At 63.8% G+C, this 442,581-nt stretch carries 454 protein-coding genes, 1 tRNA gene, 13 pseudogenes and 1 riboswitch (2 of these 469 cut by a window edge); of the genes and pseudogenes, 220 read left to right on the plus strand and 248 right to left on the minus strand.

The genetic code is table 11. From position 1 onward, the window contains the following. On the plus strand, positions 1–699 hold the 3' portion of the coding sequence (locus tag EJ078_RS02485; RefSeq protein WP_127403282.1) for an FAD-dependent monooxygenase. 531 nt of this gene lie to the left of the window's left edge; 699 of the gene's 1,230 nt are visible here — the last part of the coding sequence; its start codon lies off the left edge, out of view; the stop codon is at positions 697–699. A gap of 148 nt (positions 700–847) precedes the next feature. Here EJ078_RS02485 and EJ078_RS02490 read toward each other — a convergent pair whose 3' ends face one another. The 5 genes from EJ078_RS02490 to EJ078_RS02510 all read right to left on the minus strand — a co-directional run bounded on the left by EJ078_RS02490 (position 848) and on the right by EJ078_RS02510 (position 5,414). Continuing rightward, positions 848–1,651, minus strand: a complete 804-nt coding sequence (locus tag EJ078_RS02490; RefSeq protein ID WP_066997155.1) for an amino acid ABC transporter ATP-binding protein — start codon at positions 1,649–1,651, stop codon at positions 848–850. Between the two features lie 15 nt (positions 1,652–1,666). Further along, on the minus strand, positions 1,667–2,824 hold the full coding sequence (locus tag EJ078_RS02495) for an amino acid ABC transporter permease (RefSeq protein ID WP_066997152.1): 1,158 nt from the start codon (positions 2,822–2,824) through the stop codon (positions 1,667–1,669). A gap of 4 nt (positions 2,825–2,828) precedes the next feature. Next, positions 2,829–4,016, minus strand: a complete 1,188-nt coding sequence (locus EJ078_RS02500; protein WP_127241988.1) for an amino acid ABC transporter permease — start codon at positions 4,014–4,016, stop codon at positions 2,829–2,831. Positions 4,017–4,078: 62 nt separating this feature from the next. After that, positions 4,079–5,107, minus strand: coding sequence for an amino acid ABC transporter substrate-binding protein (locus EJ078_RS02505; RefSeq protein ID WP_066997146.1), 1,029 nt, complete (start codon positions 5,105–5,107; stop codon positions 4,079–4,081). Between the two features lie 169 nt (positions 5,108–5,276). Beyond that, positions 5,277–5,414 carry a hypothetical protein gene (locus tag EJ078_RS02510; RefSeq protein WP_164757251.1) on the minus strand — a complete coding sequence of 46 codons (138 nt, stop codon included), beginning with the start codon at positions 5,412–5,414 and terminating at the stop codon, positions 5,277–5,279. 293 nt (positions 5,415–5,707) lie between these two features. Between EJ078_RS02510 and EJ078_RS02515 the strand changes: the two genes are divergently transcribed. The 5 genes from EJ078_RS02515 (at position 5,708) to EJ078_RS02535 (ending at position 10,051) form a co-directional block, all read left to right on the plus strand. Continuing rightward, positions 5,708–6,877 (plus strand): cystathionine beta-lyase, encoded by a 1,170-nt coding sequence (locus EJ078_RS02515; RefSeq protein ID WP_127216114.1) that lies wholly within the window; start codon positions 5,708–5,710, stop codon positions 6,875–6,877. Positions 6,878–7,113: 236 nt separating this feature from the next. Further along, on the plus strand, positions 7,114–8,199 hold the full coding sequence (locus EJ078_RS02520) for an HPP family protein (RefSeq protein WP_208721064.1): 1,086 nt from the start codon (positions 7,114–7,116) through the stop codon (positions 8,197–8,199). Positions 8,200–8,293: 94 nt separating this feature from the next. Continuing rightward, positions 8,294–8,989 carry an RNA polymerase sigma factor gene (locus EJ078_RS02525; RefSeq protein WP_095824661.1) on the plus strand — a complete coding sequence of 232 codons (696 nt, stop codon included), beginning with the start codon at positions 8,294–8,296 and terminating at the stop codon, positions 8,987–8,989. A gap of 226 nt (positions 8,990–9,215) precedes the next feature. Then, positions 9,216–9,740 carry a DUF4142 domain-containing protein gene (locus EJ078_RS02530; RefSeq protein ID WP_066997196.1) on the plus strand — a complete coding sequence of 175 codons (525 nt, stop codon included), beginning with the start codon at positions 9,216–9,218 and terminating at the stop codon, positions 9,738–9,740. Further along, complete coding sequence (locus EJ078_RS02535) at positions 9,737–10,051, plus strand: cupredoxin family copper-binding protein (RefSeq protein WP_127216116.1); 315 nt, start codon at positions 9,737–9,739, stop codon at positions 10,049–10,051. Before EJ078_RS02530 ends, EJ078_RS02535 begins: the two co-directional genes overlap by 4 nt. Here the strand turns inward: EJ078_RS02535 and EJ078_RS02540 are convergent. After that, complete coding sequence (locus EJ078_RS02540; protein ID WP_127216117.1) at positions 10,048–10,905, minus strand: crotonase/enoyl-CoA hydratase family protein; 858 nt, start codon at positions 10,903–10,905, stop codon at positions 10,048–10,050. The genes EJ078_RS02535 and EJ078_RS02540 overlap by 4 nt on opposite strands. Before the next feature lie 140 nt (positions 10,906–11,045). Here EJ078_RS02540 and EJ078_RS02545 point away from each other — a divergent pair, with 140 nt between their 5' ends. After that, entirely contained in the window at positions 11,046–11,627 is a 582-nt protein-coding gene (locus EJ078_RS02545; RefSeq protein WP_127216118.1) for a TetR/AcrR family transcriptional regulator, read from the plus strand. Positions 11,628–11,679: 52 nt separating this feature from the next. Here EJ078_RS02545 and EJ078_RS02550 read toward each other — a convergent pair whose 3' ends face one another. From EJ078_RS02550 to EJ078_RS02560, 3 genes are all read right to left on the minus strand, one after another. Continuing rightward, positions 11,680–12,573 (minus strand): LysR family transcriptional regulator, encoded by an 894-nt coding sequence (locus tag EJ078_RS02550; RefSeq protein ID WP_245459071.1) that lies wholly within the window; start codon positions 12,571–12,573, stop codon positions 11,680–11,682. Positions 12,574–12,672: 99 nt separating this feature from the next. After that, the gene (locus EJ078_RS02555; RefSeq protein WP_127214692.1) at positions 12,673–13,791 is read right to left on the minus strand and encodes a branched-chain amino acid ABC transporter substrate-binding protein; all 1,119 of its coding nucleotides are present in this window, start codon (positions 13,789–13,791) and stop codon (positions 12,673–12,675) included. An 83-nt stretch (positions 13,792–13,874) separates the two neighbouring features. Then, positions 13,875–15,197: an aminotransferase class I/II-fold pyridoxal phosphate-dependent enzyme gene (locus EJ078_RS02560; protein WP_127214690.1), complete on the minus strand. Its 1,323-nt coding sequence runs from the start codon at positions 15,195–15,197 to the stop codon at positions 13,875–13,877. A gap of 224 nt (positions 15,198–15,421) precedes the next feature. On the opposite strand from EJ078_RS02560, the gene EJ078_RS02565 reads away from it, so the two are divergent. The 4 genes from EJ078_RS02565 (at position 15,422) to EJ078_RS02580 (ending at position 19,332) form a co-directional block, all read left to right on the plus strand. Then, a complete protein-coding gene (locus EJ078_RS02565) occupies positions 15,422–16,282 on the plus strand; it encodes a xanthine dehydrogenase family protein subunit M (RefSeq protein WP_067324793.1) in 861 nt (286 codons plus the stop codon). Continuing rightward, complete coding sequence (locus EJ078_RS02570; RefSeq protein ID WP_066997187.1) at positions 16,282–16,758, plus strand: (2Fe-2S)-binding protein; 477 nt, start codon at positions 16,282–16,284, stop codon at positions 16,756–16,758. Before EJ078_RS02565 ends, EJ078_RS02570 begins: the two co-directional genes overlap by 1 nt. Before the next feature lies 1 nt (position 16,759). Beyond that, on the plus strand, positions 16,760–19,024 hold the full coding sequence (locus tag EJ078_RS02575) for a xanthine dehydrogenase family protein molybdopterin-binding subunit (protein WP_127214688.1): 2,265 nt from the start codon (positions 16,760–16,762) through the stop codon (positions 19,022–19,024). Between the two features lie 62 nt (positions 19,025–19,086). Continuing rightward, complete coding sequence (locus EJ078_RS02580; RefSeq protein WP_066997117.1) at positions 19,087–19,332, plus strand: MoaD/ThiS family protein; 246 nt, start codon at positions 19,087–19,089, stop codon at positions 19,330–19,332. 40 nt (positions 19,333–19,372) lie between these two features. On the opposite strand, the gene EJ078_RS02585 is transcribed toward EJ078_RS02580, so the two are convergent. Further along, positions 19,373–19,876, minus strand: coding sequence for a group 1 truncated hemoglobin (locus EJ078_RS02585; RefSeq protein ID WP_245459074.1), 504 nt, complete (start codon positions 19,874–19,876; stop codon positions 19,373–19,375). Positions 19,877–20,192: 316 nt separating this feature from the next. On the opposite strand from EJ078_RS02585, the gene EJ078_RS02590 reads away from it, so the two are divergent. Continuing rightward, a complete protein-coding gene (locus EJ078_RS02590; protein WP_164750394.1) occupies positions 20,193–21,662 on the plus strand; it encodes an HWE histidine kinase domain-containing protein in 1,470 nt (489 codons plus the stop codon). A gap of 533 nt (positions 21,663–22,195) precedes the next feature. Here the strand turns inward: EJ078_RS02590 and EJ078_RS02595 are convergent. From EJ078_RS02595 to EJ078_RS02605, 3 genes are all read right to left on the minus strand, one after another. After that, positions 22,196–23,242: a HoxN/HupN/NixA family nickel/cobalt transporter gene (locus EJ078_RS02595; protein WP_245459077.1), complete on the minus strand. Its 1,047-nt coding sequence runs from the start codon at positions 23,240–23,242 to the stop codon at positions 22,196–22,198. Positions 23,243–23,352: 110 nt separating this feature from the next. Further along, positions 23,353–23,544, minus strand: a riboswitch (cobalamin riboswitch). 80 nt (positions 23,545–23,624) lie between these two features. Beyond that, positions 23,625–24,032 (minus strand): DOPA 4,5-dioxygenase family protein, encoded by a 408-nt coding sequence (locus EJ078_RS02600; protein WP_127214680.1) that lies wholly within the window; start codon positions 24,030–24,032, stop codon positions 23,625–23,627. A gap of 244 nt (positions 24,033–24,276) precedes the next feature. After that, on the minus strand, positions 24,277–25,002 hold the full coding sequence (locus EJ078_RS02605; RefSeq protein WP_127214678.1) for a hypothetical protein: 726 nt from the start codon (positions 25,000–25,002) through the stop codon (positions 24,277–24,279). Between the two features lie 530 nt (positions 25,003–25,532). On the opposite strand from EJ078_RS02605, the gene EJ078_RS02610 reads away from it, so the two are divergent. Continuing rightward, complete coding sequence (locus tag EJ078_RS02610; protein WP_156752689.1) at positions 25,533–25,676, plus strand: hypothetical protein; 144 nt, start codon at positions 25,533–25,535, stop codon at positions 25,674–25,676. Positions 25,677–25,706: 30 nt separating this feature from the next. Here EJ078_RS02610 and EJ078_RS02615 read toward each other — a convergent pair whose 3' ends face one another. From EJ078_RS02615 to EJ078_RS02625, 3 genes are all read right to left on the minus strand, one after another. Further along, complete coding sequence (locus EJ078_RS02615; RefSeq protein ID WP_245459080.1) at positions 25,707–26,462, minus strand: nucleoside hydrolase; 756 nt, start codon at positions 26,460–26,462, stop codon at positions 25,707–25,709. Positions 26,463–26,812: 350 nt separating this feature from the next. Next, complete coding sequence (locus tag EJ078_RS02620) at positions 26,813–28,927, minus strand: ABC transporter ATP-binding protein/permease (RefSeq protein ID WP_127214676.1); 2,115 nt, start codon at positions 28,925–28,927, stop codon at positions 26,813–26,815. An 82-nt stretch (positions 28,928–29,009) separates the two neighbouring features. After that, positions 29,010–29,609: a LysE family transporter gene (locus EJ078_RS02625; RefSeq protein ID WP_189407202.1), complete on the minus strand. Its 600-nt coding sequence runs from the start codon at positions 29,607–29,609 to the stop codon at positions 29,010–29,012. A 503-nt stretch (positions 29,610–30,112) separates the two neighbouring features. Between EJ078_RS02625 and cyoA the strand changes: the two genes are divergently transcribed. The 4 genes from cyoA to cyoD are packed head-to-tail and all read left to right on the plus strand — an operon-like array spanning position 30,113 to position 34,201. Further along, a complete protein-coding gene (gene cyoA, locus EJ078_RS02630; RefSeq protein WP_082953921.1) occupies positions 30,113–31,072 on the plus strand; it encodes a ubiquinol oxidase subunit II in 960 nt (319 codons plus the stop codon). A 2-nt stretch (positions 31,073–31,074) separates the two neighbouring features. After that, positions 31,075–33,078: a cytochrome o ubiquinol oxidase subunit I gene (cyoB, locus tag EJ078_RS02635; protein WP_164750393.1), complete on the plus strand. Its 2,004-nt coding sequence runs from the start codon at positions 31,075–31,077 to the stop codon at positions 33,076–33,078. Continuing rightward, on the plus strand, positions 33,075–33,794 hold the full coding sequence (locus EJ078_RS02640) for a cytochrome (ubi)quinol oxidase subunit III (protein WP_127214672.1): 720 nt from the start codon (positions 33,075–33,077) through the stop codon (positions 33,792–33,794). The genes cyoB and EJ078_RS02640 overlap by 4 nt, the downstream gene beginning before the upstream one ends. Then, the gene (cyoD, locus tag EJ078_RS02645; RefSeq protein WP_066997081.1) at positions 33,791–34,201 is read left to right on the plus strand and encodes a cytochrome o ubiquinol oxidase subunit IV; all 411 of its coding nucleotides are present in this window, start codon (positions 33,791–33,793) and stop codon (positions 34,199–34,201) included. Before EJ078_RS02640 ends, cyoD begins: the two co-directional genes overlap by 4 nt. Positions 34,202–34,335: 134 nt before the next feature. Here cyoD and EJ078_RS02650 read toward each other — a convergent pair whose 3' ends face one another. After that, positions 34,336–35,493 (minus strand): sulfite oxidase, encoded by a 1,158-nt coding sequence (locus EJ078_RS02650; protein WP_127403277.1) that lies wholly within the window; start codon positions 35,491–35,493, stop codon positions 34,336–34,338. 485 nt (positions 35,494–35,978) lie between these two features. Between EJ078_RS02650 and EJ078_RS02655 the strand changes: the two genes are divergently transcribed. Further along, entirely contained in the window at positions 35,979–37,037 is a 1,059-nt protein-coding gene (locus EJ078_RS02655; protein WP_127214668.1) for an aminopeptidase, read from the plus strand. Positions 37,038–37,213: 176 nt separating this feature from the next. Here EJ078_RS02655 and EJ078_RS02660 read toward each other — a convergent pair whose 3' ends face one another. Together EJ078_RS02660 and EJ078_RS02665 are read right to left on the minus strand one after the other, a co-directional pair. After that, positions 37,214–37,444: a hypothetical protein gene (locus EJ078_RS02660; protein WP_067325155.1), complete on the minus strand. Its 231-nt coding sequence runs from the start codon at positions 37,442–37,444 to the stop codon at positions 37,214–37,216. 186 nt (positions 37,445–37,630) lie between these two features. Next, complete coding sequence (locus tag EJ078_RS02665; protein WP_127214667.1) at positions 37,631–38,857, minus strand: anion transporter; 1,227 nt, start codon at positions 38,855–38,857, stop codon at positions 37,631–37,633. A gap of 599 nt (positions 38,858–39,456) precedes the next feature. Here EJ078_RS02665 and EJ078_RS02670 point away from each other — a divergent pair. The 3 genes from EJ078_RS02670 (at position 39,457) to EJ078_RS02680 (ending at position 41,400) form a co-directional block, all read left to right on the plus strand. Next, positions 39,457–39,747 carry a hypothetical protein gene (locus EJ078_RS02670; RefSeq protein ID WP_067325244.1) on the plus strand — a complete coding sequence of 97 codons (291 nt, stop codon included), beginning with the start codon at positions 39,457–39,459 and terminating at the stop codon, positions 39,745–39,747. 92 nt (positions 39,748–39,839) lie between these two features. After that, the gene (locus tag EJ078_RS02675) at positions 39,840–40,292 is read left to right on the plus strand and encodes a GFA family protein (RefSeq protein WP_067325159.1); all 453 of its coding nucleotides are present in this window, start codon (positions 39,840–39,842) and stop codon (positions 40,290–40,292) included. Between the two features lie 562 nt (positions 40,293–40,854). Next, positions 40,855–41,400 carry a hypothetical protein gene (locus EJ078_RS02680; RefSeq protein WP_095824462.1) on the plus strand — a complete coding sequence of 182 codons (546 nt, stop codon included), beginning with the start codon at positions 40,855–40,857 and terminating at the stop codon, positions 41,398–41,400. A 35-nt stretch (positions 41,401–41,435) separates the two neighbouring features. Here the strand turns inward: EJ078_RS02680 and EJ078_RS02685 are convergent, their stop codons facing one another. Next, positions 41,436–41,705 (minus strand): hypothetical protein, encoded by a 270-nt coding sequence (locus tag EJ078_RS02685; protein WP_127246804.1) that lies wholly within the window; start codon positions 41,703–41,705, stop codon positions 41,436–41,438. A 61-nt stretch (positions 41,706–41,766) separates the two neighbouring features. Between EJ078_RS02685 and EJ078_RS02690 the strand changes: the two genes are divergently transcribed. After that, positions 41,767–42,063, plus strand: coding sequence for a hypothetical protein (locus tag EJ078_RS02690; protein ID WP_127215688.1), 297 nt, complete (start codon positions 41,767–41,769; stop codon positions 42,061–42,063). 123 nt (positions 42,064–42,186) lie between these two features. Here EJ078_RS02690 and msrA read toward each other — a convergent pair whose 3' ends face one another. The 5 genes from msrA to EJ078_RS02715 all read right to left on the minus strand — a co-directional run bounded on the left by msrA (position 42,187) and on the right by EJ078_RS02715 (position 45,429). Then, positions 42,187–42,705 carry a peptide-methionine (S)-S-oxide reductase MsrA gene (msrA, locus tag EJ078_RS02695; protein WP_067325167.1) on the minus strand — a complete coding sequence of 173 codons (519 nt, stop codon included), beginning with the start codon at positions 42,703–42,705 and terminating at the stop codon, positions 42,187–42,189. Between the two features lie 226 nt (positions 42,706–42,931). Continuing rightward, positions 42,932–43,183: a hypothetical protein gene (locus EJ078_RS02700; protein ID WP_066997050.1), complete on the minus strand. Its 252-nt coding sequence runs from the start codon at positions 43,181–43,183 to the stop codon at positions 42,932–42,934. 790 nt (positions 43,184–43,973) lie between these two features. After that, on the minus strand, positions 43,974–44,576 hold the full coding sequence (locus EJ078_RS02705) for a terminase family protein (RefSeq protein ID WP_245433326.1): 603 nt from the start codon (positions 44,574–44,576) through the stop codon (positions 43,974–43,976). A gap of 81 nt (positions 44,577–44,657) precedes the next feature. Further along, the gene (locus tag EJ078_RS02710; protein WP_127215687.1) at positions 44,658–45,050 is read right to left on the minus strand and encodes a hypothetical protein; all 393 of its coding nucleotides are present in this window, start codon (positions 45,048–45,050) and stop codon (positions 44,658–44,660) included. Beyond that, the gene (locus tag EJ078_RS02715) at positions 45,043–45,429 is read right to left on the minus strand and encodes a hypothetical protein (RefSeq protein WP_127215686.1); all 387 of its coding nucleotides are present in this window, start codon (positions 45,427–45,429) and stop codon (positions 45,043–45,045) included. The genes EJ078_RS02710 and EJ078_RS02715 overlap by 8 nt, the downstream gene beginning before the upstream one ends. Before the next feature lie 474 nt (positions 45,430–45,903). Here EJ078_RS02715 and EJ078_RS02720 point away from each other — a divergent pair, with 474 nt between their 5' ends. The 4 genes from EJ078_RS02720 to EJ078_RS02735 all read left to right on the plus strand — a co-directional run bounded on the left by EJ078_RS02720 (position 45,904) and on the right by EJ078_RS02735 (position 47,724). Beyond that, positions 45,904–46,224 carry a hypothetical protein gene (locus tag EJ078_RS02720; protein ID WP_066999384.1) on the plus strand — a complete coding sequence of 107 codons (321 nt, stop codon included), beginning with the start codon at positions 45,904–45,906 and terminating at the stop codon, positions 46,222–46,224. 139 nt (positions 46,225–46,363) lie between these two features. Beyond that, positions 46,364–46,909, plus strand: a complete 546-nt coding sequence (locus tag EJ078_RS02725; protein ID WP_067325184.1) for a hypothetical protein — start codon at positions 46,364–46,366, stop codon at positions 46,907–46,909. Between the two features lie 176 nt (positions 46,910–47,085). Then, positions 47,086–47,355, plus strand: coding sequence for a hypothetical protein (locus EJ078_RS02730; RefSeq protein WP_095778279.1), 270 nt, complete (start codon positions 47,086–47,088; stop codon positions 47,353–47,355). Positions 47,356–47,418: 63 nt separating this feature from the next. Beyond that, positions 47,419–47,724, plus strand: a complete 306-nt coding sequence (locus EJ078_RS02735) for a hypothetical protein (protein ID WP_066999393.1) — start codon at positions 47,419–47,421, stop codon at positions 47,722–47,724. A 12-nt stretch (positions 47,725–47,736) separates the two neighbouring features. On the opposite strand, the gene EJ078_RS02740 is transcribed toward EJ078_RS02735, so the two are convergent. After that, positions 47,737–48,156: a DoxX family protein gene (locus EJ078_RS02740; protein ID WP_067325191.1), complete on the minus strand. Its 420-nt coding sequence runs from the start codon at positions 48,154–48,156 to the stop codon at positions 47,737–47,739. A 268-nt stretch (positions 48,157–48,424) separates the two neighbouring features. Beyond that, entirely contained in the window at positions 48,425–49,180 is a 756-nt protein-coding gene (locus EJ078_RS02745; protein WP_067325194.1) for a tryptophan 2,3-dioxygenase family protein, read from the minus strand. A 141-nt stretch (positions 49,181–49,321) separates the two neighbouring features. Between EJ078_RS02745 and EJ078_RS02750 the strand changes: the two genes are divergently transcribed. Continuing rightward, a complete protein-coding gene (locus EJ078_RS02750) occupies positions 49,322–49,792 on the plus strand; it encodes an Lrp/AsnC family transcriptional regulator (RefSeq protein ID WP_095824496.1) in 471 nt (156 codons plus the stop codon). Positions 49,793–50,111: 319 nt separating this feature from the next. After that, on the plus strand, positions 50,112–50,465 hold the full coding sequence (locus tag EJ078_RS02760) for a BrnA antitoxin family protein (RefSeq protein ID WP_245457070.1): 354 nt from the start codon (positions 50,112–50,114) through the stop codon (positions 50,463–50,465). A 363-nt stretch (positions 50,466–50,828) separates the two neighbouring features. On the opposite strand, the gene EJ078_RS02765 is transcribed toward EJ078_RS02760, so the two are convergent. The 3 genes from EJ078_RS02765 to EJ078_RS02775 form a co-directional block, all read right to left on the minus strand. Continuing rightward, on the minus strand, positions 50,829–51,188 hold the full coding sequence (locus EJ078_RS02765; protein WP_066999436.1) for an SPW repeat protein: 360 nt from the start codon (positions 51,186–51,188) through the stop codon (positions 50,829–50,831). Positions 51,189–51,399: 211 nt separating this feature from the next. Then, positions 51,400–52,458, minus strand: coding sequence for a PAS domain S-box protein (locus EJ078_RS02770; RefSeq protein WP_067325207.1), 1,059 nt, complete (start codon positions 52,456–52,458; stop codon positions 51,400–51,402). A 48-nt stretch (positions 52,459–52,506) separates the two neighbouring features. Next, a complete protein-coding gene (locus EJ078_RS02775) occupies positions 52,507–52,734 on the minus strand; it encodes a hypothetical protein (RefSeq protein ID WP_208721066.1) in 228 nt (75 codons plus the stop codon). Between the two features lie 128 nt (positions 52,735–52,862). Here EJ078_RS02775 and EJ078_RS02780 point away from each other — a divergent pair, with 128 nt between their 5' ends. Beyond that, a complete protein-coding gene (locus EJ078_RS02780; RefSeq protein ID WP_127215684.1) occupies positions 52,863–53,342 on the plus strand; it encodes a hypothetical protein in 480 nt (159 codons plus the stop codon). Positions 53,343–53,352: 10 nt separating this feature from the next. On the opposite strand, the gene EJ078_RS02785 is transcribed toward EJ078_RS02780, so the two are convergent. After that, entirely contained in the window at positions 53,353–53,763 is a 411-nt protein-coding gene (locus EJ078_RS02785) for an HD domain-containing protein (RefSeq protein ID WP_067325217.1), read from the minus strand. A gap of 218 nt (positions 53,764–53,981) precedes the next feature. Here EJ078_RS02785 and EJ078_RS02790 point away from each other — a divergent pair, with 218 nt between their 5' ends. The 4 genes from EJ078_RS02790 (at position 53,982) to EJ078_RS02805 (ending at position 55,883) form a co-directional block, all read left to right on the plus strand. Continuing rightward, entirely contained in the window at positions 53,982–54,185 is a 204-nt protein-coding gene (locus tag EJ078_RS02790) for a CsbD family protein (RefSeq protein ID WP_066999415.1), read from the plus strand. A gap of 125 nt (positions 54,186–54,310) precedes the next feature. Beyond that, entirely contained in the window at positions 54,311–54,496 is a 186-nt protein-coding gene (locus EJ078_RS02795) for a hypothetical protein (protein ID WP_066999417.1), read from the plus strand. A 546-nt stretch (positions 54,497–55,042) separates the two neighbouring features. Further along, a complete protein-coding gene (locus EJ078_RS02800) occupies positions 55,043–55,222 on the plus strand; it encodes a hypothetical protein (RefSeq protein WP_082953924.1) in 180 nt (59 codons plus the stop codon). A gap of 316 nt (positions 55,223–55,538) precedes the next feature. Then, positions 55,539–55,883 carry a hypothetical protein gene (locus EJ078_RS02805; protein WP_127404342.1) on the plus strand — a complete coding sequence of 115 codons (345 nt, stop codon included), beginning with the start codon at positions 55,539–55,541 and terminating at the stop codon, positions 55,881–55,883. Here the strand turns inward: EJ078_RS02805 and EJ078_RS02810 are convergent. The 3 genes from EJ078_RS02810 to EJ078_RS02820 all read right to left on the minus strand — a co-directional run bounded on the left by EJ078_RS02810 (position 55,836) and on the right by EJ078_RS02820 (position 58,658). Beyond that, a complete protein-coding gene (locus tag EJ078_RS02810; protein WP_127215681.1) occupies positions 55,836–56,837 on the minus strand; it encodes a YihY/virulence factor BrkB family protein in 1,002 nt (333 codons plus the stop codon). The genes EJ078_RS02805 and EJ078_RS02810 overlap by 48 nt on opposite strands. Before the next feature lie 32 nt (positions 56,838–56,869). Continuing rightward, a complete protein-coding gene (locus EJ078_RS02815; protein ID WP_127847230.1) occupies positions 56,870–57,970 on the minus strand; it encodes a flavodoxin family protein in 1,101 nt (366 codons plus the stop codon). A 343-nt stretch (positions 57,971–58,313) separates the two neighbouring features. Next, positions 58,314–58,658, minus strand: coding sequence for a hypothetical protein (locus EJ078_RS02820; protein WP_245456956.1), 345 nt, complete (start codon positions 58,656–58,658; stop codon positions 58,314–58,316). 471 nt (positions 58,659–59,129) lie between these two features. Here EJ078_RS02820 and EJ078_RS02825 point away from each other — a divergent pair, with 471 nt between their 5' ends. Next, positions 59,130–59,321, plus strand: a complete 192-nt coding sequence (locus tag EJ078_RS02825) for a hypothetical protein (protein WP_127214955.1) — start codon at positions 59,130–59,132, stop codon at positions 59,319–59,321. A 6-nt stretch (positions 59,322–59,327) separates the two neighbouring features. Next, on the plus strand, positions 59,328–59,630 hold the full coding sequence (locus EJ078_RS02830; protein WP_095829520.1) for a DUF982 domain-containing protein: 303 nt from the start codon (positions 59,328–59,330) through the stop codon (positions 59,628–59,630). A 7-nt stretch (positions 59,631–59,637) separates the two neighbouring features. Here the strand turns inward: EJ078_RS02830 and EJ078_RS02835 are convergent, their stop codons facing one another. Further along, positions 59,638–60,357: a Crp/Fnr family transcriptional regulator gene (locus EJ078_RS02835; protein WP_066998395.1), complete on the minus strand. Its 720-nt coding sequence runs from the start codon at positions 60,355–60,357 to the stop codon at positions 59,638–59,640. Between the two features lie 174 nt (positions 60,358–60,531). On the opposite strand from EJ078_RS02835, the gene EJ078_RS02840 reads away from it, so the two are divergent. Together EJ078_RS02840 and EJ078_RS02845 are read left to right on the plus strand one after the other, a co-directional pair. After that, on the plus strand, positions 60,532–60,765 hold the full coding sequence (locus tag EJ078_RS02840) for a hypothetical protein (RefSeq protein ID WP_127214956.1): 234 nt from the start codon (positions 60,532–60,534) through the stop codon (positions 60,763–60,765). Between the two features lie 81 nt (positions 60,766–60,846). After that, positions 60,847–61,758: an alpha/beta hydrolase gene (locus tag EJ078_RS02845; protein WP_127214957.1), complete on the plus strand. Its 912-nt coding sequence runs from the start codon at positions 60,847–60,849 to the stop codon at positions 61,756–61,758. Here the strand turns inward: EJ078_RS02845 and EJ078_RS02850 are convergent. Then, the gene (locus tag EJ078_RS02850) at positions 61,746–61,979 is read right to left on the minus strand and encodes a hypothetical protein (RefSeq protein WP_067322613.1); all 234 of its coding nucleotides are present in this window, start codon (positions 61,977–61,979) and stop codon (positions 61,746–61,748) included. The two genes, EJ078_RS02845 and EJ078_RS02850, sit on opposite strands and share 13 nt — an antisense overlap. Positions 61,980–62,506: 527 nt before the next feature. Here EJ078_RS02850 and EJ078_RS02855 point away from each other — a divergent pair. From EJ078_RS02855 to EJ078_RS02875, 5 genes and pseudogenes are all read left to right on the plus strand, one after another. Then, positions 62,507–62,602, plus strand: a pseudogene (locus EJ078_RS02855) (KGG domain-containing protein); the annotation flags it as partial. A 142-nt stretch (positions 62,603–62,744) separates the two neighbouring features. Further along, positions 62,745–63,242: a hypothetical protein gene (locus EJ078_RS02860; RefSeq protein ID WP_067322606.1), complete on the plus strand. Its 498-nt coding sequence runs from the start codon at positions 62,745–62,747 to the stop codon at positions 63,240–63,242. Between the two features lie 108 nt (positions 63,243–63,350). After that, positions 63,351–63,563, plus strand: coding sequence for a hypothetical protein (locus tag EJ078_RS02865; protein ID WP_066998409.1), 213 nt, complete (start codon positions 63,351–63,353; stop codon positions 63,561–63,563). 25 nt (positions 63,564–63,588) lie between these two features. Beyond that, complete coding sequence (locus EJ078_RS02870) at positions 63,589–63,789, plus strand: hypothetical protein (RefSeq protein ID WP_067322603.1); 201 nt, start codon at positions 63,589–63,591, stop codon at positions 63,787–63,789. Positions 63,790–63,822: 33 nt separating this feature from the next. Continuing rightward, a complete protein-coding gene (locus EJ078_RS02875; RefSeq protein ID WP_127214958.1) occupies positions 63,823–64,143 on the plus strand; it encodes a plasmid stabilization protein in 321 nt (106 codons plus the stop codon). 183 nt (positions 64,144–64,326) lie between these two features. On the opposite strand, the gene EJ078_RS02880 is transcribed toward EJ078_RS02875, so the two are convergent. Next, on the minus strand, positions 64,327–64,785 hold the full coding sequence (locus EJ078_RS02880; RefSeq protein WP_095778267.1) for an Lrp/AsnC family transcriptional regulator: 459 nt from the start codon (positions 64,783–64,785) through the stop codon (positions 64,327–64,329). A 170-nt stretch (positions 64,786–64,955) separates the two neighbouring features. Between EJ078_RS02880 and EJ078_RS02885 the strand changes: the two genes are divergently transcribed. Next, entirely contained in the window at positions 64,956–65,696 is a 741-nt protein-coding gene (locus EJ078_RS02885) for an AzlC family ABC transporter permease (protein WP_127214959.1), read from the plus strand. Continuing rightward, complete coding sequence (locus tag EJ078_RS02890) at positions 65,693–65,983, plus strand: AzlD family protein (RefSeq protein ID WP_127404322.1); 291 nt, start codon at positions 65,693–65,695, stop codon at positions 65,981–65,983. Before EJ078_RS02885 ends, EJ078_RS02890 begins: the two co-directional genes overlap by 4 nt. A gap of 288 nt (positions 65,984–66,271) precedes the next feature. On the opposite strand, the gene EJ078_RS02895 is transcribed toward EJ078_RS02890, so the two are convergent. The 5 genes and pseudogenes from EJ078_RS02895 to EJ078_RS02915 all read right to left on the minus strand — a co-directional run bounded on the left by EJ078_RS02895 (position 66,272) and on the right by EJ078_RS02915 (position 73,802). After that, positions 66,272–68,374 carry an EAL domain-containing protein gene (locus EJ078_RS02895; RefSeq protein WP_127847231.1) on the minus strand — a complete coding sequence of 701 codons (2,103 nt, stop codon included), beginning with the start codon at positions 68,372–68,374 and terminating at the stop codon, positions 66,272–66,274. A gap of 342 nt (positions 68,375–68,716) precedes the next feature. Further along, the gene (locus tag EJ078_RS02900; protein WP_127214962.1) at positions 68,717–69,874 is read right to left on the minus strand and encodes a M20 aminoacylase family protein; all 1,158 of its coding nucleotides are present in this window, start codon (positions 69,872–69,874) and stop codon (positions 68,717–68,719) included. Positions 69,875–69,970: 96 nt separating this feature from the next. Then, complete coding sequence (locus tag EJ078_RS02905; protein WP_127214963.1) at positions 69,971–71,167, minus strand: diaminopropionate ammonia-lyase; 1,197 nt, start codon at positions 71,165–71,167, stop codon at positions 69,971–69,973. A gap of 202 nt (positions 71,168–71,369) precedes the next feature. Further along, positions 71,370–72,603, minus strand: a pseudogene (locus tag EJ078_RS02910) (Zn-dependent hydrolase). Beyond that, a complete protein-coding gene (locus EJ078_RS02915) occupies positions 72,600–73,802 on the minus strand; it encodes a diaminopropionate ammonia-lyase (protein ID WP_127214964.1) in 1,203 nt (400 codons plus the stop codon). The pseudogene EJ078_RS02910 and the gene EJ078_RS02915 overlap by 4 nt, the downstream one beginning before the upstream one ends. Before the next feature lie 106 nt (positions 73,803–73,908). Here EJ078_RS02915 and EJ078_RS02920 point away from each other — a divergent pair, with 106 nt between their 5' ends. From EJ078_RS02920 to EJ078_RS02930, 3 genes are all read left to right on the plus strand, one after another. Next, complete coding sequence (locus tag EJ078_RS02920; protein WP_127214965.1) at positions 73,909–74,397, plus strand: Lrp/AsnC family transcriptional regulator; 489 nt, start codon at positions 73,909–73,911, stop codon at positions 74,395–74,397. Positions 74,398–74,488: 91 nt separating this feature from the next. Next, a complete protein-coding gene (locus EJ078_RS02925; RefSeq protein WP_127214966.1) occupies positions 74,489–74,770 on the plus strand; it encodes a type II toxin-antitoxin system RelE/ParE family toxin in 282 nt (93 codons plus the stop codon). A gap of 37 nt (positions 74,771–74,807) precedes the next feature. Further along, complete coding sequence (locus EJ078_RS02930) at positions 74,808–75,107, plus strand: HigA family addiction module antitoxin (protein ID WP_067322571.1); 300 nt, start codon at positions 74,808–74,810, stop codon at positions 75,105–75,107. Here the strand turns inward: EJ078_RS02930 and EJ078_RS02935 are convergent. Genes EJ078_RS02935 through EJ078_RS02955 form a run of 5 tightly spaced genes read right to left on the minus strand, consistent with a single transcriptional unit; the run spans position 75,104 to position 79,680 of the window. Continuing rightward, complete coding sequence (locus EJ078_RS02935; protein ID WP_067322567.1) at positions 75,104–76,081, minus strand: branched-chain amino acid ABC transporter permease; 978 nt, start codon at positions 76,079–76,081, stop codon at positions 75,104–75,106. The two genes, EJ078_RS02930 and EJ078_RS02935, sit on opposite strands and share 4 nt — an antisense overlap. A 1-nt stretch (position 76,082) precedes the next feature. Next, a complete protein-coding gene (locus EJ078_RS02940; protein WP_066998448.1) occupies positions 76,083–76,970 on the minus strand; it encodes a branched-chain amino acid ABC transporter permease in 888 nt (295 codons plus the stop codon). 7 nt (positions 76,971–76,977) lie between these two features. Beyond that, positions 76,978–77,682 (minus strand): ABC transporter ATP-binding protein, encoded by a 705-nt coding sequence (locus EJ078_RS02945; protein WP_066998451.1) that lies wholly within the window; start codon positions 77,680–77,682, stop codon positions 76,978–76,980. Continuing rightward, on the minus strand, positions 77,675–78,475 hold the full coding sequence (locus EJ078_RS02950) for an ABC transporter ATP-binding protein (protein WP_245456958.1): 801 nt from the start codon (positions 78,473–78,475) through the stop codon (positions 77,675–77,677). Before EJ078_RS02950 ends, EJ078_RS02945 begins: the two co-directional genes overlap by 8 nt. Then, positions 78,472–79,680: an ABC transporter substrate-binding protein gene (locus tag EJ078_RS02955; protein ID WP_127403787.1), complete on the minus strand. Its 1,209-nt coding sequence runs from the start codon at positions 79,678–79,680 to the stop codon at positions 78,472–78,474. The genes EJ078_RS02950 and EJ078_RS02955 overlap by 4 nt, the downstream gene beginning before the upstream one ends. Before the next feature lie 553 nt (positions 79,681–80,233). Between EJ078_RS02955 and EJ078_RS02960 the strand changes: the two genes are divergently transcribed. After that, positions 80,234–80,554, plus strand: a complete 321-nt coding sequence (locus EJ078_RS02960) for a hypothetical protein (RefSeq protein WP_095778258.1) — start codon at positions 80,234–80,236, stop codon at positions 80,552–80,554. A gap of 172 nt (positions 80,555–80,726) precedes the next feature. On the opposite strand, the gene EJ078_RS02965 is transcribed toward EJ078_RS02960, so the two are convergent. After that, positions 80,727–81,323 (minus strand): YdeI/OmpD-associated family protein, encoded by a 597-nt coding sequence (locus tag EJ078_RS02965; protein ID WP_127214968.1) that lies wholly within the window; start codon positions 81,321–81,323, stop codon positions 80,727–80,729. Between the two features lie 291 nt (positions 81,324–81,614). Between EJ078_RS02965 and EJ078_RS02970 the strand changes: the two genes are divergently transcribed. Beyond that, positions 81,615–82,343 (plus strand): SDR family oxidoreductase, encoded by a 729-nt coding sequence (locus EJ078_RS02970; protein ID WP_127403788.1) that lies wholly within the window; start codon positions 81,615–81,617, stop codon positions 82,341–82,343. Here EJ078_RS02970 and EJ078_RS02975 read toward each other — a convergent pair. Continuing rightward, on the minus strand, positions 82,294–83,235 hold the full coding sequence (locus EJ078_RS02975; RefSeq protein WP_127403789.1) for a LysR family transcriptional regulator: 942 nt from the start codon (positions 83,233–83,235) through the stop codon (positions 82,294–82,296). The genes EJ078_RS02970 and EJ078_RS02975 overlap by 50 nt on opposite strands. A gap of 1 nt (position 83,236) precedes the next feature. Continuing rightward, positions 83,237–84,139 (minus strand): S1C family serine protease, encoded by a 903-nt coding sequence (locus tag EJ078_RS02980; protein ID WP_127216446.1) that lies wholly within the window; start codon positions 84,137–84,139, stop codon positions 83,237–83,239. Positions 84,140–84,350: 211 nt separating this feature from the next. On the opposite strand from EJ078_RS02980, the gene yghU reads away from it, so the two are divergent. Next, positions 84,351–85,220: a glutathione-dependent disulfide-bond oxidoreductase gene (gene yghU, locus EJ078_RS02985; RefSeq protein ID WP_095801381.1), complete on the plus strand. Its 870-nt coding sequence runs from the start codon at positions 84,351–84,353 to the stop codon at positions 85,218–85,220. 178 nt (positions 85,221–85,398) lie between these two features. Here the strand turns inward: yghU and EJ078_RS02990 are convergent, their stop codons facing one another. Then, entirely contained in the window at positions 85,399–85,944 is a 546-nt protein-coding gene (locus tag EJ078_RS02990; RefSeq protein ID WP_208721067.1) for a YbhB/YbcL family Raf kinase inhibitor-like protein, read from the minus strand. A 355-nt stretch (positions 85,945–86,299) separates the two neighbouring features. On the opposite strand from EJ078_RS02990, the gene EJ078_RS02995 reads away from it, so the two are divergent. Continuing rightward, on the plus strand, positions 86,300–86,653 hold the full coding sequence (locus EJ078_RS02995; protein WP_127216444.1) for a hypothetical protein: 354 nt from the start codon (positions 86,300–86,302) through the stop codon (positions 86,651–86,653). A 241-nt stretch (positions 86,654–86,894) separates the two neighbouring features. Here the strand turns inward: EJ078_RS02995 and EJ078_RS03000 are convergent, their stop codons facing one another. Continuing rightward, positions 86,895–88,061, minus strand: a complete 1,167-nt coding sequence (locus EJ078_RS03000) for a PLP-dependent aminotransferase family protein (protein WP_208721607.1) — start codon at positions 88,059–88,061, stop codon at positions 86,895–86,897. Between the two features lie 402 nt (positions 88,062–88,463). On the opposite strand from EJ078_RS03000, the gene EJ078_RS03005 reads away from it, so the two are divergent. Next, positions 88,464–88,778, plus strand: a complete 315-nt coding sequence (locus EJ078_RS03005; RefSeq protein WP_067322535.1) for a GYD domain-containing protein — start codon at positions 88,464–88,466, stop codon at positions 88,776–88,778. Positions 88,779–88,906: 128 nt separating this feature from the next. Here the strand turns inward: EJ078_RS03005 and EJ078_RS03010 are convergent, their stop codons facing one another. The 7 genes from EJ078_RS03010 to EJ078_RS03040 form a co-directional block, all read right to left on the minus strand. After that, positions 88,907–89,062 (minus strand): DUF1127 domain-containing protein, encoded by a 156-nt coding sequence (locus tag EJ078_RS03010; protein WP_082953795.1) that lies wholly within the window; start codon positions 89,060–89,062, stop codon positions 88,907–88,909. Between the two features lie 397 nt (positions 89,063–89,459). After that, the gene (locus EJ078_RS03015) at positions 89,460–90,707 is read right to left on the minus strand and encodes an amidohydrolase family protein (protein WP_127216441.1); all 1,248 of its coding nucleotides are present in this window, start codon (positions 90,705–90,707) and stop codon (positions 89,460–89,462) included. A 357-nt stretch (positions 90,708–91,064) separates the two neighbouring features. Beyond that, the gene (locus tag EJ078_RS03020; RefSeq protein WP_127216440.1) at positions 91,065–91,520 is read right to left on the minus strand and encodes a GFA family protein; all 456 of its coding nucleotides are present in this window, start codon (positions 91,518–91,520) and stop codon (positions 91,065–91,067) included. Positions 91,521–91,605: 85 nt separating this feature from the next. Further along, positions 91,606–92,157, minus strand: coding sequence for an isochorismatase family protein (locus EJ078_RS03025; RefSeq protein ID WP_208721068.1), 552 nt, complete (start codon positions 92,155–92,157; stop codon positions 91,606–91,608). A gap of 90 nt (positions 92,158–92,247) precedes the next feature. Further along, entirely contained in the window at positions 92,248–94,260 is a 2,013-nt protein-coding gene (locus EJ078_RS03030) for an amidase (protein WP_127403792.1), read from the minus strand. Between the two features lie 247 nt (positions 94,261–94,507). Next, positions 94,508–95,308, minus strand: a complete 801-nt coding sequence (locus EJ078_RS03035; RefSeq protein WP_245307468.1) for a hypothetical protein — start codon at positions 95,306–95,308, stop codon at positions 94,508–94,510. Next, positions 95,226–96,821: a WD40 repeat domain-containing protein gene (locus EJ078_RS03040; protein WP_245459084.1), complete on the minus strand. Its 1,596-nt coding sequence runs from the start codon at positions 96,819–96,821 to the stop codon at positions 95,226–95,228. The genes EJ078_RS03035 and EJ078_RS03040 overlap by 83 nt, the downstream gene beginning before the upstream one ends. Before the next feature lie 555 nt (positions 96,822–97,376). On the opposite strand from EJ078_RS03040, the gene EJ078_RS03045 reads away from it, so the two are divergent. Both EJ078_RS03045 and EJ078_RS03050 read left to right on the plus strand, forming a co-directional pair. Further along, positions 97,377–97,484 (plus strand): putative RiPP precursor, encoded by a 108-nt coding sequence (locus EJ078_RS03045; protein ID WP_127214356.1) that lies wholly within the window; start codon positions 97,377–97,379, stop codon positions 97,482–97,484. A gap of 76 nt (positions 97,485–97,560) precedes the next feature. Next, positions 97,561–97,650: a lasso RiPP family leader peptide-containing protein gene (locus EJ078_RS03050; RefSeq protein ID WP_164746769.1), complete on the plus strand. Its 90-nt coding sequence runs from the start codon at positions 97,561–97,563 to the stop codon at positions 97,648–97,650. 157 nt (positions 97,651–97,807) lie between these two features. Here the strand turns inward: EJ078_RS03050 and EJ078_RS03055 are convergent, their stop codons facing one another. The 7 genes from EJ078_RS03055 to EJ078_RS03085 all read right to left on the minus strand — a co-directional run bounded on the left by EJ078_RS03055 (position 97,808) and on the right by EJ078_RS03085 (position 106,228). Next, positions 97,808–98,998, minus strand: a complete 1,191-nt coding sequence (locus EJ078_RS03055) for a hypothetical protein (protein WP_127214352.1) — start codon at positions 98,996–98,998, stop codon at positions 97,808–97,810. A gap of 162 nt (positions 98,999–99,160) precedes the next feature. Next, positions 99,161–99,937, minus strand: a complete 777-nt coding sequence (xth, locus tag EJ078_RS03060) for an exodeoxyribonuclease III (RefSeq protein ID WP_127214362.1) — start codon at positions 99,935–99,937, stop codon at positions 99,161–99,163. Positions 99,938–100,106: 169 nt separating this feature from the next. Next, positions 100,107–100,757: an alpha/beta family hydrolase gene (locus tag EJ078_RS03065; protein WP_127214350.1), complete on the minus strand. Its 651-nt coding sequence runs from the start codon at positions 100,755–100,757 to the stop codon at positions 100,107–100,109. A 192-nt stretch (positions 100,758–100,949) separates the two neighbouring features. Beyond that, on the minus strand, positions 100,950–102,062 hold the full coding sequence (locus tag EJ078_RS03070) for a tetratricopeptide repeat protein (RefSeq protein WP_127214346.1): 1,113 nt from the start codon (positions 102,060–102,062) through the stop codon (positions 100,950–100,952). A gap of 11 nt (positions 102,063–102,073) precedes the next feature. Then, on the minus strand, positions 102,074–102,985 hold the full coding sequence (locus EJ078_RS03075; protein WP_067322505.1) for a Ku protein: 912 nt from the start codon (positions 102,983–102,985) through the stop codon (positions 102,074–102,076). A gap of 292 nt (positions 102,986–103,277) precedes the next feature. After that, a complete protein-coding gene (gene ligD, locus EJ078_RS03080; RefSeq protein ID WP_208721069.1) occupies positions 103,278–105,764 on the minus strand; it encodes a DNA ligase D in 2,487 nt (828 codons plus the stop codon). Between the two features lie 239 nt (positions 105,765–106,003). After that, positions 106,004–106,228 carry a hypothetical protein gene (locus EJ078_RS03085; RefSeq protein ID WP_067322499.1) on the minus strand — a complete coding sequence of 75 codons (225 nt, stop codon included), beginning with the start codon at positions 106,226–106,228 and terminating at the stop codon, positions 106,004–106,006. A 326-nt stretch (positions 106,229–106,554) separates the two neighbouring features. Between EJ078_RS03085 and EJ078_RS03090 the strand changes: the two genes are divergently transcribed. Both EJ078_RS03090 and EJ078_RS03095 read left to right on the plus strand, forming a co-directional pair. Next, the gene (locus EJ078_RS03090; protein ID WP_127214342.1) at positions 106,555–107,052 is read left to right on the plus strand and encodes an N-acetyltransferase; all 498 of its coding nucleotides are present in this window, start codon (positions 106,555–106,557) and stop codon (positions 107,050–107,052) included. 71 nt (positions 107,053–107,123) lie between these two features. Further along, entirely contained in the window at positions 107,124–108,131 is a 1,008-nt protein-coding gene (locus EJ078_RS03095) for an aldo/keto reductase (RefSeq protein WP_067322493.1), read from the plus strand. Positions 108,132–108,179: 48 nt separating this feature from the next. Here the strand turns inward: EJ078_RS03095 and EJ078_RS03100 are convergent, their stop codons facing one another. After that, complete coding sequence (locus EJ078_RS03100) at positions 108,180–108,407, minus strand: hypothetical protein (RefSeq protein ID WP_127403710.1); 228 nt, start codon at positions 108,405–108,407, stop codon at positions 108,180–108,182. A 218-nt stretch (positions 108,408–108,625) separates the two neighbouring features. Here EJ078_RS03100 and EJ078_RS03105 point away from each other — a divergent pair, with 218 nt between their 5' ends. After that, positions 108,626–109,582: an arginine deiminase family protein gene (locus EJ078_RS03105; RefSeq protein ID WP_127214340.1), complete on the plus strand. Its 957-nt coding sequence runs from the start codon at positions 108,626–108,628 to the stop codon at positions 109,580–109,582. 131 nt (positions 109,583–109,713) lie between these two features. Here the strand turns inward: EJ078_RS03105 and EJ078_RS03110 are convergent, their stop codons facing one another. The 5 genes from EJ078_RS03110 to EJ078_RS03130 form a co-directional block, all read right to left on the minus strand. Further along, positions 109,714–111,270 carry a phenylacetate--CoA ligase family protein gene (locus EJ078_RS03110; protein ID WP_127214338.1) on the minus strand — a complete coding sequence of 519 codons (1,557 nt, stop codon included), beginning with the start codon at positions 111,268–111,270 and terminating at the stop codon, positions 109,714–109,716. Beyond that, the gene (locus tag EJ078_RS03115) at positions 111,261–112,304 is read right to left on the minus strand and encodes a hypothetical protein (RefSeq protein ID WP_127214336.1); all 1,044 of its coding nucleotides are present in this window, start codon (positions 112,302–112,304) and stop codon (positions 111,261–111,263) included. Before EJ078_RS03115 ends, EJ078_RS03110 begins: the two co-directional genes overlap by 10 nt. Positions 112,305–112,447: 143 nt before the next feature. Then, on the minus strand, positions 112,448–113,077 hold the full coding sequence (locus tag EJ078_RS03120; RefSeq protein WP_127214334.1) for a glutathione S-transferase family protein: 630 nt from the start codon (positions 113,075–113,077) through the stop codon (positions 112,448–112,450). A gap of 243 nt (positions 113,078–113,320) precedes the next feature. Next, positions 113,321–114,415, minus strand: a complete 1,095-nt coding sequence (locus EJ078_RS03125) for an NAD(P)/FAD-dependent oxidoreductase (RefSeq protein ID WP_127214332.1) — start codon at positions 114,413–114,415, stop codon at positions 113,321–113,323. A gap of 283 nt (positions 114,416–114,698) precedes the next feature. Further along, positions 114,699–114,932 carry a hypothetical protein gene (locus tag EJ078_RS03130; RefSeq protein WP_067001193.1) on the minus strand — a complete coding sequence of 78 codons (234 nt, stop codon included), beginning with the start codon at positions 114,930–114,932 and terminating at the stop codon, positions 114,699–114,701. A gap of 164 nt (positions 114,933–115,096) precedes the next feature. Here EJ078_RS03130 and EJ078_RS03135 point away from each other — a divergent pair, with 164 nt between their 5' ends. From EJ078_RS03135 to EJ078_RS03155, 5 genes are all read left to right on the plus strand, one after another. Further along, the gene (locus tag EJ078_RS03135) at positions 115,097–115,696 is read left to right on the plus strand and encodes a DUF922 domain-containing protein (RefSeq protein ID WP_127214330.1); all 600 of its coding nucleotides are present in this window, start codon (positions 115,097–115,099) and stop codon (positions 115,694–115,696) included. A gap of 468 nt (positions 115,697–116,164) precedes the next feature. After that, positions 116,165–117,244 (plus strand): sn-glycerol-3-phosphate ABC transporter ATP-binding protein UgpC, encoded by a 1,080-nt coding sequence (ugpC, locus tag EJ078_RS03140; protein ID WP_067001190.1) that lies wholly within the window; start codon positions 116,165–116,167, stop codon positions 117,242–117,244. 36 nt (positions 117,245–117,280) lie between these two features. Continuing rightward, on the plus strand, positions 117,281–118,606 hold the full coding sequence (locus EJ078_RS03145; RefSeq protein WP_127214326.1) for an ABC transporter substrate-binding protein: 1,326 nt from the start codon (positions 117,281–117,283) through the stop codon (positions 118,604–118,606). Between the two features lie 107 nt (positions 118,607–118,713). Continuing rightward, positions 118,714–119,652 carry a sugar ABC transporter permease gene (locus EJ078_RS03150; protein WP_095801403.1) on the plus strand — a complete coding sequence of 313 codons (939 nt, stop codon included), beginning with the start codon at positions 118,714–118,716 and terminating at the stop codon, positions 119,650–119,652. 1 nt (position 119,653) lies between these two features. Continuing rightward, positions 119,654–120,547, plus strand: coding sequence for a carbohydrate ABC transporter permease (locus EJ078_RS03155; RefSeq protein ID WP_067001185.1), 894 nt, complete (start codon positions 119,654–119,656; stop codon positions 120,545–120,547). A gap of 47 nt (positions 120,548–120,594) precedes the next feature. On the opposite strand, the gene EJ078_RS30635 is transcribed toward EJ078_RS03155, so the two are convergent. Both EJ078_RS30635 and EJ078_RS03160 read right to left on the minus strand, forming a co-directional pair. Continuing rightward, entirely contained in the window at positions 120,595–120,720 is a 126-nt protein-coding gene (locus EJ078_RS30635) for a hypothetical protein (RefSeq protein WP_259979814.1), read from the minus strand. A 154-nt stretch (positions 120,721–120,874) separates the two neighbouring features. Continuing rightward, positions 120,875–121,294: a VOC family protein gene (locus EJ078_RS03160; protein ID WP_127214324.1), complete on the minus strand. Its 420-nt coding sequence runs from the start codon at positions 121,292–121,294 to the stop codon at positions 120,875–120,877. Between the two features lie 327 nt (positions 121,295–121,621). On the opposite strand from EJ078_RS03160, the gene EJ078_RS03165 reads away from it, so the two are divergent. Together EJ078_RS03165 and EJ078_RS03170 are read left to right on the plus strand one after the other, a co-directional pair. Further along, positions 121,622–122,833: an MFS transporter gene (locus EJ078_RS03165; protein WP_095824540.1), complete on the plus strand. Its 1,212-nt coding sequence runs from the start codon at positions 121,622–121,624 to the stop codon at positions 122,831–122,833. Between the two features lie 276 nt (positions 122,834–123,109). Next, positions 123,110–123,745, plus strand: coding sequence for an ankyrin repeat domain-containing protein (locus tag EJ078_RS03170; RefSeq protein ID WP_127214322.1), 636 nt, complete (start codon positions 123,110–123,112; stop codon positions 123,743–123,745). A gap of 43 nt (positions 123,746–123,788) precedes the next feature. Here the strand turns inward: EJ078_RS03170 and EJ078_RS30790 are convergent, their stop codons facing one another. Continuing rightward, positions 123,789–124,394 carry a universal stress protein gene (locus EJ078_RS30790; RefSeq protein WP_348627286.1) on the minus strand — a complete coding sequence of 202 codons (606 nt, stop codon included), beginning with the start codon at positions 124,392–124,394 and terminating at the stop codon, positions 123,789–123,791. Beyond that, entirely contained in the window at positions 124,364–126,097 is a 1,734-nt protein-coding gene (locus tag EJ078_RS03175; protein ID WP_348627287.1) for a cation:proton antiporter, read from the minus strand. Before EJ078_RS03175 ends, EJ078_RS30790 begins: the two co-directional genes overlap by 31 nt. A gap of 391 nt (positions 126,098–126,488) precedes the next feature. Between EJ078_RS03175 and EJ078_RS03180 the strand changes: the two genes are divergently transcribed. Next, positions 126,489–126,677 (plus strand): hypothetical protein, encoded by a 189-nt coding sequence (locus EJ078_RS03180; protein ID WP_067322650.1) that lies wholly within the window; start codon positions 126,489–126,491, stop codon positions 126,675–126,677. A gap of 33 nt (positions 126,678–126,710) precedes the next feature. Here the strand turns inward: EJ078_RS03180 and EJ078_RS03185 are convergent, their stop codons facing one another. Further along, a complete protein-coding gene (locus EJ078_RS03185) occupies positions 126,711–127,604 on the minus strand; it encodes a LysR substrate-binding domain-containing protein (RefSeq protein ID WP_164757427.1) in 894 nt (297 codons plus the stop codon). A gap of 109 nt (positions 127,605–127,713) precedes the next feature. On the opposite strand from EJ078_RS03185, the gene EJ078_RS03190 reads away from it, so the two are divergent. The 4 genes from EJ078_RS03190 to EJ078_RS03205 all read left to right on the plus strand — a co-directional run bounded on the left by EJ078_RS03190 (position 127,714) and on the right by EJ078_RS03205 (position 131,661). Beyond that, positions 127,714–129,237, plus strand: coding sequence for a sulfatase-like hydrolase/transferase (locus tag EJ078_RS03190; protein WP_208721070.1), 1,524 nt, complete (start codon positions 127,714–127,716; stop codon positions 129,235–129,237). 17 nt (positions 129,238–129,254) lie between these two features. After that, positions 129,255–130,481: an ABC transporter substrate-binding protein gene (locus tag EJ078_RS03195; protein WP_208721071.1), complete on the plus strand. Its 1,227-nt coding sequence runs from the start codon at positions 129,255–129,257 to the stop codon at positions 130,479–130,481. Between the two features lie 11 nt (positions 130,482–130,492). Next, positions 130,493–130,819: a hypothetical protein gene (locus EJ078_RS03200; protein ID WP_208721072.1), complete on the plus strand. Its 327-nt coding sequence runs from the start codon at positions 130,493–130,495 to the stop codon at positions 130,817–130,819. Between the two features lie 110 nt (positions 130,820–130,929). Next, complete coding sequence (locus tag EJ078_RS03205) at positions 130,930–131,661, plus strand: DUF2270 domain-containing protein (protein ID WP_082980653.1); 732 nt, start codon at positions 130,930–130,932, stop codon at positions 131,659–131,661. 51 nt (positions 131,662–131,712) lie between these two features. On the opposite strand, the gene EJ078_RS03210 is transcribed toward EJ078_RS03205, so the two are convergent. The 3 genes from EJ078_RS03210 to EJ078_RS03220 form a co-directional block, all read right to left on the minus strand. After that, on the minus strand, positions 131,713–133,092 hold the full coding sequence (locus EJ078_RS03210; protein ID WP_127403446.1) for an amidase: 1,380 nt from the start codon (positions 133,090–133,092) through the stop codon (positions 131,713–131,715). Between the two features lie 118 nt (positions 133,093–133,210). Continuing rightward, complete coding sequence (locus tag EJ078_RS03215) at positions 133,211–133,813, minus strand: sulfotransferase family protein (protein WP_095801413.1); 603 nt, start codon at positions 133,811–133,813, stop codon at positions 133,211–133,213. Between the two features lie 47 nt (positions 133,814–133,860). Beyond that, positions 133,861–134,757, minus strand: a complete 897-nt coding sequence (locus EJ078_RS03220) for a VOC family protein (RefSeq protein WP_208721073.1) — start codon at positions 134,755–134,757, stop codon at positions 133,861–133,863. A gap of 130 nt (positions 134,758–134,887) precedes the next feature. Here EJ078_RS03220 and EJ078_RS03225 point away from each other — a divergent pair, with 130 nt between their 5' ends. Further along, entirely contained in the window at positions 134,888–135,187 is a 300-nt protein-coding gene (locus EJ078_RS03225; RefSeq protein WP_095783445.1) for a hypothetical protein, read from the plus strand. A 189-nt stretch (positions 135,188–135,376) separates the two neighbouring features. Here the strand turns inward: EJ078_RS03225 and EJ078_RS03230 are convergent, their stop codons facing one another. The 6 genes and pseudogenes from EJ078_RS03230 to EJ078_RS03255 all read right to left on the minus strand — a co-directional run bounded on the left by EJ078_RS03230 (position 135,377) and on the right by EJ078_RS03255 (position 140,322). Then, positions 135,377–135,691: a MocE family 2Fe-2S type ferredoxin gene (locus tag EJ078_RS03230; RefSeq protein ID WP_127403447.1), complete on the minus strand. Its 315-nt coding sequence runs from the start codon at positions 135,689–135,691 to the stop codon at positions 135,377–135,379. Positions 135,692–135,775: 84 nt separating this feature from the next. After that, positions 135,776–136,737 (minus strand): annotated as a pseudogene (locus tag EJ078_RS03235) (substrate-binding domain-containing protein). Positions 136,738–136,851: 114 nt separating this feature from the next. Then, complete coding sequence (locus EJ078_RS03240) at positions 136,852–137,859, minus strand: sterol desaturase family protein (RefSeq protein WP_127216506.1); 1,008 nt, start codon at positions 137,857–137,859, stop codon at positions 136,852–136,854. Positions 137,860–137,867: 8 nt separating this feature from the next. Next, positions 137,868–138,659, minus strand: a complete 792-nt coding sequence (locus tag EJ078_RS03245) for a 3-methyl-2-oxobutanoate hydroxymethyltransferase (protein WP_127216505.1) — start codon at positions 138,657–138,659, stop codon at positions 137,868–137,870. 279 nt (positions 138,660–138,938) lie between these two features. Next, positions 138,939–139,943, minus strand: coding sequence for a LacI family DNA-binding transcriptional regulator (locus EJ078_RS03250; RefSeq protein WP_208721609.1), 1,005 nt, complete (start codon positions 139,941–139,943; stop codon positions 138,939–138,941). A gap of 73 nt (positions 139,944–140,016) precedes the next feature. Beyond that, positions 140,017–140,322, minus strand: a complete 306-nt coding sequence (locus EJ078_RS03255; RefSeq protein ID WP_127216503.1) for a hypothetical protein — start codon at positions 140,320–140,322, stop codon at positions 140,017–140,019. Between the two features lie 171 nt (positions 140,323–140,493). Between EJ078_RS03255 and EJ078_RS03260 the strand changes: the two genes are divergently transcribed. Beyond that, positions 140,494–142,497 (plus strand): alpha/beta fold hydrolase, encoded by a 2,004-nt coding sequence (locus tag EJ078_RS03260; RefSeq protein ID WP_245459087.1) that lies wholly within the window; start codon positions 140,494–140,496, stop codon positions 142,495–142,497. 85 nt (positions 142,498–142,582) lie between these two features. Here EJ078_RS03260 and EJ078_RS03265 read toward each other — a convergent pair. The 3 genes and pseudogenes from EJ078_RS03265 to ampC form a co-directional block, all read right to left on the minus strand. Then, positions 142,583–143,412, minus strand: a pseudogene (locus tag EJ078_RS03265) (aldo/keto reductase). A 39-nt stretch (positions 143,413–143,451) separates the two neighbouring features. After that, entirely contained in the window at positions 143,452–144,003 is a 552-nt protein-coding gene (locus EJ078_RS03270) for a serine hydrolase (RefSeq protein ID WP_127215971.1), read from the minus strand. Between the two features lie 95 nt (positions 144,004–144,098). Next, positions 144,099–145,259, minus strand: coding sequence for a class C beta-lactamase (ampC, locus tag EJ078_RS03275; RefSeq protein ID WP_127403449.1), 1,161 nt, complete (start codon positions 145,257–145,259; stop codon positions 144,099–144,101). 102 nt (positions 145,260–145,361) lie between these two features. On the opposite strand from ampC, the gene EJ078_RS03280 reads away from it, so the two are divergent. Next, the gene (locus EJ078_RS03280; protein ID WP_127403450.1) at positions 145,362–146,255 is read left to right on the plus strand and encodes a LysR family transcriptional regulator; all 894 of its coding nucleotides are present in this window, start codon (positions 145,362–145,364) and stop codon (positions 146,253–146,255) included. Between the two features lie 7 nt (positions 146,256–146,262). Here EJ078_RS03280 and EJ078_RS03285 read toward each other — a convergent pair whose 3' ends face one another. Then, entirely contained in the window at positions 146,263–146,889 is a 627-nt protein-coding gene (locus tag EJ078_RS03285) for a TetR/AcrR family transcriptional regulator (protein WP_127215973.1), read from the minus strand. Positions 146,890–147,348: 459 nt separating this feature from the next. On the opposite strand from EJ078_RS03285, the gene EJ078_RS03290 reads away from it, so the two are divergent. Genes EJ078_RS03290 through EJ078_RS03300 form a run of 3 tightly spaced genes read left to right on the plus strand, consistent with a single transcriptional unit; the run spans position 147,349 to position 151,081 of the window. Continuing rightward, positions 147,349–147,816, plus strand: coding sequence for a (2Fe-2S)-binding protein (locus tag EJ078_RS03290; protein ID WP_245322377.1), 468 nt, complete (start codon positions 147,349–147,351; stop codon positions 147,814–147,816). After that, positions 147,813–148,796, plus strand: coding sequence for a xanthine dehydrogenase family protein subunit M (locus tag EJ078_RS03295; RefSeq protein WP_127215969.1), 984 nt, complete (start codon positions 147,813–147,815; stop codon positions 148,794–148,796). Before EJ078_RS03290 ends, EJ078_RS03295 begins: the two co-directional genes overlap by 4 nt. Continuing rightward, positions 148,793–151,081: a xanthine dehydrogenase family protein molybdopterin-binding subunit gene (locus tag EJ078_RS03300; protein ID WP_127215968.1), complete on the plus strand. Its 2,289-nt coding sequence runs from the start codon at positions 148,793–148,795 to the stop codon at positions 151,079–151,081. The genes EJ078_RS03295 and EJ078_RS03300 overlap by 4 nt, the downstream gene beginning before the upstream one ends. A gap of 169 nt (positions 151,082–151,250) precedes the next feature. Here the strand turns inward: EJ078_RS03300 and EJ078_RS03305 are convergent, their stop codons facing one another. Beyond that, the gene (locus tag EJ078_RS03305; protein WP_127215967.1) at positions 151,251–152,015 is read right to left on the minus strand and encodes a slipin family protein; all 765 of its coding nucleotides are present in this window, start codon (positions 152,013–152,015) and stop codon (positions 151,251–151,253) included. Next, on the minus strand, positions 152,012–153,394 hold the full coding sequence (locus tag EJ078_RS03310) for a nodulation protein NfeD (protein ID WP_127215966.1): 1,383 nt from the start codon (positions 153,392–153,394) through the stop codon (positions 152,012–152,014). The genes EJ078_RS03305 and EJ078_RS03310 overlap by 4 nt, the downstream gene beginning before the upstream one ends. A 192-nt stretch (positions 153,395–153,586) precedes the next feature. On the opposite strand from EJ078_RS03310, the gene EJ078_RS03315 reads away from it, so the two are divergent. The 5 genes from EJ078_RS03315 to EJ078_RS03335 all read left to right on the plus strand — a co-directional run bounded on the left by EJ078_RS03315 (position 153,587) and on the right by EJ078_RS03335 (position 157,841). Beyond that, a complete protein-coding gene (locus EJ078_RS03315; protein WP_164746786.1) occupies positions 153,587–153,823 on the plus strand; it encodes a DUF1127 domain-containing protein in 237 nt (78 codons plus the stop codon). A 261-nt stretch (positions 153,824–154,084) separates the two neighbouring features. Continuing rightward, positions 154,085–154,663: an OsmC family protein gene (locus tag EJ078_RS03320; RefSeq protein ID WP_095783432.1), complete on the plus strand. Its 579-nt coding sequence runs from the start codon at positions 154,085–154,087 to the stop codon at positions 154,661–154,663. A gap of 167 nt (positions 154,664–154,830) precedes the next feature. Beyond that, positions 154,831–156,057, plus strand: a complete 1,227-nt coding sequence (locus tag EJ078_RS03325) for an NAD(P)/FAD-dependent oxidoreductase (protein ID WP_095801427.1) — start codon at positions 154,831–154,833, stop codon at positions 156,055–156,057. Positions 156,058–156,081: 24 nt separating this feature from the next. Then, complete coding sequence (locus tag EJ078_RS03330) at positions 156,082–157,389, plus strand: NAD(P)/FAD-dependent oxidoreductase (RefSeq protein WP_127217269.1); 1,308 nt, start codon at positions 156,082–156,084, stop codon at positions 157,387–157,389. Then, the gene (locus tag EJ078_RS03335) at positions 157,389–157,841 is read left to right on the plus strand and encodes a MaoC family dehydratase (protein WP_208721074.1); all 453 of its coding nucleotides are present in this window, start codon (positions 157,389–157,391) and stop codon (positions 157,839–157,841) included. The genes EJ078_RS03330 and EJ078_RS03335 overlap by 1 nt, the downstream gene beginning before the upstream one ends. 53 nt (positions 157,842–157,894) lie before the next feature. Here the strand turns inward: EJ078_RS03335 and EJ078_RS03340 are convergent, their stop codons facing one another. Both EJ078_RS03340 and EJ078_RS03345 read right to left on the minus strand, forming a co-directional pair. Then, positions 157,895–158,206 (minus strand): hypothetical protein, encoded by a 312-nt coding sequence (locus EJ078_RS03340; protein WP_127217271.1) that lies wholly within the window; start codon positions 158,204–158,206, stop codon positions 157,895–157,897. A 103-nt stretch (positions 158,207–158,309) separates the two neighbouring features. Further along, a complete protein-coding gene (locus tag EJ078_RS03345) occupies positions 158,310–158,501 on the minus strand; it encodes a hypothetical protein (RefSeq protein WP_127217272.1) in 192 nt (63 codons plus the stop codon). A 294-nt stretch (positions 158,502–158,795) separates the two neighbouring features. On the opposite strand from EJ078_RS03345, the gene EJ078_RS03350 reads away from it, so the two are divergent. After that, the gene (locus EJ078_RS03350) at positions 158,796–159,197 is read left to right on the plus strand and encodes a low affinity iron permease family protein (RefSeq protein WP_095801430.1); all 402 of its coding nucleotides are present in this window, start codon (positions 158,796–158,798) and stop codon (positions 159,195–159,197) included. A gap of 95 nt (positions 159,198–159,292) precedes the next feature. Here EJ078_RS03350 and EJ078_RS30085 read toward each other — a convergent pair whose 3' ends face one another. Both EJ078_RS30085 and EJ078_RS03360 read right to left on the minus strand, forming a co-directional pair. Further along, positions 159,293–160,870 (minus strand): alpha/beta hydrolase, encoded by a 1,578-nt coding sequence (locus EJ078_RS30085; protein WP_245459090.1) that lies wholly within the window; start codon positions 160,868–160,870, stop codon positions 159,293–159,295. Between the two features lie 310 nt (positions 160,871–161,180). Beyond that, positions 161,181–162,614: an MFS transporter gene (locus tag EJ078_RS03360; RefSeq protein WP_245459093.1), complete on the minus strand. Its 1,434-nt coding sequence runs from the start codon at positions 162,612–162,614 to the stop codon at positions 161,181–161,183. 134 nt (positions 162,615–162,748) lie between these two features. On the opposite strand from EJ078_RS03360, the gene EJ078_RS03365 reads away from it, so the two are divergent. Then, on the plus strand, positions 162,749–163,642 hold the full coding sequence (locus tag EJ078_RS03365; protein ID WP_095801432.1) for a LysR family transcriptional regulator: 894 nt from the start codon (positions 162,749–162,751) through the stop codon (positions 163,640–163,642). Between the two features lie 817 nt (positions 163,643–164,459). Here EJ078_RS03365 and EJ078_RS03370 read toward each other — a convergent pair. The 6 genes from EJ078_RS03370 to EJ078_RS03395 form a co-directional block, all read right to left on the minus strand. Further along, positions 164,460–164,597 (minus strand): hypothetical protein, encoded by a 138-nt coding sequence (locus EJ078_RS03370; RefSeq protein WP_156751039.1) that lies wholly within the window; start codon positions 164,595–164,597, stop codon positions 164,460–164,462. Between the two features lie 308 nt (positions 164,598–164,905). Next, positions 164,906–164,998 (minus strand): hypothetical protein, encoded by a 93-nt coding sequence (locus tag EJ078_RS03375; RefSeq protein WP_082953785.1) that lies wholly within the window; start codon positions 164,996–164,998, stop codon positions 164,906–164,908. 102 nt (positions 164,999–165,100) lie between these two features. Then, positions 165,101–165,193 (minus strand): hypothetical protein, encoded by a 93-nt coding sequence (locus EJ078_RS03380; RefSeq protein WP_082953784.1) that lies wholly within the window; start codon positions 165,191–165,193, stop codon positions 165,101–165,103. A 156-nt stretch (positions 165,194–165,349) separates the two neighbouring features. Then, the gene (locus EJ078_RS03385) at positions 165,350–166,282 is read right to left on the minus strand and encodes a hypothetical protein (RefSeq protein ID WP_095801433.1); all 933 of its coding nucleotides are present in this window, start codon (positions 166,280–166,282) and stop codon (positions 165,350–165,352) included. Positions 166,283–166,682: 400 nt separating this feature from the next. Continuing rightward, a complete protein-coding gene (locus EJ078_RS03390) occupies positions 166,683–168,758 on the minus strand; it encodes an AI-2E family transporter (RefSeq protein WP_095824563.1) in 2,076 nt (691 codons plus the stop codon). Between the two features lie 178 nt (positions 168,759–168,936). After that, on the minus strand, positions 168,937–169,479 hold the full coding sequence (locus EJ078_RS03395; protein WP_066999535.1) for a hypothetical protein: 543 nt from the start codon (positions 169,477–169,479) through the stop codon (positions 168,937–168,939). 361 nt (positions 169,480–169,840) lie between these two features. On the opposite strand from EJ078_RS03395, the gene EJ078_RS03400 reads away from it, so the two are divergent. Then, positions 169,841–171,853, plus strand: coding sequence for an acyltransferase family protein (locus EJ078_RS03400; RefSeq protein ID WP_245459095.1), 2,013 nt, complete (start codon positions 169,841–169,843; stop codon positions 171,851–171,853). Positions 171,854–172,109: 256 nt separating this feature from the next. Here EJ078_RS03400 and EJ078_RS03405 read toward each other — a convergent pair whose 3' ends face one another. Then, on the minus strand, positions 172,110–172,463 hold the full coding sequence (locus EJ078_RS03405; protein WP_127217550.1) for a cupin domain-containing protein: 354 nt from the start codon (positions 172,461–172,463) through the stop codon (positions 172,110–172,112). A 286-nt stretch (positions 172,464–172,749) separates the two neighbouring features. Here EJ078_RS03405 and EJ078_RS03410 point away from each other — a divergent pair, with 286 nt between their 5' ends. Both EJ078_RS03410 and EJ078_RS03415 read left to right on the plus strand, forming a co-directional pair. Next, a complete protein-coding gene (locus tag EJ078_RS03410; RefSeq protein ID WP_127847238.1) occupies positions 172,750–173,067 on the plus strand; it encodes a hypothetical protein in 318 nt (105 codons plus the stop codon). Between the two features lie 85 nt (positions 173,068–173,152). Further along, positions 173,153–174,421, plus strand: a complete 1,269-nt coding sequence (locus EJ078_RS03415) for a DUF763 domain-containing protein (RefSeq protein WP_127847239.1) — start codon at positions 173,153–173,155, stop codon at positions 174,419–174,421. 884 nt (positions 174,422–175,305) lie between these two features. On the opposite strand, the gene EJ078_RS03420 is transcribed toward EJ078_RS03415, so the two are convergent. From EJ078_RS03420 to EJ078_RS30090, 6 genes are all read right to left on the minus strand, one after another. Continuing rightward, on the minus strand, positions 175,306–175,905 hold the full coding sequence (locus tag EJ078_RS03420; protein WP_095824565.1) for a DUF6456 domain-containing protein: 600 nt from the start codon (positions 175,903–175,905) through the stop codon (positions 175,306–175,308). A 277-nt stretch (positions 175,906–176,182) separates the two neighbouring features. Next, positions 176,183–176,524, minus strand: a complete 342-nt coding sequence (locus tag EJ078_RS03425) for a hypothetical protein (protein ID WP_127326152.1) — start codon at positions 176,522–176,524, stop codon at positions 176,183–176,185. Then, a complete protein-coding gene (locus EJ078_RS03430; RefSeq protein ID WP_127217538.1) occupies positions 176,445–177,152 on the minus strand; it encodes a hypothetical protein in 708 nt (235 codons plus the stop codon). The genes EJ078_RS03425 and EJ078_RS03430 overlap by 80 nt, the downstream gene beginning before the upstream one ends. Positions 177,153–177,420: 268 nt before the next feature. Further along, a complete protein-coding gene (locus EJ078_RS03435) occupies positions 177,421–178,218 on the minus strand; it encodes a GcrA cell cycle regulator (RefSeq protein ID WP_127246736.1) in 798 nt (265 codons plus the stop codon). Between the two features lie 102 nt (positions 178,219–178,320). Next, on the minus strand, positions 178,321–178,632 hold the full coding sequence (locus EJ078_RS03440) for a hypothetical protein (protein ID WP_127216645.1): 312 nt from the start codon (positions 178,630–178,632) through the stop codon (positions 178,321–178,323). Next, positions 178,629–178,769, minus strand: coding sequence for a hypothetical protein (locus tag EJ078_RS30090; RefSeq protein WP_245459097.1), 141 nt, complete (start codon positions 178,767–178,769; stop codon positions 178,629–178,631). The genes EJ078_RS03440 and EJ078_RS30090 overlap by 4 nt, the downstream gene beginning before the upstream one ends. Before the next feature lie 260 nt (positions 178,770–179,029). Here EJ078_RS30090 and EJ078_RS03450 point away from each other — a divergent pair, with 260 nt between their 5' ends. Then, positions 179,030–179,662: an XRE family transcriptional regulator gene (locus EJ078_RS03450; RefSeq protein WP_067321658.1), complete on the plus strand. Its 633-nt coding sequence runs from the start codon at positions 179,030–179,032 to the stop codon at positions 179,660–179,662. 199 nt (positions 179,663–179,861) lie between these two features. Next, positions 179,862–183,764 carry a tetratricopeptide repeat protein gene (locus EJ078_RS03455; protein ID WP_208721075.1) on the plus strand — a complete coding sequence of 1,301 codons (3,903 nt, stop codon included), beginning with the start codon at positions 179,862–179,864 and terminating at the stop codon, positions 183,762–183,764. An 87-nt stretch (positions 183,765–183,851) separates the two neighbouring features. Here EJ078_RS03455 and EJ078_RS03460 read toward each other — a convergent pair whose 3' ends face one another. Then, positions 183,852–184,097, minus strand: a complete 246-nt coding sequence (locus tag EJ078_RS03460) for a hypothetical protein (protein WP_127216647.1) — start codon at positions 184,095–184,097, stop codon at positions 183,852–183,854. Between the two features lie 124 nt (positions 184,098–184,221). Beyond that, positions 184,222–184,587: a hypothetical protein gene (locus tag EJ078_RS03465; protein ID WP_208721076.1), complete on the minus strand. Its 366-nt coding sequence runs from the start codon at positions 184,585–184,587 to the stop codon at positions 184,222–184,224. A 234-nt stretch (positions 184,588–184,821) separates the two neighbouring features. Here EJ078_RS03465 and EJ078_RS03470 point away from each other — a divergent pair, with 234 nt between their 5' ends. The 3 genes from EJ078_RS03470 (at position 184,822) to EJ078_RS03480 (ending at position 186,798) form a co-directional block, all read left to right on the plus strand. After that, the gene (locus EJ078_RS03470; protein ID WP_127216648.1) at positions 184,822–185,910 is read left to right on the plus strand and encodes a GSU2403 family nucleotidyltransferase fold protein; all 1,089 of its coding nucleotides are present in this window, start codon (positions 184,822–184,824) and stop codon (positions 185,908–185,910) included. A gap of 83 nt (positions 185,911–185,993) precedes the next feature. Then, on the plus strand, positions 185,994–186,341 hold the full coding sequence (locus EJ078_RS03475; RefSeq protein WP_127215790.1) for a hypothetical protein: 348 nt from the start codon (positions 185,994–185,996) through the stop codon (positions 186,339–186,341). Positions 186,342–186,585: 244 nt separating this feature from the next. Further along, positions 186,586–186,798 (plus strand): hypothetical protein, encoded by a 213-nt coding sequence (locus EJ078_RS03480; protein ID WP_067001092.1) that lies wholly within the window; start codon positions 186,586–186,588, stop codon positions 186,796–186,798. A gap of 93 nt (positions 186,799–186,891) precedes the next feature. On the opposite strand, the gene EJ078_RS03485 is transcribed toward EJ078_RS03480, so the two are convergent. The 3 genes from EJ078_RS03485 to EJ078_RS03495 all read right to left on the minus strand — a co-directional run bounded on the left by EJ078_RS03485 (position 186,892) and on the right by EJ078_RS03495 (position 187,835). Next, positions 186,892–187,143, minus strand: a complete 252-nt coding sequence (locus EJ078_RS03485) for a DUF2934 domain-containing protein (RefSeq protein WP_208721077.1) — start codon at positions 187,141–187,143, stop codon at positions 186,892–186,894. A 108-nt stretch (positions 187,144–187,251) separates the two neighbouring features. Continuing rightward, positions 187,252–187,461, minus strand: a complete 210-nt coding sequence (locus tag EJ078_RS03490) for a hypothetical protein (RefSeq protein WP_067001047.1) — start codon at positions 187,459–187,461, stop codon at positions 187,252–187,254. Between the two features lie 74 nt (positions 187,462–187,535). Beyond that, positions 187,536–187,835: a DUF1236 domain-containing protein gene (locus EJ078_RS03495; RefSeq protein ID WP_067001089.1), complete on the minus strand. Its 300-nt coding sequence runs from the start codon at positions 187,833–187,835 to the stop codon at positions 187,536–187,538. A 203-nt stretch (positions 187,836–188,038) separates the two neighbouring features. Here EJ078_RS03495 and EJ078_RS03500 point away from each other — a divergent pair, with 203 nt between their 5' ends. Continuing rightward, on the plus strand, positions 188,039–188,392 hold the full coding sequence (locus EJ078_RS03500) for a DUF982 domain-containing protein (protein ID WP_245457077.1): 354 nt from the start codon (positions 188,039–188,041) through the stop codon (positions 188,390–188,392). A 133-nt stretch (positions 188,393–188,525) separates the two neighbouring features. On the opposite strand, the gene EJ078_RS03505 is transcribed toward EJ078_RS03500, so the two are convergent. Beyond that, the gene (locus EJ078_RS03505) at positions 188,526–188,744 is read right to left on the minus strand and encodes a hypothetical protein (protein WP_127215792.1); all 219 of its coding nucleotides are present in this window, start codon (positions 188,742–188,744) and stop codon (positions 188,526–188,528) included. A 260-nt stretch (positions 188,745–189,004) separates the two neighbouring features. Continuing rightward, positions 189,005–189,307 carry a DUF1236 domain-containing protein gene (locus tag EJ078_RS03510; RefSeq protein WP_067001081.1) on the minus strand — a complete coding sequence of 101 codons (303 nt, stop codon included), beginning with the start codon at positions 189,305–189,307 and terminating at the stop codon, positions 189,005–189,007. Between the two features lie 221 nt (positions 189,308–189,528). Here EJ078_RS03510 and EJ078_RS03515 point away from each other — a divergent pair, with 221 nt between their 5' ends. From EJ078_RS03515 to EJ078_RS03525, 3 genes are all read left to right on the plus strand, one after another. After that, on the plus strand, positions 189,529–190,380 hold the full coding sequence (locus tag EJ078_RS03515) for a DUF1236 domain-containing protein (protein WP_127215793.1): 852 nt from the start codon (positions 189,529–189,531) through the stop codon (positions 190,378–190,380). A 315-nt stretch (positions 190,381–190,695) separates the two neighbouring features. After that, positions 190,696–190,929: a polymerase gene (locus EJ078_RS03520; RefSeq protein WP_095824575.1), complete on the plus strand. Its 234-nt coding sequence runs from the start codon at positions 190,696–190,698 to the stop codon at positions 190,927–190,929. Between the two features lie 414 nt (positions 190,930–191,343). Then, complete coding sequence (locus EJ078_RS03525) at positions 191,344–191,691, plus strand: hypothetical protein (RefSeq protein WP_245299725.1); 348 nt, start codon at positions 191,344–191,346, stop codon at positions 191,689–191,691. Between the two features lie 296 nt (positions 191,692–191,987). Here the strand turns inward: EJ078_RS03525 and EJ078_RS03530 are convergent, their stop codons facing one another. The 5 genes from EJ078_RS03530 to EJ078_RS03550 all read right to left on the minus strand — a co-directional run bounded on the left by EJ078_RS03530 (position 191,988) and on the right by EJ078_RS03550 (position 196,620). After that, positions 191,988–192,395: a hypothetical protein gene (locus tag EJ078_RS03530; protein ID WP_095824576.1), complete on the minus strand. Its 408-nt coding sequence runs from the start codon at positions 192,393–192,395 to the stop codon at positions 191,988–191,990. Positions 192,396–193,152: 757 nt separating this feature from the next. Beyond that, complete coding sequence (locus tag EJ078_RS03535) at positions 193,153–194,133, minus strand: hypothetical protein (protein WP_164750491.1); 981 nt, start codon at positions 194,131–194,133, stop codon at positions 193,153–193,155. Positions 194,134–194,521: 388 nt separating this feature from the next. Beyond that, positions 194,522–194,932 carry a TadE/TadG family type IV pilus assembly protein gene (locus tag EJ078_RS03540; protein ID WP_067321690.1) on the minus strand — a complete coding sequence of 137 codons (411 nt, stop codon included), beginning with the start codon at positions 194,930–194,932 and terminating at the stop codon, positions 194,522–194,524. Further along, on the minus strand, positions 194,922–195,362 hold the full coding sequence (locus EJ078_RS03545; RefSeq protein WP_067321694.1) for a TadE/TadG family type IV pilus assembly protein: 441 nt from the start codon (positions 195,360–195,362) through the stop codon (positions 194,922–194,924). The genes EJ078_RS03540 and EJ078_RS03545 overlap by 11 nt, the downstream gene beginning before the upstream one ends. Before the next feature lie 4 nt (positions 195,363–195,366). Continuing rightward, positions 195,367–196,620: a pilus assembly protein TadG-related protein gene (locus tag EJ078_RS03550; protein WP_067321698.1), complete on the minus strand. Its 1,254-nt coding sequence runs from the start codon at positions 196,618–196,620 to the stop codon at positions 195,367–195,369. Between the two features lie 280 nt (positions 196,621–196,900). Between EJ078_RS03550 and EJ078_RS03555 the strand changes: the two genes are divergently transcribed. Next, positions 196,901–198,118, plus strand: a complete 1,218-nt coding sequence (locus EJ078_RS03555) for a TadE/TadG family type IV pilus assembly protein (protein WP_095801447.1) — start codon at positions 196,901–196,903, stop codon at positions 198,116–198,118. Positions 198,119–198,141: 23 nt separating this feature from the next. On the opposite strand, the gene EJ078_RS03560 is transcribed toward EJ078_RS03555, so the two are convergent. Further along, positions 198,142–198,378 carry a hypothetical protein gene (locus EJ078_RS03560; RefSeq protein ID WP_127215795.1) on the minus strand — a complete coding sequence of 79 codons (237 nt, stop codon included), beginning with the start codon at positions 198,376–198,378 and terminating at the stop codon, positions 198,142–198,144. A 483-nt stretch (positions 198,379–198,861) separates the two neighbouring features. Here EJ078_RS03560 and EJ078_RS03565 point away from each other — a divergent pair, with 483 nt between their 5' ends. After that, positions 198,862–199,140 (plus strand): hypothetical protein, encoded by a 279-nt coding sequence (locus EJ078_RS03565; RefSeq protein WP_127215796.1) that lies wholly within the window; start codon positions 198,862–198,864, stop codon positions 199,138–199,140. A 127-nt stretch (positions 199,141–199,267) separates the two neighbouring features. Here the strand turns inward: EJ078_RS03565 and EJ078_RS03570 are convergent, their stop codons facing one another. Next, positions 199,268–199,504, minus strand: coding sequence for a hypothetical protein (locus EJ078_RS03570; RefSeq protein ID WP_127215797.1), 237 nt, complete (start codon positions 199,502–199,504; stop codon positions 199,268–199,270). 379 nt (positions 199,505–199,883) lie between these two features. Here EJ078_RS03570 and EJ078_RS03575 point away from each other — a divergent pair, with 379 nt between their 5' ends. Both EJ078_RS03575 and dinB read left to right on the plus strand, forming a co-directional pair. After that, positions 199,884–200,264: a cupin domain-containing protein gene (locus EJ078_RS03575; RefSeq protein WP_067001020.1), complete on the plus strand. Its 381-nt coding sequence runs from the start codon at positions 199,884–199,886 to the stop codon at positions 200,262–200,264. Positions 200,265–200,662: 398 nt separating this feature from the next. Next, positions 200,663–201,925: a DNA polymerase IV gene (gene dinB, locus EJ078_RS03580; RefSeq protein ID WP_127403184.1), complete on the plus strand. Its 1,263-nt coding sequence runs from the start codon at positions 200,663–200,665 to the stop codon at positions 201,923–201,925. 235 nt (positions 201,926–202,160) lie between these two features. Here dinB and EJ078_RS03585 read toward each other — a convergent pair whose 3' ends face one another. The 7 genes from EJ078_RS03585 to EJ078_RS03615 all read right to left on the minus strand — a co-directional run bounded on the left by EJ078_RS03585 (position 202,161) and on the right by EJ078_RS03615 (position 208,608). Then, positions 202,161–203,045 (minus strand): aldose 1-epimerase, encoded by an 885-nt coding sequence (locus tag EJ078_RS03585; RefSeq protein WP_245457121.1) that lies wholly within the window; start codon positions 203,043–203,045, stop codon positions 202,161–202,163. Then, the gene (locus tag EJ078_RS03590) at positions 203,032–203,787 is read right to left on the minus strand and encodes an SDR family oxidoreductase (RefSeq protein WP_127216352.1); all 756 of its coding nucleotides are present in this window, start codon (positions 203,785–203,787) and stop codon (positions 203,032–203,034) included. Before EJ078_RS03590 ends, EJ078_RS03585 begins: the two co-directional genes overlap by 14 nt. Before the next feature lie 11 nt (positions 203,788–203,798). Then, a complete protein-coding gene (locus tag EJ078_RS03595; protein ID WP_127216353.1) occupies positions 203,799–204,530 on the minus strand; it encodes an ATP-binding cassette domain-containing protein in 732 nt (243 codons plus the stop codon). Between the two features lie 3 nt (positions 204,531–204,533). Further along, positions 204,534–205,511, minus strand: coding sequence for an ABC transporter permease (locus EJ078_RS03600; RefSeq protein ID WP_066993166.1), 978 nt, complete (start codon positions 205,509–205,511; stop codon positions 204,534–204,536). Between the two features lie 158 nt (positions 205,512–205,669). Then, positions 205,670–206,647, minus strand: coding sequence for a sugar ABC transporter substrate-binding protein (locus EJ078_RS03605; protein WP_127216354.1), 978 nt, complete (start codon positions 206,645–206,647; stop codon positions 205,670–205,672). Positions 206,648–206,686: 39 nt separating this feature from the next. Next, entirely contained in the window at positions 206,687–207,889 is a 1,203-nt protein-coding gene (locus tag EJ078_RS03610) for a mandelate racemase/muconate lactonizing enzyme family protein (RefSeq protein WP_127216355.1), read from the minus strand. Beyond that, positions 207,889–208,608 carry a FadR/GntR family transcriptional regulator gene (locus tag EJ078_RS03615; RefSeq protein WP_127216356.1) on the minus strand — a complete coding sequence of 240 codons (720 nt, stop codon included), beginning with the start codon at positions 208,606–208,608 and terminating at the stop codon, positions 207,889–207,891. The genes EJ078_RS03610 and EJ078_RS03615 overlap by 1 nt, the downstream gene beginning before the upstream one ends. Before the next feature lie 105 nt (positions 208,609–208,713). Between EJ078_RS03615 and EJ078_RS03620 the strand changes: the two genes are divergently transcribed. From EJ078_RS03620 to EJ078_RS03655, 8 genes and pseudogenes are all read left to right on the plus strand, one after another. After that, the gene (locus tag EJ078_RS03620) at positions 208,714–209,613 is read left to right on the plus strand and encodes an SMP-30/gluconolactonase/LRE family protein (RefSeq protein WP_127216357.1); all 900 of its coding nucleotides are present in this window, start codon (positions 208,714–208,716) and stop codon (positions 209,611–209,613) included. 113 nt (positions 209,614–209,726) lie between these two features. Further along, positions 209,727–210,170 carry an SRPBCC family protein gene (locus tag EJ078_RS03625; RefSeq protein ID WP_067321724.1) on the plus strand — a complete coding sequence of 148 codons (444 nt, stop codon included), beginning with the start codon at positions 209,727–209,729 and terminating at the stop codon, positions 210,168–210,170. A 168-nt stretch (positions 210,171–210,338) separates the two neighbouring features. Continuing rightward, positions 210,339–211,574: a patatin-like phospholipase family protein gene (locus EJ078_RS03630; protein WP_208721078.1), complete on the plus strand. Its 1,236-nt coding sequence runs from the start codon at positions 210,339–210,341 to the stop codon at positions 211,572–211,574. A gap of 121 nt (positions 211,575–211,695) precedes the next feature. Further along, positions 211,696–212,399 (plus strand): annotated as a pseudogene (locus tag EJ078_RS03635) (SDR family oxidoreductase). A gap of 107 nt (positions 212,400–212,506) precedes the next feature. Further along, entirely contained in the window at positions 212,507–213,298 is a 792-nt protein-coding gene (locus EJ078_RS03640; protein ID WP_095824586.1) for a pyrroline-5-carboxylate reductase dimerization domain-containing protein, read from the plus strand. A 355-nt stretch (positions 213,299–213,653) separates the two neighbouring features. Continuing rightward, positions 213,654–215,156 (plus strand): family 16 glycosylhydrolase, encoded by a 1,503-nt coding sequence (locus EJ078_RS03645; protein ID WP_095824587.1) that lies wholly within the window; start codon positions 213,654–213,656, stop codon positions 215,154–215,156. A 51-nt stretch (positions 215,157–215,207) separates the two neighbouring features. Continuing rightward, the gene (locus EJ078_RS03650; RefSeq protein ID WP_127403186.1) at positions 215,208–216,965 is read left to right on the plus strand and encodes a type I secretion system permease/ATPase; all 1,758 of its coding nucleotides are present in this window, start codon (positions 215,208–215,210) and stop codon (positions 216,963–216,965) included. Between the two features lie 3 nt (positions 216,966–216,968). Further along, positions 216,969–218,288: an HlyD family type I secretion periplasmic adaptor subunit gene (locus EJ078_RS03655; RefSeq protein ID WP_127216956.1), complete on the plus strand. Its 1,320-nt coding sequence runs from the start codon at positions 216,969–216,971 to the stop codon at positions 218,286–218,288. Between the two features lie 45 nt (positions 218,289–218,333). On the opposite strand, the pseudogene EJ078_RS03660 reads toward EJ078_RS03655, so the two are convergent. Together EJ078_RS03660 and EJ078_RS03665 are read right to left on the minus strand one after the other, a co-directional pair. Beyond that, positions 218,334–218,863, minus strand: a pseudogene (locus EJ078_RS03660) (dihydrofolate reductase family protein). A 95-nt stretch (positions 218,864–218,958) separates the two neighbouring features. Beyond that, entirely contained in the window at positions 218,959–219,849 is an 891-nt protein-coding gene (locus tag EJ078_RS03665) for a LysR family transcriptional regulator (RefSeq protein WP_095801457.1), read from the minus strand. A gap of 212 nt (positions 219,850–220,061) precedes the next feature. Between EJ078_RS03665 and EJ078_RS03670 the strand changes: the two genes are divergently transcribed. The 7 genes from EJ078_RS03670 (at position 220,062) to EJ078_RS03700 (ending at position 226,689) form a co-directional block, all read left to right on the plus strand. Continuing rightward, a complete protein-coding gene (locus EJ078_RS03670; RefSeq protein ID WP_127216958.1) occupies positions 220,062–220,997 on the plus strand; it encodes a DMT family transporter in 936 nt (311 codons plus the stop codon). A 30-nt stretch (positions 220,998–221,027) separates the two neighbouring features. Continuing rightward, entirely contained in the window at positions 221,028–221,750 is a 723-nt protein-coding gene (locus tag EJ078_RS03675) for a haloacid dehalogenase type II (RefSeq protein WP_127216959.1), read from the plus strand. Positions 221,751–221,964: 214 nt separating this feature from the next. Beyond that, a complete protein-coding gene (locus EJ078_RS03680; RefSeq protein ID WP_066993122.1) occupies positions 221,965–222,396 on the plus strand; it encodes a hypothetical protein in 432 nt (143 codons plus the stop codon). A gap of 266 nt (positions 222,397–222,662) precedes the next feature. Next, complete coding sequence (locus tag EJ078_RS03685) at positions 222,663–223,541, plus strand: ABC transporter permease (RefSeq protein WP_082953754.1); 879 nt, start codon at positions 222,663–222,665, stop codon at positions 223,539–223,541. Between the two features lie 13 nt (positions 223,542–223,554). Continuing rightward, complete coding sequence (locus EJ078_RS03690) at positions 223,555–224,397, plus strand: ABC transporter permease (RefSeq protein ID WP_082953755.1); 843 nt, start codon at positions 223,555–223,557, stop codon at positions 224,395–224,397. After that, positions 224,394–225,536, plus strand: coding sequence for an extracellular solute-binding protein (locus EJ078_RS03695; protein ID WP_066993114.1), 1,143 nt, complete (start codon positions 224,394–224,396; stop codon positions 225,534–225,536). Before EJ078_RS03690 ends, EJ078_RS03695 begins: the two co-directional genes overlap by 4 nt. Beyond that, positions 225,529–226,689 carry an ABC transporter ATP-binding protein gene (locus EJ078_RS03700; RefSeq protein ID WP_127216560.1) on the plus strand — a complete coding sequence of 387 codons (1,161 nt, stop codon included), beginning with the start codon at positions 225,529–225,531 and terminating at the stop codon, positions 226,687–226,689. Before EJ078_RS03695 ends, EJ078_RS03700 begins: the two co-directional genes overlap by 8 nt. A gap of 36 nt (positions 226,690–226,725) precedes the next feature. Here the strand turns inward: EJ078_RS03700 and EJ078_RS03705 are convergent, their stop codons facing one another. Further along, positions 226,726–227,706 carry a GlxA family transcriptional regulator gene (locus EJ078_RS03705; RefSeq protein WP_066993111.1) on the minus strand — a complete coding sequence of 327 codons (981 nt, stop codon included), beginning with the start codon at positions 227,704–227,706 and terminating at the stop codon, positions 226,726–226,728. A gap of 199 nt (positions 227,707–227,905) precedes the next feature. On the opposite strand from EJ078_RS03705, the gene EJ078_RS03710 reads away from it, so the two are divergent. The 9 genes from EJ078_RS03710 to EJ078_RS03750 all read left to right on the plus strand — a co-directional run bounded on the left by EJ078_RS03710 (position 227,906) and on the right by EJ078_RS03750 (position 237,519). Next, entirely contained in the window at positions 227,906–228,592 is a 687-nt protein-coding gene (locus EJ078_RS03710; protein WP_127403187.1) for a GntR family transcriptional regulator, read from the plus strand. Between the two features lie 341 nt (positions 228,593–228,933). After that, positions 228,934–229,854 carry a dihydrodipicolinate synthase family protein gene (locus EJ078_RS03715; protein ID WP_095801463.1) on the plus strand — a complete coding sequence of 307 codons (921 nt, stop codon included), beginning with the start codon at positions 228,934–228,936 and terminating at the stop codon, positions 229,852–229,854. Then, a complete protein-coding gene (locus EJ078_RS03720) occupies positions 229,839–231,356 on the plus strand; it encodes an aldehyde dehydrogenase (RefSeq protein WP_127216558.1) in 1,518 nt (505 codons plus the stop codon). Before EJ078_RS03715 ends, EJ078_RS03720 begins: the two co-directional genes overlap by 16 nt. After that, positions 231,353–232,684, plus strand: a complete 1,332-nt coding sequence (locus tag EJ078_RS03725) for an FAD-binding oxidoreductase (protein WP_127403188.1) — start codon at positions 231,353–231,355, stop codon at positions 232,682–232,684. Before EJ078_RS03720 ends, EJ078_RS03725 begins: the two co-directional genes overlap by 4 nt. 83 nt (positions 232,685–232,767) lie before the next feature. Next, on the plus strand, positions 232,768–233,619 hold the full coding sequence (locus EJ078_RS03730; RefSeq protein ID WP_127217286.1) for a glycine betaine ABC transporter substrate-binding protein: 852 nt from the start codon (positions 232,768–232,770) through the stop codon (positions 233,617–233,619). 77 nt (positions 233,620–233,696) lie between these two features. Further along, positions 233,697–234,788: a glycine betaine/L-proline ABC transporter ATP-binding protein gene (locus EJ078_RS03735; protein WP_127217285.1), complete on the plus strand. Its 1,092-nt coding sequence runs from the start codon at positions 233,697–233,699 to the stop codon at positions 234,786–234,788. Positions 234,789–234,803: 15 nt separating this feature from the next. After that, a complete protein-coding gene (locus EJ078_RS03740) occupies positions 234,804–235,652 on the plus strand; it encodes an ABC transporter permease subunit (protein ID WP_127240199.1) in 849 nt (282 codons plus the stop codon). After that, complete coding sequence (locus EJ078_RS03745; protein ID WP_067321777.1) at positions 235,649–236,509, plus strand: ABC transporter permease subunit; 861 nt, start codon at positions 235,649–235,651, stop codon at positions 236,507–236,509. The genes EJ078_RS03740 and EJ078_RS03745 overlap by 4 nt, the downstream gene beginning before the upstream one ends. Before the next feature lie 11 nt (positions 236,510–236,520). Continuing rightward, the gene (locus tag EJ078_RS03750; protein WP_095801468.1) at positions 236,521–237,519 is read left to right on the plus strand and encodes a 4-hydroxyproline epimerase; all 999 of its coding nucleotides are present in this window, start codon (positions 236,521–236,523) and stop codon (positions 237,517–237,519) included. 360 nt (positions 237,520–237,879) lie between these two features. Here the strand turns inward: EJ078_RS03750 and EJ078_RS03755 are convergent, their stop codons facing one another. From EJ078_RS03755 to EJ078_RS03775, 5 genes are all read right to left on the minus strand, one after another. After that, a complete protein-coding gene (locus tag EJ078_RS03755; protein ID WP_127217116.1) occupies positions 237,880–238,833 on the minus strand; it encodes an EamA family transporter in 954 nt (317 codons plus the stop codon). Positions 238,834–238,970: 137 nt separating this feature from the next. Then, positions 238,971–239,540, minus strand: coding sequence for an EF-hand domain-containing protein (locus EJ078_RS03760; RefSeq protein WP_245457248.1), 570 nt, complete (start codon positions 239,538–239,540; stop codon positions 238,971–238,973). 135 nt (positions 239,541–239,675) lie between these two features. Then, positions 239,676–240,827 (minus strand): FAD-binding oxidoreductase, encoded by a 1,152-nt coding sequence (locus EJ078_RS03765; RefSeq protein WP_127403189.1) that lies wholly within the window; start codon positions 240,825–240,827, stop codon positions 239,676–239,678. Between the two features lie 24 nt (positions 240,828–240,851). Next, positions 240,852–242,171 (minus strand): aspartate aminotransferase family protein, encoded by a 1,320-nt coding sequence (locus EJ078_RS03770; RefSeq protein ID WP_127403190.1) that lies wholly within the window; start codon positions 242,169–242,171, stop codon positions 240,852–240,854. Between the two features lie 88 nt (positions 242,172–242,259). Beyond that, complete coding sequence (locus tag EJ078_RS03775) at positions 242,260–243,750, minus strand: winged helix-turn-helix domain-containing protein (protein ID WP_164750424.1); 1,491 nt, start codon at positions 243,748–243,750, stop codon at positions 242,260–242,262. 175 nt (positions 243,751–243,925) lie between these two features. Between EJ078_RS03775 and EJ078_RS03780 the strand changes: the two genes are divergently transcribed. Next, a complete protein-coding gene (locus EJ078_RS03780; protein WP_127215219.1) occupies positions 243,926–244,642 on the plus strand; it encodes a class I SAM-dependent methyltransferase in 717 nt (238 codons plus the stop codon). Positions 244,643–244,819: 177 nt separating this feature from the next. Here EJ078_RS03780 and EJ078_RS03785 read toward each other — a convergent pair whose 3' ends face one another. After that, positions 244,820–245,725 (minus strand): alpha/beta hydrolase, encoded by a 906-nt coding sequence (locus EJ078_RS03785; protein ID WP_127403191.1) that lies wholly within the window; start codon positions 245,723–245,725, stop codon positions 244,820–244,822. A 194-nt stretch (positions 245,726–245,919) separates the two neighbouring features. Between EJ078_RS03785 and EJ078_RS03790 the strand changes: the two genes are divergently transcribed. The 4 genes from EJ078_RS03790 (at position 245,920) to EJ078_RS03805 (ending at position 248,497) form a co-directional block, all read left to right on the plus strand. After that, positions 245,920–247,068 carry an amidohydrolase gene (locus EJ078_RS03790; RefSeq protein WP_127215221.1) on the plus strand — a complete coding sequence of 383 codons (1,149 nt, stop codon included), beginning with the start codon at positions 245,920–245,922 and terminating at the stop codon, positions 247,066–247,068. A gap of 191 nt (positions 247,069–247,259) precedes the next feature. Beyond that, positions 247,260–247,622 carry a VanZ family protein gene (locus EJ078_RS03795; protein ID WP_067321824.1) on the plus strand — a complete coding sequence of 121 codons (363 nt, stop codon included), beginning with the start codon at positions 247,260–247,262 and terminating at the stop codon, positions 247,620–247,622. Further along, positions 247,573–247,938 (plus strand): hypothetical protein, encoded by a 366-nt coding sequence (locus tag EJ078_RS03800; protein ID WP_127215222.1) that lies wholly within the window; start codon positions 247,573–247,575, stop codon positions 247,936–247,938. The genes EJ078_RS03795 and EJ078_RS03800 overlap by 50 nt, the downstream gene beginning before the upstream one ends. Beyond that, the gene (locus EJ078_RS03805; RefSeq protein ID WP_127215223.1) at positions 247,928–248,497 is read left to right on the plus strand and encodes a DNA-3-methyladenine glycosylase; all 570 of its coding nucleotides are present in this window, start codon (positions 247,928–247,930) and stop codon (positions 248,495–248,497) included. Before EJ078_RS03800 ends, EJ078_RS03805 begins: the two co-directional genes overlap by 11 nt. Positions 248,498–248,515: 18 nt before the next feature. Here the strand turns inward: EJ078_RS03805 and EJ078_RS03810 are convergent, their stop codons facing one another. Beyond that, positions 248,516–248,806: a DUF982 domain-containing protein gene (locus EJ078_RS03810; protein WP_067321830.1), complete on the minus strand. Its 291-nt coding sequence runs from the start codon at positions 248,804–248,806 to the stop codon at positions 248,516–248,518. 149 nt (positions 248,807–248,955) lie between these two features. On the opposite strand from EJ078_RS03810, the gene EJ078_RS03815 reads away from it, so the two are divergent. After that, positions 248,956–249,315, plus strand: coding sequence for a hypothetical protein (locus tag EJ078_RS03815; RefSeq protein ID WP_095824602.1), 360 nt, complete (start codon positions 248,956–248,958; stop codon positions 249,313–249,315). Between the two features lie 92 nt (positions 249,316–249,407). On the opposite strand, the gene EJ078_RS03820 is transcribed toward EJ078_RS03815, so the two are convergent. After that, the gene (locus EJ078_RS03820; RefSeq protein WP_095824681.1) at positions 249,408–250,010 is read right to left on the minus strand and encodes a cupin; all 603 of its coding nucleotides are present in this window, start codon (positions 250,008–250,010) and stop codon (positions 249,408–249,410) included. Between the two features lie 219 nt (positions 250,011–250,229). Here EJ078_RS03820 and EJ078_RS03825 point away from each other — a divergent pair, with 219 nt between their 5' ends. Beyond that, on the plus strand, positions 250,230–250,754 hold the full coding sequence (locus EJ078_RS03825; RefSeq protein WP_127403193.1) for a hypothetical protein: 525 nt from the start codon (positions 250,230–250,232) through the stop codon (positions 250,752–250,754). Between the two features lie 61 nt (positions 250,755–250,815). Here the strand turns inward: EJ078_RS03825 and EJ078_RS30095 are convergent, their stop codons facing one another. Both EJ078_RS30095 and EJ078_RS30100 read right to left on the minus strand, forming a co-directional pair. Then, positions 250,816–251,421, minus strand: coding sequence for an MFS transporter (locus EJ078_RS30095; protein ID WP_245459100.1), 606 nt, complete (start codon positions 251,419–251,421; stop codon positions 250,816–250,818). Positions 251,422–251,515: 94 nt separating this feature from the next. Beyond that, a pseudogene (locus EJ078_RS30100) lies at positions 251,516–251,674 on the minus strand (arabinose transporter); the annotation flags it as partial. 132 nt (positions 251,675–251,806) lie between these two features. Here EJ078_RS30100 and EJ078_RS30105 point away from each other — a divergent pair. Beyond that, on the plus strand, positions 251,807–252,025 hold the full coding sequence (locus EJ078_RS30105) for a hypothetical protein (protein WP_245457008.1): 219 nt from the start codon (positions 251,807–251,809) through the stop codon (positions 252,023–252,025). On the opposite strand, the gene EJ078_RS03835 is transcribed toward EJ078_RS30105, so the two are convergent. From EJ078_RS03835 to EJ078_RS03850, 4 genes are read right to left on the minus strand one after another with little or no spacing between them, the layout of a single operon-like run. Beyond that, positions 252,022–253,038 carry a zinc-dependent alcohol dehydrogenase family protein gene (locus EJ078_RS03835; protein ID WP_208721080.1) on the minus strand — a complete coding sequence of 339 codons (1,017 nt, stop codon included), beginning with the start codon at positions 253,036–253,038 and terminating at the stop codon, positions 252,022–252,024. The genes EJ078_RS30105 and EJ078_RS03835 overlap by 4 nt on opposite strands. Positions 253,039–253,066: 28 nt before the next feature. Further along, positions 253,067–253,462: a cupin domain-containing protein gene (locus tag EJ078_RS03840; RefSeq protein ID WP_127215226.1), complete on the minus strand. Its 396-nt coding sequence runs from the start codon at positions 253,460–253,462 to the stop codon at positions 253,067–253,069. Positions 253,463–253,481: 19 nt separating this feature from the next. Further along, a complete protein-coding gene (locus EJ078_RS03845) occupies positions 253,482–253,952 on the minus strand; it encodes a cyclophilin-like fold protein (protein WP_127215227.1) in 471 nt (156 codons plus the stop codon). After that, complete coding sequence (locus tag EJ078_RS03850; RefSeq protein WP_127215228.1) at positions 253,949–255,139, minus strand: MFS transporter; 1,191 nt, start codon at positions 255,137–255,139, stop codon at positions 253,949–253,951. The genes EJ078_RS03845 and EJ078_RS03850 overlap by 4 nt, the downstream gene beginning before the upstream one ends. 148 nt (positions 255,140–255,287) lie before the next feature. Here EJ078_RS03850 and EJ078_RS03855 point away from each other — a divergent pair, with 148 nt between their 5' ends. From EJ078_RS03855 to EJ078_RS03870, 4 genes are all read left to right on the plus strand, one after another. After that, complete coding sequence (locus tag EJ078_RS03855; RefSeq protein ID WP_127215229.1) at positions 255,288–256,181, plus strand: LysR family transcriptional regulator; 894 nt, start codon at positions 255,288–255,290, stop codon at positions 256,179–256,181. Between the two features lie 148 nt (positions 256,182–256,329). Further along, positions 256,330–257,157, plus strand: a complete 828-nt coding sequence (locus EJ078_RS03860; protein ID WP_245457011.1) for a transporter substrate-binding domain-containing protein — start codon at positions 256,330–256,332, stop codon at positions 257,155–257,157. Positions 257,158–257,206: 49 nt separating this feature from the next. Further along, positions 257,207–258,487, plus strand: a complete 1,281-nt coding sequence (locus tag EJ078_RS03865) for an FAD-binding oxidoreductase (RefSeq protein WP_127215230.1) — start codon at positions 257,207–257,209, stop codon at positions 258,485–258,487. Positions 258,488–258,505: 18 nt separating this feature from the next. Next, complete coding sequence (locus EJ078_RS03870) at positions 258,506–259,477, plus strand: amino acid ABC transporter permease (RefSeq protein WP_095801486.1); 972 nt, start codon at positions 258,506–258,508, stop codon at positions 259,475–259,477. Positions 259,478–259,480: 3 nt separating this feature from the next. On the opposite strand, the gene EJ078_RS03875 is transcribed toward EJ078_RS03870, so the two are convergent. Then, complete coding sequence (locus EJ078_RS03875) at positions 259,481–260,296, minus strand: PfkB family carbohydrate kinase (RefSeq protein ID WP_127215231.1); 816 nt, start codon at positions 260,294–260,296, stop codon at positions 259,481–259,483. A 45-nt stretch (positions 260,297–260,341) separates the two neighbouring features. Continuing rightward, complete coding sequence (locus EJ078_RS03880; protein WP_127215232.1) at positions 260,342–261,355, minus strand: SIS domain-containing protein; 1,014 nt, start codon at positions 261,353–261,355, stop codon at positions 260,342–260,344. A 187-nt stretch (positions 261,356–261,542) separates the two neighbouring features. On the opposite strand from EJ078_RS03880, the gene EJ078_RS03885 reads away from it, so the two are divergent. The 4 genes from EJ078_RS03885 to EJ078_RS03900 all read left to right on the plus strand — a co-directional run bounded on the left by EJ078_RS03885 (position 261,543) and on the right by EJ078_RS03900 (position 265,425). Continuing rightward, positions 261,543–262,274 carry a GntR family transcriptional regulator gene (locus EJ078_RS03885; RefSeq protein WP_067322033.1) on the plus strand — a complete coding sequence of 244 codons (732 nt, stop codon included), beginning with the start codon at positions 261,543–261,545 and terminating at the stop codon, positions 262,272–262,274. Positions 262,275–262,638: 364 nt separating this feature from the next. After that, positions 262,639–263,217, plus strand: coding sequence for a TetR/AcrR family transcriptional regulator (locus EJ078_RS03890; RefSeq protein ID WP_127216761.1), 579 nt, complete (start codon positions 262,639–262,641; stop codon positions 263,215–263,217). 39 nt (positions 263,218–263,256) lie between these two features. Then, a complete protein-coding gene (gene fabF, locus EJ078_RS03895) occupies positions 263,257–264,555 on the plus strand; it encodes a beta-ketoacyl-ACP synthase II (protein WP_127403267.1) in 1,299 nt (432 codons plus the stop codon). Between the two features lie 54 nt (positions 264,556–264,609). Beyond that, positions 264,610–265,425, plus strand: a complete 816-nt coding sequence (locus EJ078_RS03900) for an oxidoreductase (RefSeq protein WP_127216762.1) — start codon at positions 264,610–264,612, stop codon at positions 265,423–265,425. A gap of 71 nt (positions 265,426–265,496) precedes the next feature. Here EJ078_RS03900 and EJ078_RS03905 read toward each other — a convergent pair whose 3' ends face one another. Next, positions 265,497–267,446: a GGDEF domain-containing phosphodiesterase gene (locus tag EJ078_RS03905; protein ID WP_245457179.1), complete on the minus strand. Its 1,950-nt coding sequence runs from the start codon at positions 267,444–267,446 to the stop codon at positions 265,497–265,499. Positions 267,447–267,921: 475 nt separating this feature from the next. On the opposite strand from EJ078_RS03905, the gene EJ078_RS03910 reads away from it, so the two are divergent. Together EJ078_RS03910 and EJ078_RS03915 are read left to right on the plus strand one after the other, a co-directional pair. Then, positions 267,922–269,457 carry an FAD-dependent oxidoreductase gene (locus EJ078_RS03910; RefSeq protein WP_127403266.1) on the plus strand — a complete coding sequence of 512 codons (1,536 nt, stop codon included), beginning with the start codon at positions 267,922–267,924 and terminating at the stop codon, positions 269,455–269,457. A 268-nt stretch (positions 269,458–269,725) separates the two neighbouring features. Beyond that, positions 269,726–269,911: a hypothetical protein gene (locus EJ078_RS03915; RefSeq protein ID WP_066992988.1), complete on the plus strand. Its 186-nt coding sequence runs from the start codon at positions 269,726–269,728 to the stop codon at positions 269,909–269,911. Between the two features lie 54 nt (positions 269,912–269,965). On the opposite strand, the gene EJ078_RS03920 is transcribed toward EJ078_RS03915, so the two are convergent. Then, entirely contained in the window at positions 269,966–270,298 is a 333-nt protein-coding gene (locus EJ078_RS03920) for a hypothetical protein (protein ID WP_127215351.1), read from the minus strand. Between the two features lie 326 nt (positions 270,299–270,624). Here EJ078_RS03920 and EJ078_RS03925 point away from each other — a divergent pair, with 326 nt between their 5' ends. From EJ078_RS03925 to EJ078_RS03940, 4 genes are all read left to right on the plus strand, one after another. Then, a complete protein-coding gene (locus tag EJ078_RS03925; protein WP_067321889.1) occupies positions 270,625–270,855 on the plus strand; it encodes a hypothetical protein in 231 nt (76 codons plus the stop codon). A gap of 362 nt (positions 270,856–271,217) precedes the next feature. Beyond that, positions 271,218–271,523, plus strand: a complete 306-nt coding sequence (locus EJ078_RS03930) for a hypothetical protein (protein WP_066992982.1) — start codon at positions 271,218–271,220, stop codon at positions 271,521–271,523. 342 nt (positions 271,524–271,865) lie between these two features. Beyond that, on the plus strand, positions 271,866–272,165 hold the full coding sequence (locus EJ078_RS03935; RefSeq protein ID WP_067321894.1) for a DUF982 domain-containing protein: 300 nt from the start codon (positions 271,866–271,868) through the stop codon (positions 272,163–272,165). Positions 272,166–272,187: 22 nt separating this feature from the next. Then, positions 272,188–272,475 (plus strand): DUF982 domain-containing protein, encoded by a 288-nt coding sequence (locus tag EJ078_RS03940; protein WP_067321896.1) that lies wholly within the window; start codon positions 272,188–272,190, stop codon positions 272,473–272,475. A gap of 51 nt (positions 272,476–272,526) precedes the next feature. On the opposite strand, the gene EJ078_RS03945 is transcribed toward EJ078_RS03940, so the two are convergent. After that, positions 272,527–273,036, minus strand: coding sequence for a DUF892 family protein (locus EJ078_RS03945; RefSeq protein ID WP_095801496.1), 510 nt, complete (start codon positions 273,034–273,036; stop codon positions 272,527–272,529). A gap of 212 nt (positions 273,037–273,248) precedes the next feature. Between EJ078_RS03945 and EJ078_RS03950 the strand changes: the two genes are divergently transcribed. Next, the gene (locus EJ078_RS03950) at positions 273,249–273,437 is read left to right on the plus strand and encodes a DUF3606 domain-containing protein (protein WP_127215350.1); all 189 of its coding nucleotides are present in this window, start codon (positions 273,249–273,251) and stop codon (positions 273,435–273,437) included. A 44-nt stretch (positions 273,438–273,481) separates the two neighbouring features. Further along, positions 273,482–273,604 (plus strand): hypothetical protein, encoded by a 123-nt coding sequence (locus EJ078_RS30640; RefSeq protein WP_259979811.1) that lies wholly within the window; start codon positions 273,482–273,484, stop codon positions 273,602–273,604. Positions 273,605–273,892: 288 nt separating this feature from the next. On the opposite strand, the gene ligD (EJ078_RS03955) is transcribed toward EJ078_RS30640, so the two are convergent. After that, a complete protein-coding gene (ligD, locus tag EJ078_RS03955) occupies positions 273,893–275,662 on the minus strand; it encodes a DNA ligase D (RefSeq protein WP_127215349.1) in 1,770 nt (589 codons plus the stop codon). 239 nt (positions 275,663–275,901) lie between these two features. On the opposite strand from ligD (EJ078_RS03955), the gene EJ078_RS03960 reads away from it, so the two are divergent. Next, positions 275,902–276,120, plus strand: coding sequence for a hypothetical protein (locus tag EJ078_RS03960; RefSeq protein WP_095824617.1), 219 nt, complete (start codon positions 275,902–275,904; stop codon positions 276,118–276,120). Between the two features lie 247 nt (positions 276,121–276,367). Here EJ078_RS03960 and EJ078_RS03965 read toward each other — a convergent pair whose 3' ends face one another. Together EJ078_RS03965 and EJ078_RS03970 are read right to left on the minus strand one after the other, a co-directional pair. After that, complete coding sequence (locus EJ078_RS03965; protein ID WP_095824618.1) at positions 276,368–276,625, minus strand: helix-turn-helix domain-containing protein; 258 nt, start codon at positions 276,623–276,625, stop codon at positions 276,368–276,370. A gap of 189 nt (positions 276,626–276,814) precedes the next feature. Continuing rightward, positions 276,815–277,009, minus strand: a complete 195-nt coding sequence (locus EJ078_RS03970; protein WP_066992956.1) for a DUF3606 domain-containing protein — start codon at positions 277,007–277,009, stop codon at positions 276,815–276,817. A 385-nt stretch (positions 277,010–277,394) separates the two neighbouring features. On the opposite strand from EJ078_RS03970, the gene EJ078_RS03975 reads away from it, so the two are divergent. The 6 genes from EJ078_RS03975 (at position 277,395) to EJ078_RS04000 (ending at position 284,001) form a co-directional block, all read left to right on the plus strand. After that, a complete protein-coding gene (locus EJ078_RS03975) occupies positions 277,395–278,297 on the plus strand; it encodes a L,D-transpeptidase (RefSeq protein WP_348627288.1) in 903 nt (300 codons plus the stop codon). Positions 278,298–278,472: 175 nt separating this feature from the next. After that, positions 278,473–280,911 (plus strand): FAD-dependent oxidoreductase, encoded by a 2,439-nt coding sequence (locus tag EJ078_RS03980; RefSeq protein WP_127215348.1) that lies wholly within the window; start codon positions 278,473–278,475, stop codon positions 280,909–280,911. After that, complete coding sequence (locus EJ078_RS03985; RefSeq protein ID WP_127403264.1) at positions 280,911–282,020, plus strand: mandelate racemase/muconate lactonizing enzyme family protein; 1,110 nt, start codon at positions 280,911–280,913, stop codon at positions 282,018–282,020. The genes EJ078_RS03980 and EJ078_RS03985 overlap by 1 nt, the downstream gene beginning before the upstream one ends. 101 nt (positions 282,021–282,121) lie before the next feature. Beyond that, positions 282,122–282,445, plus strand: a complete 324-nt coding sequence (locus EJ078_RS03990; protein ID WP_067321922.1) for a DUF2934 domain-containing protein — start codon at positions 282,122–282,124, stop codon at positions 282,443–282,445. Between the two features lie 99 nt (positions 282,446–282,544). Next, positions 282,545–282,829: a photosystem reaction center subunit H gene (locus EJ078_RS03995; RefSeq protein WP_095778953.1), complete on the plus strand. Its 285-nt coding sequence runs from the start codon at positions 282,545–282,547 to the stop codon at positions 282,827–282,829. 293 nt (positions 282,830–283,122) lie between these two features. Then, a complete protein-coding gene (locus tag EJ078_RS04000) occupies positions 283,123–284,001 on the plus strand; it encodes an arginase family protein (RefSeq protein WP_127215345.1) in 879 nt (292 codons plus the stop codon). A gap of 20 nt (positions 284,002–284,021) precedes the next feature. Here EJ078_RS04000 and EJ078_RS04005 read toward each other — a convergent pair whose 3' ends face one another. Together EJ078_RS04005 and EJ078_RS04010 are read right to left on the minus strand one after the other, a co-directional pair. After that, a complete protein-coding gene (locus tag EJ078_RS04005) occupies positions 284,022–284,294 on the minus strand; it encodes a PilZ domain-containing protein (protein WP_095783349.1) in 273 nt (90 codons plus the stop codon). Positions 284,295–284,459: 165 nt separating this feature from the next. Beyond that, the gene (locus EJ078_RS04010) at positions 284,460–284,609 is read right to left on the minus strand and encodes a hypothetical protein (protein ID WP_095778956.1); all 150 of its coding nucleotides are present in this window, start codon (positions 284,607–284,609) and stop codon (positions 284,460–284,462) included. Positions 284,610–284,813: 204 nt separating this feature from the next. Between EJ078_RS04010 and EJ078_RS04015 the strand changes: the two genes are divergently transcribed. Beyond that, positions 284,814–284,996: a hypothetical protein gene (locus tag EJ078_RS04015; protein ID WP_066992937.1), complete on the plus strand. Its 183-nt coding sequence runs from the start codon at positions 284,814–284,816 to the stop codon at positions 284,994–284,996. 178 nt (positions 284,997–285,174) lie between these two features. Here the strand turns inward: EJ078_RS04015 and arsC are convergent, their stop codons facing one another. Genes arsC through EJ078_RS04030 form a run of 3 tightly spaced genes read right to left on the minus strand, consistent with a single transcriptional unit; the run spans position 285,175 to position 286,627 of the window. Continuing rightward, positions 285,175–285,585: an arsenate reductase (glutaredoxin) gene (gene arsC, locus EJ078_RS04020; RefSeq protein ID WP_067321933.1), complete on the minus strand. Its 411-nt coding sequence runs from the start codon at positions 285,583–285,585 to the stop codon at positions 285,175–285,177. Next, entirely contained in the window at positions 285,582–286,280 is a 699-nt protein-coding gene (locus EJ078_RS04025) for an MIP/aquaporin family protein (protein ID WP_095824623.1), read from the minus strand. Before EJ078_RS04025 ends, arsC begins: the two co-directional genes overlap by 4 nt. After that, on the minus strand, positions 286,277–286,627 hold the full coding sequence (locus EJ078_RS04030) for a metalloregulator ArsR/SmtB family transcription factor (RefSeq protein ID WP_067321941.1): 351 nt from the start codon (positions 286,625–286,627) through the stop codon (positions 286,277–286,279). The genes EJ078_RS04025 and EJ078_RS04030 overlap by 4 nt, the downstream gene beginning before the upstream one ends. Here EJ078_RS04030 and EJ078_RS04035 point away from each other — a divergent pair. After that, the gene (locus tag EJ078_RS04035; RefSeq protein ID WP_164750443.1) at positions 286,613–286,807 is read left to right on the plus strand and encodes a hypothetical protein; all 195 of its coding nucleotides are present in this window, start codon (positions 286,613–286,615) and stop codon (positions 286,805–286,807) included. The genes EJ078_RS04030 and EJ078_RS04035 overlap by 15 nt on opposite strands. Before the next feature lie 493 nt (positions 286,808–287,300). Next, positions 287,301–287,459, plus strand: a complete 159-nt coding sequence (locus EJ078_RS04040; RefSeq protein WP_164748230.1) for a hypothetical protein — start codon at positions 287,301–287,303, stop codon at positions 287,457–287,459. Between the two features lie 15 nt (positions 287,460–287,474). On the opposite strand, the gene EJ078_RS04045 is transcribed toward EJ078_RS04040, so the two are convergent. Beyond that, on the minus strand, positions 287,475–287,648 hold the full coding sequence (locus tag EJ078_RS04045; RefSeq protein WP_164757249.1) for a hypothetical protein: 174 nt from the start codon (positions 287,646–287,648) through the stop codon (positions 287,475–287,477). 566 nt (positions 287,649–288,214) lie between these two features. On the opposite strand from EJ078_RS04045, the pseudogene EJ078_RS04050 reads away from it, so the two are divergent. The 3 genes and pseudogenes from EJ078_RS04050 (at position 288,215) to EJ078_RS04060 (ending at position 290,788) form a co-directional block, all read left to right on the plus strand. After that, positions 288,215–289,614: pseudogene (locus EJ078_RS04050) on the plus strand (sensor histidine kinase). Then, positions 289,611–290,255, plus strand: a complete 645-nt coding sequence (locus tag EJ078_RS04055; RefSeq protein WP_066992920.1) for a response regulator transcription factor — start codon at positions 289,611–289,613, stop codon at positions 290,253–290,255. The pseudogene EJ078_RS04050 and the gene EJ078_RS04055 overlap by 4 nt, the downstream one beginning before the upstream one ends. 245 nt (positions 290,256–290,500) lie before the next feature. Next, positions 290,501–290,788, plus strand: coding sequence for a hypothetical protein (locus tag EJ078_RS04060; protein ID WP_208721081.1), 288 nt, complete (start codon positions 290,501–290,503; stop codon positions 290,786–290,788). A gap of 717 nt (positions 290,789–291,505) precedes the next feature. On the opposite strand, the gene EJ078_RS04065 is transcribed toward EJ078_RS04060, so the two are convergent. Then, the gene (locus EJ078_RS04065; RefSeq protein WP_067321952.1) at positions 291,506–292,012 is read right to left on the minus strand and encodes a hypothetical protein; all 507 of its coding nucleotides are present in this window, start codon (positions 292,010–292,012) and stop codon (positions 291,506–291,508) included. Between the two features lie 311 nt (positions 292,013–292,323). Beyond that, the gene (locus tag EJ078_RS04070) at positions 292,324–293,211 is read right to left on the minus strand and encodes a DMT family transporter (protein ID WP_127216810.1); all 888 of its coding nucleotides are present in this window, start codon (positions 293,209–293,211) and stop codon (positions 292,324–292,326) included. 582 nt (positions 293,212–293,793) lie between these two features. Between EJ078_RS04070 and EJ078_RS04075 the strand changes: the two genes are divergently transcribed. The 4 genes from EJ078_RS04075 (at position 293,794) to EJ078_RS04090 (ending at position 298,964) form a co-directional block, all read left to right on the plus strand. Then, positions 293,794–294,945 (plus strand): acyltransferase, encoded by a 1,152-nt coding sequence (locus EJ078_RS04075; protein WP_127216811.1) that lies wholly within the window; start codon positions 293,794–293,796, stop codon positions 294,943–294,945. Beyond that, positions 294,942–296,057: a glycosyltransferase family 2 protein gene (locus EJ078_RS04080; RefSeq protein WP_245459101.1), complete on the plus strand. Its 1,116-nt coding sequence runs from the start codon at positions 294,942–294,944 to the stop codon at positions 296,055–296,057. Before EJ078_RS04075 ends, EJ078_RS04080 begins: the two co-directional genes overlap by 4 nt. A gap of 112 nt (positions 296,058–296,169) precedes the next feature. Further along, positions 296,170–297,195, plus strand: a complete 1,026-nt coding sequence (locus EJ078_RS04085; RefSeq protein WP_127403263.1) for a glycosyltransferase — start codon at positions 296,170–296,172, stop codon at positions 297,193–297,195. Continuing rightward, complete coding sequence (locus EJ078_RS04090; RefSeq protein ID WP_245457256.1) at positions 297,192–298,964, plus strand: ABC transporter ATP-binding protein; 1,773 nt, start codon at positions 297,192–297,194, stop codon at positions 298,962–298,964. The genes EJ078_RS04085 and EJ078_RS04090 overlap by 4 nt, the downstream gene beginning before the upstream one ends. A 221-nt stretch (positions 298,965–299,185) precedes the next feature. On the opposite strand, the gene minE is transcribed toward EJ078_RS04090, so the two are convergent. From minE to minC, 3 genes are all read right to left on the minus strand, one after another. Then, on the minus strand, positions 299,186–299,458 hold the full coding sequence (gene minE, locus EJ078_RS04095; protein ID WP_042638296.1) for a cell division topological specificity factor MinE: 273 nt from the start codon (positions 299,456–299,458) through the stop codon (positions 299,186–299,188). Continuing rightward, the gene (gene minD / locus EJ078_RS04100) at positions 299,455–300,270 is read right to left on the minus strand and encodes a septum site-determining protein MinD (RefSeq protein WP_067321964.1); all 816 of its coding nucleotides are present in this window, start codon (positions 300,268–300,270) and stop codon (positions 299,455–299,457) included. The genes minE and minD overlap by 4 nt, the downstream gene beginning before the upstream one ends. Before the next feature lie 108 nt (positions 300,271–300,378). After that, positions 300,379–301,242 (minus strand): septum site-determining protein MinC, encoded by an 864-nt coding sequence (minC, locus tag EJ078_RS04105; protein ID WP_066992899.1) that lies wholly within the window; start codon positions 301,240–301,242, stop codon positions 300,379–300,381. A 553-nt stretch (positions 301,243–301,795) separates the two neighbouring features. Here minC and EJ078_RS04110 point away from each other — a divergent pair. Continuing rightward, positions 301,796–302,005, plus strand: coding sequence for a cold-shock protein (locus EJ078_RS04110; RefSeq protein WP_066992896.1), 210 nt, complete (start codon positions 301,796–301,798; stop codon positions 302,003–302,005). Between the two features lie 219 nt (positions 302,006–302,224). After that, positions 302,225–302,413 (plus strand): hypothetical protein, encoded by a 189-nt coding sequence (locus EJ078_RS04115; RefSeq protein WP_066992893.1) that lies wholly within the window; start codon positions 302,225–302,227, stop codon positions 302,411–302,413. 93 nt (positions 302,414–302,506) lie between these two features. Here the strand turns inward: EJ078_RS04115 and EJ078_RS04120 are convergent, their stop codons facing one another. From EJ078_RS04120 to EJ078_RS04135, 4 genes are all read right to left on the minus strand, one after another. After that, positions 302,507–304,027 carry an FAD-dependent oxidoreductase gene (locus EJ078_RS04120; RefSeq protein ID WP_127217276.1) on the minus strand — a complete coding sequence of 507 codons (1,521 nt, stop codon included), beginning with the start codon at positions 304,025–304,027 and terminating at the stop codon, positions 302,507–302,509. A gap of 90 nt (positions 304,028–304,117) precedes the next feature. Then, positions 304,118–304,990 (minus strand): ferritin-like domain-containing protein, encoded by an 873-nt coding sequence (locus tag EJ078_RS04125; RefSeq protein ID WP_208721082.1) that lies wholly within the window; start codon positions 304,988–304,990, stop codon positions 304,118–304,120. A gap of 305 nt (positions 304,991–305,295) precedes the next feature. Beyond that, on the minus strand, positions 305,296–305,721 hold the full coding sequence (locus EJ078_RS04130; RefSeq protein WP_127403262.1) for a globin family protein: 426 nt from the start codon (positions 305,719–305,721) through the stop codon (positions 305,296–305,298). An 83-nt stretch (positions 305,722–305,804) separates the two neighbouring features. After that, complete coding sequence (locus EJ078_RS04135; protein ID WP_164750671.1) at positions 305,805–306,413, minus strand: TetR/AcrR family transcriptional regulator; 609 nt, start codon at positions 306,411–306,413, stop codon at positions 305,805–305,807. Positions 306,414–306,620: 207 nt separating this feature from the next. Between EJ078_RS04135 and EJ078_RS04140 the strand changes: the two genes are divergently transcribed. Further along, the gene (locus EJ078_RS04140; RefSeq protein WP_164750672.1) at positions 306,621–307,745 is read left to right on the plus strand and encodes an alpha-hydroxy acid oxidase; all 1,125 of its coding nucleotides are present in this window, start codon (positions 306,621–306,623) and stop codon (positions 307,743–307,745) included. A 151-nt stretch (positions 307,746–307,896) separates the two neighbouring features. Here the strand turns inward: EJ078_RS04140 and EJ078_RS04145 are convergent, their stop codons facing one another. Next, complete coding sequence (locus tag EJ078_RS04145) at positions 307,897–308,733, minus strand: BA14K family protein (protein WP_127217060.1); 837 nt, start codon at positions 308,731–308,733, stop codon at positions 307,897–307,899. 78 nt (positions 308,734–308,811) lie between these two features. Then, a complete protein-coding gene (locus EJ078_RS04150) occupies positions 308,812–309,918 on the minus strand; it encodes a KamA family radical SAM protein (RefSeq protein ID WP_127217061.1) in 1,107 nt (368 codons plus the stop codon). Positions 309,919–310,101: 183 nt separating this feature from the next. Here EJ078_RS04150 and EJ078_RS04155 point away from each other — a divergent pair, with 183 nt between their 5' ends. Next, complete coding sequence (locus tag EJ078_RS04155) at positions 310,102–311,037, plus strand: hypothetical protein (RefSeq protein ID WP_127403260.1); 936 nt, start codon at positions 310,102–310,104, stop codon at positions 311,035–311,037. 66 nt (positions 311,038–311,103) lie between these two features. Here EJ078_RS04155 and EJ078_RS04160 read toward each other — a convergent pair whose 3' ends face one another. Next, the gene (locus EJ078_RS04160) at positions 311,104–312,660 is read right to left on the minus strand and encodes a serine hydrolase (RefSeq protein ID WP_127217395.1); all 1,557 of its coding nucleotides are present in this window, start codon (positions 312,658–312,660) and stop codon (positions 311,104–311,106) included. Positions 312,661–313,224: 564 nt separating this feature from the next. On the opposite strand from EJ078_RS04160, the gene EJ078_RS04165 reads away from it, so the two are divergent. Beyond that, positions 313,225–314,118, plus strand: a complete 894-nt coding sequence (locus tag EJ078_RS04165; protein WP_127403259.1) for a hypothetical protein — start codon at positions 313,225–313,227, stop codon at positions 314,116–314,118. Positions 314,119–314,159: 41 nt separating this feature from the next. Here the strand turns inward: EJ078_RS04165 and EJ078_RS04170 are convergent, their stop codons facing one another. The 3 genes from EJ078_RS04170 to EJ078_RS04180 all read right to left on the minus strand — a co-directional run bounded on the left by EJ078_RS04170 (position 314,160) and on the right by EJ078_RS04180 (position 317,039). Further along, the gene (locus EJ078_RS04170) at positions 314,160–315,587 is read right to left on the minus strand and encodes a hypothetical protein (RefSeq protein ID WP_127216122.1); all 1,428 of its coding nucleotides are present in this window, start codon (positions 315,585–315,587) and stop codon (positions 314,160–314,162) included. A 376-nt stretch (positions 315,588–315,963) separates the two neighbouring features. Further along, on the minus strand, positions 315,964–316,473 hold the full coding sequence (locus EJ078_RS04175) for an Hsp20/alpha crystallin family protein (RefSeq protein WP_127216128.1): 510 nt from the start codon (positions 316,471–316,473) through the stop codon (positions 315,964–315,966). An 89-nt stretch (positions 316,474–316,562) separates the two neighbouring features. Further along, positions 316,563–317,039, minus strand: coding sequence for an Hsp20 family protein (locus EJ078_RS04180; RefSeq protein ID WP_127216123.1), 477 nt, complete (start codon positions 317,037–317,039; stop codon positions 316,563–316,565). 347 nt (positions 317,040–317,386) lie between these two features. On the opposite strand from EJ078_RS04180, the gene groES reads away from it, so the two are divergent. From groES to htpG, 3 genes are all read left to right on the plus strand, one after another. Beyond that, on the plus strand, positions 317,387–317,701 hold the full coding sequence (gene groES, locus EJ078_RS04185; protein WP_066992870.1) for a co-chaperone GroES: 315 nt from the start codon (positions 317,387–317,389) through the stop codon (positions 317,699–317,701). 52 nt (positions 317,702–317,753) lie between these two features. Next, on the plus strand, positions 317,754–319,382 hold the full coding sequence (gene groL, locus EJ078_RS04190; RefSeq protein ID WP_127216124.1) for a chaperonin GroEL: 1,629 nt from the start codon (positions 317,754–317,756) through the stop codon (positions 319,380–319,382). 272 nt (positions 319,383–319,654) lie between these two features. After that, entirely contained in the window at positions 319,655–321,547 is a 1,893-nt protein-coding gene (htpG, locus tag EJ078_RS04195; protein WP_127216125.1) for a molecular chaperone HtpG, read from the plus strand. Positions 321,548–321,706: 159 nt separating this feature from the next. Here htpG and EJ078_RS04200 read toward each other — a convergent pair whose 3' ends face one another. Then, complete coding sequence (locus EJ078_RS04200) at positions 321,707–323,329, minus strand: ABC-F family ATP-binding cassette domain-containing protein (protein ID WP_095824639.1); 1,623 nt, start codon at positions 323,327–323,329, stop codon at positions 321,707–321,709. Positions 323,330–323,545: 216 nt separating this feature from the next. Between EJ078_RS04200 and EJ078_RS04205 the strand changes: the two genes are divergently transcribed. Next, a complete protein-coding gene (locus EJ078_RS04205) occupies positions 323,546–323,872 on the plus strand; it encodes a GYD domain-containing protein (protein WP_164750533.1) in 327 nt (108 codons plus the stop codon). Between the two features lie 28 nt (positions 323,873–323,900). Here the strand turns inward: EJ078_RS04205 and EJ078_RS04210 are convergent, their stop codons facing one another. The 4 genes from EJ078_RS04210 to EJ078_RS04225 all read right to left on the minus strand — a co-directional run bounded on the left by EJ078_RS04210 (position 323,901) and on the right by EJ078_RS04225 (position 327,197). Further along, entirely contained in the window at positions 323,901–324,644 is a 744-nt protein-coding gene (locus tag EJ078_RS04210) for a 2OG-Fe(II) oxygenase (RefSeq protein WP_127216126.1), read from the minus strand. 79 nt (positions 324,645–324,723) lie between these two features. Further along, on the minus strand, positions 324,724–326,154 hold the full coding sequence (locus EJ078_RS04215; RefSeq protein WP_128294488.1) for a patatin-like phospholipase family protein: 1,431 nt from the start codon (positions 326,152–326,154) through the stop codon (positions 324,724–324,726). Positions 326,155–326,240: 86 nt separating this feature from the next. Then, complete coding sequence (locus EJ078_RS04220; RefSeq protein WP_127215421.1) at positions 326,241–326,768, minus strand: hypothetical protein; 528 nt, start codon at positions 326,766–326,768, stop codon at positions 326,241–326,243. A 6-nt stretch (positions 326,769–326,774) separates the two neighbouring features. Beyond that, on the minus strand, positions 326,775–327,197 hold the full coding sequence (locus EJ078_RS04225) for an OsmC family protein (RefSeq protein ID WP_127215420.1): 423 nt from the start codon (positions 327,195–327,197) through the stop codon (positions 326,775–326,777). 207 nt (positions 327,198–327,404) lie between these two features. Here EJ078_RS04225 and EJ078_RS04230 point away from each other — a divergent pair, with 207 nt between their 5' ends. Together EJ078_RS04230 and EJ078_RS04235 are read left to right on the plus strand one after the other, a co-directional pair. After that, a complete protein-coding gene (locus tag EJ078_RS04230) occupies positions 327,405–328,649 on the plus strand; it encodes a cytochrome-c peroxidase (RefSeq protein ID WP_127215419.1) in 1,245 nt (414 codons plus the stop codon). Between the two features lie 175 nt (positions 328,650–328,824). Beyond that, a complete protein-coding gene (locus EJ078_RS04235; RefSeq protein WP_164750452.1) occupies positions 328,825–328,977 on the plus strand; it encodes a hypothetical protein in 153 nt (50 codons plus the stop codon). 88 nt (positions 328,978–329,065) lie between these two features. Here the strand turns inward: EJ078_RS04235 and EJ078_RS04240 are convergent, their stop codons facing one another. Continuing rightward, positions 329,066–329,653, minus strand: a complete 588-nt coding sequence (locus EJ078_RS04240) for a dihydrofolate reductase family protein (RefSeq protein ID WP_127215418.1) — start codon at positions 329,651–329,653, stop codon at positions 329,066–329,068. Between the two features lie 105 nt (positions 329,654–329,758). Here EJ078_RS04240 and EJ078_RS04245 point away from each other — a divergent pair, with 105 nt between their 5' ends. Together EJ078_RS04245 and EJ078_RS04250 are read left to right on the plus strand one after the other, a co-directional pair. Continuing rightward, a complete protein-coding gene (locus EJ078_RS04245) occupies positions 329,759–330,175 on the plus strand; it encodes a helix-turn-helix domain-containing protein (protein WP_067325410.1) in 417 nt (138 codons plus the stop codon). Positions 330,176–330,311: 136 nt separating this feature from the next. Continuing rightward, complete coding sequence (locus EJ078_RS04250; RefSeq protein ID WP_127215417.1) at positions 330,312–331,034, plus strand: 3-keto-5-aminohexanoate cleavage protein; 723 nt, start codon at positions 330,312–330,314, stop codon at positions 331,032–331,034. A gap of 40 nt (positions 331,035–331,074) precedes the next feature. Here EJ078_RS04250 and EJ078_RS04255 read toward each other — a convergent pair whose 3' ends face one another. From EJ078_RS04255 to EJ078_RS04270, 4 genes are all read right to left on the minus strand, one after another. After that, a complete protein-coding gene (locus EJ078_RS04255; protein WP_095801529.1) occupies positions 331,075–331,476 on the minus strand; it encodes a GFA family protein in 402 nt (133 codons plus the stop codon). A gap of 78 nt (positions 331,477–331,554) precedes the next feature. Continuing rightward, positions 331,555–332,547 (minus strand): adenosine deaminase, encoded by a 993-nt coding sequence (add, locus tag EJ078_RS04260; protein WP_067325419.1) that lies wholly within the window; start codon positions 332,545–332,547, stop codon positions 331,555–331,557. A gap of 137 nt (positions 332,548–332,684) precedes the next feature. Further along, complete coding sequence (locus tag EJ078_RS04265; protein WP_067325422.1) at positions 332,685–333,743, minus strand: Gfo/Idh/MocA family oxidoreductase; 1,059 nt, start codon at positions 333,741–333,743, stop codon at positions 332,685–332,687. 89 nt (positions 333,744–333,832) lie between these two features. Then, positions 333,833–334,618: a ThuA domain-containing protein gene (locus EJ078_RS04270; RefSeq protein ID WP_067325446.1), complete on the minus strand. Its 786-nt coding sequence runs from the start codon at positions 334,616–334,618 to the stop codon at positions 333,833–333,835. 217 nt (positions 334,619–334,835) lie between these two features. On the opposite strand from EJ078_RS04270, the gene EJ078_RS04275 reads away from it, so the two are divergent. Next, the gene (locus EJ078_RS04275) at positions 334,836–335,591 is read left to right on the plus strand and encodes a DUF4239 domain-containing protein (RefSeq protein ID WP_127215416.1); all 756 of its coding nucleotides are present in this window, start codon (positions 334,836–334,838) and stop codon (positions 335,589–335,591) included. 3 nt (positions 335,592–335,594) lie between these two features. Here EJ078_RS04275 and EJ078_RS04280 read toward each other — a convergent pair whose 3' ends face one another. From EJ078_RS04280 to EJ078_RS04295, 4 genes are all read right to left on the minus strand, one after another. Next, positions 335,595–336,836 carry a glycosyltransferase gene (locus EJ078_RS04280; protein WP_127215415.1) on the minus strand — a complete coding sequence of 414 codons (1,242 nt, stop codon included), beginning with the start codon at positions 336,834–336,836 and terminating at the stop codon, positions 335,595–335,597. A gap of 292 nt (positions 336,837–337,128) precedes the next feature. Continuing rightward, positions 337,129–338,715, minus strand: coding sequence for a tlde1 domain-containing protein (locus EJ078_RS04285; RefSeq protein WP_245457051.1), 1,587 nt, complete (start codon positions 338,713–338,715; stop codon positions 337,129–337,131). A gap of 507 nt (positions 338,716–339,222) precedes the next feature. After that, positions 339,223–339,471, minus strand: coding sequence for a hypothetical protein (locus EJ078_RS04290; protein WP_179293627.1), 249 nt, complete (start codon positions 339,469–339,471; stop codon positions 339,223–339,225). Positions 339,472–339,762: 291 nt separating this feature from the next. After that, positions 339,763–340,242, minus strand: coding sequence for a DUF2231 domain-containing protein (locus tag EJ078_RS04295; protein WP_164747617.1), 480 nt, complete (start codon positions 340,240–340,242; stop codon positions 339,763–339,765). 235 nt (positions 340,243–340,477) lie between these two features. Here EJ078_RS04295 and EJ078_RS30110 point away from each other — a divergent pair. Continuing rightward, positions 340,478–340,631: pseudogene (locus EJ078_RS30110) on the plus strand (SAM-dependent methyltransferase); the annotation flags it as partial. Between the two features lie 29 nt (positions 340,632–340,660). Here the strand turns inward: EJ078_RS30110 and EJ078_RS04300 are convergent. The 4 genes from EJ078_RS04300 to EJ078_RS04315 form a co-directional block, all read right to left on the minus strand. Then, the gene (locus tag EJ078_RS04300) at positions 340,661–341,914 is read right to left on the minus strand and encodes an NAD(P)/FAD-dependent oxidoreductase (protein ID WP_127847249.1); all 1,254 of its coding nucleotides are present in this window, start codon (positions 341,912–341,914) and stop codon (positions 340,661–340,663) included. Beyond that, positions 341,911–342,645, minus strand: coding sequence for a methyltransferase domain-containing protein (locus EJ078_RS04305; protein ID WP_127215412.1), 735 nt, complete (start codon positions 342,643–342,645; stop codon positions 341,911–341,913). The genes EJ078_RS04300 and EJ078_RS04305 overlap by 4 nt, the downstream gene beginning before the upstream one ends. After that, positions 342,642–343,709, minus strand: a complete 1,068-nt coding sequence (locus tag EJ078_RS04310) for a type III polyketide synthase (RefSeq protein WP_127215411.1) — start codon at positions 343,707–343,709, stop codon at positions 342,642–342,644. The genes EJ078_RS04305 and EJ078_RS04310 overlap by 4 nt, the downstream gene beginning before the upstream one ends. Positions 343,710–343,947: 238 nt before the next feature. Continuing rightward, positions 343,948–344,106 carry a hypothetical protein gene (locus tag EJ078_RS04315; protein ID WP_164748208.1) on the minus strand — a complete coding sequence of 53 codons (159 nt, stop codon included), beginning with the start codon at positions 344,104–344,106 and terminating at the stop codon, positions 343,948–343,950. A 230-nt stretch (positions 344,107–344,336) separates the two neighbouring features. On the opposite strand from EJ078_RS04315, the gene EJ078_RS04320 reads away from it, so the two are divergent. The 4 genes from EJ078_RS04320 (at position 344,337) to EJ078_RS04335 (ending at position 346,379) form a co-directional block, all read left to right on the plus strand. Then, on the plus strand, positions 344,337–344,483 hold the full coding sequence (locus EJ078_RS04320) for a hypothetical protein (protein ID WP_082954140.1): 147 nt from the start codon (positions 344,337–344,339) through the stop codon (positions 344,481–344,483). Positions 344,484–345,064: 581 nt separating this feature from the next. Continuing rightward, positions 345,065–345,283 carry a hypothetical protein gene (locus EJ078_RS04325; protein ID WP_066999287.1) on the plus strand — a complete coding sequence of 73 codons (219 nt, stop codon included), beginning with the start codon at positions 345,065–345,067 and terminating at the stop codon, positions 345,281–345,283. 105 nt (positions 345,284–345,388) lie between these two features. Beyond that, positions 345,389–346,093: an SOS response-associated peptidase gene (locus EJ078_RS04330; RefSeq protein ID WP_127215611.1), complete on the plus strand. Its 705-nt coding sequence runs from the start codon at positions 345,389–345,391 to the stop codon at positions 346,091–346,093. Positions 346,094–346,133: 40 nt separating this feature from the next. Then, positions 346,134–346,379, plus strand: a complete 246-nt coding sequence (locus EJ078_RS04335; RefSeq protein WP_127215612.1) for a hypothetical protein — start codon at positions 346,134–346,136, stop codon at positions 346,377–346,379. A gap of 106 nt (positions 346,380–346,485) precedes the next feature. Here EJ078_RS04335 and EJ078_RS04340 read toward each other — a convergent pair whose 3' ends face one another. The 3 genes from EJ078_RS04340 to EJ078_RS04350 form a co-directional block, all read right to left on the minus strand. After that, a complete protein-coding gene (locus EJ078_RS04340) occupies positions 346,486–346,854 on the minus strand; it encodes a class I SAM-dependent methyltransferase (protein WP_206517813.1) in 369 nt (122 codons plus the stop codon). A 123-nt stretch (positions 346,855–346,977) separates the two neighbouring features. Further along, positions 346,978–347,238 carry a hypothetical protein gene (locus EJ078_RS04345; protein ID WP_127215613.1) on the minus strand — a complete coding sequence of 87 codons (261 nt, stop codon included), beginning with the start codon at positions 347,236–347,238 and terminating at the stop codon, positions 346,978–346,980. Between the two features lie 3 nt (positions 347,239–347,241). Next, the gene (locus tag EJ078_RS04350) at positions 347,242–347,502 is read right to left on the minus strand and encodes a hypothetical protein (RefSeq protein ID WP_127215614.1); all 261 of its coding nucleotides are present in this window, start codon (positions 347,500–347,502) and stop codon (positions 347,242–347,244) included. Between the two features lie 137 nt (positions 347,503–347,639). Here EJ078_RS04350 and EJ078_RS04355 point away from each other — a divergent pair, with 137 nt between their 5' ends. After that, positions 347,640–347,840, plus strand: a complete 201-nt coding sequence (locus tag EJ078_RS04355) for a hypothetical protein (protein WP_127215615.1) — start codon at positions 347,640–347,642, stop codon at positions 347,838–347,840. A 14-nt stretch (positions 347,841–347,854) separates the two neighbouring features. Here the strand turns inward: EJ078_RS04355 and EJ078_RS04360 are convergent, their stop codons facing one another. Beyond that, positions 347,855–349,294 (minus strand): FAD-binding oxidoreductase, encoded by a 1,440-nt coding sequence (locus EJ078_RS04360; RefSeq protein ID WP_127215616.1) that lies wholly within the window; start codon positions 349,292–349,294, stop codon positions 347,855–347,857. A 222-nt stretch (positions 349,295–349,516) separates the two neighbouring features. Here EJ078_RS04360 and EJ078_RS04365 point away from each other — a divergent pair, with 222 nt between their 5' ends. After that, positions 349,517–349,846 carry a hypothetical protein gene (locus EJ078_RS04365; RefSeq protein ID WP_127215617.1) on the plus strand — a complete coding sequence of 110 codons (330 nt, stop codon included), beginning with the start codon at positions 349,517–349,519 and terminating at the stop codon, positions 349,844–349,846. A 114-nt stretch (positions 349,847–349,960) separates the two neighbouring features. Here the strand turns inward: EJ078_RS04365 and EJ078_RS04370 are convergent, their stop codons facing one another. Beyond that, positions 349,961–350,893 (minus strand): dimethylarginine dimethylaminohydrolase family protein, encoded by a 933-nt coding sequence (locus tag EJ078_RS04370; protein WP_067330684.1) that lies wholly within the window; start codon positions 350,891–350,893, stop codon positions 349,961–349,963. Between the two features lie 31 nt (positions 350,894–350,924). Next, positions 350,925–352,511 (minus strand): amidohydrolase, encoded by a 1,587-nt coding sequence (locus EJ078_RS04375; protein WP_208721083.1) that lies wholly within the window; start codon positions 352,509–352,511, stop codon positions 350,925–350,927. Between the two features lie 82 nt (positions 352,512–352,593). Between EJ078_RS04375 and EJ078_RS04380 the strand changes: the two genes are divergently transcribed. From EJ078_RS04380 to EJ078_RS04400, 5 genes are all read left to right on the plus strand, one after another. Beyond that, complete coding sequence (locus tag EJ078_RS04380; RefSeq protein ID WP_066999260.1) at positions 352,594–353,490, plus strand: LysR substrate-binding domain-containing protein; 897 nt, start codon at positions 352,594–352,596, stop codon at positions 353,488–353,490. 390 nt (positions 353,491–353,880) lie between these two features. Then, complete coding sequence (locus EJ078_RS04385; RefSeq protein ID WP_095801538.1) at positions 353,881–354,975, plus strand: ABC transporter ATP-binding protein; 1,095 nt, start codon at positions 353,881–353,883, stop codon at positions 354,973–354,975. A gap of 68 nt (positions 354,976–355,043) precedes the next feature. Next, entirely contained in the window at positions 355,044–356,156 is a 1,113-nt protein-coding gene (locus tag EJ078_RS04390) for an ABC transporter substrate-binding protein (protein WP_095779108.1), read from the plus strand. A gap of 23 nt (positions 356,157–356,179) precedes the next feature. Beyond that, positions 356,180–357,013, plus strand: a complete 834-nt coding sequence (locus EJ078_RS04395; RefSeq protein ID WP_127215619.1) for an ABC transporter permease — start codon at positions 356,180–356,182, stop codon at positions 357,011–357,013. A 4-nt stretch (positions 357,014–357,017) separates the two neighbouring features. Then, entirely contained in the window at positions 357,018–357,824 is an 807-nt protein-coding gene (locus EJ078_RS04400) for an ABC transporter permease (RefSeq protein ID WP_066999249.1), read from the plus strand. 249 nt (positions 357,825–358,073) lie between these two features. On the opposite strand, the gene EJ078_RS04405 is transcribed toward EJ078_RS04400, so the two are convergent. Continuing rightward, entirely contained in the window at positions 358,074–358,349 is a 276-nt protein-coding gene (locus EJ078_RS04405; protein ID WP_127215620.1) for a hypothetical protein, read from the minus strand. Next, positions 358,346–358,705 (minus strand): metalloregulator ArsR/SmtB family transcription factor, encoded by a 360-nt coding sequence (locus tag EJ078_RS04410; RefSeq protein ID WP_066999308.1) that lies wholly within the window; start codon positions 358,703–358,705, stop codon positions 358,346–358,348. Before EJ078_RS04410 ends, EJ078_RS04405 begins: the two co-directional genes overlap by 4 nt. Before the next feature lie 423 nt (positions 358,706–359,128). Between EJ078_RS04410 and EJ078_RS04415 the strand changes: the two genes are divergently transcribed. The 3 genes from EJ078_RS04415 to EJ078_RS04425 all read left to right on the plus strand — a co-directional run bounded on the left by EJ078_RS04415 (position 359,129) and on the right by EJ078_RS04425 (position 360,370). Further along, positions 359,129–359,347, plus strand: a complete 219-nt coding sequence (locus EJ078_RS04415; RefSeq protein ID WP_245299680.1) for a hypothetical protein — start codon at positions 359,129–359,131, stop codon at positions 359,345–359,347. A gap of 115 nt (positions 359,348–359,462) precedes the next feature. Further along, entirely contained in the window at positions 359,463–359,708 is a 246-nt protein-coding gene (locus EJ078_RS04420; protein WP_067330667.1) for a DUF982 domain-containing protein, read from the plus strand. Positions 359,709–360,067: 359 nt separating this feature from the next. Continuing rightward, the gene (locus EJ078_RS04425) at positions 360,068–360,370 is read left to right on the plus strand and encodes a DUF982 domain-containing protein (RefSeq protein ID WP_067330665.1); all 303 of its coding nucleotides are present in this window, start codon (positions 360,068–360,070) and stop codon (positions 360,368–360,370) included. Positions 360,371–360,759: 389 nt separating this feature from the next. Here EJ078_RS04425 and EJ078_RS04430 read toward each other — a convergent pair whose 3' ends face one another. Beyond that, positions 360,760–361,722, minus strand: a complete 963-nt coding sequence (locus tag EJ078_RS04430) for a glycosyltransferase (protein WP_127403578.1) — start codon at positions 361,720–361,722, stop codon at positions 360,760–360,762. Positions 361,723–361,815: 93 nt separating this feature from the next. Further along, the gene (locus EJ078_RS30795; RefSeq protein WP_306462598.1) at positions 361,816–362,397 is read right to left on the minus strand and encodes a CatB-related O-acetyltransferase; all 582 of its coding nucleotides are present in this window, start codon (positions 362,395–362,397) and stop codon (positions 361,816–361,818) included. Positions 362,398–362,630: 233 nt separating this feature from the next. On the opposite strand from EJ078_RS30795, the gene EJ078_RS04440 reads away from it, so the two are divergent. Next, positions 362,631–363,416, plus strand: coding sequence for a hypothetical protein (locus EJ078_RS04440; RefSeq protein ID WP_067330655.1), 786 nt, complete (start codon positions 362,631–362,633; stop codon positions 363,414–363,416). Positions 363,417–363,559: 143 nt separating this feature from the next. On the opposite strand, the gene EJ078_RS04445 is transcribed toward EJ078_RS04440, so the two are convergent. After that, positions 363,560–363,636 (minus strand) — tRNA-Arg (locus tag EJ078_RS04445). A 117-nt stretch (positions 363,637–363,753) separates the two neighbouring features. Next, on the minus strand, positions 363,754–364,059 hold the full coding sequence (locus EJ078_RS04450; RefSeq protein ID WP_066999298.1) for an ETC complex I subunit: 306 nt from the start codon (positions 364,057–364,059) through the stop codon (positions 363,754–363,756). Between the two features lie 291 nt (positions 364,060–364,350). On the opposite strand from EJ078_RS04450, the gene EJ078_RS04455 reads away from it, so the two are divergent. The 3 genes from EJ078_RS04455 to EJ078_RS04465 all read left to right on the plus strand — a co-directional run bounded on the left by EJ078_RS04455 (position 364,351) and on the right by EJ078_RS04465 (position 368,461). Further along, entirely contained in the window at positions 364,351–365,322 is a 972-nt protein-coding gene (locus EJ078_RS04455) for an NAD(P)H-dependent oxidoreductase (RefSeq protein ID WP_127215450.1), read from the plus strand. Positions 365,323–365,453: 131 nt separating this feature from the next. Next, positions 365,454–366,623, plus strand: coding sequence for an NAD(P)/FAD-dependent oxidoreductase (locus EJ078_RS04460; protein WP_127403583.1), 1,170 nt, complete (start codon positions 365,454–365,456; stop codon positions 366,621–366,623). A gap of 335 nt (positions 366,624–366,958) precedes the next feature. Further along, entirely contained in the window at positions 366,959–368,461 is a 1,503-nt protein-coding gene (locus EJ078_RS04465) for a PAS domain S-box protein (protein WP_164750456.1), read from the plus strand. 68 nt (positions 368,462–368,529) lie between these two features. On the opposite strand, the gene EJ078_RS04470 is transcribed toward EJ078_RS04465, so the two are convergent. After that, positions 368,530–368,958, minus strand: coding sequence for a hypothetical protein (locus EJ078_RS04470; RefSeq protein WP_127215448.1), 429 nt, complete (start codon positions 368,956–368,958; stop codon positions 368,530–368,532). 439 nt (positions 368,959–369,397) lie between these two features. On the opposite strand from EJ078_RS04470, the gene EJ078_RS04475 reads away from it, so the two are divergent. Continuing rightward, positions 369,398–369,718 (plus strand): hypothetical protein, encoded by a 321-nt coding sequence (locus EJ078_RS04475; RefSeq protein WP_127403580.1) that lies wholly within the window; start codon positions 369,398–369,400, stop codon positions 369,716–369,718. A gap of 42 nt (positions 369,719–369,760) precedes the next feature. On the opposite strand, the gene EJ078_RS04480 is transcribed toward EJ078_RS04475, so the two are convergent. From EJ078_RS04480 to EJ078_RS04500, 5 genes are all read right to left on the minus strand, one after another. Then, positions 369,761–371,488: an SEL1-like repeat protein gene (locus tag EJ078_RS04480; protein ID WP_127403581.1), complete on the minus strand. Its 1,728-nt coding sequence runs from the start codon at positions 371,486–371,488 to the stop codon at positions 369,761–369,763. A 43-nt stretch (positions 371,489–371,531) separates the two neighbouring features. After that, on the minus strand, positions 371,532–372,938 hold the full coding sequence (locus EJ078_RS04485; protein ID WP_127403582.1) for an HlyD family type I secretion periplasmic adaptor subunit: 1,407 nt from the start codon (positions 372,936–372,938) through the stop codon (positions 371,532–371,534). An 80-nt stretch (positions 372,939–373,018) separates the two neighbouring features. Then, on the minus strand, positions 373,019–375,325 hold the full coding sequence (locus EJ078_RS04490) for a peptidase domain-containing ABC transporter (protein ID WP_245459102.1): 2,307 nt from the start codon (positions 375,323–375,325) through the stop codon (positions 373,019–373,021). 238 nt (positions 375,326–375,563) lie between these two features. Further along, a complete protein-coding gene (locus EJ078_RS04495) occupies positions 375,564–380,837 on the minus strand; it encodes a DUF4347 domain-containing protein (RefSeq protein ID WP_208721084.1) in 5,274 nt (1,757 codons plus the stop codon). Positions 380,838–380,929: 92 nt separating this feature from the next. Further along, the gene (locus EJ078_RS04500; protein WP_127239614.1) at positions 380,930–381,247 is read right to left on the minus strand and encodes a hypothetical protein; all 318 of its coding nucleotides are present in this window, start codon (positions 381,245–381,247) and stop codon (positions 380,930–380,932) included. A gap of 1,058 nt (positions 381,248–382,305) precedes the next feature. Here EJ078_RS04500 and EJ078_RS30120 point away from each other — a divergent pair. The 3 genes from EJ078_RS30120 (at position 382,306) to EJ078_RS04510 (ending at position 387,266) form a co-directional block, all read left to right on the plus strand. After that, positions 382,306–383,832 carry a tetratricopeptide repeat protein gene (locus EJ078_RS30120; protein ID WP_245459104.1) on the plus strand — a complete coding sequence of 509 codons (1,527 nt, stop codon included), beginning with the start codon at positions 382,306–382,308 and terminating at the stop codon, positions 383,830–383,832. Positions 383,833–384,845: 1,013 nt separating this feature from the next. Continuing rightward, positions 384,846–386,072: a glycosyltransferase gene (locus EJ078_RS30125; RefSeq protein ID WP_245459228.1), complete on the plus strand. Its 1,227-nt coding sequence runs from the start codon at positions 384,846–384,848 to the stop codon at positions 386,070–386,072. Positions 386,073–386,162: 90 nt separating this feature from the next. Next, entirely contained in the window at positions 386,163–387,266 is a 1,104-nt protein-coding gene (locus EJ078_RS04510; protein ID WP_067330623.1) for a glycosyltransferase, read from the plus strand. A gap of 59 nt (positions 387,267–387,325) precedes the next feature. Here EJ078_RS04510 and EJ078_RS04515 read toward each other — a convergent pair whose 3' ends face one another. After that, positions 387,326–388,054: a glycosyltransferase family 25 protein gene (locus EJ078_RS04515; RefSeq protein ID WP_127213917.1), complete on the minus strand. Its 729-nt coding sequence runs from the start codon at positions 388,052–388,054 to the stop codon at positions 387,326–387,328. A 243-nt stretch (positions 388,055–388,297) separates the two neighbouring features. Between EJ078_RS04515 and EJ078_RS04520 the strand changes: the two genes are divergently transcribed. From EJ078_RS04520 to EJ078_RS04535, 3 genes and pseudogenes are all read left to right on the plus strand, one after another. Next, positions 388,298–389,158 carry a hypothetical protein gene (locus EJ078_RS04520; protein WP_127213916.1) on the plus strand — a complete coding sequence of 287 codons (861 nt, stop codon included), beginning with the start codon at positions 388,298–388,300 and terminating at the stop codon, positions 389,156–389,158. An 878-nt stretch (positions 389,159–390,036) separates the two neighbouring features. Continuing rightward, positions 390,037–390,294, plus strand: a pseudogene (locus tag EJ078_RS04530) (transketolase C-terminal domain-containing protein); the annotation flags it as partial. 24 nt (positions 390,295–390,318) lie between these two features. Then, positions 390,319–390,519: pseudogene (locus EJ078_RS04535) on the plus strand (dehydrogenase); the annotation flags it as partial. Between the two features lie 134 nt (positions 390,520–390,653). Here EJ078_RS04535 and EJ078_RS04540 read toward each other — a convergent pair. Then, positions 390,654–391,412 (minus strand): annotated as a pseudogene (locus tag EJ078_RS04540) (lyase family protein); the annotation flags it as partial. A 36-nt stretch (positions 391,413–391,448) separates the two neighbouring features. On the opposite strand from EJ078_RS04540, the gene EJ078_RS04545 reads away from it, so the two are divergent. The 3 genes from EJ078_RS04545 (at position 391,449) to EJ078_RS04555 (ending at position 393,784) form a co-directional block, all read left to right on the plus strand. Continuing rightward, on the plus strand, positions 391,449–391,829 hold the full coding sequence (locus EJ078_RS04545; protein ID WP_196815424.1) for a transposase: 381 nt from the start codon (positions 391,449–391,451) through the stop codon (positions 391,827–391,829). Beyond that, positions 391,826–392,182 carry an IS66 family insertion sequence element accessory protein TnpB gene (gene tnpB / locus EJ078_RS04550; RefSeq protein WP_024505580.1) on the plus strand — a complete coding sequence of 119 codons (357 nt, stop codon included), beginning with the start codon at positions 391,826–391,828 and terminating at the stop codon, positions 392,180–392,182. The genes EJ078_RS04545 and tnpB overlap by 4 nt, the downstream gene beginning before the upstream one ends. Positions 392,183–392,251: 69 nt before the next feature. Beyond that, positions 392,252–393,784 carry an IS66 family transposase gene (locus EJ078_RS04555; protein WP_024505579.1) on the plus strand — a complete coding sequence of 511 codons (1,533 nt, stop codon included), beginning with the start codon at positions 392,252–392,254 and terminating at the stop codon, positions 393,782–393,784. Positions 393,785–393,796: 12 nt separating this feature from the next. Here the strand turns inward: EJ078_RS04555 and EJ078_RS04560 are convergent. From EJ078_RS04560 to EJ078_RS04595, 8 genes and pseudogenes are all read right to left on the minus strand, one after another. Further along, a pseudogene (locus EJ078_RS04560) lies at positions 393,797–394,564 on the minus strand (lyase family protein); the annotation flags it as partial. A gap of 84 nt (positions 394,565–394,648) precedes the next feature. Further along, positions 394,649–396,145, minus strand: coding sequence for a GMC family oxidoreductase (locus EJ078_RS04565; RefSeq protein ID WP_208721086.1), 1,497 nt, complete (start codon positions 396,143–396,145; stop codon positions 394,649–394,651). Between the two features lie 9 nt (positions 396,146–396,154). Further along, on the minus strand, positions 396,155–397,255 hold the full coding sequence (gene ugpC, locus EJ078_RS04570; protein WP_127213913.1) for a sn-glycerol-3-phosphate ABC transporter ATP-binding protein UgpC: 1,101 nt from the start codon (positions 397,253–397,255) through the stop codon (positions 396,155–396,157). A 4-nt stretch (positions 397,256–397,259) separates the two neighbouring features. After that, positions 397,260–398,138, minus strand: a complete 879-nt coding sequence (locus EJ078_RS04575; RefSeq protein ID WP_067330598.1) for a carbohydrate ABC transporter permease — start codon at positions 398,136–398,138, stop codon at positions 397,260–397,262. After that, positions 398,128–399,012: a sugar ABC transporter permease gene (locus EJ078_RS04580; protein WP_127213912.1), complete on the minus strand. Its 885-nt coding sequence runs from the start codon at positions 399,010–399,012 to the stop codon at positions 398,128–398,130. The genes EJ078_RS04575 and EJ078_RS04580 overlap by 11 nt, the downstream gene beginning before the upstream one ends. A gap of 87 nt (positions 399,013–399,099) precedes the next feature. Further along, positions 399,100–400,098 carry an ABC transporter substrate-binding protein gene (locus EJ078_RS04585; protein ID WP_245459107.1) on the minus strand — a complete coding sequence of 333 codons (999 nt, stop codon included), beginning with the start codon at positions 400,096–400,098 and terminating at the stop codon, positions 399,100–399,102. A 332-nt stretch (positions 400,099–400,430) separates the two neighbouring features. Then, positions 400,431–401,741 (minus strand): histidinol dehydrogenase, encoded by a 1,311-nt coding sequence (gene hisD / locus EJ078_RS04590; RefSeq protein ID WP_127213928.1) that lies wholly within the window; start codon positions 401,739–401,741, stop codon positions 400,431–400,433. Positions 401,742–401,842: 101 nt separating this feature from the next. After that, a complete protein-coding gene (locus tag EJ078_RS04595) occupies positions 401,843–403,645 on the minus strand; it encodes a thiamine pyrophosphate-binding protein (RefSeq protein ID WP_095832826.1) in 1,803 nt (600 codons plus the stop codon). A gap of 486 nt (positions 403,646–404,131) precedes the next feature. Here EJ078_RS04595 and EJ078_RS04600 point away from each other — a divergent pair, with 486 nt between their 5' ends. Beyond that, complete coding sequence (locus EJ078_RS04600; RefSeq protein ID WP_127213910.1) at positions 404,132–405,016, plus strand: sugar phosphate isomerase/epimerase family protein; 885 nt, start codon at positions 404,132–404,134, stop codon at positions 405,014–405,016. Positions 405,017–405,080: 64 nt separating this feature from the next. Here EJ078_RS04600 and EJ078_RS04605 read toward each other — a convergent pair whose 3' ends face one another. Next, positions 405,081–405,617, minus strand: a complete 537-nt coding sequence (locus EJ078_RS04605) for a DeoR/GlpR family DNA-binding transcription regulator (RefSeq protein ID WP_164750356.1) — start codon at positions 405,615–405,617, stop codon at positions 405,081–405,083. Positions 405,618–406,432: 815 nt separating this feature from the next. Between EJ078_RS04605 and EJ078_RS04610 the strand changes: the two genes are divergently transcribed. After that, positions 406,433–407,566 carry a Gfo/Idh/MocA family oxidoreductase gene (locus tag EJ078_RS04610; protein ID WP_245456858.1) on the plus strand — a complete coding sequence of 378 codons (1,134 nt, stop codon included), beginning with the start codon at positions 406,433–406,435 and terminating at the stop codon, positions 407,564–407,566. A gap of 27 nt (positions 407,567–407,593) precedes the next feature. Next, the gene (gene hisN / locus EJ078_RS04615; RefSeq protein WP_127213907.1) at positions 407,594–408,385 is read left to right on the plus strand and encodes a histidinol-phosphatase; all 792 of its coding nucleotides are present in this window, start codon (positions 407,594–407,596) and stop codon (positions 408,383–408,385) included. A gap of 99 nt (positions 408,386–408,484) precedes the next feature. Here hisN and EJ078_RS04620 read toward each other — a convergent pair whose 3' ends face one another. Continuing rightward, the gene (locus EJ078_RS04620) at positions 408,485–409,306 is read right to left on the minus strand and encodes a helix-turn-helix transcriptional regulator (RefSeq protein WP_067330581.1); all 822 of its coding nucleotides are present in this window, start codon (positions 409,304–409,306) and stop codon (positions 408,485–408,487) included. Between the two features lie 131 nt (positions 409,307–409,437). Between EJ078_RS04620 and EJ078_RS04625 the strand changes: the two genes are divergently transcribed. After that, positions 409,438–410,493, plus strand: a complete 1,056-nt coding sequence (locus EJ078_RS04625) for a Gfo/Idh/MocA family oxidoreductase (protein ID WP_127213906.1) — start codon at positions 409,438–409,440, stop codon at positions 410,491–410,493. A 31-nt stretch (positions 410,494–410,524) separates the two neighbouring features. Here the strand turns inward: EJ078_RS04625 and EJ078_RS04630 are convergent, their stop codons facing one another. The 9 genes from EJ078_RS04630 to EJ078_RS04665 all read right to left on the minus strand — a co-directional run bounded on the left by EJ078_RS04630 (position 410,525) and on the right by EJ078_RS04665 (position 419,424). Then, positions 410,525–411,340 (minus strand): IclR family transcriptional regulator, encoded by an 816-nt coding sequence (locus EJ078_RS04630; RefSeq protein ID WP_245459109.1) that lies wholly within the window; start codon positions 411,338–411,340, stop codon positions 410,525–410,527. A 59-nt stretch (positions 411,341–411,399) separates the two neighbouring features. Beyond that, positions 411,400–412,974 carry an ABC transporter ATP-binding protein gene (locus tag EJ078_RS04635; protein WP_245459110.1) on the minus strand — a complete coding sequence of 525 codons (1,575 nt, stop codon included), beginning with the start codon at positions 412,972–412,974 and terminating at the stop codon, positions 411,400–411,402. A gap of 1 nt (position 412,975) precedes the next feature. Further along, positions 412,976–413,806: an ABC transporter permease gene (locus tag EJ078_RS04640; RefSeq protein ID WP_095826388.1), complete on the minus strand. Its 831-nt coding sequence runs from the start codon at positions 413,804–413,806 to the stop codon at positions 412,976–412,978. A 17-nt stretch (positions 413,807–413,823) separates the two neighbouring features. Further along, the gene (locus EJ078_RS04645; protein ID WP_245459111.1) at positions 413,824–414,780 is read right to left on the minus strand and encodes an ABC transporter permease; all 957 of its coding nucleotides are present in this window, start codon (positions 414,778–414,780) and stop codon (positions 413,824–413,826) included. A 72-nt stretch (positions 414,781–414,852) separates the two neighbouring features. Continuing rightward, positions 414,853–416,433 (minus strand): ABC transporter substrate-binding protein, encoded by a 1,581-nt coding sequence (locus EJ078_RS04650; protein ID WP_208721087.1) that lies wholly within the window; start codon positions 416,431–416,433, stop codon positions 414,853–414,855. Between the two features lie 81 nt (positions 416,434–416,514). Next, on the minus strand, positions 416,515–416,913 hold the full coding sequence (locus tag EJ078_RS30645; RefSeq protein WP_281060660.1) for a dihydrodipicolinate synthase family protein: 399 nt from the start codon (positions 416,911–416,913) through the stop codon (positions 416,515–416,517). Between the two features lie 23 nt (positions 416,914–416,936). After that, positions 416,937–417,392, minus strand: coding sequence for a dihydrodipicolinate synthase family protein (locus EJ078_RS30650; RefSeq protein WP_281060661.1), 456 nt, complete (start codon positions 417,390–417,392; stop codon positions 416,937–416,939). Positions 417,393–417,997: 605 nt separating this feature from the next. Continuing rightward, positions 417,998–418,588, minus strand: coding sequence for a DUF1349 domain-containing protein (locus EJ078_RS04660; RefSeq protein ID WP_245456848.1), 591 nt, complete (start codon positions 418,586–418,588; stop codon positions 417,998–418,000). Between the two features lie 128 nt (positions 418,589–418,716). Next, positions 418,717–419,424: a hypothetical protein gene (locus tag EJ078_RS04665; RefSeq protein WP_245456847.1), complete on the minus strand. Its 708-nt coding sequence runs from the start codon at positions 419,422–419,424 to the stop codon at positions 418,717–418,719. A gap of 462 nt (positions 419,425–419,886) precedes the next feature. Here EJ078_RS04665 and EJ078_RS04670 point away from each other — a divergent pair, with 462 nt between their 5' ends. From EJ078_RS04670 to EJ078_RS04680, 3 genes are all read left to right on the plus strand, one after another. Then, a complete protein-coding gene (locus EJ078_RS04670; RefSeq protein ID WP_067330764.1) occupies positions 419,887–421,482 on the plus strand; it encodes a GMC family oxidoreductase N-terminal domain-containing protein in 1,596 nt (531 codons plus the stop codon). Between the two features lie 135 nt (positions 421,483–421,617). Next, positions 421,618–422,793 (plus strand): MFS transporter, encoded by a 1,176-nt coding sequence (locus EJ078_RS04675; protein WP_164750355.1) that lies wholly within the window; start codon positions 421,618–421,620, stop codon positions 422,791–422,793. 424 nt (positions 422,794–423,217) lie between these two features. After that, positions 423,218–423,520: a hypothetical protein gene (locus EJ078_RS04680; RefSeq protein WP_067330561.1), complete on the plus strand. Its 303-nt coding sequence runs from the start codon at positions 423,218–423,220 to the stop codon at positions 423,518–423,520. A gap of 242 nt (positions 423,521–423,762) precedes the next feature. Here the strand turns inward: EJ078_RS04680 and EJ078_RS04685 are convergent, their stop codons facing one another. Continuing rightward, complete coding sequence (locus tag EJ078_RS04685) at positions 423,763–424,620, minus strand: universal stress protein (protein WP_208721088.1); 858 nt, start codon at positions 424,618–424,620, stop codon at positions 423,763–423,765. Between the two features lie 439 nt (positions 424,621–425,059). On the opposite strand from EJ078_RS04685, the gene rnk reads away from it, so the two are divergent. After that, positions 425,060–425,524 carry a nucleoside diphosphate kinase regulator gene (rnk, locus tag EJ078_RS04690; protein ID WP_067330551.1) on the plus strand — a complete coding sequence of 155 codons (465 nt, stop codon included), beginning with the start codon at positions 425,060–425,062 and terminating at the stop codon, positions 425,522–425,524. A 453-nt stretch (positions 425,525–425,977) separates the two neighbouring features. Beyond that, on the plus strand, positions 425,978–426,250 hold the full coding sequence (locus EJ078_RS04695) for a hypothetical protein (RefSeq protein ID WP_127213902.1): 273 nt from the start codon (positions 425,978–425,980) through the stop codon (positions 426,248–426,250). Between the two features lie 8 nt (positions 426,251–426,258). Here EJ078_RS04695 and EJ078_RS04700 read toward each other — a convergent pair whose 3' ends face one another. Continuing rightward, on the minus strand, positions 426,259–426,804 hold the full coding sequence (locus tag EJ078_RS04700) for a DUF488 domain-containing protein (RefSeq protein ID WP_127213923.1): 546 nt from the start codon (positions 426,802–426,804) through the stop codon (positions 426,259–426,261). A 601-nt stretch (positions 426,805–427,405) separates the two neighbouring features. Here EJ078_RS04700 and ctaD point away from each other — a divergent pair. Together ctaD and EJ078_RS04710 are read left to right on the plus strand one after the other, a co-directional pair. Beyond that, the gene (gene ctaD, locus EJ078_RS04705; RefSeq protein WP_127213901.1) at positions 427,406–429,001 is read left to right on the plus strand and encodes a cytochrome c oxidase subunit I; all 1,596 of its coding nucleotides are present in this window, start codon (positions 427,406–427,408) and stop codon (positions 428,999–429,001) included. A gap of 35 nt (positions 429,002–429,036) precedes the next feature. Beyond that, positions 429,037–429,666 (plus strand): Tim44/TimA family putative adaptor protein, encoded by a 630-nt coding sequence (locus EJ078_RS04710; RefSeq protein ID WP_164750354.1) that lies wholly within the window; start codon positions 429,037–429,039, stop codon positions 429,664–429,666. A gap of 121 nt (positions 429,667–429,787) precedes the next feature. Here EJ078_RS04710 and EJ078_RS04715 read toward each other — a convergent pair whose 3' ends face one another. The 9 genes from EJ078_RS04715 to EJ078_RS04755 all read right to left on the minus strand — a co-directional run bounded on the left by EJ078_RS04715 (position 429,788) and on the right by EJ078_RS04755 (position 437,513). Next, a complete protein-coding gene (locus EJ078_RS04715; protein ID WP_127847257.1) occupies positions 429,788–430,609 on the minus strand; it encodes a universal stress protein in 822 nt (273 codons plus the stop codon). A gap of 156 nt (positions 430,610–430,765) precedes the next feature. Further along, positions 430,766–431,056, minus strand: coding sequence for a hypothetical protein (locus EJ078_RS04720; protein ID WP_127216072.1), 291 nt, complete (start codon positions 431,054–431,056; stop codon positions 430,766–430,768). Positions 431,057–431,137: 81 nt separating this feature from the next. Beyond that, the gene (locus tag EJ078_RS04725; protein ID WP_127403177.1) at positions 431,138–432,667 is read right to left on the minus strand and encodes an FAD-dependent oxidoreductase; all 1,530 of its coding nucleotides are present in this window, start codon (positions 432,665–432,667) and stop codon (positions 431,138–431,140) included. A 370-nt stretch (positions 432,668–433,037) separates the two neighbouring features. After that, positions 433,038–433,694, minus strand: a complete 657-nt coding sequence (fsa, locus tag EJ078_RS04730) for a fructose-6-phosphate aldolase (protein WP_127216074.1) — start codon at positions 433,692–433,694, stop codon at positions 433,038–433,040. A gap of 125 nt (positions 433,695–433,819) precedes the next feature. Then, positions 433,820–434,191, minus strand: coding sequence for a DUF488 domain-containing protein (locus EJ078_RS04735; protein WP_095800014.1), 372 nt, complete (start codon positions 434,189–434,191; stop codon positions 433,820–433,822). Then, on the minus strand, positions 434,142–434,396 hold the full coding sequence (locus EJ078_RS04740) for a hypothetical protein (protein WP_127241940.1): 255 nt from the start codon (positions 434,394–434,396) through the stop codon (positions 434,142–434,144). The genes EJ078_RS04735 and EJ078_RS04740 overlap by 50 nt, the downstream gene beginning before the upstream one ends. Positions 434,397–434,434: 38 nt before the next feature. After that, on the minus strand, positions 434,435–434,842 hold the full coding sequence (locus tag EJ078_RS04745) for a cytochrome c family protein (protein ID WP_127216075.1): 408 nt from the start codon (positions 434,840–434,842) through the stop codon (positions 434,435–434,437). A gap of 118 nt (positions 434,843–434,960) precedes the next feature. Next, complete coding sequence (locus EJ078_RS04750) at positions 434,961–436,727, minus strand: GMC family oxidoreductase (RefSeq protein WP_127216076.1); 1,767 nt, start codon at positions 436,725–436,727, stop codon at positions 434,961–434,963. Positions 436,728–436,754: 27 nt separating this feature from the next. Beyond that, the gene (locus EJ078_RS04755) at positions 436,755–437,513 is read right to left on the minus strand and encodes a gluconate 2-dehydrogenase subunit 3 family protein (RefSeq protein WP_127216077.1); all 759 of its coding nucleotides are present in this window, start codon (positions 437,511–437,513) and stop codon (positions 436,755–436,757) included. 189 nt (positions 437,514–437,702) lie between these two features. Here EJ078_RS04755 and EJ078_RS04760 point away from each other — a divergent pair, with 189 nt between their 5' ends. After that, the gene (locus EJ078_RS04760; RefSeq protein WP_208721089.1) at positions 437,703–438,554 is read left to right on the plus strand and encodes a LysR family transcriptional regulator; all 852 of its coding nucleotides are present in this window, start codon (positions 437,703–437,705) and stop codon (positions 438,552–438,554) included. On the opposite strand, the gene EJ078_RS04765 is transcribed toward EJ078_RS04760, so the two are convergent. The 3 genes from EJ078_RS04765 to EJ078_RS04775 all read right to left on the minus strand — a co-directional run bounded on the left by EJ078_RS04765 (position 438,544) and on the right by EJ078_RS04775 (position 440,426). Continuing rightward, complete coding sequence (locus EJ078_RS04765; protein ID WP_127216079.1) at positions 438,544–439,395, minus strand: ATP-binding protein; 852 nt, start codon at positions 439,393–439,395, stop codon at positions 438,544–438,546. The genes EJ078_RS04760 and EJ078_RS04765 overlap by 11 nt on opposite strands. 72 nt (positions 439,396–439,467) lie before the next feature. Then, positions 439,468–439,971, minus strand: a complete 504-nt coding sequence (locus tag EJ078_RS04770; protein ID WP_245457100.1) for a plastocyanin/azurin family copper-binding protein — start codon at positions 439,969–439,971, stop codon at positions 439,468–439,470. Between the two features lie 41 nt (positions 439,972–440,012). Then, on the minus strand, positions 440,013–440,426 hold the full coding sequence (locus EJ078_RS04775) for a DUF5602 domain-containing protein (RefSeq protein WP_127216081.1): 414 nt from the start codon (positions 440,424–440,426) through the stop codon (positions 440,013–440,015). 431 nt (positions 440,427–440,857) lie between these two features. On the opposite strand from EJ078_RS04775, the gene EJ078_RS04780 reads away from it, so the two are divergent. Further along, on the plus strand, positions 440,858–441,502 hold the full coding sequence (locus tag EJ078_RS04780; protein WP_127216082.1) for a PTS sugar transporter subunit IIA: 645 nt from the start codon (positions 440,858–440,860) through the stop codon (positions 441,500–441,502). Here EJ078_RS04780 and EJ078_RS04785 read toward each other — a convergent pair. Then, positions 441,459–441,929: an Lrp/AsnC family transcriptional regulator gene (locus EJ078_RS04785; protein WP_127216083.1), complete on the minus strand. Its 471-nt coding sequence runs from the start codon at positions 441,927–441,929 to the stop codon at positions 441,459–441,461. The two genes, EJ078_RS04780 and EJ078_RS04785, sit on opposite strands and share 44 nt — an antisense overlap. Positions 441,930–442,155: 226 nt before the next feature. Here EJ078_RS04785 and EJ078_RS04790 point away from each other — a divergent pair, with 226 nt between their 5' ends. Next, positions 442,156–442,581, plus strand: partial view of a homoserine dehydrogenase gene (locus tag EJ078_RS04790; protein WP_127403176.1) — the 5' end (the start) only. The gene runs 636 nt beyond the window's last position; 426 of the gene's 1,062 nt are visible here — the first part of the coding sequence; its start codon is at positions 442,156–442,158; its stop codon lies beyond the right edge, outside the window.

Consider the following 442,581-nt stretch of genomic DNA (forward strand, 5'->3'; position numbering starts at 1 on the left):
GCGGGTCGAGAGCCGGCCTTCGGGAAGAACCGCTTCTCGGGCGAGCTGGCCTGGCGCGCAACGGTTGCAGCGACAAGCGCCGCCGGCCAGGCTTTTGCAGCAATCGCCGCCGGCGACTGCATCACCGCCTTCCTCCATCCCGGCTTCCATATGGTCGCGTATCCGGTGAGCAAGGGCAGCGCCTTCAACCTGGCCGCCTTCACCAAGGGCGAGCGCATCGCCGAAGGCTGGTCCGGCCATGCGGACCCCGCCATCCTCGCCAGCGCCATGCGCGGTACGTCGCCGGCGCTGGCAAGGCTTGCCGGGCTTGCCGGGCCATGGACGGCGTTTCCGATCCACACCGTCGAGCAACGTCGCTGGACGATGCCGCAGGGCGTAGCCCTGATCGGAGACGCGGCGCACGCCATGACCCCGTTCGCGGCGCAGGGCGCGGCGATGGCGATCGAGGATGCCGCGATGCTCGCCGATCTGGTCGCCGAATTCGACGGCGATCCGCGGCAGAGCCTCACCACATGGGAAAATCTCAGGCGGCCGCGCATCGAGAAGGTGCTCAGACGCGGCGCACTCAACCGCATGGCCTGGCACGCATGGGGCCCGGTTGCGATCGCGCGCAACCTGGTGCTGGCGACGCGCCCGGCGGAGAAGCTCGCGGGAGATTTGGACTGGCTCTATGGCTGGGAGGAGCGGAACAGGCGGTGAGGCGTTCGCTGCAGCGGTGTCCTGCACGACCGCCAATGCTACCGCGCCTCGACAACTATGGAAGGCGAGACCGGCAGCGCGCTTCACCAACCGGTCGCTCAAAAGCCCGGCCGTTGGCGGCCGGGCTTCTCGAATTGGCGTCAGAAGCTCAGTGCAGGATCTGCGACAGGAACAGTTTCGTGCGCTCATGGCGCGGATTATCGAAGAACTCGGCCGGCGTGTTCTGCTCGACGATCTGGCCCTGATCCATGAAGATCACCCGGTTGGCGACCTTGCGGGCAAAGCCCATCTCGTGGGTGACGCACAGCATGGTCATGCCTTCTTCGGCAAGGCCAACCATCGTCTCCAGCACTTCCTTGATCATTTCCGGGTCGAGCGCCGAGGTCGGCTCGTCGAAAAGCATGATGCGCGGGTTCATGCAGAGCGAGCGGGCGATCGCCACGCGCTGCTGCTGGCCGCCGGAGAGCTGTCCAGGATATTTGTTGGCCTGCTCCGGGATCTTGACGCGCTTCAGGAAATGCATGGCGATTTCCTCGGCCTGCTTCTTTGGCGTCTTGCGCACCCAGATTGGCGCCAGCGTGCAGTTCTCCAGGATTGTCAGATGCGGGAACAGGTTGAAGTGCTGGAACACCATGCCGACCTCGCGGCGCACCTCGTCGATCTTCTTCAGATCGTTGGTGAGTTCCTTGCCGTCGACGATGATCTTGCCCTTCTGGTGCTCTTCCAAGCGGTTGATGCAGCGGATCATGGTCGACTTGCCGGAGCCGGACGGACCGCAGATGACGATGCGCTCGCCGCGCATCACCTTGAGGTTGATGTCCTTCAGCACATGGAACTCGCCATACCATTTGTGCATGCCGACGATGTCGATGGCGACATCTGTCGTCGAGATGTGCATCTTCTTGGCATCGACCTTGAGGTCTTCCGCGCTGACGGCGTTTTCGGTGGCCATGGCCAATTCCCCTTTTTATCGTTTGTAGCCGGTGTCCAGCCGGCGCTCGGTATACATTGAATAGCGCGACATGCCGAAGCAGAACAGCCAGAACACGAAGGCGGCGAAGATCAAGCCGGACTTCGGGGTCTGCGGCGTCGCCCAGTTGGGATCGGAGAAATTCTGCTTCACCACGCCGAGCAGGTCGAACATCGAGATGATGAGCACCAGGCTGGTGTCCTTGAACATGCCGATGAAGGTATTGACGATGCCGGGAATGACCAGCTTCAGCGCCTGCGGCAGCACGATCAAGCCCATCTTCTGCCAATAGCCGAGGCCGAGCGAATCGGCGCCCTCATATTGGCCCTTCGGGATCGCCTGGAGGCCGCCGCGCACCACTTCCGCCATATAGGCGGCGGCAAACAGCGACACGCCGATCAGCGCCCTGAGGTACTTGTCGAAGGTAACGCCCTCGGGAAGGAAAAGCGGCAGCATGACGCTGGCGAAGAACAGCACGGTGATCAGCGGAATGCCGCGCACCGTCTCGATGAAGACGACGCAAAGCCATTTGACGATCGGCATCTGGGAGCGACGGCCGAGCGCCAGAGCGATGCCCAGGGGCAGCGACACGGCCATACCAACGAAGGAGAGACTGAGCGTCACCAGCAGCCCACCCCAGCGCGAGGTCTCGACATGCGGCAGGCCGAACACGCCGCCGACCAAAAGGAAGTGGGCGACGACCGGCAGCACGAGGAAGAGCAGGATGGCGTTCAGCCCCTTGCGCGGCACGCGCGGGATCAGCATAGGCACCAGCAACACCACGAACAGGATGGCGACCAGGATAGGCCGCCAGCGTTCCTCGATGTGATAGGTGCCGAACATGAACTGGCCGAACTTGGCGTTGACGAAAGCCCAGCAGGCGCCGGTCCAGCCGTCGGGCTGGATGCCGCCTTGCGAGACGGTGGCGCAGACCGTGCGGTCCGGCCCGGTCCACACTGCGTTTATGAAGGCCCAGTTGATGACCTGCGGCAGGATCCAGGCGACTATGGCGATGCCGAGGATGGTCAGGATAGTGTCGCCAACCGAGGCGGTCAGGTTCTTGCGCACCCAGGCATAGGCGCCGCGCTCGCCAGGAGGCGCCGGCTGCGCCAGCGTCATCTCGGTGCGCACCCAGGACATGTCGTGTTCCTGCATGGCTCTACCTCTCCACCAGCGCCATTCTGGCGTTCACCACGTTCATCACCGCAGAGGTGACGAGGCTCAGCACCAGATAAGCGATCATCATGAGGAACACGCCCTCGACCGCCTGGCCGGTCTGGTTGAGCACCGTGCCGGCGGTGGCCGTCAGATCGGGGTAGCCGATGGCGATCGCCAGCGAAGAGTTCTTGGTGAGGTTCAGATACTGGCTGGTAAGCGGCGGGATGACGATGCGCATCGCCTGCGGGATCACCACCAGGCGCAGGATCGGCCCGGAACGCAGGCCGAGTGCAGCCGCCGCTTCGCTCTGGCCTTTGCTGACGCCCTTGATGCCGGCGCGCACGATCTCGGCGATGAAGGCGGCCGTGTAGAAGGAAAGCGCCAGCAGGAGCGACAGGAACTCAGGCTTGATCTGAAATCCGCCCGTCAAATTGAAGGTCGACTGCTTCGGGAAGTCGAAGGTAAGCGGCATGCCGGCGAGCAGGAAGGCGAGCACAGGCAGTCCGACGATCAGGCCGACCGAGGTCCAGAACACCGGGAATTGCTGGCCGGTGGCCATCTGCCGCTGGCGCGCCCGGTGCGCGACAAACCATGCCATGGCCAGCGCTACGACAAATGCAACCAGGATCAGCCAGGAGCCGTCGCCCCAGATGCCGCGCGGAAAATAGAAGCCGCGCTGGTTGAGGAAGGAGCCGAACGGCAGGTGATAGCTCTCGCGCGGCGGCGGCAGCACCGCGAGCACGCCCGAATACCAGAAGAAGATGACCAGCAGCGGCGGGATATTGCGGAAGATCTCGACATAGACCGTGCAGATCTTACGGATCAGCCAATTTTGCGATAGCCGGCCGATGCCAATGATGAAGCCGACTATGGTGGCCAGGACAATGCCGGCGGCGGCAACGATGATTGTGTTGAGCAGGCCGACGATGAGCGCACGGCCATAGGTTGCGTCCGACGTATAGGCAATCGGCGTGTCGGAGATATCGAAACCGGCCCTGTTCCTGAGGAACTGGAAGCCTGAGGCGATGTGAAGGCGCTGGAGGTTCTCGATGACGTTGTTGACGATCCACCAGATCGAGACGAACAGAAGAATTACGACCAGCGTCTGAAAGAACAGGGCGCGTATTTTCGGGTCATTGATGAAGGAGCCGCGACCCGGCTCCTGCCGAAGGATTTCCTGCGAAGCCATAGACGATCCCCTGAAAAGAGAAACCGGGAGGCAGACGACCTGCCTCCCGGATCACATTTCAATCAGCGAACCGGCGGACCATATTGCAGGCCGCCCTTCGTCCACAGAGCGTTGATGCCGCGCGCGATCTTGAGCGGGCTGCCCGAGCCGACATTGCGCTCGAACATTTCGCCGTAGTTGCCGACCGCCTTGATGATGTTGACAACCCAGTCGTTGGAGAGGCCGAGATCGGCGCCGTACTTGCCATCGGGCTCAGTGCCAAGGAGGCGCTGGATGTTCGGATCGGTCGACGACTTCATCTCCTCGACATTGGCCTGCGTGATGCCGGCTTCCTCGGCATTGAGCAGCGCAAAATACGTCCACCGCGCGATATGGGCCCATTGATCGTCGCCCTGGCGCACGGCCGGACCGAGCGGTTCCTTGGAGATGATCTCGGGCAGCACGACGTGGTCGGCGGGCGAGGAGAGCGTCAGGCGGATGCCGTAAAGGCCGGACTGGTCGGTGGTGTAGGCGTCGCAGCGGCCGGAATCATAGGCGGCGTTGACCTCTTCCAGCTTCTCGAACACGACGGGGTTGTACTCCATCTTGTTCTTCTTGAAGTAGTCGGCGAGGTTGAGCTCCGTGGTGGTGCCGCTCTGCACGCAGACCGCGGCGCCCGAAAGCTGCAGCGCGGAGTTCACACCCGGCAGCTTCTTGGCGTTGATCATGAAGCCCTGGCCGTCATAATAGGTGACGCCGACAAAATCGAGGCCGAGCGCGCTGTCGCGGTTGCTCGTCCAGGTGGTGTTGCGCGAGAGGATATCGATCTCGCCCGACTGCAGGGCGGTGAAACGCTCCTTGGCGCTGAGCGGCGTGAACTTGACCTTGGAGCCGTCACCGAAGACGGCGGCCGCGACGGCGCGGCAGAAATCCGCATCGATGCCCTTCCAGTCGCCCTTGTCGTCCGGCGCCGAGAAGCCGGCGAGGCCGGTCGAGACGCCGCACTGGATGAAGCCCTTCTGCTTGACGGTGTCGAGCGTGCCGGCCGAAGCGGCGGACGCCATGAGCCCGAGCGCGGCGGCGCCAAGCATGCCCAATGCAATGTGTTTCATGACCCACAGACCCTTTTCTGTTACAGGCGCCCCTAATTGCAGGCGACGCTTGATCTTTTTTCGTTTGTGAATGCAGCTCCCACTTGGGCCCGCTCCCGGACCCGCATCGTTTCGCCGATGCACTGCCTCCCATTCACGAAACGCATCGAAGGCGATTATTCCTGTGAGGTCAAGGGAAATGACCGAATTGCGACACGTTTGAAAACCGATTGCCGCAAATCACCGAATTGCAGCCAAAAGCGCCCGCAAATTGGCCAAGAGCTGCAGCCGGGACCGGCAAGTCCGGCGCCATCGAAATTTTGGCCATTACCTGAACTCCCGCCTCTTACTACTTGTTGGCGGCAATGGAAGGACTGGCGTGATTCGTAGCGAAGAAAGGCGCGCCAGGCTGCCTCCGGCGCATCGTCGCCGGAAGCCTGCAAAGAGCACGAAAGATGAGCCGGCGACCTCTCATTTGGCCCAGCCAAACACCATCGCTTGGCGGGTTCGCAGCGGTTGCGCGACCAGTTCCATCGCTCTATGGCTGAGCCCCTGACACACTGCGACGAGCGACGAACTATGGGCGACGAGCGACGAACTATGGGCAACGAGCGACGAACTATGGCGACAGACGGCAGCAACATCGGCATCAACACGCGGCTTGCCCATTCCGGCAATAACCCGCGCGACTATTTCGGCTTCGTCAATCCGCCGGTCGTGCATGCCTCGACGGTGCTTTACCCCGACGCCGCCTCGATGGCCTCGCGCAGCCAGAAATACACCTACGGGACGCGCGGCACGCCGACGATGGATGCGCTCACGCTCGCCGTCGATGCGCTGGAAGGGTCGGCCGGCACGATCGCCGTGCCGTCGGGACTGGCTGCGGTGACGATTCCCCTGCTCACCTTCGTCTCGGCCGGCGATCATGTTTTGATCGTCGATTCGGTCTATCACCCGACGCGGAATTTCGCCGATACGATGCTGAAGCGGCTCGGCATCGAAGTCGAATATTACGATCCGCGCATCGGCGCCGGAATTGCATCGCTGATCAAGCCCAACACCAAGGTGGTGTTCACCGAGTCGCCGGGATCGAATACCTATGAGGTGCAGGACATTCCGGCGATCGCCAAGGCGGCGCATGCGGCAAACGCCATCGTCATGATGGACAACACCTGGGCGACGCCGCTCTACTTCAAGCCGCTCGACCACGGCGTCGACATCTCGATCCATGCGGCAACCAAATACCCAGCCGGCCATTCGGACGTCCTGCTCGGCCTGGTCTCGGCCAATGAGGCTTGCTGGAACCAGCTCTATGACGGGTTCTGCACGCTGGGCTGCTGTTCGGGCCCGGACGACATCTACCAGACGCTGCGCGGCCTGCGCACCATGGGGGTGAGGCTGGAGCAGCACCAGAAGAGCGCGCTCGAAATCGCGCGCTGGCTGGAGGAGCAGCCGGGCGTGGCGCAGGTGCTGCATCCGGCGCTGCCGAGCCATCCCGACCATGCGCTCTGGAAGCGCGATTTCTGCGGCTCGAGCGGCGTCTTTTCGATCGTTCTCAATGGCGGCGGACAGAAGACGCAGCACGCCTTCCTCGACGCGCTGACCATCTTCGGCCTCGGCTACTCCTGGGGCGGCTATGAGAGCCTTGCGGTGCCGGTTTTCCTCGGCGACCGCACCATCGCCAAGGGCTCCTATGCCGGGCCGCTGATCCGCCTGCAGATCGGGCTGGAAGACGTCGAGGACCTCAAGGCCGACATCCAGCGCGGCCTCGCCGCCGCGGCCGAGGCCTGAGCGACGGTGCTAAATGTTGTTGCCAAACTGAATCCGCGGACGGCCGTAAAGCCTTGGCGCGATTGAGAAAGCCGAGGCCGCTGGCGGCATCTCGCAGGCGATCCGCGCTGCAATAATATTCTCTCCAGTCGCGAATATACGGATTGGTTTGGCTTCCAAATCCGTGGCTTCGGCGGCATTTCGGGCAGCGCAAATTCCACCATTCGACAGTTCAAGCCATTCGACCTGGGGCTGCCATGGCGTTCCGCCTCTTCGTTCCGATCCTTGCCGGCGCGACGCTGCGCGAGCGGCTGCTTGCCTGCATCGGCGCGACCATCGGCATCGCGCTGACCGGCGTGATCAGCGGGCTCGCCATGGGCAACGGACAGCATGTGGCGATGCTGGTGGCGCCGATGGGCGCGTCCGCCGTGCTGCTCTTTGCCGTTCCGTCGAGCCCGTTGGCGCAGCCCTGGTCGATCATCGGCGGCAACACGATCTCCGCGCTGGTCGGCGTGACGGTGGCGCATTTCGTGCACAACCCGGTGATCGCCTCCGGGCTGGCGGTGGCGCTGGCGATCGCAGCCATGTCTTTCACGCGCTCGCTGCATCCGCCGGGCGGTGCGGCAGCCCTCACCGGCGTGCTTGGCGGGCCGGCCGTGATCAGCGCCGGCTTCCTGTTTACCTTCGTGCCGGTAGCGCTGAACTCGATCATATTGGTGACGCTCGGTTTCCTGTTCCACAAGCTGTCGCGGCGCAACTATCCGCATGTGCCTCAGCCTGCCGCCAACAGCCACGGCACAGCCGACCGGCCGCCGGCGGAGCGCGTCGGCTTCAGGCCCGAGGATGTCGATGCCGCCCTGGCGGCACTCGACGAGACCTTCGACATCGACCGTGACGACATCGAAAGGCTGCTGCGCCAGGTCGAGCTGCAGGCGATGGTGCGCGCGCATCGGACGCTGCTCTGCCGGGACATCATGTCCCGCGACGTGATCTCGATGTCGGAGAACGCCACCGCCGACGAGGCGCGCAAGCAGCTTCTCGACCACAATATCCGCACCCTGCCGGTGGTCGACGCCGAGGCGAGGCTGGTCGGCGCCGTCGGCCTGCGCGAACTGACGCAAGCGACCGACACCGTGAAGGGCGTGATGTCGAAGGCCGGCACGGCCTCGCCCGAGACGCCGGCTATGAGCCTGCTGCCGTCGACGATCACCACCGCATGGCTGCGCCCGTCGGTCAGCAGCGCCGGACGGGATATTCTCGGACTCATCACCCAGACCGATCTGCTTGCCGCCGCCGCCCGCGCGCAGGCTGCAGACAGGCCGCCGCTGAAAGCTGTAGCATAGCGCGCGACTGGATCGGGAAAATCCGGGAACCTTTTGCCGGCAGGCGCGTCCAATTGCCCGGATGCAACGCCTGTTGGGAGATCGGGGCGCGATGATGAAGTCAGCAAGTCAGGCCGCCGCGGTTTCGGCGGCGGAGGCCGGCGAGATGGCGTTGGTGCACCGGGCCCTGGCACGGGACCCGGGCGCCTTTCGCTTGATCATCAAGACGCACAACCAGCGGCTCTACCGCATCGCGCGCGGCGTGGTACGCAACGACGCCGAGGCCGAGGACATCGTGCAGGAAGCCTATATGCGCGCCTTCGCCAGCCTCGACAGCTTCCGCGGCGATGCCTCGCTCTCGACCTGGCTGTCGCGCATCGTCATCAACGAGGCGCTCGGCCGGCTGCGCAAGAGAAAACGCATCGTGGCAATGCCTGAAAACCCTGACGCGCAGATCATCCGGTTTCCGTTGAATTCAAATGACCTGAACCCTGGCGACGATCCGGAGCGGACAATGGCGCAGCGGCAGATCCTCGGGCTTGTCGAGCGGGCGACCGACAGCCTTCCCGATGTCTATCGCACGGTCTTCGTCGCCCGCGTCATCGAGGGATTGAGCATCGAGGAAACCGCCGACCTGCTCGGCATCAGGCCGGAAACGGTGAAGACAAGGCTGCACCGGGCGCGTGCCTTGGTGCGCAAGGCGCTGGACGACGAGATCGGCCCGGTGCTGCTCGACGCTTTTCCTTTCGCCGGCCGGCGCTGCGAACGGCTCACGCAGGCGGTGATGAAGAGGCTGGGGTTCGAGGCCTGAGGCGCGTTCAGATTTTGCGAAGCCCGCGTTGAGGATAGGCATCGCCGCCATCGCCTCGTCATCCTGGGCGTAGCAGGAGCAAAGCGACGCGCGCAGACCCTAAGATGACGAAGTGATGAGTATGTGTCCCGCGACTTTTCCCGGGAACGTTTCGCCCTCTCCCGCATCCAATGGCCGTCAACTGAGAATGAAGCCCGGTGCCTCTGTGCCGGGCGAAGGAGATGCCATGTTTATCCGACCGACCGCAGCCCTCGCAGCCTTCCTCCTCGTCAGCGCAGCGCCGCTGGCTGGAGCCGCCGAGAAGCCGACCGACCCGCAGATCGCCCATATCGCCTATACAGCCGGCGTGCTCGACATCGAGGCGGCGAAGCTGGCGATCCAGAAGTCGAAAACCAAGGAGGTCGTCGACTTTGCCAAGGATATGGAGCGCGACCACGAGGCGGTGAACAAGCAGGCTCTCGACCTGGTGAAGAAGCTGAAGGTGAAGCCGGAAGACAATGCCACCAGCCAGGCGCTGACCAAGGCGGCGAAGGAAGAGCGCGCCAAGCTGGCGAAGCTCGAGGGCACTGCCTTCGACAAGGCCTATATCGAGAACGAGGTCGCGTATCACAAGCAGGTCAACGGCGCGCTCGAAACCCTGCTCATTCCTTCGGCCAGCAATGCCGAGTTGAAGAGCCTGCTCGAGACGGGGCTGAAAATCTTCCAGGGACATGAGCAGCATGCCGAGCATGTCGCCGGCACGTTGAAATGAGGGCGGGCGCGTTATCGCTGCTCGGCTCGCTGACGCTGGCGCTTGTCGCGCCGCCGGCGCTCGCCGCCACCATCGAGGTGACCATCGACAGGCTGGTCTACTCGCCGGCGAGCGTCGAGGCCAAGGTCGGCGACACGATCGAGTGGGTGAACAAGGACGTCATCGCCCACACCGCGACATTGAAGGGCGGCTGGGAGGTGATGATCCCGCCGAAATCGAAAGGCAGGATCACGCTCAAGCAAGCGGGAGCGGTCGACTATTTCTGCCGCTTCCATCCCAACATGAAGGGGCACCTCAACGTGGCGCCCTAGTCCGCCGCGGGATCGCGCCGAAGCGAGGCGCGCCGTGCCTCGCTGAGCCGGGTGACGTGCGTCCATGAGCCGTCATAGATGGGCTGGCGCCGCTCGATCCAGGCGCTGAGCCCTTCGCCGAGGTCGGCGGTCGGGGCCATGCGGGCGAACTGCTCGGCCTCGACCAGCAGGCCCTCGGCGATGCTAAGGCTGATGCCGCGCGCCACCGCGGTGAGAATGCCAGCCACCGCCGCCTGCGAATGGCGGATGATGCGGTTCGCAAGATCGAGCGCGGCCGGCATCAGCTCCTCATGCGGCACGACTTTGTTGACCAGCCCGAGTTCCAGCGCCCGCGCGGGCGAGAAAGGCTCGCCGGTAAGCAGCAGTTCGAGCGCGCGTTTGCGCCCGGCAAGCCTCGGCAGGCGCTGCGTGCCGCCGAAGGTCGGCGGCATGGCGAGTTTTATTTCCGGCTTGGCGAACAGGGCGCGGTCGCTGGCGACCGCCAGCGGCACCGCCTCGGTGATCTCGCAGCCACCGCCGAAGGCAAGGCCGTTGACGGCGGCGATGACCGGCTTGCGGAACGCTTCCAGCCGCGCCGTCAGCCGCTGGCCGCGCATGACGAAATCGCGCAGCGCGACATCCGTGCCTTCGGCCACACTCAACGCGAATTCGTGGATGTCGCCGCCGGCCGAGAAGGCGCGCTCCCCTGCCCCGGTGAGGATCACGGCACGCACGGCATCGTCGGTCTCTATCCTGTCGAGGATCGCCAGCAGGCGGTCGATAAGGCCGTAATTTAGGGCATTGAGCTTTTCGGGGCGATTGAGCGTCAGCACCGCGACGCGGTCGCGGATGTCGCAAAGCACGGGCTCGGTCATAGTGTTCTCCTTAGCCGTTCGTTTTCTCCGCAATTCCGAACGGAAACCGCTGCGCAGTTTCCTGGAATTGCTCTGTGGAACGGCTGCAAGGGATCAGCTTCCGGCTTGTTTGTATATTCACTAGTCGGTATACTTGACGGATGACCGAGAAGCCCAATCCAACCAGGAAACGCCTCGTCGACGCGGCTGCAAAACTCTTCTATGCCGAAGGCATCGGCCGGGTCAGCGTTGATGCCGTGGCGGAAAAGGCGGGGCTGACCAAGCGCACGCTCTACTACCACTTCAAGAGCAAGGACGAGCTGATCACGGCCTATCTCGACAGCCGCGACCAGCCGAACCTCAAGCAGATGGCCGGCTGGTTCGAGGCGGCGCAAGGCGGCGCGGACAAGAAGGTCGTGGCGATCTTCACCCATCTGGCGCGCGTGGCGCGGCACGTCAAATGGAAGGGCTGCGGCTTCCTGCGCACGGCCGCCGAACTCGCCGCGATGCCCGGCCATCCGGCGGTGAAGGCGGGCTCGCGCCATAAGAGCAATTTCGAGAAATGGCTGGCGGGCGAGCTTTCTAGCCATGGCGTGCGCGAGCCGAAGATGCTGGCGCGCGAGATCGTGCTTCTGATGGACGGCGCCTTTTCCAGCATGCTGATCCATCACAATCCCGACTACATCACCGCCGCCGGCCACGCCGCCGCGACGCTGGTGCGGGCGCGGATGGCAGCGGCGTAGACCTCGCCCGGCGTCCTGACCCCGTGGACCGCGACGGGCGAGTCCGGCGGCCTCAGCCGCGCGCTGCCCCCTCCTCTGCCAGCAGCCAGTCGATCATGGCGGCGGCGGGCGCGGGCGGACGGTCGGGCGCCAAGATCGAGAGAGCGCGGCCGGTCGGCACGCGCAACTCGGGAAACGGCGCCACCAGCGAGCCGGCGGCGAGAGCGCGCGACACGAGCGCCTCATGCCCCATCAAAACGCCGGCGCCGTCGACGGCGGCCTGCACAGCCATGCTGTAGAGCGAGAATTCGGAGCCCGTCTCGATCGAAGGGCCTTTCACGCCGGCGACTTCGAACCAAAGGCTCCAATCCTCCGTCCAGGTGGTGTCCCAGAGCAGGAGCTGCGAGGAAAGTTCGGCCGGCGTCTTCAATTGCCTGGCCAGCGCCGGCGCGCAGACAGGAAAGATGACGTCGTCGCAGAGCTTGAAGGATCGGCCGGCGCCCGACCTGGTGAGGAAAATAGCGAGGTCGAAAGGCTCGCGCCGGAAGTCCGGCGGCTCTTCCAGCGCATGGATGGAGGGGCGCAGCGCCGGATGCGCCGCGCGCAAGGCCGGCAGCCGCGGCGCCAGCCAGAGCTGCGCGATCGAAGGCAATGCCGCGACGCTGACCTGCGGCCGGGGCGCCGAGATGCGCAATTCCTGCACGGCGAGCCCCAGGGCGTCGAAGGCGGTGGAAAACGAGGGCAGCGCCGAACGCCCAGCATCGGTGAGGTGCAGTCCTTGCGCGTGACGCACGAATAGCGGAGAGCCTAGCCAAGCCTCCAGCGCCTTCACCTGATGCGAGACGGCGGCGGGGGTCACGCCGAGTTCGTCCGCCGCCTTGGCAAAGCTTTCATGGCGTGCCGCCGCCTCGAAGGCCCTGAGGGCGTTGAGCGGCGGCATGCGCGGTCGCGGCGGATTGACGGCCATCTGCAGCTTTCCCAATGCCGCGCCGCCTGCCATGACGGCGCGGCAATGCTTCGAGCGAAAGAACGGCGACCGCCTGCGCTCGCCTCCAGGACCTCAAGTCTATTTGAGGGCCACCGGAACGAGCTTGCCGTCGACCTTCCGCCACTCAAATACGACGAAGCCCGGCTGCTTGATATCCCCTTTGTCGTCATAGGAGATGGTGCCAAGCACGGTCGGGATGGGCGCTCCCGAATGGAGATAGTCGGACGCCGCCTTCGGGTCGTCGACCTTGGCCTTGGCGATCGCCTCGGCGAGGATCTGGGTGGCGGCATAGGCATAGAGCGTGACGGCTTCAGTGGGCACGTTCTTCGCCTTCAGGTCGGCGACCGCGTCTTTGGCTTCGGGAAAGCTCGCCGGATCGGGGAAGGACGTCATCAGCGTGCCGGCCGCGCCATCGCCGCCGATGGCGCCGAACTCGCTGTTGGATATGCCGTCGCCGCCCATCAGGACCGTCTTGACGCCCTGGTCGTGCATCTGGCGCACGATGAGGCCGGCCTCTGTGTGCTGGCCGCCATAATAGACAAGGTCGGCGCCCGACTCCTTGATCTTGGCGACAAGCGCGCTGTAGTCCTTCTCGCCCGGGTTGATCTCCTCGCGCAGCACCTCCTTGCCGCCGCCGGAATTGTAGGCCTTGGCCATCTCGTCGGCGAGGCCCTTGCCGGCCGTTGACTTGTCGTCGACGATCGCGACCTTCTTGCCGGCAAAACGCTCGAGCACGAATTTCGCGGCGATGATGCCCTGCTGGTCGTCGCGGCCGCAGGCCCGGAACGCGTCCCATAGGCCTCGCTCAGTCACCATCGGGTTGGTGGCCGTGGGCGTGACGAAGAGCACGCCGTTTTCTGCATAAATCTCCGAGGCCGGAATGGTGACACCGGAATTGTAGTGGCCGACGACATAGTGCACGCCGTCGGCGACGAACTTGTTGGCGACCGACACGCCCTGCTTGGGGTCGGAGACATCGTCGCCAACCGAGACGCTGAGCTTTTGACCGAGCACGCCGCCATTGGCGTTTATGCGCTGGATCGCCGTCTCGACGCCGACGCGGTACTGCTCGCCATAGGCGGCGTTCGGCCCCGACATCGGGCCGGCGACGCCCAGCACGATATCCGCCCTGGCGACGCCGGCGGCGGCGGCCATCAGGGCAGCAGTCATCAATCGCAGAATCATGCGCATGGTCATTCCCCTTTGTTGAAGAAGGCGGGCTTCTCGCCCGCGGCCCTTGCTTTTGACGAAGCGGGCTCCCTGCCCGCGGGTTCAGGCGCTCAGCTGACGAAATGCAGCTTCGTGAACCGGCGCCGGAATGCACTCACATCCGCCGCGACATCCTCCACGGCATCGTTGCCACGCAGTCCCCTGGCGATGAGGGCGGCAAGCTCGGGCATGTCCTTCTCCGTCATGCCCCAGCGCACGATCTCGGGCGTGCCGAAGCGCAGGCCGTTCATGTCGCCATCGACCGCCGTGACCGGCAGGCCGATGCCGCAGGTGAGGATGTTTGCACGCCTCAGCCGCTTCGCCGCCGCCTGGCCGCCGCCGAACTCCGCCGCTTCGATGGCGAACTGGTGCGAGGCGGTGTGCCCCTTGGCGGTCGAGAACACCGGCAGGCCGCGCTCAGCCAGCGCGCTTGCCAGCGCCTTGGCGGTGCCGGCCATGGCGGCGGCATAGGCCCGGCCATGCGCCTTCCAGTCGAGCATGGTGATGGCCAGGGCGGCGGCCTTGGCGGCATCGAAATTGGCGGTCATGCCGGGAAAGGCGATGCGGTCGAGCTTTTCGGCGATCTCGGCGTCGTTGGTGACGATCAGGCCCGAAGGCGGGCCGCCGAGGCTCTTATAGGTGCTCATCGTCATCAGATGGGCGCCCTCCTCCAGCGGCTGCTGCCAGGCCTGTCCGGCGATCATGCCGCAGAGATGCGCGGCATCGAACAGCACCAGCGCACCGACCTCGTCGGCGATCGCCCTGATTTCCTGGATGGGATGCGGCAGCAGATTGAGGCTGCTGCCGATGGTGATCATCTTCGGCCTGATCTTAAGGGCAAGCGCGCGCAGCCTCTCGATATCGACCGTGTAGCCGCCGGCATCGACGGGCGCGGCATGAATCTCCAGCCCGTACAGGCCGGCGCAGCCCGCCATATGGTGCGTGACATGGCCGCCGATGGCCGGCGGCGGCGCGATGATGGCGTCACCCGGCCGCGCCGCGACCATGAAAGCATAGAGGTTGGCGATGGCGCCGGAAGGGACGCGGATTTCGGCGTATTTCGCGCCGAAGACTTGCGCCGCCAGCTCGGCGGCGATGACCTCGATGCGTTCGACGCCCTCCAGCCCCATCTCGTATTTGTCGCCAGGATAGCCGAGCGACGGACGCGAGCCGAGCCGGGCGGCAAGCGCGGCCTCCGCCTTCGGGTTCATCACATTGGTCGCCGGATTGAGGTTGATGCAGTCGGCCTCGTGGATTCGCCGGTTGAGCGCGATGCCGCCCTCTATCGCGGCGAGCACGGCGTCGTTCCCCTGCCCGCTTGTGGCCGTCGCCAGCGCCTGGATAAAATCCTCGCAGTGCGTGGGAACCCAGGGCCTGCGGGCAAGAGCGGTCATCGAAGCCTCCCTGTTGCCGGATGCGATGTCCGGCTCGTCAGGGCATGGTGGAGGCTTGGCCGGCCGAGCGCAAACGAGTAGTTCTAGCGGCTAGGCTTACAAAATTTAGGGGTAGGAATTAGGGCAATGCGCCTGACTTAGGTGGTGCAATGCAGGAAGCGGATGGTCATTATAAGGAGAGTCTTTATAACGGTCGATCTGATCATGACCACCAAGGGGAGACGATGCGCTACATACGTCCGCAATCAATAGAAGAGGCCGCCGGCCTGTTGGCCAGCGCGGCCGGCCCGGCCGCGATCCTTGCCGGAGGCAGCGACCTTCTGGTGAGGATGAAGGGCGGCTTCATCGAGCCCGAGCTGATCGTCGACATCAAGGCGATCGCGGGCCTTAGCGAAATCAAGGAAACGGCAGAAGGCTTCAGCATCGGCGCCGCGGTGCCCTGCGCGGTGCTCGGCGAGAACGCGGCGCTGAAGAAGGCCTGGCCGGGCGTCGTCGAGGCGGCCAAGCTGATCGGCTCGAAGCAGGTGCAGGGACGCTGCACAATCGTCGGCAATCTCTGCAACGCCTCGCCCGCCGCCGACAGCGTGCCGGCGTTGGTGGCTGCCGGCGCCGAGGCCGTGGTTGCCGGGCCGAACGGCAGGCGCACGATCCCCGTGGAAGCCGTGCCGACCGGACCGGGCCGTACCTCGCTGGCCAAGGGCGAGATCATCGAGGCGATCCTGCTCGACAAGCGCGCGCCAAATGCGGGCGACGCCTATCAGCGCTTCATTCCGCGCACCGAGATGGACATCGCCGTGGTCAGCGCCGGCGTGAACCTGACGCTCGGCGAGGCGGGCGCGATCAAGTCGGCCCGCGTGGCGCTGGGCGCCGCGGCGCCCACGGTGCTGCTGGTCGAGGAGGCGGCCGAGGTGCTCGTCGGCTCGAAGCTGGATGAGGCGACGCTGGAGCGGCTCGCCAAGATCTGCGCGGGCGCCTGCCGACCGATCGACGACAAGCGCGGCACCATCGAATTCAGACGGAAAGTTGCGGGTGTGCTGGCGAAGCGTGTCGCCACCACCGCCTATGAGCGTGCAGGAGGCAAATGATGGCCGGTGTAGCGGTTTCAACGACAATCAACGGCGACCACGTCGAATATCTTTGCCAGCCGGACGAGACGCTGCTCGACGTGCTGCGCGACCGGCTGGGACTGACCGGCGCCAAGGAAGGCTGCGGGACCGGCGACTGCGGCGCCTGCAGCGTCATCGTCGACAACCGGCTGGTGTGCTCCTGCCTGGTGCTCGGCGCCGAGGCCGAAGGCCGCCAGATCGAGACCATCGAAGGCATGGCGCATGGCGACCAGCTGCATCCGCTGCAGCAGAAATTCCTCGAGCACGCCGCCTTGCAATGCGGCATCTGCACGCCAGGTTTTTTGATTGCGGCGAAGGATCTGCTCGAGAAGAACCCCTCCCCGACCGAGGAGGAAATCCGCTTCGGGCTCGCCGGCAATCTCTGCCGCTGCACCGGCTATGACAAGATCGTGCGCGCCGTCCAGGACGCGGCAAACGTGATGAAGGGAGCCTGAGATGAATTTCGATCCGCGCTACTCGGGACGCAGCTTCTCATCTGTCGGCACGCGCCCCCTCCGCCCCGACGGCGTCGACAAGGTGACGGGACGCGCCCGCTACGGCGCCGACTTCAACATGGCCGGGCAGCTGGTCGGCCGTGTGCTTCGCAGCCCGCACGCCCACGCGATCATCAAGAAGATCGACACCTCGAAAGCCGAAAAGCTCGCCGGCGTGAAGGCGGTGATCACGGCGAAAGACCTGCCGGACCTGACCGATGGCGATGCCGGCATGTTCGACACCCTCGACAATTGCATGGCGCGCAAGAAGGCGCTCTATGACGGCCATGCCGTGGCCGCGGTGGCGGCGATCGATGCCCGCACCGCCAGGCAGGCGCTGAAGCTGATCGAGGTCGACTATGAGGTGCTGCCGCATGTGACCGACGTCGACGAGGCGATGCAGCACCACGCCCCGCTCATCAACGATGCCATCTTCACCGAAGGGCTGGAGGAAAAGCCGGTCAAGCCGTCCAACGTCTCCAAGCGCACGCAATACGGCCATGGCGACGTCCACCAGGGTTTTGCCCAGGCCGATTTCGTCGTCGAGCGCTCCTTCAAGACCGAGCAGACGCATCAGGGCTATATCGAGCCGCATGCCTGCGTGGCGAGCGTCAATCCCGACGGCACGGCCGATCTCTGGGTCTGCACGCAAGGCCATTTCGTCTATCGCCAGCATTGCGCCCAGCTGCTCGGCCTCGAAGTCTCGAAGCTGCGCGTCACCTCTTCCGAGATCGGCGGCGGCTTCGGCGGCAAGACCCATGTCTGGGCCGAGCCGGTGGCGCTGGCCCTGTCGCGCAAGGCCGGCCGCCCGGTGAAGCTGGTGATGACCCGCGACGAAGTGTTCCGCGCCTCGGGGCCAACCAGCGCCACCTCGATCGACGTCAAGATCGGCGCGAAGAAGGACGGCACCATCACCGCCGCCGAAGCGACGCTGCGCTACACCTGCGGCCCCTATGCCGGCATGTGGGCGGAGATCGGGGCCATGACGGCATTCGCCTGCTACAAGCTGGAGAACGTCAAGACCGTCGGCTACGAGGTGCTGGTCAACCGGCCCAAGACCGCGGCCTATCGCGCGCCTTCGGCGCCGATGGCGGCGTTCGCGGTGGAAAGCGCTGTCGACGAGCTCGCCAAGAAGATCGGTATCGACCCAGTCGAGTTCCGCATCAAGAATGCGGCGCAGGAAGGCACCCGCGCCTCCTACGGCCCGGTCTACGGCCCGATCGGCATCGGACCGACGCTCGAGGCGGTCAAGGAGCACCCGCATATGCGCGCGCCGCTGGCTCAGAACCAGGGCCGCGGCATGGCCTGCGGCTTCTGGTTCAACTTCGGCGGCCAGACCTGCACCGACTTGAACATCGGCATGGACGGCACGGTGTCGCTCGCCGTCGGCACGGTCGACGTCGGCGGTTCGCGCGCGTCGCTGTCGCTGGTGGCGGCGGAAGAGCTCGGCATCGACTACAGCCAGGTGAAGGCGATCGTCGCCGACACTTCCAGCCTCGGTTACAACGACATGACCGACGGCAGCCGCGGCACCTTCTCCTCCTCGATGGCGACCATCTCGGCCGCCCGCAACGCCATCAAGGTGCTGCGCGAGCGCGCCGCGCAGATGTGGGACATCTCGGTCGACGACGTTGCCTGGGAAAAAGGCCACGCGGTCGCCAAGGGCGAGAAGCACGGCAATCTCGGCAAGCTGTCGCTGAAGGAGATCGCCGCACAGTCCGGCAAGACCGGCGGGCCGATCGCCGGCCATAGCGAGCTCGTCGCCGACGGCGCCGGCGTCTCCTTCGCCACCCATATCTGCGACGTCGAGGTCGATCCCGAGACCGGCTCGACCAGGGTGATCCGCTACACGGTGGTGCAGGATGCCGGCAAGGCCGTGCACCCGACCTATGTCGAGGGCCAGTACCAGGGCGGTGCCGCGCAAGGCATCGGCTGGGCGCTCAACGAGGAGTATATCTACGGCAAGGACGGGCGGCTGCAGAACCCAGGCTTCCTCGACTACCGCATCCCGGTCTGCTCCGACCTGCCGATGATCGACACGCAGATCCTGGAAATCCCCAACCCCAACCACCCCTACGGGGTGCGCGGCGTCGGCGAGACCTCGATCGTGCCGCCGCTGGCGGCGATCGCCAACGCGGTGTCGAACGCGGTGGGCGTGCGCATGAGCCACATCCCGATGTCGCCGCCGCGGATTCTTGCAGCGCTCGAGGCCGAACGGGAAGGCTAGCATGCTGAAAAGCGCGAAGCGGTTTTCAGCTCACGTCACGGTCCAATGAGGATCAGGCGATAATGGTCCAAGTCACGCTCTGGGGCTCGCTCAGCGCCGCCGCCGGAGGCAAGGACAAGCTCGACATCGAGGCCAAGGACATCAGGGAGCTGTTCCGCAAGCTTGCGGAACAGCATCCCGCGTTCGAACCCCTGCTCGATCGCGGCATCGCGGTCGCGATCGACGGGACGATCTATCGCGACACGTGGTCGAAGGAACTGCCGCCGGGGGCGGAGATTTTCCTGCTGCCGCGGCTGGCGGGTGGATAGGCGGAGCGGCGGACCGCCTTCGCCGGATTCGCGCTGAGCCTCACCCCTTTTTGACAGAGCCGGCAGTGACCTCATCCTTGTGCGCGGCAAAGGCTTCCAGGACCTCGGTCTTTTCGGCTTTCGGAACCTTGAAGCGGTCGAGCGTCCGCCCGAGTTCCGCTGCGACCTCGTCGAACTCGGCGGGAGAAATCTTCAGGTCCTTGTGGGCCTCCTCGAGGCCGAGCGGCGTCGCGCCCGGCTCGGTGGCCACGAACTTGAAGGGGCCGCCGGAAACATCGCACACCCACAGCGTACGCATGAACTTGAGGCCCGGCAGCCGTTCGAGGTTCTTGGTGTGCCATTTGCGCAGTTGCGGGTTCTTGGACTTCTTGCCGACGATGGGGTTTTTCACGACGGCGTCGCTGAAGTGATCGACCACGGCTGCGATGGCGAACACGCCTCCCAACCGATCGTATAGACTCTTGTCCGGCGCGGTCTGCTTGGTCTGCGCCAGCGCATCGCCGGCGGGCAATATGGCGGTCGACATGGCCGCCGCCGCCAGCACGGCGACGACGCTTCGTCTCGAAAGAGAGGTCGAAACAGCCGTTTTCATCTCTGGTACCTCCGTTGGGCCAGAGCCGGCCGCTCTGGCGGCTTCAATGCGTGATTGCGGGACATATGCACTTTGCCTCAAACGGCATCGTATGAGGAACTAACGAAACTGCGCCCGAAATATTCCTCCGGCGGACCGGCAGCCTGGGGTCTATTCACGATGGCTAAAATTTTGCGTGACGGAGACGGATACATAAACGGCGTCGCGCGTTAATGCGCCTATGGCTGACGGGCTCTTCCGTGAATCGTGGCCTCGCGGAAACGGCGAGATGGCGCGATTCATTCGCGAATATCCCTGGTCGGAAAGCCCGCTCGGGCCGATCGAGACATGGACGCTCAGCCTGAGGACGACGGTCGACCTGATGCTCGCCGCCGAAGCCCAGATCGTGCTTTTCTGCGGGCCGGAGTTTGTCGCGCTCTACAATGACGCCTACGCGCCGACCATTGGCGACAAGCATCCGCGCGCGCTCGGCCGTCCCGCCGAGGAAAACTGGTCCGAGCTCTGGACCGACCTCGAGCCGCTGCTGCGCGGAGTTCTCGAAACCGGCGAAACCTTCTCGGCCAGGGACCGGCCTTTCTACATCGAACGATCCGGCCTGGTCGGCGAGACGGTCTATTTCGACATCTCCTATTCCGCAGTGCGGGCGCAGGACGGCACGGTCGAAGCCGTGCTCTGCATCGTTTCGGAGACCACGGCCCGGGTGCTGGCGGCAGCAAAGGTGCGCGAAAGCGAGCAGCGGTTTCGCGCGCTGGTCAATGCCAGCTCCGACGTGGTTTACCGGATGAGCCCGGACTGGCAGGAAATGCATGAGCTGGACGGCCGCGGCTTCCTGTCGAGCGCCCAGGGGCCGGCGATCCGCTGGCGCGACGAATACCTGTTCCCGGAAGACCAGGCGAGCATCCAGGCGGCGATCGAGCGCGCCATCATGGAGCGCGGCGTGTTCGAGCTCGAGCACAGGGTGCGGCGCGCCGACGGGTCCGCCGGCTGGACCACCTCACGGGCAATCCCGATCGTCGATGACACTGGCAGCATCCTGGAATGGTTCGGCATGGCGGCCGACATCACCGAAAAACGGGCGAGCGAACAGCAGATCCAGCTTCTGATGCGCGAGGTGAACCACCGCGTCAAAAACCAGTACGCCGTGATCCTTTCCATGATCCGCGAGACGAGCAAGCGCGCGACCGACCCGCGCGCGTTCGAACACCAGATCCGCGAACGCATCATGGCGCTGTCGCGCTCGCACGACCTTTTGGTGCTGAACGACTGGCGCGGCGCAGGCATGGCCGACCTTGTGCGGGAACATCTGCGGCCGTTCGGACACGAAGAGCGAATCTCGCCTTGCGGGCCGGACGTGACGTTGCGGCTGAACGCGGTGCAGAACATCGGCATGGCGCTGCATGAGCTGGGCACCAACGCGACGAAATACGGCGCCCTGGCCGGCGACGCCGGAACCGTGCGAATGGACTGGCGGGTAGCCCCGGCCCCCGAAGGCAGCGATTTCGAGCTGGTCTGGGAGGAACATTTTTCCGAACCTGCCGCGGCCGCCGATGCCGAGCCGCACAAAGGCTTCGGCAGCGTCGTTCTCCAGCGCGTCGTCCCCACCAGCCTCTCCGGCAGCGCCTCCATGGAACGGCTGCCCGGCCTCGTTCGCTGGACGCTCTCGGCGCCGCTCGCCAACGTGGTCGTCGCCGGCGGGGCGGAGCTCGACCCCGATGAGCAGATCGCCGGGCTGACGTGAGGCCGGTTGCATCCTGGGAGACCGAACAGGGCGGCTCGCCGCCACGTCGGAAGCTCGCTGGCGCCGCCGAGCCCTCGCCGTAGCGCCGTACGCCGAATGGCTTGCGCTGCTCCCATTTTTGCTTTCCCCTTCCCCGCTTTTTTAGAACAGAAAAGCGCCAGCTTTTCTGTTCTGGACTCTGGATATTTGGACTGGATACTGGCTTATGGATTATGGGACTTATCCCAGGCCTTAACCCCTGGCTTATCCAAGCGCAGAATTCCGTCACACTTCCAAAGGCTTGGGCTACGGGTCCTCAGCATGCCTTTGAAGCGCGTGCGCACGGGCCGGCTATCTCCTGTTGCTGTCTGGCCAACAGTGAACAAAATAGGAACAAAAATGTCAAGGCGAGCACCGCTGACGGGGCGGCGATCGACCTTTGCCGTCATCGGCTTCCCGATGCCGAGGCATTCAAGGAGGCAGGCTGGCAGCCCGCCGGCGTCTGATGGCAGAGAGATGCGGCTGGTCTGCTGCAGCCAGCCGCAGCCGGCGGTTTATGAATTCTTTGCTGCGGATGCGCTCTCCACATCATCCAGCCCCTTGGCCTTGTAGACGAGGTAGGAGATCGCCCAGGCGGCGATGAAGATGCCGATAATGGCGAAGCCCAGATTGTTGAAATTGTCGTTGAGCGTGCCGACGCCGTTCCAGAAGCCGCCCGACAGACCGAGCTTGTCACCGATCAGGCCGAGCGCCTCGATGCCGCCGATCAGTACTGCGACAAGGACCGACACCAGGGTGATCGTCATGTTGTAGTACAGTTTGCGGATCGGCTTGACGAAGGCCCACTCATAGGCGCCGAGCATCATCACACCATCGGTCGTGTCGACCAGTGACATACCGGCCGCGAAAAGCACCGGGAAGACCAGAATGGCTTCGAACGGCACGCCCTTGGCCGCTTGTGCCGCGGACACGCCGAACATGGCGACTTCGGTCGCGGTGTCGAAGCCAAGGCCGAAGAGGAAACCAAGTGGGAACATGTGCCAGCTCTGCGACACCAGCCGGAACATCGGGCGGAAGACGCGGGCCAGGAAGCCGCGATTGTTGAGCAGCAGGTCCAGGTCCTCCTCGACAAACGCCTCACCGGCCCGCACCCGCCGATAGCTTCTGTAGATCGAGAACAAGATGACGATGTTCATCGCCGCGATGGCGAGCAGGAAGAGTGCGGAAACGCCGGTACTGATCGTGCCGCCAATCTCCTGAAAGCTCTGGAAGCGGCCGAGCAGGGACGTTGCCGCCGCGATAGCCGCAGCGACGATGACGACGATCGTCGAATGGCCGAGTGCGAAAAAGAAGCCGACGGAGACCGGCCGTTTGCCGTTCTGCATCAGCTTGCGCGTGACATTGTCGATGGCCGCTATGTGGTCGGCATCGACGGCATGGCGCAAGCCGAGGCCATAAATGACGAGAGCGACGCCAAGCAATGTCGGCTTGTCGTGGAAGGCGACGAAAGCCCACAGCCACGCCCCGACGTTGAGAATGGCGAGCGCCCCGTAGATTGTAATCAGCCTGGCCTTCAGGTCCGGCGCGGTTTTGTTCAGCATTTTCGATAGTTGGGTCAGCATGGTTCTGCCTTTGACGTTGCCTGTCATCGCAGGGAACTCGCCCCGCCCTCCGGCCAGGCGCGCACACCGGATCACCCCGTCCGATGTTCTGCTTTGACGTCCATGATGGCAGGTCTCCTGGCTCGCGGATTCCCGCCGCTTTCGCCTTCCCGGCCCATGCAGCCAGTGGCATCGTGAAACCGGCATGCCGCTTACAGTTGCGGGGGCAGCCACGGCTTTGGATTTCTCCGCACCGCGTTCCCTTTTGATCCCCGAAGGGAACCATCAGCGCGAATTCGCCACACCGCGATTGGTCAGTCAATCGACAACTCCGCCGGCCAGCCGCCTCTCACGCCATCGTGACGAGATCGCCGCGCCCCCCTCACACCCCCAGCGTCGGCTCGGTATTCACCTCCAGCGCCTCTTCCGCCTCGTCCTCTTCGCCAAGCACGTCGCCCTTCACCGGCAGCGCCTGGCCGATCCAAATCGGGTCGATAAGGTGGTCGCGCTTGGGGTTGGTGGTGTTGGGATGGATGAGGATGCTCAGGCCGCCATGGTTCAGCATCAGCCAGGGAACCAGCGTGGCAAAGATCTCGGTGGCGAAGGAGACCTGGTACATGGCTTGCTGGTGCGGGCCGACCGGCTCGTCGCGCCAATTGCCCAGGCGCACGCGGAAACGCTCTGCGATGCGATCGCGAAGCCATTCGGCGTGCTGCCGCTCGGCCTCCCCGCCGTAGTAGATATGGGCGTGATAGCTCGCGATCTCGGCGATCGGCCTGACTTCGTTCATCGCGATGCTCCCCTTCGATGATTTTTTTGCGCCCGGCGGAACTCTAGCCGAAGCGCGGGCGCCTTGTCTGCAGCCGGCCGAGGTCCGCGCCTACGGTCGGCAGGGTTATCGGATATGGCGCTCCCCCGCTCCGTCTCGGCTGCGCCGAGCCACCTCTCCCGTCCACCTTGTGGGGGCGAGGAATTGCCAAACCGCCGAGGTTGCAACCGGCAGGAAGGATGGCAACGGCCGTTCTGCCTTTGCCCTAAATCACCGCGGTGACCGCGCCCTTCGCATTTAGGCGACAGCCGACTTTCGCCTGCCTCACTTCGATGCCGCCTCGCCCGTCATAGTCTATGCGCACCTCGATCGGCGCGTTGAGCCCGCTTCGGCGTTGACGCAAGGGGCCGGCGCTGACCGTGTAAACACGCACGGCGCCGAGGGGCTTGGCGGCCGCCGCGATCGCGGCGCGACAGGCGCGCACTACGGCGGCCGGCGTGCCGGGTATCGCCTTCGGAGGTGACAGCGGCGCGATGCGATAGCCTTTGGTGACCCGCCGGAGGTCGCCGCCGGCGGATCTGGAGGGCCTCAGCACTGGAGGCAGCACAATGGTCTGCGTCGCGCTTTTGGCCAAAGCAGGGGCTGTCGGCACCGCGGCCGGGTTCTGCGCAGAGGCAGCCGATCCGCTGACGGCGGAAGGATCGTCGCCCGCGGCGGCGCCGCCCACGCTTGTCGACACGCCTGTGCTGGTGCTGCCCAGATTGCCGCCGGCATTGACGCCGAGCGATCCGCCGCCGGTCGATGCGCCGACGTTTGCGCCGCCGACACCGTCGGCACTGGCGCCCACGCCCGCCGACACGCCTTGCGAACCGGCGCCCAATCCGGCGCCCACGCCGATGCCGCCGACCTTGCCGCCCACGCCGACGTCAAGCGCCGAGGCATACCCGATCGGGATGGCGATCGCCAGCGCGGCTGCTAGGTATTTTTTCATGGCCAGACCTTTGTTCCAAGGCCAACCTTGTGTGGCTCCTCATCGAGCGTCCGCTCGACAGCGGTCTGCGAAGCCTTCGTCGCGCGAACGCGTGCCGAGCGATGGCGACTTCTCGCCTTGCCAGGCATCGGCCTCGGCGGTGACCGGCGCGGCTGGAGGCCGCTCGAAAGACGAATGATAGAAAAGCGGTCTCGGCAACGCCAAGCACTGAAAAAGGCTTAGGACCTCTCCTTTCAACTTAGCTGTCGACAGCAGGGCAAGTTTGAGCTCGCCTACGCGCTGCTAACGGGTAACTTTCAAATTAGTTTCAACTAAAATGCAACAGAACAAGGACACCACCGTGCCAGCGCCGGTTGCTGATGCCGACGCCGGGCTCTCGTCGAAATGGCCGTCTCGCCTTCGCCGGGCCAATTCTCCCCCACTTCCTGGCGTGCGCGGGCCTGGAGGCTTGAGAGTCGCCCAGGGCGGCAAGGCGCCCGCGCTACCGGCTCGAAGCCGCAACGCTCGTCGCGCTGGCCGACAAGGACGCGGTGCTGGTCGGCCAGGCCGACCTGTTGCGATCGATGGTCGAGGGTGCGGCCGGCGATGCGATCCTGGCCAACAAGCGCGAGATCGAGACCGGCATCGCCGCCATCAGCGCCACATTGCGCGACAGGCAATCGTTCCTGCTGTGAGGGCCGGCTAGGCCTTGCCCCTGGAGCGCCTCACGCCTTTTGACTGGTGAGGCGCTCGAGCGCATCGACGATCAGGTCGCAGAATTTCGCATGGTCGAGCTTCATCGCCACGGTATGGCGGAAATCGACCTGCTCGCTCGCCGTGCCGCCGAAATGGCGCATGCCGCCCAGCTTCTCGAAATTGCAGACCGTCATGCCCTTGGTCCACCGTCCGGCAAGCTCGACGCGGATATCGGCCTTCTCGGTGGTGAAGACGCCTGCATCGATCATCGCCGCCACGCAGCAGGCGTCATGGACGGCGGGATAGGCTATCTGCAGCAGGCCGCCATGCGTGGTCGCAATGAACTCCCAGATATCGAGAATGAATTTGGCGATCGGGCCGCCGACAGCGCGCACCCTGTCCTGCAGGTCGGGGGTGGCCAAGGCCTGGTGCGTGAGGTCGAGCCCCACCATGGTGACGTCCCAAGCGGCGCGGAACACCACGTCTGCGGCCTCCGGGTCGGCATAGACGTTGAACTCGGCCGCGGGCGTGATGTTGCCGCGCGTGAAACTTCCGCCCATCGCGACGACCCGCTTCACCCGCTCGACGATGCGCGGCTCCTTGCGCACGGCTAGAGCGATGTTGGTGTAGGGCCCGACCGGCACCAGCGTGACGGTTTTCGGCTCATGCGCCATGACCGTCTCGATGATGAAGTCGACGGCATGGCGCTTGTCGAGCTCGAACGAGGCGGGCGGCAGCTCCGGGCCATCGAGCCCGGTCTCGCCGTGGATCTCGACGGCCAGCACCTGGTCGATGATCAGCGGGCCGGGACTTCGCCACCGGCACCTTTATGCCGTAGGCCGTGCATACGGAGAGCGCATTGCGCGTGGTGTTCTCGACATTGTGGTTGCCCGAAACCGTGGTGATGCCGAGAAGGTCGATGTTCGGGTTGCCGGCCGCAAGCAGGATGGCGATGGCATCGTCGTGCCCCGGATCGCAGTCGAGGATGATCTTTTCCATGGGGGTCGCCTCTCCCTGGCCTGCGGCGATTACAGACCGGGGCCTCTGGTGACGTCAAGGTTGCCATCCGGCCGAAGCGCGACCCCTGCGGTCCGATCACCATCTCGGACGTTCTTGCCTGCCCTTGATGCCGCCCTCAGCGCGCCGGCCCTCCTCTCGCCCCGCTCCCCCACAGCGCCCGCGCGAACACGTTGCGCTTGCCCCTGCGCGGCGCCAGCTCCACATCGCTGACCAGCTTCGCGCCGCCTTCGCGCCGCTCCAGCGTGATCTTGCGGCTGTGGAAAGCTTCCAGCTCGGCGCGGTGGGCGACGCTGATGACGGTGACCTTCGGCAATGCCTGGATCACCGTCTGCATCATCTTGTCCTGGCTCTTCTCGTCCAGCGCCGAGGTCGCCTCGTCCAGCACGACGATGTCTGGCTCGTGCAGCAGCAGGCGCGCGAAGGCGAGGCGCTGCTTTTCGCCGCCGGAGAGCGTCTGGTCCCACGGCGCCTCTTCCTCGATCCTGTCCCGCAGGTAGCCGAGGCCGACCTTGTCGAGGGCGGCGTCGATCTCGTCCACCGTCCAGTTGTCGGCGGCGGCCGGATAGGCGACCGCGCGCCGCAGCGTGCCGGTCGGGATGTAGGGGCGTTGCGGCAACATGAACAGCCGCTTGCCGGCATGGAAATTGACGCTGCCGCCGCCCCAGGGCCACAGGCCCGCGACGGCCCGCACCAGCGTCGACTTGCCGGTGCCGGATTCGCCCGCGACCAGCACCCGCTCGCCCGGGTTGATCTCGACCTTCGTCTCCTTGACCACGCCGGTGCCGTCGTTGAGGGTGACGGAGAGATCGTCCAGGCTGAGCATGGCGCCGTTTTGCGTCTCGCCGCGCCGGATGCGCCCAAAGGACTCGCTCTCTTCGGCGCGCTCCAGCCCGTCGAGCGACATCATCAGCGAAGCGACGCGGCGCGCCGAGGCGTTCCAATCGGCCAGGCGCGGATAATTGTCGACCAGCCAGCCGAACGCGCCTTGCACGATGGCAAAGGCGGAGGCCGCCTGCATGACCTGGCCGAGCGACATCGAGCCTTCGAGGAATTTCGGCGCGCAGAGCAGCACCGGCACCACCGGCGCGAACAGCATCGACCCTTGCGAGACAATCGCGGTGCGCATGTGCTGTCCGGTCAGCAGCGCCCATTGCCTCAGCACATGGCCGAAATTCCTGTCGATGCCGCTGCGCTCCTCCGCCTCGCCGCCGAGCAGCGCGATGCTTTCGCCGTTTTCGCGGACGCGCGTCAGCGTATAGCGGAATTCGGCTTCCGCCTGGTTCTTCCGCTCCGAAAGCTGCACGAAATGGCGGCCGATGACCACCATCGAGGTCGAGGTGATGGCGGCATAGATGACCGCGGTGACGACGAGGAAGCCGGGGATGGTGATGCTCTCGCGGCCGAGCGGTAAGGTGAGCGCGCCGCCGATGGTCCACAGCACGACGATAAAGGTCGAGGCCGCCAGAAAGGCGTTGAGGACGCCGGAGATGAAATCGACGGGGGACTCGGTGGCGATGCGCAGATCTTCGGTGAGACGGGCTTCGGGGTTCGAGTGGTCGCCGGCGACGAGGTTCAGCTGATAGTAGCGGCCGCTGGCCAGCCAGCGCGCGATGACAGATGTGGTGAGCCAGGAGCGCCAGCGGCGCTGGATCGTCATACGCAGGTAGACCTGAACGACGACGAGGCTGGCGCTTCCGGCAACCAGCGGCACGAAGACGGCGCTCAGCATATAGACGGTGTGGACATTGCGCTGCTCGATGGCGTCGAAGAAGGCGCGGTTCCAGACATTGATGCCATACTGGAAGCCGACATTGACGCAGATCAGCACCAACAGCCCAATCGTAAACGGCCATGCGAGCTTGTCGCCATTCCGGCCCCAATAGCCGCGCCCGCTGATCCAGAACCGCCTAAACAGGTACTTCCTGCGCGCCTGCTCGGCCTCCTCGGGCGTCAGCTTCGGACCGGGCTCGACGGATTCCGGCGGCGGCGGCGCCGGTTCGCCGACGGCCTCCGGCGTGGCTTCGGCCGGCTCCTCGTGCTCGGGCGATTGCTTCGGTTGCGACTTCTCTTCGCGGGGTCTTTCCGGGTGCAAGCTTTCCGGCGGCGACTTTTCCGGCCGCGTCTTGCCCGGGGGTGCCTTCGCTGCGCCCGTCTTTGCGGGGCGCGACTTCCCGGCACCGCGCGGCTGGGCGCCGTCGGCCGATCTTGGCTTGAGCTTTGCTTCAGACATCAGCCGACAACGGCTCAAAAATCAGAAGGTTTCACGATCTCGGCGAGAGATGTTGCCTGCCCGCTCGGGCCTCGACCTCACCTCACCCGGCAAAACCCCGCCGCGCGGCGGCCATGCCTTCCCACATCAGCTTGATCCCGAGCGCGCCGACCACGGCGCCGGCGGCGCGGTCGATCCAGTGCTTGGTGCCGAGATAGGCCGCGCGCGGCCGGCTGGAGGAAAAGGCGAAGGCGACGACCGCGTACCAGACGAATTCGTTGAGGAAGAGCAGCGGCGGCAGGACCAAGAGCATCCAGAGCGGCGGCGAGGCCGGCAGCATGGCCGCGAACATCGAGGCGTAGAAGATCGCCGTCTTCGGATTGGCGAGCTGGACCAGAAGCGCGCGACGCAGCGCCCGCCAGAACGAGCCGGCGCGCGCCGAGGCATCGTTCGCGATCTCGATCGGCTGATTGGCGCCGCGCCAGATCTTGATGCCGATCCACAACAGATAGGCGCCGCCGGCAATGCGCAGGAAAATGTCCAGCCAAGCGATCTGGACGAGCAGCGCGGTCAGGCCCGCGACCGCGATGATGGCGAAGATGAAGCCGCCGATGCCCATGCCGATCGCCGCCGCCAGGCCATCCGTACGCTCGCCGGCCACCGCGATGCGCGAGACGACGACGAAGCTCGGCCCCGGGCTCATCGCCCCCAGCAGGAAAACGCCAAGGATGGAAAGGATGGTTGCAATCTCGGACAAGGCTTCCTCCGCAGGTCGGCTGCAATTCCCTGCGCAGTACAATGCACGCGCCGCACGCCTTGTCACCATCCTGGCGGGCGATCGGCGAGCGCGAGCATGCCGAGACGGCGTCTGGTCAGGCTGGAGCCGCGCCCTATGTCTTCCGCGGCCCGTCCAGCCATCGGGCAAAACACCGCCTTTGCGGAACAGGCGGCAACTGCTTGGGTTGGCAGCCGTGTTCAGCAGTCGTACGGTATATGGCGGAAGTGCCTCTGCACACGGGGAGACTTCAGATGAAAGCTGCCGCAGAACGCGACCCTCGCAGGCGCGAGCTTTTGAAGGATCACGGCCCAGCCGGACTGGCCGCGAAGTCTGTTTCCGGCCGTGCCGCGGCCCAGCGGCGCCGACGACGCGCCGCCCACAGTCAAGACGTCCCGCCGATCCGTTCGCGCCAAGCATGATCCGTTCCAGTGCTTTCCTTCCCTAGACCGAGGCGAGGCCGCTCGCCGCTCTGGATAGGCCTGATCGCAACGCTCTCCGGCTGCGCGGGCGGGGTGCTCGACCCGCAGGGCCCGATCGGCGCGGGCAACCGCACGATCCTGCTCAACTCGCTGGCGGTCATGCTGGTCATCGTCATTCCGACGCTGGTGGCGCTGCTTTTGTTTGCCTGGATGTTCCGCGCCTCCAACCGCAACGCGCGCTACGAGCCGGAATTCACCTATTCGGGCCGCATCGAGCTGATCGTCTGGTCGATCCCGACGCTCACCATCCTCTTCCTCGGCGGGCTGATCTATTACGGATCCTACCATCTCGACCCGCGCCGGCCGATCGCCTCCAGCCAGCCGCCGCTCGACATCCAGGTGGTGGCGCTCGACTGGAAATGGCTGTTCCTCTACCCCGACCAGGGCGTCGGAACGGTCAACCAGCTGGTCATCCCGGCCGGCGTTCCCGTTCGTTTCAAGCTGACCTCGGCCAGCGTGATGAACACCTTCTTTGTGCCGCAGCTCGGCAGCATGATCTATGTCATGAACGGCATGCAGACCGAGCTCAACCTGCAGGCCGACCGCGAGGGCGACTATCTCGGCCTGTCGGCGCATTTCAGCGGCGATGGCTTCTCCGACATGAATTTCCGCGTGCGCGCGGTCCCGCCCGACGAGTTTGCGCGCTGGGCCTCTTCGCTGCATGGCGCCGGCGGCGTGCTCAACGCCCGCGCCTATGGCGAGCTTGCCAGGCAGAGCATCAACGTGCCGCCGGCCTCGTTCGGCGTCGTGCAGGACGGCCTGTTCGACGCGATCGTGCGCCAGACGCTGCCGCCCGGTCCGGGTCCCGCCGAAACCGCCGCCGGCGAACCGCAGGTAAGCCCCAAGGCACAGCCCAAGGCCGGGACGCCGGCGCCTGCCCAACAGCCGCAGCCGAAAGCGGGAGGATGACGATGCTCGGCAAGCTCGACTGGTCTGCCATTCCCCTCGATGAGCCCATCCCGCTGGGCGCCGCGCTCGTCGTCTTCCTGGCGGCCGCCGCGGTGCTGATCTGGGTCACGGTGAAAGGATACTGGCCCTATCTCTGGGACGAATGGATAACTTCGGTCGACCACAAGCGCATCGGCGTCATGTATATCGTCCTGGCGGCGCTGATGCTGCTGCGCGGCTTCGTCGATGCGGTGATGATGCGCACGCAGCAGGTGCTCGCCATCCACGGGCCAGGCTACCTGCCGCCCGAGCATTACGACCAGGTCTTTTCGGCCCACGGCACGATCATGATCTTCTTCGCCGCGATGCCCTTCGTCATCGGGCTGATGAACTTCGTCGTGCCGCTGCAGCTCGGCATCCGCGACGTCGCCTTTCCGACGCTGAATTCGGTGAGTTTCTGGCTGACGGCGACCGGCGCGCTCCTGGTCAACATCTCGCTCGTCGTCGGCGAGTTCGCCCGCACCGGCTGGCTGCCCTATGCGCCGCTGTCGGAGACGACCTACTCGCCGGGCGTCGGCGTCGACTATTATCTCTGGTCGATCCAGATCTCCGGCGTCGGCACGCTGCTCACCGGCGTCAACCTGGCGACCACCATTCTCAAGATGCGCGCGCCGGGCATGGGCTATCTGCGCATGCCGATGTTCTGCTGGACATCGCTCGCCTCCAACCTGCTGATCGTCGCGGCCTTCCCGATCCTCACCGCCACGCTCGCCATGCTGACGCTCGACCGCTACCTCGGCTTCCATTTCTTCACCAACGAAGCCGGCGGCAACCAGATGATGTTCATGAACCTGATCTGGGCGTGGGGCCATCCGGAGGTCTACATCCTGGTGCTGCCCGCCTTCGGCATCTATTCCGAGATCTTCTCGACCTTCTCATCGAAGCCGCTTTTCGGCTACCGGTCGATGGTCGCGGCGACGCTGTTCATCTGCATCGTCTCCTTCATGGTCTGGCTGCACCACTTCTTCACCATGGGCGCCGGGGCCGACGTCAATGCCGCCTTCGGCATAGCCACCTCGGTCATCGCCGTCGGCACCGGGGTCAAGATCTACAACTGGCTCTTCACCATGTATGGCGGGCGCGTGCGCTTCGACACGCCGATGCTGTGGGCGCTGGGCTTCGTCACCACCTTCATCATCGGCGGCATGACCGGCGTGCTGCTCGCCGTTCCGCCGGCCGACTTCATGCTGCACAATTCGCTCTTCCTGGTGGCGCATTTCCACAATGTGATCATCTCTGGCGTGCTGTTCGCCGCCTTCGCCGGCTTCACCTACTGGTTCCCGAAAGCCTTCGGCTTCCGGCTGCATGAGGGCTGGGGCAAGGCCGCGTTCTGGTTCACCCTTGCCGGCTACGTGCTGGTCTTCGTGCCGCTCTATATCGTCGGCCTGCTCGGCATGACCCGCCGTCTCCAGCATATCGACATGGACCTGTGGACGCCGTGGCTGGTCGTGGCGGCCTTCGGCATAGCGGTGATGATCGTCGGCGCCGCCTGCCAGGTCGCGCAGCTCGTCGTCTCGATCAGGCATCGCGACGAATTGCGCGACGAAACGGGCGACCCTTGGGACGGCCGCTCGCTGGAATGGTCGACATCCTCCCCGCCGCCCTTCTTCAACTACGCGCGGCTGCCGCATGTCGAGAACGAGGAACCCTACTGGACCATCAAGCAGCGGGCGATGGAGGAGCAAAGGCCCGGCGAGGACGAAAGCTATGAGCCGATCGAAATGCCGCGCAACAGCCCGACCGGCTTCGTCACCGCCTTCTTCAGCACGCTGATCGGCTTCGCCCTGATCTGGCACATCTGGTGGCTGGCGATCGTAGGCTTCATCGGCGCCTATATCACTTTCGTCGTCTTCGCCTGGCGAGAGCACGGCGACTACGAAGTCTCCGCGGAGGAAGTCGAGCGCATAGACCGCGACGGCAGGGCCGCACAGCTTGCCTGGCTGCGCAGACGGGAGCGCGTGGCATGAGCGACATCACGGCCGGCAGCGCGGCGCGCGATCCCTACCGGGTTGGACGGTCCGGCGGGCATGGCCATGGGGGACACGGTCATGGGGGTCACGGCCATGCGGGACACGGCCATGGCCTGCTCTCGGCGACCGGCCACGGCCAGGGCGGCCCGGCCTCGAAGTTCGTCACCGTGGCCTACGGCTTCTGGATCTTCCTCCTGTCCGACATCATCATGTTCTCGGCTTTCTTCGCGGCTTATGCGGTCCTGTCGACGGCGACCGCCGGCGGGCCATCCGGTAAGGAGCTGTTCGAGCTGCCGCGCGTTGCGGCGCAAACGGGGCTGCTGCTCACATCGAGCTTCACCGGCGGGCTGGCGACGCTCGCGACGCATCGCCGGTCGATGGCCGCCACGCAGTTCTGGCTTCTGGTCACCGGCCTGCTCGGTGCCGCCTTCCTGTTCCTCGAGGTGCAGGAATTCGCGGTGATGGCGAGCGAGCAGGCAGGCCCTTCGCGCAGCGCCTTCCTGTCAGCCTTCTTCGCCCTTGTCGGCTGCCACGGTACCCATGTCGGGCTCGGCCTGCTCTGGCTCGGGACCATGATGGCGCAGCTCTGGGTGAAGGGCTTCCGGCCGGAAATACTGCGCCGGCTCCACTGCTTCGGCCTGTTCTGGCACGCGCTCGACATTATCTGGGTCGCCATCTTCACCCTGGTCTATCTCTTGGGAGCGTCGCCATGAGCGACATCGACAGCCGGACCGACGAGGAACTCGACCGCCGCGATTCGGCGCCGGGCGAGGAGCGCATCACCGAGCACGAGTTGGCGGGAGGGCTGTCGGGCTACCTGCTCGGCTTCGGCCTCGCGATCCTGCTGACCATCGCCTCTTTCCTCGCCGCGCAGACCGGCTTGATCTACCAGCCGGCGGTGATCTCGGCCCTGGTGGTGCTGGCGATCGCGCAGATGGGCGTGCATCTGGTCTTCTTCCTGCACCTGACCACCGGGCCCGACAACACCAACAACGTGCTCGCGCTCGCCTTCGGCGTGCTGATCGTCGCGCTGGTCGTGATCGGCTCGGTCTGGATCATGGCCCATCTCAACCTGAACATGCCTCCGATGAGCGCCCATCAGGCCAGGATGATGCCATAAGGCGGCTCAACCCGCCGGCAGAGGCGTTCTCCCGCGTGGGTCGCCACCGTCACAGCCGGCCCGATCGACGTCATGACCCCATGCCAAAAGCATGGGGTCACATCGATGTGAGAGGTTTGATAGGCTTCCGCCGATCAGTGAATGGCGATGCGTCGCGTCACCTGACCGTTGCTTTCCCAGTAAGTGTGCTTCTTGGCGATGACGGGATCGTCCATTGCGGGTTGGACCTGCCCTCCGGTACTAACGGCGCGCGAGGTGACTGTGTGCTCCCCGGCGGAGGGCTTGGGCCAGTCGACGGACCATATCTTCCAAGCGAAGTCCGCCTTTTCGGTTTCATCGATGGTCGCCGGCATCCATGGGCCGTCATCGATCTTCACATCGACCCGCTCGATCGGCGCTCCCCAGGCCGCCCCGACGATCCGGTAATCATTGCCGATATGAGTGACCCGGGCCGGCGCAGACTTCAGGCGCGCCCTCCCGACAGAGGTTTCCATCCATACCGTCTCTCCGTTGTGCTCCTCCTCGCGCAGCGTGACATAATCGCGTCCCATGAACTGGTTCACGAAGCGTTGGTCCCTCACTTCGATACGCTTGAGCCATTTCACGTTCGCGATCCCGTACCAGCCCGGCGCAATCAGCCGCAGCGGGAACCCGTTATCGGCAGGCAAGGCAGTGCCGTTCATCTCGTAGCAGAGGATGTTTTTGGGGTCCAAGGCGTCGGCGAGCGACATGCTGCGCGCAAAGTTCTGCGTGAACTTGACGTCGTCGGCTCGCTTGATTTCACCTTTATCGGTGCCCCAGAAGACAACCTCGATGCCACTGTCGAGGACGCCGACCTCCATAAGGATCGGGGCGAGCGGCGTGCCCGCCCAGCGAGCATTGCCAATCCCGCCATTGAAGAACGGGAGGCCAGTATTGCCCGAACATTCGACCGTGAACGTGACTTCCTGGCGCGTTCGAGCCTTGATGTCGGCGAGCGTCAGGGCAGTCGGCTTTTTGACGGACCCGCCAATTTCGAGCTTCCACGTGCTTTCGTCGATGACCGGCCGGTCGAAATGCGCGATTGAGAAGAACTTGTCGTTGGGCGTCACCCAGGAATCGAGATCCTCCCACACCAACTGATTTTTGATGACTTGCGGAACCGGATTCGGCGGCAGCTGATCGAGCCACTTGATGACTTCCTCGCCGGCCCGGGTTGGAAAAGCATAGGCAATCCGCGATTGAAAGGACGCCAGCGCCACGAGGGTTGCCCCTCCTCGAACCATGAATTCACGTCTGGGAAGGTAATGCATGATCACTTCTCCTCCAGTGAAAAGCTCAGTTCTCCTTCAGTGAGTAAATGCGAATAGCGACCGCGATCGCGCAAAGCAGAAGCCGGACGCTGCGGGCAATGATGAGAGCGCGTGGAACACCCCCCGAGTTGGAAGTGCGCCCTAGTTGAAGCGACGTCTCCCGCTTTCAATGCGCCGGCGTGTCAGGTCCGAGCCGGCGGTCTTCAACTATACGCCCTATCTGTCGTCGTGGCGAGGCCAAGGGCTGGCATCTTCGCATCAGGACTCGATACCTGCATCGTGCTCCAAGCTTGAATGCCGCCGACGATTGATGCGTTGCATCTCGTGAGCGGCATGGACCTGGTCAGCACCGATGTCAGACTTTGGCAGGATCGGCAACCGTGACGTCCCACCAGGTCTTGACGAAGATCTGCGGGCCTGTTTGAGACTCGGGGTCAAATGGGGACACTTGCTTCACGGGGAGATGAACAGGCGGTGGGCAGGCTGTGAGGCGCGTTTTTCGATTGCTTGCCGCGGCGATCCTGGCGGCCGGCGTGGCCGGGTGCACCAGCATTTCCTACTACGCGCAGTCGCTGGAGGGCCATGTTGAGATCATGGCGGCGCGCAAGAATGTCGGCAAGCTGATCCGCGACCCCGCAACGCCGGAGGCATTGCGCGTCAAGCTGACGTCGGCGAGCGCCATACGCCGCTTTGCCACGGATGAACTGGCGCTGCCCGAAAACAGCAGCTACCGCAGCTATGTCGACATCGGCCGGGACGCTGTGACCTTGGCGGTTTTTGCCGCGCCGCAATTCTCGCTCACGCCCGTAACATGGTGCTTTCCGGTCTTCGGCTGCGTTCCGTACCGGGGTTACTTTTCCCGGAAATCGGCGGCAGAGAGCGCTGCCGAAATGCAGCGGCAGGGGCTGGACGTCTACGTCTCGGGCGTCACCGCATATTCCACGCTCGGATGGTTCAGCGATCCGCTGCTCAGCACCATGCTGCGCCAGGACGACACCTATCTCGCAAGCCTGATCTTCCATGAGCTGGCGCATCAGAAAATCTATGTGAACGGCGACTCCGCGTTCAACGAGGCTTTCGCGGTCTCGGTCGAAACCACCGGCGTCAGGAAATGGCTCCGCGCCACCGGCAATCGCGCGGGATTGCGCCGCTACGAAGCCAATCGCAAGCGCAGCGCCGATTTTCTCGGACTGATAGCGAAAACCCGGGACGAGTTGCGCCAAGTCTATGGAAGTCCGCGTGGCCCACAGCAGATGGCTGCCGCCAAAGCAGCCACGATCGACAGGCTGCGGATGCGCTACCGGCGCATGCGCGATACGCGCTGGGCCGGATACCGGGGCTATGACGCCTGGTTCGATAGCCCGATCAACAACGCAAAGCTCGCCGCGACTGCCGTCTATGGCGAACAGGTTCCGGCGTTTCTTCGCCTGTTCGACTTGTGCTCCGGCGACTATCCAAGGTTCTACGCCGCCGTTCGAAGGATCGGGAATTTGCCCGGACCTTCGCGCGCCCAGACGCTGAAGACCGTGGCGGCGTGCGATTGACCTGAACAGGCAAGGGTCGGCCGCGTACCCGACATGAGCGAAGCCAACTCGGCAGCCAATCACATCGGGCGCGCCATATGCGATTGCCCTTAGGCAGCCGCGCGGTGCCGCGACGCCCCAAAAAGGCCTCTTGCGGAGCCTCGTCGCAACAGCGGCGCCCGGTCGGCGCACGGCCCCTAGCTCGAAAACGTCACGGTCACGCCGCGCTGGCGGAAATAGGCCTGCATCAGCTTGCGGCCCGCGCGGTTGTTGTGCGCCAGCTTGGCCGGCTCGAACACCGCCTGTTTCAGCCCTTCCCGCGCCATCGCCGCCTTGAGCGTCGCGATATGCGCATCGATGTCGGCGTTGTCCGCGCGGATCGAGGCATAGATGCTTTCGGTCGCTTCGGCCACGGTCGGTTCGCTCACTTTATGTCGTCCTTCGGTTGGTTGCGCGGCGGCTTAACCGGGCCTGAAAACAAAAACAAGGCTCCATGGGGCGCCTTTACGTTGGGTGCGATCGCGTCGGCGTAGGCGATTAAGCCGGAAAAACATTGTCGCACTCACAGCAGAACCTTGCCCTATTCTCCCCGCCAGCTGCTTGGCGTCCAACGGCTACGAAGTGAGCGCCAGCCACGCCGTGCCGAAGACCAGCGTCAACAGCGTCAGCGGCAAACCGACCTTGAAGAAAGCTGCGAAAGACAGCTCCTTGCCCGCCGCTCTTGCCTGCTCAGCCACGATGAGGTTGGCGACCGAGCCGAGCAGCGTGAAATTGCCGGCGAGCGTCGAGCTCATCGCCACGACCAGCCACGCGCGGTGGGGGTTTTCGAGGCCCGGGATGAACGGCCTCAACGCCAGCACCGCCGGCACATTGCTCATGACGTTGGAAAGGACCGCGGTGAAGCCGGAGAGCCGCCAAACATCGTCGAGACCCATATTCTTCGCCGCGGCGATCATGTCGGGGGTGAGCAGCGTGCGCTCCGCGCCCGCCACGACCAGGAACAGTCCGGCGAACATGAAGAGCAGCGGGCCGTCGATCTCGCGGTAGATGCGGTGCGGCTTGATCGCGCGGGTGACGAGCAGGAAAGCGCCGGCAATGAGCGCCGCCTTGGCGACGGGCACGCCAGCGAAGAAGGCGAACGCCAGCACCACGCAGACGATCGTCGCCTTCAGCACCTGTCCCGGCAGCATGCGGCCGCGATAGACCTCGGGGCTGAGCTCGGCGGGGCGAGAGAATTCGCCGCGGTAGACGATGCGGACAATGACGATGACGGCGACAAGGCCGAACAGCGCCACCGGCGCGAGCGCCGCCGTGAAGGCCGGATAAGAAATGCCCGAAAGCGCGCCGATGACCATGTTCTGCGGGTTGCCGGTGATGGTGGCGACGCTGCCGCAGTTGGAGGCCGTGCAGGTGGCGATCAGGTAGGGAACCGGGTTGCGCCGGATGACGCGGGTGACGTGGACGACGATCGGCGCCATCACCAGGCAGATCGCGTCATTGACCAGAAAGGCCGAAAGCACTCCGGTCAGAAGCGTCACCATGACGAGCAGCATGAAGGGCGCGTGCGCATGCTCAATAGCGAAGCCGCCGAGCGCCCGGAACGCGCCCGACACTTTCAGATGCGCGACCACGATCATCATGCCGAGCAAAAGCGTGATCGTGTCGAAATTGATGGCGCGGTAGGCATCCTCCATGCCGATCGCGCCGATCGCGATCATGGCGGCGCCACCGAGCAGCGCGATGCCGGCGCGATCCAGCCTGAAGCCCGGAATACGGCCGACGGCAACGCCGGCATAAGTGGCTACCAGGATGAAAAGCGCTCCCGCACCGGTCCATGTCATTGCAGGAAATCCCGTTGCCTGCCCGCGCCCGACGGAATCTGCTCGGGCGCCCTTTGCCGGACGAGCTTTAGCAACGGCAGCGCAAAGGGAAAGGGTCGAGGGATGAAACTTTCGTCATCCGCCCGGGGCTTTTATATCTCGGATGGCTAATGTAATGTCTTGAGAAAAACAGGACCGACAATCCAGTCGTTGGGGACTAAATGGATGAACGCGGTCGTTGAAGCGGAGCATCGCGTCTCGCCAAACGAGAATCTGATGCCCTCGGCGGAATGCCGGCGCTGCCATGGCGCCAGGAAAATTTTCATTTGCGACCGCTGGGTCGCCTCCAACGGCCATTGCTGCCCGGAAGGAACGCACCGGCTGAGCTGTCCGGGACACAGTGTGATCTGCCTGGAATGCGGCGGATCGGGAGGCCAGAATGCCTGACCGGGTTCTTACCGACGTCGCGCTGACGGTCGCTTCGTCGTCCGTCCGACCGCGACAAGGCCGGTTGCGCAGACATCCTCATCGGCGTCGTTTTGCTGTTCAAAAGCCTTGCGGTGTTCCGGCGGCGAGCCATATTCGTACCGCAAAAGCGATCACTGAAAGCTGGCGCCTCCATGAAAAACCTGACGACCGCCCTTGTAGCCGGCACGATATTATGGACTGCGGGCGCCGCCGATGCGCGGCCCGACACACGCGCCATGACTTGTGGCGAGACGCAGGCGCTGATCCAGCGCCGGCATGCCGCGGTGCTGACCACCGGGCCCAACACTTATGATCGTTTCGTGCGCCAATTCGGCAATGAGTGCGACTGGCCGGAAGTCCCGATGTCGGTCGCGGTTCCGACCCGTGACGGTCCATGCCGCGTCTACCGCTGCGAGGAACCGGTCTTCGACTTTCCCGGTTGAGCGACGTTCCGACCGCGCTGTGGAACAGTTGAGGCAGCATGCGAATTGTACCGGATGGTGACACCAATGTCCCGGCTGCAGGAGGAACGGCCATGTTCGACGATGTCATGCGTAGCGGCAGCTGCCTGTGCGGCGGTGTCCAGTTCCGGGTGACCGGCGAGCCGCTGAGGGTGGGACTTTGCCATTGCAAGGACTGCCGCAAGACCAGCGGATCGGCGTATCAGGCCTTTGCCATATGGCCGCGCCAGGCATTCGAAAGCGCGGGTATCACCAGCACTTATGGCGGGCGAAGCTTCTGTCCAACCTGCGGCAGCCGCTTGCCGTCGGTTCGCGAGGACGAGGCCGAGGTGATGATCGGCAGCCTGGATGTCGTACCGACCGAAGGGCTTGAGCCCAGCTACGAATTGTGGATCGGTCGGCGCGAGCAGTGGTTGCATCCTCTGCCCGAGGCGAGCCAATTCGAGCATGACAGGACCGTCGCTGAGTCGGCGGCCGATGATGCCGAGCCGGAGACCGTGCGCGAGCCGTATCGCAAATCAGCCTAAATGCTGAATGGCAGTAAGGCTTAAGTCGCAGAGCAAGGACGCATCGGTCCAGCGAGCCGGCGCCTATGCCCGTAAACGACCGGACGCTGACCGCGAGGGCCTTGTCTTCTTCTGGAAGTCGGGCATTTTCAACCAACGGTCGGTTTGCCGGCGCGGCAGCGGCCGCTAGCATCCCCGGCGCGGCGAAAACCTTTTGGAGGCCGCTTCGGCCGGCGCGGCTCAGGCAACACCAGCATTGCCGCGCCGGCCTTACAAGATGGACAGTATGTCCAGCCCAGGCGTTACGTCCGGGCGAATACAACTTTTGATGCTGTTTAAGTTCGAAAGCTTCCTTCTCGCGTGAAGCACCGGCTTCATTTGCGACACGGAAATGAAAATTGTTTCGGCCAGAGAAAATTTTTCACGAAACGTATTTCCTGGATGATGCCAACTATGCGGCGTAGCTATGCAAGCAAGCGGCAGGCCCAATCATTTTCCTGCCTTGTACAAAAACTCACCTTTGTTTCTTTTTGATTTTAAGACATAGTACTGGCGAATCCTGAAACCGAACGGGGCGGTTTTCATGACACTGGCGCCTCAACGCAGCCGCAACCTGCATATGCGGTATCCACCGATCGACGGGTTTTGGACCTGGGACATCAAGCGCGACCGCATCTATGGGGACGCGAATCTGTCCGCTTATTTCGACCTGACGCTCGAGGAGTTCTCGCACGGCGCGCCGCTGGAGCGGTGCATGCAAAGCATAGAGCGGGACGATCGGCCGCGGGTTCGGCTGGCGATCCGCAAGGCGATCGAGCGCAGGTCAGGTTTCCGCGAGGTCTACAAGGTCCGCTCGGAAAAGATGGGGCTGCGCAAAATCCTTGCCGTCGGCCAGTGCTATGTCGATGACATGGGCGAGGCAGCGCTCTATCCCGGCTGGTTCATCGACCTGACGCAGGATGCCGCGGGTGAGGATCACTCGCTGCGCGAAATCCACGACCATGTCGAGCAGGCCAGGGAAATCGCGCAGTCGATCGAGGACGACATGCTTTCCTACCTGCTGGACAACATCGAGGAAGAGATCCTGCAAAGACTTGGCGAGAGATCGAGGAGGCGCAAATCGTCCTGAGGCGATCTTTGTCGGTTTCTCGGCCGGGTTCCGGGCTAGCTTCTGGGCGGAAGCCTGCCGCGCCTGCCGATCTCGGCCGTCACCATGCGCGCGAAATGCGAGTGGGGCGAGCGGCGCTCGATAAGCTTGGCTCGCTCGAGGGCAGCGTCGCCGTAGAATTCGATCAGCACGTTGGCGGCCTTGGCGGCATCGGCCTGCAGCCTGCCGAGATCGGCCTGTCCGCTCCCGCGCGCGGGCTCGCTCCTGGCAATCACGTCAAGCATGGCTTGCAGCTTGTCGGGAGTGCTGCCCTCGTCTTCATGCATATTCGCCATCCGATTGGGGGCGTAAAATATCGACATTTTCGCGCGATGTGCAACAGCTTCATTGATCGAGCGCAGGTGCAACCGGGCGCAGCCTGGCCGCGAGCGAGCCGACAACATTCGTACAAGTATAGTCAGCCAAACTTCCACGCAGACATTGGGGGCACCGATGGACCAGCCGAGCAAAATGGAAAACCTGCAGTTTGCGCAGGGGATCTTGCGCGAGCTTCGCCAGAAGGCTGAGGCCGACGGCGAAAAGCTTCTGACCTATCTCATCGACATGGCTTACCTTGAAGCCAGCGACCGCATCCGAGCCCATTGGATCGGCCATGAAAACGAGAACCGCCGGGCCAAGGGCTAAGGCCACTGTTCCAGCCGGAGCATGCCGGCGAGGTGCGGGCTTGCGCCCGAAACGCAAGAAAGCCCGCCATGCCTTTCGGCACGGCGGGCGGGATCCTGAATGAAGGGCTGCGCAGCCCTATTTTTATGATGCGGCGGCCTTTTCGCGGACGGGAAGCTTCCAGCCCGGCCGGACGAAATGGCAGGTGTAGCCGTTGGGATAGCGCTCCAGATAATCCTGATGTTCGGGTTCGGCCTGCCAGAAGGCACCGGCCGGAGCGAGCTCGGTGACGACCTTGCCCGGCCAGAGACCCGAGGCGTCGACATCGGCGATGGTGTCTTCGGCCACCCGCTTCTGCTCGTCGCTGGTATAGAAGATCGCCGAGCGGTAGCTCATGCCGACATCGTTGCCCTGACGGTTCCGGGTCGTCGGATCGTGGATCTGGAAGAAGAACTCGAGCAGCGTGCGGAAACTGGTCTTGGTCGGATCGAAGACGATCTCGATCGCCTCGGCATGGGTGCCGTGATTGCGGTAGGTTGCGTTCGGCACGTCGCCGCCGCTGTAGCCGACACGGGTGGAGATCACGCCGGGCAAGCGGCGGATCAGATCCTGCATGCCCCAGAAGCAGCCGCCGGCAAGGACCGCGCGTTCGGAAGAAGCCATGTCAAACCTCCTTGGATTTCTCCATAAGTGGGGATTGTGGCCCGCTTCTTCCAGCGGCTCAAGCGCCTGGAAAAGGGCGCCTGGAAAAGGGCGCCTGAAAAAGGCGACGGGAAAGGCGCCTGGAAAAGGGCGACTGGCAGGGAAACTAACCGAACCACGGTGCCTCAGTCTGCGCCGATTGCTCGCCGGTCGGGCAAACCGGCGAGCCTCGGGCTGAGCGCCAGCTTCACTTGGGCCCTTTATCGCCCCTGCCGTTGTCGCCTCCGCCATTGTTGCCCCGGCCGGGATTCCCCCGGTCATGGCCATGGCTTTCACCACCGAGGCAATTGGCGTCGCCGACCCCGCAGCAGCGGCCGGCCCACAGCTTGTTGGTCGGCGTGTTGTCGCATTCGTAGATCTGCTGGCCGGCCATCGCGGATCCACCCAGGGTGGATACGGCCAGGGCGGCAAGAAGTGCATTGCGAAGGATTGCAGGCATCGAAAATCTCCATGGATACACGGGTGTTCATTTGCACCGATGCGTCGCATGGCGACGCGAATTGGTTCATCGCGATTGGCAGAATTCTTGCCGGCCGGTGTCGCCAATGCTCGGGACTGATCGGCACGGCTCCCATTCCGCGCCGCTCATTCTTCTGGTGCGGGCCTGAAGCGCCGCACCAGCACCTCGAACACGATGTCCGAAAGGCGGCGATGATTTCCGCGCGCTGCTCGGGCGAATAGTGCCCGGCATCTTCGATGGTCATGAAGGTCACGTGTCGGGACATATTAGTCTCGTCGTAACTATCTGCCCCAACCAACTATTGTCGTTGATAATACTGTTCATCAATGCGAAGTTCCTGATGAAACGGGGGAGATACATGATCCGCATTGCAATCGTCGTGGCCATTGCCGCGAGCGCCTCAGCCTGCCAGTCGAACGTGCCCTATGACACGAGCAAGCAGACCTGCGGGATGCACGAGTTCAGGGGGTTCCAACGCAAAGTTTGTATCCCGGACACACCGAACAAAGTATGCAATGTCTGGTACAATCCAATTACTCGTGACGAAAGGATATGGTGCCAACCGCTAACCCGGAAAGCGACCGACCCTAAGGCTCGCGCCAGGCAGCTTGCGGGCAGCAAATATCCCTGATCAGATTTCATCCGTATTTTTTGGCTCCAATTCCTCGCCCCACGAACGTGGGGGAGGTGGCGCGGCGGAAGCTGCGACGGAGCGGGGGCAGCGCCGGCTGTCGATGCAAGAGCGGAAAGCTACTGTAAGCTTGTCGCCCTACGAAGACCCCCTCTCCGGCCGCTTCGCGGCCACCCCGCCTTGCGGGGGCGAGGAACCCAAGCCCTGAACCGCCTCCGCCGACAAAAACCGCAGCACCACATCCGACATCCCGAGCAGCGGTGTGAAAGTCACGATGGTTATCCCGCCCGTCGCATTGGTGCGGGTCAGACCCTCGGAATAAATGTCCAGCGGCGGCTCCTCGTCGAACCAGACACCGTGCAGCGTCTCGCCCTGCCATTTCTCGCGGCCTTTTTCGTAGGACTTGAAGGAGAGCACGCTTTCGCCCGCCTGCACATCACCGCCACCGCCCCAGCGCACGACGACGCTGTCCAGCGCTCCAGGGGCGCCGCGGCCCATCGTCGTTTCGGCAATGGCGTCGGCCGGGATCATGCCGGTGCCCCATTCCGCCTGTCGCTGCGGCGGGCCGACCAGCACACGCTGCGGATTGTCGCGCGTGCCCTCGCCGGTGACGCCGGCGGCCCAGAGCCGGACGGGCGTGTCGAACACCTTGCCCCTCCACCAGTCCGGATAGCGGCCGGTGAGGTGCATGGCCCATTCGGCGCCCCCTGCCCTGGTCTTGCCGAGCTGGTTACCGGCCATGAACAGGCGCTCGCGGTTTTTTGCCCTCCCCCCGCGTGGAACTCGGACTGCCTTTCGTATGGCCTGTAGGCAGCAAGAAGGTTACGTTGACGGCGTCGGTCCATCTCCTCGAGCAGCGCCAGATAGGTCGCTATCATCGAGGAACGGCCGCAGCCTCGCTTCGAGGCAGCGGATGCGGCTGCGGATCTCCTCATCGCTCAACTGGCCCAGACTGTTTTGGTTCGCATCGAGACCCTGCGAGAACTCTTTGGGCAGCATCGTCAGTACGACCTTCAGATACTGGTCGGGCTTTTCCGCCCTGACCGCGGCGATGACGCCGGCGCCATGGGCGCGGAAATCAGCGCGCAGCGCCGCGGCGAAATCGTCGCCCAGCGTCTTTTTCGAGCGCCTGGCTATCGGCGCGGCGGCCGGCTCAGCCTTCGCTCCAGCGGTTCGGGCGCCGGCGCGCCGCGCCTTGCCTGCGCAGTCAGCCATTGACGGCTGCATCGGCTGCCGGCGTTCCGGCGGAACGAACCGCACGCCACTTGGCGGGCTTGCGCGCCGGCTTCTTGCGCGGCTTGGCGCGGGCGGCCTTCGGCGCGGAGGGCTGATCGACCTGTCCGGAAAACGGCTCCGTTCGTTTCAGCTTCGCCGCGGCGGCTCTCATGGCCGACGGATCGAGACCCTGGCGCGGAAAGCCGAAGCCGGCGATCGCGTCGACCGGACCGCCGCGCACCATGCCGATGCGCACACCCGGCGCGACTGCCTCGACGCGGCTTGTGCGGGGCGGCTCGCCGAACGATGCGAACTCGCCGATGGCGCTGACGATTTCGGCGCTGTCGTCGCCGGTGATGATGGTGGCATAGCGTGGCATGCAGAGCTTCCGCAGATTGGATTCAACTAAAAAGGTCGAGTTCCCGCCCCGCCTGTCCTGCCGGACATCTCGCCCGCAAGGGGGACCATCGATCCCCTTCTTGCGGGGGATATGGCTGGCACGCCACAGGAGGATGCTGTCCCGTCGCCTCGCCAACTGGCGAAGCCCCCAAGGTGAGGAGCCACAAAAAAACCCGCCGGCTGGCGGGTCGTTGGCGCAAATCAGCACCATGGATAAAATCATAGCAGAGCTGCCCTCACCTGACAAATGCTCTTAGGTAAATTTTCCTAGCTGCTTGTCTGCAGCCTTGCCGGGAAGCGACTTTCGCTCGCGCACCGATAAATTGTGGCCCAGGTCTGAAAGTTCCAGAAATTTTTTCTCGGAACCACCTCCGGGCCGAGGGGTTCCACCCCTTAGTCGCGACGCGACAGACTCCCGAAAAGAGAAACGATCTCGCACAAGAAGGAGAAGATCATGCTCATCAAGATTCTTGCGGCATCGGCTCTGACCATCGGTCTGGCTACGGCTGCGATGGCTCAGAATGCAACGGGCGGTACCGCCGACACGGCGGGCAGCGGCCAGAGCATCACGGTGGACCCCACCACGCCTGCCAATCCGCCGCCTGATCAGATGGCGCCCGATACAGGCACGACAGGCAGCATCACCACGGACGGCATGAATTCGAACGCCGATCGGAATTGCCCCGCGACGCCGCAGGGCGCCCAGCCGGATGCAACTCACACGTCGCCTGGCACGGCATCGCCGTCGGTCAACGATAATCATTGCGGCAAGTAGTAACGAGACGCGGCAGTTTCGTCGCGCGAGGGCCGTGGAGTTGCGCTCCACGGCCCTTTGCTTGGAAGGGAACCATGGCGGACGTGAGCCGTTGCAAGGTCGGGCGTGAGCCGTTGCAGAGTTCAGCAAGGAGAGACCCATGGCAGACGATGAAACCAACCAGGGTAAGGACACGAACGCAGCAGCCGCGCGCAACGGCAGCTCGACGTCCCAGGGCGGCGGCACAGAGCGAAGCAATCCGAGCCGCAGCAGCGCTGCCCGCAGCGGCAGCGCTTCGCGCACCAGCGCCAGATCTTCAGCCGCTTCGGAAGCGGCGATGAGGAAGCAGATCGCCGAATTGAAGCGCGAGGTGAGCCGGCTCAACCGCGCGCTTGCCGATCAGGCCGAGGAAGCCGCCAGTGCGACGCAAGGGTGGTACCAGAGCGCGGCCGACCGGGCCTCCGGCCTCTACAGCGGCGCGGCCGACCGAGCTTCTGAATTCTACGGCGGCGCGAGCGATCGCGCCTCACGCGCGGCAAGGCAGTTGCGAAGCCAGGCCCAGAGCGTTTCCGAAACCGTGCAGCAGAATCCCGGCACCGTTTCCACCGCCATGGTTCTTGGCGGCCTGGTCGGCTTGCTGATCGGCATGGCGATGGCGCGCAACTCGGACACAGACCACGACTGGGCCCGCCCCTGGACCCGATAGAGCAATCGCGCCCCACGGCCGCCGCAGCGCAGGCCGCTGAAGGAGGCCGGGCCCAGAGCCCGGCCTTTCCATAGCGGCGGGTTGGTGTGCCCGGTTGTCGTTGGTGTGCCCGGTTGGGCTGGTCATTAGCCGGACCTTATGGAATCATTCCCTAAGGGGAATCGCGGAGAGCGGGCATGGACAAATCCGCCATGGCATCGGTCTTTCGGATGCGGCATGCGCCAGCAGGTATTTCAGGCGTTCGCAGTCTTGGCCGAGGCCAGGCGGATCCGGTCTTCCATTCGCGCCCGCTTGGCGAAGCCATCCGCTTCATCGCCGAGGCAGACGGCCAATATGATCTGAGCGCCGTGGCCATCTCCTATGGAGATCGCTCGACGCCGCCGCTGGGCGCCCGCGAGATCAAGCAGCTCTGGGCCGAATACGGCGTGCGCCTGATGGAGGCCTAAGGCGGTCCCGGATCGGAAACGCCGCTCATGCGTTTTCAAGCGAGGTCAATGGGAGGAAGCGCCATGAACGTCGCCAATCTGCAACTCGAGGGCCTGCTGATGGCCGTCGCGGCAATCAACCATACTCTGGTGCGCAAGGGGGTGCTGACGGTCGAGGAGATCGACATCGCGCTGCGCAAGGCCGAGGCCGTCGAGACAGGCGAGGACCGGTCCGAGGCGATTTCGGCGTCGAACCGCGATGCGATCAACTTCCCGATCCGCCTGCTCGAGCTCGCCAACCAATGCCAGCCGGAAGCGGACATGCCTTCCTTCTCCAAGCTGGCGCGCATGGTCGGGCAGATGAAGGAACCCTATAACGATCAGATGTGAAGTGGCGGCGCCTCACGCCCGGCCCGGCCAACCCTGTCGGACGGCGAGCAACTTGCCCGGCCCATGCACGGCGGCGAAGAAAAGGCCGGCGAGGAAAGTGAAATGATCGACGAAGAAGCCGAACTCGGCCTGGTTGCCGGTCCAGTGCGACGGGCCGTGGAATGAAAAGCCGAGGAAGATCACATAAACTGCCGCGACCAGCGCCGCCGGCGTGAAGAAGGCGCCGGTGAGGAAGGCGATCACCAAAAGCACCTCCAGGATCGCCGCGCACCAGGCGAGAAACAGCGGGAACGGAAACCCGGCGGCGGCGATGTAGCCAGCGGTGGCGCCCATATCCATGAACTTGAAGGTCACGGCCATCGCGAAGACGGCGGCGAAGATCAGGCGAGCGATGAGAATGGCGGCGGTCTGCCAGGCCGATTGCGTTTCCACGTTGTCCCTCCGGTTCGAAGCTGTTGATGCCCCAAGGACGGAGGAAGGGCAATGATTCCGACAGGGGGCTGGAATTTTTGCTTCACTTGTTTCCTCACCCCCACTGCAGGCCGAGGAGAGTCGCCGCGCAGCAGCCGGTGAGGCGCCGGCGACGCCGGGACGAACCGCCAGACGGCGAGCCCACAGCCAAGCTCGGCGCTCAACGAGGGCGCTCTCCCTCGCGGCTACGCCGCGCCACCTCTCCCCTGTTCGCGCGGGGCGAGAAAGCTCAGCCCGCCTTCGCGTGCGGCGGGTGGCTGATCGAGTCGCGCACGGTGCCGTAGGCCGCACCCCAGCGGTCGGTCATGTCGCAGCGTATGTCCCAGAGCTCGGGGAAGAAGCGGTGGCGGGCGCCGCCTTCCAGGATCTCCACCGGGCGACCCTTCAGCGACTTGGCGCCAAGACCGATCGAGCGGTGGATGAGATAGAGGTGGTTGGCGCGGAATTTCTGGAACAGCTCGTCGAACTCGATCAACGCCTCGGCCACGACATAAGCATCGCCATGGTCGTAGTGAGCGTCGTAGACGTCCTCGACGGAAAGCCCGCGGCCGTCGAGATAGGAATGCTTGAAGGCTCGCCAGAGGTCCGGCGGCAGGCGCAGGATAAGCTTGAAGCCTGGCGATTCCTGGCCGCTGCCATTACCGAGCTCGAGGCGGATCTGCTGGTACTCCTTGGGCGACATCGTCTCCAGCAGATCGAGCTGCGCCGTCATCATGCGCACCAGCCGGTGCACGCGGCCCATCAGCGTGATGATGCGGTGCGTGTCTTGCCTCTCCAGATAGTCGAGCACGTCGACCAGCGTGTAGGCGATGAGCTTCATCCACAATTCCTCGACCTGGTGCACGATCTGGAACTGCAGCTCGTCGGCATTGACCATTTGCGAGAGCGGCTTCTGGCAGGCGAGCAGCTGGTCGCATTTGAGATAGACGCCGTAGTCGCGCATTTCGGGCGCCTCGATGCGGGCGTGATAGTCCGACTTGTCCATGGCTCATCCTCCTCGCGCGGGCATGTTCGGCAAGCAGCCAAGGATAGCGCTTCCGGCTTGAACATTGTTCCTTTCTGTTATCCAAATAGCGGAAATTGGAGTACGATTAGCGCCCATTGTCGCGACATCGGAGAACGGACTATGCTTGATGCCCTTGACCGCAAGATAGTGTCAGCACTCGAGCGCGACGCGCGCATCTCCTTCGGCGAGTTGGCCGAAGAGGTGGGACTGAGCAAGACGCCGTGCTGGAAACGGGTGAAGGCGCTCGAGAATCAGGGCATCATCCGCAGCTATTCCACCCGCATCGATCCGGCCGCGATCGGCTTCGACATCGAGGCCTTCATCCAGGTGTCGATCGACTTCGAGGTGTCGGACGCCTTCGAGGCGGCGGTGAGGAAGCACCCGCTGATCCGCCGTTGCTATGCCACGACCGGCGAGGCCGACTATCTGTTGCAGATCGTCACCGTGGACATGCGGGCGCTGGACAGGATGCTGCGCGAGGAGCTCAGCCGGCTGCCCGGCGTGCGCCGCACCGTCACCTCGATGGCGATGCGCGAGATCAAGGGCGACATCTCGTTCGCCGATGCAGCGGCGCATGCGCTAAGGGAATGATTACAAGAATATTTGCAATCAAAGGTAATTTCGGTATATACCTTAATTGTCGAGACGGGCGGGGGCGATGCGTTTCGAATGGGATGCCGCAAAGGCTAAGATCAATAAGGCCAAGCACGGCATCGATTTCGAGCTCGCTCCGGAATTCGATTCGCCAACGCGGTCGTCGCCATCGACGACAGCACGGACTATGGCGAGGAACGCCTGGTCGCCACCGGGATCATCGGCCTGTCAGTCTGTGTGATGGTCTATGTCGAGCGCGGCGAAACGATCCGGGTGATTTCGCTGCGACGGGCCACGAAGAAGGAGATCGAGAGTTATGTCGAAAACCTCTAGTCGTTCCCGCTCCGCGCCCGTGCACCGGGAAGCAATCCCGCCGAGGCGCACCCGCGAGGAAGCCCTCGGCATCGCCCGGGCCGCGCTTTCGCGCATGTCCGAACAGGAAGATGCGGCGATCAGGGCGGCGGCGTTGGCCGATCCGGATGCGCAGCCTGCGGAAACATTGCCGCGCCGCAAGCCGGGCCGCCCGCGCGCCGAAGTCAAGAAAGTGGCCGTTTCGCTGAAGCTCGACCCCGATGTGGTCAGCGCTTACCGCGCCCAAGGTCCCGGCTGGCAGACGCGGATGAACGACGATCTGCGCAAGGCCGCGAAACTAAAGCGCCAGGCTCGCTAGACTGCCCTGGCAGGTTGGCGGTGCTCAGGTCAGCCTGAAGCAGGCCGGCCGGCTCGGGCTGCCGCAGCGGCTTTTCCTTCTCGGCGTCGGCCTTGCGCTTCGGGCACGCCTCGAACTCGTGATCGCGGCCGCCGCAATAGGAGCAGCATTTGGCAGGCTGATCGGGATGGAGCATCGGTGCCATTCCCAAGAATGCACGAAAAGGTTTCCGGTTGCAGCAATTGCGTGAGGTCGCAACCGTTGCTCAGCCCCGTGCCCCGATTGGTCATGCAGTTCCGGTCGGAAAACCGGCTGCACGCTTTTCCTGGAATTGTCTTTTCAAAGGAGCTCGCCGCTTGCGCGGCGGGCTCCCTTAATCACCGCTCACGCATGCGCGTGGGGATGACGGACGTCCCAGACGGCCCAGGCAGATGCCGCGACCACGAGCACGCCAAGGATGACGTGCGTGAGCATCACGTTCCTGTCCGCCGCGAAGCCCAGCAGCCAGGGCGACACGATCAGCCAGAGCCCGAGCACGAGATTTACCCATTCCTCCCATTCGGCGAACACCGAAAGCGTCGCGAGCGCCAGCGCACCGAGCAGGACGCCAACAATCCAGGCGTTCCACGCGGGCATCATTGCCGCGGTGAATCCGATGACCCAGGGTGAGATGAACAGGCAGATCGCGAGGACCAGGATAACCCAGTCCTTGCTCTTCCTTTCTTCCATCAGTTTGCTTGCCATGACAACCTCCATCGATGAAGCCAGACCAAAGCAACTGCAATCGCGTGCAATGCGCACGCTATGTTACATGATGTAATACATTTTTACGGAGCGACAAGGGAACCTTCCGCGGCAGCCGTATTGCGCGCCGTGGCGGCCCGCACAAGCTCCCGCTGGATCGGGCCGGGCCGTCCCTTTTACGGGAAAGCCCTTCGAGGTGGGGAACGGACTGTCATCCGTAGAAGTCGCTTCCGCTCTCGGCGCCGAGCTGCGGCATGACAATGGCCTCTAGCGGTGCCGTCAGCGACCATTTCAACGCACCGGACGAGCGCTCGAGACTGGAGGAGCCGCTAAGGGATTGCGGCGCCACCCGCTGCAGCACCACGGTGCCAAAACCCTTGCGCGCCGTCTCGTCCGGCTCGCCATTGGCATGGCCATTCGACCTCTCCTGCCAGACAAGGTGAAAGTGGCGCTGCGCCTTCGGGCCGGTCTCGACCGTCCAGGTGATCTCGACATGCCCGCCCTCGCCTGCCAACGCGCCATATTTCGACGAGTTGGTGCCAAGCTCGTGGAAGGCCATGCCGAGATTCTGCACGGCATTCGACTGCAGCGTCAAAAGCGGGCCGGAAAGCGAGATCCGCTCCTCATGACCAAACGGTTTCAGATGTTCCTGGATCAGGTCGAAGAGACTGGCGCCTGCCCATTCCGAGGTGACCAGCAGATCGTGCGAGCGTGACAGCGCCATGATCCGGGCCCGGATCATCTCCTCGAACTCGCTGGGGCTGGCAGAACGCTTGTTGGTTTCCCTGACCATCGACAGGATCACCGCGAACTGGTTCTTCACACGGTGGTTGACCTCGCGCATCAGGAGCCGGATGCGGCGCTCATTTTCCCTGGCGGCGGTGATGTCGCGCGCGATCGTGGAGGCGCCGACGATCTCGCCCGCAAGGCTCCTGATCGGCGACACCGTTACCGAAACGGCAACGAGCGAGCCGTCCTTGCGCTTTCGCATCGTGTCGAGATTTGCCACGCCCTCGCCCCGGCGGATGCGGCTGATAATGTCGGTCTCCTCGTCGTGCATATGCTCCGGGATAAGGAGCAGCATCGATTGGCCGATGGCTTCCTCCGCGCTGTAGCCGAACATGCGTTCTGCCGCGCGGTTCCAGTCGGTGATGGTGCTGTTCAGATCCTTGCCGATGATGGCATCGAAGGAAGAATCGACAATGGCGGCCAGACGCGCATTGGCGCTGGCATCTTCAAATTCCCTGCCCCCGGATGTCACCATGGGCATTAGTTAGCGCGGCCGAATCTCATAGCAAGCGGCTAAGCCTTGGAGGGGTCAGGATTTTCGCCATTCCCCTTTGCTGGAGAGCACGCCGAAATCCTGCGACTTCATGCCGGTCTCGGCTGTCAGGAAACCTTCGGATGCGAGCCCCCTTCGCAGAAGCTCGCGCACGGCGGCCGAGCGGCTCGGCATGCGTTTCTCGAAGCGCCAGTTCTCGACTGCCGCCAGTTCCTCTTCCGTCAACATGATCTGCAGCCTTTGCGGCCGCTCCAATTCAACCACCCTAGCCTCCCGCAGGTCATGACACGAATGAGTATGACACTCACTGCCAGTAAAAGTAGGATTCGGCTCAAAAGACGTCAAGGTCATGCGAGACAACAAAGGCGGGGGACGCTGGCGGTGCTAACGATATGGCTACACCGCATTTGCCGTTCTATGCTAACTTATTGATTTTTTTACAGCTTTTCCATTTTTTAGTTGCCAACCGAGCGAGGTCGGCGCATTATCGCCGGCAGAGGGATGAACCGCCGCGAAAGGAGGTTTTTCCGATGTTACGAGGATTTTCCGACCGGTTGCGCAACGACGCTCACCACAAGGTCCAGCGGGCTTTGCGGCAAAACGGCATCGTCAACATCATCCAATTGTCGGAAGAAATCAGGCTGATGAATCTCGGCGAGAACATTGCCCGCGAGGATATCGAGACTCTGGTGATGCAGGTGGCTCAGCTCTATGGCGGGGCCATCGAATTCGACGAAGAGGCGCTGACGGCGCTCGACCTGCCCGACGCCTGCCCGGCTGACAGCCGCAACGACCTGGAAAAGGCGTTGCGAGAACGCTCGCTCCTTTCACCCGAGTCGGCGGATCTGCTGCAGGTGAGCGACAAGGGCTAGAGCAATCCAGTCACTCGCTGGTCAACTCGTCGAGCAGGCGCAGTCCGTTCTCGTACTTCTCGGGGTCGATGCCCGCCTGGTGCGCCTGCCAGAGATTGTCCTTGAGGTCCGCCTGCTTGACAGGCAGCGCAAGCTCGTTGGACGCCGCACGGCAGACAAAGTCGTGCTCGCTTTCGTCCATTCTTTTCGTCAGCGCGTCGACGGCGGCGACGACCGGAAAGCCGAAGCCCTCGGCCTCGAGCCGATCGAGCGTCCACCCCTCGCCTTTCTCGACCACGTCGTGCAGGTAGGCGACGGTTTTCTCGTCAAGCGTTTCGACCGCATCGGCGACGCGTCTCAGATGTTCGATAAAGGGACGGCCGGTCTTGTCTTTCTGGCCGCGATGGGCCTCTTCGGCGATCTTCGCTGCCTGGTAAAGCATGATCTCCTCGATCTATTGGAAGCCCGCCCCAACGGGACAACGAGACGGGCAGGATTGGGTCCCGACCGGTCCGCCGGCACGCCTTGCAGGGGACGGCGCGCCATACTGCGGCAGAACATGAGCAGCGTTCAAATGTTCCCTCGTGTCCGGCCGAAAAACAGGAACCCGCGGCCCGCGCAGTCGTTAGCATTTACGCAAACACAAAGGAGGTCTGCACCATGGATTGGAACCGCGTCGAAGGTAACTGGAAGCAGGTCAAGGGCAAGGTGAAGGAACAGTGGGGCAAGCTCACCGATGACGACCTCGACCGCATCGCCGGCAACCGCGAGCAGCTCGAAGGCAAGATCCAAGAGCGCTACGGCATCGAGAAGGATCGCATCCGCCGCGACATCGACGACTGGGCGAGTCGCCAGGGCTGGTAAGATCCGCCGCCGGATAAAATGAGCCCGCAGCCCCGATCGGGGCTGCGGCGTCGAAAGCCAGAATTTTGATTTCAGAACAGGGACGTTATATTAGTTGACTAAGCGATTCGTGGCACGGTGAACCGATGGCCAAGAAGAAATCGAGACCGGCCTTGTCCGTTATCGCCGCAGCCTCGCGATCGGAGGCTTCCGAAGCGATTTATTTTGCCCGCAAATGCGGCCTTACCCCCGATGAAGCCCTGCGGATAATGCGCGAGGCGCTCGTGACCGTGGGGCCTAAGCCTGCCGGCGCCGGAAAGCGGAAGCGCTAGGCGCATCGCCTCGGGCGATCGGATACCATCTTTCTCGAACCCGCAGCGGACTTCGGCCAGAATCGCACAGTGCTGTGCTCGGCGGCAAAGCCCGGGGTCCAAACCGCTCCGTCCGTGACGCGAGAAAGTTCCGCTTGATGGCAGGGTGACACAACAAGTGACCCCGCCGCCAGCGCTTATCCGCAACTCCCAAACCCAGGCCAGCGTTTGTAAGCGCCGACCACGCTTTCACTTTCACCTGTCAACGGGAGGGAGAGCAATGGTTTTTTCTGGGTTTCCTCGACCCCGAGGATTTGGTCATCCTCGCAGCCGCTCTCGACATTTCGCATACCGTCGGACAGTGAGGAGCGGCTTCATGCGGCAAGGCACGCGCTGATTTTGTTTGAGAACGGCTGCCGCGATCCGGTCGAATTGAGTGAAAAGCTCAAGGCCAAACGCAAGTAGCGCAAGCCGGCGCGAACTTTAGGTTCGCCAGCGGCCTGCCTCTTGCCGCCAAAATGAAACATACGGCCACCTCGAAAGTTCTTGTCTGAGAGGAGGCGCGCCATGGTTGGAAATGATGGAAAGCAGGTGCAGCAAACGGAGGCCGATGTCCAAATGCTCGCCCACCGGTTGGCAAAGGACGCGGACATTTCGGAAAACGATGCCCGCGAGTTGATCAAGCTAATCGGAACCGACTGGCCTTCGCTGCTGCGCGAAGCCCGGTTCCTCAAAAGCCGACACTGATGCTGCCTGCCGGCCAGGCGTCCCGCGATTCTTTGCGAGCTGCTTCAGCGCTTTGAGAAAAATCGGAGCCGCCAGATCGCATTTGTATTTGGACGGTCCATTGGTCTGGATGACGATCTCAGCCTGCCTCAGGGTCAGGCCGTGCTTTTGGGCGAATTCGAGCGGTTGATAGGCCTGCTCCCAACCTGGCCCTGTCTTTGGCATCGTGACGACTTCCTCCCGCGATTGATACGTGAGGCAACGCATTCGGCTGGACAAGGTTTCAACGGCTCGCACACAGCGGCGAAACCGCTGCCAAGCGCCTGGCACTGGGTGCATGGAACTTCGGTTGCCGCTGATTGTTGCACCTGAAAGGCGGGCCGGGATGACCATATCGTCGCTGCATCTGCTCAAGGGCATAGGCTATTCGATCTCAACGGTAAGCGTGATGCTGCTGGCGATCGTCAGTTGGGAGCACGTTTCGCAAAATCCGTTGCTGATTGCCTGCCTGCTTGGCGGCGCCGCCACTTCGATCATCGGGATGTTCTGCCGCTGGCTTTCCTACGAAGTCGAAAAGCGTCAGCAGGAGCGACAGGTAGAGAACGGCCGACCCTCGAACCGGCGGCCAGCATCCTCACCCCTGCCGCCAGCGCCGGAACTCCGAGATCAGCACCGTGATTAGGCTGCTGAGGACGATCCATCTGACGACCTCGCCGTCCGGCACGCCCGGTTGCGGTGACCTGCCTGACCTTGCCGTTTCGTCGCTGGCCGCCACCACCGGCGCGAGATCCTGCCGGCTGCCGCTCCGCACCGAATAGGCGCGGGTGATCTCGGCACCGAAGAGGAAAATCTGTGCCGAGTAGTAAACCCAGACCAGCACGACCATCAGCGCGCCGGCAGCGCCATACGAAGTGCCGATGGCGCTGGTGCCGATGTACCAGCCGATCAGCGACTTGCCGATGGTGAAGAGCAGCGCGGTGACGATGGAACCGACGCCGACGTCGCGCCATTTGAGCCTGCGGTCCGGCAGGACCTTGTAGATCGCCGCGAAGAGCAGTGCGATCAGCACGAAGGAGACGATCGTGTTGATCGCGCTCACGATCAGCTCGCCGAACGGCAGGTGCTGGTTGATGACCTCGCTCAGCGCCGAGATCGCCGTGCTTGCGGCGAGCGACACCAGAAGCATGAAGCCAAGAGCTGCCACCAGACCGAGGCTTGCCGCCCTCGCCCGCACCAGGCGCGAAAGCGAAACGCCGCTGGGCTTGACCTTCCATATCTCGTTCAACGACTGCTGCATCTCTCCGAAGACGCCGGAGGCGGTGACAAGCAGCGTGATCAGCCCGATGAGGGTGGCCAGCGTGCTGGACCCGCGATGCGCGGCGGTCTCGATCACCGCCGTGAGCAGTTCGGCGCTCTGCGAGCCCATCACCCCCGCGAACTCAGCCGAAAGCGCGAGCTGCGCGGCGTCGTTGCCGATGACGATGCCCGCGATCGCTACCACGATCAGAAGGATCGGCGCCAGCGAGGTCGTGGCGTAGAAGGCTATCGCCGCGCCATGGCTCAGCGCATTGTCGTTGACATAGCCGGTGATGCTCTCTTTCAGCACAACCCAGGCTTCCTGGAACCAGCGCTGCATCTTCCTTCCCGTCGGCTGTTTCTCCTCGGCGGCTATTTGGGGCGCGGATCCTCGAGCCCGGCTCCGATGGTCTGGAACGAACCCGCGCGACGCTTCTCGACGGCTTCGGCGAGCGCCAGCGCGGCATTGCGGACTTCCGTCTGCACGGCATGGTCGGCGTCGAGCTCGTCATGGCTCGTCGCATAGGGCTTCCAGTAGCCAATGTAGCGGTCGAGCTCGGCAGCCTCGCCCACCGGATCGAGCTTCATCGAGCGCAGCCAGTCGGCGAGGCTGTGACGCACCCTTCCGGCACCTTCGGTGTCGCCATGCACGATGACGGAGAACAGCCGGCCGGCGAGATGGCGCGGATAGTCCCAGCCGGCAAGCTCGACCTTCTTGGCAAGCGCGGCATCCTTGCCCTGCGTCAGCGAAGGATCGGGATTGCCGCCGTCGGCGCAGACAAGCCGGTCCATCATCAGCTTTACCGGCGAGGAGGAATGATACCAGTTGACCGGCGTGACGATCATGACGCCATGCGCCTCGACCCAGAGCGGGTAGATGTCGTTCATCCAGTCATTGACCTGCCCGAGCGAATGATTGGGGTAGCAGGAGCATGGCCAGTGGCAGAGCGCAGCCGCGGTCGAGAAGCACGCCTTGCAGGGAAAGATCCGGCGGCCGTATTCGGAGGCGAGCCGCGCGAGGTCGAGAACCTCGATCGCGAAGCCCGGACTTGCTGCAATGGCGCTGCGCGCCAACTCGACAAGGCGGAAGGTCTTCGACATTTCGCCCGGGCAGGTGTGCTCGCTGCGCGAGGAGCCGTTTATGAGCAGGATGCGGGACGGCGCGGTCTTGTCCTCGTAGCGGCGCTGTGCCGCTTCGACCGCTTCGTGCGCGGCGAACCAGTCGACGGAGAGATCATAGTCCGGATCGTGGAAGCCCTGTCCCGCCTTTCTGGTGATCGGTGCCTTGCGTTCTTCGCTGTAGGCCTGCCAGGCGATCTCGGCCAGCCTGCCAATGGCATCCGCCTCCGACTGAAAGGCCGGATCGTAGAATTGTCTCAGATAGCGTGCCTTGAATTCGCTTTCGCCGAGACGCGGGCTCGGCATGCCTTTGCGCGGCTCAGGGCTCTTGCTGAAATCTGTGCTGTTTGCCATGCGCCCACGCCCGAGTTGGGCGGGCCGGGTGGGACAAGAGCTTGTCTGCCTTTTCGTTGGCCAGGGTGTGAAGCCGGAGAAACCAAACCCTGTTCTCTTTACCACCAGGTCCGGCTGACGCGGCCCGCTGAGGACAATTCGGCGCGGGCCCGATGGTTCCGTGCTTCGGAGCCGAGAAGATAAGGCACCGAGGCAGGCCGTGCCGGGCCCGCCGCCGGCAAAAAACCGCCCCGGATGGGAGAACCGGGGCGGCAATTGTGGGAAGCAGTTCGGGTATCCGGGAACTGCACAGTCAGTAACTCGCCCGTGCGGGAAAAGTTTCCCGCCAGACCGATCATGCGTTCTACTTCGACGGCTGCGGCGGGACCTCGCCCGGCTTGATCACCGGCATCTGGCTGGTGTCGGCCGGCGGAGCGGTAGCGTTCTTGTCGCCCGTGGGCGGAGGCTTCAGCACACCGTCGCAAGGCGCCAGGCTGGCGGTCAGGTTGTTGGACTGATCATTGGCCTGCGCTTTCGGGGCCTGCGCTTTCGGCTGCTCGCCGGTCTGATTAGGGGTCGCGCGGGCGTCCGGTTTGACCTGGCAATCCTCGATCTGCGGATTCTCCAGCTGGGTCTGGGCCGCGGCAGTCGTTCCCGACATTTGGCCCGACATCATGACAATGGCGAAGCCAAGAAGTGCTTTCTTCATTGGATCCTCCTTATGGATTCGGCAACCGCCGACGATCGGGGAGAGCCGTTCGCCTTCGCAGGCCGACGTCGACTCTGGCCCCGCTCGCCGTGTTCGCCACCGGGTGGCGGTGGGGCACCGGGGCATTCGTCATCCTCTTCTCGAGACAACGCTATCGGAGAGACAACGCATGCCGGCCGAAAAGGTTGGCTTTCGGTAGAGGCTGCGGTCTCGGCAGGGCGTGGCGCACGTACATCAAAGTTAAATGCGCGAATGCTGCCGGAGTGCTAGTCGCTCGCAGCTTGGGGGGACTCTACGAGGAGAGTCCCATGGAAATTCGAGATCTGATCGGCACACTGTCCAGGTCATTTCTGCGCCAGGGTGCCCGGCGTCCGTGGCCGATCCAGTCTTTGCGCGCCGACGTGCCGCTCAGGCCGCGTCCGCGCCCGCCGTGCCGCCCGCAGCCGCCCAGCCGGCCGGCGAGCAATTAGCTTGCCGCTTATTCAGCGCCTGCCCGTGCAACCGGTCGGCGGCATCCTCGTTATGACGATCCAAAAACATGTGGTGGCAACGATGAGACCCGTTCGGACCAACAATCATCTTTTCATTCTGGCGGCAGCCGCGGTGACCGCGGCGTCCTTCGCCGGCCTCGCCTGGCGGGCGCAACAGTGGCTTGGATGGTGACCGGGGATGAGTAGATTCCTGCCGCTCACCATCCGCTTCGTCACTGGCGGCTCAATGGTGGTTTCGTCGATCGCCGACGCAAGGAAGGCGTTGGACGGAGCCTGGAAGAACAAGGAAGCGCCCGACTATTTGGCGGCGGCGCGGCTGGTGGACGACGCCATGGCAGGCATCTGCCGTCCGGCGGTCGCCTTCGACGCTTTCAAGCAGGCCGCCGCCCGGCAGGGCCTGCTGAGGACGGCCGACCCGAGCGCGGCACTCTCGATGCTCGACGCGCTGTGGTCTGGCGACGACCAAGGGCCGCCGCGCTGACGCGTCCTCACCTTGGCTCGTTCCTCATGCTGAGATAGGTCGGGTCGAATTCCGCAATGGCGACCAGACGGTTCCAGTCGAGGATGTCGATCAGGTGGTTGGTCCAGTTGATGACGTTCATGCGGCGCAACGTGCCGATGACCCGATTCATATGGACGACGGACAGACCGAGCACATCGGCGAGTTCGGCCTGCGAAAGCGGCAGATTGAAGCTCATGACCCGCGTCTTCTTCACGGCCTGCAGCCTGACGAAGAGTTCGCATATCAGATGCGCCAGATGCGCGGTCTTGGAGCGGCGTCCCATGGCCACGATCCATTCCCGGTGGATGGCGCCGTCCACCAGCGTGTCCAACCAGAGCAGCCTCGTCAAATGCGGGGCCTTTTCGGTGATTTCCCGCAACTTGCTGTGCTCCGCCGCAATTATATGGCAGGGCGACAGCGCGACGATGCCATGGTCCATGGTCTTCAGGAGAAAAGCGTGCAGATCGACGAAATCGCCGGCAACATGGAGCGCAGTGAACTGCCGGCCGCCGTCCTCCAGCACCTTGTAGCGCGCGGCAATCCCGTCGACGATGAGGGTGCTGAAAGTCGGCCTTGATCCTTCGGCGACGAGATCCTCGCCAGCGACGAAATACTTCTCCACCGATGTGGCGCTGGCCAGCAACGCCTTCTCGCTTTCGGAGAGAGCATCGTGCTGACCCAGGTTCAGATAAAGGGGTTCCAGCATGCGCGGCCGCCCGTTGTGATTTTGCAAGGGCCTAACGTTGTAGAGCCGGGCCGGGTTGCAGCGGACCACCACACCGCCGGCCGCCGGCAAAGCAGTCCCCGGCCAAGACGGTCCTTTGGAACCATGATCGCGCGCAGGGATTGAACGTCCAGGTTGCGGCGGATGCTTTCGCGGATGGAACGCTTCTACTTCGATTTGTACAACACCGTGCACACGCAAATGGACAGCGAGGGGCAGCTCTTCTCCTCACCAGAAAACGCGCGAAAGGAGGCGCTCAGGATCTTGCAGGATGTCGCGCGCGACGAGATGCCGAACAGTGATAACCTCAAGATCACCATCAAAATGCGCACCGACAAGAGAGGCCAGATATTCGAGGCGTCCCTTACAGTCAAATCCGCCTGGAACTGACCACGGAAGGCGCCAGCCGAGAGAAGCCGCGGCCCGAGCAACCATCCCGCCCGCGGCCGTTCCGCCTGTGGAGTACAAAGCATGTTCGGCGGTTTCGAAAGCGCGGAAGTCGATACGGGCGCGGCACGGACATTCATCCGGACTGCCGGCAGCGGCCCGGCGCTGCTCCTGCTGCACGGCTTCCCCGAAACGCATCTGATGTGGCGCGACGTGGCGCCGAAGCTGATCGACCGCTTTAGCGTCGTCTGCGCCGACTTGCGCGGCTACGGCAAAAGCTCCTGTCCGCCATCCGATCCGGATCATGCGCCCTACGCCAAGCGCGCCATGGCTGCCGACCTCGCGGCGCTGATGACGAAGCTCGGCTTTGCCCGCTTCATGGTTGCCGGCCACGATCGCGGTGGGCGCGTTGCGTATCGCCTGGCGCTGGACCACCCGGACCGCATCGAGAAGCTTGCCGTGCTCGACATCGTACCCACCGCCGATGTCTGGGACAGGGCCGACGCCCGGCTGGCGCTGGGCTATTGGCCCTGGTCGCTCTTGGCGCAAGCCGAGCCGCTGCCGGAGACGATCATGACGGCGGCCGCGGATGCGATCGTCGACAACGCGCTGGCTGGCTGGGGTTCCTCGCCTGCCGCCTTTCCCGCCGAGGTCCGGCAGGCTTATGCCGAGGCCTTGCGCGATCCAGCCCACGCGCACGCCATCTGCGAGGAATACCGTGCGGCAGCGACGCTCGACCGTGAGCACGACCAGGCGGACCGCAAAGCCGGCCGGCGCATCGGCTGCCCGATGCTTGCGCTATGGAGCGGACATGGCGCGCTCGCCGAATGGTACGCGCGAGAGGGCGGTCCGCTGGCACTGTGGCGGGAGTGGGCCGACGACGTCAGCGGCGGGGTCAGCGGTGGGACGATGCCCGGCGGGCATTTCTTTCCCGAAGAAGCCCCGGCCGAGACAGCCGCAAGGCTCGGCGAGTTTTTTGCCGGCTACAGGCCGTAGGCCAGGGTGAGGTAGATCGCCGGCGCAACGATCAGGCAAAGCGCCATCACAATCACCACGGCATTGCCAAGGCGCTCGGCGCGCCGGGCGATGTCGGTGACATCGTCGTCGTCGTTGAGGAATTGGAGAATCGAGGTGTCGGCGAGGACGGAGAGGCGATTGTCGTTCGCGGGCAGGCTTTCGGGCTCTCGCAGATTGGGCTTGGCAGAAATAAAGGTCAAAACGTCGTCTCGCTTTCGAAGCCGGCCGCGCGACTTCTGGTTCCGATGATTGTGGATGCTATTGGATGCCCGCCATTTGCGCGGAAACGGCGGGCACCCAAAACGGCGCCGACGAAGGGGACTTCATCGACGACCGCCCACCAACTCGAAGCCTCCGCTTTGGTTGCCGTCAAGGGCCCAATGCGCGAGCCGCTCCGACTTCAGTCGTAGGAAAGAGACCGACCGTGGCCCCGGGCCCTGGCGCCCGCGCGGACCGGCGACGCACGACAAGGCTGTCGCGGCATGGTCGGGCTAAAAGGGATTCACGAAATATTTCGTGGGGGAACATCGATCGCGGGCAGCGGTTCTCATTGCTCAAGGCGGTCGAACCTCCTTGAATCAAACCCCGAAGACCAATCCCCAACAACGGAGCTGCAGATATGCCTAATCAAGGCGGAACTCACCAACAGCACGTCAGAGCAGGCCAGCAGAGCCAAAAGAACCGCGACGATCAGCGCCGCGGCCAGCAGCAGGCCGAGGACCGCAACATGCGTCAGCAGGATTCAGGTCAGCACCGGGGCGGCAGCGGCAACTTCGCCGAAGACCGCGAACGTGCATCCGAAGCCGGCCGCAAGGGCGGCCAGCGCTGAGCTTTAAGCAGGCGTCCCGCGATCCCTTCGCGGGACGCCGCCCAGAACATCCAATTTGGAACTTCTTCCCCTCCCCTTGGTTCCTCCGAAACCCCGGCGGCTCGGCCGTCGGCAGGACGTTTGAACGGAGGCAACAATGTCCGTGCGCACACTTCACCCCGAACGTGTCGATGAGACACGTATGCAGGCCTATTCGACCTTCGCTCCGCTGCTCATCACCGCCCTGAGCCAGAAGCTGGCGCGCTGCCAAGGCAAGAGCGAGATGGACAAGGTCGAGGCGTCCCTCATCCGCGTCATCGAAGAAGCGGACGTCGTCACGGGAGACGTCGAGGCAATGAAGGAGTTCGCGATCGAACTCGTCGTGTCCACGATGCGCAATGTGCGCGAGCATCCCGACGCCAAACAGGATGTGGAACAGATCGACGGCCGCCGCACGCAAGGACGCTCGGAGAACCCGGACACGCTGGAAGAACAATTGCAGTCCGGTCTCGAAGACAGTTTCCCGGCGAGTGATCCGCCCGCGGTCGTCTCCACCGCCATCAGCGGTGGCGCGAAGGACATCGTCGGCACCGACGAAGTGCTGCGCCGCAAGAAGGAAGCTGCCGAGCGCGGGCACGAAAACGAGAAGGCGTAGCCCCAGCCCCGCAGCCGCCCGTTTCAGGCGCCCTGCCTCATCGCGGTCGCCAGCTCGGCGAAGGAACCAGTCCTTTCGCCAAGGGTTGGTTATCGGAAGGAGAAAACGATGGATAAAAGCAAACTTCCACATCGCCCGGGCGCTGGCCGAACGGCACAAGACGCAAGGCTGCCGACCAAGGGCGGCGACGATCCGGACGTGCGGTTCCTGGCCGAGAACACCGACCTTTCACCGAAGCAGGCGCGCGAGCTGATCCGCGAGCACGGGCATGACCGCGACAAGCTGCTTGAAATCGCACGAACCATGAAGGCCGAGGGCTGACCGGCTCTCTGAAAGCGAGGCAACGATGAGCAACTCACCCCGTACGGGACGTCCAGGCACATCCGATCAATGGCCACGTTGGGAAGGTCCGAAAGCCAATCGGCCGAGAGGTTATCTGCCAGCCAAGGACGATCCCGACAAGGATCGCGACGCGGCCGGCGAGAACAACCAGGACCCCGAGCGGTCCGATCTCGGCGACGCGGTCAAAACGAAGAAGGAGCCGTAGGGCGGCTCCTCTCAGCCCAACAGGAGAAGAAAAATGCCACGCGGAGACAAATCGAAATACACCGACAAGCAGGAGCGCAAGGCCGACCATATCGCCGAGGGCTACGAAAAGCGCGGCGTCTCCGAGAAGGAAGCCGAGCGCCGGGCCTGGGCGACCGTCAACAAGGACGATGGCGGCGGCAAGAAGGCGGGCGGCTCGGGCCGCGGCAAGCACACCGGCCATCCGGCGGCGCACAAGGGCGGCAAGGCCGGCGGCCAAGCATCAAGCTCGCGCTCGGCGGCCGAGCGTTCTGCTTCCGCCAAGAAGGCGGCGGCGACGCGCAAACGCAACGCGGAGCACCACGCGCATCATTAGGCGGGAGCTAGGCGGGGGTTCGCCTTCTCCCTTGCCGGAGACCGGCGGACAGGCGCGCCGCGCCGAGACGATGAGGACGAAACGAGGCGCTGGGAAAGTGGCGCCTCATTGCCGCGCGGCGGTCCTTCCAGCAGCATCCGGACGCTTCGCGGCCACCTTCTCCCTCAACGGAAAAGGGAAGATCTAAAGCGGCATCTCCGAAGTCTGCTTGACCGTCTGGCTGGGCACGTCGGTCTTGACGTTCTGCACCCCCTTGATGCGACTTAAGTGCTCCGACTGGAAGCGGCGATAGTCCTCGATGCCCGCCGCCACAACCCGCACCATAGCGTCGCAATCGCCCAGCATCAGATAGCATTCCAGCACCTCGGGCAGCTTGGCCACCTCCCTGGCGAAATGCTCGATCGTGTCCTCGTCCTGCTGCTTCAGCCAGATGCGAGTGAAGAAGGTATGACCGCGACCGATCTTGGCCGGGTTGAGCACCGCGACATAGCGGTCGATGACGCCAGCCTCCTCCAGCAATTTTACGCGCCTCAGACAGGGTGACGGCGACAGGCCGACCTCTCTCGCAAGATCGTTGTTGGCCATGCGCCCGTCGCGCTGCAGGGCGCGCAGGATCCGCTTGTCGATCTCATCCAGCTTCATGGCGTCTGATTCCAATATTGGCTTAATTCTCGCTATCCAATGCCAAACCTTGGCAGAAACGGCGCATCTTCGCAACCCGATTGCGGAGCATTTCGGCTATGGTGGCCAGCGATAACCGACCATCGAGCAACCGGAGAAGGCCGCCCCGCAAGGCTGGCCGAAGAAGAGCCATGAGCGTTTCCGAGATAACCCTGGGCCACCCTCCCGCCGAAGCACGCGGCGCCGAATTCCGGCGGGGCGCCGCCGCCTCGACGCCGGTGCTGCTTGGCATTGTCCCCTACGCACTCGTGCTGGGCGCGCAGGCGGCGCAGAAGGGCTTGAGCATCGTCGAGGTGCCGTTGATGACGGGCCTCAACTTCGCCGGCGGCTCCGAATTTGCCGCCATCCAGCTCTGGACCTCGCCGCCGCATGTGCTGTTGATCGCCGCCATCACATTGCTCGTCAACAGCCGGCATTTCCTGATGGGCGCGGCACTTGCGCCGTTCCTGCGCCACCTGCCCAAACGCAAGGCGCTGCCCGCGCTGTTCTTGATGTGCGACGAGAGCTTTGCGCTCGGGCTCGACGACGCGAAGCGCCGCGCGGCCAGCGGACTGCGGCCAGCCTTCAGCCTCGCCTACTATGCGGGAACTGCCCTTCCCTTCTATCTTGCCTGGGTGATTTTCACGACCTGCGGAGCGGCGCTCGGGCCGGTGCTTGGCAACGTCGAGCGCTACGGCTTCGCCATGGCCTTCCCGGCAGTGTTCCTGGTGCTGCTGCGCGGCATGTGGAAGGGTTTTGCCGCGGCGCGCCCCTGGCTTGTCAGCCTAGTGGTGGCGGCGGCAACTTATCTGGTCGTTCCGGGCGCCTGGTACGTGGCGACAGGCGCGCTGTCCGGGTTGGTGTCCGCCTGGCTTCTGGCAGGTGAGAAATGATCGAGCCCTGGACCGTTCTCGCCATCCTTGCCATGGCCGGCGTCACCTATTTGACGCGGATCGGCGGCTATGTCGTGCTCAGGAACCGCACGCTCAGCCCACGCGCCACCGCCGTGATGGAAGCCGCGCCCGGCTGCGTGCTGATCTCGGTGATCGCGCCCGACTTCGTGCCGAAGAATCCGGCCGATCTGGCGGCGCTCGTCATCACATTGCTCGCGGCGACAAGACTGTCGATGCTGCCGACGGTGGTCATCGGCGTGGCTTCGGCCGGGGTATTGCGGTGGTGATGGGGTAAACGCCGGCGGCCCCCCTCTGCCATGCCGGGGCATCTCCCCCAAGGAGGAGATTGGCTCTCCATCGCATCAACTGCCGTAGACCCCAATTTCGCCAGACGCGATCGAAGCGGTTTCGTTGATCCAGCCCAGATGCTTTTCCAGCGCCGGTCCAGCGGGTCGGGGTCCTGCGGGTCGATGATCGCGGGACCATTGTATCGGGCGAAAATGCCGAGCTGATCCAGGCCGAGCTGCTGTTCGATCTCGGCAATCGCGGAGGGTGCTCGCAATTTTAGCCGTGGCTTAATTTGCGACACCCACCCGGGCTTGTGGCTTCTCAGCCGCGGCCCGCGCCACGATCGCCTCCAGCGGCTCTGGCCGGTGCAGGAAATAGCCTTGGCCATAGCCGACGCCCATGCCGACGAGGATCTCCAGCGCGCTTTTCCCCTCGACCTTCTCGGCCACGACGGCGCAGCCCATCGAGCGGGCGATGCCGGCGATTGCCGAGACGATCTCGCGGTCGAAGCGGCTGTCGGCGATGTGCTGGACGAAGGAGCCGTCAATCTTGATCGCATCGATAGGAAAGCGCCGCAGATATTCGAACGAGCTCATGCCGGCGCCGAAATCGTCGAGGCTGACACGGCAATGGCGCAGCCTTGCCCGGCGCACGAATTCCTCCGCTGCGTCGAAATTGGTGACAGCCGCGGTCTCGGTGATCTCGAAGCCGATTGCAGACGGCGGCGCGCCGTTCTCGGCGATCGCCGCGTCGACGAAATCCCAAAGCTGCGGATCGGAGAGCGTCTGCGCCGACAGGTTGAAGCCGAGCGAGACGGCGCCGGAGAGCATCGCCCTGCCATGGCGCGACAGCGCCGTGCGGATGATCCAGCGGTCGAGCCGGGCGGCAAGCCCGAAGCGTTCGGCCACCGGCATGAACTCGCCCGGCAAGATCAGCTTGCCGTTGCGCGCCTCGAGCCGCGCCAGCACCTCGACATGGCGGCTGTCTTGCCAGGGCCTGCCGAGGCGATGGATCTCCTGGCCGAACAGCTTCAACCGGCTGTCCTCCATGGCATCGACCAGATCGGCGGCAAGCCGCGCGGCGTTGAGGCCGCCGGCTCCGGAAGCTGTTTCGGCCGAGAACACGGCGAAGCGGTCGCGCCCGCCGGCTTTGGCGGCGTAGCAGGCATCGTCGGCGCAGGCGAGCGCATCGGTTACCGTCGTTCGGGGATCGCGCACGAAGGCGATGCCGATGCTGGCGGCCAGCCTGCGGGACGACACGGCGGAGCCGAGATCGGCGTCGCGCACCGCGGCGAGCACGGCACGCGCCAGCCGCTCGGCGCAAGCGTCGCTGCAGTTCGGAACCAGCAGCGCGAATTCGTCGCCGCCGAGGCGCGCGGCGTGCGCCGAAGGCGGCAGGCTGGCGCGGATGCCGCCGGCGACGCTCTTCAGCGCGATATCGCCCGCGGCATGGCCGGCATAGTCGTTCAGCGCCTTGAAGTAGTCGAGGTCGACATAAAAGACGGCAAGCGGCAGCCGGTCCGCCGCGCCGATGTTTTCGGCGAGCAGCCGGTCGAAGGCCGAGCGGTTCCACAGCCCGGTCAGCGCATCGTGATGGGCGGCGTAAGCGAGCTCCTCGGCGCGCTTCGTCTCGTCGGTGATGTCGCGTACCGTGCCGAGGATCTGGCCGGCCGAGCCGGCGCCGGCGATCAAACGCACCAGCGACTCGACATGGCGGACCGAGCCGTCGCGCCGGACGATACGGTATTGCGTGGCGGTCACGCTTTTCGAGCCTGGCGGCGGCAGATGCGCGCGCTCGGTGGCCTCCTTGTCGTCCGGGTGGAGATAGGTGTGCCAGAGATCGGCCGTCACCTCGTCGGTATCGCTGACCAGGCCGAAGATCTCCCTGGTGCGCGGGTCCCAATAGCTCTTGTTGGTGCCGATATCGTAGTGCCAGATGCCGGTGCCGCTGGCGGCGAGCGCGAGCCGCAAGCGGACATTGACCTGCTCAAGCGCGGCCTCGGCCTCCTTCTGCCTGGTGATATCGGTCTGCACGCCCATCAGGCGCAGCGGCTTGCCCTCGGCATCGCGCTCGACGATGCCGCCGCGGTCAAGCACCCAGACCCAGCGGCCGTCCTTGTGCTTCAGCCGTAGTTCCGTCTCGATCGACTCGGTGTCACCAGCGATATGGCGGTCGCCGCTCGCCAGTGCTCGCTCGCAGTCGTCGGGATGAGTGAGCTTCAGCCACAGATCGGAGGTATCGAGCTCGCCCTCGGCATAACCCAGCATCTTCCACCAGGTCGGCGAATAGTAGCAATCGCCCGTCGCGAGATTCCAGTCCCATAGGCCGAGCTGGGCGCGATCGAGCGCCAGCGCCCAGAATTCGCCGTTGCGTTTGGTGTCGTCCGCCATGCCCTCGTTCTTGCCGTCCCCGTTCGGGCATAGTGCATGAAAGCTGACAAAAAAGGGTTACTGGGGTGAAGCTGCCAATCTCCCCGCATTTTGGAGGAAAGGTCCGGCAGAACAGAGGGGCGCGAAGGATCGCGGCCCATCTGCTTCGTCATCCGAGGGCGAAGCAAGGAGCGAAGCGACGCGCGCAGACCCTGGGATTCATGCCGTTACGCTAAAGCGTTGCAACAGCTACAGTATTCTGCGCTGCCGAACTCTACGCCAAAGGTCATCGAATGGATCCTCGGGTCAAGCTCGAGGATGACGAAGCAGAAGCTCCGCCGCTTTCGCCAATCGCAGACGCCCTTACCCCGCCGCCAGCCTTCGCCGCACCACCGCCGCGTGGAAACGCGCGCCATGCAGCAGGCCTTCATCGTTGAAATCGTAGGCCGGGTTGTGCAGCGGGGCGGAATTGCCGTTGCCGAGGAAGACGAAACAGCCGGGCACTTCGGTGAGGAAGCGGGCGAAATCCTCCGAGGCGGTCATCGGCTCGGCGGCGATGCCGACGGCATCGCCGGCCAGCACCGTTCGGGCCGCAGCAAGCGCCTCATTCACCAGCGCCGCGTCGTTGATCAAGGGCACGAACTCGCGCGTGTAAGTGACCTCAGCCGCTACGTTATAGGCCTGCGCCGTGCCTTCGGCGATGAGGCCCATCTCCTTCTCGATCGCCGCGCTCACCTCGGGCCGGAAACTGCGACAGTCGCCAAGGATGCGGGCGAGGCCGGGCAGCGCGTTGCGGGTGCCGTCGGTGATGAGCTCGGTGACCGAGACGACGCCGATATCGACGGGGCTCAGGCGCCGCGAGACGATGGTCTGCAGGTTGACGACCAGCGCGCAGGCGGCAATCAGCGTCTCGCGAGCGTCGTGCGGCCTGGCGGCGTGGCCGCCCAAGCCTTTCAGCACGATCTCGAAATTGTCCTCGGCCGACATGATCGGACCGCTCCGGGTTTCGAAGTGGCCGATGGGCAAGCCCGGCATATTGTGCAGCCCGAAGATTTCCTCGAAGGGAAAGCGTTCGATGAGCCCGTCTTCGATCATCGCAAGCGCGCCTCTGCCCCACTCCTCGGCCGGCTGGAAGATGAACCGCACCGTGCCGTCGAAGCCCCCTTCTTCCGCCAGCAGCTTCGCCGCGCCGAGCAGCATGGCGGTGTGGCCGTCATGGCCGCAGGCATGCATGGTGCCGGGCGTCTGCGAGGTCCAGGCTCGCGTCCCTTGCTCGGCGATGCGCAGCGCATCCATGTCGGCGCGCAGCGCAATCGCGCGATTGCCGCTGCCCCTGGCCAGCGTGCCGACAACGCCCGTGCCGCCGATGCCTTCCGCGACTTCGAGCCCGAAGGCGCGAAGCTTCTCCGCCACGAAGGCGGCGGTGCGCTTTTCCTCGAAGCCGAATTCCGGGTGGGCGTGGAGGTCGCGCCGCCAGGCCGTCATCGCGCGATGCAGCTGCTGCTGGTCGAGGTCAGCCATCTTCTCTTTCCCCAGCGCTCGTTCCAGGCGAGTCTTCCCGACGCTGCGCTTCGTTTCCATCGATTCCGGAGGGAAGCCCGCTTTCCTGAAAATCCTTCAGGCGATCTGCAGCTCCAGCTCCCGCGGCACCGCCCCGACCAGCTCGGTGTAACGGCCGGCGTCGGTCGCGCCTTCCGAATTGATGACGAGGACACGCGACGTAGCATCGAGCCCGAGAGCCGCGCGCATGCCCTTGTCTCCGGCTGCGCGGATCAGCCCGGCAAGCCCCGCGCCGCCGCTCTCGCCGGAAACGATGGCCGGATCGTTGCCCAAGGGCCGGGCCAGCCGGTTCATCACCGCGACCGCGTCGTCTTCGTCGACGGTCATGAAGGCGTCGCCGACGCGGGCCAGCACCCGCCAGGCGATCAGGGACGGCTCGGCGCATTCCAGCATCGCCATCACCGTCGACCGCTGAGGAGCGATCGTTACGGGACGGCCGGCCTCCACCGAGGCGTAGACGCAAGCCGAGCGCCTCGGCTCGACCACCACGGCCTTCGGCCGCCCCTCGCCGAGCAGAATTGCCATATAGCCCGCAAGCGCCGCCGCAAAACCGCCGACGCCGGCCTGCAGGAAGACGTGCGTGGGCGGTTCGGCCATGTGCCGCAGCGCCTCGCGCACGATCACCGTGTAGCCCTGCATGACAAGCCCCGGAATGCGCTCGTAGCCACGCCAGGAGGTGTTGGAGACGATCTTCCAGCCGCGCTCGGCGCCGACCCGGGCGACTTCGCGGACCGCCTGATCATAACCGCCCTCGACCTGCACGATCTCGGCGCCGAAGCGGGCGATGGCCGCCACGCGCTCGGCGCTGACGCCGGCATGGACGTAGATGACCGAACGCGCGCCAACGAGGCCCGCCCCCTGCGCGACCGATCGGCCGTGGTTGCCATCGGTGGCGCAGCAGAAGGTCATCTGGGCGGCGATAGCGCGCAGCTTCGGATCGTTGATTTCGCAGATATCGACTTCGCGACCGAAGCGCTTGCCGGCCTCTTCCAGCACCAGCCGCATGACGGCATAGGCGCCGCCCAGCGCCTTGAAGCTGCCAAGGCCAAGACGCTGGCCCTCGTCCTTGACATGCAGTGCTGCGATGCCGAGGCCATTGGCCAGCGCCGGCAACGCATAGAGAGGCGTTTCGGCATGGTCGTCGCGAGCCCTCAGATAATGCTCGGCCCGGTCGGCGCCCGCCAGGCCGAGGGACTCAGCGTCGGCCGGCACCAGCGGCTGGTTGTGTTCGGGGCGCTGGTTGATGAGCAGCATGCTATTCTTTCTTCGATACACTGAACTTTTTTGACGCGCGCGAGAATCGCGCTCCCTAATCTGGCTAGTGATTGAAGTTTGTTTCGATCAGATGTCGCCGGATTCCCGCCTTGGTGGCACGCAACGTTTCGAGATGACTATTTTTGGTGGTGTTTCGCCTTGGCGGCATCTGCCGTCGACAACATACCGTTTGGTTCCGCGATCAGTCGGCTGCCAGCCGGGCGGCGACGTCAAGCAGGACATTGGCGCCCGCAACCAGTTCGTCGGCGGCGGTGAACTCGTCCGGGCTGTGGCTGATGCCGCCCCGGCTCGGCACGAAGATCATCGCGGACGGCGCAATGCGGGCAATCATCTGCGCGTCGTGCCCCGCGCCCGACGTCATGCGCCGGCACGAAAGGCCGGCGGCTCTGGCACCATCCTCGATCAGCGAGACGATGCCGGCATCGAACGTCACCGGCTCGAAGCGCGCCAGGCTTTCGGCATGGATGGTGACGCCGGCGCTTGCGGCAAGGTCGTCGAGGAAGGCGGCGAGCGCCGCTTCGGCTTCGCGAAGATGCATTTCGTTCGGATCGCGAAGGTCGATGGTGAAGATCGCCCGCGACGGGATGACGTTGATCGCGTTTGGCTCGAAAGCAATGGTGCCAACGGTGGCGACCGTGGGCGTCGGCGACGCTGGCTCGGTCAGCGAGGAAGCTGATCACCCGCGCGGCGGCGACGCCGGCATCCTGGCGCATCGACATCGGCGTGGTGCCGGCATGGTTGGCCACGCCGTCGATGGTTATGCGCTGCCAGGAAATGCCCTGCAGGTTCTCGACCGCGCCGATGGCGATGCCCTCGCGCTCCAGCACCGGCCCCTGTTCGACATGCAGCTCGACATAGACATGCGGCTTGAGGAAGCCGGGCTGATGTCGGCCGGCATAACCGATGCGCTCCAACTCCTTACCCAGCACCGAGCCGTCGGTGCCGATCGAGGCCAGCGCCTCTTCGATGTCCCGGCCGCCGGCAAAGACCAGCGAGCCCATCATATCAGGCGAATAGCGCACGCCCTCCTCATTGGTGAAGGCGGCGACAACAAGCGGGCGCGCCGGCGCAAATCCTGCCTCCTTCAGGGTCTCGATTGCTTCGAGGCCGGCAAGCACGCCGTAGCAGCCGTCATAGATGCCGGCGTCGATCACCGTGTCGATGTGCGAGCCGAGCATCACCGCTTCCTGGCCTGCCTCGGCGTCGCCCTGCCAGATGCCGAAGATGTTGCCCATGCGATCGATGGCGACGTCGAGCCCTGCCTCTTCCAGCCAACCGACAAGGCGGTCGCGGCCAAGCTTGTCCATGTCGGAGGCGGCGACGCGGACGAGCCGGCCCTGCGTATCGCGACCGAGGCTGCCGAGCTCCTCGATACGGCCAAGCAGACGGTCGGCATTGATCGTCAGATTGCTCATGCCGGCTGCCTCGCCAGCGCAACCTCGTCAGGCGCCATCCCGACCAGCTCGGCATAGCGGCCGGGGTCGGTCGCGCCTTCGGAGTTGATGATGAGCACGCGCGACTGGGCATCGAGGCCGAGAGCCCCGCGCATCTTCTTGTCGCCGGCGGCGCGGATCAGCCCGGCGAGCCCCGCCCCGCCGCTCTCGCCGGAAACGATCGCCGGATCAGTGCCTGAAGGCCGCGCCAGGCGGTTCATCACCGAAACCGCGTCGTCCTCGTCCACGGTCATGAAAGCATCGCCGAGCCGCGACAGGACGCGCCAGGCGACCAATGACGGCTCGTAACATTCGAGCATCGCCATCACCGTGGGCTTGCTGTGCGCAATCGCGACTGGACGCCCCGCCTTCGCGGTGGCGTAGACGCACGCCGCCCGCGCGGGCTCGACCACGATTGCCGCAGGGCGATCCTCGCCAAGCACGATGGCGAAATGGCCGGCCACCGCCGCCGCAAGGCCGCCGACGCCGGCCTGCAGGAAGACGTGGGTGGGCGGCTGCGGCAAGCGCCTCAGCGTTTCGCGCACGATAACGGTGTAGCCCTGCATCACCAGCCCCGGGATGCGCTCATAGCCCGGCCAGGATGTGTCGGAGACGACGGTCCAGCCGCGCTCGGCGGCGACACGGGCGGCTTCCCTGACCGACTGGTCGTAATCGCCGGCGATGCGCACGATCTCGGCGCCGAAGCGGGCAATCGCCGCGACGCGTTCGTTGCTGACGCCCGAATGGACGAAGATGACGGAGCGCGCACCGACCAGGCCGGCGCCTTGCGCTACCGAGCGTCCATGATTGCCGTCGGTCGCGCAGGCGAAGGTCATGCCCGAGGCAATCGCCTTCACGTCGGGCCCATGCAGTTCGGCGACATCGATGGCGCGGCCGAGCCGTTTCCCAGCCTCTTCCAGCACCAGTCGGATGACGGCGTAGGCGCCGCCCAGCGCCTTGAAGCTGCCGAGGCCGAGGCGCTTGCCCTCATCCTTGACATACAGCGAGCTGACGCCGAGTTCGCCGGCCAGCGCCGGCAAGGCATACAGCGGCGTCTCGGCATGGTTGTCGCGTGCGGCCAGGAAGCGCTCGGCGTCGGCGGCTCCGGCGAGCCCAAGCGTCGCGGCGTCTTGTTCGGTCAGCGGCTGGCGATGGCTCGGGTGGTGGTTGAGCAGGAACATGGATCGGCTTTCTCTGTCTTGTTGGCTGAAATTTATTGCAAGTCCAGTGAGAAAGGCGCTCTGTTTCGGCACCTGAAATGCAAGTTTGTTTCGTTCAGATGCTGTCATGTCCATTTTGCCCGACCTCGACGCCTTCGACCGCGCCATCCTCGCCATCCTGCAGAAGGACAACAGCACGCCCCAGCGCATTATCGGCGAGACGGTGAACCTCTCGGCGCCGGCCGTGCAGCGGCGCATCAAGCGCATGAAGGAAATGGGCGTCATCCGCGCCAATGTCGCGCTGGTCGATCCGGCCAAGGTCGGCCATCCGATCACCGTCTTCGTCGAGGTCGAGGTGGAGAGCGAGCGGGCCGAGCTGATCGACGCCGCCAAGCGTGGCTTCGCCGCGGTGCCGGAAGTGCAGCAATGCTATTACGTGACCGGCGAGGCCGACTTCATCCTGGTCGTCACCGTGGCGACAATGGCCGACTACGAGGCGCTGACCCGGCGATTGTTTTTTGAGAACAACAACGTCAGGCGGTTTCGCACGTTCGTTGCGATGGATCGGGTAAAGGTCGGGCTGGAGGTGCCGGTGGGCGCACCTCACTCAACATGATCCCTCGGGGCATTTCGTATCGCGGCATGATACTCTGCGCTTGATCTCGGAGACGTATCATGCAAAGATACGTTACGAGGGGCAGTGGTGGATGATACGTTCGTTCAGAGACAAGACCACTGAAGCGATTTCGACAGGCAAGGCTCCGAAAGGATTTCCGGCAGATCTCATTCGTGTCGCTCAGCGGAAACTGTTCATGCTGGACAACGCAGCCGAACTGGCCGACCTCAAAGTCCCACCGGGAAATCGGCTTGAAGCGCTGAAGGGCGATCCCGACGGTCAGTACTCAATCCGTATCAACGACCAATTTCGTGTTTGCTTTCGGTGGACCGATGGAGGAGCGGACAATGTGGAGATCACCGACTACCATTAGCTAAACCAACCAGCTCTGTCCGACAGGAGCGGAACCAATGATCAACCTCGATAAGCCTATTCATCCCGGCGAGATATTGCGGGCCGAGTTCCTTGAGCCACTCGACCTGAAGCCCTACACCCTGGCGAAAAAGCTTCACGTCCCACGTACCCGCATCGAGCGCCTCGCCAACGAGACCACGCCCGTTACGCCGGACACCGCTCTGCGTCTCGCCAAATTCTTTGGCACCACGCCACAGTTCTGGATGAACATGCAAGCCAGTTACGACCTGGCCGTGGAGGGCGCGTCGCTGCAGGAAGAGCTCAAGGAAATTAAACGGTTCGAGGCGGCTGCTTAAGAGCTCTTGCCGCCCTCCCTCCCCAGCAACCGCGCATAGATCTCCCCAACGATCCCGCGCCGGAAGATCAGCACGCAGACCATGAAGATCACGCCGGTCGCTATCGTCACCGGGAAGCCGGAGGTGGCAAGGGTGTTCTCGAGGCCGACGACGAGGCCGGCGCCGACCACCGGGCCGACCATGGTGCCGATGCCGCCAAGAAGCGTCATCAGGATGACCTCGCCCGACATCTGCCAGGTGACGTCGGTGAGGGTCGCGAACTGGAAGACGATCGCCTTCACCGCGCCGGCGAGGCCGGCAAGGGCCGCCGACATGACGAAGGCGGCGAGCTTGTAGCGGCCGACGGAATAGCCGAGCGAAATGGCACGGTTCTCGTTCTCGCGGATCGAGCGCAGGATCATGCCGAAGGGCGAGTTGACGATGCGCCAGATGGCGAAGAGGCCGATCAGGAAGATGGCGAGCACGAAGAAATACATGTTCATCGGCACGTTGAGGTCGAGCATGCCGAAGAGATGGCCCCGCGGCACGCCCTGGATGCCGTCCTCGCCTTCGGTGAAGGGCGCCTGCACGCAGAAGAAATAGAACATCTGCGCCATCGCCAGCGTGATCATGGCGAAATAGATGCCTTGCCGGCGGATGGCGAGGAAGCCGACGACGAGGCCCATGCCTGCCGCGCCCGCAGCGCCGAGCAGGATGCCGGCCTCGGGCGGCCAGCCCCAGGCTTTCACGGCATAGGCGCAGAAATAGGCGGCGCCGCCAAAGAAGGCGGCGTGGCCGAAGGAAAGCAGCCCGGTGTAGCCGAGGAGCAGGTTGAAGGCGCAGGCGAACAGCGCGAAGCACAGCATCTTCATGACGAAGATCGGGTAGATGACGAACGGGGCGGCGACGAGCGCCATGATCCCCAGCGCCACAAGCGCCCGTTCCAGCCGGACGGAGGCAGCGGCGCGCTCTGCGTGAAGGGTCGCCTCGCTCATCTTACGCGTCCCTTCCGAACAGGCCCGCGGGGCGGAGCAAAAGCACGATTGCCATGATGACGAAGACCACCAGGTTCGAGGCCTCCGGATAGAAAACTTTGGTCAGGCCCTCGGCGAGGCCGAGCATGTAGCCGGTGACGATGGCGCCGAGGATCGAGCCCATGCCGCCGACCACGACGACGGCGAAGACGACGATGATGAGGTCCGATCCCATCAGCGGGCTGACCTGGTAGACGGGCGCCGCAAGAATGCCGGCCAGCCCGGCAAGTGCTGCGCCCAGCCCATAAGTGAGCGTCAGCAGCAGCGGCACGTTGACGCCGAAAGCCTGCACCAGCTCGGGATTCTCCGTGGCGGCGCGCAAATAGGAGCCGAGCCTGGTCTTTTCGATCAGCAGCCAGGTGCCGATGCAGACGATGAGCGAGGCCACCACCACCCAGCCGCGGTAATTGGGCAGGAACATGAAGCCGAGATTGGTGCCTCCGGCAAGCAGGGTCGGCACCGCGTAAGGATTGCCGGAGACGCCATAATAGAAGCGGAACACGCCTTCGATGACCAGCGCAAGGCCGAAGGTGAAAAGCAGGCCATAAAGCGGGTCGAGCCGGTAGAGCCGCGACAGTGCTACGCGCTCCACCACGATGCCGAACAGGCCGACGGCCAAAGGCACGATGATCAGCGCCGGCCAGTAGCCGATGCCGAGATGGACGAGCAGCAGATAGCCGATGAAGGCGCCGAACATATAGAGCGCGCCATGGGCGAAATTGATGATGCGCAAGAGCCCGAAGATGACGGCCAGCCCGAGGCTGAGCATGGCGTAAAAAGAGCCGTTGATCAGGCCGACAAGCAGTTGGCCGAGCAAGGCTTGGATGGGGATACCGAAGATCATGGTCATTTGGCCATCATACCCCCAGCACCTCGTGCAGTTTGTCGGTGTGCGCGGAAAGCTGGCCGACCGGGAAACCTTCCACCACCTTGCCGTGATCCATCAGGTAGAAGCGATCGGCGATGCGGGCGGCGAAGCGGAAATTCTGCTCGACCAAAAGGATGGTCATGCCACGCTTCTTCAGCGTCGCCAACAATTCGCCGATGCGCTGGACGATGACCGGCGCAAGGCCTTCGGTCGGCTCGTCGAGCAAAAGCATTTCGACGCCGGTCCTCAGGATGCGGGCGATCGCCAGCATCTGCTGCTCGCCGCCGGAAAGCTTCGTGCCCTGGCTGTTGCGACGTTCCTTGAGGTTGGGGAAGAGGTCGAAGATCTCCTCCACGCTCATGCCGCCCTTGGCCACCACCGGCGGCAGGATCAGATTTTCGTCGACGGTGAGCGTGGCGAAGATGCCGCGCTCCTCCGGCACGAAGCCGATGCCCTGATGGGCGACGCGGTGCAACGGCAGGCGGATCAGGTCCTTGCCATTGAAAGTGACGGAGCCTGTCCGCTTGCGGATCAGGCCCATGATGGCGCGCAGCGTCGTCGTCTTGCCGACGCCGTTGCGGCCAAGCAGCGTAACCGTCTCGCCGCGCAGGACTTCGAGGTTGACGCCGTGCAGCGCATGGCCCTCGCCGTACCAGGCATGAAGGTCGCGCACGGCAAGCAGTGGCTCACTCATGCTCGGTCCCCATATAGGCGACGCGCACGCGCTCGTCCTGGCTCACAGTCGCGTAGTCGCCGGCGGCAAGCACCTGGCCGCGCTGCATGACGGTGATCCAGTCGCAGAGATCGGCAACGACGGTGAGGTTGTGCTCGACCATCAGCACGGCGCGGTCTTTCGCCAGCGAGCGGATGATGCCTGAGATCGTGCCGACATCCTCATGCCCCATGCCGGCCATCGGCTCGTCGAGCAGCAGAACTTTTGGATCGAGCGCCAGCGTGGTGGCGATTTCCAGCACACGCTTCCTGCCATAGGAGAGATCGCCCGCCAGCCGATGCGCGGCGTCGTCGAGCCCGACTATGGCTAGCAGCTGGCGCGCCCGGGGCGTCAGCTGGTCCAGCGCCGAGACCGGGCGCCAGAACTGATAGCCCAGCCCGCCCGGACGCTGCAGCGCGACGCGCACATTGTCGAGCACGCTGAGATGCGGAAAGATCGCCGATATCTGGAAGGAGCGTACAAGGCCCATGCGCGCCACCTTGGCCGGCGGCGTGCGGGTGATGTCGGTGCCGAGCAGCTGGATGGTGCCGCTGGTCGGCTGCAGGAATTTGGTCAACAGGTTGAAGATGGTGGTCTTGCCGGCGCCGTTCGGGCCGATCAAGGCATGGATCCTGCCGTGGTGGACGTCGAGGTCGACATCCTTCACGGCGACGAATCCGGCGAAGTCGCGCCGCAGGCCGCGGGCGGAAAGCACCACCCGCGGCGTCTGGTCGATGCCGTCCCGGCGGACGGCGGTGGCGGTGTCGAGCGTCACTTGCTGACGAGCGGGCAGCCGCTGTCCTCGGCTTTCATGAAGGCCTTGTCGCCGGGAATGGTCGCCAGGTAGGTGTAGTAGTCCCAGTCCTTCTTGCTCTCCTCCGGCTTCTTGACCTGGTAGAGATACATGTCGTGCACCATCGAGCCGTCGGCCTGCACCTTGCCGTTCACCGTGAACACGTCGTTGACCGGCATCTCATGCAATTGCTTGGCCACCGCTTCAGTCTCGTCGGTGCCGGCCTTGTCGATGGCCTTCAGATACTGCGTCACCGCCGAATAGGTGCCGGCCTGGACCATGTTTGGCATGCGGTTGGTGCGCTTGAAGAAGCGTTGCGCGAAATCGCGGCTCACATCGTCGCGGTCCCAGTAATAGCCTTCCGTCAGCACAACGCCCTGCGCCGCCTGCAGGCCAAGGCCATGCACCTCGGCCAGCGTGAAGAGCAGCGCCGCCAACCGCTGGCCGCCGGCGACGATGCCGAACTCGGCCGCCTGCTTGATCGAGTTCGAGGTGTCGAGGCCGGCATTGGCTAGGCCGATGATCTTGGCGCCGGAGGACTGCGCCTGCAGCAGGAAGGAGGAATAGTCGGTGGAGCCAAGCGGATAGCGCACCTCGCCCAGCACCTTGCCGCCACTGGATTCCACGAGCTTGGCGGTCTGGTCCTTCAGCGAATAGCCGAATGCATAGTCGACGGTGATGAAATACCAGCTGTCGCCGCCCTGCTGCACCAGTGCGCCGCCGGTGCCGACCGCTTGGGAGTGGGTGTCGTAGGCCCAGTGGAAACCATAGGGCGAGCACTGCTTGCCGGTGAGGTCGGTGGAGGCGGCGCCGGTGACGATGTCGATCTTCTTCTTTTCCTTGGAAAGCCCCTGGACGGCGAGCGCGACGGAAGACGTGGTGAGCTCCATGATCGCGTCGACCTGCTCGGTGTCGTACCACTGGCGCGCGATGTTGGAGGCGATGTCCGGCTTGTTCTGGTGGTCGGCGCTGACGATCTCGATTGGCGCGCCCTGCACCTTGCCGCCGAAATCCTCGACCGCCATCTTGGCGGCCTCTACCGACCATTTGCCGCCGAAATCGGCATAGACGCCGGACTGGTCGTTCAAGATGCCGATCTTGACCTTGCCGTCCGAGATTTCGCCAGCCGCCGCCGGCATTGCGGATACCGCAATGAGCGCGGCGGAGACGAGATAGGATGCTTTCACTGGTAGTTCCTCCCTTGTGGTCAACCACGGGAAACGCGGCGGACCTCGCAATGGTTCAACAGTTCCGTCGGATTGTGGATTGAGGCCTCGATCCCGCCTGCCACTCCTATTCTTGCGGGCCTGCTCGTTTGCGGCTGGGCCGCCGCGCGCCTTGGGTGCACGGGCGCGAGCCTAGCATCACATTTCGCTGGCCGGGAATGCTATTTTCGTAGCATGCGGATGGGTTGGGGGCAGCATGGTGTCCCTTCACCAGGGCAGCCGCTTGCCATCGCTAAAAAGCCGCCGGTCGGACCGTCGGGCAAGGTTGCGGCGCAGACGATGCCGGCCGCGCCTTGCGCGACGGGGCGGCCGCCGGCACCGCCCATGTCGCGACCCAGCCGGGGCAGGTCGAATTGACCAGCAAGCGCCCCCTCCCCGCCAGACACAATCCGGAAACAAGATTCAACAGCCCGGAAAAACTCGCGAAAAGACCGGCTGTCATAAGCGGCACCGGAGCAGCCGAACTACGGCCAGCGACAACCTGATATCGATCTTCGAAAAGGAATGCCGACTTATGAAAAAGACCCTTCTCTCCGTTCTCGGCCTGGCGGTCGCGCTTGCTTTCGCGGTGCCGGCGCTCGGCACTACCGAAGCCAACGCTGCCGCGACCACGACGGCTGCGACCACGACGACCACCGCGGCTCCGGCTGCGGCCACCGAGACGGCCAAGCCGGACGCCAACGGCCCGCACAAGAAGCATGTCAAGCATCATCGCCGTCACGCCCGCAAGCATCACGTGAAGAAGCACTCGAAGCATCACGCCAAGAAGCATCATGTGAAGCACCACACCAAGAAGCGTACCCACAAGAAGCACGGCAAGAAGCTCGCCGCATAAGGCGCGTCGCCGGCTTTTGGCTTTTCAGCAATTGGCCAAAGACTTCATGACCGGATGATCCCGGACCGCTTCAACAGGGTTCGGGATCATCGCTTCCCGGAAACGCCGTCCCTCAAAGGCGGCGTTTTTGCTTACCGGGTCGCTGGCGCGGTCGTCCGGTCCGGATCGTGCCCTACTTCTTCTGCGGATAGATCGTCTCGCCGCGCTTCAGCATTTCGACGAACGTCTCGATCTTCTTCTTGCGCCCCGCCTCGGTCTTCATGTTGTGGACGCGGAAGGCGAGCGCGAAACGGTTCTGCGCCGAAAGCTTTGCCAGCATCGCTTTGGCCTTCGGTTCGGCATCGATCGCGGCCTGCAGGTCGGGCGGAATTGTCATCTCTTTCGAGCCGCCATAGGCGCGGTCCCAGCGGCCATCGGCTTTGGCCGCCTCGACTTCGCGCAGGCCATGCTCCGTCATGCGGCCCTCTTCGATCAAGCGCGCGACGTTGTCGACGTTGATCCTGCTCCAGATGCTCTTCCTGCCGCGCGGCGTGTAGCGCTGCAGAAAGCTCTTCTCGTCGAGCGACTTGCGCACCGCATCGATCCAGCCGAAGCAGAGCACGACGTCGATCGCTTCCTTCGGCGTGATCGAAGGAAGGCCAGAGCCAACCTTGTGGATCTTGACCCAGACCTCGCTTTCGCCGGCGTGGTTTTGCCTGAGCCAGGCGTAGAAGGTTTCAGCGTCCGAGAACTCGTGGACCTTGCTCGGGTCGACCTTGATGGGGGCCATCGGTGTTCCTTCTTTTGCGTGAGCCGAGGCTCCGATCTTCCCCTTTGTTGGGAGACGGCCGGCAGGCCAGAGGGCGCGCTGTCGCGCCAATCCTGTCGAGTCGTCGTCGCCGCTTTGGCTTATAGTCGTGGGGAGTTTAAGGCCGCGTTCCTTCGCGCGCCGTCTGCCCTGCTGGCTGAATTATCAGAGCCGCGCCAGCCAACCATCGGACTCTCCGATAACACTATCAGTTTCTTCCGTTTCCCCTGCGGGTGCCGGCCTGCCACATCACCGTCCATGCAAAGGAAAGGCATGGACATGGACGAGACAAAAATCCTGATCGTCGGCGGCGGTTCGGGCATGGGGCTGGCGCTTGCCAGGCGCTGCCTCGACGAAGGCGCCGGCGTCATCATCGCCGGGCGTAATGCAGCGAGGCTGAACGCCGCGCGCGATGAGCTCGATCGCCCGGCCGCGCTGGCAACGGCGATGGCAGACATCAGCCGCGAGGCCGAGGTCGCGGCGCTGTTCGCGCGCATCGGCCGGCTCGAGCATATCGTCAGCACGGCGGCCGATATCGAAGGCGCCTACCGGCTTTTGCCCGAGATCGAGCTTTCGGCGGCGCAAAAGGTTGTCGACAGCAAGTTCTACGGGCCGCTGCTGTTGGCCAAGCATGGCGCGCCGAAACTTTCGGCCAATGGTTCGCTCACCTTCGTCTCCGGCATTGCCGCCTACCGCCCGGCCGCGCGCGGCTCGGTGGTCGCGGCCGTCAACGCCGGGCTCGAAGGGCTGGTGCGGGCCTTGGCGATCGAGCTGGCGCCGATCCGAGTCAATGCCGTCTCGCCCGGCTGGGTCGACACGCCGATCTGGCAATTCGTTGCCGGCGATGCGAAGGACGAGACGCTTGCCGCGATGGCGAAGCGCCTGCCGGCGGGACGGGTCGGACGGCCGGAAGACATTGCGGACGCGATCCGCTTCCTGATGGGCAACGGCTTTACGACGGGAACGACGCTGCATGTCGAGGGCGGGCAGCGGCTGGTCTGACGAGCGCGAAGTTTTCGCCCATCGCCGCGAGCAAGAGCTTCAGCGCCGGCGGCTGGACGCGCCGGCGCCGCCAGATCATGACCAGCTCCGCCGAGCGGATCGGGCCCGGCCATGCGATCTCGGCCACCTCGCCGCGATCGAGCGCCGCGGCGACCGCCAGCCGCGGCACAAGGCCGAAGCCGGCGCCGGCCGCCACCAGGCCGGCGATGGCGTCAATGCTGCCAGCCTCGGCCGCGAGCTTCGGTCCGCCGAGGCCCGCCTCGGTGAAGGTCGTGTCGACCATGACGCGGTAGACGCATGCGGTTTCGGTGGCGACGAAACGCTTTTCGGCAAGCTCCCCCAGATCGACATCCGCCCGGTTCTCGCCCGGCGGCGCGATCAGCACCAGCGGCTCGGCCGCGACGGGGCGCCTGGCGAAGCGCTCGTCGGGCTCGCTGGCGCCCGGTCTGTCGAAGCAGAAGGCGACGTCGATCCCACCCTCTCCCAGCCTGCGGCGCAACTCGCCGCTGCCTGCGATTTTCAGCCTGATGTCGATGTCGGGATGAACGGCCTGGAAACCGGCGAGCCAGCCGGGAAGTTTTGCCGAAGCGATCGTCTCGAGCGCGCCGAGCGTGAGGCTGCCGGCCGTCTCGGCCTTGGTGGCATCGATGGCGGCCCGGGCGTCGTCGGCGAGCGCCAGCAATTCCTCGGCGTAAGGTTGCAGCGCCTCGCCGGCCGGCGTCAGGTCCAGCCCTTGCCGCGACCGTATGAACAGCGTCGCGCCCAGCTCGGCCTCGAGCGCCTGGATCTGGTCGCTGACGCTCGACTGTGCGAGATTGAGCTCGCCCGCCGCGCGCGTGACCTTGCGTGTGCGCGCGACCGCGAGAAAGGTCTTCAGCAGCCTTGGATGCACGTTACTGCAGCTGCGGCTTCTTGAGGAAGGAGTTGCGGTCGGCCGATTTTACGCGAAGCCAGGTCTCACGGCCGTCGCGCACGACGCGCAACGGAATTTCCGCGCCGGCCGGGTTCTGCCAGAGTTTTCGATAGAAGTCGGCGAGACCGTCAACCTCGCCGTCGCGCACGTCGGAGATGATGTCGCCTTGGCGAAGGCCAGCCTTTGCCGCGGGACCACCTTCGGCGACGCTCATCACCACCACCATGCCGTTCGACTCCGCCGAGAAGGCGCCGAGCCACGGGCGCGGCGGCTTGCCGACCTGGCCGCGCTTGACCAGATCGTCGAGGATCGGCGTCAGAAGGTCGATCGGCACGATCATGTTGACGTCGGCGACCTCGCCGGCGCGGCTCATCTGCAGGCGCAGCGAGCCGACGCCGAGCAGCTTGCTGTCACGGTCGAACAGCGCAGCACCACCCCACGAGGGATGCGCCGGCGCGGTGAAGATCGCCTCGTCGATGAGATATTCCCAATAGCCGGCGAATTCCTGCTTGGTGACGATGTGGGCGTCGACCTGCTGGCCGATGCCGTCGGCAAGCGTCACGGCGTCGCCGATATTGGCCTTCCTGGGGTTGCCGAACTTGACCGCCGGCAGCCCGAGCGGCGCCAGCGCCTGCACCAGGCCGAAGCCGGTCTCCTGGTCATAGGCCAGCGCATGCGCCGCAACCACGCGGCCGTCCTGGTCGGTCAGCCAGACCTCCTCGGCCTCGGTGATGAGATAGCCGATAGTGAGAACCAGCCCGTTGTCGCGGATCACCACGCCGCTGCCCTCGCGGCGCGTGCCCAGCGCATCGGCGGTGAAGGCGTCGTCCGGAACCGTGGCGCGCACGGCCACGACGGAGCGCGAGATTTTTTCGATGGTCATCGTCGATCCTGAATTACGGGTCTTTTTCTATAAGTATGGCCAAAGGGACGCGGTGCAAGGGCATCTGTCCCTGACGGAGAAGGCGGGGCGCTGCTGGCCCAAGCGTTAGTTCAACGAAATTTGAACTTTTTTCTTTGACGCCCGCGCAACCGCACCTAAATCTTGCGCCAACGAACCCCGCATCCCGCTCACAGCAACAAGGCCTCCCGAGATGAACCAGTACAACCCGCCGAAAGTCTGGACCTGGAACAAGCCGAATGGCGGCACCTTCGCCTCCATCAACCGGCCAGTCGCCGGGCCGACGCACGAGAAGGAATTGCCTGTCGGCAAGCATCCGCTTCAGCTCTATTCGCTGGCCACGCCCAACGGCCAGAAGGTGACGATCATGCTGGAGGAGTTGCTGGCGCGCGGCCACAAGGGCGCCGAATACGACGCCTGGCTGATTCGCATCAATGACGGCGACCAGTTCGGCTCGGGCTTCGTCGAGGTCAATCCGAACTCCAAGATCCCGGCGCTGATGGACCGCAGCGAGCCGAAGCCGGTGCGCGTGTTCGAGTCGGGCTCGATCCTCACCTATCTGGCGGAAAAATTCGGCGAGTTTCTGCCGACGGAGCGTGCAGCGCGGGCCGAAACCTTCTCGTGGCTGTTCTGGCAGATGGGCTCGGCGCCCTATCTCGGCGGCGGCTTCGGGCATTTCTACGCCTATGCGCCGGAAAAGATCGAATACGCCATCGACCGCTTCGCCATGGAAACCAAGCGGCAGATGGACGTGCTGGATCGGCGGCTGGCGGAAAGCGAGTATCTCGCCGGGCCGGATTACACCATCGCCGACATGGCGGTCTGGCCCTGGTATGGCGGGCTCGCCAAAGGCCGCAGCTACAACGATGCCGCGCAGTTCCTCGCCGTGCATGAATACAAGCACGTGCAGCGCTGGGCCGACGCGATCGACGCCAGGCCGGCGGTAAGGCGCGGCCGCATGGTCAACCGCATCTCCGGCGATCCGGCCTATCAGTTGCACGAGCGCCACGACGCCAGCGATTTCGAGACGAAGACGCAGGACAGGTTGCAAGCGGCGGAGTGAGCTGCTGATCTCCCCGCCTTGCGTGGGAGATGGCCGGCAGGCCAAAGCGGTTCGCTGCGCGTGGAGCGCCGACGCCCGACGAACAACAAGAGGGCAAGTTGGCGCATCGTGCGCGCCGACCCCCTCTGTCGCCTTCGGCGACATCTCCCCCTCGAGGGCCCTTAAAGGGGGAGATCAGCTACCTCCCGTAGGTATACGTCACACTGGCCTCCGCCAGCGCCTGGCTCTTCGCCGCGACCGACACCATTTCGGGCGACGGATTTTCCGGCGTGCGCAGCTTTGCCTCACTCAGCGCATAGAGCGTGAAGACATAGTGGTGCGTGCCGCTGCCGGGCGGCGGACATGGGCCGAAATAGCCGGTGCGACCGACGCTGCCCGTGCCGGACACTGTGCCCTTCGGCAGGCGCTTGCCGCTTTTGGAGCCGGCGCCCTCGGCGAGGCCCTTGGCGCTTGCCGGGATGTTCCAGGCAAGCCAATGCCAGAACCCCTTGCCGTCGTTGGCATCGGGATCGAACATGGTGAGCGCGTAGCTCCTGGTGCCCGCCGGTGGGTCCTTCCAGCCAAGCGCGATCGAGACGCTCTTGCCGCCGCATCCGGGCTTGTCGCCGAGATATTTTGCGTCCCACTTGTCGTTGTAAACCGATGGGCTGGAGATCTCGAAGGCGGATGCCTGGGTCGCGAAGGCAGCGAAGGCAAGTCCAATCAGGCTGAGGCGCGAAGTCATGGCTTCACTCCTTCTACTTGGATTGCCCAAAGTCTATCCGAAAGGCGCGCCGGAGCCGAGCAACTTTGCGTGACGGCCGGCAGGCGCCGGAGCTGCCGATTTCCCCCACAAGGAGGAGTTCCGGAGCACTGCCGACGAGCAGTGTCACGCGCGGCGGCGAGTCCATACTATCCCCCTCTCGCCAACGCGGGCGACCCGATTTGTCCTTGCGGCCCTTCCTAAAGGTGCCGCCACCCGATCTTGCCGTTAGGCCAACAGAGCTATGCGGTTCTTCACGAATTTTTTCAGCCGGAACATCCCCTGGAAAGCTCCGTTGGAAACTTAGTCAACGATGCAAACCAATGGAGATTTCCTGATGATGAAGAAGATTCTCGCAGCTTCCGTTCTTACCCTGGCGCTCGCGACCTCGGGCGCCATGGCTCAGACAGCCGGTGCAAGCGGCGACGCCAGCGGCAGCGTTTCGGGCGGCGTCTCGGGCACGACTGGCGGCGCCTCGGGCAGTGCGACGGGCGGTGCCACGGTCACCACGCCGACAACCCCTGGCACGGATACGACCACCACGAATTCCACGAATTCCATGAATTCGACGAATTCGACGAACCAGCCGGCCGGTATGCAGGATCGCTGCAAGGATACGGGCGCTAACGATACCGAGAACAACACGGCCAGCGGCAATACGACCTCGAACATGCAGAACTGCAACAAGTAGGGCGGTTTCGATTCGCGCCGGATCGCCGACACAAAAAAGCCCCGCCGGTGGAAGCCGTCGGGGCCCTTTCGTTGAGGCCTTGAAGGTGGGACTTCGCTGCCTGCCGATCCAGGGGGTGTTGGATCGGCCGCGACCCTAGCCGAAGAATCGGCGGGGCTATAATCACGGCTGCGCACTACCAATCACGCCTGCGCGAGAAGGAGGTGATAGCCGGCTGTCGATCTCTCTTTGAGGGAATTGGCTACCTCAGCAGCTTCGCCAATCGCGGCACGCCCTCGCCCACCGCGCGGTCGTCGGCCAGCGTGAAGGACATGCGCAGCGTGTTGCGGCCAGTGCCGTCGGCGTAAAAGGCGTTGCCCGGCACGAAGGCGACGCGCGCCTCTTTTACCGAACGCGCCAGCAACGCGGTGGCGTCACTGCCTTCGGGCAGCGTCAGCCAGACGAACATGCCGCCTTCCGGCCGGCTCCAGGAAATGCCGTCCGGCATGTTTTCCTCGAGCGCGCCGAGCAGCGCGTCGCGGCGACGGCGATAGGCACCGATCAGCTTCTCCACCTGGGCGTCGAAGATGGTCTCGGCAACGCGATGCATGACCATCTGGTTGATCGACGGGCTGTGCAGATCGGAGGCCTGTTTCATCAGCACCAGCTTTTCCACCACATGGCGCGGCGCGCAGACCCAGCCGACGCGCATGCCTGGCGACAGGATCTTGGAGAAGGAGCCGCAAAAGAGCGTGCGGGCATTGTCGATGCCGCCCGAGCGGGCACAATCCAGCGCCAGGATCGGCGGCACCGCCGCGCCGTCATACCGCAGCGCCCGATAGGCGGCGTCCTCGATGACGGCGATGTCGAGCTCGCCGGCGAGGTCGAGCACCGCCTCGCGCTGCTTGCTATCCAGCGTGTTGCCAGTCGGGTTGGCGAAATCCGGCACCAGATAGGCGAATTTCACCTTGCCGCCGTTGCCCGCGGCTGCCGCGCGATAGGCCTCCGGCGTCATGTTGCCGCCGGCGGTGTTCAGCCGGTCGTAACGCGGCTCGTAGGCGTTGAAGGCTTGCAGCGCGCCGAGATAGGTCGGCCAGGTGACCAGCGCGGTGTCGCCGGGCGACAGAAACAGCTTGCCGAGATAATCGAGCGCCTGCTGCGAGCCGGAGGTGATGAAGATGTTGCCCTCGTCGCATCGGATGCCGAGTCCGCCCATATAGCCGGCCAGCCATTTGCGCAGCGGCAGGAAACCTTCGCTGACCTGGTATTGCAGCGCGGCCCCCGCTTCCGCGCCGCCGAGCACGGCCTGATAGGCGTCGCCGATGGCCTCGGCCGGAAACAGCGAGGCATCGGGAATACCGCCGGCGAACGAGATGATGTCGGGCTGATCGAGCAGCTTCAGGAGCTCGCGGATTTCCGAGGCCTTCATGCGCGAGGAGCGCGAGGCCAGAAGGTTCAACAGGGTCAAAGCGCACCTCCCGCAGTGCTTCGTTCAGGGTCTTAGCATTTAGGTCAGCTTCGTTGACCTATTATCAGGCCACGTCCGTCGCGTGAATACACAAAACGGCCATGGCGCATCGCTCCGACGACATTTGGCCCACATATCCTGACGGAGATATCTGACACGACGGCGGTCCGCTCATCGCGGGATTGTCGTAATATTAGAATAGGCGCATATTGTCGCAAGCCGAAGCCGTGCTCCGGCTGAACCGCCTGTTGGCCATGGTGCCCGGGCGGTCCGTGACCAAGTCAAATGTCAGTGAAACAACAATCACCTCGGCTGCTCAAACCATTGAGCAGCCTGAGGCAATGATATTTGGAGGAGATAGCCATGAAGGTCACCATACTGGCAAGTTACGAACCCCATGCCGCCAAAGGGCTGATGCAGGGATCGAACCGCGAAGCTGCAATCCAGGCGCTCTTTGAAAGCGTCGGCGGCAGGATGAGCAGCGTCATGTTCACGCGCGGCATTTACGACGTCGTCGTCAATGGCGAGGTGCCGGATCAGGTCGCCGGGATGGGCATGGCCCTTGCCGTGCGCGCGAGCGGCTCGTTGAGCGAGCTGGTCGTCCTCGAAGAACTCGACATGAAGGCGGTGCTCGCGGTCGCCAACAAGGCTGCCGGGGCCTACAAGCCCGCCGGCTGACGGCCTGGCCAGGCAGCAGGGACGGCGCGTTCGTCGTCCCGTGCTGCCGGCATCACGTCACCGCAAGCCGAGGCTTTGCTTATGCATGCCCTTATCCCCAAACCGCTCCGCACTTTGGGCAACATGCATTAGAACGGCAATCGAATCTCGTCGTCCCGGGCCGTATCGGGCCATCCGATGTCCTTGCGGATCTCCGGTGGCAGTTCGTTCAGCTCGCGCGTCGTTCTGCGGCGCCTTCTCGCCTGCGCGAACGCGGCGCGGATTCGGTTAAGGCTCTTAAACATCGCAACCTCCACAAAGCAGCGGCAGAACTGGCGGCCGCCCTCCGGGCGCCGCTTTTGAGGTGCGTCTGTAACCAGGCGATTGCGCGCAGACGGTGAATGCTTCACGAAGCCGGAGCGGCCTGAAACATTTGTGTGCGAATTAAATTGGGTTTCGACGCCGCGGCATTAGTGGCGAGCGCCAACAGGCGGCGCTGCCGGCTATGACGGGCGCACAATTGCTGACTGCCTTGCTCGCCAAGACAGGCGTCAGGCGTTAGTCCGTACTACCGGAAGGAAGTTGCTGCGCGGTCTGCGCCGAGAGCCGGCCTTTGCGGACGAGCGTCGGCTTCGTATATTCTTTCTTCATGGCGAAATGTCCCCTGCCTCGCCGGAAAAATGCGGTACGGCTATCGGACTGTCAAGCAGATCGCAGGCCGGTGGATGGCAGGCCGGTGAGGCGGGCCCGATCGACCACCTTCCCGTCCCTGACCACTTCCCTGCCTGCGCGATACACGGTTCGCTCCTTCGGCACCGCCACCACCGCTTCCGGCACATGCTCGGCCCTGAGCGCGACGAAATCGGCCTTGGCCCCGACGGCGATGCCATAGCCTTCGAGCCCCAGCGCCCTGGCGCCGGCATGGCTCACCACGTCGTAGGCTGCTTCCAGCTGGCAATCCTCGTAGAAGCCGGAGCGGTAGCCGATCATGTTGGCGCGGTTCAGCATGTCGCCATCGCCGTAAGGCCACCAGGAATCGCGGATGTTGTCGGAGCCGGCAAAGACCGTGACGCCCGCCTTGCGCAATGCCGCCACCGGCGGGAAAGGATGGTTGCCGGGCGCGTTGGTCATGATGGCGACGCCGGAGGCGGCGAGCAGCTCGCCGGCTTCGGCCAGCGCGTCGGCGGAAATGTCGCCCAGCGCATAGGCGTGGCTGACAGCGACTTTGCCTTGCATGCCCAGTGCCGTGGTCCGCGCGGCGATCTCCTCGATCTCGAACAGGCCGAGGGTGCCGCCGTCATGCAGGTGGATATCGATTCCGGCGCCGTGTTTTTCGGCAAGGCCGAAGACGACGTCGAGATGGCCCTTCACATCGCGGTCGAAGCTTGCCGGGTCCAGCCCGCCGATCAGATCGCAGCCGAGCTTCAAAGCCTCGTCCAGAAGCTCGGCGTTGCCGGGCGACGACTGGATGCCGCTTTGCGGGAAGGCGACGAGCTGGATGTCGATCAGCTCGCGATATTTTTCGCGCACGGCAAGGATCGTCTCGACATGTTTCAGCCCGACCGCGGCGTCGACCATGACGTGGCTGCGCATCGCAAGGCTGCCATTGCCGATGCAAAGCTCGAGCTGGTTTTTCGCGCGCTCTTCCATCGGCGCGGCCTGCTCGAGGTTCCGCATCTGGAAGGCGACCCGCTCGCGCACATCGAAGCCGTTGGTGCAGGGAATGTGCGAGCGCCAGGCATCGCCATAGAAGGAGGTGTCGAGATGGATGTGGCCCTCGACGAAGGCCGGCAGCACGAGCTGGCCGGCGAGATCGACGGCGCCTGGCGCCGCGCCGGCGGCATTGGCGGCGGGCGTGATGGCGTTGAAGCGGCCGTCGGCAACAGTGAGGTCGGCCAGGGAGCCGTCGGCGAGTTTTGCGTTGAGAAAGCGGGGCAAGATGCAATCCATCAGCAATGATGCATCAGTCGTCGTCCCTCGGCCGGCAGAGGTCAATGCGGATCGGGATAGAAAGTGTTTCGCCCAAGTTCTCGGTCACCCGCGGTTGGCAGATCGCGCGTGCCCGATCGGCTGCGCCGCCGTTAACCTTAATTCCAAGCGGCGGTGGGGAAGTCCCTGCTCCCTGCCTATTCCGCTATCGCGGAAGTTTCGGCACGAGAAAAACATGCCATAGTCCAGGCTGCGGTACGAGGCCGCCTTGGTCGACGCGGACGCCCAAGCACATCCCCAACAATGTCGCCCCCAACGGCCGCGTCGACCTTGTACTGAACGGCGATCTGACCCGGGTCGCCGTTTTGTTTTGGGCCATCAGGCCTGGGACTTGGCGTATTCCGCGACCAGCCCGTCATATTCCTCGAAGGCCGGCAGGGCCGCGTAGCTGTGCAGGGCGGGCGTCTCGGCCCATGGCAGCTTCTCGCTGGTCCAGGTCTCGACGAAAGGCGTGAACCAGGCGGGGTGGTCCAGCATGGTCGGGCGCAGGTTGACGAACCAGTCGAGCCCCTCCGGCCGGGTGAACATCCAGCTCATGCAGTAGCCGCAGAAATAGTGTTTCGAAGCGCCGTGCAGGCCGCCGATCACCGGCTCGCCCTTGGTGATCTCGAAGCCATCCGCGGGAATGGCGGCGCTCAGCGAATAAGCGCTCGACGACATCTTCTGGCAGCCGGTGCAATGGCAGGCCATGGTGAGCAGCGGCTTGGCGGAGATCCTGAGGCGCACGCGGCCGCAGCGGCAGCCACCTTCGGAGGGCAGGGAGGGGATTGGCATGAGCGCTCCTTGGTTGGTTTTCCCTTCTCATCCGTCGCCTTCGGCGACACGTTCTTCCCACAAGGAAGAAGGAGGAGCCAAGCCCTCAGCCCCCAATCAGCGCCGCGGTCGTCGTCAGCCGCGCGCCCTGCTCGGCGAAGGCTTTGTTGTGCCGGATGATGATGTCGGGCGCTTTCTCCTCCTCGGAATCGAGCGTCGAATGCGCATCCGAAACGATGGTGACGCCGAGGCCCTGGGCAAGAGCGCCTTTCACCGTGGCGGCAACGCAGAAATCGCTCTGCGCGCCGATGAGCACCACGTCGCGAACGCCCTGCCCCGCGACCCACTGCCCGAGCTCGGCGTTCGAGAAGGCATTGCCGACGCTCTTGCCGAAGGTTGGCTCACCGGCCGCCTGGCCGAGCTGCGGCCATACCGGCCAGCCGGAAGCGCCCGGCGCCAGCGGATCGCCCGCCGGCCCGTCATGGCGCACGAAGGCCACCTTGCGGCCGGTTTTGCGCGCCCAATCGATCAGTTTTCGCGCGCGCTCGGCAAGGACGTCGGCATCATGGATCGGCGGATCGAAACGGCCGTCGAACATGCCGGTCTGCAGGTCGATGACGATCAGCGGAGCGGCGGCCGAGGGAGCGGTATCTGGCATGGGCGCGAAGATAGCGGAGGTGGGGGTGGGTCAAGGACGGGGACGAAGCGTGGTCCCCCTGTTGTCAGGGAGATCTGCGATTCCCCCGCCTCAGCCAATCCCGCCCGTCACCACATAAGCGCCGGCGCTCCGCCCGTCCGCCAACCTCACGATCGCCGTGACGATCGAGCCGTAAGCGCCGCGCCAGACGCTGTGGAAGCCCTGATGCGTCGCAGCCGGCACGACGGCCCGGCCGGTGTGGCGGTTGCCGCTTCCCTGCATGGCGACCGGTTCGCCGTTGACGTGGACTTTCACGGCTGCCGTATCCAGTCCTGCGTCGTCTGCATCGATCTCGAGTGTGATCGCGATTTCGTCGCTGTCGCCGGCATGGATTGTCTCGGCGCTCAGCGCCAGAGCAAGCGGCGCGTCGCCAGCACCCGCCGCTCCCCTGCCCGCTGCAAACACATCATCCGCCAGCGGCGGCGTGCGTGGCGGGAGGGTGCGGCGCTTGGTGGCGCGCTCGTAGCCGCCGGCCATCATCAGCAGCGCCACGTCGTCATAGGCCTTGCCGGCGAAGGTGAGGCCGACCGGCATGCCGATATCGGCCATGGTGCCCATCGGCACCGTCACCGTCGGGATGCCGAGATGCCGCCAGACCAGATTGCCGTTAGCGACCCAGGTGCCGTTGCGCCAGGCAAGATCGGCGGAGGCCTCGTTGACATCCGCATCGGCCGGGCCGACATCGGCGACGGCCGGCAGCACCACGGCGTCGAGGCGGTTGGCGTCGAGCCAGTTCTGGAAGTCGATGCGGCGCGTCTCTTCCAGCCCCTTCAGCCCGTCCACAATGGTGGGGATGGCCTCGAGCGGGCTCACCCCGTTCTTCGCCCGCTCGACATAGTCCGCCAGGTCGAAGCCGTCGTCGCCATAGCGGTCGGGCAGCGTACCCGGCGGCTGTGGAAAGATTTTCGGGCCATCGACCGAGGCGAGATCGGGAATCGCAGGATCAGCATTGGCGCGCAGGAAATCGTCCCACGACCAGATTGACAGGTCCCAGATCTCGCGGTTTGCAAATTCCTCCGGCACCAGGCCGCGATCAACCATGGAGCGCGCGCCCGGACGGTCGCGCTCATAGTTCGATACGACGGGGAAATCGACCTCGACCACCTCGGCGCCGAGCGCCTGCAGGTCATGCGCGGCCTGCCGCCAGAGCTCCAGCACAGAGGCGCGCGTCTCGATCGGCCGGTCGGCGCCGAGATCCTTGCCGATATACATTTTCGGCACGCCGAGCCGCTTGCCCTCGATCGCGCCTTGCAGGGGAAGCCCGGTATAGCTCGCCGGCCTCAGCGCTGATGCCTTCGGGATCGAAACCCAGGGCTGCACACGCCAGAAGTCGCCGCGCGTGTCATGGTCGTCGGCGACGATGACGTCGAGCAGCTCCAGCATGTCCGGCACGCTCCGCGTATGCGGCACCACCACATCCATGGTCGGCACCAGCGGCCAGTTGCCGCGTACCGAGATCACGCCGCGCGACGGCGTGTAGGCGACCAGCGCGTTGTTGGAGGCGGGCGCGCGGCCGGATGACCAGGTTTCTTCGCCGAGCCCGAAGGCGGCGAAGGACGCGGTCGTCGCCGTCCCCGAGCCGTTCGACGAGCCGGAGGCGAAGGCGGCGGTGAGATAATCCTTGTTGTACGGGCTCTCGGCGCGACCATAGACGCCGCGCTGCATGCCGCCATTGGCCATCGGCGGCATGTTGGTGAGGCCGATGAGCACCGCGCCCGCGGTGCGCAGCCGGGCAATCGTGAAGGCGTCCTCGCTGGCGATCAGATGCTCGAAGGCCGGCGAGCCGGCCGCGACCGTCAGGCCTTTCACCTTGTAGCTGTCCTTGGCGGTGTAGGGGATGCCGTCCAGCGGTCCAAGCGTTTTGCCCGCGCGGCGTCGGCGGTCGGAAGCTGCCGCCTCCTCGAACACCTTTGGATTGAGGATGGGCACGGCGTTCAGCGCTATGCCGTGGCGGTCGTAATGGGCGATGCGCCGCAGGTACGCGCCGGTGAGCTCGACGCTTGTGACTGTGCCGTCTTCCAGCGCGCGGCGCAGGTCGGCGATCGAGGCTTCGACTATATTCATGGCTTGGCGAACCTCTTGTCAGCAATCACGTGTCCGGCGAAGGTTGGCTCGAAATTCGTAAGCCGCGATCCGTCACACCCCCCTCTGCCCTGCCGGGCATCTCCCCCGCAAGGAGGGAGATTGGATGTCGCGCAAGCTTTTGCCAAACCGCCGACGTTGCAGGGAGGGCCCCGTAGCCGATCTGCTGATCTCCAAAGGTCGGGGAGATGGCCGGCAAGCCAGAGGCGGGCGCTGTCCTGCCGACAATTCAGACGATCGAAGAGGTGCTAGTTCGGTGTTTTGACTTGCGTTCGATCCACCAGTCGTTCTGCCAATCTTCATAGCCGAGAAGCGAGCCCTCCATCCGCTCGAGAGATTCGTTCCAGCCGGTTTTGGCGAACACTTTCGATAACAGCAGAAACGCGTCTATCCGCCATTCCTCCCCGGGGAGTGAGAAGAAGGCGCGCCGCCACCCTTGGAAGTCGGGGAAACGGGCGTGCTCGGCTTCGGTAAAGGGAGTGTCGATGACATGACGCACCAACCGGCCCGAGCGCACAAACGGGTCGAAGCGAGCCAACGTTTCCGACAGCCATTCCGCCGGATAGGCGTCATGGAAGACTGCCAGCGGCTTGCGACCTTCCAGCATCAGCGGCAGCTCGAAATTCGTATGAACGAGATACGGGACCTCACGGATTGGATGCCAGGACTCGATGCGGTTGAGCCTTCGATCAAGCTCGCGAGGTGGAATGCATATCGCGCCAAGTCGCTCGAGGTCGTCCGGGTCCAAATGCCATGAACCGGATAGCTGTGGACTGTCGCACGCCAGAACCGCGCGAAGCTCTTCCAGGTCTGAGACGCGAATTCGGGCTTCGGCGACCGCCGAACCGGTCGCAGGATCGATCTCCTGCAGGACAAAATAGATGGATTCGGCAGTATTGCTCACATGGTGACGATGGCTGCTTGGACAATACTTGTACAGGCTTTCTTCAGACAGGCCACATTCCTTCGCTTGCCCCTCTGCCCTGTTGGGCATCTCCCCCGCAAAGGGGGGAGATTGGATGTCGCCCAAGCTGTCGCCAGTCTCCTACTTTGCTACTGCGGCGCGCCGGCGAACAGCACCGTGCCCTCCCTCCTGCCGCCGGCCAGTCGCGAATGGTGCGGTCGATGCCGCCGGTCAAAAGCGTGCCGTCGGCGGCGAAGGCGACCGAGTAGATCGGCCCGGTGCCGGGGTCGAACTCGGCGATCTCGGCGCCCGTATCCATATTCCAGATCCGCGCCGTGCCGTCGAGCGAGGCGGAGCCGAGCCGTTTCCCCTCGGCCGATAAGGCGAGCGCATAGACGGTGCCGGAGTGGCCGTCGAAGCGGCGCACCTCCTTGAAGGTGTCGAGGTCCCAGAGTTTTATCGTGTAGTCGCCACTGCCGGTCACCGCATGGTGGCCGTCGGCCAGGAAGAGCGCGCCATAGGCGCCGCGATCGTGGCCGGGCCAGCTGCGCAGCTGCTTGCCCGCAAGGATGTCCCAGAGCTTCAGTTCGCCGTCGATGCTGCCGGTGAGCGCCCTGGCGCCATCTGGCGAGATGGCGACGGAACTCACCGACCAATCGTGGCCCGGCAGGACATGCAGCACCGTGCCTTTCTGCAAATCCCAGACGACGACGGAACCGGTGTCGTGGCCGCTGACGGCGAGTTTGCCGTCGGGGCTGATCTTCAGTTGCCGGACGCCGCCGTTCGCTCCGGACGAGAAGACATGCAGCACTGTGCCATCGGAAAGCTGGCGCAGCACGATCTCGCCGTCGTCGCCGGCGGTGAGCGCGCTTCTGCCGTCGGGCATGAAGAGCGCGCTGCGCGCCATGTCCTTGTGGACGCCGAGGTCGCGGATCAGCCGCTTGCCGTCGATATCCCAGAGCTTGATCATGCGATCGGTGCTGGCGCTCATGATCTGGTGGCCGTCGGCCGACACCGCCAGCCAGACGACGGCATCGCGGTGGCCTTCCGGCGCGGTCGGCTGGGCTGGGGGCGGTGGCCGAGGCGGCGCCAGCGTCTGCGGCGGCGTGGCCGGCGCCAGCGCGGTCTGCCGGGCCGGCGTGGTTGCAGGCTGCGCCGGTGCGGCGGGCTGCGGCGGAGCGGCCGCCGGCTCGGACGATGCGGCCGTGGGCGCCGGCGCGACAGGCGCGGAGGCCGGCTCGGTCCCAGGCTCCGCCGGAGCGAAGGCGACTTCCCTGGCCGGCGCGGCCGCATCGCCCCCTGTTTCCCGCCACCGGCCGAACTGGTCGGCGAGGATGACGACAAGGGCAATGAGCGGCACGGCAAGCGCGATGCGGCGCAGCCGCGGACGCCCGGCCGGCACGGTCGCAGCGTCGCGGCCGAACAGCGGCGCCGAAGGCTCATGCCTTGGCGCGCCCGGCAGCAGGCCGGCAAGGAACGAAAGCCCGGCGAGAATCGAAAGCATGCCCGCCGCGCCGAAGATCCCGGCGCTCGTCGTGGCCGGGGGCTTGCCCCCCAGCGCCAGATAAAGCTTGGCGAAGCAAGCGAAGCCGACGACGAGCATCGCCAGCGCCAACAGCCTGTCGGTCGATCTTTTCATCGGCATCCCCCAGGCGCCTCCACTCCAACTGGCGGAAGGCGCATCGGCCATTCTAGCCGAGCTTTTCGCCGGGGCTAAGTGCAAGAGATCACACGAAGAAAGGTAAACGTGCTTTGGCGCGGCGTGACTTCTTCAATCCCGCCGCCGGCCGAATTTCGGCTTTACTCAGCCGGCCGGCCAATATCCCGATGCTCAGAACCGAAGCGTGATGTCTTTCGCTCCATAAACAAGCGGCCCGTGAGCAGAAAGCCACACTCCCCAAGAATAGCAAGCTCGACTACCCGCGCTGGTTGACAGCAAACGCTCTTATGACATTATCCGCCCGGGATTTTCAGGAGAGCCACAGCATGAAGAAGATTTACGAGAAGCCTGTGTTGGTCCGCAAAGGCAAGCTTTCGATGGTCGTCGCGGGTTCGACACCGGTCCCGGGTTGATTCGGGGACAGCTCGATCAGCTTCATTGATGTTTGAGGCCAGCTGTCATCCTGGCTTGTTGCGTGACAAGGCGGCTGATTATCGTCTTGTGTCAGTTCGAATGGTTAACGGGGGTTCAATCATGAAGAAGACTTACGAGAAGCCTGTGTTGGTCCGCAAAGGCAAGCTTTCGACAATTGTCGCCGGCGGTCCTTCTACTGTTATCAATGGCGGCAGCCCGGCGAGCTGATCTGCCGGACAATCTGCTGTTGATGCCTGCCGACCCTGGCTCCTTCTTGCGATCCAGGAAATTCGCGGAACCGGCCATGAAGAAAACCTATGAGAAACCAAGGCTGGTCAAGAAGGGCAGGCTTTCGGCAGTCACCGCCAACGGCGCCACTTCGCTCACCTTCTGACCATTACAGCGCGTTGCACCGCAATTCAGGCAACGCGCTGCAATTCCTTGTTTTAATGCACTTCTTCTCCCGAAGCTGCGGCATCCTCTGGGCGACCCAGTTCGCCTTTGCTTGACACATGTCCCCCGCAAAGCCGCCGCGCTTTAGCCGACATGCATCAGAGCGCCAGCACGAGATCATCCAACACCATCTGCCAGTGATGCTTGGTCGATAGACGCACGCGCGTCACCGCCTTCAGCATCGGCGCGTATTGAACCGGCGCCAGCGCCGACAGCGTGACCTCGTCGCGCGCGATCAACTCGTCCCCCAGCCAGCTTTCGACCAGCGCGCTCTCCCCTTCCGAGCGCAGCCATGCGGCGTTCAGCATCACCGAATGGAAGCCGAAAGGCGCCGCACGGCCGAACTCTGCCGGATGGCCGCTGCTGGTATAGGCGATATAGGCGCCCGAGACGTTGCCGTTGACGTAGCCTTCGCTGTTCCTGGTGTGGTCACGCGACATGGCGTTGAGATTGTACCAGTCGAGCCCGGCGTACCCGGAAGGAATCTTGCTCAGGCCGCGCGTGGTGATGTCGTCGAAGCCGATGGTGCTGAGCGCCGCGTCGGGCTCAAGCGCCCCGGACGCAAGCAAGCCGAGGTCGGCCGGATAGGCCGACAGCGCGAGGCGCCGGTCGAACCCGCCGCCGGCGATCACGACCTGATCGGCCTCGGCGGCGAGCGGGAAGCGGAAGGTGGTGGCCGCGCCGAGCGGGTGGCTTTCGAGCAGCTGGCCGTTGCCCATCACGGATAGGGTTGCGGTGGCCGCGGCCGGCGTCCTGCCGCTCACCATGCGCGCAGGGGTAAGGCCGACGGGCCTTGGCAGGCCCTCTCCGGCCAAACCGACGAGCGAGCCGGGCGCATCCGTCACGCGCACAGACTGGTTCTCGTTGGCGCCGCTGGCGCGCCAGCCGGGCGGCACGGAGACTGAAAAGCGAAAGGTTCCAGGCGAGCGGATCACGGCGCTGCGCCGCTTCGACGACATCGGGAAGTTGGCAAAACCGGCAGCGTTGCTTTGCGCCGCGACGATGAAGCGGCCGGACTCGTCGAACAGCCGCACCACGATGCCGGCAATCGGGCGGTCGGCCTGACCATAGGTTCCATCGCCGTCGACATCCATGAAGACGAAGGATGAGAAGTTCAGCTTGCCGGATGTCGGACCCCAGGCGGTGCGGGGTGCATAGTCGCCGGCCGGATTGGCACTGCCGCGCGCCCTGCGGCGCTTGCGCCGCCGGCGCAAAGCGAGCGCGATGAGGGCAATGGCGCCGGCGATGACAAGGACGGAGATGAAGAGAACGAGGGCGTTGTCAGCCACGGCGGGAGAGCGTTGGCTGGAGAAAAATACTCAAGCTGAAAAGCATAAGGTCCGCGTCCCCTCGTAGTCCTGCGAAAGCTAACGCGAGCCGTCGTTGCTGCACAGCCATTATTTGCGAGGGGCAGCGCTGACGTAATCTTCTCCCTTTGTTGTGGAAGAAGGTCAGGTCGCCAACTCCACCCACACCGGCGCATGGTCGCTGGCATTTTCCTCGGCACGCACCTCCCGATCGATGCCCGCTCCTTTCAGCTTCCGCACCAGCTTCTTCGACAACAGAATGTGGTCGAGCCGTAAGCCGGCGTCGCGCGGCCAGCGGTTCCGGCGGTAGTCCCAGAACGTGTAGAGCTTCTCCTCCTTCGGAAAGACCTTGCGCAGCGCATCCGTCCAGCCCTGATCGATCAGCGCCGCAAAGGCGGCGCGGCTTTCAGGCTGCACCAGCGCGTTGTCGTCATAGGAGCGGGTGGCGTAGATGTCGCGCGGCTCGGGCACAATGTTGAAGTCGCCGGCAAGCACCACCGGCAGGCCGGTGTCGAACAATTCGCTCGCATGCGCCGCGAAGCGCTGGTGCCAGGCGAGCTTGTAGGTGAATTTCGGCCCGGGCTGCGGATTGCCGTTCGGCGCGTAGAGGCAGGCAATCACGATGCCGTTGACCGCCGCCTCGATGTAGCGCGCCTGGCGGTCGGCATCGTCGCCGGGCAGCGCGTCGCGTGTCAGCACCGGCTCGGCGCCGCGAGCCAGGATGGCGACGCCGTTCCAGGTCGGCTCCCCCTTCCACACCGCGCCATAACCGGCCTTCGCCAGCCGGGTCAGCGGAAACTGCGTGTCGCGGGATTTCAGTTCCTGCAGGCAGACGACGTCGGGCTTGGCTTTGACGAGCCAAGCCAAGAGGTTTTCCAGCCGGCTGTTGATGTTGTTGATGTTGAAGGTGGCGAGTTTCATTTGCCGAAGACGCCTCTTCATTCGTCATCCTCGGGCTTGACCCGAGGATCCATGCCGTGACCATCGCCGTGGAACTCTGCGGGGGCAAAATTCTGAGCCGTTGCAATGCCTTAGCGTCACGGCATGGATCCTAGGGTCTGCGCCGCGTCGCTTCGCTCCTTGCTTCGCCCTAGGATGACGAAGCGAGAGGCGCCATCCGAGCTTTTATCGTCTCCGCCACCGTCTTCAGGTGATCCGCCACCGAAAAACCCGACACCGCCTTGCGGGGCTTGAGATCGTGGTCGCCGTCCTCCAGCCAGACCACCTCTATTGCCGCTGACAGCCCGTAGGTCGCGACCTCGTCCCTGGTGCCGAACTCGTCGCGCGTGCCCTGGAAGATCAGCGTCGGGGTCTTCAGGTCGGTGAGATGTTTTGTCCGCAGTTGCTCCGGCTTTCCCGGCGGATGGAAGGGGTAGCCCAGACAAACCAGGCCAGCGATCTCGCCCTTGGCAAACATCTCGTCGGCGACCATCGAGGCGACGCGCCCGCCCATCGACTTGCCGCCAATGATGAGCTTGCCGGTCAAGCCTTTGGCGCGCAGATCGCCGATCGCCTTGACATATTCCGGGTTCACCGTCTCGGCGCGCGGCGGCGGCTTGCGATGGCCAAAACGGCGCGCAGCCATGTAGTGGAACTCGAAGCGCGCGACGCGGAAGCCGGCGGTGGCGAGAGCCTTGGCGGTGGCGGTCATCGAGGGAGAGTCCATCGCCGCACCCGAGCCGTGCGCGAGCAGAATGGTGACGGGGGCGGAGTCGGGGCCGTCGAAGAGGAAGTAGGTCATCGGGCGGGCTTCCTGGCAAGGCCGCACTCCGTCCCACCCCCCTCTGCGCTGCCGCGCATCTCCCCCGCAAGGGGGGAGATTGGCAGCTTTGGCGCCGCGCCTGACCTCTTACGCTGGTGATTGGCGAAAGCGGACGCGACGGCTGATCTCCCCCCTTGCGGGGGAGATGGCCGGCAGGCCAGAGGGGGGTGCTCAGGCCCGAACATCTCGCTCGCCAGCCATGTGCAAATCCACGAACTGGATCCCCTTCTGCGCCAGTCTTGCCCATTCGGACTCCGCGTCGAGCTCCAGATAGCGTGCCCAAAGCCGGCGGGCGTCGGCCAGATTGCCGGCGTCGAACTCAAGCCGGGCCAGGTTGAACACCGGGTCGGCATAGGCCTTGTCGAGCGCCATCGCCTTCTGCAGGTGCCGCCGCGCCGACGCGACCTTGCCTTCGTCGCCCACCAAGCCGGCGAGGTTGAACCAGGCTTCGACGAAGCCGGGATCGAGCTTTATCGCGCGGGCATAATCATGCGCGGCTTCCGCTGCGCGGCCGACGCCGCGCAGGCAGTTGGCGCGGTTGAAGGCGGCGATGGCATCTTTTGGATCGATCGCCATGCAGCGCTGGTAGAGCGCTGCGGCCTCGTCGTGCCGCCCCTCCTCTTCCGCGGCTTCCGCCTCGGCGAACAGCTCCTCGAGCGTGTCGTCTTCCGGTGAGCCGAGGTCGAAGAGAAGCTGGCCGTCGAGCTCGCTGCGGCCCTCGTCGAGATAGATCGCGTCCGGCCGGCCATGCTGCGAACCGAGATTGAGCGACTTGGCGGTGAGCGAGGCGACCGGACCGGAGCGATGCACCGAGCGCGCGATCGCGCCCCATGTCGCGCCGCTGGCGATCAACCCGGCAAATTTTCTGGCCAGGATCAGGTCGCGGAAGGAATAGGGTTCGCCGTCATGTTCGAAGGCGTCGAACAGCGACAGCATGTCGAGATCGCTGGCGGCAAGCCGCGACTGGTCGATCAGCGACTGCCGGGACAGCGACGACGCCTGAGGCGCCTTCAACAAGCCGAGCAAGCGCAGGAAGCCGTTTTCGCTGACCAATTCGCGCCCGGCTTCGCGCTCGGCCTGCACGCGGCGCTCGATGTCGCCATCGCCCGTTCTTGCCGTGGCCGCCTTGGCCAGCAGCGTGCGGCCGAACACGACATGGGTGGTGCGACGGGTGACGCCGCGCCTCAACTCGGCATGGCGGCGCTCGACCTCGCGCGCGGCGAGCCTGAGCGGAAACGCGGCCAGCGGGCCGACGGCGCCGAACACGGCGCCGGGGAGGATCACCGGCCCTCCCGTCACTTCTTGCTCTTGCCGACGGCTTTCAACAGGTTCGCTTTCAGCGGGTTCTCAGGCGCGCCGCCGCCGGCGGCCGCCTTCTTGGCGGGCTTGGCCGGCGCCTCCTCGGCCTTGCTCTTCGACTTGGCCGGCGGCTTGGCCGACTGCGACAGGCTCGCTTTCAGCGCATCCATCAGGTTGATGACATTGCCGCGTTCGGGCGCCGCCGCGATGATCGGCTTGTGGCCTTTGAGCTTCTCGCGGATCATCCCCATCAGCGCCACTTCGTAGCGATCCTCGTAATTCTTCGGATCGAAATGAGTTTCCTTCTGCTTGATCAGCGCCTGGGCGAGATCGAGCATTTCCGGATCCGGCTTGCCGGCCGGGATGTTGCCGAAATATTCAGCCGTGCCGCGCACTTCGTTGGGGTTCCTCAAGGTGCAGACGAACATGCCGTTCTCGCGCGGGCCGATCGTCACCACGCGCTCGCGGCTGGAAAGGACCAGGCGGGCGATCGCCAGCTTGCCGGATCTGCGCATCGCTTCGCGCAGCACCGCGAAGGTCTCCTCGGCCATGGCGCCGTCCGGGGCAAGGTAATAGGGCGAGTCCTGGTAGATGACGTCGACCTCATTCTCGTCGACGAAGGCCTCGATGTTCATCGTGTGGTTGGACTCGATCCGGACCGCGTCGAGGTCGGCATCATCGATGATGATGTACTGCTTGTCCTCATATTCGTAGCCCCTGACCAGGTCCGAGCGTTCGACCAGGCCGAGTTCGGGATCGACCGGCTTCATGTTGATGCGGTTGTGGGTCTTCTTGTGCAGCTGGTTGAACGAGATGCGCTCGCTCGCGCTGGTGGCCGGATAAAGCCGGACCGGACAGCTGACGAGGCTGAGCTTGAGGTAACCTTTCCAACTTGCCCTGGGCGCCATGATGAACTCCTACGCGGCCATGCACTGACAGTTTTACTTTTTTTGGAAGCCTGATCTTTGCCGAAAACCGGTTTCCCACTTTTCGGGATCATGCTCCGGCGCTTCGTCCGAAGGACGGTTGGCGCTCCGGAAATGCTACACCGACCCTTGATGGTACATGCAAATTGCTGACGAAGTGTTCTTGGGCCGGTTGGCGCGGAGGATAATTCAAATTGTAGGAAGCGTCGATGGAGATGGAAACCGAACGCTGGCAGGACAGAGGGGGGTGTGACGGATCGCCAACGCCTGCGGTTTACTTTCCCTCAACCACCGGCAAATCCCTGGCGGCCTCGTCGATCTCCGCCCAGGGATCGCCCGAGGTCTCCAACAGTCCCGGCAGCGAGGCGTAGTTCAGATCCTCGGGCGCGTCGATAGCCTCCAGATCGGTCCAACTCATCGGGGTCGATGCCGGCAGGTTGGTGCGGGCGCGCAGCGAATAGGGAGCGGCGGAGGTGTGGCCGCGGGCGTTGCGGTGGAAGTCGATGAAAATGCGCTTCTTGCGGTTTTCCTTGCCCATGACGGTGACGAAAGTGTCGGGCGCGCTTGCCGCGAGCAAAGTGGAAATGGTGCTCGAGGCCTGGTGCAGTTTCTTCCAGTTCTGCTTGCGCGTCACCGGCACTGTGATGTGGATGCCCTTGCCGCCGGACGTCTTTGCAAACGGCACCAGGCCGAGGCTCTCCAGTCCGCCCTTGATGTGGACGGCCGCCTCGACCACCTCGCGCCAGGAAATCCCCTCGCCCGGGTCGAGGTCGAAGACGATCTGGTCGGGCTTGTCGAGCTTGGTGCGGTGCGTGCCCCAAGTGTGGAACTCGACGACGCCGAACTGCGCCAGTGCCAGATAGCCCTTGGCGTCCTCGACCGAGAGGTAGGTCTTGGGCTCGCCTTCCGAACTGATGCTCTCGAACACCGCCACCGAAGGCGGCATGCCGGTGAAGGCGTGGCGCTGGAAGAAGCAGTCCTGCGGCCGCCCCGTCGGGCAGCGCACCAGCGACACCGGGCGGCCGATGATGTGCGGCAGCATGAAATCGCCGACCAGCGCGTAATAGACGGCAATGTCGAGCTTGGTCGGCCCGGTCTTGCCGAACAACCGCCGCTCCGGATTGGTGACCCAGATGGTGGCGAGGTCGGACTCGGCGATCAGCCGCTTGCGCTTGACCGCAACCGGCGTGGTCAGGCCGCCGACATCGCGCAGGCCGCGGAAGACGCCGTGGCGGATCGCATTGTCGGCGGTGCGGTTCGAATAACGGACGCGTGCTGACAGCAGCGGCTTCACCCAATGCATCTCGCGCATGATCTCGCGCGGCACGCCTTCGGGCGGCGTGGCGCCGGCGGTCAGCCGCTCCAGCCGGGTCAGCAGGTTGGTCGCCATGTCGCGGTCGAAGCCGGTGCCGACCTTGCCGCGATAGTGCAATTCGCCGTCGACGAACTCGGCCATGCCGAGCGCCGCAAGCCCTTCCGCCCGGTCGGAGACGGTGTAGCCGGCGATGACGAAGTCATCCGTCTTTTGCGCCTTGGCTTTGGTCCAGCTCTTGGTGCGGCCGCTCATGTAGATGGCATCGGCGCGCTTGGAGACGACGCCTTCCAGCCCAAGGTCCGAGGCCTGGTCGTAAAGCCCGCGCCCATCGCCCTCGACGTGGTCGCTGTACTGGATGGCGGAGTTTGCCGCCTGGCCGGCGAGCAGTTCGGCAAGCAGCGCCTTACGCTTCTGCAGCGGCGCCCTGCGCAGGTCCCAGCCATCGAGATGCAGGAGATCGAAGGCGTAGAAATGCAGCTTCGAGCCGGCGCCCTGGGCCAGCGCGTCCTGCAGCAGCGCGAAGCGCGAGATGCCCTTGTCGTCCAGCACCATGATCTCGCCGTCGATGATCGCCCGGCTGGCCGGCAGCCGCGAAAAAGCCTGCGGCAGGTCGCCGTAGCGCTTGGTCCAGTCGAGGCCGCCGCGGGTGATCAGCCGCACATTCCCGTCCACGACATGCGCCATGGTGCGGTAGCCGTCGAACTTGATCTCGTGCAGCCAGAGCGTGCCGGTGTCCTCGCCACCGGGCGGCTCGCTTACCTGCGCGGCGAGCTGCGGCTCGATGCGGCTTGGCGGGTCTGCCTTGACCGCGCCGGGCAGCGCGCCGGGTTTCAGCGAGCCAGGTTTCGGCGGCAGGCGCTGCGGCTTCTTCGGCGGCGCCGCCAGTTCCTCGATGCGCCGGCCCGACTTGACGCTTTCCGGCCGCGCTTCGAGAATGTCGAGCTCGGAGTCGGAGGCGAGATCGCGCTCCTTGAAAAGCAGCCAGTTCTTCTTGTTCTCGTCCTCGCCGGGCTTGGGCTTCAGCCGGGTCAGCATCCAGCCGCCATTGAGCTTCTGGCCGGCGAGGCGGAACTTGAAGGCGCCGGTGCGCAGGCTCTTTTCGACATCCTCCATCGGCGCCCAGGTGCCGGTGTCCCAGACGATCATCGGCCCGCCGCCATACTCGCCCTCGGGGATGACGCCCTCGAAGTCGATATATTCGATCGGATGATCCTCGGTCTCGACCGCGAGGCGCTTGTCGGCCGGATTGAGCGAGGGCCCGCGCGGCACCGCCCAGCTCTTCAGCACGCCGCCGACTTCGAGGCGCAGATCGTAGTGATCGGCGGTGGCGTGGTGCTTGTGGATGACGAAGCGATTGCCGCCGCCGACCTCCGGCCCGCCCGCGGGTTCAGGGGTGCGGGAGAATTCGCGCTTGGCGCGGTAGGTTTTGAGTTGGGGAGCTGGCATGGGTTAAGTGCCGAAGCGCGTAGCCGACAGTGGCAAGGGCCGCGATCCTTCGCGCCCCCGAGCCCGCGCGATCGTCATCCTCGGGCTTGACCCGAGGATCCATGCCGTGACCTTTACCGCCGAGTGCAGCCGAGCAGAACTTGGACCGTCGTGACGCGTCCAGGTCACGGCATGGATCCCAGGGTCTCCGCGACGTCGCTTCGCTCCTGCTCCGCCCTGGGATGACGAAGGCACTCCACTCAATCGTCGGTCGCCGGCGTCAATTCCAGCTCGGCCGGCGTCAGACCCTGCCGCAGCTGGCTCAGCCGGAATTCGTCGACCCAATAGGCCTCGCCGTCGACCAGCACGCGGGCGCTGTAGGTGCCGCCGGAAAAGCTCTGCGCGGTGACGTAGACCTTATGGCGGTCGAGCGCCTTCTTCACCGCGGCGCGGCGGGATTTTTCTCTGGCGACGGGACTGGCCATGGCTCACTCTGTAGACGCTGGCGCTGAACAGTCTCTAAGGATGAATGAGAGCGGGGGGCGAGTCAATTTGGCGGGGCGACGGAGCGCCAAGCTCCCGTCAAGCGGGCGAGACGGCCGGCAGGCCAGACCAGAGAGGCACCGGAAGGAACGAGGCGTTTGAGCCAATAAGGGCCGCCGCTTTGTTGCTATGGATTTCCGAACAAAAAACTACGATGCGTCGGCGGGACAGCGCCCCCTCTGCCTGCCGGGCATCTCCCACCACAACAAGGGGTAGATTGGCTGTCGCCAGCGCCGCGCCCTATCTTGGAGTGCAACGAGGGAAGCACATGTCTCACATCCGGGCGATGACGAAGAACGATCTGCCAGCCGTCTCGCGGCTGCTGGGAGGATCCTGGCGGCGGACCTATTCGCCGATCATGGGTGAGGAAACCGTGGCCCGGCTCTCCGACGAAAAACATGCGCCCGACAAGCTCGCCGAAGAGCTCGCCGACGACAACAAGATGTCGTTCGTGGCCGAGCGGACCGACGGCTCGATCGCCGGCTATGCGATGGCAGCGATGGACGAGAGGGGCGATGTCATGCTCGACCGGCTGCATATCGAGCCGGAAGAGTTCGGCAGCGGCCTCGCCGTCGACCTCTTGCACGCGGTGCTTGCGGCCCATGCCGGCATTCCAAGCATCGCCCTGGAGGTGATCGAGGGCAATGAGCGGGCGATCGCCTTCTACCGCAAGCACGGCTTCGAGGTGGCCGAGCGCCGGCCGGCCGCACATGGCGTCGGCGGCCATGCCTCGCTGATCATGCGCCGAATGCTGCCGATGGCTTGAGGCCGCGCTGGACGCATCGCGTCCCGGCATTATAATTTCGCGGGCGCTAATTTCTTACCGGAGACAGATGAATGAGCCTCGGCAAGCAGAAACTCGGCAGCCAGGGGCTCGTCGTGTCGGCCATCGGCCTCGGCTGCATGGGCATGAGCCAATCCTACGGCCCGGCCGACGAAGCGGAGTCGATCGCGACGATCCACCGGGCGATCGAGCTTGGCTGCACCTTCCTCGACACGGCCGAGGTCTACGGGCCTTTCATCAACGAGGAGCTGCTTGGACGCGCGCTGAAGGGCCGGCGCGACGAGGTGACGATCGCGACAAAATTCGGCTTCCGCATCGTCGACGGCAAGCAGGATGGCACCGGGCGCGACAGCCGGCCGGAGCATATCCGCGAGGTGGTCGAGGCTTCGCTCACGCGGCTCGCGACCGACCGCATCGACCTGCTCTACCAGCACCGCGTCGACCCTGATGTGCCGATGGAGGATGTCGCGGGCGCGGTCGGCGAGCTGGTGGCGGAGGGCAAGGTGCGCTTCTTCGGCCTGTCGGAGGCGGGGGTTTCCAACATCCGCCGCGCCCATGCCGTGCACCCGGTCTCGGCGCTGCAAAGCGAATATTCGCTGTGGGAGCGCAATCTCGAGCCCGACATCATCCCGGCGCTTGCGGAACTGGGCATCGGCCTGGTGCCGTTCGCGCCGCTCGGCCGCGGTTTTCTCGCCGGCGACGTGAAGCGGGCGGAAGACTATCCCGAAGGCGATTTCCGGCGCGGCGACCCGCGCTATCAGGGCGAAAATTTCGACGCCAATGTCGCCGCGGCCGCTACGGTCCGCGAGATTGCGGTCGCCAAGGGGGTCAAGCCCGGCCAGGTGGCGCTCGCCTGGCTGCTGGCCAAGGGGCCGGAATTCGGCATCGACATCGTGCCGATCCCCGGCACCAAGCGACGGACCTATCTGGAGGAGAATGTCGCCGCCGCCGACATCAAGCTCGACGCCACCGAGTTGCTGGGGCTCGACATGGCGCTGACGCCTGAGAAGGTATCGGGGCCGCGCTATAACGAGCGGACGATGTCGATGGTGGATCGGTAGGCATTCAGCTAATCTCCCTCCTCGAGGGGGAGATCAACTCGGTCGATCCTACTGCTTATTGCAATCCGCCAGCGCCGCCATCGCCTTCTTGGCCTTGGCCTCGCTGGCGTATCTCTTCTTGCCCAGATCGACGACAAGCGTTCCGTCGGGCTTCTTCGGCACGATCTCGCATTGTTTCGAAACGGCGTCCCTGGCGACCCACCATTCCTCGGCCGCGACAGCAGGCAGGCTGGCAATGCCGGTAGCGAGGATTGCGATAGCGACGGTGCGAACCATTCCTGGCCTCCATTGTCGGTTGCTGGAAAGCAGGCCGGAGTTGCCGGCGCCGTTCGTCGACGAAGCCAGCACACTGCCTTGGGCAAACGCCCTCCCCGGGCCTTCTGTTCCGGCTCAGCCGTGATCTCGGGAGTCACACGCCCGCATGCTGGCGTCCAATCTAACTTTTTGTGAGGATATCGGCCCTAACCTCCGCGCGAGGCAACCAGAGGTTTCACGTGCACGCCCTCGTCGACGATTTTTCCGAGTACCATGTCCCGCCGCGACGCATCCTGATGCACCATCCGCGGCATGGCTCATCGCTGAGGGCACTATCGCAGGAGCGGCTGGTCGAATTGAACTTCCTCGACCTGCCGCATGTCGAGGAATTCTATGCCGAGTACGATGCCTTCGCCGCGTTGGTCGCAAACCATGTCGAGACGCTCTACCTCGAGGACGTGCTCGGCGATCACGTGCCGTACCGATCCGAGTCATCCGTCAACCCCAATCTGATCTTCATGCGCGACAGTTCAGTGACCCTGCCTTGGGCGCCGACGAAATTCATACCCACACGCCCTGCTCTGCCCAGCCGGGCTGCCGAGGCCGGGATCGTCAGCCATGCGCTGAAGCGGCTCGGCATGGCCCCGCTCACGCATCTGGAGAACGACGAATATCTTGAAGGCGGCGACGTCCTTCCGGTGACCTTCGACGGGCGCCGCGTGCTGCTCGTCGGCTTCGGCGTCAGGACGACCAAGGCGGCAGCTATCAAACTTGCGCTCGATCTCATCCCCGACCATGTCGACTACATCATCGGCCTCTCGCACGATCCGGCGTTGCTGCATCTCGACACCGGCTTCACCGTGCTGCCCAACAAGGTGATCCTGGCCGCCGCGGGCATGTTCGGCGCCGGCTTCCTGATCGATGAGAATCGGCGGCTCAACCCCGTCAATCCGCTCGCCTATGCCGAAGCGCTCGGTTGCTCAATCGTGCGCTGCGACAAGGCCGTCGCCATCGCCCATGAACGCTGCAACCTCCTGCCGCTGGGCAACCGCCGCTACCTCGCGTTCGACATGCCGGCAGAACTCAAGGCAACGCTGGAGCAGGCGGCAGGCGTGACCATCGAGCGAGTCAAGGGGACCGAGATCGCCAAGGCCACCGGCGGTGTGCACTGCCTGACGAGGCCGCTTTACTGCTGACGCCGGTGCGGCTCGGACCTTGAATCATCGCGCGGCTCGCAACGTCGTTTTGTCCTTTGCCGATGAAACCGCTGTGCGGCTTCGACGAACCCGGCAGCCGAGACAGCTGCCCGGCGACGACTGCCAGGCTCTCAAAGCTTGTCGTATTTGATGTTCGAGGCGACGTACTCGTTCTTGAGTCGGCGTTGGCCGCCTTCGAACGGTCCGGTGTTGAAGGCGAACACCCTGAGCTCGGGCATGTTGTCGGCAGTGGCCGTCCGCTTCCAGGCGTTGAGAAAATCGCCGTTCATGGCGGCCAGCTTCTCGAACACCGTCTCCTGCAACATCTCGGCGGGAAACGGCAGCGTCGCGCCCTCCACCAGTTCGACCGCCACCTCCATGCGCTTGTTGTGCGCGGCGTCTTCGTAGGAAATGAGGCGAAAGGTCGACAGTATCGGCGCCAGCACGTCGAGGCCGAACAGGATCTCTCGCAGGCTGTCCGGCGTGACCTTGGCTCCGTAATACTCGATCGACATATCGGAGCGGCCGTAGATGAACAAAAGCGGCAGGTCGAGGATACGGCCGCTGTTCTTCAAAATGTTGCTATGCCCGGCTTCGCGCAGGATGCGCTTCAACTCGCTGAAGCGCAGCACGTGGCCGCGATCGTGGATGTTATAGCGGATCTTGGGCGAGATGTTGTAAGGCCGAGAAATGGTTGCCACCAATTCGCCCCTGGCGTTCTCCTCCAGGTAGTAGGCCAGCGGATTGTACTGGAAGATCATCGGCGTGACGCCGTATTCCGTCCGCACGATGGCCTTGCGCAGCCGCTCGTCGCCGAGCAGCGCGCGGCGCAGGTTGATGGTGAGTTCGCTTTCGAGCGCCAGGTTGACCTCAAGATCGGAGGCGCCGTAGCTGCCGATCACACGCCGGAATTTCTTCAAGAGATAGCCACGGAGGCTCTCCGAGACGCCTTCGCCGCCGAAGGCCGCATCGATGGTATATTTCGACCAGTCCAAACGCGGGTCGTCCACCAGCGTCTTCAGGAACGGCGGATAGCCCATCACAACATAGCGGAAGCGCGGCCCGAACTCGTTTATGGTGTTGACGATCTTATCGAGGTTCGGCCCCGTCGATTTCAGGATTGTCGTGTCGGTCAGCGAGATCGCCACATTCATGCCTGTCGCCCACGCGCCGAGCGCGAACGCATTGAGGATGAACAGGGTCTCGTCCTCGCCGGTGATGCGCAGGAACGTCATCTGCATCATCTGCTTGGTGATCATCCGCTCGGTCTTGCCGCGCACCCAGCTGGTCGGCATGCCACTGCTGCCGGAGGACTCGTCGACCATCACGCCCATCGACGGCAGCTTGCCATCCAGCAGACGTTCCTCCTGCGGATATTTCTTGACGTAGGATTCCTTGTCCATCTCCGGAATCGAACTGAGGTCGGGCTTCGTCACATGATCGAGCATGATCTCGGGCTTGCCGCCGAGCCGGTCGATATAGTCTCGATAGGCCGGAACCCGCCTGTAGGCATGATAGAAATTCGCCCAGGCGCGCCACGCGCCGATGCCCCAGCGCAGCCGCTCGAAGCCGGGAATGAGCAATATCTTGTAAGCATGCCGCGAAGACGCGAATGCCCACTCGACGACGTTGACCAGCGCGACAAGCGCAAGGAAGAAGGGCCGTACCGCCCGCTTGATCAGCCGCATAGGATGATGTCCTCGTAGGGGAGCCGGTAGCTCAGCGGCGGCGGCTGGCTCTTGCCCAGCCGGAGCAGCAGCCAGACCATGTCGGCGCCTCCTTTTTCGTCCGGCATCCTGAAATAGCCGATCATGTTGGTGCGCGCCTCGTCTGAGGTGATGACCGAGCCATAAGGCTGCCAGTAATAGCCATGGCGAGTAACGATGAGCCACAGCCGGAACATGGTCGTGCCGGCACGAAACCAGTCCTCCATGGTGACGTAAGGACCGCGCAGCCAGCCGATGGTGCCGACGCCCTTCATGCTGCGGCCGTAGATGAGGCCCACGAGGCTCTTGATGCCGGGCAGGGTCCAGAAGCCAGGCCTGGTGAAGAAGCTTTTGAGCAGAAACGCCGAGAAGCCGAGGCAGCGCGCCGAGAGGCCGTCGCCGGTGATGTCTTCCTCGCGCGTGCCGAAACGCAGCCACCGCACCAGTTCCTTGCGGATGGGCACGTTCTCCATGTCGTGGAAAAGCGCCTGGCGATTGAGCTCGATCACCCAGTCGATCGCCTCGGCGTCGTTGCGCGCCTCGAAGCGATGGCCGGTTCGAAGGGCTTCGGCCTGCATCTCGCCAAGCAGCGTCTGCGGGATCGCGCGACCGTCATAGGGAAGCCGGGAGGTGTGGCGGTCGAGGATCAGCAGGGGATCGAAATCCGCAATCGGCGCGATCGCCGGGCGCAGCGTCAGCCTCGATATGACCTGGGGCGTCTGGGTGTCGCCACCCTTGTACATCGGAGAGAAGTCGGTTGCGCAGTCGAGCTCGAAGCCCAGGCCATGCGCTGCGATTGAACATATCTCGGCAAAGATGCCAGCGGTGAGCCAAGTGAAGCGGCCCTCCGGGTCGGCCACATAAAGTCCACGCCGCGGCAGGAACACGATCTCCGCCTCGCGATCGTTTAGGATACGGAGCCGGAAAGGCTGCGTGTTGTGCGGGCTGGGGCAGCTCACCGCATAGCGGGCAATCTTCCGCCATTGTTCCGATGACTTCGCGTCGTCTTCCTGCACGCTATTGCGCTCCGCCAATTTCGACCAGGCAATAGCAAACAAACAATACGAGACGGTAAGTTCAAATGGCTAATGAATACTTTTGAAACACCCTACATCATTCCGGGGCAGCGCCTGACAAGCGGCACCCCGTTTCGTGCCCATCAACCGCCCGAATGCGGGTCGATGCTGTAGGGATGCACGGGATAGCCTGAGCCGATCGTCCCGCCCACCCGATCGATCCAGGCGCTGACCGCCGGATAGTCGGCAAGCGAAAAGCCGCAATCCTCGGCGCGATGGCCGTAGGCATAGACGGCGATGTCGGCGATGGTGAGCGAGCCGCCGACGAGGAACGGCGTGTCCTGCAGGCCGCGCTCGAGAGCGCCAAGCGCGCGGGCGCCCGCCTCACGCTTGCCGGCCACCATCGGCTGATTGCGGTCCAGCCGCCCGGTCAGCGACCAGAAGCGCAGCGAGCCGATGACCGGCTCGACATAGTACTGCTCGAAGAACAGCCACTGCATGGCCTTGGCGCGCGCGAGCCGGTCCGCCGGCAGGTAGGGCGTCCCCTCCGCGACGCAAGCGAGGATGGCGTTGGATTCGGCGATCGCCGCACCATTCTCCACGGCGAGCACGGGAACGGCGCCGGCCGGATTGAGCTTCAGGAAGGCTTCCGTGCGGCTCTCGCCCTCGAAGATCGAGACAATGCGGGTTTCATAAGCGATGCCGAGCAGGCCGAGCAGGACTCGAACCTTCCAGGCATTTTGCGACGGCAGATAATCGTAGAGCGTGAGCATGGCTGGGCCCCTCCTTGGCCAGGCTGGCTTCGCATGGGGCATGCGCGGACGCCACCCGATTTATGCGTGATCTCCCCGCCTTGAGGGCCCGCAAGGGGAGATGTCGCCGAAGGCGACAGACGGAGTCGTCTCCCGTGAATCGCCAGCGTCGTGTTCGTGGCGGGCCGCGTAAGGCGCTGCGACCCCCTCTGGTCTTCCGACCATCTCCCCCTCAAGGGGGGAGATCGGCAGTTCCGCCACGCCTCACCCCGCGATATCCCTCGCCACCGCCTGCGCCTCGATGCCGATCTCGCGCAGCAGGCCGGTGACCGGATTGTAGAAGCCGACGAGGTAGACACCCAGCGCCGTCGCCCGTGGATTCACTCCACTCTTCCCCGGCAGCAGCTCCGCCGGCAGGATGCCGTCATAGCCAGGACGGTAGCCGGTGGCGAAGATTACGGCGTCGAAGTTTTGTTCCTGCCCGCCGGCGAATGTTGCGCCGTCCTCGGTGAAGCTGACGATATCGGGGAGAATGCCGATCCTGCCCGCCTTGATCGCTGCTACAGTTCCGACATCGATGACGGGAATGCGGCCGGCGTCGATCTGCTTGAGGATGCCTTCCTTCGGCCTGACGATGCCGTATCGCTCCAGCCTGCCCAGCGCAAGGTCGAGGATTTTCGGGAACATCCAGTCGTTCAGCGCCCGCGGCATCGGCCGGCTGGCGATGCCGACCATCTGGATCGGCACGCCGAAAAGCTGGCGCGGCACGATGTGGACGCCCCTGCGCACCGAGATCGTCGGATGCGCGCCGCTCTCGGCAAGGTCGAGCGCGATCTCGGCGCCGGTGTTGCCCATGCCGACGACCAGCACGTTCCTGGCCGTATAGGGCGTGGCCTCGGTGTAGGCGGCGCTGTGCAGCACCTCTCCCTTGAAGGTTTCGATGCCGGCAAAGGCCGGCGTTATCGGCTCTGCGTTATTGCCGGTGGCGATGACGATCTTGCGGGCGTTGAAAGGACCGGCATCGGTCTCGACCACGATTTTTTCGCCCGCCCGGCGGATCGATTTCACCGTGACGCCGAAGCGCGGCTCTAGGCTGAAACGCGCGGCATAGGCGTCGAGATAGGCGACCACCTTTTCACGCGGAACGTAGCGTGGGTGGCTTTTCGGGAACGGCAGGAAAGGCTGTGACGAGAAGGACTTCACCGTGTGCAGGTGCAGCCGCCGGTAATGCCGCCGCCAGGCCGGCGCCAGCTCGCTCGCCTTTTCGAGGATGATGAAATCGACTCCGGCCCGCTTCAGGCAGGCCCCGACAGCCAGCCCCGCCGGTCCCGCGCCGACAATGACGACATTGGTATCCAAGGCAACCTCCTCCCCCAAGGCAGGAAGAAGCTATGCCCGAGGTGTCGGAGGAGCAAGTAGGGGATCACCTGGACTTGCGGGACAGGGTGCACCGAGCGAAATCGGATGAATGGCCGAGCGAGGCGCCGGAGTCTTATCTCGCTCCTTATCGGCAAATGTCGCCGAAGGCGACGGAGGGATCGCTGCGCGTGAAGTGCCGGCGCGTTGCGCGGAGGAATACAACGTCGGCGATCTGCGTGAGACGACCCCTCAGGCCTCAAGGGGGGAGATCAGGATTCGCGCTCTACTCCGTCCCGCTCGGCGCTTCGGCCTCGTCCTCGGGCGGTTCGAGAATCTCGATCAGCCGCGCTACCCTGGCGCCCGGCATCGCGCGACCCTCGTTCATCAGCGCCTCGTCGGCGCCGATCCAGGCGAAGGCCTCGCGCAATTCCTCGAGGCTGGCGCCGGTGAGCGCGACGTCGGCGATGACGGCCTCGTCGACAGGGCCAAGAACGGAAATGATCTCGTTGCGGGTCATCCTTGTCTCCCTGGGGCGGAACGATGACAAGGAAACGGCGGACGGGTGGAGCGGGTTCCGACGGCGTTGTCTCCGCCTTGTGGGAGAAAGCGCCGCGCGGTCTTTGCTCTTGCCCCGACAACCGCTATGCACGGAGGCTCGTCCCGGAATTCTGCCGAGTCCTCATGAAATCCGTCTTGCTGCTTTCCGCCCTGCTCCTCTCCTCACCCGCCCTCGCCCAATGGAAGCCGAGCGAGAAGGTCGAGACCTATGCGATCTCAGGACAAAGCGTGGAGGCGCTCTATGTCTCGATCGGCGAGAAAGGCCCTGTGATCGGCAGGGACTCGGCCGGCAACGGGCGGCGGGCAATCGCGCAGACCAACTTCAAGCTGACCTGGCAGCGCGATTATCAGACTGAAGGCGACGCCTGCGTGCTGAAGACCGCTCGCCCGAAGCTGATCATCACCTACACGTTGCCGAAGCCCGCCGCAAAACTTGCCCCCGCCGTGCAGGCGCGGTGGGACGCGTTTGCCGCCGGCCTCGCCGCACACGAGAAGGTCCACGGCGCCGGCATCGTCGACATGGTGGACAAGATCGTCGCCTTCAGCACCGGCCTCACCGTTGCCGACGACCCCGGCTGCACCAAGATCAGGGCGGAGCTGACGAATTATCTCGACCAGCTTTCCAAGGCGCAGCGCCGGGCCAGCGGCGACTTCGACAAGGTCGAGTTCGGTCCGGGCGGGAACTTGCAGAAGCTGATTGCGGCGTTTCTGATCGGCGGGTGAACACGGCCAAGGAGCGGCCGCGCCCTTCCCGCGGTGGCAGCAGGGCCACACCGGAAGCACCGCTATCAGCATTACCGCATCTCGAATGGGACAGCTGCCAATCCCGTCTGCGCGGAAACGGGCACTGTCGGCTCTTTCTCGGCTAGGTTGAAATCTACACCTTAGTACTTGCTAATGCGCATTCAGCGCTCTTCACCGACTGATCGGCGGCCACGCGGCACGGCCCTGGATTGACTTAGCTCACGGCAGGCTTGGCTCATTTGTCCTTTGAGACGAAAGTCTAAGGGCATGCGCCGCAGCTTTACAGGCGGGTTTGGTAGCGCTACCGTTTCACAGTCGCGTGACCCGGGGGAGCTGGGGCAAACGTCGCCGACGCCAGTGGTGGATGCTTGCCGGCATCCGTTTCAGCCACACCTTGATTGGAAACGGCTCCCCGCGAAACCCGCAGGGACCATCGGGAGGAGTTCGATGGCGTCTGTCGCGATTGGCGATGTCTACAAGTCGTTCGGAGCCACCCAGATCCTGCACGGCGTCAGCGTCGACATAGAGGACGGCGAGTTCGTCACGCTGGTCGGGCCGTCGGGATGCGGAAAATCGACGCTTCTGCGGATGATTGCCGGGCTGGAAAAAATCTCCCGCGGCCATATTTCGATCGGCAGCCGTGTCGTCAACGATGTTGCGCCGAAGGAGCGCGACGTGGCCATGGTCTTCCAGAACTACGCGCTCTATCCGCACATGACCGTTGCCGAGAACATGGCGTTCTCGCTCATGCTGAAGGGAGTGGCCAAGGCGGAGAGCGATGCCGGGGTGAAGCGGGCGGCCGAGATCCTCGGGCTGGTGCCGCTTCTGTCGCGTTATCCGCGCCAGCTTTCGGGCGGCCAGCGGCAGCGCGTCGCCATGGGCCGGGCGATCGTGCGCAATCCGCAGGTGTTTTTGTTCGACGAGCCGCTCAGCAATCTTGACGCCAAGCTGAGGGTCCAGATGCGCGCCGAGATCAAGGAACTGCACCAGCGGCTGAAGACGACGACGATCTATGTCACGCACGATCAGATCGAGGCCATGACCATGGCCGACAAGATCGTCGTCATGCATGACGGCCTCGTCGAGCAAATCGGGCCGCCGCTCGAGCTCTACGACCGGCCGAACAACCTCTTCGTCGCGAGCTTCATCGGCTCGCCGGCCATGAACCTGCTCAAGGGCACATTCGCCAATGACGGCGCGCCGTCGTCGTTCCGGGGCGCGGGTGGCGTCTCCGTGCCTCTGTCGAAACCACCCGCGATCGGCAACGGCGAAGCCGTCGTGCTCGGCGTTCGGCCCGAGCATCTGCGGCTGGCCGAGGACGGCATTCCGGTCACCGTGGTGGTGATCGAGCCGACCGGCTCGGAAGTGCAGATCATCGGACGGACGGCCGGCGGAGAGGATATCGTCGCCAATTTCCGCGAACGCCATTCCTTCGCGCCGGGAGAAACCATCCGGCTGTCGGTGGAACCCGGCCCCATTCATCTGTTTCACGGCGAAACGGGCCAGCGGATCGAAGCGGCGCCATAGACCACGCAACGAGGAAACCCACAGGAGGAGACGAGCATGAAGTTCACCAGACGCGACGTGATCCGCACGACCGCCGGCGCGGCCGCCGGGGCCTTGGGCAGCCGCTTCGTCGGCTCGAGCGCCTTCGCCCAGGAGGGCCTGACCTACAAGCCGGAGGAAGGGGCCAAGCTCCGGCTGCTGCGCTGGTCGCCTTTCGTGCAGGGCGACGAGGACCAATGGCTGAAGAATACGAAGCGGTTCACCGAGGCGACCGGCGTGGAGGTGCGCGTCGACAAGGAGAGCTGGGAAGACATCCGGCCCAAGGCGGCCGTCGCCGCCAATGTCGGCTCCGGTCCCGACCTGATGTTCGTCTGGTTCGATGACCCGCACCAATATCCCGACAAGCTGCTCGACGTGACCGAACTCGGCGACCATCTCGGCAAGAAGTATGGCGGCTGGCACGACGGCCCGAAGCAGTATGCGACGCGCGAGGGCAAGTTCCTCGGCCTGCCGCTCGCCACCATCGGCAACGCCATCGTCTATCGCGAAAGCTGGGTGAAGGAGGCCGGCTTCTCGGAATTCCCGAAGGACACGGCGGGTTTCCTCGACCTGTGCAAGGCGCTGAAGGCAAAGGGCCATCCCGCCGGGTTCACCCATGGCCACGGCGTCGGCGACGGCAACAACTATGCGCATTGGCTGCTATGGAGCCATGGCGGCCAGATGGTCGACGAAGCCGGCAAGGTGACGATCAACAGCCCCGAGACGCTGAAGGCGATCCAGTATGCGCAGGAGCTCTACAAGACCTTCATCCCCGGCACGGAAAGCTGGCTCGACGTCAACAACAACCGCGCCTTCCTGGCCGGCGAAATAAGCGTGATCGCCAACGGCATCTCGGCCTACAACACCGCCAAGGTCAACAAGGACAACGACCCGAAGCTGGCCGAGATAGCCAAGGACATCCGCACCACCAATCTGCCGATCGGTCCGGTCGGGAAATCGGTCGAGCTGTTCCAGGTGACCACGGCCGTCATCTTCAACTACACGCCCTACCCCAATGCGGCCAAAGCCTATCTGCAGTTCATGTTCGAGGACCCGCAGATGTCGGACTGGATCACGTCGTCGGCCGGCTATTGCTGCCAGACGCTGAAGGCTTTCGACAACAATCCGGTGTGGAAGGCCGACCCGAACAATGCCGCTTACGCGAAAGCTTCGGCGACGCTGCGACCCAACGGCTATGCCGGGCCGCTCGGCTATGCCTCGGCCGCGACCATGGCCGATTATGTGCTGGTCGACATGTTCGCCAAGGCGGTGACGGGACAGGCGACGCCGCAAGAGGCGATGGAAGAGGCCGAAAAGCGCGCCAACCGCTATTATCGCGTCTGATCCTGCCGGGCACCTGAAGCAAGGGTGGCCGCGTCGGGATCTTCCGGGGCACGGAAGGACCACGCGGCCACCACCACTCCACCGCATGTTGCGAGGAATCCGCGCCCATGGCCGTGTCATCCGTTGCCGTTCAGCGGCGTCCGTCGATGCTTTCGCGACTTGCCGAGAGCCGGAACACTCTTGGTCTCGGCTTCATGCTGCCGGCGGCGGCGCTGCTCCTGGTCTTTCTCACCTATCCGCTGGGACTCGGCGTCTGGCTTGGCTTCACCGACACACGCATCGGCCGGCCCGGCATCTATATCGGTGTCGAGAACTATGAATATCTCTGGAGCGACAGCGTGTTCTGGCTGTCGGTCTTCAACACCGTGCTCTACACGGTCAGCGCTTCGATCCTGAAATTCGTGCTCGGCCTCTGGCTGGCTCTCATCCTCAACGAGAAGCTGCCCTTCAAGTCGTTCTTCCGCGCGGTGGTGCTGCTGCCCTGGGTGGTGCCTACGGTGCTGTCGGCCATCGCCTTCTGGTGGATCTACGATTCGCAGTTCTCGATCCTGTCCTGGGCGCTGCAGCAGATGGGGCTGATCGACCACCGCATCAACTTCCTTGGCGATCCGACCAACGCGCGCGCTTCCGTCATCGCGGCCAATGTCTGGCGCGGCATCCCGTTCGTCGCCATCACGCTGCTTGCCGGCCTGCAGACCATCCCGCAGTCGCTCTATGAAGCCGCCACGCTGGACGGCGCCAGCCGCTGGCAGTTGTTTCGCCATGTGACGCTGCCGCTTTTGACGCCCATCATCGCCATCACCATGACCTTCTCGGTGCTCTTCACCTTCACCGATTTCCAGCTGATCTATGTGCTGACCCGCGGCGGGCCGGTGAACGCCACCCACCTGATGGCGACCTTGTCCTTCCAGCGCGGCATTGCCGGCGGCCAGCTCGGCGAAGGCGCGGCAATCGCGGTCGCCATGATCCCCTTCCTGCTGGCGGCGATCCTGTTCAGCTATTTCGGCCTGCAACGGCGCAGGTGGCAGCAAGGCGGCGGAGACTGATATGGCCGCGATCAGAGAAGTCGAGCGCCTGGACACCGACGAAGGCGGCATGGGCTACCTGCAGAGCCTGCCGCGCCGGGTGGTCACGGTCTATCTGCCGCTGCTGGTGTTTCTCATCGTGCTGCTGTTTCCATTCTATTGGATGACGATCACGGCGGTTAAGCCCAATGTCGAGATGACCGATTATGTGAACTACAATCCGTTCTGGGTCGTGCATCCGACGCTGGAGCACATACGCTATTTGCTCCTGGAGACCTCCTACCCCGGCTGGCTGCTCAACACGGTGATCATATCGACGGCGGCCACCTTCCTGTCGCTGGCGGCTGCGGTGCTCGCCGCCTACGCGATCGAGCGGCTGCGGTTCTCCGGCGCCCGCCAAGTCGGCCTTGCCGTCTTCCTCGCCTATCTGGTGCCGCCCTCGATCCTGTTCATCCCGCTGTCGGTGATGGTGTTCAACCTCGGTCTCTACGACACGCCCTTCGCGCTGATCCTCACCTACCCGACCTTCCTGATCCCGTTCTGCACCTGGCTGTTGATGGGCTACTTCCGTTCGATCCCCTTCGAATTGGAGGAATGCGCGCTTATCGACGGCGCCACCCGCTGGCAGATCCTGACCAAGATCGTGCTGCCGCTTTCGGTGCCGGGCCTGATCTCGGCCGGCATATTCGCCTTCACGCTGTCCTGGAACGAATTCATCTACGCGCTGACCTTCATCCAGTCGTCGGAGAAGAAGACGGTTCCGGTCGGCGTGCTCACCGAGCTCGTCCGCTCGGACGTCTATGAATGGGGAGCGCTGATGGCAGGCGCGCTGATCGGCTCGCTGCCGGTGGTGGTGCTTTATTCGTTCTTCGTCGAGCACTACGTCTCCTCGATGACGGGCGCGGTGAAGGAATAGCTTCCGCTTGGTGGCCATTGCGCGAGGCACCCGCCAAGCGATGGATTTTAGCGGATCGGCACCAGCATGGCAGCCTCGCGGATGACGCGGATGGCGTCCGGATTGGTGACGGGATAGCACCGGCCGCGATCGACAGCGGCGCCAAGCGGCATTTCGAGAAAACGAAGCTGCAACTCATCGCCGCCGGTTTCGAACTCATGCCCGTCGATGCCCAGCCCCGATGCTCCGACGGGGTGGCGAGCAAGTAGCCGAGGGGGTGGTGCGTCGCGCTTTCTCCCCCGCTAGCTAGGGGCCGCTAGGGGGGAGATAACGGCGCCCGCCGCCGCGCTAAAAACTCACCTCCACCGCCGGCGCACTACGCTTCGCCTCGCCATGAAACACCGCCTCGATGTTGCTGCCGTCGGGGTCGAGCAGGAAGGCGGCGTAGTAGCCGGGGTGGTAGGGACGCTCGCCCGGCGCGCCGTTGTCCTTGCCGCCGGCGGCGAGGCCCGCTTGGTAGAAGGAGTCGACCATGGCGCGGTCCTTGGCCTGGAAGGCGAGATGGTGACGGCCGGTCAGCACGCCCTGGGCCGCACGGCTATCGGCGCTGGAAACGAACAGTTCGTCCGCCCAGAAGTAATCCTCGGCCTCGCCGCCGATCGGGACGCCCAGCACCTCGAGCACCGCGCCGTAGAAACGCCGGCTCGCCTTGACGTCGCGCACCACCAGATGAAGGTGGTCGATGAGCCGGCCGCGATATAGTTGCATGGCGTGTTGCCTCCTCCCGACTGCTGCGGCTCAATCTAGAAGGGCCTGGTACATGGTCAATGTGGGTGCGGAAGACTGCTGACAGTTAAAGAGGGTCGGCGCGAGGCACCCCCCTCTGTCCTGTCGGACAGTCCCGCAGGACAGAGGGGGTGTGAAGGAACGCCAGCATAAGGCGATCGGCCAACATCCCCCAAAAATCCGGATAAAAAATGCAACCAGATTGTAGGATCGGTGTCCGCAGCGGCGTCCTTCGGACGCAAGCGGCGCGATGGACCTGGAAAAACCGTGCCGCATCAAACAGGATGCCGTTGGGCACGGGAGAAAATCATGAATCCTTCCTATCGTTGGGTCATCGTCGCGGCCGGCGCGCTGATGACCTGTGTGGCGCTCGGCGCGATGTTCTCGCTGGCGATCTTTCTCGAGCCGATGTCGATCGACACCGGCTGGTCGCGCGCCGGCATTTCCAGCGCCATGACGCTGAATTTTCTGGTGATGGGCATCGGCGGCTTCGCCTGGGGCGCGATCTATGACCGCGTCGGTGCCCGCCCCGTCGTGCTTGCCGGCGCGGTGCTGCTCGGGCTGGCGCTGGTGGTGGCGAGCCGCGCCAACTCGCTGCTGATCTTCCAGCTCAGCTACGGCGTGATCGTCGGGCTGGCGGCCAGCGCGTTCTTCGCGCCTATGATCGCGCTCACCACCGCCTGGTTCGACACCAACCGAAGCCTTGCCGTGTCGCTGGTTTCGGCCGGCATGGGAGTGGCGCCGATGACCATCTCGCCCTTCGCCCGCTGGCTGATCTCGGCCTATGACTGGCGGACCGCCATGTTCGACATCGGCGTCATGGCCTGGGTGCTCCTGCTGCCCGCCGTCTTCCTGGTACGCCAGCCGCCGGCGGCCGGCGCGGCGGCCGACGGCGGCATGCCGGCGCGTGCCGCCGACGACCCCGGCATGAGCGTCGGCCAGGCGCTGCGCTCGCCGCAGTTCCTGGTGCTGGGCATGACCTTCTTCGCCTGCTGCGCGGCGCATTCGGGGCCGATCTTCCACATGGTCAGCTATGCGATGGCCTGCGGCGTTGCGCCGATGGCTGCCGTCTCGATCTATAGCGTCGAGGGCCTTGCCGGCCTTGGCGGACGCCTGCTCTACGGCGTGCTCGGCGACCGGCTGGGGGTCAAGCCGGTGCTGATCACCGGCCTTGCCATCCAGGCCGCCGTGATCGCCGCCTATCTCGCGGTCGGCCGGCTCGAGCAGTTCTACGTGCTGGCCGTCATCTTCGGCGCCACCTATGGCGGCGTCATGCCGCTCTATGCGGTGCTGGCACGCGAATATTTCGGGCCGCGCATCATCGGCACGGTGTTCGGCGCCGCCACCATGCTCTCCAGCCTCGGCATGTCGTTCGGCCCGCTCGCCGGCGGCATGATCTACGACGCCTATGCCAGCTATTCCTGGCTGTTCATCGGCTCGGCGCTGGTCGGCCTGGGCGCCGCCGGCATCGCGATCGCCTTCCCGCCGCAGCCGAGCCGGCAGCGGCTGCAGATGGCATAGCGAGATGAATCTCCCTCCTCGAGGGGGAGATGTCGCCGTAGGCGGCAGAGGGGGTCACGGCGCGTGACTGGCCGACGCCCCTCTCTGTCGCTTGGGGCGCCGGCGATCCACGCGCCAGGACCTGCCCTGCCGGGCATCCCCCTCGAGGGTAGATTGCCCGCACCGCCGACGCGAAATCCATTGCCCGACGACGGCGAGTGTGAAACTCTCCGCGCGAGAAGACGCTGCATCTGAATGCCGGCCGGGCCGGCGCCATCCGCGGTCGGGGATATTGCAGTGGACACAGGCCTGGAAGCCGCAGAAGCAAGGAATTGGTCCCGCCTGCTGGTCGCGGCCGAGAGCGGCGATGCCGAAGCCTCGCGCGCGGAGCTCGCAGCGGGCGCGGATATCAACCAGACCGATGAAGACGGCTGGTCAAGCCTGCACCTTGCCGCGCATAACGGCCGCACCGCCGTGCTCGAAACCTTGATCGGCCACCCGGCGGTCGACGTGAACTCCAGAAACAAATGGAAGAGCACGCCATTGAGCCTGGCCGCGGCCAGGGGTCACCTCGCCTGCATCCAGTCGCTGCTGAAGCATCCACAGATCGATATCGACGCCCGCGCCGACTATTACGGCAGGACGCCGCTCATCGAAGCCGCAAGGAACGGGCATCTCGATATCGTCAAGCTGCTGGTCGAGCATGGCGCCGACGTCAATCTCGCCGACAAGACGGGACGCAACAGCGCGCTCATCGAGGCGATCAAGGGACGCCACTTCGAAGTCGCGCAATATCTGCTGGAATCCCGCAAGGTGAACTTCCTCAACAAGGACATGCGGCTCAATGCGCTGATCTGGGCCGGCAGCACGCGCAACGCCGAGCTCATCGGCAAGCTGGACGCCGCGATCCATCGCTTTTTCGAAGGCAAGTGAAGTGCGGCCGTCAGCCATTGGAACCGTCAGGCCGAAGCTGCCCTCAGCCCGTGCCCGTACCTGACCTCAGCGCCTCCCTGCCCTCGTCGTCGCGGCGCAGCCGCGCGTCGGAGATCAGCATCACCGGGCATGGGCAGCGCTGCAGCACGCCGCTCGTCGTCTCGCCGAAGATGAGTTCCTCGCCCGGCCGCCGCGCCACGCCCATGACGATCAGCGCCACGTTCCTGCCCGCCTGACGGGCAATGGCATCGGCGGCGGCGGCCCTCGAGCGGATGGCAGTCTCGATCTCGACGCCATAACGGTCGGCAAGCGCGACAATGTCCTTCAGCACAGCCTCCCTGCGGCGATGCGAGACGGTGTCGCGCGGTTCGTCGCGACCCGGACGCGCGACATAGAGGACCTTGACCGGCGCGCCGGTGACGGAGGCGACGGCAAGCGCGAGTTCCGCGCCGCGGCGCGCATTCGCCGTGCCGTTGACCGGCACCAGGATCCTGCCGGATCCCGGCCCAAGACGCGGCATCTGCCGGCCGACGCCGGCCGGCTTAAGCACTAGGCAGAGCGGGCCCTCGAAGGCGCCCGCGACCTCGTTGAGCCGGCGCGAGAAGCCGCCCTTCGCGGTCATCGCCCGGCCGAGGCCGATGAGCAGCATGCCGTAGCCCTTGCGCGCCTCCTTGGCGACCGCCTCGGCGGAGAGCGGAGCGTCATGCGTGCGACGCGTGAGGGGGCTTCATGCGCGGGCTCCTCGTCGGCTTCCTTCGCCGCCTCGCGGCCCTGCTCAGCGCCTTTCTCGATCTCGTCCAGATGCGCCGCCTCGACGGGGTCGGCTTCGCTTTCGCCGCTTGTATGGAGCACGGTCGTCGGCTTGCCGGCGCTGATGACACCGGCGAGGTAGGCGGCGAAGCGGCCGACGACGCCCTCGTCGACCACCACCAGCAGCCGCTCCAGATTGGTGATGAAGCCGCGCTGGTCGACCTCCTCGCGCTCCAGCCTTTTCTTCTCCGCCTCGCCCATCGGCAGCCGTCCCAGCGCCCAGCGCAATGTCGGCGGCATGGCCAAGGTGGTGATGACGGCCATGGTGACGATCATGGTGAAAAGCGTATGCGAGATCACGCCGATCGACAGACCGATCGAGGCGACGATGACCTCGGTTGAGCCCCGCGCATTCATGCCGCAGCCGACGGCGATGCCCTCGCTGCGGCTCATGCCCGCGGCCTCCGCGCCGATGAAGGCGCCGCCGAACTTGCCGAGGCTGGCGATCGCCACCAGCGCCACGGTGAGCAGTGCAAGCTCGGGATCGACGAGCACTGTCAGGTCGGCCGAGAGACCGGCGACGCCGAAGAAGACCGGCATGAAGAGTGCCGTGATCACGCCGCGCAATTGCCCCTCGATGTGACGCGACAGGATCGGCGACTCGCCGACCAATATGCCGGCGACGAAGGCGCCAAGCACCGTATGCACGCCGATCAAGTCGGTAACCAGCGCCATACCGCCCATGATGGCGAGGATGACGGTGACCACCGCGTATTCCGAGCGGAAGGTGTCGTTGGTCCAGCGGATGGCGTCGAAGACGATGCGGCGGCCGAGCGTGAAGGAAAAGGCCATGAAGGCGGCGACCCCTGCGAGCGTGAAGGCGAGGCTGGCGAGCTCGATTCGACCATGCGTGGCGATGCCGATGGTGATGGCGATGATCACCCAGCCGATCGTGTCTTCGATGATGGCCGAGGAGACGATGATTTGGCCGAGGTCGCGGCGCATGAAGTTCATCTCGCGCACCACCATGGCGACGATCTTGACCGAAGAGATCGAAAGCGCGGTGCCCAGAAACAGGCCGGAGACGATGCGCTCGCTGCCGGTGGCAAGCAGCGAGGCCGGCATGAACTGCGCGGCCACGAAGCCGAGCGCGAAAGGCACTGCGACGCCGGTGGCGGAGATGGAAAAGCAGGCGCGGCCGACGCGGCGCACCAGCCTCAGGTCCGTCTCCATGCCGGTCAGCAGCAGAAGCATCAGCACGCCGAACTGGGCGATGGCGTTGATCATCGACTTCTGTGCGGCATCGCCGGCAAAGACCAGCCGCTCGGCCGCGGGCCATAGCCAGCCGAGCAGCGAGGGCCCGAGCAGGATGCCGCCGATCAGCTGTCCCATCACCGCCGGCTGGCCGAGGCGCTCCAGCAATTCGCCGATGCCTCGGCCGACGACGAGCAGCAAGATGACTTCGAGAACGAAGATGCCTTCGCTCGACATGCCGGTTTTTTCGGCGGCGAAGGCGGCGGCCGGCATCGATGCAAGCGCCGCCGCGGCAAGCGCGAGAGAAACCGGCCGGCGCCGGTTGGGCATGAAGGACAATTGCCGCACCCCTCGATTATCCTCGCCATAACGGTTTCGCACATGCATCGGTTGCACGGCGGTGGAACTGCCACTCTCTCCCGTTGTGGGGGCGATGTCCGGCAGGACGGAGGGGGCGCCGTGGAGAGCCAACGTCGATTCAACCTATCCCCAAAGCAGGCCACTTTTAACCGTCATGGAGGTGCCTGCAAGGGCTGGGATGCCGGCGGGACAGCGCCTCCTCTACCCTGCCGGACATCTCCTTCACAACGCGAGAGAGTGGCAACTCCGGCGCCGGCCGCCTTTCTCAAGCAGCTTCGACGTCGCGTACAATTCGATTCAAATGCTGCCGCCCATCTTTGCTTGTCGGTAAAGCGACTCACGCATGGTCGCTGCACGGCGGGGCAATAAGGAGAAGCTAATGAAAAGCGACTTTGCCGCCGCCCACCTGCACCTCGACAGGGCCTGCCATTATCTGCGCGGCGACGACGAGACCAGCCGCACGGCGCTTGCGGCGCTCGACCTTGTGATCGAGGCGGTCGCGACCGCCCTCTATGCCCGGCCCGAGGCCGAAGTGGTGCCGTTTCCGATATCAGCCGCTCAGCGATAGGAAGCATCCATGACCGGCGGCCGGCAATGATGATTAACGGCCGATCAGATCGGTCATCGCCTCGATGACCTTGCCGGCCGCCGCCCCCGTCGCCGACCGATCATTGACGATGATCGAGATGCGAAACGGAATGTCGAACTCGATTGGCCTGAGTGCCAGTCCGAACTCGGAATAGAAGCCCGCAGTGAACGGATCGACCACAGCCAGCGAGCGGCCGCCCCTGACCAGCGCGCAAGCCAAGAATGACTGGAAGATGTCGGCGACGGTGTTGGCCGCGGTCACTTCGAGCAGCCTCGCGCCGTCGCGGCTGCGGCGGAAATAGAGCTCGCCCAGCGACACGAACGGATAGCGGGAAAAATCCTCCAACCGGACGCGCTCGCTCTCGGCAAGCGGATGCCTCTGGTCCATGACACAGACGCTATTGCGCTCGAAAGTGGCGACGCATTTGGCATCCAGGAAGGAAACGCCCGCGTCCACCAGGCCGACGTCGGTCAGGCGCGAGGCGACGGAGGAGACGATCTCCGTCGAGCTCCGCACCGCGATGGTGGTCCTGGCCTCCGGAAAGCGCGTCCGAAGCTGCTGGATCGCTTCCGGCACGATCTTGAACGACATCGCCGCCAGCGTGCCGATGCGCACGACGCCGCGCTTTAGTTCCCTGATCTCCTGCGCCGCCATGATCAGGTTGCGCGCGCCATGAAAGGTCTTGCCGACCTCGCCGTAGAACAGCAGGCCCTGCTCAGTCGGAACCAGCCGACCGTGCGAGCGATCGAACAGGCTGAGGCCGGTATCGATCTCCAGCTCCTGCAGCAGCCGGCTGACGCTCGGCTGCGAGACGTTGAGCGCGACCGCAGCGCCCGACACGGAGCCGGCCACCATCGTTGCCTCGAAGGCCTCCAGTTGACGAACGCTGAGCCCGGAAAAACGCATCTCTTCCTCCCGGTATAGGATTAGCACATACCGGACCAAAATCTTGATCTTTGATTTCGCTGCGTTTCGGGCCCTAGCTGCAAGCTTGGCAGAAACGGACGGAGCCGTCGTGAAGCGAGCCAATGTCATCTTCATCTGTGCCGACCAGATGCGCTACGACGCGCTCTCGGTCACCGGCAACCGCGTCGCCCATACCGCAAACATCGACCGCATCGCCGCGCGCGGCGCAACCTTCCATCGGCATTTCACGCCTAACCAGATTTGCTCGCCAAGCCGAGCGACCATGGCAACAGGGCTCTATCCACGCCATCACGGATTGTGGCGCAACGGCGTGGCGCTCGACGATCGGCTCCCTAATCTGTGGCAGGCGCTGTCGCTTGCCGGATACGCCACAAAAGGCGTCGGAAAGCTGCACTTTCAGCCACTGCTCGCGCCCGTCGAACGCGACATGCCGGAATCGCTTGCCTATTGGGAAAGGCCGGTCTGCGAGGACTGGCACGGTCCCTATTTCGGCTTCGATGCCGTCGACCTCGTCATGGGCGAAGCCAACGAAGCCACTCGCGCCGGCCACTACGCCGCCTGGCTCAAGCGCAACCACCCCGAAGTGGTGGACCTCTACGAGCCCGACGCCAGTCCCGACAGCCGGGCGCAGGATCTGAACGAAGTCTGGAAAAGCGCGGTGCCGCCCGAGCTGCACTACACCAGTTGGATCGCGGATCGGGCGATCGACTTCATCGAGCGCCAGGGCAGGCAGGCAGAGCCGTTCGGCTTGTTCGTCTCGTTTCCGGACCCGCACCACCCCTTCGCCCCGCCCCGGCCCTATTGCGACCTGTTCCGACCGGAGCGGATGCCCAGGCCGACTATCCGGGCGGGCGAGCTGGAGCGGATGCCGGCCTATCTCGGCGAAGGCGACGATCCGACCAAAGTGCCCTACATCGCCTCCGGCGAGCAGCCGCGCGAGCAGGGCTTCCTCCTGCGCACCGACGATATCTCCGACGAAACGCTGGCCATCGCAATCGCCCACACGCATGGCATGATCCAGATGATCGACGATGCCGTCGGGCGGCTGCTCGTCGCACTGGACGACGTTGGCGTGCTCGACGACAGCTTCGTGCTGTTTACCGCCGATCATGGCGAGTTGCTCGGCGACCACGGGCTGCTGCGCAAGGGGCCACCACCCTACCGACAACTGCTGCAGGTCCCGCTGGTTCTTAGCGGTCCAGGCATCCGCGCCGGAACAAGCCTCGATGCGCTGACCAGCCACCTCGACCTGTTCGCGACCATCGCATCGCTGCTCGGCCTGCCGGCGCCCGCGACCGACGGCACCGATCTCAAGCCGCTGATCGACGGCCGGGTCGCCGACGTCCGCGACTTCCTGTTCGGTGAATATCATCCGCGACGTGACCCCTGCCTCTACAACCAGTCGATCATCTCCAAGGAGTGGCGGTTCACCCGCTATCCCAACCAGCCGGCCTGGGGGGAGCTGTTCGATCTTCGCGAAGACCCCTGGGAGCACTGGAACCTGTTTCCCGAGCGAGCACTCGGCGCGCAGGCGCGCGCGCTGAGCGCGGTTCTCGACCGGCGCCTGCCGCCACAGCCGCTGATGGTCAACGAAGTCCTTGGCGCCTATTGAACCAATGGGAGAATGACATGAACGACAGAAGCGTCTTCTCTAGCCTGGACAGCATGAACCGCCGCAGCTTCATCAAGACGGCCGCTGCGGCTGCCTTCGCCACGGCGGCGTTTCCACATACCGGCCTTGCCGCGGCGCCGCGCAAAGGCGGCGCGCTGCGCCTTGGCCTCAACGGCGGCAGCTCCGCCGACACGCTGGACCCGACGCAGCTGATCGGCACTTTTTCCATCAACGTCTCGCGGCAGGTCTACAACACGCTGGTGGAGATCGGCGATGACGGCAAGCCGGCGCCGGAGCTCGCGGCAAGCTGGGAAGCCAGCGACGGCAACAAGCGCTGGATCCTCAATCTCAGGCCGGGCGTGCAGTTTCACAACGGCAAGACGTTCGACGCCGACGACGTCAAATACTCGCTGGGCCTGCATATCGGCGACAAGACCAAGTCGAAGGCCAAAGGGCTGGTCGCCGACGTCGCGGAAGTGCGGGCCATCTCGCCGACGCAAGTCGAGATCCTGCTCAAATCGCCAAATCCCGACATGGATTATGTGCTGTCGGATCTGCATTTCGCCATGGTGCCCGCAGGCTTCGCCGACTGGTCGAAAGCGATCGGCACCGGTCCGTTCAAGCTCACCGCCTTCCAGCCCGGCGTGCACGCCACCGCCGCCCGCAACGAGACCTACTGGCGCAGCGATCGCGGCCATGTCGACACGGTCGAGACGGTCGTTATCAACGACGCCGCGGCGCGCGTCTCGGCTCTTCAAGGCGGCTCGGTGCACATCGTCAACGGCGTCGACTACAAGATCGCACCGCTGCTCAAGAAGGACCCCCGCGCCTATCTGCTGGTCACCGAAGGCAAGCAGCATTTCTCGCTGCCGATGGACGCCACGAAGGAGCCGTTCAACAGCCCCGATGTCGTGCTGGCGCTGAAGCACGCGCTCGACCGTGAGCAGATGGTGAAGCTGCTGATGGCCGGCTTCGGACGGGTGGGCAACGACCATCCGATCGCTGCCAGCGATCCGAGCTTCAATCCTAACATCGCGCAGCGCGCCTACGATCCGGACAAGGCCCGTTTTCACCTCAAGAAAGCCGGCAAGAGCGATCTTACCCTCGAGCTGCACGCCGCCCCGTGGCGTTCGAGCAGGCGGTCAACACGGCCGAGCTTTTCGCGCAATCGGCCAAGCCCGCCGGCATCACCATCAATGTCAAGCGCGAGCCCGATGACGGCTACTGGAGCGACGTGTGGCTGAAGAAGCCATGGGTGGCTTCCTTCTGGGCCGGGCGGCCATCGGCGAGCATGATGTTTTCCTCCGTCTACGCCTCGGGCGCGCCGTGGAACGAGACGCATTGGAAGAACGACAGCTTCGACAGACGACTGACGGAGTCGCGCTCACTGGCCGATCCGGCAAAACGCCGCGAGGTCTATTTCGAGCTGCAGCAGATGATCCATGACGAGTGCCCGACCATCATCCCGGCCTTCGCCAACTGGATCGACGCGGCGCGCAAGGAGGTAAGGGGTTTCGTTCCCAACCCCAACTTCCTGCTCAGCGATCATCGCGTGGCCGAACGGGTCTGGCTGAGCGCATAAAAGCTTCCGTCGGAGAGCGTCAGCAGGAACATTTCTGCCGGCCCCACATTGTGCTATAGGGGTGTGGCCGGCTCAACGGCCGGCCACGGCGGGAGGCACGTGGCAAGGGGATGTCGCAGGTCCAGACCGTAAAGCCAGCCGAAGCAGCGGCGCCGCCAAGGGGCTCCGATGCATTCGCGCTGAAGCTCACTTCCTCCGAATTCGCAACCACCATGTCGCATTTCCACCGCGCGGAGATCGGGCGCATGGCGGGTTGGCGCGACCGGCTCGACCGCACCAGCAATTGGGCGATCACCGTGGTGGCGGCGATGCTGTCCGTATCGCTGTCGACGCCCTCGGCGCATCACGGCGTGCTGCTCTTCGCCATGCTGCTCATCACGCTGCTTCTATGGATCGAAGCGCGGCGCTACCGGTTCTTCGACGTCTATCGGGCGCGGGTGCGTCAGTTCGAGCGCTACTACTTTGCGCAGATCTTTTCGCCGCAGCCGGATTTCGCCTCCAACTGGCTCGCCATCCTCGGCGAAGGCCTGCGCTCGCCGCGCTTCCTCATCTCGCAGCGCGCGGCACTGGTCCGGAGGCTGCGCCGAAACTACGTCTTCATGTATACGATCCTGATGCTTGCCTGGGTGTTGAAGATCACCACGCCCAGCCTGCAGCGCGAAGGCTCGCCGATCGGCTTCAGCGCCTCGCTGCTCGACACCTTTCGCGTGGCGACGCTCGGTCCCATCCCCGGCGTCGTGGTGGTCTGCGGCGTCGTCGTATTCTATCTCGCGATGCTTGCCGCCGCCTTCCTGATGCGCGCCGACGACGGCGAACTGTCGTTCGGCGACGTGCATGTTTGAGCCTGGGGCGGCGGCCCTTGGTCTTTCAGGCAGCCCGCCGTTTCCACGCGCTCACAATCCCGGTGGCCTGACGAAACCGTCGGTGAGACGCGCCAGCGCTTTCGCCACGGCCAGCAGCTTCATGTCCGAATGGCGGCGGCCGACCAGCTGGGCGCCGATCGGCAGGCCCTCCCGGTCGACACCGATTGGAATGACGGCGGCCGGATGCCCGGTCAGGTTGAAGCGGCAGGCGTGGCTGAGCCCGCTCCAGTAGGGCGTCTCGATGCCGTCTACGGGGATCGGCGCACCCATTTCGCGGTGGCGGAAGGCCGTGCACATCATCGCCGGACAGACTAGCACGTCCCACCCGTCGAAGAACCGCTCCCAGGCAGCGATGAATTCGTCGCGCTGGTTGAGCGCCTCGAGATAGGCGGCCAGCGAGGGCGAGGTTTCGCGCGGCTGCCGGAAGACCTGCGAATACCAGGTGATGAGATCGGAAAACAGCGCCCGCTCGGCCGCGAAATCGTGCTGCGGCAATGCCTGCCCTACCCGCGCGCCGCCGACCTCGATGGCGCCCGCGAAGCCTGCGATCGCGTCGGCGATGTCGAGCGCGGTCGGCACTCCGGGAAATTCGGGCGCGAAGGCAACCCTGAGCGTCCCCAGCGGCGGCTCCGGCGCCTCGTCCGTCGCCACCGGCGGCACTTCGGTGTCGAGACCGTCGGCCCCGGCGATGATGCGGTGGGCCAGGATGAGATCGTCGACGTCGCGGGCCAAAGGCCCGATGTCGAACAGCAGGCGGAAGCTGCGCGGCAGGTCGGGCGGATCGGCGTAGCTGCCGGTGATCGGCACCGTCGCCTGCGTCGGCTTGAAGCCAAAAACGCCGCACAGATGCGCTGGCATCCGGATCGAGCCGCCGGCATCGCTGCCGATCTCGAGCGGCACCAGCCCGGCGGCGACCGCGGCCGCCGCCCCACCGCTGGAGCCGCCGGGCGTGCGGGTAACGTCCCACGGATTGACGGTGCGGCCAAAGATCGGATTGTCGGTCTGCAGGTCGCGCAGCCTGGGCGGCACGTTGGTCTTGCCGATGATGACGGCGCCGGCCTTGCGCAGCCGCGCGGCAATCGTGCTGTCCATCGGCGGGACATGATCGGCAAAGGCTTCCAAACCGACGGTGGTGCGCATGCCGGCTGTGGCATGGCCGTCCTTCAGCGTGACCGGCACACCGTTGAGCGGACCGACGGCCTCGCCGCGCGCGACCGCCATATCCGCGGCCTTCGCTCCGGCGCGGGCCGCCTCCTCGTCGAGGGTGACGATGGCGTTGAGCAGCGGGTTGACGACAGCGATGCGGGCAAGCTGCGCCTCCATCGCCTCGACAGCGCCGACCTTCTCCTCGCGGATCGCCGCCGCCAGTTGCGAGGCGGTCAGGAAGGTGGTGTCCAAATGGCTCGTCATGGTGGTGTTCCTTCCTGCGGAACGGAAATAGGGGAGTAGGGGAGTAGGGAAGATCAGACTTCGTGAACTCCGCACATCGGATGCCAATACCTTTTTCCCCTATTCCCCTCCCTTCCCTTCAATTCAACGAAAGCGCCGTCCGGAACTCCTTCGTGGTGTTGCGGTTGGGATAGGGCTCGTCCGGCACCGGAACGCCGAGATGGGCGCAGAGCGGCGCCCAGCCGTCGCCCAGCTTGTGAACCAGCAGGCGCTCGGCCGGCACCGTCTTCAGCACCGCTTCGATATTGGCCTCATAGACGGCAATCGCATGCGCGCGGTCCTGCGGGCGGCCGCCGAAAACCTGCTTCGTGACAAGGGCGACGCCCAACGACTCCTGATCCTGGCTGTCAATGACGGCCGGCAGGATGGTTTTTGCGAAACTCTCCCACCAGCTTTCCGGCGAGCGCCAGGTGAGGATGACGCGCGCTTGCGGAAAGACTTCGATCAGCTCGCGCCAGTAATGCACCGAGGGCCAGTCGACGCAGGATTTATAACCGGCAAACAGCCGATTCCAATCCGGCGCGGCGCCTTGGGCGAGCGCTCGCCAGAGCCGCTTCTGCTCCGCATGCGCCATGACCTCCGACATGTGATGGCACGGGCCGAAGCCGAGCATGGTCAGCGCCTCGCGCATCGAATCCGTGCCGGTGCGGCCGAAGCCGGTTCCTATCACCCTGATGGTCATTCTCCCCTTCTCCCACTTGTCATCCCCAATCGTCCGCTGCGGCGCGATCAATCTTCCCGAAGCACGAACCGCAAGCGATTGCCTTCCGGATCCGCGGTTTCCACGGCACCGCCGATCTTTTTCGGCGGCAGGTTGGCGGCATCGAGCCTGCGTTCCAGCGCAGCCAGCTCCTCGACCGATGCAAGCTCAACAGTGAAATGGTCGAGGCCGGCGGCACCCGGCGGCGGCTCGCGCAGCTCGTCACGCGCCCAGATATTGAAGGCGACCATATGCGGCCGGCTCCCGGTACCGCAGTCGAACATGCCGAAACTTCTCGACTGGATGTGCGGGCGGAAGCCGAGCACGCCGACATAGAATTCCATCAGTTCTTCCGGCGCGCGGGCGCGCATATGGATGTGGCCGATGAAGGCGTTCTTCGCCATCCTCTGCTCGACATGGCCGGAATTGCCGAGGTCGCGCAAAAGGCCCGGGAGATGGAGCGGCTCGAGCCCGGAATGCGCGCTGCCGTCGGTGCCGATCAGCGCCACGCGGCCATCGGCCGACACCTCGCGGCGCAGACAGCGTTCCGGCGTGTCGAAGCAGATCTCGATGCCGTTGCCCGACGGGTCGGAAACGTAGAGCGATTCCGAAACCAGGTGGTCCTGGGCGCTGTAGCGCAAGCCGGAAGCCTTAAGCCGGGCGGCGGTGTGGGCGAGGTCGCGGCGGCTCGTCACATGGATGGCGACGTGGAAGAGATCGCGCGATTTCTGCGGCAGGGCGATCTGCGCTCCGGCGTGGAGCACGATAAGCTTCCGCCCGCCGGCGCCGAGCTCCGCCGTGGCGGCATCCTCGCCGAGGACCGCCAATCCGAGCGTGTCGCGCCAGACGATCAAGGCAGCCGGGATGTCGGTCACCCTGAGATGGACCGGCCCGAGACGGGTGGCTTGAGGCAACCCTTGGTCCATGGTCGTCCGTCCGATTGCGGTCGGCGAACATATTAGCTGTGAACGATATTTCTGTCTCGCGCCAAGTTCGGGTTGACCCCTCCCCGGCGGGCGGCGACTATTGCCACGAAGCTTCTTGGGAGGAGACCACATGGACGAGACCGACCACTGGCGCAACATGGCGAGCGCGCCGCGGGACGGCAGTCGCATCCTGGTGACGGTGCGCTCGTCCGAACAGGGACCGGCCGAGGTCGACATGGCCTACTGGTCGCGCGCCGACCAGTTCGGCGAGGAAGGCTGGCGGGCGTCGGATTCATCGCCCGGACGCATCGTCGAATATGCCGAGCCGGAGCTCAGATGCTGGATGCCGCTGCCCACGGCGGGGCGAGGTTCGTTGCCGAGCCCCTGGGAAGGCGACGACGTGCCGCTGGTGGATGGCGAGGGGATTTAGCGCCTCTTTCCTTCTCCCCTTGTGGGAGAAGGTGTCGCCGAAGGCGACGGATGAGGGGGGCTGGACGGAGTGAGGCGCTGGGGAATGTCGCTGCGCTGTCGTCGTGGCCGCCAAGCTGGAACACCCCTCATCCGTCTCGGCGCTGCGCGCCGATCCACCTTCTCCCACAAGGGGAGAAGGGGGAGCTTTTCAGCCCACCGCCACCATCACCGCTCCCGCCTCGACCTTCGCCGGATAGGTCCTGAGATTGATGCATGGCGGCAGGCGCTTGGCGGCTCCGGTGCGGTAGTCGAAGGCGCCGGCGTGCTTTGGGCATTCGACCTCGTAGTCCATGACCAGGCCGTCGGCGATGTGCACCGCCTCATGCGTGCAAAGCCCGTCGGTGCAGAAGACCTGGTCGTCGGGCGAGCGAAAGACGGCATAGGTCTTGCCGCCATGGTCGAAGCGGCGGGCGCCTTCCTGTTCGATGTCGTCGAGCCCGCAGGCCCTGATCCAACCGGTCATTTTTCTTCCCTTCAGATCTGTCTTGCCTTCAGATCGAGGCGAACCCATCGGGGCGGCGAAGCAGGCCGCCCCGATGATCCGGGTCTAGTTCTTGTTCAGGTATTCCGCCGCGTTGGCGGGCGTCACCAGTTCGAACGGCACATAGACGACGCGGTCGACCTTCTCGCCTTTGGCAAGCGCGAGCGCCGCATCGACACCGCCGCCGCCCTGGCCCTTGGCGTTCTGGAACACCGTGACCGAGAGCTCGCCGGCCTTCATCGCCTGGAGCCCGTCCTGCGTGGGATCGATGCCGCCGACCACGACATTCTTCAGGTCGACGCCGTTGGCCTTGAGCGCCAGGATGGCGCCGATGGCGGATTCGTCGTTGTTGGCTATGACGGCGTCGGGCGCCGGGCCGGCGGTCAGCCAGTTGGTCATCAGGTTCTGCGCATTGTCGCGCGACCATTCGGACGACTGCTTGTCGGTGACCTTGATGAAATTGCACATGTCGGTCGAAAAGATCTGCTCGACATCCTTGGTCCGCTGGAGCGCCGCCTGATGCACCAAGCTGCCCATAATGATGTAGGCGGTAGCGCCGGCCGACTTGCCCTTGGCGCGCAGCATCTTGCAGACCTCGAAGGCTTCCAGCGTGCCGGACTCGACCTCGTTCGAGCCGACATAGACTGTTTCTCCGGCAGGTTCTTCATGTCCGATGGCTCGAGGTTGACGAAGACCAGCGGAATGCCGGCCTTGGCGGCTTCCTCACTGATGGTCTTCGAGGCATTGGTGTCGACCAGCGTGACGATGATGGCGTCGACGCCGCTGGCGATGAAATTCTTGACCTGGTCCAGCTGTTTGGCGACGTCGTTCTGGGCGTCCTCGACCTGGATCTCGGCGCCCTTCTCTTTGGCGCGCGCCTGCATGCCATGCATCAGCAGCGTCTGGAAATTGTTGTCGAAGTTGACGATCGAGACGCCGAGCTTGGCGGCGAAGGCGCCGGTCGAGACAGCCGCGAACGCGGTCGCCATCAAAGCGGCGAGCGCCGTCGAGATGAGAAGCTTCTTCACGGGTTTCCTCCCTCTGGATTTGGAGTGCCGGCTCACTCCTGTCTTGTTCGCCGGCCCTTTCGGGATCGTTGAAGCGGGCGGCTCAGGCCGGCCACGTGGCTTTCTCTGCAGCTGTCATTTCGCGGCGGCGTTGGCGCGCGCCTTCTTCTTCTCGTAGCGGGCCTGCATGCGCGCCTCGCCGTCCTTGCTGCCGTCATGGAAAGTGCCGAACCAGCGGTCGAACGGGATCAGGCCGTCGCCGTAGTTCACCTCGAAATATTTGTGGTGCAGGTAGTGGATATAGGCGTGGCTATCGACCGATCTGTCCTCGGTCAGTTCCACCTTGTCGAAGCCGACATGGCCCGGGATCGCTCCGAAGCCGGCATAGTGGAGCTGGTAGAGCGCCAGCAGCGGGTTTGACGGAATGATCAGGTGCCAGAAGGCGACGCCGAGATAGCCGAGCTGCTCCACCGGATGCATCGACAGCGACGACCAGGGCGACGGGTTGACCGAGTTGTGGTGCACCGAATGCACCCATTTGTAGAGCGGCCCCCAATGGATCGTCCGGTGCAGCAGGAAGAAATGCGTCTCGTGGATGATCGGCACCACCAGCGCCAGACAGAACAGGTAGACGGGATCCTCCGCGAAGGTCAGCCACGGCACGTAGCCGTTGGCGTAGGCGTAGAGGATTGCCACCTCGATCGCCGTCCAGATCGGCATGCCGGTGCCGAAGGTGCGCAGCATGTTGTCGATGTTCTGGTTCTCGAAGAAGAAGGCTTTGCTCTTCTGCTCCGAGGGCCATTTGCCGTTGTATTTGAAGCGGTTGCCCTGGGCTCTCATAATGTAGAGTCGAAGCTCGAAAGCGCCGAAGAAAATAAGCAGCGCCGCGCAGTTGACGATGAAAAGGCGCAGGATCCAGCCGATGGCGAGCGTCTTCATCGTCTCGACGTCCGGCAGCACGTAGCGCCACCACACCACTGCCGAGAGGGCGAAGAGCAGGTTGTAGGGCAGGAAATAATGCGGCAGCCACTTCAGCAACGCCAGCGGTCGCGGCGGAAACGCAAAGAGCGGCGCGGTGCCGGCCGGTTCGTTCGGGGCCCAATCGCCCCTCTTGTTGCGCGTGCCGTATTGCAGGTCGTCCATGGCTGGTCTCACAGCGATTGAGAGAGCGTGAGGAAGCGGTCGTAGGCGGCATCGTCCATGTCCACCTGGTGCTTCGCTTCCGGGTAGCTGCCTTCGGCGACGTCGCGGCCGAAGGCGCGGAAGGCACTGATGCGCTTTTCCTGCAGCTCCGCCTCCAGCGTGACGAAGTCGGCATAGCGCTTGGCATGGCGCGGATAGTGGCCGGTGTGGGTGCCCAGCACGTCGCAGGAGAAGAGATACTGCGTGTCGCAGGCAGTGCCGCAGCCCATGCCCATGGTGATCAGCGGCGTCGAGCGGGTGATGTGGTCGGCGAGCCTGACCGGCACCACCTCGACCTCGATGCAGGCCGCACCCGCATTCTCCAGGTCCTTGGCCGCGCGCAGCACCTTGAAGGCCTCTTCCGCCGTGCGGCCGACGGCTCGGAAATTCGTCCAGGTGGCGCGGTTCGGCACCAGGCCGACATGGCCGGTGACGGGAATGCCCTCCGCCGCCATCGCCTCGATGAAGCGCGGCGAGTGCGATGAATAGACCGCGTCGGCGCCGCGCTTCATCATGGCGAAGCCCAGCCGCACCGCCTCGTCCGGCGACGCGACCGCGCCATGCGGCATGCCGACGGAGAGGAACGCGTGAGGCGCCGCTTGGCGGATCGATTCCAGATTGTGGTCGGGCTCGCAGGAGAGGATGACGATGTCGCAGGCGACCGCGGCCGCCGCCTCGGCCGGCGTGTCGACATGCAGCTGCAGCCATTTCCTGCTGCCCTTGGCGCTTTGCAGGTCGTAGGCCGTCAAGCGTCTTGCCACCGATGATCCTCCCGTTCGCGGGCGGACGATCAGGCTTGTGAAAGGTCCCCCTCACCCGGATTGGCAGCCGACTTGCGAAGCGCAATTCGGGGCCATCCGACCTCTCCCCAGGGAGAGAGGAGCCAGGCTGCGTCGGTGCCGGCCCTCTTCTCCGCTCGGGAGAAGGTGGCCGCGCAGCGGCCGGATGAGGGGGAGAATTCGCACATGCTCGTCTCCCGTTCGCGGTCGAGTTAGCACCGCGATGCCGGCCAAGGCTCGCGCAACCTTGATCAAATCAGATCAAAGGTTCTCGGCAGTGAAGGTGATGAAGCGGATCGGCGGGTTATCGACCGGCAGGTCGTGCAGGTTGAGCGCCGCCAGCACCAGGTCGATGGCGCGGCGCGCCTGCGCCTCCGGCGCCTGGTCGAGCACGACGTCCATCGTGCCGTCATGCAGGCCGCGCGTGCTGCGCTCGGTTAGTTCATGGCCGACGAAGAAGACGTCGCGACCGCGTGGGTGCCGGCGCAGCACTTCGTTCAGGGCCGTGTTGGCGCCGCCGGCATTGTACAGGCCGGCAAGGTCGGGCCAGCGCACAAACGCCTCATGCAACTGCTCGGCATTGCGGTCGCCGTTGTCGAAACCGAACAGGGTGGCGATGGGCTCGAAATCCCGCCCCCCGTCGTTCAGATAGTCGAAGAAGCCCCGTACGCGGTCGCGGTGGACGCGATAGATCTGGCTGTGACAGATCGCGACCACCTTGCCCGGCCGCCGCTGCATCTTCGCCATCAGCAGCCCCGCCATGCGGCCGGCGGCGTAATTGTCGATGCCGACATAGGTGCTCTTGGTGCCGGAGATCTGGGTGACGATCTGCACCGTCGGGATGTTTTCCGCCTCCAGCTTCGCCACCGCCGCGCTCACCAGCGGATGGTCGGGCACGGCGAGGATCAGCGCGGCGCGCCGCATCTCCGGTTCGAGGATGCGCTTGGCGATCGCCGCCGGATTGGCCTCGTCGAGAAAGGTGCGGTGGACGGCGATCGAGCGGTCGAGCGTCGCCGCGATGCGTTCGAAGGCGCGGGAGAGGCGCGCGAAGAAGGTGGCGTCGGGCCTGACCAGGATCACCTCGATGCGGATGACGCCGCGATGCGCTTCGGGCAGTCGGCGCGGATAGTCGAGCGAGCGCGCCGCCGCCACCACCTTCTCCACCGTCTCGGGGCGCACCCCGCCCCTGCCGTTCAAAACGCGCTCCACCGTCGCCGTGCCGACCCCGGCGCGGCGGGCAATTTCGAGGAAGGTGGGCTTTGGAATGGGCGGGCTCCTGGGGGTGCTGAGGCACGGAGCCTAGCCGTTCTGCCTTTGCCCGAGAAGATGGCCGTACAGGTCAGCGGTGCTTATCTGGAGTGCTGAACTCCCGGTGAGTCTTCGACAGGTACACGCCGACCTCGCCGATCCGCTCGATGGCCTTGCGTGCCAGAACAGTCGACTGAAGAATACGCAATGCGAAGGGAACCGCGTTTGCCGCTGCGGTCGACAAGCCTGTTCTGCGAAGGGCAGCCCTCCGATGGGCATGCTGCTTTTCGAGATAGTGGGCCAAGGTGATAACATTCCGAAACGGCGCGCTGATGTCCTGCCCGCCGCCGGATAGGTCGTAGCCATGCCAGATTGGCCATTCGCTTGGGCGTTGCACGGCATGCTCCTGAGATCGTGTCCAGCGCGGACAATCTGCTGGAGGTCCGTGAGAGACACGCAACAACCGGCGTGATCAAATCGTGAAAAGCGCTGACCGCACGAGATCGTAGTTGAATTAGCGACAGCTAAGCGAAAGAATTGCCTCGATCATGGTCAGGGGTGGCTTCCGATGACGGCGCCTCATCTTCACCTGCTGGGCGGTTTCGACTTTGTCGGCGTCGGGGCAACGGCTCCCGCCTTCAGCCGCAAGGCGCGCGGCATGGTGGCCTATCTTGCGCTACAGGCCGGCCAGGCGCAGTCGCGCGAGAAACTCGCGGCGCTGCTGTGGAGTCTCAACGACGAGACCCAGGCTCGTTCGAGCCTGAGGCAGGCAGTTTCGTCCGTGCGCAAGGCAATGAGCGTCTCGGGCGGTGGCCGCCTCCTGACCGAGGGCGCAAACATCGCGCTGCGTCTCGACGATTTCGAGTTCGACGTGGCTCGCTTCCAGGCGCTGGTGGCGAGCCCCAAGCCCGAAGATCTCGAACAAGCCGTCGCCGTCTATCGCGGCGACCTGCTCGACGGGCTAGGTCTGCGGGAAGAGCCGTTCGAGGAATGGCTGCGGATCGAGCGTGAGCGCTTGCGGGCGATTGCCGTCTCCGTGCTGGACAGGCTCATCAATCACTACACAGCTGCCGGTGATCCCGCCGCCTGCATGCGTGCCGCCATGCGGCTGCTGACGATGGAGCCGCTGCGCGAGGATGTTCATCGTGCCCTGATGCGAAGCTACGCGGCGCAAGGGCGCATCAACCTCGCGCTGAAGCAATATGAGCTCTGCCGCGAGGCGCTGCAGCGCGAGCTGCGGCTGATGCCGGAAGCCGAAACTCGGAACTTGCATGAAGAGCTGCGCGCCCGCCGTACTGCATCACCTGCCCGGCCTCTGGCTTCGAGCGCCGAATCCGAGTTCTCGCGCCCACCGACCCACTATGTCAAATCGTCGGGCGTCAACATCGCTTACCAGGTTACCGGCGATGGGCCAGTCGACATCCTCTATGTGCCGGGCTGGGTCTCCAATCTCGATGTTGCCTGGGCATCGCCGCGTTTCACCCGTGTGCTGAAGCGGCTTGGCTCCTTCTCGCGCCTGATCCGCATCGACAAGCGCGGCACCGGCCTGTCCGACCGCAATGTCGGTCTGCCCACGCTGGAGCAGCGCATGGAAGACGTGCGCGCCGTGCTGGACGCTGCCGGCTCCAATCGCACGGTACTGTTCGGCAGTTCGGAAGGCGGCCCTATGTGCATGCTGTTTGCCGCCACCTATCCCGAGCGCACGGCGCTGGTGCTCACCGGAGCTTATGCCAAAGGTGGCTGGGCGAAGGATTATCCCTGGGCGCGAACTGTCGAAGAGGTGCAGCAGGATATCGATATCGTCGAAGGAGAGTGGGGCAAGCCCGCCGACATGAGCAACGCCGCTCCGAGCCTAATGGAAAACATGGCCGAGCGGGAGTGGTACGCCGCCTATCTCAGGAATTCGGCCTCGCCGGCCGACGCCATCGCGCTCTGGCGCTGGGGCACCGAGATCGACGTGCGCGACATCCTGCCGGCCATTCATGTGCCGACGCTTGTCATGCAGAGGACGGGTGATCGCTGGGTGAAACAGGAAGAAGGCCGCTATCTGGCGGCTCATATCGAGGGCGCCCGGTATGTCGAGCTTGCCGGCAGGGATCACGTGATCTGGGGCGAGGACAGCGACGGCCTGGTCGAGCAGATCAAGGCCTTCGTAACCGGTGCCCTGCCCGCTTCGCCCGGCGAGCGCGTGCTCGTATCGGTGCTGGCGCTCGCCATCGTCGATGCGGCCGAGGGCGGGAAAGCCTCCGAGCAGGCGGACATCGTTCGCGACGAATTGCTGCTTGGCGGCAGCGCGGAGATCAGGCGGTCGCGCGGCAGGTTGCTTGCCTCGTTCCAGCGGCCGACGCGCTCGATCGAATGCGCAATGGCGATCGCCAACCGCTTGAAGCCATGCTGCGTCGAAATTCGCGCGGCAATTCACATCGGCGAGTGCGAGGCGCGTGGCGATGACCTTTCCGGCATCGCAATCGAAGTCACGTCGCGGCTGCTGGACCCATGCCCAGCCGGGCCAGATCATCGCATCGCGGACGATGCGCGACCTCGTCGTCGGCTCCGGCCTGACCTTCGATGAACAAGGTGAGATGAAAGCAAGCGGCCTGCCGGGCGCGCTCCAGTATTTTGCCGTCACTGGCGCTCCGCCAGGCTTGTGACTTTCGTCAGAACATAAACGCCGCCGTCGTCGGGTTTGGCCCCGTTCGGCCGTCGGCGGAGTCCATGCGGCGGATCGTCTGCATGTCTTCGCCATCCATCTCGAAATCGAAGACGTCGAAATTACCGGCGATGCGGTCCTGCTGGACCGATTTCGGGATGACGACCAGCCCTTCCTGCAGATGCCGGCGGATGGTCACCTGCGCCACCGACTTGCCGTGCTTCTTGGCGATCGCCTGAAGCGTCGGGTCGGCAAGCAGCCGACCGCTGCCCAGCGGGCTCCAGCTTTCGATGCGGATGTTGTGTCTCTCGTGAACTCGCGTTTGTCGCGCTGCTGGAAGCGCGGGTGCAGCTCGATCTGGTTGACGGCGGGCGTTACACCGGTCTCGCCGATGATGCGCTCCAGATGGTCCTGCTCGAAGTTCGACACGCCGACCGGCTTGATGCGGCCGGCTTCCTTCAGCTCGACGAGCGCCTTCCAGGCGTCCAGATATTTGTTTTGGCTGGGCACCGGCCAGTGGATCAGGAAGAGATCGATCTGGTCGATGCCGAGCTTTTGCATGGTGTCGTCGAACGAGCGCAACGCCGCGTCGCGCTGGTGGCCGCCATTGCGCAGCTTCGAGGTGATGAACAGCTCGTTCCTCGGCACGCCGGCCGAACGGATCGCCTCGCCGACGCCTTCCTCGTTGCGGTAACCCTCGGCAGTGTCGATCAGGCGGTAGCCGGCCTCGATGCCCCAGTGGACGACCTTGGCGGTAATATCAGGATCGACCTGCCACACGCCGAGGCCGATCTGAGGAATGGTCGAGCCGTCGTTCAGTTTGAGCTGTTCAGGCAATGAGAGGTTCCTTCTGTGCGGTTTCTTGCCTCGCTCTATCTAGGCTGCGCTTTCAGCAATACGAGCCGATAACGGGTCTGTGTATTCGCCGAAACGCCTGCAAGAGCCCTTCAGCCCTCGACGCCGCCCAGGCCGCGCTATCCCGCGAACGTCTCGACGATGATGCGGGCCATATCGGCGTGGACTGCCTCGCGCGACGCCCGCGGCGCGGTGGATCCGGTGTAGTAGACGGCTGCGAGAATGGGTGCGCCCTCGGGCGGCCAAAGGATTGCGACGATGTCCATAGACGATGCGGTCGTCGAGCTTGGCCTTGCCGTCATCGACGGCCTTGAGCACGCCCGCGGCGGCGAGGAACTTGAAGGTGCTGGTCATCGGAAACAGCTCGTCCGCCCGGTACTCGATCGCGGCGTTGGTCCCGATATCGAGAACCATGACGCCCAGGCGCCCGCCATTCCTGGCTTCGAGCGCTTCGACCGCTTTGGTCGCCGCCATCACATCGGGCTTGCCCGGCCGCGTCGCCGCCTGGATACGCACGATCGGCAAGGATGCGAATGCGCCGGCAAGCGCTGAACGCCGGGTGATCGAGGTCATCTGTTTCTCCATTTTGGGCAGGTTTTTTGGGGCGCAGGCGGAGCGCCGGTGAAAAGTGCATTGGCCCAGGAGCGCCGAAGCGATCGCACGCGCGGCTAGTCGGTGAGCCGCGACAGCACCTGGTAGGCCGCCCTGACTCGCGCCTCATTCGGGTAAGCCTTGTTCGCCAGCATGACGATGCCGATCTTCCTCGACGGGACATAGGCGACATAGGCGCCGAAGCCGTTTGTCGAGCCGGTCTTGTTGAGCACCACGTCGGCGCGTGGCGCCATCGGCGGCTCGATCGCAGTTGCAGGGATCGGCTGCAGCATACTGGGCGCATTCCCGGCGACGATCTTCGCCAGGTCGACCGGATAGGGATACTGCTCCCAGATCAGATCCTGGATGAGTTCGCCCGCACGGAAATAGCCGGTGTGGGTGGCTTCGAGCGCGCGTGCGACATCGTCCGGCACCTTGCCGACGCCCATGTTGGCCTCGATGAAGCGGATCATGTCGACTGCGTTCGACTTGATCCCGTAGGCCTTTTCGGCGAGCAATGCCGGGGTGACGCGGACAGGCTTGTCGTTGCGGTTGTAGCCCCAGGCGTAGGATTTCGTCTGTGCGGCCGGGACGTTGACGTAAGTTCGGCGCAAGCCGAGTTCCGGCAGCAGCCATTTTTCCATCAGCGCCGGGAAGCTCGCGCCCATCGCCTTGGCGGTGGCCATCCCGAGCAGGCCGATGCTCGGGTTGGCGTAGGTGCGGGTGGTGGCGGCCGCGAATTGCGGCTTCCATTGGCGATAATAGGCGATGAGCTGTTTTTGCGTCTTCACCGTATCGGGCAGCTGCAGCGGGAAACCGCCGGCCGTGTGCGTGGCGAGGTCGAGCAGCCTGACATCGCCCAGCGCGCTGCCTTGAAGCTCGGGCATGTACTTGCCGACCTTGTCGCCAAGTGCGAGCTTGCCCTCGACCTCGGCATAGGCCGCGAGCGTCGCGGTGAAGGTTTTGCTGATCGAGCCGAGCTCGAACAATGTATCGCGCGTGACGGCGGCCCGGGTGTCCTTTTCGGCCACGCCATAGTCGATGAAGAAGCGCTCGCCGTTCACGGACACGGCGACGGCCATCCCCGGAATGTCGTACTGGGCGATCACCGGCTTCACCGCCTCATCGACGAGCTGCCTTATCTTGGCGTCCTGATCGGCGGCACGAGCGCCCGACAGGCTGCCCGGCGCGCAGGCGAGGACGACGGCGGCGATGGTGAAGCGAAGCCGGCTGCACATGATCTGCTCCCTCTGGATCGGACGATTGCGGGTTTATGACCCCTTCGAACCGGCTACAAACGATGATAAATCGCAACAGCTATAAGATAATCTTGGGCATCGATGGTTCGACCTTACCTGCCGCTCAATGCATTGCGGGCCTTCGAGGCGTCGGCCAGGCATCTCAGCTTCACACGTGCCGGCATCGAACTGGCGGTGACGCAGGCCGCCGTTAGCCAGCAGGTTCGATCGCTCGAACAGCGGCTCGGCGTGCAGCTGTTTCGCAGGTTGCCTCGCGGCCTCAAGATCACGGCGGAAGGCGAGGCTCTGCTGCCGATCGTCGGCGACGCCTTCGACCGCCTGGCGCGATCGCTGGAGCGGGTCGGATCTGGAAAACTGCGCGAACCGCTCGTCGTCGGCGCCGTCGGAACCTTCGCCGTCGGCTGGCTGCTTCCGAGACTGGAAGACTTCCGGCGCACCCATCCATTCGTCGAGCTGCGCCTGTCCACCAACAACAACCGCGTCGACCTGGCGGCCGAGGGATTGGATTTTTCGATCCGCTTCGGCAACGGCGCCTGGAATGGACTTGATGCGACGGAACTTTTCGAAGCACCTCTGACGCCGCTTTGCACGCCGGAACTGGCGGCGACGCTTCACGCGCCGCAGGACCTCGGCGCGCTTACCTTGCTGCGCAGCTACCGTCAGGACGAATGGAGCCGCTGGTTCGAGGCCGCCGGCATGGAAGCGCCTGCGAACTTCGCGAGCGCGATCGTCTTCGATTCTTCACTGGCGATGATGGAAGCCGCCGAACAAGGGGCAGGCGTTGCGCTGGCTCCGGCGCTGATGTTTTCGCGACAACTGAGCAAGGGGTCGATAAGGCGCCCTTTCCAGGCCTCCATATCGCTCGGCAGCTATTGGCTGACCAAGCTGAAGTCCAGGGAACCGACCGCCGCGATGTCGGCCTTTGCGGACTGGATCACCAGCTTGGAACCGGACAGACGAAGCGCGCCCAGCTAGCGGTGCTTCAGCCGGCTTTCGCCGCCTCCGATGCCCCGAACCTCAGCCCATCCATCAAGAGCTTCACCAGCCGCCCCGAGCGGTCCCGCCAGTCGGGCGTGTTGGGGGCGGAGTAGATGCCGCCCAGCGCATGCAGCACGTCCGACGCATCGACGTCGGCGCGGATCTTCCCCGCAGCTGCGGCCTGTTCGACCAGCCCCTTCAGCGCGCCGGATACGCGGCCTGAGGTATCGGAGAACAGCGTCGAGTTGGTGGTGAGCAACAGCCGCAGGCTTGTCGCCAGACCGCGCTTGGTGGCGATATAGTCGACGAAGCGCTGCATCCAGAGTTCCAGCGCCACATCGGCCGGATGAGCGCCGGCAAGTTCCTCGGCCGCATGGCAGAGCGCTTCCACCTCGCGGCGGTAGACCACCTCGACCAGATGCTCGCGCGTCGGGAAATGCCGGTAGAGCGTGCCGATGCCGACTCCTGCCCGCTTGGCGATCTCCTCCAGCGAGGCATCGACACCCTCGGCGGCAAATGCCTGCGCCGCCGCCTCGACAAGCTTGTCGCGGTTGCGCCGCGCGTCGGCGCGCAGCGGCTTTGGCGCCGGCGTTTCAGGCTTTTCGGCAGGCTCCGAGGGCTGTTCAGTCAGTTTTTTCTCCACTGTCGCAATATGGGGCTTGAACCCATGCGGGTCAGCCCCCACGTAAATAAACGGAGGCGCCTCCGTTTTAGTGGAGTTGTCTTATCATATAATCAGGGGAAGCGATATGTCACGGGGTAAGCGCCTAATCTTCCCCCTCGAGGGGGAGATGTCGCCGAAGGCGACAGAGGGGGTCGCCGCGCGTGAAACGCCTTGCTGGCGCGCGAGGCGCGAGGACGTTGGCGCTCTACGTGAGACGACCCCCTCTGCCCTGCCGGGCATCTCCCCCGCAAGGGGGAGATTAGCTGCTTCGACGCCTTGCCCCTCTCCTCCCAAGCCCCATTTCCCTCCCCCTAGCGTCCAGCAATCGGAGCCCGACGCCTCATGACCAGCCAGACGATCATCGATCCTCCCGAAGACGGCCATTTCAGGAACGGCCAGGCCAGCAATGGCGCAAGCCCCACCACCTTGTCCATCCACCTCACCATCAACGGCCGTGACCACGCGCTCGATATCGAGCCGCGGGTTACCCTGCTCGACGCGTTGCGCGAGCGGCTCCACCTCACCGGCACCAAGAAGGGCTGCGACCAGGGCCAGTGCGGCGCCTGCACCGTTCATGTCGACGGTGAGCGGGTGCTGGCCTGCCTGACGCTCGCCGCCCAGGTCGAGGGACGCTCGATCACGACAATAGAAGGGCTCGCCGACGAAGACGGCACGCTGCACGCCGTGCAGGCCGCCTTCCTCGAACAGGACGCCTTCCAGTGCGGCTATTGCACGCCCGGACAGATCATGTCGGCGGTGGCCTGCATCCGCGAGGGCCATGCCGGCTCCGACGAGGAGATCCGCGAATACATGGCCGGCAATCTGTGCCGCTGCGGCGCCTATCCGCACATCGTCGCCGCCGTCCGCCAGGCAGCCAGGGAGCTCCGCTCATGAGAGACTTTTCCTATCTTCGCGCCGACAGCGTCGAGGCCGCGCGCAACGCGGCCGCCCTTCCCGGCGCCATGCTGCTTGCCGGCGGCACGACGCTCATCGATCTCGCCAAATGCGGCGTCGCCGAACCGGCCACCGTCATCGACATCAGCCGTATCGAGGGGCTCAACGCCATTGATGTAACCGCCGACCGCGCCGTCATCGGCGCGCTGGCCAAGATGAGCCATGTCGCCGACAACGCCGAGGTGAAAAGCCACTTCCCGGCGGTTTCGGAAGCGTTGTGGCAGGCGGCCTCGGCGCAGCTGCGCAACATGGCGACCATCGGCGGCAACCTGATGCAGCGCACGCGCTGTCCCTATTTCCGCGATCCGCAGAACTTCCCGGCCTGCAACAAGCGCGAGCCGGGCAGCGGCTGCTCGGCGATCGGCGGCGTCACGCGCGGCCATGCGGTGCTCGGCACCAGCGAAGCCTGCATCGCCACCTATCCGGGCGATCTTGCCATCGCGCTGGTCGCCTTCGACGCCGAGGTCGATCTCGGCGAACGGAAGCTGACGGTCGAGGACTTCTTCCTCGCCCCTGGCGCAACGGCCGAACGCGAGCACGACATCCGCCCGGGCGAAATGATCACGGCCATCGAGATTCCGGGCTCGGCCGCGGCCCGGCGCTCGACCTATCTGAAGGTCCGCGACCGCCAGTCCTATGAGTTCGCGGCGGCGAGCGCTGCCGTCGGACTGGAGCTCGAGGGCGACGGCCGCACCATACGCGACATCCGCGTCGCGGTCGGCGGCGTCGCGACGAAACCGTGGCGGGCGCGCGAAGTCGAAGAGGCGCTGAAGGGCAAGCCGCTCGACGAAGCGTCCGTTCGCAAGGCGAGCGATCTCGCCATGGAGGGCGCCGTCGACCACGGCGCCAACCACTACAAGATTGCATTGGCGCCCCGCGTGATCGCGCGCGCCATCCTGAAATTGGGAGAAACGGCATGACCGTTCATGACATGAAACACGCAGGCTCCGACAGCGCGCGCCTCGAAGCGGTGGGCGGGCGCCTGTCGCGCGTCGACGGCCCGGCCAAGATCACCGGCGCCGCGCGTTACGCGTTCGAACAGCACCTCGAAGGCCTGACCCATGCGGTGCTGGTCGGCGCGACGATTGCCGCCGGCAAGGTCACCGGCATCGACACGCGCGCGGCGGAAACCGCGCCAGGCGTGCTCGCGGTGCTGACGCCCGACACCATCATGGACCTGAATTCGGCATCGGACTGGTTCGGCAGACAGCCGTCCGAAGAAACCTATTGCCCGCTCGTCCGCGAGGTCACCTTTTCCGGCCAGCACGTTGCTGCCGTCGTGGCCGAGACCTTCGAGCAGGCCGTCGCCGCCGCGGCGCTGGTCAAGGTCAGCTATGACGAGACGCCGGCAGTCGTCGACCTGAGCGACGGCAGCGACGGTATTCCGGTCGACGCCATGACCAAGGAATGGGGCGACCCCGAAGCCGCCTTCGCCGAGGCACCGGTGCGCGTCTGCGCCGCCTACAACACGCCGCGCGAGTTCCAGGCGGCGATGGAGCCGCACGGGCTGATCGCGCGCTGGGAGGGCGACCAGCTCACCATCTGGGAACCGAGCCAGTGGCTCGACGGCATGGCGCGCACCTATGCCGAATGGTTCGGCGTGCCGTTCCAGAACGTGCGGCTGGTCTCGCCCTATATCGGCGGCGGCTTCGGCTCCAAGGCGCTGGCGCTCGCGCACAGCGCGGTGGCGGCGGCAGCGGCAAAGATGCTCGGACGCCCGGTGAAGCTGGTGCTCAACCGGCCGCAGAATTTCACCTCCTATGGCGGCCGCGCCGCGACGCGCCAGACGGTTGCGATCGGCGCCGACAAGGCGGGCCGCATACAGTCGATCGTGCATCGCGGCGTCAACGAGACGGCGGTCGACGGCATGTGGGTCGAGCCGCTCGGCTCCGTCACCTCGATCATGTATGCGACGCCGAATTTCTCCTCGAAACAGAATGTGGTCAGGGTGAACACGGTGGTGCCGGGGGCGAAGCGCGCGCCGGGCGAGAACCCGAGCGCCTTCGGTATCGAATGCGCCATCGACGAGCTCGCCCATGAGCTCGGTATCGACCCGCTGGAGATGCGGCTGATCAATTATGCCGAGCAGGATTCCCACGCCAAGAAGGCGTGGTCGACAAGGCAGTTGCGCGAGGCCTTTGCCGCCGGCGCGGAAGCCTTCGGCTGGGCCAAGCGTTCGCGTGAGCCGCGCTCGATGCGCGACGGCCACCAGCTCATCGGCTGGGGCGTAGCGGCCGGCACCTATCCGGTTAGGCGCGCCTATGGCGAGGCTGTGGTGAAGCTCCTGGCCGACGGCTCGGTCGAGGTCGAAAGCTCCTCCATCGACATGGGCCAGGGCACCTACACGATCCTGGCGCAGACCGCGGCCGAGACGCTTGGCGTGCCGGTGGAGAAGGTGTCGGTGAGGCTGGGGGATTCCCATTTCGCCCGCGCCGGCGTCACCGGCGGCTCGCGGCTTGCCGGTGTCATGACCGGCGCGGTCTACAAGGCGGCGGGCCAGGCGCTGGACGAGCTGATCGGGCTGGCGCTCTCCGATCCGCGCTCGCCCTTCCATGGGCTGCAGGCGAACACGCTTCAAGTGAAGGGTGGCCGCATCGCCTCGCCGCGCGGTGACGGCCCGGAGTTCTCGATCGCCGAGCTGATGCGCGCCCTCGGTCGCGAAAAGATCGAGGCCAAGGGCGACACGGTTCCGGCCAGCTTCACGCCGGAGCAGCGCTACAACAACTACACTACCATCGCCATGGCGCTGCCGCACACCGAGGGCGATTATTCCCGCCACTCCTGGTGCGCGCATTTCGTCGAGGTGCGCGTCGACGAGGATTTTGGCACGGTGCGCGTGTCGCGCGTCGTGTCGGCGCTCGATTCCGGCCGGCTCTACAACCCCAAGCTGGCGGAGAGCCAGTGGAAGGGCGGCATCATCATGGGTATCGGACAGGCGCTGCTGGAAGAAGGCATCGTCGACCGCCGCCATGGCCGGATCGTCAACGGCAATCTCGCCGACTACATGCTGCCGACCAATGCCGACATCCCGGATATCCAGACGATCTCGGTCGGCATCCCCGACCCGCATTCCTCGGCGCTGGGCGGCAAGGGCGTCGGCGAGCTCGGCATCGTCGGCGTGGCGCCGGCGATTGCGAATGCGGTGTTCCACGCCACCGGAAAGCGGGTGCGGGACCTGCCGATTACGCTGGAGAAGCTGATTTAGCGCCGGCCTTGTCTCCCCCCTCGAGGGACCCTCGAGGGGGAGATGTCGCCGAAGGCGACAGAGGGGGTCGCCGCGCGTGGGGCGCCAACCTACAACCGTCGCAATAGGCCGAGTCCAGTCGGACCGACCCCCTCTGCCCTGCCGGGCATCTCCGCCTCGAGGGGGGAGATCACTTGCCCTGGCTCTGGCCCTTCAAAAACTGGCTGAGCAGATCCATCGGCAGCGGGAAGACCACGGTCGATGAGCGCTCGCCGGCGATGTCGTGCAGGGCCTCGAAATAGCGCAGCTGCATGGCCTGCGGTTCGGCCGCCAGCATGCCGCCGGCCTCGACCAGCTTGGCCGCCGCCTGCTGCTCGCCGTCGGCGTTGATGACCTTGGCGCGCCGCAGCCGCTCGGCCTCTGCCTGCTTGGCGATGGCCCGGACCATGCTCTCATTCAGGTCGACATGCTTGATCTCGACATTGGAGACCTTGATGCCCCAGGCATCGGTGCGCTGGTCGAGGATGTCCTGGATGTCGCTGTTGAGCTTGTCGCGCTCGGCCAGCATCTCGTCCAACTCGTGCTTGCCGAGCACCGAGCGCAGCGTGGTCTGCGCCAGCTGGTTGGTGGCGGTCATGAAATCCTCGACCTGGATGATCGCCCGCTCGGCGTCGACGATGCGGAAATAGAGCACCGCGTTGACCTTGACCGAGACATTGTCGCGCGAGATGACGTCCTGCGGCGGCACGTCCTGCACCACAACGCGCAGGTCCACGCGCACCATCTGCTGGATGAAGGGAACGAGCAGGATGAGGCCGGGCCCCTTGACCCCGGTGAAGCGGCCGAGCGTGAAGACCACGCCGCGCTCATATTCCCTCAGGATGCGGATCGCCGCCGACAGGAACATGATCACCAGCAGCGCGAGGATCAGATAGGCGACATAGCCGAGCGTCATCGTTTTGCTCCGTCGTTTCCCGCTCCGTTGTGACCTGCACCACGCCGCCGCACCGTCAGCACGAGATCGCTGACGGCGGTCACCTCAGCACGATCTCCGGGCGCGATCGGCTCCTCGGCCTTGGCGCGCCAGCGCTCGCCGAGCGCCAGCACATGACCTTCTCCGCCTTCCCAGTCGAGAACGTCCACGGAAAGACCGTGCATGGCCCCGCCGCCGACGCGCGGCGGATTGCGGCGCGCCGCCCAAAGATAGCTGCCGGCCAGCAGCGCGAGGCCCAGCGTCAGCGCCGCGGCGGGGCCGATGACCGCCCACGATATGGCGAAGCCCGGCCCCTCGACCTTGAGCAGCATGGCCGCACCGAGCAGGAAGGCGGCCGCGCCGCCGACACCCAGCACCACTGTCGGACTGAAAGCCTCGACGATGAGGAAGGCGACGCCGAGCAGCATCAGGGCGAGACCGGTATAGTTGATCGGCAAGAGATCGAGCGCGTAGAGGCCGAGTACGAGGCAGATGGCGCCAATGACGCCAGGCGCCACCGCACCTGGGCTCGTGACCTCGAAGACGATGCCGTAGAAGCCGATCAGCATCAGGAGGACGGCAACGTTCGGATCGGTAATGACCGCGAGAAGCCGGATGAACCAGCCGGGATCCAGGACCTCGACGGCCAGGCCCTTCGTCGCCAGCACCTCTTTCTTGCCGGCCACGTCGACGGTGCGGCCGTCGGCGAGCTGCAGCAGCTCCGCCGTGTCACGGGCGACGAAGTCGATGACATGTTGCTGCAGCGCCGCACCTGCCGAGAGGCTCGCCGCCTCGCGAACCGCCTTCTCGCCCCAGTCGCCATTGCGCCCGCGCAGTTCGGCGAGGGAGCGGATTAGCGCCACCGCGTCGTTGGTCGCCTTGGCCGTCATCGGGTCCCCGGCTGGCTTCCCGGTGTCCTTGTCGTCCTTCTCACCGCCGGGAAGCGAGGGCAGCCCGCCGATCTCGACCGGAGTCGCGGCGCCCAGATTGGTGCCGGGCGCCATCGCCGCGACATGGGTCGAGTAAAGGATATAGGTTCCGGCGCTCGCCGCATGACCGCCGGCGGGCGCGACATAGCCGATGACGGGAACGGGGGACGCCAGGATATCGGCGATCATCTCGCGCATCGAGGTGACGAGGCCGCCGGGCGTGTCGAGCTGAAGGATGAGAGCCCCGGCGTTGCGCTCGGCCGCGGTCTTGAGCGCTTCCTTGAGCTGGCGCGAACTCGCCGGACCGATGGCGCCGTCAATCGCGATGCTCAAGGCCATCCTCTCCCCCGCCGTTTCGGCCGAGGAGAAGGGGAAAACCGCCGCGGCGGCCATGAAAGCCGCTGCCAGAAGGGCCACCCGCGCGAGTTTCACGCCTCAAAGCTCCTTGGGATTCAATATGGGGTTGTGCCGGGGCAAGTCCAATGAGGGCAGCGGAGCGGGTAATCTCCCTCCTCACGATTCCACGGCAATTTCGACGTCGCCTCCAACGCTGGCTCCCTCGCCCGTACGTCATTGTCCCCATCGACGGCGCGAATGAACGCGCTCGCAACAATGGAGACGACAATGACGACGATGGATCGTTTGCAGTACGAAACCGACCGCACGGGCTTCAACCTGTTCGGCTCTGCCCGCCGCGGATTGCGGCTGGCCTATCACGCCATGCGGATGCGCAGCGATCGCGCCGCGCTGCGCGCCATGCCGGACTATTTGCTCAAAGACATGGGCATCAGCCGCTCGCAGATCGAGCACTACACGTCCACGCGCGCCGCGCTCGCCGCAGCCGGCAGGACGGATGCCTGAAGCGGATGAACGACTGCATCGGCGGCCGGCCGGAAGGCTGGTGAAAACCCCGGCTCGCCGGGGTTTTCGCGTTCCGGCGCGAAGCACTGCCGGCATTGGAACCGGTCGCGGGCTGCCCGCCCAAATGAAACGGGCGATGCAATTTCCACGGTGGGCGTATCAGAAATTCCACGCTGCCATCCACTCTCGTTCAAACGCATCGGCGTCAGAAAGGAAGCCGTCACGGCAACCAAGCCGCAAAGCAACCTTCGGAGTAGTGACATGCAACCCAGCACCAAACCTGCCCGCGTTCCGCTCAACGGCGTCGACACACCGAACCTCCTGGCGACCATCAATTTCGTCGCCGGTCAGCCGGAGCTGGCGAAGTTCCAGTTCCGCGCCCACAACGAATGGATCGAAGGCACCCACAGCAAGAGCGTCATGCATGGCTTCCACGGTGCCGGCCAGGAGCAGAAGCACGAGAAGCCCTTCTATGCCGACAGCGACCATCCGGCGATCCTGTGCGGCGCCGACAACGCCCCGACCCCTGTCGAGTGGCTGCTGCATGGGCTGGCGAGCTGCCTGATGGCGGGGCTCGCCAACATCGCCGCCGCGCGCGGCATCAAGCTCACCAGCGTGAAGTGCTCGGTCGACGGCGACATCGACCTGCGCGGCATCCTCGGCATCTCGGACGAGGTACGCAACGGCTTCCAGAACATCCAGGTGTCGTTCGAGGTCGAGGGCGACGCACCGGCCGAGAAGCTTGAGCAGCTGGTCGAGCAGGCCCGCGCACGCTCGGCCGTGTTCGACGTGCTGACCAACGGCGTGCCGGTCACGGTCGGCATCAAGACCATCCAGTGACCTAAAGCGCGTCGTCCTGAAAACGGTTCAGGCGACGCGCCTTAGTTCTTTGTTTTGACGCATGTCGTTGTCCCAGAACCGCTGCACACTTCTGGGCGAAATGCGTTAGCTGAAGCGACGGTTCGGAGAAATCCGGACCGTCTCTCCCAGGGCCTCGGAACAGAGCCATGAAACATGCTGACGTCGTCATCATCGGCGGCGGGCAGGCCGGGCTTGCGCTCAGCCATTGCCTTGGCCGCGCCGGAATCGACCATGTCGTGCTGGAGCGCGGCCGCATCGGCGAGCGCTGGCGCACGCAGAGCTGGCGATCGCTGAGGCTGTTGACGCCGAACTGGCTGAACGGCCTGCCCGGCTCGCCCTATGACGGCCCGGACCCCGACGGCTTCAGGACAAAGGACGTGTTCGTCCATGATCTCGAAACCTATGCAAGCCGCTGGCAGGTGCCGGTGGAATGCGGCGTCGAGGTCACCTCCTGCAGGCGGACCGGCAGCAGCTTCGCGCTTTCCACCAGCGCCGGCGACTGGTCGGCCAGGGTCGTAGTGGTGGCGACGGGGCATTGCGACCGGCCGATGATGCCCTTTGTGTCCGAGACCAGAGGCGGACCGCTGAATATCCACGCTTCGCAGTATCGCTCTCCCGGCGAGCTGCCGCCCGGCGGGGTGCTGATCGTCGGCGCCTCATCTTCCGGCGTGCAGATCGCCGACGAGCTCGCGCGCGCCGGCCGGCGTGTGATGCTGTCCGTCGGCAAGCATACGCGCCTGCCGAGACTGTGGCGCGGCAAGGACATCTTCTTCTGGCTCTGTCAGATGGGCGTGATGGCCCAGCCGCTCGACGGACTTGCCAATCCGGAGAGCGCCAGGCGGCAGCCCTCGCTGCAACTCGCCGGACGACCGGACAAGGCCGATGTCGACCTTGCCACGCTGCAGGCGCTCGGCGTCGAGCTCACCGGCCGCGTGCGCGGCATAGCCAACCGCGAGATTGCCTTTGCCGACGATCTTGCCGCGCAGATCGCGGCGGCGGACGCGAAGCAGGGGCGGCTGCTTGCCGAGATCGACCGCTTCGCCGGCGCCGCGCGGCCCGGCCGGCGCGAGCCGGTGGCGACGCCCTCTGCGCGCCGCCAGCGGCTTTCGCTGTCGGAGGGGGCGACCGGCACGGTGATCTGGGCGACGGGCTATGCCCGCTCGTTCGACTGGCTGGAGCCGTCGGCGGTTGGGCCGGATGGCGAGCTGGCGCACCGCGGCGGGATCACCAGCGTTCCCGGACTCTACGCGCTCGGCTTCCGCTTTCTGCGCAAGCGCGATTCCAACTTCATCGGCGGCGCCGGCGTCGACGCGCAAGCGATCGCCGCCGAGGTCTCCATCTATCTCGACCGCAAAGGTCGCCAAGCCGCCTGAGAGGCCGCCGTGAGGACACCGAAGATGCCAACGACCGCGATTTCCCTGCCGCCCACGCCCAAGCGCGCCCATTACGACGCCATCATCGTCGGTGCGCGCTGCGCCGGCGCCTCGACGGCGCTGCTGCTTGCCCGCGCCGGCCTGACGGTGCTGACGATCGAGCGCCGGCCCTACGGCTCAGACACGCTGTCGACGCACGCGCTGATGCGGCCCGCCGTGCTGCAGCTGTCGCGCTGGGGCCTGCTCAAACCGCTGCTCAGGGCCGGCACGCCGCTGATCGAGACAACGACGTTCCACTATGGCGAGGAGGAGATCACGATTCCGCTCAATGCCGGGCCCGATCTTCCCGGGCTGATCGCGCCTAGGCGCACCGTGCTAGACCGCATGCTCGTCGATGCCGCGCGCAAGGCCGGCGCCGAGTTCCTGCACGACGTGGCGGTCGGCGACCTCTTTGCCGACACGCGCGGACGCGTGCGCGGCGTCGAGATCCGCGGCGCCGGCCGCGCGGCCTTACGTTTAAGCGCCGACATCGTGATCGGCGGCGACGGCATCGGCTCCACGGTGGCGAAATGCTGCGACGCACAAGTGCTCAGAAGGGGCACGGTCTCGGCAGCCCATGTCTATGGCTACGCGCCGGTCGAACCCGGCGCCGGCTATCACTGGTATTTCCGCGACGGCATCGCCGGCTCCCTCATTCCGACCAATGCCGGGCTGGCCTGCATCGTCGCTTCGGTGCCGACCAAGCTGTTCGACGAGCGCTTCCGCCTTGATCATTTCCGCGCCCGGATGGAGGTGCTGGAGGCGCTTTCGCCCGCACTGGCCGAACAGGCGAGCCCGGCGCCCGACGATGCCCGCCTGCAGGCGTTCCGCGGCGTGCCGGGCTACATCCGCCGCGCCCACGGCCCAGGCTGGGCGCTGGTCGGCGATGCCGGCTTCTTCCGCGACCCGCTCACCTCGCATGGCATTGCCGACGCGCTGCGCGACGCCGAGAGCCTGGCGCGGGCGATCCTGGACGGATCGGAGGCAGCCTTCGCGACCTGGCAGCAGGAGCGCGATCTCTTCGCCCATCAGATCCTCGACACCACTGACGCCATTGCCGGCTTCGACTGGTCGCTGGCCGATATCGGCGAGCGGCATCGCCGCTTCAGCGCGGTGATGAAGGCCGAGGTTCGGGCGCTCGCCGCACACGCGATCCCGGTCCGCCGCGCCGTGCCCGCCATGAGCGGGCTGGCGACTTATCGAGAGCCGGCAAACAAGGACGAACCGCAGGCAATGGCGGGCTTGAGCCTCTATCGCAACCGAACGGGAGTAAGACCATCACCGTACATTTGATGAAGGACGGGTGGATAGGCGTCATCAAGGGGCGGCCGCAGGTCGGCGCCGTCGCCGAGCGTTCGCGGCGCACGCAACCGCAGGATATCGACGCCTTCGCGGAGATGACCGGCGACCGCAATCCGCTGCATTACGACAAGGCGTTGGCCGAGGCCTCGGCGTTCGGCAAGCTCATCGTGCAGGGCGGCGTCACCTCCGGCATCCTGAACGCGGTGGTCGCGGAGGACCTTCCCGGGCCCGGCTCGGTGTTCCTCGAAGTCTCCTGGAAATTCGTCAAGGCGGTCGGTGTCGGCGAACTGATCACCGGCCGCGTCGAGGTCAAGGACGTGCGCGCCGACAAGCCGATCACGAAATTGGAGACCTCGGTGCGCAACGAGGCCGGCGAGCTTTGTCTCACCGGCACCGCGACGGTGTTCATCGTGCCGCTCGCCGGGGGCGAGCCGGACAAATGATCGCCGGCAACGGTTCGGCCCGGCTGTCGGTTCTCGAGCCGGGCCGATAGCGGTCAATAGTCGGTGTCGCTTTCGACGGTGACCGGACGACGGTGGTAGCGGTGATGGCGCTCGACTGAGCTCGTGACGACGACGGTATCCGAGCGGTGATGGCGACGCCAGGCGCGGCGGCCGTTGTCATAGAATGCGACGGTGCCGTGATGGCGATGATGAAGGCGGTGGCCTTCCTCATTTATGACGATGGCGGGACGGTGATGGTAATGGTGCCTGTGATGCGTCGTGATGACCACATCGGCCTCGGCGGCGGATGCGACGGCGGGTGCCGCGACGCAAAGCGCCAACGCTGCGAGAAGCACTGTTTTCATTGCAATATTCCTGGCTGGTGGAGCGTCCCTTCGCCGGATAAACCCCTGCCGGGCTGTTTGGTTCCGGCCTGGATCGGGCTGCCCGGCAGCAACGCAGCGAAGGTCATTTCGGGTGTTCGCGCCGCAGCGCAACATATCTGAGGTAAGTGCTCGCCGCGGCGTCGCAGGCGCGTCGCGACGGTCCGTTCGCGATCAACATGGCCTTGGCAAGCTTGTCGGAGAGCCCGTATTTGCTGGCGAAGGACGCTGTTTCATAGGGCTGGTCTTCCAGATCGTCCGCGAGTCCGTCGGTCATATATCGCCTCCCGATGCAATGGCGCGTCAGAAATGCGGAAGCATGACTTAGGTTGCGGCGGTCGATCCTCTTCTTTGCTTTCCGGACTTCAGTCCGACGGCGCTTCGGACGGTTGGCCGATGAGTGGAACGAACGCTCTTGGTCGCCGTTTGCCGGCAAGCAATTCGCCGATGGGAGGATAAATATGGAAGACCCTACCAACAGTGTCCTGGAGGCTCGCTGGCTGCTTGCCGTGCCGGCCTCGATGGTCCTCACCGTGCTGATAGCCGGGTTCCTGCTTTCATAGCGTCGCCCATGAATCGGCTCCTCTTCATCCTCGCCGATTTTCTGTCTAGGCCGCCCGGCTTCTATGCGATGGTTATCGCGATGGTTGCGTGCACCTTGCTCGTACCCTTCGGACTTACCAACACGGTGACCTATGCGCTGTCGGCAGCGGCCATCATCATCACGGGGATCGTGCTTATCCAGGGGTACCGGGACACGGCGGCCATCCACGCCAAACTCGACGAGATCGTGATCGCGCTGCGGCAGACACGCAATGACGTGGTTGGGCTCGAGCATGCGGACACGCAAGAGATCAAGTCGAAGCTGGTCGAGCTGGAGCGCGAAGCGGAAGCCGGCTCGGCCGAGGCGGCATCGCAGAACGAGACGAATGAGGCCGGTGCCGCAGCGGGCGGGGGGCGTTGGGGTAGCTGAAGCACCGGCCGAAGGGGGCGGAATGGGCACCGCCGCCACCCAAAGATAGGCGTCCCACGCCAAGATTAAATTACGCGATCGCGGTAGGAGATTTCCTAGGAACCTGCTGTACCGGCGACGAAGGCCCGGACGTGGGCGACGAACTCGTCGAAGGCCGGCTCGCCCTCAAGCAGGATGTGGTTTTGGCTTTCCAGCTCGAGGAAGCTGGCGCCGGGAATGCCTGCCGCCATGGTGCGGCCGGACTCGACCGGGGCAACATTGTCTTCCCGCGCGTGCAGCACCAGGGTCGGCACTCGCACTTTTTCGAGCAGCTCGCTGACATCGATCACGGAAAAGGCGGTCTGCAGGCGCCAGGCGTCGTCCGGCAAAACCGTGCGCCGCATCAGATCGTCCATCCAGGCGAAATGTTCGTGCGTGGCGCCGGGGATGAACATGGAGCAGAAGGCTTGGCGGAACATCGGGTTCGACTTGCCCCAGCTCTCGCGCATCAGCGTCGATACGGCCTCGCGCGTGGCGATCTCGCCGGGGTCGCCGCGCGCCCGCCAGCCTTTGACGTAGCCGCCGTAGAGGATCATGCCCGAGACTTTCTCGGGGTGGCGTATGGCATAGGCGATCGAAACCGCGCAGCTCTGCGACAGACCAAGAAGCGTGAAGCGATCGAGCCCCGCGGCCTCGACGACGCATTCGAGATCCGACACCATCGTGTCGAACGAGACGTCGGCCACGTGGCGTTGCGACAGGCCATTGCAGCGCTCGTCGTAGCGCACCAACTGGTTCCGGCGTGACAGTTCCCTCATCCAGTGCCGCCAGATCGGGCTGTCCCAGTCGAAGGTCAGATGCGACATCCAATGCGCGGCGCGCAGGATGGGCGGGCCGCTGCCGGTCTTGGCAAAAGCAAGCCTTGTGCCGTCGCGAGCCCGGCAGAAATGGACGGCGCGGCCGGGATCCTGCGCGGGCGTCGGGCGGTTGGCAAGCTGAGTGGAAGGTGATTGCATCTGGGCCACGTCCGTGGCGCCGCGTTGCGCGGAGCGTCCCGTCGGCTGGGCGGCTGCCGCCCTCACCTTCTCTTCCAGCGCCGCGATCTCTTCCGCCAGGCCGATATCCTCCGGCAGCAGCCGGCGCAGGCGCCTGGCAAGCGGCAGCGCACGCCTCGGCTCGCCGGCCAGGCGCTCGATCAGCTCGCGCAACATGCCGAGCTCGGCGATCTCGACCTCGCTGGCGACGCCCGCGCGCCAGGCCTCGTATTCGAAGCAGCGTTCAAGCGAAAGATCGGCAAGGAAATCGCCGCGGATCGAACCGGCCGCGGCCTCCAGCTCTTCCGTGGACGCCATGGAAAGATCGGCCTTCACCAGCGGCAGCAGCCGGGCATAGTCCGTGCCAAGTTTCAGCGAGACAGTGTTGCGGTCGGCGACCAGAGCGGGTTCGTCGTCGCCAAGCACCTGGCGGATCTTGGACAGGCTCCAGCGCAAGGCGCCGCGCGGATCGTCGGGAATGTCCCAGAAGATTTCGCAGAGCCGCTCGCGCTGATGCGCCTTGCCGGTGACGGCGAGATAGGCAAGCAAGGCTCTCGTCTTGCGCGACGGCGGCAGGTCGAGCAGCGCGCCGTCGCGGACCACCTGGAAGTCGCCGAGCACGCACAGGTCCAGCAGCCCCTTATGCGGAGCGTCGGTCATCCGGCCGGGCACCCTTCCACTGCCATCTGGCTCCTCGTCGATGCGGCGGGAGAAGACCGCAACGGAATATCAAAATCGGCTAATTTACGGAAGCCGATACGGCAAGACGGGCGCGGGGAATGTGCAATGGGTTACATTGGCGGCGATGCGTACTCTCCCTTCGAGGGGAGCTGTCGCCGAAGGTGACAGAGGGGGCGCTTCGCGTGAAGCGCCAGCGCTCCCCCCGACATCAGACGGCGTTGGCAATCCAAGTGAGACGACCCCCCTCTGTCCTGCCGGACATCTCCCCCGCAAGGGGGGAGATTGGATGTCACCGACGCTTTCGCAAACCTCCAACCAACGCAATTGCCACCGCCAGGGCGACCAAACCCGCCGCCACTGCGAACGCAAACCCCATCCCGCCCGCGACTGCTTCCGGTGTCGCGGCGCCGATCTCGCCAGTGCCCACTGCGAAGGCAAACACCGCGCCCATCACCGCCGTGCCGGTGATCAGGCCGAGATTGCGCGACAGGCTGAGCATGCCCGAGACCACGCCGCGCTCGTTCTTATCGACATCGGCCATGACGGCGGTGTTGTTCGCCGCCTGAAAGAGCTGATAGCCGGGCGTCAACAGCATGATCGCCGCCGCGTAGCCGGCGATGCCGAACAGCGCCGGCAGCAGAGTGAGCGCGGCGCAGCCGATGGTCATCAGCACCAGCCCGGCAACGACCATGGCGGACGCGCCCAGGCGATCGACGATACGGCCGGCAATCACGCCGCACAGCGCCGAGACGACCGGGCCGATCGACAGCACGGCGCCGACCTGCGCTTCGCCCAGGCCCAGCGCGCGCGACAGGAAGAAGGGCCCGACGACAAGCGTCGCCATCATCACGGTGGAGACCAGCCCGTTCATGGCAAGGCTCGGCGCCAGCACCGGATCGCTGAACAGCGCTGGTTTGACCAGAGGCGACGCCACTCTCCGCTGCGCATAGAGGAACAGAGCGGCGCCGAGACCGGCCATGCCGAGCAGCGCGATGTTCGTGCCGCCGAAATGGCCGCGTCCTGTCGTCATCGCCAGCGCATAGGCGGCGAGCGTCAAGGCAAGCAGCAGTGTGCCCAGCGCGTCGAAGCGCGGGCCAACGCCCTGCGCCTCATTGCGGAGGAACGTCGCGGTTTGATCGCCCGGCAGGAAGCGCCGGGCGAGGATCATCGCCACGACACCCAGCCCGGCAGTGACGAGGAAGATCGCGCGCCAGCCGAGGGAAGCGATCAGCACGCCGCCAAGCGACGGCCCAAGCGCGGTGCCGATCGCGGACATGGTGCCGAGCAGGCCCATGGCGCTGCCGGTGCGCACTTTCGGCATCGTCGTGCCGACCAAGGCCATGGTCAGCGCCATCATCACCGCGGCGCCGAGGCCTTGAGCGGCGCGGGCGGCGACCAGCAGCGGCAGCGACGGCGCAAGCGCGGCCGCCAGCGACGCGGCGCTGAACAGGCCAAGACCGGCGACCAGCAGCAGCCGGCGGCCGACGAGATCGCCAAGACGCCCGACGCTGACGATGAGCGCGGTGATGACAAGCAGATAGGCAAGCACCACCCATTGCACCGCCTGGAAAGATGCGGCGAAGGCGGTGCTCAGCGTCGGCAGCGCGACATTGGCGATGCTGGTGCTGAGCGAGGACAAAAGCATCGCCAGCGACAGGCTGGCCAGCGCGCCGCTTGCCGAGCGGCTTGCGGGAACGGTGCGTGGATCTGCGATATCGGCCATGGTTCTTCTCCGGCTCGGGTGGAACTTGCCGGGAGAATAGGTGCCTGGCCGATGCGGCGGAACGCGCAGCATTTGCACTCGAATAGTGCATGAAACGCCATATCACTGCATCGAGGACGTGCTAAGATCGCGCCATGTCCCGACCCGATCTCAACCTGCTCGTCACGCTGGACGTGCTCATCGCCGAAGGCAGTGTCGCGAAAGCCGCGCAGCGGCTGAAGCTCAGCCCGTCGGCAATGAGCCGCGCGCTCGCAAGACTGCGCGAGGTGACCGGCGATCCGCTTCTGGTCCGCGCCGGGCGCGGCCTGGTGCCGACGCCGCGCGCCATCGAGCTCGGGACGGATGTCGGCCGGCTGGTGAAGGAGGCGGAGGCTGTGCTGCGCCCCGCCGAACGCCTTGATCTGAAGCGGCTTACGCGCAGTTTCACGCTGCGCAACAGCGATGGTTTTGTGGAAAATTTCGGCCCTTCCCTTCTCGCGCGCGTCGCGGAGGAAGCGCCGGGCGTGCAGCTGCGCTTCGTGCCGAAGCCCGACAAGGACAGCGCGCCGATGCGCGAAGGCAGTGTCGATCTCGAGACCGGCGTTATCGGCGGCTCGACCGGCCCCGAGGTGCGGGCGCAGGCGCTGTTCCGCGACCGTTTCGTCGGCGTGGTGCGCAGCGGCCATCCGCTGTGCGACGGCAAGATCACCGCCGCCCGCTTCGCCGCCGGCCGGCATATATTGATCTCGCGCCGCGGGCTGGATCGCGGGCCTATCGACGACGCGCTGGAACTCGCCGGGCTGACGCGGACAATCGCCACCGTGGTCGGCGGCTTCGCGGAAGCGCTGGCGCTGGCGCGCGGCTCCGATCTCATCGCCACGGTGCCCGAGCGCTATACCGGCAAGCTGCGCGAAGGCCTGCTCACCTTCGCATTGCCGGTGAAGCTCGCCGGGCTCACCATTTCGCTGCTATGGCACCCGCGCCTCGACGCCGACCCCGCGCATCGCTGGCTGCGGGGCCTGGTGAGGGAGATCTGCGGAGGGCGTTGAGACAGCCGATCTCCTTTCGCGGCGACCGGGACGCAGGCGGGGCGCGAAGGAACGCCGCGCCGACAGACCAGATTTTGGCCCCAACAAAGTGTGGAGACAGGTTCCTTGGCGACGCCGGGACGGAGCGGAGGGACGCCCAACAAGAACCCCCGCTCCGTCGCTGCGCGAGCACCTCTGCCCGATCTGCCGGCCAGGACCTGCGCCGGGACACTTCGAGCAACCGATCGCCCACCCTCATCGGATGGCGAATTTTAGCATCCCTGCATGTGCGCATCATGAAGCGGTTCACAGAGCGGCAGCGTTCCTCTCCGCAGTCTTTGAGGGGCGACGAAACCGCTAGCGCGACGGGTAATTCACTGCCGTTTGCCCGCCAATGCTGCGTTGCCGAAATGCGCCCAAAAAAAGTCAGGTTGAGAACCGGACCTCAAAACGCCTCAACCAGTGAAAAACCAGCCTATTCAAACGTGTAGGCGGCAACATTCGTGTCGCTTGCCGCAACGGCCGAAAAGCCCGGAAATCCGCCATTTCGGAGCCTGCCGGCGCGGCAACCGCGGAAATGCGGCAGCCCGATTTCGGCATTGCACAACGGAAAAAAACGCTGTTCCGGAGGCGCCGCCGCCGACGTTGACAGCCAGCCGGGCCAATGGCAATCCGCAGTGACTGGTTACGCCATGACCGTTGCTGTTGGGGACGGACGGGGTTTCAGCAGCTTGGCGGCGGCGCCGGACGGGCGGGCACTTGCGTAGTGTACCGCCCGCTCCTGGCCGGCAGCGGCGCGAGGTTTCGCGTACGAGGCTCAGAAAGGGTGCCCAGACCGCTACTGACGAACCGTTGCCAGCTTTTCAAGCGTCGGCTTGCTGTACGTCTTCTTGATCGCAATTCCCACCTGAAGACGCTTCGCGTGGGCGAGCGCCGCCGGGGAGCGACCATCAAGCTTGCGGCCGGAAGCGTTCACCAGGCGCTCCGTACGACGCAACAGGTCGTAAGAGCGGATCAGCGCCCTTCTGCTCTCCTCTATCAGTTGGTCCTGGAAATCTGCGGCCGCGTGCCCGCGCGGGCAAGTGGGGATTCTTGTTCTCGAGCATGCCGCTCTCCCTGTTCAGATGGGAGCGCGGATCAACGTCTCTCAGTCGCCAATGGTGTCCGGTGGGTGGTTACCAGCGATACGGCAGGGTACGCCGATTGGTGCGCCGTGGCAAAGCCAATAGTTTCGACCGATCTCGGACCGCCGCAAAGGAGTGCCGCAGGGCGGCCTGGCTCGCCTCAGAAGGTAAAGCCGGACGACGGCGCGGCGGCGGTCGCGGCCGACAGCCTGCCGCGCTTTTGCAGCCGCGGCTTTTCGTAAGTCTTCTTCATCGTCCATTCCTGGGCGGGTCAACGACCTGCGCAGGTGAACGCGATGCGGCCGCCCTGTCAAGCTTAGCCCGGGAATGCTTGCCCTGCTGGCTGTTGCTTAGGTCAGCGCGGCGGGAGCGGGGCCGACGACCCGGCAACGACGCTCGACAGCTTCTGGCGCTTCACCAGCACCGGTTTCTCATAGATCTTCTTCATGGATATGCCCCTTGCCCAATTTGCCGCCTCAAGACGCAAGGGAAGTGCCGTTTTGTCAAAAACGTTTTCGTGAGATGCGTGCAAAGCGAGCCGGCTGCAACCGAATGCGGGCAGGCTATGGTGAGCCGGCAACATCGAGCCTGCTGAGGTTCGTTCCTAGCCCGCGTGCTGCAGCCAATGGCGGTCGAACACGTCGAGGATGGCGCGGTACTCGGACGGCGGGATTTGGTTGACGCCGCCGTCGCTGTCGGCACTGAGGAACTGGCCGAGCTGCCGGTCGACCGCTTCCGGGTGCTCCATGACGATGCCGAGGCTCGCGAGATCGGCGGCGATCGAGGTGCCCGGCGGCAGGTACCCGCCCCATTGCTCGGCGGCTGGCGCATCGCGCAGGCGCACCAGCAGGATTCTTGTCAGCGAGGGCTGCGCCTCCGGGCCGATGATGGCGGTGCCGACCATATAGCCGCCGAGCACGCTCACCGGCTGCGTCTGCGGGAACAGGCAAAGGAAGAACTGCGCTTCGCCGCCCACCTCCTTCAGATGTAGGTAGAGGCTGCGCTTTGCCGGCGTGACCGGCCCGCCGAGCTGCAACTGCCCGGTCGGCAATGTCTCGCGATATGTGGCGGTGAACGCATGCGCGCCGGGTCCGGCCTCGATCGACAGGCGGCCCCTGATGAGTTGGCCGCGATAGTAAGGCGACCAGGCGCGCGAATAGCAGGCATAGGTCCCGGCAAGCGCCAGCCCGGTGCCCTTGTCGTCATGCCCGGGCGAGGCCTCGACCTGCGCGTGGGCGCGGCGTTCGAGCTCCGTCGCGTCGATGCCGTGCCGGGCCGCGATCGCGGCCGTGAAGCTCGGCAGATCGCTCTCGGCGATCCAGGCGCCGGGTCGCTCGAGGCGCAGCACTTTCGCCCAGTCTTCGTAGACGCTGTGCTCGCGAGGCTGGGCGCGGCCTTGCAGCCATTTGTCGGCGCGGCCGATATCGAAAGCCGTCTTCGGATTGACCGCTCGGAACGCCGCCGCCAGATCCTTGCGGCTGGCGGTTCCCAGCACGACCGAAGTCAGTCGTAACTTCTGCGCGATGTTCAGTGCCATCCGGCTGCACCTGTTCCGTCCCGACAGAATCGGGATTGGCCTCTTGTTCGAGCGAAGATCATGCTTTCACGGCCGCCGCAAGCTCACTGGGCAGTGCAACCAGGAGCAAGCAAGCCGTCCCGCCGGCTCCGCAGCAGCGCCGCAAGACGATCCAGGCCAAGCCATCCGCCTGCACTGGACCTGCATTTCTAGCGCGCTCCGAAGGATCCGGGCTTCTGCCCGGATCGGCGAGGCAGAACAGAAACGGCCGGACAAGGGCCGAACCAGACAGCCACCCGGCCAGCCTGAGGGCTGGGGCGTGGCGCCGCCGGCGGGGCCGGCGCCTGCCCGCGCGGATCGCAAAGCCGCGCGGTTCGCGCGGGCCTTCGGGCCGGTCAATTGAGGGGGAAAGTCGCCTCCCTCATCCAGCCGCCTGCAGCTCCTTCTTGCGGGCCGGCCGGCGGCGTGGCCGGCGTTGCGGCGCAAGCTTCAGCATCACCGGCGGCTCGCTCGACAGGGCGCCCGTCACGGCGCTGACCATGCCATGGGCGACGAAATCGGCGTTAAGCCCAGCGGCAAGTTCGGCCGCGGCCTTGGCGTCGCTGTTGCCGATTTCCGACCAGGACACGATGCCGACCCTGAGACGCGGTTTCAGCCGCTTCAGCCGCCGCACCATGAAGCGCGCGTGCTTGGTGGAGTCGCGGTTGAGGAAACCGATCACCACCGTATCGACGCCGCTCAGGTCGAGGCGGCGGATCCCGGCAGGTTCGAGGTCAATGAAACTCGCTCTCGACACTTCGGCGCCCTGCACCTCCAGCACCTGCGCCAGCATCGCGGCGGCGGCGTCGTCGAGCTCGCCCCGCCCGCCGGCGCAAAGCACGGAGAAGCCCACGCCATCCGGAAGATCGACCTCCTCGGATAGAGGCTCCTTGCCGTCGCCGGCCTTCCGATCGTTCGCCTTGCCTTCAGCAGCCTTGCCCGCGGTGATCTTGGCTGAGGCTGCCTTGCCCGGCGAGGCCTCGGCCGAGGCAGTGGCTGCCTGCTGGTCCTCTTCCTCCTCGGCTTCCGCCTCCTCCGCTTCCTCCTGGGCGCTGGCGTCCAGATTGGCGACGAGCGTCAGCGCGCTCGCTGCGACCTGTTTGCGCTGTTCGTCATCCATGACGCCGCGCATGCGGTCCTGCTCGCCAAGCAGCAGCGCCGGAATCGCCACCTGGTCGTAGAACTCGAACAGGTATTTTTCTTCGAGCATCTCCTCGGCGTGGTCGGTCGCCTCGTCCGGATCGGCGGCAAGCAGCCGCTGATAGAGACGCGCATGAGGCTCGAGCACCGGCTCGTTGCCGAACAGCACGTCGAGGAACTCGAACTGCGGAACGTGGCGGCCGAGGACGACGAGGCAGACGGTGAGCGGCGTCGACAGCACCAGGCCGATCGGCCCCCAGAGCCAGGTCCAGAAGATCGCCGCGACGATGATGGCGAGCGGCGAGAGGCCGGTGCGCGAGCCATAGAGCCATGGCTCGATGACGTTGCCGGTGATCAGCTCCATGGCGATGAACAGTGCCCCGGTCCACAGAAGCAGCGACCAGCCGGGCGCCACCGCCAGCGCCAGGAACAGCGGCAGCAGCGCGCCGATGATCGGCCCGATATAGGGAACGAAGCGCAGGGCGAGCGCCAGCATGCCCCAAAGCAGCGCATTGGGTATGCCCAGCACCCACAGGCCGATGGTGATCGGGATGGCGTAGATGACGTTCACCACCAGCTGCATCAACAGATACTGGCCGACCCGCTTGCCGGCATCTTGCAGCGCCTGGGTGGTGCGGTGGAGATCGCCATAGCCGACGAGACGGATGAAGCGGTCGCGCAGATCCTCCCGCTCCATCAGCATGAAGATGACGACGACGACCACAAGGCCGGCCGAGCCGAGCGGGCTGAGCAGCGGCTCGATGACCTTTTGCAACACTTCGAGCGGCCTTTCCTGCGCGACGATCTCGACCGGGATCGGATCGCGCTTCGGCGTCTGGGCGGCGGACGGCAGTTGCGGCTCCTGGCGCTCGAATTCCTGGCCGACGCGCTCGATCACGCCGCTCAAGCGCGAGATGATGCCGTTGCCCAGCCCGTTTTCCTTCAGCGCGCGGATCTTTGTCAGGATGTTGATCTGATAGACGGGGATGTTCTGGGCGAGGTCGCTGACCTGCGTGGCCACCACGAAGGAGAACAGCGCAAGCGCGGCAAAGGCGCCCAAAACGCTGGCAATCACGGCAGGCAGGCGCGGAATGCCGACGCGTTTCAACGCCGACACGAGCGGCGCGATGGCGAAAGTCAACAGCAGCGCGACTGCGATCGGCAAAAACACTTCGCGCCCGAAATAGAGCGCCGCAACCGACGCGACGACGGTTGCGACCGTCGGCAGCGCCGTGCGCGGATGGCTGCGCGAGGCAGCAAGCAGGCCCGCCAGCCCCGGTTCCGGCTCGCGCGTGCCGTTCTGACGATTATCCGCCACCGTGAGTCTCCACCCTGCCCGCCATGATTGGCTTTCGCCGGCGTGCAACGCGCGGATCGGAGGATGGTTGCGAGGCGCGATCAGTTGGAGGGAGGATGAAGCGGCTGATGCAAATCTCCCCTTGCGGACAAGGGGAGATTTGAAGCGCTCGCCGCCGCACCAGAAGGCTCGTGCCCGGCTATTTTACCGGGATCATGAGATGCGCGTAGGGCGTGCCCGGCCACATCACGTAAGGCTTGGACGTGTCGGGCTTGGCATCGGTCGGATAGCCTTTCATCATGTCCATCGCGTTGACGATCATCACATGCGGCCCCGTCTCGATCCAATTGTTGCCTGCCTCGGGCTTCGTCGCATAAGGATCGGTATTGCTGCCGTCGGTGCCGCCGGACAGCATATACATGAAGCCGACCTTGCCTTTGGGGGGTTCCTTCTTTTCCAGCCAGGCCATCGCCCATTCCATCGAGTTGGCATCGCCGCACATCGGATCCGGACCGGGCGAGGCCGGATTGTCCGGCATGCACCAGAAGCCGGTCTTGCCCTCGCGCAGGGTGCGCATGTTCCCCTTTTCATCCATGGCGTAGACCGCAGCGCCACTCGCCACTGCGGCGGGTGCGGCGGACTCGGCGCTTTTGATCAGCGCAGCGTCGTCGGCAGCTGCGCCCTGCATCGCAATCAAACTGCCCGCTGCCAACAGCGCAGCGACCGTCAGAAGCCGTTTCATGGCCGTTCTCCGGTTCGAGTTGATGTCTTTGTGCATGATGTCGGACGTCACGGCGTCCCAGAGCCGTTCGTCGGTGCATTGATCCTACCAGATTACCTGCAGGCGGACAATTTGCCTTTAGCGTTCGCCAATGTCCTTCCATGCTCTCGAACGCTGGCGAAACCGGCGGCTGAGCTCCTTCGTCATCCTGGGCGAAACGAGGCGCGCAGACCCTGGCGTGCCGAAGCGTCGGCTGCCGCCGGCGTTGCTGCCGCCTCCCTTTATGTTGCACTGCGTTAGATTTGTTGCATTGCGGTATGAGCCCATAGGCGCGAGGCTTTCCCAAGGCGGGATACGAACGACCGTTGCGAGGTTCGCCTTCGTGTCAGCACCATCGCCGGACTTCCGGCCCGATATTGAGGGGTTGCGGGCGCTCGCCGTGGCGGGCGTTGTCGCTTTCCACTTCGGCTTCACCGCCCTGCCCGGCGGCTTTGCCGGCGTGGACATCTTTTTCGTCATCTCCGGTTACCTCATCACCCGCCATCTGGTCAGCGAGATTTCGCTCACCGGCCGGCTCGACCTCCTTCGTTTTTATGCCCGACGCGCGCGGCGGCTGCTGCCGGTGGCGCTGTTCGTCATCGCCGCCACGCTTGCCGTCGGCACGCTGATTCTGTCGCCGGAGGAGCAGGCGCTCTATTCCAAGGGCGCGATGTTCGCGTCCGCCTACATGATCAATCTGTGGCTGATCCGCTGGTCGTTCGACTATTTCGCCAGCGATGCCGCCAACAACCCCTTTATCCATTACTGGTCGCTGTCGGTGGAGGAGCAGTTTTACCTCGCCTGGCCGGCGCTGCTGATGCTGGCGGCCTGGCTGAAGCCCGGCAAGCGGACGATCATGCTTGCGATCGGCATTGCCGGCCTGGTCTCCTTCGCGGTCTGCGCCTGGCTGACCCCCATTTCGCAGCCCTGGGCCTTCTACTTCTCGCCGCTGCGCGCCTGGGAATTCGCCGCCGGCGGGCTGGCTTCGATGGCGCCGGCATGGCTGCTCCAGAACCGCCCGCGGCTCGGGACGGCGTTCAGCCTGTGCGGGCTGGTCCTCATTGCCTTCGCTTACCTCACCTTCAGCGAGGAGGCTCCCTTCCCCGGTTTTCTGGCGCTCGTGCCCGTGGCCGGTACTGTCCTTCTCTTGCTGGCGGGCGCGGCCGGCGTCAGGGACGGCATTCTTGCACGCAATTTCGAACGGAAAACCGCGGGGCTCTTTTCCTCGAATTGCGTAAATGCCGCCCTGGCGCTGCCGCCCTTGCAGTGGATCGGAAAGGTTTCCTACTCGCTCTATCTCTGGCACTGGCCGGTGATCCTCTACGCCGGCATGCTGGTCGAGGAGCTGACTTTTGCGCAACGCTTCGCCTGCCTCGGGCTGACGTTGGCGCTCTCTGCGCTGAGCTACCATTTCATCGAGAATCCAATCCGCCGCAATGGCTGGCTTATGGCCAATGCGGCGCGGGCGCTGGTGCCGGCCCTCCTCCTGACCGGCACCGGCGTCGCAGCCGCCTACGGCAACGCAGCGCTTGCCGTGCGCGCCGAGGACCCCGAGCAGCGCGCGATCGCGGCAAGTGCGGCCGAGCCGGCCACCGCGCGCGCCAAGGCCTGCGTCGAGGGCTACGACACGGTAACGCCGAAACCCTGCGTGTTCGGCAATGGCCAGCGCGTGATCGCGCTGTTCGGCGATTCGCACGCCGATCACTGGTCGACACCGCTGATCGAGGCAGGAAAGAAGAACGGCTACCGCGTCGAGACCTGGCTGAAGAGCTCGTGCCGGCCCTCACGGTTTTCCTACTTTGTCACGAAGCTCAACCGCGACTACCGCGAATGCGACCAGTGGCGCGAACAGGCGATCAAGGAGATCATCGCGGCCAGGCCTTCGCTGGTGGTGATCTCCGAACTGGCGCTGACCTCCTCGCGCAAGATGGCGGCGGGCAAGGGCGAGCCGGACACGCCGGACGCCGTATGGCGGGCCGGCCTGCGCTCGACACTAACCAGCTTGAGCAAGGCCGGGCTGAAGATCGCCTTCATCCGCGACGTGCCGTTCAACGACGAGAACATCGACACCTGCGTGTCGCGCGCGCTGTGGCGCGACAAGGCGCCATCGCTCTGCGACCAGAGCCGCGCCTATGCCGCCAACGACCAGATGGCGGCGGTCGAGCGCGAGATCGTCACCAGCGTGCCCAATGCCACTTACGTCGACCTCACCGACCGCTTCTGCAACGCCACAACCTGCCACGTCTTCATCGACGGCCAGCTCGCCTTCCGCGACCAGCACCATCTGGCGACCCCATTCGCGGAATCGCTGGAACCGGAGGTGGAAAGGCGCGTGATCTCGAAGGTGGGAAGGTAGGGCGCCGCCCCTGTCGTTCGTGATCCTAGGGCCGAGCAAGGAGCGAAGCGACGCGCGCAGACCCTAGGATCCATGCCGTGACGCTAAAGCGTTGCAGCAGTAACAGAATTCTGCACCGTAGCGCTTCACGCCGAAGGTCACGGCATGGATCCTCGGGTCAAGCCCGAGGATTGCGACCGTGCGAGCGTCGGCGTTCCTTCACACCCGTCTGTCCTGCCAGACATCCCCCGCACGGGGGGAGATCAGCAGCTTCTGCTTACTCCGCCACAACCACAAAATGCTTGGTCACCGGCTCGAGGATCTTCCAGGTGCCCTTGAAATCGGCTTCGACCACGAAGGCGTCGCCGGGGCCGGCCTCGACCGGCTCGCCGCCATCGGGCGTGATGAGGATGCGGCCGGCGATCATGTGGACGAATTCATAGTCGGTGTAGGTGGCGTGATAGGTGCCGGGCGAAGCGCGCCAGGTGCCGGACATTACCTTGCCGTCCTCGCTGGTGTGCTGGACGGTCGTCTGCATGGTCGGCGATCCCTCGACCGCGATCCAGCCCGGCAGATCGCCGCCATCGCCATGCTCGATGGGGCCGAATTTCAGGATGGTGGGCTTGGTCATGGCAGGCTCCTGCGGTTGGGATTGGCTGGACGTGGCAATAGACGACGACGCCGCGCGCGCACGCGCTGCACGGCGACAGCAGGTGGCGATATGGCGACGCCGAAGATCGAAAACAGCGGGGCGAACAAAAGCGTGACCTTCCCCGCAAGGGCGAAGATCGTCAGCTTCGGCGCCGCTTCGCTCCTTGCTCGGCCTTAGGATCCCCGCCTAATTTTCTCGGAACACCACCCGTCCCGAAACCGTTTGTGCCTTGAAGGGGCAACCATCGAACCTCAAGGAGGCAGCGATGAAAAAGCTTCTGCTTGCTTCGATGATCGCTATCGCCTCGGCGTTTGCGATCGCGCCGGCGAGTGCCGGTAGCGTTCAGTTTGGCATCGGCGTCGGCCCCAGCTACGGCGATTACTATGGTGACTACTATGGCGGGCATTACCCTCACCGCTATTACCGACACGTCTACGATGACGACTACTACACTCCCTATCGCGAGCGTTATGTGGTGCGCTATCATAACCGGTATTATCGCGATCATTGCCGGATCAAGATCGTGAAGCACTGGCGCCATGGCCACCGCGTCATCGAAAATATCCGCATCTGCCGGCGCTGACCGACCAGCGAGCTGCGGTTGCGCCGCCTTGCAAATTCCCGCCAAAATGCCATCTAGAAGCCCGGCATTCATAAGGAAAGCAAAAGTGACGCAGCGAAGCGGCAGCGCCGACCTGCCGCTGCATGGCGGGCGGGTTCCGAAATGGCTGGGCGATCGCATGACGAAGCTCGGCGCGGTGCTGTGCGAAGCCATCATCCATCATTATGGCCGCGACGAGCTTTTGCGGCGCCTGGCCCATCCCTTCTGGTTCCAGTCCTTCGGCGCCGTGATGGGCATGGACTGGCATTCCTCCGGCATCACCACCTCGGTCATCGGCGCGCTGAAGCGGGGCCTCAATCCGATGGCCGGCGAGCTTGGCATCCATGTCTGCGGCGGGCGCGGCGCACACTCGCGCAAGACGCCGGGCGAGTTGCTGGCGATCGGCGACCATGTCGGCCTCGACGGCCAAGCTCTTGCCACTGCCAGCCGGCTGGTCGCCAAGGTGGACAGCGCCGCCGTGCAGGACGGCTACGACCTCTATTTGCACGGCTTCATCGTCAGCGATGACGGGCGCTGGGTGGTGGTGCAGCAGGGCATGAACGGCGACGCCCGCCAGGCGCGCCGCTACCACTGGCTGTCGGAGGGGCTGACCAGCTTCGTCGACCAGCCGCATGCGGCGATCGAGGGCGAACGCCAAGGCGAGATCGTCAACCTCACCGACCACCGCGCGGAGAAAGCCCGCGGTGGGCAGATCGCGCTTCTGAAGACGATGAGCCCGGAAAAGATCCTGAGCGAGCTTGCCGTGCTGGAGCCGCGAGCCGAAGCGCCCGAGCCGGCCGCGCAGCCGCTGCTGCCCAACTTCGTCATGCCGGCGCATCACGACGTGCGCGAAAGCGACATCGTCATGCGCCGCCTGCACGGCAACATTGCCGCCGCGATCGAGAGCGGCCCGAAGGATTTTCCCGAACTGCTGCTGGTGCCCGGCGTCGGCCCGCGCACGGTGCGCGCGCTCGCCATGGTCTCCGAGGTGGTGCACGGCGCGCCCTGCCGCTTCTCCGACCCGGCGCGCTTCTCGCTCGCCCACGGCGGCAAGGACCGCCACCCCTTCCCCGTGCCGCTTAAGGTCTATGACGAGACGATCTCGGTGCTGAAATCGGCGGTGAGCAAGGCCAGGCTCGGGCGCGAGGAAGAGCTGCAGGCGCTCAAGCGGCTGGACGGGGAGTCACGCCGGATGGAGCGCTATGTGACGGGGCCGAGCCTGAAGGAGATCGTCGCGGGGGAAATGGACCAGTCGCATTTGCTCGGAGGGCGGAGCGTGTTTGGGTGGGAACCACCACCTGATAGCGACCCGAAGCCGCTGAAGAAAGGCGCTTGAGACACGGCTGAAACGGCGTCACGCAAAGCGCGCAGATAACCGCATCGATCGGCGCTGCCCCTCATTGCCCTGCCGGGCATTTCTCCCCGTATAGTGACGGGGAGAAAGATGCTGTCACCGCCGCTTTCGCCAACCGCCAACGTCGCGGAATAGCTGCCAGCGTCGCGGCCATCCCCTTCTCCCCGTCACTATACGGGGAGAAGGTGCCGGCAGGCGGATGAGGGGCAGCGCCGAGGCCAGAAGTTTTTGCGCGGTCGTCTTTCAATACGCTCTTCGCAGTGAATCGTCGGAATGAATAACAATGCGAATTTGTCCTTCGGCACGTGGTTTAATCAGTGCTGGGATTGGGAGAGAGCCGCAGCCGCCTCCTGCTTCCAGCTTCAGCGGCCAGTTTCAGCCACTTCAAACTTTCGCCGGCGTCGGCTCTCACCCCGTCTGCCCCAGTGGCATAGGCTTTGCAACCATAAGCTGGTAGGGTGTTGCTGGATCGGCGCCTTCCTCGACAACCAGCAGGCCCCACGAGCCAAGCCGACGGAACCAGTAAATCGCATCCGCCTCTTCTAGACTGGATGGTCACTGCGAAGCGAGGTGGTCGTGGTCGGCTGGCCGGGTCATCTTCAATCCGGAGATCAGTGGATTAACGGTCATCGCCAGCTCGATTTCAGGTGCCCCCAGGCCGCCTTAAGCACAAACAGCAGTGTCATCAACATTGCGGTGTTGAGAACAGGATGGGCGTTAAACACGGTCGCAATTACTGCAGCGACGGCCGATCATGAACATCATTGAACCGGAAACAAGTCTAATGAAACGCATTCAGTCACTCCAGTTGCATAGTCACATAACCAGCTTTCGATCCGGCGCAAGTTTGGCACATCGCTTTCCCCTCACCCTACCTTCCTCCCCATCATCATCCCGTAATGCACCGCCAACAAATCCAGCCCGAGCTTCAGCAGCTTGACCACCACGTCGCGCCCGTCGCCGGTGCGTTCGGCGATGGCCTTCACCGACTGGCCTTCGAGGCAAATCTTGCGCACCACCTCCGCCACCTCCCAGTGGGCGAGCGCGGCCGCTGCGTGGGCGTGGGCGCGGCCGGCTGAGAGCACGCGGTCGGGCACGCCGCCGCCGAGGCGGCCGCCGTCGACGCGCTCGCTCCAGGATTGCGGCTGCAGGCCCTCGCGGGCGGAGCGCTCGAAATCGTCGCGAAAACGCTGGCCCGCCTCGCGTTGCTGGCGGGTGAGCGATGTGATGCCGGTGAGCGGATCGACATTGCGCAGGCGCACGATGCCTCCGGTCGAGGTGTAGCCGCCGTTCGACACCTGGTAGACGCGGCGCGCCTCGGCCGTGCCGGGGGTGAGGCGCTGGCGGCCGAAGGCGTCGGCCTTCAGCGCGAAATCATGGCCGATCTCGCGGCGGATGCGCACCTGCTCGGCCTCGCCCTTGGGGAGTTTCGGGGGTTGCGGTTTCTTGGCGGCTTTGCGGGGCATGGGCGGTGTCCTTTGTGGTGGGTGGTGTGAGTGGCCAACGGGAGAGGCTGCGTTCCTTCGCGCCCCCCTCTGCCCTGCCGGGCATCTCCCCCACTTGGGGGAGATTGGCAGCTTGGGCGCCCCCGCTCAGACCTGCGAGGGTGGAGGTTGGCGAAAGCGGTGGCGAAGTCTGATCTCCCCCTTGTGGGGGAGATGTCCGGCAGGACAGAGGGGGGCGCTGTCCCGCCGGCATATCGATCATTGTCGGCTCCCCCTCCGTCGCGGCTGCGCCGCGCGACTAGCCGGGGCGAACCACGGGTCTCGCCCGTCCTTCGGACCCCCCACTTCGCGGCGGCGAAGAAATGAGCGCCCGCTTCGCCAACAGCTCCCGCATCAGCCGCCGTTCCCGCACCTCGATCGAAAGCTGGGCGCTGGACGGGCAGAACTGGGCGTTGTCGACCTTCGCCTCGCCGCGGATGAAGCGCTGGATCGCGGCTTGCACATCGGCAAGCTCGGCATCCTGCACGGCTGCGAGATAGCCGCGCAGCTGCATCTCGGGATCAGCGAGCGCGGATTGCGGGAAGCAACTGAACATCGCGGCCAGCGCTTTCGCCGCCTGCTGCAATTCGGCTGCGGTCATTGATCTCCTCGATGATGGCGTTGGCGGCATCGACATGTGTCTTGCGGCGATGCCAGTTCTGTCCGGCTGAACGGCCCGAAAATAATTTCTCGTTCTTTTGCCGCGGAGCGGCAGCCCGGGAAGAAAACGCCAGGGCGTTTTCTCCCGATGGATCTATGGCTATTGGATTGTTGGATTCTGGATTCTTGGATTCTGGACTCTGGGGCTTATCCTCCCCCTTATCCCCTGACTTAACCCGCCGCTTATCCAAGCGCGAAAACGCCCTTTCTTTCGAAAGGCTTGGGTTGCCGCCCTTGAGGCCGTTGCGGCGCACCACGCGCGCCTTACGCGCATCCGCGATCATGCGCCGGGAGTAGATGCGGCCATGCCGGTCTCGCGAGAAGACGCGGTTCTGCTCGAGCTCGGCAAGCAGGCATCCCAGCTCCATTTCTCTGCAGCCGGCAAGGCGCGCGAGCGCCGCCTCCTCCAGCCCCTTGCCGGCGATGGCGACATAGCCAACCGGCTCGTGCGCGGCGGCAATGCAGAGCATCCGCATCCACAGGCCTTGGGCCGCCAGCGAGCAGAGGCGCAGATTTGGATCGGACTCCCAATCCGACCAGAAAAACTTCGACCAGGTCGTACCGCTCATGGGATTGCCTGATGAGAGGCCGGGCAGCGGCAGGTGGCTAATCTCCCCCCTTGCGGGGGAGATGGCCGGCAGGCCAGAGGGGGGTGCTGTCCCGCCAGCCTATCCGCTCTGCTTGTCCTCCACTTTGCCCATTGTACTGCTGTCGTACCCTGAAAGGATTGGCGAGGCTGGCGTTCCTTCACACCCCCCTCTGTCCTGCCGGACATCTCCCCCGCAAGGGGGGAGATTAGCCACCTGCCGCTGCCCGGCGCCTTCATTGTTGCCACTCTCACATCCCCCTCCCGCGATGGCCGTGAAACCGCGCATGATGATGCGCGCAGTAGGAGCGCGTGGCCGACGTCGGCAGGCCGCAGCAGAGCATGTCGGGACCGGGCCGCGCGCCGACGGGATCCTCGTCCGCCTCCTCGCGCAACGCGAGATCGACCGGCGCGCGGCAGCGCTTGAACAGGCAATCAAGGAAGCGCATCGCCGCGACATGCGGCTGGCGGCCGGGGTTTACCGGGGGCGGCGGCGCGGGGAGCTTGTAGAGCTGGACGTCGGATTTCTCGCGGGTGCCGGGGGAAAGCCAGGCGGGCGGCATGCTGCGCGCCGGTTTGCGGGCTTTGGATTTTTTGGGTTTGGGGGGAGTGCGGGCATCCGGCTCCGTGGATAGCTCAACAGCCGATAGGTTGGCGGGACAGCACCCCCCTCTGCCCTGCCGGGCATCTCCCCCGCAAGGGGGGAGATTGGCAGTTGCGGCGCCGGCGCCCTCAATCAGTTCGGCATGCCTGGAAAGCGCTGCCGGCTCGGAGAGCGTGACACCTCCAGCCGCCACCCTGCCCCGCCGGCCCGGCCGGTCCGGCCGTGCATGTTTCCGCGGCCTGCCGCCGGCGCGGCCACCCTTCGGGTTGGCGAAGCCGATGGCACGAAGGCCGGCGTTGCGGTGCACGATGCCGATAATGGCGTTGCGCGAGACCGGGCTGCCGCGCAGCGCGCTGAAGCGGCCGGCGATGCGGGAGGCCGATAGCCCCTCCTTCAGCCAGGCGGCGATCTCGTCGATTTCCTTTTCGGTGTAGGCGGCAGCCATGTCTCATTCCATTGCTTGCGAAGGTTGCGAAGCGCTCGACTTGAAGCCAAGAGCCAGGGTTCGGCCGCGGGGCGGTTGGTCAGGTCCGGGAAAGGGTTGAGATCAGGCGGCGCCGGGCGCCGCACCAAGCAGGCGAAGAAGGGCCGCCTCGGCGGCGGCCCGGGTCAGGCCCGACACCGCCAGGCCCGCCTTGCGGTCGAACAGGATGACGGTGCCGTCCTCGGTGCGGATGCAGGAGACGAGCCGGCCCGAATTGGGGGCCGGAGCCGGGGGAGGAGCGGCTCCGGCCGTTCCGGTGAACCGGGGTGCGGACGGTTCAGCCGGATCCGAGGCAGAAGCCCCGGAAAGCGTCCGGACCGGGGAGGAGGTCAGTCCGGACGATTGGAATTCGACAGGCGAGGCAAGCGCGTTCATGCCGCCTCCCCTTGCATGGCGGCCGGGGCGCGATGGCCCGCCAGCCATTCGTAGCTGATACCGGCAATGCCGCGCCTGCGGCTCGCGGCCACCACATGCGGCCAGTGCTGCGGCGCGATGCGTCCGCGACGGCGCATCTGGCGGGCGGCTTCATAGCCGCAGCCGACATCTGCGGCGAAGGCGCCGATACTCTGCCAGGAATCAATTAGCCCCGAGATGCTCGTTGGCAGCCCCGAGATGCTCGTGGGCGGCCCCGGCACATTCGCGGCGGAGATGCTCGCAGGGAATGCGGAAACGCTTGCGGTAGGCTCATTCATGCGCTAAGCGTACGTTATGTACGAATGACGCGCAAGCGAAATCGTACAATTTGGACGATAATTTTCAGGCATTTTGTACGATGATGGATTCTCGGCACAGATTGCAGCAGGCGCGCGCCCAGGCCGGCTATGCCTCGCCCAGCGATGCCGCTCGGGCCTTGCGCGAAATCAACAAGAACACGCTTATCAGCCATGAGAACGGCAACCGGCCGCTGTCGCGCAAGGCGGCGGAGAAATACGGCCGGCTGTTCGGCGTCGACCCGGGCTGGCTCTTGTTTGACGCCGACGGCGTCGAAGCCGCGCCTGTGCACCTCGCCGCCTCGCCCATCACCATCGACGTGCCGATCGTATCGTGGATCAGCGCCGGCGAACTCGGCAGCCAGGACAGCGTGGTCAACCTTTCGGACTACCCGACCATCCCCACCGCCGATCTCGAGGAAGGCGAGTGGATTGCGCTGCGCGTCGACGGACCGTCGATGAACAAGATCTCGCCGCCGGATTCGATCATCTTCGTCAACCTGCGCGACAAGCGGCTGGTGACCAATGGCTGCTATGTGATCGCCGACGAAACCGGCCGCGCCACCTACAAGCGCTACCGCCCGAACGACACCCCGCCCTTCCAGCCGGCGTCCTATCTCGACATCCCGCCGCCGGAGCTCGAAGGCGCGATCACCATCATCGGGCGGGTCAAGCGCTCAATGATCGATATGTGAGAGACAATCTCGCTGAGAAACCGTCGCTCAACGAAGAACAAGAAGAACGTCGCGTTGCCAGGCTTTGAGGGTTGCGTTCTTTGGCCGAGAGCGAACACAGGATAGCGTTCGCAATTTCTGCTTGCATTTCGGAACAAAAACGGAACTATATAGGCAATTGCAGCCGCTGCCGCGGCAACTCCGGGGGGAGGATCAAAACATGTCACGCCGCACCGGCGCGTTCACCCGCGCATTCGTTGCATGGCTTTCATTTGGCCCGCTTTTGGCGCCGGCGGGAATAGTGGTGACGCTTGGCGGGCTTCGCAGTCCGGCCCTCGCAGAGAGCAAGGATTACGCTACTTGCTTCAGCGACGGCGCCCTCTCCGCCGACCAGCAGATTAGCGTCTGCACGCCCATCGCCGAGGACAGCGCCGAGATTCCCGATCTTCGCGTTAACGCCTATTTCTGGCGTGGCCTGGCTTACACGCAGAAGAACGATATCGACCCCGTCATCGCCGACATGACCGACGTGCTCGCGCTTGATCCGACATACGTGCCCGCCTTTACCAATCGCGCCATTGCCTGGGAGAGCAAGGCAGATTTCGAGCGAGCCGTCGCGGACTACACTCGCGCAATCGCGCTCACGCCGGACGATGCCAACCTCTATGCCGACCGCGCCAGGGCACTCAACAAGAAAGGCGAGCACGACCGTGCGATTGTCGAATGCGACAAGGCGATCGACATCGATCCCGCCAACGAGATGGCCTATGGCGTGCGCGGCGTCGCCTGGGAGGACAAGGGCGACGCCACGCGGGCCCAAGCCGACTATGACAAAGCAGAGAGCGTCCGCGCGGACCCCATCACGCCTTACCATGACCGCGCACTTTCATGGATCGCCAAGGGCGAGCGCAGGCGCGCGGAAGCCGATTGCAAGCACATCGCCGGCGTCGATGCGGACAAAGGGCGTGATTGCTCACGCCGGATCGCCGAGGCTTTTGGCGAGCCGCGCGACGGAGGTGGCGAGAAAACCGCCACCGCCCAAAATGCGGTCGGCATAGAATGGCAGGAAAAGGGCGACCATACCCGCGCCATCGCCGCATTCGACGAGGCGATCCGGCTCAATCCAGCAAGTTCCGCATTCTACTTCAACCGCGCCAAGAGCTGGGGCTTAAAGAAGAACTATGCCCGCGCTATCGCCGATCTGGATGAAGCCGTACGCCGCGACCCGGCCAACGCCCCGGCTTACCGCGTGCGCGGCATGACTATGGCTCGAGTCGGCAATTCGAAAGAGGCGCTTGCCGATCTCGACAAAGCGATTTCCATCAGTTCCGACGATCCAAAATCTTATTTCGAGAGGGCGCTTGTCTGGGAGGCGAGCGATCCTGATAAGGCAATAGCGGACCTGGACAAGGCAATCGCGCTCGACCCGGCCAACGCGGACTACCGAAAGGAAAGACTGAGCGTCCAGATTGGCAAGCGCAGGGCCGAGGGGCAACCCGTGCTGCAGTCACCGGGCGCTACGAGCAGTCAGGCTCATGTCCCAATCCCAGCTGAGCCGCAGGCGGCCAAGCCTATCGCGCCTCCCACGTATGAGCCGCCGCAACTCTATGCCAAGCGCGACAATTCCGCCGCCATCGACTGGAATATGAAATCGGGGTTGCAGCAGATGCAGGTCGACCCCAAGGGCGCGATAGATACATTCAGCTTTGTCATCGGCCTCGATCCCTACAACGCCGATGCCTACTACCACCGATCCATCGCGGAGGCCTTGCTTGGCAATTTCGACCTCGCCGTCGGCGACTGCCGGCGAGCCGTCGAGCTCGACCCGAAGCGGGCAGGCACGTGCAGGGAACACCTGCCCGGCGAGCAAGGCAAGCCGACCGCCGCGAAGCCAGGCAGGGATCCGGCGACCGCCAGGATCCTGCTCGAGCGCGCCCAGATGCGGCTGTCGAAATATGGCGTGGACGGCGCATTGCTCGATTTCGACAAGGCCATCAGCCTCGATCCCGAAAACGCCGACGCCTATTTCGGTCGCAGCCGCGCCCGGATGCTCAAGGGCGATCAGGCCGGCGCGGCAGTCGATTGCCGGCGTGCCATCGAACTCGACCTGAAGCGGACTGGAAGCTGTGACGAGCAGGCTGCCGTTGGCGAAAACAGGCCGGCGCCGCCAGTGGGCATGCAACAGTTGCAGCCCTCTGTTGCGGCCGCCGTTGAAACCTTGGCCAAGCAACTCGGCCAAGGCAAAGCGAGCCCAACGCGAATACTGTCCGCTTCAAAGATGCTGGAGGCGGCCGAGGCGACCGACCCACGTGTCCTGAGCGCCGTGCAGAGCGGCGACACCTTTTCCGACGCGGGCAAATATGACCATGCCATCGCAGAGTATGAGAAGGCGATCGCGCTCGACCCCAGTAGCCCATTCGCCTATTTCGGCCGCGGCAAGGCCTTGGCCGCCAAGCGCGCCTACGACCTGGCGATCGCCGACTACGATCGGGTGATCCAGCTCGTTCCGGATCTGGTCTCGGCCCATATTCGCCGGGGGATGGCCAAAACCATGTCGGGCGATGTCGAGGGCGCGCTTGCCGATTGTGGCCATGCCGCCACGCTCGACCCGAAGGCGCGCGACGCGTTCTTTTGCAAGGGCATGGCCTGGCACGCCAAGGGCGACGGCGGGCGGGCGATCACGGCCTATTCATTAGCGATCGCGATCGATCCGAAAGACGCCGCCAGCTATTATGGGCGCGGCATGGCACGGGCCGACAGGAAGGACTATGACGGCGCCATCGCCGATTTCGACCGGGCAATCGACCTCGACCCGCACAATCCGGATTACCTGGTCAGCCGCAAGGCGGCCGACGCGGCAAGAGGAAAAGGCGATGTCGCGGCCGAAGCCGGCGGGCCTGATCCGAAGAAGCTCAAGGCTTTCATCGATCTCGGCGATGCCCTCTACAAGAGGCACAAATTTGATCGCGCCATTGCCGAATACAACAAAGCCATCACGCTCGATCCGAAAATGGCGTCCGCATATCTGGGGCGCGGCATGTCGCTGGTAGCGAAGGGCAAGTATGACGCGGCCATCGATGATTACGGCAAGGTGATCGAACTCTATCCTGCCTACGTCGAAGCTTACCTCGGCCGCGCCGTCGCCTGGAGCAAGAAGAACGAACTGGATCGAGCGATCGCCGATTTCAGCCGCGCGGCCAAGATCGACCCCAGTTCTGCGCCAATCTATTTCGGGCGTGGCAGCGCCTGGCTCGCCAACGGCGATTACGACCAGGCGATTGCGGACTACGACCAGGCGCTCAGGCTGGATCCAAGGCTGGCCCTAGCCGAGGAGGGCCGCAAGCTCGCCGTGGCGGCCAAACGCAAATCAGCCGGAAGCGAACCTGTCGGCTCTGACCAGAGCAAGTTGAAGACCATCGTCGACCACGGCTACGTCTGGTACAAGAAACGCAAGTATGCACGCGCCACCACCGCGTTCGAACAGGCCATCGCGCTCGATCCGAAAAACCCCGCCGGCTATCGCGGACGGGCGATGGTCCGCACCGACACCCATGACTATGATGGCGCCATTGCCGATTTCAGCAAGGTCATCGAACTCGCGCCGAAGAGCAGCGATGCCTATTTTGGGCGTGCCGCTTTGTGGGGGAAGAAAAACGAGCTTGACCGGGCGTTAGCCGACTATGACCGAGGCCTCGACATCGATCAGAGTTGGAGCATGGCCTATTACGGACGGGCAACCAAAAGGCTGGAGAAGGCCGATTACGAGGGTGCGATGACAGACTTCGACAAGGCGATCGAACTGGATCCCAAAGTCGCGCGCTTCTACATCGATCGCGGCTTTGCCTATGCGGCAAAAAAGGACATCGACAGCGCAACGCGAGACTTCAACAAGGCGATCAGCCTGGACCGGAAGAAGAGCGCTGGCGCCCATTTCGGTCTAGGTGCAATCAAGGAAAGCCAAGGCGACCACGATGGCGCCATCGCCGAGTACAGCCGCTCTATCGAGATCGACCCGACATATGCCGACGCCTACGATTTGAGGGCACATTCCTGGAGAGCTAAGGGCGATTTGAAGCGCGCCGAGGCCGACCGCAAGAAGGCGCTGAGCCTCGGACTGAACTAGACAGGCATTTTAGAGGGGCGGATGTCGCGTTGGAAATGGTTGCAGGTGGTGGCAGTCGTCCCTTTGAGCTTCGTTGAGGCAAAAGTGCTACCAGCGATGTTCGGCGGCGGCAGATATCACCATGAGTCGGTGGCGAAGCCGCCCCAGCCTGTGACCACCGCCTACATCGATGCCTAGATCCGGAAGCAGGATCTCCAGATCGTTGAGGCTATCGCACGCGAATTTCCGGACGACTACGATGCGATGCTGCGCAAGATCACTGCCGCCGCCCAGACCGGAAGCCAAACAGAAGTGCGCAATACCAGCAGACAGTCGGTCGCCGATCTGCGGCACAGATATGCACCGCTCCTGCTTTCAGCTCCGGACAGCGCGGTCTCGCAAGCGCTTTCGGCGCAACTCGACATGCTCAATCATGTCATGGCGCGCGAAACGCCGGCCACTGCAACAATTACCTGCGCTATGTCTCGAAGTATGGCCTTTCCTTCAGCGCCTTGCCGTTGCGGTCGAGCAGAATTCCCGAGGCAAACAAATACCCGCCCATCGCTTCCATCTTCGCCATGTCCATGGTGCCGATGGCGCCGTTAGCACCCTTCAAAAAATGCCGGTCGTTCAGCGCCGGGTTGGTGAGCGTGTCCTTGTTCGCCGCGACCAGCGGGTCGCCTGCGTGCTTCGCGCGGTCGACGGCGAAGGCGTAGCCGGCCCGCGTCCCTCGAAAAAAGCAGCGGCGGCTTGTCGGTTGGCGCCAAGGAACGCGTTTCCGGAAATGATCAAGGTTGCTCGTCCGGCAGCCGTAATCGGCGTAACGGAAGCTGCGCTGCTCCAAGCTTCCAAGCCCGGCCTCAACGCCTTCTAGGTCGAGTCTTCGGGCGTGACGTCGACCGCACCGGGCAAACCGTTTCCCCAATCCGCAGAAGAGTGGCCCATCTCTCTTAGGAGATGCCGGTCGTTATAAGATTTTTACCAGTTTCTTATAACGCTCTTGAAATCTCGCCGAATAAGGCCCAGTTATAAGAAAACTTCATGTTTCTTATAACGCTGCGCACGCCCGGGAGCGGCCATGAAAACCATCGATCTTGCCTATCGTACCCTCTATGCCGAGCTGGTGCAGCGCAGCCTGGATGCCTCCTTCGAGACCGATTTCTCGACGGCAGGCAATTTCGTGCGCGTGCCGGTGAAAGGCCGCGACTACTGGTATTTCGAAGAGACGCGGCCGCAAAAGTCCAGGCGCTATGTCGGCCCGGCGGAAGATCCCGAGATCGCCAAACGGGTCGCGGCCTTCAAGGAGATCAAGGACGATCTCAGAGCTCGCCGCAAGCTGGTCTCCACGCTGGTTCGCGACGCCGGCCTGGCGGCGCCCGATGCTTTCAGTGGCGACGTCGTCGAGGCGCTGGAAAAGGCCGGGCTCTTCCGCCTGCGCGCGGTGCTCGTCGGCACCGTCGCCTTCCAGACCTATGCAGGGCATCTCGGCGTCAAACTGCCAGGAGCCGCGCTGCAGACCGGCGATGCCGACTTTGCCCAGTTCCATTCCGTCTCGGCCGAAGTCGACGACAGCATGCCGCCGCTCATCGAGGTGCTGAAGGCGGTCGACCCGACATTCCGGGAAATCCCGCACCGAACCGATGCGGGGCGCACGACGCAGTTCGAGAATGCTTCGCGCTACCGCATAGAATTCCTCACTCCGAACCGAGGCAGCGACGAGCATGCTGACCATGCCAGCCCGATGCCGTCGCTGGGCGGCGCCTCGGCGCAGCCCTTGCGCTTCCTCGATTTCCTGATCCGAGACCCGGTGCGGGCAGTGCTGCTCCACCGCTCCGGCGTGCCGGTGCTGGTCCCCTCTCCCGAACGCTTTGCGGTCCACAAGCTGATCGTCGCGGCGCGACGCGAACGAAGCGCTGCCGCCAAGCGGGAAAAGGACCTGCATCAAGCGGGCCTGCTGGTCGAGGCGCTCGAGACCACGCGTCGGCGAGACGACCTCGCCCATGCCTTCGCGGAAGCGTGGAACCGGGGCGAAGCATGGCGTGAGGCGCTGCGCAAAGGCTTGCAACTGCTTCAGCCGGACAGGCGCGAGATGGTGGACCTGGTCCTCGGCAGGGCGCTCGACGAAGCGCGCATCGAGCTCGACGGTTTCATGAGACGGTCCAGGTGAGGTATCGTTCAAATTGTACGAAACCGGTCTTGACCGTCTTTCGTACATAAAGTACGATATTGCCGTTCGTTGAGGGGATATTCTTGAACACCGCGAACCATGCCGCTTTCGCCGACCTTTCCCGCCCATTGCTCTCGCCTTTGCCGCTCGCCGAGCGCGAACGCCTGGCCGGCGCGTGGCGCATGGCCAGCCAGGACATCGCCGACGACATCCGCTTCATCCGGCAATATCTGAAGGTGATCGCGGAGAAGGACGACCGGCTATCGACCGGCACGCTGGTGCACGGCCGCGCCTATGTCGAGGCCTGCGCGGCCTGGCTGCCCGAAACGATCGCGCGATATTTGAGGAACCTCAGGCTGATCAGCGAATGCGAGTGCGCGATGACTGCGGCGGGCGTGCGCTTTGCAAAATCCAGCGATGCTTGGGAGTGAGATGTCTTCCTTCTTCGCGGAAGAAGACCACCAATCGCGAGGAGACAGAGGGGGCGCGAAGGAGCGCGGCGGCGGAACGGTTTCCGCCCGCGCCGGGTGCAGAGAATTCCCTTTTGCAACTTTCGGATGCACCTCGACAAATGTATCGTTTCACACAATTGCCAATTGGTGGACGCGGGCGAGCGGCCGGTAGTTAATTCCTTTCGGGCGAAAAGGCATAGTCGCGTACCAGGGAGGAACTCGTTTGATAGACCAGCAAATCGACATCGGCGCACCAGCCGACGATCAGCCTTACGAAGTCACCTCATTCGCCAGGAAGCATGGGCTGACGATCCCGATCGCGGACGCGGTGCTTTTTGCCAAGGGTCCGTCGCCGTCGCGGGCGGCCTGCGATACCGCCGCGCTGGCTTTCCTCTGCGCCGTTGCGCAATACGCCAGAAAGCAAGGGAGGCGATAGCCGTTTAGCCTCCACCTCCGCGCCCTAAATCTTCGGGCGCGGGCTTGCTACATTTCGATTGTGCGGATGGCAGCGGCGGAACGGCCGCTGGGGTCAGGCCTTGGCTTTCGGCTTGGCAGGAGCCTTGGCCTTCGCGGGGGCTTTGGCGGGCGTTTCGGCATTGGCCGACTTCGGCTTGGCGGTGGCCGTCGTTTTGGGCGCGGCCTTGGACTTCGGCTTTACTTCGGCGTCGATCTCGGCGGCCGCTTGGTCCCAGTGCTCCATATGCGCGCCTTCCGGCCGGCCGGCCTGCTCCCAGATCTCGTGCGCCCGCCGGCGAATGCGTTCCTGCCTGTCGTCCGTCACTGTCGCCTCCTTTGAGTGGGGCCGCTCCCCGACGGAAACATTAGCTGAATTTTCCGGTGGCGTCTTGCGCATCGACGCGTAGGTGCCTGAACTTCGGCAGCGATTTCTTCAGTGCACGTCGGAGACGATCGCAACGCCAAGATACGCCGCCTTCTTTGTAATCAATGCGGCTAAATCGGCGTCAGAGCGTTCGGTTCCGGTGCGCCTGCGCAGCAGGCCAATCGCTTCCTTCATCGATAAGAGGCCAGTGCGGCGTTCGGCCAGAAGCTGGTCGACCGCCTTTGCACAGTCGACTGATTCGACATGGGGGTGATGCATGGCTGCGACTCCTTCCTAGGAGCCGGCATCCCCCCGCCGGCATGGCGGGAGGATCGGGGCTCGTAAGCGTAAGATCACTCGATGACGTGGATGACCCTGCGTGTACCAGGATCGATCAGGACAGTGCGATCGTTGACCACGGCATATCTGTACTGAACGTCCGGCACCTCCCGCAGCTCGACCGTGTCAGGCACCGTCGAGCCGACGCCCAGTTCCAGCCCCAGTATGTTGACCGAGGCGATCGGGTGCTTGTGGACATATTCCTTGACGACAGTCTGCTGCTCCGGCGTGACGATGATCTGGTCCGCAGCGGCAAAGCCTACGCCGGCGATCAGAGCAAGGCCGGCAACAGCAGGAATAAGGGTGCGTTTCATCATAAGTCTCCTGTTGTGTTGGCGAGCTCCGCCCGCCTCCGCCGTCGCGGAAACCTGGCAGGTCGAACATAGGAGCTCCCGGGGCAAACGCGTGCATTGGGGTCTTGTTCCGCCTGCGGCGCCTAATTGATTGTTGCCGGCGGAACCGCCGGGGCAGCTTCGCATTGTTTGAATTGAATAAATTCGACCAGCAAAGGCCCGCCATGACTGCAGTTCACATCACAAGCGACATGCCGCTCCGCGCGCCGGTGGCGATCGCAGTCGGGGCCGGTTTCAAGCGCGAGATCGCTTCCCTGGCGGCGATGCAGAATTTCCTCAAAGAATGGCCGCCGGCAATGCGCGGCGACTGTTATGCCGCGGCCGTGCAGACCTGTGAGGAGGCGCGGACAGGCGAGAGGAAACTCGGGGAAGCGCGGCAGGCCTTCGTGGCATTCGCTCAGAAGGCCGGCATTCTGTGGACCGGCGTCGACCCCGTCACCGCGCTACGCGAAGCCAAGATCAGACGTCTCAAGGCCAGGAGCATAAGCCAGCAGCGCCGGCAATGGCCGCTGGCGTGACAGGCTGCTGAAGTTCGGGCTTATCGAACCAAGCATCATCGAAAAAGCCCTCGCGGCCGAAGGCTTTTGTCGCGTACCGCCGCTCACTGCCGCCCAGTGCTGGACGGCAGCCAGTCGACATCGATAACGGCTGTCAGTTCAGCGAAGCTTCGCACGTCTCGGTGAGGAAAGATGCGGCGATCAGATCGTCCGCATCGATGCGTAGGGAGCCATCGCCGCCCCCCATTATGGCCGCGACCTTCTGGAAGGTCTTTATTTCATGTGCGGTGATGTGGGCGTCTTCCATCCTGGCCCGCAACTCGGCGACGCGCATCCCGAGCGAGCGGGATGTTCCGATTTCTCGTTTCGACATGTTAACTAGTCCTCCTCGCCCCTGCCCATGCCTGTTCGCCGCCGCCCGATTCTGCTTTCTGCCACCGGTTTGTGTTGCCTATGAGACAGGTTTGTTTCTGCCACTGGTTTGTGTTGCCTATGAGACAGATTTGACCCAAAGCGCCCAACTTGGGTGTGGGTCAAAGGTTCCGTTAGGATATCGTAAATTAATAATTTTCCGTTAACCGCCCGCCGCCGTGACCGGCGGCGGGCCATCCGTTCGGCCGATTACGCTATCGGTTAATTGAGCACCTTGATGATCTTGCGCGTGCCGGGGTCGACGATCACAGTCCGGTTATCGACCACGACATAGCGATATTTGACGTTCGGCACCTCGTGCAGTTCGACCGTCTCGGGAAGCGTGCTGCCGATGTTCAGCTCGATGCCGGGAACCTTCACCGAAGCCAGCGGCTGCTTTTGCACATATTCCTTGATGACGGTTTCCTGCTCGGGCGCGATCACGACGGTGTCCTGCGCAGCGACGGCGCCAGCGCCGGCGAGAAGCAGGAGGGCCGCGGCGGCGGTGGTGATGTGCATTTTCATGGTCGTCTCCTTTGTGTGGTCAATCGCCTCCTCTGCTGCGCCTGCGATTTCCACAGCCGATCGGCACCGTCCTAACGCCGAGGGCCACGGCTTGTTCCTGCAAAATTCCGCACATCCGCCGGCGTAAGAACGCCGCCGCCGCTTGGCAAAACAATCTCGGAACAATGCCTTCCAAGTCGTGTTTAACCAACGAAGGGACCGACTTTCCGAGGAGAAATCAGATGAAGCATCTTCTGATCACGAGCATGATCGCGCTCGGCGTCGGTTGCGGCGCCGCGGTGGCGCAGACCGAGTCCGTGCAGCCGAGCGGCGGCGATAGTTGTGCCGCCGGCCAGGCCGACTGCCCGAAGGGCGGCAAGGCAGGCGAGCAGGCCCAAGGCAAGATGAAGTCTCAGACCGAGCAGAATGCTCAGGGCACCACCAAGATGAAGACTGAGCAGAATGCCCAGGGCGAGGCTGGCGCCAGCACCGAGCAGAACGCCGAGGACAATACGCAGCTGAAGAAGAAGCAGCAGGCGCAGGGCAAGGCCGACACAAAGACTGAGCAGAACGCTCAGGACAATACCACGCTGAAGAAGAAACAGCAGGCCCAGGGCAAGACCGGCACCAGCACCGAGCAGGATGCTGACAGCAACACCAAGGTGCAGACCGAGCAGAATGCTCAGGGCAAGACCGGCACCACCACCGACCAGAACGCCCAGGGCACCACCAAGATGCAGACCGAGCAGAACGCTCAGGGCAAGACCGGTACGACCACTGAGCAGAACGCTCAGGGCAACGTCCAGACCGACCAGGACAAGACGGCCTCGATCACCAATGTGACGGTCGAGCAGCGGACGCAGATCACGCAGATCATCCGCGAGACCAACGTCCAGCCGGTTCGCGATGTCAGCTTCGACATCTCGATCGGGGTCGAGGTTCCGCGGCAAAAGATCCGGCTGCATCGCCTGCCGGCCCGCATCGTCAAGATCGTCCCGGCTTACGAAACCTATATGTATTTCGTGCTGGCCGACGGGCGCATCGTGATCGTGGATCCGGACACCTACAAGATCGTCGTGATCCTGGAGGCCTGATCCAGACAGCATTTCAGACAGGAGGCCTGCCGTGCCGCATGGCATGGCGGGCTTTTCTTATGTCGCTTCAGCCGCGGGCGCAAACGCCCCTTCCCGAGGCCGGGGCAGCCCCGTCCAAGCCTTATCGCCCGCCCTCGCCGCAACACAGCCGTCGGACTGAGGTCTGGTTTGGCAGGGCATTGGTCCCCCTCTCGAAACATACAGGCAGTTATCTTGTTGGAGTCATGACTGGCGAGCATAGGTCCCTTCATCGTCGGTTGCTGTTGCACCCGCCGCTACCTGCGATGCGGCGGGTGCTCCTTTTGGGGGTGCTGCATGCAACTCGGAGAGATCATTGCGAACCTGTTCGCCGCCGTTCTTCTGATCTGCGTTGTGGCGCTTGTGTTCTTCACCGGCGGCAGACCACTCTGGCCGGATCGCGAGGCCAAGATGGTCATCCTCTTGCCGCCGGATGCCATGAGAACGGGATCGGTCAGGGCACTGGCGCACGTTCGCCTGCCCGACGCCTTCGATACAAGAATGGTGCAGCCAAGGCCCCAATCCCGATAGCCGGTGGGCCGGCCCCTAGCCGGCCGCGACGTGATCCGGCCGAAATGGGGGTCAGGGCTAACCCTCCACTCCTTTCGCGGAAAGGCGGAGAGGCCGGCCTCCCGCCGATGAAGGGACGTGCTCGGCGGGCGGGCACTGCGGCGATCGTCAGAGGGCGTCAGCTCAGCAGCATTGCGGCAGCGGCGAAGACGATGCGCGCTCCAAAAGCAGGCGCAACAAGCCAGCGCGCCTCGTACACGCTGCCGGCCATTAGCTACTCCTGATCATCGTTCCGCGAGGGAACGGAATCGGCCTCGGCTGGGTTCCTCAGGCGTAGGTCCTTTGGCGGGCCGGAATTAAGACCTATGGCAAGGGGTCTGCGTGAAGTCTTGCGATCCTGGCGGAAAAGGTGCAAGGGTCAAAATGGGTAGAGCAATGGGCGAGATCGTCGAAGACCCTAACTGGTCGCGGCGCTCGGTTGGGCAAATGTATTTTCCGCAGTTTCTTGTGGGAATGACGGCAACGCTTCTGGTGGTTCTCGGCTGGACCTTCATGTCCACCGGGTCCGTCTGGCAGTCGCTTGGCTGGACGTTCCTGGCGGGCGTGGTGCTGCAGGCAGGCTACTTCGTGGCCGTGCTGTGGCTCGTGCAAGCCGAAGGCCGGGCCACGGACGAGAGCAAGGCGAGCGACGCCGGCGCCCCCGCCAAGCTGCCCGGCCCCTTCGAGCGCGACGGCATCGTCCACGCGCTGATCTCGCGGCTGTTCCCGAGGCTGCTGCCGTAAGGCGGCTCAGCGTCCGGCCGAAGCCCCAACGCCGTCATCGTTGGGCGTAGCGACGCGAAGCGGAGCAAAGACCCGAGAACCCACGCTGTGACCTCGTCGAGGAACGCAGCGCGGCAGAATCCTGCATCGTCGTAACGCTCTGAGCTTACGGCCTGCAGTTTGCGCCGCGTCGCTTCGCTCCCTGCTCCGCCACACAGGACACGAAGAGGCGCTTCGGCCGATCTTGGCCGCGTGCGATCGAGCAATTGAGCGCGTCGCACTAGGCCGGTTCAGGCGACGCGCTGTTGGGTGCACCGTTACTGCGCCGGAGCGACCGTGGCCGAGCGCACCGTCTCTGCGGACGAGAAGACGATGAAGGCAAAGGTCAGCACCGCGGCGGCGACGATCAGCGAGCCGATCGCCACGACCGGCTCGATCTCCGGATGGCCTGCGGCCAGCATCCAGTAGAGCGCCGGCAGCATGATCACGAGGCCAACCGTGTAGAGACCGTAGTGGATCATGGCGATGCGGCGCTCGGCCTTGGCCGGATTGAGCGCGTAGTAACCGCCGAAGATCGCGCTGGTCACCCAGCCGAGAAGGTTGATGTGGGCGTGCGCCGGGAAGGCGCCGTGGTCGCCCGAAATCGCCATCTGCAGCCCGGCGGCTATGCCCAGGATGAGAAAGACGATGGCCGTCTTGAAGAAAAGCTCCGAAACCCGTGGCATTTTGTTGTCCTCCCAATGCCCTGTGAAATCCCTCACCCGCTAAGTCTACACACCGCAATGCATATTAGCCACACGACAGCGACGTTTTGGTGTGCATTGCGCACAGCGTCAGGCGAGGCAAAAAGACTCGCAAGGTCGGCGGCGGCGGGGCAGCGCTCCCGGGCCTGCAGTTGTTTTCCCCAATGCAGGGCGGCTCGCAAAAGAAATTGCCCGTTCCCATTCCAACGCCGGCTTTTATATCGTAGTACGACATTCACAGCGAGATCTCGGGGGTGGCAACCGGGGGCCGGGAGCTGACCACGCAGCTCCCGGTCAAACTCGTTTTCGGCGCGCCGATTTTCGACTACCCGGTCTGCGTCACCGCCGTCGGTTCTGCCACCGTTTCAAACACGTGGCACAACGCCGACCAAAACCGACGAAAGGCTTCCAGCGGTGCGGACGCCGAGGGATTTTTAGCTATTCCTTAACTAATGTTATTCGGTCGGTACACCCCCGCATGTTAACCTTCGGACGCGGGTAGAAGCCGTCTGACCACCTCGGCTTTTGCTACTTTTGGGCTCGCCTCAAGGGCGAGCCTTTTTTTGAACTCCGCCTGTGCCTCGGCGTGGGTTTCTGCTCGCCGCAACCAGAATTCCCCCTGGCCTCACTTGGTCTGTTGCCGTGTGCGAATGCATTGCCGTCAAGCCAAACAAAAATGCCGCCGGGTCGCCCCGGCGGCATGCATGCACTCCACTGCGGCAGGTTCGCCGCGTGTGCCTTATGGCGTGGACGTCGCCGCGGCCGCCTGGTCGATCTTGTCGGCCAGCACGTCCTTGGCCCAGTCCGTCACCTCCTGATCGACCGGCTTGTTGGCCATGTCCTGCAGGGCGGCGTCGAGCGTGGCGTCATCGGGCGCAGGGTTAGCGGTCACCGCGGCCTGGGCATCCGTGACCGCCTGGGTGTCAGCGGCGATCGCGGCGTTCTGGGCGTCGATTTGCGCCTGAACGTCGGCAACCTGCGCATCGAAAGCCGCCTTTTCCTCGGCCGTCATGTTGGTCGTGTCTGTTGCATTGAGGTCGGCGAGCTGTTGGGTGAGCGTGCCGAGCTGGGCCTGGTCGGCGGCCAGCTTCGCGTTTGCCGCGTCAAGCTTGGCCTGCGCGTTCTGGGCTACGGCGGCCTGGGTCACATAAGCCTGAATGCCCGCGAACTTCTTGCTCTTGGAATTCATGTAGGCATTGATGTTGCGCTGGAGCGAGTTCAGCCGGCCGAGCTTGGCATGGATGTTCTTCTCCTTCGGGGTGGCGGCCGTGTTGGTATCGTCCGTCGTGTCGTCATCGGTTGCATCGTCGACCTGCGACTTGGCGGCCTTTGCCGATGCCGACTTGCCGTGCGAGGCGCCGCTGTTGCTGCTTTGGCCCTTGCCGCCGCCGTTGCCGCCGCCGTTGCCATTACCGCCGCCATTGCCGTTACCGCCGCCATTGCCGTTGCCGCCGCCATGGCTGCCGCCATTGCCGTTGCCACCTCCATTGCCGCCGGCTCCGGCGAGTGCGGGAGCAGCCGCGAGCGCCAGAATGGCAAGCGAAGCCAAAAGTGTTTTCCGGATTGTCATCATGTTTCTCCGCAGGTGAATCGCCACCAATGCCCAACCGCTAGATCGCGTCATATGAGATTTCCCTAACGGCTTGGAGTAACTTTTAAACAAATTCGGTGGCGGCAAGAGAGTATCCCGAGAAGCAGCTCCGGAAATCCTGCTGAACACCTGTTAACTTGCTGAAATTATTGCGTAAATAAATGGGCTAAGGCCAGGTCCGCCCTCTGGAACAATGAAGGCCCACCTCCCGTCGGACCATGGGCCCAACGCTATGCGGCCAGCGTCCGTCGAGGAGTACAAGACGCCTGTTTATAAAGGCGATTTTCGGACGTGCGCGGCATCGTTTCGGGCAACCCGCGGGAGCGGTGATGCCACCAGCGCTTGGGGCGCGCTACCGAGGTGTTCTTATCCCGCTTTGCGGCCAATCCCAGATATATACTTATATATTCTTCCTCGGCATGCCCTGAAGCGTGTCGCAATCTTTCGGCCCACACAGCTTGTTAAGCTTAGCCCTGGCTTTGACCCGAAACGAAGTCCCACTTTGGGGAGACGTGCTTCAGCTGTTGATCAGCGGCACGGTGACAGTGGTCGAGTAATTGATCGGAAAATCGCTGAAATAGGGAAAGTTGATGACGAAGGCATAGCTGGCGCTGACATGCGCCATCTTGAAGCCGCCGCTCGGCGGGTCGGTGGTGATCGTAACTGTCACGTTCTGCAAGCCGAGCGCCTGTAGTTTCTGCGTCGCGATCGCCTGGATCTGAGCCTGGGTCATCGTCCTGTCAAGCTGCAGCGAGCGCGCCGAGGCCTCGAGCGCATAGCGCACGCTGGACTCGTTGTTCATCGACCAGCCGAAGGCGAAGATGCCGAACAGAAGCATGATCAGGAAAGGCACGATCAGCGCGAACTCGATCGCGGCGCCGCCAGAGGCGTTGCTGGCAAACAGCCTGGTTTTTTGCTTAGCGGACACGGACCACCTGCTGATGGCTGAGCGCGCTATTGCCCGGGAAGACGCCGAAGGTGAACGGCGGAACCCAGGTGCCCGACGCCTGGATCTGGACATAGATGGAAGGTACTTTCGATCCCGCACAGGTGGTCGACGACGTGACCACGGTCGTTCCGCATTTGTAGGTGCGTGTCACCGTGATCGCCGCATCGGAGGGTTTCTTCTCCCAACTCGCAAGAGCGGCGGCCTGAACGGCGGTGTCGTCTCCCCCGCCGGCCAGCAGCAGATTCGCCGCCGTCTTCACACCCGCCCGCATCGCCATCGAGCTGGTGACATAGGACCAGCCATCGGCGATTCCGAACAGCGCGACGCACAGCACCGGCAACACCAGCGCGAATTCCACCGCGGCCGCGCCGGAGCGATTCTTGCGGAAGCGGATCGCTGCCGGCGCCACGCGGCTACTCGACAATCGCAACAGACGGGGCGGCGGGGATGTCTTGCAGCCCAAGGCTCGAGCAGTTCTGGTTGATTGTGGAATTGCCCGACCACTGGATGGTGTCGGCCACAACCTGGGTGCAGCCGTTCGCGCCCGAGAAATTGCCGAGATAATTGACCTGCTGCTTGGGGAAATAGATTGCCCCGGTCAGCGAAGAAGTCGCCGTGCCGTTGAAGGTGCTCTGTGCGGCGTTGCCCGTCCTGTCGCCATAAAACAGCACGCCGGAATAGGTCCCCGAGGTCGGCGCGCTGAGCGTCACCGTGGCGTTGCCGTTCATGCTTATGGTGTTGCTGCCCGTCATATAGATGGTTACGCCGTTGGTGCAGGGTGCAGCGCAGGTGATGACCGCGCCGGCGTTGATCTTCAAATTGCCCTGGACAACGTAAGTGCCGGAAGAAAGCGCGACATTGCCGTTGAGGTTCATACCATTGCAGTAGGTACCGGGCTGGATTGTTTGCGTTGACTTGCCGCTGTTGACATTCTGGCAAGAGCCGCTGGTCGAGGGCGCCGGCAGGCTGGAGAACGGATCGGACGCGGGCAAGGCCTGGGTTATCGGCGACTTGCAGGTCGTGGTCACCGGGTTGTTCAGCGAAACGCCGCCGACCGAGATCAGGCAGTCGGCCTGAAGCCCTGCCGACCCCTGGACCTTGATGGCGTCCGCGGCGCTCGAATTCGACATGACCGAGCAGCCGGTCAGCTTGACGCTGGTGCTGCCGGAGAAAAGCGCCGCCTGCGAGGCCGACTTATTTAGCGCCAGCACGCAGGCCTTGGAAGCATCGGTAATGAGCGCCACCGCCCTCGCCTGCTCCGGCACCTTGGTCTGCGTGAAGATCGAGGTGAACATCCGGTCGAGGTTCTGGTTGAGGATGACCTCGACTGCCTTCTTGGCCGTGTTCGGCCCCGAGGTGGGCGGCGTGTGGACGGTGATGGTGCCATTGCCGAGGCCGTTGTCGGTCGCCGACTGGGTCGCGGCCGCCGTGATCGTCGCAGTGTCCGATCCCTGGATCTTTTCCAGCGCGCCGGCATAGGCGGCGGCGTCCGCCGTCGCCTGCAGCTTCAGGCTCGAATAGTACCAGTAGGACGTCTCGACGCCGAGCCCTGCCCCGCCGACGACGATCGGCAGGGTGAGCGCGAAGATCGTCGCAACATTGCCGCTCTCGCCGCGCCGCAGGCGGCGGGAGACGAACTGTCTGAAAATCCGACCGAATGTGTTCATGGCCGAGCGCGCCCAAGCTATCCCAGCCACCACGTTCAACACCCGGCGATAAACGAATGGCTAATTTTTTTCCTCGACTTGCGATTTTCAGACCCTTGCATGCATATTTACCGCCCTGCGCGGCCACGACTCAGACTTAGGTCCCACTCTATATAGGACGTTAGGTCAAGCTGCGGATAAATCAGCGATTTTAGCTTTTGCTGCATTTTATCTTTTTCGGAAATCGGTCGTAGAGACGGCTGGAGTAGTGTCTCTGCCGTTTCCGGCGAGGGGTGCTGCCATGATCAGACGGTTCTGGGCTTCGACGCGCGGCAATTTCGCGCTGGCGACCGCAATCGCCATGGTGCCGCTGATGCTTGTCGTGGCCGGCGCCGTCGATGTGGCCGGCACGAGCGACGACGCGGCGCAACTGCAGAACTCGCTGGACGCAGCCGGGCTGGCGGTGGGCACGAAATACCAACCGACCATGTCGGCCGGCGATGTGCGCCAGCTCGGCCTGACTTTCTTCTCAGCCAATCTGAGCGTCGCCGATGCCGGCGAATATTCGGGCAGCGTCGGGGCCTTCCAGGCAGCGGCCAGCGGCGATCCGAGCGGCTACACCATCGCCCTGTCGTCGAGCATCAGCCGTGCGGCTTTCATCAGCGGCGCGCCGGCCTGGCAGGCGACCCGCTCCGCCTCCGTCGAGGTCAAACCCGGGGCGCAAGCGTGCGTTCTGGCGCTCGATCCGCATGTCGGCTCCGCCGTCAACCTGCAGGGCTCGACCAATGTCGCGATGAACGGCTGCGTGATCGCCGCAAACTCGGACGCGGCCGACGCCATCGACCGCGGCGGCTCGGCCCTGCTCAGCGCGGCATGCGTCTCGACGGTCGGCTCGACCTCGGGGATAACGCCGCCCAACGCAACACTCTCGTGCGACGCACCGCTCGAAAACCAGTACGCATCGTTCGACCCGTTGGCCAATGTCACCCCGCCCGCTTATGGCATGTGCCAATCGATGCCGAACGGCAAGACGGTCACGCTTTCGCCCGGCACCTATTGCGACAAGACCTGGTCAGGAAAGATCACGCTTAATCCGGGCGTCTACATCCTGCGCAATGTCACCATAAAGCCCGGCGGCAACGGCAGCCTCACCGGCCAGGGCGTGACGATCTTCCTGATGGAAGGCTCGCAGCTCTACATCAATGCCAATGAGCAGGTGAACCTCTCGCCGCCGGCCAGCGGCGCCTATGCAGGCATCACCATCTTCCAGGCCAAGGGCAACACCTCGGCGCTGACGATCAACGGCGGATCCGGCTCGGTGGTCAGCGGCTTCATCTATGCCCCCGACGCGGCGATCTCCTATGCCGGGAATTCGGACATGAACGCGCAGGGCAATTGCCTGCGGCTGGTCGGCAATACCGTAGGCATGACCGGAAACTCGGCGGTGAAATCGGACTGCGCGGCCGAGCTCGGCAATCGCGAGATGTATGCCGGCAGGATGATCACCCTGGTGAAATAGCGCCGCTCTTCTTCAAGGGGAAATCAGCACTCGCCGACGATATCGGCGCCCGGCTGTTCGTCGAACAACACCGCGCAGCCGCGCTGCAGCGCCACCTGGCTCAACGCGTTCGCCGCCGCTTCGTCGGACGAGACGAAGTCACCGGTCAAGACGCGCAGTTCCTCGACGGCTCTCGACATTGAAACAAGGCGCCCAGCCGCGCCATCGCTGGCGCAGGCGTCGACGACGCAGAGAAGATCGATCAGTTCGAAGCTGTCCATGGCGGCCTCCGCCCACAGGATCCCTTCGCGGAAGTCAACGGCGTGACGGGCGGCCGGGTTCCGCTCGGAGTGGTGCATCATGATTTGGCGACAGCCTGGGCGGCCCGCGCTGAGATCGAGCGAAGCGGCAGGCAGGGCTTAAAAGTACGTCGCGCACGCCTGTGGTCGTTTGGATCGACCGGCAAAAGCGCGGCGAACAGGTTCGCGAATCTCGGCATACTGCGGGATTGTGGGAGTTGCCCGCCACATCGCAGGAAATGGCGGGCAACTCCACTTTCAAACCGCCGATGAAGGGACGTTACTCGACGGTTGTGCCACAATGAGTTGTGGTCCTACTTGTTTCCAGAAATCGCCCATTCGGACCTCTGCGCTCAAAGGTGCGGCCTCAGGTCCCGCCTGACAAGGGACCGTGGCCCGAAAGCAGGAACATTCCAGCTTTGGCGCCGTTGCCACGACATCCCAATCGGCAAAGGAGAGGAAACCATGGCCGACAGACCTACAGTTGTAAACACCAGTGGCGGGGGCGGCGCCGGCACAGCAGTGGCGATCGTTCTTGCCATCATCGCGATCGTGGCCCTGCTGTTCTTTACCGGCATCATCAATGTCGGTGGCCGCACCGGCGGTGGCGGATCGACGGATGTCAATGTGAAGCTCGATGCGCCGAAGGTCGAGGCGCCCAAGGTGGAGACGCCTGCGGCACCGTCGACGACGCCGGCACCCGCGCCTGCCGCTCCGGCTCCGGCCCCGGCTAACGGCGGTTGATCCGCCTGGCGCAACCGGTAGGCCGGCTGCGCGTTTATCGAATGGCTACTCCAGCTTCGGCCCGCGCATTCCTCTGGTAGGCGCGGGCCCTTTTTCTCTCGGGCCCTTTTTTCTTGGGCAGGTCCGCTCAGTCATCCAAATCCATCGGCCGATGGCCCGGCCTTTGATGCCAGACGACCTGGCGGAAATCCGTCAGCTCGACGACTTGGTCGCAGGTCGGACAGATATAGTTGTCGCAGCACTGGCGAAGCGCCGGCGGAGTGCGGCGCACTGCCCCGACCGGCGGACGGGTTTCCGTTTTTCCTACCTGATGAAGCATCGATTCCTCCCAGTTTTTCTGATTTTTTCGAGTATCGCCTTCCACCCGGCTTGGCCTCGCCTATGGCGGTTTCGATGGGCGCGGTGAGCGCGCGCCCGCGAGCGGAAATGAAAATGGACTATCGCGGACGGGGCCTGGCTTTGCCGCGGCGCTATTGGCGAAATTCACTTGCCGAGGGTTCACAGGATTCTCCCCAAGGGCGAGAAACGGGGTGGCCCCTCAACCACCGTCGTGCCAGGCGCAAGGAACAGCAAAACACCGGCAGAGCGTGCTTGCAATAGGGCCTGCGCGGCAAAATCGATTTCGCGCCGCGCCAAGCAACTTAGATTAGCAATCATTCATTGAAAGGCGTATCAATCCGGCAGCGGTCGCCGACGATCGCGCGTCAGGCCCCGCTTGCAATCCTTGGAAATGGGAGGATACCATGGCCGAAGCTGCAATGAAGGTCACCAAGCTCGAATCCAAGTCGCATAACAATCCCGACGAGGTTCGCTCGCCCGCCAAGACCCGCGTCGAAGTGGTCCGGCTGCCGGGCTACACGCTCGGGCGGCTCAACATGGAGCCGGGCTGGAGATGGTCCGAATGCGTGAAGCCGGTGGTCAAGACTGACAGCTGCCAGGTCTCGCATGTCGGCTATGTCGTGTCCGGAACGATCACCATACGCATGGACGACGGGACGCAGAAGACCTTCGAGGCCGGCACCTCCTATACAATCCCGCCCGGGCATGACGCCTGGGTAGAAGGCAATGAGCCGTTCCAATGCATCGAGGTGCTGAGCGCCGAGCAATACGCCAAGCCGGTCTAGGGGCTGTCGGCCAAGGGACAGCCGATCCCCCATGTGGGACGATCAGAGGGGGCGCTGTCCCGCCATCGTCTCAGAACCTGGATCTCCGGCTCGGCCGCACTTCGTCATCCTGGTCTTCGCGCGTCGCTCGGCTCCTGACTTCGTCCTGGCATGACGCAGTTTTGGGCCGCGATCCTTCGCGCCCCTCCCTGGTCAGCGGTCAACCCGTCAAAGGGGAGCACACCGGCGCAACCGGTCAAAGCCCTTGGTTGTGTCGGGTTGCAGATGTTCTCATACCCAGCTGGCCGGCTTGACAGGAAACTCCTTTTGTTCTCTTTATGTTCATACGCATTACCGCTTACAACAGTTGCTGCTAATGCTGCGATGCCGCAAAGCGGATGGATGGAGCCGGGAGCGGGATGGCCGCCACGAACGCCGCTTCGGCCGCTACGATCCTGCATGCCGATCTCGACGCCTTCTACGCCTCGGTCGAGCAACTGCTCGACCCGTCGCTGCGCGGCAAGCCGATCGCAGTCGGCGGCGGCGTAGTGCTTGCCGCCTCCTATGAGGCGAAGATTTTTGGCGTGCGCGGCGGCATGCCCGGCCGCAGGGCGCGCGAGCTCTGTCCGCAGCTCATCTTCGTCGGCGGCCGCTTCGGCGAATACCAGCGTCTCGGCGACGCCGCGATCAAGGTGCTCGACGATTTCACGCCGCTGGTCGAGCGCATCTCGATCGACGAGGCTTTCGCCGATGTCGCCGGCTGCACGCATCTGTTCGGACCGCCGGACGAAATTGCGCGAACCATCCGCCGCCGCGTGAAGAGCGAGCTCGGCCTGCCGATCTCGATCGGGGTGGCACGGACGAAGCATCTCGCCAAGATCGCATCGCAGGTGGCCAAGCCCGACGGGCTGGTGGTGGTCGAGCCTGGCACCGAGCTTTCCTTCCTGCACGATTTGCCGGTGTCGCTGATGTGGGGCGTCGGTCCGGCAACCAAAGCCAGGCTCGCCGAGATCGGCGTCGAGACGATCGGGCAATTGGCGCGCACGCATAGCGGCGCGCTGGAGCGGCTGATCGGCCATGCCGCCGGCCAGAAGCTCGCGGCCCTTGCCTGGAACCGCGACCCGCGCCGGCTGGAGACGCATCGCCGCGCCCATTCCGCCGGCGCGCAGTCGGCGCTGGGCCGCAAACCGGCGCTGCCGCGCGTCTTCGTGCCGACGCTCCTGCATCTCGCCGATCGCGTCGCCAGCCGCCTGCGCGCCAAGGACCGGCCCGGCCGCACGGTGACGGTGCGCGTGCGCTTTGCCGACATGCGCGCGGTCACGCGCTCGGTGACGCTGGAGCAGCCGATCCAGGCGACGACCATGCTCGCTGACGTCGCGGAAGAGCTGGTCAGAGGCGTGCTCGCCGCTCACCCGGGCGAACGGGAAATCTCGCTGCTGGCGATCTCGGTCTCGCATCTGGAAGAGCATGCCGAGCTGCAGCTCGAACTGCCGCTCGGCCTGGCGGACGAGAAGCTGAAGCCCGGCAGCCGCAAAGGCCTCGCCCGCTTCGGCGCCGACCGCGCCATAGACAAGATCCGCCAGCGCTTCGGCAAGCAGGCCGTCGGCTACGGCACCGTCGCGCTGCAAGCAGCGCGCTCGGTGCCGGATGAATTCAGGGAGCTGGCGGAGAAGGAGCTGTGAGGGAGGTGCTTCGGCATCTGCTCTGCGGCGCTGGAGATTGGCGAAAGCCGACGCGCCGTCCGATCTCCCCCTTGTGGGGAGATGTCGCCGAAGGCGGCAGAGGGCGTCGCCGCGCGTGAAGCGCCGGCGTCGTCGGCGACGAAGACAATGCTGGCGATCTATGTGAGACGACCCTCTCTGGCCTGCCGGCCGTCTCCCCCTCAAGGGTTGAGATCACGCGCTCGGTCGGCTGCCCTCAACCCGCCACCGCCCAGTCCAGCCGCATCGCCGCGCTCATCGTTTGCCCATCTTCAAGCACCGTCAGCCCTTCGCCGTGATGCGCATCGACCGGGTGCGACACCGGCTCGAAGCAGAAGAAGTCGGCGTCGGATGACGGGGAATAGAGGATATAGACGCCAAGCTCCGGCGAGGCGGTGAGCGTGACCCCGATCCCCTCCTCGAGTTGCGCGATCGAGGCGCGACGATTCCAGCCGTCGAAGGCGTTGTTGACCCAGTCCCACGGCAGCGGGATGGAGCGCGAGAAATCCCAGGCCGGGCGCTCGCTCACGGGCACCACGCCGACCGGCAAATGGCGCTCGTCCTCCAGCCAGACACGCCTGGCCTTGGCCTCGAGCAGGGTTGTGTCGCCGCGCGGGAACCACGGATGGAAACCGAGGCCGTAAGGCAGGCGCATGCCGGCGCGGTTCTCCACCGTCAGCCGCGCCTCCAGCGCGCCGTCCCGCAGCGCATAGGTCACGGTAGCAGCATAGCGGTAAGGACCGATCGCGCCCTCGTCGAGCACCAGCTCCGCCTCGGTGTCCGTGCGGCGGGCAAGCCGCCACGGTTTCTGGAAACTGTCGCCGTGGATCGGAAAGGCTTCGCCCGGAACGTTCGGCGCGACCGCGTGGAAGCGGCCGTCGAAAGTGAAGCCGCCGCCGGAGATGCGGTTCGACCACGGCACCAGGAGCTGGCAGCCGGACGTCCCGGTGCCATCGCCGGGCTTCAGCAGCGGAACCGGCGCGCTGCCGATCACCAGCGCGTCATAGCGCGCGATCGCCGCGCCCTTCTCCGGCGCCAGCACCAGCCTCGCCTGCCCGTCGTTCAGCTTGACCGCGCCGGCCATATCCTCACCAGCCGCCATCGATGGCGATGTTCTGGCCGCTGATCATGTCGGAGGCGGGTGAGGCGAGGAACAGCACGAGCTCGGCGACATTGTCAGGCTCGATGCGCGTCTTGAGGCTTTGGTTCTCGAGGATCCAGTCATTGTACTGCTTCAACCGGTCGCCGAAGACGCGCGCCTCCGCCTCCGAGACCACCGCGCCCGGCGACACGGCGTTGACGCGGATGCCATGCGGCCCGAGCTCGCGCGCCAGCGACTTGGTGAGCCCGAGCATGGCGCCCTTCGAGGCGACATAGGGTACGTAGCCGTCCCAGCGGCCGTTGAGCGTGATCGAGCAGAAGTTGACGATCTTGCCGTAGCCCTTCGCCTTCATGCCCGGCGCGCAGGCCCGCGCCAGCGCAAAGGCGGCCGAGGAATTGACGCGGATCTGATCCTCATATTCGGCCAGCGAGAACTGCTCGAACGGCCGGTTGATGATCAGCGCCGCGTTGTTGATCAGGATATCGATCCCACCTTCCTTCGCCGCCAGCGCGGCAACAGCCGCTTCCGCATCGGCCAGCCGGTTGAGATCGCAGCCGACGAAGGCCATATCGCCCCTGGCCTGTCCGGCAAGTCTCGCCACCGTCTGCTCGCCCTCACTAATGTCGGGGCGGTCGAGCACCAGCACGCGCGCGCCGGCCCGCGCCAGCGTTACCGCCTGGGCCCGGCCGAGCGAGCCGAGGCCACCCGTCAGCAACACTTTACGACCAGCGAGCGCCTTCATTGCCTAACCCCTCACAGGACAGAATGGACTTCGTCGATCGAAGTGTCGCCGATGCGCTTGTCCAGCACGATCTCGCCGCGCGCCATCGCGACGATACGGTCGCAGCACTCGAAGACGTGGTGCATGTTGTGACTGATGAAGACGCCTGTCACCCCCTGTTCCTTCAGGCCGCGCACGAAGCCGATCACCTTGTTGGTCTCCTTGACCGAGAGGTGATTGGTTGGCTCGTCGAGGATCATTACCTTCGACTTGAAGTGCATGGCGCGCGCGATCGCGACGCCCTGGCGCTGGCCTCCGGAGAGCTCGCCGACGAGCGCGTCGGGGGAGCGCAGATGCAGGTCGACATTGGCGATGGCGCGCACGCTTTCCTCGGCCATCTTCTTCTGGTCGAGGATGCCGACGCCGAGGATCGAAAACCGGGTCGGCTCACGGCCGATGAACAGGTTGCGGGCGATCGACATGGTGGGGACCATGGAATTGTACTGGTAGATGGTCTCAATGCCGAGATCCATCGCGTCGCGCGGGGTGGCGATGCGGACGTCCCTGCCCTCGACCTTGATCTCGCCCTGGTCGGCACGGTGGACGCCGGACAGGATGTTGATCAAGGTCGACTTGCCGGCGCCGTTGTCGCCGACCAGGCCGAGCGCTTCGCCACGCTTGAAGTCGAGCGTGACGCCTTTGAGGGCATGCACGCCGGAATACCACTTGTGCAGATTGCGCACCGAGATGATGGCGTCGCGCACGACTCAGCCCTCCATCTTGATGGCCTTGGCGCGCTTGCGCATCCAGGCATTGGCGACGACGGCAAAGATGGTCAGGAAGCCGATGGCGAATTTGAACCAGTTGGCGTCGACATGGCTGAGCACAAGGCCGTTGTCGATGACCCGGATGAGCGTCGTGCCGATGATGCCGCCCATGACGGTGCCGATGCCGCCGGCGAGCGAGGCGCCGCCGATGACGGCGGATGCGACCGCCTGCAGCTCCATGCCCTCGCCGATCGAAGGCAGCGGCGACCCCAATCGCAGCACCTGCAGCATGCCGGCGAAGCCCGAGAGCACCGAGCACAGCATGAAGCAGACGATCTTGACCCTGGCCGTTGGGATGCCCATCGCGGCGGCGGCCGGCAGGAAGCCGCCGGTAGCCTTGATCCAGTTGCCGAAATTGGTGCGCGACAGCATCAGCGAGGTCAGCACCGCGACCGCCACGAACCACAGAAACGACATGCGGAACATGTTGCCCGGCCCGACGAAGGAGGTGAACAGCCAAGTCGGCAGGTCGGCGGGCAACAGCGGCGGAAAGCCGCCGGAAACGACAACGGTGAGCGATCGCGCCATGAACAGCATGCCGAGCGTGGTGATGAAGCTCGGGATGGCGAAGCGGATGGTGACGTAACCGTTGATGAAGCCGATGGCCGCCGAGACGAGCAGCCCGGCGAGCAGCGCCAGCGGGAACGGCCAGCCCTGCACCATCAGCACCGCCATCGTCATCGGCATCAGCGCGAAGACCGAACCGACCGACAGGTCGAACTCGCCGCTGATCATCAGGATGGTAACGCCGATGGCGACGAGGCCGGCCTCCGGCAGGATGCCGAGAATGCCGCGCAGATTGTCCTGGTTCAGGAACACGCCGTGGGAGCGGACCTGGAACAGGACGATGAGCAGCACCAGGAGGATCAGCCCGGCCAGTTCCGGCTTCTCGAGATAGGTCTTGAACAGGCGCTTCAATGAAAGGCTCCGGTGCGGTGATTGTGAAAGGTACTGTGGCGCCGCGTTCCTTCACACCCCCCTTTGTCCTGCCGGACGGTCCGGCAGGACAGAGGGGGGTGATGTCCCGCCAGCATTTCGGTGACGGGCGTCTCGGCCAATCTCAAAGGCATGCGACCTCAGCGCATGCCCTGCGCGGACAGCGCCATGATCGCATCGGCGTCCTTCTGGCGCACGATGCCCTGCCCCGTGTCGATGTCGGAAGGCGCAAGACCGAGCTTCTTGTTGAGATAGACTTCCATCACCGGCATGAAGCCCTGCATGTAGGGCTGCTGGTCGACCAGCGCCTGGACATAGCCCTTCTGCATCTGCTGCAGCACTTCCGGCACGAGATCGAAGCCGCCGAGCAGGACCTTGCCGGGCGCGACCCCGCGATCGGCCAGCACGCGCGCCACGCCGGCGCACCAGAAGCCGGTGTCGAAATAGGCCGTAGTGTCGGGATGCGCGTTGAGATAGGCGCCGACGCGGTCGGAAGTGATGGCGAGGTCGGTGCCGCTGTCGATGCGCTCCCACGAAACGTCGCGGTCCTTATGAGCGGCCTTGTACTCCTCGAGAAACTGCATGACGCCGGCGCCGCGGGTTTCGGACCAGTTCTGGCCTGGCGCCGAGATACCGACCAGCACCTTGATCGGACCATCCTTCGGGAAGCTCTCGGAAATCGCCTTGGCGAGCGAGTAGCCGGCTGGCTTGAAGCCCTGGCCGATGAAGGCCTGGCGCGCATTGCCCTTGGCGCCTTCGGTGTCGTCGACATTGACGGCGATCACCACCACGCCGGCGTCGCGGGCCTCCTTGATGACATCGTCGAAGGCATGGTCGTCGACGATGGAGGTGAGCAGCGCGTCGGGCTTGGCGGCAAGGGCCGCGCGCATGTTCGCGACCTGCTGCTCGATCGATCCCTCGGTCTGGGTGAAGACCATGTTGCAGTTGGCCTCGACCTTGGCGCAGCCATCGTCGAAACCTTTCTTCACCGCCTGCCAGAATGTGTTCGAGGCCGACGAATGATGGGTAAAGACGATGTTGAGCCCGTCGGCTTTGGCGGCCGATTGCCCGCCGATAAGGGCGGCGCCGAGCAGAAGTATTGCTGTCAGTTTTCTCATGTTTGTTCCTCCCTATGGATCCTAGATGTGCGTCTTGGGCTAAATGTCCGTCTGGCTGCTGACGCGGCGGTGGACGGTGTAGGCCTTGCCAAGATCGGGACTGAGCGCCAGCCCGAGCCCAGGCCCCGGCGGCACGGTGATCATGCCGTCTTTCACCTCGGGCAGCGCCGTCACCAAGTCGCGGTACCAGGTGCGGTAGAAGGCGCGCACGCTTTCCTGGACGAGCGCGTTGGGCGCGTTGAGCGACAAATGGGTGGACGCTGCGAGCACGACCGGACCGGTGCAGTCGTGCGGCGCCACCGGCAGCCGCCAAGCCTCGGCCATCGAAGCGATCTTGCGCGCCTCCGACAGGCCGCCGCACCAGGAGATGTCGAGCATGACGATCCCGGCCGCTCCGGTCTCCAGAAGGTCGCGGAAAGCCCAGCGGCTGCCCAGCGTCTCGGAGGCCGAGATCGGCGCCGGACTGGCGGCGGCGTAACGCCTCAAATCGCCGAGGCTGTCCATGCGGATCGGGTCCTCGTGCCAATAGGTGGCGTAGGGCCTGAGCGCCTCGGCGATCCTCATCGCCGGCAAGAGTTGCCACATCGAATGGAACTCGACCATGATGTCGATCCTGTCGCCGACGGCTTTGCGAATCTTTTCAAAAGGCTCGAGCGCCGCCTTCAAGTCGGCTGCCGAGATGTCGTTGCCGCGCGTCTTCTCCGCCGCGTGGTCGAACGGCCAGATCTTCATTGCGGTGATGCCGTCGGAGAGCAATTCCTCGGCCAGCTCGCCGGCGCGGGTGAGGAAAGCGTTGAGATCGTCGTAATCGCGCCCGGCGCCGATGCCGTAATTGGCCGTCGTCTGGCCCTTGGCGTCCTTGATATACTCGGTGCCGGCGCAGGTGTTGTAAGTGCGGATCGAGCGACGGCTGAAACCGCCGAGCAGCTGCGCGACCGGCTGGCCGGTGGCCTTGCCGAAAATGTCCCACAGCGCGATGTCGAAGGCGGAGTTGCCGCGCACCTCGGCGCCGCTGGAGCGGAAACCGAGATAGCCGACGAGATCGGCGGCCAAAAGATCGATCTCCAGCGGATCGCGGCCGATCACCCTGGGCGCCACATATTCGTGCAGATATTCCTCGACGGTGCGCGATAGATAAAACGTCTCGCCGAGCCCGGTGATGCCCTCGTCGGTATGAACCTCGACCCAGAGCAGGTTGGGCCGTTCCTCGATGCGGACGGTCTCGATGGCGCGGATCTTCATCAGGCTATCCCCGCGTCGATGAGCGCCTTGACGCTCTTGTCGAAATGCTCGGCCATATGCTCGGCCGCAAGCCGCGGATCGCCCTTGAGGATGGCGTCGGCGATGTCCTCATGGCCCTTGATCATCTTGAGCTGGTCCTCGTCGCAGGAACGGGTTCGCCAGCCGATGACCCAGGTGCGGCGCGTCACGCCGCTGAAGGCGGTGACGATCAGCGAAAAGACCGGATTGTGCGAGGCCGCCGCGATCGCCTCGTGGAAGGCGATGTCATGCTCCATGACGGTCTCGGGGCTTTTGCAACTCTCGCGCATCAGCCGGGCCGACTGGGCGATCGCCGCGGCTTCCGCGTTGGTGCGGCGCAGCGCGGCCAGCGCCACGGTGCGCATCTCGATGGTGCGCCTGACGTCATAGACCTGCTGCACGCTGATCTGCTGGGTGGTGATGCCATGCTCGATCACCATCGACATGGCGCCGGTGTCGAGCTTGGCGACGGTGGCGCGGCGCCCGGCGCTCATGTCGATCAGCCGCATCGCCGACAGCGAGCGGAAGGCCTCGCGCACGACCGTGCGGGAAACGTTGAGCTGGCGCGTCATGGCGGCCTCGCTGGGCAGCGGATCGCCGGGCGCCAGGCCTTCCGAGCGGATGTGCTGGGTTATCGCCTGAATCGCCGTGCTGACCAGGCCAGGACTCGGTTCATCCGGTGGGTCCGTCTGCTCTTGCATCCGTTTCCTCAACACCTGTATGACAGGTTGATGTTGAATTGCTCATATTTCGGCTTAAAGATATATGTCAAGCTGATTTTCTGACACCCTGCCCCGAGGCGCCCCATGCACGAGAAGCAAGCCGGCCTGATCTTCGATGCGCGCGACGTGGTCGGCGAAAGCCTGGTGTGGGACGAGCGCCGCGAAAGGCTGGTTTGGGTCGACATCATCGGCCGCAGGATCCATCGGCTGGATCCGGTGAGCGGCGCGCATGAAAGCTGGCAGACGCCCGATCTCGTGACCTCGGTCGGCCTGCGCAACGACGGCGGCGCGATCGTCGGGTTGCGCAAGGAGATCGCGCTATGGGACTTCGATGGGCCGTTCCGGACGCTCGCGACGATCGAGGACGACAGGCCGGGAACGCGGCTCAATGAGGGCGTGGTGGCGCCGGACGGTTCGTTCTGGGTTGGAACGATGGCCAACAACATCGGCCCGGACGACGCGCCGGTGCCCATCGCCAGCGATGAAGGTCGGCTCTACCGGGTCGGCCGGGAGGGCAAAGCGACGCCGCTCAGCGAAGACCGGTTCGGCATCACCAACACGATGGTGTGGCTGCCCGACGGACGCTTCGTCACCGCCGACACGACGAAGAACGCGCTCTACAGCTATGACTGGGACAAGAAGGCGGGACGGCTCGGCCGGGCGCTCCCCTTCTTCACCAGCTTCGAGCGCGGCCTGCCGGACGGCTCCTGCCTTGACGCAGAGGGCTATATCTGGAACTGCCGGGTGGTTGGCGGAAGCTGCCTCGCCCGCATCGCGCCCGACGGCAGGCTGGACCGGATCGCCGAATTGCCCTGCAGCTGGCCGACGAGCTGCGCCTTCGGCGGCCCCGGCCTCGACACGCTGTTCGTCACCTCGGCGCGCTTCACCATGAGCGCCGAGCATCTCGACGCCAACCCCTTCGAAGGCGGCCTGTTCGCGCTCAGGCCCGGCGTGCGCGGCGTGCAAGGCAACCGGTTCGGATAATCTCCCCATCGAGAGATCGGCAGCAGCGATCAAAAAACTTCACCATCGATGTCGGACTGGCCAATCACCGTTCGTCATAGGAGCATAGACCGGCAATCAACAGGAGAAACGAAATGCCCAGCACTGTCCGCCTGCACCGCGTGCTTTCCACCAAACCTGAAAAAGTCTATCGCGCTTTCATCGAGGCGGACGCGCTGGCGAAATGGCTGCCGCCGAACGGCTTCACCTGCACGGTGCATCACTTGGATGCAAAGGCCGGCGGCAACTTCAAAATGTCGTTCCGCAACTTCACCACGGGCGAAAGCCATGCTTTCGGCGGCGACTATGTCGAGCTCGTTCCGGGTGAGCTCGTGCGCTACACCGACAAGTTCGACGATCCTAACCTGCCCGGCGAGATGCAGGTGACGGTGACGTTGAAGAAAGTCTCGGTCGGCACGGAGATGGAGATCACCCAGGCCGGCATTCCGGACGCCATCCCCGCCGAGGCCTGCTATCTCGGCTGGCAGGAGTCGCTCAAGAACCTGGCAAGGCTCGTCGAGCCCGAGATCAGTCAGTAAAGATCGATCGCAGGGTCTATGCAGCCGGCCGCGACGGAGCGGCCGGCACGCGGCCCGATTTCCAATCCGCGACGTTACGCGTTTCCCCCGCTTGCCAGAATCGCTGCGCTGGGCTGGATTGAGCAAAGCCGAGCTCGAATGCCGAACGGACAGGCAGAAGGGGGCGCGATGGAGCCGATTCCAGCCGGATCGTCACCGGCTGACGACAAGGTCGAGCATTACGAGCTCGGCCTCTGCCTGTCGGGCGGCGGCTATCGCGCCATGCTGTTCCATGCCGGCGTGCTCTGCCGGCTGAACGAGGCCGGCCTGCTTCAGAAAATCGACATGGTCAGTTCGGTCTCGGGCGGCTCGATCGCCGCCGGGCTGCTTGCGGTTCTCTGGCCGCGCCTCAGCTTTGCCGACGGCGTTGCCACGAATTTCCGCGAGCTTTACGTCGAAAAAATCCTCGCTTTCTCGCAGGTCTTCCTTGACGCGCCGTCGATCCTCAAGGGCGTGTTCAACCCGTTTTCGAGCGCGGCGCGCGAAGTCGCCACCTGCTACGAGCGCCATCTGTTCGACGGCAAGGTGCCGACGCTGAAGAGCCTGACCCGGCGTCCGTGGTTCGTGTTCTGCTCGAGCAATCTCAGCACCGGCTCGCTGTTTCGCATGTCCAACCGCTACATTGCCGATTACCGGATCGGCATGGCCAAGCATGCGGACCTGCCGGTCGCGACCGCGGTCGCGGCGTCGTCCGCCTTCCCGCCGTTTCTGTCGCCGCTCAGGCTCGACCTCACTCAGTTCGCGTGGGAGAACGACAAGCTCGACGCGAGCGTCGGCCCGCCGGTCCCGGCCGGCCGCGCCGTGCTCACCGATGGCGGCGTCTATGACAATCACGGCATCGAGCCGGCGCTGAAGCGCTGCCGCTGGCTGTTGGTCAGCGACGCCGGCGCGCCCTGGCGAGCGTCCGGCTCCGGCTACTGGAACTGGTTCTCGCAGTTGAAGCACGTGCTCGACACCACCGACAACCAGGTGCGCTCGCTCCGGCGGCGCGACCTCATCGCCCGCTTCCAGGCGGCGAAGGATGCCGACGACCAGGGCCTGCCCAATGACGCGACCCGGCCCGACTATGCCGCCACCCGCGGCGTCTACTGGTCGATCGCCAGCAAGCCTGACGCCGCCGAGCCGAGCTTCGTGCAAAGCGCGGCAATCGCGCCTGCCGATATCGGCACGTCGCTTCATTTCCTGGGAAGCGAGGAGACGATCGATCTCGTCAATTGGGGCTATTGCGCCAGCGACCAGGCGCTGCAGAGCTGGTACCGGCCGGCGGTGCCGGCTGGAAAGGGCGTGCCACTGAAGGCGGGCGACGTGAAGCCCGGACGCTGTGCGGTGGTGTCAAAGGCGCTGATGAGCGGTTTCAAGGTGTGAGCATGGCGTTCGGACTCCGCGTCCGCTTTCGCCAATCGCCATCGTGGCGCAATCCAAACCGGTTCGTGCCCTGCACCGCCGCGTGCTAACAGAGGCGCTTTCAACAAGGATGGACAGCGACATGGCAGGAGAAAAAGTAGTTCTGGTGACGGCGGGGGCAGCGGCATGGGCGCGGCGGCGGCGAAGCGGCTGGCCGCCGACGGCTTCAAGGTCGGCGTGCTCTCCTCCTCCGGTAAGGGCGAGGCGCTGGGCAACGAACTCGGCGGTTTCGGCGTCACCGGCTCCAACCAGTCGAACGAGGATCTGAAGCGGCTGACCGACGGCGCGCTGGAGCGCTGGGGCCGCATCGACGTGCTGGTCAACAGCGCCGGCCACGGGCCGCGCGCGCAGATCATCGAGATCAGCGACGAGGACTGGCACAAGGGCATCGACACCTATTTCCTCAACGTCGTGCGCCCGACCCGCCTGGTGACGCCGGTGATGCAGAAGCAGAAGGCGGGCGTCATCATCAACATCTCGACCGCCTGGGCGTTCGAGCCGAGCGTCGCCTTCCCGACCTCGGCGGTGGCGCGCGCCGGGCTCGCCGCCTTCACCAAGATCTTTGCCGACACCTATGCGGCCGATAATATTCGCATCAACAACGTGCTGCCGGGCTGGATCGACAGCCTGCCCGGCGTAGAGGAACGCCGCCAGAGCGTGCCGATGAAGCGCTACGGCACATCCGAGGAAGTGGCGGCAACGATCTCCTTCCTCGCTTCCGACGGCGCGGCCTATATCACCGGCGAGAACATCCGCGTCGATGGTGGATTGATGCGGGGGTACTGAGGCTCGTTTCGGCAGGCACAGCTGTCGCTCGCCGGTACGCGGCTGCGGCTGACCGCTGGACAATGGCCGTCGCCTCCCGCACCGTTAAGACTGCAAGGGAGACACGAATGAGCGCTTCACTCAGGCTGGGCATTGTCGGCGGCGCCGGCTGGCTGGGCGGCGCGATCGCGGGTGCCGCGCTTTCGGCCGGCGTGGTGCGGGCGGAGAACCTCGCCCTCTCCTATCGGAGCACCAAGCCGGATCGCTTTCCAGGCGTCTTCTGGAGCGACGACAACCAGGCGCTCGCCGACCGCTCGGACGTCATCATGCTTTCCGTGCGGCCGCAGGACTGGCCGTCGCTCGAGCTGGATGCCAAGGGCAAGCTGGTGATTTCGGTTATGGCCGGCATCCGGATGGCCGAGATCGGCGAGAAGCACGGCACCGGCCGCGTGGTGCGCACGCTGCCCAACGCGGCTGCCGAGGTCGGCAAATCGTACACGCCGTGGATCGCGAGCGGCGACGCCACCGAATTGGACCGCGCGACCGTGCGCGCGATCTTCGGAGCCTGCGGCGTTGAGGATGAGGTCGGCAGCGAGCGCGACATCGACTATCTCACCGGGCTGACGGGCTCGGGGCCCGCCTTCCCTGCCCTGCTCGCCGAAGCGATGATGCGCGACGCCGTGGCCTTCGGCCTCAAGCCGGAGGTCGCGCGCCGCGCGGTCAACACCGTGCTCACCGGAACCGGCCGGCTGCTGGAGCTCAACGACGCTTCACCGGCCGATACGGTCGAGGCCTTTCTCGGCTATCGCGGCACGACAGCGGCCGCGATCGAGACGATGCGCGAAGCGGGCTTCGACCAGGCCGTTGCCAAGGGACTGGCGGCCGCGTTCCTCAAGTCGATCGCGATGGGCAAGGCGTGAGCCGACGACGCCGCCCTTTGAGCGCGGAATGCATCAGGCGAGCATCCGCCGGATCGGGCCCCGCCGCTCAGGTGAGTCGTGCCGCCTACGCGAACTCCTCGCGCCGCGATGCTTAATTTTTGATAAAAGAAATTAGTAATATTGTGTAAAACTGAGTGAGCCCTCGCGTGCAAATTGTATTAGGGCGTTCTCACTCTCTTTTCTTGCGAATAATTGATCGCCGAACGGCAAATTTTCTCTGTACTATTACACAATTCCTTGGAACGATACCCGGAATTACAAGTTGACCCGCTAGCGATCGGTTGAGTTCGCATGCCGATTCAAGCAAGCCGTGTATTGCGAGGAGGGTTGTCCGATGAGCAGCTTCGTCAATGCCGTAGGCGTTCCTCTCCCCTATAGCGGCTCGTCCAACCATTGGTACTCGGCGGCGGGGTCCGGACCGGACTTGTGGGGCACCTCCGGAAACGACACCTTCTATGGAGCTTCCGGCGTCAATGTCACCATGCACGGGAGCTACGGCGATGACATCTATTATCTCTATGCCGCGGGCAACAAGGTGGCCGAGGGCTATGGGGCAGGCATCGACACCATCAGCACATGGATGAGCTACACGCTTCCCGACAATGTCGAGAACCTGATCGTCACCAACGCCAAGAACTACGCTTTTGGAAACGACCTGGACAACATCATCACCGCCAAGGCCGGCCACCAGACGCTGGACGGCGGCAAGGGCAATGATGTGCTGATCGATGGCGGCGGCGGTTACGACACTTTCATCATCGCGAAAGGCAACGGAAGCGACCTGATCGCCAATTTTGCCGCGACTGACAGCGTCCGTCTCGATGGCTATGGGTTCACTTCCTTCGACGCCATCCACTCGAACATGATCCAGGCGGGACCGAACGTCATCTTGAACCTCGGATCCGGCGAGATCCTCATGTTCAAGGACACGACCATCGACAAGCTGCAGCCCAGCCAATTCCAGCTGCCGATCGACAAGTCCGACATGACGCTGTCTTTCAGCGACGACTTCAACGCGCTGAACCTCCACAACAGCCAAGGCGGCACGTGGGATACCAACTTCTGGTGGGGCGCGCCGAACGGCAGCACGCTCGCCACCAACAACGAGCTGCAATGGTATATCGACGCCAATTACGCGCCGACGAGCTCGGTCCACCCGTTCAGCGTGAACAACGGCGTGCTCACCATCACCGCGGCGCAAGCGCCGGCGGACATCAAGCCGCTGATCAACAATTACGAATACACGTCCGGCATCCTGACCACGCACGACAGCTTCTCGCAGACATACGGCTATTTCGAAATGCGCGCCGACCTGCCGGAAAACGCCGGCGCCTGGCCGGCCTTCTGGCTGCTGCCGGAAGACGGCTCGTGGCCGCCTGAGCTGGACGTTATCGAAAGATACGGCCAGACCCCGAACTCGCTTCTGATGACCGCGCATACGATGGAGACGGGTACGCACACCATGGTCGGGTCTACGGTGAATGCGATGGATACTGCCGGTTTCCACACCTATGGCCTGCTGTGGACGCCGGACAAGCTTGTCTGGACCTATGACGGCGTGCAGGTCGCGGAAGCGGCGACGCCCTCGGACATGGATAAGCCCATGTACATGCTGGTCAATCTTGCGATCGGCGGCCAGGCCGGCGCGCCGCCGGATCATCTTGCCACACCGGCTGAGATGAAGATCGACTACATCCGCGCCTATACGCTGGACGCTGTGGAGGCTAACCCCCTGATCGCCACCAGCAGCACCACCACCGCAACGCACAGCACTGCCACGCACAGCTTCGGCAGCAGCACGCTGCATCACGGTTCCGAGTTTGGGGGCCACGCTTAAGATTTTCAGGCGATCGGTTCGATGTCCCGGGATGATTTAGCGGCGGCCGATATGACTGCACCGTCGAGCCTGCGGGCGGTGTTCCTGCGCGCCGTCGGCGATGTCGGGCTCTTCTCGCTGCTGATCAACATCCTGCTTCTGGTGATCCCGCTTTATCTGCTTCAGGTCTATGACCGCGTGCTGCCCTCCTCCAGCGTCGAGACGCTGGTCTATCTGTCGGCGATTGCGGTTCTTGCGCTCGCTTTCCTCGGTCTGCTGGACGCGATCCGCGCCGTCTACACGCAGCGCGTCGCGGCCGCCGTCGACAGGAAGCTCGGGGCAAGGACATTCGCCCTCTCGCTGGCGCCCAAATATGCCGGCGGCCTGTCGCCGCTGCGTGATCTCGCCTCGGTCTGCGCCTTCGTCCGGTCGCGCGGCGTGGCGGTGCTGTTCGACCTGCCCTTTGCGCCCGTCTTCCTCGCTTTGCTCTATCTGATCCATCCGGTGCTGTTCTGGGTGACAGTCGCCGGCGCGGTGCTTCTGCTCGTCCTTGTCGTCGCGAACCAGCTCGCCATTGGCCGGAACGATGCCATGTCCGCGGAACGCTCGGCGTTGGCGAGCCATGCGGAACAGGTCTTTGCCCGCAATGCCGAAACGCTGCGCGCCATGGGCATGGTCGAGAACGCCGCTCGGGTCTGGGGGCGGCATGTCGGGGCAGCGCTCACGCTTTACGACCGTTCCTCGAGCGCCAATGCGATCTTCAGCGGCGCCTCGCGGGCGCTGCGCATGATGCTGCAGCTGGCCATCCTCGGCGCCGGCGCCTGGCTGGTGCTCGAGGGGCAGATGACGGCGGGCATGATCTTCGCCTCCTCGCTGGTGTCGTCGCGCGCGCTGCAGCCGCTCGACCAGCTGATCGGCGCCTGGCGGCAAATCGTCGAGGCAAAGCGGGCCTGGAAGCGGCTGGAGACGGCGCTTGCTGCGCACCCGGCCGAGAAGCGGAAACTGGCGCTCCCCGATCCGTTAGGCGCGATTTCGGTGCAGGACGTTTTCTTCATGGCGCCGAACGCACAGCCCGGCACCGAACCTATCCTCAAGCGGCTGAATTTCCAGATCGGCGCCGGCGAAGCGGTGGCGATCGTGGGGCCGAGCGGCGCCGGCAAATCGACGCTGGCGCGGCTGCTTGTCGGTGCCGCGCAGCCGACCGGGGGCGCAGTGAGGATCGACGGCGCCGACCTCAGGACGTGGGACGAAAAACAGCTGGGGCGACAGATCGGCTACCTGGCGCAGGAGGTGGAGCTCTTTCCCGGCACGATCGGCGACAATGTCGCCCGCTTCGACGCGCAGGCCGAGGACGCCGCGATCGTCGAGGCCGCCAGGCGCGCCCAGGCGCATGAGTTGATCCTGGCGCAGCGCGACGGCTACCAGACGATGATCGGCCCTTCCGACAGGACGCTCTCGGGCGGCGAGCGGCAGCGGATCGGGCTGGCGCGCGCCTTCTACGGCAACCCGCGCATTCTCGTGCTCGACGAGCCCAGTTCCCATCTCGACGGCAGCGGCGAGGCGGCGCTCGAAGTGGTGCTGGTCGCCGCGCGGGCGGCCGGCGTCACGATCCTCGTGATCACACATCGGCCGTCCATCGCAACGGCCTGCGACCGCGTGATGGTTCTGCGCGGTGGTGTGATCGAGGCCTTCGGCCCGAGCGCCGAGGTGCTGCGGCGGTCCACTGTCGATAGAGGCGCCGGCAACGCCCCGGCCGCCCAGCAGGGCACGGTGGTGACCGGATCATTCGCGCCGATGATCCGCACGCACGGCATCCGCTTCGGATCCTAGACGATGACGATCGAGAGCCTTGCCTGGGATGGACAGCCGCGCACCGACTTCCGGCGCGTGGCCTTCATAGGATATGCGGCAATCGCGCTCTTTGCGGGCGGCTTCGGCTATTGGGCGGTAAGCGCGCCGCTGTCCGGCGCGGTAATCACGCAGGGCACGATCTCGGCGACGGGCGGCAACATCCTCATCCAGCAGCCCGAGGGCGGCATCATCCAGCAGCTGCTGGTCCGCGAGGGCGACCGCGTGCAGCAGGGCCAGGACCTCATCCTGCTCGACCGGACGGCAGCGCAAGCCGAGCTCAACCGTCTGACCAGGCAGTCGATCGCGCTCAAGGCGAGCATGGCGCGGCTGGAGGCGGAGCGCGACGGGCTGGACAGGCTCGCGCCGATCACCGAGGCAGCGCCGGCGCCGTTCCAGCAGGATTTCCAAAACCTCATCCGCGAGCAGCAGAAGGAGTTCGACGCCAGGCTCGCCCGGTTCCGGTCGGAGCAATCGATCATGGCGCAGCGGGTCGCCATGCATCGCGAGTCGGTCGTGGGCTTGAACGCCCAGAAGCTCGCCATCCAGCAGCAGGCCGATGTCGTGAAGAAGGAGCTCGGCATCAAGACAGGCCTGCTCGACAAGGGCCTCACCAACCGTACCGAATATTCGCAGCTGCTGCGCTCGGAAGCCGATCTCGTCGGCCAGGCCGGCGCGCTGGAGGCCAATCTTGCCGGGGCCAACAGCCAGATCGTCGAGGCGCAGGTGCAGGTCGAGCGACTGACCACGCAGCGCGTGGAGGAAGCGCTGACCAAACTCGACGAGGTGCGCACCAACCTCGCCGACATCGAGGAGCAGATCAGGGCAGCCGAAGCGGTGCTTCAGCGCACGACGATCAAGGCGCCGGCGGCGGGCATCGTGGTGTCCTCCACCTATAATTCGAAAGGCAGCGTGATCGCGCCCGGCGAAAAGATCATGGAGCTCCTGCCCACCGCATCGGGCCTCAACGTCGATGCCAAGCTGCGGCCGAAAGACGTCGATCAGGTGCGCGTCGGCCAGCCGGCGAAGCTCAGGCTGTCAGCGCTCAACACGCGGCTGACGCCAGAGGTATCGGCGACCGTGACGCAGATCTCGGCCGACCGGCTGATCGACCAGGCTACCCACGAACCCTATTTCCGCGCCAAGCTGAAGATCGCCGACGCGCTCCCGCCCGGCGTCAAGCCGGAGCAACTCTATCCGGGAACGCCGGTCGAAGCCTTCATCAACACCGGCGACCGTACCTTCTTTGAGTATCTGGCGCGGCCGATGGTGGATTCGTTCGCCCGCGCGTTTGCGGAGAGGTGAGCGGGCGCTCCGCCCGACGCGACGGCGCCGTCGGGAGTTGCGTGCCTACGCAGGAACATAAGTCAACCTGATCGCTTCCTCCCCGATCAAATCACTGGCCACGAGGCGGAGCGGCGGCCGGGGCCGGCGAAGAATGGCTTTCCGTGACCAAGCACGACGGGATGGATGTAGAGACGATACTCATCGATAAGCCCGAGGTCGGTCAGGTTTCGCGCCAGGTCCGGTCCGGAAACGGCGATCTCCCCAGCGAGCCGAGCCTTCAGGTCACGTATCATCTCCGCCAGGCCGCCTTCGACAAGCGTGGCGTTGGGGCCAACGGACTGCAGCGTGCTCGACACGACCCACTTCGGCTGGCTCCGCCACGCCGTCGCGAATTCGCGGAGCTCAGGGGTCCACTCGGAACGGTCCTCGTCCCAGTAGCGCATGACCTCGTACATGCGACGGCCGTACACGCTGCCCGTCAGGCCGCGCACTTGCTCTATCCAGTGACGAAACAGCGCGGGATCGGGCGCAAATGCCTCGTGGTCGACATAGCCGTCCAGTGACTGATTCATTCCGAAGACGAGCTTCGCCATGCTAATTCCATCCCAGCATTCTTTCAGGATACCAGTGAATCGCGCCGCTGCGTGCTCTGTGACGGCCTTGTCACGCTCCTGGCCAGCACGACTGTTCAAACGGCGATCTGAAGCGCCCCGTAGCGTTTGACTTCGGCTTCGATCTCCCTGACCAAAGTCTCCAGCGCGGGATTTCGGGAGTTGCGTGCGCGCCTGATCACATAGGCCAGGTCCGGCGGCTTGGGGAAGTGTTTGTCGACGATCTCCATGCCGGGTTGCAGGTGCCGCTGGCTCAAGAGCGCGACGCCGAGCCCGGAGGTCACGCCGGCGACGATCCCGGCTGCGCTGGAGCATTCGAACACGGTCTCGAACACCGTTCCCTCGTCCTGCCCAAGATCGAGGCCCCAGCGCCGATAGAAGCAGTTCTCGTCGAAGGACAGGAACGGGATCGGCTTTTCCTTCGACAGGACCAGATCCGGCGACTTCACCCAGTGCAGCGTCTCGCGGTAGAGGACGATGTCGGCAGGGCGAACCTCGTGCTGGAACAGCTGGACGATCGCGGCGTCAAGGGCCCCCTGGCTGAGCTGCTCCCGCAAGACGAGGCTCATGCGCACTTGCGTACGGACGCTCACCTCGGGATGAAGCCTACGGAACCGGCCAAGAATGCGTGAGAGATCCGTGCAGGTCGTATCCTCGGTCATTCCCAGCGCGATCTTGCCTTGCAGCGTGCTTTTCGAGAGGCTCAGTACCGCCTCGTCATGAATACCCAGGATGCGCCGCGCATAACCCAGGAGATCGTGCCCGGCCGTGGTGAACAGCGGCGCGTTTGGCTTCCGGCTGAGAATTTCGCAGTCGAGGCTCGCTTCCAGCCGCCTCATCTTGTGGCTGACGGCCGATTGCGACAAACCCAGAACCTCGGCCGCACGGGTGACACCGCCATGTTTCTCGATCGCGACCAGCGCCCGCAGGGCATCGACATCCAGGCGGCGGCTCATAATTCCAGCCATGACAATCCTCGCTCGCAATGAAGCAACGCGGCCAAAGCTCTGACACAGAGCAGGCTTTTGGGCAAATCCTTATGTCATTGTTCGTGGCTGTTTCATGAGCCTATCGAAATTTGTCATGTGCAAGGCAGCGAGTGTGCAGCCATAAGTCTGCGCCAGACAGCGCTGGTGATCCGCTTCAGGAGCATGGCGCACCGCTCGAATAAAGACAGCCCATGACGCTTCTGCAGAACAAGCCTCATCCTCTGGTATGGCCGACCGTGGCGGCAGCCCTGGTCCTAAGCTGGAGCTCCGGCTTCGTCGGCATCCGCTACGCCAGCGAGAACGCCGACGTCATGCTGGTCCTGTTCTGGCGGACTTTTTTGTCCGGACTTATCCTTCTGCCATTTGCTCTGCTGATCGGGCAGCGCATCAGCGGGCGCGCCTTGGCGCAGCAGATGGCGTTCGGCGTGGCGACGATGTTCCTCTATCTAGGCGGATTCGCTCTTGCCATCGGCCAGCGCGTTCCGACCGGCCTTGTCGCGCTGATCTCCGATCTTGTCCCTCTCGCCATCGCGGCGCTGTCGCAGCCCATTCTCGGCCTCCGGCTGAGCGCAAGACAATGGATCGGAACAGCCCTGGGCGCGAGCGGCGTCCTTATCGTCTCCCTGGACAGCCTCAGTCTCGGCAAAGCACCGGTCTGGGCCTATGTCCTCACGGTCGCTTCCATGCTGGTGTTCGCCCTGGCGACCGTGGTGCAGAAGCGGATCAGGACGATCGATATGCCCATCCATCAGAGCTTGTGCATTCAATGCCTGACGGCGGCGATCCTCTTTGCCGCCTGCGCCGAATGGAACGGCGGCCTGACACCGCCGCTCGATGGGCGTTTCCAGTTCGGCATGGCGTGGCTGGTGCTGTTCTCGACCTTCTTCTGCTACGGCGTCTACTATATGAGCCTGCGTCACTACACCGCCGCACAGGTCAGCAGCGTGGTCTATCTCAGCCCGCCGGTGACGATGCTCTGGGCGTGGCTGATCTTCGGCGAACCGCTATCGAGAGCGATGTTCCTCGGCCTGGCGGTGACCCTGTTCGGTGTCTGGCTGACCTCATCGAGGAGCGCTGCATCGAAGGACAAAGCGCGTCTGAGCTCATGCGAGCAGCCTGCCGGATAATCACGCGACACCAACAAGGAGTGCAATTCCATGAAGCTGACCGATTTCAAGGCCCTGACCTTCGACTGCTACGGCACGCTCATCGACTGGGAATCCGGCATGATCGAGGGCCTGAAGCCGCTGACAGAGCGCGCCGGCCGCCGTTTGAGCCGCGACGACATCCTCGAGGCGCATGCCCGGCACGAATCCAGCCAGCAGAAATGGACTCCGGCAAGACGCTACCGCGACCTTCTGCCGATCGTCTACAAGCGGCTTGCCGAGGAATGGGGCGTCGTCGCCACCGCAGAGGAATGCACGGCCTATGGCGAAAGCGTGAAGGATTGGCCGGCCTTTGCCGACTCGGCGGAAGCCTTGCGGTATCTCAAGCAGCACTACAAGCTGATCATCCTTTCCAACGTCGACAACAAGAGCTTTTCGTTCAGCAACAAGAAGCTCGGCGTCGACTTCGACGCGATATACACGGCAGAGGACATCGGCTCCTACAAACCTTCCGCCCGCAACTTCGACTATATGCTCGAAAAGCTGGCGACGATCGGGGTGGAGAAAAGCCAAGTCCTGCACACTGCCGAAAGCATGTTCCATGATCACGCTCCCGCCAATCGCGTCGGCCTGGCATCGTGCTGGATCTATCGCCGTCATGCCGACCAGGGCTTCGGCGCCACGATGCACCCCGGCGACATGCCAAATGTGGATTTCCGCTTCGACAGCATGGCCGACCTCGTCAACGCGCACAGGCAAGAATTGGGCGCCTGAGTCCGCAGCGCGCGGAGGAGGCGCTGACCGAGCCGATGAGACCCCGAGATAGCTACACGACGTTATGCCGCCTGCTTTCGTGGCGTCCTCTCGCAACCGGATTCAATCCGCCAGCCTTGGAACCAAAAGACCTGCGAGACTGTTCAGCTATCGTTTGATACAACGCTGACGTGCCCTGCCGGTTGGGCAATCGGCGCTTTCGAGGAGTCTCACCATGTCCAGAATTCGTTCAGCCGCGATTGCGGTCATCGCCGCTGTCGGCGTGAGCTTTGCCAGCGCTGCTCACGCCGACAGCGGCACGATCCGCTTCTCCATCTATAAGGCGGCCTTCTTCATCGGCGGCGCCGGCGGCGAAGGGACGCTGACCTTCCGTGGTCGCAACTATCCCATCTCGATCGGGGGCATCTCGGGCGGCCTCGCCTTCGGGGCTTCCAAGACCTATTTCAAAGGCACAGTGCGCCACATTCGCCGCGCCCGCGACGTGGCGGGAGTGTACGGCGCGGCGGGCGGCGGCGGCGCGCTCGGCAGAGGCGCTCAGGTGATCGTCATGACCAACGACAAGGGCGCCGAGCTCCAGCTCACAGGCCGGCAGGTAGGCCTGCAGATCAATGCCGATCTCAGCGGCATGACCATCGGGCTGAAATAAGGGGCGGTCAAAGCGGTCATTCCCTCCGCCGATTGGCGCTACCTGATCCAGCCGCACCGAATGCCCGGTAGAATGGGAAGGGCCCGACGTCGGGCCCTTTCCCTTGCTTGCCTGGACTGTTTGCGTGGGGGCACGGCACGACGCCATCGCCAACAGTCGGAGGCTCTCTGGCTCAATCGCCGCCTGTAGACATCGCGCTCCCAATCACCCAATCTGACCCGCGGGAACAGAAGCGCTTCAAAGAAAGCGCGGACCTTCGGGTGCGCATGAAAAATCGATGGACCTTGTATGATCCACGGCTGGCCTGGATGCTGATCGCGCCGGTGCTGCTGCTCTTGATCTTCTTCCTGGTGCTGCCGATCGCCGTGATGTCGGTCTACACCTTCTTCACCTTCGTCACCGCCGGCGTGGAAACCAGCGCGCTGACAACCGCGAACTGGCACGAATTCCTCACCGACAGCTACTATCACGGCTTTCTGTTGAAGACGCTGCGGGTCGGCGCCGTCACCGCGCTGCTCTGCGGCGTGCTCGGCTATTTTCCAGCCTATTTCATCTGGGCGACGAGCTTCAGGCACAAGTGGCTGCTGCTTCTCCTGCTGATCGTGCCGTTCTGGATCAGCTTCACCATCCGCACCTTTTCCTGGATCAACATTCTCGGCGAACAGGGCGTCATCAACGTGGCGCTCATAAAGTTGGGCATTGTCAGCGAGCCGCTGCCGATGCTCTACACCGAGGGCGCGGTGATCATGGGGCTGCTGCATTTCCTGCTGCCCTACATGATCCTCAACGTCTATGTCAGCCTGGAAAGCATCGACCGCACGCTGATTGCGGCAGCCCGCTCGATGGGCTGCACCAGCGCGCAAGCGTTTCGCGAGGTGACGCTGCCGCTTTCGCTGCCCGGCCTCGCGGCCGGCCTGCTGCTCTGCTTCGTGCTTGCCGCCGGCAGCTATGTGACGCCGCAGCTTCTGGGCTCGGGCCGCGACGCGCTGTTCGGCAATCTGATCTACGACACCATCATGAGCGAGCTGAACTGGCCGATGGGCGCCACGCTTTCGATCGTGCTGTTCGTCGTGCTCGGTTTCTTCGCCGCCATCTACACCCGCTACATGGGCATGTCGCAGATCGTCAAAGGCCTTGGAGGATGAGGGGATTGGGCGGATGAAGCCTGCACGCCGGAAAGAGGAAGGCAGATGGGCCTGGCGGCTGACTGGCTTCGTCACGCTCTGCGTCTACATCTTCATGTTCGCGCCGATTGCGGCGACCGTCATCCTGTCGTTCAACGCCTCGATGTTCGGCGGCTTCCCGATGACCGGCTTTTCGCTGCAATGGTACGGCAAGCTGATGGCCAATGAGGCGGTGCTGGCCGCGTTCCGAACGTCGCTGTGGATCGCCCTGGTCACCGCGGCCGCCACCACGGCGATCGGCGTCGTCACCTCGTTCGCGCTGGTGCGTTTCGAGTTCCCCGGCAAGCAGACGCTGAGCACGCTGGTGATCCTGCCGGCGCTGGTGCCCGAAACCATTCTGGGCGTCGGCCTCCTGGTGCTGATCAAGGCGGTCGACCAGCCGCGAACGTTGCTCCTCCTGGTGCTCGGCCATATTCTGCTCGCCGTGCCCTATGTGGTGCTGATCACCCAGGCGCGCATGGTGGGCATCCGGCGCGTCTATGAGGAGGCCGCGCTTTCGCTCGGCGCCTCGCGCTTCTCGTCCTTCCGCGAGATCACGCTGCCGCTGCTCATCCCGGCGGTCGTTGCCGGCGCGCTGCTCGCCTTCACCATCTCGTTCGACAACACCTCGGCCAGCCTGTTCTGGCGGCCGGCCGGCGTCGAGACCATGCCTACCCAAATCCTTTCGATGCTGAAGATTTCGATCAGCCCGGAGATCAATGCGCTGGGCACGGTCATGATCCTGGTGACCGTCGGCATCCCGCTGATTGGCGGCATTCTCATGCAAAGCCTGACAAAATTGAGAAGACGAGGCGAACCAAAGGAGGAAGCAAAATGAAACTATCCACCACCAAGCGGCTGGAACGGCTGCATGACCGCTACGTGAACGGCGATTTGAGCCGCCGCACCTTTCTGAGCCTGACCGCCGCCGCCGCGGCCTCGGCCGGCCTCTCCATGCCGTGGATGAGCCGCGCGCTCGCCGCGGTCGAGCAGGTGCGCTTCGACGGCTGGGGCGGAACCGTGCAGGAGGCGATCGACAAATACGCCTTCCAGCCCTACACAGCCAAGACCAAGATCAAGGTGGTCCAGGGCACGTTCGGCGACGAGAACGAGATCATCACCAAGATCAAGACGGCGAAGCCAGGCGACTTCCAGATCGTGCATTCGTCCGGCGTCAACTACTACATCAAATACGTCAATGCCGGCATGAACTCGGAGATCAACGAGGCCAACATTCCAAACATGGCGAATGTGCTGCAGCCGATGATCGAGCCGTTCCGCAAGCTGACGCCAAAGCTCTCGGCGGTGCCCTACGACTACGGCACCACCGGCATCGCCTACAACACCAAGGTGATCTCGCCCGAGGAGGCGAAGGAAAAGGGTGCCGGCCTGCTGCTCGACAAGAAATACGCCGGCAAGGTCGGCGGCTATGCCGACATGACCACCCGCGTCTGGTACGCGGCTTTGGCCACCGGACAGGATCCCAACAACATCAAGGACATGGATACGATCTGGGCCAAGGTGCGCGAGACGCGCGACCTCGCCAAGAAATTCTGGAGCTCCGGCGCGGAACTGATGGACCTGTTGTCCAAGGGCGAGATCGTGGTGACCGACGCCTGGTCGGGCCGCGTCGCCGCCCTGCAGGATCAGGGCCATCCGATCGGCTATCTCGATCCGGCGGGCTCCTATGCCTGGATGGAGGACATGCTGATCCTGAAAGGCTCGCCGATGACCGAATGCGAAGAGCTGATCAACTTCATGCTCGATCCGGCGACCTCGATCGCGGTGGCCGAGGGCCAGAGCTACCCGCCGTCGCTCGACCCGACCAAGGTGAAGCTAACCGAGAAGATCGAGAAGCTGCCGGCTTTCGACAAGACCGGCTCGATGAAGGCGCTGACCTTCGCCGATCCGGTCTACTGGGCGACCAACGAGGACGCCTGGACCAAGCAGTGGGACAGGATCGCGAAAGGTGCCTGACAGAAGCGAAGCGTCACTCAGCCCCCGGCCGGTCTCGGCCGGGGCACCCGGCACAGCTCCCAACATGAGTGCGGAGCAGCCAGCGGTCGAGTTCCGCGACATCGACATCGCCTATGGCAAGTTCGTCGCGGTGCGCGACTTCTCGCTGTCGATCCGCAAGGGCAGTTTCGTCACCCTGCTTGGGCCGTCGGGCTGCGGCAAGACGACGATCCTGCGCTCCATCGCCGGGCTGGTCGACATTTCGGGCGGCCAGATCATGATCGATGGGCGGCGGGTCGACGACGTGCCGATCTACAAGCGCAACATCGGCCTGGTGTTCCAGAGCTACGCGCTGTTCCCGCACAAGAGCGTGTTCGACAATGTCGCCTTCGGCCTGAAGTATCGCAACGTGCCGAAGCCCGAGATCGCGCGCAGGGTCGGCCGGGCGCTCGACATGGTGCGGCTGCCGGGCAGCGAGAAGAAGCTGCCCTCACAATTGTCGGGCGGGCAGCAGCAGCGCATCGCGCTGGCGCGGGCCATCGTCTTCGAACCGCAGGTGCTGCTGCTCGACGAGCCGCTGTCGGCGCTCGACGCCAACATGCGCGAGGAGATGCGCGTCGAGATCAAGAAGATCCAGAAGGCAACCGGCATCACCGCCATCTTCGTCACCCACGACCAGGAAGAAGCGCTCTCCATGTCGGACCGCATCGTGGTGATGAACGCCGGCTCGGTCGAGCAGATCGGCACGCCGGAGGAGGTCTATGAGCGGCCCGCCACCGCCTTCGTCGCCGATTTCCTCGGCAAGGCCAACATGCTTGCCGGCACTGTCAGCAGATCCGACGGGCAGATAGCGGTGACGCTTGCCGCCGGCCAGACCGTCCATGTAACGTCGCCGCGGCCGCTGGCGCCGGGCAGCAAGGTCACCGTGGTGGTGCGGTCGCAGAAACTCTCGGTCGGTCCTGCAGCAGGTGGCAACCGGCTCTCCGGCCGGGTCGTCTCGACCTCCTATCTCGGCGGCAGCGCCATTTACGAGATCGACTTCGGCGGCAAGACGAGCATCCGCGCCAACGCGCCGATCAACGGCCGCATCGTCCGGGAGGGCGAGATCATCGAGGTCGGGTTCGATCCGAGCGGCTGTGTTTTGCTGGACGAGAACGGGCAGCGGATTTCGTAGCCTACCAAGCCCCTGTTCGCATCGGCCTTAAGGAATTCACTGCTTCGCCGCTTGAGCAGCCAAGCGGCCTGGATGCCTGAGGTTGGTCGGCGTGATGCCGGTGTGCTGGCGGAATACCCGGCTGAAGTGCCCGGCATTTTCGAAGCCGCACCTGTAGGCGATGTCGCCTATCTGCAGGTCGCTGCCTTCCAGCAGCGACTTGGCGTAGTGAACCCGGAGCGCCAGGTACGCGGCCATCGGACTTGTGCCCAGCTCGGTCGCGAAAAGACGCTCGAGCTGGCGCCGGGAGCAATTCAACCGGCTTGCGATCTCGGTGACTGATATCTTTTCCTGCAGGCTGCTTTCCATCAGCAGCAAGGCCCGTTTCACCGCACGGCTCGACGCTTCGGGAAACAGATCGCCGACGGGCTGCACGTCCCGGATGTTGCGGATGCGATCGAGCACGAGGATCTTGGCGGCCTTTTCCGCCGCCTTCTGACCGATGAATTGCGACACGAAATAACCGGCAAGGTCTGCCGCGCCGGTGCCGCCGGCGCATGTCGCGCGGCCGCGGTCGACGGAATAGAGGCTGTCGGCATGCGCATTCACATCGGGGAATTCGGCGCGAAAATCCTTGATGTGGAACCAGCTGACGGCGGCACTGTAGCCGTCCAGCAGGCCATAGCGGGCCAGCACGAAGCTTCCCGTGCACAGCGCGGTTATCGGCACGCCCTTGTCGGCGGCCCGCAGAAGGAACGCCTCCTTTTCAGCGCTGAGATTGCGGTTGGTGTCGAGCAGGCCTCCGACCACGACGACGTTGTCGAAGTCCTCCGGATTGCCGATCGCCTTGGTCGGCAGCAATTCGACGCCACAGCTCGCCCGGATCGGCAGGCCGCGCTCGCCGACGATCTGCCAGTCGAACTCCACCCTGCGGCTGCGATCGCCCTCATCGCCGGCGAGCCGCAGCGTGTCGATGAAAAGCGACAGCGGCGACAAAGTGAAATCGCGCACCAGGAGAAACGCAAACTTCTTGGCCATGCTTTGCGGACCTGTCCCTTGCGTTATCCGAAGCTCATTCAGACAAGATCGCCGTCCGGGCTGTCATTGTGCCACCGATCCATCCGGTCTTATATTGTGTACCAAGAAAATACAATCCGTTGACTCACTTGCAAGTGCATGCGACTCTTCCAACCGTGCCAGGTATGTCGATTGGCAGAGATGATTCCGAAGGTGCGCCATGAAGGGAAGCAAGGGCAGTCTCTATGACGATCTGAAACGTCGCATCCTGACAATGGAACTCGATCCTGACGAGGATCTGGACGAGGTGGCGCTGAGTGAGCGCTATGGCCTGTCGCGGACCCCTGTCAGGGAAATCTTCCGCCGGCTGGAGGGCGAAGGTTACATCGAGATCCGCGCGAACCGGGGCGCCAGGGTCGTTCCGATGAACCATTCGACCCTTCGGCAATTCTTCCTGGTCGCCCCCATGGTCTACGCCGCCATCGGCCGGTTGGCCGTGCAGAATTTCAAGCCTTCGCAGATGGTAGACCTGAAGGACACGCAGGAGCGTTTCCGCGCCGCCAGCAAGTCAGGCGACGCGCTTTCCATGGTGGTCGAGAACAACAGGTTTCACGAGATCATCGGTGAGATGTCTGCGAACACCTATCTTCAGCCCAGCCTCGGCAGGTTGCTGATCGACCACGCCCGCATCGGCCATACCTTCTTCCGCCCACGCAATGACGACATGCGCAAGCGGCTGCAGACGGCGGTCGAACATCATGACGGCTTCATCTCGGCCATCGGCGCGCATGACGAGGATGCCGTCGTCGACCTGGTGTTCGAGCACTGGGAACTGTCGCGCGAGAACATGGAAATGTTCATCGCGCCGCAGGGAATGAAGGCGGACGCGCTGGTCGGCGATAACTGACGGCCGCTTAGGAAAGCGACTGCGGCCGGGATAGGAAGAACGCCTGCTGCCGGGCCCGGTGCCGGCAGCGAAACTGCGGCGACGCCACCGAATACCTGCTCCATATCCGCAAATGCGCGACGGGCGCGCTCCCCAGAATTGTACTCGTGCCATATTTTTTATGTGTACGTAAATTATACAATCTGTTGACTCTCGGATGCTGACGTGCAATCTTTCGCGTTATCAAACGCGATCAACCGGTTTCGAGCGCTGCGAATCCCCGCTTGGGAATTCGCGGATGGCCTCCGTTTTGCCGAATGACGCATTGGTCGAAACGGCCACTCCATCGATGGAGAAATGTCTTGAAGTTTGAGGGCATCTACACGCCGGCGGTGACGCCGATCGGTCCGGACGGTCAGATCGATAACGCGGCCTTCGCCGACGTTCTCGAGTCGCTCATCGAAGCCAAGGTGCACGGCATCATCGTTGGTGGATCGACCGGTGAATATTATGCCCAAAGCGCCCAGGAGCGCTTCGAGCTCGGTGCTTACGCCAAGCAGGTGATCGGCACCCGCCTTCCGCTGGTCATCGGCACAGGCGCTACCAGGACCGAAGATTCGGTCGAATACGCCAAGGCGGCGAAGGAGATCGGCGCCGACGCGATCCTCGTCTCGTCGCCGCCATATGCCTTGCCGACGGAGCGCGAGAACGCGGTTCATGCGCTCACCGTCGACCGCGCGGCCAACCTTCCGATCATGCTCTACAACTATCCGGCCCGCATGGGCGTCATGATGGGCGAGGAGTATTTCTCCCGCGTCGGCAAATCCCGCAACGTCGTCGCCATCAAGGAAAGCTCCGGCGAAATGGGCAATTTGCACCGGCTTGCCCGCAAGTTCCCGCACATCTCGCTTTCCTGCGGCTGGGACGACCAGGCGCTGGAATTCTTCGCCTGGGGCGCCAGGAGCTGGGTCTGCGCCGGCTCGAACTTCCTGCCGCGCGAGCACGTCGCGCTCTACGAGGCCTGCGTGCTCGAAAAGAACTTCGACAAGGGCCGCGCCATCATGAGCGCGATGCTGCCGCTGATGGACTTTCTCGAATGCGGCAAGTTCGTCCAGTCGATCAAGCATGGATGCGAGCTGATCGGCCTGAAGGCAGGCGGCGTGCGGGCGCCGTTGCGGCCTCTCAATTCGGAAGAAAAGCGATCCCTCCAGACTGTCGTCGCCACGCTGAAGCGGACGGTCGCCCAGATCACGTCGGGAGCAAACCAATGCATGAGCCTTTGACCGCCGCCGAATACAAGGCGCTCGCCGCCGAGATTCAATTCCCGACCAATGCCTTCATCGACGGAGCCTTCCGTCCGGCGAATTCCGGCAAGACGTTCAGGACGACCAATCCGGCGACCGGCGAGGTGCTTGCCGACATCGCGGCTTGCAACGCCAGAGATGTCGACTTCGCCGTGGCCAAGGCCAGGGAGGCCTTCGACGACGGCCGCTGGCAGCATCTCGCGCCTGGCGAGCGCAAGACCGTGCTTTTGAAGTTCGCGAAGCTTTTGGAGCGCAACCGCCACGAACTCGCGGTCATGGAGAGCCTCGACAGCGGCAAGCCGATCCGCGAATGCCAGACCGTCGATGTGCCGGACACGATCCATACCATCCGCTGGCATGCCGAGCTGATCGACAAGCTCTACGACAACATCGCGCCCGTTGGTTCGAAGGCGCTGACCATGGTCGTGCGCGAACCGGTCGGCGTCGTCGGCTGCGTCCTGCCGTGGAACTTTCCGCTGCTGATGCTGGCCTGGAAGATCGGCCCGGCGCTTGCGGCCGGGTGCTCGGTCATCGTCAAGCCTGCCCAGGAGACGACGCTGACCACGCTGCGTGTCGCGGAGCTCGCCCATGAGGCCGGCATTCCGGCCGGCGTCTTCAATGTCGTGCCGGGGGGCGGCAAGGAGGTCGGCGAACCGATCGGAATGCATATGGGCGTCGACATGGTGGCCTTCACCGGATCGACGCCGACCGGCCGCCGTTTCCTGCGCTACGCGGCCGACTCCAACCTCAAGCGCGTCGTGCTGGAATGCGGCGGCAAGAACCCGGCCGTGGTTCTCGACGACGCCGAAGACCTCGATCTCGTCGCCGAACAGGTGGTCAACGGCGCGTTCTGGAACATGGGCGAGAACTGCTCGGCCACCTCGCGGCTCATCGTCGACGCCAAGATCAAGGACGAGCTGCTGCAGCGTATCGGCGCCTACATGCGCGAATGGAAGACCGGCGATCCGCTCGACCCTGAAAACCGCATCGGCGCGCTGGTCAGCAAGACCCATTTCGAGAAGGTGAAATCCTTCCTCGGCGACGTTAAGACCGAAAAGCTCTCGGTCGCCCATGGCGGCGCCACGCATAAGAGCGCCTATATCGAGCCGACCGTCGTCGACGGTGTCACGCCTGCGAGCCGCCTCTTCCAGGAGGAAATTTTCGGGCCGATCCTGTCGGTGACGACGTTCAACTCGCTGGGCGAGGCGATCGCGCTCGCCAACGACACGAATTACGGCCTGACCGCGTCCGTCTACACGGGGAGCCTGCGCAAGGCGATCAAGCTCTCCCGCGAGATCCGCGCCGGCGTCGTCACCGTCAACTGCTTCGGCGAAGGCGACGCGACGACACCGTTCGGCGGCTACAAGGAATCCGGCTTCGGCGGGCGCGACAAGTCGGTCTTCGCGCATGACAATTACTGCGAACTGAAGACGGTCTGGATCGACGTCTCCGACCGTTCGGTCGATGAGACCGTCCGGTGAGCGATCTCGTCGTCAAGCGGCTTCCGGCTGAATCCGGAATCTCTGGCTGGGAGGCGATCAGCAGACGCTGCTTCCCCGTCCGCACGCTCGACGGCGACATCAAGGCCGACTGGCTGATCATCGGCGGCGGCTTCGCCGGCCTCTCCGCCGCCCGGCGGCTCGCAAAGCTTCGGCCGGGCGACAGGATCGTCCTGCTGGAAGCCGGAGAGGTCGCCAAAGGTCCCGCCGGCCGGAATTCCGGCTATATGATCGACACCCCGCACAATTTGTCGTCGGGCGAATATTCCGTCGCCGGTGAGGCCGAAACAAAGGCGGAGATCGCCGAGAATCGCTTCGCGATCGCTTTCGCCGCCGAGGCGGCCGCGGAATACGCAATGTCCGCGCGCACCTTCGATCCCTCGGGCAAGATCAATGCCGCGGCGACCGAACGCGGCATGACACTCAATGCCAATTACGGCCGCTCGCTCAACACGATCGGCGAAGAGCATCGCTTCCTCGACGCGAGCGACATGCGGGAAATCACCGGGTCGTCCTACTATCTCGGCGGCCTCTACACGCCCGGCGCCGTGATGATCCAGCCTGCCGACTATATCCGGGGGCTCGCGGCGGGGCTCGCACCGAAGGTCGACATCTTCGAGCACTCGCCGGTGCTCAAGCTCACCCGGGCCGGAAGAGCCTGGAAGGCGGTGTCGCGCACCGGAAGCGTCACCGCGCCGAAAGTCATCCTCGGCGTCAACGGCCATATCGACGATTTCGGTTACTTCCGCGGCCGCCTGATGCACATCTTCACCTATGCATCGATGACCGCCCCATTCACCGCGAAGTCGACGGACAAGGACCGGTGGGCATTGCTGCCGGCCGATCCGATGGGCGCCACGGTCCGGAAGATAACCAACGACGGGCTCTCGCGGATCGTGATCCGGACCCGGTTCACCTATGACTGGCCCGTGCGGGTCAGCGAGAAGCGCTTGGCCGGCATCGCCGCCGAGCAGCGGACGTCACTCGATGCCAGGTTTCCGGACCTCAAGGATGTGCCGTTCGAATATGTCTGGGCCGGACGGCTTTGCCTCAGCCGCAACCACGTGCCCGCCTTCGGCGAGATCGAAGACGGCCTTTATTCGGCGTGCTGCGAGAACGGCCTTGGGACCGTGAAAAGCACGCTCGCGGGCATCATGGCCGCGGATCTCGCGACCGGCACCCGGTCGAACATGCTCGACAAATATACGGATCAACCCCAACCCGCGCGGCTTCCTCCCGAACCGTTCGCGTGGATGGGCATCAACACGGTGATCCGTTTGCAGGAATTGCGTGCTGGCCGCGAGGGATGAGCTCTCGCCGCGCAATGTGAAGACCGAGCAGACCGCGAAGTCTTCGAACGGGAATGGAAACGATAACTAAGGAGTGAGGAAACATGAAGACGTTGTGGAAAGCGCTCTGCGCTGCCGCGATGGTCGGGATGACCATGCTGTCCGCTCAGGCGGAAGAAAAGACAATCACCGTTGGCACGATGTCGTGGGAGGATCTCACCCCCATCACAGGCATCACCAAGAAGGTGCTTGAGGACGCCGGCTACACCGTCAAGGTGGTCGATTTTTCCGAATGGGGCATCGCCTACGCCGCATTGACCAAGGGCGACATTCAACTGCTCGCCTCGCAGACGGACTATGTCGCGCAGGACTACTGGGACAAGAACAAGAAGCGCCTCGAGAAGATCTCTCCGGTTTCGCACGGCCTCTACCAGGCGATCGCCGTGCCGAACTACGTGACCATCGATTCGACCGAGCAGCTCAACGACAACGCCGACAAGTTCGGCGGCAAGATCGTCGGCATCGAGCCGGGTTCGGGCCTGATGCGCGACGCCGCCAATGCGGTCAAGGAATACGGCCTGAAGCTCCAGCTGGTCGAAGGCAGCACCGCCGCGATGACCGCCGCGCTGAAGTCGGCCGTCGACCGCAAGGAATGGATCGCCGTCACCATCTGGGAGCCGTCCTGGATGATGCAGAAGTATCCCGTGAAATTCCTCAAGGATCCGAAGGGCATCTTCCCGCCGCCGCAGAGCTACTACTGGATTGCCAAGAAGGGCTTCTCGGCCGACCATCCGCATGCCCGCGAGGTCATCGCCTCGGTCTATGTGCCGCTCGCTGATATTACCGCCATCAACGGCGCGGTCAGCGACGGCAAGAAGATGGATGAAGCCGTCAAGGCCTGGACCGACGCTCACGCCGATCTCCTGAAGCGCTGGGAAAACATCAAGGGCGAGTAATCACACCAACGGCGGGCCGCCGAACCGGCTGCCCGCCTCCAAACACGATAGCCATTTGGTGGCCCATGGGGAAGGCAATGAACATGACCGTGAATGCCCCCAACGAAGTGTTGGTCGACTGCAAATCCGTGTGGAAGGTGTTCGGGAGCCGCGCCTCGGCCGCGGTCAAGGCGATCTCCGAGCGCGGGCTCCCCAAAAAGCAGGTGCTGCAGGAGTTCAACTGCGTGGTCGGTGTTGCCGACGCTAGCCTCCAGGTCCGCCGCGGCGAGATCTTCTGCATCATGGGCCTCTCGGGAAGCGGCAAGTCGACGCTGATCCGTCTGCTTAATCGCCTGATCGAGCCGAGCCTCGGCAAGATCACGGTCAAGGGAAAGGAGATCGCCAAACTCAATGCCTCCGAGCTGCGCGACATGCGCGCCCGCAATATCGGCATGGTGTTCCAAAGCGTGGCGCTCCTGCCGCACCGCACGGTTCTGGAAAACGCCGGCTTCGGCCTCGAGGTGCGCGGCGTCGCCAAGGAAGAACGCAACAAGATCGCCCGTGCTGCCCTCGGAAAGGTCGGGCTCGCCGATTGGACATCGCGCTATCCCTCGGAGCTTTCCGGCGGCATGCAGCAGCGCGTGGGCCTCGCCCGAGCCTTGGCGGCAGACCCGGAAATCATCCTCATGGACGAGCCTTTCAGCGCGCTCGACCCGCTCATCCGCCGTCAGTTGCAGGACGAGTTCCGGCAACTGACGAAGTCGCTCGGCAAGTCGGCGGTCTTCATCACGCATGATCTCGAGGAAGCCATCCGCATCGGCGACCGTATTGCTATCATGAAGGACGGCGTCATCGTCCAGGTCGGGACGGCTGAAGACATCGTGACAAAACCCGCAGACGATTACGTCTCCGATTTCGTGGCGGGCATTTCCAGGATTCACCTGGTCAAGGCGCACTCCGTGATGACGCCAGTGGGCGAATACAAGAGTGCGCAACCGCATAGCGACGTGAACGCCCTGCCCCAAACGTCGCCCGAGGCCGACATCGGCGCGCTCATCGACCTCACGACCCAGTCCGATCGCGATGCGGTCGCGGTGGTCGAGGGCGAAACGGTCGTCGGCGTCGTCACCATCCGCGGCCTGCTGCGCGGTGTCGCCGGCAAGCCTGCGGGGGAACTCGTGGCGGCATAGCTCGGGAGGAGCACTATGGACATCTCGACCATCACCGACACGTTCGACAGTTGGACCGACACGGCTCTCGGCTGGATAAGCGACAATGGCGACTGGCTGTTCGAAACGCTGAGGGCCGGGCTTGAAGGAACCTATGACGGCGTCCTCTGGCTGCTGCAGCTCGCACCGTTCTACCTGATCGCGATGGTCGCGGCGCTGCTCGCGTGGCGACTGATCAATGCCCTCGCCGGCGTTCTCGCCGGGCTTGCCCTGGTCTTCTGCGCGGTCATGGGGCTCTGGGCCGAGACCATGAGCACGCTCGCCCTGGTGATTACCGCCACCATATTGGCGCTGCTCTTCGGCATTCCGATCGGCATCGTGGCGGGTTTCGGCAGGGCGTTCGACCGTTTCCTCGAGCCGATACTCGACCTGATCCAGACGCTGCCACCCTACATCTATCTTCTTCCGGCGATCGCGCTGCTGGGTTACGGACCGGCGACCGCGCTCGTGGCCACTTTCATCGTCGCGATGCCTCCTGCCATCCGGCTCACTGCGCTGGGCATCCGAATGACGCCGCGCGAATTCGTGGAGCTGGGACACGCGACCGGCCTGACCCCTTGGCAGATGTTCGTCAAGATCAGGCTCCCCTTCGCCATCCCGAGCGTCATGGCGGGGATCAACCAGAGCCTGATGATGGCCTTCGGCATGGTCGTCATCGCCGGCATCGTCGGTTCGGGCGGTCTCGGCGAGACAATCTATTCGGCCGTGCGCACGCTCGACATTGCAACCTCTATCAACGCCGCCATCGCCATCGTCATACTGACCATGGTGCTCGACAGGCTCACGCAAAGCGCGGCCAGCCGCGCCAAGGGAGGCGCAAGATGAATTTCGATCTGCTCCGCTTTTCGCCGGGGGGTTATCTTGCCCCCGCGGTGGATTGGCTGAACACCAACTTCCATCCGTTTTTCGACGCCGTGGCCAAACTGATCGAGGCGGTGCTCAGCGGCATCGAAGTCGCCCTGCTCTACCCGCCCGCCTATGTGACGATCGTCTTGGCCGTTGCTCTGGCCTTCTTTCTCGTCGGCACCAGGGTTGCCGTCGTGACGGCCGTTGCGCTTCTCTTCTGCCTGCTGGCCGGCTTCTGGGCCGCGTCGATGCAGACGCTGGCGCTGGTGACGGTGGCGGTGATCATCTCGGTGTCGATCGCGTTCCCGCTCGGCATCCTGGCATCGCGCTCCAAGAATTTCGAGGCCGCGATCCGGCCGGTGCTGGACATCATGCAGACGGTACCGCCTTGGGTCTATCTCATCCCAGCCGTCATGATCTTCAGCCTCGGCCGCGTGCCGGCGATCATCGCGACGATCGTCTACGGCATACCGCCGATGCTGCGCCTGACGACGCTCGCCTTCAACCAGGTGCCGAAGGATCTTCTGGAGCTTGGCCAGGCCACCGGGGCTTCGCCGCGATCGATCCTGTTCAAGATAGAAATCCCCTCCGCCACGCCGACCCTGCTGGTCGGCCTCAACCAGTGCATTCTGCTCTCACTGGCTATGGTCGTGCTGGCCGGCCTCGTCGGAGCGGGCGGCCTCGGCGCGGAGGTGACGCGGGGATTGACCCGCATGGAGATGGGGCTCGGCCTGCGGGCCGGCCTGTCGATCGTGGCGATCGCCATCTTCCTCGACCGGCTGTCGAGGGGCGCGCTGGAGCGCAGCCGGGCACCCGGTGCGGCCAAGCCTGCCTGAACGGAGAGATCATGCGCCGCAGCTTCTTCTGCATCGACGCCCACACCTGCGGCAACCCGGTTCGGCTGGTCGCCGGCGGCGGACCCTTGCTGCCGCACGCCCCGATCGCCGAGCGACGCGAGCTCTTCGTGCGCGAGCATGACTGGATCCGGCGGGCGCTGATGTTCGAACCGCGCGGCCACGACATCATGTCGGGCGCCATCATCTATCCCGCCTACCGCGAGGACTGCGATTTCGCCGTCATCTTCATCGAGGTCAGCGGCTGCCTGCCGATGTGCGGCGCCGGCACGATCGGCCTGGTTACGGCGGCGCTGGAAGAAGGGCTCGTTACGCCGCGCATCCCGGGCAGGCTGTCGATCGAGACGCCGGCGGGAAGAGTGGACATCCAATACGAGAAGCCGGGCGAATTCGTGGACTCCGTGCGGATGTTCAATGTCGCCAGTTATCTGCATGCGGCCGATGTCGGCGTCCATGTTCCAGGGCTCGGCCGGCTCGTGGTCGACATCGCCTATGGCGGCAATTTCTACGCGGTGGTCGAGCCGCAGGAAAACTGGCAGGGTCTGGAGGGCATGTCGGCCAGCGACATCGTCGACCTCAGCCGGCGTCTGCGCGACGCGTTGGCGACTGTCTGCAATCCGGCCCACCCCGAGGACGAGAGAATAAGCGGCGTCCACCACGCCATCTGGTGCGACAAACCCTTGGGCAGCGATGCCGACGGCCGCGGTGCGGTCTTCTACGGCGACAAGGCGATCGACCGTTCGCCGGGCGGCACGGGAACGTCGGCGCGCATGGCGCAACTTCGCGGCAAGGGCCGCCTGAAAGTCGGCGACAGCTTCCGCCAGGAAAGCCTGATCGGCACTGTCTTCGAGGGCCGTGTCGAGGCGGAGGTTGACGTTGGCCCTTTCAAAGGCATTCGGCCAAGCGTCGGCGGATGGGCGCAAATTATTGGCCACAATACGATCTTTGTGGACGACCGCGATCCGTTGGCCCACGGATTCCAGATCAGGTAGGCGCTTGCTTCGCTGCCTTGTCGTGGCCTCGGTCGTCCGAATGGCCGAGCATGCGAAGCGCACGGCCGATATTTACCTAAGCTGGCCAGTCTGGCCATCGTCCTTAGGGATGCGTTTCAATTGTGTTAGCATTAGCGCATATTTCTATCAGCCGGTGCCCTCTTAGCGAAGTCCCCGTACTAGGTCCCCGCCGGTTAGGCCCGGTGGCCCTTGCCTTTCGCCACCAAACCCACAAGGGCTCCGGGCCGCTCCCGTGTCAGGGTGTCGACAGACCGTGTCATTCGAACCCCCAAGGACATCGGGCATGGGCGATCGACCGCGCCGATGCGGTAAACTCTCCTTGCACTTGCCATCACCGGGCTACGCGACGCGAGCCGCATGCGGCTTCAACATCGTGGCAAGCACGATGCCGGCGACGATGAAGGCGGCGCCGATGAGATCGTAGTCATGCAGGCTCTCGCCGAGCAGCAGATAGGCGAGGATGGCGACGAACATCGTCTGCAGATAGAGCAGCATGCTCGCCCGGCTGGCGCCGAGCGTCGCCACGCTGCGATTGTAGAGATAGTACATCAGGGCGCCGCCCGGGCCCGCCAGATAGGCGAGCGCGAGCCAGCCATGGGCGTTCAAGGCGGAGCGTTCGTCGTTGACCAGTTCCCACAGATGGAAAGGCAGGGCGACGAGCGCGCCGGCGCCGAGCAGGAGCACCACCAGCGGCAACAGCTCGATGCCGAATTTGGACCGGCGCACCAGCACGGTGTAGAGCGCCCAGCAGAACGCGCTGCCGACGATCCACAATTCGCCCAGGTTGAACTGGAGCTGAAGCAGCGCCGCCAGGTCGCCATGCGCGACGATCACCAGCATGCCGGCGAGCGCAAAGACCGCGCCGAGCGCCTGCCAAAGCCCGAGCGGCTCGCCGAGCACGAAACGCGCGAGCACCATCGTCATGACCGGAGACAGCGCCATGATGATGCCGGCCGTGGTCGCGTCGGTGTCGGCGAGGCCGCGGTAGATCATGCCCTGGCAGAGCGTCAGGCCGATCGCTCCGACGGCGGCGATCTCGAGCGGCCGGGATTTGAGAAGCGCGATCATCGCGCCGTGATGGCGATGCACGATCGGCAGCAGGATGGCGCAGGCGAGCGCAAGCCGCCAGAAGCAGAGTCCCCAGGGCGGCATTTCCGGCGCCACCCATTTTGCCGCGATATAGACGCCGGCCGACAGCAGCCAGCACAGCACCGCGGCCGGATAGCCGGAGAGCGAAGGTATCGAGGCGGCGGCGGACTGTTCCGTCGGATGAGCTATCGGCACCGCCTGCATGTCATGCCCCCGTTCAAAGAACGTCAGCGCCCAAGGATGGCGGCAATATATCTCAATCCCGGGCCGTCACATATATGCGCTTCCATGGACAGCGGCGGCCAAGATGCTTCGCTCTGGCTGGATGTGCTTCGGCGCCGCTACCGCATGCGCCCGCCACCGGAGCCATGCATGAACGACTGCAGCTCGTCCAGGTCGAGGCTGCCGTCGCCATCCTCGTCGGCGGCGTTGAAGATCCTGCCGACGATATCCTGAACTTCGCCCTGCGACAGTGCGCCGTCGCCGTCGGCATCCACTATCGCGAACATGACCTGCATACGGGCGCGGTGCATCATGCGCGGTCCCATCCGATCAGGCCTGCCAGCCATTCTGTCGCCGTCGCGCCGCGCTTGTCTGTCTTCGCGGTGCCAACGTCCGCCATGCCGGGGTCCCTGTTCAGCCGAACGATCTTCCTGCAGCTTCTCCTGGAGCGCGTCGTCGATCATCTGGCGGATCACCTCGCGCGTCGGACCTGCGGGTTGGGCGTTGGCTTCCGGTGTCGCGGTCGGTCCAGGCTTCTGCGGAATCGGCGTGGGCTCCGGCGCAGCACTTGTCTGGGCAAGGACCGGGAAGCTCATGAAAAGCAAGGCAGCAGCGGCGGCTGTGGTTCTGTACGGAAGTTTCATCGGGTTCTCCCTTGAGCTGTGACTGTCTCTCAAACTGAGATGCACAACCAACCTGCTCTCGATCCGATGGTTCCGCGCGAAGCGCCGACGGCCCAAGAAGTGTTTCGAGCCTGCAGAATGCCGGCGCGCTCCTAGGCGCGTGACACGGACTTCGACATCCCGCCAAGCTCCATCGCTCAATCACCTAAGAGCAATGTTTCGCGCTGCCGACGGCAGCAGGCTCTCGGTGCCGGGCGCGGAAACCGGGGCGCCGTGAAGAACCCAGTCGGCCGCGATCTGCCCGATCACCGGTGCCAGCTGGATGCCATAGCCGCCGGCGCCGGCAGCGGTCACCAATGTCGGCTCGGAAGCATCGATCGGGCCGACGAAGGGGCGATGGTCGGCGGTCACCGGGTAAAGGCCGGCCCAGCCCCGGCCAAGCCGCGCGCCCGGCAGGTCCGGCAGCCGCTCGAGGAGAAGCTCCGCCAGTCTGACCTTCGATCCTTCCTCGCACTGGTCGTTATAATCGTCGGGATCCTCCGGCGCGAGCGAGTCGACCTTGTGGATCTCGGCGATCAGTTCGGTGCTTTTCTCATGGCGGAAGTTGAGGCCGCTGCCTTCGCCGTTCACCAGATCCATGACCATCGGCATCGTGTAGCCGAGCGGCTCGTCGAGATGGATGACGACCGCCTCGTGACGCTCGGGCCAAATGTGCAGGCGCTGGCCGAAGAGTTCGGCGACCTGAGGCGCCCAGGCTCCTGCCGCATTGACCACGACATCGCAATCGATCGGATCGCCGCTGGTCTCCAGCGTGTAGCCGCCCGGCCGCCGCCTTACCCCGAGCAGCTTGCGATACTGGCGGATTTCGCCGCCCTGGGTGCGGACCGAATGCGCCAGGAAAGTGCACATCTCGTGAGGGTCGAGGAAGCCATTGTCGGGCCCGAACAGCCCACCCTCCAGCCCACCCGGGTTGATATGCGGCACGAGTTCCGTGAGTTCGTTCGCACGATAGAGTCGGGAGCGCAGGCCGGCCTCTTCCTGAATTTCCACCGACTTTGCAAACAGTTCCATCTGCTTCTGCGTGCGCGCCAGCCGCAGATAGCCGATATGGTTGAAGCCAAGCCCCTGGCTCTCCCATTGGCGGAAGCGGCGCAGCGCATGAACGCGAAGCATGATCTCAAACGGATCGGTAAATTGCGATCCGACCACGCCAACCGACCTGCCGCTCGATCCGGAGGCGATCGACTGGCCTTCGAGCACGGTTACGCGCGCGCCCTGTTCGACAAGGTGGAGGGCCGAGCACAAACCCAACGTGCCGGCGCCGATCACCACCACATGAGGAGAAGCTGTCATCCGTGATCCTCCTGTCGGCCTGTCTCAGGACTGGCGAGCGATCTCGCCCAGGGTCTCGTCGATCGCCTGCAGAATGGCGCGGGCGTCCGCCTCGGTCATCGGTGTCGACAGCGCGAACAGGCCATAGCTGGCCGACAAGACGCCGCGGCCAAGCAAGCCCTTGTGGAAGGCATCGAGCTTCCTGCGTTCGGCCTGGCCGGGATAGACGGAGCGGTAATCCGTGACGGGATGCGACGTGAAATGGACCTTGAAGAGCGAGCCCAGGCCGACGCATTGGCCGGCAAGACCATGCTTGCCCAATGAGGCGGCGATGCCGTCGCGCAACAACGCGCCGAGGCGATCGAGGTGGGCAAAGCTTTCCCTGGTCAGCGCCCGCATCGCGGCCAGCCCGGCGCGCATCGTCACCGGATTGGCGGTGAAGGTGCCGCCATGCGGCAAAGCGGGCTTGCCCTGGGTCGGATCGAACACCGCCATGATGTCGGCCCGGCCGCCGACGGCACCCACGGGAAAGCCTCCGCCGATGATCTTGCCCAGCGCCGTCAGGTCGGGCTCGATGCCCCACAGCCCCTGCGCGCCCGAATAGCCGAGGCGGAAGGAAATCACCTCGTCGAAGATGACCAGGGCACCCGCCGCATGGGCGATCTCGACCATGGCGTGCAGGTAATCCTGCCGCGCCGGAATGAGGCCGGCGCGGTTCGGCATGGGATCGACCAGCACGCCGGCGATGGTATCGCGCTCAGCGGCGAAGACCGCGCGCAGCGCTTCGCTGTCGTTGAACGGCACGGCGATCACATCGTCCAGCACCCCGCGCGGCGTGCCCCTCGCATAGGGCGTGGAATTCGGCATGTCTCCCCAATTGGCGGGAGTACTGTCAAGGCTGACTTCGGCGAAGTCGTAGGAGCCGTGATAGGCGCCCTCGATCTTGACGATTTTGGGCCGCCCGGTGAAGGCGCGCGCGGCCTTGATGGCCATCATCACCCCCTCGGTCCCGGAGTTGGCGAAGCGGATCCGGTCGACCGAGGGCAAGCGCTCGACCAGCAGCTCGGCAAGCTCGATCTCGCTGACCGTCGGCGCACCGAAGGCCGTGCCGAACGGCAGCTGGTCGATCACCGCGGCGGCCACATCCGGTTGCGTGTAGCCATGGATCATCGAGGTGAAATTGTTGATGCAGTCGTAATAGACGTTGCCGTCCACATCCCAGACCCTGCACCCCTCGCCTCGCGAGGCATAGATCGGAAACGGATCGACAAAGACCGTGGTGCGCGTGTTCCCGCCCGGCATCACCTTCCTGGCACGTTCGAACAGGGTCTTCGACAGGGGCATTGCGTCTGGATAGTGCGGCATGGTTCGATCGTATGGCTTTGTTGGCGCAGTGCGCAATCGGCCAGGCGAGGCCTGCGACGTGACCACCAAGACCCAATTGAAGCCAAAGCTAGGCCAACCCCGCCATGCGAAGTCCGCTGATGTAGAGAGCGCGCTTTTCGGGCCTGACGATGGGGTGGTGCTCGTCGACCCAGGCCACCGAGAGGTTCGGCTGTAGCCGCAGGGCCTCCTTCAACGCCGCGGCGGCGGTGGCGACATCGCCGGCAAGGGCAGCCGTCGCCGCATAAGTCCGCCAAGCGGTGCCGAAAGCCGGCCGAAGCTGAACGGCCCGGCGCTCCAGATCGGCCGCCACATCGAACCGTCCCGCGGTGAAGTGGCAGATACCCATGGTGGAAAAGATCGCCGCCTGAATGAAATCCCGCGGGCTGAGCCGCGCGGCAATCGCCAGGTGATGCAAGCCATCCTCCGCCATGTCGCCATAGCCATAGGTGGAACCCAGAATGCAGTGCGCGAGCGAGAGCCCAGGATTGCGTTCGATCGCCTCCAGCAATTCGTCTACCGCCGAGCGAAAATTTCGCGACACCATGTGAACATAGCCGGCCGAAAGATGCGCCCAGGGATCGTCCTGATCGCGCACGACCGCCGCTTGTGCCCTCGTCAAAGCGGAGGCCAACAGCTCACGGGGTTTCGGCGTCAGGCCAAGCGCTGCCCGCGCGCCGGTCGTCCAGGCAAGAAGGCTGTTGGCGCGGGCATAATCGGGATCGATCTCAAGCGCCTTGACGAGCAGACCCTCGGCCATGTCGAGGTCTTTCTCGGATCCCCACGTCCAGACATGGGGCATGGCCTTCATCACAAAGCCCCAGGCGTCGAGCCTCTCGGCGGGACGGCTATGGAGGCGCAGACGCTCGGCTTCGTAAAGCTGGGGCTCGATCGAAGCCATGACCTTGTGGGTGATCTGGTCTTGCAACGCCAGGAAATCGCCGCTCTCGACATCGAAGCGTTCCGCCCACACCTGCGTACCCGCGCTGGCATCGCTCAGCGTCGCCGTGATCCTCAGGGCCTGCCCGGACTGGCGCACGCTGCCCTGCAGGACGTAGCGGACTTTCAACTCGCGGCGCAGGCGATCGAGCTCGATGTGCTGCGGGTCATAGGCAAAGGAAGAACTCCGGTCACGCACATGCAGACCTCGCAACCGCGACAGGCCGGTGATGATGTCCTCCGACAGGCCGTCGGCAAAGTAGGACTTTTCGGGATCGTCGCCGATCAGGCGAAAACGGGTCACCGCGATGGACGGCCCTTCGTCCGATTCGGCTGCACCGTTTCGCGTATCGCTTGCGTCAAGCCGCACCTCGCCGGTCAGCCGGTAGCCCACGCGCGCGACCGACAGGATCGAATGCGAGGCGTCGGGTCCCTCGCCCAGGACCTTGCGCAAGGCGGCGATCTGCACCGACAGGTTGCCCTCCTCGACCGCCAGTCCGTTCCAGGCTGCATCGAGCAGTTCGTCCTTACCGACCACGACTCCGGCCGAGCGCAGCAGGCGCTCCAGAAGCAGCATGGCCCGGTAGCCTACCGAAATCGGCACTCCGCGTCGGTAAAGCATTCCCGCTCCCGCATCGAGCAAGAAAGGACCAAAACTGTAGCGCCGCTCCTCCATCAGCTCACGCTAATGCAATGAGGCGTTTTTTGGAAGTTTTCGGAAGTTTTAGCACCTCGGTTCGCTACATTTAGCGGCCCGCATTTCACCTTGATTGCTCCTGACCGAGAGGAGCGATCCCATGACCGCCGCCACCAAGATCGAAGTTGCCGTGCCCCCCTCTGCCCTGTTCCAAGAAATGTGGGGCATCTATCGCAAGGTTCTGGACAACAACTACCTGTTTCACCGTGAAGCTTATGCGGTGCTTCGCCAGTTGCTGCAAAACCAACGCCCTGGCTTCTCTTTCCTGGACCTTGCATGCGGAGACGCCTCGTTCAGTGCGGCTGCCTTGGAGGGCTTGCCCGTCGGTCGCTATGTCGGCATCGACCTGTCGCGGACAGCGCTCGATGAGGCAACCGCCAATGTCGCCGGTCTGTCATGCGCCGCCGAACTGCGGCGCGGGGATTTCGTAGAGTGGCTGACCGCGTCGGAGGAGCCTGTCGATTTCGCCTGGATCGGCCTGTCCTTGCACCATTTACGCTTCGACAAGAAACTCGAGGTCATGCACCAGCTGCGGCGCCTTGTCGGCCCATCCGGGACGCTTCTGGTCTACGAGAACACATGCAAAATGTGGGAGAGCCGGGCCGGCTGGATGAGACGATGGGAACGGCAGCGCAAAGATTTTTCAGCGCTCAGCAGCCTCGAATGGCTGCTGCTCGCCACCCACGTGCATAGCATGGATTACCCTGAGACGGCGTCTTCCTGGCGGAATCTTGGCCGGCGGGCCGGCTTCCGCGAGGTGCGTGAGCACTACAGGAGTCCTTCGAACCTTTTCCGGTTGTTCAGCTTCAAGGCTTAGCGGCTCGCGGCCGACAACTTCGCGTCGACGAGCCGGGCTCGGCGAACTCACACGCGAACCAAAGCTCTACCTGAATGGTCGAAATGCAGGGCGCGAGTGGGCGGGACATCGAGCTGCCAGGCGCGGCATCAAAGCGGTCAGGTCGGGAACATGCCAATCCTGCCTGGCCGCCGGTGGCTACACAAATTCGCGGGCAAACCTGCCCGCGCTCAGAAGCGCGCGCTGCCCGGCGCTCAATTGCGCATTCCAGACCGGCCACGCATGGATCATATGCGGCCAGATTTCGAGGCGTGCCTCGACGTCCGCCATGCCGGCGGCCTCGGCGAGCCGCGTCGCGTCCGACAGCAGCGTCTCGGCGGAACCGACCTGGATCAGCATTGGAGGAAATCCGGTCAGATCGGCAAACAAGGGCGAGATCAGCGGATCGCGCCGGTCCACATCATGCGGAACATAGGCGCCCGCCAATTCCTCCAGATAGGCCCGGTGGATGATGGGGTCGATCCCGTCCTTGGCTGACAATGTCGTGCCGGACATCGAAAGATCCGTCCAGGGCGAGACCAGCCAAAGGCAGCCGGGCAACCGCTCGCCCGCCGCGCGCAACCGGCCGACCAGTGACAGGCTGAGATTGCCGCCGGCACTGTCTCTGCCGACAACGATGCGATCCGGCGCGATTCCTTGCTCGGCGAGGAAGCGCCACGCCGCGAGCGCGTCTTCGTGCTGCGCGGGAAAGGGATGTTCCGGCGCGCGCCGATAGCCGACCGCAAGCGTGCGCATTCTCATTGCCCGGCCGGCCTCTGTCACCATTCGACGATGGCTTTTGATCGAGCCGGAGCAGTAACCGCCACCATGGAAGAAGAGCAGCACCTTGTCCGTGTCGGACCCGGGCGCCAAGGACCACTCGGACGCGAGGTCGTTGAAGGTCACCGCCTCGCATCGGATACCGGCCGCGACCGGCGAGGACGAGCCGACCTCGTCGAGCCGCGCCCGGCGTTCGTCCCAGCCCACCGGCCGCGGCTTCGACGCCAGCAAGGCGCGAATTGCGTTGATTTCCTTTAGATCGAGGTTTTCGCCCGCACCGCTCATTTCTACGCCCCGACCAAGCGCGCCGCGACTAGTAGCGCTTTGAGCTTTGGCAACGGAAATCGTTGGGATAGTCGCTGGATGTGTCAAGCTGCGTCAGCGAATTCACCCATGGACTATTTGAATTGATCGGCATGGCACGGCGCGAGCAGAACCCTATTGTGTTTGTGTGAGCTGCAAACCACGCGGAGACGAACGTGACCCTGACCAACCGAGACCTGGTCGAGCTGACGGAATGGCGGCGCAAGCTGCATCGGCAGCCGGAAATCTCCAACGAAGAGGAGAAGACGGCGAAGGAGGTCGTCGACTTCCTCGCCGATACCGGGCCCGACAAGGTGCTGACCGGGCTCGGCGGCCATGGCGTGGCGGCGGTCTATGACAGCGGGCAAGCCGGGCCGACGGTGCTGTTTCGCTCCGAGCTCGACGCGTTGCCGATCCATGAGCTTTCGGGCGTCGCGCATGCCTCGCAGGTGCCGGGCAAGTCGCATATGTGCGGCCATGACGGGCACACAGCGATCCTGGCTGCGCTCGGCCGCCAGTTCGGGCGCCAGAGGCCGGCGCGCGGCCGCGTGGTGCTGATGTTCCAGCCGGCGGAAGAGACCGGCAATGGCGCGGCGGGCGTCGTTGCCGATCCGCGCTTTTCCGAGATCCAGCCTGACTTCGCCTTCTCGCTGCACAATCTGCCGGGCGTGCCGTTCGGCGAAGTGAGGCTCAAACCCGGCGTGGTGAATTGCGCCTCGCGCGGCATGCGGATCGTGCTCGAAGGCAAGACCGCGCATTCCTCCATGCCCGAAACCGGCAGCTCGCCGATGCTGGCGGTCAGTGAGTTGATGCCGCAGCTGCCGACGCTCGGGCGCGGCACCTTCGCCGTCGACGATTTCGCCATGGTCACCGTCACCCATTGCTCGATGGGCGAAGCGGTGTTCGGCATCGCGCCCGGCTATGCCGAGGTGTGGGCGACGCTGCGCACCCGCCGCGACGAGCGCATGGCGGAGTTGGTTGCAGCGGCGGAGGCGCTGGCGGCAAGAATCGCCGCCCAACACGGCCTTTCCGTCCGCCACAACTACCACGAGATTTTCGTGGCCAGCGTCAACGCGCCGGACGCGGTGGAGCATCTCGAGCGCGCGCTGGACGAGGAAGGCGTGTCGCGCGGCGAGGAAGCCTTGCCGATGCGCGCCTCGGAGGATTTCGGCATCTTCGGCCACAGCGCCAAGTCGGCGATGTTCTTCCTCGGAGCCGGCGAGCGCTACCCGGCGCTGCACAATCCCGACTACGATTTCCCGGACGACCTGATCCCGATCGGTTCGAAGATCTTCATGCGCGCGGCGCGCAATCTGCTGGGGTGAGCGGGCTGGAAAGGAGGCGCATTCTCCGGCCGGAATTGCGTCGGAACAGAGAGACAGGGCAGTTCACCTTTTCCATGAAACGCTGAACTGAGACGGTGCGCAGGCCGGCCGGACAGCTTTCGCTGGCGGTTTGCGTGTGCCGCGTAGCGCCCTGTATTGTTATGCCGGCTTGCCGCTTGTATGAGCGGGGAATGACCTCGATCTCCCGTCTTACCGCCCTCGTGCTGCTGGCGGCCATCACGTTTGCCACCCTCTCACCCGTCCAAATGCGGCCGCACCTCGGTGAGGCGAACATGGAACGCGCTCTGGCCTATGCCCTGTTCGGCCTTGCCTTGGCCTTCGGATTCCGCGCCCGCCTGATGCACGCAATGCTGTTTGTCTGCGCCGCGGCCGGCCTATTGGAATTGCTGCAGGCGGTCGATCCCGGCCGGCATGCCCGGCTCCAGGATGCGCTCGTGAAAGCGGCGGCCGGGCTCATTGGGATTGCCTTGGCGCGGATTGTGTTTGCCGTCGCGAGCAGGGCCGTCGATCGTTCGGCAGGTCCGAGGATTTGAATCCCGGCACGGCAGCGCAGGCAATAGCCGCGCGGAACCCGCTTGGGGTTCTTCGCTGGCGCGGCGCTATCGCGCGGAAAAGGTCCGCGAGGTCGGCGACCGGATCATCAAAAACCAGCTGGCGCGGCACCGGCGCGAGATCGCGCCCGACCTCGATCTGGGCGATGCGGCGGCGCTCATCGAGACGCTCCTGGAGAACGTGGTCCACCGCGCCATCGAACGGCACCCGGCCAGCGTCGCCGGCGAACGCGCGATGGGCCAGTGCCGCAGGATGATTATGGCCTATCTGACGAGCGTTGACCGCCATGCCGCCTAGCGCTCACGCCGACCAGCACCACACTTTCTTCGCGCGCGAAGCCGTAACTGTGGCGCGCGCCTTGATCGGCGCGCGGCTCGGCCTCGCCGGCGTCGGCGGCATCATTGTCGAGACCGAGGCCTATCGCCCCGACGATCCGGCCTCGCACAGCTATCGCGGCCGCACGCCGCGCAACGCGCCGATGTATGGCGCCCCCGGCACGGCCTATGTCTATCGCTCCTACGGCTTGCATTGGTGCCTGAATGCGGTGTGCCTGCCGGGCAGCGCGGTGCTGATCCGCGCGATCCAGCCGCAGTCCGGCATCGCCGCCATGCGCGACAGGCGGGGAACCGACGATGACAGGCTGCTCTGCTCCGGCCCGGGCAAGCTCTGCCAGGCGATGGGCGTCGACGGCTCGCATAACGGCCTGTCGCTCATCGCGCCGCCCTTCGAGTTTGCCGCCTCGGAAACCAACGCGGCCGCTATCCTGAGCGGACGCAGGATCGGTATCACGAAGGGCGTGCAGGCGCAGTGGCGGTTCGGCCTCGGCGGATCGCCTTATGTCAGCCGGAAGTTTTGACAGATCGATAGCGATCGATCACGCCGCCATCCATTCCTGCGCGGCACGCGCCGCGGCCAGTTCCATCGCTTCGGCAGCGAGAATGCCGCGCGACCTCGCGAACGCTTCGAAGGCGACGCGTGCGGCTTCGGCATCCTGTTCACCCGCGACCGCCGCCCGGCACAGCGCGATGGTCGTTGCGTAGGTCGGGCTGCGGCTGCCCGTCCATTCGTCGAGAAACTGATAGGCCTCGAAGACGGTGTTTATCTCGCGCGGAAAGCCGAGCCCGACGAAGATTGCGACGGGCTGAGAGAAACGCTTGGCGGGCATTGGTGTGGGCTCCATGAGGTAAGCTGCTTCGACAACGCGCGTCCCGCAGGCCGGTTGCAGCTCGAAAGCGATTTTGGTTCCCGTCGACGGATGCTTGCCCGAAGCCTCCGTGTGTGTTTTCTCGCCCGCACATTAGGAAAGGCTTGCGGATGCGAATCGCAATGATCCTCGCGCTCAGCGCGGCGCTGGCTGGATGCGTGACCTCTCCGGTCGACTACGGAGCGAAGCTGTCGCAGCAGGACCCGAAATGGGCCTCGCCGGACTGCCAGCAGGCCCGCATTGCGGCCTCGGACTACGACGCGCGCGAAAAGGAGCACCCCGGCTGGGGTTTTGGCGTGCTGCTCGGCCCGTACAGCATGGGGATGGTGGCAGCCGTGAAGGAGCATGAGCAGCAACAGCGACGGCTTCTTGCCCGCCAGGTGCACCTGCAATGCTCCAGCCAGCCGTTGCCCAAGGAGCTGGATTTCGATCCGGCAACCTACGCGCCGACGAAGACGCAATATCCGTAGGCGAAAGCGCGCCGCTACGCCTGCAAATCGGCGGCCGCTGTTTCTTGTTGAAGGCGCAGGTGGGGATGGCCACGCTTGATGGATGCTTGCATTCAGCGTTCGCCCCACGCCTTCAGCAATGGTCCGTCGCGGCCATAGACCGGGTCGTTGCGCGGCCGGCTCACCTTCGGGATCATGCGTAGCGCTTCCGCGTGCTGCTCGGGCTTGGTGCATTCGTCATAGGTGCCGGAGGGCGGATAGGCGCCGACGACGAGGAAATCGTCGGAAGCCGAGAGCCGCTGGTGACCGGTGCCGGCCGGCAGGACCGCGACGTCGCCGGCCTTGACCGTGAGCGCGCGGCCCTTGTCGCCGCCGAAGCGCACCTTGGCCGTGCCGCGCGCAATGCCCAGCACCTCATGGATGCGCGAGTGGTAGTGGACATAGTCGTAGATGCCGTTGCGCCAGCTGCCGCCCCAGCCATTCGCCTTGAATAGCTCCTCGAAGACGGCTGCCGGATCGAGATCGTCCGGCAACGTCACGGCGCCGCGGTAAACGATCAGCGGCCAGGACGGATGGTTCGGAACCAGGCCGTCGTCCTTGAAGCGGAAGGCATTGGCTTTCCTCTGCCTTACCAGATCCGCGAGCCTGGACGTGCCCGGTCTTGCGATCCCAGTCAGCTTCTCCGCTGCTTTCTTGATGCTCTCGACAATGCTCAAAGCCGGGCCCTCCATAAGTGCCGCTTGCAACGCCTTGCGACCTCGGCCGACTGAACTCAACCCGTGGGGACGGCCTTGGTTCCAGAGGTTGGCGACGCACGATCGCGGCACGAGCGACCCCCATTGCTTCCCGGCATCGCAGCGGTCAAGCTGCGGGAGGTTGCCGGCGTCCATGCGCGACGCCAGCAATGGCCGCGCGCCCTTCCCGAGGAGTTCAAAATGCGTGCATTTTGCCTTTCGACCATCGGCGTTTTCGTTTCGGTGCTGCTTGCGGCATCCGCCTTCCCGGTCCTCGCTTCAGGCAGCGCGGCGAAGGGCCAAAATCTCCATCGACTGTGCCGCCAGGTGAAGAACGACGATACGATCCGCGCCTACTCGCACAAGCTCTACGGCGGCACGGTCAAGGCGTTCAGGAAGCTCTTTCCGGACGCCAAGGGCGCGCCGGCGGAATCGGAACTGCAGGCGCAGGCCAACTACCGCTGCATGAACGGCAAGGTGCTGGCCTGCTTCGTCGGGGCAAACCTGCCCTGCGCGAAAATGAACGCCGCGCGCGACAATCCCGGCGCGGCCGAATTCTGCAAGGCCAACCCGAATGCCGACGTCGTGCCAGCCTTCGCGACCGGTCACGACGCGGTCTATTCCTACAAATGTCTGGACGGCAAGGCGGTGGTGACCGGCGAGACCTGGGTGCTCGACAAGCGCGGCTTTGCAGCCCGGTTGTGGGCCGAAGTGCCCCGGCACTGAAGCTGACCGAAGAGCCGATCCGACGACCTGCAGAAACGGCGCAGCGGCGGCGCGCTTGCCGTTACATCCTTGCCCGGGCTGACCTGCGGCGAAGCAAGAGCGCGATGGCCAAAGCCGGAAGGGCCGCCGCGGCGGCGGCGAGGAAGACGAACCGCAGCCCGGCGGACGCGGCGATCAGGCCGAGCGCCGGGCTGCCGAAGCCGAGCGCCACGTCGAGAAAGACGGTGTAGAGCCCCATGGCAAGGCCGCGGCTGCCCCCGGGGAGATGGGCGACCGCCTCGGCGCCGAGGCCCGGATAGACCAGCGAGCAGCCGAGCCCGGTCAGGCCCGCTCCGATGGCCGCGACGAGCGGCCCCGGTGCAAGCCAGATCGATAGAAGGCCCGCCGCCTCGACCACCACGAAGATGGCGGCGACGCGGGCGCCGCCGAGCCTGTCCGGCAGGTGGCCGAAGCACAGCCTTGCCGCGATCAGCGATGCCGCATAGGCGGTGAAGGGAAGCCACACCGGATGCCAGCCGCGCTCGGCAAAGAGCAGCGCTGCGAAGGACAGGATCGCGCCATAGCCGAGGCTGCTGAGGGCCGCTCCGACGCCCGGAAGCCAGACCGCTTGCGCGACGCTCGTCCAGGACTGCCGCGCGGCGCTGCCGGCGGCCTTGACGCCGCGCATCGGTAGAGTGGCGAGCAGTATTGCAAGGGGGCAGGACCATTGTGGCGAGAGCGATCGCGGCGAAGCCCCCGGCTTCATAGAGCGCGGACCCGATCGGCGCGCCGAGCGCCAGCGCCGCGAACATTGCCATGCCGATCCAGGCGATGACCTTGCCGGAGTTCTGTCCGCCGGCAAGCGCCAGGCCCCAGGCGACGCCGCCGGTGATGATGAAGCTCTCGGCCGCGCCCAGCACCGCCCTGCCGACGAAGAGCACCGTCGCGGACGCGGTCGGCTGAGCGAGCAAGGCCAGCGAGCCGAGATAGATAGCCCGGCCAGCGCGGCGGCGACAAGGCCGACCACGACGGCGCGCTTGCCGCCACGCAGATCGGCATAGTTTCCGGCACCAATGCGCGACAGCAGCGAGGCGACGAACTGGCTGCCCGTCACCAGCCCGACGGCGAACGGGCCGAAGCCGAGCCTGTCATGCAGATGCAGCGGCAGGACGGGCAGCGCCAGGCCGATGAGCAGGAAGCCGGCAAAGATCGCCGCCATGATCGGCACCAATCTCGCCATCGTCCAGCTTTCATCGGCTGCAGTGCCCGTCGCGACCATCGCCGGCGCCTAGACCTCGAGCATGACCTTGATCGCGCGCCGCTCGTCCATGGCGCGGTAGCCTTCGGCGACCTTGGTCAGCGGCAGCTTGAGGTCGAAAACCTTGCCGGGCTTGATCCTGCCCTTGAGCACGCGCTCCATCAGGTCGGGCAGGAAGCGGCGCACCGGCGCCGGGCCGCCCAGCATGCGCTTCTGGCCGAAGAACAGTTTCTGGCCGTCGAAGCTCACGCCATGCGGCACGCCGACATAGCCGATGGTGCCGCCGGGGCGCGAGCAGGCCAGCGCCTGGTCGAAGGATTCGGCCGTACCGACGCATTCCAGCACCGAGTCCGCGCCGACGCCCGCGGTCAGTTCCTTGATGCGGGCGATGCCTTCCTCGCCGCGCTCGGCCACGATGTCGGTCGCGCCGAATTCGCGCGCGAGTTTCTGGCGGCTCTCGTGCCGGCTCATGGCGATGATGCGCTGCGCGCCCATCTCGCTCGCCGCGAGCACGCCCATCAGGCCGACGGCGCCGTCGCCGACGACGACAACGGTCGATCCTCCGCGCACCTCGGCCGCATCCGCCGCATACCAGCCGGTGCCGAGCACATCCGAGACGGCCAACAGGTCAGGCACCAGGTCGGCCGGCGGAACCTCGGAAGTCGCCACCACGGTGCCGTCGGCCAGCGGCACGCGGGCATAAGGCGCCTGCGCGCCCGACATGAACTCGCGTTGCACGCAGGAAGACTGGAAGCCGAAGCGGCAATGCGGGCAGGTGTTGTCGGAGAGGCAGAAGGAGCCGACGACGAACTGGCCGGGGCGCACGTTGCGCACCTCCGCGCCGACCTCGACGACGATGCCGCAATATTCGTGGCCCATATGCATCGGGCGATCGATCGGCTGCAGCCCGCGATACGGCCACAGGTCCGAGCCGCAGATGCAGCTCGCCGAGAGCTTGATGATGGCGTCCGTCGGGCGAAGGATCTTCGGGTCCTCGATTTCCTCGCAGCGGATATCGCCGGGCTTATGAAGAACAGTTGCGAGCATTTTGCTTTCCTTTTCGTTCGATCGGTGATCAGGCGCCGTAGTCGGCGTCGCTGACATGTTCCAGCCAGTCCACGACCTTGCCGTCCTTGACCTCCTGGAGGGCAATGTGGGTCATGGCCGTCTCGGGCGACGCGCCGTGCCAATGCTTCTCGCCGGGCGCGAACCAGACGACGTCGCCGGGGCGGATCTCCTCGAGCGGCCCGCCCTCGCGCTGCACGCGGCCACGGCCGGAGACAACGATCAGCGTCTGCCCCAGTGGATGCGTATGCCAGGCGGTGCGGGCGCCGGGCTCGAAGGTGACCTGCGCGCCCTGCACCCGCGCGGCATCGAAGGGATTGAAGAGCGGATCGATCCGGACCGTGCCGGTGAACCAGTCGGACGGCCCCTTGCCGGACGGCCTCGTGCCAGCGCGAAGAATGTCCATGGTGATCTCCTTTGCGTTCTCACATGCGTTCGATGCGCAGCGGGAACTCGCCGGGTATGTGCAGGGCCTCTTCGCCCCCGTCGAAGCGGCCGAGCCTGATCAGCCCGGGATGGCGGTAGTCGGCGTAGAACATCGCCAGATTGCCCCAGGACACGAAGTAGCAGAGGTCATAGGGCTGCTCGTTGCCGAACGGGCCGCTGCCCTCTTCGGTCAGCTTGCGCGGCAGATAGGCGATCTTCTCGTTACGCGCGTAGTCGTCGATCGTGAGATCGAGCGGCAGCATGGAAAAGAAATCGCGTGCCGAAGGATTGTCGTAGAGCGTGGCCGTCATGGTTCGGCCATCGAATGTCATTCTGATCTTCATGTCGGCGGGTTCCTGGCTGGCCGGGCCCCTGCCCTGCTGGCTGCGGGCGCGCCGCGGCAGGAGCGTTGATGCGAGCGCGGCGCCGAGCAATGCGCGGCGACTGAGCTTGGGATGGCCGGTCGTCATGGCACGGCTCTCCCGCCCATGCGCGATGCGGCGAACGCGGCGAGCGCCGATCCGCAAAGCAGCGCCGCGCCGAAGGCAAAGGCTCCCCACCAGCCGACCGTGTCGAAAAGCGTGCCGCCGATCGCGGCGCCGCCGGTAATGGCAAGCTGGATGACGGCCACCTGCAACCCGCCGCCGGCCTCCGCGTCTTCAGGCAGCGTGCGGCTGAGCCAGGTGCCCCAGCCGACGGGCGCGGCCGTGCCGAAGAAACCCCAGACGAAAAGCAGCAGGGCCGTGGGAAGGGGTATTGCGCCGAGGGCGATGAGCGCGAGCGCAAGCACGGCCATGACCAGCGGAATGACGATCAGGATGCTGAACAGACGCGCGCGCAGCAGCCGGCCGATGCACAAGGTGCCGCCGACGCCCGCGAGCCCCATGACCAGCAGGATCGCCGAAAGCGTCGCGACGTCGACCTGGGTGACCCTTTCGAGGAAGGGACGCAGATAGGTGAAGAGCGCGAACTGACCCATGAACAGCATCATGACCGATGCCATGCCGACGGCGACCGGAGGACGGCCGAGAAGAGCCAGGCTGTTGCCCAGCCCCTTCCGCCGGCGCGGCGGGAGCGGCGGCAGGCTGAGCCACTGCCAGACGAGCGCCAGGAACCCGAGCGGCACGACCAGGAAGAACGCGCCGCGCCAACCGACATAGGCCCCAAGCAGGCTGCCCAGCGGCGCGGCAATGGTGGCCGCGACGGCGTTGCCGGCGTTCAGCATGGCGAGGCCCTTAGGGACCTGCTCCTCGGGGACGAGGCGCATGACGATCGCGGTCGACATCGACCAGAAGCCGCCGATCGCCAGGCCGAGCAGCGCGCGGCCGGCCATCAGGAACGCGTAGTTGGGGGCGAAGGTGACGGCAAGCCCGGACGCGATGAGAAGCACAGTGAAGCCGGTGACGACCAGCCTGCGATCGGTGCGGCGCGTCAGGCCGGCGACTAGCAGGCTGGTCACGACAGCGAAAATGCCCGAAATCGAGATCGCCTGGCCCGCCCGACCCTCGGTGATACCGAGATCGGTCGCGATCGGCGACAGCAGGCTGACCGGCATGAACTCCGAGGCGATGAGCACCGAAACGCAAAGCGCCATCGAGAGCACCGCCCCCCGCATGGCGCGGTCTTCGACAAGCCTTATGTCGTAAGTGATTTCCATTCGGGGGCATCCTTGCAAACGGGGCGCCGGAATCGGCCACGGCCGCCGCGACCTGCCCGGAAGATATTGCAGTGCAACCAATTCGATTAGAGCAGATAATCCGTATGGACTTATCGACCTGTGATATAAATCGACCAGGAGGTTCTCCATGCAGCGCGGCGACATGAAAGATTTGCTGTGGTTCCTGGCTGTCGCACGGGAGCGCAGCTTCACCAGGGCGGCGGCGGAACTCGGCACGTCACAGTCGACGCTCAGCCACACCATCAAGCAGCTGGAAGCTCGCCTCGGCGTTCGCCTGCTTACGCGCACGACGCGAAGCGTGGCGCCGACGGAAGCCGGCGAGCGGCTCTACCAGTCGCTCGCCCCACGCTTCGAGGAGATCGAGGCAGATCTCGCGGGTCTGGTCGCCTTCCGAGACAAGCCCGCTGGCACGGTACGCATCACGCTGTCCGACCATGCGCTGCAGACGACGGTCTGGCCGAAGCTCGAGCCGATGCTCTGCGACTATCCCGACTTGCGCGTCGAGCTCTACAGCGACAACGGCATGCGCAACATCGTGGAGGAGCGCTTCGACGCCGGCGTGCGGCTTGGCGAGAGCGTCGACCGGGACATGATCGCGGTGCGGATCGGCCCCGACTGGCGGCTGGTGGCCATCGCCTCGCCGGATTATTTCTCCCGCCGCCCAGTCCCGAGGACACCGCAGGATCTGGTCGGGCATGACTGCATCGGCCTGCGGCAGGCGACGTTTGGCGGGCTCTATGCCTGGGAGTTCGAGAAGAAGGGCCGCGAGCTTCGGGTCCGGGTCGATGGCCAGCTGACCTTTAACTCGACCCTGCCGATGATCGATGCGGCGCTAAGCGGCTACGGCATCGCTTATGTCCCGGAAAACCTCGTCAGCCGCCACATCGCGGACGGGCGGCTGACGCTCGTGCTCGATGATTGGAGCCTGCCCTTTCCGGGCTATCACCTCTATTATCCGAGCCGGCGGCAGCTTTCTCCGGCGATGGCAGTCGTCGTCGAGGCGCTTCGGCATCGGAGTTGAGCCTGGGGCCGGGGGCGGCACGAGCGCCCAGCGCCTGGACGCCCATTGCAGGCTCAACTCGGCAATGCCCGACAAAAGATGCTTGACTCGCCCTGCCCCTTCCGGACAATTGCGTTGTCAGACATCTTACATACGAGAGGGAGGTTTCGTGAGGAGATTGATCGCTTGTTTCGCGCTGGCTGCCGGCGCGCTCGCATTCGTGTCGGCAGCGCGAGCGGGAGAAACCCTGGATCGCGTCACATCCAAGAAGGCCATGGTGGTCGCGACCAACAGCGGCTGGCCGCCGCAGAGCTTTCTCGACGAAAGCAACCAGTTGGTGGGGTTTGATATCGACGTCTCGAAAGAGATCGCCAAGCGTCTGGGCGTGGAGGTCAGCTTCGAGACGCCCGACTGGGCCACAATGACTGGCGGCCACTGGCAGGGCCGCTACGACCTCGGCGTCGGCTCGGTGACGCCGACCAAGGCCCGGGCCAAGGTGATCGATTTCGCCGGCATTTATTATTACAGCCCTTATGTTTATGTGGTCCACAAGGACAGCAAGGCGAAGTCCGTGAACGACCTGAACGGCAAGGTGATCGGTGTCGAAACCGCCACGACTTCGGAAGATTTCATCCGCCGTCAGCTGGAGATCGACGCTCCGGGCCTTCCGCCAGTCGAATATAAGCTGCAACCGGGCGAGATCCGGACCTTTGCCGATTCCATGCTGCCATTCGACGATTTGAGACTTGGGGACGGCGTGCGGCTCGACGCAGTCATCGCGCCCGAGCAGACCGCCCAGAACGCCATCAAGAACGGGTATCCGCTGCGCATCCTCGAGGGCGACTACGCCTTCCGCGAGCCGCTGGTGGTGATCGCGGACAAGGGTGACGCCGAGTGGACCACCAAGATCGGCGGCATCATCGACCAGATGAAAAAAGACGGCACACTCGCCACGCTGACCACCAAATGGTACGGCAAGAACTACAGCGCCGAATGACGTTCGTCGCGGGCGGCTTTGAAGGCCGCCCGCTCTCATGCGATTCATCATGACCTATCCCGACACTTATTATCGCCGCACGCTTGCCGACGAGAAGGTCAGACCACCTTTGGCCGGTCTGGCCGAATGCGACACGGTCATTGTCGGCGGCGGACTGGCCGGTCTGACGACGGCGCTGCAGCTGGCCCGCGCCGGGCGCGAAGTCGTCCTGCTCGAAGCCGAGCGCGTCGGCTTCGGCGCCTCGGGCCGCAACGGCGGCTTCGTCAGCCCCGGCTTCGCCACCGGCAGCGACAATATCGCCGCGATGGCCGGCACCGCGGCGGCACAGAAGCTGCACCGAGTGTCGATCGAAGGCGTCGAATTCGTGCGGCAGACGATCAAGGATCTCGACATCAAGGCGGCAAAGCCTCGCCCCGGAATTATCGGCGTGCTTCGCCATGACGGCGGCGCCGAACTGAAGGGCCACGCCGAACGGCTGGCGCGGGATTTCGACTATCCGCTCGAATATCTCGAGCGTGACCAGGTGCGCGCGGTGCTGCAGTCCGAGCGCTACTATCAGGGCCTGCGCGACCCCAACGCCTTCCACATGCATCCGCTCAACTATCTGCGCTCCGTCGCCGACGAGATCGAGAGGCTGGGCGGCAGGATCCACGAGGCGACGAGCGCCGTCGAGGCGAGACTCGACGGCCCGCAAAAGACCATGCGCACAGCAAACGGCGAAGTACGCGCGCGGCAGGCGGTGTTCGCCACCGGCGGCTACACAGGACGGCTGCTCGGCCAGTTGAGGCGGGCCATGTTGCCGATTGCGACCTATGTGATGCTGACCGAGGAGGCCCCGGAACTCATCGCCAGCGCCATCGCGACGACCGACGGCATAGGCGATAGCCGCCGCGCCGGCGACTACTACCGCGTCGTGGAAGACGGGCGGCGGCTGCTCTGGGGTGGACGCATCACCACGCGGGCCGCTTCGCCGGCAGCGCTGGCCAGGGAATTGCGCCGGGAGATGGTCGGAACCTATCCTCAGCTCGCTGCGCTCAAGACCGAACTCGCCTGGTCGGGGCTGATGGCCTACGCCCGGCACCTGATGCCCCAGATCGGACAGCTGCAGCCAGGCGTCTGGTATCTCACGGCGTTTGGCGGCCATGGCATCAACACCACCGCCATGGCCGGCAAGGTGGTGGCCGAGGCGATACTCGGCCAGTCGGACCGTTACCGGCTGTTCGAACGGTTCGGACTGACCTGGGCGGGCGGGCCGGTCGGGCTTGCCGCGGCGCAACTCACCTATTGGAAGCTACAGGCGCAGGATTGGTGGCGCGAACGCCCCCGCTGACCACAGGGAGATCGACAGGTGATCGGCAGACTGCTGCTCAATTATCCGGACGCCGCGCGTCGCATCGGCATGTGCCTGGCGCTCGCCGCGTTCGCTGCAGGCCTCTACGGGCTTGGCATCAAAGCCGACTGGATCGGCAAGCTGGTTCCGAGCTCCCTCGAATGGCTTGCCGCCAATCCCGCGGCAGCGCGGGGCGTTTCGGCGGTGCTGATCGCGCTGATCGCGGCGGCCAACTGGAAAGCCCTGCAGCAACTCGGGCGCAAACAGCAGATCGTGGCGGTGTGGATCGAGCTGTTCGTGTTGCTGATGCTGTTCTTCTATTCCTTCGACCTGTCGTTCTCTTTCATTGGCAGGAAGATCGGCTTCCTCGTCTCGCAGGGCGTGGTGACGACGCTCTACATCTCCGCCATTTCGATCGCCATCGCCACGGTCATCGCCTTCATCGGCGCCATAGCCAAGCTCTCCAAGAACGGCGTCATCTATGGCCTGGCAACGTTCTACACCTCGCTGTTCCGCGGGCTGCCGTTGCTGATGCAGATCTACATCATCTATCTCGGCCTGCCGCAGGTCGGCTACGTGATCGGGGCCGTGCCCGCCGGCATCATGGCGCTGTCGCTTTGCTACGGCGCCTACATGACCGAAATTTTCCGCGCCGGCATCGAAAGCATTCCGCGCGGCCAGACCGAGGGCGCCACCGCGCTTGGCCTCAGCCCCAACCAGACGATGTTCCTGGTGATCCTGCCGCAAGCGATGCGCGTCATCGTTCCCCCGACCGGCAACCAGTTCATCGCGATGCTGAAGGATTCCTCGCTGATTTCGGTGGTCGGCGTATGGGAGATCATGTATCTGGCGCGCACGCAGGGCCAGACCGAGTTCCGGCACATCGAGATGCTGATCACCGCCTCGATGATCTACTGGCTGCTGTCGATCGGGCTCGAATTCCTGCAGTCCCGCATCGAGGAACGGTTCGGGCGCTCGCTGAAGCGCTGAACTTCAGTGCGGCATTCCCTCCTGGGGGAAGCCGCCGAGATGGCAGCAGGTCAGCGCGGCGCGATCGCGGCCGCTTTCGAGACATTGCAACAGCGGCTTTTTGGCCAGCCAGGCGTGGAGAAAGCCGGCAATGAAACTGTCGCCGGCGCCGGTCGTGTCGACGACCTCGACCGGACGGATGCCGGTCTCGGCGCGCTCGCGGGCCGTCACCGCCATCGATCCCTCGGCACCGCGCATGACGACGGCGCAGCCTGCGCCGCGCGACAGAAGGTCCACCGCCATCGCCGCCGCGGCACCATAGGGTTCGCCGGTCGAGCAGAAGGCTATGCTCAGGCCCTCGACGCCGAGATTGGCCGGATCGGCGTTGACCGAAATGTCCTGTGAGACGCTGACGCCTGCCCGCGACAGGCGCCTGCGCAAGGCGCCGCCGTCATCCAGCCAGCCGATATGGACGTGATCCATCGCCTCCATGATGGCAAGTTCGGCCTCGTGCGGCGCGTATCCGGCGCAGGCGCCGAAATCCTCGGCGGCGATCAGCCGCTCACCTGACGGCAACACTTTGATGTCGGTCCAGGCGGTGTTGCGGTCGCCGACTCGCAGGTGGTCGACCACGACCCGATTGGCTTCGAGCTCGGCGCGGGTGCGCTCGCCTTCGGCGTCGCGGCCGACGGCGCCGAAATAGAAGCTCCTATTGCCAAGCCGGGCGAGCTGGACGGCGACGTTGAGCGCGTTGCCGCCGACCAGCGAGCGCCCAATCGGCAAGCCGAGGCGGTCAGTGCAATTGTCGCCGACGGCGGCAAATCGAAATTGAGCCGTCATATCCCCTCTGCTACGCCATGAAGCGCTGCCGCTAAAGGCACGCGCTCAATAGGCTACGCGTTTGTAGTAGCGGCGCGTCGTCAGCGGGTGGTTGCGGATTACCTCGAGATGAGCACTGACGCGTTCGAGGGCGGTGGCCAGCACGACCGGCGAAACCAGCGCGCGCACGTCCGCAGAAATGCCGGGCAGTTCGAAGGCGGCCGTGTCGAGCACCGTCGTCTTGTCCGTGTAGTTAGCTGCGAAATTCTCGACCCGCTCGGCCAGCGGCCGGGCGCTGTCGTCGCCCTTGAAGAGAACAACGCTCACGTCTTTTTCCACCAGCTCCAGCGTGCCGTGGAAAAAATCGGAGGCATGCACCGGACGGGTCCGGATCCATTGCATCTCTTCCAGGATGCACATGCCGTAATACCAAGCCTGCGGCCAGACGTTCCCGGCGCCGGTTATGATGTGATAGTCGGAGGCGGCCAGTTTTTGGGCGAAGTCGGCGGCTTGCTTTTCATAGCTCCGCTTCACCTCCAGCAGCAATCGCGGCAACTGCGCCAGCTCGGCGAAAATCCGTTCGGATTCGGCCAGCTCGCCGCGATGCTTCAGCACCGAAAGCGCGATGAACAGCGACTGGAGGTAGAAGGACTCGCAGGAGGTGTCGTCCTCAGCGAAGTTGACGAAGACGTGGTCCCCGCCCCTGCCGAGCGGCGTCTCCTCATGCCCAACCAGCGCGATCACCGTCGCTCCGATCTCCTTGATCCTAGCCAGCAGCGCCACGCTTTCCTTGGTGGTGCCCGAGAGCGAAGGCAGCACGACGATCGATTTCTCGGTCAGGTGCACGGATTGGGCAAGCTGCAGCTCGGCAGTGATATCGACGAAGGCGGGAAAGCCGGACCGGCGCTGCAGCAATTGTGCGGCCGGATGCATCAGAATCGCCGCGCCCCCGGTGCCGAGGAAGAAGATGTTTTGAGCCCCGGCGGCGAGACATTGCGCAACGGCGGTTTCGATGCGCTCCCGCAAAGCCACCGCCCCCGATTGAATGCGTACAAACCGGGCTTCGTCGAAATTGAGCATCGTTCCCTCGATCGCTTCTGTTGTAAGACAACTGACATCTCAATGAGCGCATTTCAAGAGAAATTTTGCGGACCGGCTTCGGTCCATTTGCGTATGCAGCAAAGTCAGGCGCCACGACATGCCCCGCTTGACCTAGCCGCGATTGTCCGACAACAAAAGGAGAGTTGGCACAATGGGGATAAAGGACTTGGACGAGCCGCTTCGCGATGCGCGCACACTGGCGGTCCAGCTCCGCGACCGCCTTGCCGACCTGATCAGAAGCGAGGGGCTCAAGCCCGGCGACCGGCTGCCGACCGAGTCGCAGTTGACGCAGCGCTTCCGCATCTCGCGCCCTGCCCTGCGCGAAGCGCTGAAACTTCTCGAACAGGACGGCGCCATTTCCGTCACCCACGGCCTCGGCCGCTTTGTCACGGCGAACTCTGCCGTGCAGGTCGACCGGCCGATCACCATGTTCGAAAGCGTGACCGACATGTCGCGCCATTATGGCTACGACACCATCAACAAGGTTCTGTCGATCGCCGAGGAAACGCCCGATCCGGTGATCCAGCAGCAATTGCGGCTGGCCGACGGAGAGCGCGTCATAAGGCTTGAACGGCTGCGGCTGCACAACGACGTGCCCCTGATCTACTCGCTGGATTACGTGCCGCGCGGCCTTTTGCCCGGCCGCCTTTTCGACATCGAATGGAGTGGTTCGCTGCTCGCGCTGTTGGAGAAAAACCGCCATCAGCCGCGTATGTCGGCCGCCTCGGTTTCAGCCGTGACGCTGCCGGACGAAATCGTGCAACGCAACGACCTGCGCGATTTTGGGCCGGCGCTGCTCATTACGGAAACCTGTTTCGATGCGACCGGGACACCGGTCGTCTATGCCGCTGTCTATCATCGCGGCAGCCATTTCGCCTTCAGCTTCGCAAGGCGGTGACGCCCAACGCCGGCGATTCGGGCCGGCGACGGCGGTGTTCGCCGGGACGCTGCCGCACAGCCTTCGAACAGATCCTCTGGTGCCGGCAGTTGCACGCTGCGTGGCGGTTAGCCCGGCAGCGTGTTGGCGCGCAGATGCTTGTCGGCCCCGGTGGATCACCTCCCCACCGGATCTCGACAACGCGTAGAGCTGTTCGCGGTGGCCCGGCAACGAGAAGCTCACGGAATCCCGGTCGGCGGGGCGCATTTGGCCTGCAGCAAACCTGAGCCCCCGACGAGCCGCCTATCCCGGATCCTAAATAGATTGCGCTCAGTCTCTAAATGGCATATAGATTTCGTACGCAATCTAAATATGGAGGCCGATCATGCGCGTGAGCCGCATTCAGGCTGAGAAGAATCGGCAGACCGTGATCGACGTGGCCAGCCGCCTTTTTCGGGAACATGGGTTCGACGGCATCGGCCTCAAGGATCTGATGAAGGGTGCCGGGCTGACCCAAGGCGCCTTCTACAAGCAGTTCGCGTCGAAGGAGGACTTGGTCGCACAGGCTTCCAGACGGGCGGTGGAGAGTACGGCTGCCCGATGGGCGACGGCGACCGCAGCCACTCCCAGCGATCCGCTTGGGGCGGTGATGGCATTTTACCTCAGCATGGGCCATCGCGAGCAAAGGATGGACGGCTGCCCGGTCGCGGCGCTCGGCTCGGATGCCGCGAGACAGGGGGCCGACGTGAAAGGGTCGTTCGAAGCCGGCATCAAGCAGTATCTCGAAATCATCGGCCGGTTGATCGCCGCGACCGATGGCGAAGAGCCCAACAGCAAGGCCATGGCCATTCTTTCGACGATGGTCGGCGCGCTAACGTTGTCGCGCGTCGTCAACGACCCCGACCTCGCTCAGGCCTTTCTGGATGCGGCCACCGAACAGGTTCGCGACGCAGTCACGGCTTGAACGGCGCGGGACTGACGACCGGGATTGATAGGAGAATAGATGCGACGGATCGTTGTAACGGGCATGGGCGCGGTCACGCCGCTTGCGGCGGATGTCGAGACGTCCTGGTCGCGTCTCCTGGCCGGCCGCTCTGGTATCCGCAGGCTTGCGGACGAGGTGGTGGAAGATTTGCCGGCGAAGATCGGCGGCGTGGTTCCCTCCCTGGAAGAAGATCCCGAAGCCGGCCTCGATCCGAACGCTTTCCTGACTCCGAAGGATCAGCGTAAGGTCGACCGCTTCATCCTGTTCGCGCTGGCCGCAGCAGAAGAGGCGCTTGCCCAGGCGAGATGGAAACCGGCCTTGGAAAAGGATCGGGTTCGCACAGCGACGATCATCGCTTCAGGTGTCGGAGGTTTTCCCGCCATCACCGAGGCTGTCCGGACCGTCGACCAGCGCGGCGTTCGGCGCCTTTCGCCGTTCACGGTGCCATCTTTCCTGGTGAACCTCGCGGCTGGCCACGTCTCGATCCGCTACGGCTTCAAAGGCCACATCGGCGCACCGGTAACCGCATGCGCCGCCGGCATCCAGGCGATCGGCGATGCGGCTCGCATTATCCGCGCCAATGAGGCCGATGTCGCTTTGTGCGGCGGCACCGAGGCATGCATGAACACCGTCAGCTTGGGCGGCTTCGCAGCGGCACGCTCGCTTTCGACCTCCTTCAATCACCGTCCCGATCAGGCCTCTCGTCCGTTCGACCTGTCGCGGGACGGGTTCGTCATGGGCGAAGGCGCCGGCATCCTGGTCATCGAGGAATTGAGCCATGCGCTGGCTCGCGGCGCGAAACCGCTCGCCGAGGTCGTCGGCTACGGCACCACGGCGGATGCCCATCATGTCACTTCCGGCCCCGAGGACGGCGATGGCGCGCGACGCGCCATGGAGATCGCGATTGCCCAGGCCGGCATCTCGCCACGCGAGATCCGCCACCTCAATGCGCATGCGACCTCCACGCCGGTGGGCGATCTGGGAGAAATCGAAGCGATCAAAAGGGTGTTCGGCGCGGATTTCTCGATCGCCGTCAGCGGGACCAAGTCGGCGACCGGACACCTGCTCGGCGCCGCCGGCGGGCTCGGCGCGATCTTCACGATATTGGCGCTCAGGGACCAGGTGGCGCCGCCAACCCTCAATCTGGGCGCGCCCGATCCGGCCGGCGACGGGATTGACTTCGTCGCGAACCAAGCCCGGCCAATGGAAATGGACTACGCGATCTCCAATGGTTTTGGCTTCGGAGGTGTGAACGCCAGCGCGCTGTTCCGGCGCTGGGACGGGCACGGCGCGAACGGTCGAGCCGCTCCTGGCTGACGCATTTGCTTCCGCCTTCCGATTTCCCCATTCCAGCCGCAAGAAAGTGATCTCATGACCAAGACCAATCCTGGCGTCGCCCTCGTCACAGGGGCATCCTCGGGCATCGGGCGCGCAACAGCCGCAGCCCTCCGGAACGCGGGCTTTCGCGTGTTCGGAACCAGCCGTCGCGCGATCTCCGAACAGTCCGACGGCGTTACCATGCTGACCGGCGACGTGACCGACGACGCGTCCGTATCGAAGCTGGTCGAAGAGGTGCTGGCCGAAACCGGACGCATAGACCTGCTCGTCAACAATGCCGGCATCGGCCTGCTCGGCGGCGCGGAGGAATCCTCGACTGCGCAGGCTCAGGCGCTGTTTGATGTCAATGTCTTTGGTGTCATCCGGATGACCAACGCGGTGCTGCCGACAATGCGACGCCAACGGAGCGGCAGAATCGTGAATTTGAGTTCCGTGCTGGGCCTGATTCCGGCTCCCTATTCCGCTCTCTATGCGTCGACCAAGCATGCGATCGAAGGCTATTCAGAATCGCTGGACCATGAACTGCGCTCGTTCGGAATTCGCGTGGTGCTGGTCGAGCCCGCCTACACCCGCACGTCGTTTGAAGAAAATCTCGCAAGGCCCGATCAGTTGCTGGACATCTATGGCACCGCGCGCGCCGGCATGGATGTGGTTCTGCGGAAAGCCATCGAGACAGGCGATGCGCCCGAGATCGTGGCCAAGACGGTCTTGCAAGCGGCGACCGCCTCCGTTCCGCGGAGGCGCTATGCTGCCGGAAAAATGGCTCGCCAGATCAGCTTGCTGCGCCGTTTCGTTCCCGAATCCGCCTTCGACAAGAGCCTGCGAAAGCAAAACGGCCTGCCGGCCTGATATCCAAGTCGCCGACAGGGTCCTTCGAGGCTCTCTGACACAGGAGTTGGGCAGCCGCAGCCGCCCACCCCTTAGGCGGCGCTGCCGGTTCGGCGCGACGGGAGTTGCCCGGGATCACAGGCGGCATTTGCAGCGGCAGAGGTGTCGAAATGCCTCGGCTCGAAGGCCAGCGCATCGTGCATGGGAAGCGCTGCCGAGAAGAGGAAGCCCTGCCCGATCATGCAATCGAGCGAGCGCAGGATCAGGCGATCGGCGTCCGTCTCGACCCCCTCCGCCATGACCTCTATGCCAAGCGTTCGTCCGAGATCGATGACGGCCTTGACCAGCGCCTGATCTTCCACGGATTTGGCCAGATCGCGAACGAAGTCCTTGTCGATCTTGATCTTGCGGATCCGACTGTCCTTCAGCGAAACCAGGGTCGAAAAGCCGGTGCCGAAATCGTCCAGCACGATCGATATGCCCGCGTCCGCCAGGCGTTCCAGCTTTTCGTCGACCCGGGCGCGATCCACGGGCGCCTCTTCGGTAATCTCTATCTCGAGCATGGCCGCGGGGACATTCCTCGTCTTCAGGATGTCCAGCATCATATCGTCGACATTGCCTGCCTCGAGTTCACGCGGCGACAGATTCATCGCAACGCGCACATCCTGGCGCCCTTTCCTCGCCAGTTCCTCGATCATGGAGCAGCAATTGAGAAAGACCTTCTCCGTCAGCAAGGAAAGCAGACCGGTTTCGCGTGCCGCTGTCACGATCTCCGGCGGGGGAATGGCGCCGTGAACCGGATGCTGCCACCGCAGCAGCGCTTCGAAGCCGGCGACCGCTTGCGCGTCCAGCCGCACGATGGGCTGGAACCATGAGCAAAGCGTGCCTCTCTCGATGGCTGCGCGCAGGTCGCGCTCGATGCAGTGCTTGCGTTCGAGCCCCTGATCGAGCTCGGCATCGAAGAGGCAGTATTCGTTCCTGCCGCTGCGCTTGGCCGCGTAAAGCGCGAAGTCGGCGCGCAGCAGCATCTCCGTCAGTCGCGGTGTCTCCGATACGTATATACCGATCGAGGCGCCGACACGCACCGATTTCAATGCCGGATCCGGATTGGCGATGGCCGCGATGATCAAGGACGCAAGCTCGTCTATCGAGTGCTGCGAGCTTGCGGCGGGAAAGAGCAGCACGAACTCGTCGCCGCCGATGCGCGCGATCGTTGCCCCCGGCGGCGCGTGGTTCTCTATCCTGCGCGCGACCCGGACCAGCAGGTCGTCGCCGATATTGTGACCATAGGTGTCGTTGACGGATTTGAAGCCGTCGAGATCGATCAGCATGGTCACGAACGGACCGTCGGAAAAACCCATCTCGCCGATTGCGTGCTCGAGCCCGTGCCTGTTGAGCAAGTTCGTCAGCGGATCGCACCTGGAGTTTCGTTCCATCCGGGCTGCGAACGCCCTCGCCTCGTATTTGAGGCGGCTCGTCTCCTTGAAGCGGGTCTGCCCGAGCAGCGAGCTTCTGATCATGCCTCCAAGAAAAAGCAGGACCGTGAGGCCGAGGACGTAGTTCTCGATATTGCCTTTCGCCAACACGCATCCTGCGGCGATCAGAAGCGGCAATGTCAAGAAGTTGATCGAAGCCGGCGCGTATGACGCACCATAGGTGACCGAACCGGCCGACAGGCCGGCGAGCACGATCAGATAGAGCGGCGCCTGGGGAGTGGTGTATCCATCCGACAGCACGGCCAGAAAAGACCAGGCGATGCCCGATGCCAGGGCTAACAGCCCGTAAACGGAAAGTCGCGCATCGACCGGCCTCGACCGGCCATCGGGCCCATTAAAGGCAATTTCCGGCTGGGTGAGGGCCAGTCCTATGCGGGCGCCGTTGATGATGGTGACCGCCACAAACCACAGCGCCGCCGCCGGGCCACCGCCCGAGAGCATCTGCACGGCCAGGATCAGGGCCGAGAGAACGGTGCCGATGGGCATCGAGATGAAAAGGCCCTTCTTCAGGTCAGCGAACTGATCCCGCAGAATTCCCGCTTCCACGGCTTCGCTTTGCCCCTGAAGGGCTGAACCTGGGCCGGGCTGGTCGGAATTTCTCATGCCTAGGGGCTAAACGAGCGGAATGAAAATCGCGTTAAGGATTTCAGCGACTTACGCCGCAGTCATGGATAGGCGAGCGCGACGGTCCGGCCCGCCTCCCCATCGGGGTCGAGGCTGTCCACAACTCCAGCCGAACGGACTGTTCCCCACGCTGCCTCTGCGCTTCGATCCACCCCGGTGTGGCGGGAGTTTGCGAAAATCTTTGGGTACGTTTGGAAACCGATCTGACGAAACTCCATCAAATCATTCGTCGGCCGCTACGGTCACCAAAGGATGGGTGTCGATGTCGTGACAGGCCTCGAACTTTGCCCATCGACTGGCGCAAAGCAGGCCAGGCGATCGTTGATTTGCCCAAACCAGCGTCGGGAGTCAGTCTGGCTCGGTCGGACTCCAATCGAATAGCGCAGGGAGAAAGAAGATGGCTCAAGACCACTCTAAATCGAACGGACCGGATCTGGCCCAAGGCATTGCGCTAGCCGACCTTGCCGATGGCGCAAAGCTGGTCGGTCAATGTGGCGATGAACAGGTGCTGTTGGTGCGCCGCGGGACAGAGGTCTTCGCAATCGGAGCGGCGTGCACGCATTATGGCGGGCCGCTGGTCGACGGTCTTGTCGTGGAGGATACCGTTCGATGTCCGTGGCACCACGCCTGCTTCGATTTGCGCACCGGCGAAGCCGTGCGTGCGCCTGCGTTCAGTCCACTCGCCTGCTGGTCGGTGGAACAGCGCGGCGATCGCATATTCGTGGGCGAGAAGCGCAAGCGAGCGGCTCAAACGCCCGGCAGCGGAGGCGCTGGCCAGTTTGCCGGCAGAATCGTGATCGTCGGAGGCGGCGCGGCCGGTTTCGCAGCCGCCGAAAGACTACGGCGCGAAGGCCATCAGGGCAGCATCGTCATGCTCAGCGACGACGAGGCGCCGCCCGTCGATCGCCCCAACCTTTCCAAGGACTACCTCGCCGGCAAGGCGCCGTCGGATTGGGTTCCGCTGCGCGGGGAAAGCTTCTATGCCAAGAACGGCATTGATCTGCGCCTCAAGACCAGCGTCGCCGACATCGATGTCCGGTCCGGCGAGGTCGTGCACGCAGACGGGAACCGAACTGCCTACGACCGTTTGCTGCTTGCTACGGGAGCCGAACCGGTCCGCCTCACGATCCCGGGCGCCGATCAGCCACAGGTCCATACGCTGCGCTCGCTCTCCGACTGCAGCACGATTATCGAGGAAGCCGAGACGGCCCGCAGCGCCATCGTGCTGGGCGCCAGTTTCATCGGCCTCGAGGTTGCCGCGTCCCTGCGTGCGCGGAACATCGAAATTCATGTCGTCGCGCCCGACGAACGGCCGATGGAGCGGGTCCTCGGGCCGCAGATGGGCGACTTCATCCGCAGCCTCCACGAGCAAAATGGCGTCGTCTTTCATCTCAAGGACACCGCGACCGCCATCGACGGCACGAACGTGCAACTGAGCAGCGGCCTTACGCTGACCGCGGATCTCATCGTCGCTGGCATCGGCGTGCGGCCGCGGCTCGGGCTTGCCGAAAAGGCTGGGCTCAGGCTCGACCGCGGCATCATGGTGGACGCCTTTCTGGAGACGAGCGCGCCGGGCATTTTCGCGGCAGGCGACATTGCGCGATGGCCCGATGCCCACTCCGGCGAAAACATCAGGGTCGAGCACTGGGTGGTCGCAGAAAGGCAGGGACAGACGGCAGCTCTGAACATGCTCGGACAGCGCGAGAAATACACTGCCGTGCCGTTCTTCTGGAGCCAGCATTATGACGTCCCGATCAACTACGTTGGACATGCGGAGCGATGGGACGAGATCGCGGTGGAAGGCGACATCGCCGCCAAAGATTGCCTCCTGCGTTTCAAGCGCAAGGGACGCACACTGGCGGTCGCCTCGATTTTTCGCGACATCGAAAGCCTGAAGGCCGAATTGGAGATGGAACGCCAGAGCGCTACCTGATGAAGCATGCAGAGGCCGCTTAGAGCAGCGCACGCACGGAGGCGGCCGGCGTCGGTCTGCAATGCGCTCAAATCCGACATCCGACCGGAACGGCCGACCGCTGCAAATGTGATGCAGTTGAGGACCAAAGGCCGTTTTGCCGTTTCAGACGGCCTGGCGAAGGCTGATTTGCCGCCATGCGATCGGCGGTACCAATCGCCTACGAAAAGCAACAACGCGATGAAACCTTTCAGGGCTTCTTTCCGTTCGGTCGGAGGAGGATCCAACAATGACCGAACCCGGCGAAAGCAGTTCCCATAACCGGATCGACGACAAGCAGCTCGTCATTTTGCTGAAACAGAAAACAGGCATTTCGGACGCGCAAGCCAGGAGGCTGATAAAAGCGGTTGGACGCGATCGTCCTGCGCTGTTGCGGGAAGCCAGAATCATCAGGGCGAGGCACTCGGGCGTCTAGTTCACGCCGCCGCTTGAGCCGGTCGATGGACCTTTCCGAAAAACGGCCATCCCCTCAGCGTGCGACCAGCCGAGAAACCTTGAGCCGCGGCGCGAAGAAGCAGCGCAAATAGGGCTGATTGGTTATCACGTAGTTGTTTTCGCAGATATGATATTGGCCATCCGGTGATTCCTGAACCCGGTCTCGCGGGATGTTGAAACCGTCGGGCAAATAGGTATAGCCGCCGTCGGCTCTGGACCGCACCGAAGACTGAGGGATGGCGCGGCAATCTTGACTGCCGCAGCACTTGAATCTCGTTACCGGGTCAATCTTGTCTTCGTACCAATCATGCGCATTGGCGCCTGTTGCGGCGGCAATGCACATGGCTGTGAAGATGACCCTTCGCATGGCATTCCTCGTGTGCGGAGGCGCTGCTCATTCGGGCGTCATGTATATTAGCGTTGCGCCGAAAATGCCATTGCATCGCGAAGGCCCGGCACGGCAGCCGTCTGCCTCGCCCGCTCACACCAGCCATCGTTTTGGATGGTCTCGCCGGTCATGAACGCGTTCTGCATAAGATACAGACAGGCGGGCGCGCGATGTCGGAGGGCGTGGCGAAGCGCTTTTAGTCGTTGGTTGCTGCGTCTCGTTGCCCCAGAATCGCTTGTGCCTCCTGGCGGCATGCACAAGAATCGGCGGCTTGCGCAGACCTGCCGATTGCGAGATGGTGGGCGATGATCGCCGGTAGGTATCTGGATCACAAATTGGAATGCCCGTATTGCGGTGTGATCCGGTTGCAGATCCCCATCGATGCTCAACCCATTACCCAAATCCATTGTGCCGAATGCGGCAAATATCTGGGTACGTGGGACGAACTCCAGACCGACTTCGAGCGCCAGGGCGGCACCGAGGGGGTGTTCCGTCTGGACAAAGGGCGTATCCAGAAGCTCGCTTCCAGCCAATAACGAACCGCCGGTGGCAGCCAAGCCCGGAATTGGCGGGAACTAATTTCTGACTTGAACGTTGCGCCGCCATAGGGGACTTCCCATGGCGCTCACATCTGACAGTCAGTCACAGGAAGCTGTTGTTCAACGGCTTGTCCGGGAGATCGGCATTACCGAAGCGCAGGCGTTGGAACTTGTTTCTTTCCTAGGCTTGAATTGGGGTTCGCTCGTTCGCGAGGCGAAGGCACTGTCGTTCAGGAAGTAGCCTGTTGACGAGCCAGATCCGGTTTTCTTGCACGCGTGCCAAGGCACGCGCTGGAAAGTGCGCAAAGATACATTAGCGATCGCTTGACGAATCCGCCGACCGCACCAGTCTTGCGTCTATGGCAAGAGGCATCAAGGTCGGAGACGAGGTCGCCATCACCGCAACGGTTCGCCGGCGGGTGACGGAGGACCGCGTCAGCGTGTCGATTCCCTCCTATGAGCAGCCGCATTCGATCATCGACCGCACGTCGACCGTGAAGAGAGGCCAGCCGATCGAGCTCGTCGGAGATGTAACGCGCGTCAATGGGGACCGGGTGACCGTGAAGCTCGGCGTACCGGTTACAGTGGACATCGACAAGGTCAGGCTGGTGACCACCAGCAAGCCTCCCGCGCGAAAGCCACCGGTGGTTCAGCGGCCGGCGTAAGGAAGACTGTGCCTGCCGGCAGTTCCGGACGGAAACCCGAGTCACGCTTTCTAGAATTGCGCCGGCAAAAACCCGCCCGGGGAGGAGCGCGGGCGGGTTTTCGCAAGAGCGGCCACATGACTCGCTCACGGATGGCGGCCCTCATTTCGGAGCAAAGGTTCGCCCCGCCGCTGCGTACCGAACAGCAAGACCCGCGGAAGGTTCCCATCGAGCCGAACGCTCCCGCACGCGCCCTCATCTTGACGGCCAAAAACCGCAAACCCATATCGCAGCCAGGCCAGGATCGTTGAAGGTTCCGGCCCGTCTCAGAACTCAAATTGTTCGTTCGACTTGGAGGATCTTATGAACGATCGGATGTTTGACAGCCCTGTTTTCGTGAAGAGCGGGAACAGCCTCATCCAGGAAATCGCGTGCCTCGATGACGCCCTGGAATTTCTCTACGAATGGCCCAAGAACAGACGCGGCACCATCTACGAGACCGCCCTGCGTGCCTGTCAGCGAGCATTCGACAGCGACTATCCGCTAACGGCGGCCAGAGACGCGTTCTGCGGCTTCGCAAAGTCGGTCAAAATCCACGAGGACGTGAGTGTCACTTTGCCTTGGATGACCGGCAAGGGCCCAGGCAGCGGCGTGACTGCGTAGCCGCAAAAAGGAGGCAGTCACGATGCTTGCAAAACCGTTCGAAAAGCCGATCCGCGTCTGGGTCGGACTGGGATTTCCGCGTCAGCTGAACACTGTCGTAGATGCCTATCAGTTCGTCGCCGACTGGTGTGGCAACAGCCCTGAGCAGAAGGCGGCGATGCGTGCCTGCAAGGCCGCCTTGGCCGGCGAAATCGACGCAGAAACGGCGAGAGGCGTCTTCGTTGCCTTTGCCCGCCGGAAGGACATCCTCATCGAGGAGGGAGCAGTTCCGCTCCCAACTGGAAAGGCAGCCCAGCCGAAGCACGCTTGATGGGACCGAGGCGGCGGCCAACGCCGCCTCGTTTCACCTGTAGGACGCGAACTAGCGCTTGGCGCTGTCGCTGTCGGCATCGGCCCGGGCGAGGAATGTCTCGGTGACCTGCGGAAGATTGGCCTTCAGCCACTCCGCCATCGCTTCTTCTTCGCGCAGGTTCTGCTCACAGACCCGAGCAATCTCGGCTTCACCCACGGCTTCAGCGGCAGCCATGAGGATCGTATAGGAAGCGATCTCCATATGCTCGAAGGTGTAGCTGGCCAGAGAGCCTTTCATCACCTCGTCGCCGGCGAACACGCCGCTGATCGACTGCGCCATTGCGGTCAGTTTTCCGCCTGCGTCCTTCAGTGTTGACGAACCTTCTTCCAGGCCATCCAGGCAAGACTTCAATCGTCTCGCCTGCTCCTTGGTCTCGGCGAGGTGAGCGCGGATGCGTTCGCTGAGTTCCGGATAGCTCTCGAGCCGGCCCAGCTGGCCGGACAGCATCGTCTCGGCTTGCTCTTCCATTGCGTGAGCATCCCTCAGCCACTGGATCAGCCATTCGCGTGATTCAGACATAGTTTGTTCCTCCTGTTTGGGTGCGCCCGAACCACAAGGACTGCGGATTGTTCCGTGGCGAGAGTGACGGGAGTGGGCATGACGAGCAGCAGGCCCGCGGCTCCTCGAAAAGCGTCGCTGACAGGACGGAAGCCACGTCCGCATACCAAACTCCCAGAGGCTGGAACATTCCCAAAGGGAGGCGGTTTTGTTCCTATCCAGGAGGAACAACCATGGCAGACGACACGACCAAGCGCGATTTCCGCGACCGCGGCCGCGTGTCAGGCGATGAGCAATATGAGGTCGCCCACTTCGCGAGGAAATTCCAGCTGACAATCCCCGAGGCTCGCGACCTCATCAAAAAGCACGGAAACGATCGTGCGACGCTGGAGCGCGAAGCAAGGGCGGTGGCGAGCCGCTGACGGGCGTTCGCACTTGTGCGGAGATACTGCGAAGGAGACTTGACATGGCTAACAACCTATCCCGCGAGGAGGAGCAGCGTGGCACCAGCAGGGTCTTCATGTGGGGCACCGTCGCCGCGGCCGCAATCTTTGTGGCCCTTCTGGCGCTATTTTGGTTCGGCTCGTGATTGCCGTCGGCCACAAGGCCAAAGACCTTGCGGCGTACCACAGCCCTGCTCGACCGGTCGGGGCTGCGTCCTTAATTTGGGATTTCGAAATGAGGCAACCGACGGCATGGGCGGGGGGCGATGGGGAGCCGTCGGTTACCAGGAACAGGGGCCATCGAATCAAAATATGCATAGGCCCTTATATGATCATGCCAGCAATTTGCGTTCTTGGAAACTGGTTCCGCCCGAAAATTCAATCGCCTATGCCTAAGAACGCAGATTCGAGATGATCTTCACGGGCCTCGCCCGCTACGCCGCATTTCGCTGAGCCGCCCTGAACGGATGGTCCATGGTAAACGCATCCGGCCGGATACTCCGCTCTACCTGCACCCAAGTAACGGGATGCGCGATGGGGAAGCCGGCGCGGGCCCGCGGCGAAAAAGCGCCGGCGGCCGTGTTGCCGCGTCCGTTGCGCAGATAATCGATGAAGATGCGGCCCTTGCGGGCCACCGGCGCTGCCGACAGCAAGTAGCGGTCGGGTTCTGCGTCGGCGAGGACCTGGGCAATCGACCTGGCGAGCTGCCGCGCGCCGTCGTGGGTCATCTTCGCCGCCAGCGGCGCCATCAAGTGAATGCCCTTGCCGCCCGTGACCTTCGGCCAGCTTTCCAGACCTGACGCTGCCATGATGTCGCGCAGCGCCAGCGCGGTCTCAGTCACTTGCGCCCATTCCACGCCCTCACCCGGGTCGAGATCCAGCACGATCCGGTCGGCATGCTCTATATCATCCACCGTGGCATTCCACGGGTGGAGCTCGACCGCATCCATTTCGACCAGCCCGAGCAAGCCGTCGAGGTCGTCGACCCAGACCCGAGTGCCCTCCCCACCTTCTCGCTTCTCGACGCGCAGCTGGTGCACCGCTGCCGGGATCTCGGGCAGCGGTCCCTTGTGGTAGAAAGTTGCCCCGAAGGCATGACGGACGAGCTTCAGTGGGCGACGGCCGAGGTGCACCAGCGCCTGATCGGCGACCAGACTCCAATAGCGAACGAGCTCATCCTTGGAAGGCGAGACCGCATCGGGCAGCAGCTGCAAGATATTCTCACGCGGCACGCCGTGATCTCGGTCCGCTCTTCGTTTCGACGGCGCCGGCGGCTTTGGCGGGACCGTCACCAGGTCCTCGCGGAGCCCCTTGAACACGGCTTCGCGCAAGATCCCGCGATCGGTAACGCCGCTGAACTGCACCTCGGCCAGGACTTCGGGTCTCACCCAGGTCGCCTTTGGCTTCACAATGGGCTCCGACAAAGGCGATTTGCCGATGATCAGCGGATCGAGCCGCTCGCGAACGCGTCGCGCCACTTCAAGCGTATAACCGCTCTGAGCCTTGCCTGCATAAAGCAGCCGGTCGCCCTCGCGCCTGCCGATATAGAGCGATGCGATCCGGCGCGGCTCAGCACCAAGCTTCTCGACGAACGCGACGATCGGAAAGGTGTCGCTCTTGATGCATTTGACCTTGACCCAGCTCGTCTGCACGCCGGAACGGTAGGGCGCGTCCGCGCGCTTCGACACGATCCCCTCCAGGCCCATCCGGCAGGCATGATCGAACATCTCCCTGCCGCTCACCTCCAGATGCTCGGCATAGGTCAGCGTCGGCGCGCTGTCCTTCAGCAGCGTTTCGAGCGCTGCCTTGCGCTCGACCAGCGGCTGCTGTCGCAGATCGCGACCGTCGAGGTGCAGCAGGTCGAAGGCATAGAAGATCAATCTCGAAGAGTTTGCGTTGCCCAACTCGCGCTCCAGCGCCTGGTAGTCAGGCAAGCCGGTGTCGCCGAGAACGACAGCCTCGCCATCAATGATCGCAGATTTCACCGGCAAGCCCGCCGCCGCCTGGACAATCCTCCTGTAGCGATGCGACCAGTCATAGCCGCGGCGCGTGAAGGCTCGCGCTGTTGCGCCTTCCACGATGAGCTGGGTTCGGTAACCGTCGTACTTGATCTCGTGCAGCCATTCGCCGCCTTCGGGAGCTTTCTCGACCAAGGTGGGCGATTGGAACTCGATGAAGGAAAGCCGGTCTTTGCCGCTGGTCATGCACGCGCGACTCCAGGAACCGCGACTCAAGCCGGAGCAGTCCCATCAGTTCCTTCCATTTTAGTAAAATCGTATGTTTGTCCGACTTGGCCAAGCGTGGCCTCGCAAAGGCAACGCGTTGCCCTCCGACCCGCATAGTGCTCCGATTATCTGAGTAGATGTTTTATTAGTTGAGTGCGGAACAATCCTTAGCCGGCGACGTTTGGCTGCGGGGTGAATCTTCTTCAGGTGGGCCGTCAATGAACAAGTCAATCGTAATGGATTCGGTCGAGATCGACACGCTGGAAGACAGGTATTACGTGCGCGTTATCGAGGATGGCGTTGTCACCATCAAGGGTTTCGGTTCCGAAGCGGACGCGAAAGCTTTTGCCAAGCACGAACACACCCGACTGGGACTTGACGCTGTCAAGCAGCCGGGCACCGGCCAAAAGCTGCGATACGGCTTTCCGGAAAGTTGATGCCGCCTCGAAGATCGAGGAGTCTCTGACTTCCCCTTCGGGAATGCGGCAACGCGCGGCCGCGGTCCTGCCCTGCAAACAAGTCAGCCATACGCGTCGTTCATTTGCCTGGTCGAGGTTGAACCAGCTTGAAGTCGAAGCTCTCCGGCAAACGTCCACGAGTGCTCACAGGCCTCACGGAGGACGCGACCTCCGGCTTGCGTGGACAGTTAGCTCGCTGCCAGCAGCGCTCGGCAGCGGGACTAGCTTAGCGACGCTGTTTATGGCGATAGCCATTCATTTCGGGCCTGAGGGCCGAAAGCGAGGGCCCCTTCGCCGTGAACACGACGCCCGCCGCCTCAAAAGCGCGACGGATGCGGGTTCGTTTTTCGACCCGCAGAATTCTGATCCCGTTCTCGAAGTCGCGAATGGTCCCTTCGCCTAGGCTGGCCTTGGCGCCGAGGCGCACCTGCGACCAATGCAGGAGTTCTCGTGCGGCTCGCGACTCCTCTGGCGTCAAATCCATCAAGGGGTCTCCCCTAGGGCTTTTCAGCTGTCAATTTCCAGCTTCGTGTGTCCCGGCTGCTCATGCCAGATCACCTGCCGGAGGTCGCCCCAGTCCACTGCCTGCCCGCAGGCGGGACATATCCGGAACTGGTCCTCTTCGTTGGCGGCTGCTCTGACCCGCAACCGGGCAAAGATCGGCGGTCCCAAATCAGAAAGCTTTGTCACCCAGCTTCCTTGCCTCACGTTGCAAAATCTTACGGTCGTTGCCGTGCTCGCTGATCAGCTCCCGAACCTGTTCAGGCGTGATGCGATGCTGCTTGGCAAAGTAGCGAACCTCGTAATCGTCGTCCGCCGACACACGGTCGCGGTCCCGGAAATCGCGCTTCGTTTTGACGTCTGCCATTGGTTGCTCCTCCTGGCAAAACGAACACCGGGAAGGCAGGAATGTTCCAAACCGCTAATATGTGCGTGAAGCGCTACGGCCGGGATGGGGTCGGCCACGGCATTGCCTGGGGGAGGCCTCAAATGAAGTAACCGGCGGCATGGGCGGGGGCGTTGGGGAGCCGCCGGTCACCAGGCAAGGGCCCATCTAATCAGAAAATGCATAGGCCCTTATATGATCATGCCAGCATTTTTCGCTCTTGGGAACTGGTTTCGGCATAAAATTCAAGATCGTACGCCCAAAGGTGCACGTTCTAATGATTTTCACGCCGGCGCTGCGACAGGAACCAGATCGGCACGCCCGCGTCATAAAGACAGGTTTCTGTCGTAACCCGGGAGTGAAGTCGATGGTCCGGCTCTTCGTTGTCGCTGCCGTGGCGCTCGCGCTCGCATGCAGCGGAGCTCAGGCGGCGAGGCTTGACCTCGACGCGGTCAATCAGGCGCAATTCAGCGAGGGCGAGCCGAAGGACGTCAGTCCGATGCTTCTCAAGGCGCAGATCCTTCTCGATCGCGCCCGCTTCTCGCCGGGCCTGATCGACGGTCGCCTCTCCGACAATTTTGCCAAAGCCGTGGCGGCGTTCCAGGCGGCAAACGGACTGGCTTCCGACGGCAAGCTCACACGCGAGACCTGGGACAAGCTGACGGCGAGCTCCGCCGAGCCGGTTCTGGTGGCATATGAGGTCACGGTCAAGGACGTGCGCGGCCCCTTTACCAGGCGCATTCCCACCCGCCTGGAGCGGATGGCTCGTCTGAAGCGCCTCGGCTATCGCAACGCGCGGGAGAGGCTGGCCGAGCGTTTCCACATCAGCGAACAATTGCTGAAGACGCTCAACCCGCGCGTCGGGTTCCGGAAGGCAGATGTGAGCCTCGTAGTGCCCGATCTCGGACGGGGCGACGCCCCGGCGGAGATCGAGACCATCGAGGTCGACAAGGCATCCCGCCAGGTCCGCGCGCTCGATCCATCAGGCAAGCCGGTTGCGGTCTATCCGGCCTCGATCGGCAGCGAGGAAAAGCCGGCGCCGAGCGGCGCCGCGGAGGTCAAACGCGTGGTGCGCAATCCGACCTATCACTACAATCCGAAATTCGCCTTCAAGGGGTCAAGAGCAAGCGGCCCTTCACCATCGCCAAGGGACCGAACAATCCGGTGGGATCGGTCTGGATCGACCTCTCGATCGAAAGCTATGGCATCCACGGCACGCCGGATCCCGGCAAAATCGGCACGACCTACTCGCATGGCTGCATCCGGCTGACCAACTGGGATGCCGAAGACCTCGCCGCTATGGTCAAGCCGGGCACGAAAGTCGAGTTCAAGGACGAGACGGCGCAGGACGGGCAGGCGCAGTAAAAACGCCGGGAGGAGCGAGCCGCCAAGGCGGGATCGCTTCGGCGGCGCGCTTTTGAAAACGATCTGGAATTGGTGGTTCGATGCAAGCACATGCGAGAGTGGTGATCGTCGGCGGAGGATGCGTCGGCGCCGGCATCCTTTACGGCCTGGCCAAGCGCGGCTGGACCGACGTTGCGCTGCTCGAGCGGACCCAGCTTACGGCCGGCTCCACCTGGCATGCGGCGGGCCTGATCCCGTCCTATACCCGCAACATCAATGTCGGCCGCATGATCAAGAAGACCACCGAGATCTATGAAGGGCTGGAGGCCGAAACCGGCCAGCCGGTCGGCTGGCACAAATGCGGCCAGCTGCGCATCGCCAACAGCCGCGACCGGCTAGACGAATTCAAGAGTTATATGAGCGTGGCCGACGTCCAGGGCATGCGCGCTGAGTTGCTGACGCCGGGCGAAGCGAGGCAGCTGGCGCCGCTGCTCGACAACGACCACATGCTGGGCGCGCTTTATCATCCCGATGACGGCCATATCGCGCCGGCCGATGTGACCATCGCCATGGCCAAAGGCGCGCGGGATCTGGGTGCCAAGGTGTACTTGAACACCGAGGTCACCGGCTTCAGGCGCACGCCCGGCGGCGAATGGCTCGTCCAGACTAACAAGGGCGACATCACCTGCGAGCACGTGATCTCCGCGACCGGCAATTATGCGCGCCAGACCGGCGCGCTGCTCGGCCTCGATATCCCGGCGATCCCGATCCTGCATCAGTACTGGATCACCGAAGTGGTGCCGGAAATCGTCGAGCGGAAAAGGCAGGGCCGCCCCGAAATGCCGATCCTGCGCGACGAAGGGTTCGAGGGCTATCTGCGCGAAGAAGGCGACGGGCTGATGTTCGGGCCTTACGAGCGCACGGCGAACCTGAAACTGTTCGCCGAGGACGGCGTCCCTTCCTGGTTCGGCGCCGACCTCGTCGAAGAAGATTTCGAGGCGGTGTCGTGGAACTGGGAGCAGGCTCTGCAGCTGGTGCCGGCGCTGGGGCGCGTCGGCATCAAGGCCAATGTGCGCGGACCGTTCCAGATGACCGCGGACGAGCTTCCCTTGATGGGGCCGGCCTGGGGCCTGCCGAATGTGTGGCTGGCCGAAGGCGTGCCGGGCGGCATCCTGTGGGGCGGCACGATCGGCTATTACCTGTCGGAACGGATCGTCGAAGGCGGCAACAGCCTCGACACCTCGGATCTCGATCCGCGCCGCTTCGGCGACTACGCCAACAAGGCCTGGACGCGCGAAAAGGTCCGCGAGGCCTGGGGCACACATGCGGAGCAGAAATATCCGGGACAGGACATGCCCGCCGCCCGGCCGCAGAAGACCGCGCCTTCCTATGACAGGCTGACCGAGCTCGGCGCCGTCTGGGGCGTTCTCAATGGCTGGGAGATGCCCAACTGGTTCGCACGCGACGGCGTCGAAGCCAAGGACCAGTATAGCTGGCGATGGACGCCGAAGGGGAACCTCGTCGCCCAGGAAGTACAGGCGGTGCGCACTGCCGTCGGCCTGGTCGAGATGACGCCAATGACCAAGTTCGAGGTATCCGGACCGAGCGCCGCCGCCTGGCTGGACAGGATCATCGCCAATTGCCTGCCGGCGGTCGGAAAGGTGACGCTGGCGCATCACCTCACTGCGGGCGGCGGCGTGCAGGCGGAGTACATGGTGGCGCGGCTCGGAGAAGACCTGTTCTACCTCATCTCGACGCCGCGCGCCGAGCGCTGGAATTTCGACGATCTCTCAAGGCTGCTGCCCGCCGACGGCAGCATATCACTGAAGAACGTCACCAACGATCGCGGCTGCTTCACCGTCGTCGGGCCCAAGGCACGCGAAGTGCTGCAGCCGCTAACCGAGATCGATCTTTCGAACGAAAAGTTCCCGTGGTTCAGCGTGGCGACCGGCAGCGTCGCCCTGGCCAGCGACGTGCGGCTGCTGCGCGTCAACTATGAGGGCGAGCTCGGCTGGGAACTCTATCACCCGCTGTCCTATCAGCGGCAGCTGCTGGATGCCATCCTCAAAGAGGGCGAGAAGCACGGCATGCGGCTTGTCGGGCTGCATGCGCTGGAGTCGCTCAGGCTCGAAAAATCTTATCGCGCCATGTATCGCGACATGAACCCTGAGCTCAACGCGCTGGAGAGCGGGCTCGAGCGCTTCATCCGCCTCGACAAGGGCGATTTCGTCGGCCGCGAGGCGGTGCTGAAATACAAGGCGAGGAACGACCAGCGCCGGTCGGTGACGCTCAAGATCGAAACCGACGGCGCGAGCACGCTTGCCTCCGAGGGCCTTTATAGCGACGGCGAACTTGTCGGGCGCATTACGTCGGGCGGCTACGGCTATGCGCTCGGCCATGACGTGGCGCTGGCCCTTCTGCCGGAGCGTCTGAGCAAGCCCGGCACCAAGCTCGAGGTCGCCATTTTGGGAGAATGGAAGATCGCCGAGGTGATCGCGGACTCGCCTTACGATCCGACCTCGGCCAGGGCGCGTATGTGATGCGCGTCGATCGGATCAACGTCTATTCGGCGCAGCTGCCCGTCAAAGGCGGCGTCTACCGCATGGCCAGCGACGACGTGGAGTCGCTGGACTCGACGCTTGTCGAGATCGTGACCGAAGACGGTTTGACCGGTTGGGGCGAGACCTGCCCGATCGGACCGGTCTATCAGCCGCACCATGCGCTGGGCGCTCGCGCGGCGATCGCCGAAATCGCCCCGGGACTGATCGGTGCGGAGATCGCTTCGATCAGACTGCTTGCGAAACAGATGGACGAGCGCCTGAACGGACATGGCTATGCCAAGGCCGCGTTCGACATGGCCTTTCTCGACCTGCTCGGCCAAAAGCTCGGCGTGCCGGTCTCGACGCTGCTGGGCGGCGCGCTGACCGATCGCGTGCCGGCCTATTATTCGCTGATCGTAGGTCCGCCGGACGAAACGGCGAGGATCGCCGCCGACAAGGTGAAGGCCGGCTATCCGCGCCTCCAAGTGAAGATCGGCGGGCGCAACCTCGAAGAAGACGTGGCCGTCGTGCACAAGGTCTGGGAAGCTGTCGGCTGCAAGGCGCGCATCGCGGTCGACGGCAACCGGGGCCTGACAATCGCGTCGGCAATCCATCTCGACCGGCTTTGCCACGCCATCCCCTTCGTCTTCGAACAGCCCTGCAACACCATGGATGAAGTCGCTACGCTGAAGGGCCGCGTGACGCATCCGGTCTATCTCGACGAGAGCACCGAGGACCAGAACGCGGTGCTGCGAGCGATCTCCATGGGCATCGCCGACGGCTTCGGCTTCAAGGTGACGCGCCTCGGCGGCCTCACGAAGATGACAACCGTGCGCGACCTTTGCGCCATTCGCTCGCTGCCGCACAGCTGCGACGACGCCTGGGGCGGCGACATCATCGCGGCGGCCTGTGTCCATCTTGCTGCCACGGTCGAGCCGCGCCGGATGGAGGGAGCCTGGATCGCCCAGGAATATATCGACGGGCATTTCGACCGGAAGAACCCGGTCGTGATCGAAAAGGGCTTCATAGCCGTGCCGCAGCGGCCGGGCCTGGGCGTCAAACCGCAACCCGGGACATTCGGCAAGCCGCTGGCGACTTACGGAGCCTGACCACCGGCCAGGCTTTGGCCGGCCCAGCCGATCACTTCTTGGGTCTCGCGGATCGTTCCGCCTCATCCCGCGTTGAGTGGCACGCAAAGGGAGGAACGGCAATGGATGATGATCGGACCGAGAAGATCAGACAGCGTGCCTATGAGCTCTGGCAGCGCGAGGGCAGCTTGCATGGCGACCATGAGCGGCACTGGCGCCAGGCCGAGATGGAGATCGATCGCGAGGCGGCGCTGCCGCTCACGGCAGACGATGCGCTGCCTGGAACGCGCGAGATCGACAGCGCGGATGTGCTGACGGTCGAGGCGCTTGCGATACGCACCGGCATATCGGCCCAAGAAGCGCAGGAGTTGCTCGACAGGCTGGGCAGCGACCGCGCCGCGATCGAGCAGGCGGCGCGGAGCATCCGGGCACGGAAAGGGCTGTAGGTCAGGAACCCAGACGCGTGCGACGTTGCCGGCATTCGACGTCGGCGGAACCCTCGTTGCCATCGACAGTTCCTCCTGTCTAACCACAGGAGACCTGTCATGGATCATACCAACCACGTGAGGCTGACAAACGCCGAATTGACTCCCAGCATTCTCGAAGGCGCGACCATCTACGGCCCGGACGACGAAAAGATCGGCTCGGTCGACCACATGCATGGCAGCCAGGTCGTCATCGATGTCGGCGGCTTCCTCGGCATCGGTGCAAAGCCGGTCGCCGTCAGCGCCAACCAATTGGATTTCATGCGCGACGAGGACGGCGACGTCCACGCCGTGACCAGATGGACGAAGGACCAGCTGAAGTCGATGCCCGAGCATCACGACTGAGCACGGGAAGGGTCCGGCGAGAGCCGACACATGTTGGGGCGTCCTCATCCCGGCCTTCTCATGCTGCATTCCGGCGTGGTGCCGCGGCGTTCTGAAGCGCAAGTTCGGCGAGCCCACCGGGCCTACTGGGCGAGCGTGCGCCGCTACTCTGAGGCGATGCCTCTTGCCTCAAGGTGGCGGCCATCCTCGATCCCGCAGCGCGCCAGTCAATCTTGACAACGGACCGCTTGGTCGAGCCTCCTGAGAGCGGCGCTCGCCTGAAGGCGGCAATCGGGACCTGATTGGAAACGAGGATGACGGCCACCAACGGCAAAACGCTGCGACTGCATATGCCGCAATGGCAGGGCGGGAATCTCGAGGAGTATCATCTCAGTTCGAAAGTGCTGTCGTGGCTGCTGCCCGCATCCCGAGGACCGGAGGAGATCGTGCCGGTCCCCTCTCCCGGCGACAGTCCGGCGCCGGCGATCGAGGACGGCATCCTCGCGAGGAAAGCTCTGCTCGATCAGGCGCGCGCGGCGCGAGCCGCCATCGAACGGCATCGGCCGGATAGGATTCTCACGATCGGCGGCGACTGCCTGGTCGATCTCGCGCCCATCGCCTACCTCAACAAGCACTATCGCGGCACTGTCGGGGTGCTCTGGATCGACGCCCATCCAGATGTGCAGACGCCGAAGGATTTCCATCAAGGCAATTCGCAGGTGCTGGCAATGCTGCTTGGCGAAGGTGATCCGGATTTCCTCGCCGAAGTCGACGTTCCCGTCGACCCCACGAAAGTAATGTATGCAGGGCTGGACGAGTGGTCGCCGCCCGAAAACGAGTTTCTCGTCCGCATGGGCCTGCGGCGCACGGGATCGGCCGAGCTTGCCGAGAGCTCTTCCTCGGTGCTGAAATGGATCGAGCAGGAAGGCATCGAGTACCTAGCGATCCACTTCGACGTCGACGCCATCAGGCCGCAGAGCTTTCGGCCGATGCTCTTCAACAAGCCCGGCGCTGGAGATGGCTTCCTTGCCGGTGTTCCGCGCGGCCGGCTTGAGCCGAAGCATGTGTTGCGGCTGCTCGGCCATGTCGCGGGCGCCTGCGACATCGTCGGGCTTGCCATTACTGAGTACATCTCCTGGGACGCCATCCAGACACGGAAGTTGCTAGCCCAATTGCCGCTCATCGGCGCATGAGCGGGGCCCCGGCGTTGGCGTCAGCCCTTCATTGAATTGCTGTAGACCTGCACGCCGACGCGCTCGTTGCGGCGCCAGCGCACCACGGCCCGATAGACGGCGTCGTCATCGGGAACAATGAGCGTGAAACGGTCGGGCAATTCCACCTGCGGCCCGACGCGCAGTTCGGCGCCATGCTCGTGCTGGTTACGCACGGAGCACTTGATGCTGGCGTCGCCGGTGACGATCGTGGCCTCCTTCAGCACGAATTCTCGTGAATGAAGACGGCGCTCTAAGTGGGGAAAGGTGGCCATGATGCACTGGTCCCGAAACTTGCCCGGCGGGCTCAAACTCAATCGCCCGACGCACCACCCTAGCGCGGACGTGTTTCCGTTCCGTTAGCGTTTTCTAATCACTGCCCACCCGCCGATCCGTTTCGGCACAGGCGGCGCCGGACCGAACGAGCTTGTCGCATGCCGCTAATGCCGCTTGAAATACTGCACCTCGCGCTCGTGCTTTTCGGCAGCCTCGCGCGACTTGAAGGTGCCGAGATTCCGGCGTTTGCCGGTCCTCGGATCCACCTTGCGCGAATAGAGCCGGTAGTCGCCGGACTTCAGCTTGCGGATCATGGGACACCTCCTCTGCTCGTAAGTCTAATCCACTCGACCTGTCCAGGGTTCCAGCAGCGAACGTGATCCATTTCACGGAAGCGCCGCGCCGAATGTCGGAATCGACGCGGTAGCGACACGATTGGGTCGGATTATTTGTACTCAAACGACTTCCGCGGCGTTAGTCTTTGCGTCCGCGAGCATGCCGGACTGGAGGAGGGTGAGATGGCGACGGCCAAGCTTCACGGCGTTGAACTCGTCAAGGGCCAGAGGTGGACGGTGCGCGTCACCGCCTACGGCACAACGATGACCTTCCCTTTCGAAGCCGAGCAATATGCGCGCTCCTATGCCGATGGTCAGGCCTTCCGCCTTGGCGTCGAGGTGGTCGAGTTGAAGGACTGCGCCTGAGCGGCTGCCGGCGTAGCGATCGCCGCCATGGGTTCGCCGCGCGACAAATCTATCGCCAAGCTCCGATAGCGGCGGACCTTATGCAGAAACTGGCAAGAAGTCGGTGTCGTGCCGCATCACTTTGTCGACCCGTTCGCAAACCACGAGCCTCGATCTACTTCATGAAGCATCTGGCGTTCTAGGTTTGCGGCAACCAGGCAACCTTCTCGCCATCCTCCTTGATGAATTCGCGCACGGGGTTGTCGAGCAGCGGCAGCACCGCCTCCGACGGCCGGCAGAGCCTCGTGCCCTTGGGCGTCTCCACGATCGGCCGGTTGATGAGAATCGGATGGGCGAGCATGAAACCGATCAGCTCGTCGTCGCTCCATTTCGGATCGGCGAGGCCAAGCTCCGCGTAGGGCGTGCCTTTCTCCCGCAACAGGTCGCGCGGGGTGATGCCCATCGCCGCGATCAATTCGAGTAGCCGTTCGCGGCTCGGCGGCGCCTTCAGATATTCGATCACCATCGGCTCCTCACCGCTGGCGCGGATCATGGAAAGCGTGTTGCGCGAGGTGCCGCAAGCGGGGTTGTGGTAGATGGTGACCGTCATGGCTCGGCTTTCAGTGGCTCGGATTGCTCGATGGATTCGGGCCGCAGCAGCCATCCCATCAGCGCCAGCGCGATAAAGGCGCCGAGCAGTTCGGCGACGATGAAACCCGGGAGATCGGCCGGCCTGATGCCGGAAAAGCTGTCGGTGAGCGCACGCGCCACGGCGACGGCCGGATTGGCGAAGGACGTAGAGGCGGTGAACCAGTAGGCGGCGGTGATGAAGAGGCCTACTAGCCATGGCACAGCCCGTCGCTCGAAGCGCAGGCCGGCGAGAATCACAGCGACCAGGCCGAATGTCGCGACAATCTCCGAAAACCATTGCGCCGGTCCGGCGCGCAGCTTGGTCGCGATCTCCAAGGGCGGCAGGGCGAACATGAGGTGCGCGGCGATCGTGCCGGCGATGCCGCCGGCGAACTGCGCGGCGAGATAGGCAGGCAGATCGCGCGGCGGGAGCGACCGGTTCAAACAGAAGACGAGCGAGACGGCCGGATTGAAATGCGCCCCGGAGATCGGTCCGAGGATGGTGATCAACACCACCAGCATGGCGCCGGTCGCGAGCGTGTTGGCGAGCAGCGCCAGCGCGGTGTCATGCGTCAGCGTCTCCGCCATGATGCCGGAACCGACCACCGTTGCCACCAGCAGGCCGGCGCCCAGGGCTTCAGCAACGGCACGTCGCGGCAGATCGTAAGAGATCATTGCCGGGGCCCCTCGCCCGGCCGGCAGCACGGGGCGGCGAGCGCCGGCGCGCAGATTTCCGGCCGGCCCGAGCAGCAATCCTCCATCAGGAAGCGGATCAGAGCGGAAAGCGCATCGTATTCCGCGCTGTAGACGATCGAGCGTGCGTCGCGGCGCGTGCCGACCAGGCCGGCGCGCTCCAGTTCCTTGAGATGGAAGCTGACATTGGACGGAGATACCTCGACCTGTTCGGCAAGCGAACCGGCGGCGATGCCGTCCGGCCCGGCAACCACCAGCAACCGAAGCAGTTTCAGCCGCGTTTCCTGCGACAGCGCACCAAAGGCCATCAGGGCTTGTCGCTCATCCACGTTTCAACAATCCTTGAAATATTGAAACGAGGCATATCCGACATGCTCACTCCTGACAAGAAATATCGTCCCCGCTCCTCCATTGGATCCTCGGACCTGACCATCGGCGATCTGCTCCACACGCTGGCTGATTACCAAGACAAGCCGCTGGTGTTTCGTTACGACGCGGCCGGCCGGTGAAATTTCCACCCCAACTAGGATAGTGGGCCGGTTTGAAATCGCGGGTTAGCCAAACTCCCCGTCCATCACGCTCTATTGAGCGAATGTGAATGATCCCCAGCTTCCTCTGAACCCGTGATTGTGATGAATATCCGACCGCCAGAGCACACCCAACAATGTCGCTCTCAGCAAGGAAAAGGGCTCGCGCCTAAACGCCGCGAGCCCTTCTCTTTTTACGTCACGCGCTTTTTTGTAAGGGCGGCGCACTGTTGGCTTCTCGGCTTCGACAAGCGCAACGATGATCGCGCTTCTCCCAACGCTTGTCGGTGACGCCCGCTTCCGCCTGTTTCCGGACGGGGCCTAGGCGAAAGCGCCTATTCTGATTGGGGTGGACTTTCAAACCGACCCACTACCCAAATTAGCGATCTCTTGTATTTCTTGAAAATGAGGATCATGCTTGGCCCAATGCGTGGCAACCTGATGCGCAGCCGGGTGGATAAAAGGGTAAGGCGCCATGGAATTCGCAGTCTGCTATGACCACAGCGTGATCGATCTGGCTTGGTCGATCTTCCTCGGCATCACGACGGTTTTCATGTTCTTGGCGCCATTGGCCGTTGCGCGGCTTATAGCGATCTCGCGCGGGGCACCTGTCGGACGGCTTCAGACGGCCTGACAGCCGAGGCCTTTCCTAGCCGACGATTTTTAGCCCAGGCACTTCACCGAACAGCGCCGAGCAGTCGATCTCGTCCAGGAAAAGCGCGTTGGGATCGAGCACCAGCCACGATGTATGCATACGAAGATCCCTCAGCCTTGCGTTCTTTTCGGCGCGCGCCTGGCGCTCCGCCTCGGCAATCGAGGCCAAGCCTGGCATCTCGGCCTTGTGAAGGTGAGAACTCCTCGACATAGCGAGACAAAACGCGGTCGCCCTATTTTGCGTTCCAGCCCATCCGCCTGAAAACAAGTGCGGTGATCATACCCGCGAGCACGACCGAAAAGCCGGATGGCCAAGGCCACCCCAAGCCGCCGCACGTTTCATTCGCGCCGCCATCGCTACGAGCGGCCCGACTGAATCAGCGCAGACCCAGAAAACTCAAAATGGCGATCACGATGACGATAGCACCTACGATCCAGATGATGTTGTTCATGGTCCTCTCCACATGTCAGCGGTCAGGAAACGCGCCTGCCAAGGGGCATAGGCCGAAGTTTCTTTCGGGAGCCCTCGCAAAGACCTCAACACTTAGAAACTGCTAATGTTCCGCCCGCATCTGTGCCGGGGGCCGGACTAGGCGTTCTTTGGCACCTGGAAGCGGTTTCTGCAGCCTCGACGGCCGCGCTGTTAACCGCTCGCCTGAAGGCCGGACCAAGGTCGGTGTCGCAATTGCCGCGGCTGGCCTATACTCTTTGTCCGTGGTGGGGTGAATCGCGCGAATGCTCAGGGAGACCTTGAAGCGACTTGTGCAAATCTGGAGCGGGCTGTCGCTGGCCTGGCAGTTTGTGATTGCCGGCGGCATCGGGCTTTTGGCGGTGATGCTCGTGGTTGGCCTCTGGGTGACGTCGCAAATCCGCGAAGGCGTGATGCACAACTCCGCCACCACGACGGCGCTCTATGTCGACAGCGTGATCGCGCCGCTGCTGCCGGACCTGCGCAAGAGCCGCGAGCTCGACGACACGGTCAAACGGGCGCTGGACGAGACGCTCGGCCAGGGCGCGCTCGGCAAGAGGCTAGTGTCATTCAAGCTGTGGCGGCGCGACGGCACGGTGCTTTACGCCGATAACTCGAAGCTGATCGGCAAGACGTTTCCGCCCAACCCCAATCTGATCTCGGCCTTTGCCGGCAATGTCGTGGCGGAATTCAACAACCTCGCCGACGATCCTGAGACCAGCGAAGAGAAAGCGGTGACCGCGCCGTTGTTCGAGATCTACAACCCCGTGCGCGAACCCTGGTCGGGCGAAGTGGTGGCGGTGTCGGAATTCTACGAAGTCGCCGACGATTTCCAGGAGACGCTGAATTCAGCACTCAGATGGACCTGGCTGGTGGTGGCCGGCGCCACCGCCGCCTCGCTGGCGCTGCTGTCGGGCATCGTGTTTCGCGGCAGCCGCACCATCCAGACGCAGCGTGCCGCGCTGGAAGCCAAGGTCAGCGAGTTGCAGGAGGCGCTGGCGCAGAACTCGTCGCTACGCCAACGCGTGCAGCGCGCCTCGCGGCGAGCCACTGCCATCAACGAACGCTACCTGAGGCGCATCGGCGCCGACCTGCATGACGGCCCGGCGCAGCTGGTGGCACTTGCCGCGCTCAGAATGGACAGTCCGGTGCTGGTCGACCCCGCCACGCCCAAACCGCAGCGCGAGGCGGAAATCGCCGGCATCCATAAGACGCTGGGCGAAGCGATGAGCGAGATACGCGGCATCTGCAACGGCCTGGTGCTGCCGCAGATCGAGACGCAGGCGGTGGCCGACATATTGCGGCTGGCGGTCGCCGAGCATGAGCGCCGCACCGACACCAAAGTGCTGCTGACGCTGCCAGAGCGCTTGCCGGAACTCGGCACCTCAGAGAAGATCAGCATCTATCGTTTCGTGCAGGAAGGACTGAACAACGCCTTCCGGCACGGCAAGGGCAAGGGCCAGCAGGTGAGAGCCACGATGAAGGGCGGCAAGCTTTTGGTCGAGGTGCAGGACACCGGCCCGGGCTTCAATCCTGCGCGAAGCGAAGGCCTCGGGCTCGCCGGTCTCAGGGAGCGTATCGAAAGCATTGGCGGGCAATTCGAGACGCTTTCGGGCCGGGGGGAACGAGACTGGTAATCACATTGTCTGTCGAGGAGCAGCCGTGACCGCACCCATCCGCATCGCTATTGTCGACGACCATCCGCTGTTTCGTGAGGGCGTGGCGCGCAGCCTCGGCGAGATCGGCGGCTTCGAGCTTGTCGGCGAAGGCGCCAGCGCCGAGGACGCCGAAAAGCTGGTCCGCGCCAGCGCGCCCGACGTGCTGCTGCTCGACATCAGCATGCCCGGCGGCGGCCTCAATGCGCTGGCCAGCATCCTTTCGGCGGCGCCTGAGCAAAAGATCGTCATGCTCACCGTGTCCGAGACCAATGCCGATGTCGCCCAGGCGCTGAAGGCGGGCGCGCGGGGCTATGTGCTGAAGGGCGTCGGCTCCAAGTCGCTGGCCGAGATCCTGCGCGACGTCGCCAACGGCCAGAGCTACGTTTCGCCGACGCTTTCGGCCCGGCTGCTGTCGGATCTCTTGCAGCCCACCAGCCGCAAGCCCGACCCGCTCAGCCAGCTCACCGGCCGCGAGGCCGAGATCCTGGGGCTGGTGGCGGAGGGCCTGAGCAACAAGGAGGTCGCGATGCGGCTGTCGCTGCAGGAAAAGACGGTCAAGCACCACATGACCCGAGTGCTCGCCAAGCTCAACGTGCGCAATCGGACGGAGGCGGCGCTGCTGATGCATGAAGCGAGAGAGAGGAATTAGTGAATAGTGGAAAGTACAGTGAATGGTGAAGCGTCGGCGCGTTCCCATTCGGTGAAGTGCGTTTCGTTGATTACTGTTCCCTATTCACCATTCACCGTCACTTCAAAAGCAAATCACCCCCGCCTCTGAAGGCGGGGGTGACATGCGAAGGCGCGGGAAAAGGGGGTAGCTTCTCTCGGCCCTCACAAGCCTAGCAGACGGGCCAGATCCTTCTCGGTCGCCCGGCGCTCGACGATGGTGCGGCCTTGCGCATCGCTCATCTCGAAGCGTCCGTTCTCGATCTCTTCCTTCATGCCGTTGCGGTGGATGATGGTGATCCTGTTGCCGTCGATCTCGATTATGTCGCCCGTCGCCGCATTGACACGGCTGGCGGCCTTGCCGCCGGGGCTGGTGTTGCCTTTGCCGCTGTTGTTGCCAGGACCGGCATTGGCATTGCCGCCACCGGCATTGCTGTTGCCAGAATTGCCGCCAGCGTTTCCGCCGCCGCTGTTGCCCCGCCGCCATTGCCGTTGCCGCCGCCGTTGTCGGCATAAGCGGTGGCCACCAGAAGCTTGGCGAGGCTATTGGACGTGAAATGACCAGGCGCGGCAAAAAGCGCCAGCGCGGCCGCGGCGCGCAGCGTAAGGCGGACAAACCTTTTTGAGGCGGGTTCGCGCATGCCGTCCTTGGTTCATGCCGGTTCCGCCTCGGCCCTGCCGAAGTTCCGCTCTCAGCCCGCCAAGGCGGAACCGGTGTCTTGACCAGACAAGATTCACGCTTTGGTAAGGTTACGGAAGCGGCCCACGACCCATGCCATGTCCGGTCGGACCTTTTTGCAGTCACTTGGGGACCATTGTCGCACCAGCCGGGAACACAACTGGAAGCTGCGACTGCCGTCGCGTTAACCAAATCGCTTGGAAAGCGGCCAGCAATTCATTATGACTGTCGCACGCGAGAACGGCGCGGACACTCAACGAACCGCGGCATGCTACGGCGCATGCGCCCTCCTGGACGAAAAAGCGCCGTAACCTTTGGTTTGCGCATGAAATGTTTCCCCGGACTGCGGGGGCATGCGCCAAGAGCCCGCCTTATCCGGCAGCCGTCTCAAGGGCCCCAAAAAAGTACCCCCGCCAAAAGGCGGGGGCAAGGTGAGCAGCGGGAGTTCTGTCGTAAGACGATCAGGACCGAAGAGACGAAGCAAAAGGTGGCAACCTGATTTTGCAGCGCTGGCTTTTGGCCCCTTAAGATCTAATCCAGATAGAACCTCGCTCTCACAAACTCTTTAGGCGATCGAGATCGGCCACTGTGGCCTTGCGCTCGACGATGGTGCGACCAAACTTGTCCTCCATCCTGAAACGGCCGTTCTCGATGCTCTCCTTCATTCCGTTCCGGTGCGTGACCTGGATGCTATTGGCACTGACCTCGACCTTGTCGCCGGTCGCCGCATTCACATGATCATCGACATCGCCGGTTGCTGCAGTGTTCGTTGCGCCCTTGCTGTTGCCGCTGTTTCCGTTTCCGTTGTTACCGCCCGAGTTGCTGTTTCCGCTGTTGCCGCCCGAGTTGCCGTTCCCGTTCCCGCTGTTGCCGCCGCCGCTGCCGTTACCGTTGCCGCCGCCGCTGTTCCCACCGCCATTGCCGTTTCCATTGCCGCCTTTGCCGGCATAGGCCTTGGCCACGACAGGACCGTCGAAGGAGAGATGAAAAGGCGCGACAACAAGCGCCAGCGCAACGAGCGCCCGCAAGACATGCCTGCAGCCCATGCGCGATACGCGCATCCCAATCTCCCCTTGCCAGCCATCCGACCCTTCGGCCGAACTACCCCACCGGCAATGTCGCAACATCAGCATCCCCAATCAACCCGTCGTGGGGAAGTGGCCCACGACCCTTGTCTTGCTTTTTAAGACCTTTTTCGCAGCGATGTCGGACCTAAGTCCTATCTCAACCACCAGATGTGATCGGGCCCGGCTGCGTGCACGGCTTTTTCTGGCGTGGATACCCGCGTGCACGGCTTCGCGCAACGCGCTACGAGTGGTTGTTCTATGCTCTCCCAAAACCGCCGCGCCCTCAGGCGATATGGCATTGATCCTTAACAGGGTGACGGAACCGGCGCTCTCGCCGTTACGGCCGCGCCGAACGCGGCGGCAATCACGGCGCCAATACCGGCGCACTGCAAAACGCTCAAGCTCTCGTGCAGGAAGAGAAACCCGGTCAGCGCGGCGCCTGCGGGTTCTAGGCAGACGATCATGCCATAGACTTTCGCCGGCATTCTGGCGAGCACCATCATCTCCAGCCAGAAGGGCAGCGCGCTGGAGAACAGCCCGACGACGACCGCGGCCGCCATGACATGCGAGTCGGTGAGATAAGGTTCGGCTGCGGTGAAGCCAAAAGGCAGCGCGACGAGCGCGGCGATCGCCATGCCATAGGCCGAGGTGCGGGCGCCAAGCTCGGCGCCGGCCTTCTGCGCACAGATGATATAGAGCCCCCAGCAGGCGCCGGCGGCAAGCGCAAGCAGCACGCCGATTGGATCGAGCCCGCGGCTGATATCGGCGAACGGCGAGAGCAGCACGATGCCGGCGACCGCAAGCACCACCCAGACGAGGTCGAGAAGGCGCCGCGAGCCGAGTGTGGCGACAAAAAGCGGGCCGGTGAATTCGAGCGCCACGCAGATGCCCAGCGGAATGCGCTCGAGCGCGGCATAGAAGAGCAGGTTCATCACCGAAACGGTGACGCCATAGACGGCGAGCCAAGGCAGACCCTTTCGTGTCGGCAGCACTTTCCATGGCCTGAGCACTGCCGCCAGCATCAGCGCGCCGATGAGGAGTCTCAGCATTGTTGTGCCGTCCGGCCCGAGGACCGGAAACAGGCCCTTGGCGAAGGCCGCGCCAACCTGCACCGAAAGGATGGCACCAAGCAGGCCGAGGACGGGCAAGGCTCCCAGCTGCGCCTGCGGTTTTGCACTCGGCGTCGACGTCACTTCTCCTCCACCCCCCGCGCCCCGGTCCGAGGCGGCGATAGAGACTGGCGTTGCCCCTGTCGTGAGGCAACGGGGGGACCGGATGCTGGGACAGGCCTTTCAAGTCTCGCAACTGGATTGCTGCGCCGCACAAGACTTTGAAATTCAATATGCTTTTCACAACGCGATTTGAATAGTCTTTGGCTAAATGGAGCGTTACTGTCAATATCGCCAAAACACCCGCTACGGTTGTCGCAATGCGTCACAGCATCCGTAGCGATAAATACTTCAAAAATCAGACCAACCGACCATCACCATATAGGACCATAGGCCAAACTTCCCAAGTCAACTGTCGTCTGCAACCCTCCAAATCACAGCTTTATTTCAAACTCGTAAGCATTGTGTGTTGCGCCGCAACATAAGCGGAGACAGATGTTAACCAACATGGGCAGTGGAGGATGCCGCTACGTTGAGCCGAATGGGCAGTCCGCTGACAGCCAAGGACGGCACTCTCGCCCCGGACGGAGATTCGTCGACAGGCGGAGTCGGCGTGCTTTGCAGGTCCAGCGCAGGATCTTACGACGGAGCCTGGGGGCCCCGCCAATGACAGGTCAGCGCGACATCCAGCTTGATGCAGTGCGAGCTGTAGCCGTCACGCTGGTGCTTTACGCGCATTTCCTTGCGCCGAACGGCACCTCCTTCCTCGGCCATCTCGGCGTGCGGCTGTTCTTCGTGCTCTCCGGCTTCCTGATCACCCGGCTTTTGCTTGACGCGCGTGACGGCAACGCATTCGCTTCCGGGCCGGCCCTGCGCGCCTTCTATGCAAGGCGCGTGATCCGAATTTTTCCGCCTTATTTCGCGGTGCTGGCCCTGGTCTGGCTCACCAATCTGGAACAGTCCAGCTCGTCGCTTGCCTGGCATGCGCTTTATCTCTCGAACTTCTGGTATGCGCTGCGCAACGACTGGAACCCCTGGCTGCTCTGCCATTTCTGGAGCCTCAGCATCGAGGAGCAGTTCTATCTCGCTTGGCCGCTGATCGTGCTTCTGGCGCCGCGCCGGCGTATCGAGGCGATCACGATCGGCGTCATCCTCTTCTCGTTCGCGTACCGCTTCTACTGGCCGCTCACCGCCAACCCGGCGCTCGCCCGGGACCTGTTGCCGCCGGCCTCTATGGACGCGCTCGGCTGCGGCGCCCTGCTTGCCGTTCGCCGCGCCAGGAGCGCCGATGTGCCGCGCTGGATGCGGCTCGGCTGGCCGGCTTTCGCGGTCGTTTTCCTGCTCGTCGTCTGGTCCGATCCGGGACCGGCGAACTCGGCATGGGAGTGGGGGCACTGGGCGCTGGTGCAGGTGCTGCCGCTGGTGCCGCTGGTGGCGATCGTCGCCGCCTGCTCCAACGGCCTCGGCGGCAGGCTCGGCAAGCTGGCCGAACTGCCACCGCTGCTTTTCCTCGGCCGCATCAGCTACGGCGTCTATCTCTACCACCCGATCCTTCTCGCCTACGCCGTCAAGGCGCAGCCCTGGATCCCGCTCAACGTCTCGGAGCAAGGGCCTGGCCGCTTCCTTGTCGCAGGTGCCGCCACGCTGCTTGTCGCCTCGCTCTCCTGGGCGCTGTTCGAAAAGCCGCTCAACAGTCTCAAGCGCTATTTCCCCTATGTCGCGCGGTCGCGCGCGGGCATGGCGGGCGAGACAAGCTGGATAGGCCCGCCGGCCAGCGTGTCCGCGCTCGACCTGCAGCGAACCGAGGCGAGGCGATGATGGCGAGCGCCACTCCTCTCATCTCCGTGCTGCTGCCGGTCTACAATGCCGAGCCCTATGTCGGCGCTGCAATCCAATCGATCCTGCGGCAGGACTACAGCCGGCTCGAGATCATCGCGATCGACGACGGTTCGACCGACCGGTCGCTGGAGATCCTCGACCGCTGCCGCAAGGCGGATAGCCGTGTATCCCTTATTTCGCGCGAGAATCGCGGTCTCGTCGCCAGCCTCAATGAGGGGCTGGCGAGCGCGCAAGGCGAATTGGTCGCGCGTATGGACGCCGACGACTTCGCCTATCCCTGGCGGCTGTCGCGCCAGGCGGCGCTGTTTGCAACGCGCCCCGACCTCGGCTTCTGCGGCTCGATCGTCGACATGCTGGTGCGTGGCCGTATTGCGCCTGGCAGGCTCGACCCGGTGTTCCGCCTCGACCTTGCCGCGCTCGCGAAATTCTTCACGATCTTCATGCACCCGACTGTGGTCTACAACCGCCGGGTGATCGGCGAGGCCGACCTTCGTTACGACGCCGCCTACCGGCATGCCGAGGATTTCGACCTCTTCCGCCGGCTCGCCGACCGTTATCCGGCGGCCCTGATGGAGGAGAGCCTGCTGGTCTACCGCGTGCATTCCGGCAGCGTGACCAGCCGGCACGTGAAGGAGATGCGGCGCACACATCTCAGGATCGTGGGCGAAAACCTCGAGCGCGAGGGTCTGACAGACGATACTAAGGACCTGCGCGCGATCGGCGATCAAGTCTCCTTCGCGACGGTGGCCGGGGTAGCAGCCTTCATCCGCGCGCTGGAAGAGCGGATTACCGCGCTGCCCGCGGCGGCGCGCCCGAGCTTCGAGGCCGGCGCGCTCAACCTCTTCTATTTCCTCTACCAGCTCGTCAACGACGAGGAGCAACCCGCGCTGACGCATGAGCTTTTGACGCTTTCCGCGAAATGGAACGCGATCCGCCGCCGCGAGCAATATGCGTTGCGCCCCGGGGCCTGGGCACCGTGGCTCAGCCAGGCTTCGATGTGGGCCGGCAAGCAGGCCGACAGGCTCGCCTACCGCTTCAAATCCACGCCGGCGGCATCGGTGCTGGCGCCTTACAGGATGGAGGCGGCATGAGCAGCTTTGGCCGCGTCCACTCGCCGGCGGTGGAAATCGGCGAAAGCCGGCGCGACAGCCAATCTCCCCTCACAAGCAGGGAGGTCAGCAGCCTCAGCGCTGAGCCCTCTCCATGAACGACGCGCGCCATCCCCTGCCGCGGCACCCGGCCCTGCCCGCGCCTCCCTGGCCCAGGCAGCGGCCGCAGGTCTCCTTCATCGTCTGCACGCGTGACCGCGCGGCGGTGCTTGAAGCCTGCATCGATTCGATCCGTGCCGCCTGTCTTGCGCATCCCGCCTTCGCCGCCGAACTGGTGGTGGTCGACAACGGCTCGCGCGACGGCACGGCGGAATATCTTTCCCGGATCGCCGCGAGCTCCGACATTCCACTTACGGCGATCTCAGAGCCGCGGCCCGGGCTGGCGGCGGCGCGCAATGCGGGGCTGGCGCGGGCGCGCGGGCACGTGCTGGTCTTCAACGACGACGACTGCAGGCTCGACCGCAACTACCTCGCCGACCTCCAACGGCATTATGCAAGCGGTGAGAAATGGCTGATCCGCGGCGGCCGCGTCGAACTCGGCGATGCGCGCGACCTGCCCTTCACCATCAAGCGCTGCGACGAGCGCCAGCGGCTGACGCCCGCCGTGCATCCGGGCGGCTTCGTGCTCGGCTGCAACATGACCATGCATCGCGACGTCGCCGCTCGCATCGGCCCCTTCGACGAACGCTTCGGCGCCGGCGGGCCGCTGCGCTCGGCGGAAGACACCGACTACCTGGTGCGCGCCATGCTCGCCGGCATGGTGGTGGAATATGTGCCCGACATGACGATCTTCCATCACCACGGCCGGCGTGGCCGCAAGGCGATCGATCGGCTGCACCGCGACTATCATTTCGGCAATGGCGCGCTGTGTCTCAAGCATTTCCGCCGCGCGCCATGGCTGCTTCGCCATTTCTATTGGGCGGCACGTGCCGCCACGCGCGAGCTGATCGGCGGCCCGCGCTTCGACCAGGATCTCAGGCTCTCGCACTGGCCGATCGTTTTGATGAACCTCGCGGGCGCGGCGAAATTCATGACGCTCGTGCTGGCGGGGCGGCCCGATCGGCAGCCGCGGCACGCTCAGGAAGCCGCCGAGGCCAGGACGGAGGCCGGCGCGCCATGAGCGGGCACCCGACTCTGGCGATGCTGCGGCGGGCGCTCGGCCGCCGTCAGCTCGGCCTGCTGCCCGTCGTGGTCGCGCTCGGGCTTGCCAGTGCTGCGCTCGAAGGCTTCGGCATCGGGCTGATCATTCCGCTGCTCGGCATCATCATGGGACATGGCGAGGCGACCGGCATGGCCGGACTCTCCGCCCTGCTGCAGAAGGTCGGCGCCGGGCTCGGCGAGCGCGAGCGGCTGATCGCGATTTCGGCCGCGATCCTCGGCTCGATCCTGCTCAAGAACCTGCTTGCCTTCGCCAATGCGGTGCTGACCGCGCATATCTACGGCAAGGCCGGTCAATCGATCCGCGGCGCGCTCGCCGAACGCCTGCTCAGCGTCGGCTATCCGTTCTTCCTGAAGGAGAGCCCAGGGCGGCTGCTCAACATCATCTCCAACGAATCCTGGCGGGCGTCGGACGCCATGCAGGGGGTGCTGGGCGCGATCGTCAGCGCCTCGGCGGCGGTTATCCTGCTTGCCTTCCTGCTGCTCTTATCCTGGCAGATGACGCTGCTGGTGATGCTGGGGCTGGCGCTGGTGCAAGCGGCACATATGGCGCTGTCGGCGCATCTCAAGGGCCCGAGCCGCAGCGTCGCGGCCCGCAACAGCGCTTTAGCCTCGCAGATGCTGCACCTGGTGCATGCCGGCCGTCTCATCCGCATCTTCGGCCAGGAGGCGCGCGAGAAGGCGGCGTTCGAGAAGGCATCGGACAGCGTGCGGCGGGCGGCCTTCACGCTTTCCAACCGCCAGGGCGCGCTGGCGCCGCTCACCGAAGTGCTGCACGCCGTGCTGTTCCTGGCGGTGGTGATCGGCGCCTGGCTTGCCGGCTTGAGCTTCCCGCTGGTCGCCGCCTTCCTCATCCTGCTTTACCGCCTGCAGCCGCATGTGCGCGCGCTGCAGATGACCTGGAGCCAGCTGCAGGGGCTTTCCGGTTCGCTGGAGGAGGTGACCTGGCTGCTCGACCCCGAGGGCAAGCCCGCGCCGCCCACGGGCAGCCGCCCGTTCGCGGGACTCGGCGAGAAGATCGCCTTCGAGGGCGTCAGCTTCAGCTATGCCAATGCGGAGCAGCGCGCGGCGGTGCTGCATGCGGCGAGCTTCGACATCGTGAGCGGCCGCTCGACGGCGCTGATCGGCCGCTCAGGCGCCGGCAAGACGACCATCGTCAACCTGCTCTGCCGCTTCGTCGAGCCTGATGGCGGCCGCATCCTCGTCGACGGCGCGCCGCTCGGCGAGATCGACCCGGCCCAATGGCGGGCGCATATCGCTCTGGCCAGCCAGGAGCTGGAGCTGGTCGACGGCACCATCCTCGACAACATCACCTACGGCAAGGACACGGCCAGCGCGGAAGAGGCGCGCCGCGCGGCCAAGCTCGCCGAGGCGCATGGCTTCATCGAGACGCTGCCGCAGGCCTACCAGACGGTGGTCGGCTATCGCGGCGTCAACCTGTCGGCCGGGCAAAGGCAGCGCATCGCGCTGGCGCGAGCGCTGCTGCGCGACCCCGACATTTTGATCCTCGACGAAGCCACAAATGCGGTGGACGGGCTCTCGGAAGCGGCAATCGTGGAAACGCTGAAATCGCGCGCCGGCCGCCGCACCACGATCGTCATCAGCCATCACCACTCGACCATCGCGTTCTGCGACGACCTGGTGATCCTGGAGCATGGGCGGGTGAAGAAGCAGGCGCCGTTCGCGGAACTGGCGGCGCGCAGCATGGATGAGCTGTACCAGCCGGAGTGAGGGCTTTCTTTGCGAGGGAAGTGGCGAAGGTAGGCGCGAGACACCCCCCTCTGCCCTGCCGGGCATCTCCCCCGCAAGGGGGAGATTGGCAGCTCCGGCTGCCGCGCTCTTCCTGCTCCGTCGGAAGTTGGCGAAAGCGGCGACGACATCTGATCTCCCCCTTGCGGGGGAGATGTCCGGCAGGACAGAGGGGGTGCTGTCCCGCCGGCTCTAAACCAGCTTCACCCCGCCATCGCCAGTGGCGCGGCGCTCTTGTTGGGGATCTGAATGTCGATCTCCAGCGTCGACATGGTGGCGCCGCGATCCATCGAGACCTGGAGATAGTCCTGGTCGATCTGCACATGCTTGGCAATGACGGCCATGATCTCCTCGCGCAGGATGGAGACGAGGTCTGGCTGGCCACGGCTCTGGCGTTCATAGGCGAGCAGCAGCTGCAGCCGCTCGCGCGCCACAGGCGCACTGGTGCGCCGCTTGAAGAGGTCGAGAATGCTCATGCCGCCCTCCTTCCGAGAAGCCGTTCGAGGAAACCCTTGCGCTCGAAGGGGACGACCACCGGCAGGTCCTCGCCCTCCAGGCGCCGTGCCGCTTCGAGGTAGGCCTTGGCGGCGGTGTTGATCGGCTCGCTGAGCGTCACCGGCGCGCCGAGGTTGGAGGCCCTGAGCACATCCTGGCTTTCCGGGATGATGCCGAGCAGCGGCGTCGAAAGGATCTCCAGCACGTCGTCGATCGACAGCATCTCGCCGCGCGAGGCGCGCGTCGCGTCATAGCGCGTGACCAGCACGTGCTTCTGGATCAGCTCGCCCTGCTCGGCCTTCATGGTGCGGGCGTCGAGCAGGCCGATGATGCGGTCGGAATCTCGCACCGACGACACTTCCGGGTTGGTGACGATGACCGCCTCGTCGGCGAAGCGCATGGCAAGCTGGGCGCCGCGCTCGATGCCGGCCGGGCTGTCGCAGAAGACATAGTCGAACACCGAGCGCAGCCGGGCGATGACTTCGGCAACGCCCTCCTCGGTCAGCGCGTCCTTGTCGCGCGTCTGCGAGGCCGGCAGCAGATACAGCGTCTCCAGCCGCTTGTCGCGGATCAGCGCCTGCGACAGTTTTGCGGTGCCCTGGATAACGTTGACGAGGTCGAACACCACGCGGCGCTCGGCGCCCATGATGAGGTCGAGATTGCGCAGGCCGACGTCGAAATCGACCAGCGCAACCTTCTTGCCGGTCTTGGCCACGGCAGCGCCGAGCGCGGCCGTCGAGGTTGTCTTGCCGACGCCCCCCTTGCCCGAGGTGACCACGACTACCTTGCCCATATATCCAGCCTCCGTTGGCGATTTTTATTCTCTGGCCGTGCCGGGCACGGCGGACTCATGAAGGACAATGGCACGCGAAACCGGTCCGAAGCTTGCGCGGCCAAAGACTCAGCCGAGCGGCACCACGCACAGCGCATCGTTTTCGAGGAAGGCCTGCACCGCCTTGCCGCGCGAAACACCTTCCATCTCCTCGGCCGTGGTGTACCAGCCGTCGACGGCGAGCAGCTCGGCCTCATTCTTGCGGCAGAAGATGCGCGCCGATGTGTTGCCTTCCGAGCCGGCGATCGCCCGGCCGCGCAGCGTGCCGTAGACATGGATCGAGCCGCCGGCGACGATTTCCGAGCCGGACGCGACCGAGCCCAGCACGATGACGTCGCCATGCGGATGAAAGACCGACTGCCCCGAGCGGATCGGCGCCTTGATCATCAGCGTGCCGGCGGAAGGCTCGTGCCGTGCAGGTACAGCACCCTGCCCCGACCCGGCCGGTTCCGACTTGGCTGCTTCGGCGGCTCGCGCGTTCTGCGCATCGAGCTTCGCCAGTTCATCCTGCGGCGCCCTCATTTGCCCCGGCTGCACGTCCTCGACCGTAGCCGTCTCGACCGTGATCTCTTCCGCCTTCGCCTTGCGCGCGGCCCTGCCCAGCAGGCCCTCGGCGGTCGCCTCCTTGGCGCCGGCGAGCAGCGGCGGCAAATCGGGGCCGAGCTCGGCGCCCTCGAGCTCGATCGCATAGACGCGGATGCCGCGCCGGGCGAGCGTGCCGACAAGTGCAGCGATCTCCTCCGGGCCCGGCTTCAAAGTATTGAGATCCAACACTACCGGGCGGCCGTTGAAATAGCCCGGCGAGTTGCCGATCCAGTGATCGAGCCCCTCCAGCCACTCGTCGATCGGCGCCTCCGGCGTCAGCGTGAAAGCGACGAAGGAGCGGGCGCGGAAGCGGATGGATTTGTTGTGCAAAGGGGCGGCGAAGGTCACGGCCAGACGAATCCTTACTCAATGGTTAAAGGGTGCCGGGCGAATGGTTAACAAAAGGTTAATTTTGCGGATGGCGGCCGCTGAGGAACTGGCGCAGCTAAGTTTTGTGGCGGGGTGGTCACAGTGCCTGCCGCAGCGTCTATCCAGCACACAATTCGACACATGGCGTGAGCCGGCAAGGAACGCTCAGCGGGGCCTAACGGCCAACAATATGCTCGGCATTTCGGTTCTTGTCGGCGGAGGCACCAAGATCTGTATCTCGGCTCTTTCTTCGGCGCCACGCGGAAGCCCTTCATAGGAGTCGGACGGCGTCGCGCGTCAAGCGAAATTTAGTCGCCGGCAAGCTTTTCAGGACAACGGCGCCGACAATATTATTTCGCCTCGCCTTGTCGCCGCTTCGGTTAAGCGCTATGTTTTTCAAATCGAACTTGTTGAACGAATGTTGTTTCTGCGCCTTGGCGCCCTGACGATCTTCCCTCTCAATTTCGAAGACTGCGACGTTTGGCACGCAGCCAGGCGGCGATGATTTGCGTCGATTTGAAAGGAAAATCGTATGACTACTGGAACCGTGAAGTTTTTCAACGCCACGAAAGGCTTCGGCTTCATCGAGCAGGGCAATGGGCAGCCGGACGTGTTCGTCCACATCTCCGCCGTCGAGCGCGCCGGAATGCGCTCGCTAGCGGAGGGCCAGAAGGTGAGTTTCGACATCGTGAAGAACCAGCGGAACGGCAAAAGCTCGGCGGAGAATATCCAGGCGGGCTGATGCCGTGCATCCATGGCCTTTGACCGCGGATGTACCGGCATTGGCCTTGGAGCACTTTGATCTTGCGGATGTCTTCGTCCCGAAACCGGCTCCCGATTTCGGGCAGCATGTTTTGGGGTTTTACGCATGTCTTCCCCTAACCGGTTTCCGATTTCGGGAGATATGCTTTGGAAGGTCGGGCTTGCCCGGCCTTCTTCGTTTCAAATTGCGAGGTAGACCATGGCCGAAACCAGTGTGTTCAAGCCGAAGGGCGACGCCAAGAGCGAAGCCACCACGAAGACGGCGCGCACGATAATCGAGGGCGAAGCGGCAGCGCGGCAGGCAAAGACGGAACGGCTCCGCGCGGCCAGGCTCGCCCGCGGGCCGGTTGAAGCGGAGCCAAAGAAGAAGCCGGCAAGGCGAAAATAGCGACGGAGGTCTTGGGGAAGTCTACTTCTCCCGACGCGATACGGCTCGAGTTCCCGCGGCTGGGGATCGCCGATCCAATGCCCTCCAGCCGAACTATCCCAAAGGCCGGATGGCCGGGCCGTTGAGGACAGCTCCGTCCGGCGCAAACTGCGAGCCGTGGCAGGGGCAATCCCAGCATTGCTCGGTCGAATTCCAGTGCACGATGCAGCCGAGATGCGTGCAACTGGCCGAATGCCGGTGCAGCTTGCCGTCGCGATCGCGGCACACGGCGAACTTGCTCAAGCCGTCCTGAAGTATGCCGCCTTCGCCGGGCTCGAGGGCGTCGGCCGACTTGACCTCACCGGGCAGCAAATAGCCGGCAAGGTTCTTCACCGTCGTAAGGTTCTCATTGACGTAGTGCGCGAGCGCGGCGGGCGGCGTCCGGTCGGGGGCGTAGACGGCTTCCCAGGAGTTCGATCCGGCCACGATCAGATCGCGGATGAGCAGTCCGGCCAAGGCGCCATGCGTCATGCCCTGGCCGGAGTCGCCGGTGGCGATGAAGACGTTGCCGTTGCCGGGGCTTCGGCCAATGAAGCCGCAAAAGTCGATCGTTTCGAGGACCTGGCCGGACCATCGCGCTCGTTCTCCGCCAAGATCGGGCACCAATGCCCTGATCCAGGCCTCGAGCGCGACAAAGCGCGCCGCGCCGTCATCCGCTTCGCCCGATTTGTGATCGCGGCCGCCGGCTATGAGACAGTCCGTCTTGCCGGGGCCGGGATTGAGGCGGACATAATAATAGGGATCGTCCATATCCCAGTAGAGCGCATCCGGGAGGGTTCCCCTGGCAATGTCGAAAGCCATTGCATAGGTGCGGTAAGGCGCCATCTTGCTGTGGATCTTGACCCAGGTGTTGATCGGGGAATTGGTGGCAAACACTGCGTTCGAAGCCGTTACGGTGGAGCCGCCGTCGCATTTCAGGCGAACCTTGTCCCCCTCCTCGATTTCGGTGACGGCGCTGTCAGCGAATGCCTTGCCGCCTCGTTTCTCGAAATCGGCCAGCAGCGCGCGCAAATATTTCAGCGGGTGGAAGGTCGCCTGGTCTGGATAGCGCAGGATGGGCGCCGATTCATGGCCCTTGAGCGGCACACCCTTGCCATGCTCAGCTTCGGCGCCGATCTTTGCCGCAGCCGCATACTCCTTGTTGCATTCTCTGGCGGCCTCTTTCTCGTCCATCCATGCGGCCGGGAACAGGAAGCCGTCCAGCCGGCGGAAATCGCAGTCGATCTCCAGCGTGGCGACATGGCGTTCGATGCGGTCGACGGCGGCCTGCTGGCTTTCCTGGAATCCGCGCGCCAGAGCCTCGCCGCGCATGTCGATCAGCGCGCTCAAGCCGTCGTCGCAGATGGGTGCCAGATGGGCGGTCGTGCGCGATGTCATGCCGCCGAGCAAGGGGCCGCGATCCACGAGCACCACCCTGCGTCCCGCCAAGGCCAGTTCGTAGGCGATGGAAACGCCGGCGATGCCGGCGCCGATGACGGCTACGTCACAATGCTCATCCTGCTCGACGCGAGGCGCGTTGGGCAAGCTGGTGTCGAGTGTCCAAAAAGATCTGGTCGCTTCGCTGCTGACGTTCATTGCCTGCCTCGTCGAAACGAAATCAGATGCCCGCGCCGAATGCTGCTCGGCGCGGGTTGCAGATCATCGTGACCGGCTCCACCCTAACGGCTAGGTGCTCTGGAGCGTTCCGTTCATCCCGTTCGGGTAAAAGCCGCCCTTGCTCACACCCGACTGATCGGTCAGATAGACGATGCGCAGCACCTCCTGCGGCGTCCTTGTGAAGGCAATCGCATCCGGCGTCGAAGGAACGACGTTGGCCTTGCCGTCGACCTGAATGCCCTGGTCTTTGTCCTCGTTCCCATCGATCTTGTCGCGTGCGTCGGAAACCGCATTCGCGGCCTTCCAGGCCTTTTCGCCCATGCGATAGAGCGACGACCGCGCCATTCCCATGTGATAGGCCTCGACCGCGAGAATTCCAGCCGCGGCAGCGAGGAATTCCTTGTTCTTCAGGACAGTCGCCGCACCGGCGTAGGCCGTCACACCGACGTCCTCGAACAGCATACCGCCGAGCACGAAATTCATCTGATTGCCAAACGCATCGAAATCGTCGCCGAGGCCGGCCGCCTTGGCGACCGCGGCAAAGCCGGCATCGAAATCGATCGCCGGCCGGTCCACCGCGTTCGACGCCAGCGTCTTGCGATAGAACCTGACATGGGCAAGTTCGTTTTCCGCGACCTCGCGCATGAATTCACCGAGCGCGGGCGTATCGAAGGCAACCTTTTTGCCGCCGACGACGTCGCCGGGTTTGGAACCGATGTCCGAGTCCTCGATGCCCTTTCCCGTGGTGCCGCGGAGGTAATATTCGGCCTCCATATATTCCAGGTTGAGCGCGAAGCGGAAAATGTCTTCGTCTTTTATGTCGTCCTGCGCGGCAGCAGACGAAGTCGAAGCAACGCCGGCCGCTGAAGCAAGGGTCGCTCCAAAACCGATTTGCAGTGCCCGGCGGCGACAAACATGAAGTGAAGGCGTGACAGCGGTCATAGCTTCCTCCCGAAGCCCGCCTGTCAACCGGTTTGGCCTCAATGAGCGGGCCAGCCGCCAAACTTCGCAGAAGGCAGAATGTTCCTGAAAGCAGCCGATGTGGCTTTGTCTCGGCGAAGTCTGTGCGACCGTAAAACGGGCCGGTCGCGGTTTTGCGCAGCCAATGGCTCGAGCCCTGTCGCCCAGGTCGGCGCCGGGCTTGCAGGCAGGGCGGCGACGGGCGCCTCGCCGCGACCTCCGGGCCATGAACAAGGCCCAGGAGATCGCCTGCCGCGCTCGGCTTCGCGCTCCAGCCTGACGAGAGCTCAAGCCGCCAGCTCCACCTCACGGGCTGCGGCGATCATGACGCCGGCGAGCAGGCCGTAGGCGGCTTGCCAGGCCTCGCGGACCTGAGGCGTGAAGGCCTCGCCCAGGCCCGCCTCCAGCGTCTCGATCAGCGCCTGGCCGACGATCGGATAATGATGCTCCTCGACGTCATAGCCGACATGGCGCCTGGCGAGATCCTGCACGGCGGGCAGGATGGTCTCGGCGCGGGAAAGGCCATGCACGACGAAGCCCAGCGCCGCCATCAGCTTGGCGCCCTGCCTGCTCATGTCCGTTGCGCGAAACAGCCCCTTGAGGCTGGCGTCGATGGCAAACAGCTTCTCGTAGAACAAGGCCGCGGCCGCCTCCTTGATCGGCACGACCTCGCGAAAACTGTCCTGCACAAGCCTGATCTGGTCGGGTGTCATCGGCGTGCTACTCCGCATTTGCTAGGCTGCAAACATCCGGCGCGAGCGTTTCGCTGGCATGCCGGTTGTGGAGCGGGTGTGTTTCAGGCGTGTGTTGGGCCGGTATCGTGTTGCGGAAACTCCACCTCGGCTACCATCAGCCGCTTCGCCGCATCCGCCGCGGCGCTGCAATAGCTCTGGTCGCCGTGGATCAGGATCATCACCATGGCGCCCTCGATCAGCAGGAATAGCTCGCGGGCCCGCTCCTTCGGCGACGGCACCTTCGCTTCGGCGAGCAGCATTTCCAGATGACGCTCCATCAGCGCCTTGTGCTGGCGCGCGATCACGCGCGCGGGGTGGCCGGACAGGTCGGCAAGCTCGATCGCCAGCCGGGTGAAGCCGGAGCCCGCCCAGCGCGGCTTGGACGACCACTTGACCAGCCCCTCGAAAAGCTTGTCGATCAGCACGTCCGCGCCGCCCGAAAACTCGATGCCGTAATTCTGGAAGTCGGCGAATATACGCTCATGCTGCGAAGCGAGCACGGCGGTCAAGAGCGCGTCCTTGCTGTCGAAATGATAGTAGAGCGTGCGCTTGGTGACGCCGGCGGCATCGGCGATCTCGTCCATGCCAACGCGGAAAAAGCCCCGGCGGCGAAACAGCTTGTAAGCTGCCTGGAGGATCTCGGGCCTGGTCTCGTCGGACGCTCTGGGCATGGGGCGCGCTGCCGTTGCCGTAAGTATACTCGCTAGTGAATTTACATCAGCGGCCACGCGACCTTCAATAATCAGCATTCGCTAATATTTTATGGGAGGACGACGATGGAACGAGCAGTCCCCACCCCACTCGATGTTCGGACGGGCATCGTGACTTTGCCCGACGAGATCAGGGCAACATCGGCGGCGCCGCAACTGCTCAAGGGCATGACCTGCATCGAGGACCTGCGCCGGGCCGCGAGCCGCCGCGTGCCGCGCGTCTTCTTCGACTATGCGGAGTCCGGCTCCTATGCCGAGCAGACGCTGCGCGCCAACCGCGCCGACCTGGAGCGCATCACGCTCAAGCAGCGCGTCCTGGTCGATGTCGAGCAGCGCGACACGGCAACCACGATCCTCGGTGAGAAGGTGTCGCTGCCGATAGCCCTTGCACCGATCGGCCTCGGCGGCATGCAATGGGCCGATGGCGAGATCCTCGCCTGCCGGGCAGCAAAAGCCGCGGGCATTCCCTATACGATGAGCACGATGTCGATCTGCTCGATCGAAGATGTGGCGCAAGCTGTCGGCAAGCCATTCTGGTTCCAGCTCTATGTGATGAAGGATCGCGGCTTCGTGCGCTCGCTCATCGAACGCGCCGACGCCGCGCGCTGCAGCGCGCTGGTACTCACGGTCGACCTGCAAGTGCTGGGCCAGCGCCACGCCGATGTCAGGAACGGGCTTTCGGTGCCGCCGGCGCTCAAACTTCGCACGATCGTCGACATCGCCAGCCGCCCGGCCTGGGCGGCCCGCATGCTTTCGGCCAAACGCTGGACCTTCGGCAACCTCGCCGGCCATGTGAAGGGCGAGGACAGCATCAAGGCGGTGGCGGATTGGGTGGCGCATCAGTTCGACGCGACGCTGAGTTGGAGCGATGTCGACTGGATCAGGAGCATCTGGCCGGGCAAGCTGATCCTCAAGGGCATCCTCAATGTCGACGACGCGCGCAGCGCCAGCAGGGCCGGCGCCGACGCCATTGTGGTGTCCAACCATGGCGGCCGGCAGCTTGACGGCGCGCCGTCAACCATCTCGATGCTGCCGAGGATAGCGGACGCGGTGGGCTCCGATGTCGAGATGCTGTTCGACGGCGGCGTGCGCTCAGGCCAGGATCTGATGCGGGCGCTGGCTCTCGGTGCCCGAGCCTGCCTGGTCGGACGCGCCTATATCTACGGCCTCGGCGCCGGCGGCGAGGCGGGCGTGGCGACGGCAATCGACATTCTGCGCAAGGAGTTGTCCGTCACCATGGCGCTGACCGGGACAACGAGCGTCGCGGAGATTGATGGCCGAGTGCTGAATTGAGCCGATCATCTCCCGTTCGCGGCGGGAAGGTGCCGAAGGGCGGCGCTAACGTTAGCCATTCGATATGCACCCCCCGCTGGTCTACCGACCATCTCCCCCCAAGGGGGGCCTTCAGGAGCCCAGCGTCACTTCGCAGGAACGTGGGCCTGCCCTACTCGCACTGCCGGCGCGGGCCGCCGTCATAGGGCTGGTAAGTGTTGTCCTGCGGATCGTAGGAGCGATAGCGGCTGAAGCAGGAGTCGATATGATCGCCCGACATCTGCGGGCCCAGCAGCCGATCCCTGGGAGGCTGGTCTTCCGGCAAAATCTCTTCCGGCGGGCCGCCATAAGTCGTCGCGTAGCCGTCCCGTGTCGTGGCGTAGCCTTCCACCTCGGCCTGGTCGTCAGTCACCTCGCCTTGATCGTTCATCCAGGGCTGATCGGGTTGGCGCCCGTCGGTCGAGGCTGTGCGATCGCGGCCCGGATCGAAATAGGGCGAGATGCAGGGGCGGATCTCCCCGCTGTAGGAGCGGTAGCTGTTTTCTTGCGGGCGGTAGCTCCGATAGCGGTTGGCGCACCATTCGAGATGCGCGTCGGGCAATCGTGCCTGCTGGGCCGGCGCCTGCTCCGAAGGCTGTTCCGCCGCATCGGCCTGGCCCGTCTGTGAACCATTTGGCGGAGAGACCTCGGGCAACGGCTGCAACTGCCGCGGCGCGGCGGCTTGCGGCGTTGGGAGAGCTGCGGTCTGCGTGGCCGTATCCGCCGCTTTGGCCCCCTCGTCCGCCTTAACGGACACGCCGGCGGCCTGCTGGGCCGGGATGCGCTCGAGATCCTGCTTCGCCGGATCGACGGGCCTGACGTCCTTGGTCCAGAGCTCCGAAACGCCGATCGCCGGCGTTGCCTGGCGCACCGGCTTGGCGGCCAGCAGCCAAGTGGCGAAGGCGAGCCCTGAGGCAAACACGGCCAGGGTCAGCACGAAGCCGCCGACGATTCCCAACAATGCCTTCACGCTGCTCTCCTTCAAGCCCCCGCTATACAATGCGGGGGGCGGGATGGGAGTTCCTCTGCCGCCTCTCGAGATGAGCGACTAGGCGACCACCTCGCGATACTCCCTCACCTTCCCGTCCTGCCCGCGAATCCGCCATGTCTCGCTGTCCCGGCCCTCGATGTGGCTGGGGCCGAGCGGCACCTTGCCGCCGCCATCGGGCAAATCGATGACATAGGTCGGGTTGCAGATGCCGGAGAGGCGCTGGCGCAGATCCGCGGCCAGCGCCTGGCCCTCGACAATCGTGGTGCGGCGGTGCGCCATGCCCGGCGCCAGATCGCCATGGTGAAGATAGTAAGGTTTTACGCCCAACCGATAGATCAGCTCGCGGCAGAGCTCTTCCAGCACCTCGACCTTGTCGTTGACGCCCTTCAAGAGAACGCTCTGGTTAAGCAGAACAAAACCCGCCTGCCGCATGGTCCGGCAGGCCGTTTCGGTGTCCGGCGTGATCTCGCGTGGGTGGTTGAAGTGAGTGACCACCGTCACCATCAGCCTTCCTTGCAGGGCCGCCACAAGGCCGGGCGTGATGCGCGACGGCAGCGCCACCGGCACGCGGGTGTGGATGCGCAGGAGCCGGACATGCGGGATGGCCTCGATGCGGGCGCGGATTTCGGTGAGCGCCTTGTCGGGCAGCGACAGCGGATCGCCGCCGGTCAGGATCACCTCGCGGATCTCGCTATGTTGGTCCATGTAAGCGAGGGCCGGCTCCAGCGCCTCGCGCGTATAGCCGCGGCCAATCGAAGTCAGCGATTCCTTGCGAAAACAGAAGCGGCAATAGACCGCGCATTGATAGGTCGGGAACAAGAGCACGCGGTCGGCATGGCGATGCGTCAGCCTGGGCACCGGGCTGAAGTCGTGATCGCCGATCGGATCGCCGAGCTCGCCCTCGGCAGTGATCAACTCGTCCGGCGACGGGATCACCTGCGCGCGGATCGGATCGTTCGGATCGTTCCAGTCGATCAGGTCGAGATAGGCTTTCGGCACGCGCACCTTGTGGGCGGCGGCGGCTTGCTGCGCAGCGGCGCGCTCGGCCGGTGAGAGCGGCAGGGCTGCGAGGTCGCGCACATGGCGCACGCCGGCACGCACGTCGTCCTGCCAGGCGGCGTCGGGTCCGCGCGCGGCTTCCTTGAGATCGGTATTTGAGGTCATTGGGGTCTCGGTACGAACTTGCGCGGGATATCGGCCGGATGGATGGCCGGGTCAATCGTTTTGGTTGCCGCAGAGCGGTGGAGTGGCGCGCGAGACCGGCCGGGCCTGATGCCCGGCTTGTCTCGTGGCTTTGAGCGCGACGAAATTGGCGCTAATTTGGCGCAGGCTTCGGGGGCGAGACGAATGGATTTCAGCGCAGGCCATGGCTACCTTCTCATCGGTGGGCTCATCCTGGTCGGCGCCGGGCTGCTGATCATTTCGCTCATCGTCAATCTGCGCGTGGCGCACAGCGTGCGCGACGAACTGCGCCATCGCGAAAAGCTGCTGGAATATTATCGCAACATCTTTTCGCAGCTGGGCGTGATCCTGATCGGCATCGGCGTTTCGCTGTTCATCTTCTTCTTCCAGCAGAACTATCAGGACCAGCGCAAGCGCGAGACCGAGCTGCAGCAGGTTCTCGCCAAGCTGGCGGCGCGCGTTGCCCGCGGCGCCCCCGTCATCGAAACGCTGGGCGAGTTCGACGAGATACTGGATGAGGGCGGCGCCTATGTCGGCCCCGAACACGGCGGAAGCAACGCCGCGATCACCGCCAGGGGAACGGAGCTCGCCAAGCAGGTCGAAAAGATCCTGCTGGTCGAACGTGATGTCGATGTTCGAGACTTCGAAATCCTGAACCTGTCGCGCGACCTCGAAGCCACCTTTGTCGTCAACGAGATCGATCCGACGCTGTGGTTCAACATCGTGCGCGACGAGAACGAGATCAAATACGCGACGACGCAGTTAGCCCTCGACTACAAGGACCTGTATGACGCGATCGGCGACGAGGCGGTGGAGGCCGCGGTCGCCAAGCCCGACAAGGAACCGAAGATCAAGCACGAGGTGCTCGACATCCTCTATGACGCCGACCTGCTGCGCCAGCGCAGCAGGCGGTTTCTCGCCCGCGCCTGCTGGCTCTTCAGCAAGGGCAAGAGTTTCGTCGCCCTTGCACCGGTTGATGCGATCGAGACTGACACCAAATCGCAGCAGGAATGGATCGACCGCGCGAAATCGGTGCTGACGCAGACGAAGTCGGGCAGCGGCGACTGCTTCAAGCTGCTCCGCTACGGCCAGGCATCCTGAGCCCGCTGGTCTTTGCTTGATACATGTCGTTCACCCAGAATCGCCGCACGGCTCTGGGTGAAGCGATCAGTCTCCCACCCGCTGCAGCCTGCCCAGATGATTGTCGTCGAGGAACTCGATCGTCATCGCCGAGGCCTTGCCGTCGGGGCCGACGACGAAGCTCACGCCCGCCGGCCGGTCCGGCGTCTCGGCGTCGGGATGGGTCAGGAACAGATCGGCGTCGAAATGCGTCAGCGAATAGGACCGCGCTCCGGCCGGTCCGACCTCGAGCACAAGGCCGTCGCCCGCGCTCGACACGGTCACGCCGCCGATGAAGTCATTGCCGTAGCGGCCGGAATAGGCGCTGGCCGGCCGGGCCGGCCTTGGCGGAGACGGAGGCGCGGCATATTCGGCCTTGGCCGCGGCGATCGCCGGACCCAGCATCCCGGCATAGATTCCGTCCCAGGCCTCGACCCAGTCCTTTTCGACTTTTCCGTCGAAGACCAGATCGGCAAAGCTGTCGGACAACCCTTCCGGGACACCGGTCGGGAAGGCGTTCGTAAGGATAACGATGCCAAGCTTCTCCTGCGGAAACAGCGTCGCCACCGTACGCGCACCGACGCTGAAGGCGCCTGCATGGCCCCAGCTCAGGCCGTGCCGGCCGAAATCAATATTCCAGCCGAGGCCATAGAAAGACTCGCCTCCGGTTACGGGATTGCGGCCGAGCGCCATCTGAGGCAGATGCGTCTGTCGCAGCGCATCGGAAGCAATCAGCGTCCGGCCGGCATAAACCCCGTCGCCGAGCACCAGGCGCATCCATTGCATGAGATCGCGCGCGCTGGAATTCACGCCGCCCGCCGGCGCCTGAGGATCGACATTGCGCTTGACCTTTGCGGCCCAGACGCCGTCGATCTTGACATGCAGCGCGGCGCGATTGGCGCGGCTGACGAAGTCCGCGTGACGGGAGCTGGTCGCGGCCATTCCAAGCGGGCGGTAGAGCTTTTCCTCCGCGACCGTCTCCCAGGGCTTGCCTGTCGGCTTCGCGGCCGCCACGGCACCCTCGGTCAGCCCGAAATTGCTGTAGGAATAGCCGGCGCGAAAGCTCGACGATGGCGACACAAAGCGGAGGCGGCGAAGGATTTCGGCGCGGTCGTAGCCGATGCCCTCAAGGTCGTCTCCGGCAGTGCCGGGAAGGCCGCTGCGATGCGTGAAAAGATCGCGGATGGTGAGTTCGCCGGTGGGATAGGGATCGGCAAGGCGGAAGGCCGGATCGAGATCGGCGATCTTCGAATCCCAGGATACCACCCCGTCGCTGACCAGCGCGGCCACGACGGTAGCCGAGATCGGCTTCGAAAGGGAGGCGATCTGGAACACCGTGTCGGCGTCGACCGGCTCCGGTCTGCCGGCTTCGCGATGCCCGAAACCCTTGAGGAAGATCACCTTGTCGTCATGCACGACGCCGATGGCAAGGCCGGGGACGGCACCATCGGCGACGGCGGCTTGCGCCAGCGCTTCGAGCTTCGGCAAGGCGGCGGCGATGCGCGCGGGCGTGACGGGATCGGCCGATGCCGCGTGCGGCCAAAGCGCCAGTCCGGCGATGAAGGCCAAAACCGTCAAATGACAGAGATCCCGACCAAGCCGCATCGCGCGCTCCCTTCCCTGCATTCACCCTAAGATTGTACAGGCAGGCACCGGCTTGGCCAAGTCTTGCGCGGCCCTGATCATTCTCCCAATCGACTGGTGTGGCGCCGGGTGCGTCCCTCACCTCTGGGCCTGCGCCCGCCTTAGAAGATCCGGCCGTCCCCGACATCATGGCTGTGCTCTGGACACGAAAGCTTGCGTTCCTTCGCGCCCCCCTCTGTCCTGCCGGACATCTCCCCCACTTGGGGGGAGATCAGATGTGGCGCCGGCTTTCGCCAATCATCGACGGTGCAAAGGGAGAGCCGTCAGCGGAACTGCCAATCTCTCCCCTCGTGGGGGAGATGTCCGGCAGGACAGGGGGGGCGCCGTAGAGCGCAACTGTCGCGGCGTGCCTCACCTCCTCGCCGACATCGAGCGGCAAGATCCAGCGGTTCCTGCTGAGGAAGGCGGAGGTAGAGAAGCGAAAGGCCGGATATTAAATTCGGGTTCTCCCCGGGATTCCGCCACGCAAAAGCCGCCAAGTCAGGCGAAGGCCACACGGGCTTTGGTTTGAATTGGGGTTATAGCATGCGGCTGGTCTGGACGTTTTTGTTTGCGCTGGCGAGCGGCGTGGTTTTCGCGGCATCGCCGGAGGACGACTATATCGCCGCGCGCGACAAGGCGATTTCCGACATCGCGGCGCAGGAGAGCTCGAACGCGGAAGTGGAGGCGCTCGATGGCGCCAACACCAAGGCGCTGGCCGATCTGGAAAAGCGTCTTTCCGCCATTCTCGGCCCGCTTGCGGTCAAGGATTTTCCGGCAACCGGCACGATCAATCTCCAGAGCCTGAGCGCCTCCGATATTGGCTTCGGCATGCTGGACGGGCTGCGCTACGCCAAGAGCGACGCCGGCCCGAGCATCGTCGCGACGACCCGCGGGCTGGTCGAGCGCTGGCTGCGGTCCAAGGCTGACGAGGACGATGAAGGCCTCCGGCTGCCCGCCGGCATCGACGGGGCGCTGAAGCTAGACGCCTTCTATACGCAGGCGATCGGCAGCGACGCCGCATTCGTGAAGACGCTCGACTTTTCACTGAAGAAGCCCGAAGGCGCCGATATCGCCGTCGCGCAGCTCGGCGGCTGGACCCAGGATGTCGGACCGATCTACGACCAGCAGGTCGTCGTCGCGGTCGTCAAGGGCGACCGCGTCCTGGTCGCCGAGGCGCCCGCGTCCCCGCCCGTGCCGAAGATCGCGGCCTGCGAGGCGCTTTGGACCGCGGCGGACGCGGCTGCCCAGAAATTTCAGCAGACCTATCAGAACTCGGACCTGAAGGACCAGCAGGCCTATGATTCCGCCAACGCCGCCTGGGAAAAAGGCGACGGCGATTATCGCGCCTGCATGGGCGAGCGCCTGCCGGGCGATCCGGGCTTCCCGGCACTGCTTGCCGAGGCCCAGCAGCTTGCTGACCGGATGACCGGCAAGTAGGCCCAGAGCGATGAAGCGCTGAGCTGGCTAGACACCCTTCCTCAGCTCGCGGCGGCCCTCATGTTTCGCCGGCGCCTGGCGGTGGGTCGCGCCGGCTCCACGATATGCCCGTTGGTGACATGCCCGTTCGTCACGGGCACAACATCCTGCCGGGCCCGGGCGTCCGTCACCCTGTGCAGCCGCTCGTAAGGCAGCAGCTCCTTGATGCGGGCATTCAGCGTCTCGACCTCGGCGCGCAGGTCCTCGCATTCCTGTTTCTGGATATCGAGCTGGATCTGCTCCGACGCCTGCTGCAGCGATAGCTGCGAGAGGTTGGTACTGATCACCGACAAATTCTTCTTGTCCAATTCGCTCTCGTTCCTGAGAACGGCAAGCTTCTCTTCCGCGATCTGCCGCTCGGTCACGGCGTCATTCAACTGCGCCCTCAGTCCTGTCGCCTCGGCGACCGCATCGGTCTTGTCGATGGAGGCCTGCTCGAGCCGCGATTGCAGCTCCTGGATTTCGGAGCGCAAGCCGCGCAGCTCTGCCCGGCTCCGCGCCAGCTCCGCCGCGCCATCGCTTTCGGCAATGCGGGCGGCTTCGGTTACCTCGGCAAGCTTGGCCTGCGTCGTCTCCAACGATTTCTGCAGCCGGGCCTCCTCCTTCTCGTGGCTGCCGAGCTGGGCCATAAGTTCGGCAATCCGCGTGGCTTCGTTGGCGTGGGTCGCCGCGAACTCGTCGAATTTGTGCCGGGCCTCGGCCTCGCGCTTTTGCGCCTGCTCCAGCTCGATCGAAAGCCCGACCTGCTTCTCGCGCAGCAGCTTGTTCTCGACAGCGCGCCTGTCGGCTTCGACGGTCTTGGCCGTCAGGGTCTTGACGATCTCACCGAACTCAGCCTCGCGCCTGGCGCTCTCATTGCCCATCTCGACCATTTCGAGCCGCACCGCTGCAAGCGCCTCGCGCAGCGACTCCCTGTCCTGGACGAGACTTGCCTCGCGCTGCTGCCAGGCCTCGGCCGCGCCGTCGCGTTCGCGCTGCTTGCGCGTAGCGTCAAGCAATTGTTCCGACAAGGCCTTGTGTTCGGCGCCCAGAGCGGCGTTCTCCAGCTCCAGCTCATTGGCGCGCAGCGCATCGCGATGCAGGGCGTTCAGGATATCGCGCGTCATGTGGTGCGCTGTGGCGATCTCGGCCAGCCTTGACCCGATCTCCTCCAGATGACCCTGTCCGTCGCGGAAGAGTCCGGAAACGGCTTCCAAGGCGGCCAACCGTGTCTGGGTGTGCGGCGTCAGCCGGGAGGCGGAAGCCTCGGACTGAGTCTCGCCCGGCGGATCCTCCTCGCTTGCCGCCAGGTCGGCGGCAGAATCGTATCCCGGGGACGTCTCTTCGTCAGCCGAAAGACATTCTTCGAAAGCCTCTGCCAGATCCGACTGGAGCTCTTGAAATTCCTTGTCTACGTCCTCGGCCCGTTTGATCAGGGATTTGAAATTCATAACGGCACACCTCTTACGCTCACACCCGCCGTATTACTTAACGAATTGCTAATCTAGCCCTTAACGTTCCGTACGGGAAGCCTGACCAAAAGAAGGAAGGAATTAAGGTTATCGCGGATTTCCAGAGGCTTGCGCGGTGTTCCGTCAGCGGCATCTGCGCTCAGCGCGGTAAACGGTTAGAATGGCCTGCGTCGGCCGCACGTCATCGAGCCGCAAGCGAGCACCTGGCGCCCGCTGCGGGCGGATCACTCGTTGGAAAGGGAGCCGTTCCACGCTCCAGCCAGCACCTACGCCAGCGTTGGCCGTTCCATCTAGCGCCGAGGTTCCGTCATGCCGCAGGGGCCGGACCCGTCGATCCAACCCCTGCATCCAGGCATCAGCTCTTGATTTCGATACGCTTGGCCTGCGACTGCGCCTTCGCGGTCTTGGGCAGCATTACCGTCAGCACGCCGTTCTTGAAGCGGGCATCGATCTTGTCTTCTTCGATCTCGTAGCCCAGCGGGATTCGACGCTCGAAGCGGCCATAGATGCGCTCGGAGAACTGCCGCTCCTTGTCCTCCGTCTCGGAGCGCTTTTCACCCTTCAGCGTCAGCACGCCATCATCAAGCAGCACCTCGATGTCCTTCTCGTCCAGGCCCGGGACTTCGGCCGCCACCTTGATCTCCTTCTCGTTGTCGGAGATCTCAACGCTCGGCCAGCCGGCACCAAAGGCTGATACGCTGCCTAGGGATGGCAAGCCGGAACCGAAACCCCGGAAGACGTCGTCGAACAGCCGATTCACCTCGCGATGCAGCGACAGGAAAGGATCGCGTTCGCCGTCGCGGAAGACACTTGGAACCTTGTTACCATTGTTTCGGCCCCAGGGAATCAGATCACGAACACTCATTTTTTCCTCCTTTCTGTTCATCCGGAAGACAAGGCCCACAAGCGCCGGGAACATCACCCGGCGCTTGGCGCAAAGCGCGGCGAGAAGGCTCAGGCCGCCTTGTTGTCGGCCTCTATTTTCTTTGTCGCGGCCGTTGGCGATGATTTGTCCGCCGTGATCTCGATCCGGCGCGGCTTCATTTCTTCCGGGATCTCGCGTTTGAGGTCGATTGTCAGCAGACCGTTGACGAGGCTCGCATCGACGACCTTGACGTGATCGGCAAGCTCGAAGCGACGCTGGAATGCGCGGCCGGCAATGCCGCGATGCAGGTACTCGCCGTTGTCCTCGCCTGCCTTTTGGCCAGAGACCATCAGCATGTTCTGCTCCTGGGTAATGGCCAGTTCGTCCTGGCTGAAGCCTGCCAGGGCCATGGTGATGCGGTAGTCGTCCTCGCCGCTCTTGGCGATATCGTAGGGCGGCCAGTTGTCAGCGGTTTCGATGCGGCTTGCGGTCTCGAGCGCGTTCAGCATTCGATCGAAGCCGATGCTCGACCGGAACAGGGGAGAAAAGTCGAAACTGGTTCTCATAGCTACATCCTCCATTGAGCAACATAGATACGAGGAGCGCCAAGGCAGCGGCGCTCCTTGACCTTGCCGGCCACATCAGGCGCCGGCAGGTTCGATTTGGGAATTGATTCCTTTGCCGTCAAGAGGTCCGGGGCGCGCCCGTCAAAGCTGCATAATTACCTTTGTTTTCACGGCGCTAGCACTCGGCTGTTGCGAGTGCCAAAAAATTTCTTGCGGCCTCTTGAAACCGGCGCGTGCAAAACCAAATCCACATGCGCGAGGCCGAAAGGATCGCGAGCCCCGCTCCGGTCCTTCCGGTCCGGAGTGGAGGAACCTCTCAAAATCTGTTTGTCCCGAAGGAGAACGATATGAAGTTCCATCCATTGCATGACCGCGTTCTGGTCCGCCGCGTCGAGGCCGAGGAGAAGACGGCCGGCGGCATCATCATCCCGGACACGGCGAAGGAGAAGCCGCAGGAAGGCGAGATCATCGCCGTCGGTTCCGGCGCGCGCGACGAGAGCGGCAAGCTCATTCCCCTCGACGTCAAAGTCGGCGACCGCATCCTGTTCGGCAAGTGGTCCGGCACCGAGATCAAGCTCAACGGTGAAGACCTGCTCATTATGAAGGAAAGCGACGTGATGGGTGTGGTCGAGCAGACATCGGCGTTGGGAAAAGCGGCTTGAACCGGCCCAACCCGATCGGTCAATGAAAGGTGCCTGCTGAAGGAGTGTTCCAATGGCTGCCAAGGAAGTGAAATTCCATTCCGACGCCCGCGACCGCATGTTGCGCGGCGTCAACATCCTCGCCGACGCGGTGAAGGTCACGCTCGGCCCTAAGGGCCGCAATGTCGTCATCGACAAGTCGTTCGGCGCTCCGCGCATCACCAAGGACGGCGTCACTGTCGCCAAGGAGATCGAGCTCGAGGACAAGTTCGAGAACATGGGCGCGCAGATGGTGCGCGAGGTCGCCTCGAAAACCAGCGATATCGCCGGCGACGGCACGACCACCGCGACCGTTCTCGCCCAGGCCATCGTCAGGGAAGGTGCCAAGGCCGTTGCCGCCGGCATGAATCCCATGGATCTGAAGCGCGGCATCGACAAAGCCGTCGAGGCTATTGTTCAGGAGTTGAAGACCAACGCCCGCAAGGTGACCAGAAATGACGAGATCGCCCAGGTCGGCACGATTTCGGCCAATGGTGATGCCGAGATCGGCCGTTTCCTTGCTGAGGCGATGCAGAAGGTCGGCAACGAGGGCGTCATCACCGTCGAGGAAGCCAAGACCGCCGAGACCGAGCTGGAAGTCGTCGAAGGCATGCAGTTCGATCGCGGTTATCTCTCGCCTTACTTCATCACCAATCAGGATAAGATGCGCGTCGAGCTCGAAGAGCCCTATGTGCTGATCCACGAGAAGAAGCTTTCCAACCTGCAGGCGCTGCTGCCGGTTCTGGAGGCGGTGGTTCAGTCGGCGAAGCCCCTGCTCATCATCGCGGAGGATGTCGAGGGCGAGGCGCTCGCGACGCTGGTGGTCAACAAGCTGCGCGGCGGCCTGAAGGTTGCGGCCGTCAAGGCTCCGGGCTTCGGCGACCGCCGCAAGGCCATGCTGGAGGACATCGCCATCCTCACCGGCGGCACCGCTATCAGCGAGGATCTCGGCATCAAGCTTGAGAACGTCACGCTGGAGATGCTCGGCCGCACCAAGAAAGTGGTGGTCGAGAAGGAGAACACCACGATCGTCGATGGCGCCGGCAAGAAGGAGGAGATCCAGGGCCGCGTCGCGCAGATCAAGGCGCAAATCGAGGAGACCACCTCGGACTACGATCGCGAGAAGCTGCAGGAGCGTCTGGCCAAGCTCGCCGGCGGCGTGGCTGTGATCCGCGTCGGCGGTTCGACGGAGGTCGAGGTCAGGGAGCGCAAGGACCGCGTCGACGATGCCATGCATGCGACGCGCGCGGCGGTCGAAGAAGGCATTCTTCCGGGCGGCGGCGTGGCGCTGCTCAGGGCCGCCAATGCGCTCGACGCGGTGGCTGCCGACAACCCCGACCAGAGATTCGGCGTCGACATCGTGCGGCGCGCCATCGAGGCGCCGGCGCGTCAGATCGCCGAGAACAGCGGGGCGGAAGGCTCGATCATCGTCGGCAAGCTGCGCGAGAAGACCGATTTCGCCTATGGCTGGAACGCCCAGACCGGCGAATATGGCGATCTTTTCAGCCAGGGCGTTATCGATCCGGCCAAGGTCGTGCGCACCGCGCTGCAGGATGCAGCCTCGATCGCCGGCCTGCTCGTCACCACCGAGGCGATGGTCGCCGAGAAGCCGAAGAAAGAAGCGGCACCCGCCATGCCCGCCGGCGCCGGCATGGACTTCTAGGACGCTGGGGAGGCGCGGCGCCGACACAGCCAATCTCCCCCGACAGGGTTCAATTGGGGGAGATTGGTCGGCAGGGGCAAAAGGGAGCGCGAGGGAAACGGCGCGCTTCTGAATTGACAAGAACCGGAAAAGCGAGAAAGCACTCCGCGACAGATCGGCTGGCGGGACGCGCCCCCTTTGTCCTGTCGGACATCTCCCCTCATCGGCGGAGATCGGCAGCTTCGACACGCCGCGGCGCGACGGGCCAGAGTTACTATGTGGGAAGATTCTGAATGACGACGGATACCAAGACGACGGAAACCAGGACATTCGAGGCGGATGTCTCGCGGCTGCTGCACATGATGGTGCATTCGGTCTATTCGGACCGGGACGTCTTCCTGCGCGAGCTGATCTCCAACGGCGCGGACGCGTGCGAGAAGCTGCGCTTCGAAGCGATCACCCGTCCCGAGCTGCTGGGCGAGGACGCAAAGCCGCGCATCACCATTTCGGCCGACCCCGACAACAAGCAGCTTGCCGTCGAGGACAACGGCATCGGCATGGGCCGCGAGGAGATGGCCGAGGCTCTGGGCACCATCGCACGCTCCGGCACCCGTGCCTTCATCGAGCGCGTCGAGGCCGACAAGGCGACTGAGGACTCGCAACTCATCGGCCAGTTCGGCGTCGGCTTCTACTCCGCTTTCATGGTGGCCGATCATGTCGATGTCATCAGCCGGCAGGCCGGCAGCGAGGAAGCCTGGCGCTGGTCTTCCGACGGCAAGGGCACCTACGAGATCGCTCCCGTGCCGCTTGCGGCAGCTCCCAGGCGCGGCACGCGCGTCGTGCTGCATCTGATGGACGATGCGAGTTCCTACACCACGCCTTACCGGCTCGAAGGGCTGGCGAAGTCGCAGTCCGGCCACGTGCCGGTGCCGATCACGCTTGTTGAGAAGCCGGGCGCCGAGCCGCGCGATGTCGCCGACGGCACGGCGCTCTGGGTGAGGCCGAAGAGCGACATAAAGCCCGAGGAATATACCGACTTCTACCGCAGCATCGCCGGCCAGTATGACGAGCCGGCCGCCACCATCCACTTCCGCGCCGAGGGTCGGCACGAATACAGCGCGCTTGCCTTCGTGCCGGGCTCGCGTCCGTTCGATCTCTTCGACCAGGACCGCAAGGGTCGTATGAAGCTCTACGTGCGGCGCGTCTTCATCACCGACGATGCCGACGTGTTGCCGCGCTATCTGCGCTTCGTGCGCGGCCTGGTCGATTCCGCCGATCTGCCGCTCAACGTCTCGCGCGAGATGATCCAGGAAAGCCCGCTGCTCGCCGCGATCCGCAAGGGTGTCACCAACCGCGTCCTCGGCGATCTTGGCAAACTCGCCGATAACGCTGCCGAGGCCTACGCCAAGATTTGGGAGAATTTCGGCGTCGTGCTCAAGGAAGGCATCTACGAGGACTACGAGCGGCGCGAGCAGCTGCTGAAGCTCGCCCGCTTCCGCTCGACCGCTTCCGGCGAGACGCTGCGCAGCCTGGCCGATTATGTCGCCGCGATGAAGGAAGGGCAGAAGGCGATCTTCTTCATGGCCGGGGAAGACCGCGCCCGGCTCGAGGTCTCGCCGCAGCTCGAAGGGTTCCGGGCGCGCGGCATCGAAGTGCTGCTTTTGACCGATCCGGTCGACAGTTTCTGGACGACGATGGCGCCGGAATTCGACGGCAAGCCGTTCAAATCGGTGACGCAGGGCGCGGCCGAACTGTCGGAGATCCCGCTGCTCGACACCGCGTCCAAGCCGGATGCCGAAATCTCGTCCGAAATCGCGACCTTCCTGGCCTTCGTGAAGACGGCGCTGGGAGACGAGGTCTCGGACGTGAAGGCCTCCGACCGCCTGACCGAAAGCGCGGTCTGCCTGGTCGCACCGGAGCACGGTCCCGACCGCCAGTTCGAGCGGCTGCTCAACGCCGCCGGCCGCCTCGACAAGGCGGCCAAGCCGATCCTCGAGATCAACCCGCGGCACGAGCGCGTCACGGCGCTGGCGAAGCTCGGCGACGGCGAGCGCGCTTTCAAGGAAGACGCCGCGCATCTGCTTTACGACGAGGCGCGCGTGCTGGACGGCGACAAGCCGGCCGATGCCAGGGCGTTTTCGGCGCGGCTTGCTCGCCTGATCGAGCGCGGTTTGGCGAGGGAGTAGTGGGGCGTTGGGCGCCTCACGAAGCCCGGATCCTGCCGTGACTTCTCACGAGGAGGCGGCGCAAGGGTGAGATCGGTCGCGATCCTTCGCGCCCCCCTCTGTCCTGCCGACGGGTCAAGGCTTCTCCACGCTACTACGCTCGGAGGTCAGAGCGCCGCCCTACCCCCTCAGCCCCGGTGCCTCTTGCCCCGTCCTGGCGACATATTCCGTATAGCCGCCGCCATAGGTGTGGATGCCATCCGGCGTGAGCTCCAGCACGCGGTTCGATAGTGCGGACAGGAAATGGCGGTCGTGCGAGACGAACAGCATCGTGCCTTCATATTGCGCCAGCGCCTCGATCAGCATCTGCTTGGTCGCCATGTCGAGGTGGTTGGTCGGCTCGTCGAGCACCAGAAGGTTCGGCGGATCGAACAGCATCAGCGCCATGACCAGCCTTGCCTTCTCGCCGCCCGAGAGCACGCGGCACTTCTTCTCGATCTCGTCGCCGGAAAAGCCGAAGCAGCCGGCTAAAGCCCTGAGCGGCGCCTGGCCGGCCTGCGGGAAATTGTCTTCCAGCGTCTGAAACACGGTGCGCTCGCCGTCGAGCAGTTCCATGGCGTGCTGGGCGAAATAGCCCATCTTGACGCTCGGACCGCGCGCCACCGAGCCCTCATCCGGCTCGGAGGCGCCGGCCACGAGCTTCAAAAGCGTCGACTTGCCGGCGCCGTTGACGCCCATCACGCACCAGCGCTCGCGGCGGCGGATCTGGAAGTCGAGGCCGGCATAGATCGAGCGGCTGCCATAGGATTTGTGGATGCCCTTCAGCGTCGCCACGTCCTCGCCGCAGCGCGGCGCAGGCTGGAACTCGAAGGCCACCGTCTGGCGACGCTTGGGCGGCTCGACGCGGTCGATCTTGTCGAGCTTCTTCACCCGGCTCTGCACCTGGGCGGCGTGCGAGGCGCGCGCCTTGAAGCGCTCGATGAAGGCGATCTCCTTGGCAAGCATCGCCTGCTGGCGGTCGAACTGCGCCTGCAGCTGCTTGTCAGCCAGCGCCCGCTGCTCTTGGTAGAATTCGTAATTGCCGGAATAGGAGGTGAGCGCGCCGGCGTCGATCTCGATCACCTTCGAAACGATGCGGTTCATGAACTCGCGGTCATGCGAGGTCATCAGCAGCGCGCCGTCATAGTCCTTGAGGAATTTCTCCAGCCAGATCAGGCTCTCAAGATCGAGATGGTTGCTCGGCTCGTCGAGCAGCATGACGTCGGGCCGCATCAGCAGGATACGGGCGAGCGCGACGCGCATCTTCCAGCCGCCGGAGAGTTTTGCAACGTCGCCGTCCATCATCTCCTGGGAGAAGCCGAGGCCGTCGAGCACCTCGCGGGCGCGGCCGTCGAGCGCATAGCCGTCGAGTTCCTCGAAGCGGTGCTGCAACTCGCCATAGCGCTCGATGATCGCGTCCATCTCGTCGGCGCGGTCGGGATCGCCCATGGCGTGCTCGAGCTCGCGCATCTCAGCTGCGACGGCGCTCACCGGGCCGGCGCCTTCCATCACCTCGGCGACGGCGCTCATCCCCTCCATGTCACCGACATCCTGGCTGAAATAGCCGATGGTAACGCCGCGATCGACTGAGACTTGGCCTTCGTCCGGCTGCTCCTGGCCGATGATCATGCGGAAGAGCGTCGTCTTGCCGGCGCCGTTCGGGCCGACGAGGCCGACCTTCTCGCCCTTCTGCAGGGCGGCCGAGGCTTCGATGAAGACGATCTGACGGCCGTTCTGCTTGCCGATATTTTCGAGACGGATCATGGGGCGGTCCGGGAAACTGCGCTGAGATGGCGGGATTTGCCCGGGGCATACGCGAATGAGGCTGCGGAGGGAAGAGGCAGAAGCGCCGCATCCGCGCGCTCGGCTATTCCTTCGAGGCAGAACCCAGCCGCGGTGAAATTGATTGGCGTCGCCGACCGATCGAGCGCTTAGTGCTGGAGCCAACCACTTGATGGGCTCTGGCAAGGGAGGTCAACCATGGCCATGTACCTGACGCGCTTCAGCTACACGCCCGAGACCTGGGCGCGAATGATCGAAAACCCCGAGGATCGCCGCAAGGCAGCCAGCTCATACATAGAATCGGTCGGCGGAAAGCTGCACGGGTTCTGGTACGCGTTCGGCGAACACGACGGGTGGAACCTGTGGGAGGCGCCGGACAATGTTTCGATGGCGTCCGTCGTGATCGCCATCGGTGCCGGAGGGGCACTCAGCTCCTGCGAGACCACCGTCCTCCTCAGCGTCGAGGAGACGATGGACGCGCTAAGCAGGGCGAAAGCGATCCGTTATCGGCGGCCTGGAACGTAGAGCCGAGAAAAGCCGCCTCGGAGGGGTGTCACCTCGCGTCGTGGAAGATGATACCGAGCGTATGTCGCCTGCCCGAGCGCAGGCGGCTGACGCCGTGGCGCAGGTTGACGCGATAGTAACCTCGCGTGCCCTCCACGGGCCGGTTGTGCACGGCGAAGATCACCGCGTCGCCGCGCTTGAGCGGCACCACCTCGGCGCGGCTCTGCATGCGCGGGCGCTGCTCGGTCAGCACGAATTCGCCGCCGGTGAAATCCTTGCCGGGTTCGGAGAGCAGGATCGCCACCTGCAGCGGAAAGGCGAGCGCGCCATAGAGATCCTGGTGCAGACAGTTGAAGTCGCCGGGGCCGTATTGCAGCAGAAGCGGCGTCGGCTTGGTTTGGCCCTCGTCGTGGCAACGCTTTAGGAAGGCGGCGTGGTCGGAAGGGTAACGGCGCGCGGCGCCCATCTTCTCGTTCCAGTCGTTGGCAACGCCGGCGAGCCGTGGATAAAGCGCAGTGCGCAGGCCCTCGATCAGATCAGGCAGCGGATAACGGAAATAGCGGTACTCGCCCCTGCCGAAGCCATGGCGCGCCATCACCACATGGCTGCGGAAATGTTCTTCGTGCGGATAGAGCGCGGCGATTTCGGCGCATTCCTCCGGCGAAAGCAGGCCGGGCACGACAGCGCAGCCCTGGGCGTTGAGCTCGGAGACGAGCGCGTGCCAGTCCTGCGCGGCGACACGGGATTCGGCGGAGCGTCCGGCGCGTTTGGTGTTGAGGGAATGGACGGTCATGAGCGCCTCCTTTGATGCCATCAAAGTGGGGCGGAGGCGAAGCGGCGGCCACCCGATTCCTGCGGAAATGGCGCGACCTTTACGGCGAACCAGCCGCAACGAAGCTCGAGCGGCCCTGCGCGCGGCGGAATGCCTGCTGCAGGCGCGGGTTGAGGCGCACCGCGTCGCGGCCGGCCTGGATGGTCCGCTCGACCTGCTCCGGCGTCAGCCTCAGCCGGGTCGGGATGACGTTCAGCGCGGCTGCCTCGTCTGGCGGCAGGTCGGCGAAGGAGACCAGTTCAACCACCATCTGGACGTCGCGGCACTTCCAGCCGGACAGGTTGCCGCGGTAGCGCGCTACCACCGCCGCCGGCAGGCTGCAGCGATATTTGACCAGCTTTTCGCGCCACAGCCGGAATTCGAGCTTGAGGGAATCGAATTCGTCGCGCACCGAGGACGCGATCGAGGTGCCGGCGGTGGCGTCGATCATGTCGACTAGGCCCGGTCCCTGCTTGACCTTGACCCAGTCGGGTTCTTTCCTGCGGCCCGCATCGGCAACGATCATGATCAGCGTTCGCATCCTCACCGCCGCCTGCGGCGACAACGGGCTGTGCGGACTGCCGGCGATGTCGAGCGATTCCGCGAAGCCGACCACCGCGATGTTGTCGGTCAATCCGCCGTCGAGCAGCTTGATGTAGTTGACGCGGTCGTTGTTCTGGTAGGACTCCATGGCGCGAGCCGCGGCCTTGACCCGTTCCGGTGCCTCCGGATCGTTGAGACCGCGTTCGATCCAGTCCGGCTGCTTGTAGTTGCATCTAGTTGTCGGCGTGGTCGTCGAGACGACAACCGGCGCGAACACCGCGGGGAACGCCGCCGAGGCCGCCACCGCATCGGCGATACGAAGCTTGTCGAGATCGCTGCAGATGGCCGCGAAGCGGTCGTAGGTGAAGCCGAAGGCCGTCCCGTTGTAGATGTCGGATGCGTGGATCCAGACCAGCGGGGCGCCGGGACGTCTGAAGGCGCTGTAAGTGGCACCGTCGAACAGGTTCCTGTCCAGCCACGCGGCAAAGGTGCTGCGGTCGTTGACGCCGCCTTTCCACAGCCGCGCCAGATTGGCCGGAGCGAGCTTGGCGGTGTGCAGCGAGCTCTCGGCATCGCGCAGCAAGAAGCGCTCGCGAAGCTCGCGATAACCACGCCCTTTGTAGCCGAGATAGGCCGCCGTCACCGCACCGCCAGAAACGCCGCCGACGACGCGCACGTCGTCGATCAGCGTATGCGCTCGCCCGCCGCTGCCGACCACGACATCGTCGAGCGCCCGAAGCACGCCATAGCTGAAGGCGGTGGCGCGCGTGCCGCCGCCAGAGAAGGACAGCGCGACCACGGTCGACCCGTCGGCGGGAGCATCGGGAATGTAGTCCGGCGAGCCAGGCCCGACTTGCGTCACATGGGTGTTGATGGGCTCGACATCATTGGCGACACATCCGGCCAGCAGCGCTGCTGCCAACACAAGCAAGCCCACACGCCAACGCATCGAGGTCCCCCCGATCGCCCGTTCCCGGCCTCAGTCTATGCGCAGCAGGCAGAGCAAGGCAACGGCCAGCCCCGGGGTCCTTCACCTCAAGCGTTCCGGCGGTACCCCTCCAGTTCCGGATCGAGATCCACCTTCACTCCATTGGTGAAGACGCAGGTCGCCACCATGATGCCGGCGAAGGCGACGAGGTTGACGAGCAGCGTTTCGTCGTAGCGCGCCTTCAGCGCGGCCCAGGTCTCGTCGGCAACGGCATTGGCGTCGGCGGCGAGCGCCTTGCCGAAGGACATCAGCAGCGCTTCGTCCGGGCTGGGTTCGATCGCGTCCGGATCGAGGCCGAAGTCGATCAGCGCGCGGCGGAAGAAGGTAACCGGGATCTCGGCGCGCATCGTCTCGGCGATCGCCTTCGAAAACAGCCAGATCGCCCGGTCGTCGAGCGTCGGACGCAGGAGATCGCGCAGCGTGAACCATTCGGCGTAGATGCGGTGCGCGGCCGGGGAGTGAAGCAGGATGCGCTTCATGTTGGTCAAGCGGCCGCGCAGCGCAAGCTCCCGGTCATGCTCGACGCGGATTTCGTCGGAGGCGGTCGCATAGTCGATCGCAGAGAGATGCGCCACGGCCCCTCACCCCAGCGTCGCGTGCAGCGCCGGCGCGCCGCGCAGCGTGTTGGAGACGGTGCAGATCGTCTCGGCATCCTCGACGATGCACTGCTTGGTCGCGGCGTCGAGGTCGCCGGCAATCTCCAACCGGATATTGAACCTTTCCACCCGCGACGGCTCGTCCTTCGCCTTCTCGCCTCCGACATCCGCCCTCACCTCGCCAAGCCGGTCGGCGACGCCGAGGCGGGTGGCGGCGATGCGGGCGCTCAGCACCATGCAGGCGGCCAAGGAGGCATAGAGCAGGTCGAGCGGGTTGAAGCCCGGCGCGCTGACCGCAGTCACCACGTCGACCGTGCCGCCGGTCGGCGTCGTTACCGCCGGCAAGCCGCCCGGCGGCAGCACGGCGCAGGCGCCGGTAGCACGGGTTCTGATCTTCAGCTCGCTCATCGAAAGTCCATCGTCCGGGTTTGGAGGCCATTGATAGCGGACGGGAATTTATCTCGGCAACCATCCAGGGCACAGCTGCGGTTTTCTTCGTGCGAGGTGGTCCGTGGAAGGGCTGATCTGCCGCGTTCCGGCTTGGCAATTTGCCTCCGCCAGTCAACAATCCGCGGCACCGCGCTGCTGGGCCAATGGCAAACGGGATTGAGGGTCATGACACCACGGAAATTTGCCACGCTCGCCGCTCTCGCCGTCGCTGTTCTTTGGCCCGCCGCCGACCAGCCGGCAGATGGCGTCCATCCTGGCCCGATGTCGCGCACGCAAGCCTTCGCACGTGCCGAAGCATTGACGGCGATCGGGCGAAAAATGTTCTTCGACCCATCGCTGTCGGCTTCGGGCAGACAGGCCTGCTCGTCCTGCCACGATCCCAACCACGCCTTCGGTCCGGCCTCCGCCGCGCCGGTCGAGATGGGCGGGCCGAACCTCGACCGGCCTGGCCTGCGCGCGGTGCCGTCGCTGCGCTACCTGCAGGCGGCGCCCGCCTTCACCGAGCATTTCTACGATTCCGAGGACGAGGGCGACGAAAGCGTCGACAATGGCCCGACCGGCGGATTGACTTGGGACGGGCGCGCCGACCACGGCAAGGACCAGGCGAGGATCCCGCTGCTGTCGCCGTTCGAGATGGGCAACAAGGATGAAGCCGCCGTGGTCACCGCCTTGCGCAAAGCGCCCTATGCCGACGCGTTCAAGGCGGCGTTCGGCGCGGATATTTTCGACCATCAGCAGGATGCCTTCGACGCGGCGGTCGAGGCGCTCGGCACCTTCGAGCAGAGCAGCGCCGACTTCTACCCCTATTCCAGCCGCTACGACGCCTTCCTTGCCGGCAAGGCGCAGTTGACCGCGCAGGAGTTGCGCGGCCGTGCGCTGTTCGAGGACGCAAACAAAGGCAATTGCGCGAGCTGCCATCTGAGCGAGCCGGCAAATGACGGCGAGCCGCCGCAATTCACCGATTACGGCCTGATCGCCATCGCCGTGCCGCGCAACCAGGCGATCCCGGCCAACGCCGATCCCAATTATCTCGACCTCGGGCTGTGCGGGCCGCTGCGGGCCGACTTCAAGGGCCGGAGCGAGTATTGCGGCCTGTTCAAGACGCCGACGCTGCGCAATGTCGCGCTGCGCAAAAGCTTCTTCCACAACGGCTATGTCCACTCGCTGCGCGAGGCTGTCGCCTTCTACGCCACTCGCGACACAGATCCGGGGCGCTGGTATCCGAAGAACGCGGACGGCACGGTCGAGAAATTCGACGATCTGCCAAAGGCCTACTGGGGAAACCTCAACACCGACCCGCCCTTCAACGGCAGGAAACCAGGCGAGAAGCCGGCGCTGACCGACGCCGAGATCGACGACATCGTCGCTTTCCTCGGCACGCTGACCGACGCGGACCAGGCCGGGCAGTAGGGCGGCTAAAAGCTCACTGCGGACTTCCCCGGCCGAAATAATCGGTGGACGCGTCTTGTTTGTGTGGCTTCCGTCACAGACCGACAGAAAGCATCTGCTACATTAGCATCTCGTTAGAGCGGGGGCTCAAATGAGATTCGTAGCGGTGCAAGAACCGCCTCATCATAGTTGGGCGGTGTTCGACATCGCCAATGACAAGCCCGCCGAACATGCCGGGCGCGCGCTCATCGGTCTCACGTCGCACGAAGCCCGGCGGTTCGCCGCCGCGGCCAACGATGAAGCGGGGTATCGGGAAACCAACGCGCTGGCGTCGCATCCAGGCGAATAAGGCATGGCACTGACGGTTCGCAATTCGCCGGGAAACGACAAGCGAACAAGCGGTTGAGACGGCGTGCTGCCAGATTGATTCAAGTGCCTCACCCGGCCGGCGCGTAGCGGTTCACCACCATGCCGCAGGCATAGGCCTTCGAGCCGGTGAGCTTCAGCTTGGCGAAGCCCGCCTGGTCGAAGATGCGACGGCCGGCACCCAGCACCGCCGGGTTGATGAAGAGCTGGAACTCGTCGACCAGCCCGGCGGCGATCAGCGCCGAGGCGAAGCCGGCGCCGCCGAACACGGCAATGTCGCCGCCCTCGCCCGCCTTCAGCGCATTGATCTCGCGCGGCAGATCGCCGCTCGCGACCCTGGTACGCTCCCACCGCGACGCCTTCAGCCTGTCGCTCAGCACCACCTTGTCAGCTGTCACGATACGCTGGGCGAAGGCATAGAAACGGTCTCGCGGAAATTTCCTCGCCGCATTGCCCCAGTGATTGAGGTAGCCCTCCTCGGCAATCTTGCGGCTGAGCAGAATCGTGTCGACGGTTGCGAACACGGCATTGAAGTCCTGCTTGAGCTCGTCGTCCCAGTCGCTCTCGTCGCCCCATTCCCAAAGCTGCCAACGACGGTTCTCGTCGGCGCCGACGAAGCCGTCGACCGACATCTGCATTTGCAGGATGAGCTTTTTCATTGCGCGGTCCTCTCGCATCTCCAACCACGGTTTACTTTTGAAATCATTTGACGCGCGAATGGAATGATGTCAATTGAAAAGTGATTTACAAATGGAACTAATTTCATGTCGACCAAGGAAAGGTCCGGCTGCCCGATCAGCCTGTCGCTCGAGCTCATCGGCGACCGCTGGACGCTGCTCATCATCCGCGACCTGGCCTTCGCCGGGAAAAGGCATTTTCGCGAGTTCCTGCAGTCGGACGAAGGCATCTCGTCGCGCACGCTCGCCGAGCGGCTGCAGACCCTGGTCGACGAAGGCGTCCTCACCCGCAGCGACGACCCGACCCACAGGCTGAAAGCGATCTACAGGCTGACCGAGGCCGGCATCGACCTTTTGCCGATACTCGCCACGCTTGGCGCTTGGGGCAGCAAATATCGAAAGGCGGATGAGGATTTGGCGCGGGTTTCCAAGGAACTAGCGGCAGGTGGCCAGCCGGCGCTGGAGCGGATGAAGAAGAGGTTGAGGAAGGAGCATTTGGGGTAAGGCGTTCCACGCCGCCAATTGCCCAAAGTCGAGTTCTACGGCGAAGGATCGCGGCGTCGATAAGATCCTGCCCGCAGGTTCCGTTTCCCGTCTATGCTCCCCTGCGCTAGACTCCGCCTGAACAGGATCGACCGCCATGATCGTCCAGGCCTGCATCAACGGCGCCCGCGGCGCGGATTTCCACCCCGCCCTGCCGCTCGACCCGGATGCCATGGCACGCGACGGCGCGGCCTCGGTTGCGGCGGGTGCCGTCGAACTGCATGTGCATGCGCGCGGCGCCGACCGGCAGGAAAGCCTTGCCCCGGAAGCGATGGACCGGACGGTGACGGCGCTGCGCCGCGCCTGCCCCGGCACGCTGATCGGCATTTCGACCGGCGCCTGGATCGAGAAGGACGACAGGCGCACGATTGCCGCCATCGCCGGCTGGCATGAGCTGCCCGACTACGCCTCGGTCAATCTCAGCGAGGCGGCGGCGCCCGAAGTGATGGAAGCGTTGCGCAACCGCGGCGTCGGCATCGAGGCCGGGCTGGCGTCGATCGGCGATGCGCTCAGGCTGGCCAGCCTCGATCATGGCCGCCGGGTGCTGCGCGTCCTGATCGAGATTTCCGAGCAGACGCTGGAGGAGGCCTTTGCCGTCGCCGACGGCATCGAAACGCTGCTGCAACGCGAAGGCATTCACCGCTCGATCCTGCTGCATGGCGAGAACGCGACCGTGTGGCCCTTCGTCGAGCGGGCGGCGGCGCGGAAGTTTTCGACCCGTGTCGGGCTCGAGGACGGTAAGGAGTTGCCTGATGGGACGGTGGCGGACGGGAATGCGGCGCTGGTGAAGGCGGCGGTGAGGATCTATCGCCGGGCTTGACTTGGCTCCTCGCCCCCTGGGGAGGACCCAAGGCCAAAAGTCAGCCGAACTTCGTCAGCGGCTTGGCGGTTATCTCGACCCATTCGCAGCGCCGGCTACGGTGGTAGAAGGATTGGAAGGGCGGCGGGAACGACGGATCCGCGAACGCCCCTACCGGAATTGCAGTTAGGCCGGGCTGCGTGTCGATGCGATAGTGCACTGTGGTCCCGCAATCAGGGCAGAAGCTGTAGGTTATCTGCCCGCCCTGCTCGCCGGTGCGCGTGAACTGCAGCGCGCGCCCGTCTATCGTCACATCGGCCTCGGCAAAGCGCACATTGTAGCTGAAGGCGCTGCCTGTGCGCCGCTTGCAGTCGAGGCAATGACACACCGAGATGCGCACCGGCTCGCCCGCGCAGGTGGCCGACAGCTGACCGCAGGAACATTCGGCGCGTCGCGTGACCATGCTGGCTCCTTTCGACCGAGTCTCGGCACCTTATGCAGTTCGGCGGCGTGGTGAAAGCACCTATCCGCCGAGCGTCGCCTACCCCTGCCAGGCCGTCAGATCCGCCAGTATCCGCGCCTTCACCGCCGGGTCGGCGTAGCTCGCATGCACCGATGTCGCGGCGAGCTGGCGGATGGTTTCACTGTCCCAGGCGAAGGTCTCGGCGCAGGCGGCGTAAGAGGCTTCGAGCGTCGTGCCGAGCAGCGCCGGATCGTCGGTGTTGATGGAGACGGGAACGCCGGCTTTGCGCAGAGCGTCGATCGGATGCTCGGCAAGCGAAGGATAGACGCCGAGTGCGATGTTGGAGATCGGGCAGACGCCGAGCGGAATTCGCCTCTGTGCGAGCAGGTCGACCAGAGCCGGCTCCTCGATCGCGCGAACGCCATGGTCGATGCGATCGGCGCCAAGCAGCTCGATGGCGTCGCGAACGCCCTCGGGACCGCTCGACTCGCCGGCGTGGACGGTGCGTCGCAATCCGGCCGTGGCGGCGCGGCGGAACGCCTCGGCAAAGCGCGGACCGGTGCGCCCGGCGGCCGCCTCGTTGCCGTCGATCGAAAGGGCCACGACGCGCGGGTGCCTGATCCTGCTCAGCAACTCCACCAGTTCGATGGCGTCCTCGGCCGACTGGGTGCGCAGCAGGCTGATGCAGAGCCCGACCGGCGGGTATCCATCCTGCTCGGCCGCCGCGAACCCGGCATCGAAGGCGTCGATCATGCCGGCGATGTTCCGGTGCCAGTGCGGCCAGTGAGTCGGATTGACGATGACATCGGCGTAGCGCACGCCGCTCTTGGCCATGCGCCGCGCAAATTTATAGGCGGTGATGGCCAGCTGCTCGCGCGTACGAAACGTGCCGCACAGCCAGTCGAGCATTTCGAGGAAGCTCTTCAGATCATGCGCCTCGAAGAGCCTGTCGCGCGGCGCGCGCAGCGGGATGCCAGCCTCCTCGCAATTCCTGATCACGTCGTCGGCCTCGAAGCAGCCCTCGACGTGGATGTGCACTTCGGCCTTCGGCAACCCGATATAGTCGGTCAATGAACCCTCCCGAGCTTTGTGGCCGCATCAAATCACGAAAGGCGAGATCAAGGCTTCAAGAAATGATTGAAAGATTTGTGTGATGACAGCCCCCCCCGTTGCGGGCCCGTTGCGGGAGGAGATCGGCAGCTTCGGCCTCACTGCGTGTCCGCGTGGGCCCTCAGCTCGGCGCGCTTTTCGTCCGACACCACCGCCAGATCCAGCACCTTCTGCAGACCAGCCGCATGGCGGAAATTGGGCTCGGCCTGCACGCCGCTTTTCACCGCCTCGACGAAGCGCTGGTAGTTGGTCGGCACGGTGCCGGCGTCGAGCTCTTCCCATTTGGCGTCCTCGACATTGGCACCGATGCAGCCCTTCAACATCGAGCCATTGAGATTGTGCACCACCTCGATGCCGCCCTTGTCGCCATAGATGCGCAGCCTGAGCTCGTTGAGATGGCCGCTCGCCCAGCGGCTGGCATGCACCACGCCGAAGGCGCCGTTGGCGAAATCGAGCGTCATGGCAAAGCTGTCATTGGCGTCGAGCTGGTAGTCGCCGATGCGGTTGCCCGGCGCCTTGTCGAAGGCGCGCAGCCGGCAGAATACGTGGTCGATATCGAGGGCGGCGCCATAGCTGGCGAAGTCGAGGATGTGGATGCCGACGTCGCCGAGCACGCCGTTTGAGCCGTGGCCGCGCGAGAGCCGCCAGAGCCACTTGGGGTCGCTTCGCCAGTCGCCCCAGAATTTCGATACCAGCCAGCTCTGCAGATAGGAGGCCTCGACGTGGCGCACCGTGCCGATCTCGCCGGCCTGCACCATTTGTCGCGCCTTCTGCAAAGGCGCGACGTTGCGGTAGGTGAGGTTGACCATGTTGACGACGCCGGCGGCTTCCGCCGCATCGGCCATCTCGCTTGCCTTGCCGAAATTCTCGGCCAGCGGCTTTTCGCAAAGCACCGGCTTGCCGGCGGCGATCAGCGCCATGGTGGTCGGGTGATGGATGCGGTCGGGCGTGACATTGGCGACCGCGTCGAAACCGTCCCAGTCGAGCGCCGCCTCCAGCGAGGTGAAGCGCTTCGGGATCTTGTAGGCGTCGGCATACTCGCCGACGCGGGCTGGATCGACATCAACGGCACCGACGATGTCGACGCCTTCGATAGCGCCGAAGCGGCGGGCATGCTCCTGCGCCATCCAGCCGGTACCGAGTATCAAAAGCCGCATTTTGCTCCTCCAGAGGAATTGGTTCGATTCAATGATATGAGGCGGGCGATCTAATTGTTGCTTGTACGCAATCCCAAACAGAAAACGGTTTAGCGGAAACCAGCCTCGCCGGGCGCATGCAGCTTGCCGCCGCGTTCGACGATCGGCTCCAGCGCCTTCTCCACCGGCACGTTGGGTGCTTTGAGGATGGCGGAATTCCTGCCCTGCGGGTTGTGCGCCCACTTCACTGCGTTGCGCAGCACCTTGTGCACGGTCGCGTCGTGGTAGGTCGGATAGGTTTCGTGGCCCGGGCGGAAGTAGAAGACATTGCCGGCGCCGCGCCGGTAGGTAAGGCCTGAGCGGAACACCTCGCCGCCCTGGAACCAGGAGATGAAGATTGTCTCCAGCGGCTCCGGCACGGCGAACTGCTCGCCATACATCTCCTCGTTCTCGAGCTCGAAATATTCGCCGATGCCTTCGGCGATCGGATGGCTGGGGCTCGTCACCCAGAGCCGTTCGCGCTCGCCGGCCTCGCGCCATTTGAGCGTGCAGGGCGTGCCCATCAGCCGTTTGAAGATTTTCGAGAAATGGCCGGAGTGGAGCACGATCAGTCCCATGCCTTCGAAGACGCGGCGTGCGACGCGCTCGACCACATCGTCGGCCACCGCGCCATGGTCCTTGTGACCCCACCAGACGAGCACGTCGGTCTCGGCGAGGCGGGATTCAGGCAACCCATGCTCCGGCTGCTCCAGCGTCGCGGTCGAGGCGGAGATCGCCTTGTCGGCGTTGAGCGCGTTGGCGATGGCCGTGTGCATGCCTTCCGGATAGATGCCGGCGACCACCTCATTGGTCCGCTCATGGATGTTCTCGCCCCAGACGACAGCGCGAATTGTCATGGATTGCCTCGTGATGGTGAGAGGGTGGAGCCGCCCGGCGCAATAGATAGCGTCTTCGGCCGGCATTGGAAGCGGTTTTTGCCCTTCGCTCCGCTGCACATGACGACGAGCCAGAAAGCATCGTTGGCGAACAACCACATACGCCTGTATGCTTCCGCTTTGATTCAACCACCTCCACCCAATTGGCAACCGTCCTTTCCCGTGCGCAATATCAGCTATGGGCGAAGTGCTTATAGGGGCGGCGATTTTTGCTTGTCTGGCCGGGGCGTCGCTGGTCAGCCTGATGGTGCATGAGCGCTTCCCTGCTCACCACCTTGGCGACGATACCAGCGCGGTGGTGCGGCTCGCCGCGAACCTCTTCATGGTGATGTCCTCGCTGGTCCTCGGCCTGATGATCAACTCGGCCAAGAACACGTTCGAATCCATCAACGTCAACGTCCACACCTTCGCCACCGATCTCATTCTGCTCGACAGAACGCTCCGACACTATGGACCGGAGGCGGACGGCGCCCGGCAATCGCTCACCGCCTATGTGCAGCGCGTCGTCGATACCTCGACCGCCGACAGCGACACGACGGTCGCCCCGAACAGGCTGTCGGAACTGCTGCTCAATCAGGTCGGCGATATCGTGGGCGGATTGACCCCTGCGAACGCCAGGCAGACCGCCATGCAACAGGCGGCGACGCAGCAGTTGCAGAAGGTGATCGCGCAGCGCTGGATTCTGGCCGAGCAGTCCGAGGGTGCCATCCCCGCGCCGCTGATCGCGCTGCTCGTTGCCTGGCTGACGCTGATCTTCGCCAGCTTCGGCTTCCGAGCACCGTGCAATGGAACCATCATCTTCACGTGCCTCATGTCCGGGGCGCTGGTGGCCGCGGCAATCTATCTGATCGTCGACATGGACAGCCCCTTCTCCGGCCCGATCCAGGTCTCGCCGGCGCCCCTGCAGAGGGCGCTGGCGGAACTGACGCAGTGAAGGTCAGGCACGACCGAACATCTTGATCAAAAGCTTCGCCGCCACCGCCGCGCCGTCGGCGCGGACCGAACGGGCAACCTCGCTCGCACGGATGCGGGTTTCGGGCGCCAGCGCCGTCTCCATCGCCGCCGACAATGACCCCGCTGTCGGAACCGGGCCGTCATGAGCTGCGCCGATGCCGAGCTCGGCCACCCGCCGCGCCCAGTACGGCTGGTCGCCGATCTGCGGCACCACCAGTTGCGGCGCTCCTGCCCGCGCGGCGGCGACGGTCGTTCCGGCACCGCCGTGATGCATGACCGCGGCGACGCGGCGGAACAGCGCCTGCTGGTTGACATCGCCGACGGCGAAGCAATCGTCCCGGTCGTCGGTAAGGCCAAGCTCGGCCCAGCCACGCGCGATCACCGTGCGCCGGCCCTTGGCGCGGACCGCCTCGATGGCCGCACGGCCGGCCTCCTTGGCCACGGCAATGGAGCCGAAGCCGACATAGACCGGAGGCGGGCCGGCTTCGAGGAATGCCTCCAGCCCGTCGGGCAGCGGCCGCTCGTCGGCCAGGATCCAGGCGCCGGTCTGCCTGGCATCGGTCAGGTCCGAAGGCAGCCACGGCCCGAGCGCTGGGTCGCAGGCGAGCAGGACCGGATCGCCGTAGACATAATCGCGGACATTTTCCACCGCAGGCAATCCGAGCGACGCGCGCCAGCTGTTGATCGCTTGGCCGAACAGCGCGTTCTTGGTCGCGATATCCGTCTCCCACAGCAGCCGGTTGTCGGTTACCCCGGCTGGAAGCGGATGTCCCGGATATTCATGCGGCCGGTTGTGCGCCGACGGCAGCCAGATCGGACAGAAGGTGGCAAGGATGTAGCGCATGTGCCGCTGCCCGGCGACAAGCCGCGCGGCGGCACAGGACGGAAACAGGCCGCAGGCCACCACGGCATCGCAGCCTTCGGCGGCCGCCATGAGCGTATCGTATTGCCTGGCGAGGATCTCGGCCGCCTGGCCGGAGATCAGCGCGGCCACGTCCTTCGGCGATTCCGATGCCCTGCGCCGCGTCATCTCCTTTACCCATTCGCGCACCGGTGCGAAGGCCGGCACCAGCTCCACACCGGCACGGGCGCACAGCGCTGCAAATTCTTCATCGCCGGGGACACTCACCCGCACCTCGGCGCCGAGCGCCTGCAGTCGCTCGCCCAGCGCCACCACCGGCTCGACATCGCCGCGCGAACCGTAAGTCGACAGTAAAATCCGCATGCAAACTCCCTTTCCTAAACTGAGGTCAAGGGCAGCGTACATACGGCATTGCCGGGGGCTTGCCGCAAGCCCGGGCTGCGCCATATATGCTTTCTGGGAGAGGGAGTTCTCCCTTTCCTCATCCGCAATTCGATGGAACCGGTCACTGCCGCTGTTGCAAGAGACGTGGCGAAGACATCAAGCGCGTGCGTCGACCGCGCCGCGCGTCAACGGCGGTAAGGACCGCAAACCGTCAAGAAATCAAAGGCAGCCTACCGGCAACAAGCTGCTGCCGGCATAGTGGCGGGCGGGGTCAGCCCTGGCGGCCTTCCTGGGCGACCTGGGTGGGCGACCCGTTCAGGCGCGGCACAACGACCAGGCGCTTGATCTTCCCCTTCTTGAAGGCAGAGAGGAAGCGGCCATAATCCTTGAAGGCCACGCAGCCGCTGGATTGGGCTGGGGCGCCGCGCAGCAGATAGGTATGGGCGAGCAGACCGTTGCGGTTATATTTGTTCCTGCCGCTGGTCGGCGTCAGCCGGATGGCCTCGACGCCATGGAAGCGCGATTCACGCAGCGACAGATTGTAGGTGTCGGGCGGCGTCGGGCCGGAATTCTTGCGGTTGGCGAAGCGCGGCTGGTCGGCCATGGCGCCCTTCCCCGAATGCGCCTCCAGCTTGGAGCCATCGGGCATGTAGACCGTCGCCGTCGAGATGTCATAGACGGCGACGCCATTGCCCGTCGAAGGACTGTTGAACAGACCCCTGAAGGCGTTGCCGAGACCGCCGCGCTCGGGCGTGTCCGGCTTGGCGTAGGCGAGCATCTCGGAGGCTTGCGCCTTGCTGCGCTTGGCCGGCGCGGCCTCAATCGGCTTCGCACCCTGCACACCCGGAAGCGCTTGGTCGGAGCTCCTCAGCGAGCGCGGCGTCTGCGCACCTTCGGCGGAGTCGACAACGGTCGGCTGCGGCTTGGCCGGCTGCGGTTTGGCCGACTCCGGTTTGGCAATTTGGGGCCTTGCCGCCTGGCTTGCCTGCGGCTTGGCCGGTTCCGGCTTCCTCGCGGCATTCTGTTCAGGCGCTTCCGTCGCGCGCCCGAGGGCGGTGCGCGGCCTCAAACCAGGCACGGCGATGCTGTCGGGCAAATCATCCTGCGGCGGCAGCGAAGCGACCTGCACTTCAGCTTGTCCGTCGTCGCCGGAAGCGCCGGCCGTCATCTCAGGCGCGTCGCCGCTGGCGAGCGCGACGGCGGTCGGCACGTCGACCGTCTCTTCGGGCATGACATTGGCAAGCGCCAGCGCCAGTTCGGACGCGCGCTGAACGTCGACCTGATTTCCGCCAAAGCGTGACTCGGCCGGGCCGCTCAAGGTCAGCCCACTCCGGGCCGAACCGCTGTCGGCCGCGCCGCCGAAGCGGCTTGCCGACGGCAAGCTCGCCAGCAGGACCGGAGCGTTCTCGGCGCGCCGGAAGGCATCGGCCAGTTTCTGCGGCGAAAGCCCGGCGCGCTTGATGACGCTGTCGAAACGGTCGGCGACGTCCGCGGCGGAAGCCGCGACAACCTTCTCATGCGATACGCTATCCGGTGCCGGTTTCAGCCGCGCGGCCTTGCCGTCATGCACCAAGCTGGAGGGGTTTGGCGTGGAGCTCGCAAAGCTGGCTGCGAGACTGAGGCAGCCGGCATCGCAGCCGCGGGTGAGCGAGCCCGTCTTGTGCGCGCCGTTCGCGGCAAGGCGCGGCGCCCAGGCGTTCGCGACCTTGCGGCGCTGGTCGCCAAGCACGATGCTGCGCGGCGCAAGCATGCTCTGCGGCAATCCGTTGGAGGCGGCGGTGAGCGAGGTACTCACGGAATAGAGGCCGGCCATGGTCGCGACCGACCACAGGGCCAGGGCAGCGCCGACAGCAGGCACTACAACCCAACGATGACCACCAGATTTCTTCGAAGTTACCCCCTCTTCAGGAGCGTCACCCCGGTTCTTCAAACGCAAAAACGCCATACGACCACTCTCAATCGGCGTGCCGGTTTGCGGACCTGGCACCCGTCACGATTACAGCTCGCCTGGTGCCCCCTGCACCTTCACGCGTCTGTTGCCGATTGATTCAAAAGATGGACAAAGATGGTTAACCAATCCCTCCACCAATCGCCATTGTGGCGACGGTCCATACGAAAAAAGAGCCCTCCATGGTCTCCGCCACGGTAAAAATGCTCTCCCTCAGCTGCTCTGCTGCCCGTTTTTGCGGGCCGAGTCAAGCAAGCGCGAAGGTTCTACCCTTTCGGGCGATCGCCAGCTAAGAACGGATTGAGGTTAAAAAACGGCAGGAACAGCCTGGCGCGACCAGCTGCGGCATCTCTTCCAGGGCGGCAGATCGCAACGTCAACCCCGATGCGGGAAGACAGCCTTCGCCGCGCCAGACAATCAAGGACGGAGCTGTCGAGCCGGATTGCGTCGCGACGGTGCGGTGCGGCGCTCCGCAAGCGATTGCAACAACTCCGCTTCGGCGCTGAAGCCGTTTTGGAAGGCTTCGAGCACGTCGGAGGCAAGCTGTTCTCTTTGGTCCCCGTCTTTTAACGCCAGACGGCGATCGTTGCACAACTGATCGAATACTTTCTGGAGGAGCTCCAGCTCGACTGGCGTGAATATTCCGCTGTGTTTGGTGAAAGCCATGACGCCTCCCTGCCCCTTACATGGGCGAAAGCGCGATCTACTCTTTCAAGCGTCCGTGTGCCTCGTCTGGGTGCGGACGACAAGGCATCCTACACCTTTCCGGCCGGCCTATCGATTCCGTCGTAGTCGTAGATCGGACTGTTCAAGCTGAACCCGCTTCCGTCGGCCAACGTCGCGGGGCGCCTTGGAGTTGTTCAACTTTTGAATCGCTTGCCCAATCCAACTGATTGTTCTTACACAGCTTCCAGCGAAATCCTGGAGCTGCTTCAATCACCGGAAAAACGGGCGCATTCAGCGCATTTGGTCCGGATCGTCGGCAACGCCGACGTGATGCCGATAGACCATTCCCCAACCCTTCCAGCCGGTGAACAGAAGGATGAGGACAACGATCAGCGACAGGACAAGGCCGACCGGCACAACCGCTGCCTCCGCGTCGGCATATCGCGAGTACCAGTTGTAGAGTTCGATGAGAACGACGACCACGTTGCCGCCGGCGTGAAGCCATGCGTCCTGGAGATTGCGGATCTGGGTGTCCCCCAGAACATCGGTCAAGCCGGCAAGAGCCGCCAGCACGGCCATGATCAGACCTGCCCCCAGCAGCCAGAGCGTAGCGGTGACCCAGCCCGGATTACCGGTTCGCCAGAAGATAAGGTCGCAAACGAAGGTCGCGACGAAGAAGGCGATCGGGAACGGTATCAGCATTGCATGAACAGGATGGCCGGCAATGCTTGCCGTGCTGTGCGGATTGCGAGGGATCGTGTGCTGGACCATCGTAGGGCCTCCTCGAGGCGTGGCGAGCGCCGCCCTCAGGCCACATCACAACGCATCAGGGGCTCGGCGGCAGAAAGCCGGATATATGCAAACTCCGGTTGAGCCGGAATGTTCCATAACCCGACTGCGCTGCGCGGGACGGAATTCACGCACCGCTATAGGCGCGTATGCCAGTGTGGGCTCGAGTCGAAAGCGAGCTGAACGATAGTGTGCTCTTGTCGCGCGTGATCCAATGCCACGCATCCCGGCGGTGGCTTATTGTCACGGCACTCTTCTTCGCAACGAAATCCAAGCCAGGGATCGGCAAAACTGGAGCAGCAACGGATTACGCCACTTCGGTGATTGCTGACAGGCACGGCAGCGGTGAGGTCGCCGCCAAAATTCAGTCGACATCATCGTGGCTGAACTCTAGGCCAACCTATCGAGCCAGGCGCGCATCGGCCAAACCGGGGACAGGTTTCGTCTTGCCGCTGAGCCGCGCTCCAAAGGTGAGCGTGCATGGAAAATTGCGGACGACTGCCTCCATCAACGCGGCGCCGCCGGGGCCGAGGGCTAACCGAGCCAGGGCTTCGGCGGCCAGGACCCGCGTGGAGAATAATCTTCGCCAGACCGCCTCGTAGCGTTTGCCGGCCGCTTCCCGTCCCGCCCGCCCGCTCGCCGCCCCGCCGAGTTCCTGAGCCACAAGCCAGCCGGACTGAAGCGCCATCGATATCCCCTCGGCGATAATCGGATGCGACTCGCCAGCGACATTGCCGACGCGGAAGATGTCTGCTTCGTAGCCTGCGCGAATGCCCGGCCGGATCGGACCGGCGGCGAGCCACGGACCATCGAGACGGGCATCCGCCAGCGCGTCCCGCGCGCCCCGGCATGTCGCCATGATGTGACGCTCAACGGCTTCGGCCGCCGGGACATGGCCGCCGCGTTCGCGGGCAAGGCTGCCGCGCAGCCGGGCAAGCACGTCGCGCCTAACGCAGCACGAGATCGATAGGCGGCCACGGTCGGCGAGCACCATGCCGCCGTAGCCGCCGGGAAAAGTGAGCAGCGGCATCAGATCGGGCGGCAGCGCCGACCCGGTGAAATGTGCCTTGAACCCGAGCAGGTCCGAGGAGCGGCTTTGCTTCCCGAGCTGGCTCGGCAGCGGCCCCGGCTCCCACGAACCGTGTGCAGCGACGATTACCGATGCCCGCAGGGTCATCCCCTCCTCGCCGGGACTGCCGCTTGTAGCCTGGATCCGCACCGCCTGGCGGTCGCCATCCCTTTCGATGGCGACGGCACGGCAGGGCTGGAACACTTCCACGCCAGCCGAGCGGGCCGCGTCGAGCAGCAGCGTGTCCAGTATGTCGCGGCCAAGCGCGCGGCCGAAGCCGTTTCTTGCCGCGGGTCTGGATCGCGCGCCCGGCATCGGCGCCTCGATGCTGGCATTGCCGGAAAAGAGGCCGACCCGGCGTATTTCCGGACCGGCCTCGCCGCGCCAAGCATCGCCGATACCCAGCCGGTCAAGGAGCGCGAGGTTGCTTGCCGAGATGTATTCGCCGCATACCTTGCGGCGCGGAAACGCGCTCTTCTCCACGATCGCGACAGCCCATCCGCGCCGGGCGAGCGCCAGCGCCGCCGACGTGCCCGCCGGGCCGGCGCCGATGATGATCGCATCGTGGGTGGATGCGCGCTTCACGGCTTATCCCTGGGCGCATCCCCGACCTGGATCGCCGAGGCCCCGACAAAGACATGCGAGAAAGGCCCTGCGCGCCGTTCCTCGAGCGGGTTGCCGCCGGCGGCAGCCCAAAGATCGGAAAGCTCGTGGCCGCGAAAGCCGGCGCGGACGCTTTCAACCGCATCATGTCGCGTGACGTCGTTGACGCCAATTGCCGGCAGAATCCGGGCCGCGACCAGTGCAAAGCCCGCCCGCAGCGGTTCCGTCGCCAGGATGAGCGGCGCCTTGGGCCGCAATAGCGAGAACAGGCGAAGCAGTGCAGCATCGTTGAAATGATGCAGGAACAGGTTGACCGTGATCGCGTCGAAGGCCCTGCCATCCGCCCTCTCCGCCCAATCGAAGACATCTGCGGTGATGGTTTCGATCGTCCATCCCAGCCCGGCGAAATCCGCCGCGAGCTTCGGCGTGGCGAGGCCGATGCGATCGAGCATCGTCAGCTCCACCTGGCGCCAATCGCGTGCCATGCGCCTCGCCACCTTGAGCATGAAGGTGCCGTCACCGGCGCCGATCTCCAGGATGCGGCCCGGCGGCCTCGTCAAAAATTTCCGCATGAGCGAGGCCATGATCGGCGCCTGGAACATCAGCGCGTTGATGCGGGCGAGATCGCGGCGCGAGCGGATTGCCCGCGCATCGTCGGCCGCGAGCCCGTCCAGGATTTCCGGAACGAGGCTGCGTTCAGCGAGCGCACTCATGAAACGGTCCTGAACAGCATGGTCTCGGCCGTCAGCCCGGGCCCGAACGACATGCCGCAGCCGAGCAGCCCGCCCGGCTTCTTCAGCATCTTCTCCATCACGAACATGACGGTTGGCGACGACATGTTGCCATATTGGCGCAACACCTCGCGCGACGGCTCGAGCGCGGCGGGCTCGAGTTCAAACGCCCTTTCGACGGCGTCGAGAATGCTGCGGCCGCCGGGATGCACAGCCCAGAGGTCGATCGCTTCCGGCGCCCGGCCTCCGAGGATCGCGTCCCGGTTGCTGCGCAGGGCTTCCTGGACAGCGGCCGGTACCTTGCCGGAAAGAACCATGTCGAAACCTTGGTCACGGATATCCCAGGTCATCAGTTCGCGCTGCTCGTTCGCGACGGCGCAGCGGAAGGAGTCGAGCTCGATGCCGGGCGGCTCGGCGGTGACGATGCTCGCAGCGCAGCCGTCGCCCCAGAGGCAGAAGCAGAGCAGCTTTTCCAGTTCGGTGGTTTCCCTGATGTGTAGTGTGCAGATCTCGATGTTGACCAGCAGTACCCTTGCCCCCGGATCGGAGCGTACGATGTGGCGTGCAAGCTTGAGGCCGTTGACCGCAGCGTAGCAGCCCATGAAACCGATCATCGTGCGTTCGACGCCGTCCGCAAGGCCGCAGCGCTGAACCAGGTCGAGGTCGATGCCGGGCGCGGAGAAACCGGTGCAGGTGGTGACGATGAGGTGTGTGATGCGCGAAGCCTCGTTGCCGAGATGCAGCCCGTCGACGCCCTTTTGCGCCAGCGCGGGGGCGGCCTCTGCGAACATAGCCATTCTGGCGGCCGTCCCGGGAAATGCCCCGCGCTTGAAGATCCCGCCGAGATCGACCGACGGCCCTTCGGGGTCGAGAGCCGGGGCAAAGCAGGAGAAGCGGTGGTCAATGCCGGCAAGCCCGGCCATGCGTTCGAATAGTTTCCTGCGGTCGCTGCAGAGCATGGAGGCCGCGTAGCGCAGGTAGAACTGGTGGACTTCATGCTGGGGAACCGCCGTCGCGATCCGGTTGATGTAGGCGTTAGCGGACATGTACTGTCTCCCTGGGCCTCGGCGCGGTGCGCGCTGTTGCCGGAGGGGTTCCTTGCTCATGAGCGCGCCTTGGCAGGCGCCAAGCGCTGACCGTTGCCTGTTCGATAAACGTTTCGGAAAACCTGTTTCTTCCCCTGGCGTATGATCCCGAAACTAAAAGATTTGAAGGGGATGATAGGCAAATCAAAGTGTTACAGCCTTTTCCGCGCCCTAGCAGCAGGCAAGGATTTCGGCTCGATCACTTGCTGCCCTGCACCGTTCCGGGCACGATCAAGGCTCCCTGATCGCGCTCCGAATATCTGAAGCCGATAAAGAACAAGGCGATGATGGTGAGGCCGACCGCCAGCACGATGGCGAGGGTCCTTCCCGGGTTTTCGGCAGGGGGCCTATCTAGCATGGTGGTTCGCCTCGCATATCAACCTGGCGAGGGCGGGAAGGGTTCCCAGGCGGGTAGAACGCTCGCCCGGTCCGACATTGACGGTATCGGCAAGGAAGCGGGAAGCGCACCCCCGGGCGAAGAGCGACTACCGGCGATAGCTGCAAATTGCATCAATCGAATTGTGAGAAAATTAATCAGCGCTTTCTAATATTGTTGGTCACCCGGCAGCGAATTCCGGTAACGGACCCATGACCAAGAACCTCGGCAACGCCAAGCCCAACGCCCCTGCGGGCGAGATAAGATCCTCGCCATTCGGCAGGATAGCGCCGGCGCTGTTCCCGCTGGCAGTCGTGGCGCTGGGCTACCTCGTGGGCAAGCAGTTCTTCGGTTTCTGATGCTGGGCAAATGTTCTGTGGAGGCGGGCCGGAGCCTCGCGCGGGCCGGTGCTCGTATTCGGCCGTTTGCGCCCCTCCCACTGCTTTGGTCCTAGGGCCTAGGTCGTTCTTGCCCTTGCATTAGTACAAGCGCATGTTCGAAGTAGCCGGCAGGCTCGCAAACTCCGGTCAGGCCCGGCCGCCGAACCCAAAACACCCCCCCAGGCTGCCGGGCCGTCGGCGCGCCTTGCAAGCAAGCCCTCCACACCACCGATGGGTCCGTAACCAGCGCTGCTGCCGCGGTGGACCTGCACGCGCTCACAATCGCTCCAAAGCGCTCGAGAGGCGTATCGTTGCGCGGACCGGGCGCCGCATCGAAGTCGAATTCTACCTAGGGTGTCCTTCAAGCTTTCAGTGTCTGGATTTTATCCATTTTGAACGGCCCTTACCGGAAATCTGTATTTTCGACATCAAGTGTGCTCGTGCCTTGCAACTATTCTCCTGCTGAGGATAATAAGCGGTTGCTTGCGGCGACCCTTCGTGCGTTAAATCGTATTGCTGTTCGAGGATGCAATTCTTAGGGCGACGAGCTGGAGCTGCACATGGTGGCAGGCGAACCAGACAGTGTCCGCGTAAAATTCATCAACGGCCAATGGCTGGTGCGCGTCGTCGAAGGCGGCCGGCTGGCCCATCAACTGTTCAACATCCACGCGGAAGCCGAAGCCTTCGCCGAGGAGGAACGCCACCGGCTGGGCCTGCCGGGCGAGCCGCCGGCCGCGGAGCCGGCCGAGCCAAAGCGGCGCGGCGGGCGCAGACGCTGAGCGCCCGATATCCTCAATTTCGTGTGGCTTGCCATCGCCTCACCGGCAACCAGTTTGCGCTCCGCGGAAAATATGGGAACAATCGGCGGGACGGGGATGCTGCCGATGTGCAATCTTTACAACATCACCACAAGCCAGGAAGCGATCCGCCAGTGGACGCGAGCGCTGCGCGACATTTCGGGCAATCTCGAACCTTCGGTCGACATCTATCCGAACCAGCCGGCGCCGGTGGTGCGCAATGCCGCCGACGGCAGCCGCGAGCTCGCCCGGCTGCGCTGGGGCATGCCGACGCCGCAAGAACGCGTGCGCGGCAATGCCGATCCGGGCACGACCAACATCCGCAACCCCCAATATGCCCACTGGCTACCTTATCTCGGCGTCGAGAACCGCTGCCTGGTGCCGGTGACGAGCTTTGCCGAACCCTCGCCAAAGCCCGGCGACAAGGATGCTGAAACCGGCGTGCAGAAGAATTTCTGGTTCGCGCTCGGCGAGGACCGCCCGCTGTTCTTCTTCGCCGGGCTGTGGACGCCCTGGCATGGCGTGCGCAAGGTGAAGGAAGGTCCGGGCGACCACGAGCTCTACGGCTTCCTGACGACCAGGCCGAACGCGTTGATCGAGCCGATCCACGAGAAGGCGATGCCGGTGATCCTGACCACTCAGGAGGAGACCGAGCTGTGGCTGACAGCGCCGTGGTCGGAGGCGAAGACGCTGCAGCGGCCGGCGCCGGACGACGCGCTGGTGATCGTGGACAAGCCGGCGACGCAGATCAAGTTTCCGGCGGAACCGCCGGCGCAGGGGTCGTTGTTTTAGCTCCTCGCCTTCTGCAGCACCCAGATATAACCCTTGGGCGGTGATCCTGGTCGATGAACTGGGTCTTGACCTCAGTGTCCTTGCCGCCGCAGCGCTTGCAGCGGAAGCGGATGGTTTCGAGCGGCTTGTTCCAGCCGACCACCTTGGCCACGTCGTTCGCCTTGAAGCGGCTGGCGTGGTAGCAGTGGCGGCATTCGACTATGAGCAGCATGTTGGCCTTGACCGCCCGGCCGACGAAGCCGCGGAAACGGATGCCGGATGTGAAGTGAGCTGTGGTGGCGGCTAGTTCACGCGCCAGAGGAAATAAGGCCAGTCCGGCGTGTCGAAGGGCAAGGGGGTCCAGCGCGGCGACTGCATCGCCCGGTCGCTGACCACTAGGCCACCCGGTACCATCAACGCATCGATGAGCGCCGCCAGCCAGCCGGCCTGGCGGTGTCGCGGGCGCGGTCCTCACTGCCGAAATCGGCATGGGCCAAGGCCGCGGGCGCGCAGCCGGACAAGGCGGACAGCGTTTCGCGGAAATCGCCCAGCACAAGGTCGGCGCCGGCCGGCGCCGCATCAGCCGGGGCGTGCAGGTCGCGGTCGAAGGCGATGATCCGGCGGTCCGGGAACAGCTTGCGCAGATGGCTGTAGGTGCGGCCCTTGCCCAGGCCGATCTCCAGCACCGGGCCGGGCAAGTCCCGGGTCTCCTCCGCCGCCCGCTCCAGCGCCCGGCGCTGGGTGGTGAGGCGGGCGATCATGCGGTCGAGGCGGCTGTCCATGGGCGCTCCGGGCAGGCTCGATGGTGTCGAGGGCCGCCACTGTAGCTTCGGCCAGGGACACCGTCGATCCCGAACGCGGTAAAACCAGGTCTCAGAAATAGCTCGCGTGTTGAGTGACAGCTGCTATCCCCTCGCCTTCTGCAGCACCCAGATATAACCCTTGGGCGGGTGATCCTGGTCGATGAACTGGGTCTTGACCTCAGTGTCCTTGCGGCCGCAGCGCTTGCAGCGGAAGCGGATGGTTTCGAGCGGCTTGTTCCAGCCGACCACCTTGGCCACGTCGTTCGCCTTGAAGCGGCCGGCGTGGTAGCAGTGGCGGCATTCGACTACGAGCAGCATGTTGGCCTTGGCCGCCCGGCCGACGCTGTCCATGGGTCCGGCCATTTCTCATGTCCGGTCTGAATAATCCTCAGGCAGCGGCAGCAGGCCGAGCCAGGCGGCGCGGAAATCGAGGTCCCTGCCCGCCACCGCGCTCATCACCTCATGCAGCCTCTCCACCAACCCGTTGAGCCGCCAGTACATTTCGCCGTTGGTCTTGAGATTGAGCTGCGCCGCCAGCACGGTCTGGCGCAGTTCCAACGCATCGCGAATGATCGCCTCCGCGTCCGACCGGAACAATCTGTCATAGCGGCTTTTCCGTCTGCCCAACCCGGCTCTCCGTGATCCTGAGCAACCGCCCCATCTGCTGACAAAATAGGAACCCGTTCCTCGCTGAGTCAATTCGTCGTTGACAATTTTGTTCCCTTTTTGTTCACATGCTAGTGGAAACCTGCGGAGCACCCGAGATGGATCACATCGTCAGGCTCGACAGCGGCGAGGAAGCGGCGCTTCAGGCAATCGCCGAGCGGTTCATCGCCTGGCACAAGGGCGACCCGGTGAAGGCGCTGAAGGAGATGATCGTGTTCAACGGCCATCTCCAGCAACGGCTCGACGCGCTCCAGGCTTCAAGGCTTCGTCAACGAGACGCGTCGGGACGGCGCGGCTGAGGCATGCTGCCCCGTCAGGCGGCCCGCAGTCCTTCCTTCGGACGCAGGTTCTGGTTCATGCGGAACAGGTTCTGCGGATCGTAGCGCTGCTTGATCTCGAGCAACCGGCGATAATTGCCGCCATAGGCCGCTTCGACACGGTCGATCTCATCCTCCGGCATGAAGTTCACATAGGCCGTTCCGGCAGCATGAGGCTTTGATGCTTCATAGATGTCTCGAGCCCATTCGATGCAGGCCTTGTCCATGGCCGGTTCGCGCCAGCGGGCGTGAACGTTCATGACGAAATGCGAGCTCCGCTGCGGAAACGCCGTCGCATCCGCCGGGACGCGGCCAGCGACGCCGCCGACATGGCCGAAGAATATCTCGCATTCGGGACCCGGAAGCCTGGATATCGCGGTCGTGGTGATCTCGATCGCGCTGTCGGAAAGCTCGGTGAAGTCATGGCTCTTCCAATAGTTGCGGGCGCCAGGCGCGAGCAGCGGATCGAAGGCCTGCTGCCAGCCCGTGAACGGATTGGGACCGACGACGTCGGCCATCGGCGTGCCGATGGCGCGGAGCTTTTGCGTCGCCTTTTCGCCAGCCTCGATATCGCCGCAATAGCACATGGCCAGCACCAGCACTTCCTTGCCGTGCCATTCGGCCGGCAGGAAGGGCAGCGGCGGCGCCTGCCGCATGACCACCCAGCAGGTCAGTTCGTCGGGAGCGGTTTCGAGCGCGGCGCGGTATTCCCGAAGCACCTTCCCGGCATCGGCGAAGGGATGGACCACAAGGCCCGACAGCACTTGCGGCCCGAACCGGTGAAGTTTGAACTCGAACCCCGTGACGACGCCGAAATTGCCGCCGCCGCCGCGCAGCGCCCAGAACAGGTCCGCGTTCTCGGTCTCGCTGGCGCGCAGCAGCTTGCCGTGCGCGGTTACCACGTCGGCGGAAACGAGATTGTCGATGGTCAGCCCGTATTTGCGGGTGATCCACCCGAAGCCGCCGCCCAGCGTTAGGCCGGCGATGCCGGTGGTCGAGTTGATGCCGGTCGGCAGCGCCAGCCCGAAGGCCTGCGTTTCGCGGTCGACATCGACAAGCGTGGCGCCGGGTCCGACCCAGGCGCGCCGCGCCGCGACATCGACCCGCACAGACTTCATCATGGAGAGATCGATGACGAGGCCGCCCTCGCAGATGGCGCTGCCGGCAATGTTATGACCGCCGCCGCGCACGGAGACGAGAAGTCCGTTCTCACGGGCGAAATTCACCGCGGCAACGACATCGGAGGCGCCGACGCAGCACGCGATCAGCCCGGGCCGCCGGTCGATCATGTCATTCCAGATGCTGCGCGCGCCGTCGTAGCCGGCGTCACCCTCCCGCAGAACCGTGCCGCGTATTTGCGTCGAAAGCGTTTCCAGGGCGGCGGCGTCGACCGTGGTCTTGCCGCCCTCAAGGGCAGTGAAGCTCATGGCATTCATGAATTCCTCCCGTTCTTGTTGATGAGCCCCCTCCGCCCGAATTTTAGTGTGCGCTCATGTTCGGCATCCCGCAAGTTATCGCGGGCAGCGAGCCGGCCGTGCGGGCCTTGCTCAACAAACGATTGGCAAGAACGGCACGCGCGTTGCCAGCAATCTTGACGGGCAGGAATAACAGGCTTTCAATCAAGAGAGATTAGCGCTGCGGATATAGGGGAACGCCGCATGAAACGCATGTTGTTTGCCTGTTCGATATCGTCTGTGCTGCTATTGTCAGCGAACCGGGCGTTTGCGTTCAATTTCGGCTTCGTCAGAGTGCCGGACTGGATGGATCCTTATATCGGCATGCTCGTTGCCGTCACCTTCTTCTTCTGGCTCGGACTGGCGGCGACAAAGCCGAGCGGCGTGCCGTTCAAGCAGGTGCGCTATGTCGAGATTTCGCCCATAGCGAATTTCTTCTACCTCGGCATGGCCTTCTTCTTCACCATCATGATGATTATGCTGTTCGCCGGCATGGGCCTGAGGCGATACGCTGAGTGGACCGGCGCAGCGTAGAGCGGGAGCGAAACGGGACAGATCGACGCTCTTTCGCGCCCCCTTCTGTCCTGCTGGAGATCTCCCCCTCAAGGGCCCTCAAGGGGGGAGATTGGCAGCTTCGGCGCCGTGCTCCTATGCCTTCACCCGCTTCAGCGCCTGCGCCATGCAGTGAATGCCGCCGCCGGTCTTGGAGATCTCACTCATGTCGACGGCCGCCACCTCGAAGCCACGTGCCTTCAGCTTTTCAATCAGCGTCTTGCTCGAGGTCGGCGCGATCACCCTGTCCTTGCCGAGCGACATGAAGTTGCAGCCGAGCGCCATCGTATCCTGGAAGGGCACGTCGATGATCTCGTGGCCCTTGCCCTTCAGCCAGTCGACGATGCCGGGCTCGGTGCAGGCAAGGCAGACGGCGGTGAGCTTTTCGGCGATCGGCACCACCATCAGGTCTATGTGCACGTAGTATTCGTCGATGAAGGCGATGCGCGTCTCCCAGCCTTCCTTGTCGAACCAGGCCTGCACCTGGCGCGCGCCCTCCTCCTGCGTGCGGGCGCCGCCGCAGCCGATCAGCACCACGCCTTCCTCGATGACGTTGAAGTCGCCGCCCTCGAAGGTGCCGGCGGTCACCATGTCGTAGATCGGGATGCCGAGCTTCTCATAGGTGCGGATGGCGGCGTAGTTCTCGCCGCGCCGCCACCAGTTGGCCATGGCGGTTATGAACGCGCCGTAGGGCGTCATGACGCTGGAGTCGCGCGAATAGACCTGCATCGGCAGTTCCGGCGTCGGCTCGTGCCAGTGGATGGTGACGCCGAAATGCTCGTAAGCGGCGACGAGGTCCTTGTGCTGCGCCTGGGCGATCTGGATGTTGCAGGGCGCCTCGCGCAGATGCTTTCTGGACAGCGAACTGGTCGAAAGATGGCGAAGGAAATTGGGCGAGCCGAGCAGCACGTCGGTCAGAACGTCGGTCTCGTTGGCGAAGCCCCAGGCAGTGAGCGGCTTGGTGCCGCCATTGGGATTGCGGCGCTGCAGCGAGAACGGCTCAGCGACGATGCGGTCATGGACGGTCATGGTGTTCTCCTCGGGGTCGGTCTGCTTGAGATCATTGGCTGCTCGGTATCCACCAGTCGCGCCCGCGCCCGGTGGTGACATATTCCGGCCAGCGGAAGTTTATCGGCGGCTCGTAGTCACAAAGCGGCGCGATCCAGTTCGAGCCGCCGGCGCCGCCGCCGGTTCGCTTGACGAATTCGTCCATGGCCGCATCGCGCGCTGCCTTGTCTTCCAGTAGGCGAAGCGCGGTGAGCGCGACGGTCTTGGAGGCGCAGGTCACCATCGGGTCGATGGTGGCCGCAATGCCGCCCAACGCGTTCATCACCCAAGCGGGATAGGCGTGACCGTTGGCCGAGCGCAGCGCCGGGCGGGCGACGTAGAAGCGCGATGTCGGCGCGTGCCAGCTCATGTCGGTATAGTCGTCCGAGGTCGAGTTCACCTGCGAGGGCGGCAGGTCGCGCCGCAGGATCGCCTCGGCCTCCTGCGGCGTGATAAGGCGCTCCAGCTCGTCGATGAACGGATTCTCGGTCGCCTCGCCGCCAGCATTGACCTGGACCTCGCGGGCGATCGCCCTCGCCTCTTCGTTCCACTGTGGCGGACCGACGGTCGAGAGCGCTTCATAGGTGATGCCGGCCATGGCGTGGTTGGCCAGTCCCGGGCGCGACTTCGACACCCAGTGGCGTTCGTAGCGGGAGCCGCTCATCCTGGCGGCGGCTTCCGCGTTTCGGTCGAGCACGGCGGTCACCTGCTCGGCCATGGCGATGGTCGGCACGCGGATCATGTACTGGATCTCGGCAAGACCCGCCGGCAGATTGTCGGCGGTCGCCTGGCCCGCGGTCAGGATCGCTTCGCTGATCGACCAGCCGCCCTGGTGGGTCAGCATGGAATCGCGCAGCGCCTTGGAAGCCATGTACATCATCATCAGCGCGTCGTTGGCACCTGGCGCCCTGACCGCGGAATGCGCCTGCGGGATCGGGGCGCCATCGCTTGCGCGACCCCAGTTCTGAGGCTCGTCGCAAATGAAGCGGTAGATCATCGAATACGCCGCGCCGCAATGCGTGTCCCAGCGCGCGGTGTTGCAGAGCGGCAGCATATAGAAGGGATGAAAGGAGATCATGCCGGCAAGGCCGTCATAATAGCCCTTGGCGGCATGGATCGGCTTCGAGCCCCTCACCTTCTCTGCCGGCTCGCCAGTGAAGCGCAGCGTGCCTTGAATGCCATGCTGCTGCATCGCGGCCTTGGCGGCGAGCAGCCCGCCGAGGCTGCCAATGCCGAGGCCCGAGTGCGGATCGGTATGGCCACCCGCCTCGACGCTGAGCCCCGCCCGCGGTTGCTTGACCGTCACGGCATCCTGGCAGTTGCCGGGCACCGCGTCGTATTCGGCATACATGCCGATCGTCGGTCCTTCGCCATTCGTCCAATGCGCGCAGAAGGCGGTCGGCATGCCGCCCGAGCCCTCTTCCACCGAAAAGCCCTCACGCTTCAGCCGGTCGACATACCAGGCTGCGGACTGGTACTCGCGCCAGGCGGTCTCGCCGATGTCGAAGATGGTGCGCGTCCAGGCCGACAAGAGCGGCTGGATGCCGTCGATGCAGGCCAGTGCCGTTTCCTGCGCTGATGTCGTCACCGGTTTCTCCATGCCGCAAAGAAAGCAGTGAAGCGGCTCTTCAAAAAGTGATATGTTTTCCCGGCTCGTGCAAATTCGGTTCACCTGAGGCCTCTTGCGCATACCTTCCACGCAGGCGCTTCGCGCCCTCGACAGTTTTGCTCGTCACGGCAGCGTGTGGCGCGCGGCCGATGAACTCCACCTCACCCGCAGCGCCGTCTCGCATCAGCTGAGGCTGCTCGAACGCGACCTCGGCTTCGATCTCTTGCAGCGCATCGGCAAGGGCGTGGCGCTGACGCCGCGCGGCCAGCGCTACGCCGCCGATGTCAGGAAGGCGCTGACCGTGCTCGGCGACGCGGGGACGCAGAACAGCGGCGCCGGCGTCGGCGGCTCCTTCGGTATCTCCTGTCCGCCGGGCTTCGCCTCGATGTTCCTATGCACCCATATCGGCGAGTTCCAGCAGATGTATCCGGACGTCGCGCTCTCGGTGCTGACGCCGCGGCGGCTCGACGATGTCAGCAATCCGGAGGCCGACGCCTTCATCGCCTTCGGCGTCGGCAACTGGCCGAACCGCGCGGTGGAGCTGCTTTGCGAGGTCTCCTTCACGCCGCTCTGCAGCCCGACGTTGCTCAACAAGGTGGGCGGCTTTTCCAAGCCCGCCGACGTCCTGCGCGCCAACCTGCTGCATCTCAGCGATACCGAGGACTGGGCGCGCTGGCTGGCGCTGTCCAAGGTGGAAAATCCCGACACCGAAGGCGGCATCTTCTTTTCCGACATGAACCTCGTCTTCTCGGCGGCAATCGCCGGCCAGGGCATCGCCATGGGAGACGAGCTGACCGGCCGCCGGGCGCTGAGCGAGGGCAGGCTGGTCAAGCCGTTCGAAGCGACGGTGCCCTCGCCGCGCTCCTACTATCTGGTCTTCGAGCATGCCAAGGCGGGCCACCCGGTACTCAATGCCTTCAGCGACTGGCTGCGGGCGAAGCTTTTGGAAAGCAGACTGGCGAAGTATTGAAGGCGGGGACGCCGGCACGCCTTGGGATGTCCCTCGGAGTGCCAACCGTCCGGTCGTCATCCCCGGGCTTGATCCGAGGATCCATTCCGTGGCGATCGCGAAAGGCACGCTTGATCAGAATTTTGCACCGTTGCAGCTCCCAGAGGTCACGGCATGGCAACCAGGGTCTGCGCGCGTCGCTTCGCTCCTTGCTCCGCCCTGAAATGACGACGGCATGAACGCTTTCGCCAATCGCGAAGGTTGGCGAGCCCGCCGAACGCCCAAGTTTGGGAGACGCTCCCGCCACCTGCCCATCCGTGAATCAAATTTGCCGAACAGACGAAAACTATTCGGTTGCGGTGAACGCGCGCCGTGCATACGATTTGAAACAAGCGTGAGGACGAAGGCAGGATGCAGCAACCCGGCCGGGCCGCAGAGATCAAGGCGAACGGGATAGGCAAGAGCTTCGGCTCGTTCCGGGCGCTGGACAATCTCACGCTCGATATCGGCCGCGGCGAGTTCCTGACGCTGCTTGGGCCATCCGGTTCCGGCAAAACCACCTTCCTGATGATCTTGGCCGGCTTCGTGCAGCCGAGCGAGGGCAGGCTTTTCAGCGACGGCACCGACATTACCGACCGGCCGGCCGAACAGCGCGCTGCCGGCATGGTATTCCAGGGCTATGCTTTGTTCCCGCATATGAGCGTGGAACAGAACATCGCCTTTCCGCTCAAGGTGCGCAAGAAGTCCGCTTCCGAGATCAAAAGCCGTGTCGGCGAGATGATCGAGCGCGTCGGTCTCAAAGGCCACGAGAAGAAATTGCCGGCGCAGCTTTCCGGCGGCCAGCAGCAGCGCGTGGCGCTCGCCCGCGCCCTGGTGTTCGAGCCGGGCGTGCTGCTTCTCGACGAGCCGTTCTCGGCGCTGGACAAGAGCCTGCGCGGCCAGATGCAGGCCGAGATGAAGCGGCTGCACCAGGAGACCGGCACCACCTTTGTCTTCGTCACTCACGACCAGAGCGAGGCGCTGGCGCTTTCCTCGCGCGTCGCCATCTTCAATCACGGCAAGCTCTTGCAGGTCGGCAGGCCGGACGAGGTCTACGACCGGCCGGCCAGCCGCTTCGTCGCCGAGTTCCTGGGCGAGATCAACATGCTGCCGGTGAAGGGCGTCAAGCCCGCCGATAATGGCGCCACCGGTGTCTGCGAGGACCGGGCGGTCAACATGCGCTGCAAAGCAGAAAAGGTCCGCGGCGACGCTATCCTGGCAATCCGGCCGGAACACATGTCGATCGCGCCGGAGGCAGCGGCCGGCGAAAACGGCATCGCCGCCACTGCTGTCGCTTCGACCTATCTGGGTGCGGCGACCAAGCTCGACCTGACCACGCGCCAGGGTGCGAAGGTCACCGTCTCGGTGCCGAACGAGGTGGCGGCGGCAGCGTTGAGCAAGGGCAATTCCGTCTGGCTGACCTGGCCGGCGGAAAAGGGCTTCCTCCTGCCGGACGGAGGACAATGAGCGCCGAAGCGGCGTGAATTCGCCGCGTCGGTTTCCGGATCAGATCAATTAAAACAAGGGGAACTGACATGAACGAGACCAAGAAACAGACCATCGACTCCCTCGCAGAGAGGGCAAAACGCGGCGAGATCTCGCGCCGGCAATTCGCGCAGCTTGCAGGCCTCGTGCTCGCCGGCACGCCGATGCTGCTGCGCTCGACCCATGCTCAAGCCGAGACCAAGGGGCTGGTGCTAGTGAATTGGGGCGGCGACGCCATCACCGCTTACGACGCCGCCTACGGCCAGGCCTTCACCAAGGATACCGGCATCCCGGTGAAGATGGACGGCTCGGGCCCGACCGAGGGCGCGATCGCCGCGCAGTTCAAGAGCGGCGCGCCGACCTGGGACCTGGTCGACGTCGATCCGTTCTCGGCCATTACGCTGGGCGGCCAGGGCATGCTCGAGCCGATCGACTACAAGATCGTCGATAAGAGCAAGATGCGGCCGGGCTTCGGTTGGGAGTTTGCCGCGTCGACCTATTTCTTCTCCTACGTGATCGCCTACGACTCGCAGAAGTTCGGCTCCAATGCGCCGACCGGCATGGCCGACTTTTTCGACGTGAAGAAATTCCCGGGCAAGCGCTCGCTCTACAAATGGGGCGTGTCGAGCTGGGAAGCCGCCCTGCTCGCCGACGGCGTGGCGCCCGCCTCGCTCTACCCGCTCGACCTCAAGCGCGCGCATGACAAGATCGCCGCCTTCAAGGAAAACGTCGTCTCCTATTGGGGCGGTGGCGCCGAAAGCCAGAGCGTGTTGCTCAACGGCGAGGCTTCGATGGCGATCGTCTGGTCGACGCGCGCCTCGCTGATCGAGCAGGACTCGGGCGGCCAGATCAAGTTCATCTGGGACCAGGGCCTGATCTCGCCCGGCGCGCTCGCGGTTCTGAAAAACAATCCCGGCGGCAAGGAAGCTGCGATGAAGTTCATCGCCAGCACGCAGGATCCGCAGAAGGAACTGGTGATGTTCGACAAGCTCGGCCAGGGTCCGGCCAACCCGGCCGCCGACGCGCTGATCCCGGCCGACAAGAAGCGCATCAACCCGGTCGATCCGGAAAACATGAAGAAGCAGATCCCGCTCGACATGGAGTGGTACGCCAAGAACTACGGCGCGGCGCTCGACGAATACACCAAGATCATCTCGGCTTGAGCGGGCGGAGATGCTGAACTGACATGAGGGGCACCCTCTCCGACAGGACGGGCGCGGCGCTGTTGATGGCGCCGCTGCTCCTGTTCCTGGTCCTTGCTTATGCCTGGCCTTTCCTCGGCGTGGTGAAGTGGAGCTTCACCTTGCCGACGCCGGGACTCGGCCAATATGGCGCGCTGGTCAGCGATCCGCTGGTGCAGTCGGTATTCGTCCGCACGTTGCGCATCGCGGCGATCGTCACCATCGTTTCCGTCACCGCCGCCTATGCGATCACGGTCGTCTGGGTGCGCGGCAGCCCGGTGCAGCGCGTGCTTGCGGAATTCTGCATCCTGGTGCCGTTCTGGATCTCGGTGCTGACGCGCGCCTTCGGCTGGGTGGCGCTGTTGTCCAACCGCGGCCTCGTCAACACCTGGCTGCAATCGATCGGCTTCATCTCCGAGCCGCTGACGCTCGTGCGCAACGAGTTCGGCGTCATCGTCGGCATGTCGCATTTCCTCATCCCCTTTGCGGTATTTCCGCTGGCTTCGGCCATGCGCAGCCTCGACGAGCGCGTGCTGCTCGCGGCGCGCGGGCTTGGCTCCAGCCGCATGCGCACCTTCTGGACGGTGTTCGTGCCGATGACGCGCTCGGGCATCATCGGCTCGGCGATGATCACCTTCGTCTTTTCTCTGGGGTTCTTCGTCACGCCGGCGATCCTCGGCGGCGGCCGCAGCGTGATGATCGCCGAACTCATCTATCTTCGCATCTTCCAGAGCCCGGACTGGGGCCTAGGCGCGGCGATAAGCGTCGTGCTGGTGGTGTTCGTCGGCGCGCTGATGGCGCTTTTGTTCCGCTACGTCAAACCGAGGCAATTGGTGTAGGGCGATGCCGACCTACCGCCCTGGCCCCGTCTCGCTCATCCTCGCCGTCCTGGTGGCGCTGTTCCTGCTTATGCCGTTGCTCGCCGTCATCCCGGTGTCGCTGACGCCGAGCCGCATGTTGACCATGCCGACCGGCGAACTGTCGCTGCGCCACTACCGTTCGCTGATCGAGGATCCGCGCTGGCTCGAGTCCATCCTGCTCTCGATCCGCATCGGTGTGGTCAGCAGCGCGCTTTCCACGGTGCTCGCGCTCACCTTCAGCCTCGGTGTGTGGATGTTCCAGCCGCGCTTCACCGCCGCCCTGGTCGGCTTCGTGCTTTTGCCGATGGTGGTGCCGCCGGTGGTCTCGGCGGTGACGCTCTATTTCCTGCTCACCTCGGTCTCCGGCATCTCGTCCTTCTTCGGTTACGACACCTGGCTGGGTGTCGCGATGGCGCATTCGGTGATGACGGTGCCCTTCGCCACCGTTCTGATCCTGGTCTCGCTCAGCCAGCTCGATCGGCGCATCGACCTCGCCGCACGAGGCCTGGGCGCCAGCGTGTGGGAGCGCGCGACGCGCGTCATCATGCCCAACATCAAGTTCGGTATCGTCACCGCGGCGCTCCTCTCCTTCGTGCTCTCCTGGGAAGAGATCGGCGTGACGCTGTTCATCACCTCGGTGAACGCCATCACGCTGCCGCGCCTGATGTGGATGGGCCTGCGCGACAACATCGATCCGGCGATCGCAGCCCTTTCGGTGATCCTGATCATCATCACCGTGCTGGTGCTCGCCGCGCGAAGCGTGATTACGCGCCGGCGAGCCGCACCGTAAATCCGCGGCTTTGTCCCAAAACGAAAGAGGCCCGCCGGGAGCGGCGAGCCTCTGACGGTGCCAAAGTGGAAGTCTGGCCCGTGGTGATCCGGGGGTGTGGATCGCGTAAAGTCTAGCCACCCGAAGTCCGGCGCGCGATTTACAAATCCGTAAACTTCGCCCCACCTGAGCGAGCGGCGGAGGCAGAAAAGAGACGTAATATCATCGCCTTGCGAGCATCCGCGACCGCGCCGGCGCAGCATCCTTCAATCAAAAGTGATGGGAAGAGCGCGAGAAGTCGAGCCCGATCGGCGACGACGGCCAGCCCGTGACGACATGACGAAATCCGGCCGCTACCGGTTTCCCCGGCAGCAGCATTTTGGCCAGGATCGCGTCCCGGCGAATGAAGTGATCATAAAGTGCCGCCAGGGCAGGTATGCCGGCCGGCGCATTGCCATCCTGTTTGCATCGCGCCTTCAGAGGGCGCGCCGCGCAGGCGAAGCAGGCGAAGGCTGCTCGCCCTCGCCTGCGGTCGGAGCCGTTCAAGCGGCCTGCGGCGGCCGCATTCTTTCGACAAGAGCCTGCCGGGCCGGGCCGGCGAGCGGCCTGTCCATGGTCAGCAGCCCGTCGAGCAGAACGAGGAGCTCACGCGCCGCGGACGACTTGCAGGAATAATAGACCATCTGGCGGTCGCGGCGGGTGTCGACCAGGCCAAACCTGCGCAGTTTGGCCAGATGCTGGGAGAGTGCGGACTGGCTGAGTTCAACCTTGTCGGCGAGCGCGCCGACAGACAATTCGCCCTCGGCCAGGTAATTCATGATGAGCAAACGCTTCTCGTTGCCCATTACCGCAAGAAAGGCTGCCGCGCTTTCTGCGTTTGCGGTAAGTTTCTTGGTCACCATCGGTTTCCCCATGTTCATGCTCTTCCGAGGCCACGGGGGCAATGGCTTCGGAATTCCAGAGCATTTGATGGGCCTGCTCCGACACGCAGTCGGAACCTGCCCTGCTTCTTTGTTCGACCAAAACCCTCCGTAACCCGGTTGCCACCACGTCGGGATCTTGGTCTCGGACAGCCTGCGCCGCGTTGTTGCGCGACGCAAGTTGGCGCAGACTCGGAATAATTCCGCGCCGCTAATGAGTATCAGCGCTTCGTACTTTCAGCAAGATAGCGAAGCTGGCCCCATCTCCGGCATGCCGTCGAGCAGACAACGAGACGAAAACCTGACCGGCCGGGCGCCGCGAAAGACGCATGTTGTCGCCGTTTCCTTGAGGACTCAGCCCGTTTCCGAACCCGTGCTAATGTTTAGCCGGGGAGCAAGGGGGACATGAGCTGGAGGAAGAAGCCCGTGTCCAACATGTCGCGAAACACATTCACGCCCGCCGAGACGGCGCTGTTGGGGCGTGTCTTCGAGAGCGGCCGCATCGATGGAGAAACCGAAGAGCAGAAGGAGGCGCGCGCCTCCCGCATCATCGCCAATTACATGGCCGGCATCACCGATGAGACGGAACTCATCGAACTGTCCCGCAAGCCGCTCGGAAGATAGCCGGCAGCCACGCCCGTTACCGGCGCGCTGCTCACATCCTGTTGAAATATCGGGATGAAACTTGCCGCGCGGTGGCGCGTTTATCATCCGCTCACAACGCATTAGGGGTTTCGCGATGATCCAGGGATGGTTTTCCAGGCCGGTCGAAGTCGCCGTCGGCGTGGCAGGCTCGATCCGACACATTTCCAACGCCCAGCAGGCTGTGGAGCTGCTGACGGGCCAATGGCGCGACGCCGGCAGCGCGCAGCATGGCGCGGCGCTGCGCGCCTGCCGCCGGGCAATGAGCGGCGACGTTCCGGCCGACAATGCCAGGGAAGTCTTCATCAGCGCAGCGCGCGAAGCGCATGTGCTGGTCGAATAGTGCCAAGGCGGCATCCTGTCTTCTGTAGAAGAGCGACACGACGCGCGAATTGACCGGACGCTTCCGCGCCGGCCGAAACCGCTGCCTGACGCGTTCATCCGCCTGTCGGCTCCGATCTCGCCGCGGACGACAGCGCGGCCAGTGACGTTGTCACATGTTTTTGCGCGGCGCGCCGGCGCAATGAATCCGCTACGTGAGCAACTCCGGCCGGCCCATCGCTAATCTCTAAAATTTTCCGGAACATTATCGGCAGTGTTTGGTTAATGCGCGGGTCCGCCGATCATCCGGGGCCCGCATCCCAACAGGCGCCTGCCGGCGCCGTTGCTTATCAAAAGACCAACATATGAACGGAGCATGTGATGAACGACGTCTGGTTTTCCGAGCCGGTCGTGATCGATTTCGAACCAAGCGGACATCGCAAGGTCTCAAGCTGCTTCGAGGCAGTCGAATGCCTCGACCTGCGCTGGCCAAGGCGGGCGCGCGACCGCGCCTGGCGGTCGGCAAGCCGCGTCTGCCGCGACGCGCTCGACGGCTTGAGAAGTCCTACCGAAGCCCGCAAAACCCTGCGCAAGGCAGCGAAGGCCGCCGGCCTGCTGGCCCGAAGCGTGTCGCGATCCCGTGCGGAAAAATCCGCCACCCGGATCGTCTCGAATTACCGCTAAGGACTTGCTCCCGGCGGCCCGTAAGCCAGAAACTTCGGAACATTGCAGCCGCCGACCTGTTACTTCTCCGTAGTCTCCTGACTACACGGGTTCCAGACCCAAGCCGAGCCCGTTCCGGCTTCCCATCGCCGGGGCGGGCTTGATTTTGTGCGGTATTGGTTGCGCGGCATCCCAGCGAGTGAGGGGCAGCGACCGACGCATACTTTTCAGCACGCCCTTGCGGACATCCTGACGGGGATACATGAAAACGCCGGCCGCTGGACTTTCGGGGCGCCTGTTGTTCAGGCCGTATCATTTCAACGAGCCGGCCGCCGGCGCTCAATGCGAAGCGAGAGGCATGGTGAACGGGCGGCTAATATCCACAGGATGCGGTCGATTTGGAAAGAAGATCAGCCAAACCCGCCGAGCACCTCCGGGAATTGTACGGCCATCGCGCCCTCTTCCGCTTGCCTTGCGTAGATCTGGTGCATTTTCGCCGCGTCGTAACGCGCGCGGCGGCGATGCACGTCGTTACCGAAGAGACCGCCGACGGCATCGAAGCGGCGGAGGAAGCGTTTCGTTATCCCGCGCTCGAACGGCAGCCGCTGCCGGAAGGGCTTATTCCAAGGCGTATCCTCTGCCAGATCGCGCCAGATCTTGAGGGCTTCAAGCTCGACTCCAATCTGGCTGCCCCAAGGCTTGCCGCCCGCGAAATGCCGTGCATAGGCCTGAGAAAACCGATAATCCCGGGCGCCGTTCGACATCAGATTCCAGTTCGGGTGCATCGTCTGCCATTTGCCCTCGAAGGCGACATTAAGCGCGTTCTGGTCGTTCATTTGTCGATGGATCGCGGTCCGGCGCGTCCGTTCCAGGAGGCCTTCCACGCGCACCGCATCCATGTCGAAGACCACCACGCCGGAATTGAAGTATGGCGCGCCCGGCTGCATCCTGAAGGTTCTGCGATACGACGGCCGGAAGTACATGTAGTCGTCGTGCGCCGCCAGCAGCGGCGCGTCGAGCTCCTGGCAGGCCAGGTCGTTGATGTCACGATTGAACAGGACATCACAATCGGTGTAGGCGATCCGACCATAACCGTCGAATTGCGGTAGCAGGTCCGCGAACAGGCGGACATAGGCGGCGATGCTGTAGGTACCGAAGCGGAAGCCAACGCGTTCCATGAAGTCGGACACGTCGAGCAACGCTACTCTGTCGCCAAGCAACCGCCTCGCGACTTGGATATCGCTCTCATCAGCCTTCACGTGGAGAATGAAGCCATCGATTGGCGCGGAAACATCCAGTATCCGGCGCGCTACCAGGCATGCATAGGGAAAATACTTGCTATCCGCGGCCAAGAAGTAGCATGGGCGCTGCAAGCCTACCTCCGTAATATCGAGCTTCGTACCAAGGGTCTTTCAAGATCGACCGTGAATATCCGGCTGAGCCGCCGAATGTTTATCCCAGCCGCACTACACTGAGGCGATGCCTGCCACAAAATGCCTGCCGGTGAAAGCCTCGATGGGACCGGTGAGCGCGCCGGCTTCCTTTTTGATCTTTTCGTCGTCCCATTCCCACCACCGGATTGCCAGCAACTTCGAAATTACATCCTCAGAGAAACGATATCTGATCAGTCGGGCCGGAGAGCCCCCAACGATCGCATAAGGCGCCACGTCCTTGGTGACCACGGCCCCGGTGCCGACCACTGCGCCGTCGCCGATCGTCACACCTGGCAATATTATGGCGCCGTGACCAATCCAAACATCATTGCCAATCGTGACGCCGCTCGGTCTGCCGCCATTTCGGACGGGATCTGATTGCTTCAGCATCCGGCTGTGGATCGGAAATGTCGTGGCGCGATCGGTCAAATGCTGGCCGGAGCACATGAAAAGCACGTCACCCGCGATCGAGCAGAAAGCCCCGACCGTCAGCGGGGCCTCCTTCGAGGGAAAAAAGACCTTCCGTCGTGACAAGCCATAAGTGTGGCGTCCCACGGTCACGTGTTCCGGCAGCTTCGACCGAGCGTTCCTCAACCAGGTGGACAATACGGACATTCTGAAGCCCCGCCTCCAGCACCATAGCGACATAGCCGCAGATGGGCCCAATCCACAAGCTCAGGAATTTCCCAAAGTCGGGCGAGTGGTCTTCAGTTTGAGACTAGATTGCCGAAGACTTTGATCGCCGCATTTTTCCTCTGTTGGTGTTGTGTTTGCGGTGGATTGGGGCCGCGAGTGTTGCTAGTGGAGCGAACCGCCCCTTCGACTTAACAGAATGACGACTTGACTGAATGAATGACGTCTTTGGTTATATCGCCTATGGCGATAACGAGCTTTATCACCTCGGTGCGCTACTCAGCGCACTCAAGCTTTTGCACCATAGCCCGAAAGCCAGGATTATCGTGGCAACTGACAAGCCGGCATTCTTCCGCGGATACCCGCTTGAGACTATCCTAGTGAGCGCCGAGAAGAAGAAGGAGCTATCCTTCGATTGGCGCTATCATTTCGGGATCAAGGCTGGGGGCCTTATCGAGCTTTTGAAGCGCGCTGACCGATTGCTTTTCATGGACACGGATATGTACCCGGTCGGAGACCTGTCCCGAGCCTTCGGGGCTATTAGGCCCGGCCATTCAATCATGCGTCTTTGCGAGGGGCCGCATGCGTGGTGCCCGCGGCTGGAGGGCAAAGGTGTTCGGGTCGGCGACCATGTTGTGACCGGCCATGAACCGATGTGGAATAGTGGCGTCCTTGGCGTGCACCGCGACAACCTTCCTGCCTTGCTCGATGCCTATCTTCCGATGCTCGCCGTTCACGAGATCGCCAAGATAGATGCTGCTGAGCAGTTCTGCATTGGCATCGCCTTATCCCAAGATGGCCGAACCGTCAGTCCGCATCGCCTGAAAATCAGGAACTACAACACGCGGGGCAAAAAGCTGTTCGCCGGGCAGCGTGTTCGTCAATTCTTCAGTCTCTACGGCGACGCGACAATTGCCCAGCAAATCGCAAAAGCCGCTCGATATCGTCTTTGGCGAACTCCCGTAGACCTATGGCACCAGCGACGCATGTGGTCCGCTTGATCTTGGTTCCCACGCAGGGTGCAATCAAGCACGTGCCCGCCGCCTCTGCCATCCGTGAGAACGACCAAGATGAAAAGTTGGAACTCGCCTTGTTGGCGAGTTGGAGCTTTTCAAAGCAATAGCAGCTAAGTGGTTGAAATTGATGGCGATCCCGGCAGGATTCGAACCTGCGACCATCGGCTTAGAAGGCCGGTGCTCTATCCAGCTGAGCTACGGGACCGCTGGCCGGCCGGAGCCGGCTGATGCGACTATGCGGATGGATCTAAAAGGATGATCCGCTCCGATTTTGTTACGCAATTCCGGACGGAAAACCGCTGAGCACTTTTGCTCGGATTGCTCAATGCGTCCAGGGCGTCCTGCGGTCATAGCGGAAATTGTCCGAATAGGAAATCTGCCGGCGCTTCGGCTCCTTCGGCTCCTCGACACGATAGGCAATGCCCTGCTTCTCGGCATAGGCGACCGCCTCTTCCCTGGTATCGAAGGTGAGCCGCACCTGGCTCAGCATATCGCCGGACGAGGTGTAACCCATCAGCGGGTCGATCTTCTTGCGCTGGGCTGGATCGAATTCCAGCACCCAGTGGCCGGTCTTGGCCTTGCCGGACTGCATCGCGGTTTTGGCTGGGCTGAAAATGCGCGCGGACATGGCCACCTCTTTGCCGCCCGAAGACCGGGCAATCATTTAGCGCGCGCCAAAAGGCCGAATGGGAGCCTTAGGCCACGCGCCAGCCCGTCAATACTGTGCAACGGCGCCGGCGGCAAGGCCATACGCAGCCACGGCTTGGCCAGCGGAGGTCGGAACCTCGCGCCAGCCCGGACATTAACCGAAATGAGAGGCGACCAGCACAGCCGCTCCGACCAAAGGTCCAAGGTTGCGGGGCCTTCGTTATGTCCGCCTCGCGTCGCCATCCCCCTCAACAAGCCTGGACAGTTCGCCATGACCATGACAACCGAACATCCCGTCCTGCAGCTGGCCCTGCTTGTCGGCAGTCTGCGGGCCCAATCCTACAGCCGCAAGATCGCCAAGGCGCTGGCGGCCCGCGCACCGGATTCGTTGCGCTGCCGCTTCATCGAGATCGGCGAGCTGCCTTTGTATAATCAGGATCTCGACGGCGAGACGCCGCCTGCCGCCTGGTCGGCGTTCCGCGCCGCCATCGGGGAATGCGACGCGGTGCTGTTCGTCACGCCGGAATACAACCGTTCGATCCCGGGCTGCCTGAAGAACGCCCTCGACGTCGGCTCACGCCCCTCTGGCAAGAGCGTCTTCAAAGGCCTGCCCGCCGGCGTCGTCAGCGTCAGCCCAGGCAAGATCGGCGCCTTCGGTTCCAACCAGGCGCTCAGGCAGACCTTCGTCTTCCTCGACATGCCGGTGATGCAGCAGCCGGAGGCCTATATCGGAAATGTCGCCGAGCTGCTCGACGACAGCGGCGCGGTTAAGAACAGCGACACGGCCGCCCTCCTGAAAGATTTCATCGAGGCGCTGGAGACGTGGATCAGAACCGTGCGGCCGGGCGGCTCGTCCTTCGACGCCTTCATGAAGCAGCGTGAGAAGATCGCCGAGGATTATGTCAACGGCAACGCTGCATCGCTGAAGGCAATCGTGACGCATAGCGAGCCGGCCACCTTCTTTTCGCCGCGCGGCGACCATCTCGAAGGCGCCGATGCCGTTGCCGGCCGATACGAGCGCGACGCCGCCAGCTTCCACGAAGGCGGCAGCACCGACATCGAGGTGCTGCAGGCCTCCGCGAGCGGCGATCTCGCCTTCTGGACTGGACTGCAGCATGCGAAGGCGCGCATGGGCAAGAACGGACAGCCGGCCGAGATGACCTTGCGGGTGACGGAAGTGTTCCGGCTGGAGGACGGCGCGTTCAAGCTTGTGCATCGCCACGCCGACCCCGCCAACGGATAATCTCCCTATCCGCGACACAATGCCGGGCTCTTTGCAACCACGGCCTATTCCCATTGCCTCGTCAGCGGCATATGTCGGATACATGGCCGTGGCACGTGAGAGCCATGACGACGATAAAGACAAGAATGGGCATGGAAGCGGAAATCTCGTCGGATTGGACCGGCGAGCCGGCGATCCTCGAAGGCGCGATCGTGATCGGCGCCGGCGCGGCCGGATTGGCGGCGGCCTACGCCCTGATCGAGGCTGGGATCGCCACCGAGATCCTCGAGCGCGAGGGGCGGCTGGCCGAGCCCTGGCACCACCGCCATGAGAACCTGCATCTCAACACGCATCGCGACCTCTCAACGCTGCCCGGCGTTTCATTTCCGCAAGGCACGCCCGCCTTTCCGCACCGCAGCGCGGTGATCCGCCTGTTCAACGACTTCGCCCAGACGCACCGGCTGCCGATCGCCTTCGGCGTCGTCGTCGAGGAAATCGATTTCCGCGGCGATCACTGGCTGCTGAAGACCAGCACGGGACCGCGAGCGGCGCGCCACGTGGTGATCGCCACCGGGCGCGACCGACAACCCTTCATCCCGGCCTGGAAAGGCATGAAGGATTTTTCGGGCAAGATCGTCCATTCGGCGCATTTCGGCCGGGCGAGCGACTATGCTGGGACAAAAGTGCTGGTGGTCGGCGCCGGCAATTCCGGCTTCGACGCGCTCAACCATCTTTCCGGGGTCGAGACCGGGCAGATGTGGCTCTCGGCGCGCAACGGGCCGTCGCTGCTGCCCAAGCGCATCGGCAAGATCGCCGTGCATCGTTTCTCGCCCGTCATGGCGAGACTGCCTGCCCGGCTCGCCGATGCGGTGATGGCGGCGACGCAGCGGCTGGTCTTCGGCGATCTCGGGACGTACGGCCTGCCCCCCGCCCCGTCGGGCGGCGCCAGCCGCCTCGGCTCGGACTATACGGCGATCGCCGCCGATGACGGTGCGGTCGACGCGATCAAGGCCGGCCGCATCATCGTCGTGCCGCAGGTCAAGGAATTCAGGCACGACGGCGTCGTTCTCGAAAGCGGCCAGTCGATCGCGCCTGACATCGTCATTGCCGCCACCGGCTACCGCACCGGGCTGGAGGCGATGGTGGGCAGGCTCGGCGTGCTCGATGCCAAGGGAGTGCCGCTGTTCAACGGCCCGGCGAACGACCCGAAACTGCCCGGCCTCTGGTTCACCGGCATGCGGCCGAGCATTCGCGGCTGCTTCGCCAATGCGCGCATCCAGGGCGCGGCGATCGCCGGCAGGATTGCCAAGCAAAGGCGCTGAGGCGCTAGTCTGCGCGCGAGGCTTCCGTTTTGGGCCGGCCCCGGAAGCTTTAAATGCCGCGAGCGTCGGAGTGCAGCGCAGCCTGGTAGCGCACCTTGATTTGGGACCGCCGGGGCTTAGGCGAATTGCCATTTGGCTAAAGCCGCTAGACGGGCGCCGCTCGCGGCTCGTCGGCGACACCAGCCGCCGCGCCGCAAGGCGACAAGTCCTATTGCGAAACCGCGCAAAGCGCATATTGTCGAGCGTGGTCGGGGATCGTACCCGGCGGTCGAAGAGGCGATCGACGCGGTGCTGCGTTAGGCGATTGGGTCAAGGACTCGATGCAGCAAGGGGCTATGAGTGTTACGGCCACAGGGCGCGGCCAGCGTGAGCAAGCCGACGGCGATATTGCCCGCGAGCAAACCGTCCTCTTTCGCCTCACCGACCGACTTTACCGCGCCCATGGCCTCGTCGAGATCTACGATGCGGCCCTGGATGCCATATGCGACGCCCTCGGTTCGTCGCGCGCCTCGATCCTGAGATTTGACAACCACGGCGTCATGAGCTTCGTCGCGTGGCGCTCACTGTCTGAAGAATACCGCAAGGCTGTCAACGGCCACACGCCGTGGACAAGCGATCAGCGCAACGCCGGGCCGATCTTTGTCGAGGATATTCGGTTCAGCGGTGAATCTCAGCAACTCATCGAAACGGTCCTCGGCGAAGGCATCGAGGCGCTGGCCTTTATCCCGCTTGCCAGCTCCCGCGAGCTCATCGGGAAGTTCATGGTCTACTACCCAGCACCCCATAGCTTCACCGATCGTGAACGCGAACTTGCGTTGACCATTGCCCGCCAGCTCGGGTTTGCGATCGAACGGGACCAGGCGGAAACCACTGCAGCGCGGCTAAGCGCGCTTGTCGAATCCTCAGATGACGCGATCATCGCGACGGATCCGGACGGCATCGTCACGGACTGGAACCGTGGCGCCGAGCGTCTCTACGGCTACCCCCGCGCGGAAATTATCGGTCGTTCGCTCATGTTGCTGATACCGCCCGATCGCCAGAACGAGGACCGGGAGATTCTGGCGCGCATTCGGGATGGAGAGCATGTCGAGCATTTCGAGACCGTTCGCCTGCGCAACGACGGCAGTATCGTTCCCATCTCTTTGACCGTTTCCCCCATCGCGGACGCGTCGGGCACAATTGTCGGTGCTTCCAAGATCGCCCGCGGCATCTCCGAGCGGCTGCGCTCACAAGAGCAGCGGGAGATACTGCTCCGCGAGATGGACCACCGGGTGAAGAACCTCTTCGCCATCGCAAGCTCGATCATCAAGTTGAGCGCCTCGACCGCCGAAACGCCGGCGGCGCTCGCCTCGATCGTGTCTGACCGCCTCGGTGCCTTGGCGCGGGCGCATGCGCTGACGATGCTCACGTCGGATGGCCGCTCTGCTCAGGTCTCCGCGAGCCTGCATACATTGGTGAACGCGATCCTCGCGCCATACCGCCATGCGGCCGATGAGCATCCCCGCTTCGCGATCACCGGCATCGATATTCCCGTGCCCGCGGCAATGATCACGCCACTTTCCCTCCTGCTGCACGAATTCGCCACCAACGCCGCCAAACATGGCAGCCTCTCGGCGGCCGCCGGCTCAATAGAGATCGCTTGCGCCAATCGGGACGGCAAGGTGCTTATTCAATGGCGAGAGGTTGGAGGACCACCTCCCGTCGCAACCGAAGAAGAAGGTTTCGGGAGCCGCCTGGTCCGCGTCGCCGCGAGCCAGTTGGGCCGAGTCGAGCGAAACTGGGACCCGGCCGGCGTCACTATCGAGATCACGCTTGACGGTGAAAGATTTTCTGCCTGACGACCAGAAGGCCGAGCTGAGGTGGGGATCTCCTCGGCCGGGTCGACCAATCAAGCATGACAGTCGGGCTAGCTCATGTCCCTAGCGGCGTCTTCGATCAGCTTGACAACCAAATTGCGAAACCTCTCGCCGGACCTGTTCCCTATATTTCCAACATCCTCGGCGACCATACCGGGTGACGAAACCGACACCTCCCCACTGACGTGAACGTTGACGGTGAATACCCTTCCGGCGGTGTTTTTCACTTCCGGCTTTCGGTAGATTCGAAACCGAACAGAGGGCGTCAGCGCTTTGTCACGGCCCCGCGGAACGGTGTCTATGTCGATGGTCATCTCGCCCGACACCTCTGCCTTGGCCGCTACCAACGACGCAACAACGACATCGTCCAGCCAGGCCCTGGCTTCGGTGCCGAAATCCGGCGCCGTGGCGTTCGCATCCTCCTCTTCATGGCGAGGAGCTTTCTTGCCGCGCTCAAGGGCTTCTTTGAACTTAGCCACCTAATCGCCTCCGACTTGTCAGCCTATGAAGCGGCGCTCACATTGGTCACCGCCCTGCCAATCAATAAAACGCGCGCCATCCCAGTGCGTTGCAATGACCGCTAACAAGCCTTCGCAGCGCGGTTGATGGGTCGACGGGGGCGACGCGCGAAACTTCGCTGGCAAGGCGCGTTCCTGGCTCGCCATCAGACGGCGCCGCCAGCAGGGCAAGACGCTGGATTGTCTTAGATCGCGCCGTCAGCGGCCATCGCAACGCGCATCGGCGAACGACCGCTGCTGGGTCGGCGACGATCGGGCGACCAGGGCTTTGTGCGCGCGTGGCCGCTTGCGCCCCGCCCGGCAGCCAGGTGGTACCTCTTTATCAATGCTTCACCATAGGAACAGCGGTCCCGGAACCTTTCTGATTGCTGCGAACTTCTGGAATTCCATGAATCCCAAAATGAAGGACTTCGGCATGAAAGTCACTGCAGCAGGCATCGACCGCATCAAGATCGGCAACGCCGACGCGAATGGCCAGGGCGCGCATTTCGTCGTTTGGCTTTATCTTCAGGTCGACGAAGGCGGCACACAAACCGGTCAGGAACTGGTGGTGTCGGTCCCGTACGACGCGCAGATGACCTTTGATGAAATCGCTACCCAGGCTTTCGAGAAGGCGCACGCCCTGCTTGTCGCCTGCTGCGAGATAGATAAGTCCATGTGGTGGAAACAGTTCAACCACAGCCTTGCGCCGCTGCCTGAGTGGACGCCCGGCGCGCAGTAGTCGGGCGCGGCCGATGCCGGTGCAACCTTGGCAATGAACGCCTCAGCCGGCCAATTCGGAAAGTTCGTCGGCCGCTTCCTCAAGACCTTGCGCCGCCGCTCGCTCGAGCCAAAGGCGGCCGACTGCCGGGTAGTGCTCTCCGGCTAGGCCCTTCGAGAAATATCGGCCGAGCATCAGTTGGGCCTGCCCGTGCCCACGCTCGGCCGCCGCCGCAAACCATTTCTGCGCCGCCACGTGATCGACCGGCAGTCCCTCGCCGGAGCTCTGCAGCGCTCCGAGAGCAAACATTGCGCCGGCATGTCCGTCGGCAGCAGCCCGTCGGAACAGCTGTATTGCGGCTTCGGGAGAGCGTTTGCCTCCGCTGCCATTGAGCAGCATCTCAGCAAGTGCCACTTGCGCATCGAGCATGCCGCCTTCGGCCGCTTGGGCAAACCAGGCACGAGCCTGTTGCGCGTCGGCAGCCACGCCGCGCCCGTCCCTGAGAATGCGCGCATACATGTACTGAGCCTCAGCCACGCCTTCAGCCGCGCGCCTCAGCCATTGCGCGGCGCGAGTTTCATCCTGGTGCACGCCGACGCCTTTGGCGAAACACAGCCCGAGATTGAAGGCGGCGATAAGGTCGCCCGATAATGCGGCCGCCTCGAACCACCCCGCTACGCTCGTGATATCGTCCGGCTCGCCGACTCCCTGCAGAACAAGATTGGCCAGATCGACTTGCGCTGCCCGGTTCCCGCTGCTTGCGGCGGTGCGCAGCCAATGCGCCCCCTCTTGCTCGTCCCTGGCGACACCGTTTCCCGTCAGGTAGAGAGAGGCCAGCGCGCGAGCGGCGGCCTGGTGACCCCCCTCGGCCGCACGACGATACCAAATTGCCGCCTCTGAAAAGTCCGGCGGCCGGCTCTTCACGTTACGATCGCCGAGAAGATTCGCCGCCTCGAAATTGCCCGCCAATGCCGCACGCCGTATCCAGGCCTCTCCGGTCACAGGATCCTGATCTCCGAGGCTCCCGTCGACAAGCGCCAGACCCAATCGGAATTGGGCCGCAGGAAGCCCTTTCTCCGCAGCTGACTGGTATAATCGCGCCGCACCCGCAATGTCGCCTGCGACGCCGCGGCCGTGTTCGGTCAGGATCGCGAGAAGATAGATTGCCGTCGGCAAGCCAGCGTCCGCCGCCCGCCGGACCTCATCGGCAATCCTGGACCGGTCTGCCGACAGACCCCGCCGTGCCAGCGCCAGGGCAAAACCAAGGCTTCCTTCGGCGCAGCCGGCCGCGGCCGACCGCTCGTACCACTTACAGGCAGCATCCGCATCGCGCATTGGTTCGGGACCGCTGGTCAGGATGTAGCCGAGGAGTGCCTGGCCGGTGGCGGAGCCCGCCTCGGCCGCCTTCGTGGCAAGGTCGAGCGCTGACGCAAAGTCTGGCTCGCTCGTGGTGTCCTCCACGAACAGGCGTTCCGACTCGGAGCCCTTGTCAGTCTCGGCTGTCGCCATCCCGGTCACGTAGAGTGCGGCGAGAAGCGCCTGCGCATCAGCGCTCCCGTGATCCGCTGCTCGCCGCAGCCAGCGCGTCCCCTCTGCCCGGCTGGGCGGCACGCCGGAACCTTCGAGATAGCAACGCGCGACCCGATACTCGGCCTGGCCTATGCCCGCACGCGCAGCCGTGGCGAAGAGCGGAAAGGCCTCGGTGGGCTTGCCATTTTCAGCAAGCTGGATCGCCCTGCGCAATGCTACGGATGGGCTAGCCAAACCAGTCAGGCGATCCAGGATTGTCATCGATGTCAGCCTCTGGCTGCTCCGGTTCCTCTTGAGCTGCAGACTACGGCTCGCGCATCGCTTCCTGACCGATCGGGAGCATCACCCCAAGCATGTATTTGAGCACCGTGCGCCGGCCGACCTGAACGTCGGCGGTCACCGGCATGCCGGGGGTGAGGGCAAACCCGGCGGGTACGTCATGCAGCGCGACCTGATCGATGGAAATGCGCGTCCGATAGAACGGTTCTGTGTTCGAGGGCAGCATTGCCAGCGAACTGTCTGGATCGCGGGCTTGCTCCTGAGCGGAGAAGGAATCCGGACTGAGCGTGCGCACGGTGCCGTGAGCGAGGCCGTATTGCGAATAGGGGAAGGTATCGAACTTGATGACGACAGGATCGCCGACATGGACGAAGCCACTGCTTCGGCCGACGACATTTGTCTCGATCTCGAGCGGCGCCTTGGCGGGCACCAGCGTGATCAGGCGCTCGCCCGACTGCAGGACCGAGCCGACCGACACCTTTGCCACGGACTGGACAATGGCATCGCCTTCGCTTTTCAGCTCGACCAGTTGCTTGCGCAGCTTTGCCTTGTTGAAGAGCTCGCGCGCGTCGGACATGCGAGAGCTCGCCTCCGACAAACCTTGCGAGACTTCCGCGCGCCAGCCTTGAATGTAGCCGGCGCGGTCGGCGGCTACCGCAGCCTGCTGGCGCCTGGCAGCTTCCGCCGTCTGCACGGCGTTGCCGAGCGCGCGCGACATTTCGGCCGAATTGTCCTCGGCCAGCAGGGTATTGAGGCGGCTCCCGACTTGCCTTTCTTCCAGCTGCTTGCGCATCTGTTCTATCGATGCCGCGACGGAGAGCCGCTGCCGGTAGCCAGCGGCATCAGATTGCGCGCGCGAGATCACGGAAGTGAGTTCATCGCTTTGCCGATCGAAATTCTCCAGCTTAGCCTCGTAGACCGCCTTGCGGCGCTCGAAGATCGAGGCCTGCAGGGTCCAGCTGGGGTCGAGGCCGTCATAGTTGAACTCCTTGCCGTCGGCCTCCGCCTTCAACCGTGCCACTTCGGCCTCAAGCGTAGAGACCTGCATGGCCAAGGCCTGCAGGTCTGCCGAGGCGAAGGTCGAATCGAGACGTGCAAGCAATTGGCCGGCTTGCACATGCTGTCCCTCGCGCACTTCGATCGAGCGGACGATCGCCGTCTCCAGCGGCTGCACGATGATGTTGGGCGATTGTGAAACCACGAGCCCCCTCGTCGTCACGACCTGGTCGACCGGTATCAGTCCTGCCACGGTGATCAAGACGATCACGAGGCTCGAAATCATCCATACGATGCCGCGCGCCGCCCGAGGAATCGGCGCATTCGAGACTGCTGTCGACGGCCATTGGAACTCGAGTATGGCCGGCGTCGTCGGATCGTTCGTTTTCGCTCGGCCCCAGCGAGCCTGGCGGACGGTGAGCGAGGTGCTACTCATGGCTTACCGGCCCTTGTTATCCAACTCATCTTTGGCGAGAACCACCATTTCAATCTCGACCCCGTTGCGGCACCACATCGTCAAACCAATCGCGGCGGTACGGCCGCCGGCCGGCCGCCACGATTGTCCAAATGTCGGTTCTGCTGCGACCACAGCTGGCGATAGAGCGCGCATCGTTCGAGCAGGACGGTGTGCGAAGCGACGTCGAGAACCTTGCCCTGCTCCATGACCAGGATCTGGTCGCAGTCGGTGAGCGAGGACAGCCGATGTGAGACGATGATCATGGTGCGGCCGCTGGCGATGCGCATGAGATTGGCGCTGACGACCGCTTCGCTTTCCGGGTCGAGAGCACTGGTGGCCTCGTCGAGAATGAGGATGGTCGGATCGTGGATGAGGGCGCGCGCGATCGCCAGCCGTTGCTTTTGACCGCCCGAAAGGTTGGGCGAACCTTCCTCGATGTAGGTGTCGTATCCGTTCGGCATGCGTTCGATGAATTCTTCCGCGCCGGCCAGATGCGCGGCACGCATGGCATCGGACAGCGTCAAGCCTGCGCGCCCGGCGATGATGTTGTCGCGGATCGACCCGCGGAACAGGAAATTGTCCTGGAGGACCACGCCGAGCCCCTGGCGAAGATGACGCAGGTTGATTTCCTTGAGGTCGACGCCGTCCAGCTTCAGGAACCCGCTGTAATCCCGGTTGATCCCCTGCAGCAGCCGCGCGATGGTCGATTTTCCCGACCCGCTCCGCCCGACAATGCCGAACATGGTCCCAGCCGGAATGTGGAAGCTGACCCGGTCGAGGGCGGGCGTCTTGGTACCGATGTAGCTGAACGTCAGATCGCTGAACGTAACTTCGCCGAGGAGCCTTGGCCGCAGACCTAGGGAGTTCGAACTCGTCTCCAACGGCCGGTTAAGGACGGATGCCGCCTCGCCGATTGCCGCCCCCACCTCCTCGTAGTCTTCGATCAGCCGCACCAACCCGACCAGCGGCTGGGCGACGCGTTGGGAGATCATCATGAAGGCGAACAGACCGCCGACCATATAGCCGGAACTGTCGCTCATCGCGAGATAGGCGCCGATCAGCATGGTGCCGAGCACCATTACGCGTTCAATGGGCGTAACCAGGGTCTGCGGCCAGCTGGCGAACTGCCCGAAGGAGAGGCGCGCGCTTCCCGCCTCCGCCACCTGCTCGTCCCAAAGCGCCTTGCGTTGCGGCTCGAGACCAAGCGCCTTCACGGTCTTAATGCCGACAACGGTTTCGCCCAGCGCCGCCGACTTCCAGGTCTCGGCCTCGATCACCCGCTGGTACCTTCGGCGCAGCGGCTTCAGGAAGGCAAGGATGATCAGCATGATCACCGCTGCGCAGGCAACGACGATCCAGGCAAGCGTCACGTTGATATAGAACATCACCGGCAGCAGCACGCACAGGGTGATCAGGTCCAGGAACGTGCTGAGCAGTTTGCCTGTCAGAAACTCGCGGATTCGATAGACCTGCGCGAGGTGGTACATTGTCTCGCCGGCGGGGTGGCGCTCGAAATAGTCGAGCGGCAGACGCAAGAGGCGGCTGAAAACGTGCAGCTGCAGCTTGGTGTCGAGGCGGGCTCCGACGACGTTGATGATCAGTCGCCGCGCGTGGCCCAGGAGCGTCTCGTATGCGAAGACGACAGCGACTATGGCCGACAAGAGTAACAGCGTCGAGACACTGTTGAACTGCAATACCTTGTTGACCACCGTCATGACGATGAGCGGCGGCAAAATCGTCAGAACGCTGAGTGTGAAGGAGGCGATGGCCACGTCGCGAAGCGGCCGGCTTTCGTGCCGCACCAGTTCGGCGATCCAGCGAAGGGTGAAAGGCGCATCCGCGGCAACATAGGATCGCGCGTTTCGCAGCAGCACCGCCTCGCCCGTCCACACCTGCGACAGGCGCAACTCGTCGACAGCGGTGGATGGACCATCGTCGGGCGCTTCCGGACTTTTGAGGAAGACCACGTTGCGCTCGGCACTCGCCCCGGTGAGGAGACCGGCGCCGCCATCGCTGAACAAGAGAACGACTGGTCCGGTATCTTGAAAGCGCAACAGGTGTGACCAGCGAACACGCACTGCCCGGGACCACATGCCGCCGTTCTGCGCCCATTCCGACAGGTCGGTAGCGCTTGGAAACGGGCCTGCGCTCGCTGCCCTGAATTCGTTCGGATCGAGCTCGATACCGTGATAGCGGGCGACCCGGAGCATCGCCTTGAGGCGCGGCCCGACCTGGTCGAACTCGGCGGGGCCACCGGGGCTCCGCCCCGTTTCGCTGGTGCCGCCGGGCATGCCGGTCGGGTCGGCCGCGGTCCCGGCACGCAGCTCCACAGGCTGGATTTCAGCACTCCCAGGAACGTTCACCATGGACTCCCCTTCGGGTAGGCAGGCGGTGGTTCGACATTGCCCGGGGCGGACCATTTCCGCCGGAATCTCTGGGGGCGCTGATGATACTCCACGGCGGTCGGTCGCGCGAGCCCCTTAACCACTCGGAAAGGCCGAACGCGCGGGCCCTGCCCTTCGGCAAAAGCCCGCGCGCCCGCTTCTCAGCTTTGGACCGGCTTCTATCGTCGTCTGTCCGGTCGCCATTCCTCTTCACTCATGCTCAGTCATGCGGCTTCAGAATGTCCTTCAGCGCCTTCTTCACCGTGTCGTCGCTGTTGGCGAAGCCGGCACCCTGCTTGTTCTGATCCGAGGTCAGGTCGGTGCTTGCACCCAACGGCTTGTTCTGGTTCTGACCAAATCCCCTGATCGTGGTGAGAACATTCAGGAGGTCGGTCGTCACCGAACCGGCGGCCTGGCTGACAAGCTGACGGAACGACGCATGGCTGACGGCATCACTGTCGGTCGAGCCGGATTGCAGGAACTGCGTCGTGTCCTTGAGACCGAGCGAGTTGGCCGTGACGGCGGCGGTGCGATGGCCAGGCGAGCCATCGGCATCGGTGCCATCGTTGGAATGTCCCTTCCCAGGATTGCTGCTGTCGCTGCGGTCAGGATCATTGCCGTGGCCGTTGTTGCCTTTGTCGCGATCACCGGTCTCACCGCCGGGGCCGGTCGCTCCGGTCGGACCCGTTGCGCCGCCCGGCCCAGTAGCACCCGTCGAGCCGGTTGCGCCGGCTGCACCTGTCGAGCCGGTCGCTCCGGTCGAGCCTGTGGCACCCGTTGCGCCGGTAGCACCCGTTGCTCCGGTTGCACCTGTCGCTCCGGTCGAGCCGGTGGCGCCGGTCGCACCCGTTGCTCCAGTCGCCCCAGTCGAGCCAGTTGCTCCGGTAGCTCCAGTCGAGCCGGTAGCTCCGGTCGCACCGGTCGAGCCCGTGGCACCCGTAGCGCCGGTCGCTCCAGTCGCACCGGTGGCTCCGGTCGCACCTGTCGAGCCGGTTGCACCCGTAGCGCCGGTCGCTCCGGTCGAGCCGGTTGCACCCGTTGCTCCAGTTGAGCCGGTAGCGCCAGTGGCACCCGTGGCGCCGGTCGCACCTGTAGCTCCGGTAGCGCCGGTCGCCCCAGTCGAGCCGGTGGCACCCGTGGCGCCGGTCGCACCTGTCGCACCCGTTGCTCCAGTCGCACCCGTTGCTCCGGTCGAGCCCGTGGCACCCGTAGCGCCGGTCGCACCCGTCGCACCCGTTGCTCCAGTCGCGCCGGTAGCACCCGTTGCTCCGGTCGAGCCGGTGGCTCCGGTCGCACCCGTCGAGCCCGTGGCACCTGTGGCTCCGGTCGCACCGGTAGCGCCGGTCGCTCCGGTCGCGCCAGTTGCTCCAGTTGAGCCGGTAGCGCCAGTGGCACCCGTGGCGCCGGTCGCACCTGTAGCTCCGGTAGCGCCGGTCGCCCCAGTCGAGCCGGTGGCACCCGTGGCGCCGGTCGAGCCGGTCGCACCCGTGGCGCCGGTCGCACCCGTCGAGCCCGTGGCACCTGTGGCTCCGGTCGCACCGGTAGCGCCGGTCGCTCCGGTCGCGCCAGTTGCTCCAGTTGAGCCGGTAGCGCCAGTGGCACCCGTGGCGCCGGTCGCACCTGTAGCTCCGGTAGCGCCGGTCGCCCCAGTCGAGCCGGTGGCACCCGTAGCGCCGGTCGCACCTGTCGCACCCGTTGCTCCAGTCGCGCCAGTTGCTCCAGTCGCACCCGTGGCTCCGGTCGAGCCCGTTGCTCCAGTCGCGCCGGTCGCACCGGTTGCGCCGGTCGAGCCCGTGGCACCCGTAGCGCCGGTCGCTCCAGTCGAGCCCGTTGCTCCAGTCGCACCGGTGGCTCCGGTCGAACCTGTCGAGCCAGTTGCTCCTGTCGCACCCGTAGCGCCGGTCGAGCCGGTATCGCCCGTAGCACCAGTGGCGCCGGTTGCTCCAGTCGCCCCAGTGGCCCCGGTCGAACCCGTTGCTCCGGTATCACCCGTTGCTCCAGTCGAGCCGGTCGCACCCGTTGCACCCGTAGCGCCGGTCGCACCTGTTGCACCCGTCGAGCCCGTTGCTCCGGTATCGCCGGTAGCGCCGGTCGCGCCTGTGGCGCCGGTTGCTCCGGTCGCACCCGTCGAGCCCGTTGCTCCGGTATCGCCGGTGGCGCCGGTCGCACCTGTTGCTCCGGTCGCACCTGTCGAGCCCGTTGCTCCGGTATCACCCGTAGCGCCGGTTGCGCCTGTCGCACCCGTTGCTCCAGTCGAGCCGGTCGCACCCGTTGCACCCGTAGCGCCGGTCGCACCTGTGGCGCCGGTTGCTCCAGTCGCCCCGGTAGCTCCAGTAGCTCCAGTCGCGCCGGTTGCGCCTGTCGAGCCGGTATCGCCCGTAGCACCAGTGGCGCCGGTTGCTCCAGTCGCCCCAGTGGCCCCGGTCGAACCCGTTGCTCCGGTATCACCCGTTGCTCCAGTCGAGCCGGTCGCACCCGTTGCACCCGTAGCGCCGGTCGCACCTGTTGCACCCGTCGAGCCCGTTGCTCCGGTATCGCCGGTAGCGCCTGTGGCGCCGGTTGCTCCGGTCGCACCCGTCGAGCCCGTTGCTCCGGTATCGCCGGTGGCGCCGGTCGCACCTGTTGCTCCGGTCGCACCTGTCGAGCCCGTTGCTCCGGTATCACCCGTAGCGCCGGTTGCGCCTGTCGCACCCGTTGCTCCAGTCGAGCCGGTCGCACCCGTTGCACCCGTAGCGCCGGTCGCACCTGTGGCGCCGGTTGCTCCAGTCGCCCCGGTAGCTCCAGTAGCTCCAGTCGCGCCGGTTGCGCCTGTCGAGCCGGTCGCACCCGTTGCACCCGTAGCGCCGGTCGCACCTGTTGCACCCGTCGAGCCCGTTGCTCCGGTATCACCGGTGGCGCCGGTCGCACCTGTGGCGCCGGTTGCTCCGGTCGCACCCGTTGCTCCGGTATCGCCCGTGGCGCCGGTGGCACCTGTTGCTCCGGTTGCTCCCGTTGCTCCGGTATCGCCGGTAGCGCCAGTCGCACCTGTTGCTCCGGTCGCACCGGTCGAGCCGGTTGCTCCGGTATCACCGGTGGCGCCGGTCGCACCTGTGGCGCCGGTTGCTCCGGTTGCTCCCGTTGCTCCGGTATCGCCGGTAGCGCCAGTCGCACCTGTTGCCCCGGTATCGCCGGTGGCGCCGGTCGCACCTGTGGCGCCGGTTGCTCCGGTCGCACCGGTCGAGCCGGTTGCTCCGGTATCACCGGTGGCGCCGGTGGCACCTGTGGCGCCGGTTGCTCCGGTCGCACCCGTTGCTCCGGTATCGCCCGTGGCGCCGGTCGCGCCTGTGGCGCCGGTTGCTCCGGTCGCACCGGTCGAGCCGGTTGCGCCCGTTGCTCCGGTATCGCCCGTGGCGCCAGTCGCACCCGTGGCCCCGGTCGCACCTGTGGCGCCGGTTGCTCCGGTTGCGCCCGTTGCTCCGGTATCGCCCGTGGCGCCGGTCGCACCTGTGGCGCCGGTTGCTCCGGTCGAGCCGGTTGCGCCCGTTGCTCCGGTATCGCCGGTGGCGCCAGTCGCACCCGTGGCTCCGGTCGCACCTGTGGCGCCGGTTGCTCCGGTCGAGCCGGTTGCGCCCGTTGCTCCGGTATCGCCGGTGGCGCCAGTCGCACCCGTGGCTCCGGTCGCACCTGTGGCACCGGTTGCTCCGGTCGCGCCGGTCGAGCCGGTTGCTCCGGTATCACCGGTGGCGCCCGTCGCGCCTGTTGCTCCGGTCGCACCTGTCGAGCCCGTTGCTCCGGTATCACCCGTGGCGCCGGTCGCACCTGTGGCGCCGGTTGCTCCGGTCGCACCTGTCGAGCCGGTCGCGCCTGTTGCTCCGGTATCGCCGGTAGCGCCAGTCGCGCCTGTTGCTCCGGTCGCGCCAGTCGAGCCCGTTGCTCCGGTATCACCCGTGGCGCCGGTCGCACCTGTGGCGCCGGTTGCTCCGGTCGCACCCGTCGCGCCGGTTGCTCCGGTCGCACCGGTCGAGCCGGTTGCTCCGGTATCACCGGTGGCGCCAGTCGCGCCTGTTGCTCCGGTCGCACCTGTCGAGCCCGTTGCTCCGGTATCACCCGTGGCGCCGGTCGCACCTGTGGCGCCGGTTGCTCCGGTCGCACCTGTCGAGCCGGTCGCGCCTGTTGCTCCGGTATCGCCGGTAGCGCCTGTCGCTCCAGTTGCACCTGTCGAGCCGGTGGCGCCCGTTGCTCCGGTATCACCCGTGGAGCCGGTCGCGCCTGTGGCGCCGGTTGCTCCCGTCGCGCCGGTCGAGCCGGTGGCGCCTGTTGCTCCGGTATCGCCGGTGGCGCCGGTCGCACCCGTAGCGCCGGTCCCACCTGTAGCGCCGGCCGCTCCAGTCGAGCCCGTTGCTCCGGTATCACCCGTAGCGCCAGTCGCACCTGTAGCGCCGGTTGCGCCGGTTGCTCCAGTCGCACCAGTAGCGCCGGTCGCACCCGAAGCTCCGGTATCGCCGGTGGCGCCCGTTGCACCGGTCGCACCCGTGGCGCCCGTCGCACCCGCGCCGGTTGCGCCCGTGGCGCCTGTTGCTCCGGTGGCGCCGGTCGCGCCCGTTGCACCCGCGCCCGTGGCGCCGGTCGCACCCGTGGGGCCGGTCGCGCCAGCCGGGCCGGTCGGGCCTACTTGACTCGTGACGGCGAGACTGCCCCCATTGAATGTATCGCCATTGTCACCATTGTTACCAGCGTCGGTCGCAAAATTGTAAGTATTACCGGCGGCAGGCGTTAGCGTACCGTATAGCTCGAATCCGCTGGTGTAAATTTGATAAGTATGGGTTGTATCAGGTACTGTAATAGTTATTGCAAAATTGAACGCCACTCCATTGTTCGACTGAGGAAGAACGAAACTTCCAACAATGGTATCTGGATTGGCAGTAGTATCAATAAGATAAAACGTATTTATGCTTTTACTGTTGCCATCGGCTACAGTGCCGGTAAGCGTCAGATTACCCGCCACCAGGAGCCCGATGTAACTTGCTACGCCAACTGGGGTCAGCGGCGGCAGGGGCGCCGACGCGCCCGCACGTGCGGGTAGTTCCCACGCACCGCCCAGGACTGCCGCACCGACAAGCGAACTGGACGCGCAGACATCCACGCCGACGGCCGCTTCCAAAGCGTCGACGAACGCATCGCCCGCCTTTCCCAGCGCCGTCTCGCAGCTCCATAGCCGCAGTTCACCGTCCGCAGCGAGCGCCCTGCCGATTGCGGCGAATTCCTCAGCCGCCCCCTTCAACGTCCCGACCGACCATTCTCCTGAAGCGAAAACAACCCGACCAGGTGCGCCGTGCGCGATGATGTGGACCGCGTGCAGTTCTTCGTGCCCTCTCAGCGCCGCAGCCATCTGCGCCGCCGGCGCTTGACGGCCATCGACCAGGATGGCCTCGACCCCCGGCCGGACGTTGCTCAGAACAGTCTCGAGATCGGAGATCGAAGGATCCACAAAGAGAATTTCAGAGGCACGGGCCATGACTGGCTCCTGTTCGCTTCCAATTCATTTCAAAAGGGAAACCGCCCACCGGCTTAGTCGGCGAGCGGCGCGGAAATGGCGCTTGGCCGCGGTCATCTTCCGGACGGCCCGATGGCGCCGCTTGGGCGGCCAACGAGGGGAGTCTCCACACGGAGGAAGCCGGAGGCTTGGAAATTCCCGCCATCGTCAAATGTGCCGATCGCGAGAGAGCCGGCGGTGCTCGGAACCTTGACGGTTATAGCGACAGCGTGGCTTCGCTTGACGGCGGCGGGAAGAATGACCTGGCCGACGATCGCGTTCTTGGCGGCATCCAGAATGAAATAGGTTATATGCTCGGTGGCGTCGCCGATGGGCAAAACGCCCCTAACGGTCACATCCATTGCAGTAGACGAAGTTGCGTACGTCATCATGCACTCCCCGATTGGCGGCGGCAGGTGCCGCGGCTTCTCCTGCTTGACACTTGATTTTCAATCACCGCAGTGCTGCCCCCGACCCGACGGGCTTGGCCGCAAGGCCGCACGAAAGCTCGCGCGCGAAGACGTGATGGGCTGCAGCCTTTGCTCCAGACGACTCCCGGTCCGATCGGCGGGCAGGAAGTCGCAGACGGCGCCGTTTTCCGACGGCACTCGGTTTGAACAGCTCTGTTGAAATCTGGTTTGGATGCGGGGCACGGGAGCAATCCGCCGCACCTTGCAGCAACAAATTTCCCGCCGGCGCATAGATGGGTACGGCCAGCGGCGCTCAGTTGCGGATATGCTTGAAGTTTGTCGAAGCGGCGGGCTTCAAACTCCCTGGGAAACGCACGTGATATCACGTGATACACGATCCACTCCCGTCACAGCTGACGCCGATCTCTTGGCGAAAACTCGCGAAAGAGTTCCGGAGTGGAAAACCCGTTCGACCCGAACAAAAAAGACAAACGCTCACACGGCCGCGCGCTCACCAAACGCACGTGCTTAGTCGTCCGCGACTTTGGTCTTGCTACTCCCGAAACCCTCTGGCTTGACTCCCCTACGACTTCCGCAGAATGCCAGCTACCCACGACCTGTGGGCCCCCCCCACAGCAGCAAATTAGTAAATTTGAAAATTAGCGATCTGTAAACTGTGGAGGCGACTAAACTGACCTACCTCTAAAGTATTAGGTCGTGAATTATTACAGACCGAAACTCTAGAAAATATTTTTGAAATCCAGAACTTAACCCGCACCCAGGAATCTGCGTCAAACCCAGAAACGTGATCGAGCTTGAGCACTGTCATCCCCGTTGGGGCGTCGCGATGGGGTCGACGCCAACTACCGCTTCGTCGAACTTGACGTCGCTTGGCAAATGACGGTGAAGTGGGCGGAGATCGTTAGCCGCTCCGGTGGCGGGACAAGTAGACAACGGGAGCTTCGGGACGGCTCCGCGAATTCATCCGCGGCACGCAGAGAATGGCATTGCTTGAACGTCGCGCAACGTCAGAGCGAGAGATGGCAATTTCACGGATGACCACGGGCAAGCGACTTTGCCTGAACATGATCGTCAAGAACGAGATGGCGAACCTGCAGCGCTGTCTGGGGGCGGTTGTCGACCACATCGACTGCTGGGTCATCGGCGACACCGGGTCGACCGACGGGACCCAGGATTACATCAGGGCTTTCTTCGCCGATCGCGACCTGCCCGGCGAGTTGCATCAGTTCCCTTTCGAAAATTTCGAGCAGGCCCGCAACGCCGCGCTCGATCATGCGTATGCTTCGTCGCTCGTCTATGATTATCTGCTTTTTGACGACGCCGACATGGAGTTGGTCGTCGAGGACGCGAGCTTCCGAGCGCAGCTCGACTGTCCCGGCTATCGGCTGCTCCAGCGCTCCGGTTCCGACCTCGCCTATTGGAACACCCGCATCGTCAGGCGCGATGCCGGCGCCCGCTACCGTGGCGTGACGCATGAATATCTCGACGTTCCCGGCGACGTGAAGGAACTGCAGGGCGTTTGGTACAAGGACCACGCCACCGGATCGAACCGCGTCGACAAGTTCGAGCGCGACATCAAGCTCCTGCTGGAGGCGCTGGAGAAAGACCCGGAGAACCACCGATACTGGTTTTACCTGGCGCAGTCCTACCGCGACGCCGGACGCACGGCCGAGGCGGCGGTGGCCTACGCCAAACGCGCGGCGATGGGCGGCTGGGACGAGGAAGCATGGAACGCCCGGCTGCAGGAGGCGCGCTGCCTAAGAAAGCTCGGGGACGACGCAGGCTTCATTCGCCAGGCGCTTGCTGCCTTCAATCAGCGCCCGCAACGTACCGAACCCCTCTACGACCTCGCGCGGTTCCATCGCGAGAAGGGGATGAACGACGCCAGCGTGCTGTTTTCGGAAGCCGGTCTGGCGATCAGGAAACCGGAGCAAGACATCCTGTTTCTCGAGGATTTCATCTACACGACGGGCCTTCGCGAGGAATACGCAATCGCGGCAAACTACGCGAGCGATCCATTGCGCAAGGACCGCGGGTTCGCAGTGTGCAATTGGCTGGCGCTGAGCCGCAGCATCGCCGACGTTTCCCGCGATCTGGCGCGCTCCAACCTGTTCTTCTACATCCAGCCCGCCAAGACGATGATGCCATCGTTCACTGCGCAACCGGTCGGCTTCGTGCCGCCCGACGGCTATCGGCTCTCAAACCCCTCCGTGGCTCGCTGGGACAACCAGATCGTAGTGCTGCAGGGGCCATCACCTTGGCGGCGGCGGAAGAGAACCTCCGGGCTCGAGCGCCGGATCGAGCGGCGGTGCACACACGCAATTTCTTGCTGCGCATCGACAGCGAATTCGGGATCGCGTCGGCCGATGAGATTTCACAGCCGACCGACTTGCCGCGACCTGCTTACGGCTGCGGCCTCGAGGCCATGCGTCCGTTTGCCTGGGAGGGGCAATTGTGGAGCAGCGCCTATATGCGCGCGTCGGCCGCAGAAGGCGAACCAGTCATCGCGCGCATCGACCATGGCGGGCCTGCACCATACCGGATGACTGACTGGCGAGTGCTCCGGCCGATCGGTGCGAAGATGAACGGCAACAACTGGCTCCCCCTCGTCAAGCCGGCTGGCATCGGCACCGACCGGGAGCGGCTGCAGTTCCTTTCTGTGGGTGATTCCATCCGCATTGTCGGCGATCAAGGGCAGACGATATCGGAAAAGCCGTCTTCCGTCGCTGCCGACGAGCTCAAGGGAGGCACCCAGGCGATTGCCTTCGAAGGCGGATGGCTGACACTCGCGCACGAGACGCGGGCAAGGCCGGACGGGGCTCAGCCATACTGCCAGCACCGCTTCGTCTGGTTGGACGAAACAGGTTGCTTGGCAAAGATCAGCCGGCCGTTCTTCTTCAATGAAAAGGGGGGTGAATTTGCCGCCGGCCTAGCCTGGCACCCAAAAGACGAGCGCCTGCTGATTTCGTACGGCGTCGCCGAGAGCGAAGCGTGGATCGCCGCCGTCGATGCCTCGGAGGTAAGCTCGCTGCTGGAGAGGACCGACTATTTGTTCGCAAGCGAGGCATATTGGAGCTCACTTGCGACGACGTCGGCGGACGGTGCGACCATACAAATTGCGGCGGCTCAGCAGCGCAAAGAACCCGGCGACCTCCATCAACAAACCCGGCCTGACAGCGGACTCCCGAAGGAGGCGAGCAGGATTGTCCTCTCCGGCAATGCGAAAGGCACAGAGGAGGTCCTGCTCGAGCTGGCGCCGTTCCTTCGCTTCGCAGACTCGCCGCATGAGCGTCGCGATCAATCCTGGGCGTTCGATAGCCGGATAGCCCCCTTCCTGGACAGGGGAGATGCCGCGCTGCCTCAGATCCACTGCTTTTACGAGGTGCTTTCCGACACTGCGAAGCATCTGACCTTGATTGCCGCCACCACGTCGATGCGCGCCGCAGGCCATCCCGTGAGGGTCTGGAGCTACTCGCCGAACAAGCTTCAATTCCTCGTGCCGCTCGGCGTCGAGGTACGCGCCGCGGATGACGTGATGCCGCGCAGCTTGTTCGAGCGAATGGTCGCCGGCTCCGAGATCCGCTATTTCAGCGACGCCTTTCGCTACGCCGTGCTTTACGAACATGGCGGGTTGTGGATGGATTGCGACGTGGTCATGCTGCGACCGTTTCCGTTCCGCGGCGATTACTTTTTCAATCTGCAATGGCGCGGCGGGCACCAAGGCCACTTCGTCTGCGGCAACGTCATCTATGCCGAAGCCTTCAGCCCCCATTTGAGAGCGCTCTACGAGATGTCAATCGAGCGCTTCTTCGGTGCAAGCGGCAAGGGGTTCGGCGAGATCGGCCCGAAACTGCTCTCCGACTACATCGCTTCGGATCAAGGCGCCGAGCTGCGCGATTGGGTCTTCGGGCCAATGTTCTTTAACGCGATCGATTGGACCGAGATAGGCGAGTTCGAAAAGCCGCTCGCCGATGTGGCTGTCTACCTGAATGATGAGCGTGTCTTCGGAACACACCTGTGGACGGCACGAAATGAGGCTCGCTCGGGCGGGGAAGGAGCGCCGCTCATCTCCTTGCTGGTCGAGCCGCTGCGGAGCTTTCCCACACTCATCGATCTTGCTGATCGCTTCAACACCGACAAGAACCGCCATACCGGCAACCGGCATGCTTACGCACGCGTCTACGAGCGGCTGCTGTCGAGCCGGAGACTTTCCATGCGGAGGCTATTAGAGATCGGCCTCTGTCGCATCGCGGCGGAAGGCAACCAGTCCGAGACGCCCTCGGTCGCGCTCTGGCAGTCCTATTTTCCTTACGCCGAGGTGATCGGTGTCGACCTGACGGATTTTTCTCAGTTCAACAATGAGAGGTTCAAGTCTTTCGTTTGCGATCAATCCAAGCTGGAGGATCTGCGCTCCGTCGCGGCGAAGCTGGAACCGGGCTCGCTTGACGTGATTATCGACGACGGCAGCCACGCCTCGTTCGACGAGCAACTGACGCTGCGCGAATTCTTCCCGCTGCTCGCAGAGGGTGGATGGTATTTCATCGAAGACCTCGACTGGCAGCCAACAGGCGAAAATGCCGGTGAAATCACACTCACCAAGCATATCTTGCGAGAAATCCAACAGCACGGCACGGCCCGATCAATCGACCCGGTCGGTATCAGCGACCTTGCCGATCAGTTTGCCGAAATCCGGTTCTTCGACAGCCACTTCGAGCTTAGCCAGGCAAAATTGCTCGGAGGGCTAGTGGCGATCCGCAAGCGCGGAGGCGTCGGCCTTGTTCGATGAGCGTCACAGGGCGGTGCGGTCGGGTTCGGGCGAGTCCAGCCGTTCAGCGGGAGGTCGCTTAGCGACTGCGTCCAATCGCGGACCCCTTCCTTGAAGATAGCGGTCTACACCATCGCGTTGAACGAAGCCGCACATGTCGAGAGGTGGGCAAATTCGGCCGTCGGCGCCGACTATCGGATAGTCGCCGACACCGGCAGCACCGACGACACGGTATCCCGACTGATCAACGCCGGCGTCACCGTGCACCGGATCGCGGTCCGCCCATGGCGCTTCGATGACGCCCGAAATGCCGCCCTGGCACTCATCCCCGCCGACGTCGACGTGTGCTGCACGATGGACATGGACCGTTTCCTCGAGCCCGGCTGGCGCCCCAAGCTGGAGGCGGCCTGGAGACCCGAAACGACAGCCCTCTATTGCCAGACGATCTATAGAGCGAGTGTCGACGACCCCAGACCGTTGCGGCAATGGGCCACCAAGAATTTTCACCATCGCTGGGGATATCGCTTCAAGCGCCCCGTCCATGAGGCCCTCGTCTTCACCGGAGAAAGGGAGGTGGTCACGACCAGCAACGACCTGGTCATGTTCGAGGTGCAGGACCTGGCCAAGCCAACCAGGAGCAGCTACCTGCCTCTGATGGAGGTTGCCTACAAGGAAGATCCCGACGACGCACAGATGTGTTTCTGGCTCGGGCGGGACCTGATGTGGGCCAACCGGCCCGACGAGGCCGTTCAATTGCTTGAGCGCTACCTTGGCTTGCCGACAAGCACCTGGGGCGAGGAACGGTCAGAAGCGATGCGCTACATCGCACGCATGATGCCGGACCAGAGATTGGTGTGGTTGGACAAAGCGCGAATGGAAGCGCCGCATCGGCGCGAGATCTGGGCCGACCTTGCGGAGGAACTCCACGGCAGGGCCGACTGGTTGAATCTGTTCTGGGCGTGCAGCAACGGAATCGAAAACACCCGTCGCACCGGAAGCTATCTCGATGACCCGAACTGCTGGGGCTTTCGGCTGTTTGATCTGGGCGCCATCGCCTCATGGCACCTGAATGCGATGGACCGTGCTGTGGAATGGGGGCAGATGGCGCTCGAGCTTGACCCGGGCAATGAGCGTCTCAGGAACAACCTCGATTTCTTCATTCGGCGCCGGCACGAAGATCGAGCAGCGCCGCTCGGCGAAGAAGGTGTTCGGTGAAGGCTATCGGTTGCCTGACGGGACGGACTGGCCGACTGCGGTCAACGCCAGCCTGTCGCTCACGTATTGATCCGTACCGATTCCTCCGCCCGTTCGTCACTGATGACAAGCGGTGGCAAGCACACATAGGCTTTGAGCGAGGGCATCACGCCCGCCATGATGCAATCGATGCCTGCATTGTTCAGCCTTAGGCCGAAGCCTGCAAAATCCACGATCATCGGCCGTATCGGAAGGCACCACTCCAACAGCGCGCGCGCGCCACGTGGCGAGACGGAGTAACAAACCGTGCCGAGCAGATAGCGCGCTCGAAGCAGAGCAGGTTCGATTGCCGCCTCCTGGAAGTCAGCAATATGCGTCATGACTTCGCCCGGAAAGAACTCCAGCCTGGCACCGGTTCCGCCAGGAAGGGCATCTAGCCAAGCATAGCATCGCAGACTTGCACTCCACAGGATGAAATCCCAATCGGCCGGGATGTTCGCCAAGAGCGCGTTCGTATGTCGTTCGAACTCGCGAGAGAAGATCGCATCATCTTCGGCAACCGTTATCACCTTGTGCCGACCGACGGCCTCTCTCCAGAGCGTCACGTGCGAGATGGCGCAGCCCAGACTCCCAGGCGCATACTCCAAATCCGAACTGATAACCCCACGCTCTATCAGCTTGTCGCGGTCGATGGATTTTCCGTCAAATCCGGAGAACCTCCGGACTTCCGGCAGGTGCGAGTTCAACTTGCGAAATTTATCCAGCCGCCCGACACTTCGATCGAGATTGATTACATAAATCTCCGACATGACGCTTTTAGCCCCATTTTGGCGATGGTTCGTCCATTCACTCACTTTGCATCGAGCGAACCAGCTTGCGCCCCGGCCTCCACTTGAGAGAACTTCAAGTCTAGCCGGATCAGTGGTAGCTGGCGAGACGGCTTGGACCAGGCATTCGAACTTTTGGAGGATTTGCGTCCGCCAACTGGAGAGGCTATGAGGCGCCGAGATTTGGCGGTTGGCATCATCGTTGCGGCAGCATCGGCTACCGCAATGGCAAAGTTTTCGGCCATCCTGGACCCGGGCTATGCAGCTATGCCATCCCCCCGGAATAAGACACCCGCGACGCTTCTGTCCGCCCCGCTCGAACTCGCGGGCAATTGGGGCCGCATGCTCCCGCAAGCGGCAGAACAGGTCGTTGAAAAGGCGCGGCGCGCCTGCCTAGACGGCGTCCGACTGCTGTCTGATCGCCAGCCGGCAAGGCTCCGCGTCGACCGCCATGGCACCGGACAGCCGGCGATCTGGCTGCATCCCGACGGCAGCAGTATGGCCTGGATCATTGTCGACATCGGCGAACGGGACTGGTCGAAGCTTGCCTACCAGTTCGGCCATGAACTCGGCCATGTGCTTGCCAACAGCTGGCAGGCCGATGCGAAGCCGGCACCGCCTTGCCAATGGCTGGAGGAAGCCATGGTGGAGGCCTTCTCGCTGCGAGGCCTGGGACGCCTGGCGAAAGACTGGAAACAGGACCCGCCTTTCGCAGGTGACAACGCTTTCGGCGACGCCATTGCCGAATATCGTGGGAACATAATCAAACGCTATACCGCGCTCGCCGACAGCCAGGGACTTACCCGAGATGCTGCGACGTGGTTCGCCGACCACCGAAACGAGATCGAAGTTCCAGGTCTCAATCCGTTCGCGCAAGCAATGTGCCCGACCATTCTCGCAGAATACGAACAGGTTCCCGATTGCGTTGAGGCGCTGGGCGCGCTCAACCGCTGGCCTGGCCGCAGCGGGGTTCCAATCGCCGAATATCTCCGCCGATGGAAAAAGAGCTGTACCGAATTGCACGCCTCGCCGCACCTGCCGGTCCGACTCCAGCAATTGTTGCATGTTACCCGGGAGCGACGCTAACCAAAGCTCGGCAATGTGGCGGGAATCTTGTGATCGGACACATACGGGGGCCTGCGCGGACGCTACGGGTCTCCAAAAAAGCAGGGACGAGAACGCCCAAGCCGGCAGTTGGTCAGCGGCCGTCCGTATGTCGTGGCTGATGTGGAAGGGATTGTTGCTTGGCAGCGTCCGGATCGGTCTCCTTCGCCTTCGGCTCGGAGTGTCGCCGACCATATACAAGCCTGAACACAATCGCGAGATAGCCGACCTGCAACAGAAGCGCGGCTAGGAGGCTCCAGGCAATGCTCATCCAGACGGACCCCGTGGCCTCATAGGCCCAGGTTCCGACTACGGTCGACGTGATCAGCATTCCGACCAGAAACTGAGGAAAGTACATCTCCCCAATCCTGCTTCCAGGCACTCGAGGCGAAAATTTCACTATTTTAGCAATCGAGCAAGTATCGCCATCTGTACCAATTTCGACGCAGCACCGAGTTTCTCATTCGAGCAGCACGGTAACGGAAGACGCTGGAACGTCAGGTCGAAAGCTTGGAGGATGACGTGCTCCTAGGAGAATTCCGAGTTGGAAGGCGAGCGGATGTCCGGCGGGGTGGCGATATCAAACAAGGTCGCCAGCGCGTACACACCCGCCGGGGAGTGAGCGACTGACGAAGATGTGGGGACTTTTGCGTGGGCCTTTCTGCACCGATTCCTGCCGCAGTACGCCGTTCGTTTCGCTTTTCCATTTTCTCCCCCGAAACGAAGACGTAAGGCTTACCCGCGAACCCGCCATTAGAAGGACACAAAAAGGCGGACCAGGGAATACCGGGTCCGCCTTGTCTGCCGACGGGCTTCGGGGAAGAAGGCTGGGTTCGACAAACTATCCGAGGCAATCTCAGCTGGACAATGAGAGAATTCTTGCGGCCGCGCGCCAAGCTGGCCGGCTGGTGGTGGTGGCGGAAAACCACACCGTCATAGGCGGACTGGGTGAAAGTGTCGCCGCATTGCTTATGCGCGAGGGCGTGACACCCGCCTTTCGGCAGATCGCCCTTCCCGACGAGTTTTTGGACGCCGGTGCTCTGCCGACACTTCACGATCGGTACGGCATCTCGACAACTGAGGTCGTGCGCCGTATTCGCGAATGGACGGGTAAGTGAGGCACGATCTCGGCTCTGCTCTTGATGACGGTGATCGGCAGCCGTAACGCCACCAGGAGCGATTTCGATCAGGTCGCCGCATCGATCCGGGACGGCGAAATACCGATTACCAGGCTCGTGACCCACCGGACCACTCTGGCCAAGAGCCCTCACGACATTGCGCGCTGGTCACGCGAGAAGGCTGGGCTGATCAAGGCTGTCATCGCCGTCCACGACAGGTCCTGACCAGCTGACGTAAGGGCCAGCAGTCTCTTGCGAGCGGCGCCTTACCCATTTGGCGCTGTGCGAACGGCATCCGCTGCGCCAAGCCCGACGACCGGGATGTCCCGGTCATCACTTCCGAGACAGTCTTCCAATCTTCAAGCCGGGGAGGCGTCGGGGAGACCAGCGAACTCAGCGCTGTTGCCAAAAATATGCTCAACCTGGTCGGGAAGCAGAACCCCCGCTTCTTCAACGACTTGGCGTAAGGTCCTCTTCCCTGCCAAAGCGCGCTTGGACAATTCGGCTGCTTTGCCGTAGCCGATCAGTTTTGCTAAGGGCGTTGCCAGAACGAGGGATTGATCAAGCAGCGCTCTGCAACGATCAAAATCGACTTCGATCCCGTCCACGCAGCGCTCTTTGAAAATCCGCATTCCTCTCGTCAACAACCGCATGGATTGCAGGATGTTCAAGACGATCACCGGCTCCATTGCATTCAACTGAAGCTGGCCCGCGCTTGCGGCCAGTGTCACGGTAAGATCGTTGCCAATCACCTGGAAGCTGAGTTGGTTCACCATCTCAGGAATGACGGGATTGATTTTACCCGGCATGATCGAAGAGCCGGCCTGCACGGGTGGCAATCGAATCTCGCCCAGTCCGCCAAGCGGCCCACTGCTAAGCAGGCGCAAATCGTTGCAGATCTTGGTCAGCTTGACTGCGATGCGCTTCAGCATGCCCGAAAAGGAAACGAAGCCGCCGGTGTCCGACGTTGCCTCGATGAAATTACGGGCAGCAACAAGCTGAATGCCTGATATTCGGTAAGCGGTGTTTCCTGACCACCTTTCGGGAGTGGTCGCGATCTGTGAGGTTGCCGATCCTGTATTGGGATCGGAGATCGGCTTGTGTCTGGACTTGACCTTACGCTTGACCCGGAGCGGCAGCTTCGGCGTTTCGAGGTGATCAACGGTGCCGGCGGTCGGCGTCACTGGTCGGTGGATGACAAGGCGCGGATCATCGCAGAGACGCTGGAGCCGAATGCGATCATTTCCGAGGTCGCCCGCCGTTATGGTCTCAGGCCGCAGCAGGTCTTCGCCTGGCGCCGCGAAGCGCGCAAACAGGTCGCTTCGGTGCAGCAAGATTCTCCTGCCTTTGTGCCGGCGGTTGTGGCGGCGGCGGAACCTGTAGCCAGCCGTTCACCGAAGCAGCGGAAACGGCAAGCCACCCGAGATGCCGGCATGATCGAGCTTGAGATCGACGGCGTCGCGATGCGCGTCGGCCGGGGCGCCGATACCAAGACGGTGGCCGCAGTGATCCGCGCGCTGAAGGCGACGTCGTGATCGGGCCGACGGGTGCGGTCAAGGTCATGGTGGCGACGAAGCCCGTCGACTTCCGCAAGGGTGCGGAGGGATTGGCGGCGCTGGTGCGAGAGACAATGGGGGCCGATCCGTTCAGCGGGGCCGTCTACGTCTTCCGGGCGAAGCGGGCTGACCGGATCAAGCTGATCTTCTGGGATGGCACCGGGGTTTGCCTCTATGCCAAGCGTTTGGAGGATGGGGAGTTCCGCTGGCCGAAAGTGCATGACGGCATGATGCGGCTGACGGCCGCGCAGCTCTCGGCGCTACTCGAAGGTCTCGACTGGCGGCGAGTCCACGAGGCGCGCCGGACCCGCGTTCCAGCCCAGGCGGGCTGACCCGCGACGAAGTGAATCAGCCTGGATTCCGCTGTCGCGGGCTGTCGGCGAATATGGTCTGATCCGCTCATGGCGATGACGGCTGACCAGCTTCCCGACGATCCGGACGCGCTGAAGGCGATGGTCCTGGCGCGCGACGTCGAGAATGCCCGTCTGATTCAGATCATCAAGGAATTGCAGCGTCACCGCTTCGGCCGGCGTGCCGAGACGCTCCCCGAGGATCAATTGCTGCTGGGGCTCGAAGAGGCCGAGCAGATCGAGGCCGCCGACGAGGAAGAGAACGAACAAGCATCTCCCGCAGAGCGCCTGGAGCGCGCCAGGAAGCGCCGGACGAACCGCGGCGCGTTGCCATCCCATCTGCCGCGGGTGGAAATGATCGTCGACATCGAGGACCATGCCTGCCCATGCTGCCGCAATGGCTTGCATCGGATCGGCGAGGACGTGAGCGAGCGGCTCGACATCGTTCCGGCGCAGCTGCGTGTAATCGTCGTGCGGCGGCCCAAATATGCCTGCCGCGCCTGCGAGGACGTCGTGGTTCAGGCTCCCGCGCCGGCCCGGCTGATCGAGGGTGGTCTTCCGACCGAGGCAACGGTCGCCCAGGTGCTGGTCTCAAAATATGCCGATCACCTTCCGCTCTATCGTCAGGCGCAGATCTACGCCCGGCAGGGTATCAATCTCGATCGCTCTACGCTCGCCGACTGGGTCGGCCGCGCCGCCTGGCACCTGCGTCCGGTGCATGAGCGGCTGCTTGGCAAGCTGAAGTCCTCGCCAAAACTCTTCGCCGACGAGACGACCGCGCCGGTGCTCAATCCCGGCCGCGGCAAGACTAAGACAGGTCAACTCTGGGCCTATGCCCGCGATGACCGACCATGGGAGGGGAGCGACCCGCCGGGCGTCGCCTATGTCTATGCGCCGGACCGAAAGGCCGAGCGTCCGATCGCTCATCTCGCAGGCTTCACCGGAATCTTGCAGGTCGACGGCTATGGCGGCTATCGCGTGCTGGCCGACAAAAGCGGCGTCACGCTCGCCTTCTGCTGGGCGCATGTCCGTCGGCGCTTTTATGAACTGGCAGCAGCCGGTCCCGCGCCGATCGCCAGCGAGGCGCTGAGACGGATCGCCGAACTCTACAAGATCGAGGATGACATCCGTGGCCGATCGGCCAACGAGCGCCGCGCGATGCGTCAGGACAAAAGCCGCGCCATCGTCGCCGATCTCGAACCCTGGCTGCGTGAGAAGCTCGGCCTGATCAGTCAGAAGACCAAGCTCGCAGAGGCAATCCGCTACACGCTCTCACGCTGGGAAGGCCTCTCGCGCTTCCTTGACGACGGCCGCATCGAGATCGACAGCAACACCGTCGAACGCTCGATCCGTCCGATCGCGCTCAACCGCAAGAACGCGCTCTTCGCAGGCTCTGACGGCGGCGCCGAACACTGGGCAGTCATCGCCTCGCTGATCGAAACCTGCAAGCTCAATGGTGTCGAACCGCTCGGCTATCTCGCCGATGTCCTCACCAGGATCGTCAACGGCCACCCCAACAGCCAGATCGACGATCTCCTGCCTTGGGTCTACATCAACAAGCTCGAGCTCAAGGCCGTGGCCTGAGAACACCGCTTACGATATTCGCGACAGATGACCGCAAACGATGCCTGGGAACTCGCGGGGCACGTTAATCGAGGTGCCGATCGCCGAGCCCCCAAGGTTGATTTCCAACAACAATCTCGCGACCGACTGAAGTTGGACGATATCTTCGTCGATGAGTTCAGCAAAGGCTTCGAACTCCTGCCCAACTGTCATGGGCACCGCGTCCTGAAGCTGAGTTCGGCCAACCTTGAGCTCATTCGCGTGCTGGAGCGCCTTGGCGCGAAACGCATCACGCAAATTGACTTGTGCCGATACGAGCCCGTCGCAGGCCCGCAAAACCGTCAGACGGATTGCGGTCGGATACACATCGTTTGTCGACTGGGAAAGGTTTACGTCGTCGTTGGGGTGCAGCCTTGCGTAATCGCCAATTTTGGCGCCGAGTTTGATCAGGGCCAGGTTGGTCACAACCTCGTTGACGTTCATGTTTGTCGACGTACCGGCCCCTCCCTGCATCATGTCAACCGGGAAGTTTTCTTCGATCCCCTTCAGTTCGATGATATCGTCGCACGCATCTGAGATAGCCTGGGCCTTTTCGGGCGAGAGCAGTCCGAGTTCCATGTTTGCAAGACAAGCAGCCTTTTTCACCATCGCCATCGACTGGATGAACTCGGGAAAATCCTTCAGCCGCAGCCCGGACACATCGAAGTTCTGTTCTGCTCGACGGGTGTGCACGCCATAGAGCACGTGGCCCGGTACAGCGAGCGGTCCGATCAGATCCGTTTCGATACGGTCGGCAATCATGGTTGCTAACTCCGCTCAGCCAAGACCTCGGGCGTCACCCACACAGGTGCAAGATTCACAAGTCTGGATACTAAGATGAGGTCCTCACGACCGGCTGATGACGGCGCCAGCCTTGATGGCGAGCGCCGCGATAGTCAGTGCCGGGTTGACGGCCGCGGATGTCGGAAGCACAGAAGCGTCGGTTACATAGAGGTTTGCAATTTCGTGGGAACGGCAATCAGGCGACACAACCGACGTCTCCGGATCGCTTCCAAGCCTGGCAGTGCCACACTGGTGCGAAGTCGTCTTTCTGCCGAAGGTTCGAGTAAGAACGATGGGGAAGCCCGCCCTTCGCATCACACCTCGCGTCCTGCGGATCAGCAGCTCGTGCGCTCCCATGTTGCTGCGAACCCAATGCATGACGATGCGGCCATTCTGAACCGTGACCCGGCTCTCTGGATTGGGCAGGTCCTCGCTGGTCAAGAACCAGCCATAGCAATTGCGGGCTATCAGCCCCGCCAGCCACCGTGGCAGCAAGGGCGCGTTCGCCTTGAGGATGTTACCCGTGATATGTCCAAGCAATTGCACGTTGCCAAGCGGGAAACCTGTTTCCGGATCGGCGTTATAGAAGTCGTTGAATGCCAGGGTCTTCTGGTAGACCGACGTATTGGCCGACCGCGGATCGATCGCCAGCATGGCGGTGGTGTTGTGGTTCATGAAGTTGCGGCCGAGTTGGTCGGAGCCGTTGGCCAGCCCGCGCCGATGCGCGGCATTCGCCGACCGCAGCAAGAGTGCCGCGCTTTGGACCGCACCAGCCGCAACGGCGAAGACGCCAGCGCTGATCCGCCGCTCAACACCATCCTTTAGAAACACTGCGGCAGTCACCTTGCGACCCATCGGGTCGGTTTCCAGCCGCACGACATTGGCCCCGGTCACGAGACTGACGTTGCTGCTGTTCAACGCGGCAGTCAGCGGTCCAACTTCGGCGTCGATCTTGCCGGAACCCGTGTTGGGAAACGCATCCCAACCGGTCTTTGCGCGGCGAAGCCACTCATTGATGTCGATAGCCAGGGGAAGGCTGGCTGGATGGATCCCCGCCTCTTTCAAGCGAGCGCGCACGGCCGCTATGGCCGGCTCGTCGGGTACCGGCGGAAAACGGTAAGGACCGGTGCGCGGCGGCTCGGTGGGATCCTGCGTGGGGTCACCCCGCACCTTGAAAATCGCCTCGGCTCGCTCGTACCAAGGCTCGAGCTCGTGATAGGTGATCGGCCACCCAGGTGAGGCGCCGTCCATGTGAGGGCGCGGCGAGAAATCTTCCAGCCTGTAGCGGTACATGACCGCGCCGAAGAACTTGGAATTGCCTCCGACATAATAGTAATTGCCAGGCAGGAAAGCTTGGCCGTCGGTGCCAACCCACTCTTCGGTCGAACGGTAGAAGCCCTTGAGAAATATCGCCCGGTCGTCGCGCGCCTGGGGCGCGTCGCGCAGGTGCTCGCCACGTTCCAGAATCACGATGCGCCTGCCGGTGCCGCCCAGGCTATGGGCCAGGGAAGCGCCTCCTATGCCTGACCCGATAATGACGATATCAGCTGTTTGATCCACGTCGATGCCTCAGTCTATGCGTTGCTCATTGTCGGCATCGAACAGCACGATCTTGCCAGTATCGACCGCGAGGGTCGCCGAAGTGCGGGCTGCCACGGCCCTTGGCGGCACACGAGCTGTGACTTCGACCCCGCCTGCCTGGAAAAGAGCAAGCGTATCGGGGCCCGTAGGCTCGACAACGTCGATGTTTACCGTGACCGCTTGCGCGGCTTGCTCGCCGGCGACGCTGAACAACTCCGGACGAACGCCCAGCAGAATACTGCGCCCAGCGTATTTGGCTGCCGCTTGTGAAGACAAAGCGATGCCTGAGAGGCGGGCAGCCGCCCCACCTGGGACGTCGATCACCGCGACTGGCCGACCGTCTTCCACGTCAAGTCTCGCCGGAACGATGTTCATGGAGGGCGAGCCCACGAACTTGGCCACGTATACGTTCGCCGGCCGGTCGTAGACCGACTGCGGATCGTCAAGGTGCTGGACCACGCCGTCCTTCATCACGGCAACGCGCGTGGCGAGCGTCATGGCTTCGATCTGGTCATGCGTGACGTATACGATTGTGGTTCCCAATCGTGCATGAAGACGCTTGATCTCGGTTCGCATGTCGACGCGCAACTTGGCGTCCAGGTTGGATAAAGGTTCGTCGAACAGGAACAGCTTGGGTTGGCGCACGATCGCGCGCCCCATTGCCACGCGCTGGCGCTGGCCTCCCGAGAGTTGCGAGGGCTTCCTGTCCAGAAGATGCGTCATCTGGAGCAGGTCGGCCGCCGTCTTGACCGCCTTGTCCCGCTCGGCTTGCGGCACGCCGCGGATCTTCATGCCGAACTCGATGTTCTGGCGCACGGTCATCGTGGGATAGAGGGCGTAGGACTGGAACACCATGGCGATATCCCTGTCTTTCGGCGACAGGTCGTTGACAACCCTGCCGGCGATGCGGATTTCGCCACCTGAGATGTTCTCGAGGCCGGCGATCATGTTGAGCAGTGTGGACTTGCCACAACCCGAAGGGCCGAGCAGCACCAGGAAGTCGCCGGTGCCGATGGAGATACTGACCTCCTTCAGGACTTCGAGGTCACCGTAGAGCTTGCGGGCCCGATCGATTTCAAGCGTTGACATAGCACTAGCCTTTCACGGCGCCGGCGGTCAGACCGCGCACGAAGTAGCGTCCCGCGACGACGTAAACGAGAAGGGTGGGGATGGCGGCAATCATGGCGGCCGCCATGTCGACATTGTATTGCTTGCGCCCCATCGTCACGTTGACGATGTTGTTCAGCGCCACGGTGATCGGCGATGATTGCCCTGCGGTGAACGACACGCCGAAAAGAAAGTCGTTCCAGATCTGCGTGAATTGCCAGATGCAAGAGACCACGATGATGGGAAGCGCGGTCGGCAACATCACTGAAAAGAAGATCCGAAAGAACCCAGCTCCGTCGATTTGAGCCGCGCGGGTCAGTTCGTCCGGGATCGTGATGAAATAGTTCCGGAAGAACAGGGTCGTGAAGCTTATGCCGTATACGGTGTGAACCAGCACGAGACCCGGAATGGTGCCGGAAAGGTGGAGGCGACCAAGCAGCTGCGCCATGGGCAAGATAACGGCCTGGAACGGCAGGAAGCAGCCGAACAGCAATAGTCCGAATATTGCGTTCGCCCCGGCGAAACGCCACTTCGTGAGGATATAGCCGTTTATCGCGCCTATCCCCGTGGACAGGATGACGGCGGGCACGACCATGAGGATGGAATTGATGAAGTATGGCCGCAGTCCCGTGCAGGCCGTACCAATGCAGGCCTCCTGCCATGCCTTGTTCCAGGCTTCGAAGGTGATCGCCTGGGGCACCCCGATGAAGGAGCCGCCATAGATTTCATCCAGCGACTTGAGCGAGGTGACGATCATCACCCAAAGCGGCATCAGGTAGAAGGCGGCGAGCGCGATCAGCGAGCCATAGATGAACAGGCGGCCGATCTGGTGTGAACGACGCGCCGAGCGTGCTTCAGTGCGCATTGCGGTCCTCCCTCAATTCCGAATAGAGGTAGGGAACGATGATGGCCGCGACCGTCATCAGCATCATGATGGCGCTGGCGGCACCTACGCCCATCTGGTTGCGCCTGAACGTCGCGGCGAACATGAAGGTCGAGGGCATTTCGGTGGCGCTGCCAGGCCCGGCATTTGTGAGGGCCAGAACCAGGTCGAAGCTCTTGATCGAGATATAGCTCAGTAGGACGATGACGCTCAGGAATGCCGGACGCAGCATCGGCACGATGACGCTGAGGTAGATTCGCGGCAGGCTGGCGCCCTCGATCTGCGCGGCCTTGATGATCGAAGTATCGATCGCTCGCAGCCCGGCCAGGAAAATGGCCATCGCGAACCCCGTCGATTGCCAGACCGCTGCGATCACCACGCAGTAGATTGCAAAGCTTGGTTGTGTGATCCAATCGAAGACAAAACCGGTCCAGCCGAGCTCGTTGACGACCTTCTGCAGGCCGAGGTCCGGGTTCAGGATCCATTTCCAGGCTGTGCCCGTGACAATGAATGACAAGGCCATGGGATGGAGGTAGACGGCTCGCAGAAAGCCCTCCGCCCTCACCTTCTGGTCGAGCAGAATCGCGAGGAACAAGCCCAGCGCGATGGTGATCGCCAGGAACAACGCCGTAAAGATGAAGAGATTGGCGACTGCAGTGTGCCAGCGCGGGGTCGACCACAAACGGACATATTGCTCGAGCCCGACGAAGTCGAACTTCGGGACCATCTGGGACGAAGATAGCGAGATCCAGGCCGTCCAGACTATGAAGAGATAGACGGCAATCAGAACGGCCAGCAGGCTGGGCGACAGGACGAGCCGCGGCAGCCATAGGTCCAATTTGTTCTTGAGCGACATGGGACTGAGCAACCTCGCTATTGCCGAGCATTGTTGCGGACGGTGTCCCCGCCGGCACGATTGCCGGCAGGGCTTTGATGGCTTGGACTAGCGGGCGTTGTTGATCCCGTCGACCAGGGCCTGAACAGCATCCTTGGACGACATGTCGGTGACGAAGAATTTGCCGACGACGTCGGTGAAGACGCCGGCGAATTGAGGCTGGGCAGCAAAGCCTTCCGTGAGGCCGCCGAGCATCGCGCCGTTCTTCACCGCCGCCTCGCGGTCAGCATAGCTACGCTTCGCGCAGTCATCGAAACTGTCGACCGGAACGTCGGAGCGAGCCGGGATCGAACCCTTGATCAGGTTGAACTGCTTCTGCACCTCGGGATCCATGATCGATTCTGCCCAGGCGTCCTGGCCTGCTGTGGTCACGGCATCATCGACCTTGAACATGCCAAATGCGTCGATCACGAACTTGAAGTTGGGCTTGTCGGTCGGCGTTGGGAAGCAGAGGAAATCGACGCCGGGCTTGAGGCCCTTGGCAAGGAACTCGCCTTTGGCCCAGTCGCCCATGACCTGCATGGCGGCCTTGCCATCCGCGACCATGCCCGTTGCGACGGCCCAATCACGCCCGGTGAAGCCGTCATCGACAAGTCCGCGGACCTTCCTAAGCTTGTCGAACGTCGCGATCATTTCGGGGCTCGAAAGAGCGCCCTCGTCCAGGTCGATGACTGCCTTCTTGTAGAATTCGGGCCCGTTCACGTCGACAAGGATTGCCTCGAAGACCTCGAGGATCTGCCAGCTCTCGTCACCCATGGCGAGCGGGACCACACCGGCGGCCCGGAGCTTGTCTCCGTCGGCGATCAGCTCATCCCAAGACTTCGGTTCCTTGACGCCGGCCTTGTCGAAAACGGCCTTGTTCGCCCAAAGCCAGTTCTGCCTGTGCATGTTGATCGGCACGGAAATGAAGTCGTCTCCGTTTTTGACGAATGCAAGCAGCTGCGGGGCGAGCGCCTTGTCCCAGCCGTTCTTGGTGTAGAGATCGTTGAGAGAGCGCAGGACGCCCTGCTTGCCCCAGTCGAGCCCTTCATAGCCAAGGAACTGCATCGTTGCCGGGGGTTCCCGGCGGCAAGACGCGTGCGCAATGCCTGCAGCGCGTTGGCGCCGCTGAGACCGCCGACCGCGCTATCTTCCCAGGTGTAACCCTTGGAGGCCAGCTTATCGGTGATGACCTTGAGCGCTTTGACCTCGCTTTCGGACACCCAGTGATGAATGCCTTCGACCTTGCCCTTGCTTTCGGCCATTGCCGCAACCGGCATGAAGGCGATCGAGGCGGCTAGGATGGTGGTGAGCTTCATTGTAGTTCCCCTTGTTGCTTGCGTTGGTGGCTTGATGGTCCGGCTCGATCCTGTGGGGCGCGTGCCGGGGCGTGTTGCGCATCAGAGCGGTTCGGCTGCCGATGCGTATGGAACGTTGCGCCGGCCATAGCGGCGGACGCGGATGTTGGACTGCTCGGCATGGCCGGCGAAACCTTCCATGATGCAGAGGCGCGAGCTGTACTGGCCGACCAAGGCGGACGCCTCATCGGTCTCGATCCGCTGGTAGGTGCAGGTTTTAAGGAACTTGCCGACCCACAGACCGCCTGTGTATCGGGCTGCCTTGTTCGTAGGCAGCGTGTGGTTGGTTCCGATCACCTTGTCGCCGAAAGAGACGTTGGTGCGAGCGCCCAGAAACAGAGCGCCATAGTTCTTCATCCTCTCAAGGAAATAGTCCGGATCACGTGTCATGACCTGCACGTGCTCGGAGGCAATGCGATCCGCTTCCGCCACCATCTCATCCAGCGTGTCGCACAGGATGATCTCGCCGTAGTCTTCCCAGGCTTTGCCGGCGACAGCCGCAGTCGGCAGGATTTTGAGCAAACGCTCGATCTCATCGAGGGTATCGCGGGCAAGTTTCTCAGAATTGGTGATCAGAACGGCGGGAGAGTTGACGCCGTGCTCCGCCTGGCCAAGCAGGTCGGTCGCCACGATCTCACCGTCGACACTGTCGTCAGCAATCACCAAGGTCTCGGTCGGACCGGCGAACAGATCGATGCCAACTTCGCCGAACAGCAGCCGTTTCGCTTCGGCGACGTAGGCATTGCCGGGGCCGGCCAGGATATCCACGGGAGCGATCGTCTCAGTGCCATAGGCCATGGCCGCGATCGCCTGGACACCACCAAGGCAATAGATTTCGTCCGCGCCCGCAAGGGCCTGGGCGGCGACGATCTTGTCGGCGATCTTGCCTCGAAACGGCGGAGCGCAAGTGATGACGCGTTCGCAGCCTGCCACGCGAGCGGTCAAGACCGTCATGTGAGCAGAGGCAAGCAGCGGATATTTGCCGCCCGGTACATAACATCCGACATTCTGGATCGGTATGTTCTTATGCCCCAAAATAACGCCTGGTAGCGTCTCGATCTCCAGATCGCGAAGTGTGGCCCGCTGGGCTTCGGCGAATTTGCGTATCTGGTCCTGGGCGAAATCGAGATCCTCGCGCTCGCGTTTGCTCAACGCGTTGATGCATCCGTCAATCTCAGCCTTGGTCAGGCGATAGCTGTCGCGGTCGAACCTGTCGAAGCGGATGGACAAATCGCGCACTGCCGCGTCGCCCCCTTTCTCGACTTGCGCCAGCAATGCCTGGACTGTCGCGGTTACTGCGGGCTGGCCATCGTCTGCGACACTGCCTTTGGCGGGCTTGACCGTGCGTATCATGGCAACAACTCTTGGTTTGCGGGCGCTTGCGCGCCGCATCATCAATGTGGTGGATGGCGAAATGCGAGGGCGGCGCATGACCAACCCTCGCGTCAATTTTGCTAGAGGTGCTGTTCGCGTGCACGCATCTGGGCGTAAGCAGCCTGCTCTTTTTCGTAGTAGGCTGGTGACGGGAAATCCCACCAGCCGGTGGCGAACGGCCCCGCAGCGTCACGCGACACGATGACTTCGACGAGAGCGGGCCCGCCGCATTCCAAGGCTGCCTTCAGGCTGCTTTCGAGATCTTCATCCTTCTCGACTTTCCAGGCCTCGAGCCCGAACGCGCGCGCCGAAGCCGTGATATCGGCCGAATAAGGCTGACCATTGCCTGAGTGATGGTTGAATTCGGAAGCAATGTGACGGCCCATGAACTTGCGCTGACCGCCTCGGATCGACATATATCCCGAATTGTTCAGCACGAGGAAGACCACATTGATGCCGTTCATCGCGGCAGTACCCATTTCGGGCAGCGACATCATGAAGTCACCGTCGCCAACGATCGCCACGACTTGGCGGTCCGGGCATGCGAGCTTTGCCCCCAACGCCGCCGGCACCGCCCAGCCCATTGGCGAATAGGAGCCCGAGGTCAGGTGGGTGCGAGGCTCGTAGACAGGGAAGCTTTGCTTCACCGAGCCCTGGGTATTGCCCGAACCGACAACCACAATACCGTTGCGATCGAGTACCTTGCGCAAAGCGACCAGCGGGCGCTGGGAGGTGAAAGGCGTTTCGCGGCTGTTTTCGCGCGGCGACACCTGAGCGATCCAGTCCGCCTTGGCCTTCTGAACGTCGGCCAGGAACTGCTCGCGTTTGCCCAGAGCCTTCTTAGCATCGCCCTCCGAGATGAGGGCCAGGATCGCCTCCAAGGCCACCTTTGCGTCTGATACGATCCCCACCTCGGTCGGATAGGTCTTGCCGATCTCGCGCGGGTCGAGGTCAATATGGATCAGCTTACCTGGAGGGATCGAGAACGAGACGCCCTTGGCGAAGGAAGATGCCGACCAGTCGGTGAAGCGGCAGCCGACCGAAACGACCACATCTGCGGAAGCAGTGATCTTGTTGCCGCAGGTCGTGCCGGTCTGGCCGACTGCTCCAATGAAGAGCTCGTGATCTTCCGAGATGGCGCCCTTGCCGTTCCAGGTGATCGAAACGGCGGCGCCGACGCGCTCGGCCAGACGCGTCAGTTCGCTCGACGCGTTGGCCGTGATCGCACCGCCACCGGCGACGATGACCGGGCGTTCGGCACTCAACAGGACCTTGACCGCGGCCTCGATCGCGCTCGGATCGGGATAGGCCACGCCAATGGGAAGGCGCTTTTCCAGCGGATGAATGGTGACATCGGCCGCTTCGACCTGAACGTCCATCGGCACCTCGACATGCACGGGACCCGGGCGGCCGGTGAGCATGGCGTTGAAGGCGCGATGCATAATGCTCGGCAGGACCTGCACGGACTGGGCTTGCCATGCCCGTTTTGTCACCTGCTCGGTGATGCGCGGGAAAGCATTGTCCTGTTGGCGCTCGATCTCCTGCATGGTGCCATGGCCGTGCATGTAGGTCTGTGGCGAGCCGGAGACGTAGAACAGCGAGGTGGAATCGCAATAGGCTGTGGCGAGGCCAATAATTGTGTTGGTCGCACCTGGCCCGACCGATGTCGAACATGCCATTGGCCGGCCGCTTGCACGGAAATAACCGTCCGCCATGTGAACGGCGCTTTGTTCGTGCATGACCTGGATGAAGGGCAATTGCGAGCCTTCCTCCAGGAAGGCATCGAACAGAGACCAGATGCCATGGCCGGGAACACCAGCCACGTATTCGACGCCATATTCCTTGAGCGCTTTCGCGACGATCTGCCCGCCGGTCAGTTTCATTGTTCGACCCTCTTGTCTTTGTTGGCGAGGCGATTGTGGATATGCTCCTCGTCCATGCGCCTAGTAAGCAGTCATCTGTGGCTGCGCGACAAGTTCGCAGGGTAGCTTTAATAGACGCGATGTGACGCGCTGAGAAAGAAGCATTGCGACATATGGGATCGGTCAGTTCCCGTGGGCTGCGAACTCAGCCGCATAGCGGGCTCGTTTTTAATCGAAGCCATTTTGCCCCCTTAGCAGCGAATTTGGCGCAATGTGACGCGACCGGAACCTTAGGTCGCGCACGAATTCGGGCTGCCGCGCAGTTTCCCCTCGGCATGCGATATGTCTTGATTGCGCGGGTAATCGGCTCGCGATGGTGAAAGCCATGAGCAACCAGAGTGGTTATCGGCCTGGCGCCGCAGAGCCAGCGAGGCTCTATGCCACCGTCGTGATCCAGCAGGGACCTGGCATTGGACATAATCCGGTAGTCAAGCGACGGGCACAGCAATGACGACGAAGCGCAACCAGCTAATTCTGCATGCTCTCGTGGCGCGACACGGCACGCTGGCCCTAGATGTGGATATTGCGCGCGAGCTCGGCTTCGACGGACTGGAAGCCTCTGGGGCCAAGATCCGCGCTTTTCTGGATGCCGGGTTCACTTTCCAGGAGCTGCGCCGCTTGATCGATGACATGTTCATTCCAGGCATCGGATTTCTTCTCGATGTGGAGCGCCACGGCAATGCCCGCAAAGCATTGCTGAAGGACGCGGAAGAGTTGATAGAACTCGCCGTCTCGGTTGGAGCGAAGGGCATTCAGGTCATCACCGGTCCAATCAGTCTCGCGGCTCTCGATCCCGAGGCCAGCAAGAGGCACCCGGATCTTTACCGAGGCGTCGTCGGGCTGCCGATCGAGGAGCAGATCGACATCACGGCGTCCGGGCTGGCAGCCGTCGCCGACCTCGCTGCTCAACGCAACCTGGTCATCTACCATGAGGCGCTGTCCTGGACCCCACTCAATACAATTGACAGGCAGCTTCGGACCATAAGGAAAGCGGCACGCGACAACATACGCGTCGTCGTCGATTTCTGGCACTGTTACACCTCCGGCGACGGCCCGGAACGCATTTCGCAATTGGACAAAGACCTCATCTACGGAGTTCACATTTGTGACTCTCTTGCGTTCAGCGGTGGCATCCCTAACGAGCCTGTTCTTCGCGACGTCGAAACCGGCAAGGGCGTATTGAACCTGAGAGAGTGGGTGGCTGCAGTGAAATCCACCGGCTACGACAGCTGGTGGAGTTGCGAGTTGTTCTGCAAAAAGCAGCACCAGATGGACAGCTACGATGTGGCGCGCGAGTTGAAAATCCTGATGCAGGATCTTGTCGGCTCCTAGTCTTGAGCGATCCATCATCCGGCAACATCGGACCGACGGCTTGCGAAAGATTTTGTCGCAGTCCTCAGGCTATTCGGTGGATAACTGTGCCTTGGCGTCGAAACGGTTCGAGGGTCTCGGCATCAAGCTGGCGCCCAGCGAGCATATGGTCGATCGCGTCAGGTCCCGAAACCTGAAAGGGGGCGGTTTTCGCGATGCTCTCGACCGTAGCGACAACTACTCTCGCGGCGCTTCGGCGGGACATAACGCGCTTGATTTCGGCGTCGGGAAGGTCAAAGGTGGTCAATCCGACGGAAGCATGGACCGCGCAATCGGCGACAAAGAACATGTCGGCGTTGAACTGCTCCAATTGCGAAAGGGCGGTAGTTCCAACAGAGCATCCCTTCTCCTGGTCGTACAAGCCGCCCAAAAGAACGACGCTCGCTTGACGATGCCCTTCCAGCGCAGTCGCGACAAGTAGGGAATTCGTCACAATCGTTAAAGACATGTCGCGGGGTAAGGCGCCGGCGAAGGCAACACTGAGGGCTCCATGGTGCATCATGATCGTTGCGCCGGATTGTACGAGTTTCGCTCCGGCAGCAGCCAGCGGTGCGAGATCCATGGTCGAGGACCTCGACCGCCTCGGGCCCGGTCTTGGCCTCCGATGCCCTTGCCAGCGCTCCGCCATAGACCCTGCGGCAAAGTCCGGCTCTGGCAAGATCGCGTAGATCGCGGCGCACAGTGTCTTCAGAGACACGAAATTCAAGAGCCAGCGCGTTGGCCAGGACCTTGCCATGCTCGGCCAATCTCTCGCGAATGATCACCTGGCGTTCTTCTGCAAGCATCATTCGAACATCCTTGAGACGATGATGTGCGACTTTCTTTGGTTCAGGCCAGCGGATATAAATCCCAAGAGCCTCGCGCTGCAATGTCATCGTGGACCGGCATCGCGCCTGGTCTACGACTAGAGCACCCCCTGCGGCACGCCGCTAGCCAATCCTGCCGACGCGCTATGGAAATAGACTTCAAGCAGCTACGACGGGGTCTCAACCGCTTCGGTCTGGCGCGTTGCTGGGTTCTGCCTGCGGGCAAATGGTCAGAACGCGCGTTGACTTCTCAGTGACGCCCGGCGTCCTTGCCGCGATTCCATTCCGCCGTTGCGGTGATGGTGAGGGAGATCTCGACTCCCATTTTCTGGCGGATCGGACGACCTCACCGATCGCATCACTGTGCGTCACTCATTGGCGCCGTGCGAACTTGTCGCTCGATTGAGCGAGTGGAAGGATGCGTCCAATCGTTCCGCAGCGCAGCCGGCTGTCGGATTGAGCGAGTGCGGCACCGGTCTCCCGACCGGTCCAGAGCTGGGCCGAATGCGCAAGGATATTTATGAGCCTTCTGACAAATGACATCCCCCGCAAACCTCGCTTTCGCGCGGGTATGGTGGGAGGAGGGCGAGGATCGTTCTTCGCAAGCCGGCATAGAACTGCCATGCGGCTAACCAATCGTTTCGAACTGGTGGCAGGCGCGTTCTCGTCTGACCGTCACGCCTGCATTGAAGCCGGCAAGGCCCTAGGAGTGGCTTGGGACCGCACCTACTTCAGCTTCAGTGACATGGCAGCGGCGGAAGCGGCGCGCGATGATGCCATCGAAGTCGCGATTATCGTTACGCCCAACCATCTCCATTTCGAGCCATGCAAATTGTTTCTCGAAGCGGGGATTCCCGTCATCTGCGAAAAGCCACTGGTCCACTCATCTGAAGAGGCACGCGAGCTCCAGCGGATCGCTGCCGCAAACGAGACGTTCTTCGCTGTAACATACACCTATACAGGGTATCCAATGGTCCGAGACGCCCGCGCTCGCATCCGCGCGGGCGAAATCGGGCAGGTACGCTTCATGCATGTAGAGTACTTGCTGGAATGGTTGGTCAACGACCCCTCGAAGTTGGGCAAGGGCGGGGTATGGCGCGGCGACCCGGCAAAGGCGGGACCGACGGGCGCGCTGGGGGATATCGGAACCCACGCCTTCAACATCCTCGAATTTGTTTCCGGACTCCGGTGCACCGCACTCAACGCCAATTTGATGCGAACCGTTGACTCCTTCGGGCTAGACGACACTGACGTGATCCAGTTGGAATTCGAGGGTGGCGCCAACGGCCTCTTGTGGTCCTCTCTTGCCGCTCCGGGCCACCGCAACGGCCTGCGTTTAAAGATCGTCGGCTCGAAGGCCACCCTCGAGTGGCGGCAGGAGGCACCGGAGACACTCACTGTGTCCCGCCTCAGCGAAGGCGACCTTACCTATCGTCGCGGCCACGGCGACATGTCCTCGGATGCGCAACTTGCGACCAGTCTGCCGGCGGGCTCTCCTGAAGGTTACCTCGAGGCACTCGCCGTTCTATACAGCGATTATGCGACTGCGCTTGAAGCCGGCCGAAACTGGCGAGGTGCGCTCCCGGTGCCAATCGCAGACGTTTACGAAGGGCTGCGGGGCGTTCTGCTTTCCGAGATCAGCGTCAGTTCTTCAGCTTCCAAATCGTGGATTGCCTTCCCCGGCTCCGAGCAGACGAGCCAATGATCTTCTAAATCCTTGCCAAGGTGACACATGTCAAAGCCACCGGACTCATCATTCTTGCACCGTCTCGCTGATTTGGCGGATGCCGAGACGCTGCCCCGCTATATGGTCGAGCTTGCCGTCGATACCAAGCCGAAGCCCGGATATAGATTCGATCCGGTGACCGAGGCTGATCGAGAAGCAGAAATCGCGTTGCGTGCCGCCATAATGGCGGAGTTCCCGGATCACGCTGTACTTGGAGAGGAATTCGGCGAGACGGGCGGCGGTAGCGACTGGCGTTGGGTGCTTGATCCCGTGGACGGAACCCGACCTTTTATCTGCGGCATCCCCGTCTGGGGAACGCTCATCGGTCTGACGGTTCGCGGGCGCGCCGAGATGGGGATGCTCAGCCAGCCCTATATCGGCGAACGGTTCTGGGCGGACGCAACAGGCTCATGGCGCCAGCGCGCCGGTGAGCCCCAGCCACTCAGGACGCGTGGCATCGACACCCTCTCCGACGCCATTCTCCACACCAACTCCCCCGAACATTTTCACGGCGATCTCAAAGCTGGCTTCGAGCGGCTGAACAGCGCGGTCAAGATGACTCGGTACGGTGGGGAATGTTATGCCTTCGCCATGCTAGCGGCGGGCCGGATCGATCTGGCGGTTGAACCTTCCCTGCAGCCCTACGACATCGTCGCGCTGATCCCGATCATCGAGAAGGCAGGTGGTGTGATCACTCGTCTCGACGGCGGCCGAGCTGAGGAAGGAGGCCCCGTCCTTGCCGCCGCGACGCCGTCGCTGCATCGGTTGGCACTGAATGAACTCGTCCTGAACACCTAAACTGCAAGACATTCAAGCGATTGAACGGGTAGCGTGAAAGTCGGGTTCGTCAAAGCCGAATATAGGGCCGACGAGTAATGCTCTTAGTCGGTTCGCATTTCACATCTGGATCATGTCCGAACCGTCGCCCAGATATTGCAGCACTTCCCTCGGGATGCCTGGGTCGCTCCTGTCAATCACGGTAAGTTCCTTGAGGTGACTGCGTTGGAGCAGGCCCGGCCCCTTGTAGTGCAAGGCGACCTTCGTCGAATAGGGCTGTCGGAAGGCATTGGCGGCAATGCCACTGGCGATGCCGAACATGAAACGCTTCGCATTTCGCTTGACCTGGGCATAGACACCGAAGGTGAGCTCATTGCTCTGGATGCCTTCGAAATCGGCCGTAAACAGCCGGTCCGCAACTGGGAAGCTGAACCCGTAGTACTTGAAGACGTATTCCGTTCTTCCCGGCCGGTCGAAGCTCGGGAACCGCTCGATATAGTAATGCTGGAGAAAATTGTTATTTCGATAGAGGCAGAATGCCGATTTTAGAATGAAACCTTTATAGATCGATGAAAACTGATATCGGTCATAGACACCCAGGATCTCCGAATCCTGCACACTACCGTCGAAGACAATATTCGAGAGGAAGTTGACAAACTCCGGCAGATGGCGCGCCGTGGACATCGCATGAAAAAAGTTGCCATCAATGAGCGTCCTGAACTCCTCGGGGTCGGAGAAGAGGATCGGAACGCTCAATCCGAAGAAGTTAGCGATCGTGCGCAGATTGGCGCTGGACGGCACATGGGCGCCAGAGAGATATTTGTTAAATTGTTGCCGATTGACGTTCAATTTGCGACAAACAGCGGCGACAGACCCGTGGCGATCGCACAAGGTCCTCAAATTTGCCGCGAGCGCGGCGGTATCCCCCGCGATGTGGTTCACCTCGATCGCCTCCCCTATGACGCGAACAGACGCTATCTGTACGTCAGTTTAATGCAGACTTCAACGAGATGCGAAGTTGGCTGCCAGAGGCGAATGCGCCCATACTTGGGGCCAGATCAGGAGCGCCCGGCATGGCAATTCACGGCAAGACTGGGTGGTCAGTTATGGGGACCGGCACCATTGCCACGGAGCAGATGGTCGCGGGCATCAGAGCGCAGGGGCATACTCCGTTGTGGGTGGTCAGCCGCCGAAAGATGGATGCAGCTCATTTCGCTCAGGATCTCGACATTCCGCAATGGACGACCAACCCGTCGGAGGCTCTCGGCGATCCTGACGTCGAGTTCACCTATGTCAGCGCGCGATTGAGGCGGCGGGCCCATTACATCACCGCCGCGGCCAAAGCTCGCAAGAACGTCCTTTGTGACGGACCGATCTCCGAAAACAGCAAAGTGGCCGCTGAGCTTGTGCGTCTGTGCGACAGCGCCGGGATTGTGCTTGCGGTACATCAACCATTCCGTGCGTCGGCCATCCACCAGACGATGCGCAGACTGATCCTGGATGGTGACATCGGGAAGGTGCAATCGATCCTTCTTACCCGCGAGGGACCGTACAAGCCCGCTGCCAAGCGCAGAAAGGACGATCTCGACAACGAGGGCGACATCTATCTCGACATGTCCGTCGACGACATCGACCTTGCCAGGTTCCTGACGGGTGGAGAACCGCGCGAAGTCTCGGCCATTTGCACTGTTGCCGATGGCAGACCCAACCAGATTTCCTATTCCTTCCAACTCGACGATGGCAGTCTGTTTCATGCATTCGAAAGTTTTGCGATCGCCGACCTGGAAAGCACGGTTGTGGTGGCTGGAGATCGCGGCACGCTGATCGCCCACGGTACGCTGAATGGCAAGGCTTCGGGTACGCTCATGCGTCGGCACGCAGCCAAGAACGAGCTCGTGCCGGTTCGCGACGGGGATTCGCATGTTGCTGCAGTCGAGGACTTTGTCAGCGCCGGGGAGCGCAGGCTGACTTGGCTGGCACGGGGGTCAGATAATGTCGTCGCCCTGCGCGCCGCGGAGGCTTTGGCTAAGGCCGCCTCGAAGCGCCGCACCGCCACAGTTCAAGGAGGTCAGCCAACGAGGGGCCTCCTTAAGCGAGATCAATCTGCACAGGATGCTGCGGGCCAGTGACCCGCACCAGAAAGCGAGGAGCAAGAGCGGCCTAGACCTGCCTGGTGTCACGGGATGGCTTCCCCGAATACCCCATTGCACGGGAGATCTGCCCTGCGATCTCGGCAATTCGCCCTCCGGTCGAGGGGACATTCTCGTCGGTAACACGCGCGATTGGTCCACTGATGCTGATGGCGCCGAGCGGGCGCCCCGATTGATCGAAGACGGGTGCACCGATGCAGCGTCCTCCTATGGCGGACTCCTCGTTGTCGATCGCATAGCCTCGCTCCCGGATAAGTGGAAATTCGGCACGCAATTGGTCGACTGTGGTGAGGGTGTTATAGGTGTAACGGGGCAGCCCCGGCTGCTTCAGCAGCACGTCCACTTCATGCGGATCAAGCCAGGCGAGAATCGACTTTCCGAGGGAAGTGGCGTGCCATGGGTTGACTACTCCCACGGATGCTCCCTGACGCAACGTCTGCATGGCCTCGATACAATCCACGACAACAACCTCGTGGCGCAGCCAAAGTGCGAAGCTTACCGTCTCGTTGAACTGTTCATGCAAGGTTTCCAGATAGGGGTGGGCTACCGTCCGAACGTCCCTGCGGTGGAGTGATTTCTGCCCAAGAATATAAAGCCCAATGCCCAGGACATAGCGATTTCCATTCACCTTTTCGATCAGCCCATGCCCGACGAGACTGGCCACATAACGTGACGTGGTTGGCTGTCCCAGCCCGACCTCGCGCGCGATCATCGACATCGACATGGGCTGATCAGAGCGCTCAAGAACGCGCAAGACTGCAACCGCCCGATCGACAGCGTCGAAGCGGGCACTTTTTTCCTCGTCAGTGAACAGGTCGTTTGGCAAGATCGTTCCAGCGAATCCCGTGGCAATCGCCCCCTTGGTGCTCCAAGTCGAACCGGTCGTCAATTAAGTCGCGGCGCGGCGTCCAACAGCATTCTTGTGTAAGAGTGCTTTGGCGAACGCAGGACGTCATTCGTTCGTCCCGCCTCAACGATGCTTCCATCCTTCATGATTATGATGGATTGTGCAATTTCGGAGACCAGCGGCAGGTTGTGGGTTATGAAAAGCATCGCAAGGCCGTCCTTCTTCAGATCGAGCAGAAGCTCGACCACGGCCGCCTGCACAGACACGTCGAGAGCCGAAGTGATTTCGTCGCACACCAGAAGCTTAGGTTTGACCGCGAGCGCGCGGGCCACGGCCACGCGTTGACGCTCACCTCCCGATAGATCGCCCGGGTAAAGATTGACAACCCGTTGCGGTAATCGAACCCGGTCAAGAAGCGACCGCACTTCGGCACCGACCCTTGCTTTGTCAGCCAGCCCCGTCAGGCGAACGGCGCGGGCGATGCTTTGCGCGATCGATTCCTTTGGGTTGAGCGAGCGGTCAGGATTTTGGAAGACGATCTGCATGGCGCTCAAATCTGCCTTGGAGCGACTTGAGACGGCGAACGGCATCAAATGCCCCTCGAACAACAAGCCGCCCGAAGCGTTGCTGTGCAAACCGGTCACGCATCGGCCCGTAGTGGTTTTGCCGCTGCCGCTGCCGCCGACAAGGCCGACGCACTCGCCTTTGCCGACCGAGAATGAAACGCCGTGCACGACCTCGACGTGGCCATGAGCCGCGCGCAGGTTCTTCACCTCGAGGACGGTCTGGATTTTGGCACCGTCGGCCTCGGACGCCGCCGCAGGACCATCGGTTACCAGTCGTGGAATAGCGTCGAGCAGCATGCGCGTATAGTCGTCGCTCGGTGCTGCGAAGACCTGCCTGCGGCTCCCCTGCTCGACGATCCTTCCAGAAAGCATGACGGCCACCCTGTCGGCCACGACGTTCACGACCGCAAGGTCATGGGTGACGTAGACCACGCTGGCGCTGCTGGACTTGACCAGCCTCGCTATCAACTCAAGGATCGTTTGCTGGGTGGATACGTCCAGGCCCGTGGTGGGCTCATCCATCACGATGACCTGCGGAGCCGTGACGAAGGCCATGGCAATTGCGATGCGTTGCAGTTGACCGCCGCTGAGCTCGAATGGATAGCGTCTCAAAAACTTTTCATCGTCTGGGAGATCGACGCTCCGCAACGCGTCACGCATCAGTTGCTTCATGCCGGTGCCCGAATGGCCGTGCGCCGCAAGAAGCTCGGCCATTTGCTTGCCGACTGACATGCGGGGGCTGAAGCTCGTGGTCGGATTCTGTGGAACCAGCGATACTTTGCCGCCCTGGAAGGCACGTTTCCTCCGGCCCGAGAGTGAGAGGATGTCGGTGCCGCCAATCAAAATGTTGCCGGAGGAAATGCGCATTCCCGGCCGCGCAAAGCCTAACAAACTCAAGGCGACTGACGTCTTTCCAGATCCCGATTCACCGATGATGGCCAGGACTTCACCCCGCTTCACATGAAGGGAGACGTCGCTGACGATTTCGCGGCCGTTGAGGTCATGCATGAAAAGCGATTGCACAACGAGCGGGATTGCTTCGGTCATTTCAAATCTCTTTCGACCGACCGACCGAGCGCGCAAAGCTGTCGGCAAGCACGTTGACGGCAACGGAGAAGGCAGCAATTGCCAGAGCTGGCGCGATTGCGATCCATGGCGAGATCGTGATGCCAATCCGGTTTTCGCTGATTATCAGACCCCAGTCGGCCGCCGGCGGTGGCAGGCCCAGGCCCAGGTAGCTTAGCGAAGCGTAGAGGATGATCGACCCGCAAAGTCGGACCCCGAAGTCGGCCAGGACCGGTGTCAGCACGTTGGGCAGGATGTCAAGGAAGCAGATTGCGGCCCAGCTTTCCCCGCGCGCGAAGGCAGCTTCGACGTACTCGTTCTTTGATATGTCCATCGTGATCAGTCGCACGATACGGAAGATGCGGGGTGAATGCAGGATCACAATCCCTATGATGACTGTGGGCAGGCTTGGCCCGGTCGAGGCGAGAAGGACGAGAAGAAAGATGGCCGGCGGGAGCGCGTAGATCACGTCGGAAATGGCAATCAGAAAAATATCCAGCGGGCCTCGCCGCATGCCCGAGTAGATGCCAAGCGGCACCGCGACTACATAGGCCGCCACGGTCGCGCAAAGCGCGACGACGAGCACAGTCCTCCCGCCATAGAGAAAGCGACTGAAAGTGTCGCGCCCCAGGAAGTCGGTTCCGAGCCAATGCTCGTGGGTTATGGTCGCGAAGGGAGCCCCGACGATTTCATCGAAGGCGTACGGACTGAACAATGGTCCGAACGAGGCGAGGGCAACGATGATGACGACCAGGACCAGAGCGATGCGAGCTGCTGGCTTCGCCAGGGTCAGGCGCAGGACGGAGCGGCGCATACGGTCAATCTCTCCGGCTAGGTCGTGCCGCGCGCCACGCGCAGCCTTGGATTAAGAAGAAGGATCAGCGCTTCGGACACCAGGTTGATAAGCACATAGGTCGCCGTGATGATCAGCGTGATGGCCAGCACTGTCGGCATGTCTCGGTTGATAACCGCTTCCGAGAGCGCGCTGCCGATGCCCGGCAGTTGAAAGACGGACTCGGTGACAACCACTCCGCCGGCCAACCAGGCCGCATTCAACGCGATCGTCTGGATGCTGGGTGTGATCGTGTTGGGAAGAACATGACGTAATAGCACCCGCGCGGGGCTTATGCCCCTCAGCCGTACCATATAGATGTATTCGGCGTTCAACACTTCGAGTGCCACCGCCCGCACCATGCGTACGATCTGGGCCAGCGTTGTGCCGAGCAGGGTCAGGACCGGCAAAATGAAAAGGGTCGATTGAGATGAAAGCGGAAGGCTGTCGTTGATCAGCGAAACCGGCGGCAACCAACGAAGATAAACCGCGAAAAGCACAATCAATACCGTGCCGATTACGAACTCAGGCAGGGCAACGGTCACGATTGTCGGAACTGATATTAGGTGGTCGGCCAATCTGTCTTTGTAGATCGCCGCGGCAACGCCGAGCACGAAGGAGAGCGGTATCAGCAGGAGCAGCGATGTGACCGTCAGTATCAGGGTGTTGACGGCCCTCGGCCCAATCGTCTCCCAGACTGGCCGGCCGGACGGAATTGACCGGCCGAAGTCGCCGGTGAGCGCGCCCCCGATCCAGCTGGCATATTGCACGACGGCCGGCCGATCCATGCCAAACTCGCGCCTGAGCGCCTCCACCGCCGAAGGGTCCGCCTTGGGACCGAGCGCTGCCCGGGCCGGATCTCCCGGCAGATATTGGGTCGCGGCAAAGACGACAATGGAGACGGCAAAAAGAGTGACGACAGCCAGGACTATTCTTGTCAACAAAAGCTGCAGCAAGGGTTTATTCAAGGGGTCTCACCTTCAGAGAAAGGGAGCCGCCGCGGCTTGGCTGGCCACGGCGGCTGCAGTTTACCCGAGATAGACGCTTTCGAACTGGTAATAGCCGAGATTTCTCTGGGTGGAGGGAACGATATTCTTGACCTTGGCGCTGGCGGCGTCGAGAAGATCACGGAAGCCCCAGATGATGTAAGCTCCCTTGTTCCACAGGACCTTCTGAGCCTCCACATAATATTCGCGGCGCTTGGGGCCATCGAACGTGGTTCTTGCCTTGCTTACCCACTTGTCGAACTCGTCACTGGTCCAATCCGGTTCGTTCCAGTAGGCACCCCGGGCATAGCCTTGGCCGAACTGGGATTCGAGAGTGTGCTGTCCCCAATCCGAACTACCCATCTGCGTCTTTTTGAAGTTCGGGCCGGAATAGTAGCTGTCGGGCGGCACGACCAGAAGTTCGATGTTGACGCCGATCTTCTTGGCCTGGTTGGCGATGAGCGTAGCCGACGCCTGCATGCCTGGAGCGGCATCCGAGGTGTAGAGGGTGATCGCCTGGCTATTGTCAAAGCCCGCCTGCTTGAGCAGCGATTTCGCCTGATCCGGGTCGTAAGCGCGTTGCGGCAGTTCGGAGGCGTAGTCTGGATCCGTGATGCAATGCAGGTCGTTGCCAATCCTGCCATATCCCGACAATGCGTTGTCGAGCAGTTGCTGGCGGTCGATCATGAGCCGGAACGCCTGGCGGACGCGCACGTCCGTAAAGGGTTTCAGGTTCGTCATCATGAATTGGTCGGTCGTGGCACCGCTCTTCGAGCGCAGCAGGGTGAGTGCGGGATTTGCTTCAATCAGGCGCGCAAGACTTCCATCGAGCTGAGCCACGGCATCGACCTGGTTGGCCACCAGCGCATTCATGCGCGCGGTCGGGTCGTTGATCGCGATGAATTCGACCCCATCGAGATATGGCTGGTCGGGCGTGCGATAGTTATCGCTGCGTGCCAGCGTCACCCGCTGACCGCGGGACCATGACACAAACTTGAAGGGCCCGGTCCCGATCGGCTTGTCGAAGTCGGTCGTGCCGTCCTTCATGAGGAACATGACCTTGCTGCCCAGCACTTGCGGCAGCAGCGCATAGGGCTGCTTCAATTCGACTTCGACCGTATTGGCGTCGAGCGCGCGTACCCCTTTCGGCTCCATGAGCGGCGCCAGGTTGGGGTAGGCATCGGCCTTGTTGTCAGAATTGAGGATGTACTGGATGGTGTAGACGACGTCCTTGGCCGTGAAAGGCGCGCCGTCATGCCAGACCACACCTTTCTTGAGCTTGATTTTCCAGACGTTGCCCTCGGCGTTGTGAGTGAAGTCATCCGCCAGCTTGTTGTAGAGATTGCCATCCTTGTCGAAGTCGGTGAGCCGGTCGAAGATCGACTGGGCGACGGCGAAATCCATATCGCCTGTCGAGATGAAGGGGTTGAGCGACGATTTCGCCCCGGCTGCGCCTAGACCGACGCGGAGCGTCCCTCCCCGCTTCGGTTCATCGGCCAGGGCCGGGCGAAGCCCCGCCCCGGCAAGCATCATACCGGTGCCCAACAACAAGCCTGTCTTCAGCACATCGCGCCGCCCGATAAGCGTCGAATCTGCCTTTGGGCGATTTATGTCCTTGCTCATTCCACATTCCCTCCTGTTTAGATGGTTTTCTTCGGCTTATTCATTCAACCAATGGGCGGAGCGCCCGCGCCTGGCCACGGCTTAGGCAAGCAGTCCAGCAAGCTTGAGGGCCTTCAGGATGTTTTCCTGGTCCTGCTTGGCCAGGTTGCCATTGGGCTTGCGCGGTTCACCCACCTTGCGGCCTTGAGCGTTGATGGCAAACTTGATGCGGGCGGGGAAATTCACGCTCTTGGTCATCTCCCGTGCGAGCGGCGCGATCTTGTCCGTCAGCTTCCGGCCAAGGACGTAGTCGCCGGCTGCGTGGGCGGCGAAGATCTCCCCGTACTGTTTCGGGATGACGGTGTTGATGCCGGAAATCGAGGCCTGCGCCCCAAACAGAAAGCTCGCAATGTTCACGCTGTCCGCCCCAGCGGCAATGGCGACCCGGTCGCCGACGGTCTGGACGAGTTCCGTCACCGGCTCCAGCGCCACTTCCTTCACGCAGATGACTTCGGGCAGTTGGGCTACGCGCTGCATGACGGCAGGGGGTTGAAGAAGTGGTTATAGTAGATGATGGGTAGAGAGGTCGCCGCCCCAACATCCTGGATGAACTTGTCCAGCCCATCGCCCGACGGGGTATTATAGATTGGTGGCCCAAGCATCAGCGCACAGGCGCCGGCCTGCTTGGCGAGCAGACCACGCTTGATGGCGTCGCGGGTGGTGGTTGTGATTATCCCGGCGATTACGCGCAGCTTGCTGTTGGCCGTGGCTGTTTCCACCAAGAGCTCGAGTTCCTCTGCGGAAAGCTCATCGCCCGAACCGGTGCTTCCGCCGACCACGGCAAGGCGAATGCCAGCGCTTTCCATGAACCGAAGCTCACCCTTGAAGAGATCCAGGTCGAGATCACCATCGGGTCTAAACGTCGAAACGAGCGGCGGGATGATCCCCTTGATCTCGTCCTTTTGAAGCACAGTCGCCATTGCAGTTCCTTATTTCACCTGGTGAAAGTCACTATTACTGAATGAACATCCTGCGAAGCGCGGAGCTTGTCAAGGGCATTTCGCAATGACGGCGCTGAATGCCCGAGACAGGCTTGCTGCGCTTTGGTTTTCAGCCCGCCGAACCCGTTCGCTGGTCAACAGGCATCTTCGTGCGGGAAGCAGTGAAGCCGGCCATAATGCGACGCGGTCGGAGCACCGATCTTGTGGCGCAAGACGAGAATGCACACAGCGGGGTCATGGCATGAGGTGCGCGGGCTTGGTGGCAACCAAATCCCGCACCACACCCTTTGCGACCTTTGCACTCCTGGCGCGGCGATCGCGCTTGTGCTCTAGGCCCCGTACCTCGGCCGATCCGTAAGGATCACTGTTCTTGCGACCTGGAAACAGGCCACTCCCGTAACGCGACGGCGTGACATCCGTGACCCCGATCACAGTGTCCTGCCCCATCTCGCATCACCGTCGGCGTCTGGCAGGGAAAGCGATGCGGACGACCATAAAGGACGGTCAGTCGCTGTTTGCCCGACCGAGATCGATGATATGAGACGAACTGGGGCAGCTGTCCTCAACGGCCAAAGTACGGTCAGCTATTGTCCGTTGCGCAGATCGCTGATCTTGGCGACAGAAAGCCTGACGTCTGAGAAGACGGCGGTCGTCCCCTCGCCCGTCGGCGATTGAACGCCCAATCCTATGCGCACCGGCCGCCTTTCGACGCCGGGCAGAGTGAACCAGCGCAGGAAATTCCAGTATTTGCCGTCTTCCGAAAAATGGAACGCGACCGTCTCGCCATCGCAATAAGCACGCAGCCACACGTGGGCGCCCGAATGACGAGGACCGTCCGAGTCGTCGGATGTGCCGCGCGTCACCACGCTCACGATGGTCGGCTTACGCGCGGCAGAAAATTCGAAGGCGATCTTTGCCCAATTGTTGTCGTCGCATTCGATGAAGATCGCGCCGGCGTCGTAAGCGGAGGCGAAGTCGACGGAGACCCGGGCAGACAGCGCAAAATGCTGCTCGTCGATCTCGCGCACCAATCGCGTGACATTCGCGGCCCGGCTTTTGCCGCTCGGGGCGAAGAACCAGTCCGTGTTCGCGTTGGCCCGCAGCCGCACCGAGGCGTTCTCGATTGCCGCGGAGCCGTTGTCAGCCCCCTCAACGCGCATGCTGTCGAGCTTCATGTTTTTTCCTTCACTTCAACAAATTCCGCCGAGAGCCGGCCGGTTTTGACCGGCTTAAACAGCGCTGAGAACGGCACTCGGCGCCAATGCTTGATACCGCCCGCGAAGCGCGCCAAGGATCGCCGAATTCAGGGGTGGAGTTCTATGGCGAGCCACACCGAATCGGTATCCGCGTAGTAGCGGTGCCATGGGTAGGCCCACTCATTCTTGCCGCTGACCCTGCAGAAGGGGTCATGCGAATAACCGACCGGCATCACAACGTCTTCATAAATTGTCGTTTCGTCACGAAGTCGAAACTTCTGCATCCGGCCGGAGCCGTGGATTTGCGTGTGTGTTTCAAGGAAGCGATGCTCATTGTGAATGAAGCAGTCAGTGTCTCCCGGCGACCACCAAAGGTTCAGCTTGAGGGTGAACGTCTGCGGGGTGCCGGGTGCTGCGCGCTCGTTGGTGAATACCAAAGGATCGGTGCTGACCGTGCCGATCTCATCCTGCGGGGAAATGAACAGCGGCGTGTCGCGTGGGAAGCTCTTGATTCGATTGCCAAGCCAGTCCCAGCCACGAAATATGCAGCCGCCGAGATTGGTGGCTTTTCGCACCTTCAGAAGCGCCGCCCGTTCCGCGGATTTGATTTGCCCGCCCTTCAGCCATGTCGATTTCCAGGCAGGCACGATCGCCGGATGCTCATCTCCGGTGATCATCGCGCTGGGGCTGACATTCACAACGACAGCGTCTTCAACGGGATAGTCGTGGACATCTTCGACGAGCTTGGCGAAGATGAAGTCGTCGGCAAACGAAAGGTCTCTCGTCTGGTTCGGCACGGTTTTGTCGTCCATCATCAGGGTAACCTGAGCCCGACCACACCACAATGCGGACGCCAAAAGAAGTGCGCGTCTGGACGATTCTTGTCGTAACTTGACGTCAATTCTGCGCCATATTGCGAAGTGCGCCGGTCCCGGTGGGTAAGCCGGCAATCGGGTGTCTTCGAAAGACTGGCTCTCAGGGCGCCAGCGATGCCAGGCAAAGAGTGACCTCACCACAGCGAACTTTCTCGCTCGGCGCGTCACATTGCTTCCATGTTCCATGCGTTGCGAACTTGTCATGAGCTCTCGATGTTTGCCTACTGGGCGAGATTGGCAGAGGCAGCTTCGACATTGCGTCGTATCGATGATCGAACAGGAGATCTGCCGCGCCAAAATCCGGCATGAAACCCGACCTCAGGCTGGAGCTCGATCAGAGGATCTCGACCCATGACAAAGTATGGCTCGGCGCTCTTGGGCATCCGACCGCGGGATGAAATTATGCAGACCAACTGTGACTACATAGTCGTTGGCGGCGGCTCGACTGGATGCGTGGTTGCCGCGCGGCTTTCGGAAGATCCTGATGCCTCGGTCTTCCTGCTGGAGGAAGGCCCACGCGACTTCAATCCCTACATCCATATCCCGGGTGCCTACTATAAGACCGCACAAGGGCCCCTATTGAAAAGGATTCCCTGGGAACCAACCGCAGCCCAATCCCGTGTCGAGCAGCCGACGATGGTCCAGGCCCGGGTGCTGGGCGGCGGCAGTTCCGTCAACGCGATGATCTATATCCGCGGCGCGCCATCCGACTATGCGCGGTGGGAAGCGCTCGGCGCGGATGGCTGGAATTATGATGATGTGTTGCCCTACTTTCGGCGGTCGGAAGACAACAACCGGTTCTGCAACCAGGCCCACGCCGTAGGGGGACCGCTAGGCGTTTCCGACATCGACCATATCCACCCCCTCACACGCGCCTGGCTGCAGGCGTGCCAGCAGGCTGGGCTGCCCTATAATCCTGATTTCAATTCCGGCGATCAGGCCGGCTGCGGTCTTTACCAGATCACCGCCAAAAACAGGCGGCGCAGCAGCGCCGCAACGGCCTTCATCAAACCCGCCCGCCACCGACCTAATCTCCAGGTTCGAACGGGTTCCACGGTCACGCGGATAATTGTCGAAAAGGGGCGGGCCGTCGGGGTCGAGTATGTAGCGAAGGGCCGCAAATGGGCCCTCATGGCCAGTCGCGAAGTAATCTTGTCGGCAGGTGCGATTGCCTCGCCGAAATTGCTGATGTTATCAGGGATCGGTCCGGCCGACGCTTTGCGCGGACATGGCATTCCTGTCGTTGCCGATCTGCCCGGGGTCGGACAGAACCTGCAGGACCATATCGAGATATCGCTCGTCTATCAGTTGAACGGGCCCCACAGCTACGACAAATACAAGAAGCCGCACTGGAAAGCCGCGGCTGGCCTGAACTATCTACTGTTCAGGGATGGCCCGGCTTCTTCCAATCTGATCGAAGGAGGGGCGTTCTGGTGGGGCAACACAAGCGAAGCGATCCCGGATGTGCAATATTTCATGGTCGTGGGTGCGGGCATCGAGGAAGGCGTCGACGCCGTCCCGGGCGGAAACGGCTGCACGATAAACCTAGGACAGATCCGGCCTCGGTCTCGAGGGGAAGTGACGCTGAAAAGTGCCGATCCTTACGCCAACCCACGCGTGGCCCCGCGGTATTTTTCCGACCCCTATGATCTCGATGCGGTGGTTGAAGGAACGATGGGGGCGTTCGATATCATGGAGCGACCCGCCATCCGCCGCTACATTGCCTCAAGGCAGATCCCGTCCGCCGGGACAGCGACGCCACTACAGGTGAGAAAGTTCTGCCAAGAGGTCGCGCATCCGGCGCTGCATCCTGCAGGCACCTGCCGAATGGGCAAGGACGGCATGGCAGTGGTTGATCCCGAGCTTCGCGTCCACAGTATCGAAGGCCTTCGCGTGGCGGATGCGTCGGTCATGCCAACGCTCATATCCGGCAATCCCAACGCTGTGTGCATTATGATCGGCGAGAGGACTGCGAACTTTGTCCAGCATGGCAAGTAGAAACGCGCGACCCTGCTCCCTCTCAAAGATTAGCCGGCGCCCGCGGTGGCCTGCCTTGGCCACCACCAACCATGACGGCCTCGCTCCAATCACCGGTGTCTCAATTTGAACGCCACACCAGAGAGAATAGCGATAGTGAACTACAGCTCGACGATCTCCCCTGCGATCCGAAGCAGCCGTTTCTTTTGCAGCCTTTTCTTTTTGGGAGCAGGCGTCGGCATCGGAGCTTGGGCGTCCTCACTTCCAGTCCTCAGCGCTCAAATGGAACTGGACAAGGCGCAACTCGGGTGGATCCTGATTGGCTTCGCTCTGGGCGCAATTGTGATGATGACCAATATCGGTCGCTTGGCTGCCATTGCCCCGAGCAGTGTGCTCAGCTTGCTGGGATCTCTAACGTTCGGCGCAGCGCTGTTGGCCCTCCCGTACGCCGGTGGCACCTATTGGCTGGCGTTGATTGTGTTTTTTGCCGGTATCGGTTTCGGGACGCTCGACGTATCGATGAATATTGATGCCTCGACAGTGGAGCGTCACATGGGTCGGCAAGCAATGTCCTCTTTTCATGCCGTATTCAGTTTCGGAAGCCTGATCGGCGCATTCGTTGTCGGCCAGATACTGTCCAACGGCGGCGCCTTGGCCGTTTGTCTTGGGGTGGCGGGACTTGGTGTTGCGGCAGTCGCGGTCGTCGCCTGCATAGGATGGAACAATTCAGGCCGGTTCGACGATCCTGCCGACTCCATTGAGGCGACGGATGGCAAATTCGATAATGCAATAAGGAAGCATCTTTACCTGCTTGGTGGCCTGGCATTCTTAGGGATGCTGGCCGAGGGCGGGATGATGGATTGGAGCGCTATTTACATCGTGACCCGATCCGGAGGAGCAGAAAGCACAGGCGCCTATGGTTTTGCGGCATTTGCAACCATGATGGCAACCGGCCGCCTATTCGGTGACGCCATCGTTAAGCGGATCGGCCAGATGCCGATGTTGCGCTATTGCACAATAGTTTGCGCAGGCTCGGTGTTCACAATGATCCTGATGGGCGGCAATCTTCCTGTTGTTCTGATTGCGCTCGCCATATGCGGTCTTGGCCTAGCAAACGTCGTGCCCACACTTTTCGCCGCCGCCGGGCGTGCAGGTGGCACTTCTGCTGCTCGGGCAATGTCGATCGTGACGACGATGGGATACGCGGGATTGCTTCTTGGGCCTGGATTGTTGGGTTTTATTGCTCAGATTTCGTCGCTCGTCGGCAGCTTATCCGTCATCCTAATGGCATTTGTCGCAGTTTCGGCTTCAGCGCGCTCGAGCGAATGCTAGGGTTTGGCCACTCACCCGTCCGTGGTGAGGCGGATGGCTCGCATGCACATTCTTAGGCCTCGCCAAGGACGTAGCTGCCAGCTGTATGGCCTCGCGCAGTTAGCTTTTGACACTGACCTACAGCCGGGGGGCAGGTTTCGCGGAACAATGGTATTCGTCCGACTGGGCACAAGCCGATCGCGTGCTGCCGGGCTAAGTTATGTTGTAGGGGCGAACACGGTTACCAACTGAATATGAGACTGGATGTCTGAAAAGGGCCGAAAGCGGAACGGGAGCTTCACAATTTCGACACCAGCCAACGGCATCGGCCCTTCCCTTTTTCGGACTCGATATCCATTTCTGACGGGTCGAGCCATCGCGCCGGAGCATACTGGCTTTCAGCAGACAGCGATGTCGCTCCCGAAAGCGTCTGAAAGGGTAACTTATGACGATCACTGGAGCTCAATGCCGCGCTGCTCGCGCGCTGGTCGAATGGACCCGTGAAAAGCTCGCCAGCAATTCAGGCGTGGATGCGCTGGCCATCGAGGAATTCGAACGTCGGATCACACTCCCCGACTACGAAGTCTGTAATAGGCTCCAAATCGCGCTCGAAGGCGCCGGCGCCTTTTTTATTGCCGAGAACGGCGGCGGTATCGGGGTTCGCCTGAAACTAAACCGCTCCGAGGTCAGGCGGATCAGCGTTCTCGAGAATGAGGGGGGCATCGTTGGCACGGATGCCGTTCCATAGATCCTGGGCAGGGTCCTCAACGGTACACCGCGCGCGAGGCGATGTAATCGAAATCAGCGAGCCCACCGCTGCTTCTGGGTACACTTTGAACAGTCTGCTCTTAGCGTTGGTCGTTTGCGGGAAACTCATGGCACGCGCGGCGCTTCACGGGACCGCAGCGAGGGCATGGTGGCGTCCCGCTCAATTCGTGGTGACCGCGGATTCCCAAGACGAACAACGATGATGATCCATGCGGACCTTGATCAACTTCGGATAGGCGGTACCGCAAAAACATCCACGTCGACCGAACGCAGAAGGCTTTCTGTCACGCTTCCCAGAAATAATTTGATGAAGCCCGAACGGCTATGCGTTCCGATCACCAGAAGATCGGGCGCCACCTCGTTAATTGCCTCCATGATCGCCTCGACCGGGCCGCCTTCCCTAATTTGCAGCGACCAATTGTCGACGTCAAAGTCGTTCGCTTCCAGAAATGCTATGAGTTCTTTTTCCACCTGCGAACGTTCTGTCGCCACGTAGCTCGCCAACTCGTCCTTGCCTATTCCGGCATTTGACATTTTTCCCTTGGCGAAGGCATCGAACCCATGGACCAGCGAAAAACTGGCCTCGCCTATCAATCCGGTTTCCTTCGCCGTGCTTATTGCGCGCGCCGACGGCTCGTACATATCCACGGCAGCCATCACTTTTTTGTAGGAATGTTCTACCTCAGCATTCACCATGAGCACTGGGAATTGTCCGGTGCGGATCACACGTTCGATCGTCGTTCCCACAAAGACATCACGGAGCAATTGCTTGCGGTGCGCGCCCATGACAATGAGATCGACCCCGCGCGCCTCGGCCGCATTCAAAATGCCGCGGAACGGATTCCCAGTCACGACTGCGAAATCACATTGGAGTCCCTTCAACTCGGCGATCGAGGTCATTTGTTCTGCAAGATATCTTCGGGCCTCGCGGGTTTCGAGCCGGACTATGGCTGAGGGTTGGTCGTCGTCGACGACATGGACGAGCGTGAGTTCCGCGGCAACGTTCCGGGCCAGAAGGCCGGCCCGCCGCAATGCCCGTTGTGACCGGGTGGAAAAATCTGTCGCCGCAAGGATTTTCATGCCAGGTTCCGTCTTCCTCGTCCATGAGATCACCATCCCCTTCCTTCGGGAGACTTTGGGTAATGATCTAAGTGACGATGGTCTCGTTTGTCCGCCGAGTCACCCCAGGCGCTGGCTCAACTGTTTCAAAGTGCCGCTTTTGGCAGGTCTTGCGGCTGAGCCTGCCATTGTCCGCCTTGACTTCACGAATTACGTCACCAACTATACCTATATGAACGCCGCAGCCAAATTCTGTCGTGATTTTCTTTTCCGGGTTTGCCCCATCGCGGGATCTTAACCCCCGGCCCGGCTGCCAATGCGCCCCGAGCCGAGGGGTAACGCTTAATCGACATGTTAGGATCAGCAGGGCTCCAACCTTTTGGCGCACTGGGATCAATTTCCGAAGTCGCCTGTCCGCCACCTTTGATGGCGGCTGAGCCAGTAGAAATATGAGCATTAGATGCAGAAAAACTCGAAAATCCGGCGCAAGCCGAATATCCGCATCTCGCAGTCGGATCATGCGCGCTTATCGGTGCTCGCGAGCACTTTCGCCGCACGATATCCGGAGGCTTCCGATGAGCTGCTCGCCGAGCTCGAGCGCGCGCGGATCGTCGCCGATGGTTGGGTCTCCGCCGGTACCGTCCGGATGGGTTCAACTGTGACGTTCAAGCCCGACACCGGTGATCGGAGAACGGTAACGCTGGTTTTCCCTGGCGATGCTGACATCTCCGAAGGCAAGGTTTCGATTCTTACACCGATTGGCACAGCCCTGATCGGCCTCTCGGCTGGACAGTCAATCATGTGGACCGCCCGAGACGGGCGCCGGCACGAACTGTTGGTGCTTGGTGTGACCCAGCCCGCCCCGCAAGGTGATGGAGTCAGTCAGCTCGCACCTGCGTCTCCAACGATGGCGGCGAGCGTCTGACATGGGCGTCTCCGTCCGTCTCCTCAATCATGCAGGCAGCTTGATCGCGGGAGTCTGACCCCTGCGCCGGCTCATCTCGGTCCGGCACAGGGGTACTTCCTCACATCCGATCAACTGCAGTTGCCGGATCGCCTTGTGCGGGCCGGCTGGAGACGTACCATGCCCAATATAGACACCTGCCAACTGACCACCAAGGATTACACGATTCTTCAAGTGATACGGGAACGCCATCCGATCCGCGACGAAACCTCTCTCGACTAGTTCTCCAGCGGAAGATTTCGAGCGCAGTTGTCATGTTTCGCGATGACATCCCAGCGAACGTCGTGACACTCAGCAGCCGCGTGGCCTATCGGGTGAACGACGGTCCTGCCGAAACCCGCATCGTCGCACATGACCAGATGCGCGGTCTGGTTGGCATGCTTTTTGCCTATCACCAATCCGCGAGGCCTGGCGTTGCTCGGTCTGGCCAAGGGGCAGTCGATGTCCATTCCGACAGCGGACGGGATGCTTGAAACGCTGACGGTGCATGAAGTGGTTTACCAACCAGAAGCCGCAAGGCGCGAGAGACTGAAACTGGCGGGAGTTGCTGCATCGGATTCGCTGCGGCTGGATGGACACGGTCCGCGGGCCGTCCATCGTTCCGATGAACCGCACGACGAAGTTCAGAACAAGGTTGCGGCGGCTTTCAACGCCGGGTTCGACGACCCGGGGCCGTCGGCTGCCTGAGGGCTCGACTATGCCGAAGGCTGTGAAGGCGGGTAGACAAGCATTCCATCGGCTCCTGCCCTCACGCCGTCGGTGAGTTTCGCCGGCACGACCTTGTCATGGCTCATCAGATGAAAAACGGACTCGCCGCGGCTGATCAGGTAGTCCGCGACGATCCTTCTGTGACAGCGCCACCACAGCGCTTCCGAGCACATGACGGCACACTGCCGCTCCCTGCCGAGCGATACAAGCCGGGCCAGGCCGTCATGAAACTCCGCCGACAACGCGTAGTCGGCGTAGTTGTGAAAACTCTGGTTAATCCAGAACGCGTTTAGCATTGGTGGAATGTCATGCGCCTTGCCCCGCAGGCCGCCAAGCTCGGCAATGTACTCATATCCAATGCCGGACGGAGCCAGGCTTTCCGCAAGCACCTCGGTGTTGAATTGCGGGTTCGCCCGCGAGCGTCTGACGGTTCTTATGTCGATTACCAGGGCGACTTCTGCCACATGCAGCAGGGCAACGAATTCCGGAATCGACCTGGTCGAATGACCGATAGTGTAAAACGGATAAGGCATTTTTTCCTTGTCGATCCACCTGCCAGCCATGTGGCTTCGCGCCTGGGGGGAACGATCATTTCACAACGTCGCTTTAAATCCGCCTAGCCTCCCGCAGTCCGCTCTCTCCCGCTGCATGCCCCCGAATAGATGAGTTCCGGCGCCTTGCGTGACCTCGAGCTTACCTGCCTCAAATATGGCGAGCTTCGGCGCCGATGTCGAAATTGCCGGCATAGTTGTGCTCCGTTGTGGTTGTTGATCCCTAAAGACCCGCCCCTCCCACCGGCTCGCTTGCAAGAGCAATAAATTTGCACTTACGCGGCATTTAATTCCGTTTGCCTTTCTCTTCCCTCCGTAGCACGTTTGGGGCGGTACGGAGCTGGCGCCTCGGAATGTGGCGGCGGTTTCTTCGACAGAAAGCTCGCGGCCATGCACAGGCGGACCGCTGGCCATCGGCTTACGCCCGATCGGCTCCAAAGCCCACGACATTGCGATGGACGCAATGTCACGGACGACTGAAAACACGAAGCAGACAGCGCCTGGTTCTCCGATCGCGGCGGATGAATGCCGTCCCTCGCGAGAGCCATCAGGCTTGCCTGCAATGAAAGGCAGGTAGCGCACCATGTCGAATCCAGCGGCAGCGATGGAAGACCACAAGCCCCGGTTTCTGGTCAGGTGGCTGTACTCGACCAACCACAAGGATATCGGGTCGCTCTATCTGATCTTCTCGATCTTGGCGGGGATTCTCGGCACCGCGCTTTCGGTCCTGGTCCGGATAGAGCTCCAGGAGCCCGGGTTGCAGACATTCAGTGATCCGATGACCTACAATGTCGTGGTCAGCTCCCACGGCCTCATCATGATCTTCTTCGTGCTCATGCCGGCGCTGATCGGCGGCTTCGGCAACTGGATGGTGCCGATCATGATCGGCGCACCCGACATGGCGTTTCCGCGCATGAACAATATCTCGTTCTGGCTGCTGGTGATGGCGTTCATCCTCTTCATCACCTCGATGTTCGTGCCGGGAGCGCCGGGCACGCTCGGCCATGGCGGCGGCTGGACGCTCTACCCGCCGCTTTCGACCTCCGGCCAGCCTGGTCCCGCGGTCGATCTCGTCATCCTTTCGATCCACCTTGCGGGAGCGTCATCGATCCTCGGAGCGATCAACTTCATCACGACCATCTTCAACATGCGCGCGCCAGGAATGACGATGCACAAGATGCCGCTCCTTGCCTGGGCGATGCTGGTGACCGCTTTCATGCTGCTGATGTCGCTGCCGGTGCTGGCCGGAGCGATCACGATGCTGCTCACGGACCGCAACTTCGGCACGACGTTCTTCGTTCCCGACGGCGGAGGTGACCCGATCCTCTACCAGCACCTGTTCTGGTTCTTCGGCCATCCGGAGGTCTACATCATGATCCTGCCCGGCTTTGGCATCATCAGCCACGTCATCTCGACCTTCGCCAGGAAGCCAATCTTCGGCTATCTCGGCATGGCGTATGCGATGGTGGCGATCGGCCTGATCGGGTTCCTCGTCTGGGCGCATCATATGTATACGACCGGCATCTCCCTCGACAGCCAGCGCTACTTCGCCTTCGCCTCGATGGTCATCGCCGTTCCCACAGGCGTGAAGGTGTTTTCGTGGCTGGCCACAATGTGGGGCGGATCGATCGAGTTCAAGACACCGATGCTGTGGGCTATCGGCTTCGTCCTGCTCTTCACCGTCGGCGGCGTCACCGGGATCATGGTCGCCAGCCCCGGCATCGACCGCTCGTTGCACGACACCTATTTCGTGATTGCCCATTTCCACTATGTGCTGTCCTTGGGCGCGGTCTTCGCCATCTTCGCTGGCTGGTACTACTGGTTCCCGAAGATGACCGGATACATGTACAGCGAGACGCTCGGGAAACTGCATTTCTGGACGATGTTCATCGGCGTCAATCTCGTCTTCTTCCCGCAGCATTTCCTCGGCATGGCCGGCATGCCGCGCCGCTACGCTGACTATCCCGATGCCTTCGCCGGCTGGAATTTCGTGTCCTCGATTGGCTCCTACATCTCGACCGCGGGGCTGTTCATCTTCTTCGTCGCGGTCACAGAAGCTTTCAGCCGGAAGCGCCCTGCCAGCGCCAACCCGTGGGGCGAAGGGGCGACCACGCTTGAATGGCAGCTGCCGTCGCCGCCGCCATTCCATCAGTGGGAAAGGCTGCCCCGGATCCACTGATATGGGCATCTTCGACAAGTCGATGGGTGAATGTCATGAGCGAGACTTCAGACCCGACCAGCCAGATCCTTCTCGTTGCGATTCTCGCGCTTTATTGGGCAATGCTTGGGAGTTGGAGCCAGCTCCTCTCCCGCTGGAACGACGAGAGGGCCAAGCGGGACACTGCAGCGGCGCGGCGGGACGAAAGTGCCGAACACACATCCTGTGCGGACATGTCCCAGGATGCGCTTCGCAAGATCGACCCGGATTTCGATCCCGCGGCATTTCTGGCTGGCGCCAGGAGGGCCTATGAAGCGATACTGCGGGCGTTTGCGGAGAGTGACATCCAGACATTGCAGCGCCTCGTCGGGCCGGAAGTGCTTGATGCCTTCGAGCGAGTGATCGTCGAACGCCGCGATCGGCAAGAGATGCTGGAACTCACCTTCATCAGGACAGACGAAACGAAGGTTGTCGATGCTTTCGTGGAGAATGGCACCGCTGAGATAGTTGTTCGATACGTTTCCGACGTGGTCAGCGTTACACGCTCTGCCGACAATGCAGTCGTCGCCGGCGATCCCCGGGAGATCGTTGAGATGATCGATACGTGGACGTTCGCCTGTCAAACCCAGTCAAGGAAGCGGAACTGGATGTTGATCGCCACCGAGGGCGAACAACAACAAGCCTGAGTTCTTGCGATAGGGTCCGGCGGCAGGCTTGTCACGGTTAACGAGCACCAACCCAGCGGGCTGGGATGCGTTCGCGAAATCTGTCAGCAGGTGGGATGCACTCCGCCATCGGTGCCGGCGATCAGTTCGACATGAGCCGGTTCAGCCGATCAGCTTCAAGTAGCGAGCGGGTAGCGCCGCCGAAGATCCACTCCCTGAACCTGCTGTGGCCATAGGCGCCGGATATGACGAGATCCGCGTTCATTGCGCCGGCGACGTCGGCGATCGTTCGGCCATTGGATTTTTCCGGAAACACCTCCGCCTTGGCCTCTACGCCGTGCATGTCCAGGAAGGCGACAACATCGTCCAGCCCGTTCCAGGTTTGGTCAGTTGGGCCATCGTCGATCGTAATGACCCGAACCTCCTGAGCCATCCGCAAAAAGGGCATGGCATCTAGAACCGCGCGCCTGGCTTCACGCGTGTCCTTCCATCCGACCAGAACCTTGTTGATGCGGAAATTCTCCTGGTTGGTCGCTGCCACAAATACGGGCCGTCCGGCCTGAAGGATCAGATTGCCGAGGTCGGTCGACCGATACGCGTCGTCGAAACTGGCACCCTCCGGCGATGCTGTGACGATGACATCGGCCAACCGCGCCGATTCAATTAGCGAGCGGGTCGGATTGCCCACGGTCCCACGCCATTGCGTATGAACCGTCGTGCCAGCAATGCTTTCGAACTGCGCGTGGAGGTCCTCGAGCCGTCGCTTGATGTTCTTGCGCTGGCGCATCATGCTCTCGCCTTCGAAGGCCACTCCACCTTCCATTACAACCGGCGGCGGAACGTCGGCGGCCGACAGACCTATCAGGCGCGCGTCGAAGCGCTGGGCGAGATCGACTCCGAGCTTGACAACAGGAGCGACCATCCCGTCGATGTCGAGGTTGAGAACGATCGACTTGTAGCCCATGTTGGCTTTCCTTCCGTTGGTTGCGGTTGATCGCGGCGCCGGAACGCAAACGTCAACAGGGCCCGCCGCGAGATCCGGCAAGGTTTCAACAACCTCAAGGACGAACGATGGTTGGAGTGAGGAGTTCGCCGGCCGGCGCGATCGTCAGGTCCCCGCCTACTCGAACATAATCCGAGCGGTGCCTCTTTTGGCGATCAAGGCTCTGCGAACTTCCTGAACCCGTTCAGCCTCTCGTTTGGTATAGGGGCCCATCGGCCGGGTCTTTTCATTGCCGCGACGGACCTGGCAGTACCAACGACCGCTGTCGGAGAAGATTGCGACCGACGTCGGCATCTGATGGGACTCTTGTTCGGCAACCTCCTTGGCGAACTCGACGATCTTTGAATGATGCTGAGTGGGCGCAATGATTTGCAAATCCCTGGCAACGTCCTGTTGCAATGCGGACATAGATCGGTCTCCTTTCGGTCACGGTGACATGCTCGGCTGCGTCATTCTCGGTGCGCTCCCACCCGTGCTCGAGAGCGCGTTCTAGCTTGCCGTTTGGCGCTCCATTTCCAGCTCGGCCTGCAAACTTTCCAGGTCGCGGAAGATCGAGGCGACAGCGAGCGTGCGCCCCTCCCGTTTGAATCGGAGCAGGCAATCCCTGGCCGCGACGTCTCCATCGACCGAGATCTCGTCCCATCGCTCGGCATGGCCGACATAGTTGATGGGCACATCGTAATGCTGGCTCCAGAAGAACGGCACAGCCGCGAACTTCTCGCGATGGCCAAGCATGTTGAGTGCGGCGGTGCGACCTTGTCTCTCCGCAACCACCCAATGCTCTACCCGAAGATTCTCGCCACTATGCGGATCGGGCCACCGGGCAATGTCGCCGGCCGCGAAAATTCCGGGCGCGCTTGTTTCCAAAAACGCGTTCACCGCAACGCCGCGATTGAGTTTGAGCCCGGCCTTTTCGGCGAGACCTATGCGTGGCCTGACGCCGACGCCGGCCACGACGAAATCCGCCATCAACGTGCCGCCGCTGCTGAGCTTCATCTTGTTGCCGTCGATGCTGGCCGCAGTCGCCTCGAGATGGAAGACGACACCCTTCTCCTCATGGAGGGCGCGGATGAAGTCGCCCATCCGCGGACCCAGGACCCGCTCCATAGGCCGTCTGTCCGGCGCTACGACATGAACGTCGATGCCGCGCGAGCGCAGCGCCGCCGCAACCTCGAGGCCGATGAAACTGGCGCCGAGCACGGCGCAGCGTCGCGCATTCGCGGCCCGCTCGATAATCGCCTTGCAGTCGGCGAAAGAGCGCAGCGTGTGGACAAATGATTGCTCGGCTCCGGGGGTAGCAAGCCGAACTGGTTCGGCCCCCGTGGCAAGGAGCAGCCTTTCGTAAGAAATCGTGCTGCCATCCGACAGCACAACCTCGCGGGACCGCGGGTCGATGCGGTCGGCCTTTGTGTCGAGACGCAGGTCGATGTTGTTTTTCGAATAATACTTCTCGCCGCGCATCGGAATCCAATCCTGCGGCGCCCTGCCGGCGAGATAGTCCTTTGAGAGGTTCGGTCTGTCGACGGGCGGCGCCTGGTCATCGCTGATCATGGTGATGCTGCCCTGGTATTGCTCACGCCGCAGTGTCTCGACGGCAGCGAAACCAGCCGCGCCACCCCCGACAATGACAATTCTTTCCGGAGCCGCACCGCCATCTCGCACCACCGGTGCCGTTCGTTTACGCTTCTCGACCACGAATATCTTGCCTTCTCGCTGTTCCACAGACCAGCAGGCGAGCGGGCTGAAGGCGGGCGCGCGCAGCGCCTCGCCCGTGCGCAGATCGAAGCACGCGTGATGCCACGGACACCGAACCGTGTCTTCTGCTACCAGACCGTCGACGAGCGGCCCGCCGTAATGCGTGCATGTCGCGCTGACCGCGAATACCTCGCTCCCGCGGCGCACCAGCAGCACCTGCTCGTCGCCGCAATGGCCGACGAGCTTGCCGCCATCCTCAAGATCGGCGATCGCGATGCCCTGAACCAGATCCGGACCGTTTGCCTTCGAATGGCTCCCAGCCATTTTCGTCTCCGTTGGCGATTCTCAGCGCAAGATCGATAACTGGAGCCTCGATAGACTTCGCACGCCCTGAACATGTTCCATCCAGGCGCGCCTTCAGACCGACGCTTTCGTTTTCACCGGAGCTCCCGACTAAAGCGGAACCGCTACGTCCCAGTCTCCTGCCATCCAGGGCACCATGCAAACGAATTTAGTGAGCGATTGAATGCATTTTTTGTGTTGGATTCCAGGAGCATGTGATGGACGGACGAAGTGAGGACAAAGTGAACATGCCGGCCACTTTGAGGCTGTCGGTGTCACCACGGCGCGTGTTCTCGACCAGCCCGTCCCTTGGACTGCTCACGGCTCAAGTCGGACCGCCGGCCAGCAAGTTTTAAAGGATCGCTTGCCTGGTCTTGCCCCAGTCCGCGAGAAAGGATGCCAACCCCTTGTCGGTGAGTGGATGCTTGGCAAGGCTCCGAAGTACAGTTGGGGGAATGGTCGCAATATCGGCGCCTGCAATTGCCGCAGCTTTGACATGGAGTGGAGTGCGTATTGAAGAAGCCAGGATTTCCGTCGTGTAGCATGCGTCGTTGTCGTAGATCGCGCGGATTTCCCGGACCACTTCCATGCCGTCCAATCCGAGGTCGTCGAGCCTGCCGATGAAGGGCGAAATGAACGTCGCGCCCGCCTTGGCCGCAAGCAATGCTTGGTTTGCGGAAAAGCACAGCGTGACATTGACCTTGTGGCCGAGGCGAGCGAGCGCCCGACAAGCCCTGAACCCATCCCAGGTGGATGGTACCTTGATGGCCACGGTGGTCGCGATGCTCGCCAAACGCTCTCCTTCGGCAATCATGCCGTCGAAGTCGGTCGCGGTGACTTCCGCTGAAACCGGGCCTTCGATCGTCCCGCAGATCTCCTTGATCACATCCCTGATCGGCCGACCGGTCTTCGAGATGAGCGACGGGTTCGTGGTCACCCCATCGACAAAGCCTGCCGCGGCAAGCTCGCGAATTTCAGATATATCGGCTGTATCGACAAAGAATTTCATTGTGCGTCTCCTCGATGATTTGATGAACCTTGCTCGGTTTGGTTCCAGAAAAGTGATTTGAACCCGCTGTAGTGGTCACACGCCCCATGTCCTTGATGGCACAAAGGCAGGGCGGCGCGACGTCTCTAGCGATGTCCCAGCAAAATCTCTCTCAGGACGACGGCATCGTTGTGGGCCTCGTCATGAGCCGAGTAGACGAGCGTGACAGGGCCGTGTCGTATCAGGTCGCGGAGCCGGTCGAGCTCATCGCCATGCGCGTGGATTTCCGCCGCATATCTCCGACGGAATTCGTCCCAGCGGGCGGGATCGTGTCCGAACCATTTCCGAAGCTCGGTGCTTGGCGCGAGTTCTTTCATCCAGCAGTCGATGCCGGCATCGATCTTCTTGACCCCGCGCGGCCAAAGCCGGTCAATCAGCACCCGCGTGCCATCGTCGGCAGCTGGGCTCTCATAGGCGCGCTTCAGTTTTATGCTCTCGTCGATGGCTTTTCCGCTCATCCGTCCGTCTCCTTTCGTTGACGGCATCGAGAAGCCCGGAGAACTCGTTTCGAAGGATCATCTCGTCGGCTTGATCGGATACGATGACGAAGATGCTGCCCCGATACCGTTCGATCCAGTGATGGCCGGTTCCGTGGCTTCGCAGGTAGTCGCCGATCTGATGAACGGTCGAATACCCCAGGCCCTGATGCAGGAGGAATTTCATAAGATTGTGCTTTGCAAGCCGGACAGATCGTCCCTGGCTCAGGGAGAGGCCTTCTGTCCTTGGGCGTTGAATTGTTTCAGATAGGCGATCACATCGGCGATCTCCTGGTCTTTGCTGAGACCAGCGAATGTCATCTTCGTGCCGGGCACCAACTTGCGCGGCGCGTGCAGATATGTGGTCAGCGTCGGTTCATCCCAGGTCAGGCCCGAATTCTTGTTCGCCGCGGAATAGCTGTAACTAGGGTAAGTGCCTGCCGCACGGCCAACGACGCCATTCAATACCGGCCCTACCCCGTTCTTGGCGTCGGGCCCGACCGCATGGCAGGCCATGCATCTCTTGAAGACCGAGGCGCCGGCGTCAGCATTGCCAGGAGATTTGTCCTGCGCCTGCGCAGAGCCGACTGCGGTGAGAACCGCGGTCGTCAATCCAAGAATCGTCGATCTCATCTTCGCGTGCTTCAATCAGGGGCGGCTTGGTTGTCGCCAAGCCACCCTGGTTATGTCGGTATTCGAAACGCACAGTCTGCCGGATCCGAAGCGTGGATCCGGACCCGGCAGACCTGCCTCAGGAGGGAACCAATGGGCCGGGGTTCTTCAGATAATTCTTGATCGCGTCCGCCGCCCAATAGGCAAGAGCGCCCACCGGTCCGGTCGGATTCTTCCCGGCGTTCTGCGGGAACACGCAGGCGCCGGTGACGAATACGTTCGGGACATCCCAGACCTGAAGATGTTTGTTCAGGACGCTGGTGGTGGGGTCGGCGCCGAAAACGGCCCCGCCGGTATTGTGGGTGCTCTGATAGGGAACGATGGAATAGGGCACCGGCGGAATGCTCCGATCGACCCTGATCGCACCCATCTCCTTGGCGATGTTCACGCAAATGTCAGCCTGGCCGTTCATCTGCTTAACCTCGTTGTCCTGGAAGTCGAACGTCATCCTCATCAGCGGACGTCCGAAGATGTCCGTATAGGTTGGATCGAGGCTGAGATAGTTCTGCCTGTAGGCCATCACCGCGCCTTGATTGCCAACGTTGGCAGCATGGTCATAGTTGTCGACCACTGCCTTCTTCCAGTCCGAGCCCCAGCGCGGCGTGCCATGGGGTGTCGGATGTGACTGGATAGGCCGGGCGCCCGAGTTGCTGCAACTGATACCGCCGCCGCCGATGTATCCGGCCTTCACGAAATCGTAGTTGTCGCCGTTGAAATCATCCATGCAGGTGCCGAGCGCGCCGGCGCCCATGAAGCGGTTCAGGATGGTCTTCTTGTCGAAGAAGGCGGTAGCCCCGCCGCCGCACTGGTAGGCATAGTTTCGGCCGACCACGCCTTTACCCGTGGCGGGATCGTAAGGAACGCCGATCCCCGACTGCAGCAGCAGGTTGACGTTGCCGAGCGCGTAGGCCGACAGGATGATGAGGTCGGCAGGTTGTTCGAATTCTCGCCCGCGAGCGTCGAGATAGCTGACGCTGACGGCCTTCTTGCGGGTCGAATCGAGATTGACCTTCAGCACGATCGAATTTGTGCGCAGTTCGAAATTCGGATTCTTCAGCGCCAGCGGAATAACGGTGAAATGCGGGCTGGCTTTTGCATTCGCCTCGCAGCCGAAACGCTCGCAGTAGCCGCAGTAGTGGCATTGGCCGAACGCCACGCCATCGGGATTGACGTAATCGCGAGACGCGTTGGACGAGGGGTTTGGGAAGGGATGGTAGCCGAGGTTGCGGGCCGCCTTCTCGAACATCACCATGCTCTGCGCGGCGATCATTGGCGGGTTGGGATAATCTTCCTTGCGCGAGCCCTCGAAGATATTGCCGCCGTCGATTTTCTTGCCGTTGAGATTGCCGGCCTTCCCGGAGGTGCCGCAGGTCTTTTCGAACTTGTCGTAATAAGGTTCGAGATCGTCATAGGTGATCGGCCAGTCCTGCAGGTGCATGTCCGAAGGGATGATCTTTTCGCCGTACTTGTCGACGGTCCGGGTGCGCGCCTGATGATCCCATTCGAGCCAGCGCCAGGTCACGCCGTTCCAATGCACGCCGGCACCGCCGACACCCTGCCCTGGCAGGAACGAGCCGAGTTGACGCATCGGCAGCGCCGTTTGCGATGCACTATTGCGGAATGTGATGGTTTCCCGCCGCACGTTCTGCATGAGGTCGTGGCGGGCGGCGTAGCGCAGTTCGTCGTGGATTTCAGGATCGATGAAATCCGGATTGGTGTCACGCGGGCCTCCCCGCTCAAGGGCGACGATCTTGAGCTTGGTGGATGCAAGCTCCTTGGCAATGATGCCGCCTGTCCATCCAAGACCGACAATCAGCACATCGACCGGGTTCAGTTTGGTGGCCATGTCAAAGTCTCCTTTTTCTTGCGGCGATCAAATGAGGTCCTGGATGCCCTTCGGTTCAGCCTTGTAGGGCTTGTTCCGGAACGGCTCGATCTTGTCCGCGTACATGGCATCTGCGCCGGGGAAGCCGATCATCTTCCAGGCAGCCGCGTCCTTGTTCCCGCCGTACATCGGGTCCGCGAAATAACCCTCGATCGTGAGCTGCAGAAGGAGGCTGAAGAAGGTTGCAGCGGGCACCGTTGGAAGCTCGGTCTTCGTGGCCTCAAGGTCCGCCATAGTGGCGGCGCGATCCTTTGCCGAAAGGGCCGCGAAGCTGTTCTTGTGGCTTTTCTGTACGACGGCATTGACGTCGGCGATTCCCGCCCGGATCAGCTCCGAGGGCGTCATCGGCAATTGATATCCCTGCCCGGGCGTACCCTCGCCGAACGGCCCTTCCAGATAAAGCCGGTCGCCCTTGCCGTATCCGCTGGCCATCTGCCGGTCGATGTATGTCGCCACGCCAAGCTCCTTGGCTCCGGGACCGGCCGCATCGTTTGGAATGAGCGTGTCGACCGCCGCCTCGACGAAGGCGGATTCGTCGACATTGAAGAATTCGTAGCCACCGCCTCGGGCACGAGGTTCGGCGGCGTGATGGTGCTTCGTGTCCGTGGCGGCCGCTGCCACGATCTCGTCCGCCGATGCGGATCCGCCAAACGGCAGGGTGCCCGCTGCCGCGCCGGCCGCGCCGAACAGTTTTAGAAAGTCACGACGTCCGACATCGCCTTGGCCGTTCTTTTCATTCGTCGACATGATCGCTCCTGTGACACCGCGGGCAAACGAGGGGGTGAGGATGGAGAGGCCTATGCCCGCTCCATCCCGGCGCTGCGCCGCGTTCAGCGCTCAATCCGGTGAGTATTCGGAGAGCCTAATGTTCGCGCCCACTATGTGGCAAACGAAATTCATTGACATTTAAGCGCAATTTTTATGCTATTAGCGGTCATGGATATTGAACTCGCTCGCACCTTCATTGAGATCGTCTCGACCGGGAGCTTCATTCGCGCCTCGGAGCGCTTGAACGTCGCCCAGACGACCGTCAGCGCACGGATCCGCAACCTCGAGCAACAATTGGGCCGATCACTCTTCGTTCGCCACAAAGGCGGCGCTTCGCTCACGCCCGCGGGTGAGCAATTTCTGCGGCACGCTCCGATGTTCGTCCAACTATGGCAACGCACCCTTCACCAGGTTGCCGTGCCTCCGGGACGCCGGGCCGTCCTGACGGTCGGCAGCGAAGTCAGCCTTGCGCAACCTCTTCTGCTCGACTGGGTCCGCTGGATGCGCCGCTCGCTTCAGGATATCGCGCTGCGAGTACACGTCGACGTGCCACAGGACCTGATCAACCAGGTCGCCTCGGGAATGGTCGACATAGCCATCATGTACGCGCCCCCACACAGACCGGGCTTGAAGATCGATCTGCTTCTTGAGGAAAAACTGGTTCTCGCGACCACCAACCCCGAAGCGCAACTCCTGGACGGATCCGATTATGTCTATATGGATTGGGGGCCGGATTTTGAGCTTCATCACGGCGTGAATTTCCCGAGTGCTGCGCCGGATCTTTCCTTCGACCTCGGTCCGCTCGGATTGAACTATGTTCTGGCCGCTGGCGGGTCCGGATATTTCCGAATGAGCTCCGTGCAACCTCACATAGAAGCCGGCCGGCTTCATCTTGTGCCTGAAATGCCCAAGTTCTCCTATCCGGTCTATGCGGTGCAGTCCGCAAGTGCGGATGGAAGCGTAGTAGGTCCTGCCCTGTCAGGATTACATGCCGTTGCAGGCGGCGACGTTAAATTCTAGTCATTCTTGCTTTTACATCCGATCGGATTGACGGGAACAGCAGGTCGACTGTCGTCCCAATCCCCGGCTCGCTCGCGATGCGAACATGGCCGCCGATCATACGCATCAATGCGCGCACTTGCGGCAGCCCCATGCCGGTACCTTCCTCACCCTTCGTGGTGAAGAAAGGATCGAACACGTTTCGCAACACTTCGGCGGTCATGCCGCAACCTTGGTCCTTGACGCTAACGCAGACATAGGTTCCCGGCCCAGGCGGGTCGGGTGTCGCGGTCTCCTGCACCAAGGGCCCGGTGATGACCCTGATCTCGCCGCCATTTGGCATGGCATCGCGCGCGTTGACGACGAGATTAAGCACTGCGGTGTCGAACAATGCGGGATCGATCAGGCAGTCGGGAATTTCTGCACCGAGTTCAAGCTCGACGCGCACATCGGGTCCGCCGCCGTACCTCAGCAAAGGCGCGAAGGATCTGAGGAATTCATTCACGTCGCCAGCATGAGCATCAAGTTCCTGGTGCTTTGCAAAGGCGAGGAGCTGCGAGGTCAAATCGATCCCGCGATTGATTCCTTCCCGCGCCAGCGTGATGCAGGCCCTCACACGGTTGGGCTCGTCGGCTCTTGCTTCGGCAAACCTCAGGCCGGACTCGATGACCGCCAGCAGGTTCCTGAAGTCATGCGCAATGCCGCCAGTCATCTCGCCCAATGCAGCAAGGCGATTCCTCGCACGCTCGCGTCCCTCGACTACGGCCCAGCCATCGATAGAAGCGTCCAGCAGCTGAGAGCGCCCGCCTCGCGCAGCTTGAGACCGCGACTGATTTTCGCATGTATGCACGTCGCCTGTCATGAGAGCCCTCCCCAATCGACGACAGCCGGGAACTCGTGCCCCGGTCTGACGCAGCATCCAATCTTCCTTGTTTCAGCCCGGTCCCGTAGGCATGGTCTGATCGCGCCGGACGAACCCTCGTGTCATGATGTCTTCGACTTTCGGAAATGCCTTGAGGGCCGCCTCCGGCAGATCGCCATTCGGGCCAACCAGCTCGCTCCAGCCATGTGCCTCGGGCGCGCCGACGATGATACGTCCGACCATTCCGGCGTGCTCATGCGGGATGCAATAGTAGTCATAGACCCCCTTCTCGATGAAAATGACCGAAAAGCTCTCGTTGGGCAGGAGGTAATCGGAATCCCACGGTTTTGCCGCCTTGGGCATGCGGCGCGGTCTCCCGAAGTTCGTCGGACTGTAGGCAGTCGTCGTGTGCGAATTGCCGGAATTGAGATTCGTCCAGCGCACCGTCTGTCCCGGTTCGACCAGGATGCCGATCGGGTCGAACCAGACCTGTGAGCCGTCGTCGCGGCCTCGCATTCTGATTTCCACCACCTCGTCGGCCCACGCGACCTGGGGAGAGAGGGAAAGGGCAGCCACAAGCCCGCCACCCCCGCCCAGTACCTGACGACGTGTGAAGCTCATTTGGCGACACGTGCTTCGTCGGCGGTAGAGACGTGCCACAACACGACGTGGACGTGCGGTTCCGGAACGCCGGGATGCCCGGCATTGTAGTAGATGTCGACATGGTCGACATTGCCGCCTGGCGCCTTGAGGTCGTCCAAACGCTTGTCCGGATTGAGATCCTTGATCGGCAGCATATAGATGGTGCTGACAAGCTTGCCGTCATGGTCATAGGCAAGGAACGGGCCGGCAGGCAATGTCGTCGGATCGACGAAAAGTTGGCCCATGCCCGGCAGGAAGTCGGGCAGCTTCACGAGCTTGCTGACCTGTTCGTAAGGAGCCGCTGGTGGGGCTTTGGTGACCTCATCCGCCGCCATGGCGCAAAGCGAACTGCCCGCTGTGAAGGCAACTGCGAGGATGAGTTTTTTCATCACGGTATCTCCTTGTTGAACTAAAAATGCGACCACCGTTGATCTATAGGAAGGTGGACAACCGATATTCATTGGTGAGACGGGCATATCGCGTCCAAACCAGCAAGCAGGAGACTGTTCCGGTCGTCAAACGAAATTAACTGTTGTCTCAGTGCACTATTTTTGCTCGTCAGATCGCGTACGGTTTGCTTGATTTCGAAAAATCTTTCACTACCTTCAAACTGCTATGCATATTTTTAACCTCGATTTCCGGCGAATGCCGAAACGCCTCAAAACGGGCCATTAACCCGGACGCGAGAATGTCCTGGCTTCGCGTCCGGGACGGCCAGGATCTCAACTTCATTCGAAAGTGATTTCGGCTTCTGCCTAAGCAGCGCGGCTGAACACTCATTTGTCGCTTGCGTTTGGATCGACGCGGAGGTTTGACCCTGATGATCTCCCCCATCTTGTCGGAAGAAGACATCTCGCTTGATCTTGTGACAAAAGGAAAGCAATCAGCCTTGTCGAAAATCGCGATCAGGATCGCTCGAAGGAGTGGACTTGACGAGAAGGTGGTTCTCCGCGGTCTTTTCGACCGCGAGCGCCTCGCCTCGACTGGCATCGGTCGTGGCGTGGCGATCCCGCACGCTCTGCTGGAGAACATCTGCTCGCCTGTCGCGTCTTTGACACGCTTGGCCCCGCCTGTGGATTTCGACGGTCCCGACGACGACCCAGTCGATCTCGTTTACACTATCCTTTGGCCGCGCTCAGCCTCTTCCGCCTTCCTCCCTGCCCTTTCGCGAATATGCCGGCTGCTTCGGGCATCTCAGGTTCGGGAGCGGCTCCGCCTTGCACAATCCGCAGATGAGGCGTTGACCGTTCTCGAAACTCAGCTGCTCCCGAGTTCCACCAATTCGCATATTTCCCCGGATCAGATGCTCCGACAGCGCACCGACAGCTTTCGCGTACCAACGAAGCCTACCGGCGCGGTCACGATCACCGCCACGCCGGCAAGCATTGCCGAGACTGTAAACATCACCACGGTCGCATTTGCTATGGCGATACTGGGACAAACATCCCTGTTTTTATGTCCTTGAGGACAACATTGGTGTGCATTCGCTTGATCTGTGGATTTTGGGACATGATCTGCGCGGTGATCTCGTCGTACTGCTCCACATCCTGTGCCGTGATGATTGCAACGAGATCCACTGATCCAGTCACATAGTAGACCTGTTGGATGTGGTCCTGTTTCTCCACCCAAGTCCGGAATTTCGATAGAGCATCGTAGTTTTCGCGCTCGATCTCCATTCCGACAATGAACGTCATCGGACTTCCAGCAACCTTGCGGTCCACAAGGGCGATTTCCGCGGAGATGATCCCTTCCTCCCGCATCCGCTTAATGCGACGCTGAACAGCGGACGCTGAGAGGCCAACCATCTCTCCAATGGCTTCCGCCTTCATCTGACAATCCCGCTGCATGATCTCAAGGATGGTTCGGTCGAACTGATCCAGTAACTCCGCCATTTTCTCCTCGCACCTGAGACTTTCCGCTGACTATAGTTCCCAATCGCGGTCAATCGTCAAAATTTGGCCGATGCTCGCTTCTCCCGCGACAATTGATGCGTTTTGCGCGTTCCGGGCATTTTGCCGGCTCAGCGTGCAGGCTGACCAGTTCTTTGGCCATTCTGCGAGCTTCGACCTGCCTCTCGGCTCGTCCATCATCGATCCCTCGCTCACGAGAGGAATTGGCATGACACAGTACAATATCGCGCTTATCGGTTTCGGCGGTGTCAACCGCGCCTTGGCCGAGCTGATCGCAGGAAGCAATGATCGTTGGAATGCCGAACTCGGCTTCCGTTTAAACATCGTCGCTGTTACCGATCTCCATCTCGGCTCAGTCATTTCTCCCAACGGCATCGACGCGCGCATGCTGGTGGAAACCAGATTCGCGAGGGGCGGGTTCGCACAACTGTCCGGCGGCAGTGCCGAAGCCGACAACGAAAAGGTCATCAAGCAGGCTCCGGCTGACATTGTCGCCGAGGCGACCTTCACCAATCCGGTCGATGGCGAGCCGGCCGTATCCCATTGCCGTTGGGCACTCGAAAGCGGAAAGCATGTCGTCACAACCAACAAGGGCCCGGTTGCCCTGGCGGCCGCGGAGCTGAAGGCACTCGGG

The organism is Mesorhizobium sp. M1A.F.Ca.IN.022.06.1.1 (assembly GCF_003952605.1).
GTDB lineage: Bacteria > Pseudomonadota > Alphaproteobacteria > Rhizobiales > Rhizobiaceae > Mesorhizobium.

What these genes read in the sequence shown, in the direction of transcription:
- EJ078_RS02970 (WP_127403788.1), top strand. Translation starts at nt 81,615, where the DNA reads ATGGACATGGACGAGACAAAAATCCTGATCGTCGGCGGCGGTTCGGGC.
- EJ078_RS02520 (WP_208721064.1), top strand. Translation starts at nt 7,114, where the DNA reads ATGGCGTTCCGCCTCTTCGTTCCGATCCTTGCCGGCGCGACGCTGCGC.
- EJ078_RS02865 (WP_066998409.1), top strand. Translation starts at nt 63,351, where the DNA reads ATGGATAAAAGCAAACTTCCACATCGCCCGGGCGCTGGCCGAACGGCA.
- EJ078_RS03590 (WP_127216352.1), bottom strand. Translation starts at nt 203,787, where the DNA reads ATGAAGGCGCTCGCTGGTCGTAAAGTGTTGCTGACGGGTGGCCTCGGC.
- EJ078_RS03455 (WP_208721075.1), top strand. Translation starts at nt 179,862, where the DNA reads ATGTCACGCCGCACCGGCGCGTTCACCCGCGCATTCGTTGCATGGCTT.
- EJ078_RS30640 (WP_259979811.1), top strand. Translation starts at nt 273,482, where the DNA reads ATGGCTAACAACCTATCCCGCGAGGAGGAGCAGCGTGGCACCAGCAGG.
- EJ078_RS03755 (WP_127217116.1), bottom strand. Translation starts at nt 238,833, where the DNA reads ATGCAGGCGGTGCCGATAGCTCATCCGACGGAACAGTCCGCCGCCGCC.
- ugpC (WP_127213913.1), bottom strand. Translation starts at nt 397,255, where the DNA reads ATGTCAACGCTTGAAATCGATCGGGCCCGCAAGCTCTACGGTGACCTC.
- EJ078_RS02905 (WP_127214963.1), bottom strand. Translation starts at nt 71,167, where the DNA reads ATGCTGCTCATCAACCAGCGCCCCGAACACAACCAGCCGCTGGTGCCG.
- EJ078_RS02790 (WP_066999415.1), top strand. Translation starts at nt 53,982, where the DNA reads ATGGATTGGAACCGCGTCGAAGGTAACTGGAAGCAGGTCAAGGGCAAG.
- EJ078_RS04680 (WP_067330561.1), top strand. Translation starts at nt 423,218, where the DNA reads ATGACGATCACTGGAGCTCAATGCCGCGCTGCTCGCGCGCTGGTCGAA.
- EJ078_RS03730 (WP_127217286.1), top strand. Translation starts at nt 232,768, where the DNA reads ATGAAGACGTTGTGGAAAGCGCTCTGCGCTGCCGCGATGGTCGGGATG.
- EJ078_RS04765 (WP_127216079.1), bottom strand. Translation starts at nt 439,395, where the DNA reads ATGACAGGCGACGTGCATACATGCGAAAATCAGTCGCGGTCTCAAGCT.
- EJ078_RS04735 (WP_095800014.1), bottom strand. Translation starts at nt 434,191, where the DNA reads ATGAGCGGAAAAGCCATCGACGAGAGCATAAAACTGAAGCGCGCCTAT.
- EJ078_RS03520 (WP_095824575.1), top strand. Translation starts at nt 190,696, where the DNA reads ATGCAACTCGGAGAGATCATTGCGAACCTGTTCGCCGCCGTTCTTCTG.
- EJ078_RS04180 (WP_127216123.1), bottom strand. Translation starts at nt 317,039, where the DNA reads ATGAGAACCAGTTTCGACTTTTCTCCCCTGTTCCGGTCGAGCATCGGC.
- EJ078_RS04455 (WP_127215450.1), top strand. Translation starts at nt 364,351, where the DNA reads ATGACCATGACAACCGAACATCCCGTCCTGCAGCTGGCCCTGCTTGTC.
- EJ078_RS04175 (WP_127216128.1), bottom strand. Translation starts at nt 316,473, where the DNA reads ATGAGTGTTCGTGATCTGATTCCCTGGGGCCGAAACAATGGTAACAAG.
- EJ078_RS03135 (WP_127214330.1), top strand. Translation starts at nt 115,097, where the DNA reads ATGAAATCCGTCTTGCTGCTTTCCGCCCTGCTCCTCTCCTCACCCGCC.
- EJ078_RS03845 (WP_127215227.1), bottom strand. Translation starts at nt 253,952, where the DNA reads ATGACGACCGGCCATCCCAAGCTCAGTCGCCGCGCATTGCTCGGCGCC.
- EJ078_RS03000 (WP_208721607.1), bottom strand. Translation starts at nt 88,061, where the DNA reads ATGAAGGCCTCGGAAATCCGCGAGCTCCTGAAGCTGCTCGATCAGCCC.
- EJ078_RS04165 (WP_127403259.1), top strand. Translation starts at nt 313,225, where the DNA reads ATGCGGCTGGTCTGGACGTTTTTGTTTGCGCTGGCGAGCGGCGTGGTT.
- EJ078_RS03195 (WP_208721071.1), top strand. Translation starts at nt 129,255, where the DNA reads ATGAACGACAGAAGCGTCTTCTCTAGCCTGGACAGCATGAACCGCCGC.
- cyoB (WP_164750393.1), top strand. Translation starts at nt 31,075, where the DNA reads ATGCTCGGCAAGCTCGACTGGTCTGCCATTCCCCTCGATGAGCCCATC.
- EJ078_RS03270 (WP_127215971.1), bottom strand. Translation starts at nt 144,003, where the DNA reads ATGACCTCGATCACCCGGCGTTCAGCGCTTGCCGGCGCATTCGCATCC.
- EJ078_RS03530 (WP_095824576.1), bottom strand. Translation starts at nt 192,395, where the DNA reads ATGCCACGGGTTTCGGAGCTTTTCTTCAAGACGGCCATCGTCTTTCTC.
- minD (WP_067321964.1), bottom strand. Translation starts at nt 300,270, where the DNA reads ATGGGCAAGGTAGTCGTGGTCACCTCGGGCAAGGGGGGCGTCGGCAAG.
- EJ078_RS03585 (WP_245457121.1), bottom strand. Translation starts at nt 203,045, where the DNA reads ATGGCGGCTGGTGAGGATATGGCCGGCGCGGTCAAGCTGAACGACGGG.
- EJ078_RS04330 (WP_127215611.1), top strand. Translation starts at nt 345,389, where the DNA reads ATGTGCAATCTTTACAACATCACCACAAGCCAGGAAGCGATCCGCCAG.
- EJ078_RS02840 (WP_127214956.1), top strand. Translation starts at nt 60,532, where the DNA reads ATGGAACGCTTCTACTTCGATTTGTACAACACCGTGCACACGCAAATG.
- EJ078_RS03740 (WP_127240199.1), top strand. Translation starts at nt 234,804, where the DNA reads ATGGACATCTCGACCATCACCGACACGTTCGACAGTTGGACCGACACG.
- EJ078_RS04265 (WP_067325422.1), bottom strand. Translation starts at nt 333,743, where the DNA reads ATGCGGCTTTTGATACTCGGTACCGGCTGGATGGCGCAGGAGCATGCC.
- EJ078_RS03825 (WP_127403193.1), top strand. Translation starts at nt 250,230, where the DNA reads ATGCGTGCATTTTGCCTTTCGACCATCGGCGTTTTCGTTTCGGTGCTG.
- EJ078_RS02770 (WP_067325207.1), bottom strand. Translation starts at nt 52,458, where the DNA reads ATGCCCATGGTGACATCCGGGGGCAGGGAATTTGAAGATGCCAGCGCC.
- EJ078_RS04075 (WP_127216811.1), top strand. Translation starts at nt 293,794, where the DNA reads ATGACAGGTCAGCGCGACATCCAGCTTGATGCAGTGCGAGCTGTAGCC.
- ligD (WP_127215349.1), bottom strand. Translation starts at nt 275,662, where the DNA reads ATGACCAGCGGCAAAGACCGGCTTTCCTTCATCGAGTTCCAATCGCCC.
- EJ078_RS02890 (WP_127404322.1), top strand. Translation starts at nt 65,693, where the DNA reads ATGATCGAGCCCTGGACCGTTCTCGCCATCCTTGCCATGGCCGGCGTC.
- EJ078_RS02745 (WP_067325194.1), bottom strand. Translation starts at nt 49,180, where the DNA reads ATGGACAAGTCGGACTATCACGCCCGCATCGAGGCGCCCGAAATGCGC.
- EJ078_RS03750 (WP_095801468.1), top strand. Translation starts at nt 236,521, where the DNA reads ATGCGCCGCAGCTTCTTCTGCATCGACGCCCACACCTGCGGCAACCCG.
- EJ078_RS03815 (WP_095824602.1), top strand. Translation starts at nt 248,956, where the DNA reads ATGCGAATCGCAATGATCCTCGCGCTCAGCGCGGCGCTGGCTGGATGC.
- EJ078_RS04725 (WP_127403177.1), bottom strand. Translation starts at nt 432,667, where the DNA reads ATGGCTGGGAGCCATTCGAAGGCAAACGGTCCGGATCTGGTTCAGGGC.
- EJ078_RS03405 (WP_127217550.1), bottom strand. Translation starts at nt 172,463, where the DNA reads ATGACCAAGCCCACCATCCTGAAATTCGGCCCCATCGAGCATGGCGAT.
- EJ078_RS03975 (WP_348627288.1), top strand. Translation starts at nt 277,395, where the DNA reads ATGGTCCGGCTCTTCGTTGTCGCTGCCGTGGCGCTCGCGCTCGCATGC.
- EJ078_RS04320 (WP_082954140.1), top strand. Translation starts at nt 344,337, where the DNA reads ATGACCAAGAACCTCGGCAACGCCAAGCCCAACGCCCCTGCGGGCGAG.
- EJ078_RS04760 (WP_208721089.1), top strand. Translation starts at nt 437,703, where the DNA reads ATGGATATTGAACTCGCTCGCACCTTCATTGAGATCGTCTCGACCGGG.
- EJ078_RS03925 (WP_067321889.1), top strand. Translation starts at nt 270,625, where the DNA reads ATGATCGCCGGTAGGTATCTGGATCACAAATTGGAATGCCCGTATTGC.
- EJ078_RS02900 (WP_127214962.1), bottom strand. Translation starts at nt 69,874, where the DNA reads ATGGCTGACCTCGACCAGCAGCAGCTGCATCGCGCGATGACGGCCTGG.
- ugpC (WP_067001190.1), top strand. Translation starts at nt 116,165, where the DNA reads ATGGCGTCTGTCGCGATTGGCGATGTCTACAAGTCGTTCGGAGCCACC.
- EJ078_RS04225 (WP_127215420.1), bottom strand. Translation starts at nt 327,197, where the DNA reads ATGAGCGAGCTGAAGATCAGAACCCGTGCTACCGGCGCCTGCGCCGTG.
- EJ078_RS03840 (WP_127215226.1), bottom strand. Translation starts at nt 253,462, where the DNA reads ATGGACATTCTTCGCGCTGGCACGAGGCCGTCCGGCAAGGGGCCGTCC.
- EJ078_RS04465 (WP_164750456.1), top strand. Translation starts at nt 366,959, where the DNA reads ATGAGTGTTACGGCCACAGGGCGCGGCCAGCGTGAGCAAGCCGACGGC.
- EJ078_RS03795 (WP_067321824.1), top strand. Translation starts at nt 247,260, where the DNA reads ATGACCTCGATCTCCCGTCTTACCGCCCTCGTGCTGCTGGCGGCCATC.
- EJ078_RS03180 (WP_067322650.1), top strand. Translation starts at nt 126,489, where the DNA reads ATGAAAAGCGACTTTGCCGCCGCCCACCTGCACCTCGACAGGGCCTGC.
- EJ078_RS04610 (WP_245456858.1), top strand. Translation starts at nt 406,433, where the DNA reads ATGGTGGGAGGAGGGCGAGGATCGTTCTTCGCAAGCCGGCATAGAACT.
- EJ078_RS03775 (WP_164750424.1), bottom strand. Translation starts at nt 243,750, where the DNA reads ATGCTTTACCGACGCGGAGTGCCGATTTCGGTAGGCTACCGGGCCATG.
- EJ078_RS04325 (WP_066999287.1), top strand. Translation starts at nt 345,065, where the DNA reads ATGGTGGCAGGCGAACCAGACAGTGTCCGCGTAAAATTCATCAACGGC.
- EJ078_RS02995 (WP_127216444.1), top strand. Translation starts at nt 86,300, where the DNA reads ATGATGAAGAAGATTCTCGCAGCTTCCGTTCTTACCCTGGCGCTCGCG.
- EJ078_RS03500 (WP_245457077.1), top strand. Translation starts at nt 188,039, where the DNA reads ATGACTGCAGTTCACATCACAAGCGACATGCCGCTCCGCGCGCCGGTG.
- EJ078_RS02680 (WP_095824462.1), top strand. Translation starts at nt 40,855, where the DNA reads ATGACACTGGCGCCTCAACGCAGCCGCAACCTGCATATGCGGTATCCA.
- EJ078_RS04635 (WP_245459110.1), bottom strand. Translation starts at nt 412,974, where the DNA reads ATGACCGAAGCAATCCCGCTCGTTGTGCAATCGCTTTTCATGCATGAC.
- EJ078_RS04110 (WP_066992896.1), top strand. Translation starts at nt 301,796, where the DNA reads ATGACTACTGGAACCGTGAAGTTTTTCAACGCCACGAAAGGCTTCGGC.
- fsa (WP_127216074.1), bottom strand. Translation starts at nt 433,694, where the DNA reads ATGAAATTCTTTGTCGATACAGCCGATATATCTGAAATTCGCGAGCTT.
- EJ078_RS03920 (WP_127215351.1), bottom strand. Translation starts at nt 270,298, where the DNA reads ATGCGAAGGGTCATCTTCACAGCCATGTGCATTGCCGCCGCAACAGGC.
- EJ078_RS03185 (WP_164757427.1), bottom strand. Translation starts at nt 127,604, where the DNA reads ATGCGTTTTTCCGGGCTCAGCGTTCGTCAACTGGAGGCCTTCGAGGCA.
- EJ078_RS03705 (WP_066993111.1), bottom strand. Translation starts at nt 227,706, where the DNA reads ATGGCCAAGAAGTTTGCGTTTCTCCTGGTGCGCGATTTCACTTTGTCG.
- EJ078_RS02540 (WP_127216117.1), bottom strand. Translation starts at nt 10,905, where the DNA reads ATGACCGAGCCCGTGCTTTGCGACATCCGCGACCGCGTCGCGGTGCTG.
- EJ078_RS03145 (WP_127214326.1), top strand. Translation starts at nt 117,281, where the DNA reads ATGAAGTTCACCAGACGCGACGTGATCCGCACGACCGCCGGCGCGGCC.
- EJ078_RS02580 (WP_066997117.1), top strand. Translation starts at nt 19,087, where the DNA reads ATGGTCCAAGTCACGCTCTGGGGCTCGCTCAGCGCCGCCGCCGGAGGC.
- EJ078_RS02595 (WP_245459077.1), bottom strand. Translation starts at nt 23,242, where the DNA reads ATGCTGAACAAAACCGCGCCGGACCTGAAGGCCAGGCTGATTACAATC.
- EJ078_RS04600 (WP_127213910.1), top strand. Translation starts at nt 404,132, where the DNA reads ATGACGACGAAGCGCAACCAGCTAATTCTGCATGCTCTCGTGGCGCGA.
- EJ078_RS03865 (WP_127215230.1), top strand. Translation starts at nt 257,207, where the DNA reads ATGACCTATCCCGACACTTATTATCGCCGCACGCTTGCCGACGAGAAG.
- EJ078_RS03295 (WP_127215969.1), top strand. Translation starts at nt 147,813, where the DNA reads ATGAGAGACTTTTCCTATCTTCGCGCCGACAGCGTCGAGGCCGCGCGC.
- EJ078_RS03995 (WP_095778953.1), top strand. Translation starts at nt 282,545, where the DNA reads ATGGATCATACCAACCACGTGAGGCTGACAAACGCCGAATTGACTCCC.
- EJ078_RS04495 (WP_208721084.1), bottom strand. Translation starts at nt 380,837, where the DNA reads ATGGCCCGTGCCTCTGAAATTCTCTTTGTGGATCCTTCGATCTCCGAT.
- EJ078_RS02750 (WP_095824496.1), top strand. Translation starts at nt 49,322, where the DNA reads ATGCTTGATGCCCTTGACCGCAAGATAGTGTCAGCACTCGAGCGCGAC.
- EJ078_RS04290 (WP_179293627.1), bottom strand. Translation starts at nt 339,471, where the DNA reads ATGGCTTTCACCAAACACAGCGGAATATTCACGCCAGTCGAGCTGGAG.
- rnk (WP_067330551.1), top strand. Translation starts at nt 425,060, where the DNA reads ATGCAGAAAAACTCGAAAATCCGGCGCAAGCCGAATATCCGCATCTCG.
- EJ078_RS04245 (WP_067325410.1), top strand. Translation starts at nt 329,759, where the DNA reads ATGTCGACCAAGGAAAGGTCCGGCTGCCCGATCAGCCTGTCGCTCGAG.
- EJ078_RS03360 (WP_245459093.1), bottom strand. Translation starts at nt 162,614, where the DNA reads ATGGCCGATATCGCAGATCCACGCACCGTTCCCGCAAGCCGCTCGGCA.
- EJ078_RS04365 (WP_127215617.1), top strand. Translation starts at nt 349,517, where the DNA reads ATGAAACGCATGTTGTTTGCCTGTTCGATATCGTCTGTGCTGCTATTG.
- EJ078_RS02605 (WP_127214678.1), bottom strand. Translation starts at nt 25,002, where the DNA reads ATGAAAAAATACCTAGCAGCCGCGCTGGCGATCGCCATCCCGATCGGG.
- EJ078_RS02810 (WP_127215681.1), bottom strand. Translation starts at nt 56,837, where the DNA reads ATGCAGCGCTGGTTCCAGGAAGCCTGGGTTGTGCTGAAAGAGAGCATC.
- EJ078_RS03980 (WP_127215348.1), top strand. Translation starts at nt 278,473, where the DNA reads ATGCAAGCACATGCGAGAGTGGTGATCGTCGGCGGAGGATGCGTCGGC.
- EJ078_RS02870 (WP_067322603.1), top strand. Translation starts at nt 63,589, where the DNA reads ATGAGCAACTCACCCCGTACGGGACGTCCAGGCACATCCGATCAATGG.
- EJ078_RS03205 (WP_082980653.1), top strand. Translation starts at nt 130,930, where the DNA reads ATGTCGCAGGTCCAGACCGTAAAGCCAGCCGAAGCAGCGGCGCCGCCA.
- EJ078_RS03690 (WP_082953755.1), top strand. Translation starts at nt 223,555, where the DNA reads ATGAAGCCTGCACGCCGGAAAGAGGAAGGCAGATGGGCCTGGCGGCTG.
- EJ078_RS03345 (WP_127217272.1), bottom strand. Translation starts at nt 158,501, where the DNA reads ATGACCGACGGACTCGCGGACGATCTGGAAGACCAGCCCTATGAAACA.
- EJ078_RS03130 (WP_067001193.1), bottom strand. Translation starts at nt 114,932, where the DNA reads ATGACCCGCAACGAGATCATTTCCGTTCTTGGCCCTGTCGACGAGGCC.
- EJ078_RS03555 (WP_095801447.1), top strand. Translation starts at nt 196,901, where the DNA reads ATGATCAGACGGTTCTGGGCTTCGACGCGCGGCAATTTCGCGCTGGCG.
- EJ078_RS02935 (WP_067322567.1), bottom strand. Translation starts at nt 76,081, where the DNA reads ATGAGCGAGGCGACCCTTCACGCAGAGCGCGCCGCTGCCTCCGTCCGG.
- EJ078_RS03565 (WP_127215796.1), top strand. Translation starts at nt 198,862, where the DNA reads ATGGCCGACAGACCTACAGTTGTAAACACCAGTGGCGGGGGCGGCGCC.
- EJ078_RS02730 (WP_095778279.1), top strand. Translation starts at nt 47,086, where the DNA reads ATGGACAAATCCGCCATGGCATCGGTCTTTCGGATGCGGCATGCGCCA.
- EJ078_RS02570 (WP_066997187.1), top strand. Translation starts at nt 16,282, where the DNA reads ATGGCCGGTGTAGCGGTTTCAACGACAATCAACGGCGACCACGTCGAA.
- EJ078_RS03015 (WP_127216441.1), bottom strand. Translation starts at nt 90,707, where the DNA reads ATGGATTGCATCTTGCCCCGCTTTCTCAACGCAAAACTCGCCGACGGC.
- EJ078_RS03655 (WP_127216956.1), top strand. Translation starts at nt 216,969, where the DNA reads ATGACGATCGAGAGCCTTGCCTGGGATGGACAGCCGCGCACCGACTTC.
- EJ078_RS03335 (WP_208721074.1), top strand. Translation starts at nt 157,389, where the DNA reads ATGAAGGACGGGTGGATAGGCGTCATCAAGGGGCGGCCGCAGGTCGGC.
- EJ078_RS02530 (WP_066997196.1), top strand. Translation starts at nt 9,216, where the DNA reads ATGTTTATCCGACCGACCGCAGCCCTCGCAGCCTTCCTCCTCGTCAGC.
- EJ078_RS02560 (WP_127214690.1), bottom strand. Translation starts at nt 15,197, where the DNA reads ATGACCGCTCTTGCCCGCAGGCCCTGGGTTCCCACGCACTGCGAGGAT.
- EJ078_RS02885 (WP_127214959.1), top strand. Translation starts at nt 64,956, where the DNA reads ATGAGCGTTTCCGAGATAACCCTGGGCCACCCTCCCGCCGAAGCACGC.
- EJ078_RS04080 (WP_245459101.1), top strand. Translation starts at nt 294,942, where the DNA reads ATGATGGCGAGCGCCACTCCTCTCATCTCCGTGCTGCTGCCGGTCTAC.
- EJ078_RS03040 (WP_245459084.1), bottom strand. Translation starts at nt 96,821, where the DNA reads ATGAAAAGATCGACCGACAGGCTGTTGGCGCTGGCGATGCTCGTCGTC.
- EJ078_RS03525 (WP_245299725.1), top strand. Translation starts at nt 191,344, where the DNA reads ATGGGCGAGATCGTCGAAGACCCTAACTGGTCGCGGCGCTCGGTTGGG.
- EJ078_RS03430 (WP_127217538.1), bottom strand. Translation starts at nt 177,152, where the DNA reads ATGAGCGGTACGACCTGGTCGAAGTTTTTCTGGTCGGATTGGGAGTCC.
- EJ078_RS30090 (WP_245459097.1), bottom strand. Translation starts at nt 178,769, where the DNA reads ATGCGCCGTCGCGGACGCATCGCGCCGCAGCACTGGCCGCATGTGGTG.
- EJ078_RS03645 (WP_095824587.1), top strand. Translation starts at nt 213,654, where the DNA reads ATGAGCAGCTTCGTCAATGCCGTAGGCGTTCCTCTCCCCTATAGCGGC.
- hisN (WP_127213907.1), top strand. Translation starts at nt 407,594, where the DNA reads ATGTCAAAGCCACCGGACTCATCATTCTTGCACCGTCTCGCTGATTTG.
- EJ078_RS04340 (WP_206517813.1), bottom strand. Translation starts at nt 346,854, where the DNA reads ATGGACAGCCGCCTCGACCGCATGATCGCCCGCCTCACCACCCAGCGC.
- EJ078_RS03435 (WP_127246736.1), bottom strand. Translation starts at nt 178,218, where the DNA reads ATGGCTGCCGCCTACACCGAAAAGGAAATCGACGAGATCGCCGCCTGG.
- EJ078_RS04090 (WP_245457256.1), top strand. Translation starts at nt 297,192, where the DNA reads ATGAGCGGGCACCCGACTCTGGCGATGCTGCGGCGGGCGCTCGGCCGC.
- EJ078_RS03710 (WP_127403187.1), top strand. Translation starts at nt 227,906, where the DNA reads ATGAAGGGAAGCAAGGGCAGTCTCTATGACGATCTGAAACGTCGCATC.
- EJ078_RS03240 (WP_127216506.1), bottom strand. Translation starts at nt 137,859, where the DNA reads ATGGACGACCTGCAATACGGCACGCGCAACAAGAGGGGCGATTGGGCC.
- EJ078_RS03935 (WP_067321894.1), top strand. Translation starts at nt 271,866, where the DNA reads ATGAACGATCGGATGTTTGACAGCCCTGTTTTCGTGAAGAGCGGGAAC.
- EJ078_RS03225 (WP_095783445.1), top strand. Translation starts at nt 134,888, where the DNA reads ATGGACGAGACCGACCACTGGCGCAACATGGCGAGCGCGCCGCGGGAC.
- EJ078_RS04480 (WP_127403581.1), bottom strand. Translation starts at nt 371,488, where the DNA reads ATGACAATCCTGGATCGCCTGACTGGTTTGGCTAGCCCATCCGTAGCA.
- EJ078_RS04310 (WP_127215411.1), bottom strand. Translation starts at nt 343,709, where the DNA reads ATGTCCGCTAACGCCTACATCAACCGGATCGCGACGGCGGTTCCCCAG.
- EJ078_RS03670 (WP_127216958.1), top strand. Translation starts at nt 220,062, where the DNA reads ATGACGCTTCTGCAGAACAAGCCTCATCCTCTGGTATGGCCGACCGTG.
- EJ078_RS03320 (WP_095783432.1), top strand. Translation starts at nt 154,085, where the DNA reads ATGCAACCCAGCACCAAACCTGCCCGCGTTCCGCTCAACGGCGTCGAC.
- EJ078_RS03395 (WP_066999535.1), bottom strand. Translation starts at nt 169,479, where the DNA reads ATGAAACGGCTTCTGACGGTCGCTGCGCTGTTGGCAGCGGGCAGTTTG.
- EJ078_RS03450 (WP_067321658.1), top strand. Translation starts at nt 179,030, where the DNA reads ATGATGGATTCTCGGCACAGATTGCAGCAGGCGCGCGCCCAGGCCGGC.
- EJ078_RS04025 (WP_095824623.1), bottom strand. Translation starts at nt 286,280, where the DNA reads ATGATCTCTTACGATCTGCCGCGACGTGCCGTTGCTGAAGCCCTGGGC.
- EJ078_RS30650 (WP_281060661.1), bottom strand. Translation starts at nt 417,392, where the DNA reads ATGGCGACTGTGCTTCAAAAGGACGAGATCAAGGGGATCATCCCGCCG.
- EJ078_RS02700 (WP_066997050.1), bottom strand. Translation starts at nt 43,183, where the DNA reads ATGCCTGCAATCCTTCGCAATGCACTTCTTGCCGCCCTGGCCGTATCC.
- EJ078_RS04345 (WP_127215613.1), bottom strand. Translation starts at nt 347,238, where the DNA reads ATGGCCGGACCCATGGACAGCGTCGGCCGGGCGGCCAAGGCCAACATG.
- groES (WP_066992870.1), top strand. Translation starts at nt 317,387, where the DNA reads ATGAAGTTCCATCCATTGCATGACCGCGTTCTGGTCCGCCGCGTCGAG.
- EJ078_RS02500 (WP_127241988.1), bottom strand. Translation starts at nt 4,016, where the DNA reads ATGGCTTCGCAGGAAATCCTTCGGCAGGAGCCGGGTCGCGGCTCCTTC.
- EJ078_RS02685 (WP_127246804.1), bottom strand. Translation starts at nt 41,705, where the DNA reads ATGCATGAAGACGAGGGCAGCACTCCCGACAAGCTGCAAGCCATGCTT.
- EJ078_RS04440 (WP_067330655.1), top strand. Translation starts at nt 362,631, where the DNA reads ATGAATGACGTCTTTGGTTATATCGCCTATGGCGATAACGAGCTTTAT.
- EJ078_RS03960 (WP_095824617.1), top strand. Translation starts at nt 275,902, where the DNA reads ATGAACAAGTCAATCGTAATGGATTCGGTCGAGATCGACACGCTGGAA.
- EJ078_RS04750 (WP_127216076.1), bottom strand. Translation starts at nt 436,727, where the DNA reads ATGGCCACCAAACTGAACCCGGTCGATGTGCTGATTGTCGGTCTTGGA.
- EJ078_RS04135 (WP_164750671.1), bottom strand. Translation starts at nt 306,413, where the DNA reads ATGCCCAGAGCGTCCGACGAGACCAGGCCCGAGATCCTCCAGGCAGCT.
- EJ078_RS03765 (WP_127403189.1), bottom strand. Translation starts at nt 240,827, where the DNA reads ATGACAGCTTCTCCTCATGTGGTGGTGATCGGCGCCGGCACGTTGGGT.
- xth (WP_127214362.1), bottom strand. Translation starts at nt 99,937, where the DNA reads ATGAAACTCGCCACCTTCAACATCAACAACATCAACAGCCGGCTGGAA.
- EJ078_RS04500 (WP_127239614.1), bottom strand. Translation starts at nt 381,247, where the DNA reads ATGATGACGTACGCAACTTCGTCTACTGCAATGGATGTGACCGTTAGG.
- EJ078_RS03810 (WP_067321830.1), bottom strand. Translation starts at nt 248,806, where the DNA reads ATGCCCGCCAAGCGTTTCTCTCAGCCCGTCGCAATCTTCGTCGGGCTC.
- EJ078_RS04230 (WP_127215419.1), top strand. Translation starts at nt 327,405, where the DNA reads ATGACACCACGGAAATTTGCCACGCTCGCCGCTCTCGCCGTCGCTGTT.
- EJ078_RS03220 (WP_208721073.1), bottom strand. Translation starts at nt 134,757, where the DNA reads ATGGACCAAGGGTTGCCTCAAGCCACCCGTCTCGGGCCGGTCCATCTC.
- EJ078_RS03630 (WP_208721078.1), top strand. Translation starts at nt 210,339, where the DNA reads ATGGAGCCGATTCCAGCCGGATCGTCACCGGCTGACGACAAGGTCGAG.
- EJ078_RS03440 (WP_127216645.1), bottom strand. Translation starts at nt 178,632, where the DNA reads ATGAACGCGCTTGCCTCGCCTGTCGAATTCCAATCGTCCGGACTGACC.
- EJ078_RS04010 (WP_095778956.1), bottom strand. Translation starts at nt 284,609, where the DNA reads ATGATCCGCAAGCTGAAGTCCGGCGACTACCGGCTCTATTCGCGCAAG.
- EJ078_RS03970 (WP_066992956.1), bottom strand. Translation starts at nt 277,009, where the DNA reads ATGGCAGACGTCAAAACGAAGCGCGATTTCCGGGACCGCGACCGTGTG.
- EJ078_RS04625 (WP_127213906.1), top strand. Translation starts at nt 409,438, where the DNA reads ATGGCAATTCACGGCAAGACTGGGTGGTCAGTTATGGGGACCGGCACC.
- EJ078_RS02735 (WP_066999393.1), top strand. Translation starts at nt 47,419, where the DNA reads ATGAACGTCGCCAATCTGCAACTCGAGGGCCTGCTGATGGCCGTCGCG.
- EJ078_RS04595 (WP_095832826.1), bottom strand. Translation starts at nt 403,645, where the DNA reads ATGAAACTGACCGGCGGGCAGATCGTCGCGAAAGCGCTCAAGGAATAT.
- EJ078_RS03010 (WP_082953795.1), bottom strand. Translation starts at nt 89,062, where the DNA reads ATGTTTAAGAGCCTTAACCGAATCCGCGCCGCGTTCGCGCAGGCGAGA.
- EJ078_RS02930 (WP_067322571.1), top strand. Translation starts at nt 74,808, where the DNA reads ATGATCAACCTCGATAAGCCTATTCATCCCGGCGAGATATTGCGGGCC.
- EJ078_RS04210 (WP_127216126.1), bottom strand. Translation starts at nt 324,644, where the DNA reads ATGACCGTCCATTCCCTCAACACCAAACGCGCCGGACGCTCCGCCGAA.
- EJ078_RS03425 (WP_127326152.1), bottom strand. Translation starts at nt 176,524, where the DNA reads ATGACCGCAGCCGAATTGCAGCAGGCGGCGAAAGCGCTGGCCGCGATG.
- EJ078_RS04375 (WP_208721083.1), bottom strand. Translation starts at nt 352,511, where the DNA reads ATGGAGAAACCGGTGACGACATCAGCGCAGGAAACGGCACTGGCCTGC.
- EJ078_RS04385 (WP_095801538.1), top strand. Translation starts at nt 353,881, where the DNA reads ATGCAGCAACCCGGCCGGGCCGCAGAGATCAAGGCGAACGGGATAGGC.
- EJ078_RS04780 (WP_127216082.1), top strand. Translation starts at nt 440,858, where the DNA reads ATGATCTCCCCCATCTTGTCGGAAGAAGACATCTCGCTTGATCTTGTG.
- EJ078_RS03340 (WP_127217271.1), bottom strand. Translation starts at nt 158,206, where the DNA reads ATGAAAACAGTGCTTCTCGCAGCGTTGGCGCTTTGCGTCGCGGCACCC.
- EJ078_RS02565 (WP_067324793.1), top strand. Translation starts at nt 15,422, where the DNA reads ATGCGCTACATACGTCCGCAATCAATAGAAGAGGCCGCCGGCCTGTTG.
- EJ078_RS03085 (WP_067322499.1), bottom strand. Translation starts at nt 106,228, where the DNA reads ATGGCCAGTCCCGTCGCCAGAGAAAAATCCCGCCGCGCCGCGGTGAAG.
- EJ078_RS04155 (WP_127403260.1), top strand. Translation starts at nt 310,102, where the DNA reads ATGGATTTCAGCGCAGGCCATGGCTACCTTCTCATCGGTGGGCTCATC.
- EJ078_RS03150 (WP_095801403.1), top strand. Translation starts at nt 118,714, where the DNA reads ATGGCCGTGTCATCCGTTGCCGTTCAGCGGCGTCCGTCGATGCTTTCG.
- EJ078_RS03300 (WP_127215968.1), top strand. Translation starts at nt 148,793, where the DNA reads ATGACCGTTCATGACATGAAACACGCAGGCTCCGACAGCGCGCGCCTC.
- EJ078_RS04775 (WP_127216081.1), bottom strand. Translation starts at nt 440,426, where the DNA reads ATGAAAAAACTCATCCTCGCAGTTGCCTTCACAGCGGGCAGTTCGCTT.
- EJ078_RS02620 (WP_127214676.1), bottom strand. Translation starts at nt 28,927, where the DNA reads ATGTCTGAAGCAAAGCTCAAGCCAAGATCGGCCGACGGCGCCCAGCCG.
- EJ078_RS03785 (WP_127403191.1), bottom strand. Translation starts at nt 245,725, where the DNA reads ATGAGCGGTGCGGGCGAAAACCTCGATCTAAAGGAAATCAACGCAATT.
- EJ078_RS04520 (WP_127213916.1), top strand. Translation starts at nt 388,298, where the DNA reads ATGGCAAAGTTTTCGGCCATCCTGGACCCGGGCTATGCAGCTATGCCA.
- EJ078_RS02640 (WP_127214672.1), top strand. Translation starts at nt 33,075, where the DNA reads ATGAGCGACATCACGGCCGGCAGCGCGGCGCGCGATCCCTACCGGGTT.
- EJ078_RS02725 (WP_067325184.1), top strand. Translation starts at nt 46,364, where the DNA reads ATGGCAGACGATGAAACCAACCAGGGTAAGGACACGAACGCAGCAGCC.
- EJ078_RS04355 (WP_127215615.1), top strand. Translation starts at nt 347,640, where the DNA reads ATGGATCACATCGTCAGGCTCGACAGCGGCGAGGAAGCGGCGCTTCAG.
- EJ078_RS02490 (WP_066997155.1), bottom strand. Translation starts at nt 1,651, where the DNA reads ATGGCCACCGAAAACGCCGTCAGCGCGGAAGACCTCAAGGTCGATGCC.
- EJ078_RS03155 (WP_067001185.1), top strand. Translation starts at nt 119,654, where the DNA reads ATGGCCGCGATCAGAGAAGTCGAGCGCCTGGACACCGACGAAGGCGGC.
- groL (WP_127216124.1), top strand. Translation starts at nt 317,754, where the DNA reads ATGGCTGCCAAGGAAGTGAAATTCCATTCCGACGCCCGCGACCGCATG.
- EJ078_RS03915 (WP_066992988.1), top strand. Translation starts at nt 269,726, where the DNA reads ATGACCGAACCCGGCGAAAGCAGTTCCCATAACCGGATCGACGACAAG.
- EJ078_RS03625 (WP_067321724.1), top strand. Translation starts at nt 209,727, where the DNA reads ATGCCCAGCACTGTCCGCCTGCACCGCGTGCTTTCCACCAAACCTGAA.
- EJ078_RS02915 (WP_127214964.1), bottom strand. Translation starts at nt 73,802, where the DNA reads ATGTTCCTGCTCAACCACCACCCGAGCCATCGCCAGCCGCTGACCGAA.
- EJ078_RS02860 (WP_067322606.1), top strand. Translation starts at nt 62,745, where the DNA reads ATGTCCGTGCGCACACTTCACCCCGAACGTGTCGATGAGACACGTATG.
- EJ078_RS04490 (WP_245459102.1), bottom strand. Translation starts at nt 375,325, where the DNA reads ATGGTGAACGTTCCTGGGAGTGCTGAAATCCAGCCTGTGGAGCTGCGT.
- EJ078_RS04150 (WP_127217061.1), bottom strand. Translation starts at nt 309,918, where the DNA reads ATGACCTCAAATACCGATCTCAAGGAAGCCGCGCGCGGACCCGACGCC.
- EJ078_RS02835 (WP_066998395.1), bottom strand. Translation starts at nt 60,357, where the DNA reads ATGCTGGAACCCCTTTATCTGAACCTGGGTCAGCACGATGCTCTCTCC.
- EJ078_RS03410 (WP_127847238.1), top strand. Translation starts at nt 172,750, where the DNA reads ATGAAAAAGCTTCTGCTTGCTTCGATGATCGCTATCGCCTCGGCGTTT.
- EJ078_RS04005 (WP_095783349.1), bottom strand. Translation starts at nt 284,294, where the DNA reads ATGGCCACCTTTCCCCACTTAGAGCGCCGTCTTCATTCACGAGAATTC.
- EJ078_RS02845 (WP_127214957.1), top strand. Translation starts at nt 60,847, where the DNA reads ATGTTCGGCGGTTTCGAAAGCGCGGAAGTCGATACGGGCGCGGCACGG.
- EJ078_RS04400 (WP_066999249.1), top strand. Translation starts at nt 357,018, where the DNA reads ATGCCGACCTACCGCCCTGGCCCCGTCTCGCTCATCCTCGCCGTCCTG.
- ligD (WP_208721069.1), bottom strand. Translation starts at nt 105,764, where the DNA reads ATGCCAGCTCCCCAACTCAAAACCTACCGCGCCAAGCGCGAATTCTCC.
- EJ078_RS02805 (WP_127404342.1), top strand. Translation starts at nt 55,539, where the DNA reads ATGGAACTTCGGTTGCCGCTGATTGTTGCACCTGAAAGGCGGGCCGGG.
- EJ078_RS02815 (WP_127847230.1), bottom strand. Translation starts at nt 57,970, where the DNA reads ATGGCAAACAGCACAGATTTCAGCAAGAGCCCTGAGCCGCGCAAAGGC.
- EJ078_RS03380 (WP_082953784.1), bottom strand. Translation starts at nt 165,193, where the DNA reads ATGAAGAAGATCTATGAGAAACCGGTGCTGGTGAAGCGCCAGAAGCTG.
- EJ078_RS03050 (WP_164746769.1), top strand. Translation starts at nt 97,561, where the DNA reads ATGAAGAAAACCTATGAGAAACCAAGGCTGGTCAAGAAGGGCAGGCTT.
- EJ078_RS04755 (WP_127216077.1), bottom strand. Translation starts at nt 437,513, where the DNA reads ATGTCGACGAATGAAAAGAACGGCCAAGGCGATGTCGGACGTCGTGAC.
- EJ078_RS03910 (WP_127403266.1), top strand. Translation starts at nt 267,922, where the DNA reads ATGGCTCAAGACCACTCTAAATCGAACGGACCGGATCTGGCCCAAGGC.
- EJ078_RS03835 (WP_208721080.1), bottom strand. Translation starts at nt 253,038, where the DNA reads ATGCTCGCAACTGTTCTTCATAAGCCCGGCGATATCCGCTGCGAGGAA.
- EJ078_RS04115 (WP_066992893.1), top strand. Translation starts at nt 302,225, where the DNA reads ATGGCCGAAACCAGTGTGTTCAAGCCGAAGGGCGACGCCAAGAGCGAA.
- EJ078_RS03215 (WP_095801413.1), bottom strand. Translation starts at nt 133,813, where the DNA reads ATGACCATCAGGGTGATAGGAACCGGCTTCGGCCGCACCGGCACGGAT.
- EJ078_RS04270 (WP_067325446.1), bottom strand. Translation starts at nt 334,618, where the DNA reads ATGACAATTCGCGCTGTCGTCTGGGGCGAGAACATCCATGAGCGGACC.
- EJ078_RS04670 (WP_067330764.1), top strand. Translation starts at nt 419,887, where the DNA reads ATGCAGACCAACTGTGACTACATAGTCGTTGGCGGCGGCTCGACTGGA.
- EJ078_RS03850 (WP_127215228.1), bottom strand. Translation starts at nt 255,139, where the DNA reads ATGGAAATCACTTACGACATAAGGCTTGTCGAAGACCGCGCCATGCGG.
- EJ078_RS04700 (WP_127213923.1), bottom strand. Translation starts at nt 426,804, where the DNA reads ATGCCTTATCCGTTTTACACTATCGGTCATTCGACCAGGTCGATTCCG.
- EJ078_RS04575 (WP_067330598.1), bottom strand. Translation starts at nt 398,138, where the DNA reads ATGCGCACTGAAGCACGCTCGGCGCGTCGTTCACACCAGATCGGCCGC.
- EJ078_RS02945 (WP_066998451.1), bottom strand. Translation starts at nt 77,682, where the DNA reads ATGAGTGAGCCACTGCTTGCCGTGCGCGACCTTCATGCCTGGTACGGC.
- EJ078_RS04160 (WP_127217395.1), bottom strand. Translation starts at nt 312,660, where the DNA reads ATGCGGCTTGGTCGGGATCTCTGTCATTTGACGGTTTTGGCCTTCATC.
- EJ078_RS03685 (WP_082953754.1), top strand. Translation starts at nt 222,663, where the DNA reads ATGAAAAATCGATGGACCTTGTATGATCCACGGCTGGCCTGGATGCTG.
- EJ078_RS03965 (WP_095824618.1), bottom strand. Translation starts at nt 276,625, where the DNA reads ATGGATTTGACGCCAGAGGAGTCGCGAGCCGCACGAGAACTCCTGCAT.
- EJ078_RS02525 (WP_095824661.1), top strand. Translation starts at nt 8,294, where the DNA reads ATGAAGTCAGCAAGTCAGGCCGCCGCGGTTTCGGCGGCGGAGGCCGGC.
- cyoD (WP_066997081.1), top strand. Translation starts at nt 33,791, where the DNA reads ATGAGCGACATCGACAGCCGGACCGACGAGGAACTCGACCGCCGCGAT.
- EJ078_RS04000 (WP_127215345.1), top strand. Translation starts at nt 283,123, where the DNA reads ATGACGGCCACCAACGGCAAAACGCTGCGACTGCATATGCCGCAATGG.
- EJ078_RS04065 (WP_067321952.1), bottom strand. Translation starts at nt 292,012, where the DNA reads ATGCGCGTATCGCGCATGGGCTGCAGGCATGTCTTGCGGGCGCTCGTT.
- EJ078_RS03560 (WP_127215795.1), bottom strand. Translation starts at nt 198,378, where the DNA reads ATGGACAGCTTCGAACTGATCGATCTTCTCTGCGTCGTCGACGCCTGC.
- EJ078_RS02720 (WP_066999384.1), top strand. Translation starts at nt 45,904, where the DNA reads ATGCTCATCAAGATTCTTGCGGCATCGGCTCTGACCATCGGTCTGGCT.
- EJ078_RS03365 (WP_095801432.1), top strand. Translation starts at nt 162,749, where the DNA reads ATGTCCCGACCCGATCTCAACCTGCTCGTCACGCTGGACGTGCTCATC.
- EJ078_RS03695 (WP_066993114.1), top strand. Translation starts at nt 224,394, where the DNA reads ATGAAACTATCCACCACCAAGCGGCTGGAACGGCTGCATGACCGCTAC.
- EJ078_RS04745 (WP_127216075.1), bottom strand. Translation starts at nt 434,842, where the DNA reads ATGAGATCGACGATTCTTGGATTGACGACCGCGGTTCTCACCGCAGTC.
- EJ078_RS02545 (WP_127216118.1), top strand. Translation starts at nt 11,046, where the DNA reads ATGACCGAGAAGCCCAATCCAACCAGGAAACGCCTCGTCGACGCGGCT.
- ctaD (WP_127213901.1), top strand. Translation starts at nt 427,406, where the DNA reads ATGTCGAATCCAGCGGCAGCGATGGAAGACCACAAGCCCCGGTTTCTG.
- EJ078_RS04740 (WP_127241940.1), bottom strand. Translation starts at nt 434,396, where the DNA reads ATGAAATTCCTCCTGCATCAGGGCCTGGGGTATTCGACCGTTCATCAG.
- EJ078_RS03280 (WP_127403450.1), top strand. Translation starts at nt 145,362, where the DNA reads ATGGTTCGACCTTACCTGCCGCTCAATGCATTGCGGGCCTTCGAGGCG.
- EJ078_RS02495 (WP_066997152.1), bottom strand. Translation starts at nt 2,824, where the DNA reads ATGCAGGAACACGACATGTCCTGGGTGCGCACCGAGATGACGCTGGCG.
- EJ078_RS02765 (WP_066999436.1), bottom strand. Translation starts at nt 51,188, where the DNA reads ATGGCAAGCAAACTGATGGAAGAAAGGAAGAGCAAGGACTGGGTTATC.
- EJ078_RS02875 (WP_127214958.1), top strand. Translation starts at nt 63,823, where the DNA reads ATGCCACGCGGAGACAAATCGAAATACACCGACAAGCAGGAGCGCAAG.
- EJ078_RS02940 (WP_066998448.1), bottom strand. Translation starts at nt 76,970, where the DNA reads ATGACCATGATCTTCGGTATCCCCATCCAAGCCTTGCTCGGCCAACTG.
- EJ078_RS04200 (WP_095824639.1), bottom strand. Translation starts at nt 323,329, where the DNA reads ATGATCCGTCTCGAAAATATCGGCAAGCAGAACGGCCGTCAGATCGTC.
- EJ078_RS30795 (WP_306462598.1), bottom strand. Translation starts at nt 362,397, where the DNA reads ATGTCCGTATTGTCCACCTGGTTGAGGAACGCTCGGTCGAAGCTGCCG.
- EJ078_RS02925 (WP_127214966.1), top strand. Translation starts at nt 74,489, where the DNA reads ATGATACGTTCGTTCAGAGACAAGACCACTGAAGCGATTTCGACAGGC.
- EJ078_RS02780 (WP_127215684.1), top strand. Translation starts at nt 52,863, where the DNA reads ATGGCTACACCGCATTTGCCGTTCTATGCTAACTTATTGATTTTTTTA.
- EJ078_RS02555 (WP_127214692.1), bottom strand. Translation starts at nt 13,791, where the DNA reads ATGACCATGCGCATGATTCTGCGATTGATGACTGCTGCCCTGATGGCC.
- EJ078_RS03575 (WP_067001020.1), top strand. Translation starts at nt 199,884, where the DNA reads ATGGCCGAAGCTGCAATGAAGGTCACCAAGCTCGAATCCAAGTCGCAT.
- EJ078_RS02515 (WP_127216114.1), top strand. Translation starts at nt 5,708, where the DNA reads ATGGCGACAGACGGCAGCAACATCGGCATCAACACGCGGCTTGCCCAT.
- EJ078_RS30120 (WP_245459104.1), top strand. Translation starts at nt 382,306, where the DNA reads ATGGCAATTTCACGGATGACCACGGGCAAGCGACTTTGCCTGAACATG.
- EJ078_RS03880 (WP_127215232.1), bottom strand. Translation starts at nt 261,355, where the DNA reads ATGCTCAATTTCGACGAAGCCCGGTTTGTACGCATTCAATCGGGGGCG.
- EJ078_RS04305 (WP_127215412.1), bottom strand. Translation starts at nt 342,645, where the DNA reads ATGAGTGCGCTCGCTGAACGCAGCCTCGTTCCGGAAATCCTGGACGGG.
- EJ078_RS03640 (WP_095824586.1), top strand. Translation starts at nt 212,507, where the DNA reads ATGAGCGCTTCACTCAGGCTGGGCATTGTCGGCGGCGCCGGCTGGCTG.
- EJ078_RS03045 (WP_127214356.1), top strand. Translation starts at nt 97,377, where the DNA reads ATGAAGAAGACTTACGAGAAGCCTGTGTTGGTCCGCAAAGGCAAGCTT.
- EJ078_RS03720 (WP_127216558.1), top strand. Translation starts at nt 229,839, where the DNA reads ATGCATGAGCCTTTGACCGCCGCCGAATACAAGGCGCTCGCCGCCGAG.
- EJ078_RS04475 (WP_127403580.1), top strand. Translation starts at nt 369,398, where the DNA reads ATGAAGGACTTCGGCATGAAAGTCACTGCAGCAGGCATCGACCGCATC.
- EJ078_RS04315 (WP_164748208.1), bottom strand. Translation starts at nt 344,106, where the DNA reads ATGCTAGATAGGCCCCCTGCCGAAAACCCGGGAAGGACCCTCGCCATC.
- EJ078_RS04140 (WP_164750672.1), top strand. Translation starts at nt 306,621, where the DNA reads ATGACCTGCATCGAGGACCTGCGCCGGGCCGCGAGCCGCCGCGTGCCG.
- EJ078_RS03745 (WP_067321777.1), top strand. Translation starts at nt 235,649, where the DNA reads ATGAATTTCGATCTGCTCCGCTTTTCGCCGGGGGGTTATCTTGCCCCC.
- EJ078_RS04515 (WP_127213917.1), bottom strand. Translation starts at nt 388,054, where the DNA reads ATGTCGGAGATTTATGTAATCAATCTCGATCGAAGTGTCGGGCGGCTG.
- EJ078_RS03945 (WP_095801496.1), bottom strand. Translation starts at nt 273,036, where the DNA reads ATGTCTGAATCACGCGAATGGCTGATCCAGTGGCTGAGGGATGCTCAC.
- EJ078_RS04650 (WP_208721087.1), bottom strand. Translation starts at nt 416,433, where the DNA reads ATGAGCAAGGACATAAATCGCCCAAAGGCAGATTCGACGCTTATCGGG.
- EJ078_RS03065 (WP_127214350.1), bottom strand. Translation starts at nt 100,757, where the DNA reads ATGACCTACTTCCTCTTCGACGGCCCCGACTCCGCCCCCGTCACCATT.
- EJ078_RS02705 (WP_245433326.1), bottom strand. Translation starts at nt 44,576, where the DNA reads ATGGCCGGTAACCAGCTCGGCAAGACCAGGGCAGGGGGCGCCGAATGG.
- EJ078_RS03675 (WP_127216959.1), top strand. Translation starts at nt 221,028, where the DNA reads ATGAAGCTGACCGATTTCAAGGCCCTGACCTTCGACTGCTACGGCACG.
- EJ078_RS03620 (WP_127216357.1), top strand. Translation starts at nt 208,714, where the DNA reads ATGCACGAGAAGCAAGCCGGCCTGATCTTCGATGCGCGCGACGTGGTC.
- EJ078_RS02670 (WP_067325244.1), top strand. Translation starts at nt 39,457, where the DNA reads ATGAAAAACCTGACGACCGCCCTTGTAGCCGGCACGATATTATGGACT.
- EJ078_RS04460 (WP_127403583.1), top strand. Translation starts at nt 365,454, where the DNA reads ATGGAAGCGGAAATCTCGTCGGATTGGACCGGCGAGCCGGCGATCCTC.
- EJ078_RS04125 (WP_208721082.1), bottom strand. Translation starts at nt 304,990, where the DNA reads ATGACCGCTGTCACGCCTTCACTTCATGTTTGTCGCCGCCGGGCACTG.
- EJ078_RS02505 (WP_066997146.1), bottom strand. Translation starts at nt 5,107, where the DNA reads ATGAAACACATTGCATTGGGCATGCTTGGCGCCGCCGCGCTCGGGCTC.
- EJ078_RS02895 (WP_127847231.1), bottom strand. Translation starts at nt 68,374, where the DNA reads ATGGCGGACGACACCAAACGCAACGGCGAATTCTGGGCGCTGGCGCTC.
- EJ078_RS03930 (WP_066992982.1), top strand. Translation starts at nt 271,218, where the DNA reads ATGGCAAGAGGCATCAAGGTCGGAGACGAGGTCGCCATCACCGCAACG.
- EJ078_RS03650 (WP_127403186.1), top strand. Translation starts at nt 215,208, where the DNA reads ATGACTGCACCGTCGAGCCTGCGGGCGGTGTTCCTGCGCGCCGTCGGC.
- EJ078_RS02920 (WP_127214965.1), top strand. Translation starts at nt 73,909, where the DNA reads ATGTCCATTTTGCCCGACCTCGACGCCTTCGACCGCGCCATCCTCGCC.
- EJ078_RS04170 (WP_127216122.1), bottom strand. Translation starts at nt 315,587, where the DNA reads ATGAATTTCAAATCCCTGATCAAACGGGCCGAGGACGTAGACAAGGAA.
- EJ078_RS03990 (WP_067321922.1), top strand. Translation starts at nt 282,122, where the DNA reads ATGGATGATGATCGGACCGAGAAGATCAGACAGCGTGCCTATGAGCTC.
- EJ078_RS03680 (WP_066993122.1), top strand. Translation starts at nt 221,965, where the DNA reads ATGTCCAGAATTCGTTCAGCCGCGATTGCGGTCATCGCCGCTGTCGGC.
- EJ078_RS03770 (WP_127403190.1), bottom strand. Translation starts at nt 242,171, where the DNA reads ATGCCGCACTATCCAGACGCAATGCCCCTGTCGAAGACCCTGTTCGAA.
- EJ078_RS02800 (WP_082953924.1), top strand. Translation starts at nt 55,043, where the DNA reads ATGGTTGGAAATGATGGAAAGCAGGTGCAGCAAACGGAGGCCGATGTC.
- arsC (WP_067321933.1), bottom strand. Translation starts at nt 285,585, where the DNA reads ATGACGGTCACCATCTACCACAACCCCGCTTGCGGCACCTCGCGCAAC.
- EJ078_RS04425 (WP_067330665.1), top strand. Translation starts at nt 360,068, where the DNA reads ATGAACGACGTCTGGTTTTCCGAGCCGGTCGTGATCGATTTCGAACCA.
- EJ078_RS03375 (WP_082953785.1), bottom strand. Translation starts at nt 164,998, where the DNA reads ATGAAGAAGACTTACGAAAAGCCGCGGCTGCAAAAGCGCGGCAGGCTG.
- EJ078_RS03805 (WP_127215223.1), top strand. Translation starts at nt 247,928, where the DNA reads ATGCCGCCTAGCGCTCACGCCGACCAGCACCACACTTTCTTCGCGCGC.
- EJ078_RS04255 (WP_095801529.1), bottom strand. Translation starts at nt 331,476, where the DNA reads ATGGTCACGCGACGCGCCGAATGTTCCTGCGGTCAGCTGTCGGCCACC.
- EJ078_RS02710 (WP_127215687.1), bottom strand. Translation starts at nt 45,050, where the DNA reads ATGGCTGACTGCGCAGGCAAGGCGCGGCGCGCCGGCGCCCGAACCGCT.
- dinB (WP_127403184.1), top strand. Translation starts at nt 200,663, where the DNA reads ATGGCCGCCACGAACGCCGCTTCGGCCGCTACGATCCTGCATGCCGAT.
- EJ078_RS03095 (WP_067322493.1), top strand. Translation starts at nt 107,124, where the DNA reads ATGAGCCTCGGCAAGCAGAAACTCGGCAGCCAGGGGCTCGTCGTGTCG.
- EJ078_RS03350 (WP_095801430.1), top strand. Translation starts at nt 158,796, where the DNA reads ATGAATCGGCTCCTCTTCATCCTCGCCGATTTTCTGTCTAGGCCGCCC.
- EJ078_RS03615 (WP_127216356.1), bottom strand. Translation starts at nt 208,608, where the DNA reads ATGCAAGAGCAGACGGACCCACCGGATGAACCGAGTCCTGGCCTGGTC.
- yghU (WP_095801381.1), top strand. Translation starts at nt 84,351, where the DNA reads ATGAACCAGTACAACCCGCCGAAAGTCTGGACCTGGAACAAGCCGAAT.
- EJ078_RS03075 (WP_067322505.1), bottom strand. Translation starts at nt 102,985, where the DNA reads ATGGCGCCCAGGGCAAGTTGGAAAGGTTACCTCAAGCTCAGCCTCGTC.
- EJ078_RS03100 (WP_127403710.1), bottom strand. Translation starts at nt 108,407, where the DNA reads ATGGTTCGCACCGTCGCTATCGCAATCCTCGCTACCGGCATTGCCAGC.
- EJ078_RS02820 (WP_245456956.1), bottom strand. Translation starts at nt 58,658, where the DNA reads ATGAAGAAAGCACTTCTTGGCTTCGCCATTGTCATGATGTCGGGCCAA.
- EJ078_RS03385 (WP_095801433.1), bottom strand. Translation starts at nt 166,282, where the DNA reads ATGGCACTGAACATCGCGCAGAAGTTACGACTGACTTCGGTCGTGCTG.
- EJ078_RS04085 (WP_127403263.1), top strand. Translation starts at nt 296,170, where the DNA reads ATGAACGACGCGCGCCATCCCCTGCCGCGGCACCCGGCCCTGCCCGCG.
- EJ078_RS04710 (WP_164750354.1), top strand. Translation starts at nt 429,037, where the DNA reads ATGAGCGAGACTTCAGACCCGACCAGCCAGATCCTTCTCGTTGCGATT.
- EJ078_RS03780 (WP_127215219.1), top strand. Translation starts at nt 243,926, where the DNA reads ATGACCGCCGCCACCAAGATCGAAGTTGCCGTGCCCCCCTCTGCCCTG.
- EJ078_RS02990 (WP_208721067.1), bottom strand. Translation starts at nt 85,944, where the DNA reads ATGACTTCGCGCCTCAGCCTGATTGGACTTGCCTTCGCTGCCTTCGCG.
- EJ078_RS02760 (WP_245457070.1), top strand. Translation starts at nt 50,112, where the DNA reads ATGTCGAAAACCTCTAGTCGTTCCCGCTCCGCGCCCGTGCACCGGGAA.
- EJ078_RS02795 (WP_066999417.1), top strand. Translation starts at nt 54,311, where the DNA reads ATGGCCAAGAAGAAATCGAGACCGGCCTTGTCCGTTATCGCCGCAGCC.
- EJ078_RS03900 (WP_127216762.1), top strand. Translation starts at nt 264,610, where the DNA reads ATGACCAAGACCAATCCTGGCGTCGCCCTCGTCACAGGGGCATCCTCG.
- EJ078_RS03110 (WP_127214338.1), bottom strand. Translation starts at nt 111,270, where the DNA reads ATGCGGCTGATCAAGCGGGCGGTACGGCCCTTCTTCCTTGCGCTTGTC.
- EJ078_RS04275 (WP_127215416.1), top strand. Translation starts at nt 334,836, where the DNA reads ATGGGCGAAGTGCTTATAGGGGCGGCGATTTTTGCTTGTCTGGCCGGG.
- EJ078_RS02830 (WP_095829520.1), top strand. Translation starts at nt 59,328, where the DNA reads ATGAGTAGATTCCTGCCGCTCACCATCCGCTTCGTCACTGGCGGCTCA.
- EJ078_RS03090 (WP_127214342.1), top strand. Translation starts at nt 106,555, where the DNA reads ATGTCTCACATCCGGGCGATGACGAAGAACGATCTGCCAGCCGTCTCG.
- EJ078_RS02715 (WP_127215686.1), bottom strand. Translation starts at nt 45,429, where the DNA reads ATGCCACGCTATGCCACCATCATCACCGGCGACGACAGCGCCGAAATC.
- EJ078_RS03315 (WP_164746786.1), top strand. Translation starts at nt 153,587, where the DNA reads ATGACGACGATGGATCGTTTGCAGTACGAAACCGACCGCACGGGCTTC.
- EJ078_RS03505 (WP_127215792.1), bottom strand. Translation starts at nt 188,744, where the DNA reads ATGTCGAAACGAGAAATCGGAACATCCCGCTCGCTCGGGATGCGCGTC.
- htpG (WP_127216125.1), top strand. Translation starts at nt 319,655, where the DNA reads ATGACGACGGATACCAAGACGACGGAAACCAGGACATTCGAGGCGGAT.
- EJ078_RS03330 (WP_127217269.1), top strand. Translation starts at nt 156,082, where the DNA reads ATGCCAACGACCGCGATTTCCCTGCCGCCCACGCCCAAGCGCGCCCAT.
- EJ078_RS02550 (WP_245459071.1), bottom strand. Translation starts at nt 12,573, where the DNA reads ATGGCCGTCAATCCGCCGCGACCGCGCATGCCGCCGCTCAACGCCCTC.
- EJ078_RS02785 (WP_067325217.1), bottom strand. Translation starts at nt 53,763, where the DNA reads ATGCTTTACCAGGCAGCGAAGATCGCCGAAGAGGCCCATCGCGGCCAG.
- EJ078_RS30095 (WP_245459100.1), bottom strand. Translation starts at nt 251,421, where the DNA reads ATGCGCGGCGTCAAGGCCGCCGGCAGCGCCGCGCGGCAGTCCTGGACG.
- EJ078_RS03985 (WP_127403264.1), top strand. Translation starts at nt 280,911, where the DNA reads ATGCGCGTCGATCGGATCAACGTCTATTCGGCGCAGCTGCCCGTCAAA.
- EJ078_RS04410 (WP_066999308.1), bottom strand. Translation starts at nt 358,705, where the DNA reads ATGGTGACCAAGAAACTTACCGCAAACGCAGAAAGCGCGGCAGCCTTT.
- EJ078_RS03470 (WP_127216648.1), top strand. Translation starts at nt 184,822, where the DNA reads ATGAAAACCATCGATCTTGCCTATCGTACCCTCTATGCCGAGCTGGTG.
- EJ078_RS03515 (WP_127215793.1), top strand. Translation starts at nt 189,529, where the DNA reads ATGAAGCATCTTCTGATCACGAGCATGATCGCGCTCGGCGTCGGTTGC.
- EJ078_RS04215 (WP_128294488.1), bottom strand. Translation starts at nt 326,154, where the DNA reads ATGCGTTGGCGTGTGGGCTTGCTTGTGTTGGCAGCAGCGCTGCTGGCC.
- EJ078_RS04715 (WP_127847257.1), bottom strand. Translation starts at nt 430,609, where the DNA reads ATGGGCTACAAGTCGATCGTTCTCAACCTCGACATCGACGGGATGGTC.
- EJ078_RS03735 (WP_127217285.1), top strand. Translation starts at nt 233,697, where the DNA reads ATGAACATGACCGTGAATGCCCCCAACGAAGTGTTGGTCGACTGCAAA.
- EJ078_RS04685 (WP_208721088.1), bottom strand. Translation starts at nt 424,620, where the DNA reads ATGAAAATCCTTGCGGCGACAGATTTTTCCACCCGGTCACAACGGGCA.
- EJ078_RS04240 (WP_127215418.1), bottom strand. Translation starts at nt 329,653, where the DNA reads ATGAAAAAGCTCATCCTGCAAATGCAGATGTCGGTCGACGGCTTCGTC.
- EJ078_RS02980 (WP_127216446.1), bottom strand. Translation starts at nt 84,139, where the DNA reads ATGACCATCGAAAAAATCTCGCGCTCCGTCGTGGCCGTGCGCGCCACG.
- EJ078_RS03510 (WP_067001081.1), bottom strand. Translation starts at nt 189,307, where the DNA reads ATGAAAATGCACATCACCACCGCCGCCGCGGCCCTCCTGCTTCTCGCC.
- EJ078_RS04660 (WP_245456848.1), bottom strand. Translation starts at nt 418,588, where the DNA reads ATGAAGCTCGACAGCATGCGCGTTGAGGGGGCTGACAACGGCTCCGCG.
- EJ078_RS04390 (WP_095779108.1), top strand. Translation starts at nt 355,044, where the DNA reads ATGAACGAGACCAAGAAACAGACCATCGACTCCCTCGCAGAGAGGGCA.
- EJ078_RS02600 (WP_127214680.1), bottom strand. Translation starts at nt 24,032, where the DNA reads ATGAACGAAGTCAGGCCGATCGCCGAGATCGCGAGCTATCACGCCCAT.
- EJ078_RS04580 (WP_127213912.1), bottom strand. Translation starts at nt 399,012, where the DNA reads ATGTCGCTCAAGAACAAATTGGACCTATGGCTGCCGCGGCTCGTCCTG.
- EJ078_RS03665 (WP_095801457.1), bottom strand. Translation starts at nt 219,849, where the DNA reads ATGGCTGGAATTATGAGCCGCCGCCTGGATGTCGATGCCCTGCGGGCG.
- EJ078_RS04605 (WP_164750356.1), bottom strand. Translation starts at nt 405,617, where the DNA reads ATGGATCTCGCACCGCTGGCTGCTGCCGGAGCGAAACTCGTACAATCC.
- EJ078_RS30790 (WP_348627286.1), bottom strand. Translation starts at nt 124,394, where the DNA reads ATGCTGCTCATCGGCCTCGGCCGGGCGATGACCGCGAAGGGCGGCTTC.
- EJ078_RS03230 (WP_127403447.1), bottom strand. Translation starts at nt 135,691, where the DNA reads ATGACCGGTTGGATCAGGGCCTGCGGGCTCGACGACATCGAACAGGAA.
- EJ078_RS30105 (WP_245457008.1), top strand. Translation starts at nt 251,807, where the DNA reads ATGCGCGACAGCAGCGAGGCGACGAACTGGCTGCCCGTCACCAGCCCG.
- EJ078_RS04360 (WP_127215616.1), bottom strand. Translation starts at nt 349,294, where the DNA reads ATGAATGCCATGAGCTTCACTGCCCTTGAGGGCGGCAAGACCACGGTC.
- EJ078_RS04120 (WP_127217276.1), bottom strand. Translation starts at nt 304,027, where the DNA reads ATGAACGTCAGCAGCGAAGCGACCAGATCTTTTTGGACACTCGACACC.
- EJ078_RS02650 (WP_127403277.1), bottom strand. Translation starts at nt 35,493, where the DNA reads ATGCATTACCTTCCCAGACGTGAATTCATGGTTCGAGGAGGGGCAACC.
- EJ078_RS04785 (WP_127216083.1), bottom strand. Translation starts at nt 441,929, where the DNA reads ATGGCGGAGTTACTGGATCAGTTCGACCGAACCATCCTTGAGATCATG.
- EJ078_RS02665 (WP_127214667.1), bottom strand. Translation starts at nt 38,857, where the DNA reads ATGACATGGACCGGTGCGGGAGCGCTTTTCATCCTGGTAGCCACTTAT.
- EJ078_RS03305 (WP_127215967.1), bottom strand. Translation starts at nt 152,015, where the DNA reads ATGACGCTCGGCTATGTCGCCTATCTGATCCTCGCGCTGCTGGTGATC.
- EJ078_RS04485 (WP_127403582.1), bottom strand. Translation starts at nt 372,938, where the DNA reads ATGAGTAGCACCTCGCTCACCGTCCGCCAGGCTCGCTGGGGCCGAGCG.
- EJ078_RS03160 (WP_127214324.1), bottom strand. Translation starts at nt 121,294, where the DNA reads ATGCAACTATATCGCGGCCGGCTCATCGACCACCTTCATCTGGTGGTG.
- EJ078_RS03325 (WP_095801427.1), top strand. Translation starts at nt 154,831, where the DNA reads ATGAAACATGCTGACGTCGTCATCATCGGCGGCGGGCAGGCCGGGCTT.
- EJ078_RS03605 (WP_127216354.1), bottom strand. Translation starts at nt 206,647, where the DNA reads ATGAGAAAACTGACAGCAATACTTCTGCTCGGCGCCGCCCTTATCGGC.
- EJ078_RS03025 (WP_208721068.1), bottom strand. Translation starts at nt 92,157, where the DNA reads ATGCCAGATACCGCTCCCTCGGCCGCCGCTCCGCTGATCGTCATCGAC.
- EJ078_RS04720 (WP_127216072.1), bottom strand. Translation starts at nt 431,056, where the DNA reads ATGTCCGCATTGCAACAGGACGTTGCCAGGGATTTGCAAATCATTGCG.
- EJ078_RS04585 (WP_245459107.1), bottom strand. Translation starts at nt 400,098, where the DNA reads ATGCAGTTCCTTGGCTATGAAGGGCTCGACTGGGGCAAGCAGGGCGTC.
- EJ078_RS04415 (WP_245299680.1), top strand. Translation starts at nt 359,129, where the DNA reads ATGAGCTGGAGGAAGAAGCCCGTGTCCAACATGTCGCGAAACACATTC.
- minE (WP_042638296.1), bottom strand. Translation starts at nt 299,458, where the DNA reads ATGAGCATTCTCGACCTCTTCAAGCGGCGCACCAGTGCGCCTGTGGCG.
- EJ078_RS02510 (WP_164757251.1), bottom strand. Translation starts at nt 5,414, where the DNA reads ATGGCCAAAATTTCGATGGCGCCGGACTTGCCGGTCCCGGCTGCAGCT.
- EJ078_RS04370 (WP_067330684.1), bottom strand. Translation starts at nt 350,893, where the DNA reads ATGACCGTCCATGACCGCATCGTCGCTGAGCCGTTCTCGCTGCAGCGC.
- EJ078_RS03020 (WP_127216440.1), bottom strand. Translation starts at nt 91,520, where the DNA reads ATGCCAATCCCCTCCCTGCCCTCCGAAGGTGGCTGCCGCTGCGGCCGC.
- EJ078_RS03855 (WP_127215229.1), top strand. Translation starts at nt 255,288, where the DNA reads ATGCAGCGCGGCGACATGAAAGATTTGCTGTGGTTCCTGGCTGTCGCA.
- EJ078_RS04640 (WP_095826388.1), bottom strand. Translation starts at nt 413,806, where the DNA reads ATGCGCCGCTCCGTCCTGCGCCTGACCCTGGCGAAGCCAGCAGCTCGC.
- EJ078_RS04250 (WP_127215417.1), top strand. Translation starts at nt 330,312, where the DNA reads ATGATCGTCCAGGCCTGCATCAACGGCGCCCGCGGCGCGGATTTCCAC.
- EJ078_RS03950 (WP_127215350.1), top strand. Translation starts at nt 273,249, where the DNA reads ATGGCAGACGACACGACCAAGCGCGATTTCCGCGACCGCGGCCGCGTG.
- EJ078_RS02675 (WP_067325159.1), top strand. Translation starts at nt 39,840, where the DNA reads ATGTTCGACGATGTCATGCGTAGCGGCAGCTGCCTGTGCGGCGGTGTC.
- EJ078_RS04015 (WP_066992937.1), top strand. Translation starts at nt 284,814, where the DNA reads ATGGCGACGGCCAAGCTTCACGGCGTTGAACTCGTCAAGGGCCAGAGG.
- EJ078_RS02960 (WP_095778258.1), top strand. Translation starts at nt 80,234, where the DNA reads ATGAAAAAGACCCTTCTCTCCGTTCTCGGCCTGGCGGTCGCGCTTGCT.
- msrA (WP_067325167.1), bottom strand. Translation starts at nt 42,705, where the DNA reads ATGGCTTCTTCCGAACGCGCGGTCCTTGCCGGCGGCTGCTTCTGGGGC.
- EJ078_RS03420 (WP_095824565.1), bottom strand. Translation starts at nt 175,905, where the DNA reads ATGCCCCGCAAAGCCGCCAAGAAACCGCAACCCCCGAAACTCCCCAAG.
- EJ078_RS30085 (WP_245459090.1), bottom strand. Translation starts at nt 160,870, where the DNA reads ATGACCGACGCTCCGCATAAGGGGCTGCTGGACCTGTGCGTGCTCGGC.
- EJ078_RS02535 (WP_127216116.1), top strand. Translation starts at nt 9,737, where the DNA reads ATGAGGGCGGGCGCGTTATCGCTGCTCGGCTCGCTGACGCTGGCGCTT.
- hisD (WP_127213928.1), bottom strand. Translation starts at nt 401,741, where the DNA reads ATGATACGCACGGTCAAGCCCGCCAAAGGCAGTGTCGCAGACGATGGC.
- EJ078_RS02965 (WP_127214968.1), bottom strand. Translation starts at nt 81,323, where the DNA reads ATGGCCCCCATCAAGGTCGACCCGAGCAAGGTCCACGAGTTCTCGGAC.
- fabF (WP_127403267.1), top strand. Translation starts at nt 263,257, where the DNA reads ATGCGACGGATCGTTGTAACGGGCATGGGCGCGGTCACGCCGCTTGCG.
- EJ078_RS02575 (WP_127214688.1), top strand. Translation starts at nt 16,760, where the DNA reads ATGAATTTCGATCCGCGCTACTCGGGACGCAGCTTCTCATCTGTCGGC.
- EJ078_RS04040 (WP_164748230.1), top strand. Translation starts at nt 287,301, where the DNA reads ATGGAATTCGCAGTCTGCTATGACCACAGCGTGATCGATCTGGCTTGG.
- EJ078_RS04280 (WP_127215415.1), bottom strand. Translation starts at nt 336,836, where the DNA reads ATGCGGATTTTACTGTCGACTTACGGTTCGCGCGGCGATGTCGAGCCG.
- EJ078_RS03495 (WP_067001089.1), bottom strand. Translation starts at nt 187,835, where the DNA reads ATGAAACGCACCCTTATTCCTGCTGTTGCCGGCCTTGCTCTGATCGCC.
- EJ078_RS30125 (WP_245459228.1), top strand. Translation starts at nt 384,846, where the DNA reads ATGGTCGCCGGCTCCGAGATCCGCTATTTCAGCGACGCCTTTCGCTAC.
- ampC (WP_127403449.1), bottom strand. Translation starts at nt 145,259, where the DNA reads ATGTGCAGCCGGCTTCGCTTCACCATCGCCGCCGTCGTCCTCGCCTGC.
- EJ078_RS03875 (WP_127215231.1), bottom strand. Translation starts at nt 260,296, where the DNA reads ATGACGGCTCAATTTCGATTTGCCGCCGTCGGCGACAATTGCACTGAC.
- EJ078_RS03120 (WP_127214334.1), bottom strand. Translation starts at nt 113,077, where the DNA reads ATGCTCACGCTCTACGATTATCTGCCGTCGCAAAATGCCTGGAAGGTT.
- EJ078_RS03005 (WP_067322535.1), top strand. Translation starts at nt 88,464, where the DNA reads ATGAAGGTCACCATACTGGCAAGTTACGAACCCCATGCCGCCAAAGGG.
- EJ078_RS04130 (WP_127403262.1), bottom strand. Translation starts at nt 305,721, where the DNA reads ATGACACCCGACCAGATCAGGCTTGTGCAGGACAGTTTTCGCGAGGTC.
- EJ078_RS04420 (WP_067330667.1), top strand. Translation starts at nt 359,463, where the DNA reads ATGATCCAGGGATGGTTTTCCAGGCCGGTCGAAGTCGCCGTCGGCGTG.
- EJ078_RS03890 (WP_127216761.1), top strand. Translation starts at nt 262,639, where the DNA reads ATGCGCGTGAGCCGCATTCAGGCTGAGAAGAATCGGCAGACCGTGATC.
- EJ078_RS04555 (WP_024505579.1), top strand. Translation starts at nt 392,252, where the DNA reads ATGGCGATGACGGCTGACCAGCTTCCCGACGATCCGGACGCGCTGAAG.
- EJ078_RS04450 (WP_066999298.1), bottom strand. Translation starts at nt 364,059, where the DNA reads ATGTCCGCGCGCATTTTCAGCCCAGCCAAAACCGCGATGCAGTCCGGC.
- EJ078_RS03165 (WP_095824540.1), top strand. Translation starts at nt 121,622, where the DNA reads ATGAATCCTTCCTATCGTTGGGTCATCGTCGCGGCCGGCGCGCTGATG.
- EJ078_RS04395 (WP_127215619.1), top strand. Translation starts at nt 356,180, where the DNA reads ATGAGGGGCACCCTCTCCGACAGGACGGGCGCGGCGCTGTTGATGGCG.
- EJ078_RS02880 (WP_095778267.1), bottom strand. Translation starts at nt 64,785, where the DNA reads ATGAAGCTGGATGAGATCGACAAGCGGATCCTGCGCGCCCTGCAGCGC.
- EJ078_RS02625 (WP_189407202.1), bottom strand. Translation starts at nt 29,609, where the DNA reads ATGAGCCCGGGGCCGAGCTTCGTCGTCGTCTCGCGCATCGCGGTGGCC.
- EJ078_RS04205 (WP_164750533.1), top strand. Translation starts at nt 323,546, where the DNA reads ATGGCCATGTACCTGACGCGCTTCAGCTACACGCCCGAGACCTGGGCG.
- EJ078_RS03030 (WP_127403792.1), bottom strand. Translation starts at nt 94,260, where the DNA reads ATGAATATAGTCGAAGCCTCGATCGCCGACCTGCGCCGCGCGCTGGAA.
- EJ078_RS03940 (WP_067321896.1), top strand. Translation starts at nt 272,188, where the DNA reads ATGCTTGCAAAACCGTTCGAAAAGCCGATCCGCGTCTGGGTCGGACTG.
- EJ078_RS03610 (WP_127216355.1), bottom strand. Translation starts at nt 207,889, where the DNA reads ATGAAGATCCGCGCCATCGAGACCGTCCGCATCGAGGAACGGCCCAAC.
- EJ078_RS02590 (WP_164750394.1), top strand. Translation starts at nt 20,193, where the DNA reads ATGGCGCGATTCATTCGCGAATATCCCTGGTCGGAAAGCCCGCTCGGG.
- EJ078_RS03260 (WP_245459087.1), top strand. Translation starts at nt 140,494, where the DNA reads ATGACGGCGCCTCATCTTCACCTGCTGGGCGGTTTCGACTTTGTCGGC.
- EJ078_RS04295 (WP_164747617.1), bottom strand. Translation starts at nt 340,242, where the DNA reads ATGGTCCAGCACACGATCCCTCGCAATCCGCACAGCACGGCAAGCATT.
- EJ078_RS03210 (WP_127403446.1), bottom strand. Translation starts at nt 133,092, where the DNA reads ATGACGAGCCATTTGGACACCACCTTCCTGACCGCCTCGCAACTGGCG.
- EJ078_RS03490 (WP_067001047.1), bottom strand. Translation starts at nt 187,461, where the DNA reads ATGCATCACCCCCATGTCGAATCAGTCGACTGTGCAAAGGCGGTCGAC.
- EJ078_RS04665 (WP_245456847.1), bottom strand. Translation starts at nt 419,424, where the DNA reads ATGATGGACGACAAAACCGTGCCGAACCAGACGAGAGACCTTTCGTTT.
- EJ078_RS03550 (WP_067321698.1), bottom strand. Translation starts at nt 196,620, where the DNA reads ATGAACACATTCGGTCGGATTTTCAGACAGTTCGTCTCCCGCCGCCTG.